The organism is Brevundimonas albigilva (genome assembly GCF_023573565.1).
GTDB lineage: Bacteria > Pseudomonadota > Alphaproteobacteria > Caulobacterales > Caulobacteraceae > Brevundimonas > Brevundimonas albigilva.
This window is the reverse complement of record NZ_CP097649.1, coordinates 1180334-1627589: the sequence shown is the minus strand read 5'-3', so window position 1 is coordinate 1627589 and position 447256 is coordinate 1180334. Positions and strand designations below refer to the sequence as shown.

General features: G+C 69.0%; 443 protein-coding genes, 13 tRNA genes, 1 other RNA gene and 2 pseudogenes (2 of these 459 cut by a window edge). 218 read left to right on the top strand and 241 right to left on the bottom strand.

What is annotated here, in order from left to right; genetic code table 11:
- From rpsH to M8231_RS08035, 15 genes are all read left to right on the top strand, one after another.
- Window positions 1-30 carry the 3' end of a 30S ribosomal protein S8 gene (rpsH, locus tag M8231_RS08105; protein ID WP_249750398.1) on the top strand. The gene continues 369 nt to the left of window position 1, outside the view, so 30 of the gene's 399 nt are visible here — the last part of the coding sequence; its start codon lies beyond the left edge, outside the window; it ends in the stop codon at window positions 28-30.
- Window position 31: 1 nt separating this feature from the next.
- Window positions 32-565, top strand: a complete 534-nt coding sequence (gene rplF / locus M8231_RS08100; RefSeq protein WP_249750399.1) for a 50S ribosomal protein L6 — start codon at window positions 32-34, stop codon at window positions 563-565.
- A 3-nt stretch (window positions 566-568) separates the two neighbouring features.
- A complete protein-coding gene (gene rplR / locus M8231_RS08095; RefSeq protein WP_249750400.1) occupies window positions 569-925 on the top strand; it encodes a 50S ribosomal protein L18 in 357 nt (118 codons plus the stop codon).
- A gap of 12 nt (window positions 926-937) precedes the next feature.
- Window positions 938-1540 (top strand): 30S ribosomal protein S5, encoded by a 603-nt coding sequence (rpsE, locus tag M8231_RS08090; protein WP_249750401.1) that lies wholly within the window; start codon window positions 938-940, stop codon window positions 1538-1540.
- A 3-nt stretch (window positions 1541-1543) separates the two neighbouring features.
- Complete coding sequence (rpmD, locus tag M8231_RS08085) at window positions 1544-1744, top strand: 50S ribosomal protein L30 (protein ID WP_249750402.1); 201 nt, start codon at window positions 1544-1546, stop codon at window positions 1742-1744.
- Between the two features lie 158 nt (window positions 1745-1902).
- Window positions 1903-2496, top strand: a complete 594-nt coding sequence (rplO, locus tag M8231_RS08080) for a 50S ribosomal protein L15 (protein ID WP_430641162.1) — start codon at window positions 1903-1905, stop codon at window positions 2494-2496.
- 126 nt (window positions 2497-2622) lie between these two features.
- On the top strand, window positions 2623-4002 hold the full coding sequence (secY, locus tag M8231_RS08075) for a preprotein translocase subunit SecY (RefSeq protein ID WP_249750403.1): 1380 nt from the start codon (window positions 2623-2625) through the stop codon (window positions 4000-4002).
- A gap of 34 nt (window positions 4003-4036) precedes the next feature.
- Entirely contained in the window at window positions 4037-4609 is a 573-nt protein-coding gene (locus M8231_RS08070) for an adenylate kinase (protein WP_249750404.1), read from the top strand.
- A gap of 49 nt (window positions 4610-4658) precedes the next feature.
- Entirely contained in the window at window positions 4659-5411 is a 753-nt protein-coding gene (locus tag M8231_RS08065) for an energy transducer TonB (protein ID WP_250202563.1), read from the top strand.
- A gap of 59 nt (window positions 5412-5470) precedes the next feature.
- Entirely contained in the window at window positions 5471-7951 is a 2481-nt protein-coding gene (locus M8231_RS08060; protein ID WP_284150807.1) for a zinc-dependent metalloprotease, read from the top strand.
- Between the two features lie 100 nt (window positions 7952-8051).
- A complete protein-coding gene (gene rpsM / locus M8231_RS08055) occupies window positions 8052-8420 on the top strand; it encodes a 30S ribosomal protein S13 (RefSeq protein ID WP_249750406.1) in 369 nt (122 codons plus the stop codon).
- A gap of 15 nt (window positions 8421-8435) precedes the next feature.
- Window positions 8436-8825: a 30S ribosomal protein S11 gene (rpsK, locus tag M8231_RS08050; protein ID WP_054765476.1), complete on the top strand. Its 390-nt coding sequence runs from the start codon at window positions 8436-8438 to the stop codon at window positions 8823-8825.
- A 95-nt stretch (window positions 8826-8920) separates the two neighbouring features.
- Window positions 8921-9940, top strand: coding sequence for a DNA-directed RNA polymerase subunit alpha (locus M8231_RS08045; RefSeq protein ID WP_249750407.1), 1020 nt, complete (start codon window positions 8921-8923; stop codon window positions 9938-9940).
- A 108-nt stretch (window positions 9941-10048) separates the two neighbouring features.
- The gene (gene rplQ / locus M8231_RS08040) at window positions 10049-10465 is read left to right on the top strand and encodes a 50S ribosomal protein L17 (protein ID WP_249750408.1); all 417 of its coding nucleotides are present in this window, start codon (window positions 10049-10051) and stop codon (window positions 10463-10465) included.
- Between the two features lie 81 nt (window positions 10466-10546).
- Window positions 10547-11029, top strand: a complete 483-nt coding sequence (locus M8231_RS08035; RefSeq protein WP_249750409.1) for a GNAT family N-acetyltransferase — start codon at window positions 10547-10549, stop codon at window positions 11027-11029.
- A gap of 2 nt (window positions 11030-11031) precedes the next feature.
- Here the strand turns inward: M8231_RS08035 and M8231_RS08030 are convergent, their stop codons facing one another.
- The 3 genes from M8231_RS08030 to M8231_RS08020 form a co-directional block, all read right to left on the bottom strand.
- Complete coding sequence (locus M8231_RS08030; protein ID WP_249750410.1) at window positions 11032-11892, bottom strand: hypothetical protein; 861 nt, start codon at window positions 11890-11892, stop codon at window positions 11032-11034.
- Window positions 11882-12808, bottom strand: coding sequence for an ABC transporter ATP-binding protein (locus M8231_RS08025; protein WP_249750411.1), 927 nt, complete (start codon window positions 12806-12808; stop codon window positions 11882-11884). Before M8231_RS08025 ends, M8231_RS08030 begins: the two co-directional genes overlap by 11 nt.
- Window positions 12809-12931: 123 nt before the next feature.
- Window positions 12932-14305, bottom strand: coding sequence for a D-alanyl-D-alanine carboxypeptidase (locus M8231_RS08020; RefSeq protein WP_249750412.1), 1374 nt, complete (start codon window positions 14303-14305; stop codon window positions 12932-12934).
- 254 nt (window positions 14306-14559) lie between these two features.
- On the opposite strand from M8231_RS08020, the gene M8231_RS08015 reads away from it, so the two are divergent.
- The gene (locus M8231_RS08015) at window positions 14560-15051 is read left to right on the top strand and encodes a phasin family protein (protein ID WP_249750413.1); all 492 of its coding nucleotides are present in this window, start codon (window positions 14560-14562) and stop codon (window positions 15049-15051) included.
- 414 nt (window positions 15052-15465) lie between these two features.
- On the opposite strand, the gene M8231_RS08010 is transcribed toward M8231_RS08015, so the two are convergent.
- From M8231_RS08010 to M8231_RS07990, 5 genes are all read right to left on the bottom strand, one after another.
- Window positions 15466-16242, bottom strand: coding sequence for a DUF1828 domain-containing protein (locus M8231_RS08010; protein WP_250202562.1), 777 nt, complete (start codon window positions 16240-16242; stop codon window positions 15466-15468).
- Window positions 16243-16450: 208 nt separating this feature from the next.
- Window positions 16451-17640, bottom strand: a protein-coding gene (locus tag M8231_RS08005) for an IS3 family transposase (protein WP_250201334.1) whose coding sequence is annotated in 2 segments (ribosomal slippage) — window positions 16451-17388 and window positions 17388-17640 — 1191 coding nt in all. Because the reading frame shifts where the segments join, the coding sequence is not laid out codon by codon here.
- A gap of 47 nt (window positions 17641-17687) precedes the next feature.
- Window positions 17688-17990, bottom strand: a complete 303-nt coding sequence (locus M8231_RS08000) for a hypothetical protein (RefSeq protein WP_250202561.1) — start codon at window positions 17988-17990, stop codon at window positions 17688-17690.
- A gap of 94 nt (window positions 17991-18084) precedes the next feature.
- Window positions 18085-19056: an IS1595 family transposase gene (locus M8231_RS07995; protein WP_249750417.1), complete on the bottom strand. Its 972-nt coding sequence runs from the start codon at window positions 19054-19056 to the stop codon at window positions 18085-18087.
- 66 nt (window positions 19057-19122) lie between these two features.
- Window positions 19123-19647 carry a nuclear transport factor 2 family protein gene (locus tag M8231_RS07990; RefSeq protein WP_250202560.1) on the bottom strand — a complete coding sequence of 175 codons (525 nt, stop codon included), beginning with the start codon at window positions 19645-19647 and terminating at the stop codon, window positions 19123-19125.
- 176 nt (window positions 19648-19823) lie between these two features.
- Here M8231_RS07990 and clpS point away from each other — a divergent pair, with 176 nt between their 5' ends.
- The 3 genes from clpS to M8231_RS07975 all read left to right on the top strand — a co-directional run bounded on the left by clpS (window position 19824) and on the right by M8231_RS07975 (window position 24237).
- Window positions 19824-20153: an ATP-dependent Clp protease adapter ClpS gene (clpS, locus tag M8231_RS07985; RefSeq protein ID WP_201216272.1), complete on the top strand. Its 330-nt coding sequence runs from the start codon at window positions 19824-19826 to the stop codon at window positions 20151-20153.
- Between the two features lie 13 nt (window positions 20154-20166).
- Window positions 20167-22470 (top strand): ATP-dependent Clp protease ATP-binding subunit ClpA, encoded by a 2304-nt coding sequence (gene clpA / locus M8231_RS07980; RefSeq protein ID WP_250202559.1) that lies wholly within the window; start codon window positions 20167-20169, stop codon window positions 22468-22470.
- A 129-nt stretch (window positions 22471-22599) separates the two neighbouring features.
- Entirely contained in the window at window positions 22600-24237 is a 1638-nt protein-coding gene (locus M8231_RS07975; protein WP_250202558.1) for a class I SAM-dependent methyltransferase, read from the top strand.
- Between the two features lie 12 nt (window positions 24238-24249).
- Here the strand turns inward: M8231_RS07975 and M8231_RS07970 are convergent, their stop codons facing one another.
- Both M8231_RS07970 and M8231_RS07965 read right to left on the bottom strand, forming a co-directional pair.
- Window positions 24250-25395 (bottom strand): GNAT family N-acetyltransferase, encoded by a 1146-nt coding sequence (locus M8231_RS07970; RefSeq protein ID WP_249750422.1) that lies wholly within the window; start codon window positions 25393-25395, stop codon window positions 24250-24252.
- Entirely contained in the window at window positions 25392-25850 is a 459-nt protein-coding gene (locus M8231_RS07965) for a RidA family protein (protein WP_250202557.1), read from the bottom strand. The genes M8231_RS07970 and M8231_RS07965 overlap by 4 nt, the downstream gene beginning before the upstream one ends.
- A 106-nt stretch (window positions 25851-25956) precedes the next feature.
- On the opposite strand from M8231_RS07965, the gene M8231_RS07960 reads away from it, so the two are divergent.
- Entirely contained in the window at window positions 25957-26859 is a 903-nt protein-coding gene (locus M8231_RS07960; RefSeq protein WP_250202556.1) for a hypothetical protein, read from the top strand.
- Here the strand turns inward: M8231_RS07960 and M8231_RS07955 are convergent.
- Genes M8231_RS07955 through recG form a run of 3 tightly spaced genes read right to left on the bottom strand, consistent with a single transcriptional unit; the run spans window position 26856 to window position 31029 of the window.
- Window positions 26856-27596: a polysaccharide deacetylase family protein gene (locus tag M8231_RS07955; RefSeq protein WP_250202555.1), complete on the bottom strand. Its 741-nt coding sequence runs from the start codon at window positions 27594-27596 to the stop codon at window positions 26856-26858. The two genes, M8231_RS07960 and M8231_RS07955, sit on opposite strands and share 4 nt — an antisense overlap.
- A gap of 37 nt (window positions 27597-27633) precedes the next feature.
- On the bottom strand, window positions 27634-28929 hold the full coding sequence (locus tag M8231_RS07950; RefSeq protein WP_250202554.1) for a nicotinate phosphoribosyltransferase: 1296 nt from the start codon (window positions 28927-28929) through the stop codon (window positions 27634-27636).
- Between the two features lie 12 nt (window positions 28930-28941).
- The gene (gene recG, locus M8231_RS07945) at window positions 28942-31029 is read right to left on the bottom strand and encodes an ATP-dependent DNA helicase RecG (RefSeq protein WP_249750426.1); all 2088 of its coding nucleotides are present in this window, start codon (window positions 31027-31029) and stop codon (window positions 28942-28944) included.
- 100 nt (window positions 31030-31129) lie between these two features.
- On the opposite strand from recG, the gene M8231_RS07940 reads away from it, so the two are divergent.
- Both M8231_RS07940 and mfd read left to right on the top strand, forming a co-directional pair.
- Entirely contained in the window at window positions 31130-31459 is a 330-nt protein-coding gene (locus M8231_RS07940) for an FAD assembly factor SdhE (protein ID WP_249750427.1), read from the top strand.
- Window positions 31460-34915 (top strand): transcription-repair coupling factor, encoded by a 3456-nt coding sequence (mfd, locus tag M8231_RS07935; protein ID WP_250202553.1) that lies wholly within the window; start codon window positions 31460-31462, stop codon window positions 34913-34915.
- 3 nt (window positions 34916-34918) lie between these two features.
- Here the strand turns inward: mfd and M8231_RS07930 are convergent, their stop codons facing one another.
- On the bottom strand, window positions 34919-36232 hold the full coding sequence (locus tag M8231_RS07930; protein ID WP_250202552.1) for a diguanylate cyclase domain-containing protein: 1314 nt from the start codon (window positions 36230-36232) through the stop codon (window positions 34919-34921).
- A gap of 289 nt (window positions 36233-36521) precedes the next feature.
- On the opposite strand from M8231_RS07930, the gene M8231_RS07925 reads away from it, so the two are divergent.
- Window positions 36522-37370, top strand: coding sequence for a YihY/virulence factor BrkB family protein (locus M8231_RS07925; RefSeq protein ID WP_430641229.1), 849 nt, complete (start codon window positions 36522-36524; stop codon window positions 37368-37370).
- Here the strand turns inward: M8231_RS07925 and M8231_RS07920 are convergent.
- Both M8231_RS07920 and M8231_RS07915 read right to left on the bottom strand, forming a co-directional pair.
- A complete protein-coding gene (locus tag M8231_RS07920) occupies window positions 37324-37581 on the bottom strand; it encodes a sulfurtransferase TusA family protein (RefSeq protein ID WP_249750430.1) in 258 nt (85 codons plus the stop codon). The two genes, M8231_RS07925 and M8231_RS07920, sit on opposite strands and share 47 nt — an antisense overlap.
- Window positions 37578-38066: a CinA family protein gene (locus tag M8231_RS07915; RefSeq protein WP_249750431.1), complete on the bottom strand. Its 489-nt coding sequence runs from the start codon at window positions 38064-38066 to the stop codon at window positions 37578-37580. Before M8231_RS07915 ends, M8231_RS07920 begins: the two co-directional genes overlap by 4 nt.
- A 41-nt stretch (window positions 38067-38107) precedes the next feature.
- Here M8231_RS07915 and M8231_RS07910 point away from each other — a divergent pair, with 41 nt between their 5' ends.
- Both M8231_RS07910 and M8231_RS07905 read left to right on the top strand, forming a co-directional pair.
- Window positions 38108-40405, top strand: a complete 2298-nt coding sequence (locus tag M8231_RS07910) for a spermidine synthase (protein WP_250202551.1) — start codon at window positions 38108-38110, stop codon at window positions 40403-40405.
- Window positions 40406-40440: 35 nt separating this feature from the next.
- Window positions 40441-40644 carry a hypothetical protein gene (locus tag M8231_RS07905; RefSeq protein ID WP_249750434.1) on the top strand — a complete coding sequence of 68 codons (204 nt, stop codon included), beginning with the start codon at window positions 40441-40443 and terminating at the stop codon, window positions 40642-40644.
- Here M8231_RS07905 and M8231_RS07900 read toward each other — a convergent pair.
- A complete protein-coding gene (locus M8231_RS07900; RefSeq protein WP_249750435.1) occupies window positions 40636-41778 on the bottom strand; it encodes a bifunctional 2-C-methyl-D-erythritol 4-phosphate cytidylyltransferase/2-C-methyl-D-erythritol 2,4-cyclodiphosphate synthase in 1143 nt (380 codons plus the stop codon). The two genes, M8231_RS07905 and M8231_RS07900, sit on opposite strands and share 9 nt — an antisense overlap.
- Before the next feature lie 120 nt (window positions 41779-41898).
- Here M8231_RS07900 and dusB point away from each other — a divergent pair, with 120 nt between their 5' ends.
- The 7 genes from dusB to M8231_RS07865 all read left to right on the top strand — a co-directional run bounded on the left by dusB (window position 41899) and on the right by M8231_RS07865 (window position 50806).
- The gene (dusB, locus tag M8231_RS07895) at window positions 41899-42954 is read left to right on the top strand and encodes a tRNA dihydrouridine synthase DusB (RefSeq protein ID WP_250202550.1); all 1056 of its coding nucleotides are present in this window, start codon (window positions 41899-41901) and stop codon (window positions 42952-42954) included.
- On the top strand, window positions 42951-45218 hold the full coding sequence (locus M8231_RS07890) for a sensor histidine kinase NtrY-like (RefSeq protein WP_250202549.1): 2268 nt from the start codon (window positions 42951-42953) through the stop codon (window positions 45216-45218). The genes dusB and M8231_RS07890 overlap by 4 nt, the downstream gene beginning before the upstream one ends.
- Window positions 45219-45228: 10 nt before the next feature.
- Entirely contained in the window at window positions 45229-46635 is a 1407-nt protein-coding gene (ntrX, locus tag M8231_RS07885; RefSeq protein ID WP_250202548.1) for a nitrogen assimilation response regulator NtrX, read from the top strand.
- A complete protein-coding gene (locus M8231_RS07880) occupies window positions 46635-47498 on the top strand; it encodes a D-amino-acid transaminase (protein WP_201216155.1) in 864 nt (287 codons plus the stop codon). The genes ntrX and M8231_RS07880 overlap by 1 nt, the downstream gene beginning before the upstream one ends.
- Window positions 47499-47602: 104 nt before the next feature.
- Complete coding sequence (gene hfq, locus M8231_RS07875) at window positions 47603-47848, top strand: RNA chaperone Hfq (protein WP_003164861.1); 246 nt, start codon at window positions 47603-47605, stop codon at window positions 47846-47848.
- A complete protein-coding gene (hflX, locus tag M8231_RS07870) occupies window positions 47849-49162 on the top strand; it encodes a GTPase HflX (protein WP_250202547.1) in 1314 nt (437 codons plus the stop codon).
- A 3-nt stretch (window positions 49163-49165) separates the two neighbouring features.
- Window positions 49166-50806 carry a Na+/H+ antiporter gene (locus M8231_RS07865; protein ID WP_250202546.1) on the top strand — a complete coding sequence of 547 codons (1641 nt, stop codon included), beginning with the start codon at window positions 49166-49168 and terminating at the stop codon, window positions 50804-50806.
- A gap of 3 nt (window positions 50807-50809) precedes the next feature.
- Here M8231_RS07865 and M8231_RS07860 read toward each other — a convergent pair whose 3' ends face one another.
- The 3 genes from M8231_RS07860 to M8231_RS07850 are packed head-to-tail and all read right to left on the bottom strand — an operon-like array spanning window position 50810 to window position 53594.
- A complete protein-coding gene (locus tag M8231_RS07860; protein ID WP_249750437.1) occupies window positions 50810-51466 on the bottom strand; it encodes an HAD family hydrolase in 657 nt (218 codons plus the stop codon).
- On the bottom strand, window positions 51463-52221 hold the full coding sequence (gene mazG / locus M8231_RS07855) for a nucleoside triphosphate pyrophosphohydrolase (protein WP_249751983.1): 759 nt from the start codon (window positions 52219-52221) through the stop codon (window positions 51463-51465). Before mazG ends, M8231_RS07860 begins: the two co-directional genes overlap by 4 nt.
- 26 nt (window positions 52222-52247) lie before the next feature.
- A complete protein-coding gene (locus M8231_RS07850; protein WP_249750438.1) occupies window positions 52248-53594 on the bottom strand; it encodes an MFS transporter in 1347 nt (448 codons plus the stop codon).
- Between the two features lie 102 nt (window positions 53595-53696).
- Here M8231_RS07850 and M8231_RS07845 point away from each other — a divergent pair, with 102 nt between their 5' ends.
- From M8231_RS07845 to ygiD, 4 genes are all read left to right on the top strand, one after another.
- Entirely contained in the window at window positions 53697-54569 is an 873-nt protein-coding gene (locus M8231_RS07845) for a D-alanyl-D-alanine carboxypeptidase family protein (protein WP_249750439.1), read from the top strand.
- Window positions 54545-54997 (top strand): hypothetical protein, encoded by a 453-nt coding sequence (locus M8231_RS07840; RefSeq protein WP_249750440.1) that lies wholly within the window; start codon window positions 54545-54547, stop codon window positions 54995-54997. The genes M8231_RS07845 and M8231_RS07840 overlap by 25 nt, the downstream gene beginning before the upstream one ends.
- A gap of 91 nt (window positions 54998-55088) precedes the next feature.
- Complete coding sequence (gene wrbA, locus M8231_RS07835; protein ID WP_249750441.1) at window positions 55089-55691, top strand: NAD(P)H:quinone oxidoreductase; 603 nt, start codon at window positions 55089-55091, stop codon at window positions 55689-55691.
- Between the two features lie 4 nt (window positions 55692-55695).
- Window positions 55696-56454, top strand: coding sequence for a 4,5-DOPA-extradiol-dioxygenase (gene ygiD / locus M8231_RS07830; protein ID WP_249750442.1), 759 nt, complete (start codon window positions 55696-55698; stop codon window positions 56452-56454).
- A 3-nt stretch (window positions 56455-56457) separates the two neighbouring features.
- On the opposite strand, the gene M8231_RS07825 is transcribed toward ygiD, so the two are convergent.
- Window positions 56458-58002: an AMP-binding protein gene (locus tag M8231_RS07825; RefSeq protein ID WP_249750443.1), complete on the bottom strand. Its 1545-nt coding sequence runs from the start codon at window positions 58000-58002 to the stop codon at window positions 56458-56460.
- Window positions 58003-58174: 172 nt separating this feature from the next.
- Between M8231_RS07825 and lipA the strand changes: the two genes are divergently transcribed.
- The 15 genes from lipA (at window position 58175) to lpdA (ending at window position 70535) form a co-directional block, all read left to right on the top strand.
- Window positions 58175-59137: a lipoyl synthase gene (gene lipA, locus M8231_RS07820; RefSeq protein ID WP_249750444.1), complete on the top strand. Its 963-nt coding sequence runs from the start codon at window positions 58175-58177 to the stop codon at window positions 59135-59137.
- A gap of 7 nt (window positions 59138-59144) precedes the next feature.
- Window positions 59145-59597 (top strand): type II toxin-antitoxin system RatA family toxin, encoded by a 453-nt coding sequence (locus M8231_RS07815; RefSeq protein ID WP_249750445.1) that lies wholly within the window; start codon window positions 59145-59147, stop codon window positions 59595-59597.
- On the top strand, window positions 59594-60709 hold the full coding sequence (locus M8231_RS07810) for an NAD(P)/FAD-dependent oxidoreductase (RefSeq protein ID WP_249750446.1): 1116 nt from the start codon (window positions 59594-59596) through the stop codon (window positions 60707-60709). Before M8231_RS07815 ends, M8231_RS07810 begins: the two co-directional genes overlap by 4 nt.
- A complete protein-coding gene (locus M8231_RS16895; RefSeq protein WP_283843689.1) occupies window positions 60706-61257 on the top strand; it encodes a sugar O-acetyltransferase in 552 nt (183 codons plus the stop codon). The genes M8231_RS07810 and M8231_RS16895 overlap by 4 nt, the downstream gene beginning before the upstream one ends.
- A gap of 133 nt (window positions 61258-61390) precedes the next feature.
- A complete protein-coding gene (rpmF, locus tag M8231_RS07795; protein ID WP_249750447.1) occupies window positions 61391-61573 on the top strand; it encodes a 50S ribosomal protein L32 in 183 nt (60 codons plus the stop codon).
- 110 nt (window positions 61574-61683) lie between these two features.
- Complete coding sequence (locus M8231_RS07790; RefSeq protein ID WP_249750448.1) at window positions 61684-62307, top strand: hypothetical protein; 624 nt, start codon at window positions 61684-61686, stop codon at window positions 62305-62307.
- A gap of 134 nt (window positions 62308-62441) precedes the next feature.
- Window positions 62442-63722, top strand: a complete 1281-nt coding sequence (gene eno, locus M8231_RS07785) for a phosphopyruvate hydratase (RefSeq protein ID WP_249750449.1) — start codon at window positions 62442-62444, stop codon at window positions 63720-63722.
- 195 nt (window positions 63723-63917) lie between these two features.
- Window positions 63918-64238: an FtsB family cell division protein gene (locus M8231_RS07780; RefSeq protein ID WP_249750450.1), complete on the top strand. Its 321-nt coding sequence runs from the start codon at window positions 63918-63920 to the stop codon at window positions 64236-64238.
- A gap of 126 nt (window positions 64239-64364) precedes the next feature.
- Window positions 64365-65399 (top strand): pyruvate dehydrogenase (acetyl-transferring) E1 component subunit alpha, encoded by a 1035-nt coding sequence (gene pdhA / locus M8231_RS07775; RefSeq protein ID WP_250202545.1) that lies wholly within the window; start codon window positions 64365-64367, stop codon window positions 65397-65399.
- Window positions 65396-65614 (top strand): hypothetical protein, encoded by a 219-nt coding sequence (locus tag M8231_RS07770; RefSeq protein ID WP_249750451.1) that lies wholly within the window; start codon window positions 65396-65398, stop codon window positions 65612-65614. The genes pdhA and M8231_RS07770 overlap by 4 nt, the downstream gene beginning before the upstream one ends.
- The gene (locus M8231_RS07765; protein WP_249750452.1) at window positions 65611-66987 is read left to right on the top strand and encodes a pyruvate dehydrogenase complex E1 component subunit beta; all 1377 of its coding nucleotides are present in this window, start codon (window positions 65611-65613) and stop codon (window positions 66985-66987) included. Before M8231_RS07770 ends, M8231_RS07765 begins: the two co-directional genes overlap by 4 nt.
- Window positions 66987-67295, top strand: coding sequence for a DUF5076 domain-containing protein (locus M8231_RS07760; RefSeq protein WP_249750453.1), 309 nt, complete (start codon window positions 66987-66989; stop codon window positions 67293-67295). The genes M8231_RS07765 and M8231_RS07760 overlap by 1 nt, the downstream gene beginning before the upstream one ends.
- Window positions 67292-68578: a pyruvate dehydrogenase complex dihydrolipoamide acetyltransferase gene (locus tag M8231_RS07755; RefSeq protein ID WP_249750454.1), complete on the top strand. Its 1287-nt coding sequence runs from the start codon at window positions 67292-67294 to the stop codon at window positions 68576-68578. Before M8231_RS07760 ends, M8231_RS07755 begins: the two co-directional genes overlap by 4 nt.
- A gap of 71 nt (window positions 68579-68649) precedes the next feature.
- Entirely contained in the window at window positions 68650-69129 is a 480-nt protein-coding gene (locus M8231_RS07750) for a glutathione peroxidase (protein WP_249750455.1), read from the top strand.
- A complete protein-coding gene (lpdA, locus tag M8231_RS07745; RefSeq protein WP_249750456.1) occupies window positions 69129-70535 on the top strand; it encodes a dihydrolipoyl dehydrogenase in 1407 nt (468 codons plus the stop codon). The genes M8231_RS07750 and lpdA overlap by 1 nt, the downstream gene beginning before the upstream one ends.
- 4 nt (window positions 70536-70539) lie before the next feature.
- Here the strand turns inward: lpdA and M8231_RS07740 are convergent, their stop codons facing one another.
- From M8231_RS07740 to ftsY, 4 genes are all read right to left on the bottom strand, one after another.
- Window positions 70540-71856: a glycoside hydrolase 5 family protein gene (locus M8231_RS07740; protein WP_249750457.1), complete on the bottom strand. Its 1317-nt coding sequence runs from the start codon at window positions 71854-71856 to the stop codon at window positions 70540-70542.
- A gap of 60 nt (window positions 71857-71916) precedes the next feature.
- Window positions 71917-72528 (bottom strand): MarR family winged helix-turn-helix transcriptional regulator, encoded by a 612-nt coding sequence (locus tag M8231_RS07735; RefSeq protein WP_249750458.1) that lies wholly within the window; start codon window positions 72526-72528, stop codon window positions 71917-71919.
- Window positions 72529-72619: 91 nt separating this feature from the next.
- Window positions 72620-73270 carry an inner membrane-spanning protein YciB gene (locus M8231_RS07730; protein WP_249750459.1) on the bottom strand — a complete coding sequence of 217 codons (651 nt, stop codon included), beginning with the start codon at window positions 73268-73270 and terminating at the stop codon, window positions 72620-72622.
- Complete coding sequence (ftsY, locus tag M8231_RS07725; protein WP_249750460.1) at window positions 73270-74205, bottom strand: signal recognition particle-docking protein FtsY; 936 nt, start codon at window positions 74203-74205, stop codon at window positions 73270-73272. The genes M8231_RS07730 and ftsY overlap by 1 nt, the downstream gene beginning before the upstream one ends.
- A gap of 344 nt (window positions 74206-74549) precedes the next feature.
- On the opposite strand from ftsY, the gene M8231_RS07720 reads away from it, so the two are divergent.
- Window positions 74550-74861, top strand: coding sequence for a YdeI/OmpD-associated family protein (locus tag M8231_RS07720; RefSeq protein WP_249750461.1), 312 nt, complete (start codon window positions 74550-74552; stop codon window positions 74859-74861).
- 93 nt (window positions 74862-74954) lie between these two features.
- Here the strand turns inward: M8231_RS07720 and M8231_RS07715 are convergent, their stop codons facing one another.
- Both M8231_RS07715 and M8231_RS07710 read right to left on the bottom strand, forming a co-directional pair.
- Entirely contained in the window at window positions 74955-75284 is a 330-nt protein-coding gene (locus M8231_RS07715) for a MafI2 family immunity protein (RefSeq protein WP_249750462.1), read from the bottom strand.
- A gap of 249 nt (window positions 75285-75533) precedes the next feature.
- Window positions 75534-76723, bottom strand: a protein-coding gene (locus tag M8231_RS07710; RefSeq protein ID WP_250201334.1) for an IS3 family transposase whose coding sequence is annotated in 2 segments (ribosomal slippage) — window positions 75534-76471 and window positions 76471-76723 — 1191 coding nt in all. Because the reading frame shifts where the segments join, the coding sequence is not laid out codon by codon here.
- 506 nt (window positions 76724-77229) lie between these two features.
- Here M8231_RS07710 and M8231_RS07705 point away from each other — a divergent pair.
- Window positions 77230-79275, top strand: a complete 2046-nt coding sequence (locus M8231_RS07705; RefSeq protein ID WP_249750464.1) for an NAD(+) synthase — start codon at window positions 77230-77232, stop codon at window positions 79273-79275.
- Between the two features lie 18 nt (window positions 79276-79293).
- On the opposite strand, the gene M8231_RS07700 is transcribed toward M8231_RS07705, so the two are convergent.
- A complete protein-coding gene (locus M8231_RS07700; RefSeq protein ID WP_250202544.1) occupies window positions 79294-81648 on the bottom strand; it encodes an ATP-dependent helicase in 2355 nt (784 codons plus the stop codon).
- Window positions 81649-81790: 142 nt separating this feature from the next.
- Between M8231_RS07700 and M8231_RS07695 the strand changes: the two genes are divergently transcribed.
- Window positions 81791-82024 carry a hypothetical protein gene (locus M8231_RS07695; protein ID WP_249752004.1) on the top strand — a complete coding sequence of 78 codons (234 nt, stop codon included), beginning with the start codon at window positions 81791-81793 and terminating at the stop codon, window positions 82022-82024.
- Between the two features lie 4 nt (window positions 82025-82028).
- Here the strand turns inward: M8231_RS07695 and M8231_RS07690 are convergent, their stop codons facing one another.
- The 4 genes from M8231_RS07690 to M8231_RS07675 are packed head-to-tail and all read right to left on the bottom strand — an operon-like array spanning window position 82029 to window position 85910.
- A complete protein-coding gene (locus tag M8231_RS07690) occupies window positions 82029-82748 on the bottom strand; it encodes an SIMPL domain-containing protein (protein ID WP_250202543.1) in 720 nt (239 codons plus the stop codon).
- A gap of 46 nt (window positions 82749-82794) precedes the next feature.
- Window positions 82795-83592, bottom strand: coding sequence for a TrmH family RNA methyltransferase (locus tag M8231_RS07685; RefSeq protein WP_249750467.1), 798 nt, complete (start codon window positions 83590-83592; stop codon window positions 82795-82797).
- Window positions 83589-84485, bottom strand: coding sequence for an RsmD family RNA methyltransferase (locus M8231_RS07680; protein ID WP_249750468.1), 897 nt, complete (start codon window positions 84483-84485; stop codon window positions 83589-83591). Before M8231_RS07680 ends, M8231_RS07685 begins: the two co-directional genes overlap by 4 nt.
- A gap of 18 nt (window positions 84486-84503) precedes the next feature.
- Entirely contained in the window at window positions 84504-85910 is a 1407-nt protein-coding gene (locus tag M8231_RS07675) for a glycosyltransferase family 2 protein (protein WP_249750469.1), read from the bottom strand.
- 113 nt (window positions 85911-86023) lie between these two features.
- On the opposite strand from M8231_RS07675, the gene M8231_RS07670 reads away from it, so the two are divergent.
- The 4 genes from M8231_RS07670 to M8231_RS07655 are packed head-to-tail and all read left to right on the top strand — an operon-like array spanning window position 86024 to window position 89182.
- Window positions 86024-86647, top strand: coding sequence for a TetR/AcrR family transcriptional regulator (locus M8231_RS07670; protein ID WP_249750470.1), 624 nt, complete (start codon window positions 86024-86026; stop codon window positions 86645-86647).
- Window positions 86648-86667: 20 nt separating this feature from the next.
- Window positions 86668-87441, top strand: a complete 774-nt coding sequence (locus M8231_RS07665; protein WP_249750471.1) for an ABC transporter substrate-binding protein — start codon at window positions 86668-86670, stop codon at window positions 87439-87441.
- Complete coding sequence (locus M8231_RS07660) at window positions 87438-88427, top strand: FecCD family ABC transporter permease (RefSeq protein ID WP_250202542.1); 990 nt, start codon at window positions 87438-87440, stop codon at window positions 88425-88427. The genes M8231_RS07665 and M8231_RS07660 overlap by 4 nt, the downstream gene beginning before the upstream one ends.
- Window positions 88424-89182 carry an ABC transporter ATP-binding protein gene (locus M8231_RS07655; protein WP_431307129.1) on the top strand — a complete coding sequence of 253 codons (759 nt, stop codon included), beginning with the start codon at window positions 88424-88426 and terminating at the stop codon, window positions 89180-89182. The genes M8231_RS07660 and M8231_RS07655 overlap by 4 nt, the downstream gene beginning before the upstream one ends.
- Here the strand turns inward: M8231_RS07655 and M8231_RS07650 are convergent.
- On the bottom strand, window positions 89176-91233 hold the full coding sequence (locus M8231_RS07650; protein ID WP_249750472.1) for a lytic transglycosylase domain-containing protein: 2058 nt from the start codon (window positions 91231-91233) through the stop codon (window positions 89176-89178). The two genes, M8231_RS07655 and M8231_RS07650, sit on opposite strands and share 7 nt — an antisense overlap.
- 118 nt (window positions 91234-91351) lie before the next feature.
- Between M8231_RS07650 and dapA the strand changes: the two genes are divergently transcribed.
- Together dapA and smpB are read left to right on the top strand one after the other, a co-directional pair.
- Window positions 91352-92236: a 4-hydroxy-tetrahydrodipicolinate synthase gene (gene dapA, locus M8231_RS07645; RefSeq protein WP_250202541.1), complete on the top strand. Its 885-nt coding sequence runs from the start codon at window positions 91352-91354 to the stop codon at window positions 92234-92236.
- 20 nt (window positions 92237-92256) lie between these two features.
- Window positions 92257-92706: an SsrA-binding protein SmpB gene (gene smpB / locus M8231_RS07640; protein WP_249751985.1), complete on the top strand. Its 450-nt coding sequence runs from the start codon at window positions 92257-92259 to the stop codon at window positions 92704-92706.
- A 191-nt stretch (window positions 92707-92897) separates the two neighbouring features.
- On the opposite strand, the gene M8231_RS07635 is transcribed toward smpB, so the two are convergent.
- Both M8231_RS07635 and M8231_RS07630 read right to left on the bottom strand, forming a co-directional pair.
- Entirely contained in the window at window positions 92898-93536 is a 639-nt protein-coding gene (locus M8231_RS07635) for a uracil-DNA glycosylase (RefSeq protein ID WP_249750473.1), read from the bottom strand.
- The gene (locus tag M8231_RS07630) at window positions 93533-94069 is read right to left on the bottom strand and encodes a LabA-like NYN domain-containing protein (RefSeq protein WP_249750474.1); all 537 of its coding nucleotides are present in this window, start codon (window positions 94067-94069) and stop codon (window positions 93533-93535) included. The genes M8231_RS07635 and M8231_RS07630 overlap by 4 nt, the downstream gene beginning before the upstream one ends.
- Here M8231_RS07630 and folK point away from each other — a divergent pair.
- From folK to M8231_RS07575, 11 genes are all read left to right on the top strand, one after another.
- Window positions 94068-94634: a 2-amino-4-hydroxy-6-hydroxymethyldihydropteridine diphosphokinase gene (folK, locus tag M8231_RS07625; protein WP_249750475.1), complete on the top strand. Its 567-nt coding sequence runs from the start codon at window positions 94068-94070 to the stop codon at window positions 94632-94634. The two genes, M8231_RS07630 and folK, sit on opposite strands and share 2 nt — an antisense overlap.
- An 84-nt stretch (window positions 94635-94718) precedes the next feature.
- Window positions 94719-95078, top strand: coding sequence for a DNA-directed RNA polymerase subunit omega (rpoZ, locus tag M8231_RS07620; protein ID WP_249750476.1), 360 nt, complete (start codon window positions 94719-94721; stop codon window positions 95076-95078).
- A 137-nt stretch (window positions 95079-95215) separates the two neighbouring features.
- Window positions 95216-97372 (top strand): RelA/SpoT family protein, encoded by a 2157-nt coding sequence (locus M8231_RS07615; RefSeq protein ID WP_249750477.1) that lies wholly within the window; start codon window positions 95216-95218, stop codon window positions 97370-97372.
- Complete coding sequence (locus M8231_RS07610) at window positions 97369-98130, top strand: LOG family protein (RefSeq protein ID WP_249750478.1); 762 nt, start codon at window positions 97369-97371, stop codon at window positions 98128-98130. Before M8231_RS07615 ends, M8231_RS07610 begins: the two co-directional genes overlap by 4 nt.
- A 50-nt stretch (window positions 98131-98180) precedes the next feature.
- A complete protein-coding gene (pyrE, locus tag M8231_RS07605) occupies window positions 98181-98765 on the top strand; it encodes an orotate phosphoribosyltransferase (RefSeq protein ID WP_250202540.1) in 585 nt (194 codons plus the stop codon).
- A 33-nt stretch (window positions 98766-98798) separates the two neighbouring features.
- Window positions 98799-99536 (top strand): pyridoxine 5'-phosphate synthase, encoded by a 738-nt coding sequence (locus M8231_RS07600; RefSeq protein WP_249750480.1) that lies wholly within the window; start codon window positions 98799-98801, stop codon window positions 99534-99536.
- Window positions 99533-99934, top strand: a complete 402-nt coding sequence (gene acpS, locus M8231_RS07595; protein WP_249750481.1) for a holo-ACP synthase — start codon at window positions 99533-99535, stop codon at window positions 99932-99934. Before M8231_RS07600 ends, acpS begins: the two co-directional genes overlap by 4 nt.
- Before the next feature lie 57 nt (window positions 99935-99991).
- Window positions 99992-100831 carry a signal peptidase I gene (gene lepB, locus M8231_RS07590; protein ID WP_249750482.1) on the top strand — a complete coding sequence of 280 codons (840 nt, stop codon included), beginning with the start codon at window positions 99992-99994 and terminating at the stop codon, window positions 100829-100831.
- Window positions 100831-101541, top strand: a complete 711-nt coding sequence (rnc, locus tag M8231_RS07585; protein WP_249750483.1) for a ribonuclease III — start codon at window positions 100831-100833, stop codon at window positions 101539-101541. The genes lepB (M8231_RS07590) and rnc overlap by 1 nt, the downstream gene beginning before the upstream one ends.
- The gene (era, locus tag M8231_RS07580) at window positions 101538-102491 is read left to right on the top strand and encodes a GTPase Era (RefSeq protein WP_250202539.1); all 954 of its coding nucleotides are present in this window, start codon (window positions 101538-101540) and stop codon (window positions 102489-102491) included. The genes rnc and era overlap by 4 nt, the downstream gene beginning before the upstream one ends.
- A gap of 7 nt (window positions 102492-102498) precedes the next feature.
- Entirely contained in the window at window positions 102499-103743 is a 1245-nt protein-coding gene (locus M8231_RS07575; RefSeq protein WP_250202538.1) for a serine hydrolase domain-containing protein, read from the top strand.
- Here the strand turns inward: M8231_RS07575 and scpC are convergent.
- Together scpC and M8231_RS07565 are read right to left on the bottom strand one after the other, a co-directional pair.
- Complete coding sequence (scpC, locus tag M8231_RS07570) at window positions 103740-105251, bottom strand: succinyl-CoA:acetate CoA-transferase ScpC (RefSeq protein WP_249750486.1); 1512 nt, start codon at window positions 105249-105251, stop codon at window positions 103740-103742. The two genes, M8231_RS07575 and scpC, sit on opposite strands and share 4 nt — an antisense overlap.
- Window positions 105252-105354: 103 nt before the next feature.
- Window positions 105355-105795 (bottom strand): VOC family protein, encoded by a 441-nt coding sequence (locus tag M8231_RS07565; protein ID WP_249750487.1) that lies wholly within the window; start codon window positions 105793-105795, stop codon window positions 105355-105357.
- A gap of 187 nt (window positions 105796-105982) precedes the next feature.
- Between M8231_RS07565 and M8231_RS07560 the strand changes: the two genes are divergently transcribed.
- The 7 genes from M8231_RS07560 (at window position 105983) to M8231_RS07530 (ending at window position 112084) form a co-directional block, all read left to right on the top strand.
- Entirely contained in the window at window positions 105983-106588 is a 606-nt protein-coding gene (locus M8231_RS07560; RefSeq protein ID WP_249750488.1) for a flavodoxin family protein, read from the top strand.
- 21 nt (window positions 106589-106609) lie between these two features.
- Window positions 106610-107110, top strand: coding sequence for a nuclear transport factor 2 family protein (locus M8231_RS07555; RefSeq protein WP_250202537.1), 501 nt, complete (start codon window positions 106610-106612; stop codon window positions 107108-107110).
- Window positions 107110-107841: a DNA repair protein RecO gene (gene recO, locus M8231_RS07550; protein WP_249750489.1), complete on the top strand. Its 732-nt coding sequence runs from the start codon at window positions 107110-107112 to the stop codon at window positions 107839-107841. Before M8231_RS07555 ends, recO begins: the two co-directional genes overlap by 1 nt.
- Before the next feature lie 147 nt (window positions 107842-107988).
- Window positions 107989-109332 carry a trigger factor gene (gene tig / locus M8231_RS07545; protein WP_249750490.1) on the top strand — a complete coding sequence of 448 codons (1344 nt, stop codon included), beginning with the start codon at window positions 107989-107991 and terminating at the stop codon, window positions 109330-109332.
- 99 nt (window positions 109333-109431) lie between these two features.
- A complete protein-coding gene (locus tag M8231_RS07540; RefSeq protein ID WP_250202536.1) occupies window positions 109432-110310 on the top strand; it encodes a hypothetical protein in 879 nt (292 codons plus the stop codon).
- 54 nt (window positions 110311-110364) lie between these two features.
- Entirely contained in the window at window positions 110365-111339 is a 975-nt protein-coding gene (locus tag M8231_RS07535) for a hypothetical protein (RefSeq protein ID WP_249750493.1), read from the top strand.
- 103 nt (window positions 111340-111442) lie between these two features.
- On the top strand, window positions 111443-112084 hold the full coding sequence (locus tag M8231_RS07530; RefSeq protein WP_249750494.1) for an ATP-dependent Clp protease proteolytic subunit: 642 nt from the start codon (window positions 111443-111445) through the stop codon (window positions 112082-112084).
- Between the two features lie 53 nt (window positions 112085-112137).
- On the opposite strand, the gene M8231_RS07525 is transcribed toward M8231_RS07530, so the two are convergent.
- Window positions 112138-112764, bottom strand: a complete 627-nt coding sequence (locus M8231_RS07525) for an HAD-IB family hydrolase (protein ID WP_250202535.1) — start codon at window positions 112762-112764, stop codon at window positions 112138-112140.
- Between the two features lie 201 nt (window positions 112765-112965).
- Between M8231_RS07525 and clpX the strand changes: the two genes are divergently transcribed.
- Window positions 112966-114234: an ATP-dependent Clp protease ATP-binding subunit ClpX gene (gene clpX / locus M8231_RS07520; protein WP_249750495.1), complete on the top strand. Its 1269-nt coding sequence runs from the start codon at window positions 112966-112968 to the stop codon at window positions 114232-114234.
- Window positions 114235-114297: 63 nt separating this feature from the next.
- On the opposite strand, the gene M8231_RS07515 is transcribed toward clpX, so the two are convergent.
- A complete protein-coding gene (locus tag M8231_RS07515) occupies window positions 114298-116025 on the bottom strand; it encodes a cytochrome c biogenesis protein DipZ (RefSeq protein ID WP_249750496.1) in 1728 nt (575 codons plus the stop codon).
- A gap of 52 nt (window positions 116026-116077) precedes the next feature.
- The gene (locus tag M8231_RS07510) at window positions 116078-117409 is read right to left on the bottom strand and encodes a chloride channel protein (protein WP_249750497.1); all 1332 of its coding nucleotides are present in this window, start codon (window positions 117407-117409) and stop codon (window positions 116078-116080) included.
- Between the two features lie 163 nt (window positions 117410-117572).
- Here M8231_RS07510 and parC point away from each other — a divergent pair, with 163 nt between their 5' ends.
- A complete protein-coding gene (parC, locus tag M8231_RS07505) occupies window positions 117573-119786 on the top strand; it encodes a DNA topoisomerase IV subunit A (RefSeq protein ID WP_249750498.1) in 2214 nt (737 codons plus the stop codon).
- An 18-nt stretch (window positions 119787-119804) separates the two neighbouring features.
- On the opposite strand, the gene M8231_RS07500 is transcribed toward parC, so the two are convergent.
- Window positions 119805-120542 (bottom strand): arginyltransferase, encoded by a 738-nt coding sequence (locus M8231_RS07500; protein ID WP_249750499.1) that lies wholly within the window; start codon window positions 120540-120542, stop codon window positions 119805-119807.
- A gap of 114 nt (window positions 120543-120656) precedes the next feature.
- On the bottom strand, window positions 120657-121556 hold the full coding sequence (locus tag M8231_RS07495) for a flagellar motor protein MotB (RefSeq protein WP_249750500.1): 900 nt from the start codon (window positions 121554-121556) through the stop codon (window positions 120657-120659).
- A 115-nt stretch (window positions 121557-121671) separates the two neighbouring features.
- Here M8231_RS07495 and M8231_RS07490 point away from each other — a divergent pair, with 115 nt between their 5' ends.
- Entirely contained in the window at window positions 121672-122538 is an 867-nt protein-coding gene (locus M8231_RS07490; protein ID WP_249750501.1) for an NAD(P)-dependent oxidoreductase, read from the top strand.
- A 3-nt stretch (window positions 122539-122541) separates the two neighbouring features.
- On the opposite strand, the gene M8231_RS07485 is transcribed toward M8231_RS07490, so the two are convergent.
- The gene (locus tag M8231_RS07485) at window positions 122542-122748 is read right to left on the bottom strand and encodes an alkylphosphonate utilization protein (protein WP_249751987.1); all 207 of its coding nucleotides are present in this window, start codon (window positions 122746-122748) and stop codon (window positions 122542-122544) included.
- Window positions 122749-122840: 92 nt separating this feature from the next.
- A complete protein-coding gene (gene hemB, locus M8231_RS07480; RefSeq protein ID WP_250202534.1) occupies window positions 122841-123839 on the bottom strand; it encodes a porphobilinogen synthase in 999 nt (332 codons plus the stop codon).
- Between the two features lie 132 nt (window positions 123840-123971).
- Between hemB and M8231_RS07475 the strand changes: the two genes are divergently transcribed.
- Complete coding sequence (locus M8231_RS07475) at window positions 123972-124784, top strand: class I SAM-dependent methyltransferase (protein ID WP_250202533.1); 813 nt, start codon at window positions 123972-123974, stop codon at window positions 124782-124784.
- A gap of 8 nt (window positions 124785-124792) precedes the next feature.
- On the opposite strand, the gene M8231_RS07470 is transcribed toward M8231_RS07475, so the two are convergent.
- From M8231_RS07470 to hemA, 11 genes are all read right to left on the bottom strand, one after another.
- The gene (locus M8231_RS07470) at window positions 124793-125218 is read right to left on the bottom strand and encodes a hypothetical protein (protein WP_249750504.1); all 426 of its coding nucleotides are present in this window, start codon (window positions 125216-125218) and stop codon (window positions 124793-124795) included.
- A 42-nt stretch (window positions 125219-125260) separates the two neighbouring features.
- On the bottom strand, window positions 125261-126250 hold the full coding sequence (gene thiL / locus M8231_RS07465) for a thiamine-phosphate kinase (protein ID WP_250202532.1): 990 nt from the start codon (window positions 126248-126250) through the stop codon (window positions 125261-125263).
- The gene (nusB, locus tag M8231_RS07460; protein WP_249750507.1) at window positions 126250-126774 is read right to left on the bottom strand and encodes a transcription antitermination factor NusB; all 525 of its coding nucleotides are present in this window, start codon (window positions 126772-126774) and stop codon (window positions 126250-126252) included. The genes thiL and nusB overlap by 1 nt, the downstream gene beginning before the upstream one ends.
- The gene (gene ribH / locus M8231_RS07455) at window positions 126771-127232 is read right to left on the bottom strand and encodes a 6,7-dimethyl-8-ribityllumazine synthase (RefSeq protein ID WP_249750508.1); all 462 of its coding nucleotides are present in this window, start codon (window positions 127230-127232) and stop codon (window positions 126771-126773) included. Before ribH ends, nusB begins: the two co-directional genes overlap by 4 nt.
- The gene (gene ribB / locus M8231_RS07450; RefSeq protein WP_250202531.1) at window positions 127229-128368 is read right to left on the bottom strand and encodes a 3,4-dihydroxy-2-butanone-4-phosphate synthase; all 1140 of its coding nucleotides are present in this window, start codon (window positions 128366-128368) and stop codon (window positions 127229-127231) included. Before ribB ends, ribH begins: the two co-directional genes overlap by 4 nt.
- Window positions 128365-128955, bottom strand: a complete 591-nt coding sequence (locus M8231_RS07445; protein WP_249750509.1) for a riboflavin synthase — start codon at window positions 128953-128955, stop codon at window positions 128365-128367. The genes ribB and M8231_RS07445 overlap by 4 nt, the downstream gene beginning before the upstream one ends.
- 85 nt (window positions 128956-129040) lie before the next feature.
- Entirely contained in the window at window positions 129041-129661 is a 621-nt protein-coding gene (locus M8231_RS07440) for a RibD family protein (protein ID WP_250202530.1), read from the bottom strand.
- The gene (gene nrdR, locus M8231_RS07435; protein WP_250202529.1) at window positions 129661-130131 is read right to left on the bottom strand and encodes a transcriptional regulator NrdR; all 471 of its coding nucleotides are present in this window, start codon (window positions 130129-130131) and stop codon (window positions 129661-129663) included. The genes M8231_RS07440 and nrdR overlap by 1 nt, the downstream gene beginning before the upstream one ends.
- A 7-nt stretch (window positions 130132-130138) precedes the next feature.
- The gene (gene glyA / locus M8231_RS07430; protein ID WP_283843696.1) at window positions 130139-131422 is read right to left on the bottom strand and encodes a serine hydroxymethyltransferase; all 1284 of its coding nucleotides are present in this window, start codon (window positions 131420-131422) and stop codon (window positions 130139-130141) included.
- Window positions 131423-131500: 78 nt separating this feature from the next.
- Window positions 131501-131686, bottom strand: coding sequence for a DUF6898 family protein (locus M8231_RS07425; protein WP_249750511.1), 186 nt, complete (start codon window positions 131684-131686; stop codon window positions 131501-131503).
- On the bottom strand, window positions 131683-132909 hold the full coding sequence (gene hemA, locus M8231_RS07420) for a 5-aminolevulinate synthase (RefSeq protein ID WP_249750512.1): 1227 nt from the start codon (window positions 132907-132909) through the stop codon (window positions 131683-131685). The genes M8231_RS07425 and hemA overlap by 4 nt, the downstream gene beginning before the upstream one ends.
- A 343-nt stretch (window positions 132910-133252) precedes the next feature.
- Between hemA and M8231_RS07415 the strand changes: the two genes are divergently transcribed.
- A complete protein-coding gene (locus M8231_RS07415; RefSeq protein WP_249750513.1) occupies window positions 133253-135400 on the top strand; it encodes a sodium-translocating pyrophosphatase in 2148 nt (715 codons plus the stop codon).
- A gap of 122 nt (window positions 135401-135522) precedes the next feature.
- Here the strand turns inward: M8231_RS07415 and M8231_RS07410 are convergent, their stop codons facing one another.
- Complete coding sequence (locus M8231_RS07410) at window positions 135523-136002, bottom strand: outer membrane protein assembly factor BamE (RefSeq protein WP_249750514.1); 480 nt, start codon at window positions 136000-136002, stop codon at window positions 135523-135525.
- Between the two features lie 93 nt (window positions 136003-136095).
- Between M8231_RS07410 and M8231_RS07405 the strand changes: the two genes are divergently transcribed.
- From M8231_RS07405 to M8231_RS07375, 7 genes are all read left to right on the top strand, one after another.
- Window positions 136096-136620, top strand: coding sequence for a ubiquinol-cytochrome C chaperone family protein (locus M8231_RS07405; protein WP_250202528.1), 525 nt, complete (start codon window positions 136096-136098; stop codon window positions 136618-136620).
- 6 nt (window positions 136621-136626) lie between these two features.
- Window positions 136627-137148: a YceD family protein gene (locus tag M8231_RS07400; protein WP_250202527.1), complete on the top strand. Its 522-nt coding sequence runs from the start codon at window positions 136627-136629 to the stop codon at window positions 137146-137148.
- Window positions 137149-137279: 131 nt separating this feature from the next.
- Complete coding sequence (gene plsX, locus M8231_RS07395) at window positions 137280-138320, top strand: phosphate acyltransferase PlsX (protein ID WP_250202526.1); 1041 nt, start codon at window positions 137280-137282, stop codon at window positions 138318-138320.
- Window positions 138317-139294: a beta-ketoacyl-ACP synthase III gene (locus tag M8231_RS07390; protein WP_249750519.1), complete on the top strand. Its 978-nt coding sequence runs from the start codon at window positions 138317-138319 to the stop codon at window positions 139292-139294. Before plsX ends, M8231_RS07390 begins: the two co-directional genes overlap by 4 nt.
- A gap of 89 nt (window positions 139295-139383) precedes the next feature.
- Window positions 139384-139692 (top strand): integration host factor subunit alpha, encoded by a 309-nt coding sequence (locus M8231_RS07385; RefSeq protein WP_249750520.1) that lies wholly within the window; start codon window positions 139384-139386, stop codon window positions 139690-139692.
- 5 nt (window positions 139693-139697) lie between these two features.
- Window positions 139698-140123: a MerR family transcriptional regulator gene (locus tag M8231_RS07380; RefSeq protein ID WP_249750521.1), complete on the top strand. Its 426-nt coding sequence runs from the start codon at window positions 139698-139700 to the stop codon at window positions 140121-140123.
- A gap of 60 nt (window positions 140124-140183) precedes the next feature.
- Window positions 140184-140260 (top strand) — tRNA-Pro (locus M8231_RS07375).
- A 59-nt stretch (window positions 140261-140319) separates the two neighbouring features.
- Here the strand turns inward: M8231_RS07375 and M8231_RS07370 are convergent.
- Together M8231_RS07370 and M8231_RS07365 are read right to left on the bottom strand one after the other, a co-directional pair.
- Window positions 140320-140517: a DUF2842 domain-containing protein gene (locus tag M8231_RS07370; protein WP_249750562.1), complete on the bottom strand. Its 198-nt coding sequence runs from the start codon at window positions 140515-140517 to the stop codon at window positions 140320-140322.
- Window positions 140517-140768, bottom strand: coding sequence for a transglycosylase (locus M8231_RS07365; protein ID WP_249750563.1), 252 nt, complete (start codon window positions 140766-140768; stop codon window positions 140517-140519). The genes M8231_RS07370 and M8231_RS07365 overlap by 1 nt, the downstream gene beginning before the upstream one ends.
- Window positions 140769-140898: 130 nt before the next feature.
- Between M8231_RS07365 and M8231_RS07360 the strand changes: the two genes are divergently transcribed.
- The gene (locus M8231_RS07360; RefSeq protein WP_250202525.1) at window positions 140899-141999 is read left to right on the top strand and encodes a COX15/CtaA family protein; all 1101 of its coding nucleotides are present in this window, start codon (window positions 140899-140901) and stop codon (window positions 141997-141999) included.
- On the opposite strand, the gene M8231_RS07355 is transcribed toward M8231_RS07360, so the two are convergent.
- Window positions 141968-143347, bottom strand: coding sequence for an alkaline phosphatase PhoX (locus tag M8231_RS07355; RefSeq protein WP_250202524.1), 1380 nt, complete (start codon window positions 143345-143347; stop codon window positions 141968-141970). The two genes, M8231_RS07360 and M8231_RS07355, sit on opposite strands and share 32 nt — an antisense overlap.
- A 268-nt stretch (window positions 143348-143615) precedes the next feature.
- On the opposite strand from M8231_RS07355, the gene rplM reads away from it, so the two are divergent.
- The 4 genes from rplM (at window position 143616) to msrB (ending at window position 146197) form a co-directional block, all read left to right on the top strand.
- Window positions 143616-144089, top strand: coding sequence for a 50S ribosomal protein L13 (gene rplM / locus M8231_RS07350; protein WP_249751991.1), 474 nt, complete (start codon window positions 143616-143618; stop codon window positions 144087-144089).
- 2 nt (window positions 144090-144091) lie between these two features.
- Window positions 144092-144586 carry a 30S ribosomal protein S9 gene (gene rpsI, locus M8231_RS07345; protein ID WP_249750564.1) on the top strand — a complete coding sequence of 165 codons (495 nt, stop codon included), beginning with the start codon at window positions 144092-144094 and terminating at the stop codon, window positions 144584-144586.
- Window positions 144587-144714: 128 nt separating this feature from the next.
- Window positions 144715-145650: an N-acetyl-gamma-glutamyl-phosphate reductase gene (argC, locus tag M8231_RS07340; RefSeq protein WP_249750565.1), complete on the top strand. Its 936-nt coding sequence runs from the start codon at window positions 144715-144717 to the stop codon at window positions 145648-145650.
- A 43-nt stretch (window positions 145651-145693) separates the two neighbouring features.
- A complete protein-coding gene (msrB, locus tag M8231_RS07335) occupies window positions 145694-146197 on the top strand; it encodes a peptide-methionine (R)-S-oxide reductase MsrB (RefSeq protein ID WP_250202523.1) in 504 nt (167 codons plus the stop codon).
- A gap of 88 nt (window positions 146198-146285) precedes the next feature.
- On the opposite strand, the gene M8231_RS07330 is transcribed toward msrB, so the two are convergent.
- Window positions 146286-147110 carry an NAD(P)H-hydrate dehydratase gene (locus tag M8231_RS07330; RefSeq protein WP_250202522.1) on the bottom strand — a complete coding sequence of 275 codons (825 nt, stop codon included), beginning with the start codon at window positions 147108-147110 and terminating at the stop codon, window positions 146286-146288.
- Window positions 147111-147227: 117 nt separating this feature from the next.
- Between M8231_RS07330 and M8231_RS07325 the strand changes: the two genes are divergently transcribed.
- Together M8231_RS07325 and glnA are read left to right on the top strand one after the other, a co-directional pair.
- Window positions 147228-147566: a P-II family nitrogen regulator gene (locus M8231_RS07325; protein ID WP_054765773.1), complete on the top strand. Its 339-nt coding sequence runs from the start codon at window positions 147228-147230 to the stop codon at window positions 147564-147566.
- Window positions 147567-147648: 82 nt separating this feature from the next.
- Window positions 147649-149055 carry a type I glutamate--ammonia ligase gene (gene glnA, locus M8231_RS07320; protein WP_249750567.1) on the top strand — a complete coding sequence of 469 codons (1407 nt, stop codon included), beginning with the start codon at window positions 147649-147651 and terminating at the stop codon, window positions 149053-149055.
- 57 nt (window positions 149056-149112) lie between these two features.
- Here glnA and M8231_RS07315 read toward each other — a convergent pair whose 3' ends face one another.
- The 4 genes from M8231_RS07315 to M8231_RS07300 form a co-directional block, all read right to left on the bottom strand.
- On the bottom strand, window positions 149113-150165 hold the full coding sequence (locus M8231_RS07315; protein ID WP_249750568.1) for a serine hydrolase domain-containing protein: 1053 nt from the start codon (window positions 150163-150165) through the stop codon (window positions 149113-149115).
- A gap of 53 nt (window positions 150166-150218) precedes the next feature.
- On the bottom strand, window positions 150219-151052 hold the full coding sequence (gene tatC / locus M8231_RS07310) for a twin-arginine translocase subunit TatC (RefSeq protein ID WP_249751992.1): 834 nt from the start codon (window positions 151050-151052) through the stop codon (window positions 150219-150221).
- Between the two features lie 44 nt (window positions 151053-151096).
- Window positions 151097-151630, bottom strand: a complete 534-nt coding sequence (gene tatB, locus M8231_RS07305) for a Sec-independent protein translocase protein TatB (RefSeq protein ID WP_348521890.1) — start codon at window positions 151628-151630, stop codon at window positions 151097-151099.
- Between the two features lie 65 nt (window positions 151631-151695).
- Window positions 151696-151914, bottom strand: coding sequence for a twin-arginine translocase TatA/TatE family subunit (locus tag M8231_RS07300; RefSeq protein ID WP_249750570.1), 219 nt, complete (start codon window positions 151912-151914; stop codon window positions 151696-151698).
- Between the two features lie 110 nt (window positions 151915-152024).
- Here M8231_RS07300 and rnhA point away from each other — a divergent pair, with 110 nt between their 5' ends.
- On the top strand, window positions 152025-152477 hold the full coding sequence (rnhA, locus tag M8231_RS07295) for a ribonuclease HI (RefSeq protein ID WP_249750571.1): 453 nt from the start codon (window positions 152025-152027) through the stop codon (window positions 152475-152477).
- Here the strand turns inward: rnhA and M8231_RS07290 are convergent.
- The 7 genes from M8231_RS07290 to kdsA form a co-directional block, all read right to left on the bottom strand.
- Complete coding sequence (locus tag M8231_RS07290; protein WP_249750572.1) at window positions 152474-153883, bottom strand: MFS transporter; 1410 nt, start codon at window positions 153881-153883, stop codon at window positions 152474-152476. The two genes, rnhA and M8231_RS07290, sit on opposite strands and share 4 nt — an antisense overlap.
- A gap of 94 nt (window positions 153884-153977) precedes the next feature.
- Window positions 153978-154436, bottom strand: a complete 459-nt coding sequence (locus tag M8231_RS07285) for an NfeD family protein (protein ID WP_249750573.1) — start codon at window positions 154434-154436, stop codon at window positions 153978-153980.
- Between the two features lie 12 nt (window positions 154437-154448).
- The gene (locus tag M8231_RS07280) at window positions 154449-155450 is read right to left on the bottom strand and encodes an SPFH domain-containing protein (protein WP_249750574.1); all 1002 of its coding nucleotides are present in this window, start codon (window positions 155448-155450) and stop codon (window positions 154449-154451) included.
- 75 nt (window positions 155451-155525) lie between these two features.
- The gene (locus tag M8231_RS07275) at window positions 155526-156632 is read right to left on the bottom strand and encodes a DUF3089 domain-containing protein (protein WP_250202521.1); all 1107 of its coding nucleotides are present in this window, start codon (window positions 156630-156632) and stop codon (window positions 155526-155528) included.
- Complete coding sequence (rfaD, locus tag M8231_RS07270) at window positions 156632-157633, bottom strand: ADP-glyceromanno-heptose 6-epimerase (protein WP_250202520.1); 1002 nt, start codon at window positions 157631-157633, stop codon at window positions 156632-156634. Before rfaD ends, M8231_RS07275 begins: the two co-directional genes overlap by 1 nt.
- Window positions 157630-159084: a D-glycero-beta-D-manno-heptose 1-phosphate adenylyltransferase gene (gene rfaE2, locus M8231_RS07265; protein WP_250202519.1), complete on the bottom strand. Its 1455-nt coding sequence runs from the start codon at window positions 159082-159084 to the stop codon at window positions 157630-157632. The genes rfaD and rfaE2 overlap by 4 nt, the downstream gene beginning before the upstream one ends.
- A gap of 19 nt (window positions 159085-159103) precedes the next feature.
- Entirely contained in the window at window positions 159104-160030 is a 927-nt protein-coding gene (kdsA, locus tag M8231_RS07260; RefSeq protein ID WP_430641169.1) for a 3-deoxy-8-phosphooctulonate synthase, read from the bottom strand.
- A gap of 58 nt (window positions 160031-160088) precedes the next feature.
- Here kdsA and M8231_RS07255 point away from each other — a divergent pair, with 58 nt between their 5' ends.
- From M8231_RS07255 to sseA, 3 genes are read left to right on the top strand one after another with little or no spacing between them, the layout of a single operon-like run.
- The gene (locus tag M8231_RS07255) at window positions 160089-161540 is read left to right on the top strand and encodes a cryptochrome/photolyase family protein (protein ID WP_249750576.1); all 1452 of its coding nucleotides are present in this window, start codon (window positions 160089-160091) and stop codon (window positions 161538-161540) included.
- Window positions 161541-161573: 33 nt separating this feature from the next.
- Window positions 161574-162794 (top strand): SAM-dependent methyltransferase, encoded by a 1221-nt coding sequence (locus tag M8231_RS07250; RefSeq protein ID WP_249750577.1) that lies wholly within the window; start codon window positions 161574-161576, stop codon window positions 162792-162794.
- 7 nt (window positions 162795-162801) lie between these two features.
- Complete coding sequence (sseA, locus tag M8231_RS07245) at window positions 162802-163626, top strand: 3-mercaptopyruvate sulfurtransferase (protein ID WP_250202518.1); 825 nt, start codon at window positions 162802-162804, stop codon at window positions 163624-163626.
- A 7-nt stretch (window positions 163627-163633) separates the two neighbouring features.
- Here the strand turns inward: sseA and M8231_RS07240 are convergent, their stop codons facing one another.
- Entirely contained in the window at window positions 163634-164965 is a 1332-nt protein-coding gene (locus M8231_RS07240) for a dicarboxylate/amino acid:cation symporter (protein ID WP_250202517.1), read from the bottom strand.
- Between the two features lie 34 nt (window positions 164966-164999).
- A complete protein-coding gene (locus tag M8231_RS07235; protein ID WP_249750578.1) occupies window positions 165000-166091 on the bottom strand; it encodes an amino acid ABC transporter substrate-binding protein in 1092 nt (363 codons plus the stop codon).
- A 79-nt stretch (window positions 166092-166170) separates the two neighbouring features.
- Between M8231_RS07235 and metC the strand changes: the two genes are divergently transcribed.
- On the top strand, window positions 166171-167334 hold the full coding sequence (gene metC / locus M8231_RS07230) for a cystathionine beta-lyase (RefSeq protein WP_249750579.1): 1164 nt from the start codon (window positions 166171-166173) through the stop codon (window positions 167332-167334).
- Here metC and M8231_RS07225 read toward each other — a convergent pair whose 3' ends face one another.
- From M8231_RS07225 to M8231_RS07185, 9 genes are all read right to left on the bottom strand, one after another.
- On the bottom strand, window positions 167335-168954 hold the full coding sequence (locus M8231_RS07225) for an acyl-CoA dehydrogenase family protein (protein WP_250202516.1): 1620 nt from the start codon (window positions 168952-168954) through the stop codon (window positions 167335-167337).
- An 87-nt stretch (window positions 168955-169041) separates the two neighbouring features.
- Window positions 169042-169118: transfer RNA gene (locus M8231_RS07220), tRNA-Arg, on the bottom strand.
- 16 nt (window positions 169119-169134) lie between these two features.
- A complete protein-coding gene (locus M8231_RS07215) occupies window positions 169135-169440 on the bottom strand; it encodes an ETC complex I subunit (RefSeq protein ID WP_249750581.1) in 306 nt (101 codons plus the stop codon).
- A 79-nt stretch (window positions 169441-169519) separates the two neighbouring features.
- Window positions 169520-169596 (bottom strand) — tRNA-Pro (locus M8231_RS07210).
- Window positions 169597-169641: 45 nt separating this feature from the next.
- Window positions 169642-170139, bottom strand: coding sequence for a DUF192 domain-containing protein (locus M8231_RS07205; protein ID WP_249750582.1), 498 nt, complete (start codon window positions 170137-170139; stop codon window positions 169642-169644).
- Between the two features lie 23 nt (window positions 170140-170162).
- Window positions 170163-170702 carry a cold-shock protein gene (locus M8231_RS07200; protein ID WP_249750583.1) on the bottom strand — a complete coding sequence of 180 codons (540 nt, stop codon included), beginning with the start codon at window positions 170700-170702 and terminating at the stop codon, window positions 170163-170165.
- 242 nt (window positions 170703-170944) lie between these two features.
- Window positions 170945-171019, bottom strand: a tRNA-Glu gene (locus tag M8231_RS07195).
- 90 nt (window positions 171020-171109) lie between these two features.
- Window positions 171110-172927, bottom strand: coding sequence for a single-stranded-DNA-specific exonuclease RecJ (gene recJ / locus M8231_RS07190; protein ID WP_250202515.1), 1818 nt, complete (start codon window positions 172925-172927; stop codon window positions 171110-171112).
- 40 nt (window positions 172928-172967) lie between these two features.
- The gene (locus M8231_RS07185) at window positions 172968-173429 is read right to left on the bottom strand and encodes a hypothetical protein (RefSeq protein WP_249750585.1); all 462 of its coding nucleotides are present in this window, start codon (window positions 173427-173429) and stop codon (window positions 172968-172970) included.
- An 83-nt stretch (window positions 173430-173512) separates the two neighbouring features.
- Here M8231_RS07185 and phaC point away from each other — a divergent pair, with 83 nt between their 5' ends.
- The 8 genes from phaC to M8231_RS07145 all read left to right on the top strand — a co-directional run bounded on the left by phaC (window position 173513) and on the right by M8231_RS07145 (window position 183635).
- Window positions 173513-175456 carry a class I poly(R)-hydroxyalkanoic acid synthase gene (gene phaC / locus M8231_RS07180; protein ID WP_250202514.1) on the top strand — a complete coding sequence of 648 codons (1944 nt, stop codon included), beginning with the start codon at window positions 173513-173515 and terminating at the stop codon, window positions 175454-175456.
- On the top strand, window positions 175453-175833 hold the full coding sequence (locus M8231_RS07175) for a hypothetical protein (protein ID WP_249750587.1): 381 nt from the start codon (window positions 175453-175455) through the stop codon (window positions 175831-175833). The genes phaC and M8231_RS07175 overlap by 4 nt, the downstream gene beginning before the upstream one ends.
- A gap of 42 nt (window positions 175834-175875) precedes the next feature.
- On the top strand, window positions 175876-177240 hold the full coding sequence (locus tag M8231_RS07170; RefSeq protein WP_249750588.1) for an O-antigen ligase family protein: 1365 nt from the start codon (window positions 175876-175878) through the stop codon (window positions 177238-177240).
- Window positions 177206-179299, top strand: coding sequence for a DNA topoisomerase IV subunit B (locus M8231_RS07165; protein WP_249750589.1), 2094 nt, complete (start codon window positions 177206-177208; stop codon window positions 179297-179299). The genes M8231_RS07170 and M8231_RS07165 overlap by 35 nt, the downstream gene beginning before the upstream one ends.
- 49 nt (window positions 179300-179348) lie before the next feature.
- The gene (locus tag M8231_RS07160; RefSeq protein WP_430641170.1) at window positions 179349-180761 is read left to right on the top strand and encodes an FAD-binding oxidoreductase; all 1413 of its coding nucleotides are present in this window, start codon (window positions 179349-179351) and stop codon (window positions 180759-180761) included.
- A 92-nt stretch (window positions 180762-180853) separates the two neighbouring features.
- Window positions 180854-181624: a peroxide stress protein YaaA gene (gene yaaA / locus M8231_RS07155; protein WP_249750590.1), complete on the top strand. Its 771-nt coding sequence runs from the start codon at window positions 180854-180856 to the stop codon at window positions 181622-181624.
- Between the two features lie 53 nt (window positions 181625-181677).
- Window positions 181678-182535 (top strand): 3-hydroxybutyrate dehydrogenase, encoded by an 858-nt coding sequence (locus tag M8231_RS07150; protein ID WP_249750591.1) that lies wholly within the window; start codon window positions 181678-181680, stop codon window positions 182533-182535.
- 32 nt (window positions 182536-182567) lie between these two features.
- Window positions 182568-183635, top strand: a complete 1068-nt coding sequence (locus M8231_RS07145) for a patatin-like phospholipase family protein (protein ID WP_249750592.1) — start codon at window positions 182568-182570, stop codon at window positions 183633-183635.
- Here M8231_RS07145 and M8231_RS07140 read toward each other — a convergent pair.
- Together M8231_RS07140 and M8231_RS07135 are read right to left on the bottom strand one after the other, a co-directional pair.
- Window positions 183632-184549: an L-threonylcarbamoyladenylate synthase gene (locus tag M8231_RS07140; RefSeq protein WP_249750593.1), complete on the bottom strand. Its 918-nt coding sequence runs from the start codon at window positions 184547-184549 to the stop codon at window positions 183632-183634. The two genes, M8231_RS07145 and M8231_RS07140, sit on opposite strands and share 4 nt — an antisense overlap.
- Window positions 184546-185097 (bottom strand): cytochrome b, encoded by a 552-nt coding sequence (locus tag M8231_RS07135; RefSeq protein ID WP_249750594.1) that lies wholly within the window; start codon window positions 185095-185097, stop codon window positions 184546-184548. Before M8231_RS07135 ends, M8231_RS07140 begins: the two co-directional genes overlap by 4 nt.
- Before the next feature lie 117 nt (window positions 185098-185214).
- Here M8231_RS07135 and M8231_RS07130 point away from each other — a divergent pair, with 117 nt between their 5' ends.
- The gene (locus tag M8231_RS07130; RefSeq protein WP_249750595.1) at window positions 185215-186999 is read left to right on the top strand and encodes an acyl-CoA dehydrogenase; all 1785 of its coding nucleotides are present in this window, start codon (window positions 185215-185217) and stop codon (window positions 186997-186999) included.
- Here M8231_RS07130 and M8231_RS07125 read toward each other — a convergent pair whose 3' ends face one another.
- Window positions 187000-187806 carry a S1 family peptidase gene (locus M8231_RS07125; RefSeq protein WP_249750596.1) on the bottom strand — a complete coding sequence of 269 codons (807 nt, stop codon included), beginning with the start codon at window positions 187804-187806 and terminating at the stop codon, window positions 187000-187002.
- A gap of 72 nt (window positions 187807-187878) precedes the next feature.
- On the opposite strand from M8231_RS07125, the gene M8231_RS07120 reads away from it, so the two are divergent.
- From M8231_RS07120 to M8231_RS07105, 4 genes are read left to right on the top strand one after another with little or no spacing between them, the layout of a single operon-like run.
- The gene (locus tag M8231_RS07120; protein WP_249750597.1) at window positions 187879-190098 is read left to right on the top strand and encodes a S9 family peptidase; all 2220 of its coding nucleotides are present in this window, start codon (window positions 187879-187881) and stop codon (window positions 190096-190098) included.
- Complete coding sequence (locus M8231_RS07115; RefSeq protein WP_249750598.1) at window positions 190095-190658, top strand: GNAT family N-acetyltransferase; 564 nt, start codon at window positions 190095-190097, stop codon at window positions 190656-190658. Before M8231_RS07120 ends, M8231_RS07115 begins: the two co-directional genes overlap by 4 nt.
- Before the next feature lie 41 nt (window positions 190659-190699).
- Window positions 190700-191017, top strand: coding sequence for a hypothetical protein (locus tag M8231_RS07110; protein WP_250202513.1), 318 nt, complete (start codon window positions 190700-190702; stop codon window positions 191015-191017).
- 49 nt (window positions 191018-191066) lie between these two features.
- Window positions 191067-192419, top strand: a complete 1353-nt coding sequence (locus M8231_RS07105; protein ID WP_250202512.1) for a hypothetical protein — start codon at window positions 191067-191069, stop codon at window positions 192417-192419.
- 30 nt (window positions 192420-192449) lie between these two features.
- On the opposite strand, the gene M8231_RS16890 is transcribed toward M8231_RS07105, so the two are convergent.
- The 4 genes from M8231_RS16890 to tpiA form a co-directional block, all read right to left on the bottom strand.
- The gene (locus M8231_RS16890; RefSeq protein ID WP_283843709.1) at window positions 192450-192578 is read right to left on the bottom strand and encodes a hypothetical protein; all 129 of its coding nucleotides are present in this window, start codon (window positions 192576-192578) and stop codon (window positions 192450-192452) included.
- 101 nt (window positions 192579-192679) lie between these two features.
- Complete coding sequence (gene pyrG, locus M8231_RS07100) at window positions 192680-194332, bottom strand: CTP synthase (protein WP_249750601.1); 1653 nt, start codon at window positions 194330-194332, stop codon at window positions 192680-192682.
- A gap of 122 nt (window positions 194333-194454) precedes the next feature.
- Window positions 194455-194874 (bottom strand): preprotein translocase subunit SecG, encoded by a 420-nt coding sequence (gene secG / locus M8231_RS07095; RefSeq protein ID WP_249750602.1) that lies wholly within the window; start codon window positions 194872-194874, stop codon window positions 194455-194457.
- Window positions 194875-194938: 64 nt separating this feature from the next.
- Window positions 194939-195688: a triose-phosphate isomerase gene (gene tpiA, locus M8231_RS07090; RefSeq protein ID WP_250202511.1), complete on the bottom strand. Its 750-nt coding sequence runs from the start codon at window positions 195686-195688 to the stop codon at window positions 194939-194941.
- Between the two features lie 139 nt (window positions 195689-195827).
- On the opposite strand from tpiA, the gene M8231_RS07085 reads away from it, so the two are divergent.
- Together M8231_RS07085 and trpE are read left to right on the top strand one after the other, a co-directional pair.
- The gene (locus M8231_RS07085) at window positions 195828-197735 is read left to right on the top strand and encodes a peptidylprolyl isomerase (protein WP_249750604.1); all 1908 of its coding nucleotides are present in this window, start codon (window positions 195828-195830) and stop codon (window positions 197733-197735) included.
- Entirely contained in the window at window positions 197732-199255 is a 1524-nt protein-coding gene (trpE, locus tag M8231_RS07080; RefSeq protein WP_249750605.1) for an anthranilate synthase component I, read from the top strand. The genes M8231_RS07085 and trpE overlap by 4 nt, the downstream gene beginning before the upstream one ends.
- On the opposite strand, the gene M8231_RS07075 is transcribed toward trpE, so the two are convergent.
- Window positions 199252-199443: a peptidoglycan-binding protein gene (locus tag M8231_RS07075; protein ID WP_250202510.1), complete on the bottom strand. Its 192-nt coding sequence runs from the start codon at window positions 199441-199443 to the stop codon at window positions 199252-199254. The two genes, trpE and M8231_RS07075, sit on opposite strands and share 4 nt — an antisense overlap.
- A gap of 107 nt (window positions 199444-199550) precedes the next feature.
- On the opposite strand from M8231_RS07075, the gene M8231_RS07070 reads away from it, so the two are divergent.
- From M8231_RS07070 to lexA, 4 genes are all read left to right on the top strand, one after another.
- The gene (locus M8231_RS07070; RefSeq protein WP_249750607.1) at window positions 199551-200141 is read left to right on the top strand and encodes an anthranilate synthase component II; all 591 of its coding nucleotides are present in this window, start codon (window positions 199551-199553) and stop codon (window positions 200139-200141) included.
- A gap of 1 nt (window position 200142) precedes the next feature.
- On the top strand, window positions 200143-201180 hold the full coding sequence (gene trpD / locus M8231_RS07065) for an anthranilate phosphoribosyltransferase (RefSeq protein ID WP_250202509.1): 1038 nt from the start codon (window positions 200143-200145) through the stop codon (window positions 201178-201180).
- Window positions 201177-201971: an indole-3-glycerol phosphate synthase TrpC gene (gene trpC / locus M8231_RS07060; RefSeq protein ID WP_249750608.1), complete on the top strand. Its 795-nt coding sequence runs from the start codon at window positions 201177-201179 to the stop codon at window positions 201969-201971. The genes trpD and trpC overlap by 4 nt, the downstream gene beginning before the upstream one ends.
- A gap of 112 nt (window positions 201972-202083) precedes the next feature.
- On the top strand, window positions 202084-202779 hold the full coding sequence (gene lexA / locus M8231_RS07055; RefSeq protein WP_249750609.1) for a transcriptional repressor LexA: 696 nt from the start codon (window positions 202084-202086) through the stop codon (window positions 202777-202779).
- Here the strand turns inward: lexA and M8231_RS07050 are convergent.
- Window positions 202760-204937: a ComEC/Rec2 family competence protein gene (locus tag M8231_RS07050; RefSeq protein WP_250202508.1), complete on the bottom strand. Its 2178-nt coding sequence runs from the start codon at window positions 204935-204937 to the stop codon at window positions 202760-202762. The two genes, lexA and M8231_RS07050, sit on opposite strands and share 20 nt — an antisense overlap.
- Between M8231_RS07050 and gltX the strand changes: the two genes are divergently transcribed.
- Entirely contained in the window at window positions 204936-206351 is a 1416-nt protein-coding gene (gene gltX, locus M8231_RS07045; RefSeq protein ID WP_250202507.1) for a glutamate--tRNA ligase, read from the top strand. The two genes, M8231_RS07050 and gltX, sit on opposite strands and share 2 nt — an antisense overlap.
- Window positions 206352-206417: 66 nt before the next feature.
- Window positions 206418-207710, top strand: a complete 1293-nt coding sequence (gene gltA / locus M8231_RS07040; RefSeq protein ID WP_249750611.1) for a citrate synthase — start codon at window positions 206418-206420, stop codon at window positions 207708-207710.
- Window positions 207711-207774: 64 nt separating this feature from the next.
- On the opposite strand, the gene M8231_RS07035 is transcribed toward gltA, so the two are convergent.
- From M8231_RS07035 to dnaE, 18 genes are all read right to left on the bottom strand, one after another.
- Window positions 207775-208764, bottom strand: coding sequence for an FUSC family protein (locus tag M8231_RS07035; protein ID WP_249750612.1), 990 nt, complete (start codon window positions 208762-208764; stop codon window positions 207775-207777).
- Between the two features lie 76 nt (window positions 208765-208840).
- On the bottom strand, window positions 208841-210010 hold the full coding sequence (gene lpxB / locus M8231_RS07030) for a lipid-A-disaccharide synthase (protein WP_250202506.1): 1170 nt from the start codon (window positions 210008-210010) through the stop codon (window positions 208841-208843).
- Window positions 210007-210843, bottom strand: coding sequence for a UDP-2,3-diacylglucosamine diphosphatase (gene lpxI / locus M8231_RS07025; RefSeq protein WP_249750613.1), 837 nt, complete (start codon window positions 210841-210843; stop codon window positions 210007-210009). Before lpxI ends, lpxB begins: the two co-directional genes overlap by 4 nt.
- Window positions 210840-211628, bottom strand: a complete 789-nt coding sequence (lpxA, locus tag M8231_RS07020; RefSeq protein WP_249750614.1) for an acyl-ACP--UDP-N-acetylglucosamine O-acyltransferase — start codon at window positions 211626-211628, stop codon at window positions 210840-210842. Before lpxA ends, lpxI begins: the two co-directional genes overlap by 4 nt.
- On the bottom strand, window positions 211628-212092 hold the full coding sequence (fabZ, locus tag M8231_RS07015) for a 3-hydroxyacyl-ACP dehydratase FabZ (protein WP_249750615.1): 465 nt from the start codon (window positions 212090-212092) through the stop codon (window positions 211628-211630). Before fabZ ends, lpxA begins: the two co-directional genes overlap by 1 nt.
- On the bottom strand, window positions 212089-213102 hold the full coding sequence (lpxD, locus tag M8231_RS07010; protein WP_249750616.1) for a UDP-3-O-(3-hydroxymyristoyl)glucosamine N-acyltransferase: 1014 nt from the start codon (window positions 213100-213102) through the stop codon (window positions 212089-212091). The genes fabZ and lpxD overlap by 4 nt, the downstream gene beginning before the upstream one ends.
- Window positions 213103-213107: 5 nt before the next feature.
- Complete coding sequence (locus M8231_RS07005) at window positions 213108-213713, bottom strand: OmpH/Skp family outer membrane protein (RefSeq protein ID WP_249750617.1); 606 nt, start codon at window positions 213711-213713, stop codon at window positions 213108-213110.
- A gap of 33 nt (window positions 213714-213746) precedes the next feature.
- Window positions 213747-216161 (bottom strand): outer membrane protein assembly factor BamA, encoded by a 2415-nt coding sequence (gene bamA, locus M8231_RS07000; protein WP_249750618.1) that lies wholly within the window; start codon window positions 216159-216161, stop codon window positions 213747-213749.
- A gap of 29 nt (window positions 216162-216190) precedes the next feature.
- Window positions 216191-217408 (bottom strand): RIP metalloprotease RseP, encoded by a 1218-nt coding sequence (gene rseP, locus M8231_RS06995; protein ID WP_250202505.1) that lies wholly within the window; start codon window positions 217406-217408, stop codon window positions 216191-216193.
- Between the two features lie 25 nt (window positions 217409-217433).
- Window positions 217434-218630 carry a 1-deoxy-D-xylulose-5-phosphate reductoisomerase gene (gene dxr, locus M8231_RS06990; RefSeq protein ID WP_249750620.1) on the bottom strand — a complete coding sequence of 399 codons (1197 nt, stop codon included), beginning with the start codon at window positions 218628-218630 and terminating at the stop codon, window positions 217434-217436.
- Window positions 218627-219445, bottom strand: coding sequence for a phosphatidate cytidylyltransferase (locus tag M8231_RS06985; protein ID WP_250202504.1), 819 nt, complete (start codon window positions 219443-219445; stop codon window positions 218627-218629). Before M8231_RS06985 ends, dxr begins: the two co-directional genes overlap by 4 nt.
- On the bottom strand, window positions 219445-220206 hold the full coding sequence (gene uppS / locus M8231_RS06980) for a polyprenyl diphosphate synthase (RefSeq protein ID WP_249750621.1): 762 nt from the start codon (window positions 220204-220206) through the stop codon (window positions 219445-219447). Before uppS ends, M8231_RS06985 begins: the two co-directional genes overlap by 1 nt.
- A gap of 33 nt (window positions 220207-220239) precedes the next feature.
- Window positions 220240-220797, bottom strand: a complete 558-nt coding sequence (frr, locus tag M8231_RS06975) for a ribosome recycling factor (protein ID WP_249750622.1) — start codon at window positions 220795-220797, stop codon at window positions 220240-220242.
- Between the two features lie 38 nt (window positions 220798-220835).
- Window positions 220836-221570 (bottom strand): UMP kinase, encoded by a 735-nt coding sequence (pyrH, locus tag M8231_RS06970; RefSeq protein WP_250202503.1) that lies wholly within the window; start codon window positions 221568-221570, stop codon window positions 220836-220838.
- A gap of 129 nt (window positions 221571-221699) precedes the next feature.
- Complete coding sequence (gene tsf, locus M8231_RS06965; RefSeq protein ID WP_249750624.1) at window positions 221700-222641, bottom strand: translation elongation factor Ts; 942 nt, start codon at window positions 222639-222641, stop codon at window positions 221700-221702.
- A 143-nt stretch (window positions 222642-222784) separates the two neighbouring features.
- Entirely contained in the window at window positions 222785-223672 is an 888-nt protein-coding gene (gene rpsB, locus M8231_RS06960) for a 30S ribosomal protein S2 (RefSeq protein ID WP_249750625.1), read from the bottom strand.
- Between the two features lie 215 nt (window positions 223673-223887).
- Window positions 223888-224490, bottom strand: a complete 603-nt coding sequence (locus M8231_RS06955) for a DUF4142 domain-containing protein (RefSeq protein WP_249750626.1) — start codon at window positions 224488-224490, stop codon at window positions 223888-223890.
- A 110-nt stretch (window positions 224491-224600) separates the two neighbouring features.
- Window positions 224601-228065: a DNA polymerase III subunit alpha gene (dnaE, locus tag M8231_RS06950; protein ID WP_250202502.1), complete on the bottom strand. Its 3465-nt coding sequence runs from the start codon at window positions 228063-228065 to the stop codon at window positions 224601-224603.
- A 477-nt stretch (window positions 228066-228542) separates the two neighbouring features.
- On the opposite strand from dnaE, the gene msrA reads away from it, so the two are divergent.
- Window positions 228543-229181 carry a peptide-methionine (S)-S-oxide reductase MsrA gene (gene msrA / locus M8231_RS06945; protein ID WP_249750627.1) on the top strand — a complete coding sequence of 213 codons (639 nt, stop codon included), beginning with the start codon at window positions 228543-228545 and terminating at the stop codon, window positions 229179-229181.
- On the opposite strand, the gene M8231_RS06940 is transcribed toward msrA, so the two are convergent.
- The 28 genes from M8231_RS06940 to M8231_RS06805 form a co-directional block, all read right to left on the bottom strand.
- Complete coding sequence (locus M8231_RS06940; RefSeq protein ID WP_250202501.1) at window positions 229182-229886, bottom strand: ABC transporter ATP-binding protein; 705 nt, start codon at window positions 229884-229886, stop codon at window positions 229182-229184.
- The gene (locus M8231_RS06935) at window positions 229879-231165 is read right to left on the bottom strand and encodes a lipoprotein-releasing ABC transporter permease subunit (RefSeq protein ID WP_431307128.1); all 1287 of its coding nucleotides are present in this window, start codon (window positions 231163-231165) and stop codon (window positions 229879-229881) included. The genes M8231_RS06940 and M8231_RS06935 overlap by 8 nt, the downstream gene beginning before the upstream one ends.
- Entirely contained in the window at window positions 231162-232478 is a 1317-nt protein-coding gene (proS, locus tag M8231_RS06930; RefSeq protein WP_250202500.1) for a proline--tRNA ligase, read from the bottom strand. Before proS ends, M8231_RS06935 begins: the two co-directional genes overlap by 4 nt.
- A 77-nt stretch (window positions 232479-232555) precedes the next feature.
- Window positions 232556-232822: a DUF1467 family protein gene (locus tag M8231_RS06925; RefSeq protein WP_249750628.1), complete on the bottom strand. Its 267-nt coding sequence runs from the start codon at window positions 232820-232822 to the stop codon at window positions 232556-232558.
- A 12-nt stretch (window positions 232823-232834) separates the two neighbouring features.
- Window positions 232835-233173: a DUF3088 family protein gene (locus M8231_RS06920; RefSeq protein WP_249750629.1), complete on the bottom strand. Its 339-nt coding sequence runs from the start codon at window positions 233171-233173 to the stop codon at window positions 232835-232837.
- A gap of 53 nt (window positions 233174-233226) precedes the next feature.
- The gene (locus M8231_RS06915; protein ID WP_249750630.1) at window positions 233227-233901 is read right to left on the bottom strand and encodes a class I SAM-dependent methyltransferase; all 675 of its coding nucleotides are present in this window, start codon (window positions 233899-233901) and stop codon (window positions 233227-233229) included.
- A gap of 93 nt (window positions 233902-233994) precedes the next feature.
- Window positions 233995-234903 (bottom strand): hypothetical protein, encoded by a 909-nt coding sequence (locus M8231_RS06910; RefSeq protein ID WP_250202499.1) that lies wholly within the window; start codon window positions 234901-234903, stop codon window positions 233995-233997.
- Between the two features lie 53 nt (window positions 234904-234956).
- A complete protein-coding gene (locus tag M8231_RS06905; RefSeq protein ID WP_250202498.1) occupies window positions 234957-236630 on the bottom strand; it encodes a ribonuclease J in 1674 nt (557 codons plus the stop codon).
- Window positions 236627-237409 carry a type III pantothenate kinase gene (locus tag M8231_RS06900; protein ID WP_249750632.1) on the bottom strand — a complete coding sequence of 261 codons (783 nt, stop codon included), beginning with the start codon at window positions 237407-237409 and terminating at the stop codon, window positions 236627-236629. The genes M8231_RS06905 and M8231_RS06900 overlap by 4 nt, the downstream gene beginning before the upstream one ends.
- Complete coding sequence (locus tag M8231_RS06895; RefSeq protein ID WP_250202497.1) at window positions 237406-238155, bottom strand: biotin--[acetyl-CoA-carboxylase] ligase; 750 nt, start codon at window positions 238153-238155, stop codon at window positions 237406-237408. The genes M8231_RS06900 and M8231_RS06895 overlap by 4 nt, the downstream gene beginning before the upstream one ends.
- 4 nt (window positions 238156-238159) lie before the next feature.
- Window positions 238160-239602: an NADH-quinone oxidoreductase subunit NuoN gene (nuoN, locus tag M8231_RS06890; protein ID WP_250202496.1), complete on the bottom strand. Its 1443-nt coding sequence runs from the start codon at window positions 239600-239602 to the stop codon at window positions 238160-238162.
- A 9-nt stretch (window positions 239603-239611) separates the two neighbouring features.
- Complete coding sequence (locus tag M8231_RS06885) at window positions 239612-241096, bottom strand: NADH-quinone oxidoreductase subunit M (protein ID WP_249750634.1); 1485 nt, start codon at window positions 241094-241096, stop codon at window positions 239612-239614.
- A gap of 4 nt (window positions 241097-241100) precedes the next feature.
- Window positions 241101-243212: an NADH-quinone oxidoreductase subunit L gene (nuoL, locus tag M8231_RS06880; RefSeq protein ID WP_249750635.1), complete on the bottom strand. Its 2112-nt coding sequence runs from the start codon at window positions 243210-243212 to the stop codon at window positions 241101-241103.
- A gap of 7 nt (window positions 243213-243219) precedes the next feature.
- Entirely contained in the window at window positions 243220-243528 is a 309-nt protein-coding gene (gene nuoK / locus M8231_RS06875; protein ID WP_249750636.1) for an NADH-quinone oxidoreductase subunit NuoK, read from the bottom strand.
- A complete protein-coding gene (locus tag M8231_RS06870; protein ID WP_249750637.1) occupies window positions 243528-244151 on the bottom strand; it encodes an NADH-quinone oxidoreductase subunit J in 624 nt (207 codons plus the stop codon). The genes nuoK and M8231_RS06870 overlap by 1 nt, the downstream gene beginning before the upstream one ends.
- Window positions 244152-244222: 71 nt before the next feature.
- Window positions 244223-244714, bottom strand: a complete 492-nt coding sequence (gene nuoI, locus M8231_RS06865) for an NADH-quinone oxidoreductase subunit NuoI (RefSeq protein WP_249750638.1) — start codon at window positions 244712-244714, stop codon at window positions 244223-244225.
- Window positions 244714-244923, bottom strand: a complete 210-nt coding sequence (locus tag M8231_RS06860; RefSeq protein ID WP_249750639.1) for a hypothetical protein — start codon at window positions 244921-244923, stop codon at window positions 244714-244716. The genes nuoI and M8231_RS06860 overlap by 1 nt, the downstream gene beginning before the upstream one ends.
- Window positions 244923-245999, bottom strand: coding sequence for an NADH-quinone oxidoreductase subunit NuoH (nuoH, locus tag M8231_RS06855; RefSeq protein ID WP_250202495.1), 1077 nt, complete (start codon window positions 245997-245999; stop codon window positions 244923-244925). The genes M8231_RS06860 and nuoH overlap by 1 nt, the downstream gene beginning before the upstream one ends.
- Before the next feature lie 3 nt (window positions 246000-246002).
- Window positions 246003-248048, bottom strand: a complete 2046-nt coding sequence (nuoG, locus tag M8231_RS06850; RefSeq protein ID WP_249750641.1) for an NADH-quinone oxidoreductase subunit NuoG — start codon at window positions 248046-248048, stop codon at window positions 246003-246005.
- On the bottom strand, window positions 248048-248539 hold the full coding sequence (locus M8231_RS06845) for a hypothetical protein (RefSeq protein ID WP_249750642.1): 492 nt from the start codon (window positions 248537-248539) through the stop codon (window positions 248048-248050). The genes nuoG and M8231_RS06845 overlap by 1 nt, the downstream gene beginning before the upstream one ends.
- 2 nt (window positions 248540-248541) lie before the next feature.
- Window positions 248542-249855, bottom strand: coding sequence for an NADH-quinone oxidoreductase subunit NuoF (gene nuoF, locus M8231_RS06840; RefSeq protein ID WP_249750643.1), 1314 nt, complete (start codon window positions 249853-249855; stop codon window positions 248542-248544).
- Window positions 249856-249857: 2 nt separating this feature from the next.
- Entirely contained in the window at window positions 249858-250088 is a 231-nt protein-coding gene (locus tag M8231_RS06835) for a hypothetical protein (protein WP_249750644.1), read from the bottom strand.
- Window positions 250088-250357, bottom strand: a complete 270-nt coding sequence (locus M8231_RS06830; protein ID WP_250202494.1) for a hypothetical protein — start codon at window positions 250355-250357, stop codon at window positions 250088-250090. The genes M8231_RS06835 and M8231_RS06830 overlap by 1 nt, the downstream gene beginning before the upstream one ends.
- Window positions 250357-251034, bottom strand: coding sequence for an NADH-quinone oxidoreductase subunit NuoE (gene nuoE / locus M8231_RS06825; RefSeq protein ID WP_249750646.1), 678 nt, complete (start codon window positions 251032-251034; stop codon window positions 250357-250359). The genes M8231_RS06830 and nuoE overlap by 1 nt, the downstream gene beginning before the upstream one ends.
- The gene (locus M8231_RS06820; protein ID WP_249751997.1) at window positions 251031-252251 is read right to left on the bottom strand and encodes an NADH-quinone oxidoreductase subunit D; all 1221 of its coding nucleotides are present in this window, start codon (window positions 252249-252251) and stop codon (window positions 251031-251033) included. The genes nuoE and M8231_RS06820 overlap by 4 nt, the downstream gene beginning before the upstream one ends.
- Before the next feature lie 56 nt (window positions 252252-252307).
- Window positions 252308-252937 (bottom strand): NADH-quinone oxidoreductase subunit C, encoded by a 630-nt coding sequence (locus M8231_RS06815; RefSeq protein WP_250202493.1) that lies wholly within the window; start codon window positions 252935-252937, stop codon window positions 252308-252310.
- The gene (locus M8231_RS06810) at window positions 252934-253545 is read right to left on the bottom strand and encodes a NuoB/complex I 20 kDa subunit family protein (RefSeq protein WP_250202492.1); all 612 of its coding nucleotides are present in this window, start codon (window positions 253543-253545) and stop codon (window positions 252934-252936) included. The genes M8231_RS06815 and M8231_RS06810 overlap by 4 nt, the downstream gene beginning before the upstream one ends.
- Entirely contained in the window at window positions 253515-253892 is a 378-nt protein-coding gene (locus M8231_RS06805; RefSeq protein ID WP_201216089.1) for an NADH-quinone oxidoreductase subunit A, read from the bottom strand. The genes M8231_RS06810 and M8231_RS06805 overlap by 31 nt, the downstream gene beginning before the upstream one ends.
- Window positions 253893-254110: 218 nt before the next feature.
- Here M8231_RS06805 and M8231_RS06800 point away from each other — a divergent pair, with 218 nt between their 5' ends.
- The 3 genes from M8231_RS06800 to M8231_RS06790 all read left to right on the top strand — a co-directional run bounded on the left by M8231_RS06800 (window position 254111) and on the right by M8231_RS06790 (window position 256066).
- The gene (locus M8231_RS06800; protein ID WP_250202491.1) at window positions 254111-255733 is read left to right on the top strand and encodes an AbgT family transporter; all 1623 of its coding nucleotides are present in this window, start codon (window positions 254111-254113) and stop codon (window positions 255731-255733) included.
- Window positions 255734-255830: 97 nt separating this feature from the next.
- Window positions 255831-255907 (top strand) — tRNA-Asp (locus M8231_RS06795).
- Window positions 255908-255989: 82 nt separating this feature from the next.
- Window positions 255990-256066: transfer RNA gene (locus M8231_RS06790), tRNA-Asp, on the top strand.
- Between the two features lie 85 nt (window positions 256067-256151).
- On the opposite strand, the gene M8231_RS06785 is transcribed toward M8231_RS06790, so the two are convergent.
- Entirely contained in the window at window positions 256152-257402 is a 1251-nt protein-coding gene (locus M8231_RS06785; protein WP_249750648.1) for a glycosyltransferase, read from the bottom strand.
- A 322-nt stretch (window positions 257403-257724) separates the two neighbouring features.
- Between M8231_RS06785 and M8231_RS06780 the strand changes: the two genes are divergently transcribed.
- A complete protein-coding gene (locus M8231_RS06780) occupies window positions 257725-261024 on the top strand; it encodes an autotransporter outer membrane beta-barrel domain-containing protein (RefSeq protein ID WP_250202490.1) in 3300 nt (1099 codons plus the stop codon).
- Between the two features lie 218 nt (window positions 261025-261242).
- Here M8231_RS06780 and M8231_RS06775 read toward each other — a convergent pair whose 3' ends face one another.
- Entirely contained in the window at window positions 261243-262871 is a 1629-nt protein-coding gene (locus M8231_RS06775; RefSeq protein WP_250202489.1) for a hypothetical protein, read from the bottom strand.
- A gap of 150 nt (window positions 262872-263021) precedes the next feature.
- On the opposite strand from M8231_RS06775, the gene M8231_RS06770 reads away from it, so the two are divergent.
- Window positions 263022-264211, top strand: a protein-coding gene (locus M8231_RS06770; protein ID WP_250201334.1) for an IS3 family transposase whose coding sequence is annotated in 2 segments (ribosomal slippage) — window positions 263022-263274 and window positions 263274-264211 — 1191 coding nt in all. Because the reading frame shifts where the segments join, the coding sequence is not laid out codon by codon here.
- A gap of 46 nt (window positions 264212-264257) precedes the next feature.
- Here the strand turns inward: M8231_RS06770 and M8231_RS06765 are convergent.
- From M8231_RS06765 to lon, 3 genes are all read right to left on the bottom strand, one after another.
- A tRNA-Val gene (locus M8231_RS06765) sits at window positions 264258-264334 on the bottom strand.
- A 31-nt stretch (window positions 264335-264365) separates the two neighbouring features.
- Window positions 264366-264641 (bottom strand): HU family DNA-binding protein, encoded by a 276-nt coding sequence (locus tag M8231_RS06760; RefSeq protein ID WP_249750651.1) that lies wholly within the window; start codon window positions 264639-264641, stop codon window positions 264366-264368.
- A 116-nt stretch (window positions 264642-264757) separates the two neighbouring features.
- The gene (lon, locus tag M8231_RS06755) at window positions 264758-267157 is read right to left on the bottom strand and encodes an endopeptidase La (RefSeq protein ID WP_250202488.1); all 2400 of its coding nucleotides are present in this window, start codon (window positions 267155-267157) and stop codon (window positions 264758-264760) included.
- Between the two features lie 394 nt (window positions 267158-267551).
- On the opposite strand from lon, the gene M8231_RS06750 reads away from it, so the two are divergent.
- Window positions 267552-267634 (top strand) — tRNA-Leu (locus M8231_RS06750).
- 12 nt (window positions 267635-267646) lie between these two features.
- Here M8231_RS06750 and M8231_RS06745 read toward each other — a convergent pair.
- A complete protein-coding gene (locus tag M8231_RS06745; protein WP_249750652.1) occupies window positions 267647-268162 on the bottom strand; it encodes a Dps family protein in 516 nt (171 codons plus the stop codon).
- A 155-nt stretch (window positions 268163-268317) separates the two neighbouring features.
- Between M8231_RS06745 and M8231_RS06740 the strand changes: the two genes are divergently transcribed.
- The gene (locus M8231_RS06740; RefSeq protein WP_249750653.1) at window positions 268318-268512 is read left to right on the top strand and encodes a hypothetical protein; all 195 of its coding nucleotides are present in this window, start codon (window positions 268318-268320) and stop codon (window positions 268510-268512) included.
- A gap of 547 nt (window positions 268513-269059) precedes the next feature.
- Here M8231_RS06740 and M8231_RS06735 read toward each other — a convergent pair.
- The 4 genes from M8231_RS06735 to M8231_RS06720 all read right to left on the bottom strand — a co-directional run bounded on the left by M8231_RS06735 (window position 269060) and on the right by M8231_RS06720 (window position 271892).
- Window positions 269060-269833: a DUF3307 domain-containing protein gene (locus M8231_RS06735; protein WP_035285540.1), complete on the bottom strand. Its 774-nt coding sequence runs from the start codon at window positions 269831-269833 to the stop codon at window positions 269060-269062.
- 70 nt (window positions 269834-269903) lie between these two features.
- Window positions 269904-270560 (bottom strand): hypothetical protein, encoded by a 657-nt coding sequence (locus tag M8231_RS06730; RefSeq protein ID WP_003170290.1) that lies wholly within the window; start codon window positions 270558-270560, stop codon window positions 269904-269906.
- Between the two features lie 19 nt (window positions 270561-270579).
- Window positions 270580-270963 carry a hypothetical protein gene (locus tag M8231_RS06725; protein ID WP_054765707.1) on the bottom strand — a complete coding sequence of 128 codons (384 nt, stop codon included), beginning with the start codon at window positions 270961-270963 and terminating at the stop codon, window positions 270580-270582.
- 293 nt (window positions 270964-271256) lie between these two features.
- A complete protein-coding gene (locus tag M8231_RS06720; protein ID WP_003170292.1) occupies window positions 271257-271892 on the bottom strand; it encodes a phospholipase D-like domain-containing protein in 636 nt (211 codons plus the stop codon).
- A 179-nt stretch (window positions 271893-272071) separates the two neighbouring features.
- Here M8231_RS06720 and M8231_RS06715 point away from each other — a divergent pair, with 179 nt between their 5' ends.
- From M8231_RS06715 to M8231_RS17070, 3 genes and pseudogenes are all read left to right on the top strand, one after another.
- A complete protein-coding gene (locus M8231_RS06715) occupies window positions 272072-272854 on the top strand; it encodes an NACHT domain-containing protein (RefSeq protein WP_003170293.1) in 783 nt (260 codons plus the stop codon).
- A 99-nt stretch (window positions 272855-272953) separates the two neighbouring features.
- A complete protein-coding gene (locus M8231_RS06710) occupies window positions 272954-273382 on the top strand; it encodes a hypothetical protein (protein WP_250202487.1) in 429 nt (142 codons plus the stop codon).
- A pseudogene (locus tag M8231_RS17070) lies at window positions 273327-274313 on the top strand (tyrosine-type recombinase/integrase); the annotation flags it as partial. The gene M8231_RS06710 and the pseudogene M8231_RS17070, both read left to right, overlap by 56 nt.
- 229 nt (window positions 274314-274542) lie before the next feature.
- Here the strand turns inward: M8231_RS17070 and M8231_RS06705 are convergent.
- A tRNA-Gln gene (locus M8231_RS06705) sits at window positions 274543-274616 on the bottom strand.
- Between the two features lie 200 nt (window positions 274617-274816).
- Between M8231_RS06705 and M8231_RS06700 the strand changes: the two genes are divergently transcribed.
- A tRNA-Pro gene (locus tag M8231_RS06700) sits at window positions 274817-274893 on the top strand.
- Window positions 274894-274921: 28 nt separating this feature from the next.
- Here the strand turns inward: M8231_RS06700 and ilvC are convergent.
- A complete protein-coding gene (gene ilvC / locus M8231_RS06695) occupies window positions 274922-275941 on the bottom strand; it encodes a ketol-acid reductoisomerase (RefSeq protein WP_250202486.1) in 1020 nt (339 codons plus the stop codon).
- Between ilvC and M8231_RS06690 the strand changes: the two genes are divergently transcribed.
- The 6 genes from M8231_RS06690 (at window position 275940) to M8231_RS06665 (ending at window position 279462) form a co-directional block, all read left to right on the top strand.
- Window positions 275940-276482: a DUF924 family protein gene (locus M8231_RS06690; RefSeq protein ID WP_249750672.1), complete on the top strand. Its 543-nt coding sequence runs from the start codon at window positions 275940-275942 to the stop codon at window positions 276480-276482. The genes ilvC and M8231_RS06690 overlap by 2 nt on opposite strands.
- Window positions 276483-276549: 67 nt before the next feature.
- The gene (locus M8231_RS06685) at window positions 276550-277407 is read left to right on the top strand and encodes a thymidylate synthase (protein ID WP_249750673.1); all 858 of its coding nucleotides are present in this window, start codon (window positions 276550-276552) and stop codon (window positions 277405-277407) included.
- A gap of 29 nt (window positions 277408-277436) precedes the next feature.
- A complete protein-coding gene (locus tag M8231_RS06680; RefSeq protein ID WP_249750674.1) occupies window positions 277437-278288 on the top strand; it encodes an alpha/beta hydrolase family protein in 852 nt (283 codons plus the stop codon).
- A 7-nt stretch (window positions 278289-278295) separates the two neighbouring features.
- The gene (locus M8231_RS06675) at window positions 278296-278607 is read left to right on the top strand and encodes a nucleoside triphosphate pyrophosphohydrolase family protein (RefSeq protein WP_249750675.1); all 312 of its coding nucleotides are present in this window, start codon (window positions 278296-278298) and stop codon (window positions 278605-278607) included.
- Window positions 278604-279131, top strand: coding sequence for a dihydrofolate reductase (locus M8231_RS06670; RefSeq protein ID WP_249750676.1), 528 nt, complete (start codon window positions 278604-278606; stop codon window positions 279129-279131). Before M8231_RS06675 ends, M8231_RS06670 begins: the two co-directional genes overlap by 4 nt.
- A 10-nt stretch (window positions 279132-279141) precedes the next feature.
- On the top strand, window positions 279142-279462 hold the full coding sequence (locus M8231_RS06665; protein ID WP_249750677.1) for a YbjQ family protein: 321 nt from the start codon (window positions 279142-279144) through the stop codon (window positions 279460-279462).
- On the opposite strand, the gene M8231_RS06660 is transcribed toward M8231_RS06665, so the two are convergent.
- Complete coding sequence (locus tag M8231_RS06660; RefSeq protein ID WP_249750678.1) at window positions 279459-280526, bottom strand: Mrp/NBP35 family ATP-binding protein; 1068 nt, start codon at window positions 280524-280526, stop codon at window positions 279459-279461. The two genes, M8231_RS06665 and M8231_RS06660, sit on opposite strands and share 4 nt — an antisense overlap.
- Window positions 280527-280599: 73 nt before the next feature.
- Here M8231_RS06660 and miaA point away from each other — a divergent pair, with 73 nt between their 5' ends.
- The 3 genes from miaA to M8231_RS06645 all read left to right on the top strand — a co-directional run bounded on the left by miaA (window position 280600) and on the right by M8231_RS06645 (window position 282437).
- The gene (miaA, locus tag M8231_RS06655) at window positions 280600-281484 is read left to right on the top strand and encodes a tRNA (adenosine(37)-N6)-dimethylallyltransferase MiaA (protein WP_249750679.1); all 885 of its coding nucleotides are present in this window, start codon (window positions 280600-280602) and stop codon (window positions 281482-281484) included.
- Window positions 281485-281852, top strand: a transfer-messenger RNA (tmRNA) gene (gene ssrA, locus M8231_RS06650).
- Between the two features lie 114 nt (window positions 281853-281966).
- Entirely contained in the window at window positions 281967-282437 is a 471-nt protein-coding gene (locus M8231_RS06645) for an SspB family protein (RefSeq protein WP_249750680.1), read from the top strand.
- 5 nt (window positions 282438-282442) lie between these two features.
- Here M8231_RS06645 and M8231_RS06640 read toward each other — a convergent pair whose 3' ends face one another.
- A complete protein-coding gene (locus tag M8231_RS06640; RefSeq protein ID WP_249750681.1) occupies window positions 282443-282796 on the bottom strand; it encodes a RusA family crossover junction endodeoxyribonuclease in 354 nt (117 codons plus the stop codon).
- 74 nt (window positions 282797-282870) lie between these two features.
- Here M8231_RS06640 and fumC point away from each other — a divergent pair, with 74 nt between their 5' ends.
- Window positions 282871-284262, top strand: coding sequence for a class II fumarate hydratase (fumC, locus tag M8231_RS06635; RefSeq protein WP_249750682.1), 1392 nt, complete (start codon window positions 282871-282873; stop codon window positions 284260-284262).
- 72 nt (window positions 284263-284334) lie between these two features.
- On the opposite strand, the gene M8231_RS06630 is transcribed toward fumC, so the two are convergent.
- A complete protein-coding gene (locus M8231_RS06630; protein WP_249750683.1) occupies window positions 284335-284574 on the bottom strand; it encodes a DUF2171 domain-containing protein in 240 nt (79 codons plus the stop codon).
- Window positions 284575-284645: 71 nt separating this feature from the next.
- Here M8231_RS06630 and M8231_RS06625 point away from each other — a divergent pair, with 71 nt between their 5' ends.
- Window positions 284646-284822, top strand: coding sequence for a DUF4169 family protein (locus M8231_RS06625; protein WP_249750684.1), 177 nt, complete (start codon window positions 284646-284648; stop codon window positions 284820-284822).
- 4 nt (window positions 284823-284826) lie between these two features.
- Here the strand turns inward: M8231_RS06625 and M8231_RS06620 are convergent, their stop codons facing one another.
- A complete protein-coding gene (locus M8231_RS06620) occupies window positions 284827-285711 on the bottom strand; it encodes a DMT family transporter (protein ID WP_249750685.1) in 885 nt (294 codons plus the stop codon).
- A gap of 190 nt (window positions 285712-285901) precedes the next feature.
- Here M8231_RS06620 and M8231_RS06615 point away from each other — a divergent pair, with 190 nt between their 5' ends.
- Together M8231_RS06615 and M8231_RS06610 are read left to right on the top strand one after the other, a co-directional pair.
- A complete protein-coding gene (locus M8231_RS06615) occupies window positions 285902-286231 on the top strand; it encodes a YbaY family lipoprotein (protein WP_249750686.1) in 330 nt (109 codons plus the stop codon).
- Between the two features lie 4 nt (window positions 286232-286235).
- Complete coding sequence (locus M8231_RS06610) at window positions 286236-286454, top strand: ribbon-helix-helix domain-containing protein (protein WP_249750687.1); 219 nt, start codon at window positions 286236-286238, stop codon at window positions 286452-286454.
- Here M8231_RS06610 and M8231_RS06605 read toward each other — a convergent pair.
- A complete protein-coding gene (locus M8231_RS06605; protein ID WP_250202485.1) occupies window positions 286451-287731 on the bottom strand; it encodes an MFS transporter in 1281 nt (426 codons plus the stop codon). The two genes, M8231_RS06610 and M8231_RS06605, sit on opposite strands and share 4 nt — an antisense overlap.
- Window positions 287732-287790: 59 nt before the next feature.
- Window positions 287791-290226: an ATP-dependent helicase HrpB gene (gene hrpB, locus M8231_RS06600; protein WP_249750688.1), complete on the bottom strand. Its 2436-nt coding sequence runs from the start codon at window positions 290224-290226 to the stop codon at window positions 287791-287793.
- 143 nt (window positions 290227-290369) lie between these two features.
- Between hrpB and M8231_RS06595 the strand changes: the two genes are divergently transcribed.
- Window positions 290370-291980, top strand: coding sequence for an amino acid permease (locus tag M8231_RS06595; RefSeq protein WP_250202484.1), 1611 nt, complete (start codon window positions 290370-290372; stop codon window positions 291978-291980).
- Window positions 291981-292042: 62 nt separating this feature from the next.
- The gene (locus M8231_RS06590) at window positions 292043-292741 is read left to right on the top strand and encodes an MBL fold metallo-hydrolase (RefSeq protein WP_283843728.1); all 699 of its coding nucleotides are present in this window, start codon (window positions 292043-292045) and stop codon (window positions 292739-292741) included.
- On the opposite strand, the gene M8231_RS06585 is transcribed toward M8231_RS06590, so the two are convergent.
- The 8 genes from M8231_RS06585 to cyoA all read right to left on the bottom strand — a co-directional run bounded on the left by M8231_RS06585 (window position 292738) and on the right by cyoA (window position 299921).
- Window positions 292738-293031, bottom strand: a complete 294-nt coding sequence (locus M8231_RS06585; protein ID WP_249750689.1) for a hypothetical protein — start codon at window positions 293029-293031, stop codon at window positions 292738-292740. The two genes, M8231_RS06590 and M8231_RS06585, sit on opposite strands and share 4 nt — an antisense overlap.
- Before the next feature lie 59 nt (window positions 293032-293090).
- The gene (locus tag M8231_RS06580) at window positions 293091-293627 is read right to left on the bottom strand and encodes a response regulator transcription factor (RefSeq protein WP_249750690.1); all 537 of its coding nucleotides are present in this window, start codon (window positions 293625-293627) and stop codon (window positions 293091-293093) included.
- Complete coding sequence (locus M8231_RS06575; protein ID WP_249750691.1) at window positions 293617-294948, bottom strand: ATP-binding protein; 1332 nt, start codon at window positions 294946-294948, stop codon at window positions 293617-293619. Before M8231_RS06575 ends, M8231_RS06580 begins: the two co-directional genes overlap by 11 nt.
- On the bottom strand, window positions 294945-295562 hold the full coding sequence (locus M8231_RS06570; protein ID WP_348521893.1) for an SURF1 family protein: 618 nt from the start codon (window positions 295560-295562) through the stop codon (window positions 294945-294947). The genes M8231_RS06575 and M8231_RS06570 overlap by 4 nt, the downstream gene beginning before the upstream one ends.
- A gap of 139 nt (window positions 295563-295701) precedes the next feature.
- A complete protein-coding gene (gene cyoD / locus M8231_RS06565) occupies window positions 295702-296094 on the bottom strand; it encodes a cytochrome o ubiquinol oxidase subunit IV (protein ID WP_249750692.1) in 393 nt (130 codons plus the stop codon).
- Entirely contained in the window at window positions 296091-296732 is a 642-nt protein-coding gene (cyoC, locus tag M8231_RS06560; protein WP_249750693.1) for a cytochrome o ubiquinol oxidase subunit III, read from the bottom strand. Before cyoC ends, cyoD begins: the two co-directional genes overlap by 4 nt.
- A 2-nt stretch (window positions 296733-296734) precedes the next feature.
- A complete protein-coding gene (cyoB, locus tag M8231_RS06555) occupies window positions 296735-298738 on the bottom strand; it encodes a cytochrome o ubiquinol oxidase subunit I (protein ID WP_250202483.1) in 2004 nt (667 codons plus the stop codon).
- A 10-nt stretch (window positions 298739-298748) separates the two neighbouring features.
- A complete protein-coding gene (cyoA, locus tag M8231_RS06550) occupies window positions 298749-299921 on the bottom strand; it encodes a ubiquinol oxidase subunit II (RefSeq protein ID WP_250202482.1) in 1173 nt (390 codons plus the stop codon).
- Window positions 299922-300147: 226 nt separating this feature from the next.
- Here cyoA and M8231_RS06545 point away from each other — a divergent pair, with 226 nt between their 5' ends.
- On the top strand, window positions 300148-301500 hold the full coding sequence (locus tag M8231_RS06545; protein ID WP_250202481.1) for an MFS transporter: 1353 nt from the start codon (window positions 300148-300150) through the stop codon (window positions 301498-301500).
- Between the two features lie 94 nt (window positions 301501-301594).
- Here the strand turns inward: M8231_RS06545 and rodA are convergent, their stop codons facing one another.
- The 7 genes and pseudogenes from rodA to M8231_RS06510 form a co-directional block, all read right to left on the bottom strand.
- The gene (gene rodA, locus M8231_RS06540; protein WP_249750696.1) at window positions 301595-302758 is read right to left on the bottom strand and encodes a rod shape-determining protein RodA; all 1164 of its coding nucleotides are present in this window, start codon (window positions 302756-302758) and stop codon (window positions 301595-301597) included.
- Window positions 302755-304785 carry a penicillin-binding protein 2 gene (gene mrdA, locus M8231_RS06535; protein WP_250202480.1) on the bottom strand — a complete coding sequence of 677 codons (2031 nt, stop codon included), beginning with the start codon at window positions 304783-304785 and terminating at the stop codon, window positions 302755-302757. The genes rodA and mrdA overlap by 4 nt, the downstream gene beginning before the upstream one ends.
- A complete protein-coding gene (locus tag M8231_RS06530; protein WP_249750697.1) occupies window positions 304782-305300 on the bottom strand; it encodes a hypothetical protein in 519 nt (172 codons plus the stop codon). The genes mrdA and M8231_RS06530 overlap by 4 nt, the downstream gene beginning before the upstream one ends.
- Window positions 305301-305461: 161 nt before the next feature.
- Window positions 305462-306559 (bottom strand): annotated as a pseudogene (mreC, locus tag M8231_RS06525) (rod shape-determining protein MreC); the annotation flags it as partial.
- A 124-nt stretch (window positions 306560-306683) separates the two neighbouring features.
- Window positions 306684-307724: a rod shape-determining protein gene (locus M8231_RS06520; protein ID WP_201215772.1), complete on the bottom strand. Its 1041-nt coding sequence runs from the start codon at window positions 307722-307724 to the stop codon at window positions 306684-306686.
- Window positions 307725-307930: 206 nt separating this feature from the next.
- A complete protein-coding gene (locus M8231_RS06515) occupies window positions 307931-308356 on the bottom strand; it encodes a hemerythrin domain-containing protein (RefSeq protein ID WP_249750699.1) in 426 nt (141 codons plus the stop codon).
- Window positions 308357-308439: 83 nt separating this feature from the next.
- On the bottom strand, window positions 308440-309165 hold the full coding sequence (locus tag M8231_RS06510; RefSeq protein WP_250202479.1) for a TVP38/TMEM64 family protein: 726 nt from the start codon (window positions 309163-309165) through the stop codon (window positions 308440-308442).
- Window positions 309166-309273: 108 nt separating this feature from the next.
- Between M8231_RS06510 and M8231_RS06505 the strand changes: the two genes are divergently transcribed.
- Window positions 309274-310479, top strand: coding sequence for a pyridoxal phosphate-dependent aminotransferase (locus tag M8231_RS06505; protein WP_250202478.1), 1206 nt, complete (start codon window positions 309274-309276; stop codon window positions 310477-310479).
- Window positions 310480-310551: 72 nt separating this feature from the next.
- Here M8231_RS06505 and secF read toward each other — a convergent pair whose 3' ends face one another.
- The 9 genes from secF to M8231_RS06460 all read right to left on the bottom strand — a co-directional run bounded on the left by secF (window position 310552) and on the right by M8231_RS06460 (window position 318495).
- Complete coding sequence (gene secF / locus M8231_RS06500; protein ID WP_249750703.1) at window positions 310552-311541, bottom strand: protein translocase subunit SecF; 990 nt, start codon at window positions 311539-311541, stop codon at window positions 310552-310554.
- Window positions 311541-313133: a protein translocase subunit SecD gene (gene secD, locus M8231_RS06495; protein WP_250202477.1), complete on the bottom strand. Its 1593-nt coding sequence runs from the start codon at window positions 313131-313133 to the stop codon at window positions 311541-311543. Before secD ends, secF begins: the two co-directional genes overlap by 1 nt.
- Window positions 313134-313165: 32 nt before the next feature.
- Window positions 313166-313483 carry a preprotein translocase subunit YajC gene (gene yajC, locus M8231_RS06490; protein WP_249750706.1) on the bottom strand — a complete coding sequence of 106 codons (318 nt, stop codon included), beginning with the start codon at window positions 313481-313483 and terminating at the stop codon, window positions 313166-313168.
- 105 nt (window positions 313484-313588) lie between these two features.
- Window positions 313589-314650, bottom strand: coding sequence for a M23 family metallopeptidase (locus M8231_RS06485; RefSeq protein ID WP_250202476.1), 1062 nt, complete (start codon window positions 314648-314650; stop codon window positions 313589-313591).
- A gap of 121 nt (window positions 314651-314771) precedes the next feature.
- The gene (locus M8231_RS06480; protein WP_249750709.1) at window positions 314772-315416 is read right to left on the bottom strand and encodes a protein-L-isoaspartate(D-aspartate) O-methyltransferase; all 645 of its coding nucleotides are present in this window, start codon (window positions 315414-315416) and stop codon (window positions 314772-314774) included.
- A gap of 130 nt (window positions 315417-315546) precedes the next feature.
- Window positions 315547-316341 (bottom strand): 5'/3'-nucleotidase SurE, encoded by a 795-nt coding sequence (surE, locus tag M8231_RS06475; RefSeq protein ID WP_249750710.1) that lies wholly within the window; start codon window positions 316339-316341, stop codon window positions 315547-315549.
- Window positions 316342-316345: 4 nt separating this feature from the next.
- Entirely contained in the window at window positions 316346-316738 is a 393-nt protein-coding gene (locus tag M8231_RS06470) for a hypothetical protein (RefSeq protein WP_249750711.1), read from the bottom strand.
- 4 nt (window positions 316739-316742) lie between these two features.
- A complete protein-coding gene (serS, locus tag M8231_RS06465) occupies window positions 316743-318053 on the bottom strand; it encodes a serine--tRNA ligase (protein ID WP_250202475.1) in 1311 nt (436 codons plus the stop codon).
- 88 nt (window positions 318054-318141) lie between these two features.
- Window positions 318142-318495: a phage holin family protein gene (locus M8231_RS06460; protein WP_249750712.1), complete on the bottom strand. Its 354-nt coding sequence runs from the start codon at window positions 318493-318495 to the stop codon at window positions 318142-318144.
- Window positions 318496-318604: 109 nt separating this feature from the next.
- On the opposite strand from M8231_RS06460, the gene M8231_RS06455 reads away from it, so the two are divergent.
- The 3 genes from M8231_RS06455 to M8231_RS06445 all read left to right on the top strand — a co-directional run bounded on the left by M8231_RS06455 (window position 318605) and on the right by M8231_RS06445 (window position 319827).
- On the top strand, window positions 318605-319042 hold the full coding sequence (locus M8231_RS06455) for an HIT family protein (protein ID WP_249750713.1): 438 nt from the start codon (window positions 318605-318607) through the stop codon (window positions 319040-319042).
- 60 nt (window positions 319043-319102) lie between these two features.
- Window positions 319103-319178: transfer RNA gene (locus M8231_RS06450), tRNA-Thr, on the top strand.
- 22 nt (window positions 319179-319200) lie between these two features.
- The gene (locus M8231_RS06445) at window positions 319201-319827 is read left to right on the top strand and encodes a TetR/AcrR family transcriptional regulator (RefSeq protein WP_249750714.1); all 627 of its coding nucleotides are present in this window, start codon (window positions 319201-319203) and stop codon (window positions 319825-319827) included.
- Here M8231_RS06445 and M8231_RS06440 read toward each other — a convergent pair.
- From M8231_RS06440 to M8231_RS06430, 3 genes are read right to left on the bottom strand one after another with little or no spacing between them, the layout of a single operon-like run.
- A complete protein-coding gene (locus tag M8231_RS06440; protein ID WP_249750715.1) occupies window positions 319824-320579 on the bottom strand; it encodes a prepilin peptidase in 756 nt (251 codons plus the stop codon). The two genes, M8231_RS06445 and M8231_RS06440, sit on opposite strands and share 4 nt — an antisense overlap.
- Window positions 320580-320612: 33 nt before the next feature.
- Window positions 320613-322481, bottom strand: coding sequence for a ferrous iron transporter B (feoB, locus tag M8231_RS06435; protein ID WP_249750716.1), 1869 nt, complete (start codon window positions 322479-322481; stop codon window positions 320613-320615).
- Window positions 322481-322747: a FeoA family protein gene (locus tag M8231_RS06430; protein ID WP_249750717.1), complete on the bottom strand. Its 267-nt coding sequence runs from the start codon at window positions 322745-322747 to the stop codon at window positions 322481-322483. Before M8231_RS06430 ends, feoB begins: the two co-directional genes overlap by 1 nt.
- A 149-nt stretch (window positions 322748-322896) precedes the next feature.
- On the opposite strand from M8231_RS06430, the gene M8231_RS06425 reads away from it, so the two are divergent.
- Complete coding sequence (locus M8231_RS06425) at window positions 322897-323403, top strand: c-type cytochrome (RefSeq protein ID WP_249750718.1); 507 nt, start codon at window positions 322897-322899, stop codon at window positions 323401-323403.
- Here the strand turns inward: M8231_RS06425 and M8231_RS06420 are convergent, their stop codons facing one another.
- The 4 genes from M8231_RS06420 to M8231_RS06405 form a co-directional block, all read right to left on the bottom strand.
- On the bottom strand, window positions 323404-326610 hold the full coding sequence (locus M8231_RS06420) for an efflux RND transporter permease subunit (protein WP_250202598.1): 3207 nt from the start codon (window positions 326608-326610) through the stop codon (window positions 323404-323406).
- Window positions 326610-327740, bottom strand: coding sequence for an efflux RND transporter periplasmic adaptor subunit (locus M8231_RS06415; protein ID WP_249750719.1), 1131 nt, complete (start codon window positions 327738-327740; stop codon window positions 326610-326612). Before M8231_RS06415 ends, M8231_RS06420 begins: the two co-directional genes overlap by 1 nt.
- 114 nt (window positions 327741-327854) lie before the next feature.
- Window positions 327855-328544, bottom strand: coding sequence for a hypothetical protein (locus M8231_RS06410; protein ID WP_249750720.1), 690 nt, complete (start codon window positions 328542-328544; stop codon window positions 327855-327857).
- A 62-nt stretch (window positions 328545-328606) separates the two neighbouring features.
- A complete protein-coding gene (locus M8231_RS06405) occupies window positions 328607-329371 on the bottom strand; it encodes a class II aldolase/adducin family protein (protein WP_250202474.1) in 765 nt (254 codons plus the stop codon).
- A 182-nt stretch (window positions 329372-329553) separates the two neighbouring features.
- Between M8231_RS06405 and M8231_RS06400 the strand changes: the two genes are divergently transcribed.
- From M8231_RS06400 to M8231_RS06390, 3 genes are read left to right on the top strand one after another with little or no spacing between them, the layout of a single operon-like run.
- A complete protein-coding gene (locus tag M8231_RS06400; protein ID WP_249750721.1) occupies window positions 329554-330687 on the top strand; it encodes a DUF2336 domain-containing protein in 1134 nt (377 codons plus the stop codon).
- A gap of 31 nt (window positions 330688-330718) precedes the next feature.
- Window positions 330719-331483, top strand: coding sequence for an NAD kinase (locus M8231_RS06395; protein ID WP_250202473.1), 765 nt, complete (start codon window positions 330719-330721; stop codon window positions 331481-331483).
- Between the two features lie 60 nt (window positions 331484-331543).
- Entirely contained in the window at window positions 331544-332020 is a 477-nt protein-coding gene (locus tag M8231_RS06390) for an Hpt domain-containing protein (protein ID WP_249750723.1), read from the top strand.
- A gap of 57 nt (window positions 332021-332077) precedes the next feature.
- On the opposite strand, the gene spbR is transcribed toward M8231_RS06390, so the two are convergent.
- On the bottom strand, window positions 332078-333220 hold the full coding sequence (spbR, locus tag M8231_RS06385; RefSeq protein ID WP_250202472.1) for a SpbR family protein: 1143 nt from the start codon (window positions 333218-333220) through the stop codon (window positions 332078-332080).
- 82 nt (window positions 333221-333302) lie between these two features.
- A complete protein-coding gene (locus M8231_RS06380; protein WP_249750724.1) occupies window positions 333303-334100 on the bottom strand; it encodes a transglycosylase SLT domain-containing protein in 798 nt (265 codons plus the stop codon).
- A 171-nt stretch (window positions 334101-334271) separates the two neighbouring features.
- On the opposite strand from M8231_RS06380, the gene M8231_RS06375 reads away from it, so the two are divergent.
- Window positions 334272-335015 carry a TonB family protein gene (locus M8231_RS06375; RefSeq protein WP_249750725.1) on the top strand — a complete coding sequence of 248 codons (744 nt, stop codon included), beginning with the start codon at window positions 334272-334274 and terminating at the stop codon, window positions 335013-335015.
- On the opposite strand, the gene M8231_RS06370 is transcribed toward M8231_RS06375, so the two are convergent.
- Window positions 335012-336025 (bottom strand): NAD(P)/FAD-dependent oxidoreductase, encoded by a 1014-nt coding sequence (locus M8231_RS06370; RefSeq protein WP_250202471.1) that lies wholly within the window; start codon window positions 336023-336025, stop codon window positions 335012-335014. The two genes, M8231_RS06375 and M8231_RS06370, sit on opposite strands and share 4 nt — an antisense overlap.
- 86 nt (window positions 336026-336111) lie before the next feature.
- Here M8231_RS06370 and M8231_RS06365 point away from each other — a divergent pair, with 86 nt between their 5' ends.
- A complete protein-coding gene (locus M8231_RS06365; RefSeq protein WP_249750727.1) occupies window positions 336112-336747 on the top strand; it encodes a DUF938 domain-containing protein in 636 nt (211 codons plus the stop codon).
- A 1-nt stretch (window position 336748) separates the two neighbouring features.
- Here M8231_RS06365 and M8231_RS06360 read toward each other — a convergent pair whose 3' ends face one another.
- Entirely contained in the window at window positions 336749-337240 is a 492-nt protein-coding gene (locus M8231_RS06360) for a hypothetical protein (RefSeq protein WP_250202470.1), read from the bottom strand.
- Between the two features lie 274 nt (window positions 337241-337514).
- On the opposite strand from M8231_RS06360, the gene M8231_RS06355 reads away from it, so the two are divergent.
- Window positions 337515-338270 carry a pseudouridine synthase gene (locus M8231_RS06355; RefSeq protein WP_250202469.1) on the top strand — a complete coding sequence of 252 codons (756 nt, stop codon included), beginning with the start codon at window positions 337515-337517 and terminating at the stop codon, window positions 338268-338270.
- Here the strand turns inward: M8231_RS06355 and M8231_RS06350 are convergent.
- From M8231_RS06350 to M8231_RS06290, 13 genes are all read right to left on the bottom strand, one after another.
- Window positions 338267-339013 (bottom strand): alpha/beta hydrolase, encoded by a 747-nt coding sequence (locus M8231_RS06350; protein ID WP_249750729.1) that lies wholly within the window; start codon window positions 339011-339013, stop codon window positions 338267-338269. The two genes, M8231_RS06355 and M8231_RS06350, sit on opposite strands and share 4 nt — an antisense overlap.
- Window positions 339010-339762 carry an ATP12 family chaperone protein gene (locus M8231_RS06345; RefSeq protein WP_250202468.1) on the bottom strand — a complete coding sequence of 251 codons (753 nt, stop codon included), beginning with the start codon at window positions 339760-339762 and terminating at the stop codon, window positions 339010-339012. Before M8231_RS06345 ends, M8231_RS06350 begins: the two co-directional genes overlap by 4 nt.
- 38 nt (window positions 339763-339800) lie before the next feature.
- Window positions 339801-341273, bottom strand: a complete 1473-nt coding sequence (locus M8231_RS06340; RefSeq protein ID WP_250202467.1) for a putative 2OG-Fe(II) oxygenase — start codon at window positions 341271-341273, stop codon at window positions 339801-339803.
- A complete protein-coding gene (locus tag M8231_RS06335; protein WP_249750734.1) occupies window positions 341270-342289 on the bottom strand; it encodes an RluA family pseudouridine synthase in 1020 nt (339 codons plus the stop codon). The genes M8231_RS06340 and M8231_RS06335 overlap by 4 nt, the downstream gene beginning before the upstream one ends.
- The gene (gene crcB, locus M8231_RS06330; RefSeq protein WP_249751826.1) at window positions 342286-342681 is read right to left on the bottom strand and encodes a fluoride efflux transporter CrcB; all 396 of its coding nucleotides are present in this window, start codon (window positions 342679-342681) and stop codon (window positions 342286-342288) included. Before crcB ends, M8231_RS06335 begins: the two co-directional genes overlap by 4 nt.
- A 48-nt stretch (window positions 342682-342729) precedes the next feature.
- Window positions 342730-343218 carry a CC0125/CC1285 family lipoprotein gene (locus M8231_RS06325; RefSeq protein WP_249750735.1) on the bottom strand — a complete coding sequence of 163 codons (489 nt, stop codon included), beginning with the start codon at window positions 343216-343218 and terminating at the stop codon, window positions 342730-342732.
- Between the two features lie 53 nt (window positions 343219-343271).
- Window positions 343272-343997, bottom strand: a complete 726-nt coding sequence (locus M8231_RS06320) for an RluA family pseudouridine synthase (RefSeq protein ID WP_249750736.1) — start codon at window positions 343995-343997, stop codon at window positions 343272-343274.
- Complete coding sequence (locus tag M8231_RS06315) at window positions 343994-344728, bottom strand: DUF72 domain-containing protein (RefSeq protein ID WP_250202466.1); 735 nt, start codon at window positions 344726-344728, stop codon at window positions 343994-343996. Before M8231_RS06315 ends, M8231_RS06320 begins: the two co-directional genes overlap by 4 nt.
- On the bottom strand, window positions 344721-346037 hold the full coding sequence (locus M8231_RS06310) for a replication-associated recombination protein A (protein ID WP_250202465.1): 1317 nt from the start codon (window positions 346035-346037) through the stop codon (window positions 344721-344723). The genes M8231_RS06315 and M8231_RS06310 overlap by 8 nt, the downstream gene beginning before the upstream one ends.
- A 72-nt stretch (window positions 346038-346109) precedes the next feature.
- Window positions 346110-347501 (bottom strand): Do family serine endopeptidase, encoded by a 1392-nt coding sequence (locus M8231_RS06305; RefSeq protein ID WP_249751828.1) that lies wholly within the window; start codon window positions 347499-347501, stop codon window positions 346110-346112.
- A 105-nt stretch (window positions 347502-347606) separates the two neighbouring features.
- Window positions 347607-348026, bottom strand: a complete 420-nt coding sequence (locus tag M8231_RS06300; protein WP_250202464.1) for a J domain-containing protein — start codon at window positions 348024-348026, stop codon at window positions 347607-347609.
- Between the two features lie 11 nt (window positions 348027-348037).
- On the bottom strand, window positions 348038-348880 hold the full coding sequence (locus tag M8231_RS06295) for a division plane positioning ATPase MipZ (protein ID WP_250202463.1): 843 nt from the start codon (window positions 348878-348880) through the stop codon (window positions 348038-348040).
- 108 nt (window positions 348881-348988) lie between these two features.
- On the bottom strand, window positions 348989-349618 hold the full coding sequence (locus M8231_RS06290; protein WP_249750738.1) for an SPOR domain-containing protein: 630 nt from the start codon (window positions 349616-349618) through the stop codon (window positions 348989-348991).
- 75 nt (window positions 349619-349693) lie between these two features.
- Between M8231_RS06290 and panC the strand changes: the two genes are divergently transcribed.
- Window positions 349694-350554, top strand: a complete 861-nt coding sequence (panC, locus tag M8231_RS06285; protein ID WP_250202462.1) for a pantoate--beta-alanine ligase — start codon at window positions 349694-349696, stop codon at window positions 350552-350554.
- A 1-nt stretch (window position 350555) separates the two neighbouring features.
- Here panC and M8231_RS06280 read toward each other — a convergent pair whose 3' ends face one another.
- From M8231_RS06280 to M8231_RS06270, 3 genes are all read right to left on the bottom strand, one after another.
- Window positions 350556-351323 carry a chorismate mutase gene (locus tag M8231_RS06280; protein WP_249750740.1) on the bottom strand — a complete coding sequence of 256 codons (768 nt, stop codon included), beginning with the start codon at window positions 351321-351323 and terminating at the stop codon, window positions 350556-350558.
- Window positions 351324-351596: 273 nt separating this feature from the next.
- Complete coding sequence (locus tag M8231_RS06275) at window positions 351597-352172, bottom strand: prephenate dehydratase domain-containing protein (protein ID WP_249750741.1); 576 nt, start codon at window positions 352170-352172, stop codon at window positions 351597-351599.
- Between the two features lie 114 nt (window positions 352173-352286).
- Window positions 352287-353660: a class II 3-deoxy-7-phosphoheptulonate synthase gene (locus M8231_RS06270; protein WP_249750742.1), complete on the bottom strand. Its 1374-nt coding sequence runs from the start codon at window positions 353658-353660 to the stop codon at window positions 352287-352289.
- A gap of 128 nt (window positions 353661-353788) precedes the next feature.
- On the opposite strand from M8231_RS06270, the gene M8231_RS06265 reads away from it, so the two are divergent.
- Entirely contained in the window at window positions 353789-354301 is a 513-nt protein-coding gene (locus M8231_RS06265; RefSeq protein WP_250202461.1) for a hypothetical protein, read from the top strand.
- 67 nt (window positions 354302-354368) lie between these two features.
- Here the strand turns inward: M8231_RS06265 and M8231_RS06260 are convergent.
- The 3 genes from M8231_RS06260 to M8231_RS06250 all read right to left on the bottom strand — a co-directional run bounded on the left by M8231_RS06260 (window position 354369) and on the right by M8231_RS06250 (window position 356640).
- Window positions 354369-354443: transfer RNA gene (locus M8231_RS06260), tRNA-Val, on the bottom strand.
- A gap of 57 nt (window positions 354444-354500) precedes the next feature.
- Complete coding sequence (locus M8231_RS06255) at window positions 354501-355790, bottom strand: dicarboxylate/amino acid:cation symporter (RefSeq protein WP_249750744.1); 1290 nt, start codon at window positions 355788-355790, stop codon at window positions 354501-354503.
- Window positions 355791-355926: 136 nt separating this feature from the next.
- Window positions 355927-356640 (bottom strand): HAD-IA family hydrolase, encoded by a 714-nt coding sequence (locus M8231_RS06250; RefSeq protein WP_348521889.1) that lies wholly within the window; start codon window positions 356638-356640, stop codon window positions 355927-355929.
- A gap of 63 nt (window positions 356641-356703) precedes the next feature.
- Between M8231_RS06250 and glmU the strand changes: the two genes are divergently transcribed.
- Window positions 356704-358050, top strand: a complete 1347-nt coding sequence (gene glmU, locus M8231_RS06245) for a bifunctional UDP-N-acetylglucosamine diphosphorylase/glucosamine-1-phosphate N-acetyltransferase GlmU (RefSeq protein WP_249750745.1) — start codon at window positions 356704-356706, stop codon at window positions 358048-358050.
- 4 nt (window positions 358051-358054) lie between these two features.
- Here glmU and M8231_RS06240 read toward each other — a convergent pair whose 3' ends face one another.
- Window positions 358055-358756, bottom strand: a complete 702-nt coding sequence (locus tag M8231_RS06240; protein WP_250202458.1) for an SseB family protein — start codon at window positions 358754-358756, stop codon at window positions 358055-358057.
- A 104-nt stretch (window positions 358757-358860) separates the two neighbouring features.
- On the opposite strand from M8231_RS06240, the gene rpiA reads away from it, so the two are divergent.
- Both rpiA and gor read left to right on the top strand, forming a co-directional pair.
- A complete protein-coding gene (gene rpiA / locus M8231_RS06235; protein ID WP_249750747.1) occupies window positions 358861-359547 on the top strand; it encodes a ribose-5-phosphate isomerase RpiA in 687 nt (228 codons plus the stop codon).
- A gap of 251 nt (window positions 359548-359798) precedes the next feature.
- A complete protein-coding gene (gene gor, locus M8231_RS06230) occupies window positions 359799-361184 on the top strand; it encodes a glutathione-disulfide reductase (RefSeq protein ID WP_250202457.1) in 1386 nt (461 codons plus the stop codon).
- Between the two features lie 9 nt (window positions 361185-361193).
- On the opposite strand, the gene M8231_RS06225 is transcribed toward gor, so the two are convergent.
- On the bottom strand, window positions 361194-362723 hold the full coding sequence (locus M8231_RS06225; protein WP_249750748.1) for a carboxylesterase/lipase family protein: 1530 nt from the start codon (window positions 362721-362723) through the stop codon (window positions 361194-361196).
- Window positions 362724-362848: 125 nt separating this feature from the next.
- Here M8231_RS06225 and M8231_RS06220 point away from each other — a divergent pair, with 125 nt between their 5' ends.
- Together M8231_RS06220 and M8231_RS06215 are read left to right on the top strand one after the other, a co-directional pair.
- Window positions 362849-364348: an HWE histidine kinase domain-containing protein gene (locus M8231_RS06220; RefSeq protein WP_249750749.1), complete on the top strand. Its 1500-nt coding sequence runs from the start codon at window positions 362849-362851 to the stop codon at window positions 364346-364348.
- Window positions 364348-364725, top strand: a complete 378-nt coding sequence (locus M8231_RS06215) for a response regulator (RefSeq protein WP_249750750.1) — start codon at window positions 364348-364350, stop codon at window positions 364723-364725. Before M8231_RS06220 ends, M8231_RS06215 begins: the two co-directional genes overlap by 1 nt.
- Before the next feature lie 30 nt (window positions 364726-364755).
- Here the strand turns inward: M8231_RS06215 and hutI are convergent, their stop codons facing one another.
- The 3 genes from hutI to M8231_RS06200 are packed head-to-tail and all read right to left on the bottom strand — an operon-like array spanning window position 364756 to window position 368029.
- On the bottom strand, window positions 364756-365967 hold the full coding sequence (gene hutI / locus M8231_RS06210) for an imidazolonepropionase (protein WP_249750751.1): 1212 nt from the start codon (window positions 365965-365967) through the stop codon (window positions 364756-364758).
- Window positions 365964-366674 carry a histidine utilization transcriptional repressor HutC gene (hutC, locus tag M8231_RS06205; protein ID WP_249750752.1) on the bottom strand — a complete coding sequence of 237 codons (711 nt, stop codon included), beginning with the start codon at window positions 366672-366674 and terminating at the stop codon, window positions 365964-365966. The genes hutI and hutC overlap by 4 nt, the downstream gene beginning before the upstream one ends.
- On the bottom strand, window positions 366671-368029 hold the full coding sequence (locus M8231_RS06200; RefSeq protein WP_250202597.1) for a formimidoylglutamate deiminase: 1359 nt from the start codon (window positions 368027-368029) through the stop codon (window positions 366671-366673). The genes hutC and M8231_RS06200 overlap by 4 nt, the downstream gene beginning before the upstream one ends.
- An 88-nt stretch (window positions 368030-368117) precedes the next feature.
- Here M8231_RS06200 and hutG point away from each other — a divergent pair, with 88 nt between their 5' ends.
- Genes hutG through hutH form a run of 3 tightly spaced genes read left to right on the top strand, consistent with a single transcriptional unit; the run spans window position 368118 to window position 372123 of the window.
- Complete coding sequence (hutG, locus tag M8231_RS06195) at window positions 368118-368939, top strand: N-formylglutamate deformylase (protein WP_249750753.1); 822 nt, start codon at window positions 368118-368120, stop codon at window positions 368937-368939.
- Entirely contained in the window at window positions 368936-370597 is a 1662-nt protein-coding gene (gene hutU, locus M8231_RS06190) for a urocanate hydratase (protein WP_250202456.1), read from the top strand. Before hutG ends, hutU begins: the two co-directional genes overlap by 4 nt.
- Window positions 370594-372123, top strand: a complete 1530-nt coding sequence (gene hutH / locus M8231_RS06185; RefSeq protein WP_250202455.1) for a histidine ammonia-lyase — start codon at window positions 370594-370596, stop codon at window positions 372121-372123. Before hutU ends, hutH begins: the two co-directional genes overlap by 4 nt.
- On the opposite strand, the gene fni is transcribed toward hutH, so the two are convergent.
- Window positions 372124-373155 (bottom strand): type 2 isopentenyl-diphosphate Delta-isomerase, encoded by a 1032-nt coding sequence (fni, locus tag M8231_RS06180; protein ID WP_249750754.1) that lies wholly within the window; start codon window positions 373153-373155, stop codon window positions 372124-372126. It lies immediately after the preceding gene.
- Between the two features lie 20 nt (window positions 373156-373175).
- The gene (locus M8231_RS06175) at window positions 373176-375014 is read right to left on the bottom strand and encodes a PPC domain-containing protein (protein WP_250202454.1); all 1839 of its coding nucleotides are present in this window, start codon (window positions 375012-375014) and stop codon (window positions 373176-373178) included.
- Between the two features lie 91 nt (window positions 375015-375105).
- Between M8231_RS06175 and M8231_RS06170 the strand changes: the two genes are divergently transcribed.
- The 5 genes from M8231_RS06170 (at window position 375106) to M8231_RS06150 (ending at window position 379132) form a co-directional block, all read left to right on the top strand.
- On the top strand, window positions 375106-376029 hold the full coding sequence (locus tag M8231_RS06170; RefSeq protein WP_250202453.1) for a bifunctional methylenetetrahydrofolate dehydrogenase/methenyltetrahydrofolate cyclohydrolase: 924 nt from the start codon (window positions 375106-375108) through the stop codon (window positions 376027-376029).
- 60 nt (window positions 376030-376089) lie between these two features.
- Window positions 376090-376776, top strand: a complete 687-nt coding sequence (locus M8231_RS06165) for a LemA family protein (protein ID WP_249750756.1) — start codon at window positions 376090-376092, stop codon at window positions 376774-376776.
- Window positions 376777-376807: 31 nt separating this feature from the next.
- The gene (locus tag M8231_RS06160) at window positions 376808-377644 is read left to right on the top strand and encodes a TPM domain-containing protein (RefSeq protein ID WP_250202452.1); all 837 of its coding nucleotides are present in this window, start codon (window positions 376808-376810) and stop codon (window positions 377642-377644) included.
- A complete protein-coding gene (locus M8231_RS06155) occupies window positions 377644-378318 on the top strand; it encodes a TPM domain-containing protein (protein WP_347342324.1) in 675 nt (224 codons plus the stop codon). The genes M8231_RS06160 and M8231_RS06155 overlap by 1 nt, the downstream gene beginning before the upstream one ends.
- Window positions 378319-378394: 76 nt before the next feature.
- Complete coding sequence (locus M8231_RS06150) at window positions 378395-379132, top strand: endonuclease/exonuclease/phosphatase family protein (protein WP_249750758.1); 738 nt, start codon at window positions 378395-378397, stop codon at window positions 379130-379132.
- Here the strand turns inward: M8231_RS06150 and M8231_RS06145 are convergent.
- The gene (locus tag M8231_RS06145; protein WP_250202451.1) at window positions 379117-380595 is read right to left on the bottom strand and encodes a phospholipase D-like domain-containing protein; all 1479 of its coding nucleotides are present in this window, start codon (window positions 380593-380595) and stop codon (window positions 379117-379119) included. The two genes, M8231_RS06150 and M8231_RS06145, sit on opposite strands and share 16 nt — an antisense overlap.
- Before the next feature lie 162 nt (window positions 380596-380757).
- Between M8231_RS06145 and M8231_RS06140 the strand changes: the two genes are divergently transcribed.
- The 3 genes from M8231_RS06140 to M8231_RS06130 all read left to right on the top strand — a co-directional run bounded on the left by M8231_RS06140 (window position 380758) and on the right by M8231_RS06130 (window position 384299).
- On the top strand, window positions 380758-380937 hold the full coding sequence (locus M8231_RS06140) for a hypothetical protein (protein WP_249750762.1): 180 nt from the start codon (window positions 380758-380760) through the stop codon (window positions 380935-380937).
- 101 nt (window positions 380938-381038) lie between these two features.
- Window positions 381039-383621: a tipN gene (locus M8231_RS06135; protein ID WP_249750763.1), complete on the top strand. Its 2583-nt coding sequence runs from the start codon at window positions 381039-381041 to the stop codon at window positions 383619-383621.
- 90 nt (window positions 383622-383711) lie between these two features.
- Window positions 383712-384299: a C15 family peptidase gene (locus M8231_RS06130; protein WP_250202450.1), complete on the top strand. Its 588-nt coding sequence runs from the start codon at window positions 383712-383714 to the stop codon at window positions 384297-384299.
- A gap of 31 nt (window positions 384300-384330) precedes the next feature.
- Here the strand turns inward: M8231_RS06130 and M8231_RS06125 are convergent, their stop codons facing one another.
- Window positions 384331-385503 (bottom strand): N-acetylmuramoyl-L-alanine amidase family protein, encoded by a 1173-nt coding sequence (locus M8231_RS06125; protein ID WP_249750766.1) that lies wholly within the window; start codon window positions 385501-385503, stop codon window positions 384331-384333.
- Between the two features lie 505 nt (window positions 385504-386008).
- On the opposite strand from M8231_RS06125, the gene M8231_RS06120 reads away from it, so the two are divergent.
- Genes M8231_RS06120 through M8231_RS06110 form a run of 3 tightly spaced genes read left to right on the top strand, consistent with a single transcriptional unit; the run spans window position 386009 to window position 390964 of the window.
- Complete coding sequence (locus M8231_RS06120; protein ID WP_250202449.1) at window positions 386009-388702, top strand: Rne/Rng family ribonuclease; 2694 nt, start codon at window positions 386009-386011, stop codon at window positions 388700-388702.
- Between the two features lie 59 nt (window positions 388703-388761).
- Complete coding sequence (locus tag M8231_RS06115; protein WP_249750768.1) at window positions 388762-390159, top strand: M48 family metalloprotease; 1398 nt, start codon at window positions 388762-388764, stop codon at window positions 390157-390159.
- A gap of 34 nt (window positions 390160-390193) precedes the next feature.
- The gene (locus M8231_RS06110; RefSeq protein WP_249750769.1) at window positions 390194-390964 is read left to right on the top strand and encodes a DsbA family protein; all 771 of its coding nucleotides are present in this window, start codon (window positions 390194-390196) and stop codon (window positions 390962-390964) included.
- Here the strand turns inward: M8231_RS06110 and M8231_RS06105 are convergent.
- Both M8231_RS06105 and thiS read right to left on the bottom strand, forming a co-directional pair.
- Window positions 390961-391749 carry a HisA/HisF-related TIM barrel protein gene (locus M8231_RS06105; protein ID WP_249750770.1) on the bottom strand — a complete coding sequence of 263 codons (789 nt, stop codon included), beginning with the start codon at window positions 391747-391749 and terminating at the stop codon, window positions 390961-390963. The two genes, M8231_RS06110 and M8231_RS06105, sit on opposite strands and share 4 nt — an antisense overlap.
- Before the next feature lie 62 nt (window positions 391750-391811).
- Entirely contained in the window at window positions 391812-392012 is a 201-nt protein-coding gene (thiS, locus tag M8231_RS06100; protein ID WP_249750771.1) for a sulfur carrier protein ThiS, read from the bottom strand.
- 341 nt (window positions 392013-392353) lie between these two features.
- Here thiS and aroQ point away from each other — a divergent pair, with 341 nt between their 5' ends.
- The 5 genes from aroQ to lepB (M8231_RS06075) all read left to right on the top strand — a co-directional run bounded on the left by aroQ (window position 392354) and on the right by lepB (M8231_RS06075) (window position 396228).
- The gene (gene aroQ / locus M8231_RS06095) at window positions 392354-392800 is read left to right on the top strand and encodes a type II 3-dehydroquinate dehydratase (protein ID WP_249750772.1); all 447 of its coding nucleotides are present in this window, start codon (window positions 392354-392356) and stop codon (window positions 392798-392800) included.
- Window positions 392801-392845: 45 nt separating this feature from the next.
- A complete protein-coding gene (gene accB / locus M8231_RS06090; protein ID WP_249750773.1) occupies window positions 392846-393328 on the top strand; it encodes an acetyl-CoA carboxylase biotin carboxyl carrier protein in 483 nt (160 codons plus the stop codon).
- Between the two features lie 8 nt (window positions 393329-393336).
- On the top strand, window positions 393337-394689 hold the full coding sequence (accC, locus tag M8231_RS06085) for an acetyl-CoA carboxylase biotin carboxylase subunit (protein WP_250202448.1): 1353 nt from the start codon (window positions 393337-393339) through the stop codon (window positions 394687-394689).
- A complete protein-coding gene (aat, locus tag M8231_RS06080) occupies window positions 394686-395372 on the top strand; it encodes a leucyl/phenylalanyl-tRNA--protein transferase (protein ID WP_488796124.1) in 687 nt (228 codons plus the stop codon). Before accC ends, aat begins: the two co-directional genes overlap by 4 nt.
- A 91-nt stretch (window positions 395373-395463) precedes the next feature.
- Entirely contained in the window at window positions 395464-396228 is a 765-nt protein-coding gene (gene lepB, locus M8231_RS06075) for a signal peptidase I (RefSeq protein ID WP_249750774.1), read from the top strand.
- On the opposite strand, the gene M8231_RS06070 is transcribed toward lepB (M8231_RS06075), so the two are convergent.
- From M8231_RS06070 to M8231_RS06060, 3 genes are read right to left on the bottom strand one after another with little or no spacing between them, the layout of a single operon-like run.
- Complete coding sequence (locus tag M8231_RS06070) at window positions 396225-396554, bottom strand: EF-hand domain-containing protein (RefSeq protein WP_250202447.1); 330 nt, start codon at window positions 396552-396554, stop codon at window positions 396225-396227. The genes lepB (M8231_RS06075) and M8231_RS06070 overlap by 4 nt on opposite strands.
- A gap of 5 nt (window positions 396555-396559) precedes the next feature.
- Entirely contained in the window at window positions 396560-397222 is a 663-nt protein-coding gene (locus tag M8231_RS06065) for a DUF2155 domain-containing protein (RefSeq protein ID WP_249750776.1), read from the bottom strand.
- On the bottom strand, window positions 397219-397611 hold the full coding sequence (locus M8231_RS06060) for an NADH:ubiquinone oxidoreductase subunit NDUFA12 (protein WP_249750777.1): 393 nt from the start codon (window positions 397609-397611) through the stop codon (window positions 397219-397221). The genes M8231_RS06065 and M8231_RS06060 overlap by 4 nt, the downstream gene beginning before the upstream one ends.
- 208 nt (window positions 397612-397819) lie before the next feature.
- Between M8231_RS06060 and M8231_RS06055 the strand changes: the two genes are divergently transcribed.
- From M8231_RS06055 to M8231_RS06045, 3 genes are all read left to right on the top strand, one after another.
- The gene (locus M8231_RS06055; protein ID WP_250202446.1) at window positions 397820-400438 is read left to right on the top strand and encodes a TSCPD domain-containing protein; all 2619 of its coding nucleotides are present in this window, start codon (window positions 397820-397822) and stop codon (window positions 400436-400438) included.
- Window positions 400439-400495: 57 nt separating this feature from the next.
- Window positions 400496-400990 (top strand): pentapeptide repeat-containing protein, encoded by a 495-nt coding sequence (locus M8231_RS06050; protein WP_249750779.1) that lies wholly within the window; start codon window positions 400496-400498, stop codon window positions 400988-400990.
- A gap of 81 nt (window positions 400991-401071) precedes the next feature.
- Window positions 401072-401959, top strand: coding sequence for a pentapeptide repeat-containing protein (locus M8231_RS06045; protein ID WP_249750780.1), 888 nt, complete (start codon window positions 401072-401074; stop codon window positions 401957-401959).
- 75 nt (window positions 401960-402034) lie between these two features.
- Here the strand turns inward: M8231_RS06045 and aspS are convergent, their stop codons facing one another.
- A complete protein-coding gene (gene aspS, locus M8231_RS06040; protein ID WP_249750781.1) occupies window positions 402035-403867 on the bottom strand; it encodes an aspartate--tRNA ligase in 1833 nt (610 codons plus the stop codon).
- Window positions 403868-404010: 143 nt separating this feature from the next.
- Between aspS and M8231_RS06035 the strand changes: the two genes are divergently transcribed.
- The 5 genes from M8231_RS06035 (at window position 404011) to M8231_RS06015 (ending at window position 409490) form a co-directional block, all read left to right on the top strand.
- Window positions 404011-404298, top strand: coding sequence for a YciI family protein (locus tag M8231_RS06035; protein WP_250202445.1), 288 nt, complete (start codon window positions 404011-404013; stop codon window positions 404296-404298).
- A gap of 103 nt (window positions 404299-404401) precedes the next feature.
- Window positions 404402-405097, top strand: coding sequence for a P-loop NTPase family protein (locus tag M8231_RS06030; protein WP_250202444.1), 696 nt, complete (start codon window positions 404402-404404; stop codon window positions 405095-405097).
- A gap of 84 nt (window positions 405098-405181) precedes the next feature.
- Window positions 405182-405706: a DUF3617 domain-containing protein gene (locus M8231_RS06025; protein ID WP_249750784.1), complete on the top strand. Its 525-nt coding sequence runs from the start codon at window positions 405182-405184 to the stop codon at window positions 405704-405706.
- 82 nt (window positions 405707-405788) lie between these two features.
- Entirely contained in the window at window positions 405789-407999 is a 2211-nt protein-coding gene (locus M8231_RS06020; RefSeq protein ID WP_250202443.1) for an RNA degradosome polyphosphate kinase, read from the top strand.
- Between the two features lie 3 nt (window positions 408000-408002).
- Window positions 408003-409490 carry a Ppx/GppA phosphatase family protein gene (locus tag M8231_RS06015; protein WP_250202442.1) on the top strand — a complete coding sequence of 496 codons (1488 nt, stop codon included), beginning with the start codon at window positions 408003-408005 and terminating at the stop codon, window positions 409488-409490.
- 18 nt (window positions 409491-409508) lie between these two features.
- On the opposite strand, the gene rnd is transcribed toward M8231_RS06015, so the two are convergent.
- Window positions 409509-410660 carry a ribonuclease D gene (rnd, locus tag M8231_RS06010; RefSeq protein ID WP_249750785.1) on the bottom strand — a complete coding sequence of 384 codons (1152 nt, stop codon included), beginning with the start codon at window positions 410658-410660 and terminating at the stop codon, window positions 409509-409511.
- Between the two features lie 81 nt (window positions 410661-410741).
- On the opposite strand from rnd, the gene purM reads away from it, so the two are divergent.
- The 3 genes from purM to M8231_RS05995 all read left to right on the top strand — a co-directional run bounded on the left by purM (window position 410742) and on the right by M8231_RS05995 (window position 414542).
- Window positions 410742-411779 (top strand): phosphoribosylformylglycinamidine cyclo-ligase, encoded by a 1038-nt coding sequence (purM, locus tag M8231_RS06005; RefSeq protein WP_249750786.1) that lies wholly within the window; start codon window positions 410742-410744, stop codon window positions 411777-411779.
- 49 nt (window positions 411780-411828) lie between these two features.
- Entirely contained in the window at window positions 411829-412368 is a 540-nt protein-coding gene (purN, locus tag M8231_RS06000) for a phosphoribosylglycinamide formyltransferase (RefSeq protein WP_249751830.1), read from the top strand.
- Window positions 412369-412475: 107 nt separating this feature from the next.
- Window positions 412476-414542 carry a M13 family metallopeptidase gene (locus tag M8231_RS05995; RefSeq protein ID WP_249750787.1) on the top strand — a complete coding sequence of 689 codons (2067 nt, stop codon included), beginning with the start codon at window positions 412476-412478 and terminating at the stop codon, window positions 414540-414542.
- 62 nt (window positions 414543-414604) lie between these two features.
- Here the strand turns inward: M8231_RS05995 and M8231_RS05990 are convergent, their stop codons facing one another.
- Window positions 414605-414805, bottom strand: coding sequence for a YMGG-like glycine zipper-containing protein (locus M8231_RS05990; RefSeq protein WP_249750788.1), 201 nt, complete (start codon window positions 414803-414805; stop codon window positions 414605-414607).
- 125 nt (window positions 414806-414930) lie between these two features.
- Window positions 414931-415350 carry a nucleoside-diphosphate kinase gene (gene ndk, locus M8231_RS05985; RefSeq protein WP_249750789.1) on the bottom strand — a complete coding sequence of 140 codons (420 nt, stop codon included), beginning with the start codon at window positions 415348-415350 and terminating at the stop codon, window positions 414931-414933.
- Between the two features lie 91 nt (window positions 415351-415441).
- On the opposite strand from ndk, the gene M8231_RS05980 reads away from it, so the two are divergent.
- From M8231_RS05980 to M8231_RS05970, 3 genes are all read left to right on the top strand, one after another.
- Window positions 415442-417364 (top strand): ABC-F family ATP-binding cassette domain-containing protein, encoded by a 1923-nt coding sequence (locus M8231_RS05980; protein WP_249750790.1) that lies wholly within the window; start codon window positions 415442-415444, stop codon window positions 417362-417364.
- A complete protein-coding gene (locus tag M8231_RS05975; RefSeq protein ID WP_249750791.1) occupies window positions 417364-417609 on the top strand; it encodes a DUF2164 domain-containing protein in 246 nt (81 codons plus the stop codon). The genes M8231_RS05980 and M8231_RS05975 overlap by 1 nt, the downstream gene beginning before the upstream one ends.
- A 127-nt stretch (window positions 417610-417736) precedes the next feature.
- Window positions 417737-418408: a hypothetical protein gene (locus M8231_RS05970; RefSeq protein ID WP_249750792.1), complete on the top strand. Its 672-nt coding sequence runs from the start codon at window positions 417737-417739 to the stop codon at window positions 418406-418408.
- Window positions 418409-418506: 98 nt separating this feature from the next.
- On the opposite strand, the gene M8231_RS05965 is transcribed toward M8231_RS05970, so the two are convergent.
- Window positions 418507-418598 (bottom strand) — tRNA-Ser (locus M8231_RS05965).
- 125 nt (window positions 418599-418723) lie between these two features.
- On the opposite strand from M8231_RS05965, the gene M8231_RS05960 reads away from it, so the two are divergent.
- Genes M8231_RS05960 through M8231_RS05945 form a run of 4 tightly spaced genes read left to right on the top strand, consistent with a single transcriptional unit; the run spans window position 418724 to window position 423591 of the window.
- A complete protein-coding gene (locus M8231_RS05960) occupies window positions 418724-420262 on the top strand; it encodes an exopolysaccharide biosynthesis polyprenyl glycosylphosphotransferase (protein WP_249750793.1) in 1539 nt (512 codons plus the stop codon).
- 11 nt (window positions 420263-420273) lie between these two features.
- Window positions 420274-421719, top strand: a complete 1446-nt coding sequence (locus M8231_RS05955; protein WP_249751831.1) for a lipopolysaccharide biosynthesis protein — start codon at window positions 420274-420276, stop codon at window positions 421717-421719.
- Window positions 421716-422648 carry a glycosyltransferase family 2 protein gene (locus tag M8231_RS05950; protein WP_249750794.1) on the top strand — a complete coding sequence of 311 codons (933 nt, stop codon included), beginning with the start codon at window positions 421716-421718 and terminating at the stop codon, window positions 422646-422648. Before M8231_RS05955 ends, M8231_RS05950 begins: the two co-directional genes overlap by 4 nt.
- 1 nt (window position 422649) lies before the next feature.
- Entirely contained in the window at window positions 422650-423591 is a 942-nt protein-coding gene (locus M8231_RS05945; RefSeq protein WP_249750795.1) for a glycosyltransferase, read from the top strand.
- On the opposite strand, the gene M8231_RS05940 is transcribed toward M8231_RS05945, so the two are convergent.
- The gene (locus tag M8231_RS05940) at window positions 423588-424289 is read right to left on the bottom strand and encodes a P-loop NTPase family protein (RefSeq protein WP_249750796.1); all 702 of its coding nucleotides are present in this window, start codon (window positions 424287-424289) and stop codon (window positions 423588-423590) included. The genes M8231_RS05945 and M8231_RS05940 overlap by 4 nt on opposite strands.
- Window positions 424290-424340: 51 nt before the next feature.
- Complete coding sequence (locus tag M8231_RS05935; RefSeq protein ID WP_249750797.1) at window positions 424341-425780, bottom strand: GumC family protein; 1440 nt, start codon at window positions 425778-425780, stop codon at window positions 424341-424343.
- A gap of 122 nt (window positions 425781-425902) precedes the next feature.
- On the opposite strand from M8231_RS05935, the gene M8231_RS05930 reads away from it, so the two are divergent.
- Window positions 425903-426655 carry a polysaccharide biosynthesis/export family protein gene (locus M8231_RS05930; RefSeq protein WP_250202441.1) on the top strand — a complete coding sequence of 251 codons (753 nt, stop codon included), beginning with the start codon at window positions 425903-425905 and terminating at the stop codon, window positions 426653-426655.
- 12 nt (window positions 426656-426667) lie between these two features.
- Here the strand turns inward: M8231_RS05930 and M8231_RS05925 are convergent, their stop codons facing one another.
- Window positions 426668-426979: a sel1 repeat family protein gene (locus M8231_RS05925; RefSeq protein ID WP_249750799.1), complete on the bottom strand. Its 312-nt coding sequence runs from the start codon at window positions 426977-426979 to the stop codon at window positions 426668-426670.
- Window positions 426980-427150: 171 nt separating this feature from the next.
- Window positions 427151-427876, bottom strand: a complete 726-nt coding sequence (locus M8231_RS05920; RefSeq protein ID WP_249750800.1) for a glutathione S-transferase family protein — start codon at window positions 427874-427876, stop codon at window positions 427151-427153.
- A 76-nt stretch (window positions 427877-427952) separates the two neighbouring features.
- Here M8231_RS05920 and M8231_RS05915 point away from each other — a divergent pair, with 76 nt between their 5' ends.
- The 3 genes from M8231_RS05915 (at window position 427953) to M8231_RS16885 (ending at window position 430578) form a co-directional block, all read left to right on the top strand.
- The gene (locus M8231_RS05915) at window positions 427953-428792 is read left to right on the top strand and encodes a sulfotransferase family protein (protein ID WP_249750801.1); all 840 of its coding nucleotides are present in this window, start codon (window positions 427953-427955) and stop codon (window positions 428790-428792) included.
- Window positions 428793-428898: 106 nt separating this feature from the next.
- Entirely contained in the window at window positions 428899-429462 is a 564-nt protein-coding gene (locus M8231_RS05910) for an RcnB family protein (protein WP_249750802.1), read from the top strand.
- A 153-nt stretch (window positions 429463-429615) separates the two neighbouring features.
- Window positions 429616-430578: an RcnB family protein gene (locus tag M8231_RS16885; protein ID WP_283843737.1), complete on the top strand. Its 963-nt coding sequence runs from the start codon at window positions 429616-429618 to the stop codon at window positions 430576-430578.
- 57 nt (window positions 430579-430635) lie between these two features.
- Here the strand turns inward: M8231_RS16885 and gatB are convergent, their stop codons facing one another.
- Window positions 430636-432135 (bottom strand): Asp-tRNA(Asn)/Glu-tRNA(Gln) amidotransferase subunit GatB, encoded by a 1500-nt coding sequence (gatB, locus tag M8231_RS05900; RefSeq protein WP_249750803.1) that lies wholly within the window; start codon window positions 432133-432135, stop codon window positions 430636-430638.
- 96 nt (window positions 432136-432231) lie between these two features.
- Here gatB and M8231_RS05895 point away from each other — a divergent pair, with 96 nt between their 5' ends.
- Window positions 432232-432573 (top strand): hypothetical protein, encoded by a 342-nt coding sequence (locus M8231_RS05895; RefSeq protein ID WP_249750804.1) that lies wholly within the window; start codon window positions 432232-432234, stop codon window positions 432571-432573.
- A 76-nt stretch (window positions 432574-432649) separates the two neighbouring features.
- Here the strand turns inward: M8231_RS05895 and adhP are convergent, their stop codons facing one another.
- The 5 genes from adhP to gatC form a co-directional block, all read right to left on the bottom strand.
- Window positions 432650-433681, bottom strand: a complete 1032-nt coding sequence (gene adhP / locus M8231_RS05890; protein WP_250202440.1) for an alcohol dehydrogenase AdhP — start codon at window positions 433679-433681, stop codon at window positions 432650-432652.
- A 136-nt stretch (window positions 433682-433817) separates the two neighbouring features.
- Entirely contained in the window at window positions 433818-435335 is a 1518-nt protein-coding gene (gene exaC, locus M8231_RS05885; RefSeq protein WP_249750806.1) for an acetaldehyde dehydrogenase ExaC, read from the bottom strand.
- Window positions 435336-435471: 136 nt separating this feature from the next.
- Window positions 435472-436449, bottom strand: a complete 978-nt coding sequence (locus M8231_RS05880) for a GAF domain-containing protein (protein ID WP_249750807.1) — start codon at window positions 436447-436449, stop codon at window positions 435472-435474.
- Between the two features lie 71 nt (window positions 436450-436520).
- Window positions 436521-437999, bottom strand: coding sequence for an Asp-tRNA(Asn)/Glu-tRNA(Gln) amidotransferase subunit GatA (gatA, locus tag M8231_RS05875; protein ID WP_250202439.1), 1479 nt, complete (start codon window positions 437997-437999; stop codon window positions 436521-436523).
- A 2-nt stretch (window positions 438000-438001) separates the two neighbouring features.
- A complete protein-coding gene (gene gatC / locus M8231_RS05870; RefSeq protein ID WP_249750809.1) occupies window positions 438002-438289 on the bottom strand; it encodes an Asp-tRNA(Asn)/Glu-tRNA(Gln) amidotransferase subunit GatC in 288 nt (95 codons plus the stop codon).
- 137 nt (window positions 438290-438426) lie between these two features.
- Between gatC and ruvX the strand changes: the two genes are divergently transcribed.
- Genes ruvX through pyrC form a run of 4 tightly spaced genes read left to right on the top strand, consistent with a single transcriptional unit; the run spans window position 438427 to window position 442122 of the window.
- Complete coding sequence (gene ruvX / locus M8231_RS05865) at window positions 438427-438906, top strand: Holliday junction resolvase RuvX (protein WP_249750810.1); 480 nt, start codon at window positions 438427-438429, stop codon at window positions 438904-438906.
- Window positions 438906-439829, top strand: a complete 924-nt coding sequence (locus M8231_RS05860; protein WP_249750811.1) for an AEC family transporter — start codon at window positions 438906-438908, stop codon at window positions 439827-439829. The genes ruvX and M8231_RS05860 overlap by 1 nt, the downstream gene beginning before the upstream one ends.
- A 23-nt stretch (window positions 439830-439852) precedes the next feature.
- The gene (locus M8231_RS05855; protein WP_249750812.1) at window positions 439853-440836 is read left to right on the top strand and encodes an aspartate carbamoyltransferase catalytic subunit; all 984 of its coding nucleotides are present in this window, start codon (window positions 439853-439855) and stop codon (window positions 440834-440836) included.
- Window positions 440833-442122: a dihydroorotase gene (gene pyrC, locus M8231_RS05850; protein ID WP_249750813.1), complete on the top strand. Its 1290-nt coding sequence runs from the start codon at window positions 440833-440835 to the stop codon at window positions 442120-442122. The genes M8231_RS05855 and pyrC overlap by 4 nt, the downstream gene beginning before the upstream one ends.
- A gap of 10 nt (window positions 442123-442132) precedes the next feature.
- On the opposite strand, the gene ubiM is transcribed toward pyrC, so the two are convergent.
- On the bottom strand, window positions 442133-443314 hold the full coding sequence (ubiM, locus tag M8231_RS05845) for a 5-demethoxyubiquinol-8 5-hydroxylase UbiM (RefSeq protein WP_250202438.1): 1182 nt from the start codon (window positions 443312-443314) through the stop codon (window positions 442133-442135).
- Between the two features lie 61 nt (window positions 443315-443375).
- Entirely contained in the window at window positions 443376-444308 is a 933-nt protein-coding gene (locus M8231_RS05840) for a glycerophosphodiester phosphodiesterase family protein (protein ID WP_250202437.1), read from the bottom strand.
- A 128-nt stretch (window positions 444309-444436) separates the two neighbouring features.
- On the opposite strand from M8231_RS05840, the gene plsY reads away from it, so the two are divergent.
- A complete protein-coding gene (plsY, locus tag M8231_RS05835) occupies window positions 444437-445075 on the top strand; it encodes a glycerol-3-phosphate 1-O-acyltransferase PlsY (RefSeq protein WP_249750815.1) in 639 nt (212 codons plus the stop codon).
- On the top strand, window positions 445072-446145 hold the full coding sequence (gene dprA, locus M8231_RS05830) for a DNA-processing protein DprA (protein WP_249750816.1): 1074 nt from the start codon (window positions 445072-445074) through the stop codon (window positions 446143-446145). Before plsY ends, dprA begins: the two co-directional genes overlap by 4 nt.
- A 1-nt stretch (window position 446146) precedes the next feature.
- On the opposite strand, the gene M8231_RS05825 is transcribed toward dprA, so the two are convergent.
- Entirely contained in the window at window positions 446147-446302 is a 156-nt protein-coding gene (locus M8231_RS05825; RefSeq protein WP_249750817.1) for a hypothetical protein, read from the bottom strand.
- Window positions 446303-446479: 177 nt separating this feature from the next.
- Between M8231_RS05825 and topA the strand changes: the two genes are divergently transcribed.
- Window positions 446480-447256, top strand: partial view of a type I DNA topoisomerase gene (topA, locus tag M8231_RS05820; RefSeq protein ID WP_250202436.1) — the 5' end (the start) only. Its footprint extends 1839 nt past the window's final position; 777 of the gene's 2616 nt are visible here — the first part of the coding sequence; its start codon is at window positions 446480-446482; the stop codon falls past the right edge of the window.

The following is a 447256-nucleotide window of genomic DNA, read 5'->3' as shown; positions in this document are numbered from 1 at the left end:
GGCGGCGAAGTCCTCTGCAGGGTCTACTGATATGTCCCGTATCGGCAAGAAAACCATCACCGTGCCGAAGGGCGTGACTGTCACGCTCGACGGCCAGAACGTCTCCGTGAAGGGTCCCAAGGGCGAACGCGCCTGGACCGTCGCGGAAGAAGTCGAGATCAAGCAGGAAGGCGACGAACTGTCGCTGACCCCGCGGTCGGACACCCAGCGCGCCCGCGCGATGTGGGGCCTGTCGCGGACCCTGGTCGACAACATGGTCACCGGCGTCACCTCGGGCTTCGAGAAGTCGCTGGAACTGGTCGGCGTGGGTTACCGCGCTGCGATGAAGGGCAACGCCCTGTCGCTGCAGCTGGGCTTCTCGCACGAAGTCGACATCGACCCGCCGGCCGGCGTCAGCTTCGCCGTGCCTAAGCAGACCGAGATCAAGATCTCGGGCTCGGACAAGCAGGCCGTCGGCCAGGTCGCCGCGGTCATCCGCAAGCTGCGTCCGCCGGAGCCCTACAAGGGCAAGGGCGTGCGCTACGCCGGCGAGACCGTGCGTCGCAAGGAAGGCAAGAAGAAGTAAGTCATGGCTCTCTCTCTTCGACAACAAGCCAAGCGCCGCGCCGAGCGCACCCGTCGCCGCCTGAAGGCCGTCGCCAACGGCCGTCTGCGCCTGTCGGTGTATCGTTCGGACAAGAACATCTCGGCCCAGATCATCGACGACGCCCAGGGCGTGACCGTCGCTTCGGCCTCGTCGCTGGAAGGCGGCAAGGGCAAGAAGGGTTCGGACATCGCCGCGGCCTCGGCCATCGGCAAACTGATCGCCGAACGCGCCATCGAGAAGGGCGTCAAGGACGTCGTCTTCGACCGGGGCGAGTACATCTATCACGGACGGGTGAAGGCGCTGGCGGAAGCCGCGCGTGAAGCCGGCCTGAACTTCTAAGGGACGCGACAGATGGCGCAACAACCCCAACGCGGCGGCGGCGATCGCAATCGTCGCGACAACCGCAACGCCCCGCCCGTCGAAGGTCCGGATTCGGACATCGTCGAAAAGCTGGTGCACATCAACCGCGTCGCCGCCACCGTGAAGGGCGGCCGCCGGTTCTCGTTCGCGGCCCTGATGGTCGTCGGCGACGGCAAGGGCCGCGTCGGCTTCGGTCACGGCAAGGCGCGCGAAGTGCCGGAAGCCATCCGCAAGGCGACCGAAGAAGCCAAGAAGACCATGATCCGCGTTCCGCTGCGCGAGAACCGCACCCTGCACCACGACGGCAACGGCCGTTGGGGCGCCGGCAAGATCATGATGCGCGCCGCCCCTCCCGGGACCGGCGTCATCGCGGGCGGTCCGATGCGCGCCGTGCTCGAAACCCTGGGCGTCCAGGACGTCGTGGGCAAGTCGACCGGTTCGTCGAACCCCTACAACATGATCCGCGCGACGTTCGAAGCGCTGAAGGTCCAGTCCTCGCCCCGTCAGGTCGCGTCCAAGCGCGGCAAGAAGGTCGCGGATCTGATGGGCCGCCGCAACGACGGCGCCTCGGCGCCGGAAGCCGTGGAGTCCTAAGTCATGGCCACGAACAAGACTGAAGCCAAGACGGTCACCGTCAAGCAGATCGGTTCGCCGATCCGCCGCAAGGGCGACCAGCGCGCCACCCTGGTGGGCCTGGGCCTGAACCGCATGGGCCGCGAGTCTACGCTGGAAGACACGCCGTCGGTTCGCGGGATGATCGCCAAGGTCGCCCACCTGACCGAGATCGTCGAAAAGTAAGACGTTTCGCCCCCTCCCGGTTTGGGGGAGGGCGTTTCGCTTTTTCGCCGATACGTTTGCTTGTAAAATTCCGAGGGGCCGCCTAGAAGCGGCCCTTCATTTTTTCAACGCCGAGTCTGGCCCCCGGCCAGGCGCTAGAACCCGAAAGGATCAGGCACATGAAGCTGAACGAAATCCGTGACAACGAGGGCGCGCACAAGAAGCGCATGCGCGTGGGCCGCGGCCCCGGTTCGGGCAAGGGCAAGACCTCCGGCCGCGGCGTGAAGGGCCAGAAGTCCCGCACCGGCGTCAGCCTGCTGGGCTTCGAAGGCGGCCAGATGCCGCTGTACATGCGCATGCCCAAGCGCGGCTTCAACAACCCCAACGCCCTGAAGCTGGCCGAGGTGAACCTGTGGCGCCTGCAGGAAGCGGTCGACGCCGGCAAGCTGGACGCCAAGGCTGAAGTCAACGGCGCGGCCCTGGTCGCCGCCGGCGTGATCCGTCGGGCCAAGGACGGCGTGCGCGTGCTGGGCACGGGCGAACTGAAGGCCAAGCTGAACCTGGTCGTCTGGTCGGCCTCGTCGGGCGCCAAGAAGGCTGTCGAAGCCGCCGGCGGTTCGCTGACCGAGCAACGCATCGAGGCCGAAGCCAAGGCCGCCGCGCGCGTCGAGAAGCGCAACGCCGCCAAGGGCAAGGCTCCGGCCCCCAAGGCGCCGAAGGGCGACGCCAACAAGGTCTCGGCCCGCGCCAAGCGCACCGCCGCCAAGGCCTGATCACCGCGTCGTCGCGGTCGTTCGACCGTGGTCTGAGCACATCGTGACGACGAAAGAACGGAAGCGGCCTCGCAAGAGCGCCGCTTTCCGCCTATCTGACGACTCTGTCAGTCGTGGGGACGCATAATGGCTTCGGCCGCTGAACAACTCGCCGCAAACATGAACATGGGCTCGTTCGCCAAGGCGACCGAGCTGCACAAGCGCCTGCTGTTCACGCTGGGCGCGCTGCTGGTCTATCGGATCGGGACCTATGTGCCGATCCCGGGGATCAACTCCCAGGCCTTCCTGCAGTTCTTCCAGAACCCGGATCAGTCGCGCGGCATCCTGGACATGTTCAACATGTTCTCGGGCGGCGCGGTCGAGCGCATGGCCATCTTCGCGCTGAACGTGATGCCCTACATCTCGGCGTCCATCATCGTGCAGCTGATGGGCACGGTGTATCCGCCGTGGGAAAAGCTGAAGAAGGAAGGCGGCGAAAGCGGCCGCAAGCAGCTGAACCAGTACACCCGCTATCTGACGGTGTTCCTGGCGCTGGCGCAATCGTTCGGCATCGCCGTGGGCCTGAACAGCACGGCCGGTCTGGTCGACAATCCGGGCATCTTCTTCATCGCCTCGACGGTCGTGACCCTGACCGGCGGGACCATGTTCCTGATGTGGCTGGGCGAGCAGGTGACGGCGCGCGGCGTCGGCAACGGCATCTCGCTGATCATCTTCGCCGGCATCGTGGCGGTGCTGCCGTCCACGGTGGCGCGCCTGCTGGGCCTGGCCCAACAGGGGCAGATGTCGGCCTTCGCCCTGCTGTTCATCGCCGTGCTGGCGGTGGCCACGGTCGTCTTCATCGTCTTCATGGAACGCGCCCAGCGCCGGCTGCTGATCCAGTATCCGAAGCGCCAGGAAGGCAACCGCATGGCGGGGGGCGAACGCTCGTTCCTGCCGCTGAAGGTCAACACCGCCGGCGTCATTCCGCCGATCTTCGCCTCGTCGCTGCTGATGCTGCCGACGACGGTGGCGACCATGACGGCCAACGCCGACCTGCCGCCCTGGATGAGCTGGCTGCCGCTGGTGACGGCGCAGCTGACGCACGGCCAGCCGCTGTTTATGGCGCTGTACGCCGCGCTGATCATCTTCTTCTGCTTCTTCTACACCTCGATCACCTTCAATCCGGAGGACACGGCCGAGAACCTGCGCAAGTACGGCGGCTTCCTGCCGGGCATCCGTCCGGGCAAGCGCACGGCCGAGTATCTGGACTATGTCCTGACCCGCCTGACGGTGATCGGCGCCGCCTACATCACCGCCGTCTGCCTGCTGCCGGAGTTCCTGGTCGCCCAGATGGGCAACAGCCTCTACTTCGGCGGAACGTCTATCTTGATCGTGGTGTCGGTGACGATGGACACTGTCGCCCAGATCCAGTCGCAGCTGCTGGCCCACCAGTACGAGGGGCTGATCAAGAAGGCGAAGCTGCGGGGTCGCGGCGGTCGCGGGGCGCCCGCGCCGGTCCGTCGCTGAGCATAGACTTCAAGGCCTCGGGGAGGGCTGACGCGTGAACTTGATTCTGTTCGGACCGCCGGCGGCGGGCAAGGGCACCCAGGCCAAGCGGCTGGTGGAGGAGAAGGGCATGGTCCAGCTCTCCACCGGCGACATGCTGCGGGCGGCCATCGCCTCGGGCTCGGAACTGGGGCTGAAGGTCAAGGACGTGCTGGCCCGTGGCGACCTGGTCACCGACGAGATCGTCATCGCCCTGATCGAGGATCGCCTGCCCGAGGCCGAGGCCGCCGGCGGCGCCATCTTCGACGGCTTTCCCCGCACAGTGGCCCAGGCCGAGGCGCTGGACGCCATGCTGGAAAAGCGCGGAGCCCGGATCGACGCCGTGGTCCGGCTGAAGGTCGACGACGCCGCCCTGACCGAACGGATCGCCAAGCGGTTCGCCGACCAGGGCCGCCCGGACGACAATCCCGAGACCTTCAAGGACCGGCTGGCCGTCTATAACAAGCAGACGGCCCCGCTGCTGCCCTATTACGAGGCGCAGGGGAAGCTGACCGAGGTGGACGGCATGGGCGACATCGCCTCCGTCGCCAGGGCGATCGATGGGGCGATCGACGGGGCCCTGGCCTGAAAGCCGGTTTCGGGCGTTTGATCGCCTGATGACGAAAGAGCCCCTCAGGATGACCGCAAGGCGCGCCCGCAGACGCTGGCGCGCCTTCGCCATATTCGCCGGCGTGGCCGCAGCCGAGATCGGGCTGTTTCTGCTGTTGGGGCAGGTGCGCGGGATGCGCCCGCCGGCCGTGCAGGAGCCGCCCGCCTTCGAGGTCGTGCTGTACGATCCCCCGCCGCCGATCTCGTCGGAGCCCCCGTCGCCGGAGGCGGGGGGAGGGGCCCCGGCCGCGCCGTCGCGCGTGCATGCCCCGTCGCCGCCGCCCCGCCAGCCGCCGCCCTCGCCGATCCCGTCGCCGCCGCCCCGCCAGCCGCCGCCCTCGCCGATCCCGTCGCCGCCCGTTCCCGCGCCGCAGCCTGACCCCATCGTCGTGGGCGCGGCGCCGTCGCCGTCGCCCTCCGCCGGTTTCGGCCAGGGCGGAGAGGGAACGGGGGCGGGCGCGGGATCGGGCGCCGGCGACGGGCCGGGGCGGGGATCGACCGGGCCGCGCCTGATCACGGGGCCCACGATTGGCCAGATTCGCGCCTGCCATCCGCGGAATGCGCGTAGCCGATACGGCCGCGCGGAACTGTCCTGCGTCATCCGCGCCGATCGGCGGCTGGAAGCGTGTCGGGTGGTCAGCGAGGATCCTCCCGGCCTGGGCTTCGGCGCGGCGGGACAATGCGCCGTGGTCAACTTCCGCTTTCAGCCCCCGACCGAGGACGGCCGATCCCTGGACGGGCAGAGGGTGACGGTGGGGATCGACTTCGGGCGGCCGCGCTGACGTTGACACCGGACCGCTCCAGCCGCTTCAGTCCAGGGGGTGTCGAGGGGGCTTTCACGATGATCCGCGGACTGATGACGGCGACGGCGCTGGCCCTTGTGCTGGCGACCGGCGCGACGGGGCCGGCCCCGGCGGCGACGGCGCCGGCCCCTGCGGCGTCGGAACAGCGGACGGACGGCCTGTTTCCCCTGATCGTCGATGCGGACGAGGGCGCGGTGAAGATCGAACTGCCTGCGCCGGGCGCGGACGGCGTCATGGCCCGGGTGATCCACTTCACCACCCTGAGGACAGGGGTCGGATCGGCGGTGACGGGCCTGGACCGGGCCCAGATCGGGCCGACGCACATCCTTGTGTTCCGCAGGATGGGCGACCGGGTGGTCATCGAATACGAGAACCCGACCTATCGCGCCGAGGCCGGGTCTGGCGACGAGCAGGCCGCCGCGCGCGACGCCTTCCTGCGCTCGGTCGTCTGGTCCGGCCCGATCGACCGCCGCACCGAGGACGGCGGCGCCGTGGTCGACATCGGCAAGTTCCTGACCTGGGACTCCACCGGCATCGCCGCCGCGCTGAAGCAGGCGGGGCAGGGCGCCTTCAAGCCCGTCGCTGACCTGAGCCTGGTCGACGCCTCGGCCGCGCGTGTGTTCCCGGAGAACCTGGAACTGGAGGCGCTGCTGACCTTCTCGTCCGACGATGCGGGGCGCGAGGTGTCGCGGATCGCGCCCGACGGCCGGCTGGTCAGCTTCGCCGTGCACCACAGCTTCGTCAAACTGCCGGACGCCGGATACGAGGTCCGGCCTTTCGATCCCCGCACGGGGGCGATGAACCAGGTGGTGCACGACTTCTCGGCCCCTCTGGACGCGCCCATCGCCCGGCGACTGGCCGCGCGCTTCCGCCTGGAGAAGACCGATCCCGCCGCCGCGCGGTCGACGGTCAGGCAGCCCATCGTCTTCTATGTCGACCGCGCGGCGCCCGAGCCGATCCGTTCGGCCCTGGTGGAGGGCGCCTCCTGGTGGGGCGAGGCGTTCGACCGCGCAGGCTTCATCGACGCCTATCGCGTCGAGGTCCTGCCGGAAGGCGTCGATCCGATGGACGCCCGCTACAACGTCATCAACTGGGTCAACCGGGCGACGCGCAGCTGGTCCTACGGCCAGAGCGTGATCGATCCCCGCACGGGCGAGATCGTCAAGGGATCGGTCTTGCTGGGCTCGCTGCGCGTGCGCCAGGACATGATGATCCTGGAAGGCCTGGCCGGAGCGGCCCAGACCGGAAGCGGCGCCCAGGACGACGCCCAGCGCATCGCCCTGGCCCGCATTCGCCAGCTGGCGGCGCACGAGGTCGGCCACGCCATCGGCCTGATGCACAACTTCGCCGCCTCCACCCAGGACCGGGCCTCGGTGATGGACTATCCGACGCCGCGCATCGCCATCGGGCCGGACCAGACGCTGGACTTCTCGGACGCCTACGCGGTGGGCATGGGGGCGTGGGACGATTTCGCGATCGACTGGCTGTACGCGCCGGCCGACGCCGCGACCCTGGACCGCAAGGCCAGGGAAGGGGCCGCACGCCTGCGGTTCGTGTCCGACGCCGACGCGCGAAACGCCTGGGACGGCCAGCCGTGGGGCAGCCTGTGGGACGAGGGGGCGGATCCGGTGCAGGCGCTGGGCCACGCGATGCAGGTGCGGCGCATCGCCCTGTCGCGCTTCGGCCTGAACGTCCTGCCGGCCGGGTCGGCGGTGAACGACCTGCGCCGCCGCCTGGTCCCCATCTACCTGTTCCACCGTTATCAGGTGGATGCGGCCGCCAAGCTGATCGGCGGTGTCGACTATGGCTTTCCCATCGTGGGCGACGGCCGCGAGAGCGCCGCGCCGGTGTCGGCCGAGCGCCAGTCCCAGGCGCTGGAGGCGCTGCTGACGACGCTGGATCCCGCGGCCCTGACCCTGCCGGTTCCGCTGCTGGATCTGCTGGCCGCCCAGCAGTCCGGCGATACGGACGTCCAGCACCAGATCGAGGTCTTCCCCGCCGACACGGGCCGCGGGTTCGACGCGGGGGCCGCCGCCGACGTGGCCGCCGAGGTCACCCTGTCGGCCCTGTTCGCGCCCGAGCGGGTCAATCGCCTGATCGAGGCGACCGCGCGCGATCCCGGCGCCTTGGGACTGCCGCAGGTTCTGGCGCGGACGTCGGCCGTCGTCTTCGCCCCGGCCGAGGGGCGGCCGTCCGAGGCGGCGCGGCGTGTGCAGGCGCGCTATGTGCTGACGCTGGCGGAGCTGAGGCGCGGCGGCGGCCTGTCCACCACCGCCGCCGCCCTGATCGACCAGGACCTGGCGACGACGGGCCAGAGGCTGCGCGGCTCGCGCGCCGCCGATCCGGTGCAGCGGGCGCACGATCGCTGGCTGGGCGCGCTGCTGGCGGATCGCGAGCGGCTGGAGCAGATGTTGAAGGATCGCCGCCACCCCGTCGCCGTGCCGCCGGGAAGCCCCATCGGCGATCAGGATTGCTGGCTGTGCGCCGCAAGCGCGGTCACGACCGTTGACGCCCGGTGAATCATCTGTATAAGGGCGCCTTCCCGCGAAGGGCGCCACGCTCCTGGTCTGTTGACCGGAGCGTTTGTTGCGTCTGACTAACGCGTATCTGGAGAATTTCGTGGCCCGTATCGCTGGCGTCAATATCCCGACCAACAAGCGCGTTGAAATCGCGCTTCAGTACATCCACGGCATCGGCCCCGCCGCCGCCAAGGACATCACCGAAAAGGTCGGCATCGAGCCGGCGCGTCGCGTGAACCAGCTGACGGACGCCGAAGTCCTGCAGATCCGCGAGACCATCGACAAGGATCACACCGTCGAGGGCGACCTGCGCCGCGAGACGTCGATGAACATCAAGCGTCTGATGGACCTGGCCTGCTATCGCGGCCTGCGTCACCGCAAGGGCCTGCCGGTCCGCGGTCAGCGCACGCACACCAACGCCCGCACCCGCAAGGGTCCGGCCAAGCCGATCGCCGGCAAGAAGAAGTAAGAAAGGGCTGATCCGATGGCTAAGGAACCGGGTCGCGTAAAGCGCCGCGAACGCAAGAACATCACCTCGGGCGTCGCCCACGTGAACGCCAGCTTCAACAACACCATGGTGACCATCACCGACGCGCAAGGGAATGCGATTTCCTGGTCGTCGGCCGGCCACATGGGCTTCAAGGGTTCGCGCAAGTCGACCCCGTATGCGGCCCAGATGGCGGCGGAAGACGCCGGCAAGAAGGCCCAGGAGCACGGCCTGAAGACGCTGGAAGTCAACGTTTCGGGTCCGGGTTCCGGCCGTGAATCGGCCCTGCGCGCCCTGCAGGCCGTCGGCCTGACGATCACCACCATCCGTGACGTCACCCCGATGCCGCACAACGGCTGCCGTCCGCCCAAGCGCCGCCGCGTCTAAGACGCGACGCCGACGGAAAGCACCCCCATCTCCGTCGGTTCCACCATGGCCTCGTCGACAAGGCCGGAACCGACGAAACCCGTTCGAGGGACCAAATGATCGAAAGAAACTGGCAAGAGCTGATCCGTCCCGAGAAGCCGCAGATCGAGACCGGTTCCGACGCCCAGCGCAAGGCGCGTCTGGTGGCTGAGCCTCTGGAGCGCGGTTTCGGCGTGACGCTCGGCAACGCCCTGCGCCGCGTGCTGCTGTCCTCGCTGCAAGGCGCGGCGGTGACGGCCATCCAGATCGACGGCGTCGTTCACGAATTCTCGTCGCTGGAAGGCGTCCGTGAGGACGTCGTGGACATCGTTCTGAACATCAAGCAACTGGCCCTTCGCATGCATGCCGAAGGTCCCAAGCGCATGACCCTGCGCGCCACGGGCCCCGGCCCGGTGACCGCCGGCCAGATCGACGTTCCGGCCGACATCGAGGTTCTGAACCCCGACCATGTCATCTGCACGCTGGACGACGGCGCGTCCGTCCGCATGGAACTGACCGTCCAGAACGGCAAGGGCTATGTCGCGGCCGAGTTCAACCGTCCGGAAGACGCGCCGATCGGCCTGATCGCCGTCGACGCCCTGTATTCGCCGGTGAAGCGCGTCGCCTATCGCGTCGAGCCGACCCGCCAGGGCCAGTCGCTGGACTATGACAAGCTGCTGCTGGAAGTTGAGACCAACGGCGCCGTGTCGCCTGTGGACGCCGTGGCCTACGCCGCGCGCATCCTGCAGGACCAGCTGCAGATCTTCATCACCTTCGAGGAACCGACCAAGGCGGTCGAGGCTTCGGAAGGCAAGCCGGACCTGCCGTTCAACCCGGCCCTGCTGAAGAAGGTCGACGAGCTGGAACTGTCGGTCCGCTCGGCCAACTGCCTGAAGAACGACAACATCGTCTACATCGGCGACCTGATCCAGAAGACCGAGGGCGAAATGCTTCGCACCCCGAACTTCGGCCGCAAGTCGCTGAACGAGATCAAGGAAGTGCTGGCGACCATGGGCCTCAGCCTCGGCATGGACGTGCCGAACTGGCCGCCGGAAAACATCGAAGACCTGGCCAAGAAGTTCGACGACCAGATCTGAGTTCAACCCTCCGCCCGTCTCCCGCTGGGAGAGAGTCGGGGCGGTTAGAAGGATACGGGCCTAGGTCTCCTCAAGGGAGATACCGGGACCGGAGTAGGAGAGACCACGATGCGCCACGGCGCCGCCTATCGTAAGCTCGGTCGCACGACCAGCCACCGCACCGCGATGTTCGCCAACATGGCCGCTTCGCTGATCAAGCACGAGCAGATCACCACGACCCTGCCCAAGGCGAAGGAACTGCGTCCCTTCGTCGAGAAGCTGGTCACGCTCGGCAAGAAGGGCGACCTTCACGCCCGTCGTCAGGCCATCAGCCAGGTCCGCGACGTGACCCAGGTCGGCAAGCTGTTCGAGACCCTGGCTCCGCGCTATTCCGAGCGCAACGGCGGCTACATCCGCATCATGAAGGCCGGCTTCCGTCACGGCGACAACGCCCCGATGGCCGTGATCGAGTTCGTCGATCGTGACGTCGAGGCCAAGGGCAAGGACTCCGGTCCGGTCCTGTCGTTCGACGACGGCGAGGAATAAGGGTCGACCCGTTCGAACCCAGACGCCGAAAGGGCGGTCGGAGCGATCCGGCCGCCCTTTTTCTTTGGCGCGGGCTGGGCCATGAAGCACGCCATGAACGCCGAGAGCCCCGTCCATATCGTCGATTACCATCCCCGGCACGCCGCAGCCTGGGCGCAACTGAACCAAGCCTGGCTGGCGGAAGGCGGCTTTGCGATCGAGGCGAAGGACCGGCGATCGATCGACGATCCGGAAGGCGTCTTCCTGGTCCCCGGCGGCCGCATCTTCATCGCCGAACGGGACGGCGCGGCGGTCGGCTGTTGCGCCCTGATCCGGCTGGAGGACGGTTTCGAGGTGTCGAAGATGACCGTCACGCCGGCCGCGCGGGGACGGGGACTGGCGCGGCGGCTGCTTGACGCCTGCGAGGCGGCGGCGCGGCAGACGCAGGCGAAGCGGCTATATCTGGAAACCAACAGCGGCCTGGCGCCTGCGATCGCCCTGTACGAAAGCGTCGGTTTCATCCACCTGCCGGCGCGGCCCACGCCCTATGCGCGGGCCGACGTCTTCATGGAAAAGCGGCTCTAGGCCTATTCCTTGGACAGGTCCTGGCGCTGGAACCAGACGATGGCGCCGACCAGGGGGGCCAGGGTCCAGGACACCAGACCCAACACGCCCTTGGCGAGCGCCTGGGGCGGCAGGTCCCCGGCGGCCGCACCGCCCAGGATGACGGCCTTCAGCAGATCGGCGGCCATGCCGGGCGTCAAGAGCGGCGTCAGCCAGCCATCGGGCGAAACGCCCATGGACGCCAGCAGCTTGGGCAGGAAGAACTGGCCGACCCCGACGACCAGCGGCACGAACAGGGCCGCCAACAGCGAGCGGGTCGTCACCGCCGCCAGAAGGCCCAGCATGACGAACTGGACGATGCGGCCCCAGCCCAACAGGGTCAGCCACGCCAGGTCGGCCGTCTGGGCGCCCGTCAGGCTGAACGTCAGGGCGCGTTCGAACACCACCGCCTTGACCAAGTTGGAGGCGATGTCGCCGATCAGCACCGCGATCGTCGCGGCGATGGTCAGACCGACCACCACCACGACCTTGCCCAGCAACAGGTTGGGCCGGCGGTTGCGGGCCGTGGTCAGACGCCACGTCTCCCAGCGATAGTCGCCGGCGAAGACCGTGGCCGCGCCGATCAGCACGAACATCAGCACCGCCGGATTGGCGAACTCGGCCGCGCTGGCGACAAGGCCCGCGCCCAGGTCCAGCGGAGCGCTGTTCAGCCCCAGCTCGGGCGGCAGCTTGCCGGCAAGCTTGGCCTCGTTGACCTTGGCGAAGATGAAGGTCGCGGCCGAAATCAGCAGGCCGACGACCGGCACGAACAGCAGGCTCCAGAACAGGGCCGTGCGGTTCTTGGACAGGCGATAGGATTCGGCGCGGATCGCATCAACCAGCATGGGCGGTCCCCTTCGCGGCGCCGGCCTGCACGCCGGTCCAGCCGGTCTCGGTCATGAAGACGTCTTCCAGGTCGGCGCCGATCCATCGGGCCTCCTCGATCTCCACCCCGGCTTCGACCAGGGCGCGGATGACGGCCGGGGTTTCCGACCGGGCGATGGCGGCCACCACGGCGTCGCCGTCCAGGCTGGCGCGGTCGCCCAGAACGCCCAGGGCCCTGGCCAGGGGCGTCACCGACAGTCGAAGCCGTTCGCCCGACGCCGTCAGGTCAGAGACCCGACCCTCGGTGATGACCCGCCCCTTGTTGAAGATGGCGACGCGATCGCAGACGCGCTGGACTTCCTGCAACTGGTGGCTGGCCAGGATGACGGTGACGCCGTCGTCGTCGGCCAGGCTGCGGATCAGGGCGCGCATCTCCTGAATGCCGGGCGGATCCATGCCGCTGGTGGGTTCGTCCAGGATGACGAGGTCGGGACGGGTCATCAGGGCGGCGGCGACGCCCAGCCGCTGCAGCATGCCGACGGAAAAGCCGCGCACGCGCCGATCGGCCGCCTCGGCCAGGCCGACGCGGTCCAGCCAGCCTGCGATGTCGGTTGGGGTGACGCCGCCGTGCGCCCGCCCCAGCCATTCCAGGACCTGACGCGCGGTGAGGAAGGGCGGAAAGCGCGGCGTCTCGATCATCGAGCCCATGCGCCGCATCGCCGCCGCGTCGCCTATGCGGCCGCCCATGACAATCGCCTCACCCCCGGTCGGGCGGATCAGGCCCAGCAAGGTGCGGAACAGCGTCGACTTGCCGGCGCCGTTGGGCCCCAGGACGCCGTACACCCCGCCGCGCGGGATCGACAGGTCCAGCCCGTCCAGCGCCTTCACTGTCCCATAGGTCTTGGTCAGGCCGCGGGTTTCGATGACGGTTTCCATGCCGTCGAGCTTGGCCCGCGAACGCCGATCTCACAAGGCTTTGCGACGCTGTCCCCGATTAAGTTTGGGCAATGATCGGCGCGCGCCGAACGCGTCCTTCAGGCCGGTCGGCGGCGAGCGCGCTCAGTTCGGACGTATGACCATGCAGGTCACCCGACGTTCGGCCAGGGCGTCGCAGGCGGCCTTGGCGCCGACTTCCGTCAATCCGACGAAGCGCGACCGATACCATTCGCCCGCCGCCTGGACGTTGCGCTCGGCGCCGGCGAACTGGGACCGGAAGCGGCGGTGCACCTCGGTCAGCCAGTCGTTGGCGATCTTCTCCTCGCGGAAGGCGCCGACCTGGACCGCCCAACCGCCCGAGGACGCCCGCGCCGGCTCGCGCGAGGGCGGCGGCGCCGAAAGACGGCTTCCGGCCGTGGCGTTCAGCGCCGCGGTCAGGGTTTGCGGCCGGGAAGCCGCGACGCGCTCGGACGGGGAGGGGGCGACCCGCGTCGGCAGGGCCGCCGGCGCCGGCGCGGCGGTGTAGGAAACCTGGGTCGCCTCTCCGCCGATGTCGGCGTCCTCGGCCACAGAGGCGTAGGCGACCGGGGCGTTCGGAGACAGGTCGCCGCCGACGCCGAAGCCGCGCTGCTCGAAGAACAACTGCGCCACCTGAATGGCCTCGCCCTGGGCGCGGCGGCGCTCGACCTCGAAGCCGGTGTCCATCAGTTCCGCGACATGGGCGTTGCGGCTGGCGGTGGAGCGTCCCCCCAGCACGATGGTGATCAGCCGCTTGCCGTCCCGCACGGCCGAGGCGGCCAGGTTGTAGCCCGAGGCGTTGGTGTAGCCGGTCTTCATGCCGTCGTAGCCGTTTCCGGTCGCCAGCAGGCCGTTGGTGTTGCGATAGTCGCGGCCGTTGTAGGCCCAGTCGTGCAGGCCGAAATAGCTGTAGTACTGGGGAAAGTCGCGCATGATGGCCCGCGCCAGGATGGCCTGGTCCCGCGCCGAGGTCAGTTGGCGGGCGTCCGGCAGACCGTTGGCGGTGACATAGCGCGTCTGGGTCATGCCCAACTGCTCGGCCTTCAGCGTCATCATGTTGGTGAAGCGGGCCTCGGAGCCGCCGATGTGTTCGCCGATGGCGACGGCCATGTCGTTGGCCGACCGGACGGCCGTGGCGCGCATGGCGTTGTCCAGGGTGATGGTCTGGCCGGCGGCCAGCCCCAGCTTGGACGGCGGTTGCGACGCCGCGCGCGGCGAGATGGTCAGCACGTCGGTCAGGTGGACCCGGCCCTCGTTCAACGCCTCGAACGTCAGATAGAGGGTCATCATCTTCGTCAGCGACGCGGGATAGCGGCGGCTGTCGGCGTGGCGGGCGAAAAGCACTTCGCCGGTCTCGGCGTCGACGACGATGGCCGCGTAGCGGGTGTTCTCTTGCGCCAGGGTGGGCTGGGCCGCGCCCAGCCAGAGCACCGTCAAGGCCAGGACGGCGAGGAGGCTGCGACGGAGAACTTCAATCATAAGCATACGCCCTCGGTAAGCAGGGTTTGCGGCAGGCCCCCAGCCGACGCGTCGAGGAGGCTAGCATAGCCCGCCGGGGTTTCATGGTGGTTAACCGACCGTCAACGGGAATTTGAAGCCTCGACAAGGTTATCAGCGATCATATTGTGCGGCGCACAATTTTTCATTGACCGCACTTCGCACTTGCAGCATAAGGCCGCCATCAGACTTCCGACGCCCGCGCCCCGACGGGCCTTACAGACGGAGACGAGACAATGGCTGACACCGCTGAGACCGTGAAGAAGACCGCCGACCAGGCGACCGCCGCCGCGACCTCGGCCGCCGCCAAGGCCAAGGCTCAGGCCGAGACCTTTCAGGCCGCCGGCGCCAACGCGTTTCGCGAAGGCATCGACAAGTCGGTTGCGTCGATGGGCGAACTGAACGCGCACGGCAAGAAGAACCTGGACGCCCTGGTCGAGTCGGCCGCCGTGGCCCAGAAGGGCGCCGAGGCCCTGTCGCAACAGGCGATGGGCTTCGCCAAGGCTTCGTGGGAAGACGGCGTCGCCGCCAGCAAGGACCTGTCTGGCGCCCGTTCGGTGCAGGAGTTCTTCGAACTGCAAACCACCTGGGCCAAGAAGGCGATGGAACGCTACGTCGCCGAACTGTCCAAGACGAACGAGATCGTCACCACGACCGTCAAGGATAGCTTCAAGCCGATCAACGAGCGCGTGACCGCCTCGGTCGAGACCTTCCAGGCCGCGCGCTGAGCCTGATCCTCGATCGGATGACCAAGGCCCCGGCGGAATCGCCGGGGCCTTTTCATTTGGCGTATGCGTATTTGACAAACCTGTGGACCGCTAGTCGCGGTGGAGGCAGTGGTCGCAGAGGCTAACTTCGCCAATGTGGCCCTCATGTAGCGGGAACGACCGGCCACAATGGATGCACTCTGCTGTTGGGCCGACGCAACTCCTCGGCCTAACGTCTTTCGCCAGGTCCGCCGCCTTCCGTCGATCGGCCTCGGCCTCGCGCTCTTTGTCGCTAAACCCGCTCACGGCTTTTTTTCGGCTTCCGGCTTCGGCGCGGTCGCTACCCGCCGCACCTTCTCTTCAAAGGCGGCTTCGTCCTCGTCGCACTCTAGCTCGCGCGCAAGTTCGCGGAACTTGTCCGCCTGGGTCTTGGGGTCAGCGTCGGGTCGCACGTTTCGCCACCTTGTCCAAGACTTCGACCCTCGCACCATCCCAAGTGCCAAGCTCTAGGTCGCTGTTCATTGCTCTCGATTGGGTTCGTATGCTCACACGCTTCGTGTTCGTCTCTTGATAGATCAGGAACGGAATCACGTTTTCCTCCCCCTTCAGCTCCAGCTCCTTCGAAAGGAGGACCGCCTCAAGAGCGCGGTGTTCGGTTATCCCGGCAAAGATGGCTACGCGTCGCCCGCTCTTATGCTTGACCAAAACGTCGACAACGTAATCTTTCAGGCCCTCAGCCGCTGGCTCGTCGACGCCGATGTCGGCCTCCGCCCCGAACCTGTCCGCCAGCGCCGCTACGAGATCATCGCGGAACGTACTGGCGACCCTGTCGCGCGTCGTGAAGACCATGTCCTGCAGGCGGTGCATAAAGGCGAGGAAGCGTGCCGCTCCTTCACCGGCCTGCTGCCCCGACAACCAAGCCGTCTGGAAACGCATCGCCACTTGGTCGAACTCGACCCCGTGCTCTTCCATCAAGCCGCTGAGGATTCCGAGGCGGGTGTCGGTAGAGAAGTCTACCCCCGCTCCCTCAAGCTCCGCATAGGAGGCGGCGTCGTCCTCGATACGGACGCGACCGCCGTCAAGGCGCGCGTAGAACGTGAGGGCGTCGCCGGTAAACCATGTAAATGGGGAACGGATTGCGTACCCCATTTTCAACCTGCGAACTTCAAATCCCCCACAGAGGGCTTCGCAAATGTCGTCCTGAATATTCAACACAAGCCTCCCTGTTCTTCGAAGCGATAACGCTTGGCTGCGATGGAAAGAGCGTTGGCCTTTGTGACCGGAAAATCCTCACTCCAACGTTTACCGCCGGACTTGGGCCACCCCACCATGCGGTTTTTATCGCGAAGCACGTTAGGAAAAGTTTCCCACACATTACCCTTTATCAGGTGGCAGTGCCAGATGACGTGACCCCCGTTTCTCATCCAGCCATAACGAGAGTCCTAGGTTGATCTGAGCTGTGATCGGCTGGGTTGGCAAGAGGCCGGTCAGCGCAGCCTCCAACCAGCGCAGCAGGCCGGCCGATGTGTCCGGTGAGCGCTTCTGCATAAGCCTGCGGCGTCAGCCACCCGAGCTTCGAGTGCGGACGCTGCTCGTTGTAATCGCGTCGCCACGCCTCCAGCACGGCGCGAGCGTGCGGCAGCGAGCGGAACAGCGTCTCGTTCAGCAGCTCGTCACGCAGCCGCCCGTTGAAGCTTTCGTTGAAGCCGTTCTGCTGGGGCTTGCCCGGCGCGATGTAGTGCCAGCCGACGCCGGTGTCGTCGGCCCAGGCCAGGACCGCGTTCGAGGTGTACTCCGTGCCGTTGTCGCTGACGATGGTGTCGGGCCGCCCTCGCTGCCGGATGACGGCGTCCAACTCCCGCACGACCCGCGCGCCCGACAGCGAGGTGTCGGCCACCAGCGCCAGGCACTCGCGCGTGCAGTTATCGATCACCGTCAGGATGCGGAAGCGCCGCCCGTCCGTCATCTGGTCTGCGACGAAGTCCAGCGACCAGCGCTGGTTGGGCGCCAGCGGCAGGTCCAGCGGTCGCCGCGGGCCCATCGCTCGCTTCCGGCCGCCGCGCCGGCGCACCGTCAGTTGCTCCTCGCGATAGATCCGCTGGACCCGCTTCCTGTTGACCGCATGGCCCTCGCGCCGCAGCAGCACGTGCAGGCGACGATAGCCGAACCGTCGACGGTCCTGGGCCAGGGCCTTCAGCCGGTCGCGCAGAGCGCCGTCGTCCGGGCGCGTCGCCTGATAGCGCACGCTCGTCCGATCGACGCCCAGCACACGGCACGCCCGCCTTTCGCTCATCTCGTAGGCGGCCTGCAGATGGCCAGCCGCCTCGCGATAGCCGGCGGGCGTCACCACTTTTTTCCCAGCAGGTCCTTCAGGGCCACGTTGTCCAGCATCGCGTCCGCCAGCATCCGCTTCAGCCGGGCGTTCTCATCCTCGAGCGCCTTGAGCCGCCGAGCCTCCGACACGTTGAGCCCGCCAAACTTGGCCTTCCATTTGTAAAAGGTCGCCGAGCTGACCCCGTGGCGTCGGCACACCTCCGCCGTCGCTACACCGGCCTCCTGCTCCCACAGGATCCCGATGATCTGCTCTTCCGTGAACCTCGATCGCTTCATTCTGTCCGTCCTTCGTTGGGCGGACTCTAGCTATTCCTGGAGGAGTTTCAGGGGGTCACGTCACAGAGCTTGTGCGATGTGTGTAGTTCATGGTGACACAGAACCAAGCAGCCCTTCTGATGGTCCAACGCGAGTACTGCCGAGAACCGTTCTGTCTCTTCGCTGAGAAGGATCAGGACGCGGTAGTGCTCACCCAGCGCGTCAAACTCCACCAGCCGCCAATCCCAAGATGGGCCGTATTTAAGGGCGCGCCCCAGCGGCAATGCAGCATTGGGCACCTTCCCAGACTTCCACGGCCCAATCTGCACATTGGATTTTGGCGCGCGGATAATGTCCACCAAAGTCAGCATTGTGCCCCTCCCATGCGACAACGTTAGGTCGGGCGGACGAGCTACCGCAAGTCGATCTTACTTTGACCTCCACCTCGCCCTTCGCTTCTTGCCACTAGGCGGCGGTCGCGGCCCGGATGTCAGTCCGTCGGTAGGTCAGGCGCTTGCCGACGCCACCCAGCACGGCGCGCAGCGCGCGCTCCTGATCCTCGCAGCCAGTGGCCGAGCGATTGGAATAACGGAAGTCGAACTCCGCCAGATAGCGGTGCAGGTGCTTCTTCGAGCAGTGCTGATAGACGCCCTTCATGCCGCGCTTGAAGATCGAGAAGTAGCCTTCGATGGTGTTGGTGTGGATGGTGCGGTCGTCGGTCGAGACGTATTCGTCCTGACCGTGGCGGACCATGCCGTGCTCCGCGAACTGACGACCGACCGCCAGATAGTGACCGGCTTCGTCGGTCATCAGGCGGGCTTCGCGGTGCAGGTTGTCCAGCACGATGGGGGCGATGGTGGCGGGGCGGATGTTGTCCACCACGACCGAACGGACTTGGCCAGTGGAGCGGTCCACCAGCGAGAGCACCTTCATCTTGTGGTGGAAGGCGCGCTTGACCGGCTTGCCGGGTTCGCGGCCGATGTAGGTTTCATCGACCTCAACAGCGCCGCCACCCTGACCGAAGGGAGCCAGATCACCAGAGCGCATGGCCTCGCGGATGCGGTGGGCCAGGAACCACGCGGTGTTGTACTGGACTTCGAGGGTGCGTTGCAGCTGTAGGGCGCTGATGCCCTTCTTCGAGGCGCACATCAGGTAGATCGCCTGTAGCCACTTGTGCATTTCGAGGTGGCTTTCCTCGAAGATCGTGCCCTTGCGAACGGTGAACTGGCCACGGCAGGCGCCGCACTTTTTGAGGCCGTGGCGAACCACGCCTTCCGGGTTCTTCTTCGAGGGCTTCGAGCGCACGTTCTTTAGGGCATAGGCCCGACCCACGACGCCGCAATGCGGGCACGTCGGCTCCGAACCCCAGATGATACCTTCGACGTAAGCGAAGGCAGCGGCTTCATCGTGGAAATAGGGCTTGGACAGAACGGACACGGCGGGTTTCTCCTTACCAGACCAACCTACCATTTCGTATGGGTTTGTCAAATACGGATACGCCTTTCATTTGGCTTCTGGCTCGGCGACCTGTGGGGATAGCGCCTCATGGTGGATGCTGAAGGCGCGCGCCAACCGCCAGCGCCCGTCGCCTTCCAGCCGCCACAGCACCGAGAACCGCGCCTGGCCGACCAGGCGTTCGGGGCCGTCGCCCTGGCGTTCATAGAAACGATGGCGGCCTTCCTCGACCGCGCCGACGCCGGGGATGGCGTAAACGCGCATCGTGCCGGGTACGAGTTCGCGCCGCGAATGATAGGCTTGCGGACCCGTCGCGGCTTCGCAAGCCTGGCGATAATCCTGGACGAAGGCGGTCCGCGTCGCCGTCAGGCCGCCCCGGTCGTGGTAGAATTCGAGATCCTCCGTCACCAGGTCCGACAGGGCCTGCGGATCGCAGCGGTCGAACATCACTGCGAAAAGGTCAGCGTCGCGCGCGGCGACGATCGTCGTCAGTTCGGCCGGATCGGGCAAGGCGGCGGGGCCGGTCGCGGATTGGCCCAGTGTCAGGACCGCGAGGGCGGATGTCAGCAGCATGGCGGGGCGTCCTTGTCGAACGGAATGTCGCACCGTGGTGCGGCCTGGCGACGCGGAAGTCGCGTGAAACTTTGTTCACCCGGCCTGCTCACGAAAGCCGTGACTGGACGCCGCTTCAAATCAGGCCATCATTCCCTATCTGAGAGCCAAGACGACTCCCCGATTACGGAATACGAATGCCCATTCAAAGGCCCGGTGAAACGGGCGGCGGCCAAGGCGCCGCCACCGTCACCGAAACCAAGCCGAAGCTTCAGAAGCCCTCGCTGTACCGGGTGCTGATCCTGAACGACGACTACACGCCGATGGAATTCGTCGTCTATGTGCTGGAGCGGTTCTTCCAGAAGAGCCGCGAGGAAGCCACCCGCATCATGCTGCATGTGCACCAGCATGGCGTCGGGGTGTGCGGCGTCTTCACCTACGAAGTCGCCGAGACCAAGGTCGCCCAGGTCATCGAGACCGCGCGCCGCCACCAGCATCCGCTGCAATGCACGATGGAAAAGGACTGAGAGGAGCCTCCCTATGCCTTCATTTTCCCGTCCTCTCGAAGAAACCCTGCACCGCGCGGTGGCCTACGCCAATGAGCGCCGGCACGAATACGCCACCCTTGAACACCTGCTGATGGCGCTGACGGACGACCCCGACGCCTCAGCGGTCATGCGCGCCTGCAATGTCGAACTGACCGCCCTGAAGACGGCGCTGACCCTCTATGTCGACAACGACCTGGCCGCCCTGGCCACGGCCGACGGCGAGGACGCCAAGCCGACCGCCGGCTTCCAGCGCGTGATCCAGCGCGCGGTCATCCACGTCCAGTCCTCGGGCCGCGAGGAGGTGACGGGCGCCAATGTGCTGGTCGCCATCTTCTCCGAACGCGAGAGCCACGCCGCCTATTTCCTGCAGGAGCAGGACATGACGCGCTATGACGCGGTCAACTTCATCGCTCACGGCATCGCCAAGAAGGCGGGCGCCGGCGAAACCCGGCCCGCCAAGGGTTCGAGCCCCGAGGAGGCCGAGGACGCATCGGCCGTCAAGTCGGGCGGAGAGGCGCTGGAAGCCTATTGCGTCGACCTCAACGAGAAGTCGCGCCAGGGCAAGGTCGATCCGCTGATCGGCCGTCAGGCCGAGGTCGAGCGCTCGATCCAGATCCTGTGCCGCCGCACCAAGAACAACCCGCTGCTGGTCGGCGACCCCGGCGTCGGCAAGACCGCCATCGCCGAAGGCCTGGCGCGCAAGATCGTCAACGGCGACGTGCCGGACGTCCTGAAGGACGCGACCATCTACAGCCTGGACATGGGCGCGCTGCTAGCCGGCACCCGCTATCGCGGCGACTTCGAGGAGCGGCTGAAGCAGGTCGTCAAGGAACTGGAGAACCACGACAATGCTGTCCTGTTCATCGACGAGATCCATACGGTGATCGGCGCGGGCGCGACCTCGGGCGGAGCGATGGACGCCTCAAACCTGCTGAAGCCCGCCCTGGCGTCGGGGTCGCTGCGTTGCATGGGATCGACGACCTACAAGGAATATCGCCAGCACTTCGAGAAGGACCGCGCCCTGGTGCGTCGCTTCCAGAAGATCGACGTCAATGAGCCGACGGTCGAGGATTCGGTGAAGATCCTGAAGGGGCTGAAGACCTATTACGAGCAGCACCACAAGGTCCGCTACACCGACAGCGCCATCCGAACGGCGGTCGAACTGTCGGCCCGCTACATGACCGACCGGAAGCTGCCGGACAAGGCGATCGACGTGATCGACGAGGCCGGCGCCTCGCAGATGCTGGTGGTCGAATCCAAGCGCAAGAAGGTCATCGGCCAGAAGGAGGTCGAGGCCGTCATCGCCAAGATGGCGCGCATTCCGGCCAAGTCGGTCTCCAAGTCCGACACCGAGAGCCTGAAGGAACTGCAGACCGACCTGAATCGCGTCGTCTTCGGTCAGGAACAGGCGATCGAGCAGGTCTCGGCCGCGATGAAGCTGGCGCGGGCGGGTCTGCGCGATCCGAACAAGCCGATCGGCAGCTTCCTGTTCAGCGGCCCCACCGGCGTCGGCAAGACCGAGGTGGCCAAGCAGTTGGCCTCCACCCTCGGGATCGAGATGCAGCGGTTCGACATGTCGGAATACATGGAGCGCCACACCGTCAGCCGGCTGATCGGCGCGCCTCCGGGCTATGTCGGCCATGACCAAGGCGGGCTGCTGACCGACGCCGTGGACCAGCATCCGCACGCCGTCATCCTGCTGGACGAAATCGAGAAGGCGCACCCGGACGTCTACAACATCCTGTTGCAGGTGATGGACAACGGCATGCTGACCGACGCGGTCGGCAAGAAGGTCGATTTCAGGAACGTCATCCTGATCATGACCACCAACGCCGGCGCCGCCGACAACGCCCGCGCCTCCATCGGTTTCGGCCGGGGCAAGGTCGAGGGCGAGGACGACAAGGCCATCCAGCGCCTGTTCGCGCCGGAGTTCAGGAACCGCCTGGACGCCATCGTGGCCTTCAAGCCGCTGAGCGCCGAAACGATCCGCTCGGTCGTGACCAAGTTCGTGCTGCAGCTGGAAGCCCAGCTGGCGGACCGCAACATCACCATCGAGCTGACCGACGAGGCGGCCGACTGGCTGGCCAAGAACGGCTTCGACGAACTGTATGGGGCGCGCCCCTTGGCCCGGGTCATCCAGGACTCGATCAAGAAGCCGCTGGCCGACGACATCCTGTTCGGCCGTCTGACGCGCGGCGGACACGTCAAGGTCCAGCTGAAGGACGGCAAGATCGACTTCGACATCACGGGCCCCTCGGGCGCTCCGGCCAAGTCGGAAGAGGAAGAGACGGCCTGATCGGCGCCCGCCGATCCGAGATCGGGCCCGGGCGGCGACGCCCGGGCCTTTTTTCATGCGCGGCGCGCGACGCCGGGCCATAGTGCGCCGATGCGGTCACAGGCGGGGCAGGACGAAACGGCGGGGCGCGTGGGCGAGGCCGAAGCGCGCTTGGCGGCCGGCGACCTTCACGCCGGGTTCGAACTGCTGAAGGCGGCTCTGGCCGTGGACCAAAATCATCCGGGCGCGCTGGCCGCGATGGGGCTGTTCCTGGCCGCGCATGGCGACCCCGGCCAGGCGACCGAGGTTCTCAGCCGCGCCCTGGGGGGCGCCGAGACGCCGCAAGCGCGGGCGCGCGTGGCGCCGGCCCTGGCGCAGCTGCTGGCGGGCCTGACCCCCAGCCGCTGGCATCCGGTGCTGGACGCGGACCTGACGGCTCTGCTGGGCGAGTCCTCGGTCGATCCGCAGGTCCTGGCGCGCACGACCGCGCGTGTCCTGTTGCTGAAGACACCGAGGTTCGAAGAGACAGCCGAAGCCCTGGAGGCGCTGGGCGGCGACGCCCTGTGGATCGCCTTCCTGTCGCGGTGCCTGAACGTGGATGCGGCGATGGAGGCGCGCCTCGACGCCCTGCGCCACGCGCTGACGGCGACGCAGGGGCGGGGCGGCGAGGGCTGGCGCACGCTGGCGCAGGCCCTGGCCCTGAATGGCTATCTGGCGGAGCATCTGGACGACGAGCCAGAGGGGGTGGAAGATTCGGCGCCGGTTTCGCCCCTGTTCAGGTCGCCGCGCGCCGACGATGTGATGATGACCTGGCAAGGCCCCCTGACGGACCTGTTGGTGCGAAAGACCATTCAGGAGCCGGCGCGGGAAATGGGACTGGCGCAAGCCGTCGAGCGGCTGACGCCGGACACGGGCGACGACGTGTCCCAAGCCGTGCGGGCGCAATACGAGGGCAATCCCTATCCGCGCTGGGCCGCGCCGCCCCAACCGCCGCGCCGCGTCCTGTCGCAGGAAATCGAGGCGCTGCCCCGGCTGGACCAAGCGGCCTTCGCAAGGCGGGCGCGGACGGTTCTGGCGGCCGGCTGCGGCACGGGGTTCGAGCCGATCGACCTGGCCCGGACCGATCCCAGCCTGGCGATCACGGCCCTGGATCTGAGCCGCGCCAGCCTGGCCTATGGCGCGCGCGTGGCGGAGCAACTGGGCCTCGACCGTGTGCGGTTCGTGCAGGGCGACATCCTGGCGCTGGAGCCGGACATGGGGCCGTTCGATGTGGTCGTCAGCACCGGCGTCCTGCATCACATGGCGCGGCCGCAGGACGGTCTGGCGCGGCTGGCGGGTGTGTTGCGCTCTGGCGGCGTGGTCCGGCTGGCGCTCTACAGCGAACGGGCGCGCGCTCCGATCCGGCGCGCCCATGCGCTGATCCGCGAGCGCGGCTGGACGGCGAGCGCGGCCGACATCCGCGCCTTTCGCGCCCATGTCCTGGCGCTGCCGAACGATGACCCGCTGGCGGCCCTCAGGACCAGCGAGGACTTCTATAGCCTGAGCGGCTGTCGCGATCTGGTCTTCCACGTGCAGGAGCACCGCTACACCCCGCCCCAGTTGGTCGAACTGTTGGCCCAGGCGGGGCTTCGACTGGTCGGCTTCGAGCCGCCGTCCCAGGCGCAGGCCGCGTTCCGGCAGGCCTTCTGGGCGGCCGATCCGCTGGACATGGAGCTGTGGGACCGGCTGGAGGCCGCCCAGCCGACCCTGTTCGCCGGCATGTATCAGCTGTGGGGTCAGAAGGCGTGAGACCCCTGGACCTCATGCCTTCTTGAACGGCGACTGGTCCTCGGTCAGGGCGGCGATCTCGGCCTCCACGGCCGGGCCTTCGCGCCTCAGATATTGCGCCACCGGGCCGCGCAGGGCGGTGTCGGCGATGAAGTGGGACGAATAGACGGGCGAGGGCAGATAGCCGCGGGCGATCTTGTGCTCGCCCTGGGCGCCGGCCTCGACGCGCGACAGGCCGCGCGAAATGGCGAATTCGATGGCTTGGTAGTAGCAAAGTTCGAAGTGGAGGAAGGGCACGTCCTCCAGCGTTCCCCACTGACGGCCGTAGAGGGCGTCGCGACCGATGAAGTTCAACGCCCCGGCGATGGGGGCGTCGTCGCGATAGGCCATGACCAGGGCGATGCGGTCCGCCAGGGTCTGGCCCACCATCGAGAAGAAGGCGCGCGTCAGATAGGGCCGCCCCCATTTGCGGTCGCCCGTGTCCATGTAGAAGGCGAAGAAGGCGTCCCAGGCGTCCTCGGTAAGGTCGGCGCCGGTCAGGATGCGGATGTCGAGCCCGGCCTGGGCGTCGCGCCGCTCGCGCCGGATGGTCTTGCGCCGGTTGGACGACAGGGCGCCCAGAAAGTCGTCGAAGGTCCGATAGCCGTCGTTGCGCCAGATGAACTGCATGTCCTGGCGCGCCAGCAGGCCCGCCTCGGTCATCGCCCGCCAGTCCGGCTCGGTCGGGAAGTTGACGTGCAGCGACGACACGCCCAGCCGCTCGGTCAGGGTCAGGGCGCCCTGGATCAGGGCCTGGCGCACGTTCGCAAGGTCGGCGTCCGGGTGGGCCAGGAAGCGCGGCCCGGTCGCGGGGGTGAAGGGCACCGCCCCCAGCAGTTTGGGATAGTAGCGGCCGCCGGCGCGTTCATAGGCGTCGGCCCAGCTGTGGTCGAAGACGTATTCGCCCTGGCTGTGGCCCTTCAGATAGAGGGGCATGACGCCCAGGACGGCGTCGTCCTCGCCCCTTAGCGCCAGGTGACGCGGTCCCCAGCCCTGGGACGGGACCGCGCTGCCCGACCCTTCGCAGGCGTGAAGGAAGGCGTAGGAAACGAAGGGATCGCCGGTCGGGTCCGCGCAGGCGTCCCACGCGGCCTGGCCGATGTCGGCGATCCCGTCGTGAACCGTGATCTGGAAGGTCAACGGATCTCCACGATTGCGTCGACCTCGACGGCGAAGCCCAGCGGCAGGCGATAGACGCCGACGGCCGAGCGGGCGTGCCGGCCGGCGTCGCCGAACACCTCGACCATCAGGTCCGAACAGCCGTTGATGACGGCCGGGATGGCGTCGAAGTCCGGCCCGGCCTGGACGAAGCCGCCCAGCTTGACCACGCGGACCACGCGTGACAGGTCGCCGTCGCAGGCGGCCTTGATCTGGGCCAGCAGGTTGATCCCGCACAGGCGCGCGGCGGCGTTGGCCTGTTCCGGCGTCACGTCGGCGCCGACCGTGCCCTTCACCCCGCCCGAGGCGTCGTTCGACAGCTGGCCCGAGATGTGGACCAGGCTCCCCGTCTGGACGAAGGGCACATAGTTGGCCACCGCCTTGGCGGGTTCCGGCAGGGTGATGCCAAGTTCGGCGATGCGGGCGTCGATGGTCATGGAATGCTCCTCTGATCTGGGCGGCGGTCTAGCCTGCGGCAAGCCCCGCGTCACCCGTCGCCGGCGCTTTAAGCGTTCGCCAACCGCATCATGCGATGATGCGGTCATGGATATGCAACCGTCTTCTCATCAGCCGGTGTTCGAGGGCGTCCTGGCCCGGTTGTCGCCCCAGGACCGCGCCCGCGTCGACGCCATGGCCGCACCCGCCGCAGCCAAGGCCGCGGAGGCCGCGTCCCACTGGGAGTTCGAGATGCCGGCCAAGGCGGTGGACGCCGCCCTGGGTGCGGAAACCTCCGACGACGTGCGGCGCGGCCTGGTCGCCGCCTGGATGCTGCAGTTGCCCGGCCGCGTGACGGCGCTGGAGCTGCCGCCGGCGGTGACGGACCTCTACCCCTACTGGATCGAGCAGGTCGCGGGTTTCCTGGACAAGGCCGAAGGCGTCTACGACTTCGACCACTGGGCCAAGGACGTGCGCTTCTCGCTGGCGCTCAGCGTGCCAGGCGCCAAGAGCCAGGTGATCGACCTGTCTTCGCCGCTGGGGCCCAAGCAGATGCTGCAACACGCGCTGGACGGACGCGGGTTCGGGCCGCTGCTGCGCTATCTGGCGGCCGGGGCCAGGAAGGAACCCTGGCTGGAGGTGCACACCGAAAGCCGCTGGCTGCGCGGGTTCAACGAAGAGGGCTGGAACGAGGCCTGGGCCACGGCGGCCGAACTGTGCCGCGCGCGACCCGAACTGGCGGGCATGATCGGCTCCAGCTGGTTCTATGATCCGCCCCTGATCGAGATCAGCCCCCGCCTGGCCCACCTGCGCCTGAATCCGCTGAAGGGCGGGGCCTTCATGGTTCACCAGGGGCCGGGCGAAATCCACACCCTGCGCGCCGGCGCGGCCTCGGCCAGCCGCAAGGCGCTGATCGACAGCGGCGACTACACGGCCCGCTCGTGGCTGATGGTCTGGCCGCGCAAGGAACTGATCGCCTGGGCGGATCGGCGCAAGTCCGACGTCGCCTAGCGCGCCGCCCGCGCCCACGCCGCCCCGACCGGCAGGATGTCCAGCCCGGCGGCCTTGGCCAAGCCTATCAGCCGGTCGATGTCCTCCGGGCGGCAGCCGTAGGGGGTGGGACTGTCGCTGACGTCGTGGCCATAGGCGATCAGCCAGCCGTGGGCGTCGGCGGTGTCCTGAACCAGTTTCTCCAGGTCGTAACCGGGCAGGCGGCGGCTTTCGAGGCCGATGGCCTGGAGCAGATTGCGATCGGCGCGGCCGGCGTTGATCCCGTCGCGCACGCCGCGCCCGCAAAGGAAGCGGCGGTCGATCACCGGCTTGGCGCGCAGCGCGCAGTCCCCGAACGGATAGGCGAAGGTGCGCATCTCATGGCCGTCCAGCCGTTCGGCGACCCAGGCGGCGTTGCGGCCCAGGTCAGCCTCCAGTTCGGCGGGCGACAGGCCCAGGGTCGAGACGTGCCCATAGGTGTGGCAGCCGACCTCGTGACCGGCGGCGTGGAGGGTCTGGAGGTCCTCCACCTCGAACTGCGGCAGGTCCAGGTTGCGGCCCCCCGACAGGCCGCCGCAGACATAGTAGGTGGCCTTGATCCCATGCTGGGCCAGGATCGGACCCGCCTCGGTCCAGGCGGAGCGGGGAATGTCGTCGAACGACAGGCTTAGCACGCCGCGCGGCGGGCGGATCGTCACGGGGCGGACGTCCAGGTAGCGGCCGGCGCGGCGGCGCATCTTGTCGATGAAGGCGCTCATGCCGGCCTTGTGCCACGTGCGGCCTTAAGGGCGGGTTTCAGACGCGGACCGGCTGGGCCACCGCGCCGCGCACGCCGAAGACCCGGCGATAGCGGTCGATCTCGCCCGGCTCGCCGACCGCCTTTTCCGGATTGTCCGACAGCTTGACGGCGGGACGGCCGCCCGCCTCGACCACCTTGCAGACCAGCGAGATCGGCTCCAGTTCCGGCGCCGGGGCGGGCGAGCAGTCGCGGAAGTCGTTGGTCAGATTGGTGCCCCAGCCGAAGCTGAGCCGGGCGCGGCCGTGGAAGCGCGCATGGACCGCCTCGATGGATTCGACATCCATGCCGTCCGAGAAGATCAGCAGCTTCTTGGCCGGATCGCGCCCGCGGCCCTTCCACCAGGCGATGAGCCGTTCGCCCGCCTCGATCGGCGGCGCGGAATCCGGGCGGAAGCCGGTCCAGTCGGCGACCCAGTCCGGCGCCTGGTCCAGGAAGGCCTCGGTGCCGAAGGCGTCGGGCAGGACGATCAGCAGATTTCCCGCGTAGTGGCGTCGCCATTCGTCCAGCACGGCGTAGGGCGTGGCCGCCAGGGCGTCGTCGTCGGGCGCCAGGGCCGCCATGACCATAGGCAGCTCATGGCCGTTGGTGCCGATGGCCTCCAGGTCGTTCTCCATCGCATGAAGCACGTTCGAGGTGCCGATGAAGGACCGCCCCAGCCCCTCCTGCAGCGCCTGGATGCACCAGCGCTGCCACAGGAAGCCGTGACGGCGCCGGGTGCCGAAGTCCGACAGGGCCAGGTCGGGCAGGGCGCGCAGCCGCTCCAGCTTGGACCACAGCCGGGTCTTGGCCCGCGAATAGAGGATGTCCAGTTCGAACCGGCCCAGCCGCCGCAGGCCCGCGCGGCATCGCAGCTCGTTCAGGATGGCGAGCGCTGGGATTTCCCACAACGTCACCTCGGCCCAGGGGCCTGAGAAGGTCAGCACATACTGGCCGTCCTCGATGCGCAGGTCGTAATCGGGAAGGCGATAATCGGCCAGCCAGGCCATGAAGTCCGGCGAGAAGATCTGCCTGACGCCATAGAAGCTGTTGCCGGCCAGCCAGACCAGTTCCTTGTTGGAGAAGCGCAGGGTGCGGGCGTGGTCCAGCTGTTCGCGCAGCGCGCCGACGTCGATGTCATCGGCCAACCGAACCGAGCGCGTACGGTTGATGACCTGGAAGGTGACCGGCACATCCCGATGTTCGCGCCAGATCAGCTGCAGCATCAGCAGCTTGTAGAAGTCGGTGTCCAGAAGACTGCGGACGATCGGGTCCAGGCGAAAGCCGTGGTCATAGGCGCGTTTGGCGAGATCCATCGGGCGACCCTATCAGTCCGAACCGGCCTTGTGGGCCTTCCAGTCGAACAGTTCCTCCAGCACCCGGATCGCCTGGCCGCGCGGGGACGCCAGGTCGGGATCGCGGTTCATCACCAAGCGGGCGTCGTCGGCCGCCGCCAGCATCAGGGCGCGTTGGCGGATCGGATCGGCGAAGCGATAGGCGGGAAAGCCGCTCTGTTTCAGGCCCAGCGGGTCGCCGCCGCCGCGCAGCCGGAAATCCTCCTCGGCGATGACGAAGCCGTCCTCGGTGCGGCGCAGGGTCTCCAGCCGCTCCTTGGCCGTTTCGCCGAGCGCGCCGTCCTGGCCGCCGTACAGCAGGATGCAGGCGCTGGCCTTGGCGCCGCGCCCGACCCGGCCGCGCAGCTGGTGCAACTGGGCCAGGCCGAAGCGGTCGGCGTGCTCGATCACCATGATGGAGGCGTTGGGCACGTCGACGCCGACCTCGACCACGGTGGTGGCGACCAGCACGGGCAGGCGGCCGTCGGCGAAGTCGGCCATGACGGCCTCGCGCTCGGCGCCGGGCATCTGGCCGTGCGCCAGGCCGACCTCCACGCCCAGCAGGCGGCGCAGGTCGTCGGCGCGATCGACGGCGGCGGCCAGGTCGACGGCCTCGGATTCCGCGACCAGCGGGCAGATCCAATAGGCCTGGGCGCCGCTTTCGACCGCCGCCTTGAGGCGCGCCGCCACTTCGCCGATGCGGGTCAGGGGCAGCACGGCTGTGGTCACCGGCGTGCGGCCGGGCGGCTTTTCGGTCAGGCGGCTGACCTCCAGCTCGCCATACTGGGTCAGCTCCAGCGTGCGCGGGATGGGGGTGGCCGACATGGTCAGCAGATGCACGGCGCCCAGGCGCGGATCGCCCTTGGCCTGAAGGCGCTGGCGTTCGCCGACGCCGAAGCGGTGCTGTTCGTCGATCACCGCCAGGGCCAGCCGGTCGAAGCGGACGGCGTCCTGGAACAGGGCGTGGGTGCCGATGGCGACCGGGGCCGCACCGGAAGCGAGGGCGGCCAGTTTCTCGCGCCGCTGGCCGTTCGTGTCGCGGCCGGTCAGCAGGACGGATGGCACGCCGGCGGCTTCCAGCAGCGGGCCCAGCTTCTCGAAATGCTGCCGGGCCAGGATTTCGGTCGGCGCCATCAGGGCCGACTGGAAGCCGCTGGCGGCCGCATCGGCCAGGGCCAGGGCCGCCACCGCCGTCTTGCCCGATCCGACGTCGCCCTGGAGCAGGCGGCCCATCTGCTTGCCGGACGCCAGGTCGCGACGGATTTCGGCGACCGCCTGGGCCTGGGCGTTCGTCAGTGCGAAGGGCAGGGCGGCCAATAGGTGGTCGGAGGCGGCGCCCGGCGCGATGACGGGGGCGGGCTTGATCTCTCGCGCCCGACGACGGCGGGCCAGGGCCAGCTGGTGGGCCAGGAACTCGTCATAGGCCAGGCGCTGGCGTACGGGGGCGTCGGGCGCCAGCTCGGCCTCGGTCGATGGCGAATGCAGGGCCTCCAGCGCCGCGCGCCAGCCGGGCCATTTCTGCTTGGCCAGCCAGGCGGGGTCCTGCCATTCCGCAAGGTCGGGCGCGGCGGGCAGGGCGGCCTGGACCAGCTTTCGCACCTGACGGGCCGTCAGCCCCTGCGTCGCGGGATAGACCGGCTCCGACATCGCCAGGTCGTCGGCCTTGTCCACCGCCACGATGTCGGGGTGGACGATCTGGACCTCGCCGTTGAAACGCTCGACCTTGCCGGACACCAGCCGCGTCTTCCCGCGCGGCAGCAGGCGGTCGATATGCTGGGGCGATCCGCCGAACCAGACCAGGTGGACGAAGCCGGTCTCGTCGGCGGCCCGGACTTTCAGAGGCGCGCCAGGGCGGCCCGGCGGAAACAGCCGGTCGATCGTCACCTGAAACACCCCGACCTCGCCCTCGGTCGCCGTGGCCGCCTGCATAGCTCGGCGGACGATCAGGCCCGCGGGCGCCAGGAAGACCAGGTCGCGCACCAGCGGCCCCGCCACCTTCTGCACCAGCGGCAGGACGCGCGGGCCGACGCCCTTCAGCGTGGCCACCTCGGCGAACAGCGGAAAGAGAATCGGCGGCCGCATGGGAGCGAGAACATAGCGGGACCGCGACGGGTGGCGAAGTCGCCTCAGGAACGCTATCTCCCGCGACCTGTTTGAAAGTCTGGACCGGGCAAGGATTCTTGTGACCGAAATCGACGCGCGCCCCGAAGGCGAAATCCCCTCCGACGAACGCAAGGCCCGGCTGGGCCGCATCCAGTTCCGCGCCTGGCGGCGGGGCTTTCGCGAGGCCGACATGGTGCTGGGGCCGTTCGCGGACGCCGTGGCGCCGACCATGAGTGACGAGGAACTGACGGCGTTCGAGGCGCTGCTGGACCAGGAAGACCAGTATCTCTACGGCTGGATCATCGAACGCGACCCCACGCCGGCCGAGTTCGACGGGCCGGTGATGGACAAGGTCCGCGCTTATATGCGCGCGCACGTGGCGGCGCAGGTCGGGCGGGGGATCGGCTGAATGGACGCCAAGGTCGAACACCGCGCCGACGCCGAACTGGGGGGCGCGCCCGAGGGACTGGACGCCCTGATCGTCGCCGAACGGCTGAAGGCGGCCGGCAAGGCCGGCGTCGGCCTTTTCGTGGCGCGGGATTATCAACGCGCCTCGGCCTTCATTCAGGCGTTCGGTTTTTTCTCGCAGGACGTTGAAGTCCTTGAATATCCGAACTGGGACTGTCTTCCCTACGACCGTCTGAGCCCCACGGCGGCGATCGGGGCGCAGCGCATGGCGACCCTGACGCGGCTGGCGGGCCGCAAGGCCGGCGACAAGCCCCTGCTGGTCGTCACGACCATCGCCGCGGCCATGCAGCGCACGCCGCCGAGATCGGTGACGACGGCTGCGGGCTTCGACGCTCGGGTCGGCCAGGATCTCGATATCGCGGCGCTGGAAGGTTACTTCGCCGCCAACGGCTATGTGCGGGCGTCGACCGTGTCCGAACGCGGCGAGTTCGCCGTGCGCGGCGGGGTGATCGACGTCTTCCCGCCGGGGTTCGAGGCGCCGGTGCGGCTGGACATGTTCGGCTCGGAACTGGAATCGATCCGCGCCTTCGATCCCGAGACCCAGCGATCGACCGGCCAGATGAAGGCGGTGTCCCTGGCGCCGGTGTCCGAGGTGCTGCTGGACAAGGACGCCATCTCGCGCTTCCGCACCGGCTATCTGAACCTGTTCGGCGCGCCGGGTGACGATCCGCTGTACGCCACCATCAGCGAGGGCGCGCGACGCCAGGGGATGGAGCAGTGGCTGCCGCTGTTCTACGACCAGCTGGACACGCTGTTCGACTATCTGCCCGATGCGGCCCAGCTGTATTTCGACAATCAGGTGGAGGCCGCGCGGGCCGAACGCTGGGACCTGATCGCCGACGCCCACGAGGCGCGCGCCGAGGCGGCCAAGACCAAGGGCAATGCGATCGCCAACCGCGCCCTGCCGCCGCAGAAGCTCTATCTGGACCAGGGCGACTGGAACCAGACGCTGGCCGGGCGCGACGTGCGCCGTTTCTCGCCGTTCGCAAGCGGCCGAGACGATGCGGGCGGGCGGCTGGGGCGAAGCTTCGCCGCCGAGCGGTCGCAGGACAGCGTCAATCTGTTCGGGGCGGTGGCCAAGCACGCCGAGGCGCTGAAGGCGGAAGGTCGCCGCGTGTTGTTCGCCAGCTGGACCGAGGGCTCGTCAGAGCGCCTGGCCGCCATGCTGAACGACCACGGACTGGAGCATGTCGTCGCCGTCCGCGAATGGAAGGACGTCCAGAACGCCCCCAAGGACGTGTACCTGCGCGGCGTCCTGTCGGTCGAGCACGGCTTCGTCACCGACGACCTGGCGGTGATCTCCGAGACCGACATCCTGGGCGACCGGCTGGCGCGCCCGCGCCGGAAACGTCGCGCGGCGAACTTCCTGGCGGAGGCCTCGGCCCTGACGACCGGCGACCTGGTCGTCCACGTCGATCACGGCATCGGGCGATACGAGGGATTGAAGACCCTGGACATCCAGTCGGCGCCGCACGACTGTCTGGAACTGTTCTATGCGGGTGAGAGCAAGCTCTATCTTCCCGTTGAAAACATTGATCTGTTGACCCGATACGGGTCGGATTCCGACGGCGTTCAGCTGGACCGGCTGGGCGGCGCGGGCTGGCAGGCGCGCAAGGCCAAGGCCAAGGAGCGGCTGCGCGCCATGGCCGAGGGCCTGATCGCCCTGGCCGCCAAGCGGGCCCTGCGCGAAACCGACGCCGTCACCCCGCCGCCGGGTCTGTTCGCCGAGTTCTGCGCCCGCTTTCCCTATGAGGAGACCGACGACCAGCTGAACGCCATCGGCGACGTGCTGGAGGACCTGGGCAAGGGCGTGCCCATGGATCGGCTGATCTGCGGCGACGTCGGCTTCGGCAAGACCGAGGTGGCGCTGCGGGCCGCCTTCGTCGTGGCCCTGTCGGGCCAGCAGGTGGCCATCGTCGCGCCCACGACCCTGCTGGCGCGTCAGCACTTCAAGACCTTCAAGGAACGTTTCGCCGGCTGGCCGGTCAATGTGCGCCAGCTGTCGCGCATGGTTCCGGCCAAGGAAGCCTCAGAGACGCGCGCCGGTCTGAAGGACGGCTCCATAGAGATCGTGGTCGGCACACACGCCGTCCTGTCCGAACAGGTCGGGTTCAAGAACCTGGGCCTGGTGATCGTGGACGAGGAGCAGCACTTCGGCGTCAAGCACAAGGAGAAGCTGAAGACGCTGCGGGCCGACGTCCATCTGCTGACCCTGACCGCCACGCCGATCCCGCGCACCCTGCAGATGGCCCTGACCGGCATTCGCGAGATGTCGATCATCGCCACCCCGCCGGTCGATCGTCTGGCGGTCCGCACCTATGTGACGCCGCGGGATCCGGTTCTGGTGCGCGAGGCCCTGCTGCGCGAAAAGTATCGCGGGGGACAGGCCTATTATGTCGCGCCGCGCCTGAAAGACCTGCCGGACATCGAGCGGTTCCTGCGCGAACAGGTCCCCGAGGTGAAGTTCGTCGTCGGCCACGGCCAGATGAGCGCGACCCAGCTGGAGGAGGTGATGAGCGCCTTCTACGACGGGGAATACGACGTGCTGGTCTCCACCACCATCGTCGAGAGCGGTCTGGACATTCCGACGGCCAACACCCTGGTCGTGCACCGCGCCGACATGTTCGGCCTGGCCCAGCTTTATCAGATCCGGGGCCGGGTCGGCCGCTCCAAGGCGCGGGCCTTCGCCTATCTGACCACCGATCCGGTCAAGCCGATGACCCCGTCCGCCGAGCGGCGGCTGCAGGTCCTGCAGTCGCTGGACAACCTGGGCGCCGGCTTCCAGCTGGCCAGCCACGACCTGGACCAGCGCGGCGGCGGCAATCTGCTGGGCGACGAACAGTCGGGCCACATCCGCGAGGTGGGCGTCGAACTGTACCAGCAAATGCTGGAGGACGCCGTCGCCGAGCTGAAGGAGAAGGGTGAGGGCGGCGCGGTCGACCGCGGCTGGTCGCCGGCGATCAATGTCGGTGCTTCCGTCCTGATTCCGGAAGATTACGTGCCGGACCTGAACGTTCGTCTCAGCCTCTATCGGCGCCTGTCGGACGCCGAGCAGAGCGAGGACCGCGAAGCCCTGGCCGCGGAACTGATCGACCGCTTCGGCCCCCTGCCGGACGAGGCGCGGCAGCTGTTGAAAATCGTCGGCATCAAGGCCAACTGCCGCCGGGCCAATATCGAGAAGATCGACATCGGGCCCAAGGGCGCGGTCCTGACGCTGCGCGACAACACCTTCCCCAATCCTGCGGGGCTGATCGGCCTGATCCAGAAGAACCACGCCTTCTGGAAGATCCGGCCGGATCAGAAGATCGTGGTGTCGGGCGAATGGCCCTCGGCCGAGGATCGACTGAAGGTCGCCGAACGGATCACCGCAGACCTGGCGCGCGTGGCGGCCGCCTGATCGTCAGAGTTGACCGACCTTGGCGAACAGGTCGGTCGACGCGCGCTCCAGCAGAAGGCCCGGCGTCTCGTCGGGCCTGAGCTCGGCCGCGCCGACGTCGAACTCGGCCACGAAGGGCGACCGGTCGGGACCGGCGTCGAAGGCGGTGCAGCCGATGACCGCCGCGATCCGCTCGGCCGCCAGACGGGCCGCCTCGCCCCGCGTCGCCGGCAGGGCCAAGGCGAAGACCTCCTTGGCCAGGCGCGCCGCCGTATCCTCGACCCGGACCAGACGCGAGATCATGGCGCCGATCTGGGGCATGGCGCGGTCCAGCCAGCCGCCCTGACGCGCCAGGGTGACGGCGTCGCCTTCGCGCACCCGCAGCACGCACACCGACAGGGGCCGGCGGCGCGCGCGCGAAGCCTCGGCGACGCGACCCAGATGGGCGGCGAACAGTTCAGCGGTGAACAGGCCGGTCGAAGGGTCCATGATTTCCAGGCTGCGGACCGAATCCAGCGCCTTGCGGATGATCAGCTGGCGACGGTGCGACTGGGCCAGGGCCAGAACCCGCTCGGCGGTCTCGATCTCGGGCGTGTCGGAGGAGGCGACGTCGGCGAAGCCGCGATGGAACAGCTCGCCCAGATTTATCTCGTTCTTGCCTCGCAGATAGAGCATCAGCGGGATGTGATAGAGGCGCGTGTTGCGCTTCATGCCCGAGGCGATGGACAGGGCGGGCGCATGGTCGTCGGCGCCCCACAGGACGGCGGCGTCGAAGCTGCTCTCGTGCAGGAAATCGAAGGCGGTGTAGGGCGTGGGGGCCGCCACCACTTCAGCCCCCCCGGCGGCGAGCGCGTTCGACAGCGCCAGAAAGCGCCGATCCGCGGCGCCGGCCGCGAGGATGCGAAGCGGCGGGTCGTCCGACGCGCGCGTGTCCAGGCCGACGCCGCGCGCGGCCAAGGTGGAGGCGCGAAGCCGGAACTCCTCCTCGGCGATGGCCGCGCGAATCAACTGTTCCAGCCGCAACGAGGCCTGGACGGGGTGCGGCGCCTTGGACATGGCCAGGTCGGCGCCAGGCGCGGCCTCCGGGCGCGCGCCCACCACCATCACCGGCAGACGGCGCGGTTCGGCGGCGTGGCGAAGGCGCGCCAGAACCTCGGGCGTGAAGTTGTCGGCGTCGACGATGGCGGCTTCCAGCGGGAAGTCCCCAAGCGTGGCCTGGGCCGCTTCCACCGTGCGGGCCGTGACGGTTCTCCAGCCCAAGGCGTCCAGCCCCGCCGTCAGACGATCGACCCGTTCGTCGTTCGACGCCAGAACCAGTACGCGCGTATCGAATTCCAAACCGGTCTTTCCCCTTGCGGCTTCGCCGCATCCTTGGCCCCGCGAGGCGCGGCAAGCATAGCGACGGGCGGGCATGTCAGGCAACGCTGCAGGTTGATGGGCCGAGGGAAATCCGGGGCGGGACGGGAAGGGTTCCCATGTCGGGCAAATCGGTTAGTTTCCCCCGCTTGTCGAGGCGGTCGAGAGAATCCGGTTGAGCGCGCATCTTAGCCGCACGGTGCTGAAGGCGCCGGACTTTTGGGGCCGACTGGCGGTACGGGCGTTCGCCCGCAGTTGGGGCCGCGACGTCATGCTCTACACCGGCGGGGTGTCCTTCTTCGCCCTGCTGGCCGTATTTCCCGCCATCGCCATCCTGATCGGCTTCTACAAGCTGGGACTGTCCATCGGTCAGGTCAGCGAGCAGGCGGCGGCGCTGGCCGACCTTCTTCCCGCTGCGGCGCAGGGGATATTCGAAGACGAGATCAGCCGGCTGGCCAACGCCTCGGCCCGCACCGTTTCGGCCCAGAGCGCCTTCGCCCTGCTGGTCGGCGCCTATGCCGCCCACAGGGGATTCAAGGCCTTGCTGGCCGGTCTGAACCTGATTCACGATGAAACGGAGCCGCACGGCTTCTTTCGATTCAACCTCCTGGCCTTCTTCGTGGCCATCTTCGCCTTCGCCCTGTTCACCATCGTGTCCGGCGCGGTGGTGACGGTGCGGATCCTGGCGCACGCGGCCTCCCCGGCGGGCGCGCAGAGCGGCGGCGGGCTGGGTCCGCTGGACACCCTGCTGCCGGCGCTGGGCCTGGCCTTGGGCCTGACGCTGCTCTATCGCTACGCCATGAGCCATCGGTCGCCGGTGGCGTGGCTGCCCTCGCTGGTCGGGGGACTGGTGGCGACGCTGATGTCGGTGGTGGCGTCCTGGCTTTGCGCCATCTACGTCGAACAGATCGCGCCGCTGGGGGCCACCTACGGCTCGGTCGGCGCGGTGGTGGTGCTGCTGATCTGGTTGTCGTGGAACGTCAACGCCATCTTCTACGGCGGCGCCTTCGCCACCGAGATGGAGATCGCCGCCCGGCGGGAAGCGCGGCTGGAGCAGACCGCCGCGGGCGTGGTCAGCCTGTCGGAGCGTCGGGCCTCGCGGGACCGGTCTCGACTGTGATCCGCAGCACCCCGTCCGTCTCCTCGATCGAGACCAGCCGTCCGCCGACCTGACCCATCAGATAGGGCGCGTCGATCCTGGCCATGGCGTCGGTGGCCAGCAGCACCAGCCGCGTTCCCTCCGCCAAGCCCTGCATGGCCTTCTGAAGTTTCAGGCTGGGCGTCGGGCAGCGGTGACCCCGCGCGTCGACAACGACCGGGGGTCGGCTCACGCCAACTGGTCCGCCAACAGGGTCAACGCCACGCGCACGGCGGCCTGCCGCACCTGGTCGCGGCCGATGTCGCCGAACCGTTCCTCGCGATGGACCAGTCCCCGGGGCCCGACGGCCGCGAAATGGACCAGCCCGACCGGCTTCTCGGGCGAGCCGCCGCCTGGGCCGGCCACGCCGGTGATCGAGACGGCGACGGCGGCCTGGGCCTGGTGGGCGGCGCCCCGCGCCATGGCCTCGGCCGTGGGCCGCGACACCGCGCCGTGGGCGGCCAAGGTCGCCTCGGGCACGCCCAGCATCTGCACCTTCGCGGCGTTGCTGTAGGTGACGAAGCCCCGATCCAGGGCGGCCGAGGATCCGGCGATCTCGGTCAGGGCCGCCGCGACCAGGCCGCCGGTGCAGCTTTCCGCCGTGGCCACCATCAGGCCGCGCGCGGCGGCGCTTGCGACGATCTGTTGCGCCTGGGCGCGTATGTCTTCGGGGAACATGATCTTTTCATAGGCCGCGAGTCCGGCTCTAACCAGAGGCGATGACCCTCGCCGTCGACCCCGCTTCGCCTCGTCCCGACGTCAAGCGCGACAAGGCGACGCCATGGATGTTCGCCGTGGCGATCTTCACCTCGGCCTGCCTGGTGTTCACGGTTCAGCCGATGGTCGCCAAGCTGGTGCTGCCGACGCTGGGCGGGTCGCCGTCGGTGTGGAACGCCTCGATGGTGTTCTTCCAGACCGCGCTGCTGGTCGGCTACGGCTATGCGCATCTGCTGCAACGCGTCACGGCGCTGCGGACGCAGGTCGCGATCCACCTTGTCCTGCTGGCGGCGGCCGCGCTGTTCCTGCCGTTGCGGATCAGCGGCGCGCTGGGCGATCCCGATCCTTCGGCGCCAACCCTGTGGCTGCTTGGAACCCTGGTCGTTTCGGTCGGGGCGCCCTTCGCCGTGCTGTCCGCGACGGCGCCGCTGCTCCAGGCATGGTTCGCGCGCGTTCGCGCCGGCCATGCGGACGGTCAGAACCCCTACGTCCTCTACGCCGCGTCCAACCTGGGCAGTTTTCTGGCCCTCTTGGCCTATCCCATCCTGATCGAGCCGCTGGCCAGCCTGTCGGGCCAGAGATGGGGGTGGAGCGGCGGCTATGGTCTGTTCGTGCTGCTGGTGGCGGGTCTGGCGCTCCTCGTTTGGCGACGTCGATCAACGGCGGGCGGGGCGGTCGACCCTGCAGCCCTCGCCGCCAGCGCTCCGATGACCTGGCGTGAACGCGGCATGCTGATCCTGCTGGCCGCCGGGCCGTCCAGCCTGATGCTGGGGGTGACCGCGCATCTGTCGACCGACGTGGCCTCGGCGCCCTTCCTGTGGGTGGCGCCGCTGGCGCTGTATCTGCTGACCTTCGTGATCGCCTTTGAAGCCAGGCCGGCGATCGGCCTGCCCCTCACCCTGGCGATCCAGGGCTGCGCATCGGCCGCCTGCGCGGCGCTGATCGCCTTCCGGACCGGAGAATGGGCGGTGATCTTCGCCATCCATCTGGCCACCTTCTTCTTCACCGCGCTGATGTGCCATCAACTGCTGGCGGCGCGACGGCCGGCCCCGGACCGGCTGACCGAATTCTACCTGTTGCTGTCGCTGGGCGGCGTCGTAGGCGGGGTGTTCAACGCCCTGGTCGCGCCGGCGATTTTCAACATGGTCTGGGAATATCCGCTGGTCCTGATCCTGGTGGGCCTGTTCCGGCCCTGGGGGCGCGGTCCCCTGAAAAGGTGGGAAGTGGCCTGCATGCTGGCCGGCGTGGCGATCGCCCTGACCCCGCCCGGCGTTCTGGAGGCGATGCGTTACAGCCCGGAGTTCCGCGCGCAGGTGCCTGAACAGCACATGGTGCGAATGGCCCAGGCGGCGCTGGGCGTGGCCGCCCTGTTCGCCTTCCTGATCCGCGACCGGGCGGTGCTGTTCACGGTGGTGATCGCGACCATGGTCTGGTCCGGCTATCATATCTCTCGCGGCTATGACTGGGACCTGTCGGAGCGCAGCTTCTTCGGCGTCATGCGGGTGGCGACCACGCCCGATCCGGCGCTGGGCGGTCCGGTCCATGTGCTGATGCACGGCACCACGCTTCATGGCGCCCAGGCCCAGGCGGCGCGTCATCGGTGCAGGCCGACCCTCTATTACGCGACCTCGACGCCGCTGGGGCAGGCCGCGCTGCAGGCCCAGAGCCTAAATCCCCAGGGCGCCGTGATCGGCGTGGTGGGGCAGGGGGCGGGCGCCATGGCGGCTTACAAGCGGGCCCAGGATCGGCTGACGTTCTTCGAGATCGATCCGATGGTGGATCGGATGTCACGCGATCCGCGCTGGTTCAGCTTCATCAACGGTTGCGCCGACGGACCGGTTCGAACGGTGCTGGGCGACGCGCGCCTGACGATGACGCGCGAGGCGGCCGGTTCGTACGACCTGCTCGTCATCGACGCCTTCACCTCGGACGCGGTGCCGACCCATCTGCTGACGGTCGAAGCGATCCGGGGTTACCTGCGGCTGTTGAAGCCGAACGGGGTCGTGGTCCTGCACCTGTCGAACCGGAACCTGGAGATCACCCTGCCGGCCGAGGCGGCCGCCCAGGCGCTCGACGTCCCGAACCTGCATCAGATATACATCGAGCGCGACGATACGCCGGTGATGGCCGAGGCGTCGACCGAGGCGATGATCATCTCCCCGACCGAGGCGGGCATCGCGCCCTATCGCGACGACGGTCGTTGGCGTCAATTGCAGCCGACCGACGTGCGCCCCTGGACAGACGACTACGTCAACCTGTTCGGCGCGTTGATGCGCCAGTGGCGCTATTCCGTGCGGTGAGGGAGCCCGCGCCTTAGACGAGCGTTAAGGTGCGGATGACCGAAGACAAGCCGCCTGTCCTGAAGAACCCTCGTCGCCTGCTGAAGCTGCTGGGCGTGCTGCTGGGTGTGTTCGTGCTGCTCTACGTCGGCGTCGCCGCCACCGCCTTCCTGCGCAGCCAGGGCAGCGACGACCAGCGACCGATGACGGGAGACACCCAAGCCCCTGTTGAGGCCGCCCATCCGGCGACGTCAGGCTGAGGCGGGCAGGTCGACGGTGGCGACGGCCTGCGCGGCAAGGCCTTCGCCGCGCCCGGTGAAACCCAGCCCCTCGGACGTCGTGGCCTTCACGCTGACGGCGTCGAGCGGCAACGCCAGCAGGTCGGCGATGCGCTGGCGCATGGCGTCGCGGTGCGGCTTCACCTTGGGGCGTTCGCAGATCAGGGTGACGTCCACATTGACGATGCGCCCGCCGCGCGCCTTCACCCGTTCGGCGGCGTGGACCAGGAAACGGTCCGAGGACGCGCCTTTCCATTTCGGATCGCTGGGCGGAAAGTGATCGCCGATGTCGCCGTCGGCGATGGCGCCCAGCAGGGCGTCGGTCAGGGCGTGCAGGCCGGCGTCGGCGTCCGAATGACCGATCAGGGTCTGGTCGTGCGGCACCTCGATCCCGCACAGCCAGACGGAGCCTCCCGGCCCCCAGCGATGCACGTCGTAGCCCGAGCCGACACGGGTCTGGCGGGGGAGCAGGGCCTCGGCCATGGCGAAATCCTCCGGATAGGTCAGCTTCATCAGGCGCGGGTCGCCGGCGACCAGGGCCACCCGGCCGCCGTGTTGCTGCACGACCACGGCCTCGTCTGCGGGCGGGTGATCGTCGGTCCAGACGGCGTAGGCCTGTTCGACGACGCCGCGCCGGAACGCCTGAGGGGTCTGCGCGCGCCACAGGCCGTCGCGGTCCACGACGCCGTCCATGAACCCTTGCCGCCCGCGACGCAGGCTGTCGGCCACCGGCAAGGCGGGCAGGGCGCCGTCATGGGTTTCCAGCGCGTCAAGCAGCCGTTGCACGACCGCCCTGGGCAACAGCGGCCGCGCCGCGTCATGGATCAAGACCGGCTGGTCCGGAGGACAGGTCAGGGCGGCCAGACCCGCCTGGACCGAAGCGGCCCGGGTCGATCCGCCGATGGCCGCGCGCCAGCCGTCAAGGCCCGCCAGCGTTTCCGTCGCCCGCAGCTCGGCGCCGGGCGCTACGACGATCACGATCTCTTGCGCGCCAGTCGCCAGCAGAGCTTCGACCGAGCGCCGAAGGACAGGCTGGCCGCCCAGGTCGCGCCACTGCTTATCGCCGCCCGCGCGCGCGCCTGACCCGGCCGCGACGATGATGCCTGAAAACGTCATGTCGCCTTCTAGAGCGCGCGTCGAAGACGTGTCATCCGCTTTTCCGCCCGCGACATCGAAACCATCAAAGCGCCGCGGTCGTGCTTGACGAACGCCGCCGTAATGCGGCGAAAGGCCCGGATGACGAACCGTTTGCAGATCGGGGACGTGTGCGTGCCCGGGCGGGTGCTGATGGCGCCGATGACCGGCGTGACCGACCTGCCGTTCCGGCTGTTGGCCTCCAGGCTGGGCGCGGCCTATGTCGCGACCGAGATGGTGGCGGCGCGCGAACTGGCGCGGGCGCGGCCGGACGTCGTGCGCCGCGCGGCCGTGGGCGAGGGGCTGCCCCTGACGGTGATCCAGCTCGTCGGCCGCGATCCGGCCGCGATGGCCGAGGGCGCGCGCATGGCCGAGGCGGCCGGCGCCGACATCGTCGACCTGAACTTCGGCTGCCCGGCCAAGGAGGTGACGGGCGCGGCGGCGGGGTCGGCCCTGATGCGCACGCCCGATCTGGCGCGCCGGATCATGGAGGCGGCGGTCGGGGCGACGACCCGCCCGGTCACGGTCAAGATGCGGCTGGGCTGGGATGACGACAGCCGCAACGCCGCCGAACTGGCGCGCAGCGCCGAAGCCATCGGGGTCAAGGCGGTCACAGTGCACGGCCGCACGCGCAAGCAGTTCTATACGGGCCAGGCCGACTGGGGCGCCGTGGCCGAGGTCAAGGCGGCGGTGGCCGTGCCGGTGATCGTCAACGGCGACATCGTCACGGCGGACCAAGCGCGAGAGGCGTTGGATCGGTGTGGGGCCGACGGCCTGATGCTGGGACGCGGCGTCTATGGCCGGCCCTGGCTGGCGGCGCATCTGGAACGGGCGCTGATCGACGGCGTGGCGATGGAGGAGCCGGGTCCGCAGGCGCGCCTGGCGATCGTGCTGGAACACCTGCGCGCCTCGGTCGCCTTCTACGGCCTGCCGCTGGGACTGCGCATGTTCCGAAAGCACCTGGGCTGGTATGTCGAACAGGCCCCCTGGCCGGCCGATCCGCAACACCGCCGTGAAGCCAAGGCAAGAATTTGCCGGATCGAGACGCCGGAGGCCGTCGAGGCGGCTATGGCGGAGCTTTGGCGATCAAATTTGGCGCGGGTCGACAACTCCGTTGTTGAAACCGGGTCACGATTTGTGGACAGTGCCGTTGCATGACGGATACGCCTCCAGTTTCGGCCGCCTTGCCCGATCCCGCGTCGGGCGATGAGCCGTTCTGGGGCCGACTTGACGGCGACCGGGCGCGGTCGATCTTCGGCGTGGCCTATGTCGTGGCGGTGGTCGCCACCGCGGCGGCCGTCTGGCTGACCGTCATCGCGCCGGGCGCGCGGGCGGGCGGAGCGGGCGGATCGACCGGCCAGATCGCCCTGGTCGTCCTGGTCGCCAACTTGGCGCTTATCGCCGGCCTTGCGTTCGTGATCGGGCGGCGCGTCCTGGCGTTGGCCCGGGGCGCGCACGAGGCGGGATCCCGCCTGCACCTGCGTTTCGTGGCTCTGTTCTCCATGGTCGCGGTGATCCCGGCCGTGCTGATCGCCCTAGTGTTCGGCGTCCTGGTCAACCGCGGCGTCGACCAGTGGTTCAGCGACAACGTCCAGGCCTCGGTCGAGAACGGCGCCGTCGTCGGACGCGCCTACATCGAGGACGTGTCGCGCTCGATGGACTCGGACCTGATGATCATCTCCGATCAGCTGTCCAGCGCGCGCGGCCTGTTCGGCGACCGGATCAGGTTCAACGACGCCCTGGCCCAGGTCGGCGACATCTTCGGCTATCCGGCCATCTACATACTGAACGGAGAGGGCGAGATCCTGGCCCGCGCCGAACAGCCCGGCGCGCCGCCCCTGCTGCTGCCGCCGCGCGCCTACCTGGAAGACGCCGCCCAGGGCGGCAAGCCGCCCACGGACGTGACCCAGCATCCCGACACCGTGCGGTCCCTGATCGCCTTGCCGGCGTACGGCGACGCCTATCTCTATCTGGTGCGCCCTCTGCAGGACGGGCTGATCACGCGGATGAACGCCTCCAACGCAGCCATCCAGGCCTACCGGGAGGCCAGCGAAAGCCGGGCGCGCATCCAATCGGCCTTCCTGCTCAGCTATCTGGAGACGGCGTTGCTTGTCCTGGTCGGGGCGGTCTGGATGGGGATGTCGGCCGCCAGCAGCATCTCGGCGCCCATCGGTCGTCTGGTGAAGGCGGCGGGCCAGGTGGCCGGCGGCGACTTTTCCGCGCGGGTCGAGGTGGATCGCGCGCCGGCGGAGATCGCGACCCTGTCCGACGCCTTCAATCGGATGACCGGCGATCTCCAGGCGCAACAGACCGCCCTGCGCGCCGCAAGCGAGGAGGCGCAGGGTCGCAGCCGCTTCATCGAGACGGTCTTGTCCGGGGTCAGCGCCGGCGTGATCGGCCTGGATCGGCGGGGGCGGGTGTCGGCGGTCAACGACAGCGCCATCCAGCTTCTGCACATCGCCGAGGACGAGGTGCTGGGCCACGAGCTGGCGACGCTGTCGCCGGAGCTGAGCGACCTTGTGCGTCGGGCCGAGGCCCATATCGAAGAGGACATCGACGTCAGCCGCGCGGGAGAGACGCGAAGGCTGCGCGTCCGCATCGAAGGCGGGCAGGGCGGCGAGATGGTCCTGACCTTCGACGACATCACCCGGCTGGTCACGGCCCAAAGAAACGCGGCCTGGCGCGACGTGGCGCGGCGCATCGCCCACGAGATCAAGAACCCGCTGACGCCGATCCAACTGTCCGCCGAGCGGCTGAAGCGCAAGTACCGCTCCAAGGTCGACGAGGTGGAGATATTCGACCGCTGCACCGACACGATCATTCGCCAGGTGGGTGACATCGGCCGGATGGTGGACGAGTTTTCGTCCTTCGCACGGATGCCGGCTCCGCGTTTCGCGCCCGAAAATCCGGCCGAGATGCTGCGCGAGGCGGTGTTCGCCCAGCGTGTCGCGGCGCCCGACATCGTCGTGGACATGGACGAACCCTTGCCGAAAACCACCCTGTCTTGCGACGGCCGCATGGTCGGCCAGGCCCTGATCAACATCCTGAAGAACGCGGGCGAGGCCGTGGCCGCGCGCCGTCTGGCGGACGGCGAGGCGGCGGCCTCGGAAGACACCGGCGTGAAGGCTTCGCTGGACGTCCACGACGGCCAGGCGATGTTCGTGGTCGAGGATGACGGCGTGGGCCTGCCCGCCACCGACCGGGATCGGCTGACCGAGCCCTATGTGACCACGCGCGAAAAGGGCACCGGCCTGGGCCTGGCGATCGTCAAGCGCATCTGCGAGGACCACGGCGGCGAGCTGAGGCTGGGCGACGCCGAGACGCTGCGCGGCGCACGCGTGTGCCTGATCTTCCCCCTGAAACCCCCCGGAAGGACCGGCGAAGCGATGGAGCGCAGGCTCCAGACCATCGCCGCCGAATAAGCGAGGCAAGATGCGACCTACCGGTTCCGACATTCTGGTCGTCGACGACGAGGCCGATATCCGCGATCTGGTCTCCGGCCTGCTGGAGGACGAGGGCCATGCGGTGCGCGTGGCCGCCAACTCCGACGAGGCGCTGGCGGCGATCCGCGCCCGCAAGCCGTCTCTGGCCATCCTGGACATCTGGATGCAGGGCGGCGGCCTGGACGGGCTGGAACTGCTGGAGGTGGTCAAGGAGATCGACGCCGACCTGCCGGTGGTGATGATCTCGGGCCACGGCAACATCGAGACGGCGGTGACGGCGCTGAAGCGCGGCGCCTACGATTTCATCGAAAAGCCCTTCAAGTCTGACCGGCTGGTCGTGGTGGTCGAACGCGCGATAGAGGCGGCGACCCTGCGGCGCGAAAACCGCAGACTGCGCGCCCAGACGATGACGCCGTCGGGCCTGATCGGAAAATCGCAGGCGGCCCAGGCGCTGCGCGGCACCATCGCCAAGGTGGCCCAGGCCAACAGCCGGGTGCTGATCTCGGGTCCGCCCGGCTCGGGCAAGGAACTGGTGGCGCGCCAGATCCACGAAGGCAGCCCCCGCGCCCGGGCCGAATTCGTGGCCATCTCCGCGGCGGGCATGACCCCCGAACGGCTGGATGTCGAACTGTTCGGCGAGGAGGGCCAGGACGGTCGGCCGCGCAAGATCGGCGTGTTCGAGCGCGCCCACAACGGCACCCTGTACCTGGACGAGATCAGCGACATGCCGCGCGAAAGCCAGAGCCGCGTTCTGCGGGTCCTGGTCGATCAGCGCTTCCGCCGGGTCGGCGGCGAACAGGACGTTCAGGTGGACGTGCGGGTCGTCACCTCCACCTCGCGCGACCTGAAGACCGAGATCGCCGAAGGGCGGTTCCGCGAGGACCTGTTCCACCGGCTGAACGTCGTGCCGATCCGCGTGCCGGCCCTGTCGGAACGCCGCGAGGACATCGCCGAACTGGTGGAGTATTTCGTGGAGACCATCAGCGCCTCGCAGGGCCTGCCCCGGCGCGTCGTCGGCGACGACGCCGTGGCCGTCCTTCAGGTCCACCCCTGGCCCGGCAACATCCGCCAGCTGAGGAACAACATCGAGCGGCTGCTGATCCTGGCCACGGGCGATCCTGGCGAGCCGATCACCGCCGACATGCTGCCGCAGGAGGTGGCGACGTCGAACGGGTCGGCCGGGTCGCTGGGCGCCGAACGCACGATCGCCCTGCCGCTGCGCGAGGCGCGCGAGGTGTTCGAGCGCGAGTATCTGGCCGCCCAGATCATGCGCTTCGGCGGCAACATCTCCCGCACCGCGGCCTTCATCGGCATGGAGCGGTCCGCGCTGCACAGAAAGCTGAAGTCGCTGGGCGTTTCCCCCGCCCGCGGCGGTGAAGAGGAAGAGACCGCCTGATGTCCCGCGTCGCCTACGTCAATGGATCCTACAGCCCGCACGGCCAGGCCGTGGTGCACATCGAGGATCGCGGCTTCCAGTTCGCCGACGGCGTCTATGAGGTCTGGTCGGTCTTCGATGGCAAGATGGCCGACTTCGAAGGCCATATGACGCGCCTGCACCGCAGCCTGAACGAACTGCGGATCGACATTCCCATGTCGGCCGCCGCCCTGACCCAGGTGCTGCGCGAGACCATCCGGCGCAATCGGGTGGTCAACGGCATCGTCTATCTTCAGGTCACGCGCGGCACGGCGCGCCGCGACCATCCGTTTCCGGCGCCGGGCACGCCGCCCAGCGTGGTCGTGACCGCGAAGTCCATACCCTTGGCGCGGGGCGAGGCGCAGGCCAGGAAGGGCGTCGCCGTCCTGACCCAACCCGACATCCGGTGGGGGCGGTGCGACATCAAGACGGTCGGGCTTCTGCCCAACATCCTGGCCAAGCAGGCGGCCCGCGAGGCCGGCGCCTACGAGGCCTGGATGGTCGACGAGATGGGGCTGGTCACGGAGGGCTCCTCCACCAACGCCTGGATCGTCGACGAGAACGGCAAGCTGCGCACCCGCGACACCCAGGCCAATATCCTGAAAGGCTGCACCCGCACGACCCTGATGGAGCTGATCAAGGAGCACGGCGTCGAACTGGACGAACGCCCCTTCAGCGTCGAGGAGGCCAAGCGGGCGCGCGAGGCCTTCTTCACCGCCGCGGGCGCCTTCGTCACCCCCGCGGTGTCGATCGACGGGACCAAGATCGGCGACGGCAAACCCGGGCCGATCACCAAGCGCTTGCGCCAGCTCTATCTTGAACAGGCTCGCAGAGACGCCATTTAGGGCGTTGCTCCGGCGGGGAGGCGCCGTTTAAGGTCGTCCCGGCCCTTCCGGCCCCGCGCCGCTCCCTTACGGCGACGAACAACCAAGAACAGGAAAAACCTGCCATGTCGCAAGACAAACGTCAGAACCTTCAGGACACCTTCCTCAACTCGGTCCGCAAGACCAAGACGCCGCTGACCATCTTCCTAGTGAACGGGGTCAAGTTGCAGGGCATCGTGACCTGGTTCGACAACTTCTGTGTGCTCCTGCGCCGCGATGGCCAGTCCCAGCTGGTGTACAAGCACGCCATCTCCACCATCATGCCGTCCGCGCCCGTGCAGCTGTACGAGCCCGACGCCGAAGAAGACTGATTGACCCAAAAACTCATTGATCACGCCGCCCCGGTTCAGAAGGCGGTTGTCATCCACCCCGACGGACGGTCGGATTCGCCTCGTCTGGCCGAAGAGCGGCTGGAAGAGGCCGTCGGCCTGTCGCGCGCGCTCGACCTGGATATCCGGGGCGAGGAGATCGTGCGCATCCGCAAGGTGACGCCGGCCACCCTCTTCGGCGCCGGCAAGGTGGACGAACTGGCCGCCCTGATGCGCGCCGCCGACGCCGATGTCGCCATCATCGACGACGCCCTGTCGCCGGTGCAGCAGCGCAACCTGGAAAAGGCGTGGGAGGTGAAGGTCATCGACCGCACCGGCCTGATCCTGGAAATCTTCGGACGGCGCGCGCGGACGAAGGAAGGCCGGCTTCAGGTCGAACTGGCGCGGCTGGACTACGAACGCTCGCGCCTGGTCCGCACCTGGACCCACCTGGAGCGCCAGCGGGGCGGCACCGGCTCGACCGGCGGTCCGGGCGAAACCCAGATCGAGCTGGACCGGCGCCTGATCGCCGACCGGATCGTCAAGCTGAAGGCCGAGCTGGAAGAGGTGCGCCGCACGCGCGGCCTGCATCGCAAGCAGCGCCAGAAGGTTCCGTTCCCGACGGTGGCCCTGGTCGGCTACACCAACGCCGGCAAGTCGACGCTGTTCAACCGGCTGACGGGGTCCGAGGTCTTCGCCAAGGACCTGCTGTTCGCCACCCTGGACACCACCCAGCGCACCATCCGCCTGCCGCAAGGACGTCCGGCCATCATCGCCGACACCGTGGGCTTCATCTCGGACCTGCCGCACGAACTGGTCGAGAGTTTCCGCGCCACGCTGGAGGAGGTCGGCGAGGCCGACCTGATCCTGCACGTGCGCGACATCGCCTCGGCCGATACGGACGCGCAGGCCGCCGATGTCGAGTCGGTGCTGCAGCAGATCGAGATTCCCGAGGGCAAGACCCGTCGCGTGCTGGAAGTCTGGAACAAGATCGACCTGCTGGACGGCGATGCGCGCGAGGCTGTCCTGGGGCAGGCCGAGCGCCAGCAGCGCGACGGAACGGCGGTGGCGGTCTCGGCCTGGACCGGCGAGGGCGTCGAAAGTCTTCGCGAAACCATCGCGCGCCTGATCGACGACGATCCCGAGACGCGGGTGACGCTGGCGCCGGATCAGGGCGAGGCGCTGGCCTGGCTGTATGAACACGGACGCGTGACGGATCGTGAGACGGACGAGCTTGGCCGGACTCATGTCGCCGTGCGACTGCATCCTGCGGCGCTCGGGCGATTCGAACGCCTGTATCCTGACCTTGCCGGCTGACCCATGCATCTGATCGAGACCGTCCTGCTGCTGCTCCTGGCCGTGGTGGTCTCTGGTTCCATCGCGCGGGTGACGCGCATCGCCCTGCCGCTGGTCCAGATCGGTCTGGGCGCCGTCATCGTCCTGGTGACCGGCGTGACGGTCGACCTGGAACCGGACATCTTCTTCCTGCTGTTCCTGCCGCCGCTGCTGTTCCTGGACGGATGGCGGATCCCCAAGGAAGACCTGTTCCGCGACCGCGCCATCATCCTTGAACTGGCGCTGGGCCTGGTGATCTTCACGGTCATCGGACTGGGCTTCCTGATGTGGTGGATGATCCCGGAGATGCCCCTGGCGGTGGCCTTCGCCCTGGCCGCCATCCTGTCGCCGACCGATCCCATCGCGGTTCAGGCCATCGCCGCCCGCGCGCCGATCCCCAAGCGGCTGATGCACATTCTGGAAGGCGAGTCGCTGCTGAACGACGCGACCGGCCTGACCTGCATGCGGCTGGCCGTCGCGGCGGCGACCACCGGCGCCTTCGTGCTGCAAGAAGCGGTGGTCAACTTCGCCTGGCTGGCCTTGGCCGGGGTGGCGTCCGGCATCGCCGTGACCCTGGCGATCAGCACGGCCAAGGGCTGGGTCAGCCGACGCTGGGGCGAGGACGTGGGCGCTCAGATCCTCATCAGCCTGCTGATCCCCTTCGCCGCCTATCTGGTGGCCGAGGAGCTTCAGGCGTCGGGCATTCTCGCCGCCGTCGCGGCCGGCGTCACCATGAGCTTCACCGAAAGGGGCGGGGGCGCGGGCGGCCAGTCGCTGGCCATGACGCGCATTCGTCGCGGCGTGGTGTGGGACACGGTGCAGTCCGTGGCAAACGGCATCATCTTCGTGATCCTGGGCGAGCAGATGCCCTCGATCATGGCCCGCGCGGCCGAGGTGGTGGCGGGCACCAGCCGGCCCGAAGTCTGGTGGCTGGCGGTCTATGTCTTCGCCATCGTCGCCGCCCTGGCCGCGCTGCGGTTCATCTGGGTGTGGACGTCGCTGCGCCTGACCCTGTTCCGGCGTCGTCATCGCGGGCCGCCTCCCAAGGTGGGGCTGCGGCTGACCATGGTGATGTCGCTGGCGGGAGTGCGTGGCGCCATCACCCTGGCGGGCATCCTGACGCTGCCGTTCGCCCTGGCCGACGGCACGCCCATGCCGGCGCGAAACCTGGCCATCTTCCTGGCGGCGGGGGTGATCGTGGTGTCCCTGCTGGTCGCGACCTTCGCCCTGCCGCGGCTGCTGAAGAACGTCGAACTGCCGCCTGAACCGTCGCATGAACGGGAGGAGGATCGCGGCCGCGTGGCCGCCGCCTCGGCCGCCTTGCGCGCCATCGAGGACGTGTCGCACGCGATGGCCGAGGGCAAGCCCAACCCCGACCTCTATTCCGACATCGCCAGCCGGATCATGGAGGTCTATCGCCACCGCATCGAGACCCACACCCGCACCGACGAGGACGACGCCGCCCTGTCGCGCAGGATCGACGAGATCGAGCGCCGCCTGTGGCTGGCCGGCCTTGCCGCCGAGCGGGACGAACTGGGACGCATGGCCCGCGCGCGCCAGCTGGACGAAGTCACCGCCCGCCGCATGATCCGCGAGGTGGACCTGCAGGAACTGCGCTACCTCTAGGCGTCAGCGATCCATGAAGGCCGAGACGGCGGCGTAGCTGTCCGCCACGTGATGCGCGCCTCGGGCGACCAGGCGCTGGGCGTGGCCGTCGCGCACATGGCCCCCGGCCGTCAGGCCCACGACCGTCATTCCGGCCGCGACGCCGGCGATGACGCCCGCCTCGCTGTCCTCGATCACCAGGACGCGCGCCGGATCGACGTCCATCTGGCGCGCGGCGTGGATGAAGATGTCGGGATGCGGCTTGCCCCGTTCGACATTCAGTCCGGTGAAGACCGCGCCGTCGAAATGGTCGGTCAGGCCGAACAGGTCCAGGCCGACGCCGATCCAGTCCGGACCGCTGGACGAGGCGATGCACCGCCGCTCGGTCCGCCGTCCGACGAAATCGACCATGCCGGGAACGGGCTTGAGCTGGCGGCGCGCGCGGGCGCGGCAGGTGGCGAACCAGGTGGTGTGGAAATCCTCGGGGCAGGGGCGCCCCAGGGCCGCCTCCACCACCGGACGGTTGTCGCGCCAGCGCTTGCCCGTATAGGCGGCCAGCACGTCATCCAGGCTGGTTGGCAGGCCCAGGGCCGTCAGCTGTTCGGCCATGACGGTGCTGTTCAGCACTTCGCTGTCGGCGACGACGCCGTCGTAGTCGAAGATGATCAGGTCATAGGTCACGCGGCGGGCTTTTCCGCGACCTTTGCGGCGTCCCAGAGGCGGTCCATTTCTTCCAGCGTCGACTGGTCGGGCGTGCGGCCGTCCTTGGCCAGTTCAGCCTCGATGAAGCCGAAGCGCCGCACGAACTTGGCGTTGGCGGCGCGAAGGGCGTCCTCCGGCTCCACCTCCAGCTTGCGGGCCAGGTTGGCGACGACAAACAGCAGGTCGCCCAGTTCCTCGCGCGCCTTGTCCCTGTCGCCGGCGGCGATCTCGACGCGCAGTTCCTCGATCTCCTCGGCCAGCTTGTCGAACACCTCGTCGGTCGAGGGCCAGTCGAAGCCGACGCGGCCGGCGCGCCTGGTCAGCTTGGCGGCGCGGGTCAGGGCGGGCAGGCCGACGGGCACGTCGTCCAGCACGCCCGGCTTCTTCCGGTCCTTTCGCTCTTCCGCCTTGATCGCCTCCCAGGCGAGGGTCTGCTGGGTCGACGAGCGCTGGGCCTCGTCGCCGAAGACGTGCGGATGCCGGCGTTCAAGCTTGTCGGCGATGGCCGTGGCCACGTCGTCGAAGGCGAACAGCCCCTGTTCCTCGGCCATGCGGGCGTGGAAGACGACCTGGAACAGCAGGTCGCCCAGTTCGCCCTTCAGCTCGACCAGGTCGGCGCGCTCGATGGCGTCGGCGACCTCGTAGGCCTCCTCGATCGTATAGGGCGCGATGGTGGCGAAGGTCTGCTCCACGTCCCAGGGGCAGCCGTCCCGCGGGTCGCGCAGTTTCTCCATGACGCCCAGCAGGCGGTCGATCGGTCTCAAGCGGGGGCTCCGTCGCGGGCGTCCAATGCGGCGCGGATGGCGTCATGGCGCGCCGGCGTCAAGGGATAGCCCCTCAGGACCCAGGCGGCGGCGACCATCAGCACGGCCGGAACGGCGATGAACAGCACCTGCAGCGCCAGGAGGGCCTGGGGGCTGTTGCCGCCCGGCACGGCGTCGGGCCGGAACCCCACGGCCTGCAGCAGGGCGTAGGGAACCAGGGCGAAGACGTGGCCCAGCTTGGTCGTCGCCGAAAGGATGGAGAACATCAGTCCCGTGCGGTCCACGCCCGTCTCCAGCCGCACCTCGTCGCCCGCATCGGCCATCATGGCGCGCAGCAGCAGCAGGTTGGCGGCATAGGGCAGGCCGGCGACGAACATCGCGGCCAGGCTCAGGACGAAGTTTCCGCCCGGCAGCAGGGTGGCCCCGACATAGGCGGCCGCGAAGATCAGGCTGGACACCGCCAGGGCCCGGTCCTTGCCGATCCGCACCGCCAACCAGGTCCAGATCGGCGCCCCGAACAGGCCGGCCACGAAATAGACCAGCATCAGCAGTGAGGCCTCAGCGTGGCCATAGCCCTTGATCCAGCCGAAGAAGAAGAACACCAGCGCGCCCGTGATCCCCGGCGCGACGCCCAGCAGCAGGTCGGCGGCCAGCAGCTTGCGCACCGTCTTCAGCCGAAACAGCGCCAGATAGGCCGACACCCCTCCATGCGGCGGGGCGCCCGGATTGACCGGCTCCGGCACGGCGAGGAAGGCCAGGCCGAACATCAGCGGCAGGGCTGCGACGATGGCCCAGCCCATGATCCGCACCCCGTCTGCGTAGTCGCCCAGGCCCGTCTGGATCACCACCGTCGGCAGGACCAGGATCAGGATCACCCCGATGATGTTGAAGACCTGCCACCAGCCATAGACGCGACTGCGTTGATCGTATTGCGGCGCCAGGACCGAGGCCCAGCCCAGTTGCGCCAGCGTCCCGATCGAAAAGCCGAGATAGAGCACCAGCAGCCAGGCGAACAGATAGGCCGGCGGCGCGCCCGGCCCCACCATCACGAACATCATCAGGGCGGCCAGCATCAGGATCGGGACGGACGCCGCCATCCACGGGCGATAGCGGCCCAGGCGCGTGCGCGTCCGGTCCATGCCCCAGCCGATGAAGGGGTCGAAGGCGATGTCGATCAGCCGCACCGCCATGAAGACGGCCGCCACCACGCCCAGCTCCAGCCCGACGTGGGTGGCGTAGAACTCCGGCAGGGTCACCGGCAGGGCGACGCCGAAGGCCGCCAGCGGCAGGCACGGCCCGGAGAAGGCCGCCAGGACGGCGTTGGAGCGGCGGGGCGCGGTCATGACATCATCCGTCCGGGCGCGAGTCGGCCCGCGACACCATCGCAGCTTTGCGACGCCTTGGGCGCCCTTGCCGCGCGGACCGACATGGGGCTGACTGGGCGGATGAGAGGCAGATTCCCGCACGTTCTGACCGGGGTGCTGGCGGGCTTGGCGATCCTGGTCAGCGCCGGCGGCGCGCGCGCCCAGGTCGCTCCCTGCCAGACCAACGCCGACATCTGGGCCGGGCAGGGGTTCGCCAACGCCATATCGCTCTATTCGCTGGAATGGGCCCCTTTCGGCGCGACCGAATGGGGGTGGGAGACCTATCTGCCGCTGATCCAGCACGAACTTCGCACCCATTGCGGGGCGGGCACGCCGATCTTCGCCTCGCACCTGGCGGCGTTCCAGCAGACGCACGACCTGGCCCCCACCGGCCTGTTCGACAGCGCGACCTTCCAGGTGTTCAGGGGCGTCTGGCAGGAGCGGCGGTCCTTCATCATGGCGCGGCTCGCGGGCGAGTGTCCCGAGCCACCGCCGATCAACCAGCTGGGCTATCTTGTCGAAGCCGAGGAACACGCCGACCGCCTGACCCGCCTGCTGCGCCGGGACGTCCTGGCCGCCTATCGCCGGATGGCCGCGGAGGCGCGCGCCCAGGTTCCCGAAATCGCCGCCGACCCCGAACTGCTGCAGATCTTCTCCGGCTTCCGCGACCCGGAAGCGGACGCCGCACGCTGCGCCCAGCAAGGCAATTGCGACGGGCTGCGCCGCGCGATCTGCTCGCCGCATCGCACCGGAACGGCGGTCGATCTCTATGTCGGTCGTCTGCCCGGTTCGGGCGTGGATTCGACGGCCCCGGCCAGTCGCGCGCATATGAGCCAGGGCGCGGCCTATCGCTGGCTGGTCGAGAACGCTGGCCGGTTCGGTTTCACGCCCTATGTCTATGAGCCTTGGCATTGGGAGTATGTCGAACCGTGGCGAGAGCCGTCCGCGCCCTGACCGAAGGCGAGATCGAGCTGGCGAAGGAGGCCTTCGGGAACGCCCTGCGCCTGGACACGGTGCGGCTGATCGTCTGGCCGTTCGCGCGGGCGTTCGTCGCCGGGCGCTGGTTCGGCCGGGACTGGATCGTCTGGCCCCGTCGGGCGATGCGCCAGGACTTCGCCATCGCGCCGATGCGGACGCAGGGCGTGCTGATCCACGAACTGACGCATGTGTGGCAGGCGCAGCAGGGCGTGAACCTGCTGTGGGCCAAGCTGAAGGCGGGCGACCGGCGCGACAGCTACGCCTACGCCGCGACATCCGACTGCCAGTGGGATGCGCTGAACATCGAGCAGCAGGCGATGGTCATGGAGCATCGTTTCCGTCGAAGCCGCGGCGAGTCGACCGAAGGCGACGACGTCTTCTTTGCGCGCGTCTGTCCGTTTTAGGGGCCGGCGCCCTTGCATCCGGCGGCGGGATTTCCCAGAATGGGAACGATGACTGTTGCGAATGGTCGCCGTCAATCCAAGGAACTCCCCGATGCCGAAAATCCTCGTCCTCTACCATTCGACCTACGGCCATATCGAAGCCATGGCGGAAGCCGTCGCCGAGGGCGCGCGCGAGGTCGATGGCGCCGTCGTGGACATCAAGCGGGTTCCCGAGACGGTGCCGGAGGACCTGGCCAAGTCCTCGGGCTACAAGCTGGATCAGAAGGCCCCGATCGCCAGGATCGACGACCTGAAGGCGTATGACGCCATCATCATCGGCGCCGGCACGCGCTTCGGCTCGGCTGCGTCGCAGATGCGCGCCTTTCTGGACCAGGCCGGCGGCCTGTGGTTCTCGGGCGCGCTGATCGGCAAGATCGGCGGCGCCTTCACCGCCACCGCGACCCAGCATGGCGGCCAGGAAACCACCTTCCAGGGCCTGCACAACTTCTTCATGCACCACGGCATGCCGGTGGTGGGCCTGCCGTATTCGTTCCAGGCGCAGATGACGCTGGATGCGGTCCATGGCGGCTCGCCCTATGGGGCGACGACCATCACCGGCGGCGACGGCTCGCGTATGCCCAGCGCCATCGAACTGGACGGCGCCCGGTTCCAGGGCCGGCACATCGCCGACCTGGCCAAGAAGCTGCACGGCTGATCCGATGCGCCAGCCCGCCGTCTTCTTCGGCCACGGTTCGCCCATGAACGCGCTGGGCGGTCCCTTCGGGGCCGCGTGGCGCGATCTGGGCCAGGCGATCGGCAAGCCCAAGGGCGTGGCGATGATCTCCGCCCATTGGGAGACGCGCGGGCTGGGCGTCACGGCGCAGGACAAGCCTGAAACCATCCACGATTTCGGAAACTTCCCGCGCGAACTTCACGAGATGCGATATCCCGCCCCCGGTTCGCCCGAACTGGCGGCGCGGGTGGCCGAACTGACCGGCGCGGTCCAGACCCTGCAATGGGGATTGGACCACGGAACCTGGTCGGTGCTGGCCCATGTCTGGCCGCAAGCGGACGTGCCGGTGGTTCAGTTGTCGCTCAATCGCGACCTCACGCCGCGCCAGCACTACGATCTGGCCAGGGCCCTGCGGCCGCTGCGGGACGAGGGAGTCGTCGTCGCCGGCTCCGGCGACTTCGTGCACAACCTGCGCACCTGGAAGCGCGAGGCGGGCGCCGAACCCTACGCCTGGGCCGCCGGGTTCAACGAGGCGGTCAAGCACGCCCTCCTGATCGGCGACCACGACGCCCTGATCGACTGGGTCGGCCTGGCCGAGAACGCTCAGCTCAGCGTGCCGACCGACGAGCATTTCCTGCCCGTCCTCTACGTCGCCGCCCAGCAGCACGAGGGCGAACCCGTCAGCTTCTTCAACGACCACATCGACGGCGGCTCGATCTCGATGACCGGCGTGCGGATCGGCTGAAGGTCAGGCGGCCTCGACCATCTTCTGGATGGCGACATAGTCGGTCTTGCCGGTGCCCAGGACGGGCACTTCGGCGACCTTGACGATCTTCTTGGGCACGACCAGTTCCGGGGCGCCGTTCTCGCGCGCCCATTCGGCCAGCGGCGCGACCTCGGCCGAGGCGTGGTCGGTGACCAGCACCAGCTTCTCGCCCTTGCGGCTGTCGGGGATGGAGACGACGGCGTGGCGCTGTTCCGGCCAGACCGCGCCGGCGATGCCTTCGACCGCCGTCAGCGACACCATCTCGCCGCCGATCTTGGCGAAGCGCTTGGCGCGTCCCTTGATGGTGACATAGCCCTCGGCGTCCACGTCGACGATGTCGCCGGTGTCCAGCCAGCCGTCCTCGACCGGCTCCCACGCCAGCGGTTCGGCGCCGGTGACATAGCCGGACATCACGTTCGGACCCTTCAGGAACAGCCGCCCGCCGCCCTCGATGCCCTCGACCGGCTCCAGCTTCCAGTCCATGCCGGGCAGGATCTGCCCGACCGTGCCCGGCGCGTTGCGGTCCGGGTGGTTGACGGCGACCACGGGCGAAGCCTCGGTCGCGCCGTAGCCTTCCAGCAGTTCGACGCCGCCGAACTTGGTGTTGAACAGGGCGCGCGTCTCTTCGCGCACCTTCTCGGCCCCGGCGACGGCGAACTGCAGGGTGGCGAAGTCGTCGGGCTCGGCGACGCGGGCGTACTGGCTCAGGAAGGTGTCGGTCGCGAACAGGATCGAGGCCTTCACCTGGGGCAGCAGGTCGGTGATCTGCTTGGCGTGCAACGGCGACGGATATTCGAACGCCTTCATCCCCTGCAGCAGCGGCAGGATGACCCCGCCGGTCAGGCCGAAACAGTGGAAGGTCGGCAGCGGGTTGAACATGACCCACTCGGGCTTCAGGTCGATGTGCGCCGCCACCTGACGGGCGTTGGCGACCAGGTTGCGCTGGCTCAGCACCACGCCCTTGGGCGTGCCGAAGCTGCCCGAGGTGAACAGCACCACGCCCGGCGCATCGGGATCGGTCTTCACGCGGAACCGCTTCGGCGCAGCGCCGGCGGCCAGTCCGTACAGCTTGTCGGCCAGGCCGATGGTCTTGCGGACATCGTCCAGCCAGACGATGTCCGCGCCGGTCTTCAGCTCCTCGATCAGGTCGTCCAACTTGGCTTGGTCGATGAAGCGTTTGGCGGTCAGCACCTTCTTGACGCCGGCGGTCCGGATCGCGGCCTTAAGGTTCGCCTCGCCGGCGGTGAAGTTCAGCATCACCGGCACCCGGCCGTGGGCGTGCAGGCCGAAGAAGGTCACCACCACCCCCATCGACGACGGCAGCAGGATGGCGACCCGTTCGCCCCTCTCGGTCATGTTCGCGATCTTGCGGCCCAGAACGAAGGCGGCGCGGATCAGGCCGGTGTAGGTGAGGGGATGTCTGTCCTGATCCTCCAGAATCTCCTTGTCGCCGAACCGCGACCGGGCCTCGATCAGGGCGTCGATCAGCGACTCTTGATAAAGCGAGGGATCCAGGGCCTGGCGCAAGCGCGTCTCCTACGGAGGGCGCGACCGGCCCTCTCTGTTGTCAGGGCGACCGTCATTAATGACGCCGCGCGATCTTGAAAAGATGTGTTACCGCGCGTGAGTTCCGGCAAGGGCGGCGATCTGTAACCGCCTGTGCCTTGCCTTCGGCCCCCGGAAAGCCGAAATACCGGCCATGGTCACCCTGATCGACACCCTTCAGCGCAAGCCGTCGGAGCTGCGCCATCCGGAAAAGCAGAACCGTCCGGAGACGGTCGTCCTGAAGAAACCGGACTGGCTGCGGGTCAAGGCGCCCGGTTCGGGCCAGTACAATGCGACCAGGGAGATCGTCCGCTCCAAGGGCCTCGTGACCGTCTGCGAGGAGGCGGCCTGCCCGAACATCGGCGAGTGCTGGAGCCAGAAGCACGCCACCCTGATGATCATGGGCGATACCTGCACGCGAGCCTGCGCCTTCTGCAACGTCAAGACCGGCCTGCCCCAGCCGCTGGACCCGGAAGAGCCGGGCAAGGTCGGCCTGGCCGTCCAGCAGATGGGCCTGAACCATGTCGTCATCACCTCGGTCGACCGCGACGATGTGTCCGACGGCGGCGCGGCGCACTTCGCCGAAGTCGTGCGCCAGATCCGCCTGCAGGCGCCGCAGACCACAATCGAAATCCTGACGCCCGACTTCCTGAGGAAGGACGGCGCCGCCGAGGTGATGATCGACGCCCGGCCCGACGTTTTCAACCACAACCTGGAAACCGTGCCGCGCCTGTATCTGAAGATCCGGCCCGGCGCTCGCTACTTCCACTCCCTACGCCTGCTGCAGATGGTCAAAGAGCGCGACCCCAACCAGTTCACCAAGTCCGGCATCATGGTCGGCCTGGGCGAGACCAAGGAAGAGGTCATGCAGGTCATGGACGACATGCGCTCCGCCGGCGTCGACTTCATCACCATCGGCCAGTATCTGCAGCCGACGCGCAAGCACGCCGCCATCGACCGCTTCGTCACGCCGGAAGAGTTCAAGGCCTATGAGGCGATCGCCCGGGCCAAGGGCTTCCTGATGGTGTCGTCCTCGCCGCTGACGCGTTCGTCGCACCACGCCGGCGACGACTTCGCCCGGCTGAAGGCCGCGCGCGAGGCGCAGCTGCGTCGCTAAGCCCCGCATGGCCGTCCACCGCGTCACGCGCATCCTTCCGTATGCGCCCCAGCAGCTTGCCGATCTTGTCGCCGACGTGCGCGCCTATCCGGACTTCGTGCCGTGGGTCACCTCGATGCGTGTCTGGAACGAACGCCCGGAAGCCGAGGGCGTCAGCGTCGTCGATGCGGAGGCGTCCGTCGGTTTTTCCTTCTTGAAGGAGCGGTTCTCCACCTGGGTGCGCCACGACCGCAATGCGCCCAAGGTCGAGGTCGGCCTGTTGCGCGGACCGTTCAAACACCTGAAGAACCGCTGGGAGTTCTTTCCGCACCCCGAAGGCGCGCGGCTGGAGTTCATGATCGACTTCGCCTTCAAGTCGCGGATGCTGGACCTGATGCTGCAGGCCAATTTCGACCGGGCGGTGGAGAAGCTGATCGGCTGTTTCGAGGCCGAGGCGCAGCGGAGGTACGGCGGCCAATGAGTTTCGATTTCGACGCGACGGTCGTGGGCGCCGGGGCCGTGGGCCTGGCCTGCGGTCGGGCGCTGTCGAAACGCGGGCTGACGGTCCTGGTGCTGGAAAAGGAAGGCCACATCGGCCAGGGCGTCTCCTCGCGCAACTCCGAGGTCATCCACGGCGGCCTCTATTATCCGACCGGGTCCTTGAAGGCGCGGTTCTGCGTCGAAGGACGGCGCGCCCTCTACGCGTTTCTGGAAAGTCATAAGATCGACCACTGGAAGTGCGGCAAGCTGGTCGTGGCGACCGAGGAGGCTGAGGTCGAGCGGATCGAGGCCATCTTCCAGCAGGCGACGACCAACGGCGTCGAGGGGCTGCAACATCTGACCGGGGACCAGGCGCGGGCGCTTGAGCCCGCCTTGAACGCCCATGCCGCCATCCTGTCGCCCGAGAGCGGGGTCTTCGACAGTCATGGCTACATGCTGGCCTTGCAGGGCGAGATCGAGGACGCGGGCGGCTCGGTCGTCACCGGCGCGCCGTTCGAGGGCGCCGAGCTGTTGCAGGGCGGCGGCTTCTCCATCCGCGTCGGCGGGGAGGGGGCGACGACCCTGACCAGCCGCCTGCTGGTCACCGCTCCGGGCCTGTCGGCCCAATCCGTCGCGGCCCTGATCGAAGGCTATCCGGCCGGCGACATCCCCGCGCGCCATCTTGGCAAGGGCGTCTATTTCCGGCTGACGGGACCGGCGCCGTTCAACCGTCTGATCTATCCGCCGCCGATCCCGGGCGCCCTGGGCACCCACTACCGCAAGGACCTGGGCGGGCAGGGCGTGTTCGGACCCGACCTGGCCTATGTGGAGGTCGAGGATTATTCGGTCGACCCTGCCAAGGCGGAGGCGTTCGCCCGTTACATCGCCCGTTTCTGGCCGGGCGTGACGCCAGAGCGGCTGACGCCCGACTACGCCGGCATCCGGCCCAAGCTGCACGGACCGGGCGAACCGCAGCCGGATTTCCAGCTGCACGGCCGCGAACATCACGGCGTCGATGGCCTGATGGCCCTGTTCGGCATCGAAAGCCCCGGCCTGACCAGTTCCCTGGCCGTGGGTGAGGCGGTCGCCGCCGCCTTGACGGAGGCCGCATGACCGAACGCGAGAAGATGCTGGCGGGCCTGCCCTACGATCCGGGCGACCCCGATCTGCGAGACGGGCGCGCCCGCGCGGTGGCCTTGACCGTCGCCATTAACGCCGAGCCGGATCGCGACAGGCGCCGGGCCCTGGTCAACCGGTTGGTCCGTGCGGCGGATGGGGCGGCGGTCATCATGCCCGGCTTCTTCTGCGACTACGGCGTCAACATCCACATGGGGGCCAACGCCTTCGCCAACGCCAACTGCGTCTTTCTGGATTGCGCCGAAATCCGCATCGGCGACAATTTCCAGGCCGGGCCGGGCGTTCAACTGCTCACGCCCGAACATCCGCTGGATGCGATCGAGCGGCGCGGCAAGGAGACGGCCCGGCCCATCGTCATCGGCGACGACGTGTGGATCGGCGGCGGCGCCATCGTCCTGGCCGGGATTACGGTCGGAGACCGTGCGGTCGTCGGCGCCGGCGCTGTGGTGACCAAGGACGTGCCGCCGGATGTCGTGGTCGTCGGCAATCCGGCCAAGATCGTTCGGCGTCTGAACCCCGCTTAAACGCCTTGAAATCGTCGCGCGGTTCATGCATAAGCCGCGCCTCGCGTGGCGGCTCTATCGGGCCGCCGCTATTGTTTTCGCGCCTGACAGGCCTCGGCCCTGGGCGGCGCCCGACCTAGAGATTGAGACGGACATGGCCGTTCCGAAGCGCAAAGTATCTCCCTCGCGTCGCAACATGCGCCGCGCCCACGACGCCCTGTCCTCGAACGTCTATGTCGAGGACAAGGACACCGGCGAACTGAAGCGCCCGCACCACATCGACCTGAAGACCGGCACCTACCGTGGTCGCCAGGTCCTGACGCCGAAGGAAGACTAGTCTTCGGCGACTTCCGGCCTCGGCCGGACGATGGTTTTCACGGCGCGCGGGTGACCCGCGCGCCGTTTTCGTGCGTTCGGGACAGCATGCCCTGTTAGAGAACGCCGCCCATGATCCGTCTCGTCGCCGCAACCGCTCTGGCTGTGATGTCCCTTGCCGCGTGCGAGGGTTCCGACAGGCCCGCCGCCTCCGCTCCGGCGCCCGCCGCCGATCAGGCCGCCAGATCCGCCTCGCCCTCGGCGCCCACGGTCGGGGACGACGTCCTGACCGCCGAAGGGCTTGGACAGGCGCGCATCGGCATGACCCTGGCCGAACTGACGGCCGTATGGGGCGCGGACGCCAACCCCAGCGCGGTCGGGGGCGCCGATCCCCAGACCTGCGACGAGTTCCATCCGGCCAAGGCGCCCCAGGGCGTCAATGTGATGATCCAGAACGGCGTGCTGACGCGAATCACCCTGATGCGGAACGCGGCGACAAGGACGGATCGCGGCGTCGCTGTCGGCGATGAGGCGGCCGCGGTGACGCGGGCCTATGGCGACGCCCTTGTCGCTCAGCCCCACAAGTACGAGGCCGCGCCCGCCGAGGACCTGTTCGCCTGGACCCGGGGCGGGTCCAGCCAGTACGTCGACGACGCCTCGGCGCGGGGCGTTCGCTACGAGGTGGGTTCCGACGGCAAGGTCAAGATGATCCACGCCGGCGGCCCGTCGATCCAGCTGGTCGAGGGCTGCGCCTAGGCGGGTTCGGTCGGCGCGGCCCGTGGCGGGCCACGGGGTTGGCCCCAGGCTGAATCCCGCTCAGGATTGGCGTTTGGCGGCGGGCCGTCTAAACCGCCGTGACCATCCTCCCGCCTGAGCCAGAGAGCCAAGCCATGACCGACATCGCCGACATCGTCGCCCGCCAGATCCTCGACAGCCGGGGCAACCCGACGGTGGAGGTGGATGTGGTGCTGGACGACGGGTCCTTCGGCCGCGCCTCCGTGCCGTCCGGCGCCTCGACCGGCGCGCACGAGGCGGTCGAACTGCGCGACGGCGACAAGGACCTGTGGGGCGGCAAGGGCGTCCAGAAGGCCGTCGACGCGGTCAATGGCGAGATCTTCGACGCCCTGTCCGGCATGGACGCCGAGGACCAGCGTCGCGTCGACGAGGCGATGATCACCCTGGACGGCACCCCCAACAAGGCGCGTCTGGGCGCGAACGCCATCCTGGGCGTGTCGCTGGCCGTGGCCAAGGCCAGCGCCATCTCGGCCGGCCTGCCGCTGTATCGCTATCTCGGCGGCGTCTCGGCGCGTGTCCTGCCGACCCCGATGATGAACATCATCAACGGCGGCGCCCATGCCGACAATCCCATCGACATCCAGGAGTTCATGATCCTGCCGACGGGCGCGGAGACCTTCACCGACGCGCTTCGCATGGGGACCGAGATCTTCCACGCCCTGAAGAAGCAGCTGAAGGACGCCGGCCACAACACCAACGTCGGCGACGAGGGCGGTTTCGCCCCGAACCTGGCCTCGGCCGAAGAGGCGCTGACCTTCATCACCAAGGCGGGCCAGGCGGCCGGCTATCTGGCGGGAGAGGACTTCCACCTGGGCCTGGACGTCGCCTCGACCGAATTCTTCAAGGACGGCAAGTACGTCATGGCGGGCGAGGGCAAGACCGTCGACGCCGACGGCATGGTCGGCTACCTGGCTGATCTGGTCGAGCGTTTCCCCATCGTCTCGATCGAGGACGGCTGCGCCGAGGACGACTTCGACGGCTGGCGTCTGCTGACCGAACGGCTGGGCGACCGGGTCCAGCTGGTCGGCGACGACCTGTTCGTGACCAATCCCGCCCGCCTGGCCGCCGGCATCGGCGAAGGGCTGGCCAACTCCATCCTGATCAAGGTCAACCAGATCGGCACCCTGTCCGAGACCCTGGACGCGGTCGATATGGCGCACCGCGCGGGCTACACCGCCGTCATGAGCCACCGCTCGGGCGAGACCGAGGATTCGACCATCGCCGACCTGGCGGTCGCCACCAACTGCGGGCAGATCAAGACCGGCTCGCTAGCGCGGTCGGACCGGGTCGCCAAGTACAACCAACTGCTGCGCCTGGAAGAGATGCTGGGCGACCAGGGCGTCTATTTCGGCGACGGCATGCTGCTGAGCCGCTGAGGTCTGCGCCGGGAGGGCGGCTCGGCCGTCCTCCCGCATCCTCTCAATCCGGTGGTCGGATCGGATTCCCTCAAATTTCTCAATGCAAAGCTGGCCGAATCTTACGGTCAAGCTACGATTCGTTAGGCATTCCCAGGCATGGTTTGGAAACTGTGTCTCTCGCGCTCAGAAGGAGCGTTGGTGTTGCCTGAACGGATGAAACCTTACCGCCTGTCCGCCGTCCTGTTGCTGCTGGTCGCCTACCTGGGGGTTCAGGCCTTGACCGGAGAGCGGGGCCTGCTGAGCGGTCGCGCACGCGACGAACTGCTGACGCAGCGCGAGACCCAGTTGGCCGGCCTGACGGAACAGCGGCGCGACCTTGAAACCCGGGTGCGCTATCTGCGCGCGGACAGTCTGTCGCGGGATCTGCTGGAAGAACGCGCGCGCGCCGTGCTGGGCTTTTCCGATCCGCGCGACTATGTGATCCGGGTCTCGAGCGAGACGGCCCCCGCGACGGCCCGTCAGGCCCATTCCTGACCCGTCTTGAACTATTGTTACAGCTTGGCGGGGCCGCTTTGCGTTTCGGGAACGAAGGCTGCTAAAGCCGCCTTCCGTAACGATAAGTAGGCTTCGGTTCCCGGGGCCCAAGCCGGGAGATGCCGGATGGCGAAAGCCCCAGCCAAGACCACGCAGAACACCGTATCTGACAAGATTCCGAACGCCCCTTCCGCGTCCAAGGAAGACCTCCTTCGCTACTATCGCGAGATGGTTCTGATCCGCCGCTTCGAGGAGCGGGCGGGCCAGCTCTACGGAATGGGCCTGATCGGCGGCTTCTGCCACCTGTACATCGGCCAGGAGGCCGTGGCCGTCGGCGTCCAGGAAAGCGTCAAGCAGGGCCACGACAAGATCATCACCGGCTATCGCGACCACGGCCACATGCTGGCCGCGGGCATGGACCCGAAGGAAGTGATGGCCGAGCTGACCGGCCGCATCGGCGGCTCGTCCAAGGGCAAGGGCGGCTCGATGCACATGTTTGACGTGCCGACCGGCTTCTACGGCGGTCACGGCATCGTCGGCGCCCAGGTGGCGCTGGGCACCGGTCTGGCCTTCGCCGGCAAGTACCGGGGCGACGATTCGGTCGCCTTCGTCTATTTCGGCGACGGCGCGGCCAACCAGGGCCAGGTGTACGAAAGCTTCAACATGGCCCAGCTGTGGAAGCTGCCGGCCATCTACATCATCGAGAACAACCAGTACGCCATGGGCACGAGCATCGAACGCTCGTCGGCGACGACCCAGCTTAGCCAGCGCGGCGCCAGCTTCGGCATCCCCGGCGAACAGGTCGACGGCATGGATGTCCTGGCCGTGCGCGACGCGGTGAAGAAGGCGGTCGAGCGCGCCCGCGCCGGCGAAGGGCCCTACATCCTGGAAGTGAAGACCTACCGCTATCGCGGCCACTCCATGTCCGACCCGGCCAAATACCGGACCAAGGAAGAGGTGGACGAGGTCAAGAAGACCCGCGACCCCATCGATCACGTCAAGATGCTGCTCCAGGCCGCCAAGGCGACGGAGGACGAGTTGAAGACCATCGACAACGAAATCAAGGCGATCGTCGCCGAAGCTGTGCAATTCGCTCAAGAGAGCCCGGAGCCCGATCCGTCCGAGCTCTACACCGACGTCTACGTGGAGGTATCCGCATGACCGGCGGAAGCCTTTTGGTGGACATCGCACCTGATGGTTCGTTCTCAATCGACGGCGTCGCGGCTGACCCGGATGCGGTCCGGCGCGCAGCTGAGGGAAAAGCGGTGTTTCTTCGCGGAACGCCCGATATTCAGTTCGCTCAGGTTCAAGCAGCCATGATCGAGCTCCAAGGGCTCAACATGCCAGTCGCGCTTGTTGGCAAGGATAACAAATGACCGACATCCTGATGCCGGCGCTGTCCCCCACGATGGAAGAGGGCACGCTGACCAAATGGCACATCAAGGCGGGCGACACCGTGTCGGCCGGCCAGGTGATCGCCGAGATCGAGACCGACAAGGCCACGATGGAAGTCGAGGCCGTGGACGAGGGCGAGGTCCTGGAAATCCTGGTGCCGGAAGGCGCCGAGAACGTGAAGGTCAACACGCCCATCGCCCGCCTGGCGGGTGAGGACGGCGCGGCCGCCCCGTCGCCGAAGGCGGACGCCGCCAAGACCGAAGACACACCCAAGGAAGCCGCCGAAGGCAAGACGGGCGATCCGGAAAAGGCGCCGGCCCAGACCTCGACGCCCAAGGTCGAACTGCGCGACCCGGAAATTCCCGCCGACGCCAAGCTGGTCAAGACGACCATTCGCGACGCCCTGCGCGATGCCATGGCCGAGGAGATGCGCCGCGACGACAAGGTCTTCCTGATCGGCGAGGAAGTCGCCCAGTACCAGGGCGCCTACAAGGTCAGCCGCGAGCTGCTGCAGGAGTTCGGCGACCAGCGCGTGGTCGACACCCCGATCACCGAGCACGGCTTCGCCGGCCTGGGCGTCGGCGCGGCGATGGCGGGGCTGAAGCCCATCGTCGAGTTCATGACGTTCAACTTCGCCATGCAGGCGATCGACCATATCATCAACTCGGCGGCCAAGACCCTGTACATGTCGGGCGGCCAGATCCGCGCGCCCATCGTCTTCCGCGGCCCGAACGGCGCGGCCAGCCGCGTGGCGGCCCAGCACAGCCAGGATTATTCGGCCTGGTACGCCCAGGTGCCGGGCCTGAAGGTCGTCGCGCCCTATGACGCTGCCGACGCCAAGGGCCTGCTCAAGGCCGCCATCCGCGACCCGAACCCCGTCGTCTTCCTCGAGCACGAGATGATGTACGGCCTGGAGTTCGACGTGCCGGAGGTCGAGGACTACGTCCTGCCGATCGGCAAGGCCAAGGTCCGCCGCGAGGGCAAGGACGTCACCATCACGGCCCACAGCCGCATGGTCGGCTTCGCCCTGCAGGCCGCCGAGAAACTGGCCGAGGAAGGCATCGAGGCCGAGGTGATCGACCTGCGCACCCTGCGTCCGCTGGATCACGAGACCATCGTCGAGAGCGTCAAGAAGACCAACCGCCTGGTCTCGGCCGAGGAAGGCTGGGGACCGATGGGCGTCGGCGCCGAGGTCGTGGCCCGGGTGATCGAACACGCCTTCGACTATCTGGACGCCCCGCCGCTGCGCGTGCACCAGGAAGACGTGCCGCTGCCCTACGCCGCCAATCTGGAGGCCCTGTCGCTGCCGGGCGCCGACAAGATCGTGGCGGCCGTGAAGCAGGTGATGGCGTGATGGACGCCAAGGCCCTGGAACAACGCGCCCTGCCGATCCCGGACGGACTCGATGCGCCCGAGGATCAGGTGATCGAGCTGGCGCGCGTGTGGTGGAACGGAAACGGTCCGCTGATGAACATCCGTCCGGCCCTGGCCGAGCCGGGCGCCGTCGGAGTCGTCCTGGCCGAACTGGCCTGGCATTATTCCCACGCCTATGCGGAGCATCGCGGCCTGGACCAGGCGACGGCCTTCAAGGCCATCTGCGACAGCTGGAGCGCGGCCCACGCCCGCGCCGCCGCCTCCGCTGAAGGAGCTACTGCCCAATGACCGATATCCTGATGCCGGCGCTGTCTCCGACGATGGAAGAGGGCGTTCTGGCCAAATGGCACGTCAAGGTCGGGGACGTCGTCTCCGCCGGCGACGTGATCGCCGAGATCGAGACCGATAAGGCCACGATGGAGGTCGAGGCCGTCGACGAGGGCGAAGTGCTGGAGATCCTGGTTCCGGAAGGGACCGAGAACGTCCCGGTCAACACGCCCATCGCCCGTCTGGCCGGCGACGACGCGGCGCCCGCGCCGAAAGCCGCGCCGACCGCCCAGCCCGACGAGGCCCCCAGGGCCGAGACCGCGCCGGCGCCCGCGAAGGACGCCGCTCCGGCGGCTCAGAGCCCCGCTCCGGCCGCGCCGAAATCCGACGGCGGCGAGCGCATCTTCGCCTCGCCCCTGGCGCGCCGCATCGCCGCCCAGAACGGCGTGGACCTGAAGTCGATCAAGGGCACCGGCCCGCACGGCCGCATCGTCAAGCGTGACGTGGAAGGGGCGCCCAAGGGCGCGGCCCAGCCCGCCGCGACGGGCGCCGCGCCGGCCGCTGGCGTGGAGCCGCGCAAGGCTCTGTCCCTGGCGCAGATGGGCATTCCCGATGGAAGCTACGATCTGATTCCGCTGGACGGCATGAAGAAGGCCGTGGCGCGCCGCATGGTCGACAGCGTTCAGAACGTGCCGCACTTCCCGCTGTTCATCGACTGCGAGATCGACCAACTGATGGCGGTGCGCGCCAAGGTCAACAAGATGCTGGAGCCGCAGGGGATCAAGGTCTCCGTCAACGACTTCGTCATCAAGGCCGCGGCGCTGGCCCTGAAGATGGTGCCCGAGGCGAACGCTTCCTACACCCCCGAAGGAATCGCCATGCACCACAACGCCGACGTCTCCATGGCGGTGGCGATCGACGGCGGCCTGATCACCCCGATCATCAGGAAGGCCGAGACCAAGGGCCTGGCGCAGATCGCGACCGAGTCCAAGGACCTGGCCAAGCGCGCCCGCGACCGCAAGCTGAAGCCGGAGGAGTTCCAGGGCGGCACCTTCTCGGTGTCCAACCTGGGCATGTTCGGGATCAAGCAGTTCACCTCGATCATCAACGAGCCGCAGGGCTGCATCATGAGCGTGGGCGCCGGCGAGCAGCGTCCGGTCGTCAAGGACGGCCAGATCGTGCCGGCCACCGTCATGACCGTGACCCTGACGTGCGATCACCGCGTGGTCGACGGCGCGACCGGCGCCCGCTTCCTGCAGGCGTTCAAGCCGCTGATCGAAGATCCCGTCGCGATGCTGGCGTAGCCGCATGATCCGGAAAAGTGTCAGCGGTTTTCGGATAGGATCATGCGCTGAAAATGCGGAGGGGAGGGGTCATGACCTCGGTCTATGACTTCTCCGCCCGCGCCATCGACGGCGCAGAGGTCTCGCTGGACCGCTGGCGGGGCCAGGCGCTGCTGATCGTCAACACGGCGTCGAAGTGCGGCTTCACCGGCCAATACGATGGGCTGGAAAAGTTGCACCGCACCTTCGCCGACAGGCCGTTTGAGGTGCTGGGCTTTCCCTGCAATCAGTTCGGAAATCAGGAACCCGGACGGGCGGCGGAGATCGCCGCCTTTTGCGCCACCAGTTTCGATGTGACCTTTCCGCTGTTCGACAAGGTGGAGGTCAACGGGCCGAACCGGCATCCGCTCTACGCTTGGCTGACGCAGCAGAAGCGCGGCTTCCTGGGTTCCCAGGCGATCAAGTGGAACTTCACCAAATTCCTGACCGACCGCGAGGGCAGGGTCGTCGCCCGCTACGCCCCGCAGACTGAACCCGAGGCCATCAAGGCCGACATCGAGAAGTTGATCTAATGGCTGCTGAATTCGATCTCGTCGTCATCGGCTCGGGCCCCGGCGGTTACGTCGCGGCCATTCGCGCCAGCCAGTTGGGCCTGAAGGTCGCCATCGTCGAGCGCGAGAACCTGGGCGGCATCTGCCTGAACTGGGGCTGCATCCCGACCAAGGCCCTGCTGAAATCGGGCGAGAAGTTCGAGAGCCTGAGCCACCTGAAGGAATACGGACTGTCGGCGTCCGGCGCGTCGTTCGACTTCGACGCCATCATCCAGCGCTCGCGCGGGGTCGCGGCGACGATGAACAAGGGCGTCGCCTTCCTGATGAAGAAGAACAAGATCGAGGTGATCGAGGGCTCGGCCAAGCTGGAGAAGGGAGCGGCGGCGCCCAAGGTGGTCATCGCCCTGAAGGCCGGCGGTTCGCGCACGGTGGAGGCCAAGTCGGTTATGCTGGCGGTCGGCGCCCGCGCCCGCGCCCTGCCGCAGATCGGGCTGGAGGCCGACGGCGACAAGATCTGGGCCTATCGCGACGCCCTGGCGCCGAAGACACTGCCCAAGTCGTTCGTGGTCATCGGCTCGGGCGCCATCGGCATCGAGTTCGCCAGCTTCTATCGCGCCCTGGGCGCCGAGGTGACGGTCGTCGAGGCTGTGGATCGCATCATGCCGGTCGAGGACGAAGAGGTGTCCAAGGCCGCCCAGAAGTCGTTCGAGAAGCGCGGGATCAAGTTCAAGGTCGGCGCCAAGGTGACCAGGGTCGCCAAGGCGGGCGCCGGCGTGAAGGTCGACATCGAGGTCGGTGGAAAGGCCGAGAGCCTGGAGGCCGAGGTCTGCATCTCCGCCGTTGGCATCACCGCCAACACCGACGGCATCGGCCTGGAGGCGCTGGGCGTCGAACTGGACCGCGGCCACATCAAGACCGACAGCCATTGCGCCACGAACGTGAAGGGCCTCTACGCCATCGGCGACTGCGCCGGCGCGCCTTGGCTGGCGCACAAGGCTAGCCACGAGGGCATTCACGCCGCCGAGCACATCGCCGGCTACAAGACCCCCAACGTCCATTCGCCCATCGCCGGCTGCACCTACGCCCAGCCGCAGGTCGCCTCGGTCGGCGTGACCGAGCAGGGCGCGCGCGAGGCGAAGCGCGAGGTCAAGATCGGCCGCTTCCCGTTCCGGGTGAACGGCAAGGCCGTGGCGGCGGGCGAGCCGGACGGCTTCGTCAAGGTGATCTTCGACGCCAAGACCGGCGCCCTGATCGGCGCCCACATGATGGGCCACGAAGTCACCGAGATGATCCAGGGCTATGTCACCGCCATCACCATGGAGGCGACGGAAGAGGACATCCAGGGCATCGTCTATCCGCACCCGACGATGAGCGAGGCCATGCACGAGGCGGCGCTGGACGCCTACGGCCGCACCCTGCACCTCTGAGGCGTCAGAGCGCGGCCAGCGCGGCCGCGTGGGCGCGGACCTCGGCGCGCAGGTCGCTGTCGGTGTCGAACACGCCGTACCAGCCCTGCGGCTCGTGCGGCGGGTCGCCCAGCCAGGCGTCGTCGCCCGCCTGGAAGCGATGGTCGGCGTGGCGCGGCCGGCCTTCGCCGCTCCAGGCCCAGAAGTTCGACCCGACCAGGGGACCGCCGGCCTTGGCGCTTTCCAGGACGGCGGCGTGGACGTCGCGATAGAAGCCCTGGCGGTAGGTCGTCGGCGCCTCGGGTTCATAGCGATCGCCGTCCCGGGGATAGCCGAACTCCTCGATCACCAGCGGCTTGCCCAGCTCTTCGGCCAGGGCGATGTGCTGGTCGATGTAGTCGCGCGCCAGCCGCCGCGCCTCGGCGTCGGTGCCGGCCATGTCGTCGAGCTTCAGCCAACTCCAGTTGCCGGGCCAGATATGGGCGGTCAGGTAATCGATGTCGGCGGGGCGGTGGGTGTCGAGCACGATCCGGCGGTCGCCGGCCGACCCCATCAACCCTTCGCTGCCGGTGGAGACCAGTTGCTTCGGCGCCAGGGCCTTGATCAGCCGGGCCGTGCCTGACATCCAGGCCTGGAAGGCGGGCTGGTTGTCGCGGACCGTGTCCTCGCCGCCGCCGGCGCGAGGCTCGTTGGCCAGCTGCCAGGCCATGATGGTGGGATCTTCGGCGTAGGCGCGGCCGGTGACGGTGTTGACGCGGCCCGCCACGGCGCGGACGTAGTCGTGATACAGGGCCACGGCCTCGGCGCTGCGGTAGAAGTCGGCGTTGAAGTCGGCGAAGGCGGGCCAGGGATGGGCCGGGTCGTTCATGTTCAGGTAGCGGCCGCCGTTGACCCAGGACAGGTAGGTCATCATGCCCCCCGACCACTCCCAGAAGTTGGTCAGATAAAGGACCGCCCTCATCCCTCGCCGGGCCATTTCAGCCAGGGCGTGGTCGAGGCCGACCAGCAGCGCCTCGTTGTAGCCGTCACGGTCGCGAAAGGCCGGGCGGACGGAGTTGCGCAGGGGCGACAGCTCGGCGGAGGCGGCCAGGCGCAGGTTCGTCACGCCGTCTCCGGCCAGGGCGTCGAGTTCCCGTCCCAGGCGGGCGCGGTCGCCGCCGGGGCCGGCCATCCCCAGCCAGGCGGCGTACCAGACGTTCGCCCCCACGAAGCGGTAGGGACGGCCGTTCAGCGTCAGCCGGCTTCCCTCGCGCGTGACGAAGCCGGAGGCGGCGCCGGCGCGGGCGGGCAGGGCGGCGGCGGCGGCGGCCGCGGCGGCGAGGGCGGTGCGCCTGGTGAACATGGGGCCTCCCGGATCGATCAGGCCGCGAGGGTGGCCGACCGGCGGCCCGGCGTCGAGTCGTCAGGCGGCCTGGGCGGCTTTCGGCTTCTTGGGCTTGTCGGCCCTGGGGCGCTTGGGCTGAGCCTTGCGGATGGCCTTCTCGGCCTTCCGCGCTTCCTTCTCGGCCAGCTTCTGGGCCTTTTTCAGCGCCTTGGCCTCGGCCTTGGCGGCGTCGGGGGCGGCGTCGGCGGCGGCGGCCAGCTCGGCCAGCTGGTTCAGGAAAGCGTCGCGCTGGCCCTTGGGCAACAGGCCCATGATCCGCTTGTCGGCGGCCTCGACCTTGGGCCGGGCGGCTTCCAGCCGGGCCGCGCCGTCAGGCGACAGGCGCACGGCCTTGGCGCGGGCGTCCAGGGTCGAGCGCTCGCGTTCCAAGAGGCCCTTGGCGGTCATGCGCGTGACCAGGTCGGCCAGGGTGGAGCGGTCGATGCCGGTCATGCGCACCAGCTCGGTCTGGGTCAGGCCGGCCTTGAGCGAGGCGGCTTCCAGGACGGCGAACTGGCGCTGGGTCAGGCCGTCGGGGCCGGTTTCCTCGGCGTAGATGTCCAGCGCCAGCTGCAGGGCGCGGTGCATCAGGTGGCTGGGCGAGTTCGCCAGCGGGCCGATCTTCCTGGGAAGCTTACCGGACTTGACCATGTGACGTCCCCCGAACCGTTTCGTCCGAACACGTATCAGCGACGCTTTACGATTTGACGGGGAAACTGCGTCGGTTCTGCGACAGTTCCCCTTACAGACCAGGATCGGGCGAGACGGGGCCGGGCTCTTCGTCCTTGATCATGTTTCGCATGATGAGGGGCACCTGGGACAGGCCGAACACCGAGGCGGCGATCCAGAGCACGCCGCGGAAGCTGGTCCAGACGTCGTTGGGATTGGGCGTGGCCCAGCCGAAGGCGTGCCAGAGGGCGGTGACGGCCGCCGGGCTGCGGAACACCTCGTTCAGGATGGCGACGGCCAGGAAATAGAGGCCGTAGCGCAGGGTCAGGGTGCGCCAGGCGGCGTCGTTGACGCGGATCGCCGAGCCCAGCAGCATCTTGAACGGATATTTCTTCAACGGCAGCGAACCCAGCAGGACCACCGCCAGAAGACCGTTCTGGACGGTCAGTTTCAGTTTCACGAACAGATCGTCGTGGGTGAAGACGGTCAGAAGGCCGAACACCAGGGCGAACAGGCCGGTGATCAGCGGCAGGGGGGCGAAGCGCCGTTCGATGGCGAAGCCCACCGCCAGGGCCAGGGCCGAGGCGCCCACCAGCACCCAGGTCGCCAGGATCATGTCGCGGGTGATGAAGTAGCTGCCCATGAAGGCGGCCAGGGCGCCGAAGTCGACCGCCTGACGGATCCACTGGCGGTTCTTCTTCTCGGGCGGGGGGATGTCGGCCATCAGTCTTCCAGTCCCACCAGCGAGCGCGAGAAGGCGCGGGCGTCGAACGGCTGCAGGTCCTCGACCCCCTCGCCGACGCCGATCAGCATCAGGGGGGCGTCGGAGGCCTGGGCGACCGGCACCAGAACGCCGCCCCGCGCCGTGCCGTCCAGCTTGGTCATGACGATGCCGGTGACGAAGGCGGTGCGGCCGAAGATCTGTTCCTGGGCCAGGGCGTTGCGGCCGACGGTGGCGTCCAGCACCAGCAGGGTGTCGTGCGGCGCGTCCGGATCGACCTTCTTCAGCACCCGCACGATCTTCAGCAGTTCGTCCATCAAGGCGGACTTGTTCTGCAGGCGGCCGGCGGTGTCGATCAGCACGACGTCGAAACCCTCCTGCCGCGCCTTCTGATAGGCGTCGAAGGCCAGGCCGGCGGCGTCGGCCCCGTCGCGACGCGCCTCGAAATGGGCGCCGGCGCGTTCGGCCCAGACCTTCAGCTGTTCGCGGGCGGCGGCTCGGAAGGTGTCGCCGGCGACGATCATCACCTTGGCGCCCTTTTCCGTCAGGTCGGCGGCGATCTTGCCCAGCGTCGTGGTCTTGCCCGAGCCGTTCACGCCCACGAACAGCACCACATAGGGCTTGGGGCCGGTCAGGGGGTCGAAGGTCGCCTGGCGCGGCGACAGTTCGGCGGCGACCGCCTCGGCCAGCGCCTCCTTGACCTCGCGCTCGGGCGCGTCCTTGCCGAACTTCAGCGTGCGGAACCGCTCGACGATGCGCGCGGCGGCGGCCGGACCCAGGTCGCTTTCCAGCAGATGCTCTTCCAACTGCTCCAGGGACGCCTCGGACAGGGGCTCCTTGACGAAGGTGGCGACGACCTGATCGGTCATCTGCCTGGAGGAACGGGAGAGGCCCTGCGACAGGCGCTGGAACCAGCCCTTTTTCGGCGTATCGGTCATGGTGATGGCTTTAGCGGGGGCGAGGGCGGACGTCATCCGCATTCGGGCGTATTCGGCGGGGGACGCGAGGGGCGCCCAAACGCCGCGTCGGAAAAACACCGTATGAATAGTGTGAATCGTGTGAAATCGCGGACCTCCCGAGGGTGGGGCTTTTGACTTCGGAACTGTAGGCCGGCGGGCGGCCCAGGCGGGCAGATCGCCGCGACGATCCCGCAGGCCTTTGAAATGTCGGCGTTCAGGTCGACAACATACGCGCGGCGGCGGGCGCGGGCTATCGCAATCGTCGAATTTGAGGGCAGGGTCGGCGTCGGCGAGGCCGTCATCGGCGAAACGGAGCGGGCGGCATGTCGGACGGATTTCCCCAGGGCGTGGTGCATGAGGCGGGGGCGGACCTGGAGACGGCGATCCGGTCCGGTCCCGGCCTGTTGGACCTGTGGGCCGGACTGACGCCGCTGGGGCGCAACGAGTTCATCTGCTGGGTCGACGACGCCAAACAGGCCAAGACCCGCCAGCGCCGGATCGAGCGCACCGCCGAGGAGCTGCGCGAGGGCAAGAAACGCCCCTGCTGCTGGCCCGGCTGCATCCACCGCACCGACAAGGCGCCGAGCGCCTGGCAGCAGGCGGTGCTGATCGACGGGAAGGGGAAGGGCGGATAGTTCGCTTTCGGCTTCTGCTTGGCGCTTGGGCGGGAAGCCTAGCGCCGCTTTCCACCCATTGCAGACCTTGGCTTCGCGCCGCCGCTGGCTCGGTCAGCGAATGGGCAGCCCCTCGGTCGTAGTTTCCTTCCGCGCATAGACCCAGAGAGGTAGCTGGCCGGATCGCAGGTCGCCCGGATAGTCCAGCCGCACTACCTCTTCAGTCAGGGTCCAAGGCGGTGGAAAGCCCGCTATGACTTCTGTCCCGACTATCCTCGCGCTTTCCTCATCGTCTTCGCTGATGGGGCCGTCGAACACGAACCGCGCCATGACGTTCGTTCCGCTCCAGCCGCACGTCATGGCGCGCAGGCTTGGCGGCACCGCGAAAAGCAACCCGCGCTGAGCAAAGATGAGGATGTTGAGACGAATGTCCGCGTCGGTCATCGCGCTAGCCTACATCTCCGAGTGTCCGCTTCCCACCCACATGCAGTTGTCGCCTCCCGACCCATTGCGGACATTGATAGTCGGTGCGACCGTTCGATCATGAAAGCGATCATGATTATGGCTGCCTCGGCCATCCTTGTCGCCTGTGCGACTACGCCATCGCAGGAAGCAGCACTTACAACGTCATCGTCTCAAGCTTGTGCTTTGCGGACGGCGGCACGCCATCACGCGTGACGTGACCCCCGTTTCTCATCCAGCCATAACGAGAGTCCTAGGTTGATCTGAGCTGTGATCGGCTGGGTTGGCAAGAGGCCGGTCAGCGCAGCCTCCAACCAGCGCAGCAGGCCGGCCGATGTGTCCGGTGAGCGCTTCTGCATAAGCCTGCGGCGTCAGCCACCCGAGCTTCGAGTGCGGACGCTGCTCGTTGTAATCGCGTCGCCACGCCTCCAGCACGGCGCGAGCGTGCGGCAGCGAGCGGAACAGCGTCTCGTTCAGCAGCTCGTCACGCAGCCGCCCGTTGAAGCTTTCGTTGAAGCCGTTCTGCTGGGGCTTGCCCGGCGCGATGTAGTGCCAGCCGACGCCGGTGTCGTCGGCCCAGGCCAGGACCGCGTTCGAGGTGTACTCCGTGCCGTTGTCGCTGACGATGGTGTCGGGCCGCCCTCGCTGCCGGATGACGGCGTCCAACTCCCGCACGACCCGCGCGCCCGACAGCGAGGTGTCGGCCACCAGCGCCAGGCACTCGCGCGTGCAGTTATCGATCACCGTCAGGATGCGGAAGCGCCGCCCGTCCGTCATCTGGTCTGCGACGAAGTCCAGCGACCAGCGCTGGTTGGGCGCCAGCGGCAGGTCCAGCGGTCGCCGCGGGCCCATCGCTCGCTTCCGGCCGCCGCGCCGGCGCACCGTCAGTTGCTCCTCGCGATAGATCCGCTGGACCCGCTTCCTGTTGACCGCATGGCCCTCGCGCCGCAGCAGCACGTGCAGGCGACGATAGCCGAACCGTCGACGGTCCTGGGCCAGGGCCTTCAGCCGGTCGCGCAGAGCGCCGTCGTCCGGGCGCGTCGCCTGATAGCGCACGCTCGTCCGATCGACGCCCAGCACACGGCACGCCCGCCTTTCGCTCATCTCGTAGGCGGCCTGCAGATGGCCAGCCGCCTCGCGATAGCCGGCGGGCGTCACCACTTTTTTCCCAGCAGGTCCTTCAGGGCCACGTTGTCCAGCATCGCGTCCGCCAGCATCCGCTTCAGCCGGGCGTTCTCATCCTCGAGCGCCTTGAGCCGCCGAGCCTCCGACACGTTGAGCCCGCCAAACTTGGCCTTCCATTTGTAAAAGGTCGCCGAGCTGACCCCGTGGCGTCGGCACACCTCCGCCGTCGCTACACCGGCCTCCTGCTCCCACAGGATCCCGATGATCTGCTCTTCCGTGAACCTCGATCGCTTCATTCTGTCCGTCCTTCGTTGGGCGGACTCTAGCTATTCCTGGAGGAGTTTCAGGGGGTCACGTCACGCGGGCGAGGTGATCACTTTCAGAGGCCGCTACTCCTCCGACGGGCGCGAAAGAGCTCGGATTGACGTCATCGATTGCCAGCATCGCTATAGCGTCCATCGGATCGCCGATGGGCTTGAGAAGGTGATGGATCCCGAAGCGCTTATTGGGTTCTACCCAAGGCGCTCTATTGAAGCCCTATTCACGGCGAGGATCGAACTCGTGCCGCCCAACACCCTATCTTATCAAGACGACGATGGAGTGCGGCTCGCACTCCTGACAGCCACCGAGATAGAGGCGACGCCCGAGTAGCCTTGCCAATGAAGTGGGCAATGTCCGCTGACCACCCTCCGCTGACGTTCGGAATGTCCGCAGCGGCGCATGTGGACGAACGATTCCCGTCGGTCGTCATTCCCGACTATACGGAAACCGACCGGCGCGCGCCGGAGCAGCGGACGAGCCCATGGCCGAGACTGATTTCTTTCATTCGCCCAAGTCGCACGGCTTCGTGCGCGTGGCGGCGGCGACGCCGGTCAGCCATGTGGGTGATCCGGTCGCCAATGCGGAAGAGCACCTGGCCCTGATCCGCGAGGCGGCGGGCGAGGGGTGCGACCTGGTGGTGTTTCCGGAGTTGTCGCTGTCGGCCTATGCGATCGACGACCTGCACCTGCAGGCGGCGCTGCTGCACGAGGTGGAGCGCCAGGTGGCGGTGCTGGCCGCCGCGACCGAGGACAGCGGCGTCCTCGCCATCGTGGGGGCGCCGATCCGGGGCGGCGACGCCCTGTTCAACTGCGCCGTGGTGCTGGGCGGGGGCGAGGTGCTGGGCGTCGTGCCCAAGACCTATCTGCCGAACTATCGCGAATACTATGAGAAGCGCTGGTTCGCCCCGGCGACGGCGCGGACCGAGGACGCGCTGGTCCTGAACGGCGAGAGCGTCGATTTCGCGCCGGGCCTGGTGTTCGAGGCGGTCAACCGGCCGGGTTTCGTCTTCGCGGTGGAGGTCTGCGAGGACTTCTGGGCGCCGCTGCCGCCGTCGACGCGGGCGGCGCTGGCGGGCGCGCGGATTCTCTGCAACCTGTCGGCCTCCAACATCGTGATCGGCAAGGCGGACGAGCGGGCCATGCTGTGCGCCAGCCAGTCGTCGCGGACGCTGTCGGCCTACGTCTTCACCGCCTCGGGCTGGGGCGAGAGCACCACCGACCTGGCCTGGGACGGGCAGGCGACGATCCATGAACTGGGCGCCAGGCTGGCCGAGGGCGAGCGGTTCGCGCTGGAGAACCACCTGACCGTCGCCGACGTGGACGTGGACCGGATCGGGCTGGAGCGGCTGAGGAACGGCACCTTTTCCGAATGCGCGCGGGTCGAGGGGGAGGCGGCGACGGTCGTGCCCTTCACCGCGCGCGAGGACGCCATCGCCAGCGACCTGATCCGGCCGATCGACCGGTTTCCGTTCGTGCCCGACGATCCGGCGCGGCTGGACCAGGACTGCTACGAGGCGTTCAACATCCAGGTGCAGGGCCTGATGCGCCGGATGAAGGCGACGAACGGTCGGCGGCTGGTGATCGGCGTGTCGGGCGGACTGGATTCGACCCAGGCGCTGCTGGTCGCCTGCCGCGCCTTCGACCGGCTGGGCCTGTCCCGCGAGGGGATTCTGGGCTTCACGATGCCGGGGTTCGCGACTTCGGAGGGGACCAAGTCGAACGCCTGGGCCCTGATGAAGGCGCTGGGCGTCACGGGCGCCGAGATCGACATCCGCCCGGCGGCCGAGCAGATGCTTAAGGATATCGGCCATCCCTTCGCGGACGGCGAGCCGGTTCACGACATCACCTTCGAGAACGTGCAGGCGGGGCTGCGGACCGACTATCTGTTCCGCCTGGCCAACCAGAACGGGGCCTTCGTCCTGGGGACCGGCGACCTATCGGAACTGGCGCTGGGGTGGGCGACCTATGGCGTCGGCGATCACATGAGCCACTACAACGTCAACGGCGGGGTGGCCAAGACCCTGATCCGGCACCTGATCCGCTGGGTGGCGGACAAGCAGCTGGTGGGGGCGGACGCCGCGCCGACGCTGCACGCCATCCTGGACACCGAGATTTCGCCCGAACTGGTGCCGGCCGGGGCGGACGGCAAGATCCAGTCGACCGAGAGCACGGTCGGGCCCTATGCGCTGAACGACTTCTTCCTGTTCTACATCAGCCGGTTCGGGCTGAAGCCGTCCAAGGTCGCCTATCTGGCCGAACAGGCCTGGGCCGATGCGGCGCGCGGCGACTGGCCCGCCGGGACGCCGGACGACGAGAAGATCACCTTCGAGCTGCCGATCATCAAGGCGTGGCTGAGGAAGTTCCTGGTGCGCTTCTTCCAGACGTCCCAGTTCAAGCGCTCGGCCCTGCCGAACGGGCCCAAGGTGGTGACGGGCGGGTCGCTGTCGCCGCGCGGCGACTGGCGCGCGCCGTCGGACGGCACGGCGCGGGTGTGGCTGGACGAACTGGAGGCCAACGTCCCGGACTGACGCCTGGGACGCGGGCTGTCAGGCCTTTTCCACGAAGCTGTCGATGACGCGCTTCTCGCCGGCCTTTTCGAAATCGACCAGCAGCTTGTTGCCCTCGATCAGGCGGACGTGGCCGTAGCCGAACTTCTGGTGGAAGACGCGCTGGCCCTTGGTCCAGCCCGAGGCGGACTTGGGGTCGGCGGTGGCGACCAGGCGGCCGTCGCCCTCGATGACGGCCTTGCGGGCCGGGATGCGGCTGGGCGTCTGGGCCGCCGTGAAGGATTGGGCGCGTTTCCAGCCGGGCGAGGAATAGCCGCTGCCGAAGGACGGGGCGTCGTCCCAGCGTGACTTGGCCTCCTTCATGCCGGCCGAGGCGCCGTAGTAGCCGGTGTCCGACTGGGCCTCGACGTGGGCCAGGGGCAGTTCGTCGACGAAGCGGCTGGGCAGCTGGCTGGTCCACCGGCCATAGACCAGGCGGTTGGCGGCGAAGGAGATGCGGGCGTCCTGCTTGGCGCGGGTGACGCCGACGTAGGCCAGGCGGCGTTCCTCCTCCAGGCCCTTTTCGCCCTTCTCGTCGATGCTGCGCTGCGAGGGAAAGACGCCTTCCTCCCAGCCGGGCAGGAAGACCAGCGGGAATTCCAGCCCCTTGGCGCCGTGCAGGGTCATGATCTGGACCGCCCCGTCGCCGTTGGGATCGTCGCCGGCGCCGCGGTCCAGGTCCATCACCAGGGCGACGTGCTCCAGATAGGCCTGAAGCGTGTCGAACGACTGCATCGACTGGACCAGTTCCTTCAGGTTCTCCAGCCGGGTCTGGCCGCTGGTGCGGTCGGCCTTCTGCATATCGGTGTAGCCGCTCTCTTCCAGCACCGTCTCCATGACCTGCCAGTGGGGCGTGGTCTCGGCCAGGGCGCGCCAGCGGTCCAGGTCGCGCAGGAAGTTGGACAGGGCGGTGCGGGTGCGGGCCTGAAGCTCGTCGGTGTTGACCAGGCCGCGCACGGCGGTGACGGCCGACAGGTCGTGCTGGCGGGCGATCTGAAGGATCTTCTGCACCGAGGTGTCGCCGACGCCGCGCTTGGGGACGTTGACGATCCGCTCGAAGGCCAGGTCGTCGTCCTCGGACAGGATCAGGCGCAGATAGGCGTGGGCGTCGCGGATTTCCGCCCGTTCGAAGAAGCGCGGGCCCCCGATGACCGTATAGGGGATGGCCAGCATGACCAGCCGTTCCTCGAAGGCGCGCATCTGGAACGAGGCGCGGACCAGGATGGCCATGTCCTTGTATTTCAAGCCCGGTTCGCCGGCGTGGGGGCGGCGGGCGGTCTCGATCTCGTCGGCGATCAGGCGGGCCTCGGCCTCGCCGTCCCAGACGCCGCGCACCCGGACCTTGTCGCCGCTGTCGTCCTCGGTCCACAGGGTCTTGCCCAGCCGGTCGCGGTTGGCCGCGATCAGGCCCGAGGCCGCGCCCAGGATGTGGCTGGTCGAGCGATAGTTCCGCTCCAGCTTGATGATCCTGGCGCCGGGGAAGTCGCGTTCGAAGCGCAGGATGTTGTCCACCTCGGCCCCGCGCCAGCCGTAGATCGACTGGTCGTCGTCGCCGACGCAGCAGACGTTGCCGGTCGAGGCCGTCAGCAGGCGCAGCCACAGATACTGAGCGACGTTGGTGTCCTGGTACTCATCGACGAGAATGTAGCGGAAGCGGCGGCGGTACTCCTCGGCCAGGTCGGCGTGCTGCGACAGGATGGTGATGTTGTGCAGCAGCAGGTCGCCGAAGTCGCAGGCGTTCAGCGTGCGCAGGCGGGCCTGATAGGCGCCATACAGCGCCTGGCCCCTGCCGTTGGCGAAGTCCTCGGTCGCGGGCAGCTTGTCGGGCGTCCAGCCGCGGTTCTTCCAGTGGTCGACGAGGCTGGCCAGCGACTTGGGCGTGAAGCGCTTGGTGTCGACATTGGCGGCTTCCAGGATCTGCTTCAGCAGCCGTTCCTGGTCGTCGGTGTCCAGGATGGTGAAGGTCGACTTCAAACCCACCAGCTCGGCGTGGCGGCGCAGGATCTGGGCGGCGATGGAGTGGAAGGTGCCCAGCCAGCGCAACCCTTCCGCCGACGGGCCGATCAGGTGGGTGATCCGCTCGCGCATCTCTCGCGCGGCCTTGTTGGTGAAGGTGACGGACAGAAGCTCCCACGGCCGGGCGCGGCCGGTGGCCAGGATGTGCGCCAGCCGTGTGGTCAGGACCCGCGTCTTGCCCGTGCCCGCGCCGGCCAGGACCAGGACCGGGCCCTCGGTCGTCTCCACCGCCAGCCGCTGTTCGGGGTTCAGCCCGGTCATGTAGTCGCGCGGCGCCGCCCCTTCGGGCGCGCGGGCCCGGGCCAGGTCGGAGATGCGGGGAGAGGGCAGGTCGGTCACAATGGGCAAACGCTCGAACGATCGGATTCGGCCGGAACATAAGGGGCACAGACGGCGATGTCAGGGCCGTCGTTGAAATCAGCCGCCGGAACCGGCGCGTCGGGACCGCCGTTTCGTCCGCTGAAGGACGAGGAGACCGTTCGTGGCGACGCGTTCCCGACATTCCAGGCTGTGGGCGGTCATGGTCGCCGTCGTGGTGGTGGTCGCAGCCCTGGCGCTGTGGCTGCTGTTCGCGGGACGGGCGGCGACCCCGACGGCTGGCCCCCGACTGGACGTGGAGCCGCCGCGCCCGTCGCTTCCCGACACGCCCCGGCTGCCGCCGGTCGAGCCGCCCACCGTGCCGTCGCCCGTCCCGGCGCCCGCGCCCGTCCGCTGAGCGTCTATTTCAGGCTGTAGGTGATGGTGGTGACGACGCGGACCTTCTTGTCGATGGAGGCGGCCTCGCCGCCGCCGTCGCCGTCGCGTGGCAGGATCTCGAACGAGCCTTGGGTCGCCTGACGGATCGGGCCCAGCGGCGTGCCGGAATCCTTGGCGAACTGTTCCGCGCCGGTGCGGGCGGCGGCGGTGCCCTCGGCGATCATCTGCGGCCGGACCGCGTTCAGCCGTGTGAAGATGTAGGACGGCCCCTGGAAATCCTGCAGCACCACGCCCTGGCGCACCAGATCGTTCAGCGCGCGCGTCGTCGTCTGCACCCGCGCCACGTCATTGGTGCGGACGATCACCGTCTGGGCCAGGATGAAGCGCGGGCCGCCGGTCTGGGAGGCGTATTCGCGCGAGCGGGTGTCGGCGACCTCCAGCCGGCCCAGGTCGACGGCCTCGGTCGGATAGCCCTGGGCGGCCAGGAACCGGCGAACCAGCACCAGATCCCCGTCGATGCGCGCCTGGACGTCGGACAGCACGTCGCCCGAGGCGGTGAAGCGCAGCGGCAGGACCGCCAGATCGGCCTTCACCTCGCGCTCGGACAGGCCGCGCACGGTGACGGTGCGGTCGCCGGCGCGGGCATGGATCACGCCCTGGCCGATCAGCGCGCCGGCGCCGATGAAGCCGATGGCCAGGAGGCCGCCGAAGACGGCGGCGGGAAGCAGGCGATTGTCGGTCATGGTCGACCCTCCGGCCGCCAGCCTACGCCCGGCGGAGGCCGCCCGGCTAGAGGTCGTCGGTGGCGGCGTACACCATGACGCCGGTGGCGATGGCCAGGTTCAGGCTGTCGGCCCGGCCGCGCATCGGAATCTTGACGTTGACGTCGCAGGCGGCGGCCAGCCGGTCGGTGAGGCCCGCCTGTTCGTTGCCCATCAGGATCAGCGACGGACGGCGCATGACGGCCGTGCGGTGGCTGACGGTCGCGTCGAGCCGGGTGCCGACCACGCTGCCCGGCCAGGTCTTGCGCCAGGCCAGGAAGGCGTCCGGGTCCGTCCGCGTGATCGACACGGCGAAGACCGAGCCCATCGTCGCGCGCACCGCCTCCACCGAATAGGGATCGACGCAGTCGCCGATCAGGATGACGCCGCCGCAGCCGGCCGCATCGGCGGTGCGGATGATGGTGCCCAGATTGCCCGGATCGCGCACCTGCTCCAGCGCCACCCAGCAGGGGGCGCTGTCGGGGTTCAGGGCGTCCAGCGGCGCATAGGCCTGGTCGAACACGCCCAGCACGGTCTGCGGATTGTCGCGGCGGCTGATCTTTTCCAGGATGGCGTGGGTGACGACGACGATCTCGCCGCCGGCCTTCAGCGTTTCGGCCTTTGCGCGGTCCAGCAGGGGGTGGGGGCGGGCGTCCTGGCCGACCAGCAGCATCCGGGGCGCGCGGCCCTGGTCCAGCGCTTCGCCGATGAACTTCAGCCCCTCGGCCAGGAAGGTCCCGGTGGTCTCGCGCTCTTTGCGCATGTGCAGGGCGCGCACGGCCTTGACCGTGTCGTTGGTCAGGGAGGTGATGAGGCGCTCGGTCATCGGCTCCATCGCGCGAAGAACGACAGGCCGATGGCGCGGGCGTCCGGACCGTCTTCCGACAGCGCCAGTTCGCCCCAGTCGATGCGTCCGCCCCGGTCGTGCGTCGCCTCGGCCATCATGTGGGCCAGCGACAGGCCCGATATGCGCGCGGCGTAGGCGTTCAGCAGCAGGAAGTCCGCATCGTCGTCCAGCAGGGCGGCGCAGTCCTTCAAAAGGCCCGGCATGTCCTCGAACAGCCGCCAGACCTCGCCGGTGGGACCGCGTCCGTACTTGGGCGGGTCCAGGATGATCCCGTGGTATTTCGAGCCGCGACGGACCTCGCGGGCGACGTATTTGCGCGCGTCCTCGACGATCCAGCGGATCGGGCGGTCGGCCAGGCCGGACAGGTCGGCGTTCTCGCGTGCATAGGTCACGGACTTCTTGGAGGCGTCGACGTGCGTGACTTCGGCCCCGGCCGCGGCGGCGGCCAGGCTGGCGACGCCGGTATAGCCGAACAGGTTCAGGATCTTCGGCCGGTCCAGGCCGCGCACGCGGGCGTCAAGCCACTCCCAATTGGCCGCCTGTTCCGGGAAGAAGGCCAGGTGGCGGAACGGGGTGAAGCGGCCGGTGAAGCGCACGTCGCGCCATTTCAGCGGGAAGGCGTCGATGGGGCCGTGCTGGTCGAACCGCCAGCGGCCGGAATCCTCTTCCTCCTGCTGAGGGTCGAAGACGGCGTTGGCGGCGTCGAAGGCGGCCGGATCGCGCGGGGACCAGAAGCACTGGGGCTCGGGCCGGACCACGGTGTGGCCGCCGTAGCGCTCCAGCTTCTTTCCGTCGCCGGAATCCAGCAGGGCGTAGTCGGACCAGCCTCGGGTCACCAGGGTTTCGGGCGTGGGAGAGAGCTTGGGCGCCATCGTCGCGCTGATAGGCGCTCAGGCCGCCTCGCGTCCAGCGCCGTCGACGGTTTCGACGCGATCGCGGTCCCGGTCGTGGGGCGTCTTGTCCCAGACGAAGGGCTGGGTCGCCAGCCGCCAGAGGGCGTGCAGGAAGGCGACGCTGAGCAGCGCCCAGTAGGCGGGCGCGCAGGCCATGTCGGACAGGCGGTAGTCCAGGCCGGCGCGCCGGGCCCCGACCGCGCAGCCCATCCAGGCGGCGATGGCGCCCAGCAGCAGAACGCCGATCGAGGGGATCGGCACCCCCGGCGACAGGCCCGACGCCAAGCCGATCAGCACCGCCGCCGTCAGCCAGGCCAGCGCAGGGGCGTGGGCCAGGGCCGAGACGATGGCCATGCCCACGGTCATGACGAAGGCGGCCAGACCGCGCGCGCCCAGGCCCAGCGGCGCTCGCGTATGGACGCCCCAGGTCTGCATATAGCCCTTCAGCCAGCGCGTCCGCTGGGGCAGCCAGCGGTCGAAGCCGCCGGGCGGCGTCTCCAGGGTCGGACGGGCGATCACGCCCAGGCGCCAGCCGTTCCTCCACAGGCGAAAGCCCAGGTCCGCGTCTTCGGTGACGTTGTAGGCGTCCCATCCGCCGGCCTGGCGCAGGGCGCTCATGCGGATGTGGTTGCTGGTGCCGCCCAGGGGGAAGGGCAGGCCCAGGCGCGCCATGCCGCGCAGCGTCACCTCGAACAGCGAGGCGTACTCCAGGGCGAATTGCCGATCCAGGAAGCCGGATCGCGGAAGGTGGGAGCGGTCGCGGATTCGGAGCGGCGCCTGCAGGCAACCCAGGCCGGGGTCGTGCATGAAGCGCGACGCCGCCTCGCGCAACTGGCCCGGATCGGGAGCGTCCTCGGCGTCATAGATGGTCAGAACGGCCCCGCTGGCGCGCGACAGGGCGAAGTTCAGAGCGCGCGGCTTGGTCTGGGGCGCGCCAGGCGGGGCGATCAGGACGTGAAGCCAGGCCGGGCGGGGCGTCGCCTCGATCGCAGCCAGAGTGGCGGCGTCATGGGCCTCCAGCACCAGGAAGCCTTCCAGCCGATGCGCCGGATAGTCGAGGCGCGACAGGTTTCGGATCAGCTGCGGGGCGACATCGGCCTCGTCGTGAAGCGCGGCCAGGACGGTGTAGCGCGGCCAGCGTTCAAGGGCCGGCGCCTGGGGGATCGGGGCCAGACTGGCGATGGCCAGGGCGAACCGCCACATCGACGTCAGGACGAACAGCGCCTGAAGGCCGGCGACGGCGCACGCCAGGGCGGGCGTGGGCGCCGACAGCAGCGCGCAGCAGGCGAAGGCCAGAAGGCCCGTGAACAGCAGGGTCTGGCCGATCGTCGCGCCGTCCCGCGCGGCGCTGGCGTGCGCGACGCGATCCGCGTCCGCGACGGCTGCGCCCCCGTCCGCCCCCATGGCCGCCTCCCCAGCCCGACAATCCAGGATTGGTATTTGACGCAACCCAATAGTTCAAGCCTTGGCGGTTGCGGACGGGAATGGGTATGCAGGGGCCCGCACGGAGCTGACCCTTGACCGCCGCCAACCCGCGTTCGAACCGAAAGCCCAAGGGCGAAGGCCATTCGCGCCGAGGGGAAATCCTGGCCGCCGCCGAACGCATCTTCGTCGAGCACGGCTACGAAGGCGCCACGATCCGCAAGATCGCCGACGCGGTGGGCCTGTCGTCGACGGCGCTCTACATGCACTTCGCCGACAAGGGCGAAATCCTGCAGGAGATCTGCCGCGAGGCGTTCGCCCGGCTGATCGAGGCCACGCGCGACCTGGCCGAGACGCCGGCGCCGCCCGAGGTCCGGCTGCGGCGCATGATCGAGGCCTATGTGACCTTCGGCTTCGACCATCCCAACGCCTATCGGCTGATCTATCTGACCCGTCCCGCCGAGGCGCGCGAGGGCGCCCAGACCATGGCCCAGGAAATGGGCGGCGGGCTGTTCGACAGCTTCGAGGCCGCGGTGGCCGAGACGGTCCGGGCCGGCCGGATGACGGGCGAGCCGACGCTCATCGCCCAGGCCATCTGGGCCTCGGCCCACGGCGTGGTGTCGCTGATGATCACCAAGCCCTATTTCCCGTGGGCCGAGCGCCAGGCCCTGGTCGACACGACCCTGGACGCCGTGTTCGGGGGATTGTTGAAATCGTGAGGCGGACCGCCGGGCTCGGTATGGCGGTCGCCCTGGTCGCGACGGGCGCCGCGCGGGCCGAGCCGCTGCGGGTGATGGCTCTGGATCAGTGCGCGGACCAGTATGTGCTGGCCCTGGCCCCGGAGGCCGAACTGGCCCTGTCGCCGCGCGCCGACGACCCGGATTCCTGGATGCGGCGCCAGGCCGAGGGACGCCGGCGCATCCGGCCGACGCTGGAGGCGGCCGTCGGTTTCCGCCCCGACGTGGTGGTGCGCTACTGGGGCGGCGAGCCGCGCCTGCTGGCGGCGCTGGAGCGGCGCGGGGTGCGCGTCGTGACCCTGGACGACGCGGCCGATTTCGACGGCATCAGCGCCAATATCGCGCGGGCGGCCGACGGCCTGGGACAGGCCGAGCGCGGGCGGCGGCTGGAGGCGCGGATGCGCGCCACGCTGCAGGCCTCAGCGCCCAAGCAAGGCGGACGGCCCGGCGCGGCCTATCTGACGGCGGGCGGGTTCACCGCCGGGCCCGGCACGCTGGTCGATGCGATGATGCGGGCGGCGGGCTACGACAATGTGACGACTGCGCCGGGCTTCGGGCCGCTGAGCGTGGAGCGGATCGCCCTGCATCCGCCCGTGCGCTTCGTGCTGGGCTTCTTCGATGAGTTGAGGGCGGACTGGCGCGGGCCGGGCCGGCATCCGGTGGTGCGGCGCGCCGCGAGGGGGCGGACGGCGGCCGCCCTGCCGGCCGCGGTGCTGACCTGCCCGGCCTGGTTCGCCGCCGACGGCGTGGCGATGATGGCGAAGGGGCGGCCATGACACGGACGGCGACATTGTGCCTGGCGATGGCGCTGCTGCTGGTCGCGGCGCTGGCGGCGGCGGTGCTGGTCGGCGAGACGGCCTTCACCGGCGGCCAGTACCGCCAGGCCCTGTTCGATCCGGCCTCGGGGCCGGCCGAGGTGCTGTGGCAGGTGCGCGCGCCGCGCGCCGTCTGCGCCGTGATCGTGGGGGCGGCGCTGGGCCTGGCCGGGGCGGTGATGCAGGGCCTGCTGAGAAATCCGCTGGCCGATCCGGGGGTGCTGGGCGTGTCGGCGGCGGCGGCGTTGGGCGCGGCGCTGGCGATCGTTCTGGGCGCGGCGGCCGTGCCGGGGCTGGTCGAGATCAGCGCCCTGGTGGGCGCGGGCCTGGCGGGCGGTCTGCTGATCGCCGTGTCGGGCGTGGTGCGGGCGCCGGAGGCGCTGATCCTGTTCGGCGTGGCCCTGTCCAGCTTCGCGGGGGCGGCGACCGCCCTGATCTTCAACCTGTCGCCGTCGCCCATCGCCCAGGCCGAGGTGATGTCCTGGCTGCTGGGCTCGGTGCAGAACCGCAGCTGGATCGACGTGGCCTGGGTGACGCCGGCCGTCATCGTGGCCGCCGCCTTCGCCGCCCTGGCGACGCCGGGCCTGCGGATGCTGACCCTGGGCGAGGAGGGCGCCGCGACGTCGGGCCTGCCGATGCGGCGGCTGCGCGCCTTCGCCCTGATTGCGGCCTCGGTCGCGACCGGGGCGGCGGTGGCGGTGGCGGGCGTGATCGGCTTCGTCGGCCTGGCCGCGCCGCACCTGGTGCGCGCGGCGGTGCGAGGCGATCCGGGGCGGGTGCTGTGGCCCTCGGCCCTGGCCGGCGGGCTGATGCTGGTGATCGCCGACCTGCTGGCGCGGCTGACGCCGACGGATCAGGAGTTGAAGCTGGGGGTGTTCACCGCCCTGATCGGCGCGCCCCTGTTCGGCCTGATCGCCTGGCGCGCGGCGCGGGAGTGGCGGCTGTGATCGCCCCGCTGACGATGCGGGACGCCGAAGCCAGCCTGGGCGGCCGCAAGGTGCTGGATGGGGCGGACGTGCAGGCGGGCAGGGGCGAACTGGTCGCCCTGGTCGGTCCGAACGGCGCCGGCAAGTCCAGCCTGATCCGGGCGTTCGCGGGACTGCTTGCGCTGGACGGCGGGATCGCCCGACTGAGCGGGGACGATGTCAGGGCCCTGTCGCCGCGCCAGCGGGCCGAACGGGTCGCCTATCTGCCGCAGGAGCGCCGCATCGCCTGGAATCTGCCGGCGATCGAGATCGCTGCGCTGGGCGCGCCCTTCCTCACCGGCGAGCAAGCGCTGGCGCGAGCGCGGGTCGCGTTGGACGAGGTCGGCGCCGGCCATCTGGCCGACCGGGGCGCCGCCGAGATGTCGGGCGGCGAACGGGCGAGGGTGCTGCTGGCGCGGGCGCTGGCGTCGCCTTCGCCGCTGCTCCTGGCGGATGAGCCGATCGCCGGGCTGGACCCGGACGCCCAGCGGCTGGTGCTGGAGCGGCTGCGGGCCAAGGCCGACGCCGGAGGCTCGGTTCTGGTCAGCCTGCACGACCTGACGCTGGCGGCCGCCTTCGCGGATCGGGTCGTGGTGCTGGACGGCGGCCGCGTCGTCGCCGCCGGCCCGCCGCTTGAGGCGCTGTCGCCCGAGGTCCTGAAGACGACGTTCGGGCTGGACGGCCGCTGGGTCGAGACGGTCGACGGGCCGTTGCTGGCGGCCCGCCGGGCTCAGTAGCCGGCGTAGGGGCGCGGGCCGGCCGCGGCCCCGGCCGAGATGTCCGCCGAGGGCGTCAGCGGCGCCGAACCGCCGTTCAGGCGCGCCTTGTACACGGCCATGTTCTCCATCACCCGCATCATGTAGTTGCGCGTCTCCGTGAAGGGCGCGCATTCGATGAAGTCGATCGCAGCGTTCGCGTCGCCGCGCGGATCGCCGCAGCGGGCGACCCACTGGCTGGGCCGGGCGGGACCGGCGTTGTAGCCCACTGTCGCCAGCAGCATCGAGCCGCTGTTGGCCGCCATCAGCTCGCCCAGGTGATAACTGCCCAAGGTCATGTTGTAGTCCGGGTCCCACAGCTGCTCGGCCGAGAACCCCATGCCCAGGCGCCGGGCGACGCCGGAGGCCGTGGCCGGCAGGAACTGCATCATGCCGCGCGCATCGGCGTGGGAGCGGGCGCGGGGATCGAAGCTGGATTCCTGGCGCGTGATGGCCAGGGTGAAGGGCAGGGGCGCCGAACCGTTGACCGAGGGCGGGATGCGCACCGGGTACATCCGTTCGGGCAGGACGAAGCCGCGCTGGCTGGCCGCGCGGCCCACCATCATGGCGGTGAAGTCCTCGCCATAGCTGCGCGACAGGTCCATCAGCAGGGCCAGGTCCTCGATGGTCGGCAGGTCGTTGTCCAGTTGATAGGCGAAGACGCGCAGTAGACTGGTTTCGCCCGTCTCGCCCAGGATGCGCGTCGCGCGGACCAGTTCGCGGCCCTCGAAGGAAGCGATGGCGGCCTGATCGGGCGCGGGCTCGCCCGGCAGGGTCAGGGTGGTCAGACCGGCCTTCTCGGCCGCCAGCTGGCCATAGAAGGTCTGCCAGTGCTGCGCGCCGTTGCGGTAGTAGTTCATCGCCGCGTCGCGTTCGCCGCGCGCCTCGGCCGCCCGGCCCAGCCAGTAATAGGCCCGCCCTTGCGTGATGGGCGTGGACGAGGCGCCGCGCAGGGCCTCGAAATGGCGGGCGGCGACCTCGGGCTGGTTCAGCTTGGTCAGGGCGACCCAGCCGGCGAAGAAGTCGGCGTCCACCATCCGGTCGCCGGCGGTGAAGCCGTGGCCGTTCATCGCATCGTAGGCCGCGCGCCAGTTTCCGACCTGAAGGGCGTCCAGGAAATAATTGCGGCGCTCGCTCCACAGGGTGTTCTGGCCCGTGTCGTGCGACGGCGCGGGCGGCAGGGCGGCCAGCAGCGGGAAGGCTTCGGACTGGCGGTTCTGGGAGCGCAGGATCCGCACGCGTTCCAGCACGACGGCGGGATCGCCGGCCTGGGCCGGCGTCAGTCCGGCGACGATGGCGTCGGGGCTGTAGGCGGTGCGCAGGGCCAGCACGGCGTTGGCCACGGCGGCCCGGTCGGGCGAGACCAGGCCGAGCATCGCGCGCGTGGCCGGCCCGTGCGGGCCCAGCAGCAGCAGGTTCAGCCGTCTTTCATGATCGGCCGGCGTCAGCCATCCGCCCCAGCGGGCCAGGACGCGCGACTGCGGCGCCTCGTCGAAGGATTGGGTCGTCCACCAGTCGCGGATCAGGGCGCGCGCCTCGTCGGTGCGGCCGCGCTGCTCATAGGCGGAGGCCAGGGCGATGGCGCCCTCGATGGTGGTCGGCGGACCGTCGGCGAACAGGGCCAGGGCGGCGTCGGCGCCCATGCCGGAGCGGTCCAGCACCTTCTCGGTCGCGGCGCGGCGCGATTCGGCGCGCGGCCAGCCGGCCATGCCGGCCTGGGCCTGGGCCAGCTGGGCGTAGGACAGCTGTTCGCCCGAGGTGTCGATCAGCGCCCACTCGACCAGCTTGCGCGCGGCCGGGTCGCCGATCTGGGCCAGCACGGCCTGGGTTCCGGCCACGTCGCGGGCGCGGGCGGCGGCCAGTCCCTGGCGGAAAAGCGCGGTGTCCTGATCGTTCAGGACGCGGGGTCCCCGGTAGGCCGAAACGGGGGCGGCCGTGGACTGGACCGCCGTGTAGGGAACGGGGCCGGAGGTCAGGTCCTGCGGATTGGGAGCAAGCACCGCAAGCATGGCCGCCAGGCTGGTTCCGATCATGATCTTTCCTGTTCCCATTCAATCCGGTTGCGGCAAGGCCGTCGGCGACCTAACTTCCCGCGCTCGTTTCTCGGCGGCGATCGACGTCGCCCCCTCCCACGCAGGCCAAGCTAGTCCCATGACCGCCCCCTTGTTCAAGGGCGTGATCACCGCCCTGATCACACCACTTCGTGACGGAAACGTGGACGAGGCCGCTTTCGTCAAACTGCTGGAGCGCCAGATCGCCGCAGGGGTCGACGGCGTGGCGCCGATGGGCACGACGGGCGAGAGCGCGACCCTGCACCCCGACGAGCACAAGCGCGTGGTCGAACTGGCCGTGGCGACGGCGGCGGGACGGATTCGCGTGATCGCGGGCGCCGGCTCCTCGGCCACCGACAAGGCCGTCGAGATGGCGGCGCACGCCAAGGCGGTCGGCGCCGACGGCGCGCTGGTGGTCGCGCCCTATTACAACCGGCCCTCGCAGGCGGGGATGACGGCGCACTTCCGCGCCATCGCCGACGCCGTGCAGCTGCCGGTGCTGCTTTACAACGTGCCGGGGCGCACCGGATCGGACCTCGCCAACGAAACCGTGGCCGCCCTGGCCGGTCATCCGAACATCGTCGGCGTCAAGGACGCCACCGGCGACATGGGACGGATCGCCTGGATGCGCGCGACCCTGCCTGAGGGCTTCGCCTATCTGTCCGGCGACGATTCCAGCTGGCTGGGCTATGCGGCGTCGGGCGGGCACGGGGTGATCTCGGTGACGTCCAATGTCGCGCCCGAGGCGATGGTCGCTCTTCACCAGGCGCTGGCCGCGGGCGATCTGGCGACCGCGCGGTCCTGGCAGGATCGGCTGATCGGCCTGCACCGGGCGCTGTTCCTGGACAACTCGCCTTCGCCGACTAAGTACGCCCTTTCGCGTCTGGGGCTGTGCGGCGAGGAGGTGCGGCTGCCGCTGGCGCCGACGGCCGAGGCGGTGCGGCCCGAGATCGACCGGGCCATGGCCGCGGCGGGCCTGACCTGATGGCCGCCGAAAAGCCCAAGATGAAGGTGCTGGCCGAGAACCGTCGGGCGAAGTTCGACTATTTCCTGACCGACAATCTGGAGGCCGGGATCCAGCTGCTGGGCACCGAGATCAAGGCCTTGCGCGACGGTCGGGCCAACATCGCCGAAAGCTACGCCTCGGTGGAGGGCCGCGAGATCATGCTGATCAACGCCGACATCCCGCCCTACAAGCAGGCCAACCGGTTCAACCACGAGCCGCGCCGGCATCGCAAGCTGCTGCTGCACAGGAAGCAGATCGACAAGCTGATCGGCGCGGTCCAGCGCGACGGCCAGACGATCATTCCCTTGCGCCTCTATCTGAACGAGGCGGGCAAGGCCAAGCTGGAGATCGCCCTGGCCAAGGGCAAGAAGCTGCACGACAAGCGCGAGGCCAGCGCCGAACGGGACTGGCAGCGCGACAAGGCCCGGCTGATGCGCGACAAGGGCTGAGGGCGAGAACCAAGCGACGTTCAGTCTGCGCCGTCATTCCGGGGCGTCCGCAGGACGAACCCGGAACCCAGGAGACTTGCATCCGGCGTCCGATGGATTTGGCGGCGAGACCGCGGTCCCGGATTCCGGGTTCTTCGCTTCGCTCAGCCCCGGAAGGACGATTCCACGGCGTGGGACGCTATTCGGTTGTCCTAGGCCTCGATCAGCGCCCGGGCGCGGTCGAAGATCGCCTCGAACATCTGGGGCGTCAGGCGGCCGGTGTTCGTGTTCAGCCGCGAGCAGTGATAGCTGTTCAGGATGACGTAGCCGCCCGCCTCGCCCTCGGCGCCGTGGCCGGCGGGCATGGCCGTGCCGGGCCGCCCGAACGCCTTCAGGATGTTGCGGCGGGACACGTCGCCCAGGGTGACGATCACCTTCAGGTTCGGCAGCAGCTTCAGCCGGTCGATCAGGAAGGGGCGGCAGGTCGTCTCCTCGATCGGCAGGGGCTTGTTGCCGGGCGGGGCGCAGCGCACCGCATTGGTGATCATGCAGTCGGTCAGGGTCAGATCGTCCTCGCCGTCGGGGTCGTAGCGGCCGGTCGCGAAGCCGGCCTTCTTCAGCGTGTCGTAGAGCAGCCAGCCGGCATGATCGCCGGTGAAGGGGCGGCCCGTGCGGTTGGCCCCCATGCGGCCGGGCGCCAGGCCCGCCACCAGCAGGCGCGCGTTCGGATCGCCGAACGACGGGGCCGGGCCGTTCCACCAGTCAGGGTTCTGGCGCGCGTTCTCGTGACGATAGGCGACCAGGCGCGGGCACAGGGGGCAGTCGCGGGGCGGTTCGGGCGTCAGGCTCATTGCGTGGCCTTGGGTCGGCCGAACTCGGCCATCAGGTCGTTCAGGTCCAGGAAGGCGTCGGCCTGGCGGCGCAGTTCGTCGGCGATGTGCGGCGGCTGGGTCTTCTGGGTGGATATGACGGTGACGCGGACGCCCTTGTCCTGGACCGCCTGCACCAGCCGGCGGAAGTCGCCGTCGCCCGAGAACAGCACGACATGGTCCAGCCGGGGCGCCAGCTCCAGCATGTCGACCGCGATCTCGATGTCCATATTGCCCTTGATCCGGCTGTGGCCCTGGCCGTCGGTGAAGCGCCTGACCGGCTTGGTGACCACCGAAAAGCCGTTGTAGTCCAGCCAGTCGACCAGGGGTTTCACCGGCGAGAACTCTTCGCCCTCGACCACCGCCGTGTAATAATAGGCCCGCGTCAGGATGGATTTCTCGCGGAACCAGTCCAGCATCCGCCGGAAGTCCAGATCGTGCTGCAGAGACCGCGCGGCCGAGTAGAGGTTCGAACCGTCGATGAAGACCGCCAGCCGGTCGGTGGAATGAAACATGGTCGAAGCCGTCAAAAGCGATGAAGAAAAGGGCGTCCGGCCCGACGTCGGAATCGACGACGGCCTTGATCTGGACGGCGCAGTCATCGTGGCCCTGGGCTGCAATGACAAGGGGGCGTGGTCGTCGTGCCGCGAGGCGCTGGAGGCCGCGCTGGCCCGTTTCCGGTGCGAGGGGATCGACGTCGTGGCGCGATCGCGCTGGTGGTCTTCGCTGGCCTGGCCCGACGCGGACGACCCGCCCTTCCTGAACGGCGTCGTGGTGGTCAGGACCGAGCACGATCCCCATGCGCTGATGGCCGCCCTGGGACGGATCGAGGACGCCTTCGGCCGCCAGCGTTCGACCCGAAACGCGCCGCGCACGCTGGATCTGGACCTGATCGCCTACGGGCGGCTGAGCGGCGACCTGGACGGCCTGATCCTGCCGCATCCGCGCGCGGCCGAGCGCCGGTTCGTCATGGGCCCGCTGGCGGAAATCGCCGCGGACTGGCGCCACCCCGTCACGGGCGGGGCCGCCGGCGATCTGGCGCGAGAGGCGACGGTGGGCCAGGACGCCCATCCGGCCTGACGCCCAACTTCCGCCCCTGTGGCGTTGCAAAAAGCCGTCCCCATCTGTATTTGACGCGGTTCTCCCCCGCGTTCGAGGAATTTCATGGCCCGCGTCACCGTCGAAGACTGCATCGAGAAGGTTCCGAACCGCTTTGGCCTTGTGCTGCTGGCCGGTCACCGCGCCCGCAACATCGCCAACGGCGCCGCCCTGACGCTCGACCGCGACAACGACAAGAACCCGGTCGTGGCCCTGCGCGAAGTGGCCGAGGACACGGTCAAGCCGGACGAGCTGCGCGAGAACATCATCACCACGCTGCAGCGCGTCGACGAGCGCACCGAGGCCGAGGACGAGGCCGAGACCGTCGCCCTGCTGGCCGAACCGCAACACATGAACATGGCCGAGGCCGAGCTGATCCGCGCGCTGCAAAGCGACCGCGACGGCGGCCAGGAGGAGCGGTACTGACGCCCGAGGGAGCCCCTGGCGTCACTATCCTGCCGGCGCGGACCGAGACGGCCCCGCCGGCGCCCCAAGCTGCAAACCGAAACGAGCCCGCTCCGGCGTCGCCCAAGGAGGCGCCGGCGCCGAAGCGTGCGCCGATCATGCGCCAGTTCGAGCTGATCGAGGCGGTCAAGGCCTATGACCCGACCGCCGACGAGGCGCTGCTGAACCGCGCCTACGTCTATGCGATGAAGATGCACGGCTCGCAGCTGCGGGCCTCGGGCGATCCCTATTTCGCCCATCCGATCCAGGTCGCGGGCATACTGACCGACTATCGGCTGGACACGGCCACCATCGTCACCGCCCTGCTGCACGACGTGGTCGAGGACACCTCGGCGACGCGCGACGACATCGCGGGGATGTTCGGCGAGGAGGTCGCGGTCCTGGTCGAGGGCGTGACAAAGCTGAGCCGTCTGGAACTTCAGGCCGAGCACACGCGCCAGGCCGAGAACCTGCGCAAGTTCATCCTGGCCATCAGCCGCGACGTGCGCGTGCTGCTGGTCAAGCTGGCCGACCGCCTGCACAACATGCGCACGCTCCAGTTCGTGAAGCCCGAGAAGCGTGAACGCATCAGCCGCGAGACCTTGGAGGTCTATGCGCCGCTGGGCCGGTCGATCGGCATCCACTCCATCGCCTCCGAACTGGAAGAACTGGCCTTCACCCACTTGAATCCCACGGCCAAGACCGCGATCGAGCGGCGGCTGGAGGCGCTGAAGCTGGAGCACGGCCAGGCCATCGAGGGGGTGTCGCACGAGATCGAGCGCGTCCTGGCCGAGGCCGGAATGGCCGCGCGCGTCTTCGGCCGGCAGAAGACGCCCTATTCGATCTGGCGCAAGTTGCAGCGCAAGTCGGTGGGCTTTTCGTCCCTGTCGGATATCTATGGTTTCCGCGTGATCGTGGAGGCCGAGGACGACTGCTATCGCGCACTGGGCGTGATCCACCGCGCCTGGCCGATGGTGCCGGAGCGGTTCAAGGACTTCATCTCGACGCCCAAGTCGAACAACTACCGCTCTCTGCACACGACGGTGGTCGGGCCGCGCGGCCTGCGCATCGAGATGCAGATCCGCACCGAGGACATGGACCGGATCGCCGAGGACGGCGTGGCGGCGCACTGGCGCTACAAGAACTCGTCCTATGGTTTCGATCACGAGGCGATGGAGAAGGGCGGGGGCCGCGATCCGCTGCAGAACCTGCGCCATCTGGTGCAGGTGATCGAGCACGGCGAGGGCGGCGAGGACTGGGTCGAGCACGCCAAGCTGGAGATGTACCTGGACCAGGTGTTCGTCTTCACGCCCAAGGGCCGGCTGGTCACCCTGCCGCGCGGGGGGATGCCGCTGGACTTCGCCTACGCCGTCCACACCGAGGTCGGCGACACGGCGGTTGGGGTCAAGATCAACGGCGAACTGAAGCCGATGCGCACGCCGCTGCAGAACGGCGACGTGGTCGAGGTGATCACCGGCGCCAAGCGCGAGGTGCCGGCCGACTGGCGCAGCCTGACCGTGACCGGCCGCGCGCGTTCGGCCATCCGCCGCCACATCCGCACGACCGAGCGGGAAGAGTTCATCAAGCTGGGCCGGACGGCGCTGGAGCACACGCTGACGCGGGTGGAGAAGGCGCTGGCGGACGTGTCGCTGAAGCCGGTTCTGGAGACCTTCGCGGTGGCCTCGGACGAGGATCTGTTCGAGGCGTTGGGCCGCGGCCGGGTGTCGCCGACCGTGGTGGCCGAGACGCTGTTCCCGTCGCTGAAGGGGCGGCTGAAGGCCGGGCCGGAGAAGCAGCGGATCAAGGACGACAAGGCGCGGCTGTTCGTGCGGGGCGGGGGCCTGACGCCCGGCGTCAGCGTCCATTTCGGCCAGTGCTGCACCCCGGTGCCGGGCGACCGGATCGTGGGCATACTGGAGCCCGAGGTCGGCCTGACCGTCCACACCATCGACTGCCAGACCCTGGCGGACTACGCCGACGACGATTCAGTCTGGCACGACCTGCAATGGACGCCCGAGGCCGAGCAGCGCGCGGTCGCCGCCGCCCGCCTGCGCGCCACCATCCGCAACGCGCCCGGCGTTCTGGGGCAGGTGACGACGCTGATCGGCGAGGCGGGCGGCAACATCATCAACCTGTCGATGGCGCACCGCCAGCAGGACTTCTTCGACGTGGACGTGGATGTCGAGGTCGAGGACGCCAAGCACGCGACCATGATCATGGCCGCCCTGCGGGCCAATCCGTCGGTCGACAACGTCGAGCGCGCGCGGGGCGGATGAAGGACGACCGTCGCAAGGCCAATGCGGCGCAGATGGCGTCGCCGTCGTATCGCATGGCGGCGATGGACCAGGACTTCTTACTGGGCGATTCCATGCGCGGCGTGCGCTTCCTGATGGAATACGCCAAGGCCGAGGAGGCGCTGCGGGCGTGGGGCGTGCGTTCCACCATCGTCGTGTTCGGCAGCGCGCGGGTGCGCCAGGACGCCAGCTGGTACGAGCAGGCGCGGGCCTTCGGCCGGCTGGCTTCGGAACGGGGCGGGGCGTTGCGAGGATCGGTCGGCGAGCCGCGCGACAACGTCATCGCCACCGGCGGCGGGCCGGGGATTATGGAAGCGGCCAATCGCGGCGCGGTCGACGCCGGCGCGCCTTCCGTCGGCTTCAACATCACCCTGCCGCACGAGCAGGAGCCGAACGCCTATTCGACGCCGGAGCTGACCTTCCGCTTCCACTATTTCGCGATGCGGAAGATGCACCTGGCCATGCGCGCGAACGCGTTGGTGGTGTTTCCGGGCGGGTTCGGCACCTTCGACGAACTGTTCGAGCTCCTGACCCTGCGCCAGACCGGCAAGGCGCCGCCGATCCCCGTCGTGCTGTTCGACAGGGCCTATTGGACCGAGGTCATCAACTTCGACGCCCTGGCCCGGTACGGCATGATCGCCGAAAGGGACCTGGACCTGATCGGATTCGCCGAGGACGCCGAAGGCGTCTGGGCCGAACTGCTGGCGCGAGGCCTTCGGCCGCACGAAAACATCGACTGAAGCGTCGCCGGAGGGTTCATCCGCGCGCGGTCCGGGTCTAGAGACGACGGATGAACACCGAAGACGTCCTCAACGAGTTCCGCGACGCCGGCGCCCTGCGCGAAGGCCATTTCGTCCTGTCGTCCGGGCTGCACAGCCCGGTCTTCCTGCAGAAGAACCTGGTCTTCATGGACGGGGCCCGGTGCGAGCGGCTGTGCAAGGCCCTGGCCGAGAAGATCACGGCCCAGGTCGGCGAGGTCGACGTCGCCATCTCTCCGGCCGTCGGCGGGATCATTCCCGGCTACGAGACGGCCAAACACCTGAAGGTCCGTTCGATGTACGTCGAGCGCGAGGGCGGCGAGTTCAAGCTTCGGCGCGGCTTCTCGGTCGAGCCGGGCGAGAAGGTGGTGATGGTCGAGGACATCGTGACCACCGGCCTGTCGTCGCGCGAATGCATCGCGGCCATCCAGGCGGCGGGCGGCGCGGTCGTGGCGGCCGCCTGCATCGTCGATCGCTCGGGCGGCAAGGCGGACGTCGGCGTGCCGCTGATCGCCCTGGCCTCGATGGAGGTCCCCGCCTATCCGGCCGACGCCCTGCCGCCGGAACTGGCGGCCCTCCCGGTCGAGGATCCGGGCAGCCGACGCCTTTCGAAATGATCTTTTCTTCCCCTCATCCCGGCGGAGGATAGCGTGAGACAGAGGGTCCGCCTCGGCGTCAACATCGACCACGTCGCCACCGTGCGGAACGCGCGGGGCGGGACGCACCCCGATCCGGTCCGCGCCGCCGAGGCGGCGCTGGCGGCGGGGGCGGACGGGATCACCGCCCACCTGCGCGAGGATCGCCGCCACATCACCGACGCCGACATCGACGTGCTGAGCGCGCTTTGCGCCCGCGCGGGAAAGCCGCTGAATTTCGAGATGGCGGTGACGGAGGAGATGCTGGCCATCGCCCTGCGCCACCGGCCCCACGCCGCCTGCCTGGTGCCCGAGCGTCGCGAGGAACTGACGACCGAGGGCGGCCTGGCGGTGGCCGGCCATGAGGCGCGCATCGCCCCGTTGGCCAAGGCCCTGGCCGACGCGGGCATCCGCGTCTCGCTGTTCATCGAGCCGGCCGAGGACCAGGTCGAGGCCGCCGCCGCCGTGGGCGCGCAGGTGGTGGAGTTCCACACCGGCCGGTACTGCCACCTGGCCGATCCGGGCGAGCGCGAGGTCGAGTTCGAACGCCTGGCCGCCGCGGCCGCCCAGGCCGACATCCTGGGTCTGGAGGTCCACGCCGGTCACGGCCTGGACTACGACACCGCGCCGCGCATGCTGGCGATCCCGGAGGTGCGGGAGCTGAACATCGGCCACTTCCTGATCGGCGAATCGATCTTCGTCGGCCTGGACGCCGCCATCCGCCGGATGCGCGCGGCGATGGACGCGGCATGATCGTCGGGGTCGGCGCCGACCTGTCGGACATCCGGCGCATCCAGGCGTCGCTGGACCGGTTCGGCGAGCGGTTCAAGCAGCGCTGCTTCACCGAGCTGGAGCGCACGCGCTCGGACCGGAAGCCCGACCCGGCCTGGAGCTACGCCAAGCGGTTCGCGGCCAAGGAGGCCTGCGCCAAGGCGCTGGGCACCGGAATGCGCGCCGACGTCTATTGGCGCGACATGGGGGTGGTGAACCTGCGTTCGGGCCAGCCGACCCTGGCGCTGACCGGCCACGCCGCCGAACATCTGGCGCGTCTGACGCCGCCGGGCCATGAGGCGAAAATCCACCTGACGCTGAGCGACGAACATCCGTATGCGCTGGCTTTTGTCGTCATCGAAGCCTTGCCGGTGGCGTAATCGCGCTATACCCGTCCGCTGACGACCGCGACCCTGCGGCAAAGGATGCCTGATCGCATGAGCGAAGCCGAAAAGCCGCACGCCGACCGCGCGGTCGAAACCTCCGACACCGCCGGCGACGGCCCGGTGTACGCCGCCGGCGCCGCGCCGGGCGGCAAGGCGAAATCGGCCGGAAACGAGACCCTGGAAGTCATCAAGACCGTGGTCTTCGCCCTGCTGATCGCGATGGTGCTGCGCATCTTCCTGTTCCAGCCCTTCACCATCCCCTCGGCCTCGATGGAGCCCAACCTCTACGAGGGCGACTACATCGTCGTGTCCAAGTGGTCGTACGGCTATTCCAAGCATTCGATCCCGTTCAGCCCGCCGCTGTTCGACGGCCGCATCCCCGCCGGAGCGCCCGAGCGGGGCGACATCGTGGTGTTCAAGCTGCCGCGCGACAACAAGACCGACTTCATCAAGCGGGTGATCGGCCTGCCGGGCGACCGGGTGCAGATGATCGCCAACAAGCTCTACATCAACGGCCAGCCGGTGCAGGACGTGGTGGTCAGCCAGGGCGAGATGCAGGACATCTTCGGCCCGCGCCCGATCACCGAGGTGCGCGAGACCCTGCCCAACGGCAAGACCTTCATGACCCAGGACTTCGGCCCCGGCGGCGACCTGGACGACACGCCCGTCTATCAGGTGCCGGCCGGCCACTATTTCATGATGGGCGACAACCGCGACAACTCGATCGACAGCCGCGTCGATCCGCTGAACGGCGTGGGAATGGTCCCGGCCGAGAACCTGGTCGGCAAGGCGCAGATGATCCTGTTCTCGTGGGAGCCGGGCTCGTCGCTGTGGAACCCGGTCAGCTGGTTCCGGGTGCGGCTGGACCGCTTCTTCACCGTCCTGCACTGATGGCGAACGCCCGCGCCGAGGCCGTGGTCGCGCTGGAGGCGCGGCTGGGCCACGCCTTTCGGGACCACGCCCTGCTGGAGCGCGCCCTGACCCACGCCAGCGTCAGCGAGGGCGCGCCGCCCGGCGCGCACGGCGCACGCGACAACGAACGGCTGGAGTTCCTGGGCGACCGCATCCTGGGGCTGCTGACGGCCGAACGACTGTTCCGCGACTTTCCGGCGGCGGACGAAGGGCAGCTGTCCTCGTCCCTGCACGCCCTCGTCGACAAGGCCGCCTGCGCCAAGGTGGGCGAGGCGTGGGGCGTGGGCGCGGCGCTGCGCCTGTCGGCGGGCGAGACCAAGACCGGGGGGCGGCGCAAGGCCGGGGTCATCGCCGACGCCGTGGAGGCGATCCTGGCGGCGGTCTATCTGGACGGCGGGCTTGAGGCGGCGCGTGGGGTGTACGAGCGGGGCTGGGCCGGCGATCTGGCCGCGCCCCCGCCGCGCAGCCTGACCAATCCGAAGTCGGCCCTGCAGGAGTGGGCGCAGGGGCAGGGGCGGCCGTTGCCGGCCTATCGCGTGGCCCAGCGCACGGGCTCCGATCACGCCCCGACCTTCACGGTCGAAGTGACCGTGCAGGGCGTCGAACCCTTGACCGCACAGGGGCGTTCGCGTCAGGAGGCGGAGAAGGCCGCCGCGACGGCGCTGCTGAAACGTGAAGGCGTGATTTGACCGAGACCCCCAACCCCGCACAGCGCGCCGGCTTCGCCGCGATCATCGGCGCGCCCAACGCCGGCAAGTCCACCCTGGTGAACCGGCTGACGGGCTCGAAGGTCTCCATCGTCACCCAGAAGGTCCAGACCACGCGATTTCCGGTGCGCGGCATCGCCATGGAAGGCGACGCGCAGATCGTTCTGGTCGACACGCCCGGCATCTTCACCCCCCGTCGGCGGCTGGACCGGGCCATGGTCGCGTCCGCCTGGGGCGGGGCCGAGGACGCCGACATCGTCGTGCACCTGATCGACGCCCAGTCGCACATCAACGCCGAGGGACGCGAGGGCACGGCCGCCGACCGCCGCTCGGCCGAGGACACCGAGACCATCATCGCCAATCTGCAGGCGACGGGGACCAAGGTGGTGCTGGCGCTGAACAAGATCGACGGCATGCGCCGCGACACGCTGCTGGCCCTGTCGCAAAAGCTGTTCGAGAGCGGCGTCTATGAAGAGGTCTATATGATCTCGGCCGCCAACGGCGACGGCGTGGACGACCTGAAGCAACGCCTGGCCCGCTCGATGCCGGAAGGACCCTGGCTGTATCCCGAGGATCAGGCCGCCGACGTGCCGGTTCGCGTGCTGGCCGCCGAGATCACGCGCGAGAAGGTCTATCTGCGCGTCCATGAGGAACTGCCCTATTCGGCGGCGGTGGAGACCACCAGCTTCGAAGACCGCGCCGACGGCTCGGCCCGGATCGAACAGACCATCTATGTCGAGCGTGAAAGCCAGCGCCCCATCGTCCTGGGCAAGGGCGGCCAGACGCTGAAGTGGATCGGCCAGAAGGCGCGCGAGGAGCTGAACGAGATCCTGGGCCGCCCGGTGCACCTGTTCCTGACGGTGAAGGTCGATCCGAAGTGGCAGGATTCCCGCGCTCTCTACGCTCAATTCGGCCTCGATTTCGACGTCTGATCGCGTCGTGTTCGAAGTGCCGCGTAAAGCCGGGGGGCACCCCCGCACCGTCATCGCCGTTCTCGCCGCCCTGGCGTTGGGCAGCGCCGTCTGGGCCGGGGTGGCGACGGCGAACCGGCCCCCGCGCGACGCGGTTCTGGCCTCCCTGCGGCCCCAGACGCCGCCCCGGCCGCCGGTCGTCGTGATCGAGGATCTGCCCAATCTGGCCGAGCGGCTGGATCGGGAAGCCGCGGCGCACCGCTTCATGGGCGCGGTCCTGGTGGCCAAGGGCGACCGCATCCTGTTCCGCCAGGTGTATGGCAAGGCGAACTACGAGGCGGATCAGCCGCTGAGGCTGGACTCGCGGTTCCGGCTGGCCTCCATCTCCAAGCAGTTCACGGCCGTGGCCATCCTGAAGCTTCAGGATGAGGGGCGGCTGAGCATCGGCGATCCCGTCTGCAAGTGGATCCAGCCGTGCCCGGAGGCCTGGGCGCCGATCCGCATTCACCACCTGCTGTCGCACACCTCGGGCATTCCCGACCTGATGGCGCGCGGGGGTTGGGGGCTGCGCCGGGTCACGCCGGCGACGCTAGGCGAACTGACTGAGGATTCAAAGGCTTTCCGGCTGCAGTTCGAGCCGGGGTCGAAAATCCGCTACAACAACGCCGGCTTCAACCTGGCGGCGGCCATCGTCGAGAAGGCCAGCGGCCGACCGTTCGAAGCCTATATGAACGAGGCGCTGTTCGGCCCGCTGGGCCTGAAGGACACCGGGCTGGACCTGGACGGCGGGGATCACGGCGTCGTCATGGGCTACGCCAACTTCCCGGGCGGCCTGGCGCCCCAGCCGAACGCCAACACCTCGATCGTGGCCGGCGCGGGGGCCGTCTATTCGACCCTGGACGATCTGCTGGTCTGGCAGCGCGCCCTGCACCGCGGCGAGGTGCTGAAGCCGTTCAGCTATCAGCAGATGCTGAGCGATCATTCCCCCGAGGACACGCCCAAGGAACGCGGCCGGCCGCACCGCGCCTGGGGCTACGGCATCTTCTCGAACCGGCTGGGCGAACAGGTCACGCCGTCCTTCGAGGACCGCCAGATCTACCACACCGGCAGCTGGGGCGGCTTCCGCAACCTGATGCTCTATCAGCCCGAGGCGGACATTTCGGTGATCGTCCTGTCCAACAACTATCACCTGCGCGACCAGGTGTTCCTGATCGCCGAGCAGGCGATGGCCGAGGCGCTGGGACGGGAGTTTCCAACCGGACTGGATCGCTAGGCCGGCTTCATCGAGCCGGTCTCGATGAAGCGCTGGTGCCAGGACAGGGCTTCGGTCAGCAGGTGCGGCGTCTGCAGGCCGTAAGAGCCCTTCAGGGCGCGCTGGTGATAGTCTTCAAGCGCGTCGCGATAGTCCGGGTGGGCGCAGTTGGCGATGATGACCCGGGCGCGCTGCTTGGGCGACAGGCCGCGCAGGTCGGCCAGGCCCTGTTCGGTGACGATGACCTGGACATCCTGGGTGATGTGATCGACGTGGCTGGCCATCGGCACGATGGCCGAGATGGCGCCGCCCTTGGCCGTCGAGGGGGTGACGAAGCACGAGATGTAGGCGTTGCGCGCAAAGTCGCCCGAGCCGCCGATGCCGTTCTGGATGCGCGAACCCATGACGTGGGTGGAGTTGACGGCCCCGTAGATGTCGGCCTCGATCAAGCCGTTCATGGCGATGCAGCCCAGCCGGCGGATGATCTCCGGGTGGTTCGAGATTTCCTGCGGCCGCAGGATCAGCTTGCCCCGGAACTGGTCCATGCGGCTGTTCAGGTCGGCCGCGGCCTCGGGGCTGAGCGAGAAGGCGGTGGCCGAGGCGACGGTCAGCTTGCCGGCATCCAGCAGGTCCAGCATTCCGTCCTGCAGCACCTCCGTATAGGCGGCCATCCGTTCGAAAGGGCCGTCCAGAAGCCCCGCCAGCACGGCGTTGGCGACATTGCCGACGCCCGATTGCAACGGCAGCAGCGACGACGGCAGCCGGCCCGACTTCACCTCGTGCTTCAGGAATTCGATCAGGTGGCCGGCGATGGCGCGGGCGTTCTCGTCCGGCGCGGCGAAGGGCAGGTTGCGGTCCGGGGCGTCGGTCTCGACGATGGCGGCGATCTTGGCCGGATCGATGCGGAAGGTCGGCTGGCCGATCCGCTGGTCGGGCCGGGTCAGGGGGATCGGCACGCGGTCCGGCGGCAGGGCGGTGCCGTAATAGACGTCGTGCATCCCCTCCAGCGCCGCGTTCTGCCAGGCGTTGACCTCCAGGATCACGCGCTCGGCCCGGTCCAGCCAGGTCTTGTTGTTGCCGATGGAAGAGGAGGGGACCAGCGAGCCGTCCTCGTGGATGGCCGAGACTTCGACCACGGCCGTATCCAGCGGCCCCAGAAATCCCTGCCAGGCGGCGGGGGCGACCTGGCTCAGGTGCATGTCCAGGTATTCCATCTGGCCCGTGTTGATCTTCTCGCGGGCGATGGGGTCGGAGTTGTAGGGCAGGCGGAACTCGATCCCGTCGGCCTTGGCCAGGGCGCCGTCCAGTTCCGGCCCGGTCGAGGCGCCGGTCCAGACCCGCACCCGGAACGGATCGCCCGCCGCATGGGCCGCCTCGATGCGCGTCGCGAGCGCCGGCGGCACCGCCTTGGGATAGCCCGAGCCGGTGAAGCCGCTCATGCCCACGGTCGCCCCGGGGGGAATCAGGGCGGCGGCGTCCTCGGCGGATACGACCTTGGAGCGCAGGGACGGGTTGCGGATACGCGACATGGTGTTGTCGGGGCTGCGGTCGGGGAGGACCTAAGTGCGGCGGTGCTAGGCGGCGCAGTATCCCCGATCCATTCGACCTTGGTCGAGTCCGGCCGATGCGCGCTCAGGCCTGGGACGGCTTCCAATCCGGCCCTCCGTTCGTGTTGACCATCCACGGCACGCCGAACTTGTCGGTCAGATTGCCATAGCCGGGCGACCAGAAGGCCTCGCCGAAGGCCATGCCGACCTTTCCGCCTTCGGCCAGGGCGTCGAAGGCGCGCCTCGCCTCGTCCAGGTCCTCGGTGTGCAGCATGACGTCGAAGCCGTTCTTGGGCTTGTCGATATTGGGCGCGACCTCGGGCGGCATGTCGGCCCCCATCAAGGCCTGGTCTCCGAACTCCAGCCAGGCGTGCATCAGCCAGTCCTGGTATTTGGGGTCGACGGGCGACTCCCCGGGGACGTCGCGGAATGCGAAGGCGGTCACCTTGCCGCCCAGCACCTTGGCGTAGAAGTCGAACGCCTCGCGGCATTCGCCCTGAAAGCTCAGGCTGGTCACGATCTTCATGGTCGTCTCCTTCGGGCGGCCGGGCGCTGCGCCAGGCTGTTCGCGGGCTTGCAGCTTACCATCCGGCGCTCGGATTCCCGAGTGTTCGGAGAACGGTCGGCGGCCAGCGATTCGACCGACCCGTCGAAGGCGGCGCGGAACGGACGCCTCCGCGGCGGGTTGGCAGCGAAACGCCGAAAGGAACGCCATGAAAGCCCTGGTCCTGAACTGCACCCTCAAAGCCTCGCCCGAGACGTCCAGCACTGAGGCGCTGGCGCGCGTCGTCATGCAGGAACTGGCGGACGGGGGGGCCGAGACCGACCTGGTCCGCCTGGTCGACCTGAACATCAAGCCGGGCGTGAAGACCGACGAAGGCGAGGGCGACGACTGGCCGGCGGTGCACGACAAGATCCTGGCCGCCGACATCCTGATCTTCGCCACCCCAACCTGGATGGGCCAGATGTCCAGCGTCTGCCAGCGCGCGCTGGAGCGGATGGACGCCCTGTTCGAGGAGACCGACGACACCGGCCGGCCGGTCGCCTTCGGCAAGGTCGCGGGCGTGGTCATCACCGGCAACGAGGACGGCGCCCACCACATCGTCGCCACCGTCTGCCAGGGGCTGATCGACATGGGCTTCACCATTCCGGGCCAGAGCTGGACCTACTGGCACCTGGGGCCGGGGCCGGGTCCCGACTATGTCGAGACCGATCAGGGCCACGACTATTCCGACCGGGTCGGGCGCAACGCCGCGCGCAACCTGCTGGCCCTGGCCAAGGTGCTGAGGCCCGACACCTATCCTGTTCCCGAAAGCTGAGAACAGGACTAGAACGGGGCCATGATCGCCGTTCTCCTCGCCGCCCTGGCCCTGCAGTCTCCCGTTCCCGCGACAGGACCGTCGGCGCCCAGCGACGGGATCGCCCTCGCCGAGGCCGCCTCGCAGGCGGCGGCGACGCTGGACCGGATGCACCAGGCGGCCGCGCGGGGCGACGGCGCGGCCTATTTCGCCCAGTTCGCGCCCGATGCGCGCTTCATCGGGACCGATGCGTCGGAGCGCTGGAGCCTGGATCAATTCCACGCCTACGCCGACCCCGTCTTCGCCCGGGGACGGGGCTGGACCTACCATCCGCGCGAGCGGGCGTTGACCACCGCGGGCGACCTGGCCTGGTTCGACGAGATCCTGGATCACGACGCCTATGGCGTGCTGAGGGGGTCCGGCGTCCTGCGCCGCCGCGACGGCGTGTGGAAGATCGAGCAATACGTCCTCAGCTTCGCCGTGCCGAACGACCGGGCCGAGGCGGTCGTCGACGTCATCCGCGAGGCCGGCGAAGCGCCCTGATGGACTTCCACGAGGAGGCCTTCGTCCTGTCCGCGCGGGCGCATGGCGACACTGGCGCGGTCGCGGACCTGCTGACCGAGACGCACGGGCGTCGCTCGGCCTATGTCGCCGGCGGGGCGTCGCGCAAGATGCGGCCCTTCCTGCAGCCGGGGGCGCGGGTCGTCGCCGACTATCGCGCCCGCACGGCCGACCACCTGGGGTCCGCGCGGCTGGAGCCGGTGGGCGAGGGACCCAGCGCTCTGTTCGACGATCCGCTGGCCCTGACGGGCCTGGCGGGCGCGGCGGCGGTGGCGCAAGGGGCCCTGCCGGAGCGGGAGCCGCATCCCGGCGTCTTCCTGGCGTTCGAGGCCCTGATGGGCGCCTTTTCCCTGGCGGCCGTCTGGCCCGCCATCTTCGTGCGCTTCGAGATGGGGCTGCTGGAGGACCTGGGATTCGGGCTGGACCTGTCGCGGTGCGCCGCGACGGGCGTGCTGGACGACCTGATCTACGTCAGCCCCCGCACGGGCCGGGCGGTCAGCCGCGACGCGGGCGCCCCCTATGCGGACAAGATGCTGGCCCTGCCGCCCTTCCTGCTGGGCGCCCAGGCCGGACTGGTCGAGGGGGACGTGCGCGCGGGATTCGATCTGACCGGCCATTTCCTGGAGCAGTTCGTCTTTCATCCGCAGAACCGGCCCCTGCCGCCCGCGCGCGTCTGGATGCTGGACCGGCTGGCGGAGGCCGGGCGGCTGTAATCGCGGGCCTCCGTTGACCTTTGGCGCCCTTCTCGACATAAGGGCGGGCTTCGAGGCGCCGCTCCGCAAGGGGCGGCCTTCTTGCTTTATCCATTCGCGCCGGCCGACCCCTCAGGCCATGCGCCCCAGAGCGTCAGAATCCCGACCATGCAAGTCGTCGAAAAGTCGAACGAAGGCCTCAGCCGCGTGATCGCGGTCACCATCCCCGTCGCGGAGCTGAACGAGAAGCTCGACGCCCGCGTCAAGGAAGTCGCCCCGCAGGTGAAGCTGAAGGGCTTCCGCCCGGGCAAGGTGCCGGCCGCCCACGTCAAGAAGACCTTCGGCCGCGACTTCATGGGCGAGATCATCAACGCCGAGCTGAACGAATCCAGCCAGAAGGCCCTGGACGAGGCCAAGGTCCGTCCCGCCGCCCCGGCCGAGATGAAGCTGACCTCCGACATGGACAAGGTCATCAAGGGCGAGGAAGACCTGGCCTATGAGATGTCGCTGGAGATCATGCCGGACTTCACCCCGGTCGATCCCAAGACCCTGAAGCTGGAGCGCCCGACCTACGAGGCGTCCGACGCCGACCTGGACGAGGCGCTGACGGAACTGGCCGGCCAGGCCAAGACCTACGAGGACAAGAAGGGCAAGACCGTCAAGGCCGCCGAGGGCGACCAGCTGACGATCGACTTCCTGGGCAAGCTGGACGGCGAGCCGTTCGAAGGCGGCGCCGCCGAGGACGCGGACCTGGTGATCGGCTCGGGCCGCTTCATTCCCGGCTTCGAAGAACAGTTGACCGGCGCCAAGGTCGGCGAGGAAAAGACCATCGAGGTCACCTTCCCGGAAAACTACCAGGCCGCCCACCTGGCCGGTAAGACGGCCACCTTCGACATCAAGGTGAAGGCGATCAAGGCCGAGGCCGAATCCAAGGTCGACGACGACTTCGCCAAGCGCATCGGCCTGGAATCGCTGGACAAGCTGAAGGAACTGCTGAGCCAGAACCTGAACCAGCAGTACGCCGGCGCCGCCCGCTTCAAGCTGAAGCGCGCCCTGCTGGACCAGCTGGACGAGGCCCACGACTTCCCGCTGCCGCCCAAGATGGTCGAGGCCGAGTTCGACGGCATCTGGCAACAGGTCGAGGCCGACAAGGCCGCCGGTCGCCTGCCGGAAGAGGACGCCAAGAAGTCCGACGACGACCTGAAGGCCGAATACCGCAAGATCGCCGAGCGCCGCGTGCGCCTGGGCCTGGTGCTGGCCGAAATCGGCCGCGCCAACAACGTCCAGGTCACCGACCAGGAGCTGAACGCCGCCATCCTGCAGGAAGCCCGCAACTATCCGGGCCAAGAGCAGGCCGTCCTGAACTTCTACCGCCAGAACCCCAACGCCGCCGCCCAGATGCGCGCGCCGATCTATGAGGAAAAGGTCGTCGACCTGATCGTCGGCGTCGCCGACGTCACCGACAAGCCGATCAGCAAGGAAGACCTGCTGAAGGAAGAAGACGAGGCGTAAAGCGCTGCATCATTAAGATAACTTCATTGACAGGCGGGAAAGTGGACACTTTCCCGCCTGTTTTCGGTGGCTCGATGCGGCGTCCAGGGGTTGTCGATCATGCAATTGAAGATTTTCTCCACCGCGCTCTTGGCGGCCGCAGCCGTCGCGACATCCGTCTGCGCGCAGAATGCGCCCACGGCTTCCGAAACCCTGGAGGCGCCCGGTCAGGTCACCGATCTTGATCCCATCATTGTGGACGGCACTCGACACCTGTCTGACATTGTGGGGAGCTTTGTAGGCGACATCTCTGCGGTTCATGAGCGGAATGGTCAGATCGCGCGCTTTGACGGACGTATCTGCGCGGGCGTGATCGGGTTGCCTGCGGCGCAGGCGCAGATTGTGAATGACCGGGTTGCTCGGGCCGCCCTGCTTGTCGGCCTACAGGTCGGGAGGCCCGGGTGTCATCCCAATGTGGTCGTGGTGGTCACAGATGACTCCGACAAACTGGCTGCGGACTTGGTGGCGCGGCACAAGCTCACATTCCAATATCACGTTGCCTATCAGGAGCGAGGACCGGACTTGCTCGCCGAATTCCAGCGTTCGGGTCGCGCCGTGCGGTGGTGGCATCTGACGGAACGCGACGAGATGGGTCACGACGGCGGATCGAGATTGCGCGCCGCTTACGAAACCGACATCTTCCGCGCTATCATCCTGGTTGACACGCGCCGCACAGGACCCGTGACGCTTGAGGCGCTTGGCGACTATGTGGCGATGACAGCCTTGGCGCGGCTGTCGCCAGACGCCGACCTAGCTGGACTCGACACCGTGCTTTCGCTGTTTGACACGCCGCCGGCTCAAAGGCCGCTGTCGATGACGGGTTGGGACGAAGCCTATTTGCGGGCCGTCTATTCCGGCGACGCCGATACGAGATCGCAATGGTTGCAACAGCGCGATATCGCCAATCGAATGTTGCGTGGCGTCCGGGCTCGAGACTAGCAAGGCAATAGACAAAGCATCTCTGATGCCTCATGATCGTCAGGGAGGTATCCGATGAAGCATTGGGTTGCATTTTCTGTTCTGGCTATTCTCCTGGCGCAGCCTGCGGCCGCCCTGCAGCAAGAGCCTCCCTCGCCTGACGATGACGCAGTCACCGAACTTCCGTCCATCGATGTCAGAGCACGCGCCCGAGGGGATGTGATCGACAATTTCGTTCGGGCGGTCACCGCCTCCCCGGGCTATCAGGGACAGGTTGCCCAGTTCAATGGCAAGGTTTGTCCTGGGATCGTCAATCTGCCGGCGACCCAAGCGCAGGCGATCAATGACCGTATCGCCGGGCTCGCTCTGTCTTTGGGCCTTCAAGTCGGGGAGCCGGGCTGCCAGGCCAACATTCTAGTCATCGCTGCAGACGGTGCTGATCGCGTGGCCTCAGAGTTGGTCGAAATGGAGCCGCGCCTCTTTGGCGGTCGTGATCAATCATGGCGTGCCCGCGAACGGCGAGCCGCCTTCCTTGCGCCCCGACAACCCGCGCGTTGGTGGCACATCAGTCGTGCGGAAACAGGTGTTTTCGCTGGGATGAGCTGGAGCGCGACACCTGCCAATGCAGGACCTGGCGCGACTGACCATGGGCTCTCTGGCACGGGAGCGCCCGTGGGCGGCGGGTATGGCGGAAACATCTTGTCACGAGGCTCCGTCACCAACATCGCCGGCGCTATCGTGGTGCTCGATACCCGAGAGGTCGGCCGGGTCGGCATCAATGCCCTTGGCGACTATATCGCCATGATCGCCCTCGCCCGCTTGGAGCCGAATGCCGACGTCAGCGGGCTGAATACCGTCCTGAATCTTTTTCAAGACGAAGAAACGAGGGTTTCTGTCGAAGGTTTGACGACATGGGATCGCGCTTACCTGGACGGCGTCTATTCCGCGAAACGCGATGCTCTGCACGCCGGCTGGCAGGAGCGGGAGATTGCTCGGTCGATGCAGAGAGCCCTTTCGCGTGACGCTCGAACCGCGCAGGCGGACCAATAAACTGTCGACGCCTTGCGGCCTAGGCGGCGGAACGCGATATGAGAAGGCAACGAGACGCGGCTTTCGAGTCGCGGCCGCCCCTATGCATCCCGAGAAGGCCTGAATGCGCGATCCCATCGATTATCTTCAATCCAACCTCGTGCCCATGGTGGTGGAGCAATCCAGCCGGGGCGAGCGTTCGTTCGACATCTTTTCGCGCCTGCTGCGCGAGCGGATCATCTTCCTGACCGGGCCATTCGAGGACGGCATGGCGTCGCTGATCTGCGCCCAGCTGCTGTTCCTGGAGTCGGAGAATCCGAAGAAGGAAATCAGCATGTACATCAACAGCCCCGGCGGTCAGGTGACCTCGGCGCTCGCGATCTACGACACCATGCAATACATCAAGAGCCCGGTGTCGACCGTGGTGATGGGCATGGCGGCGTCGGCCGGCTCCCTGATCCTGACGGCGGGCGAGGCGGGCCAGCGCATCGCCCTGCCGAACGCGCGGGTCATGGTGCACCAGCCCTCGGGCGGTTTCCGCGGCCAGGCCTCGGACATCGAGCGCCACGCCGAGGACATCCGCTACACCAAGAAGCGGCTGAACGAGATCTATGTCCACCACACGGGCCGGACCTATGAAGAGGTCGAGAAGACGCTGGATCGCGACCACTTCATGAGCGCCGAAGAAGCCAAGGCCTGGGGCATCGTCGACCACGTCTACGATCGTCGCGAGCAGGCCGATGCGGACGGCGTGAAGACCGTCTGATCATTGCGACCAGCAGGACGGAGGGCCCGGCGGCGACGCCGGGCCCTTCGTCGTCAGGGGCGCTCTCTGAACACGCGAAATCCCGGCGCGTCGGCGATCGCCAGCATCTCGGTGTCGCCGGAGGTGTCGCCATAGGCGGCCGCGAGGCGAACGTCGTCGCCGTAGGCCGCGCGGAGTCGACGCACCTTCTCCTCGCCGCGACAGTTCTGGGTGGCGAAGGCGCCGGTGACCCGGCCTTCGGCGTCGAACACCAGTTGCGTGCCCAGGAGCGCGTCCGCGCCCAGTCGCTGGGCGAAGGGCGCCACGGTCGTCTCGGGCGAACCGGTCACGATGACGCGAAGGGCGCCGCGCCGGCCCCAGTCGTCCCAGGCGCGCAAGGCGTCGGGCCGCATGAAGCGATCCCACGCCTGGTCGGCGAAGCGCTCGGCGTCCGCTGCAAGGGTCTGGCGCGTGACGCCGCGCAGGAACTCCTTCACCGACGCCGCCTTGATGCGTCCCCGGTCGCGATCGCGGGCGTAGAGGGCCACCGCCGGCGCCATCCTGACCAGTCCCAGGGCCCAGCCGCCCGGGCCGGCCCGCCAGCGCAGAAACTCGGTGAAGCTGTCGCGAATCGTCAGCGTGCCGTCGAAATCGAAGGCGACGATCGAACGCGGCTGGCGAACCGCCCCTGGAATCCCCATGTCAGACATTCGCCGTGATCCCCGTGGAAACTGAAACATCCCAAGGCCGCGACCGCCCCGTGTCTTCAACGGGGTTGTGGTGGAACGAGGGATGGGTGATTGTCATTTTTTGAAGACCTTCGCGTTCATGATCATCGAATCAACGCGAGGGAAGCGCGTTTCGCCCCATGTCGGGGCGTATCGCGGGAGTGAGAAGGGTCTATGACCAAAGCAGCCGGCACCGACGCCAAGAGCACCCTGTATTGTTCCTTCTGCGGCAAGAGCCAGCATGAGGTGCGCAAGCTCATCGCCGGACCGACCGTGTTCATCTGCGATGAATGCGTCGAACTGTGCATGGACATCATCCGCGAAGAGCACAAGATCGGGTTCAAGAAGACGTCCGACGGCGTGCCTTCGCCGAAGGAAATTCGCGACGTCCTGGACGATTATGTCATCGGCCAGGCCCACGCCAAGAAGGTGCTGAGCGTCGCCGTCCACAACCACTACAAGCGCCTGAACCACGCGACGAAAAACAACGACGTCGAACTGGCCAAGTCGAACATCATGCTGATCGGGCCGACCGGCTCGGGCAAGACGCTGCTGGCCCAGACGCTGGCGCGCATCATCGACGTGCCGTTCACCATGGCCGACGCCACGACCCTGACCGAAGCCGGTTACGTGGGCGAGGACGTCGAGAACATCATCCTGAAGCTGCTGCAGGCGTCCGACTACAACGTCGAACGGGCGCAGCGCGGCATCGTCTACATCGACGAAATCGACAAGATTTCGCGCAAGTCCGACAACCCCTCGATCACCCGCGACGTGTCGGGCGAGGGCGTGCAGCAGGCCCTGCTGAAGATCATGGAAGGCACCGTCGCCTCCGTGCCCCCGCAGGGCGGGCGCAAGCATCCGCAGCAGGAATTCCTGCAGGTCGACACCGCCAACATCCTGTTCATCGTCGGCGGCGCCTTCGCCGGCCTGGAGAAGGTGATCTCGGCGCGCGGCGAGGGGGCCTCGATCGGCTTCGGCGCCAAGGTCAAGGAGATCGACGAGCGTCGCACGGGCGAAATCCTCAAGCAGGTCGAGCCGGACGACCTGATGCGCTTCGGCCTGATTCCCGAGTTCATCGGCCGTCTGCCCGTGCTGGCGACGCTGGAGGACCTGGACGAGACGGCCCTGGTCACCATCCTGACCGAGCCCAAGAACGCCCTGGTCAAGCAATACAAGCGCCTGTTCGAGATGGAGAATGTCGAACTGACCTTCACCGAAGACGCCCTGTCGGCGGTGGCGGCCAAGGCCATCAAGCGCAAGACCGGCGCGCGCGGCCTGCGTTCGATTCTGGAAGGCATCCTGCTGGAGACCATGTTCGAACTGCCGACGTTCGAGGGCGTCGAAGAGGTGGTGGTCAACGCCGAGGTGATCGACGGCAAGGCCCAGCCGCTGCTGATCTATTCGGAAGCCTCCAAGAAGAAGGCCGACGGCGCCGCCTGATTGCGGCGTTCCGCACGATGATCTTGAGGGGCGCGGTCGTTTCGGCCGCGCCCTTCTTCGTTTCTAGCCGAAGGTGAAGGCGAAGACCTGGACGCCGGGATCGAGGAATTCGATCTCGAAGGTGCGTTCGCGCACCGGCCCCGATTGCCGCACCAGCTGATACAGGCGCTCGCCGTCGATGCGGCCGGCGCCCTGGGCGTCGATGTCCGAGCCGGCGTCAGCGCCGGGGGACCGGCCGTCGATGCGCACCCGGAACTGCGGCGTCGCGCCCGCTGTCGCGGGGGCCATGACCAGATGCAGGTCGCGCGCCTTGAATCGGAAGGCGACCCGACCGCCGGCGGTCTGCAGATCGGCGTGTTCGCGCGTCACGCGCCAGTCGCCGGCCAGGCTCCAGTCGTTCAGGGCCAGCGAGGCGGGCTGATAGGTCTTGACGATGTCGCGGGCCAGGCCGCCGGGCGAGCGGAAGTTCTCGGCGCGCGCATAGCCGACATAGGTTTCGGGCGAGGCGACCTGCGCGAAGTCGGCGGCCATTTCCGCGCCCGCCGTCTTCACCTGAACGGTCGAGGCGTCCACCTGGGCGCCCGCCTCCTTCAGCAGTTGCTGGATCACCCGTTCGGAGCCCTCATAGTCGCCCTCGCCGAAATGGTGATGGCGGATGCGGCCCTGGGCGTCGATGAAATAGTGCGCCGGCCAGTAGTTGTTCCTGAACGCCCGCCAGATGGCGTAGTCGTTGTCCATGGCGACCGGATAGGTCACGCCCAGCCGCTCCACGTTGCGACGCACATTGGCCTGCGACTTCTCGAAGGCGAACTCGGGCGTGTGAACGCCGATCACGACCAGGCCCTGGTCGCGATATTTCTCGGCCCAGGCCTTCACATAGGGGATGGAACGCAGGCAGTTGATGCAGGAGTAGGTCCAGAAGTCGACCACCACCACCTTGCCGCGAAGCTGCTGGGTCGTCAGCGGCGGCGAGTTCAGCCAGGTCGTGGCGCCCGTCAGCGGCGGCATGGTTCCCTCGATAGGCAGGTCGGCCAAGTCGGCCGGCGCCGCGTTGGTCGGAACGCCGGCGCCGATGCGCGTCAGCAGCGCCTGCTCGACCCGCCCCGTGCCCGCCGCCGACACCCGGGTCAGAAGGCCGGTGTCCAGGCCCAGGGCGATGACCGCGACGCCGACCAGGACCAGGGCGCCCAGGCCCCGGCGGATCCATTCGCCCGCGCCCAGCGCCCCCTTCATGGCCCGGAACACCCGGCCGCCGACCAGCAGGGCCAGGGCCAGGGAGGTGGCGGCCCCGGCGGCGTAGGCCAGCAGCAGCGCCGTGGTCCCAACGCCCGCGCCCTGCAAGGCCGCGCCGGTCAGGATCAGCCCCAGGATCGGGCCCGCGCAGGGCGCCCACAACAGGCCCGTGGCCACGCCCAGCAAAAGAGAGGCGCGCACGTCGCCTTCTTCGCCCGTGCGCCGTTCGGCCCTTTCCGTCAGCCAGGAGCCCAGGGAGACGAGGGGGCGCATCAGACGGTCGCCAAGGGCGGGCAGCAGCAGGCTGAGCCCCAGGACGGCCATCACCGCCAGGGCGATCCAGCGGCCGGCTTCGTTGGCGCGCACCGCCCAGCCGCCGCCCAGCGCCGCCAGGGTGGCGACTCCCGCGAAGGTCAGCGCCATCCCGACCAGCAACGGAAAGCCGTTGCGCATGAAGGGCTTGTCGGCGCGGGCGAAGACGAACGGCAGAACGGGCAGGATGCAGGGGCTGACGATGGTCAGGACGCCGGCGAGGTAGGACAACAGGAACAGGATCATCGCGCGCCTTCCAAGGACTATCCGTCTAGATACGAACGGAAGGGCGGATCGGTTACCCCGCGCCGGGCGCGGCGTCCGGCGCGTCCTTCTTCGCCGTCGGCTCCGGCTCGGGCCGGGGCGGCGTGAACGCCTGCGCCAGGCCGTGATAGAGCCTTTGCTTGCAGACCAGGCGCGCGGCCACGTCGGCGACGACGGCGGCGGCGAACAGCGGCAGGATCATGCCGCGATTGGCGGTCATCTCGGAGATGATGACCACCGCCGTCAGGGGCGCGCGCACCACGCCGACGAAATAGGCGATCATGCCCAGCAGCACGATGGCGCTGCGGCTGTCGTCGGGAAACAGGTTCGACATCAGGCCGCCCAGCCCCGCCCCGACCGACAGGGAGGGGGCGAACACCCCGCCTGGCGCGCCCGACAGGCTGGAGGCCAAGGTGGAGACGAACTTCGCGGGCGCGAACCAGAACGGCTGGGCCTCGCCCTCCACCAGCGTCCGCGCCGCTTCGTAGCCGGTGCCCCAGGTCAGGCCGGTCAGCACGCCGATCGCGGCGACGACCAGGCCGCAGACCAGGGCCGTCAACACCGGTCGCCGCCCCAACGGCGAGCCCGCCGCCAGCAGCCGCAGCGATATCCGCGAGAACAGGCCGCCGGCAACCCCGCCCACGACGCCGACCACCAGGGCGATGGGCAGGGCCTTCACGCCGGAAACGACCTCGCGCACCACGCCGAAATAGACGTAGTCGCCCGCCAGGCTCAGCGGCACCAGGCCGGCGATGACCACCGCCGCCATCACCAGCAGGGTCATCCGCTGCTCGTACGCCGAGGCCAGCTCCTCTAGGGCGAAGGCCACGCCCGCGATGGGGGTGTTGAACGCGGCCGCGACGCCCGCCGCGCCGCCGGCGATGATGACCGCGCCGTTGACGGGCACCCTCAGCAGCCGGTGGGTCGCCACCATGATCGAGGCGCCCAACTGCACGGTCGGCCCCTCGCGGCCCACCGAACCCCCGACCAGAAGCGCCCCCAGGGTGGCGAAGGTCTTGAAGGCGCCGGTCCGGATCGACACCAGGCCGCCGGTGCGTCCGTTGTCGACATGGCGCGCCGCGGCGATGATCTGGGGAATGCCCGATCCGCGCGCCAGCGGCGCATAGCGCCGCGTCAGCCAGGCCAGCAGCACGAAGCCCGCCGGGGTGACGATCAGCGGCGCATAGGGCCAGGCCTGGGTCATGCCGGCGAACAGATGCTGCGCCTCGTCCGCGGCGTTGGCGAAGAACCAGGCGAACAGGCCCACCCCGACCGCGCCGCCGCCGGCCGCCAGCCGGCTTTTCCACACGGGACCGATGTGTTCGCGCCAGGCGGCGTGCAGGGCCGCGCGGGTGGGGGAGGCCATTCTTGCTCTTTCGTTCAGCGGGAGCGGTCCGGGCCTAACCCCTCAGGCGGCTCAGGGCAAATGGGAGACCCGTTGCGCGGGCGCCGCCTTCCCCACAGTTTGCCGCCCCATCGCCGGCCGCGGGGGCTAGACTATCGGCTTCCGATCCCCGATTCGCAGAGCCATGACGATCCACGCCCCGCCGCCGGAAGGCGGTCGCATCATCGAAGAGCCGATGGAGACGGCGCTCAGCCGCCGCTATCTGGCCTACGCCCTGTCGACCATCACCAACCGCGCCCTGCCGGACGTGCGCGACGGGTTCAAGCCGGTTCACCGGCGCATCCTCTACGCCATGCACCAGATGCGGCTGAACCCGCAGGCGGCGGCGCGCAAATGCGCCAAGGTCGTCGGCGAGGTGATGGGCGGATACCACCCGCACGGCGACGCCTCGATCTACGAGGCCCTGGTGCGCCTGGCCCAGGACTTCGCCCAGCGTTATCCGCTGGTCGACGGGCAGGGCAACTTCGGCAACATCGACGGCGATAGCGCCGCCGCCATGCGCTACACCGAGTGCAAGCTGACGCCCGCCGCCGTCCTGCTGCTGGACGGGATCGATCAGGACGCCGTCGATTTCCGCGCCACCTACGACGACCAGGACGAGGAACCCGTTGTCCTGCCGGCCGGCTTCCCGAACCTGCTGGCGAACGGCTCGTCGGGCATCGCCGTGGGCATGGCGACGTCGATTCCGCCCCACAACGTCGGCGAATTGCTGGACGCCTGCCAGCTGTTGCTGGACCGGCCCGAGGCGACGACCGAAGACCTGGTGCAGAGGGTTCCGGGGCCGGACTTCCCCACGGGCGGGGTGTCGGTCGAGGGCGCGGCCTCGATCCTCGACGCCTACGAGACCGGTCGCGGCGGGGTGCGGCTGCGCGCGCGCTGGGAGACGGAGGACCTGGGGCGCGGCGTGTGGCGCATCGTCGTCACCGAGATGCCCTACCAGGTGCAGAAGTCCAAGCTGATCGAGGGTCTGGCGGACCTGATCGAACACAAGAAGGCGCCCCTGCTGGGCGATGTGCGCGACGAGTCGGCCGAGGACATCCGCCTGATCCTGGAGCCCAAGAACCGCGCCATCGAGCCCGAGATGCTTATGGAGAGCCTGTTCAAGCTGTCCGATCTGGAGGTCCGCTTCCCCATCAACATGAACGTGCTGGACGCCAGCGGCACCCCGCGCGTCATGGGGCTGAAGGACTGTCTGCGCGCCTTCCTGGACCATCGCCGCGAGGTCCTGAACCGCCGTTCGCAATGGCGCATCGCACGCGTCGAGAAGCGGCTGCACCTGCTGGAAGGCCTGCGGATCGTCTTCCTGAACCTTGACGAGGTCATCCGCATCGTCCGGGAGGAAGAGCAGCCCAAGGCGGTGCTGATCGCGCGCTTCGGCCTGTCGGAGCTTCAGGCCGACTTCATCCTGGACACCCGGCTGCGCCAACTGGCGCGGCTGGAAGAGATGACCATCGAAAAGGAGTTCAAGGAACTCTCCGAGGAACTGGCGCAGCTGAAGGCGCTGACCTCGTCGGAAGGCAAGCAGTGGAAGGCGATCTCCAAGGAGCTGGAGGCCGTGCGCAAGGCGCTGGTCTCGCCGCGCCGCACCACCATCGCCGAGGCGGTGGATGCGTCGGCCTTCGTGGCGCCCGAGGCCTTCATCCCGCGCGAGGCCATCACCGTCATCCTGTCCGAGCGCGGCTGGATCCGCGCCGCCAAGGGCAAGGTCGACGACCCGTCGGAGCTGAAGTTCAAGGAGGGCGACCAACTGGCCTTCCTGGCGCCCGCCTATACGACGGACAAGCTGCTGGTCGGGGCGTCTGACGGACGCATCTTCACCATCGGCGCAGACAAGCTGGCGTCCGGCCGCGGCCATGGCGAGCCGTTGCGCCTGATGATCGACCTGGACGAAAGCGCCCAGATCGTGAACCTGGTGGCGCACCAGCCGGGGGCCAAGCTGCTGATCGCGTCAAAGGCCGGCTACGGCTTCGTGGCGCCCGAGGACGATCTTCTGGCCCAGAAGCGCGGCGGCAAGCAGGTGCTGAACGGAGAGATGCTGGCGATGCTGCGCATCCCGCAATCCCCGGCGGCCGACCACGTCGCCGCCATCGGCGAGAACATCAAGACCCTGATCTTCCCGCTGGCCGAACTGCCCGAGATGGGGCGCGGCAAGGGGGTTAAGCTGCAGAACTTCAAGCAGGGGGGCCTGGCCGACGTCGCCGTGTTCAACGCCGAGGCGGGGCCGGAATGGGTCGACGGCGGCGGCCGTCGTCGCAACTGGCCCGACTGGAAGGACTGGCTGGGCAAGCGCGCCGGCGCCGGACGCCAGGGCCCGCGCGGACTGCGCAAGTTCAGGTAGAGGCGGCGTCGGAGAGGATCAGCGCTCCAGCCGCATCCAGCCCAGAGGGCGCAGCGCCTCCATCGGCCGGAACTCGGCCTTGTAGTTCATCTTCTCGGACCCCTGGACCCAATAGCCCAGGTACACGAAGGGCAGGCCGACCTGCTCCGCCTGACGGACATGGTCCAGGATGGCGAACCGACCCAGGCTGCGTCGATCCATCGTCGGATCGTAGAAGCTGTAGACCATCGACAGGCCGTCGCGCAGCAGGTCGGTCAGGGTTACGGCCGCCAGGTCGCCAGGCCCGCCATCGGTCGACGGCAGGCGGTATTCGATCAGGTGGGTGCGCACGGCCGTGTCCTCGACCATGGCGACATAGTCCAGCCAGCCCATGTCGCTCATGCCGCCCTGCGGATGACGCGCGGTCAGATATCGGCGCAGCAGCTGGAACTGCTCGGTCGTCGCCTCGGCCTCGACCAGATTGCGCGACAGGTCGTCGTTGCGGGCCAGCACCTTGCGCTGGGAGCGGGAGAAGGCGAAGTCGGCCACCGGGATGCGCACGGAAACGCACGCATCGCACGCCTCGCACGCCGGGCGGTAGGCGATGTTCTGGCTGCGGCGAAAGCCCGCGATCGTCAGCTCGTCGTTGACGTGGGCGCCGTCCGAGAAGGGCAGGTTGGCGAACACCTTGCGCTCGGTCTGGCCGGGCAGATACGGGCACGGCGCGACCGAGGTCATGAAGAATCGAAGTTGCCGGGTCGGTACGTGTTGCGTCACGGCCTCAGGTCCGCATCCGATCATGCCAATATTGCGACGATGCAACGTGCATCCCGCGATTTGGCGGCATTCGCCGCCCGGCCGCAAGCGCACGGGCGCCACAGCCGCCGGCGATCACAGCGAGGTGTCCATCGGCAGCACCGGCGCTTCCCGCAGCAGCACGATCGAGATGCGGCGGTTTCCGGCCAGGCTGGGGTCGTCGGGATAGAGCGGATCCGAGCCGGCCTTGCCTGCCACCGAATAGACGCGGTCGGGGTCGACGCCGGCGCCCTGGAGGACCAGACGCGAGGCGTTGGCGCGCGCCGACGACAGGGTCCAGTCGCCGGGGCCGCTGGCGCGGCCCGAGCCGGCGACGGCGCTGGTGTGCCCGGTGATCGAAATCCGGTTCGGCAACTGGTTGATGACCCGCGCCACCGCCCGCAGCAACACCTGGGCGCGCGCGTTCGGCTGGGCCGAGTTGTTGTCGAACATCGACCGGCCTTCCTGGTCGACCAGCTGGATGCGAAGCCCCTCGGGCGTCTGGTCGACGATCAGCTGCTTCGACAGTTCGGCCAGCTCCGGCATGGACTGCATCGCCTGACGCAGGGATTCCGCGGCGCTGGCGAACTGGTCGGCCTCGCGACGGCGCATTTCCGCCTCCAGGGCGGCGTCGCTGGCCGAGGACAGGTTGGAACTGGGGCCGGCCTGGGTGGCGTCGGGCGGCGCCTCGGGCGCCAACTGCTCGATCACGGACATGGAGCCCGAGCTCTTGGGGCCGTCGTCGCCCAGCGCGGTGCCGCCCAGGATGCCGCCCGACCCGGACGTCGTCTCGGACACGCTGGCGGGGGCGAAATATTCCGCAATGCCCTTCTTCTGTTCCGGGTCGGTCGCATTGACCAGCCACATCAGCAGGAAGAAGGCCATCATCGCGGTGACGAAGTCCGCATAGGCGACCTTCCACGCGCCGCCGTGGTGGCCGTGGCCGCCGCCCTTCTTCACCTTCTTGATGAGGATCGGACGATCGCTCACGGACATCGGCACGCACCCCTGAATTCTGCGCCGCATCATGGCGCGGATAAGGTTAAGGCGTCCTTTCCCTTGCTCGCGCGGGAGGACCGGCCTAGTCCGGCGGCGAACACGGGAGCCTGTCATGAAGATCGCATTCGCCGGCCTGGGGGTCATGGGCGCGCCGATGGCCCGGCATCTGGTCGAGGCCGGTCATCAGGTGGCGGGCTACAATCGCTCTGCGGCCAAGGCGCAGGCCTGGGCGGAAGGGACGGGCGGGCGCTTCGCGGCGACGGTTGTCGAGGCGGCGCAGGGCGCGGATCTGTTCATCCTGTGCGTCGGAAACGACGACGACGTGCGCGCGGTCGTCGCCGAGGCCTTGCCCGTGCTGGCGTCCGGCGCCGTCATCGTCGACCACACGACGACGTCGGCCAGGATCGCGCGCGAGATGGCCCAGCAGGCCGCCGAATTCGGCGTCGCCTTCGTGGACGCCCCCGTCTCCGGCGGGCAGGCGGGGGCCGAAAACGGACAGCTCAGCGTCATGGCCGGCGGCGACGCCGAGGCCCTGGCCAAGGCCGAACCGGCCCTGAAGGCCTATTCCAAGGCGATCCAGCACATGGGGCCGGCGGGCTCGGGCCAGCTGACCAAGATGGTCAACCAGATCGCCATCGCCGGGGTGGTGCAAGGCCTGGCCGAGGCGGTGCACTTCGCCCAGGTCGCGGGCCTGGATACGGACAAGGCCTATGACGCCGTGTCGAAGGGCGCGGCGCAGAGCTGGCAGATGGACAACCGGTGGAAGACGGCGGCGCGGGGCGAGTTCGACTTCGGCTTCGCCGTCGACTGGATGCGCAAGGACCTGGGCCTGGTGCTGGACGAGGCGCGGTCCAACGGCGCGCGCCTGGCCCTGACCGCCCTGGTCGACCAGTTCTACGCCGAGGTCCAGGCGATGGGCGGAAACCGCTGGGACACCTCCAGCCTCAAGGCGCGCCTGCCGGGACCGGACGGCGCCTGAGCCTCAGACCTTGCGCACGAACTCCGCGCGCAGGACCAGGCCCTTGATGGTCGGATGGCGACAGTCGATCTCCTGATCGTCGCCGGTCAGGCGGATCGATCGGATGACGGTCCCGCGCTTCAGCGTCTGGCCCGCGCCCTTGACCGTCAGGTCCTTGATCAGGGTGACGGCGTCGCCGTCGTTCAGTTCGTTGCCGACGGAATCCACCACCTTCGGCGTCGTGGCGGCGGCCTTCTCGGCGGCTTCGGCGGGGCTCAGCCACTCGCCGGTCGCTTCGTCGTACACGTAGTCGTCGCTCACCCTCAGGCTCCCAGAAGCCGCGCCGCCTGGGGCGCGAAATAGGTCAGCACGCCCGCCGCGCCCGCGCGCTTGAAGCCGTGCAGCGTCTCCAGGATCGCGCGATCCTCGTCCAGCCAGCCGTTGGCGATCGAGGCGCGCATCATCGCGTATTCGCCCGACACCTGATAGGCGAAGGTCGGCACGCGGAAGGTCTCCGACACCCGCCGCACGACGTCGAGATAGGGCGTCCCCGGCTTGACCATCACGGCGTCGGCGCCCTCCGACAGGTCCATCGCGACTTCCTTCAGCGCCTCGTCGGCGTTGGCGTAGTCCATCTGATAGGTCTTCTTGTCGCCGGTCAGGGACTTGGACGATCCTACCGCGTCGCGATAAGGCCCGTAGAAGCAGGAGGCGTATTTGGCCGCATAGGCCAGGATCAGCGTGTCCTGGAAGCCGTTGGCCTCCAGCGCCTCGCGCACGGCCTGGATGCGTCCGTCCATCATGTCCGACGGCGCCACGACGTCGGCGCCGGCGTGGGCGTGGATGAAGGCCTGTTCGGCCAGGCGCTCCAGGGTGGCGTCGTTGACGATCCGGCCGTCCTCCATGACCCCGTCGTGGCCGTGGTCGGTGTAGCAGTCCAGCGCCACGTCGGTGATGACGCCGATCTCGGGCGCGGCGTCCTTGATGGCGCGAATGACGTCGGGGATCAGGCCGTCCGGATCGGTCGCGCCCGTCCCGACATTGTCCTTCTCCCCGCCGACGTTGGGAAACAGCGCCACGGCCGGAATGCCCAGGTCGCGCGCCTCGACCGCCGCCCTGGCCGCCGCCTTGGGCGACAGGCGGAAGACGCCGGGCATGGAGGCGACGGGCGCGCGGTCCTCGGCGCCGTCGTGGACGATCAGCGGCCAGATCAGGTCGGCGGGGGTCAGCATCGTCTCCGCGACCAGGCGACGGATCCAGGGACTGGACCGGAGCCGGCGTGGACGGGCCAGCGGGAAGGGGGCGGGTTGGAAGGGGAGCATGGCGGACCTCGAATTCGGGTGCTGGACTAAGCCCGACGCCGCGCCAGTGCAAATCGCGTCTTGCATCGGATCCTTTCCGCGCCGATCTGCTATGCAGGAGAAGGCGCGCGCCGCGCCGGGAGGACAGAGATCATGATCCATCGTCTGGGCGTCGCGGCGGCCGTCGCGCTGGTGGGCGCCGCCCTGTCGGGCTGCATCGTCATCGCCTCCGAGGGGGGAGAGCGGACGGTCGTGACATCGGGCGCGTCGGCGGCCATGCCCACGCCCCAGGCCAGTTTCGCGGTCCTCTATCAGGAGGCCGTCGCCGATCCGCGCCGCCCGGCCGAGGAGACCGCGCGCGATCCGCTGCGACATCCGGCCGAGATGCTGGCCTTCGCCCAGGTGGCGCCGGGCGACCGCATCGCCGACATCCGGCCGGGCGCCGGCTACTTCACCCGCCTGTTCGCCGACGTCGCCGGCCCCAACGGCCACGTTTACGCCTTCGTGCCCAACCGCACGGCGGAGCGCGAAAATCCCGGCGCGGACGCCCTGGCCCAGGCCTATCCCAACGTCAGCCGCGTCAACGGCGCGCTGGACGCGATGACGTTCGACGAGCCGCTGGACCTGGTGTTCATGAGCCAGGAGTATCACGACTTCCACATTCCCCGCTTCGAAACGGACGTGGCGCGAATGAACGCGGCGGTGTTCGCGGCGCTGAAGCCGGGCGGCCGCTACGTCGTCATCGACCACCAGGCCGCGCCGGGAACCGGCGTCTCGGCGGTTTCGACGCTGCATCGGATCGAAGGCGACTATCTGCGTCGCGAGGTCGAGGCGGCCGGGTTCGTCTTCGAGGGCGAGAGCCGCGCGGTGGCGAACGCCGCCGACGACCACAGCCTGAATGTGTTCGACGAGGGCATCCGGGGCCGCACCGACCAGTTCGTCTATCGGTTCCGCAAGCCGGGCTGAGCGCCGGTTCAGCGGGCGGTCGGCATTCCCGACCGGCGGCGCGGGTTCTGGGCGACCACCTCCACCCGCGTCACCGAGCCCCGGCCCGATATGCCGGCGGCGGCCGCGACCAGGGCGTTGGACAGGGCGCGCTCGTCCAGCCGCGTCCAGTCGCCCGGCACGGTGAAGGGGGTGCGGTGCGCGGCCTTGACCAGGGCGTCGCGGAAGAAGGCCTCCTTGGGCCGCATCTGCTCCACGGTCTTGCCCGCGCCCAGGTGCAGGCGCAGCGAGACGAAGACGTAGTTGCGCAGCCGCCCGCCCTCGATCACCGGCAGGCCGACGCCGGCGACGCCGAGCGCGGGGGCCTCGGCCGATCCGGCCTTGGGCGAGGAGGCGCGGGCCGGGGCGGCGGCCAGGGCCAGGCCGGCTGCGGCGAAGAGGGCGCGACGGTTCATGGGCCTTTCCATGCCACGTCCGGGTTAGGATTCCCTTTCCGCTCAGCCGTGGGTCCAGCCCGCGCGCGCAAGGGTGATGGGGCGGCCGTCGTAGGTCACGGTCAGGCCCTCTCCGGCGGCGACCTGGCCGATGAGGGTCAGGCGGACCAGCCGGCGCTCGGCCTCGCGGCGCAGCAGGTCCTCGTCGCGCGGGTCGGCGGTGAAGGCGATCTCGTAGTCGTCGCCGCCCGCAGCCAACTCTTCCAGGGACAGTTGCGGGTCGACCCGATCGGCGAACCAGGCCTGGGCCGCGGCGGACAGGGGCAGGACGTTCAGGTTCAGCCGCACCTCGACGCCGCTGGCGCGGGCGATATGGGCCAGGTCGGCGGCCAGGCCGTCCGAGACGTCGATCGCCGCTGTGGCGTGGTCGCGGACCATCTCGGCGAAGTCCAGGCGCGGGACCGGGGTGCGGTAATGGGCGATCAGGGCGTCCAGCCGCTCGGGGTCCAGCGACAGCTCTCCGCGCGCGGCGCGCAGCCCCAGCCGCCCGTCGCCGATATGACCGGTGACGAACACCAGGTCGCCGGGGCGCGCGCCCGAGCGGGGCACGGTTCGGCCCGCCGGCGTCCATCCAAGGGCGGTCAGGGAGAAGGCGGCCGGGCCGGGGGTGGAGACGGTGTCGCCGCCCAGCAGATGCACGCCGAACGTCGCCTGGTCCTCGGCCAGGCCGGCGGCGAAGGCCTGGCGCTCGGGCCAGCCGCAGCGCTCCGACCACTGGCAGGCCAGGAGATAGCCGAAGGGCTCCGCGCCCTTGGCGGCCAAGTCCGACAGGTTCACCCGCAACAGCTTGCGGGCCACGGCGTCCAGCGGGTCGTCGGGCAGGAAATGCACCCCCTCGACGATGGCGTCCTTGGTCAGGACCAGGTCGAAGCCGGGGCGCGAGGGCAGGGCCGCGACGTCGTCGCGCAGGCCCCGCGCCCATTCGGGATGAGCCAGCGGCGCCAGGAGCGTGTCGATGGTCTCGAACTCGCCCGCGACGTCGAGGGCCGGCATCAGGCGCGGGCGTCGCGGGCGACGCCGTCCAGGGCGGCGTTGACGAACCGGGCCTCGGCGTCGTCGAAGAAGGCCTTGGCCAGTTCGACATATTCGTCGATCACCACCTCGCGCGGGGTGTCGGGCTGTTTCAGCAGCTCCCAGGCGCCCGAGCGGAGCAGGGCGCGCAGGGTGGCGTCCAGCCGCTCCAGCCGCCAGTTCGAGGCCAGGCGCGCCTTGATGGCGGCGTCGAGTTCGCGCTGGTTCTCGACCACGCCGCGAACGATCTCGGCGAAATAGGCCTCGTCGGCCTCGGCCAGGGCCTCGCCCTCGATGTCGGCGTCGAAGCGATGGTTGGCGAACTCGGCGATCACCGTCTCCACGCCCTCGCCGGCCAGCTCCATCTGGTACAGGGCCTGGACGGCGGCCAGGCGCGCCACGGTGCGGGCGCGGCGCTGCTTGGAGGTCAACTGCGGCTCGGCGCGCTGTCTTTCGGCCTCGGCCAATTGTTCGAGGACGGACTTCAGGCTGTTCGGTTCGGTCATGCGCCGAGGCCTAAGCGCAACCGACGGCGCAATGCAATGAGGTCGAGGCAGGCTTTCGCCGCGCCGCCGCCCTTGTCGCCTTCGGACAGCCGCGCGCGAGCCCAGGCCTGATCCTCGTCCTCGGTCGTCAGGATGCCGTTGCCGATGGCCAGGCCCTTGACGCCCAGTTGCATGATCCCGGCGGCCGACTGGTCCGAGACGATCTCGAAATGATAGGTCTCGCCGCGGATCACGCAGCCCAGGGCGACAAAGCCGTCGTAACGCGGGGCGGTCGGATAGCGGCCGGCCTCGTCGGCCATGGCGATGGCGGTCGGGATCTCCAGGGCGCCGGGCACGGTGACGACGTCGAAGTCGGCGCCGTGCGCCTTCAGCGTTTCCTTGGCGCCCTCCAGCAGGGCGTCGGCCAGGTCGTCGTAGAAGCGCGCCTCGACGATCAGGATGCGCGGGGCGTCTCTCACTTCTGGTCCTCTCCGTCCATGTCGCGCCAGCCGACGATGCGCAGGCCGTAGCCCTCAAGCGCCGTCGGCTCGGGCCGCGTCGAACTCATCACGATCATGTCGCGAACGCCCAGGTCCAGCAGGATCTGCGCGCCGACCCCGTAGGCCCGCAGCGACCGATCGACCGCCGCCGGCTTGTCCGCGCCCGCCAGCCGCTCGGCCAGCGAGGTCAGCGACGGATCGCGCAGGAAGACGACGACGCCGGCGCCGTCGTGATCGGTGATCTGGCGCAGGGCCTTGGGCACATAGTCCTGGCGCCGCTCGACGTGGCCCAGCATGTCGCAGGCGAAATCGACCTGGTGCATCCGCACCAGGGTCGGCTTGCCCGGTTCGATCCGGCCGTGGACAAGGGCCACATGCTCGGCCCCCTCGATGGTGTTCTTGTAGAGCATCATGCGAAACGGGCCGCCGTGGACGCTCTCGAACGGGGTGTCCATGATGCGTTCGACGAACCGCTCGGTGCGGCGGCGATAGGCGATCAGGTCGGCGATGGTGCCGATCTTCAGCCCGTGCAGCTGGGCGAAGGCGACCAGGTCGGGCATCCGCGCCATCGTGCCGTCGTCCTTGATGATCTCGCAGATCACCCCGGCGGGGGTCAGGCCGGCCATGCGGCTGATGTCCACGGCCGCCTCGGTATGGCCCGCGCGGACCAGGACGCCGCCGTCGCGCGCCACCAGGGGGAAGATGTGGCCGGGCGAGACGATGTCGTCCATGCCCTTGGAGGCGTCGGTGGCGACATGGATGGTGCGCGAGCGGTCCGCCGCCGAGATCCCGGTCGTGACCCCCTCCTTGGCCTCGATCGAGACGGTGAAGGCGGTCTTCATGCTCTCGCGATTGTCGGCGGCCATCGGCGGCAGGCGCAGCTGCTGGGCGCGCTCGGCCGTCAGGGCCAGACAGACCAGGCCTCGCGCCTGGCGGATCATGAAGTTGATCTGGTCCGGCGTGGCGAACTGGGCCGGGATGATGATGTCGCCCTCGTTCTCGCGGTCCTCGGCGTCCACCAGGATGTAGGGCCGGCCGTTGCGGGCGTCCTCCAGGATGTCCTCGATGGGGCTGATCGGGCTGTCGTTCATATTACTGGCTGCAAGCTGCATCATGCCGTCTCCTGCCACCGCGCGAGGTATCGCGCCAGCATGTCGATCTCCAGATTGACCGGATCGCCCGGATTCAGGCGTCCCAGCGTCGTCGCCTCCCACGTATGCGGGATGATGTTCAGGGAGAAGACGCGGTCCTGGACCGCGTTCACCGTCAGGGACACGCCGTCGACGGTGATGGAGCCCTTGGCGGCGATATAGCGATGCAGCGGGGCGGGGGCCTCGACCTCTATACGGTGCGAGCCGCCCTCAGGCGTGATCGAGACGATCCGGCCCAGCCCGTCCACATGGCCCGAGACGACGTGGCCGCCCATTTCGTCGCCTAGCTTCGCGGCCCGTTCCAGATTGACGCCGTCGCCGGCCTTCCAGGCGCCGAGCGTGGTCTTGGACAGGGTCTCGTTCGACACCTCCACAGCGAACCAGCCGGGGCCTTTTTCCACCACCGTCAGGCAGCAGCCCGCATGGCTGATCGAGGCGCCCAGGTCGATGCCGGCCGTGTCCCAGGCGGTCTCGATCTCGTAGCGGCGGTCGCGCTCGGTCTGGGTGACGTCGCGGACGCGGCCGATGTCGGTGACGATGCCGGTGAACATTACGCTCGGCCCCCTTCGGCCGCGAAAAACAGGGTGTGAATAGTGTGAAAGGTATGAAATCGACCGGTCGACGGCCCGTGCGGCGTCAGAGTCGGTCGTAACGTTCCCACAGATCGTCTCCGGCGGGCGCGGCGCCCAGGCGACGGAACTTGGGGGCGTCGGCCAGCTTTGCAAGCGCCAGGGCGGCCACGCAGGGCCGCCCCTCGGCCCCCAGCAGGATCGGGGCGCGGAACCATTCCAGCCGATCCACCGCCCCGGCCCGCAGGAACGAGGCCGCGACCTGGCCGCCCCCCTCGATCAGGAGGGAGGCGACGCCAGCGGAGTCGAGCGCCCGCAGGACGGCCGGGATCGACGGCCGGCCGTCCTCGGTCTCGACCTGGCGGACCCGGGCGGCGCCGACGGGCGCGGGCGGGGCGGCGGTCAGGATCAGGGTGTTCTCGCCCGCCAGCTTCGCCGTCGCGGGCGTGCGAAGCCGGCTGTCCAGGACGACGCGCAACGGTTGATCCACCGCGCGGCCCGGCAGGCGGGCGGTCAGTTCGGGGTCATCGTGCAGCACCGTCTCCACCCCGACCAGGATGGCGTCATGGGCGGCGCGCAGGCGGTGGCCCTCCAGCCGCGCGGCCTCGCCGGTGATCCAGCGGCTTTCGCCGGACGCGGTGGCGATGCGCCCGTCCAGGGAGGTGGCCAGCTTGAGGGTGACGCGCATCAGGCCTTGCCGGGCGGCTCGTCGAAGCCTTCGTCGCCCAGGAATTTGGCGAAGTCGCCGGTGTGGCGGAAGTCCTTGTACACCGAGGCGTAGCGGACGTAGGCGACCTCATCGACGCCCTTCAGCGCCTTCATGATGAAGTCGCCGACCACGCTGGACGGGATTTCGGTCTCGCCCAGGCTTTCCAGCTGGCGGACGATGCGGTTGACCATTTGCTCGATCTGGTCGGCCTGGACCGGGCGCTTGCGCAGAGCCACGCCCAGGGAGCGCTCCAGCTTGTCGCGGTCAAACGGGGTGCGGCGGCCGTTGCGCTTCAGGATGACCAGTTCGCGCAGCTGCACCCGCTCGAAGGTGGTGAAGCGCCCGTTGCAGTTGGGGCAGGACCGGCGGCGTCGGATGGCCGAACCGTCGTCCGACGGCCGGCTGTCCTTCACTTGGGTGTCCTGATGACCGCAGAAGGGGCACTTCATCGGACGGTCATCCGTAGATGGGGAAGCGGTGCGTCAGTTCGCGCACCTGGGCCGCCACGCCGGCGACCAGGGCGGGATCGGCCTCGTCCCCGCCGTTCATCGACGAGACGACGTCGGCGATCCAGTGGCCGATCTGCTGGAACTCGGCCTCGCCGAAGCCGCGCGTGGTGCCGGCCGGCGTGCCCAGCCGGACGCCCGAGGTGACGGTGAAGGGGGCGGTGTCGAACGGCACGCCGTTCTTGTTGCAGGTCATCAGCGCCTTTTCGAGCTCGTGCTCGGTGGCCTTGCCGGTCACGCCCTTGGGCCGCAGGTCGACCAGCATCAGGTGGCTGTCGGTGCCGCCCGAGACGATGGCCAGGCCGCGCTCGACCAGGACGGCGGCCAGGGCCTGGGCGTTCTTGACCACCTGCTGGGCGTAGAGCTTGAACTCGGGCTTCAGCGCCTCGCCGAAGGCCACGGCCTTTGCGGCGATGACGTGCTCCAGCGGGCCGCCCTGCAGGCCGGGGAAGACGGCCGAGTTGATCTTCTTGCCCAGGTCGGCGTCGTTGGACAGGATCATGCCGCCGCGCGGGCCGCGCAGGGTCTTGTGCGTGGTGGTGGTGACGACGTGGGCGTGCGGGATCGGGTCGGGATAGACGCCGCCGGCGACCAGGCCGGCGTAGTGGGCCATGTCGACCATCAGATAGGCGCCGACGCTGTCGGCGATCTCGCGGAAGCGCTTGAAGTCGATGTGGCGGCTGTAGGCGCTGGCGCCGGCCAGGATCAGCTTGGGCTTTTCCCGCTCGGCCATCTCGGCGACGTGATCGTAATCAATGAGATGGTCGTCTTCCTTCACCTTGTAGGTGACGGGGCGGAACCACTTGCCGGACTGGTTGGCGGGCGAACCGTGGGTCAGGTGGCCGCCGCAGGCCAGATCCATGCCCAGGAAGGTGTCGCCCGGCTGCAGCAAGGTGAAGAAGACCGCCTGGTTGGCCTGGGCGCCCGAGTGGGGCTGGACGTTGGCGAAGGCGGCGCCGAACAGCGTCTTGGCGCGCTCGCGGGCCAGGTCCTCGGTGATGTCGACGTATTCGCAGCCGCCGTAGTAGCGACGGCCGGGATAGCCTTCGGCGTATTTGTTGGTCAGGACCGAGCCTTGCGCGTCCAGCACCGCCTGGGAGACGATGTTCTCCGACGCGATCAGCTCGATCTGTTCGCGCTGACGGCCCAGTTCGCCCTGGATGCCCTTGAAGACGTCCGGATCGGCGTCGGCGAGCGTCTTGGTGAAATAGGCGTCGTGGGTGAAGGCGGTCACGCTGAAATCCCCGCAAATCGAAAGCTGGCCTATCTAGGCCGCGGCGGGAAGAACCACAACATGTTGTGGTGAACGCGCTCAACCGTGGCCCAGCACGCGCCTCAGCTTGGCGATCGCCACGCGTTCGACGGCCTTTGGTTCGTTCGCCGGGCCCATGGCGCTGACCTCGCGGCCGGAGGCGACATGGATGGCCGAGCATTTGACGTAGGGGCCGTTGCGGACGAACTCGACGATGACCTCTCCGAGGTCGTCGCCGGACGTCATGCGGCGACGGGCCGGCGCGCCACGTTGCAGTGGGAGAAGAGCTTGTCCATCGCCTGGACCAGGTGATCCATCATCGCATCGGTGTGGTTCGGCGAGGGGGTGAAGCGCAGCCGCTCGGTCCCCTTGGGCACGGTCGGATAGTTGATCGGCTGGACATAGACGCCGAAGTCTTCCAGCAGCATGTCCGAGATCATCTTGCAGTGGACCGGATCGCCCACCAGCACCGGCACGATGTGGCTCTCCGACGCCATGACCGGCAAGCCGGCGGCCTCGAACCGGGCCTTCAGCGTCGCCGCGCGCTCCTGGTGCTGGTCGCGCAGTTCGGGGTGGGCCTTCAGGTGACGCACCGAGGCCAGGGCGCCGGCGGTCAGGGCCGGGGGCAGGGAGGTGGTGAAGATGAAGCCCGAGGCCCAGCTGCGCACCGCGTCCACGATCACGGCGTCGGCGGCGATATAGCCGCCCATCACGCCGATGGCCTTGCCCAGGGTGCATTCGATGATGTCGATCTGGTCCAGCACGCCGTCGCGCTCGGCCACGCCCGCGCCGGTGTCGCCGTACAGGCCCACGGCGTGCACCTCGTCCAGATAGGTCAGGGCGCCGTACTTTTTGGCCAGGGCGATCGTGCCCTTCAGGTCGGCGATGTCGCCGTCCATCGAATAGACGCTCTCGAAGGCGATCAGCTTGGGCGCGTCGGCTGGCGCATCGGCCAGCAGGGCCTCGAGATGGGCCAGGTCGTTGTGCTTGAACACGTGCCGCTCGCCGCCGCCGTGGCGGATGCCGGCGATCATCGAGGCGTGGTTCAGCGAATCCGAGAAGGTGATCAGGCCCGGCAGGATCTTCTGCAGGGTCGACAGGGTCGCCTCGTTGCCGACATAGCCCGAGGTGAACAGCAGCGCCGCTTCCTTGTGGTGCCAGGCGGCCAGCTCGGCCTCCAGGTCGACGGCGGGGCGGGTGGTGCCGGAGATGTTGCGCGTGCCGCCGGCGCCGGCGCCCATCTCGTCCAGCGCCCCATGCATGGCGTCCAGCACCGCCGGATGCTGGCCCATGCCCAGGTAGTCGTTGGAGCACCAGATCACCACGTCCTGCTCGGACCCGTCCGCGCTGCGGCGCGTGGCGCGCGGGAACTGGCCGCGCACGCGCTTCAGGTCGGCGAAGACCCGGTAGCGGCCCTCGCTGCGGACCTGCTCCACGGAGTTCTGAAAGGCGGCCTTATAGTCGAACAAGAGACGCGTTCTTTCGCTTATGGCGACGTGCCCCGGTATTTGCGCCGCTCGGACGGGCTTGTCCATGTCCCCGACGTGGACAAAACGCCCCAAACCCTTAATTGATAACGGTTCTCAGATTGGGCGCGGCGAGGGAGGGCGGCCGCGCCATTCGGTGCAAGGCCAAGCTTGAATACCCCCGTTGCGCCATCGTTTGCCCCGTGACAGGCTCGCCCCTGCAATTCCCAAAGGGACGCGCTGGTGCGTCCGCCGCGCTCGGGGGGACCGGAAGGCGGATAGAGGCGATAACGCCCGCCGCGCCAAGGGTCCGTGCGCTTCACTTTGCAAGGGCATGGAAACGCCAATGACCATTTATCTTTCGCTCGCCTTCGCGGCCGGCGTGCTGGGGGTGCTGTTCGGCGCCGTCCAGACCGGCGTGCTGATGAAGGCCAGCGCCGGCAACGACAAGATGCGAGAGATCGCGGCCGCCATTCAGGAAGGGGCGTCGGCCTATCTGAAGCGGCAATACATGACCATCGGCCTGGTCGGGATCGTGATCCTGATCGCCGCCTTCTTCCTGATCGGCCCCTATGCGGCGGTCGGCTTCCTGATCGGCGCGGTGCTCAGCGGCGCCGCGGGCTATGCGGGGATGCTCATCTCGGTGCGGGCCAACGTCCGCACCGCCCAGGCGGCGTCGGAGAGCCTGGCCAAGGGGCTGAACCTGGCGTTCCGCTCGGGCGCCATCACCGGCATGTTCGTGGCGGGCGGGGCCCTGATCGGGGTGTCGGGCTATTACATCGTGCTGACCCATCACCTTGGGCTGGCCCCGACCAGCCGCGAGGTGATCGACGGCCTGGTGGCGCTGGGCTTCGGCGCCTCGCTGATCTCCATCTTCGCGCGTCTGGGCGGCGGCATCTTCACCAAGGGCGCCGACGTCGGCGGCGACATGGTGGGCAAGGTCGAGGCCGGCATCCCCGAGGACGATCCCAGAAACGCCGCGACCATCGCCGACAATGTGGGCGACAACGTCGGCGACTGCGCCGGCATGGCCGCCGACCTGTTCGAGACCTATGCGGTGACGACGGTGGCGACCATGGTGCTGGCGGCCATCTTCTTCCGCGACCAACCCTATGTCGGGGCGATGATGGCCCTGCCGCTGGCGATCTGCGGCGCCTGCGTCGTCACCTCGATCATCGGCAGCTTCTTCGTGCGGCTGGGCAAGTCGAACAACATCATGGGCGCGCTGTACCAGGGGCTGATCGTCACCGGCGTGCTGTCCATCGGCGCGGTCTGGTGGGTTATCGACCAGATGGTGACCGGCCCGATCGTCACGGTCGGGGGCCTGGAGATCCAGCCGATGGCCCTGTTCTGGTCCGGCATGGTCGGCCTGGCGGTGACCGCCGCCATCGTGGTCATCACCGAATACTACACCGGCAGCCATTCGCGCCCCGTGCGCTCGGTCGCCAACGCCTCGGTGTCCGGCCACGGCACAAACGTGATCCAAGGCCTGGCCGTCTCGCTGGAGGCCACGGCGCTGCCGGCGCTGACGATCATCGTCGGCATCGTCGCCAGCTTCCAGCTGGCGGGCCTGTTCGGCATCGCCATCGCCACCACGACCATGCTGGGCGTGGCGGGGATGATCGTGGCGCTGGACGCCTTCGGCCCCGTCACCGACAACGCCGGCGGCATCGCCGAAATGGCGGGCCTGCCGTCGGAAGTGCGGCATTCGACCGACGCCCTGGACGCGGTGGGCAACACCACCAAGGCAGTGACCAAGGGCTACGCCATCGGTTCGGCCGGCCTGGGGGCGCTGGTGCTGTTCGCGGCCTATACGTCGGACCTGCAGTACTTTTCGGCCAATCCGGCGGATTATCCGTTCTTCGCCGACATGGGGCCGATCGCCTTCGACCTGACCAACCCCTATGTCGTGGTCGGCCTGCTGTTCGGGGGGCTGCTGCCCTTCCTGTTCGGCGGCATGTCGATGATGGCGGTGGGCCGCGCGGCCGAATCGGTCGTGGCCGAGGTGCGCCGCCAGTTCCGCGAGAACCCCGGCATCATGACCTATCAGGTCAAGCCGGAGTACGGCCGGGCGGTCGACATCCTGACCCGGGCGGCGATCCGCGAGATGATCGTGCCGTCGCTGCTGCCGGTGCTGTCGCCGATCGTGCTGTTCGTGGCCGTCCTGGCCATTTCGGACAAGGCCAACGCCTTCGCGGCGCTGGGGGCCATGCTGATGGGGGTGATCGTCACCGGCCTGTTCGTGGCCATTTCGATGACGTCGGGCGGCGGCGCCTGGGACAACGCCAAGAAGGTGATCGAGGAAGGCTTCACCGACAAGGCGGGCGTGGTCCACGGCAAGGGATCCGAGGCGCACAAGGCCGCCGTCACCGGCGACACCGTGGGCGATCCCTACAAGGACACGTCGGGCCCGGCGGTGAACCCGATGATCAAGATCACCAACATCGTGGCCCTGCTGCTGCTGGCGGTGCTGGCCAGCGGCACGGTCGGCTGATCCTGCCTGGTCCCGGAAAAGACCAAAGCCCCGGAGAGCGATCTCCGGGGCTTTTTCTTTCGGGCCTGTGCGCGCGACGCGGTGGCCTGCGGCCTGAGGCCAATTCCGGCGCCTTGGCGGTCCTAGTCCGGGCGGCGCTGGCCGGGGATGTCTTCCTCGGTGCGGGGCAGCTGGCCGCGGCCGACGTTGCCCAGCAGCTGTTCCAGCACGGTCAGCGAGCGGCCGCGCGTGGGCGTCTCGTTGGAATTCATGGCGATCTGCTCGCCGTCGGCCAGGCCCAGGGTGCGCACGCCCGCGACCTTGTCGCCGCCGTCCTCGAAGGTGATTTCGGTGACGGTGCGCTGGGAGATGACGGGGCGATTGTAGGTGTATTTCTCGGTCGTCTGGCTGATGTAGTACCAGACCTGGTCCGGCTCGAAGGTCGAGGTGGTGGACGGCGAGCCCAGCTTGGCCAGCACCGTTTCCTTGGTGTCCGTGCCGGCGACCACGTCCTGGGGCTTGGCGTCGATGGCCTGGAAGCCGTTGTTGCCGATGGTCGGCGCGCACGCGGCGCTGAGGCCGGCCAGCGAAACGGCGACGAGAAGCGGGGCGAAACGGGACATGATCGGGCGCCTGCGAGGGAACAAGGTCTTTGACCTAGACGGACCCGCGTCCTAGTTCAACGTCGCGGCGTAAAAGGGGCCGTGCGGGACATCATGCTGAAACACCTCTTCAAGACGCGGCCCGGCGGCCGGATCGGCGACGATCTCTACGCCCTGGCCGTGGCCCAGGCCCGCAATCCGGCCTTCTACACCCGACTGGGGGTTGAGGACCGGATCGACGCGCGATTCGAACTCTACACCCTGCACGTCCTGCTGCTGGTGATGCGTCTGCGCGACGAGGACACCGTGCGCGGCCAGGAAACCGCCCAGACCCTGTTCGACGTCTATGTGTCGGCGCTGGACCACGCCCTGCGCGAGGAAGGCGTGGGCGACATCTCGGTCGGCAAGAAGATGCGCAAGCTGGGCGAGGCGCTGTATGGCCGGATGACCGCCTATGAAGGGCCGCTGCGCCAGGGCGACGCGGAGGCCTTGGCCCAGGCCCTGGCGCGCAACGTCTACGGCGCGGACGCGGCGGAACACGCCGGCGCGCTGGCGCGCTACGCCCTGGCGGCCCGCACGGGGCTGGGCGCGCAGGATTTCAACGCGGTGCTGGCCCGGCCCGCCTGGGGCGACGTCTAGAGAGCCATGAAAGACCTTCCTTTCACCGACACGGTGCGAATCAACCAGATCGGCGCGGGCCTGAGCCGGCGGCTGGAACCGGACGCCGATGCGCGCAAGCGGATTGCTCGGTCGCTGGACCTGCAGGGGCTGGAGAGCTTCGTCGCCGAGATAGAACTGGCCCCCACGCCGACGTCCAGCGCCTGGACGCTGAAGGGTCGGGTGACGGCCCATGCGGTCCAGACCTGCGGCCTGACGCTGGAGCCGCTGCCCCTGGACGTGGATCGCCGCTTTTCCATCCAGCTGGTCGAATCGGCGCCGCAGGAGGCCGAGGAGATCGAGGTGACGCTGGACGAGGACGACGTCGATCCGATCGAGGACGGCAAGATCGACCTGGGCCAATACGCCGTCGAACAGCTGGCCCTGTCGCTGGACCCATTCCCGCGCAAGGCCGGCGCCGCGTTTGTCCAGCCCGACGAGCCGGCCGAGATCTCGCCCTTCGCCGCGCTGAAGGCCCTGAAGCCGGGCGGCGACCCAGGCCGAGGTTGACCTAGCGGCCGGTTGGTTGCATCCCCCGGCCGAGGCGCTATCGTCCCGCGCCCCCCATGAGGCGTCGCGACAAGACGACGCGGCCATACGAGGTCCCATTGCCAGCCCCAGTAACGATCTCGCTTGACGCCATGGGCGGCGATCACGGGCCGTCCGTCGTCGTGCCCGGCGTCCGCAGCTATCTCCGCACCCACGGCGGGCAGGGCGTTCGCTTCCTGCTGCACGGCGACGAGGCCGCGATCGCGCCCGAGCTGTCGCGCTGCGGCCTGACCGAACTCTGCGAGATCCGCCACACGGACAAGGTGGTGGCGATGGACGAGAAGCCGGCCCAGGCGATGCGTCGCGGCAAGGGCTCCAGCCTGTGGAACGCCATCGAGGCGGTGAAGACCGGCGAGGCCGGCGGCGTCGTCTCGGCCGGCAACACCGGCGCCCTGATGGCGATCTCGAAGCTGATCCTGCGCATGGCGGCCCCGGGGCTGGAGCGTCCGGCCATCGTCGCCAGCTGGCCCACCTTCAAGGGGGTGACGGCGGTGCTGGACGTCGGCGCCAACATCGGCAGCGACGCCGAACAGCTGGTCGAGTTCGCCATCATGGGCGAGGCCTTCCAGACCGCGGTCCACGGCGTGGCGCGCCCGAGCATCGGCCTGCTGAACGTCGGGTCCGAGGACATGAAGGGCAATGAGCAGGTCAAGGAGGCCCACGCCATCCTGCGCGACGGGCCGTTCGAGCTGAACTACCAGGGCTTCGTCGAGGGCGACGACATCGGCAAGGGCACGGTGGACGTGGTCGTCACCGACGGCTTCACCGGCAACATCGCCCTGAAGACGGCCGAGGGCACCGCGCGCTACGTCTCGGCCCTGTTGCGCGAGGCGCTGACCTCGAACCTTCAGGCCAAGCTGGGCGCGGCCATCGCCATGCCCGCCCTGCGCCGGATGCGCGAAAAGATCGACCCCAGCGCCATCAACGGCGGCCCCTTGCTGGGGCTGAAGGGCATCGTGGTGAAGAGCCACGGCGGCGCCGACGCCAAGGGGTTCGGCAATGCGATCCGCATCGCCGTCGACCTGGCGCGCAGTGACTACATGACCAAGGTCGGCGCCAACCTGGGCCGGCTGGAAGCCGTGTTCGACCACGCCGCCCCCGCCGGCGAAATCTCTGGAGACACCCCCCAGTGAGCGTCACCCGCAGCGCCGTCACCGGCGTCGGCTCCTTCCTGCCGGAGCAGATCGTCACCAACGCCGACCTGGCCGAGATCGTCGACACCTCCGACGAATGGATCCAGGAACGCACCGGCATCAAGCAGCGCCACAAGGCGCGCGACGACCAGCCGACCAGCGACCTGGCGGTCGAGGCGGCCAGGAAGGCCCTGATCGACGCCGGCAAAACGGCGGCCGACGTCGATCTGATCATCGTCGCCACCACCACGCCCGACATGACCTTTCCGGCCGTCGCCTCCATCGTCCAGCGCAAGCTGGGCGCGCCGGTTGGGATCGCCTTCGACGTCCAGGCGGTGTGTTCGGGCTTCGTCTATGCGCTGAGCGTCGCCGACGGCTTCGTCGCGCGCGGCCTGTCGAAATGCGCCCTGGTCATCGGCGCCGAGGAGATGACTCGGCTGATGGACTGGACCGACCGGACCACCTGCGTCCTGTTCGGCGACGGCGCCGGGGCCGTGGTGCTGGAGCCGCGCGAAGGGCAGGGGACGGCGGCCGACCAGGGGATGCTGGGCTTCGCCCTGCGCGCCGACGGAACCAAGACCGACCTGCTCTACGTCGACGGCGGCCCGGCCTCGACCGGCACGGTCGGCCACCTGCGCATGGCCGGCAACCAGGTCTTCCGCCACGCCGTGGTCAACATCGCCGAAGGCATCACCGCCGCCTGCGAGGCCGCCGGCATCCAGGTGTCCGACGTCGACTGGTTCGTGCCCCACCAGGCCAATCAGCGCATCATCAAGGGCGTCGGCGACCGGCTGGGCCTGGACGAGGATAAGGTGATCTCGACCGTGGCGATGCACGCCAACACCTCGGCCGCCTCGATCCCGTTGGCGCTGGACGCCGCGATCCAGGACGGCCGCATCAAGAAGGGCGACATGGTCCTGCTGGAGGCGATGGGCGGGGGCCTGACCTGGGGCGCCTGCGCGGTCCGACTGTAGCAAGCGCGCGGGGCCCATTGATTTCCGGCGGGTTTCGCGTCTCTATGCGGCGCAAGGTAGTCGGGTAGGCAATCAGGGAGGCGGTCGTCATGGCTGGACAGCAGACCCTCACGCGCGCGGACCTGTGCGAAGCGGTTCATGCGGAAGTCGGACTGTCGCGCCAGGAGTGTTCGCAGCTGGTCGAGCGCACCCTGGATCTGATCGTCGACGCGCTGGAGCGCGGCGAGACGGTCAAGCTGTCGGGCTTCGGCGTCTTCCAGGTGCGCGAGAAGCGCGCCCGCATGGGTCGCAATCCCAAGACCGGCGAACCCGCCGCGATCAGCCCGCGCCGGGTCATCAGCTTCCGCGCCTCGCAGATCATGAAGGGGCGTGTGCACGACGCGGTCCTGGAAGACTGATCGCCGTGGCCTCGCCCAAGAGCGCCAACGCCTTTCGCACCATTTCCGAGGCGGCCGAGGAAGTCGGCGCGCCCCAGCACGTGCTGCGGTTCTGGGAGACCAAGTTCGCCTTCGTCGCGCCGGTCAAGCGGGCGGGCGGGCGGCGTTTCTATCGCCCGGCCGACATCGCGGTGCTCAAGGCCGTCAAACGCCTGCTGCACGACGAGGGCCTGACGATTCGCGGCGTGCAGCGCCTGCACAAGGACCAGGGGCTGAAGAAGCTGCTGGGCGCCGAGGCCTCCGTGCTGATCGACGACGGCGATGCGCCGCCGCCCCCGCCTGCCGCGCCGACGCAAGGCGTGGAAACGCCCGCCGACAGCGCCCGGCTGCGCGCCGTCCTGGCCGATCTGGAGCAGGCCAGGGCCCGGCTGGACGCCGTTCTCTCACAGTAGGTGGAAAACCCGGTTTTTGGGTTTGCGGCCGGCGAGCCGCCCGTCTATAGGGAGCGCCTTCGGAGCGTGGCGCAGCCTGGTAGCGCACTTGACTGGGGGTCAAGGGGTCGCAGGTTCGAATCCTGTCGCTCCGACCATTCTTGAAAAACAGAATGACTTTGGTGGGGTCGTCCTTGCGGGCGACCCCATCGTCGTTTCAGCGGCCGCGCTCGGCCCATTTGAGCAGGGGAATGAGCGGCAGGCCCCAGGCCGTGCCGCCGATCGCGAAGAACAGGAAGTCGATCCAGGCCGAGGCGGGCAGCAGCCCGCGCAGGGCGATCAGCCCCCACACCCAGAAGGCCAGGAAGGCCAGCACGCCCAGGGCCGCGATGAAGCGACGCAGACGCGCGGGCATCAGCGCTTGCTCCGGAACAGGAAGAAGGCGACCAGGCAGATCACCGATCCGGCCAGCGACCAGGGAATCCAGGTCCAGCTGTCCATGGTGCTGACGGCGAGGACGCGCACGGCCAGGAACCAGCCGCACAGCAGGCCGACCCCCGAGACCAGGGCGGTCCCGCCCAGCCCGCGACGGCCCGTCAGCAGGTCGGCGACCCAGGCCAGCAGCAGGCCGCCGGCGGCGGCGGCGACGATGTCCAGATACTGCACGCGATCTCCCCGGGCCCGCCGCCCTTAACCTAAACAGACTCGATCTTGGCGGCCGAGGGGGGCATACCGCACCGGTCGCTTTCGATCACCGTCGAAACGGCAGCATATCCGTGTCAGCGTCGAGCGTCGAATGAGCCGTTTCGGAAATCCAGACCGCAATCGCGCCGTGGCCGTGTGGCTGTTCGCCACTGCGGCCCTGGTCTTTCTGATGGTGGTGGTGGGCGGAATCACGCGCCTGACGGGTTCGGGCCTGTCGATCACGGAATGGAAGCCCATCATGGGCGCCATACCGCCGCTGAACCAGGCGGACTGGATGGATGCGTTCGACAAGTACCGCCAGATTCCGCAGTACGCCCAGGTCAACGCCGGCATGACGCTGGACGAGTTCAAGTTCATCTTCTTCTGGGAATGGTCGCACCGTTTGCTGGGGCGGCTGATCGGCCTGGTCTTCTTCCTGCCGCTGGTCGTCTTCCTGGCGTTGCGCGCCGCGCCGCCGCTGTCCAGGCTGCATCGCCACGCCCTGCCGGATCGCCTCGTCTGGCGCTGCGTGATGCTGCTGGCGTTGGGCGGGCTGCAGGGGCTGATCGGCTGGTGGATGGTGTCCAGCGGCCTGTCGGAGCGGGTCAGCGTCGCGCCCGAGCGGCTGGCCGTCCATCTGGGCCTGGCCTTTATCCTGTTCTCGGCCCTGATCTGGACCGGGCTGGAGGCCTGGAACGGCGAGGACCACGGACGTCCGCCGGCCGGCTGGGCGCGGGGCGCGGCGGTCCTGCTGGGCGCGGTCTTCCTGCAATGCCTGCTGGGGGCGCTGGTGGCGGGCGGCAAGGCGGGGCTGGTCTATACCGACTGGCCGCTGATGAACGGGGCCGTGCTGCCGCCGGCGGACTGGAGCGCGGGGGCGGGCGCCTTCCTGCATGACCAGGCGCTGACGCAGTTCAATCACCGGCTGGTCGCCTATGGCCTGCTGATCGGCGCCAGCCTCTACGCCTTTCAGGCCTGGCGCTGGCGGGTGGCCGAGGGCATGGGCTTCGCGGCCTTCACCCTGGCGGGGGCCGTCTGGCTGCAGGCCGTGCTGGGGATCGTCACCCTGATGCACGCCGTGCCCCTGTGGCTGGGCGTGCTGCACCAGGCGGGCGCGGCGATCGTGCTGGCGCTGGCCACGGCCAATCTGTGGGTCGTGCTGAGGGCTCAGCCCCGGCTGTTCATGTCCGGACCGAGGTCCATGGGCCTCTGATCGCCAGGGTCATGCCCGGGTACATGATGTTGACGAACAGCACCTGTCCGTCCGGCGAGAAGCAGGCGCCGGCGAACTCGGCGTTGCCGGTGAAGACGTTGCGCGCGATCGTATAGACCCGGCCGTCCGGCGTGACGCCTTTCAGGTGGTTGCGGACCGTGTCGGAATAGTTGTCCTCGCACACCACCAGATGGCCCCAGGGCGCGACGGTGATGTTGTCGCCCATGTTCAGGGTCCTTTCGTCCGTGCTTTCCACGAACAGCTGAAGCCGGTCGGCGGCGCCGTCCATGCCGGGCACCAGGCGCAGGATCTGCCCCCGCCGGATCGGCCCGCCGGAGGTGGCGGTGAAGTACATTTCATCGTCGCCCCACCAGACGCCTTCGCCGCGCGCCACCAGGGCCGCGCCCGCCGCATGGCCCCGGGCCGCCAGGTCGCCGTTCGGCGACTCCACGTCCTCCAGGTCGATCCACGCGACCTCGCGCCAGTCGCCGACGGCCCAGGCGCGGTCGTCCTGATTGCGGGTGTCGGCCGAGGGCGCGCCCTTCCACGCCATCGCCTGGAGCTTTCCGCCCCGCGCCAGCTGGCCGGGCGTGTCGGGGATGAAGCGATAGAACAGGCCGGCGTTGTCGTCCTCGGTCAGATAGACGACGCCGGTGCGCGGATCGATGCAGACCGCCTCGTGATCGAACCGGCCCATCGCCTTCAGCGGAACGGGATCGACCGGCCCGGTCGCGTCGGCGGGAACCTCGAACACCCAGCCGTGCGCCTTGGTCACGTCGGCGTCGCCGGGCGTCTCCAGCGTCTCCTCGCACGACAGCCAACTGCCCCACGGCGTGGGGCCTCCGCAACAGTTTGTCGAGGTCCCCGCCAGGGTCAGGCGCTGGCTGACCTTTCGCCGCGTCTCCAGGTCATAGACGATGGTGGAGCAGCCGCCGGGCAGGGGGCGGCCGTCCTTGTAGGTGTCAAAGGCCCGCGCCGCGTCCAGCCGGCCGATCTCCTCCTGGTGCAGGCCGCCCGGCCCCAGGTTGCGGTGCAGGGCGCTGGAGCCCTTCAGTTCGTGGTTGAGCACCAGGGCCACGCGCGATCCGTCCAGGGGGAAGCAGGCCATGCCGTCCGGCTGGCCCGGCGCGAACAGGCCGTCGTCCATCCGGTCGCCGCTCTGGGCCACGACCTGGTAGGAAAAGCCCTCGGGCAGGTCGAGCAGGCGGTTCGGATCGCGCAGCAGGGGGCCGTAGCCGGCGACCTCGTTGACGTAGGTCTCCGGCTCGGCGGCGACCGCATGGCGCGCCAGTCCGGCGAAGGCCAGGGCGGCGGCGGAAGTCAGGGCGCGGCGGCGATGAAGGCGCATGGTCGGCTCCGGCGGGCAGGGGAGGCCCTCCGATGGCGCATAAAGGTCATGGTTTGATGACGACGGGTGTTATTTCGTAACGGCGAGGGGCCCGCGCGGCTGAGGTATTTTAATACCGTTTACAGAAAGCTACGTTAAATCAGCCGCTTGACCGGATTTCGGCGCTCAAGGCGACATTGACGCGCCCCGCCGCCTCCTGTATCAGCCCGCCTTCCTTCGGTTCCTTCGGGAGCCGGACCCGATTTTCGTCTCCAGGAACAACCTCATGCTGAAGAGCACCACGGCTTCGCTGAAGCCGGCCGAGGTCGAGAAGAAGTGGATCCACATCGACGCCGAAGGCGTCGTGGTGGGCCGCCTCGCGACCTTCATCGCCAACCGTCTGCGCGGCAAGCACCGCGGCGACTACACCCCGCACGTCGATTGCGGCGACTACGTCGTCGTCACCAACGTCGACAAGGTGGTGTTCACCGGCAAGAAGAACACCGACAAGGTCTATTATCGCCACACCGGCCACCCGGGCGGCGTCAAGGAAACCACCCCGGCCAAGGTGCTGGGAGGCCGTTTCCCCGAGCGCGTGCTGGAAAAGGCCGTCGAGCGGATGCTGCCCAAGGAAAGCCCGCTGGCCCGCAAGCAGATGACGCACCTGCGTCTGTTCGCAGGCAGCCAGCACGACCACGAAGCGCAGCAACCGGAAACGATCGACTTCAAGTCGGCGTCCCCCAAGAACACCCGGAGCGTCTGAGCATGACCGACGTGACCAACACCGAGGCCGCCACCGGCTTCGACGCCCTGAAAGGCCTGACCGCCTCGGCTGAATCGGAAGCCCCCGTCCACGTCCAGAAGCTGGACGCCCAGGGCCGCGCCTATTCGACCGGCAAGCGCAAGAACGCCATCGCCCGCGTTTGGGTGAAGCCGGGGTCGGGCAAGATCACCGTCAACGGCAAGGACGTCGGCGCCTATTTCGCCCGTCCGGTGCTGCAGATGATGGTGGCCCAGCCGCTGACCGTCTCCGAGCGCGCCACCCAGTACGACGTCGTCTGCACCGTCGAGGGTTCGGGCCTGTCGGGCCAGGCCGGCGCCATCCGCCACGGCCTGTCGCACGCCCTGACGCACTATGAGCCGGAACTGCGCAAGGTCCTGAAGCCGCACGGCTTCCTGACCCGCGACAGCCGCGTCGTCGAGCGCAAGAAGTACGGCCGCGCCAAGGCCCGCCGCAGCTTCCAGTTCTCGAAGCGCTAACTGGCGACCGCCAGTCGGTTACGAAGGGGCGCTTCGGGGAAACCTGGAGCGCCTTTTTCTTTGGAGGAGCGCGGACCTTCAGGTCCGCAAGCGGCGGGTTCAAGACCCGCGGTCCAGGAGAGCGTCACATGACTCACACCCTCTTCATCGACGGCGAGGCCGGCACCACGGGGCTGGAGATCCGCGAGCGGCTGGAGGCGCGCCCGGACCTAGAGCTGATCCTGCTGGGCGACCGGCGGCGCGATCCCGCAGCGCGGCGCGAGGCCCTGAACGGCGCCGACGCCGTGATCCTGTGCCTGCCCGACGACGCGGCGCGCGAGGCCGTGGCCATGATCGAGAACCCCGCGGTCAAGGTGATCGACGCCTCGACCGCCTATCGGGTGGCGCCCGGCTGGGCCTACGGTTTCCCCGAGATGGACCCCGGCCAGCGCGAGATGATCGCCGACGCGCGTTTCGTCTCCAATCCCGGCTGCTATCCGACCGGCTTCATCGGCCTGGTTCGCCCTCTGGTCAGGGCCGGCCTGGTCCCCGCCGACTGGCCCGTCAGCGTCAACGCCGTCAGCGGCTATTCCGGCGGCGGCAAGGCCATGATCGCCGAGTTCGAAGGGGAGGGCGCATTGACCGCCTACCGCGCCTACGGCCTGTCGCTGAAGCACAAGCACGTGCCGGAAATGACCCGGCACGCCGGCCTGTCTCGCCCGGTCCTGTTCACGCCCGCCGTCGGGAACTATCGCCAGGGGATGCTGGTCGAGGTTCCGCTGCACCTCGGCGCCTTGCCGGAGACGCCCTCCATCGAGCGGCTGCACGGCGCCCTGGTCGAGGCCTACGACGGCCAGCGGTTCGTCGAGGTCGCGGACCTGGAGGACACCGAGGCCATGACCGGCCTGGAGCCCGAAGGGCTGAACGGCACCAACCGCCTGCGCCTGCACGTGTTCGGCGACCGGGCAGGCGAGCAGGCGCGCCTGGTCGCCCTGCTGGACAATCTGGGCAAGGGCGCCTCGGGCGCGGCGGTCCAGAACCTCAACATCATGCTGGGGCTGGACGAGGGGCAGGGGCTGATCTGATCGCCGCCTGAAACCGATCGGGCGTCGCCGTCGTAAGGAGGGCATGGAACCGATCGCCCCCCTTCATCGCCGCGGCCTGCTGACCGGCGCCGCGGCGCTCGCCCTTTCGGCCTGTTCGCCCCAGGCGGCCGACGCGGGCGAGGCCCAGTACGCCAACTCGCCGTACCGCCGCGTCACCGACGCCGACTGGCGCCGCCGGCTGGGCGACGACGCCTGGCGCGTGCTGCGCCACGAGGCGACCGAGCGGCCCTACAGCAGCCCGCTCAATGACGAGCACCGTCGCGGGACCTTCGTCTGCAAGGGCTGCGACCTGCCGCTGTTCCGCTCGGGCTGGAAGTTCGACTCTCGCACCGGCTGGCCCAGCTTCTATACGGTCATCGCCGCCAACATCGGCCGCAAGCGCGACCTGGCCATCGGCGTTCCGCGCACCGAATACCACTGCGCCCGCTGCCTGGGGCACCAGGGCCACGTCTTCAACGACGGCCCGCGACCGACGGGGCTGCGCTACTGCAACAACGGCGCGGCGCTGAAGTTTGTAGCGGCCTAGAATGGCCCAAGCAACTATCGCCTAAGATATATTATGCGAAATAAAATCACGAGGATCGGGGCGGCGACGTCAGCGCGAAGGCCCGCCGTCAATCGGGTTTCCACAACGACATCAGAACCCTAGGAAGCATTTCTGGGAGGTCTTCGGAGATCATGCCGGGCCCGAACGCGCTGGCGGCCTGGGCGTGGATCCAGGTGGCGGCGCAGGCTGCGTCGAAGCTGTCCATGCGCTGGGCCAGCAGGCCGCCGATCATGCCGGACAGCACGTCGCCGGAGCCGGCGGTCGCCAGCCACGGCGACCCGTTCGGATTGACGGCGCAGCGGCCGTCGGGCGCGGCGATGACGGTTTCAAATCCCTTGAGCACGACCACCGCCTGGGCGCGCCGCGACGCTTCCAGCGCGGCCTTTTCCCGACCCTGGTCCATGAGGCCCGGAAACAGGCGTTCGAACTCGCCCTCGTGCGGCGTCAGGACGTCGTCCCGGTCCAGCACGGCGAACAAATCGCCGCTGCGGCCCTTGAACACGCTGAGGCCGTCGGCGTCGATCACCAGCGCCGCGCCGCCCTGGGACACCGCGCTGATGTTGGCGACCGTCATCTCGTCCAGGCCGGCCGCCGGACCGATCACCAGGGCGTCCATCGCCTCGGTCTCGCGCGCCAGGGCGTCGGCGTTGGAGAACGGCGTCAGCATGATCGCCTCGACCGCCGGGGCGATGACCGAGGCGGCCTCGGGCGGACAGAAGAGGCGCACCAGGCCCGCCCCCATCCGCAGGCCCGCGCGCGCCGCCAGCCGCGCCGCGCCCGTCTGGTGGGCGCGCCCCGACACCACGCCCAGCCGCCCGCGCGTATGCTTGTGCGTGTTCCTGTCCGGCCAGGGAAGATTTTTGCGCCAGATCGCGGGGTCGTTGGTTTGCATCTTCGCCTGCCGATTATACGTGAAATTTCCGAGAAAAAGCGCTTGCGTTCGCCCGCCTTGCCGTGTCCCATTCCCGCCCGAGCGGGGTCGCATTTCGCGCGCCGCTCAGGGGTCGCCATGAAGAAGATCGAAGCCATCATCAAGCCCTTCAAGCTGGATGACGTCAAAGAGGCGCTCCAGGACGTGGGCGTTCAAGGCATGACGGTGCTGGAGGCCAAGGGATATGGCCGCCAGAAGGGTCACTCCGAGCTTTATCGCGGCGCCGAATACGTCATCGACTTCCTGCCCAAGATCAAGATCGAGGTGGTTGTCGCCGACGACCTGGCGCCCGCCGTGGTCGAAGCCATTCAGACCTCGGCCCGCACGGGCAAGATCGGCGACGGCAAGATCTTCGTCTCCGACGTGGCCGACGTGATCCGCATTCGCACCGGCGAAACCGGCGCCCAGGCGGTCTGAGTTCGCGTACCCCTCCCCGGCTCCGGCCCGTCGGGTCGCGATCCGGTCCTCCCCAACGACCAGAAGAACAGGACTTCCGAGAATGAGCGCCAGCAAGATCCTCAAGGAGATCAAGGAAAAGGACGTCCAGTATGTCGACGTCCGCTTCACCGATACGCGCGGCAAGCTGCAGCACGTCACCTTCGACGTCGACCTGGTCGACGAAGAGTTCCTGAACGAAGGCACCATGTTCGACGGGTCGTCGATCGCCGGCTGGAAGGCCATCAACGAGTCCGACATGCTGCTGAAGCCGGACCTGACGACCGCCTACATCGACCCGTTCTACCAGCAGACGACGATGTTCCTGTTCTGCGACGTGCTGAACCCGGACACGGGCGAGCCCTATAACCGCGACAGCCGCTCGATGGCGAAGAAGGCCCTGGCCTATGTCCAGTCCTCGGGCGTGGGCGACGCGGTCTATTTCGGCCCGGAAGCCGAGTTCTTCATCTTCGACGACGTGCGCTGGTCGACCCAGCCGCACGACACCGGCTACGCCTACGATTCGACGGAGCTGCCGGCCAACACCGGCGCCGAATACACCGAGGGCAACATGGGTCACCGCCCGGGGCCCAAGGGCGGTTACTTCCCCGTCAATCCGGTCGACAGCGGCCAGGACCTGCGTGGCGAGATGCTGGGCGTGATGCGCGACCTGGGCCTGCAGCCCGAGAAGCACCACCACGAGGTCGCCCCGGCGCAGCACGAACTGGGCCTGAAGTTCTCGGACCTGCTGACGATGGCCGACCGCCTGCAGCTCTACAAGTACGTGATCCACAACGTCGCCGCCGCCTACGGCAAGTCGGCGACCTTCATGGCCAAGCCGATGTTCGCCGACAACGGCTCGGGCATGCACGTGCACCAGTCGATCTGGAAGGACGGCAAGCCCATGTTCGCCGGCGACAAGTACGCCGGCCTGTCGCAGGAATGCCTGTGGTACATCGGCGGCATCATCAAGCACGCCAAGGCCATCAACGCCTTCTCCAACTCGACGACCAACAGCTACAAGCGCCTGGTGCCGGGATATGAGGCGCCGGTGAAGTTGGCCTATTCGGCCCGCAACCGTTCGGCCTCGATCCGCATCCCGCACGTCTCGTCGCCTAAGGCCAAGCGTCTGGAAGCCCGCTTCCCCGATCCGATGGGCAACCCCTACCTGACCTTCGTGGCGCTGCTGATGGCGGGCCTGGACGGCATCGAGAACCGCATCGATCCGGGCGCACCGGCCGACAAGAACCTGTACGACCTGCCGCCGGAAGAGCGCGGCTCCATCCCCGAGGTCTGCGGCTCGCTGCGCGAGGCGCTGGAGAACCTCGACAAGGACCGCGCCTTCCTCAAGAAGGGCGGCGTGATGGATGACGACTTCATCGACGCCTACATCGAGCTGAAGATGGAGGAGGTGATGCGCCTGCAGCTGCATCCCCACCCCGTCGAGTTCGACATGTACTACAGCTGCTGATCGACAGCGGGCTGAACGCGAAGGCGCCGGGCGGGACCGTCCGGCGCCTTTGTCGTGTCAGGCGACGGCGGCGCCCTGCTCCGCCGCGGGGATGACGCCCTGGTCCAGCAGGGCGTGCAGGGCGTCGACGTGGCCGTCGCGGCTCTGGACCGGCGCGGGATCGGACGTCATCACGACCGTCAGCCGCAGGTCCGGCACGACGAAGACCATCTGTCCGCCATAGCCCCAGGCGAAGAAGACCTCGTGGCGACCGGACCGGCGAATCCACCAGCCATAGCCATAGGGATCGCCGCTCCAGCGCGACGTCCCCCTGCCCCGCCACGACGCCTCGACCCAGCCCTCCGGCAGGATGCGGCGGCCCTGATGCAGTCCGTCGTTGCGGTACAGTTCGCCGAAGGTCAGCAGCGCCATCGGCGACAGGCGCATGTCGTTGCCGCCGAAATAGATCCCCTGCGGGTCCGTCGGCCAGGACGGTATGTCGACGCCCAAGGGCTCGCCCAGCCAGTCGCGCGCCAACGCCAGCGTCGAGCGGCCCGAGGCGCGCGTCAGGCAGGCCGAGGTCAGGTGGGACGTGCCGGTGGAATAGACCATGCGCCCGCCCGGCTCCGCCTCGAACGGCTGCGCCAGGGCGTATCGGACCCAGTCGCGGCTGGAGACCCAGGCGCCGTAGTCGGCCCCGGAGGTGGAGCCCAGGCCCGCCTGCATCGACAGCAGGTCGCCTATGGTGACCTCCGCCAGGCGCGGGTCCGGCGTGGCGGGAAAGCGGTCGGCCAGGAAGGCGGAGATCGGCTGCTCGACGCCTTGGAACACGCCCTGGCCGATCGCGACGCCCCCCAGGGCGGCGATCACCGACTTGGAGGCGGACTTGACGTTGACCGGGGTCTCCAGCGACGGGCCGCGCCAGACCCGTTCGAACAGCCGTTGGCCGTCGCGGGCGACGATCATCGCGTGCAGCCTGGGCAGCGCCTCCGCACGGACGGCGACGCGGTCCATCAGGGCGGCGTTCAGGCCCTGTGTGGGCGCGGGCGACGGCAAGACGTCGGCCGCCTGGCTGCAGCCGTGCATGAAGGGAAGGGTCAGGCCGGCGGCGAGAAGCGTACGTCGATGCATCGGCGGTTCAACGGGCGCCGCGCCCGGTTCGTTGCCGCCTGCGACGAAGCGCGTCAGGCCGCCTCGGCCTCCAGCGCGTCGGCCTTGTCGCGGCGCATCTCGATGATGCGCACGCACCAGATCGAGATTTCGTAGAGGATGACCAGGGGCACCGCCAGCATCAGCTGGCTGATCGGATCGGGCGGCGTGACCACTGCAGCCACGACCACCACGGCGACAATGGCGTAACGCCGGCCGGCCGACATCAGCTTGGAGTTGATCAGCCCCGCCAGGCCCAGCAGTGTCATCACGACCGGCAGCTGGAAGCACAGGCCGAACGCCAGCAGCAGCGCCGTGACCAGGCTGAGATAATCCGACACCTTGGGCAGCAGATTGGCCTGGATGCCGTCGCCGACGATCTGCTGGCTCAGCGAGAACCACATCACGAACGGCAGCATGACGAAATAGACCAGCGCCGCCCCCAGCAGGAACAGCAGCGGCGCGGCGATCAGAAACGGGGCGAAGGCGCCGCGTTCGTTGCGATACAGACCCGGCGCGACGAATCGATACAGCTGCCAGGCCAGGATCGGGAACGCCACGAAGACCGCGCCGAACCCGGCCAGCTTCATCTTGGTGAACAGGATTTCCAGCGGCGCCGTGTAGATCAGGTTCACCGTCTGGCCGTCGACGTGGGGCAGCGCCTTCAGCCCCGCCGTGCCCAGGATCAGATCGACGGGCGACACATGGCCGTGCGGCCCGACCGAGGCGTAGAAGGCCTGGGCCGCCGCGAACGGCTTGACCAGGAACAGATAGATCGGTTCCGAAAAGGCGAAACACAGGATGAAGCCGGCGGCGAAGGCGATCACGCACACCAGCAGCCGGTTCCTGAGCTCGATCAGGTGGTCCATCAGCGGCGCGCGCGACGCTTCGATCTCGGCCTCGTCGCGGTCGGTCACAGCTCGGCGGCCTTCTTGCGCGGGGTCTTCCTGGCGGGAGCGGCCTTGGCCGCAGCCGAAGGGACCTTCGCCGATTTCGGCGCCGCCTTGGGCTTGGCGGCGGGCGTCTTCGCGGCGGCCGGCTTGGCCGCGGCGCGTCTGGGCTTCGGCTTGACGACGGCCGGGGGCGCCGGTTCAGCCTGCTCGGCTGCGGGGTCGGGCGCCGTCGCATCCGGCCATTCATCGGCGGCCGGCGTCATCTCCGGGACGCTGGACGTCGGCGGCGCCTCCAGCGGCTTGGTCAGTTCACTGTTGATGTCCTTGAAGGCGTTCTGCGCCTCCGGGCCCAGCGGATACATCCCCTGCCCCGTCCGCAGCGCCTCGACCTCCTTGCGCAGGTCGTCCAGTTCGGACTGGCGCGCCATCTCGTCGAAGCTGGAGCGGAACTCGTTGGCCATGGCGCGCGCCTTGGCGACCATCTGGCCGACGCGACGCATCAGCACAGGCAGGTCCTTTGGCCCCACGACAAGCAGGGCCACCAGACCGATCACGACAATTTCGAATCCCCCGATACCGGGGCCAAGCCCGCCCATGCGTCAGCCCTTGCAGACGACGATCAGCGCTTGATCTCTTCCTTTTCGGCGTCGGTGCGCGGCAGCGAGCTGACGCCGTCGTGCGGGCCGTCCTTCTTGCCGTCGTCCGACAGGCCGTCCTTGAAGGCGCGGATGCCCTTGGCGGCGTCGCCCATGATGCTGGACAGCTTGCCGCGGCCGCCGAACAGCAGGGCGATGACGACGATGACGATGGCCCAGTGCCAGATGCTCATGGAGCCCATGGCGTATTCTCCTCGCGGGGACCGATCATCGGTCCCGTCCACTATTCTTCGACCTGCATATAGGCCCAGTGATGGCCCCGCGCCAAGGGACGCTGTAGGTCTGCGCGACCATGAGTCCCTCCGATCACGTCATCATCCACACCGACGGCGCCTGCAAGGGCAATCCCGGCCCTGGGGGCTGGGGCGCGGTCCTTCAAGCCGGCGGGGGCCACGAGAAGGAGTTGTGGGGCGGCGAGGCGAACACCACCAACAACCGCATGGAGTTGATGGCCGCCATCATGGCGCTGGAAGCGCTGAAGCGGCCCTGCAAGGTCGAACTGCACACCGACAGCAAATACGTCATGCAGGGCATCACCGAATGGATGCGCGGCTGGAAGGCGCGCGGCTGGATCACCGCCGACAAGAAGCCGGTCAAGAACGCCGACCTGTGGCAGCGGCTGGACGCCGCCCGGGCGCGCCACGACGTCAAGTGGCGGTGGGTCAAGGGCCACGCCGGCCATGAACTGAACGAGCGGGCGGACCAGCTGGCGAATCGCGGCGTTGCGGAGCTGAGGGGCCGCTAGACCGCCTCCACCTCCTTGTCCGGCTCGGCGGCTTGGCGGCGGATGCGCGATCCGCTCATGACCGCGCCGAACAGGGCCGCGACGGCGGCGATCTGGAAGCCGTGGCGCACGCCCGTCTGCGGCGCCGCCGCCAGCAGGAAGGCCACCACGACCGCGCCCATCGACTGGCCCAGCACCCGGGCCGTGCCCAGGCTGCCGCCGGCGGCCCCGGCCCGCTCGCGCGGCGCCTCGGACAGCATGGCGCGGTTGTTCGGCGACTGGAAGAAGCCGAAGCCGGCCCCGCACACCGCCATGCGCCAGATCACGTCGAAGCTGGAAGAATCGGCCTCAAGGAAGCTCAGCGCCATCAGGCCGCAGGCGAACAGGCTCAGGCCGATCGCGCCCAGCACGCCGGCCGAATAGCGATCCGACAACCAGCCGGCCAGCGGCGCCGCGACCATGGTGGCCAGCGGCCAGGGCGTCATCAGCAGGCCGGTCTCGACCGCGCTGAGGCCCAGCGATCCCTGGAGGAAGAACGGCAGGGCGACGAAGGCCATCATCTGGGCGGTGAAGGAGATGACCGAGGTCGCCACCGACAGGGCGAACATCGGCCGGGCCAAGAGGTCCAGCGGGATCAGAGGCGCAGCCCGGGTCCGCTCGCGCCGGACCAGAAGGACGCCCGCGGCCAGGCCCGCGCCCACCAGACCGAACCCCAGCGCCGACGCCTCTCCGTGCGCCAGGGCCTGCATGCCGGTGATGACCAGACCGAAGGCCGCCGCGTTCAGCGCCGCGCCGGTCCAGTTCAGTCGCCGCTTCTGCAGCGGATTGTGCGGCAGGGTGAACCCCGCCATCGATACCGCCAGCAGGCCGATCGGAATGTTCAAGGCGAACAGCCAGCGCCAGTGTCCCACCGACAGGATGGCCCCGGCGATGGTCGGGCCGGCCGCCGCCGCCAGCGACACGATCACCGCGTTGATCCCCACCGCCCGGCCCAGCATCCGCTGCGGATAGGTGAAGCGCACCAGGGCGCCGTTCACGCTCATGATGCCGGCCGCGCCGAAGCCCTGGATCACCCGCGCCAGGCTCAGGCTGGCGATGGAATCGGCCATGACGCAGCCGATGGACGCCACGGTGAAGACCGCCAGTCCCGCCTGCGAAACCCGGCGATAGCCGACGATCTCGCCCAGCGAAGCCAGCGGCAGAAGAGAGACCACGATGGCGATCTGATAGGCGTTGACCACCCAGATCGACGCCGCCTCCGACGCTTGCAGGTCGTGGGCGATGGATGGCAGGGCCACATTGGCGATGGCGCCGTCCAGCACCGCCAGGGTGATGCCCAGGCCGATGGACACGATGGCCCAATACCGGCGCGGGACCGGCAGGCCGTCCTGGGCGGGCGAACGGGCGGCGGGCGGCGGGGCGGTCATGTCCGCCCAACGCGGCCGAACGGCGCCGGTTGCGTCCGGCTCGCGCGCGTCAGGACGGCGCGGGCCAGGACGGATGGCGACAGGCCGCCTCGAGTCAGGTTTGGGCCCTGACCTTCAGCAGCGAGCCGCTGACCTGGTCGACGACCACGTCCTGGCCGGCGGGCGGCGCCTCGCCCTCGATCTCGGCGGACCATTCGGCGCCCGAGACGAAGACCCGGCCGCGGCCGCCGACGAAGGCTTCCACCACCCGCGCGCGCTGGCCGACCAGGCGGCTGTCGCGGTCGTTGACGTCGGGCCCGGCGGGATTGGCCTTGCTGACCAGGCGTCGAGACAGCACGGTGGCGATCACCGTCAGCAGGGCGAAGATCGCTACCTCGGCCGCCAGGCCGGGTCGGAAGCCGACGGCGGTCAGCACCGCCACGATTCCCGCCGAGACGGCCGGCCACAGCAGCCATTCGGTCGACAGCATGGCCTCGACGGCCAGCAGCAGCACCCCTATGGCCAGCCAGATCCAGAACGGCTGGGCGACATAGAGATCGACGAGCGCATCCATCGGTCAGCCCCCTCAGGCGGTCGGCGGCACGGCGCCGCCGGCGGGACGGCGCGGCGGGCGCGGCGCGCCGGACGGCGAAAGCGCGCGGGCCGGTTCGCGCTGCTGATCCTTGGCCAGACCCACCATCTCGCCCAGGCCGGCGATGGTGCCGACCAGGGCGCCCATCTCGGCCGGCACGATGACGGTGCGCTGCTGCGGACTGCGGGCCAATTCGGCGAAGGCCTCGACGTACTTCTGCGCCACGAAATAGTTGATGGCGTTGACGTCGCCGCGGGCGATGGCCTCGGACACCATGGCGGTGGCGCGCGCCTCGGCCTCGGCCTCGCGCTCGCGGGCCTCGGCGTCGCGGAAGGCGGCTTCCTTGCGGCCCTCGGCCTCCAGAATGGCCGACTGCTTGGCGCCCTCGGCGCGGGCGATGGCGGCCTGCTTCTCGCCGTCGGCCTCGGTGATCACCGCGCGCCGCTCGCGCTCGGCCTTCATCTGGCGGGCCATGGCGTTGGTGATGTCGGTCGGCGGCGTCAGGTCCTTGATCTCGATGCGGTTGACCTTGACGCCCCACGGCTCGGTCGCGGCGTCGATGACGTGCAGCAGACGCGTGTTGATGCTGTCGCGCTGGCTCAGCACCTCATCCAGCTCCATGGAGCCGACCACGGTGCGCAGGTTGGTCATGCACAGCTGCGCGATGGCGTAGGGCAGATCGTCGACGCGATAGGCCGCCTTGGCGGCGTCCATCACCTGGATGAAGACGATGCCGTCGACCTTCACCATGGCGTTGTCCTTGGTGATGACCTCCTGGGTCGGCACGTCCAGCACCTGCTCCATCATGTTCATGCGCCGGCCGACGCGCTCGATGAAGGGCGTCAGGAAGCCGATGCCCGGCGTCAGGGTCTTGGTGTATTTGCCGAAGCGCTCGATCGTGAACTCGCGGCCCTGGGGCACGATCTTGATCACGCTGAACAGAAGGGCGATCGCCAGCAGCAGCACGACGCCGGCGAAGATTGTGGTCACGTCCATCCGATCCTCCTCATGGAGGTCGAATCTACCCGCTGCACGCGAGCGGCGCCATAGAAACCGGACGCCGTTCGCCGATTATGCGCCGCCCCGATGTTGGGCGTAGGCGTCGAGACGCGCCGCGACGTCGGCCTCGAGATCGCCGTAGAACAGATTGTAGGGGCGCGCCTTCCTGCGGTCGGCCCAACTGCCCTGCTCGCGGAAGGATTCCAGGTCCGGGCGGCTGTGACGCAGCAGGCCTTCGCGGCATTGGGCCGAGACCTCGCGGGCGATCAGCGCCGGGCGCGCGCCCCATTCCAGGCCTGTGGCGTTGGTTGCGCCGCGATGCATCCGGGCGGGCGCCGGCTCCTGGCCCGTCGAGCCGGTGATCGGGTTCACGCAAAGCGCGGCGCGGCCGTTCAACTCGACCAGACGCCCCCTCTCGTCCCAGACCAGCGCGCGGCGAAGGCGCCGATGCGCGGCGCCGTCGTCGTTCTCGCCGACTTCGGACCAGGCGACCACGCAACGGGTCTGGCGCCGTGTGGCGCAGGCCGGCGTGGAGGGGGACAGGCCGTCGGCGGCCACGATGGCGTCCATCAGATAGGCCGCGACAAGCCGCGCGCGAAGCGCGGGATCCGGCGCGACCTTCTCGCGCACCAGCCGGTCCAGAAGGTCCGCGCCCTGCTCCACCCCGGCCAGGACGATGGGGCCCTCGGGATGGCGTTTCAGCCAGGCGTCGAAGGCCGCCGCCACGTCGGCGTAGGCGAAGGCGCGGGCCTCGCGCGCGTCGTCGCGCAGGGTCAGGCGGGTGTAGAGGCTGGCCTGGCGATAGCGCGGCGCGCTGACCGATCCGGCGCGAGCGAATGGCGCGGCGTAGTTGGGCAGGACCACCCGCCGCAAATAGGCGTCGGCCCCGCGGTCGCCGATTGGCGCGTTCCAGTCGCGGCCGCCGTCGAAGGTGGTGGAATGGACGAAGAAGACCGCCGCCGGTCCGGCGCCCTCGGCCCGCGCATCCAGCAGGGCCCAGGCGGACGGCTGGGAATAGTCCGGCGCGGGCGGCGGCTCATAGGTCTGGAACGGCACCTGCGGGTCCAGTCCGGCCCTCAATATGTCGCCGCGCCACACCGCCACGGCCGCCGTCAGGGTCAGGATGATCGCGACGCCCGCCAGGCCGATCCATTGCCGAAACGTCAGCCGCGCCTTCATCAGCGATAAGGGTCCGGCTTGGACAGGAAGTCCTGGACATAGCGCCGGACCCCCTCTTCCAGGGGCGTCGACTGACCGCCGAAGCCCGCCGCGCGCACCCGGTCCATGCGGGCCTGGGTGAAATACTGGTACCGGTCGCGAATGACCTCGGGCATGTCGACGTAGTCGATGGCCGGTTCCCTGCCCGCCGCCGCGAAGGTCGCCCGCGCCAGGTCGGCGAACGATCGCGCCTGGCCCGAGCCGGCGTTGAACACGCCCGACACCTCTGGCGATCGCAGCAGCCAGTCCACGATGTCGACCACGTCGTCGACATAGACGAAATCCCGCAACTGGCCGCCGTCCGGATAGGCTGGATTGTGAGACCGGAACAGGCTGACGGTCTCGCCCGCCGCCACCTTGGGCCAGATCTGCGCCACTACCGACTTCATCCCGCCCTTGTGGCCTTCGTTGGGGCCATAGACGTTGAAGAACTTCAGCCCCGCCCACTGCGGCGGCGCCCGGTCCCGGTCCGCCTGGCGGACGGCGTATTGGTCGAACAAAAGTTTCGAATAACCATAGGCGTTTAACGGGCGAAGTTGAGACAGGGACTCCGCATCGTCATCGTCGTTGAAGCCCGCTTCGCCGTCGCCGTAGGTCGCCGCCGAGGAGGCGTAGATCATCCGCACGCCCCGCATTGCGCACCAGTCCCACAGGTCGCGCGACAGGGTGAAGTTGGTCTTCAGGATCAGGTCTGCGTCCGGCTCGGTGGTGGACGATATGGCGCCCATGTGCACCACGGCCTCGACGCGCGCGGCGTGCCGTTCCAGCTGTTCGAACAGCGCTTCCGGCGCCCACAGGTCGGCCACGGCGTGCTTGGCCAGATTGCGCCATTTGGCCAGATCGGCGGTCTCCAGCCGGTCGCACACGACCACGTCATAGGCGGTCTCGGCCGTCAGCCGCGCCACGATGTTGGAGCCGATGAAGCCGGCGCCGCCCGTCACCACGATCATTCTTGGCGTCATTGGGCGCTCCCGGTCATCTTCTCGATGGTGCGGGTGGTGGAAAACCCGTCCTTGAAATCCGCCAGGCGGACCACGCCGCCCCAGCTTTCGACCAGGTCGCCGCCCACCACCCCCTCGCGGGTGTAGTCCGAGCCCTTGATCAGCACGTCGGGCCGCAGCCGTTCGATCAGGGCGATGGGGGTCGGATCGTCGAAGCTGGTGACGCGGTCGACGCTGGCCAGGCCGCCGATGACGACGGCGCGGCTGTCCAGGTCGTTGACGGGGCGCCCCTCGCCCTTCAGCCGCCTGACCGAGGCGTCGGTGTTCAGCGCCACGACCAGCCGGTCGCACCATCCGCGCGCCTGGGCCAGATAGGCGACGTGGCCCCGGTGCAGGATGTCGAAACAGCCGTTGGTGAAGCCGACCTTCAGCCCCTGCCGGCGCCAGGCCTCGACCTCGGCGGCCAGTTCGTCCAGCGGCGTGACCTTGGCCTGGGCCGCGACGGCGTGCTGGCTCAGTTCCGCCTCGATCAATTCCGCCGGGGTGACCACGGCGGTGCCGGCCTTTCCGACCACCACGCCAGAGGCCAGGATCGCGAACTGAACCGCCGTTTCCAGCGCCGCGCCCGCGCCCAGCGCCAGACCCAGCGAGGCCAGGACGGTGTCGCCCGCGCCGGACACGTCGAACACCTCCCGCGCGCGGCCCGGGAAATGCCGCACGGGTCCGCCCCGCCGCATCAGGCTCATGCCCTTGGCCGCGCGCGTCACGACCACGGCCTTGGCGGTCGTCTGGTCCAACAGGGCCGCCAGCGCCGCCTCGACCTCGGCGTCGGTCTCGACCGGCAGGCCGGTGGCGCCTGTCAGTTCCGAGGCGTTGGGCTTGATGACGTCCACGCCGCCATAGCGGGCGAAGTCGCGGCCCTTGGGGTCCACGATCACCGGCGCGCCCGTCTGGCGCGCGGTCTTCAGGGCGGCGGCGATCAGGCCGTCGCTGACCACGCCCTTGGCGTAATCCGACAGAAGAATGACCGAAGCCTCTGCAAAGGCGTCGGAATCCTCGATTTCGACGCCTGCTTCCTCTTCGTCCAGCCTCAACAGCTGCTGGCCGGCGGCGATGAAACGGGTCTTGACGATGGTGCTCGCGCCCGCCGGGCGCGCCACGAAGTCGGCCACGCGATCCTCGGCCGCGATGAGGTCGCGCAACTCCTGTCCGGCCGCATCGTCGCCGGCGACCGCGCCCAGGCGCGCCAGGCCGCCCAGGGCAGCCACGTTGCGCGCCACATTGCCGACCCCGCCGGGCATGGCCGTGGTGCGACGGGTCCGCAGCACCGGGATGGGCGCCTCGGGCGAGATGCGGCTGACCTCGCCATAGACGTAGCGGTCCAGCATCAGGTCGCCGACGCAGGCCGCCTTCAGGTCGCGCACGCGCTCCAGCAGCGTCTGCAGGGCGCCCAGATCAAGCGTATCGGACATGCCGCCCGGCCTAGAGGATTCAGGCCGCCAGCGCCACCGGCCCCTTGGCGCCGGTCTTGATGGCCAGGTCGTCGAAGGCGATCAACTGGGCCGCCAGCGCCTCGAACTGGTCCAGCGGCACCATGTTGGGGCCGTCCGACGGGGCGTGGTCCGGGTCGGGGTGGGTTTCCATGAACACCGCGTCGACGCCGACCGAGACGGCGGCGCGCGCGAGCACCGGCACGAACTCGCGCTGGCCGCCCGAGGACGTGCCCTGCCCGCCTGGCTGCTGGACGCTGTGGGTGGCGTCGAACACGACCGGGCAGCCGATCTCGCGCAGCACCGGCAGGGCGCGCATGTCGCTGACCAGGGTGTTGTAGCCGAAGCTGGCGCCCCGTTCGCAGGCCATCACGTTCGGATTGCCCGCGCCGACCACCTTGGCGATGACGTTCTTCATGTCCCAGGGCGCTAAGAACTGGCCCTTCTTGATGTTGATGGCCTTGCCGGTCGCGGCGGCGGCCAGCAGCAGGTCGGTCTGGCGGCTGAGGAAGGCGGGGATCTGCAGCACGTCGACCACTTCTCCGACCGGCCCGCACTGGGCCTCGGAATGGACGTCGGTCAGGGTCGGCAGGCCGACGGTCTCGCGGATTTCGGCGAAGATCGGCATGGCGTCCTTCAGGCCGATGCCGCGCGCGGCGCTGGCGCTGGTCCGGTTCGCCTTGTCGAAGCTGGTCTTGTAGATGATCCCGACGTTCAGCCGCGCGCCGATCTCCTTCAGCGCATGGGCCGTCTCCAGCGCGTGCTGGCGGCTTTCCATCTGGCAGGGACCGGCGATGAAGGCGATCCGGGCGCCGCCGCCGATGACGACAGGCGTCCGAAGACCTTCGGACAACGTAATGACGGCGTTGGGTCGGCTCACGGCGGTTCTCTTGCGTTGTGTTCGGGGCGCGGTTCCTGCCGCGTCCATGAGGCCAACAGGTGGCGCTCATTCAGGTTGAACGCAAGTTATCACGGAGTTCGCCCGCGTGGCCACAAAGCCCGTCATCCTCTGGTTCCGCCGCGACCTTCGGCTGCAGGACAATCCCGCGCTGAACCATGCGGCCGAGACGGGCCGGCCGATCCTGCCGGTGTTCATTCTGGACGAGGGCCACGGACGGCCGACCGGCGCGGCCTCGCGCTGGTGGCTGGACAAGTCGCTGCGCGCGCTGGACGGCGCCCTGCGCGACCGGGGCGGCCATCTGGTGTTCCGTCGCGGCGATTCGCTGGGCGAACTGCAGCAGCTGATCCGCGAGACCGGCGCCGACGCCGTGTTCATGAACCGGCTGTTCGAGCCCGACGCCTTCGACAAGGACGCCGACATCGCCCATGCGCTGAAGGCGGACGGCGTGGACTGTCACGGCTTCAACGGCGCCTTGCTTTGCCGTCCCGGCGGGGTGCTGAACGGCGCAGGCCAGCCCTACAAGGTGTTCACGCCGTTCCTGAAGGCGCTGCTGGCCCAGGCCGAGCCGCCGGGCCACATCCTGGGGCCGCGCCGCATCGAAACGCCGAAGGCGGCCAGCGAAGCCCTGGACGACTGGGGACTGCATCCGACGAAGCCGGACTGGTCCGAAGGCTTCGACTGGTCGCCCGGCGAGGCCGGCGCCTTAGACATGTTGACGGATTTCCTGTCCAAGGGACTGAAATCATACGCCGAAGGTCGCGATCATCCCGACCGGCCGGGGACCAGTCGCCTCTCTCCCCATCTGCACTGGGGGGAAATCAGCCCCTGGCGGGCCGTGACCCAGGCGAGGGACGCCGCCCTCGACGGCCACGTTCCCGCGGCCGAGGCCGAAAAGTTCATCGCCGAGCTGGGCTGGCGCGAATTCTCGGCCCACCTGCTGCGCCACTTCCCCTACATGACCGAGCGCGCCTTTCGGCCCGAGTACGACGCCATGCCCTGGCGTCACGCGCCGGCCGCGCTCGAGGCGTGGAAACGCGGCCGAACCGGCTATCCGCTGGTGGATGCGGGCATGCGCCAGCTCTGGACGACCGGATGGATGCACAATCGGGTGCGGATGGTGGTCGCCTCCTTTCTGGTCAAGCATCTGCTGATCGACTGGCGCGAGGGCGAGGCCTGGTTCTGGGACACGCTGGTCGACGCCGACCTGGGCAACAACGTCCAGAATTGGCAGTGGATCGCGGGGTCGGGCGCCGACGCCTCGCCCTGGTTCCGCATCTTCAATCCGGTCGCCCAGAGCCAGAAGTTCGACGCCCGCGGCGGCTATGTGCGCCGCTGGGTCCCGGAGCTGGCGCGCCTGCCCGACAAATGGCTGCGCGCGCCCTGGACCGCGCCGCAGGACATCCTGCGCGACGCCGGCGTGCGCCTGGGCCACGACTATCCCCGCCCGATCGTCGACCATGACGAAGCCCGCGCCCGCGCCCTGGGCGCGCTGAAGGCCGTCAGCGGTCGCGGCGACGACGCCAGCGACCGCGATTGACCCCCGCCCCCGCCCGATGAAAGATATCCGCCGATGAGCGTCGCCACCGCAGAGATCGAAGCCGTCGCCCGCCGAACGCCGCGCGTGTTCGCCATGCTGCTTCGCCTGCTCGCCGCCAACTGGACCGTGGGCCGCCTGACGGTGCGGCTGCCCAATGGGGAAGTCCAAGTGCTGCAGGGCGACAAGCCCGGCCCGCAGGGCGTGCTGGAGGTGAAGGACTACGCCTTCGCGCGGCGGGTGCTGGCCGCCGGCGACATCGGCTTTGCGGAAGGCTACATGGCCGGCGAGTGGGACACGCCTCAGCTGGCGGCCCTGCTGGAAACCCTGGTCGACAACTATGACCACATCCGCCGCCTGTTCGACGGCAACTGGCTGATGAACGCGATGAACTGGCTGGCGCATCGCCGCAATCGCAACAGCCGGGCGGGCTCAAGGAAGAACATCCACGCCCATTACGACCTGGGCAACGCCTTCTATGCGGCCTGGCTGGACGGATCGATGACCTATTCGTCGGCCCGGTTCACGCGCGACGGCGAGACGCTGGAGGCCGCCCAGCGCCAAAAATACGCGTCCCTGGCGCGGTTGATGGATCTGCGGCCCGGCATGTCGGTGCTGGAGATCGGCTGCGGCTGGGGCGGCTTCGCCGAGTTCGCGGCGCGCGAGGTCGGGGCCGTCGTGACGGGGGTGACCATATCGCGCGAGCAGCACGACTTCGCCCGCCAGCGCCTGTTCAACGCCGGCCTTTCGGACAAGGCGACGATCGAACTGATCGACTATCGCGACGTGCAGGGTCGCTTCGACCGCGTCGCCTCCATCGAGATGTTCGAGGCGGTGGGCAAGGAGTACTGGCCCGCCTACTTCGGGAAGATCCATGAGGTGCTGAGCCCGGGCGGTCGCGCCGGCCTGCAGATCATCACCATCCAGGACGCCCTGTTCGACGAGTACAACGCGCGCACCGACTTCATCCAGAAATACGTCTTTCCGGGCGGCATGCTGCCGTCGGAAGAGCGCCTGCGTCCCGTCGTGGCGGCGGCGGGACTGGCCTGGGAGGCCGTCGAACGGTTCGGCCTGGACTACGCCGAGACCCTGAAGCGCTGGGACGAGCGGTTCCAGGGGGCCTGGGCCGAGATCCGTCGCCTGGACCGTTTCGACGAGCGGTTCCGGCGGCTGTGGCGCTTCTACCTGGCCTATTGCGAGGCGGGGTTCCGTTCGCAACGGACGGACGTCGTGCAACTGGCGCTGAGCCGGGCGTGAGGCGCGCATGAGCCCCCTGATCTCCGTCGACGACCTAGTCGCGCAGCTGGGTCGACCCGACCTGCGAATCCTGGACGCCAGCTGGCATCTGGACGGGCGCGACGCCCGCGCCGACTTCGAGCGGGCGCACCTGCCGGGCGCGGTCTTCTTCGATCTGGAGGCGGCGTCGGAGCCATCCAGCCCCCTGCCCCATATGCTGCCGACGCCGGATGACTTCGCCCGCAGCGTCGGCGCCCTGGGCGTGGCCGAGACGGACGCCGTCGTCGTCTATGACACCGCCGGTCTGTTTTCGGCCGCCCGCGTCTGGTGGATGTTGCGGGTCATGGGCGCCGTGTCCGTGCGGGTGTTGGACGGCGGCCTGCCCGCCTGGCGCCGTCGGGGACTTCCGGTCGAAAGCGGTCCGGTCGCGCCGACGCCGGCCCGCTTCCGGTCCGTGGCGACGCCGGCCGGCGTTGCGGACCTGGAGACGGTGCGAGACCGGCTGGCCCAAGGGGAACAGGTGGTCGACGCCCGGGGCGCGCCGCGCTTTCGCGGCGAAGCGGCCGAGCCGCGCCCGGGCGTCCGGCCCGGCCATATGCCCGGCGCGATCAACCTGCCCTACAATCGCCTGCTGAAGGACGACGGCGCGATGAGGCGCGGAGCCGACCTGGCCCGGGCCTTCGCCGACGCGGGCGTGGACGTCGATCGGCCAGTCACGACGACTTGCGGGTCAGGCGTCACCGCCGCCGTGCTGAACCTGGGCCTGGCCGAACTGGGGCGCGAGGCGGACCTCTACGACGGCTCCTGGGCGGAATGGGGCGGGCGCGCGGACACGCCCGTCCAGACCGGCTGAAGGCCCGTCAAGCCGACTTGGCCGGCGCGAGCGGCGCCGGGTCGGGCCCGTCCTGCAGGGAATCGTCGCTTTCCCCGCGAGAGACGATGGTGGCCAGCGCCAGGTCGCCGGTGACGTTCAGCGTCGTGCGGCACATGTCCAGGAAGCGGTCGACGCCCAGGATCAGGCCGATGCCCTCGGCCGGCACGCCGACCATCACCAGGATCATGGCCACGACGGGCAAAGAGCCGGCCGGAACGCCCGCCGTGCCGACGCCGCCCAGGATGCACACCAGCATCACCACCACCTGCTGCGTCAGCGTCAGGTCGATGCCGAAGAACTGCGCCAGGAACAGCACCGTCACCCCCTCGAACAGAGCCGTGCCGTTCTGGTTGGCCGTCGCCCCCACCGTCAGGACGAAGCGGGCGATCTTACGCGGCAGGTGAAGCTGCTCCTCGGCCGCGCGCAGCGAGAAGGTCAGCGAGGCGTTCGACGACGCGGTCGAGAAGGCCACGATCATCGGCTCGCGCACGCCGCGGAAGAAGGCCACCGGCGACATTCCGCCCAGCAGCCACACGACCAGCGGATAGACCACGAACATGTGGATCGCCATGGCGCCGACGGCGACGCCGACATAGGCCGCCAGCCGGATCAGCAGTTCGACCCCGAACAGGGCCGCCAGGTTGAACATCAGGCAGGCGATGGCCAGGGGCGCCAGCTTGATGAACAGGTTGATCAGCTTCATCGTGACTTCGAACAGCCCCTGGATCACCTCCTGCAGGCGGTCCGTCGCCGGGCTCTTGGCCATGACCAGGCCGATGCCGAAGAATAGGGCGAACACCATCACCGGCAGGATCGCGTTCTCGGCCGCCGCGGTGAAGACGTTGGACGGCACCAGATCCAGGAAGAAGTCGCCCAGCGAAATGCTGGTGGGGGCGTTCTCGACGATATTGGCGGCGCCCGCGCGCCCCTGCTCCAGCAGCGACTGCGCCAGGGCGGGATCGACCCCGCGCCCGGGCTGCAGCAGATTGACCATGCCCAGGCCGATCACCACGGCGATGCCCGAGATCAGTATGGTCAGCAGCAGGGTCTTCAGACCCGCGCGGCCCAGCGACGCCAGGTCGCCCATCTCCGCCACCCCGATCACCAGCGCCGAGAACAGCAGCGGGATCACCATCATGAACAGCAGGCGAAGGAAGATCTGACCGATGGGGCCGGTGACGTTGGCCGTCAGCCATTCGACCCAGGCCACGTCGCTTCCCAGCGTCAGGTTCACGAACAGACCCGCGCCCAGGCCCACGACAAAGCCGATCAGCATCAGCCAGTGAAGCGGAAGCCCGCCGCGTTTCGTCTGCGTCATCTGTCCCCCGGGACCGTGTTCGAAGAGGCGGGCCTTATCGGATCGGCAGGCCGTAGATCAACCCGTTGGGCCGCGCGTTCCATTGTGCGTTCAATCCGCGCGCCAGGTCGAGGGGCGATTGCGACCCCAGGTTCCGGTCGAAGATCTCGCCATAGTTTCCGGTGGCCTGGATGGCGTCCAGGGCCCAGGTCCTGGACAGGCCCATCATCGCGCCGTAGTCGCCCTCGGCGCCCAGCAGGCGACGCACGCGCGGATCGCGGGCGTCCTTGGCCAAAGTCTCGGCGTTCTCGCGCGTTACGCCCAGTTCTTCAGCCAGGATGACGGCGTTCAGCGTCCATCGCACCACGGCGGCCCAGCGGTCGTCGCCGGGTTTGACCGCGGGACCCAGCGGCTCCTTGGACACGACGTCGGACAGGATCACGTGCTCCTGCGGATTGGACAGCACCGTCCGCGCCGCCGCCAGGGCCGAGATGTCGGCGCTGAAGGCGTCGCAGTCCTCGCGGCCGTAGACGTCGCGCGCCGCCTCCTCGGTGTCCAGCACGACCGGACGATACGCCACCCCGCGCGATCGGAAGAAGTCGTCGGCGTTGGCCTGGGCGTTCGATCCCTTCTGAACGCACACCCGCGCCCCGTTCAGTTCGGTCGCGCTGGCCAGGTTCAGCGAGCGCCGCACCAGGAATCCCTGGCCGTCGTAATAGTTGATCCCGGCGAAGACGAAGCCCTCGCCCGCGTCGCGGCTCATGGTCCAAGACGAGTTGCGCCACAGAACGTCGATCCGTCCTTCGGACAAGGCCGCGAATCGCTCGTTCGCCGTCAGCGGGACGAAGCGCACGGCGTCGGCGTCGCCGAAGATCGCCGCCGCCATGGCCCGGCAGAAGTCCACGTCGAATCCGCGCCACTGGCCGCGATTGTCGGTGTAGGCGAAGCCCACCAGCCCCTGGTGCACGCCGCAGTTCAGCCGCCCGCGACGCTTCACGGCCGCCAGGGTCGGGCTGTCCGGCAGGTCGGAGGTCGATGCGGCGGCGGGCGCGGGCGCGGGGGTTTCGGCTGGGGTTTCGGCCGGCTTTCGGTCGCAGCCGGCCAGGGCCGTCAGCAGCGCCATCGCTCCGATCGCCCAGACCCTCATCGCGTCCTGTCCTCCGCCGCTTGCGCCCGCTCCTGTTTAGAGGCCTTTAGGGCGTGATCCGCAACCCGTTGGAGGGACCATGTCGTCGCCGTCGGACCGCACGCGCCTGATCGCTTCCGCCACCCGACGGGGATTTGGCCGCCGCCCGGTCAACCCGCCGCTGGAGCGCGCCTCGACCATGCTCAGCGACCGCGCCGAGGCCATGCGCGACGACGCCGACGGGCCGGTCTATGGGTTGGACGGCATGACGGCCGCCCGCGAGTTGCGCGCCGCCCTGGCGGGGCTGGAGGGCGCCGAAGGGGCCTTCATCGTGCCCTCGGGGCTGGCCGCCGTGACCGTTCCCGTGCTGGCCCTGACCCGTCCGGGCGACGAGGTGGTGACCACCGACGCCGTCTATGGTCCCAGCCGTCGTTTTCTCAGCCGCTATCAGGCGGCGCGCGGGGTCACGACCCGGTTCCTGCCCGCGGACGCGGACGCCGAGACGATCCTGGCCGCCGCGGGCGATCGCACCCGGCTGGTTCTTCTGGAATCGCCCGCCTCTCTGACCTTCCAAATGGTCGACGTGGCCGCGGTGGCCGCCGGTTGCCGGGCGCGCGGCGTGATGACGGTGCTGGACAACACCTGGGCGGCGGGTTTGGCGTTCAAGCCCCTGGCGCACGGCGTGGACGTCAGCGTCCAGGCCCTGACCAAATACGTTGGAGGCCATTCGGACCTGCTGATGGGCGGGATCGCGGCCAACGACCCGCGCTGTCTGTCCGCCATCGCCAATGCGATCGAGGACATGGGCTGGCACGTTTCGCCCGACGACGCCTGGCTGGCGCTGCGCGGCCTTCGCACCCTGCCGCTCCGTTACGCCGAACAGGGGCGTTCGGGCCTGAAGATCGCCCGGTGGCTCCAGGCGCGGCCGGAGGTATCGCGCGTCCTCTATCCGCCCCTTCCCGGCTCGGTCGGCCACGACCTGTGGGCGCGCGACTTCGCCGGCGCCGCCTCGCTGATGGGCGTGGTGATGAAGGGCGGGAACGAAGCGGCGGGACGGCGGATGCTGGACGCCCTGACCCTGTTCGGCCTGGGCTACTCCTGGGGCGGATTCGAGAGCCTGGCCACGCACGAGACGCATCAGATGGCCTATCGCGACCATCCCCCCGCGCTGGAGGGCGAACTGATCCGGCTGCACGTCGGGCTGGAAGACCCGGACGACCTGATCGCCGACCTTGAGCGGGGCCTGGCCGCCTTCGCCGGCTGATCAGGCCGGCATGGCCCGGTCCAGGATCGCGGCGGCGTCCACCCGCGCGTCGAACGCGCCGTACGCCGCTCCGCGCGGCCGCAGCCTGAGGCGGCAGAAGGCCTCCGCCACCGGACTGTCCCAGTCCAGCAGCACCGCCGCCTGGCTGGCCAGGGCCAGCCGTTCGACCACCCACCGCGCCTCGGCCTCGTGCGTCGCCTGGAAGGTCAGCCCGTCCAGCCAGGCGTCGTAATCGGCGTCGCGGCCACGCCGGCCCTCCAGGAACCCCCGCAGGGCCTCGACCGCCTCGGGCTCGCGTCCCATCGCCCGCAGCACGTCCAAGGCGATGACGTTGCCGGACCCTTCCCATATGGCGTTCAGCGGCGATTGCCGGAACAGGCGCGGCATCGGCCCGGTCTCGACATAGCCGGCGCCGCCCAGGCTCTCCATCGCCTCATAGACCAAGCCCGGCGCCCGCTTGCAGACCCAGTATTTGGCGATGGGCGTCAGCAGCCGCGCCAGGGGGTCGTCCTGGTCGAAGGCCTGGGCCAGGCGCAGGCCCAGCGCCGTCGCCGCCTCGCTCTCCACCGCCAGGTCGGCCAGGACAGCGGCCATCATCGGCTGGTCGATCAGCCGCTTCTGGAAGGCCGATCGGTGCGCCGCATGCCACACGCCCTGCGCCAGCGCCCCGCGCATCTGCTGGGCCGAGCCCAGCACGCAGTCCAGCCGCGTGTGCTGGACCATGCGGATGATGGTGGCGACGCCGCGCCCTTCCGGCCCCAGCCGTTGCGCCAGGGCGCCGTGGTATTCCACCTCCGACGACGCATTGGACCGATCGCCCATCTTGTCCTTCAGCCGCATGACGCGAAAGCCCGCGTTGCGCCGCCCGTCCGGCGTCCAGCGCGGCAGCAGGAAACAGGTCAATCCGCCGGGCGCATAGGCCAGGGTCAGGAAGGCGTCGCACATCGGGGCCGAACAGAACCACTTGTGCCCCGTCAGGCTGTACCAGCCCGCCTCGCCCGTCGGCTCGGCGCGCGTGCTGTTGGCGCGCACGTCCGATCCGCCCTGTTTTTCGGTCATCGCCATGCCGATGGTGACCCCGGCCTTGTCCGCCGCCGGCCGCGTCGCCGGGTCATAGCGCCCCGCCAGGATGCGCGGCGTCCATTCGGCCGCGACATCGGGCTCCGCCTGCAGAGCCGGCGCCGCCGCATAGGTCATGGTCATCGGACAGGTCGTGCCCGAATCGGCCTGGGCCGTCAGGAAAAGGGTCGCCGCGTGCGCCACGTGGCCCGCAGGCGTTCCGTTCCACGCGACCGAGGCGAAACCGCTCTCCAGTCCCAGGGCCATCAACTGATGATAGGCTGGGTGGAAGCGCACCTCGTCGATCCGCTGGCCATAACGGTCGAACGTGTCCAGCATGGGCGCCTGTCGGTTCGCCTCCACGCCCCAGCCGATCACCTCGGCCGACCCGCATCGCGCGCCCAGCGCCGTCAGCCGATCCCGATGCATCCCGCCGCCCGCCTTGTCGACGGCTTCGGTCAGCGCCCGGTCGCCGATGAACAGGTTCACGTCCTCCAGCGGCGGCGGCTGGTTGGTGACGTCGTGCGTATCCAGATGCGCGATCGGGCGGAAGGCGGACATGGCGGCTCCACGAAAGGGGTCGCCAGACTAGGCGCAAACCCGCGCGCGACAAACCATGCCGGCCGATCCGCGCGACGCCCGGCGGACTGGCGCGCCCTGCAGGACTCGAACCTGCAACCGTCCGCTTAGAAGGCGGATGCTCTATCCGGTTGAGCTAAGGGCGCTGGTCGCCGCCCGCCGTCAGTGCGTCCAGGGCTGCTTGCGGCTGGTGGCGAAGTTGTCGGCGTAGGCCTTGATGATGACCGGCGGATCCTGCGGCTCGTGCAGTCGGAAGGGAATGCCATGCCGCTCGGCGTAGGCCACGGCCTCCTCCTGCGTGTCGAAGGTCAGGCGGACCTGGCCGTTCATGTCGGTCGAACTGGTCCAGCCCATCAGGGGGTCGAGGGTTCGCGCCGAGGCGGGCTCGAACTCCAGGCGCCAGTCGCGGCTCTTGGCCTTGCCGGACTGCATGGCGGTCTTGGCGGGGCGATAGATGCGGGCGAGCATGGCGGTGTCCTCGTGGTCGATGCGACGGCCTGAGCCGCCGCCATACCGCGCGCCAGACGGGGAATCCAGCGGCGTCCATTGGTCGGGGCGAGAGGATTCGAACCTCCGACCCTCTGGTCCCAAACCAGATGCGCTACCAGGCTGCGCTACACCCCGGACCGAATGGAGCGCCGTCTTGCCACTTCGCGCGCCGGTTCGCAATCAGGGTTTGAAGTAGGGATGGCGCACCTGGTCGCCCGGCTTGGCGCCGATCTCGTCCGCGCGTCCCGCGCGAAGTTCCAGCACCCCGTTCGCAACGCCGTTGGAGGGGATGGGCGCCTCGGACTCGGGCGTCGTATGCGGTGCGATCGACACGATCCGGCCAGAGGGGTCGATATACAGGATGTCCAGCGAACTCGGGGTGTTGCGCATCCAGAAGCTTTGTTCGCGCGCCGCCTCGCCGGGCCAGGTGAACAGCATTCCCCGATCGGGCTCCAGCGGCGGTCGGAACATCAGGCCTCGCTGGCGCTCCGGCTCCTCGTCGGCGATCTCGACCCAGAAGTCATGTTCGCCGGTGGCGGTGACGATGCTGAGCCGCTGCATCGGCTCGCCGTTCGGTCCCTGCGGCGCCGCCGAACCCGCGCAGGCCGTCAGGCCCGACATCCCCAGGGTCAGCGCCAGCAACCCCGCCGTCGTCACGCGTCGTGTCCAGCCCGGCATTCGCCCTCCTTCGGGAGAGCGGATCACTCTCCCGGTCTGATTTCCGCCACCACCAGGCCCTTGGGCCCGCTGGCGAACCGCACATGAACCGGCGAACCGGGAATCAAGTCGTCGAACCCGCACCGCCGCAGGGTCTCGATATGGACGAAGATGTCGGCCGTGTCGCCCTCGCGCACCACGAAGCCATAGCCCTTGGTGCGGTTGAACCACTTGACGATCGCGGGCTCCATGTCTTCGGCGTCGCCGTCGAAGACGGGCGCAGGCGCGGCGGTGGCGGGTTTGCGAGGCGACGCGACGGCGACGCCGCGCCCCAGGTCATGGATCTCGACGGCCTGCCAGCCCTTGGCCCGCTTGACGCAGTCGCAGGTGATGGGGGCGCCTTCCTCGGCCATGTCCCGGCCGCTGTCGCGCAGGCTGCTGACGTGCAGCAGGACGTCGCGCAGTTCGGTCAGCGCCGGGTCGTCCGGCACGATGAAGCCATAGCCCTTGGTCGGATCAAACCACTTCACGCGCCCCACGATCCGAACGGTCTGCGCCGCTTCCGTGGCATCGAAATCAGACAACTTCCCTACCCCCGTTCGCGCATCCCTCAATGCGAACAGGTTAAGCTTAACACCGTTCCATGAACGCCGGGGAGCGCAAATTCAGGTGAATCGTGCGGAAGGCTCAATCTTGGGGCGAATTTCGCCGCCCTGTCGCCGCCAAGCAACCATTGACGCGGTCGTCTTCGCCCGCGCGGTCGGAATTCTGACAGGTTCGGAACAGTTTCGGCGGCTGTGGAGCCCGGCCGAGGCGTCATCCCGCGTGGCAGTCCCTAGGGGAATCGAACCCCTCTTTTCAGGTTGAAAACCTGACGTCCTAACCGATAGACGAAGGGACCGCTGCGCGGGAGAGCCGGCGATATAGCCGCGCCCTTGGCGGGGTGCAAGCCTCGATTTCCGTATTTTTCCAGCGCCCGGAACGGTCGGCGTCAGGCCTGGACCATGCGGGGATCGGCCACGTCCTCGATCTCGAACTGCACGCCGCGGCGGCCGTTCCAGTCGTCGGCCTTCAGCCGTCCGACGACGTTCAGCCCGCCCTGTCCCGACAGCAGGGCCTGGCCGGCGGGCAGGTCGGCGCAACGCCAGGCGATCGCCCGGATCGAGGCTCCGTCGGGCCCGACCAGCCGGCAGCGGACATGGCCGCCGTTCATCTGGACCGGCTCGCGCGCCTGCACGCCGCTCAGGGCGAAGACGGGCTCGGGATTGGCGGGACCGAACGGGGCCAGTTGCTCGAACGCCTCGAACAGCGCGCGGGTCGCGCCCGCCGGATCGACCAGGGCGTCGACGTCCAGCCAGTCCTCGGCCGCCGCGACCAGCCGTTCGCCCGCCAGTCGCTGGTTCAGGAAGTCCGCCAGCTCGCCGATGCGGCCCGCCTCCACCGTCAGGCCGGCCGCCATGGCGTGCCCCCCGCCCGCCAGCAGCACGCCCGCCTCCCAGGCCGCCTGGACCGCCCGGCCGAGGTTCATTCCCGGCTGGGACCGGCCCGAACCCTTGCCGACGCCGTTCACCGGATCCAGCCCGATGACGACGACCGGCTTGCGCCAGCGTTCGCGCAGACGCCCGGCGACGACGCCCACCACGCCGGGATGCCAGTCCTCGCCGGCCACGACCACGACGGCGGACTCGTCGGCGTGGGCGCCGGTCGCCTCGGCGCGGCGGATGGCGGCCTCGATCACCGCCCGCTCGACCTCTCGGCGCGACAGGTTCAGCGCGTCCAGTTCGGCCGCCAAGGTCGCCGCCTCGCCCGGATCGTCGGTCGACAGCAGTCGCGCGCCAAGGTCGGAGCGGCCGATGCGGCCGCCGGCGTTGATGCGCGGGCCCAGGATGAAGCCGCAGTGCATGGTCTTGGCCGGGCCCGGCTCGGCCCCCGCGGCGGCCAGCAGCGCCTTCAGCCCGGGATTGCGCCATGCGCTCATCACCCCCAGCCCCAGGCCCGTCAGCGCCCGGTTAAAGCCTGTCAGGCCCGTCACGTCGCAGACGGCGCCCAGGGCGGCCAGGTCCAGCCATTGGCGGATGTCCGGCTCGGGACGCTCGGCGAACAGGCCGCGTCCCCGCGCCTCGCGGTTCAGCGCGGCCAGCAAGACCAGCACCACGCCGGCGGCCGCCAGATTGCCCTGGCCGGAGGCGCAGCCGGGCCGGTTCGGATTGACCACGGCCAGGGCGCGCGGCGGCTCGCTGCGCATCAGGTGGTGATCGATCACCACGACGTTCAGGCCGATGGCGGCGGCATGGGCCAGGGACTCGTTCGCCGCCGCCCCGCAGTCCACCGTGACGACCAGGTCGGCGCCGGCCGCCTTCAGCGTGTCGAAAGCCCGCGCGCTGGGACCATACCCCTCGGTCAGCCGATCTGGCACATAGATGGGCAGGTCCGCGCCCATCGCGCGGAACCACCGCACCAGCAGGGCCGCGCTGGCCGCCCCGTCCACGTCGTAGTCGGCGAAGACATGGACGGCCTTGCCCGCCTGAAGCGCGTCGACGATGGCCGTCGCGGCGGCGTCCATGTCCATGAAGCTGGACGGATCGGGAAACAGCGCGCGCAGCGTGGGCCGCAGGAAGTCCCCCGCCTGTTCCGGTCCAACCCCGCGAGAGGCCAGGGCCCGCGCCAGGGGCTCGTCCAGGCCGTGGGCCTGCATGTGCGCGCGCGTCGTCGCCGCCTCGGCCGGCCGCAGGCGCCAGGCCCGTCCGGACAGAGAGCGGGACACGCCCAGGAATGCGCTCACGCCCTTGATGCCGCCATCGTCCGCCATCAGCGCAATATTCGGGGATTCTGCGTCCCCGGCGACCGATTCATCGCGTCGGGCGGCGGTCGATCGGCGGCGGCGCCTTGGCGCGCTCGCGCAAATCCTGGGCCAGGGCCTCGATCTCGGCGGCGGTGCGCGCCGAGTCGGGCGAGACCGGCACGTCGCCGACCTGGGCGCGCGTTTCGGCCGCTAGCGTTTCGGCGTCGCCCAGCGTCCAGTCGATCCGGGCCGTCTCCTCGGCCAGGGCGCCGCCCTGGGATTCCAGCCCCCGGACATTGGCCGCCACCTGGGTCGGCTCGGGCAGGCCCGTGGGCGCGGGCGGGAAGTCCTCCCACCGCGGATAGCGGCGGTTGGCGTCGACCAGCGCCTGGATCCGGGGCGCCAGCGGCGAGGCCGTCTCGGTCCGGGCCGCGAACCGGTCGGCGCAGCCGCCCAGAACGCCGCCGACGGCGAGCGCCAGCAGGGCGGCGGCGAAAGGTCTCGTCTTTTTGGCGTAGGGCGCGTTCATTTCGGTGTCGGTCTTATGCCATCATCGGCCGGCGCGGAAGGGCGGGACCGCCCGTTCGCCATTCGCCGTCGTCGAGGATCACCATGGCCAAGCCCCCTGAGCCGCCCGCCGACCCCGCCAAGCCCGCGGCGCGCAAGCCTGGCCGGCCGACGTCGCCCAAGCCGCCCCGGCCGGTGCGCGCGAAGAAGGCGTCCGCGTCCGCGCCGACCGCCGCGCCGCTGCAAGACGCGCCGACGCCACGCGCCCCAGCCCCCGATCAGGCGCAACTGATCGAAACGTTGTCGGCGAACCTGGCCAAGGCGGCCATGACGGCTCAGGGCGCCCTTGCCGAGGCGGCCCTGGCCCAGGCCGCCAGAACCCAGGAGCCGGGGTCGGCCGCCCTGTCGCCGGATCCCTTCAACGTCGCGCCCGCCCTGACCTCGGTGATGACCAGCCTGGCGTCGCGTCCGGAAAAGCTGTTTCAGGCCCAGGCCGACCTGTTCGGCCGCTACATGGATCTGTGGGCTTCCAGCGCGCGCCAGGCGGCGGGCGAAGCGCCCGATCCCGCGCCGGCGGACAAGCGGTTCAAGGACCCGGCCTGGTCAGAAAATCCGATGTTTGACCTGATGCGGCGGTCCTATCTGCTGACGTCCGACTGGATGAACGGCCTGATCGCGGGGGTCGAGGACGTCGATCCCGCCGTCAAGCGGCGCGCCCAGTTCTTCACCCGCCTGCTGACCGACGCCTTCTCGCCGTCCAACTTCCTGGCCTCCAACCCCGTGGCGCTGAAAGCCCTGGCGGAGACCAGCGGCGAATCCCTGGTCAAGGGAATGCAGAACTTCGCCGCCGACATGGAGCGCGGCGCCGGCTCGCTGCGCATCAGCCAGGCCGACTATGGCAAGTTCGTCGTCGGCGAGAACGTCGCCACCGCCCCCGGCCAGGTGGTCTGGCGCGACGAGCTGTTCGAGCTGATCCAGTACGCCCCGGCCAGCGAGACGCAGCACCAGATTCCGCTGCTGATCTTTCCGCCCTGGATCAACAAATTCTACATCATGGACCTTCAGCCGGCGAACTCGCTGATCCGCTGGCTGTCGGCGCAGGGGTTCACGGTCTTCGTCTGTTCCTGGGTCAATCCGGACCGGGACAAGGCCGAGTACGGCTTCGATGACTATCTGGAGAAGGGCGTCTATCGCGCGGTCGAAAAGACGCTGGAACAGACCGGGACGGATCGCCTGAACGCGGTCGGCTACTGCATCGGCGGCACCTTGCTGGGCGCGGCCCTGGCGCACATGGCCGCGCGAGGCGACACGCGCGTCGCCGCCGCCACCTTCTTCGCCGCCCAGCACGACTTCGCCGAGGCCGGGGACCTGCTGCTGTTCACCGACGAACACTGGCTGGCCGAGATCGAACGCCAGATGGACGCCGCCGGCGGCGTCCTGCCCGGCGCCGCCATGGCCGACACCTTCAACGCCCTGCGCGCCAACGACCTGATCTGGTCCTTCTTCGTCAGCAACTATCTGATGGGCAAGGATCCGCCCGCCTTCGACCTGCTGTTCTGGAACGCCGACCAGACGCGGATGCCCAAGGCGCTGCACATGGCCTATCTGCGCCGGATGTACGGCGAGAACGCCCTGGCCGAGGGCCGTTTCCAGATCGGCGGCGAAACCGTCGATCTGTCGCGCGTGACCATTCCCCTCTATTTCCAGGCCAGCCGCGAGGATCACATCGCGCCGATGAACTCCGTCTATCGCTCGGCGCGGCTGTTCGGCGGCGATGTCGTCTTCACCCTGGCGGGCTCGGGCCATATCGCCGGCGTCATCAATCCGCCGTCGGCGCGAAAGTACAAACACTGGACCAACGACGCCCTGCCCGCGACGCTGGCCGAATGGCAGGCCGGCGCGGTCGAGCATCCCGGCAGTTGGTGGGAGCACTGGGCCGCATGGCTGCGCCCGCTGTCCGGCCCCGACATCCCCGCCCGCGATCCGTCCAAGGGCCCGCTGAAGCCGATCGAACCGGCGCCCGGCGCCTATGTGAAAGTGAAGTCTTGAACCGTCTCGAACCCAACATCCTGCTGGCCGTCTCGACGGGCGTGGCCCTGATCCTGCTGGTGCTGACAGCCAGCGCCTTCGGCGAGTCGGGAAACACGATCAAATATGTCGTCTCGGCCGTCGTCTGCTCGGCCATCGTTGCGGGGCTGAATTCCTGGATGGCGCGGCGCATGGGCCAGACCGAGCTTCATCCGATGATCCGCACCGAGGCGCCGACCAGCGCCGTCCTGGCGGGCCTGTTTCCCCTGGCGGTGATCTTCGCCGCGGCCGCGCCGGTCTTCTTCCCCGGCCACGACTACGGCCTTCTGGTCATCATCGCCGCCGTCTGGTTCGGCGTGTCGGTCGATTCCGCCCTGCGCGCGCGCCGTCGGGGTTGAGGCGCGAACGCTTCCTTAAGCCGAGGGTGGAACCTTTCCGTCGTGGCCGCCGATCGTTTTCAGTCCGCAGGGATCGTCCAGGGGGAACCGCCGCTGTGGGAACGGCTGGCGGCCGGCTTCGTCGTCTTCATGCTGACCGGCGCCCTGATCGCCCCGGTGCTAGCCCCCGACCAGGGCGAGACGCCGATTCTGCGGCTGATCTGGATTCCGGTCTATGCGGTCACCGCCGGCCTGGTCGCCTTCCGCTTCGACAAGGTGATCCGCGCCTGGCCGGCCTGGTTGATGCTGTTCGGCCTGATCGCCCTGGCCTATGTCTCGAAATACTGGTCGATCGACCCGGCGGTGACGCAACGCCGGGTCATCGCCATGGCCATCAACAGCGCCTTCGCCGTCTATGTCGGCTGCGTCTTCCGGGGCGTGGCCCTGCCGCGAATGCTGATGTGGACTTGCCTGGTCATGGCCGTGGGCAGCCTGATCATGGTCTTCGCCTTCCCCCGCATCGGGGTTCACCAGTACGACAACGCCGGCCTGTGGCGGGGCCTGTGGTACGAGAAGAACCAGATGGGCCTGGTGATGGTCGTCGGCGCCATCTCGGCCGCCGCGACCCTGGCGGCGGACCAGATCGCCGGCGTCGCGCGGCGGCCCTGGGCCCCGGTGCTGGCCTTCGCGCTCTGCACCCTGCTGGTGCTGGCAACCCAGTCCAAGACGTCCCTGCTGTGCTGGATGCTGGGCGTCGGCCTGGTCGGGGGCTGGTGGGTCCTGCGCCAGGGCGGCGCCGCGATCACCATCGCGGCCGTCTGGCTGGGCGTGGTCGTCTCGGCCTTGGGCGCCTGGATATGGAACTCCGATTCAGCAGTGATCCTGGCGCTTCTGGGCAAGGATCCGTCCCTGACCGGGCGCACCCTGATCTGGGAGGCCCTGATGCGCAAGGTCGCCGAACGGCCCTGGACGGGCTACGGCTTCAGCGCCTTCTGGGGCGAGGATTCCATTCCGGCGCTGGAAATCCGCCTGGAGACCCAGTGGCCGGTGCCTTCGGCCCACAACGGCTGGATCGACCTGCTGGTCCAACTGGGCTGGCCCGGCGCCTTCGCGGTCGGCGGCGTGATGGCGCTCTCGGCCGTGTTGATCATCGCACGCCTGGGCGGGATGGGCGCGCGCGAAGGCTATTGGAGCCTGGCCTATCTGGCCGTCTTCACCGCCCTGAGCCTGTCCGAGAGCGTGCTGATGACCCACGCCAACCTGCCCTGGGTGTTGATGCTGGCCATCCTGTCGCGGGCGGTGACCTTCGAGCCGGCCCCGGTCCGGGCGCCGCTTGCCCCGCGCGCCGTGCGGGCCTACCAGAACCGGCCCCGAATCGCTCCAGACTATGTGAATGGCCCAGCCCGCCGACGACCTGTTCGCCTTTGATCCCCAGCCCGAGCCCGCAAGGCCCGAGCCGCCCCATCCTGTTGCTGTCGCGCCCGCCGCCGTCACGCCGCCAGAGGCGCCCCCGGCCCCGACGCCCGCGCCGCATCCCGCCCCCACCGCGGGCGCGCCCGGCGCCTACTCCGCTTCGTCCATCGAGGTGCTGGAGGGGCTTGAACCGGTCCGCAAGCGGCCGGGCATGTATATCGGCGGCACCGACGAACGCGCCCTGCACCATCTGTTCGCCGAAGTGCTGGACAATGCGATGGACGAGGCGGTGGCCCGCCACGCCAAGCTGATCACCGTCGACCTGGACGCCGAGGGCTATCTGTCCGTCCGCGACGACGGCCGCGGCATCCCGGTCGATCCGCACCCCAAGCATCCAGGCAAGTCGGCGCTGGAAGTGGTCATGACCGTGCTCCACTCGGGCGGCAAGTTCTCGGGCAAGGCCTACGAGACCTCGGGCGGTCTGCACGGCGTCGGCGTCTCGGTCGTCAACGCCCTGAGCGAGCATCTGGACGTCACCGTCTGGCGCGACGGCTTCGAATGGAAGCAGTCCTTCAGCCGCGGCCACGTCCTGGCCCCGATCCAGCAGGTCCAGCCGTCGAAGAAGCGCGGCACCCTGATCCGCTTCAAGCCGGACGACCAGATCTTCGGCGTCGGCGCGGCCTTCAAGCCAGCGCGCCTGTTCCGCATGGCGCGCTCCAAGGCCTATCTGTTCCGCGGCGTCGAAATCAAATGGACCTGCGCGCCCGAGCGGATCACCGACGCGACCCCGGCCCAGGCGACGCTGCACTTCCCCGGCGGCCTGGCCGACGCCCTGTCCGATCGCATCGGCGAGATGGAGACCGTCACCCCCGTCTTCGCCGGCCGCGCCGAGCGCCAGGGCGAGGCGGGCGCCTTCGAATGGGCCGTGACGTGGTCGCCCGCCGGCTTCGGTGAGGCGGACGGCTTCATCCAGTCCTATTGCAACACCGTCTCCACACCCGACGGCGGCACGCACGAGGCCGGCTTCCGCGCCGCCCTGGTCAAGGGGCTGAAGGCTTACGGCGAGCTGGTCAACGAGAAGCGCGCGGGCGTCATCACGGCCGAGGACGTCATCGCCAACGCCGGCGCTCTGATCAGCGTCTTCATCCGCAATCCCGAATTCCAGGGCCAGACCAAGGACCGCCTGTCCTCGCCCGAGGGCGCGCGCCTGGTCGAGCAGCTGCTCCGCGATCCGCTGGACCACTGGCTGACCGAAAGCCCGAAACAGGCCAACACCCTGCTCGGCTTCGTCATCGACAGGGCCGAGGAACGCCTGCGCCGGCGCAAGGACAAGGAGGTCCAGCGCGCCGCCGCCACCCGCAAGCTGCGTCTGCCCGGCAAGCTGTCGGACTGTTCCCGCCAGGCGGCCGAGGGCACCGAGCTGTTCATCGTCGAGGGCGATTCGGCCGGCGGCTCGGCCAAGCAGGCGCGCGACCGCACGACCCAGGCTATCCTGCCCCTGCGCGGCAAGATCCTGAACGTCGCCTCGGCCACCGCCGACAAGCTGCGCGCCAACGCCGAACTGTCGGACTTGACCCTGGCCCTGGGCGTCCAGCCCGGCGCCCGCTTCAACATCGACGACCTGCGCTACGAGCGGATCGTCATCATGACCGACGCCGACGTGGACGGGGCGCACATCGCGGCGCTTCTGATCACCTTCTTCTATCGCGTCATGCCCGAGACCATTCGCCAGGGCCGGGTCTTCATGGCCCTGCCGCCGCTGTACCGGATTTCGGCCGGTCCCTTGAGCGAATACGCCCGCGACGACGTCCACCGCGACGAGCTGCTGGCGACCGTCTTCAAGGGCAAGAAGACCGAGATCGGCCGCTTCAAGGGCCTGGGCGAGATGATGGCCTCCCAGCTGAAGGAGACCACCATGGACCCCAGGAAGCGCACCCTGGCCAAGATCACCGTGCCGGACGCCGAAGCCAGCATCGAGGACCTGGTCGAACGCCTGATGGGCAAGCGGGCCGAGGCGCGCTTCCAGTTCATCCAGGAGAATGCGCAGTTCGCGAAGGAAGATCTGGACGTCTGAGACCGCGCGGGGGCCTTCCAACGCGCGGCGACGCCTGACACAAGGGGGCATGACCGTGACCGCCTCCTCCCCCGCCGTTCTCGACGAACTGAAGGCCGCGCTGGGTCCGGGCGGCTGGACCCAGGACCCGGAGGTCATCGCGCCCGCCCTGACCGAGTGGCGCAACCGCTGGACCGGGAACACCCCGCTGCTGCTGACGCCGCGGTCGACCGAGGAGGTCGCCAGGGCCGTGACGATCTGCGCCCGCGAAGGCGTGGCGATCACGCCCCAGGGCGGCGGCACCGGCCTGGTCGGGGGACAGATTCCGTTCGGCGAAGTGCTGCTGTCGATGAGGAAGATGCGCGCCGTCCGCGACGTCACGCCGCTGGACGACGCCATGACGGTCGAGGCCGGCCTGACCCTGCTGGAGGCGCAGCAGGCGGCGACGGCGGCGGGCCGCTATTTTCCGCTCAGCCTGGCCGCCGAGGGCTCGGCCACCATCGGCGGCGTCATCTCCACCAACGCCGGCGGCACCCAGGTGCTGCGCTACGGTATGATGCGGGACCTGGTGCTGGGGATCGAGGCGGTCTTGCCGAACGGCCAGGTCTTCAATGGCCTGAAGCGGCTCAGGAAGGACAACACCGGCTATGACCTGAAGCAGCTGCTGATCGGCGCCGAGGGCACGTTGGGCGTCGTCACGGCCGCCACGCTGAAGCTGTTTCCGATCATGCGGTCGCGCGCGGTCGCGGTCGTCGGGCTGGAGACGGCCGCCGCCTCGGTCGAACTGCTGGCCCGCGCCAAGGCCGAGACCGGCGGCGGGGTCGAGGCCTTCGAGCTGATGAAGCGCCTGGGCATGGCGCTGGTGCTCAAGAACATCCCCGACACCCGCGAACCGCTGGACTCGACCCCCGACTGGTACGTCCTGATCGAGATCGCCTCGGGCACGCCCGGCGGCGCCGAGGCCCAGATGCAGGCCCTGCTGGAGGTCGCCTTCGAGGAAGGCCTGATCACGGACGCCGCCATCGCCCAGAACGACGCCCAACGCGCCGAATTCTGGCGGCTGCGCGAGGAGCATTCGGCCGCCCTGAAGCCCGAGGGCGGCGGCTGGAAGCACGACGTCTCGGTGCCGATCAGCCGCATCGCCGACTTCATCGACGAGGCCTCGGCCGCCGTCGAACGCTTCCATCCCGGCGCCCGCATCTCGGTCTTCGGCCACGTCGGCGACGGCAATCTGCACTACGACATCCTGCCGGGCGTCGGTCAGGACATCCCCGCCTTTATCGGCCGCTGGAAGGAAGGCTCCCAGGTCGTCCACGACGTGGTGGCCCGTTACGACGGTTCGATCTCGGCCGAACACGGCCTGGGCCGGCTGAAGTCCGAGGAGGTCAAGCGCTACAAGTCGCCGGTCGAGATCGAGACCATGGCCGCCCTTCGCCGCGCCCTCGATCCCCGGCGGATCATGAACCCGGCCGTGCTGTTCTGAACGCGGCGTGCGCCGAAGGCGCGGCCCCATGCCCGGTTCAAATCGTCAACGAAGCGGCCTATGTCGGCGCCTTGGTTCCAGGAGGCTGGCTCTTGCTTATCGTTCTGTCCCCCGCCAAGCGGCTCGACTTCACCCAGGCCGACCCGGCCCTGCCCGCGTCGGAGCGCCGTTTTCGCGAGGACACCGCCAGCCTGTCCAAGACCGCGCGACGCCAGACGCGCGCGGACCTGCGCCGCCTGATGGGCATTTCCGACGACCTGGCCAAGCTGAACGCAGAGCGTTTCAAGGCCTTCGATCCGGAATCGACCGACGGCGTCCAGGCCGCCTTCGCCTTCGCCGGCGACGTCTATGAGGGATTGAAGGCGCGCGAACTGGCGCCCGACGCCCTGGCGTTCGCCCAGGCGCACGTCCGCATCCTGTCGGGCTTTTATGGCCTGCTGCGTCCGCTGGATCGCATCCAGCCCTATCGGCTGGAGATGGGCACGCGGCTGAAGACCCGGCGCGGCTCCAGTCTGTATGACTTCTGGGGCGACCGGCTGTCGCAACAACTGAACGCCGACGCCCAGGGCCAGGCCGATCCGACCCTGGTGAACCTGGCCAGCCAGGAATATTTCGGCGCGATCGACGCCAAGGCGCTGAAGCTTCCGGTCGTCACGCCGCAGTTCCGCGAGGAGAAGGACGGCGAAAGCCGCATCATCTCCTTCTTCGCCAAGAAGGCGCGCGGCGCCATGACCCGCTTCGCCATCGACGAGCGGCTGGAACGCGCCGAGGACCTGAAGGCTTTCGACCGGGACGGCTATCGATTCGACAAGGCCGCCTCGTCCGACGTCGAATGGATATTCATCAGGTCGGGAAATTCTTGATCGCCCGGCCGTCCTGCCGCTAGTCTCGCCGCAAAGAACCAGAGGGCGGATTCATGTTCAAATGGCCTAAGGCGTCAAAGGGCGGAAACGTCGCGCATGGGCAGGCCCCGGACTTCCGCGACATCGGCGATCTGCGGGGACAGGTCGCGGTCGTCACCGGCTCGACCTCCGGCATCGGCCTGGCCCTGGCGCGGGCGGTCGCGGCGCGCGGCGGCGACGTGGTGCTGAACGGCCTGGGCGACCCGGCCGAGATCGAACGCACCCGCGCGGCGCTGGAGGCGGGATCCAAGGGCCGCGTGCGCTATCATCCGGCCAACATGATGCGCGGCGAGGAGATCGCCGACATGGTCGCCTTCGCCCGGCACGAGCTCGGCCGGCTGGACATCCTGGTCAACAACGCCGGCGTCCAGCACGTCGAGGCCGTCGAAAAGTTTCCCGCCGACAAGTGGGAGCAGATCATCGCCATAAACCTGTCGTCGGCCTTCTATGCGACGAAGGCGGCCATCCCGATCATGAAGGCCCAGGGGCGCGGCCGGATCGTCAACATCGCCTCGGCCCACGGCCTGGTCGCCAGCCCGTTCAAGTCCGCCTATGTCGCGGCCAAGCACGGCGTGATCGGCCTGACCAAGACCACCGCGCTGGAGCTGGCGCGCGACAACATCACCTGCAACGCCATCTGCCCAGGCTTCGTCGAGACGCCGATCGTGGAAAAACAGATCGCCGACCAGGCGCGCACGCGCGGCATATCCAAGGAGCAGGTCCTGACCGACGTGATCCTGGCCGCCCAGCCGACCAAGCGCTTCGTCACGACCGACGAACTGACCGGCCTGTTCCTCTATCTGGTCAGCGACCTGGGCGCCTCGGCCAACGGCGCCAGTTTCTCCATCGACGGCGGCTGGACCGCGCAATAGCCCTCGGCCAGGGCGGCGCAGAAGGAGGCGGTATGGCGATCTTCAAGCGCAGGGCCGCCGATCCCGCCGCCGCCGCCCCCGCCCTGCCGTCGGGCCGACAGCCGATCAGCCTGGCGCTCCAGGGCGGCGGGGCGCACGGCGCCTTCCAGTGGGGCGTGCTCGACCGGCTTTTGGAGGATGATCGCCTCGACATCCGGGCCGTGTCGGGCGTCTCGGCCGGAGCCATGAACGGCGCCGCCCTGATCACAGGCCTGGCCAGCGGAGCCGACGCGGGCCGCGCCGCGCTGGACCGGCTGTGGCGCGAGGTGAACCAGTCGGGCGGCCGCAACGTCTTCGGCGACAGCGCCATCTGGAACGCGGCCCAGCCGCCCGACTGGATCAAGGACACGCCCTTCTGGCGGGCCGGCGAGACGCTGGCCCTGTCGATGAGCCCCTATGAATTCAATCCGCTGAACCACAATCCCCTGAAACGGGTGCTGAAGGCCGCGGTCGATTTCGAGGTCGTGCGCGCCTCGCCGGTGCGCCTATTCGTCGCCGCCACCGCCGTCCGCCAGGCCAAGGCGCGGCTGTTCGCCTCCGAGGAAATGTCCACCGAGGTGCTGATGGCTTCCGCCTGCCTGCCCCACCTGTTCCAGGCGGTCGAGATCGACGGGGAGCCCTATTGGGACGGCGGCTATTTGACCAACCCGCCGCTGTGGCCCCTGACCGGGGCCGACACGCCCGACGACGTGCTGCTGGTGACGCTGAATCCGATGGTGCGCGACGAGACGCCAAAGGGCGCGGGCGACATCGTCGACCGGCTGAACGAGATCGTCTTCAACGCGCCGCTGGTCGCCGAACTGCGCGCCATCGCCATGGCCGAGGAGCTGATGGCCCAGGGCCATCTGAAGGCCGGCCCGTATCGCAACGTCCGCCTTCACGCCATCGAGGCCGACGGCTGGCTCAGCGACCTGTCGCTGCGGTCCAAGTTCAACACCGAATGGACCTTCCTGAACGAGCTGAAGGCGCGGGGCCGCGCCGCCGCCGACGACTGGCTGAACAGCTGTCTTCCCGTCGTCGGCGCTCGGGCCAGCGTCGATCTGCAGGCGCGGTTCGGCTAACCGATGTGGCCGGCGGCGCGCCGCAGCCGGTCGTTGATCGCCTCGCCCAGGCCGTCGCGGGGAATGGGGGCCACGGCGATGCCCGCCGGGCGGGTGCGATCGGCGTCCCGCAACAGGCGAAACAGATTGGCCGCCGCCTCGCGCAGGTCGCCGGTCGGGCTCAGGCTCCAGCGCGGGTCGCCCACGCCCGGCCCGAACCCCAGCAGGATTTCGCCGTCGCGGGCGCCCCCGACCTCGATCCGCACCGGGGCGTCGGGGGCGTAATGCAAGGTCAGCCGGCCGGGCGAGCGATGCCCCTCCCCGCTGTCGTCCAGCGGCCCGGCCAGGGCCTCCACCTCGGCGCGGGTGACGGCGCCGGGCCGCAGCAGGGCGACGCGGCCGTCCAGAACCGAGACGACCGTGCTTTCCAGCCCGACCGCGCAGGGTCCGCCGTCCACGGCCGCCGCGGCGGCGAAACCGGTCTCCTCCACCGCGTCCTGGAATGTGGTCGGGCTGGGCCGTCCCGAACGGTTGGCCGAGGGGGCCACGACCGGACCGCCGAAGGCCGACAGGACGGCGCGCGCCTTGGCGTGGCCCGGTACGCGCAGGGCGACGCTGTCCAGGCCCGCCCGCGCCAGGTCGCAGACCCGGCGCGCGTCCCTGACCGGCGTCACCAGGGTCAACGGGCCGGGCCAGAAGGCGTCGGCCAGCCGACGCGCCCGCGCGTCGAACACGCCGACGGCCTCGGCGGCGGCGGCGTCCGCGACATGGGCGATCAGCGGGTTGAAGCGCGGCCTTCCCTTGGCCTCGAAGATCGCCGCCACGGCCCGGGGGTCGGAAGCGTCGGCCCCCAGCCCATAGACGGTTTCGGTCGGCAGCAGGATCAGCGCGCCCCGCTTCAGGGCCTCGGCGGCCTGTTCCGGCGTCTCGCTCATGGCCGTCGCGGGATCAGCGGGATCATCCGGTGCAGCACATTGTCGCGATCGACGAACTGATGCTTCAGGGCGCCAAGGACATGCAGGGCGATCAGCACATAGAGGCCCTTCACCACCAGCCCGTGAACCTCCATGAACCCGCGCGCCGCCTGCCGACCGCCCGACACCGGCAGCAGCGGCCAGTCGAACAGGCCGAACCAGACGATGTCGCGCCCGGCGGCGGATGAGGCCAGCCAGCCGGTTAGAGGCATGACGATCAGCGCGGCGTAGAACAACACATGGGTGACCCGGGCGAACGCCTTCTGCCAACGCGGCACGGCGGACGGCAGGGGGATGGCGGGATTGGCCAGCCGCCAGCCGATTCGCGCCAGCGTCAGGACCAGGATCGTCAGGCCCACCGACTTGTGCAGATTCATCAGTTCCCGCGAGATCGGCCCCTCGGTCGCCTCGTGCGCCGTCACCAGCAGGATCTGAGCCAGCACCGCGGCCGCGATCCCCCAGTGCAGGATCAGCGAGACGGTGGAATAGCGGTTCCGGGGTTCGGCCATGACTTCCCTTCCGTGGCGGCAGGGCGCCAGTGTGCCCCGACTGCACCAGACCCGCCAAGCGCCTTGCGACAACCGGCGACGAGAGGCACCTAGTGCGGGACAGATCCAGAGGAATCCATGACCTATCGCGCCCCCGTCCGTGACCTGGCCTTCACCCTGCAAGCGGTCGCCGACATGCCGCAACTGGAGGCGACCGGCGCCTATCCCGACTACGACGCCGAGGTGGCGGGCGCGGTTCTGGAGGCGGCGGGCCAGTTTTCCGAGGAGGTTCTGGCGCCGCTGAACCGCATCGGCGACCAGAAGGGCGCGACCTACGCCAACGGCGCCGTCACCGCCGCCCCCGGCTTCGCCGACGCCTATCGCCAGTTCGCCGCCGGCGGCTGGACCGGACTGGCCGCGCCGGCCCATGCGGGCGGACAGGGCCTGCCCAAGGCGCTGGAACTGGCCGCCTTCGAGACCGTCCACGCCGCCAACATGGCCTTCGGCCTGTGCCCCATGCTGTCCCAGGCCGCCATCGAGGCGCTGGAGCAGGTCGGGACCGAGGCGCAGAAGGCGAAGTACCTCGGCAAGCTGGTCAGCGGGGAATGGACCGGCGCCATGGTGCTGACCGAGCCGGGCGCGGGCTCGGACCTGGGCGCTCTGACCGCCACCGCCACCCCGAACGGCGACGGGACCTATGCGCTGAACGGCCAGAAGATCTTCATCACCTGGGGCGACCACGACGCGGTCGACAACATCCTGCATCTGGTGCTGGCGCGCCTGCCCGACGCCCCGGCCGGCCCCAAGGGCATCAGCCTGTTCCTGGCGCCCAAGTTCGAGGTCGCCGACGACGGCGCGCTGGGCGACCGCAACAGCTTCCGTCCGGTGGGCGTCGAGCACAAGCTGGGCATCCACGCCTCGCCCACCTGCGTCATGGCCTACGAAGGCGCGCGCGCCGAACTGGTCGGCCAGCCGAACCAGGGCCTGGCGCACATGTTCGTCATGATGAACGCCGCCCGCCTGGCCGTCGGCGTGGAAGGCGTCGGCATCGCCGAGCGCGCCTATCAGCAGGCCCTGGCCTATGCGCTGGACCGCCGCCAGGGGCGCTCGGTCTGGACCGGGGAAGCCGGCGCGCCGATCTTCGATCATCCCGACGTGCGCCGGATGCTGGCCGTAATGAAGGCCAAGATCACGGCCGCGCGCGGCATCTGCCTGTCCACCGCCGTCGCCGCCGACATGGCCCGCGTCGCGGCCGACGCCGAGGACCGCAAGCGCTGGAAGGCGCGCGAGGACCTGCTGACGCCGATCGCCAAGGCCTGGTCCACCGACGTCGGCTGCGAGGTCGCCTCCCTGGGCGTTCAGGTCCACGGCGGCATGGGCTTCATCGAGGAGACGGGCGCGGCCCAGCACTATCGCGACGCCCGCATCGCGCCGATCTACGAGGGCACCAACGGCATCCAGGCGATGGACTTGGTCGGCCGCAAGCTGTCGATGGACGGCGGCGAGGCGGCGCGCGCCGTCATCGCGGAGATGAAGGACACCCTGGCCCAGTTGCCGCGCCTGTACGCCGGCAAGCCGGTCGAGCGGTTCGCCGCCGCCATCGAGGCGGTGGAGGACGCCACCCTGTGGCTGCTGGACCGCAAGGCCGACCCCGACGCCGTCGCCGACGTCCTGGCCGCCGCCGACGCCTATCTGAAGCTGATGGGCGACGTCATCGGCGGCTGGATGGTCGCCAAGGGCGCCCTGGCGGCCAAGGCGCGGCTGGACGCCGGCGACGGCGATCCCGCCTGGCTGCAGGGCAAGCTGGACCTGTATGAGATCTACGCGGCCAATGTTCTGGGGCACGTCTCCAGCCGGCTGGCCGCCGTCGGTCAGGGCGGCGAGGTGCTGCAACGGATGTCGGTGGACGCCCTGGCCGGCTGATCAGGGCTCCGGGCGGGGCGGCGCGTCCAGCAGGGCCACGGCCTCGCGGATGTAGGCGGCGTGAGCCACCACGCCCAGCCCCAGCCGTTCCTGGCCCACCACGACCTCCTGGACCAGGATGCCTGCGACATACGGGTGATCGGGCGCGTCGACCCCGGCGGCGCGGCGCGCGGTCGGCGTCCAGAACACCGGCCCGCCCGAGTTTCCCGGAAAGACCGCGAAGTCCAGAAGGAAGGTGGGAAACGCCGCGATCGGCGTCAGCGGCCACGACGCGATCCGCCCGGCCCGCAGGATCGGAAAGCCGGCGCGATTGGCGGACAGGCCGCGCGGATAGCCCAGCGACAGCAGTTCGTCGCCGGCGCCGACCCGGGCCTCCTCGAACGTGTCCTCATCGGCCAGCCAGGCAAGCGGTATGGCGGCGCGCGCGAACATGCGCGGCGCCACGACCTCCATCACGGCGATGTCCTGGGTCGGATGGGTGGTCCACAGGGGCGTGTCTTCGGGGCCCCTGACCTGGAGCGGCTGGGGCGCGAACCGCCAGTCGCCCTCCAGCGCCTGCACGCGCCAGCCGATCCGCACCTCGCTCGCGGGCATCCGGTCCAGCACGTGGCCGGCGGTGACCAGCACCGTCCGGGGCGACCCGTCCGTCCGGGGCGCGTCCAGCAGGAAACCGGTGCCGACCGTCCTGACCCCCTCGCCGGACGGCTGGTCGATCTGCACGGTGGCGTTGATCAGGGCGACCGACAGGTCCCAACCGGCAAGGGCGGTCGGGTCAGGGCTCGGATCGTGGAACAGCGGCTCGAACATGATGGGCGTTTCTTCATTTGACGCCGAGGGCCGCCCGCGCACAAGGTCCGCGACCAAATCAGGGGGAGCCTCATGAACCGCCGTCAACTGATCGCCTCGACCGCCGCCGCAGCCGCGGTCGCGGGCCTTCCCCGCGCCGCCCTCAGCCAATCGTCCGGAGCCTCGATGCCTCAGCCGCCCGTCGCCAAGAAAATCCCCGTCGTCATCGAGCAGCTGGGCCGCACCCGCACCGACGACTACCAGTGGATGAAGGACGACAATTGGCAGGCGGTCCTACGCGACCCCACCCTGATCAAGGCCGAGGTCAAGGAGCATCTGACCGCCGAGAACGCCTATCGCGAGGCCATGATGGCCTCCACCCTGCCGCTGCAGGAGACGATGTTCGCCGAGATGCGGGGCCGCATCAAGGAGGACGACTCCTCCGTGCCGTCGGGCGACGGCCCCTGGCTCTATTACGTCGAGTACCGGACCGGCGACCAGCATCCCCGCTACATGCGCGTCGAACGCCAGGGCGCGTGGATGGCGGATGGCCGACCGGTGACCAAGAATTTCGTGGCGGCGCCCACGCCCCAGCTTCTGCTCGACGCCAACGAGCTGGCCGAGGGCAAGGCCTATTCGGAAGTCTCGGCCGCGTCTCACAGCCCCGACCACGCCCTGTTCGCCTACGCCGAGGACGCGCAGGGGTCCGAGGTCCACAAGATCTACGTCAAGGACCTGGCGACGGGCGAGGTGCTGCCCGCCGTGATCGAGAGCGCGACGGGCGACTTCGCCTTCTCGCCCGACAGCCAGTGGATCTTCTGGACCAACCGCGACGACAACGGCCGCCCGGACAAGATCTTCCGCCGCCCGGCGCGCGGCGGCGAGACCACACTGGTCTATGAGGAAGCCGACGACGGCATGTTCATCGGCGTGGGCCGCACGGCCGACGACAAGTTCATCGTCATCGGCATCCAGAACCAGGAAACCAGCGAGGCGCGCTACATCCCTGCGGCGACGCCGACAGCCGAGCCCGTGATCCTGGAGCCCCGCGTCGTCGCCACCCGCTACGACGTCGACCACTGGGACGACCGCTGGGTGATCCGCACCAACGCCGACGACGCCATCGACTTCAAGATCGTCGAGGCGCCGACCGAGGCGCCGGGCAAGGCGAACTGGAAGGATCTGGTGCCCCATACGCCGGGCCGCTTCATCGAGGGGCTGGACCTGACAAAGGGCCATCTGGCCCGTCAGGAGCGGGCCGACGCCAACACTCGCATCATCATCCGCGACCGCGCCGGCGCCGAGCACGAAATCGCCGTGGACGAGCCCGCCTTCGCCCTGTCGCTGGCCGGGGCGTCGGAGTTCGACACCACGATCACCCGCTACGCCTACAACTCGCCGTCCACGCCGACCCAGACCTTCGACTACGACATGGCCAGCCGCGAGCGGACCCTGCGCAAGACGCAGGAGGTGCCCAGTGGTCATGACCCGGCCGACTATGTGGTCGAGCGGCTGAACGCCCCGGCCGCGGACGGCGAACTGGTCCCCGTGACGGTGCTGCGCCGAAAGTCCACGCCGGTCGACGGATCCGCGCCGCTGCTGCTCTATGGCTACGGCTCCTACGGCATTCCGATGCCGGCCAGCTTTTCGACCAACCGCCTGTCGCTGGTGGACCGGGGCTGGATCTACGCCATCGCCCACATCCGGGGCGGCTCCGACAAGGGCTGGGGCTGGTTCCTGGCGGCGCGGCGGATGACCAAGAAGAACACCTTCACCGACTTCATCGCCGCCGCTGAACACCTGATCGGGCGGAAGTATGCGACGGCCGGCGCCATCGTCGCCCAGGGCGGGTCGGCCGGCGGCATGCTGATGGGCGCGGTAAACAACATGCGCCCCGACCTGTGGGCCGGCGTGATCGGCCAGGTGCCCTTCGTCGACGTGATCAACACCATGAGCGACACCTCCCTGCCGCTCACCCCGCCCGAATGGCCCGAATGGGGCAATCCGATCGAGGACGCCGAGGCCTACGACTACATGATGAGCTACAGCCCCTATGACCAGGTGAAGCCGCAGGCCTATCCGGCGGTGCTGGCCACCGGCGGCCTGTCCGATCCGCGCGTCACCTACTGGGAGCCCGAGAAGTGGGTCGCCAAGCTGCGTCCGGCGACCACCTCGGGCAAGCCGGTGCTGCTTAAGATCAACATGGAGGCCGGCCATGGCGGCGCGGCCGGGCGGTTCGACTATCTGAAGGAGGTCGCCCACGACTACGCCTTCGCCGTCTGGGCCGTCGACAAGGGCTGGGAGCAGGCTTGAGCGACCCTGTCGTGCGTGAACTGACGGCGGGCGATCTGCCCGCCGTCACCGCCATCTACGCCGAGAGCGTGGCCAACGGCCGGGGCACGTTCGAACTGGAGCCGCCCGACGAGGCCGAGATGGCGCGGCGCCTGGCCGCCGTGGCCGCGTTCGGCCTGCCGCCCCTGGTCGCGGAACTGGACGGCGTGGTGGTCGGCTATGCCTACGCCGGACCGTTCAGGGCGCGGCAGGCCTATCGCTACATGGTCGAGGATTCGATCTATGTGGCGCCCGAGGCGCGGGGGCGCGGCGTGGCCGGACGGCTGCTCGATGCGCTGATCGACAGCTGCGAACGGATGGGGCTGAGGCAGATGGTCGCCGTCATCGGCGATTCCGAGAACCTGGGCTCCATCGCCCTGCACCGCTCGCGCGGCTTCGCCGAAGCGGGACTGTTCCGCGCGGCGGGCTGGAAGCATGACGACTGGCGCGACGTCGTCTTCATGCAGCGCGCGTTGGGCCGGGGCGAGCGGACCGCGCCGGACGCGCCCGGCCTGCCCCTGATCGACAAATCCGCGTCCTAAGCGTCATTGCGGCGCCGAGGCGCGCGGCCTATGCTTCGGGCGTGAAAGCGATCCAGATCCTGCTGGCCGTCTGCGGCGCCCTGGCGGTGCTGTCGCTTGGCGCCTTCGGCGCGATCGCGGCGCCGAGCGAGGTCGCACCCTGCCATCAGCAGGAACATCGCGAACGAGCGCCGGACAAGGCGCCGATGGCGATGAAGGCGATGATCTGCTGCGTCGCCTGCGTCGCGCCGCTGGACCTCGAACCCGCCGACGCGCCTTCGCCCGGCCTGACGCCGCGCCGTCAGCCCGTCGCCGCCGCCCTGCCCCCCGGCCGTCTTCTGACGCCGGACCACGGACCGCCCCGCCTCCCGATCGTCTGAAGCCCGCGTCCGTCGGACGCGCTCCTTTCACGATCATACGGAGGAAGCCATGACGGCTATCCGCACCCTCGCCGGCCTGTCCGCCGGCGCATCCCTGCTCGCGCTCGCCAATGCAGTCGCGGCGCAGGAGCCTTCGCACCACCATCCTACGCCGGTCCCCAGCGACGCTCAGCACGCGGATCATCAGGACCACGACACGAAGCCATCGGCGACCCACGTCGGTCACGACATGCCGATGACCAGCCCTTACGGTCCCTGGCCCATCACGCGCGACGCCTCGGGCACCAGCTGGCAGCCCGACCTGGGCGAGCACGGCGGCGTCCATGCCGCCGCCGGCGACTGGACCGTGATGAGCCACGCCGTGCTGAACCTCGTGTACGACACCCAGTCCGGCCCGCGCGGCGGGGACAAGACCTTCGTTTCCGGGATGCTGATGACCTCGGCGCGACGCGACCTCGACGACCGATCCACGCTGAACCTGCGGGCCATGCTCAGCCCCGACCCGCTCATGGGCAAGAACGGCTATCCCCTGCTGCTGGCGGCCGGCGAAACCGCGGACGGCGTCAGCCCGCTGGTGGATCGCCAGCATCCGCACGACTTCTTCATGGAGCTGTCGGCCAGCTATTCCCGGCGGCTGTCGGACAAGGACAGCATCTACGCCTACGTCGGCCTGCCCGGCGAGCCGGCCTTCGGGCCGCCGGCCTTCATGCACCGCATGAGCGCGATGGACAGCCCCGAGGCGCCGATCACCCACCACTGGCTGGATTCCACCCATATCGTCTTCGGCGTGACCACGCTGGGCTGGGCGCACGACCGGTTCAAGATCGAGACATCGGCCTTCAAGGGGCGGGAGCCGGACGAGGAACGATGGGGCGTCGACAGTCCCCGGCTGGACAGCTGGTCGGTGCGCGCGTCCTGGAACCCGGCGGCCGACTGGGCCGCGCAGCTGTCCTACGCCGACGTCTCGGCGCCCGAACAACTGGAGCCCGACGAGGACGAGACGAAATGGTCGGCCAGCGTCCTGCACACGCGTCGGCTGGCCGCCGACGGCTGGTGGTCCTCCACCCTGGCGTGGGGACGCAAGACCAACGACCACGGCGAGTCCAAGGACGGATGGCTGGTGGAAACGGCGGTTCACCCGAACGACCGCTGGACCGTCTTCGGCCGGGCCGAGCGTATCGAGACCGACGAGTTGGTTCCTGGCCTCCACGGGGGCCACGGCCCGCTCTATACGGTGTCGAAGGCGTCGCTGGGGCTGGTTCGCGACTGGCGCGTCGCGCCGCGCGTCCGCCTGGGCCTGGGCGGGCTGTACGCCGTCAATCAGGTTCCCGGGCCGCTGGAGCCGCTCTACGGCGGCGATCCCGACGGCGCGATGGTGTTTGTGCGGCTGAAGATCGAATAGGCCGAACGGGGCCCGTCCGACGGCGGGCCCCTATGCCGCCGTCAGCCACGACAGGGTGGCGTATCCCAGCACCCCGAAGGCCGCGAGGCTGGCCACCGCGCCGATGGCCATCACCACCCGGAAATGGCGGTGCAACTGATAGAGCAATTCGCCGATCATCGACGATCCCACAGCCGATGGATCATTCCGATCCCACGGCCAAGGATACAGCAAGATGCGGGCCGGGTGGAATCGCGGCTCCGTGAACGCGGTTTTGCGCCCTAGACCAGGCGGCTCTGCACGAGCGCGGCGGCGATATAGCTGGCGAACAGGGGGTGCGGCTTGAACGGGCGGCTCTTGAGTTCCGGATGGTACTGCACGCCGATGAACCACGGATGGTCGGTGCGCTCGACCGTTTCGGGAAGGACGCCGTCGGGCGACAGGCCCGCGAACATCAGTCCCGCCTTCTCCTCGATGGCCTCGCGGTAGTTGATGTTGACCTCGTAGCGGTGGCGATGCCGCTCGCTGATGTCGGTCGAGCCGTAGATCTCGGCGATCTTGGAGCCGGGCTTGAGCGTCGACTCATAGGCCCCCAGGCGCATGGTTCCGCCCAGGTCGCCGCCCTGCTGGCGCAACACGCGTTGATTTCCCTGCGTCCATTCCGTCATCAGGCCGACGACAGGCTCGTCGGTCGGACCGAACTCGGTCGATGACGCCTTCGGATAGCCCGCCAGATTCCGCGCCGCCTCGATCACCGCCATCTGCATGCCGAAACAGATGCCGAAATAGGGAATGTTCCGCTCACGGGCGAAGCGCGCCGCCTCGATCTTGCCTTCCGACCCGCGCTCGCCGAAGCCGCCCGGCACCAGGACCGCATGGGCGCCCTGAAGCCGCTCCTCGCAGGCTTCGGGATCGCCTTCGAAGGTGTCGGCCTCGACCCAGTCGATATTGACCTTCACGTTGTTGGCCACGCCGCCGTGATGCAGCGCCTCGATCAGCGACTTGTAGGCGTCCTTCAGCACCGTGTACTTGCCCACGACCGCGACGGTGACCTCGCCGTCGGGATGCAGGCGACGGCGGGCGATCTCCTGCCAGCCGGACAGGTCGGGTTCCGGCGCGTCGGTGATGCCGAAGTGCGCCAGGACCTCGCGGTCCAGCCCCTCGCGATGATAGTCCAGCGGGACAGCGTAGATGTCGGCGGAGTCCATCGCCTGGATGACGCCGCTTTCGCGCACGTTGCAGAACAGGCCGATCTTGCGCTTCTCGTCGGCCGGGATCGGCTGTTCGCAGCGGCACAGCAGGATGTCGGGCTGGATGCCGATCGAGCGCAGCTCCTTGACCGAGTGCTGCGTCGGCTTGGTCTTCATCTCGCCGGCGGTCTTGATGAAGGGCAGCAGGGTCAGGTGGACGAAACAGGACTGGCCGCGCGGCAGATCCTGGCCCAACTGGCGGATCGCCTCGAAGAACGGCAGGCCCTCGATGTCGCCGACCGTGCCCCCGATCTCCACCAGGACGAAATCGACGTCCTCGCCGTCGTCGGTCAGGGCCGGCGTCAGGCAGAAGGACTTGATCTGGTCGGTGACGTGCGGAATGACCTGGACCGTCGCGCCCAGGTAATCGCCGCGCCGTTCCTTCTCCAGGATGGTCGAATAGATGCGGCCCGTGGTGATGTTGTCGGACTTGGCGGCCGACACCCCCGTGAACCGCTCGTAGTGACCCAGGTCCAGGTCGGTCTCGGCCCCGTCGTCGGTGACGAAGACCTCGCCGTGCTGATACGGGCTCATCGTGCCCGGATCGACGTTCAGATAGGGGTCCAGCTTGCGCAGGCGGACCTTGTATCCGCGCGCCTGAAGAAGCGCTCCGAGAGCGGCGGAGGCGAGGCCTTTTCCAAGCGAGGAAACCACGCCGCCGGTGATGAACACATAGCGAGCCATGGGCGGACACCTTACTCCATGATTCGCGCGGGCGGCATCGGCCGTCGCGAATCGAACTGTTGATCAAAAGAAGAAAGCGCGCCCTGCGGCGCGCTTTCGGGAAGTCGGTCGGGTCGCCGCCGTTACTGGGCGGGCGGTTGGGCCGGCGCCGCGGACGGCAGGCTGGCCTCGAGGTCGTCCAGCGAAGGCGCGGCGGGCTGGGCCGGCGTCGCCGGCTGTTGCTGGGCGGGCTGTTGGGATTGGGTCTGGGGCGTGGTGGCCAGGGCGCCGACCGCATCGGCGTCGATCACCGACTGCGAGGCCCGGTCCATGTTGCCCACGACCGTCAGCACGATGGTCAGGGCGAACAGCGCCGCCGCCAGCCACCAGGTGGTCATGGTCAGAAGATTGCCCGCGCCCCGCGCGGTCATGAAGCCCGACGGCCCCCCGCCCATGCCCAGCGCGCCGCCTTCGGAGCGCTGCAACAGCACCACGCCGGTCAGGGCGATGGCGACCAGGATGATGGCGGCGAGCAGGATGGTCTGGAGCATGGCTTCGTTCATGTGGGCGCGAGCGCGCGCCGATCAAGCGGCGGCCTCTATCACCGAAGACTGTCGGGGGCAAACCTCACGCGGCGCGAATGACGGCCAGGAAATCCTCGGCTTGAAGGGAGGCCCCGCCGACCAGGGCGCCGCCCACCTCCGGCGTGGACAGGATCGCCCGCGCGTTGTCCGGCTTGACGGAGCCGCCGTACAGGATCGGCGCGCGGCCCGCGCCCTGTCCCAGGCGTTCGACGACGGCCGATCGGATCGCCGCGTGCATTTCGGCGATCTGCTCCAGGGTCGGCGTCAGGCCCGTGCCGATGGCCCAGATCGGCTCATAGGCCACGGCGAAGGGCCGTTCAGTCAGACTGTCCGGCAGGGAGGCGGCGACCTGGGCCGTCACGATCGCGACGGCGTCGCCCCGCTCGCGCTGAGCCAGGCTTTCGCCGACGCAGACGATGGGCTCCAGTCCGGCGGCCACGGCGGCCTCGACCTTCTCCGCGACATCGCGGTCCGTTTCGCCAAAGGCGGTGCGGCGCTCGGAATGGCCCAGGATCACCAGGCGCGCGCCGGCGTCGGCCAGCATTTCCGCGGACACGGACCCCGTGAACGCGCCCTGCGGCTGGGCATGGCAATCCTGCCCACCCAGTTCCACGGGGCCGCCCTTCAGCACGCCGCGCATGCGGTCGATCAGCGTCGCGGGCGGACAGAGGCCCACGCGGATCGCGCCGGCGTCGATGACCAGCGCCCGCGAGAGGCTGGACGCCTGATCCAGCGCGCCTGACAGGCCGTGCATCTTCCAATTGCCGACCACCAACTTCACGGATTGTTTCATGCCGCCTGTCTAGGCGCCCCGGAACGACAAGCCAAGGGGGCGCGCCGCATTGCCGCCATCATGCCGTCCTTGCGGGCAGGCCCCTCGCCCGCCTATACGCCGCAGTGACGCCAACCTCGGCCAGTCCCGGGATTCTCGAATGATCACCGCCTTCCGCGCCTTCTCCCGTTCCAAGTGGGCCGCGGCCCTGCTCGTCCTGATCGCCATCAGTTTCGTGATCGTGGGCGCGCGCATGGACGTGTTCTCGAACCTGGGGCCGAAGCATGTGATCGACGCGGGCTCCCGCTCGATGAACGAAGCGGAGTTCCGGGCCGCGTTCGACCGGGTGCGCGCGAATATCCAGGAGCAGGCCGGCCGTCCCGTGACCAACGAGGACCTGGTGGCCGAGAACATCCCCGGGCGCTTCCTGGAAAGCCAGACCCAGCAGCTGGGTTTCCTGAACTGGGCCTGGGAGGCGGGCATCCGTCCCGGCAAGGAACTGATCGTCAAGCAGATCCGCCAGATCCCGGCCTTCTTCAACCAGGTCACGGGCCAGTTCGACCAGCAGGCCTATGAGAGCGCGCTGGCGCAGCAGAACCTGACCCCCGCCATGCTGGAGCAGGACCTGCGCGACCAGTATGCGACCGAACATTTCGGCGCGGCCCTGCAGGCGGGCGTCCGCGCCCCGCGCATCTATGGCGCCGTTCTCGCGGGCCAGGCCTTCGAGACGCGCGACGGCCGCTGGTTCCAGGTCACGGACTCGATGATCGAGCGCCCGGCGGCCCCCACCGACGCCCAGTTGAACGCCTTCATCCAGGAGAACGCGGCGCGGCTGCGCAGCCCCGAGTTCCGGATGGTTTCGGTCGTGCTGTTCAGCCCGGACGCCGCCACCCGCACCGCGGCGATCTCCGAAGACCGCATTCGCGAACGCTTCGAGTTCAAGAAGGACAGCCTGGGCCGTCCCGAGACCCGCACCTTCGTGACCCTGACCGCGCCGAATCGCGAGACGGCGCAGAGGATCGCCGCCGCCCTGCGCGCCGGCCAGTCGCCGGCCGATGCGGGCCGCGCCAACAATGTGCGTCCGGCCGAATTCGCCGGCTCGCCCCGCACCGCCGTGGGCGACCCCGCCGTCGCCGCCGCCGTCTTCGGCCTGCAGAAGGACCAGGTGTCCGATCCGATCCAGGCCGGCGTGGGCTTCGCGGTGGCCAAGGTGACCGACATCCAGGCGCCGCAACCGGCCACGCTGGACAGCGCGCGCGAGCAGATCGTTCAGGAGTTGCGCGAGGAAGACGCCAAGGGCGCGACCTATGAGAGCGTCCAGAAGTTCGAAAAGGCGCGTCAGGACGGCAAGACCCTGGCCGACGCCGCGCGTGAGGCCGGCGCCCGCATCGTCGACCTGCCGCCCGTCACCCAGGACGGCCGTCTGCCCAACGGGCAGCCCCTGAACGCCCCCGAACAGGTCTTCTCGACCGCCTGGGGCCTGACCAAGGGCGGAGAGAGCGACGTCATAGACGCCGGTCAGGGCCAGTATTTCGCCGTGCGCGTGAACGACATCCGCCCGGCCGCCCTGCCCAAGCTGGACGAGGTGCGCGCGCCCCTGACCCAGGAGTGGACCCGCCGCGAGGTCCTGCGCCGCGTCTCGGCCAAGGCCGAGGAACTGGCCGGCCAGGTGCGCGGCGGTCAGGACATCGCCGCCGTCGCGCGCTCGGCCGGCGCCGCCCTGGTGTCTCGCCAGCGGGTCGGCCGCGACCGCGCCACCCAGGAAGCCGTCGGCCAGGGCGCGCTGCAGGGGCTGTTCGGCCAGGCCAAGGGCCAGGTCTTCGCCCAGCCCTCCGACACCGGCTATGTGGTCGGTCGCGTGGATCAGGTCCATGCCGCCGAGCCGTCCGTCGCCGGCCCCGCCGCCGAGGCCGCCCGCTCGCGCATCGCGCAGGACCTGGCGCAGGGCCTGACCGAAAGCGCCTTCACCGCCGGGGCCGCCCGGTCCAAGGCCAAGAACGATCCCGTGCTGGCGCGTCAGGCGCTCGGCCTGCCGGATCAGCCCGCGACGCCCGCTCCGGCGCAATGACGACGCGGTCGACCGGGGGCGACGTCGAGGCTCTGGAATTCCTGGCCGGCCTGACGGCCAGCCGGCCCCAGGTGCTGGTCCGACGGGTCATCGACGACCTGGAGACGCCGGTTTCGGCCTTCCTGAAGCTGGGCCGCGACCGACCTTACGCCTGCCTCCTGGAGTCGGTCGAAGGCGGGGCCGTCAAGGGGCGCTATTCGATCCTGACCCTAGACCCCGACGTCGTCTGGCGATGCCGCGGCGATCGCGCGGAGATCGCCCGGGGCGCGGACGCCATCGCCTCGGCCAAGTTCGAGGCCGAGCCGGCGCCCGCTCTGGACTCGCTGCGGGCTCTGATCACCGCTTCGCGCTTCGACCTTCCTCAGGATCTGCCGCCGATGGCGGCCGGCCTGTTCGGCGTGTTCGGTTACGACGTGGTCCGGTTGCTGGAGCCGCTGGGCGCCGCCAATCCCGATCCTCTGGACCTGCCCGACGCCGTCCTGACCCGCCCCTCGCTGGTGGCGATCTTCGATTCCGTGAAGCACGAGATCGTGCTGGTGGCGGCCGCCTATCCAGATGCCGGCGCCGATCCGGCCCGGGCGCTGGAGCAGGCCCAGGGCCGCCTTGACGCCTTCGAGGCGGCCCTGCGTCAACCCTTGCCCCCGCGCGCGCCGGTGCAGGAGACGCCGCCGCCCCTCTTCGCCTCCGCGGTGGACGAGGCCGCGTTCGGCGCGATGGTCGCGCGCGCAAAGGACTACATCGGGGCGGGCGACATCTTCCAGGTGGTGCTCAGTCACCGCTTCTCGGCGCCGTGGGGCGACGATCCCTTCGCCTTCTACCGGTCGCTGCGGCGGCAGAACCCCTCGCCCTATCTGTTCTACCTGAACTTCGACGGCTTCCAGTTGGCCGGTTCCAGCCCTGAAATCCTGGTCCGTCTGAAGGACGGCGAGGTGACGATCCGCCCGCTGGCCGGAACGCGCGCGCGGGGCGCGACGCCCGAGCTCGACAAGGCGCTGGAGGCCGAGCTTCTGGCGGATCCCAAGGAACGCGCCGAACACCTGATGCTGCTGGACCTGGGCCGCAACGACGTCGGCCGCGTGGCCGCGCCCGGCACCGTCGAGGTGACGGAAAGCTTCGTCGTCGAGCGCTACAGCCAGGTGATGCACATCGTCTCCAACGTGCGCGGCAAGGCGGATCCGAAGCTGGATGCGGTCGACACCCTGCTGGCCGCCCTGCCCGCCGGAACCCTGTCGGGAGCGCCCAAGGTCCGCGCGATGGAGATCATCGACGAGCTGGAAGGCGAGAAGCGCGGCGTCGGCTATGGCGGCGGCGTCGGCTACATTTCCGCCATCGGCGAGGCGGACATCTGCATCACTCTGCGCACCGCCCTGTTCGCCGACCAGCGCATCTTCGTCCAGGCGGGCGCGGGCGTCGTCGCCGACAGCGATCCGGCCGCCGAATACGCCGAGACCCGCCACAAGGCGCGCGCGCCCATGCGGGCCGCCGAGGACGCCTGGCGCTTTCGGATCGACGCCGTCTAGCGAGACAGAACGATCGAGGGGTCGTCGATGACCACGCCCGGTCCCAGGACCACGACCCCGGCCATCGCGATGGCGGCCGCGGCGGCCAGGGTCGCCGCGCCAAGCGCCGCCAGGCCGCTGGGCGGATCGACCTTGGGAGAGGCCAGCAGCGCCTTGGCCGCGGCGATGTGTGCGGACGAATCGATCATGCCGTCGGCCCTTTCCTGTCGTGTCATTGGGCGACCGTGACGGTTAACGTGCGCTTTACCGCCGCGCCGGCTTGGCGCGGGCGGCGCGCGGGCCTAGAAGCCGGGACATGATCCTCGTCGTCGATAACTACGACAGCTTCACCTACAACCTCGTCCACTACCTCGCGGAGTTGGGCGCGCCGACCCATGTCGTGCGCAACGACGACCTGAGCGTCGACGAGGCCTGGGCTCTGAACCCCCAGGCCGTGCTGCTGTCGCCCGGACCGTGCGCGCCGGACCAGGCCGGAATCTGCCTGCCCCTGATCGAGCGCGCGCCGATCGACATGCCGATCCTGGGCGTTTGCCTGGGCCACCAATCGATCGGCCAGGCCTTCGGCGGCGACGTGGTGCGCGCCAAGACCCTGATGCACGGCAAGACCTCGCCCATCCTTCACGACGGGCGCAGCCTGTTCGCCGGCCTGCCGTCGCCGTTTACGGCCACGCGCTATCATTCGCTCGCCGTGCGGCGCGAAACCCTGCCGGACTGCCTGGAGGTCACCGCCTGGACCGAGGACGGCGAGATCATGGGTCTGCAGCACCGCAGCCGGCCGATTCACGGGGTGCAGTTCCATCCCGAATCCATCGCCACCGAGCACGGCCACGCCATGCTGGCGAACTTCCTGGACATCGCTGGCGTCAAGCGCCTCGCGGCCGCCTGACGTGGCCGACGGGTTCAAGCCGATCCTGGCCCGCCTGGTCGAGGGCCAGCCGCTGACGTCCGAACAGGCGCACGACTTCTTCGCCGCCTGCCTGCGCGGCGAACCGACGCCCGCCCAGGTCGCCGCCGCCGTCACCGCCCTGCGCATCCGGGGCGAGACCGTCGACGAGATCGCCGCCTTCGCCGGCGCCATGCGCGACGCCGCCCTGACGCTGGACCATCCGTATGAGGTGATCGACACCTGCGGCACAGGCGGGGACGGCCAGCACACCTACAACATCTCGACCGCCGCGGCGCTTGTGCTCGCTGGCGCGGGGCTGAAGGTCGCCAAGCATGGTAACCGCGCGATCTCTTCGAAATCAGGATCATCCGACGTCTTGTCGATCCTGGGCGTGAACCTGACGGCGTCGCCCGCACAGCAGCGGCGGGCGCTGGACGAGGCCGGCATCTGCTTCCTGTTCGCCCCGGCCTACCACGGGGCCATGCGCCACGTCGGACCGGTCAGGGCGGAAATCGGATTTCGCACGGTGTTCAATCTGTTGGGACCGCTTTCGAACCCCGCGTCGGCGAAGCGCCAGGTCATGGGCGTCTATGATCCGCGCCTGCTGGAGCCGCTGGCCGAGGTGCTGGGTCGCCTCGGGGCGATCCGGGCCTGGACCGTCCACGGCCAGGGCCTGGACGAACTGGCCACATCCGGTCCCACGGAGGTGGCGGAATGGAAGGACGGCGCGGTTCGCCGCTTCCAGGTGACGCCCGAGGCGGCCGGCCTGCCCCGCGCGCCGCTGGACGCCATTCGCGGCGGGGACGGCGAGGCGAACGCCGCCGCCTTGCGCGCCTTGCTCGAGGGGCGGGCCGGCGCCTACCGCGACATTGTGCTGCTGAACGCGGCCGCCGCGCTTGTGGTATCCGATCGGGCCGCCGACCTGGCCGAAGGGGCGGGGCTCGCGGCGGCGGCCATCGACGACGGCCGGGCCGCGCAGGCGCTGGAGCGCCTGGCCCGCATCACCTCCACGCCCCCGGAAACGGACGAGGACCAATGACCGACGTTCTGGAACGCATCGCCGCCTACAAGCGCGAGGACGTCGCCGCGCGCAAGGCCGCCCGTTCCCAAGATGCGATCGAGGCGCTGGCCTTGGCCGCCTCGGCTCCGCGCGGCTTTCGCGACGCCCTGGATCGCAAGGTCGAGGAAACCGGTCGTCCCGCCCTGATCGCCGAGATCAAGAAGGCCAGCCCGTCCAAGGGCCTGATCCGCGCCGACTTCGATCCGCCGGCCTTGGCCCGCGCCTATGAGGCCGGGGGCGCGGCCTGTCTGTCGGTTCTGACCGACGGCCCCAGCTTCCAGGGCGACGACGCCTTCCTGGCCCAGGCGCGCGCCGCCGTCTCCCTGCCCTGTCTTCGCAAGGACTTCCTGGTCGACCCCTGGCAGGTGGCCGAAAGCCGCGCGCTGGGGGCGGACTGCATCCTGATCATCCTGGCGATGGTGGACGACGCCCTGGCCGCCGAGCTGCTGGCGGAGGCCGAGCGGTTCGGCATGGACGCCCTGATCGAAACCCACGACGAGATCGAAATGGCGCGCGCCTGCGCTCTGGGCGGCGATCTAGTGGGCGTCAACAACCGTTCCCTTCGCACCTTCGAGGTTGATCTCGAAACGACCGAGCGGCTCTCGATGCTCAGCCCGGTCAAGGCCCTGCTGGTGGCCGAAAGCGGCATCTTCACACCCGAAGACGTTCAGCGCGTCTCGGCCGCCCACGCCCAGGCCGTTCTGGTGGGCGAAAGCCTGATGCGGCAGGCCGATGTGGAGGCCGCCACCCGCAGCCTGCTGGCCGCCTGATGTCCGGCGGCGAACGCCGTTAAGTTGACATTAGGAAGGAACACTTACAGAACATCGCCACATGTTCACGGCTCGTTCCGATTCGACGGAAAGAGCGTATGAGGGCCAGGCGATGCTCACGCGCAAGCAGCACGAACTGCTGATGTTCATTCATGAACGGATCCAGGAGACGGGCGTGTCTCCCTCGTTCGACGAGATGAAGGAAGCGCTGGATCTGGCCTCCAAGTCGGGCATCCACCGTCTGATCACCGCCCTGGAGGAGCGAGGCTTCATCCGCCGCCTGGCGCATCGCGCCCGCGCGCTGGAAGTGATGAAGCTGCCGGAGCAGGCCACCGCCGGCGCCCCGCGCGGGCGGGCCGGGTTCAAGCCGGACGTGATCGAGGGCGGCGGTTTTCGCGCCCCGGCGCCCGAACCGGCCAACGACGTTCGCGAACTGCCGCTGCTGGGCAAGATCGCCGCCGGCACGCCCATCGCTGCGATCCAGCACGAGCGAGACCGCCTGCCGGTGCCGGAATCCATGCTGGGCCGGGGCGATCACTATGTGCTCGAGATCGAGGGCGATTCCATGATCGAGGCCGGCATCCTGAACGGCGACCTGGTGGTCATCAGAAAGGGCGACACCGCCCACAACGGCGAGATCGTCGTGGCCCTGGTCGAGGGCGAGGAGGCGACCCTGAAGCGTCTTCGCCGCAAGGGCGCCTCCATCGCGCTGGAGCCGGCGAACCGGAACTACGAGACGCGCATCTTCGGGCCCGACCAGGTCGAGGTTCAAGGCAAGCTGGTCGGCCTTATCCGTCGCTACCACTGACGGGATCGCCGACCGTGCGCGTCCACGGTCGGTCGTCCCGCACATCGGCCGTCCACACCGCCCGCCAGCCTGGCGCCGAGCGGTCTCGCCACAGTTCGACGGCCCCGCCCTTCGCCAGATCGACGCCATCCAGCACCAATCGATCGCGGCAGGCCGGCGGCAGACCCGGAGCCTCAGCGCGCAGGGCGATCACGGGGGCCGAACGACACAGCTTCTCCAGTTGCGTCGCATCCGGCGTTCGACGTCCCCACCACAGAGCGACCGGGGCGGCGTCCGCCGTCGGCGGGGCGCAGGAGAACCGCGCGCAGATCCAGTCCGACGGTCGCTCGATCGGGCTCAGTCCGCGGCGACGCGACCACAGGTCGACCGCATAGGTCCGAACGCCCGGCCGCACGATGACGGCCTGTCGGTCGACCCGGTAGGCGGCGTTGGTCCCGCCTTCTCCGATCCACAGGTCTGGCGCTGGCGGTCGAGGCCAGATCAGGACGGCCGCCGCCATGGGCAGGCCGGCCCACCGCAGTCGTCCGGTCCACAGGCACATGAACAGGACGCCGACGAACGCGATGGGCAGGACGAAGTCCGGCGCGCTGGAGACGGATTTGACCGCCCCAGGCAGGCCGGCGGTCCATTCCCCGATCGCCAGCATCGTATCGACGCCCCAGCCCGCCACGGCGAGGAAGGGCCCGCCCAGGCCCAGGGGCTCCAGCGCGGCCCCCAGCGCCAGCGCCGGCATCAGCACGAAGTCCGCGACCGGCGACGTGCCCAGATTGGCGATCAGCCCGTACATGGCGGTCCGATTGAAGTGCTGCATGGCGAAGGGGCCGGTCGCCATGCCCGCGACCAGGCTGGCCGCCACCGCCGCCGTGATCCAGGTCGCGAACCGCTGCATCGCGACGATGGGCAGGGGCGCGGAAATCTCTCGCGTGCGCTTCGGCCAGGCCTCCACCAGGGCGATCAGGGCGGCGGTGGCGGCGAAGGACATCTGGAAGCCCGGCGTCATCACCGCCTCGGGCTGGATGAGCAGGACCACGAAGGCGGCGACCGCCAGACCGTGCATGGTCACGGCCTGCCGATCCAGCAGAATGGCCAGGAATGCGATGGAGGCGGTGATGGCGGCCCGTTCGGCCGGGGCGGGCGCGCCGGACACGACCAGATAGGCGCCCACCGCGGCCAGGCCCGCCGCGGCGGCGATCTTCTTGCCCGGCGCCCGCAGGGCCAGCCAGGGCCAAGCCGCCACGCCCAGCCGCACGGCGAAGAAGACGAAGCCGCCCACGATGGCCATGTGGAGGCCCGAGACCGACAGAATGTGCGCCAGGCCGGAATCGCGCATCACGTCCAGGTCGGCGCGGCTGATCCAGGTTTCGTGACTGGTGACCATGGCCGCCGCGACCCCGCCGGTGCGCTGGCCCAGCCGCTCCACGATCCGTTGGGCCAGGGCGTAGCGGGCGGCGTTGATCCGCATCGCCAGTCGAAGCCGCCAGGGCGGTTCCTCAAGCTGGGCCGGGCGGGTGGGCAACAGCGCGAAGGCGACGCCGCCCATGCCCTGGAAGAAGGCGTTGCGCGCGAAATCGTAGGCGCCCGGGCTGGCCGGCGCGGGCGGCGGGTTCAGGACGGCGAACAGACGGATCGGCGCACCGGGCGGCGGCGGTTCGCCCTTGACGGTCGCACGCAACCGCACCGGCGTCGCCTCGGGCGCCAGGCCGCGTATGCGGACGGGGGCGATGACGACCCGATGACCGTTCTCGCCGGGGCTGTCGACATCGACGACCCAGCCTTCGATGGTTGTCGGTTCCGTCATCGCCGGCGCGACAGGGGCCGCGACGACGAGCGTGCGCGCCTTGGCGGCGCACAGCCCAAGGGCGAAATAGGCGGCCAACAGGATGGGCAGCGTCCAGCGGCGCGACAGGCCGGCTCGTCGCGCGGTCAGCCGCAGCGCGAACGCGGCGCCGCCGGCGACCAGCAGCGGCCACAGCGGAGGCTCGACCCGAAGCGCGAAGTAGGCGGCGCACCCGCCGCCGAAGGCGACCGGCGTCCACAACCGCCAGCGCAGCGTCTGGGCGTCGACCTCTTGCTTCAGCCACGCCCGCAATCGGGCCAGGGGGGTAGGCTTTGCCGCGACGGGGTTTATAAGGGCCTCGCTTACGGACCCCTCCCCCATGACCTCCCCCTCCTCCACCGTCGTCACGCGCTTCGCCCCCTCGCCGACCGGCTACCTCCACATAGGAGGCGCTCGCACGGCGCTTTTCAACTGGCTGTATGCGCGCGCACACGGCGGACGTTTCCTGATCCGCGTCGAGGACACCGACCGGGAACGCTCGACCGAGGCCGCCGTGAAGGCGATCTTCGACGGTCTGAGTTGGCTGGAACTGTTCGGCGACGAGGAACCCGTCTTCCAGTTCGCCCGCGCCGATCGGCATCGCGAGGTGGTCGATCAGCTGCTGGAGTCGGGCCACGCCTACCGCGACTTCACCTCGGCCGAGGAGACCGGGCGTCTGCGCGACGCCGCCAAGGCCGAAAAGCGCGCCTTCGAGTCGCCCTGGCGCGACCGGGAGCCGACGGTCGATGATCTGGCCCTGCCCCACGTCGTGCGTTTCCGGCGCCCGCTGGCGACGACCGTCACCGTGGCCGACCAGGTCCAGGGCGACGTCAGCTGGTCGACCGAGGATCTGGACGACCTTGTCCTGCTGCGCTCCGACGGCGCGCCGACCTACAACCTGGCCGTCGTCGTGGACGATCACGACATGGGCGTCACGCACGTCATTCGCGGCGACGACCACCTGAACAACGCCGCCCGCCAGAGCCTGATCTACGACGCCCTGGGCTGGACGCGGCCGACCTTCGCCCACATCCCCCTGATCCACGGCCCGGACGGCGCCAAGCTGAGCAAGCGGCACGGGGCCCAGGCGGTCCATGAGTACGCCGAGATGGGCTATCTGCCCGAGGCGATGCGCAACTACCTGGCCCGCCTGGGCTGGTCGCACGGCGACGACGAACTGTTCAGCGACGAACAGGCCATCGCCTGGTTCGATTTCAAGGGCGTCGGCAAGGCTCCCGCCCGGCTGGACTTCGACAAGCTGGCGCACGTCAACGCCCACTGGCTGCGGCTGGCCGAGGACGAACGTCTGGCCAAGCTGGCGCTGGACGTGCACCTGGCGCGCGGCCACGCCCTGCGCGAGGACGACGAAGGCCGCCTTCAGCGCGCCCTGCCCTTCGTCAAGGATCGCGCCAAGACGGTCCTGGACCTGGCCGACCAGACGGCGTTCGTCCTGAAGTCGCGGCCTCTGGCGCCCGACGAAAAGGGTCAGGCGCTGCTTAGCGGCGAGACGCTGGACCGCCTGGGACGATTGCGCCACCGGCTCGCCCTGTTCCAGTCCTGGGACGTGTTCGCCCTGGAGGCCGAACTCAAGGCCTTCGCCGAGGACGAGGGCGTCGGCTTCGGCAAGATCGGCCCGCCGATGCGCGCCGCGCTTACCGCCGGGTCAACTTCGCCCGACATCGCCAGAACTTTGGCCGCCCTTGGGCGCGACGAAAGTCTCGGGCGCTTGGATGATGCGTTGCAACAGACTAAGTGACACCCACAAACCAAAGAGCGCCCGACGCCTCCCCGCGCCCGGACGTCATATTGCAAAGGGGCATTGATGACTGACCAAGCCAAAACCGCCACCCTCGAATTCGAGGGCAAGAGCGTCGATCTGCCGATCCTGTCGGGTTCGACCGGTCCGGACGTGATCGATATCAGGAAGCTCTACGGCGGCACGGGCGCCTTCACCTTCGATCCCGGCTTCACCTCGACCGCCTCGTGCGAGTCGGGTCTGACCTACATCGACGGCGACGCGGGCGTCCTGCTTCACCGCGGCTACCCGATCGACCAACTGGCGTCGAAATCGAACTTCGTCGAGGTCTGCCACCTGCTGCTGCACGGCGAGCTGCCGACCGCGGCGCAGTACGAGAAGTTCGAAAACAGCATCACCGTGCACACGATGCTGCACAGCCAGTTCGACCGCTTCTTCGAGGGCTTCCGCCGCGACGCCCACCCGATGGCCATCATGGTGGGCACCGTCGGCGCCCTGTCGGCCTTCTATCACGACAGCCTGGACATCCACGATCCGGTCCAGCGCGACATCTCGGCCATCCGCCTGATCGCCAAAATGCCGACCATCGCGGCCCGCGCCTACAAGTACCACATCGGCCAGCCGTTCGCGTCGCCGCGCAACGACCTGTCCTACGCCGAGAACTTCCTGCGGATGTGCTTCGCCGTGCCGGCCGAGGACTATCACGTCGATCCGGCCCTGGTGCGCGCCATGGACCGAATCTTCATCCTGCACGCCGACCACGAGCAGAACGCCTCGACCTCGACCGTCCGCCTGGCCGGTTCGTCGGGCGCCAATCCGTTCGCCTGCATCGCCGCCGGCATCGCCTGCCTGTGGGGCCCCTCGCACGGCGGCGCCAACGAAGAGGCGCTGACCATGCTCAAGGAGATCGGCACGCCGGACAAGATCCCGGAGTTCATCCAGGGCGTGAAGGACCGCAAGTTCAAGCTGATGGGCTTCGGCCACCGCGTGTACAAGAACTACGACCCGCGGGCGAAGGTCATGCAGCAGTCGGCCTATGAGGTCCTGGCCGCGACGGGCCGCGAGAACGATCCGCTGTTCCAGGTCGCCAAGGAGCTGGAAAAGGTCGCGCTGCAGGACGAGTATTTCACCTCGCGCAAGCTGTTCCCGAACGTCGACTTCTATTCCGGCATCACCCTGTCGGCGATGGGCTTCCCGACCACCATGTTCACCGTCCTCTTCGCCCTGGCCCGCACCGTGGGCTGGATCGCCCAGTGGCAGGAAATGATGGCCGATCCGTCGCAGAAGATCGGTCGCCCGCGTCAGCTGTACACCGGCCCGACCGAGCGCGATTACCTGCCGATCGACCAGCGCGGCTGATCCTCTCGCCGGTCTATGGATTGAAAGGACGCCGGGTTCGCCCCGGCGTCCTTTTTGTTTGGCCTCAGGCCAGATGCAGATCGACGAACCGCTCGCTCAGGTCATCCAGGTCGCGGAACATGTGGGCCAGGCCGATGGCCGCCGCTCCGCGCGCGATGTCGCCGGCGTCCTCGGCCGGCCCCAGCGCCAGGGCGACGTCAGGCTGGCCCAGCGCGTCGCCAGGATGGCCGCGCGACAACGCCTCCAGACGCGCCACGGCCCTTTCGGCGGCGGTCTTCCACGGCCCCAGCCGCGGCCCCGCGTCCTCCGTCTGGAACCCGCGCCCCAGGATGACGATGTCGCTGCGAACCCGCCAGAACGCCCGCACCAGGGCGGCGCGATCCGCCGTCTCGCGCTGCGGGCCGGGAAGGTCGATCACGTTCTTGGCCGCCTGCCCCAGCGTATCCAGCCGCCGCTTCAGATCGGTGTGCCGCCGCGCGATCTCGGCGGCGTTCGCGGGGTCGCTATCCAGCACCAGTCCCAGCAGGGCCGCCGCCTCGGCCGCCGCGTCGCGCGCCTGCAGTCGAAACGTCTGGCGCGCGTGGCGAGGAAACAGCAGCAGGATGGAGACCACCCCGACGCCGCTGCCGACCAGGATCTCCAGCATCCGGTCCAGGGCCAGGGAGGCCGGACCGTCCGGCCCCGCCCCGCCGGCGATGACGATCGCGGCCGTGACCGGCGCGACCTTCAGCCAGGGCCGGCCCGCGCCGAAGAACGCCAGGATCGCCGTGGCCAGCGCGATCGCTCCCGCCAGGCCCGCCATGCCTTCCGGCCGGATAAAGGCCACGGCCGCGCCGAGCACGGCGCCGGTTGCGGTTCCGATCGCCCGGTCCCGCGCCACCGTCAGCACGCCGCCGCCGACGCTGGCCTGGATCACCACGATGGCCGAGATCACGCTCCAGTAGGGGTGCGGCAGACCCAGCGCCGTCGCCAGATAAAGCGCCGCGCCCGCGCCGGCCGCCATCTGCAGGGCCGCCCGCGCCTCCGCCGCCCTGCGCGGACTCAGCCCCCGCATGGCGCCGTCCTCCTGTCGTCGTCGATCGTCATCCGTGCAAGATGCAGCCTGTCGCGCCGAAAGGCCACCGAACGGCTCAGGCGCGCGCCTTGTCCGCCACCACGCGCAGCACGGCGTCGGCAGCCAGTTGCGACGGATCGGCGCCGCCCCGGCCCATCAGGTTCAGCGCCTCGGTCTGGCGGCGGGCCTGTTCGGCGGCGGCCTGGGGGTCGCGAAGCAGCCGCCCCACGGCCTGGGCCAGCGTCGGGGGGTCGGCGTCGCCTTGAATGAACTCTGGGGCGATCCGCTGGTCCGCGGCGATATTGAACAGGGTGATGTGCCTGGCCGTCACCAGCCGCTTCATCAAGGCGTAGCTCAGGCCGTCGATCCGATAGGCGATGACCATGGGCGCGCCGGCCAGGGCCAGTTCGGTGGAGACGGTGCCGCTGGTGGCCAAGGCGGCCGTGGCGGCCTTCATCGCATCGTATTTCTCGTCCTCGCGGACCAGATGCACGCGCATCGGCCAGGCCGACACCCGACCCGAGACGTCGTCGGCCACCGTCCCCGCCGCCACTACGGCGACCTCGAGATCGGGCAAGCCCGCCTTCAGCGTCCGCACCGTCGCCTCGTAGACCGGCGTCATGCGCCGCACCTCGCTGGGACGGCTCCCCGGCAGCACCAGAAGCAGGGGCGCATTCGCCGCAACGCCGTGCCGGGCCCTGAACGCCGCGCCGTCCGCCCCGCCCATGTCGACGTGAAGGGCCGATGAGCCCACCACGGTCGTCGCCAGGCCTTCCCGCTCGAACCAGGGCGCGTCGAAGGCGTAGAGCGCCAGCAGGTGGTCCACGGCGCCGGCCAGGGTCCGGGCGCGGCCCGGGCGGGACGCCCAGACCTGCGGCCCGACATATTTGATCAGAGGAATATGCGGCTGGGCGGCGCGGATCGCCTTGGCGACCCGCACGGTGAAACCCCAGCTGTCGATCAGCACCACGGCGTCGGGCTTTTCGCGCGCCGCCAGGGCGGCCGTCTGCTCGACCCGGCGCTTGACCTTGCCATAGGCGCGCAGGCCCTCGACCCAGCCCAGGATGGACAGTTCGGCGATGTCGAAGGGGCTGTCGACGCCTTCCGCCGCCATGCGCGGACCGCCGACGCCGACGAAGGTCACGTCGTCCCCCAGCCGCGCCTTCAGCGCCTTGGCCAGGCCGGCGCCCAGGGCGTCGCCCGACGCCTCGGCTGCGACCAGCATGATCTTCAGCGGCCGGCTCATCGCGTCTCGCCCCAGACGAACAGGCCCAGGCGGTCGGCGGTCTCAATGACGGCGGGACGGTCGATCAGGATCAGGCGCCCCGAAACGCCGCCGACGCCGGCCAGCCCCGCGCGGGCGGCGTTCTCGAGGGTGCGCGGGCCGATGACGGGCATGTCGACGCGCAGGTCCTGGATCGGCTTGGGCGCCTTTCCCAGCGCGCCCCTGGCCTGGCCGGGCCTGCCGCGCAGGTCGGCCGGCAGAGCCGCCACGCGGTCCAGCATCGCATCGGTGCCTTCCTGCGCCTCGACCGCCAGGACCAGGCCGTCGCAAACGACTGCGCCTTGGCCGATATCAAATTCTCCTGATTTTTCCGCGATATGAAGCGCCTTCTTCAGGTCCGACATCTGTTCGGCCGTCGGCGTCACGGCGCCCAGCGCGCCCGCAGGCAGGGTCTCGCCCCCCAGGATGTCGTCGGCGCCCTCGACGGCGAAACCTTCCGCCTCGAACACCGAGAGGATCTTCCTCAGCAGGGCGTCGTCGCCCTTGGCCGCCGCCGCCACGATGCCGGGAAGCAGGGACGCGCCCTTAAGGTCCGGCTTCAAGGTCTTGAAATCGGGGCGGTTCACGATCCCCGCCAGACAGACCGCGGCGCAGCCGCTTCTTTTCAGCGCCTTCAGGATCGCGCCGATCTGGGCCATGCCGAAGTCGTCGCCCGGCCAACGCGTCAGGTGCGGATCGGCGAACCCTTCCAACCGCACGACATACAGGTCGCGCCCTTCCGCATCGCAGCGCTGGGCCACGGCCTGGGGCAGGTCGCCGCCGCCGGCGATCAGGCCCAGCTTCGGCCGGGTCATTCGGCGTTCGGCAGGCACAGCGGTCGCCGCCCGCCCTCGCGGATGAAGGTGACGATCTCGACGATCTCGGGCAGGTCGGCATAGCGCTCGGCCACGCCGTCGATGCGTCCGGCGAACTCGCCCTCGCCCTCGAACAGTTCGCGATAGGCGGCCAGCAGACGGCGGATCTGGTCCTTGCCATAGCCCTTGCGCTTCAGACCGATCAGGTTCAGGCCGCGCAGCCGCGCATGGTTGCCCCACGCCGAACCATAGGGGATGACGTCGCGCGTCACCGCCGCCAGGCCGCCGATGATGGCGCCCTGCCCCACGCGGCCGTTCTGGTGCACTGCGCACAGCCCGCCCAGGAAGACCTTGTCCCCGACCTGGGCGTGACCGCCCAGGGTGGCGTTGTTGGCCATGACGACATTGTCGCCGACCACGCAGTCGTGCCCGACGTGAGCGCCGGTCATGAACAGGTTGTGGGAGCCGACGCGCGTCACGCCCGTCCCTTGCGGCGTGCCGCGATTGAAGGTGCAGTGCTCGCGGATCAGGTTGTTCTGGCCGATCTCGAGGCGGACCGGCTCGCCCTTGTATCCGTTGTGCTGCGGGTCGCCGCCGACGGCGGCGAACGGATGGATGACCGTTCCGGCCCCGACCGTCGTATCCTGCTGGATCACCACGTGGCTGACCAGTCGGACGCCCTCGCGCAGCGTCACGTTCGGCCCGACCGTGCACCACGGCCCGACCTCGACCCCGTCGGCCAGGGTCGCGGAGGCGTCGATCAGGGCGGTCGGGTGGATGGTCATCAGGCGGCGGGCTCCGCCACCGTCACGACCATGGCCATGAACTCGGCCTCGGCCGCCAGCTTGCCGTCGATGAAGGTCTCGCCGCGGAACTTGTAGGCGTCGCCGCGCGCCTTGATGACCTTGACCTCCATGCGCAGCTGGTCGCCCGGCCGCGCGGGCTTGCGGAACCGCACGCCGTCGATCGACATGAACATGATGACCTTGTCCGCCACGGCGACATCCAGCGTCTTGGACATCAGCAGCGCCCCGGTCTGGGCCATGGCTTCCACGATCAGGACGCCCGGCATGACGGGATCGATCGGGAAATGGCCGGGAAAGAAGGGCTCGTTATGGCTGACGTTCTTGATGCCGACGATCGACGTCGCCGGCACGAAGGCCTCGGCCTTGTCGACCAGCAGGAACGGGTAGCGGTGCGGCAGCCGCCGCATCACCTCGGCGTAGTCGATATTGACGGTCTCGCTCATGATTCCCTCGGCCCCTTCCTGGAAGCGGCCTGTTTGGCGAGCCAGACCGTCTCGCGCAAGAACTGACGGATCGGGCGCGCGGGATAGCCCGACCAGGTCTCGCCCGCCGGAATGTCGGCCAGAACGCCGGCGCCAGCCGCGACGCGCGCGCCTTCGCCGATGGTGATGTGGTCGCCGATGCCCGCCTTGCCGCCGAAGATGACATTGTCGCCCACCGTGACAGAGCCCGAAATGCCGGTGTTTGCGACCAGCAGGCAGTTGCGTCCGATGACGCAGTTGTGGCCGACCATCACCAGGTTGTCGATCTTGGTGTTCTCGCCGATCACCGTGTCGTCGTAGGCGCCCCGGTCGATGCAGCTGTTGGCGCCGACGGTCACGCCGTCCTGCAGGATCACGCGACCGAGCTGGGGAATGTCCATCACGCCAGTGGCGGTCCCGGTGGCGCCGAAGCCCGCCTCGCCGATGCGGGCGCCGGCGTACAGCTTCACCCGGTCTCCGATCAGGGCGAAGCCCACGCTGACGTTCGAGCCGATGACGCAGTCGCGGCCGATCTGCACGCCCGGACCGATGACCGTATTGGCCCCGATGCGCGATCCGCGACCGATGCGGACGCCCTGGCCCAGGATGACGCCCGGCTCGATCACCAAGGTGTCGTCTTCCGCGGCCTCCGACGCCGACGCTGCGCGATCCAGCGCGATGGTTCGATGAAGCATCGCGGACGCCTGGGCCCAGGCGGCCTGGGGCGTGCGGTGCGAAATGACCGCCGATCCCGACGGCGCGGCGGCGACCGCCTCGGCCGGCGTGATCACGCAGTCGGCGCGGGTCTCGGCCAAGGCCTTGGCGAACTTGCGGTCGCCGAGAAACGCGATCGCGCCCTCGCCCGCGGAGGACAAGGGCGCGACGGAACGCACCATCCGCTCCCCGCCCCTTTCGACCGTTCCGCCCACTCTCGCCGCCAGGTCGGCGACGCTCAGCGGCGACAGGGTCTCGAAGAAGCGGGGATCGGGCATCGGCCTTAGTTGGCCGCGGCCGGCTGTTGCTGCTGCTGGGCCGGAACGGCCATGCGGTTGAAGCTCAGCGTCGGCAGGGCGGTGTTCAGGCGCTGGATGACCAGGTCCGTCACGTCATGGGCCGGGTTCATCATGAAGACGCTTTCGCGGTCCAGCATCAGGCCGCAGCCGCGCTCTTGATAGACCTGCACCAGGATCGGCGAGACCGCCTCGGTGATCGCCTGGCGCTGCATGGCCAGGGTGTAGCGCAGTTCGTTCTCGCGGGTGGCTTCCAGCTGCTGGGCCTCCTGGGCGCGCTGTTGCAGGGCCTGGCGGCGGCGGTTCAGTTCATCGGGCTGCAGGGTGGAGCCCGAGGTCTGGAGCTGCTGGGCCTCGGTCTGAAGCGCGGTGGCGTAAGGCTGCAGTTCGGTCTGCACTTCCTGGGCCAGCTGCTGCATCCGCGTTTCCACGGCCTGGCCGACCGACGACTGCGCGAACAGGCGGGCGTTGTGATAGACACAGACGCCGGGGATCTGCGGTCCCGGGTTCTGGGGCGTGGTCGCCTGCTGGGCCGAAGCGGCCGTGGCGATGAGGGAAGCAGCCGCGGCAGCGGCGATGGCGATGGTCTTCATGGTCTTCCTCGTGCGGTCTGACAGGCGCCGCGATTAGAACTGGGTGGAGGTCGAGAAGCGGAAGGATTCCGTCTTGTCGTAGTCTTCCTTGGCGAGAACCTTGGAGATGTCGAAGCGGATCGGCCCCATCGGCGAACGCCAGTGGATGCTGAGACCCGCGGACGCCCGCAGGGACAGCTCGTCGGCGATCGTGGGGTCCACCGTCCCGGTCGAGGTCAGCTTGTAGCGATCGTCCAGAACGCCCAGCGTGCCGAAGTCGGCGAACAGAGAGGTCTTGATGCCGTATTGCTCGGGCAGATAGTTCGGCAGGGTCAGCTCGACCGTGCCGATGGCGTAGAAGTTGCCGCCCAGGGCGTCGGTCGTGTCCAGGTCGCGCGGACCCATGCCGGCGGTCTCGAAGCCGCGGAAGCTGTTGCCGCCCTTGAAGAAGCGATCGTTGATGCGGATCGGGTCGCCGTTCCAGCCGCTGACATAGCCGGTCGAGCCCTGGAGGCTGACGATCCAGTTCGGCGTGATGCCGTAGTAGTAGCTGGCGTCCGCCTCGGTGCGGATGTAGTTCACGTCGCCGCCCAGGCCGGCGAAATCCTGGCGCAGGGATCCGGCCCAGCCGCGTGTCGGGCGCACCGGATCGTTGGTCCGGTTCACCTGCAGGGTGTAGCCCACCGACGAGTTCAGATAGCTGCCCACCTGGTCGCACAGCGCCGAGGAGCCGAAGCCGCCGCTGGTGCAATAGCCGCTGGGCACGATGATCTCGTCGCTCTTGAGGAAGTAGCGGGTGCTGAACAGGGTATAGCCGTTCAGCGGATAGCTGAGACGCAGGCCGCCGCCGGTCGAGCGGTAGTCGTAGGACGAATATTCGCTGAGATCGTAGCGCGAGTGGAACAGGTCGAACCCGGCGCGCAGGTCGCGGCCCAGGAACTTGGGCTCGGTGAAGCGGAAGTCGACCTGCTGGCGCAGCGATCCCCATTCCAGGCGCGCCACGACGTTCTGGCCGCGTCCGCGGAAGTTCCGTTCCGAGATGCCCAGGTTCACGGTGAAGGAGTCGACCGAGCTGAAGCCGGCGCCGACGGACAGTTCGCCGGTCGGCTGTTCCTGAACGTTGACGTTGATGACCGATCGGTCGGGCGCGCTGCCGCGCTCTTCCTGGACGGTGACGTCCTTGAAGAAGCCCAGGGCGCGCAGGTTGTTGCGCGACCGCTCCATCAGCGCGCGGTTGAAGGCGTCGCCTTCGGTCAGCATCAGTTCGCGCCGGATGACCGGGTCGATCGTGCGGGTGTTGCCCACCACATTGATGCGGTCGACATAGACGCGCTGGCCTTCGGACACGTTGAAGGTGACGTCCACCGTGTCCGTGTCGGGATTGGCCCGATAGGTCGGATTGATCTCGACGAAGGCGTAGCCCGCCGAACCCGCGGCGAACGTCAGGGCGTCGACGGCGCTCTCGATCTTGTCGCTTTCGTACAGGTCGCCGCTGCGGATCGGCACCAGCGCCTTGAGGAAGTCGGCGTTCAGGCGGTCGTTCTCGGTGACAACGTTCACCTCGCCGAAGTTGTAGCGGTCGCCCTCGTCCATCGTCAGGGAGATCTGGAAGGCCTGGTCGTCAGGCTGCAGCTCGGCCACCGACGACACGATGCGGAAGTCGTAATAGCCGCGGTTGGTGTAGAACTTGCGCAACTGCTCCTGATCGTATTCGAGACGATTAGGATCGTAGTTGTCGTTGTTGGAGAAGAACTTCCACCACGTGGACTTCTCGGTCACCATCACGCCGCGGATGTCGCGATCCGAATAGGCCTCGTTACCCAGGATGTTGATCGCGCTGATGCCGGTCTGGCGGCCTTCGTTGATCTCGAAGATCACGTCGACGCGGTTCTGCTCCAGCTGGACCAGCTTGGGCGTGACCGTGGCCGAGATGCGGCCCTGCAGGCGATACAGTTCGACGATGGCGCCGACGTCTTCCTGAACCTTGGCGCGCGTGTAGATGCCGCGCGGCTTCAGCGTCACCTCCTCGGTCAGCTTGTCCTGCGACACGGCGCTGTTGCCCTCGAACACCACCTGATTGATGATCGGGTTCTCGACGATCTGCACGATCAAGTCGCCGTTCTGGACGCCCAGTTGAACGTTGGCGAACAGGCCGGTGCGCGACAGGGTCCGCACCGCCACGTCCAGCGTCGCGGCGTCCACCGTGTCGCCCGGCCGGATCGGCAGATAGGACAGGACCGTGGTCTGGTCGATCCGCTGGGCGCCCTGCACCACGATGCGGTTGACCACCAGCGATTCCGGCGCGGCGATCTCGACGCGCGGCGGCTGTTCGGCGGCCGGCTGGGCCGGAGCGGTCGCCGGCGCCGTCTGGGCCATCGCGGGTGCGCCCAGGCCCGCGGCGACGAACAGCGCCATCAGGCTGGAACGGGCGCTCAGTCGAGCGGCGGCGCGGGTCTTCATGTCGATCATTCGGGAAACCATCGGGGGCTGGCGTCGGCTCAACTGACGAGCCCGCCGAGGAATTGGAAGAGGTTGAGCTTCTGCAGGTCGTTCCACGTCGCGAACAGCATGAATCCCGCCAGCAAAGCAAGCCCGACCCGATAGCCCGCCTCCTGGAACCGGGCCGCGACCGGGCGTCTCGCTACCGCTTCATAGGCGTAGAAGACGAGGTGGCCCCCGTCCAGCACAGGAATGGGCAACAGGTTTAGAAAGCCGATTCCGATCGAAAGTATGGCGGCCAGATTGATCAGCGTCAGCCCCAGGTTCAACGCCGTCGCCCGGGGATCGGGATTGGCCTGAACCGCCATGTTGGTCAGCGAGCCGCTGGCCTTGGCGATGCCGATGGGACCGCTCAGCTGGTCGCCGGATTCGCGGCCGGTCAGCAAACGCCCGAGGTAGGTGACGGTCGATCCGATGACGTCGGCGGTCTGTTGCGCGCCCGCGCCGATGGCCGAGATCGGGTCGTATCGCACATGGCGGATGTCTTGGCGCCGCGCTTCCAGAAGCACGCCGATCCGGCCGATCTGGATGCGTCCGGCGATCGGGTCGTTCTCCATCCGACGCTGGGGCGTGGCGACCAGTTCGACCGGCGCGCCGTTGCGCTCCACGGTGAACCGCAGCGGGTCGCCGCTGCTCAGCATGACGGCGCGCGTCACTTCCGAGGAGTCCTCGATGCGGCGGCCGTCGACGGCGGTGATCAGGTCGCCCGGTTGAAATCCCGCCGCGGCCGCCGGCGATCCGGGCTGCACCTGGCCCACCCGCGCGGGCGTCATCTGCGCGCCCAGCGTCATGAACAGGATGGCGAAGATCGTGATGGCCAGGGCGAAGTTGGCCAGCGGCCCGGCCGCCACGATCAGCGCGCGCTGCCACACCGGCTTGAAATGGTAGTAGTCGCGCACGGCCGCCGGTCCATGCTGGGCCACGACCCGCTGGCGCAGTTCGGCCAGACCCGCCTGATCCGGAACGCTGGAGGCGTCCAGGTCGCCGGAAAACTTCACATAGCCGCCCGCCGGGATCCAACCCAGTCGCCATTCGATGCCGTGACGGTCGGTGCGGCTGAACAGGGGGCGGCCGAAGCCGATGGCGAAGCGATCCACCTTCACCCCGAACGCCCGCGCCACCAGGAAATGGCCCAGTTCGTGGATGGTGACGATGAACGTCAGCACCAGCAGAAACGGCACGATGTACGTCAGGACCTGTCCAAGGACGCTTAGCATAGACAAATGGTCTCCCCGGAAGCCTTCACGCCGCCTTGGCGAGGTCGGTGATGATGGACCGGGCCAGTCCGCGGGCTTGCGCATCGACCGCAAGGGCCGCCGCGCAGGCGTCGCCGGAACCGAAGGTCATCCCCGACTTCGTCGCTCGCTCAAGGGTTTCAGCGACGACTGCGGCAATATTGAGAAAGCCCAGCTTCCGGTCAAGAAACGCCAGGGCGGCGATTTCGTTGGCGGCGTTGAATACCGCCGGCGCCGCACCGCCCGTGCGCAACGCCTCGCGCGCCAGAGCAAGCGCCGGAAACCGGTCTAGATCGGGCGCCTGGAACGTCAGCCGCCCCAGGGCGGCCAGGTCCAGCCGCGGGGCCGGCCAGGCGATCCGGCCGGGCCAGGCCAGCGCGCAGGCGATCGGGGTGCGCATGTCCGGCGGCCCCATCTGCGCCAGGGTCGATCCGTCCACATATTCCACAAGGCTGTGGATGATGGATTCGGGATGCACCACGACGTCGATGCGGTCCTGCGGCATGTCGAACAGGTAGGCCGCCTCGATCATCTCCAGGCCCTTGTTGGCCATGGTGGCGCTGTCGACGGAAATCTTGGCGCCCATGCTCCAGTTCGGATGGGCCACGGCCTGTTCCGGCGTGATGGCCGACATCCTCGCGGCGGGGGTTTCACGGAACGGACCGCCCGACGCGGTGAGGACCAGCCTGGACACGCGGTCGGGCGCCTCGGCCGGGAACACCTGGAAGATCGCCGAATGCTCCGAATCGACCGGAATCAGGCGACCGCCGGCGGCGCGCACCCGCTGGATCAGCGCCGGACCGCAGCAGACCAGGCTCTCCTTGTTCGCCAGGGCCAGGACGGCGCCGGTCCCCGCCGCCGCCCAGGCCGACTTCAGGCCCGCCGCGCCGACGATGGAGGCCATGATCCAGTCGGCCGGACGCAGGGCCGCCTCGATCACGGCCCCCTCCCCGGCCGCGGCGGCCACGCCCGTTCCCCTCAAGGCGTCCTTCAGGGCGTCCAGCCGCGTCTCGTCCGCCGTCACGGCGATCTTGGGCCGCCAGCGCCGGGCCTGCTCGGCCAGCCGCGCGATATTGGCCCCGCCGGTCAGGGCCTCGACCTCGAAGGCGCCGGCGCCCGTCTCCTCGGCGCGCGCCATCAGGTCCAGCGTCGAGGAGCCGACCGAGCCGGTCGAGCCCAGCACCGTCACGCGCCGCCGGATCATCCGCCGCGCTCCAGCATCAGCACCGCCAACCGGCCCACCGCCACCACGACGACGGCGAACATCAGGCCGTCGACCCGGTCCAGCAGCCCCCCGTGCCCGGGGATGGTGTTGCCGGCGTCCTTGACCCCGAACCGACGCTTCAGCGCCGACTCCCACAGATCGCCCCCCATCGTGGCCAGGGCGGCGGCCAGGCCCAGGATCGCGCCCCAGAAGACGGTCAGGCGGCCCATGTCGACCCAGGCCGCCATGACCGCGCCCGCGACGGCGCCGGCCACGATGCCGCCGACGAAGCCGGACCAGGTCTTGTTGGGCGAAAAACGCGGCCACAGCTTGGGGCCGCCCACGGTCGATCCGACCAGATAGGCCAGGATGTCGGCCGACCAGGCCACGGCGAACACCAGCACGGTCCAGTGCAGGCCCACGGTGCTGTCCACGTCGCGCAGCCAGATCAGCAGCACCGCCGGCCAGCCGAGGTAGAGCACCCCATAGGCGGCGTCGAGCGCCTGCTGCCCCCGGCTTCGCGCATAGACGCCGGCGGCGGCGGCGCCGAAGACCAGCATGATGAAGGCCACCGCCATCGCCCCGAAATGCGCGCTGACGACCGAGGCGACCAGGCCGAAGGTGACCGCGCCGCCCATCAGACGCCGGGCGTGCGGCGCGCTCATCGCCGCCCATTCGAAGGCCAGGACCACGCAAGCGGCCACCATCAGGGCCAGGAACCACACGCCTCCGGCCCAGGTCGCGGCCACGGCGGCCGGCGCCAGAACCACGGCCGAGGCGGCGCGCAGGCCGATATCGCGTCCCCGGACCGCCATCAGGCCGTCACGCGTTCGGCCGGGACCTCGCGCCCGCCGAAGCGACGGTCCCGCCGTCGATAGGCGTCCACGGCCTCGGCCAGAGCCTTGGGGCCGTAGTCGGGCCACAGGATGTCCTGGAACACCAATTCGGCGTAGGCGGCTTCCCACAGCAGGAAGTTGGACAGCCTCTGTTCGCCAGAAGTCCGCACGATCAGGTCCAGCGGCGGCGATCCGGCCGTTGCCAGCCCCGCCTCGATGACCTTTTCGCTGAAGGGCTCGACCGTCTCGCCGGCCAGCAGTCGTTCGGCGTGGCGGCGCGCGGCGTCGACCAGATCGGCCCGCCCGCCGTAGTTGAAGGCGACCTGCAGCAGGAAGCGGTCGTTGTGCGCCGTCTGCGCCTCGGCGCGGACGATGATCTCGGCGATGTCGGCCGGCAGGCCGTCGCGGCGCCCCAGCACGCGCAGCCGCACGCCGGCCTTCTCCAGCCGCTTCAGGTCGCTAGCCACATAGGTCCGCACCAGGCCCATCAGGTCGGACACCTCGTCCTCGGGCCGGCTCCAGTTCTCGGTCGAGAAGCCGAACACCGTCAGGCAGCCGATCCCCAGACCGGGAGCGGCCTCGATGGTGCGTTTCAGCGCCTGGACGCCTTCGCGATGGCCCACGGCGCGCGGCAGGCCGCGGCGCTTGGCCCAGCGGCCGTTGCCGTCCATGATGATGGCGACATGGCGCGGGCCGTCCGCGCCCGTGAGGCTTTCCGGACCTGAAGGCGCGGCCGTCATGCGATTGTCGATCCCTTCAGGTCCACGGCCGCCTCAGACCTGCATGATCTCTTGTTCCTTGGTCTTCAAGGCCTCGTCGATGCGCTTGATGGCCGCGTCGGTGTCCTTCTGGACCTCGGTTTCCATGCGCTTCTGATCGTCCTGGCTGATCTCGCCCGCCTTCTCGGCCTTCTTCAGGTCGTCGTTGGCGTCGCGGCGCACGTTGCGCACGGCGATCTTCTGCTGTTCCGCATACTTGCCGGCCAGCTTGACCAGGTCCTTGCGGCGTTCCTCGGTCAGGGGCGGCACGGGGATGCGCAGGGTCTGGCCGTCGACGATGGGGTTCAGGCCCAGGTCGGCCTGACGGATGGCCTTCTCGACCGACACCACCATGCCCTTGTCCCAGACGTTGACGGTGATCATGCGCGGCTCGGGCACGCTGATGGCCGCCACGGCGTTCAGCGGCGAGGTCGAGCCATAGGCCTCCACGCGGACGGGCTCCAGCAGGCCGGCGTTGGCGCGGCCGGTGCGCAGTCCGCTGAACTCTTCCTTCAGGGCCGCCACGGACTTGTCCATGCGGTCGCGATAGCTTTTCAGGTCTGGCTTGGCCATGTCGTTCTCTCTCGTCGTTCCTGGTTCGTGTCGGACGCTCAGGCGGCGTCCTTGATGACCGTGAAGGTGCCCTCGCCGGTCAGCGTCCGCCGCAGCGACTTGTCCTCCCGGATCGAGAAGACCACGATCGGAATGCCCGTGTCGCGCATCATGGCGATGGCGGAGGCGTCCATCACGCGCAGATCCTTCGCCAACACGTCCTGATAGGTCAGGGTGTCGTAGCGGGTCGCGGACGGGTCCTTCTTGGGATCGGCGGTATAGACGCCGTCGACGCTGGTGCCCTTGAGCAGGGCGTCGCAGCCCATCTCCGCCGCGCGGAGAGCCGCCCCGGAATCGGTCGTGAAGAAGGGCGCGCCCACCCCGGCGGCGAAGATCACCACGCGGCCCTTCTCCAGATGCCGCAGCGCGCGGCGACGGATATAGGGCTCGGCGATCGCGGCCATCGGAATGGCGCTCTGCACGCGGGTCGAGACGCCGATCTTCTCCAGCGCCGACTGCATGGCCAGGGCGTTCATCACGGTGGCCAGCATGCCCATGTAGTCCGCCTGGGCCCGTTCCATGCCGGCGGCCGCCTTGGACAGGCCGCGGAAGATGTTGCCGCCGCCGATGACCAGGCAGATCTCCACGCCTTCGCGCACCACCTCGGCCACCGCCTGGGCGATCGTGTCGACGGTCTTCATGTCGACGCCATAGGGCTGGTCGCCCATCAGCACCTCGCCCGAGACCTTGAGCAGGACGCGTTTGTAACGAAACTCGGAAGGGGCGTCGGGCATGCGGGAAAAGGTCCGTGTACTGCGGCGCCGCTGAATCGGGCGGCCCCTTATAGACGAAGGGCGCGCCGGCCATCAAAGCCGAACGCGCCCTTCTTGAACAAAACCCTCACGAATGAGGGCGATGGCGGCTTACTGGCCGCCCATCATCGAGGCGACTTCCGAAGCGAAGTCCGGGCCTTCGACCTTCTCGACGCCTTCGCCCAGCGCCAGGCGGACGAAGCCGGCCAGGTGCAGGTTCGAGGAGCCCAGTTCCTTGGCCGAGTTGGCGACCAGCTGTTCGACGGTCACGTCCGGATCCATGACGAACGGCTGCTTGGACAGCACCACGTCCTTCTGGAACTTGTTGATCTGGCCTTCCACGATCTTGGCGATCATGTTCTCCGGACGGCCTTCTTCCTTGGCCTTCTCGGTCAGGACCTGACGTTCCTTCTCGATCGCGGCGGGGTCCAGATCGTCGGTGTTCAGCGACAGCGGCGAGGTGGCCGCGACGTGCATGGCGATCTTGCGGCCCAGCTCGCGCAGGGCCGTCTTGTCGCCCTCGCCGTGCAGGGCGACCAGCACGCCGATGCGGCCGACGCCCGGCGACACTGCGTTGTGGACGTAGGTGGCGACGACGCCTTCCTCGACCGACAGGCGGGCGGCGCGGCGCAGCTGCATGTTCTCGCCGATGGTGGCGATCATGTTGGTCACTTCGTCCTGGACGGTCTTGCCGGCTTCCAGTTCGGCGCCGTGCAGCGCCTCTACGGTGTGGTGCTCCAGGCCCAGCTCGGCGAAGCGCTTGGCGGCGTTCTGGAACAGCTCGTTGCGGGCGACGAAGTCGGTTTCCGCGTTGAACTCGATGGCGGCGGCGACTTCACCCTTGCCGTCTTCCTTCGAGGCGACGGCGACCAGGCCCTCGGCGGCGACGCGGTCGGCCTTCTTGGCGGCCTTGGACAGGCCCTTGGCGCGCAGCCAGTCGATCGCGGCGTTGATGTCGCCGTCGTTCTCCTGCAGCGCCTTCTTGCAGTCCATCATGCCGACGCCCGAACGCTCGCGAAGCTCCTTCACGAGGGCGGCAGTGATCTCGGCCATGTTCTTCTCCTATGGGATCGTATGCGGGAACGGCCGGACTGACTTAGCCCGGCCGTGTGTCAGTTCAACGCACGGCCTCGGTGGCGCTCAAGTCGCGAGCCGCCGCGCGGCAAGCGTAGCGCGCCAGAAAGACCGTCGGGCGATCAGCCCGTGGCCTTCTCGGTCTCGACGGCGTCCAGCGCCTCGGTGTTGGCCGACGCGTCGTCCGAAGCCAGCAGCTCCTCGGCCGCGCCTTCCGCACCGGCCGGAGCCGCTTCGGCTTCAGCCTTGGGGGCCGAGGCTTCGCGCAGCATCGGCTCGACCGGAGCTTCCGAAGCGCCCAGGTCGACGCCCGAGGCCGAGGCGCCGGCGGCCAGGCCGTCCAGAACCGCGTCCGCGATCAGGTCGCAGTAGGTCTGGATGGCGCGCGCGGCGTCGTCGTTGCCCGGCACCGGATAGGTGATGCCGTCGGGGTCCGAGTTGGTGTCCAGGATGGCGATGATCGGGATGTTCAGCTTGCGCGCTTCCTGGATCGCGATCGCTTCCTTGTTGGTGTCGATCACGAACATGATGTCCGGGATCGAACCCATGTCCTTGATGCCGCCCAGCGAGAGCTCCAGCTTGTCCTTCTCGCGCTGCAGGGTCAGCAGCTCCTTCTTGTTGCGGCCCTCGCCGCCCGTTTCCACGATGCCTTCCAGCTCGCGCAGGCGGGCGATGGAGCCCGAAACGGTGCGCCAGTTGGTCAGGGTGCCGCCCAGCCAGCGGTTGTTCATGTAGTATTGGGCGCAGCGCTTGGCGGCTTCGGCGACCGGCTCGGCGGCCTGGCGCTTGGTGCCGACGAACAGGACGCGACCGCCCTTGGCGGCGACGTCGCGCACGGCGACCAGCGCCTGGTGCATCAGCGGCATCGTCTGCGACAGGTCGATGATGTGGATGTTCGAGCGCGAGCCGAAGATGTAGCGGTCCATCTTCGGGTTCCAGCGGTGGGTCTGGTGGCCGAAGTGGGCGCCCGCTTCCAGCAGGGTGCGCATCGAGAATTCAGGCAGAGCCATGATCGTTCAGTCCTTTTTCCGATCAACGTGGCGCGGGCGATAAAAGGACCAGCCGGCCCCTCGGAATGGAGCGGATCGGGATGTCTCCCCGAAACGCGCCTCGCCCGCGTTGCGAAATGCGCGGGCCATGTAGGCGGGATCGGACCAAAAGGCAAGTGGCGCGAAAAGGGCGGCCCCGCGGGACCGCCCTCTCCTGCCGTCTCTCGTCGCGCCGGTCAGCCCATGGCGTCGAGCAGTTGCTGGGCCCGGTCACGATGCTGGGTGACGGTCGGGACCAGTTCGCGCGCCAGGGCGGCCAGGGTCGGCGCGTCGGCGTTGTCGGAGAAGCCGTTTAGCAGCGTCAGGGTCTCGTTGTGGGCGGCGACCTGCTGCTCCAGATAGACCTTGTCGAAATCGCCGGCCGAAGCCGCGTTCAGATTGTCGATCAGGCCCTGGCGACGTTGGTCAAGCGTAGTCGGCACCGCGACGTTCGGCGCGGCGGTCGGGGCGGTCGCCGACAGCTTCTCGCCGGCGCGGGTGTGGTCGGTCCGGATCATGGCGGCCAGCGCCTTGACGTCGGCGTTGGTCGATTTCGCCTGGGCGATCTCGGCGGCCTGCAGCTCATACATGTTGCCGACCGCCAGGTTGGTGACGAATCCTTCGACGGTGTTGGTGCCCATGGTGGCGGCCGAGGTCTGGCCGACGACGCCCGAGGTCATGTCCTGGGTGGCGTTGACCGTCTCTTCGGCGTTCTGTTGCGCGCTGTCGCCGCCCTGGCCGCAGGCGGCGAGGAGCGCGGCGGCGGAGGCGATGCTGGCGATGGCGGTGATCTTCATCATTGGAACAGTCTCCCTGGTGAGACCCTAAAACCGCTCACGCGCACGTGAGGTTCCGATATTTCAGAAGCTTAGCCGTTACGCCGTCGCGCCTCAGGGTCACGGGCGGGCCGTCAGGCGTCCTCCAGCATGACCACGCCAGGCGCGGACTTCAGCGCGCCGCGCAGCGCCCCGTCCAGGCGATAGCGGCCCGGAAGCCGGATCTCGGCCTCCCGCCCCTGGTCCAGACCGGCGATCATCAGCCAGATTTCGCCGCCCTTGCCGATGGCGCCGGACCGCGCCCGTTCCAGCCGCGCCTTCAGCGCCTCCGCGTCCGCGGTGCGGGCCGAAACATGGACGCGCAAGGCCATGTTGGCGTCGTCCAGCAGATTGTCCATCTGCGAGGCGTCGTCGCCGAAGAAGCGCACCTCGCCGTCGGACGCCTTGGCGCGGACCCGCACCATCACCGAGGCGCCCGGCTCCAGCACCTCGCGGCAGCGGCGCAGCTGCTCGGGCGGGAAGAGGCATTCGAACTCGCCCGTCGGATCGGAGAAGGTGACGAAGGCGAACTTTTCGCCGGTGCGGGCGCTGGCCCGTTCCTGGCGACGGCGCACCACGCCGGCCATCTGGAAGGCCTCGTGCCCGCTCTCGGCCAGAGGCAGGGCTTCGGCCACGAAGGTCACGCGCTTGCGCTTCAGGGCCTGGGCCATGTCGTCCAGCGGGTGGCCGGACAGATAGAAGCCCACCGCCGACAATTCCTGGTCCAGCCGGTCCGGCCCGACCCAGGGTTCGACGCTCTTCAGGCGCGGGCGGCCGGCGTGGGCCTGGTCGCCGCCGAACAGATTGACCTGGGCCGAGGCGCGTTCGGCCGCCACGCTCTGGCAATAGGCCATCAGGACGTCGGCCTGTTCGACCAGCTGGCGGCGGTTGGAATGCAGGCTGTCGAAGGCCCCGGCCTTGGCCAGGCCCTCCAGCGCCCGCTTGTTGACGCAACGCGGATCGACCCGTTCCAGGAAGTCGAAGATGTCGACGAAGCGGCCGCCCTGCTCGCGCACCTCGATGACGTGGCGCATGGCTTCCAGGCCCACGTTGCGGATGGCCCCCAGCGCATAGAGGACCGCGCCCCTGCCGTCCTCCCACGACACGTCGAAGTCGGCCGAGGAGCGGTTGATGTCGGGCGGCAGCACGGGCACGTCGAACCGCTTGGCGTCCTGGTAGAAGACCGCCAGCTTGTCGGTGTTCGACAGGTCCAGGCTCATGGAGGCGGCGAAGAACTCGACCGGATGATTGGCCTTCAGCCAACCGGTCTGGAAGGAGATCAGGGCGTAGGCGGCGGCGTGGGACTTGTTGAAGCCATAGCCCGCGAACTTGGCCACCAGGTCGAAGATGCCGCCGGACTGCGCCTCCGAGACGCCCTTTTCCGAGGCGCCCTTGATGAAGCGCGCCCGCTGGAAGTCCATCTCCTCCTTCTTCTTCTTGCCCATGGCGCGACGCAGCAGGTCGGCCTCGCCCAGGCTGTAGCCGGCCAGGATCTGGGCGATCTTCATCACCTGCTCCTGGTAGATGATGACGCCGTAGGTCTCGGTCAGCACCTCCTTCAGGCTGGGGTGCAGATAATCGACCTCGGCCCTGCCGAACTTGCGGTCGATGTAGGTGTCGATCATCTCCATCGGCCCCGGCCGATAGAGGGAGATCAGGGCGGTGATCTCCTCAATGGAGCCGCAGCGCATCTTGCGCAGCGTGTCGCGCATCCCTTGGGATTCCAGCTGGAACACCCCGACCGTCTGGCCCGAGGCCATCAGCTCATAGGTGCGCGCGTCGTCCAGCGGCAGACCGTTCCAGTCGGGCGCGGCCCCGCGTCGCTCCAGATAGCCCCGCGCGCGGTCCAGCGTGGTCAGGGTCTTCAGGCCCAGGAAGTCGAACTTCACCAGGCCGGCCGGCTCGACCCACTTCATGTTGAACTGGCTGGCCGGGATGGTGGAGCGCGGATCCTGATACAGCGGCACCAGCTCCGTCAGCGGCCGGTCGCCGATGACGATGCCGGCGGCGTGGGTCGAGGCGTTGCGGTAGAGCCCCTCCAGCTCCAGCGCCGTCTCCAGCAGGGTCCTGACCGCCGGCTCGGAATCCCGCGCCTCCTTCAGCCGCGGCTCCAGGTCGATGGCCTGGGCCAGGGTGACCGGGTTGGCCGGATTGTTCGGCACCATCTTGCAGAGCCGGTCGACCTGGCCGAGCGGCATCTGCAGCACCCGGCCGACGTCGCGCAGCACCGCGCGCGCCTGCAGGGTGCCGAAGGTGATGATCTGGGCGACCCGGTCCTTGCCGTAATGGGCCTGGACGTAATCGATCACCTCTTCCCGACGTTCCTGGCAGAAGTCGATGTCGAAGTCGGGCATGGAGACCCGCTCGGGATTCAGGAAGCGCTCGAACAGCAGGCCGAACCGCAACGGGTCCAGGTCGGTGATGGTCAGCGACCAGGCCACCAGCGACCCGGCGCCCGAGCCCCGCCCCGGCCCGACCGGAATACCGTGCGCCTTGGCCCATTTGATGAAGTCCGAGACGATCAGGAAATAGCCCGGGAACCCCATCTGCTGGATGATCCCGACCTCCCATTCCAGGCGGGCCCAGTATTCCTCTTCCGGGACCGCGGGCGTCACCTGGGTCAGGCGGGCCTTCAGACCCTCGCGCGCCTGGTGGGCCAGTTCGTCGGGCTCTGAACGGCCCGCGCCGGTGTCGAAGCGCGGCAGGATCGGCGCGTGGGTCTTCACCAGGAAGGCGCAGCGCCGCGCGATGTCGAGGGTGTTGTCGCAGGCCTCGGGCAGGTCGGCGAACAGCTCGCGCATCGCCTCGGGCGGCTTGAACCAGTGCTGGCCGGTGATGCGGCGGCGGTCGTCCTGGCCGGTGAAGGCGCCGTCGGCGATGCACAGCAGGGCGTCGTGCGACTTCGCCTGGGCCGCCTTGGCGTAATAGACGTCGTTGGTGGCGACCAGGGGAACGTCGTGGTCGTAGGCCCAGCGAACCAGCCCCGGCTCGGCGCGCTTTTCATCGTCCAGGCCGTGACGTTGCAGCTCGACATAGAAGCGGTCGCCGAAGGCGGCGTGCATGGCCTGGAGCGCCTGGGCGGCCTCGGCGGGCTTGTTCTGGGCGAACAGCGGGTCGACCGGGCCGTCCGGTCCGCCCGACAGCAGGATCAGCCCCTCGGCGCGGGCGGCCACCTGATCCCAGGCCACGCCCGGCTCGGCCATGTCGCCGGCGTCCAGATAGGCGGACGAGGACAGGGCGCACAGGTTCAGCCAGCCGGTCTCGTTCTGGGCCAGCAGCACGACGGTCGGCGTTTTGGCCCAGCGGGCGTTGATCCGTCCGCCGATCCCGACGACGGGAAGCGCGCAGGCCACGATGGGCTGGACCCCGACGTCGCGGGTGGTCTGGCTGAACTCCAGGGCGCCGAACAGATTGGCCCGGTCGGCCACGGCGACGGCGGGCATCCCCGCATCGGCGGCCATCCGGCCGATCTTGCCCGCCTTGATCGCGCCTTCCAGCAGCGAATAGGCCGAGCGGACCCGCAGATGCACGAACCCCTGACTGTTCACCGCCTCGCTCACCGAACCTCCGACCGACATCTTCGCGGGATCGCGACGATCATCCTGACCCGAGTCTCACATCATGCGGCGTCGGAACATCGCAAACCGACCGAGGCCCGCCGTGGGCCGAGATCGTTTGTGGATATCGTTTCACACCCGAATGCACACGCGAAAAACAGGGTCTGAACCGTATGAAAGGTATGAAATCGGCGCCTAAGCCATTGAAACATCGAGCGGCGCATTTCGCACAGCCCGCAAGGCGCCGTGCGAAAATCAGGCGGCCGTCACGCTGAAGGCCAGGGTCCAGGCCATCCAGACAAAGCCGCCGCACGACGCCAGCGACAACATATCCCTTATCAAACGCGGCATGTCCTGCTCTCCGGCGGCGCTGCATGTTCCGGTAATGTTCTATGTTCCTCTTCCGTTCCCGTCAAGGGCCGCCGCTGAAACCATCCGGACCCGCCCATCGTATGCAGGATCAGGACAGGAGAGATCGGCATGATCCGGAAATTCACGACAGCGGCGACCACGGCGGTCTGGGCGGCCACTGCGACGGCGCTTGCGTTGGCGGCGGCGGGCGCGGCGCCCCCGTCCGCCACGGCCCAGTCACAGGGCCTGCAGACGGCCGTCTTCGCCGGCGGGTGCTTCTGGTCGGAGGAGAAGGCGTTCGACGGACTGCCGGGCGTGCGCTCGGCGGTGTCGGGCTTTGTCGGCGGCCATACCGCCCATCCGACCTACGAGCAGGTGGTGCGCGGCGGAACGGGCCACATGGAGGCGGTGCGCGTCACCTTCGATCCCACGGTGGTCAGCTATCGCGCCCTGGCCGACCGCTATTGGCGCACCATCGATCCGACCGATCCCCAAGGGCAGTTCTGCGACCACGGGCCGTCCTATCGCACCGCGATCTTCGCCACGGCCGATCAGCGGGCGGACGCCGTCGCCTCGCGCGATGCGGCCATGCGGACGCTGCGAAAGACCTTCACCACCCCGATCGTCGGGGCCCAGCGGTTCTGGCCAGCGGGGGCCGAGCACCAGGACTACGCCCGGCGACACCCCGCCCGCTACGAGGCCTATCGCATCGGTTGCCGCCGCTCCGAGCGCCTGCGCGCCATCTGGGGCGACGCCGCCGTGGGGTGACTAGTAGGCGTGGCTTTCGGCCGCGCGCTGCTCCAGGTGGCCATCCTTGATGGCGAAGACGCGGTCCATGTGGCCGGCCAGTTCCATGTTGTGGGTGGCGATCAGGGCGGCGACGCCCGTGGTCTTGGCCAGGTCGCGCAGCGATTCGAACACCGACTGGCTGGTGGACGGGTCCAGGTTTCCGGTCGGCTCGTCGGCCAGAAGCAGGCGCGGACGGTTGGCCAGGGCGCGGGCGATGGCCACGCGCTGGCGCTCTCCGCCCGACAGCTGGGCCGGCTGGTGGGTCAGGCGGTCGCCCAGGCCCAGCGCCGCCAGGGTCTCGCCCGCCTTGGCCCGCGCCTCGGCCAGGGAGACGCCGGCGATCCGCATCGGCAGCACCACGTTGTCGCGGGCGTCGAACTCGGGCAGCAGGTGGTGGAACTGATAGACGAAGCCGATGCGCGACAGGCGCAGGCGCGTGCGGGCGCGCTCGTCCAGCCCGCCGACCGCCTCTCCGTCGATGGCGACCGTGCCGGAGGTGGGCTTTTCCAGCAGGCCGGCGGCGTGCAGCAGCGACGACTTGCCCGAGCCCGACGGCCCGATCAGTCCCACGATCTCGCCCGGATAGACATCCAGGTCGACGCCCTTCAGCACGGTCAGACCGCCTTGGGCGGTGGGATAGGTCCGGGTCAGGTCGCGGACCGACAGGATGGGGGCCTCACTCATAGCGCAGGGCCTCCACGGGATCGATGCGGGACGCGGTCCACGACGGCGGCAGGCTGGCGACGCAGCTCATCAGCAGCGACCAGACCGCGACCCAGGTGACGTCCGCCGGGTCCACCAGCGCCGGGATGGCGTCCAGCATATAGACGTCGGAGTTGAACAGCTGGACCCCCAGCAGCCCTTCCAGGAAGTGCTGGATGGCGCCGATGTTCAGGCAGAAGGCCAGGCCCAGGGCCAGGCCCGCCAGGGTGCCGGCCACGCCGATCAGGGCGCCGGACATGAAGAAGATCCGCAGGATCGCCGACGGGCTGGCGCCCACGGTGCGCAGAATGGCGATGTCGCGGGTCTTGTTCTTCACCAGCATGACGATGCCGGAGATGATGTTCATGGCGGCGATGGCCACGACCAGGCCCAGGATGATGCTCATGGCCACGCGCTCGACCTTCAGCGCCCCGGCGAAGGCGGCCATGCGCTCGCGCCAGTCGGTGACGACCGCCCCGGGGCCCGCGGCCTGGCGCACGGCGGCGGCCATGTCGCCCACCCGGTCGGGGTCCTGGACCTTCAGCTCGATCACGTCCCAGACGCCGTCCTTGCCGAAGAACAGCTGGGCCTGCTCCAGCGGCATGAAGATGAAGACCTGATCGAAGTCCGATGTGCCGGAACTGAAGACGCCCCCGACGTAATAGGTCTTTTCCAGCCCGCCCAGATTGCCGAAGGCGCTGTCGGCGCCGGTGGGGGAGTACAGGGTGATCGGATCGCCCACCCGCAGGCCCGTCTGGGCCGCCATCGTCTTGCCGATCAGGATGCGGTCGCCGCCGTAGGCGCCCTTGCCGAAGCTTTCGCGCGCCTCGGGCGTCAGGCTGTCCCAAACATAGGAGGTGTAGGGCAGATCCTGCGGACGCACGCCGCGCACCATGGCGCCCGTGGTGAAGTTGCCGACGCGGATCAGGCTCTGCGACTCGTTCAGCGGCGCCGCGCTGGTCACGCCCGGCACGGCGGCGATGCGCCTGAGGGCGGCGGCCCGGTCCGGCGCGTTCAGCACCGGGCCCTGAACGTACATATGGCCGTTGAACGACAGGGTGCGGCCCAGCAGTTCGCTGCGGAAGCCGGCCATGATGCTCATGACGCTGATCAGCACGGCCACGGCCAGCATGATGCCGACGAAGCTGATGACCGCGATGGTGGCGACGCCCCCCTCCTTGCGCTTGGCGCGCAGATAGCGGACGGCCAGGCCGAGCTCCCACGACGAGAAGGGGCCGGCGGGGCGGGACGGCAGGGTCAAGCGGTCAGCCTTTCGATGGCCTCGGCCAGCGGCACGGAGACCTTCTCGCCGGTGGCGCGCCGCTTCAGTTCGACGACGCCGTCGGCCAGCCCCTTGGGGCCGATGGTCAGCTGCCACGGCACGCCGATCAGGTCGGCGGTGGCGAACTTGCCGCCCGGCCGTTCGTCGGTGTCGTCGTAGAGCACGTCCTTGCCCAGGGCCTTGAGCTGGGCCACGGCGTTGTCGCAGGCGGCCGAGACGGCCTCGTCGCTGACGCGCAGATTGATGACCACCACGTCGAACGGCGCCACGGCGTCGGGCCAGATGATGCCGCCGGCGTCATGGCTGGCCTCGATGATGGCGCCCATCAGACGCGACACGCCGACGCCGTAGCTGCCCATGTGGACATTGACGTCCTGGCCGTCCGGTCCCGCCACGCGGGCCTTCATCGGGGCCGAATACTTCTCGCCGAAGTAGAAGATGTGGCCGACCTCGATGCCGCGCGCCGACAGCCGGTCGGCCTCGGGCGTCTGGCTCTCGAAGGTGGCGGCGTCGTGCATCTCCTCGGTGGCGGCGTACATGGCCGTGCGGGCGTCCACCAGGGCCTGGAGGTCGTCCCAGTCCAGGTCGGCGCCCGGGGCCGGCATCTCGACCAGCTTGCGGTCGCAGAAGACCGCGCTCTCTCCGGTCTCGGCCAGGACGATGAACTCGTGGCTCAGGTCGCCGCCGATGGGGCCGGTGTCGGCGCGCATCGGCACGGCCTTCAGCCCCATGCGGGCGAAGGTGTTCAGATAGGCCACGAACATCCGGTTGTAGGACTTGCGGGCCAAGGCCTCGTCCAGATCGAAGGAATAGGCGTCCTTCATCAGGAACTCGCGCCCGCGCATCACGCCGAAGCGGGGGCGGCGCTCGTCGCGGAACTTCCACTGGATGTGAAACAGGTTCAGCGGCAGCGACTTGTAGGATTTCACATAGGCCCGGAAGATGTCGGTCACCATCTCCTCGTTGGTCGGGCCGTACAGCAGCTCGCGCTCGTGCCGGTCGGTGATGCGCAGCATCTCCGGCCCATAGGCGTCGTAGCGGCCGGATTCCCGCCACAGGTCGGCCAGCTGCAGGGTCGGCATCAGCAGCTCGACCGCGCCCGCCCTCACCTGTTCCTCGCGCACGATCTGCTCGATCTTCCTGAGCACGCGCAGGCCCAGCGGCAGCCAGGCGTAGATGCCGGCCGCCTCCTGTCTGATCATGCCCGCGCGCAGCATCAGCTGGTGCGAGACGATCTGGGCGTCGGAGGGCGCTTCCTTCAGCGTCGGCAGGAAATAGCGCGACAGGCGCATGGTCGGGAATCCTAGGCGTAGAGACAGACGAAGCCTTTAGCCGCACCGGCGGCCCAAAGGCTAGGCCGGCGCGACAATCAAAGCGCCGGGGCGCGCGAGAAGTCGGGCAGCGGCAGCCAGCCGGTGAACAGCAGCACCATGATCAGCGCCCAGACGATGGCCGAGACCCAGGTGGTGGTGATGAACTTCTTCTTCAGGTTCGGCGTCCGGGGCGCGCCCCACTGGCTCCCGTCGGTCGGCGGCTCGTGCACCTCCCTGGACGAGCCCAGCGGCAGGACGGCGAACAGCACCGTCCACCACACCACCAGATAGACGCCGATCATGGTCACGGGGCCGAGGGGCATGGGGCGATCCTTTCAGGGATGCGGGCGGCCGACGCCGTAGCGGGCCGCCAGATAGGGAGCGATGGCGTGGTCCTGGAGGAAGCGCCTTCCGGTCGCTTCGCTGAGCTGGGCGTCAGGCCAATCCCATTCCCCGTCCAGGACCAGGACGGGGCAGCCCTGGTGCGCCTCCCCCACCTGGGCGATCACCGGCGGGCGGGGGCGGGCATGGTCCAGATAGACGACGTTCAACAGGTCGCGCAGGCGGGGGTAGAAGGCCAGGACGCCCTCGATGTAGGCGCCGGCCGGGCAGAACCAGGGACCGCCCTGGTCGTCATGCCAGTCGGGGTTCAGCAGGAAGAGTCGTTCGGCCATCCCTGTCCGTGCCAAGGCGCTCGACGCAGAGTCAAGCGCCTTGGCCCCGGGTGCTATTTTACCGCGTGGAAATAGCAGCGCGGATTGACGGGGTCGTCGAACTTGTTGTGGGGATGTTCGGACACCATCACGTTGCGGAATCCGCACCACTTCAGCATGGCGATCACCGCCGCCGGATTGGGCGACCAGAAGTTGGTGGGGTCCTGGTTGTGCGGCATCGAGTGAAGGAACTGCATCGCGGGATCCTTCACGTCGAGCAGGGCGACCGCCGTCTCGATGATGAGGCATTCGCGCGTGACCTCCGCCGCCCGCTTCAGGATCATCAGCGGGTCGGTGACGTGGTAGATCACGCCGGAAAGCAGCACGATGTCGAACATGCCGACCGTTTCCGGCGAAATGTTCGGGACGTCGATCTCCTTGTCCTCCACCTTGGAGCCAAGGGCGGCGCGCGCATGGTTGAACCCGGCCTGGGTGCCCCAACCCGGCCCGCCCCAGCAGAACCAGTCGGTCGCCAGGACGCGGGACGCGCCACGCTTTTCCGCTTCGAACGAGAAGAAGCCGTCCCAGGCGCCGATATCGAGAACGGTCTTTCCCGCCACGGGATAGCTGAAAACCACGTCCGCCTCCGCACGCAGCAGATCGTTCGCCTTGAAGCCCGGCGTAATCACGCCCTCGCCAAGATCGATGCCGTGAAACCACTGGATGTGTTCGGGGATGACGTTGCTCATGCGCTTCCTCCTCAGGATGCTTCAGGGCGTAGCCCAGCGGATTCGACTTGGGCAAGGAAGAAAGGGACTCTTGATGGCGCCGCGGGCCGGCTTCTAGCCGCACGGAGCCCCGAATCCCGGCGCCCTCAGGGCCAGAAGGATGGACGATCGCGCCCGTTCGCTGATCGCGCCCGCGCCTTCCAGCACGCAGCCGACGGCGGTGTTGGAGTTCGGCGCCAGCAGGCCGTAGGTCAGCTTTTCCTCGGCCAGGCGCGCCTGGGCGCCCTTCAGCGCCTGGACGGCGCCGGCGACGCGGACCGGGTCGTTGGTGATCCGGGTCATCTCGTGAAGGGCCTCGCCGGAACTCGGGAAGTCATAGGCGTCCGGCGTGAAGGGCGCGACCTCGGCGGACAGCCGATTCGGGTGGGCGTCGATGCCGAACTTGGCGTTCTGGCTCGCCGAAAAGGCGATGGCCGGCCCCTGGGCCGGCACGACCAGGATGTAGGCATGGCGCGGGAACAGCAGATAGTGCGCCAGGAATTTCGTCACCGGCACGAACGGCAGGCCGTCGGGCCCCAGGGCATGGGCGCCGACATAGACCCCGGCCGGCAGGCTGCGCGCGTCGATGCGCCCGTTCAGCTTCAGGATCCGGTCCACCATCACATGGTCGAGCAGGAAGACGCCGTCCTCGGCCTCGTCCTCCAGAAAGGCGTGGATGGCGGCCGTATCGGGCGCGGGACCCAGGTCACGGCCGTAGACCGTCGGAAAGGCGGACGGCGACATGGGCTGCCCCGGCGGCGGGCTGAACCACAGGACGCGCAGTTCCTGAACGGTGCGCGCCAGCGGGTCCTCGCCGCGGAACGTCGACAGGCTGAGCGTCAGGTTGACCGCGGCGAACAGGGCGACGAAGCCCGCCAGCCCCTGGCCCGCGATCACCGCCCACCGCCGCCAGCCCTGCAGCGGATGGCGCGCGTGGCGCACCCGCTGCAACAGGCGCGTCGCTGGCTTCGGCTTCGTCGACATCGGCGGCCCCAACGGTTCGAGCGCAGGAATGCGCCCGAACGGTCAAGGTTGCATCACAGGCGCAGGACGACCGTTTCCACGATCGGGCGGCGATCCCAGATCTGCTGGCTGGCCTTCTTCAGGGTGCGGGCGACGGCCTGTTCGATGACCATTTCGTCCTCCAGCGCCTCGCCCTTCAGGCTGGAGACGACGTTTTCGACCCGTTCGGCCAGGTCGTCCAGCACGTCGCCCAGGGGTTTGCGCAGGTCGCCGGGCAGGCCGACGCTGCGGATGTCGATGTCGCTGACGATGCGGCCGCGCTTGTCCAGGCAGAAGGCCACGACCAGCACGCCGTTGGTCGAGGCGTGGCGGCGCTCCTTCAGCGCCTCGCCCTGTTCGGTCACCAGCATTCCGCCGTCGACGTACAGACGCCCGTTCGGCACCTCGTCGACGATGGCGGCCGGGCCGGGCGCCAGGCGCACCATGTCGCCGTTGCGGGGCGTGACGGTCTCGGGGACGCCGACTTCCTTGGCCAGGTTGGCGTGTTCCAGCAGGAAGCGGCGCACGCCGTGGGTGGGCACCGCGATCTGCGGCCGCGCCCATTCGTACATCTGCTTCAGCTCGTCGCGGCACGGGTGGCCGGACACGTGAATGCCGGGGTGGTCCTTCTCGGTGTAGAGGCGCACGCCCCGGTCGGCGAGCCGGTCCTGAAGCCGGCCGATGGCCAGTTCGTTGCCCGGGATCTGGCGCGACGAGAAGATGCAGTGGTCGCCCAGGCCCAGCTTGACCGTCGGGTGGGTGCCGTCGGCGACGCGCGACAGGGCGGCCCTCGCCTCGCCCTGGCTGCCGGTGCACAGGTACAGAATCTCGTCGGCGGGCCAGACGCGGGCTTCCTCGTCGGACAGGAAGGGCTTGATGTCCTGCAGCATGCCGACGTGCTTGGCCGCCGCCGTGATCCGGTGCATCGACCGGCCGGCCAGGGCGACGCGGCGGCCGCAGGCCTCTGCGGCGCGGATGACGCTGTCCATGCGCGCGACGTTGGAGGCGAAGCAGCCCACGGCCACCCGCCCCTTCAGCGTCGAGATCAGCTTGCCCAGGGCCACGGCCACGTCGCCCTCGGACCCCGCCACGCCCGGCACGAAGACGTTGGTGGAATCGCACACCATCGCCAGCACGCCCTTGTCGCCCAGGGCGCGGATGGCGGGGGCGTCGGTCATGGAGCCGATCACCGGCTGGTCGTCGATCTTCCAGTCGCCGGTGTGGAACACCAGGCCCAGGGGCGTGTCGATGGCCAGGCCGTTCGGCTCGGCGATCGAGTGGGTCATGGTGACGAAGGTGACGCCGAACGGACCGATCTGGACCGCGCCGCCCAGCGGAACCTCGATGATCTCCACCTGGTCCAGCAGATTGCGCTCGCGCAGCTTGTCGCGGATCAGATAGGCGGTGAAGGGCGTCGCATAGACCGGGGCCTTCAGGCGCGGCCACAGCCAGCCCAGGGCGCCGATGTGGTCCTCGTGGGCGTGGGTCAGGACGATGCCGCGGATGTCCTCGCCTTCCAGGAAGGCCGGATCGGGCACGATCACGTCCACGCCGGGCGTCGACAGGTCGCCGAAGGTCACGCCGACATCGACCACCAGCCACTGGCGGTTCTCCTCAGGCCCATAGCCGTAGGCGTTCAGGTTCATGCCAACTTCGTCCGAGCCGCCCAGCGGCAGGAAGACGAGTTCGTCGTTTGCTTGTTTTTTCATTCAGCCGTCAGATGGGTATTGCGGCGCCAGATTTCGAGAAGGCCGCGGATGGTGAGGTCCGGATCGAACCGGTCGATGCTGTCGGTCGCGCCTTCGAACAGGCTGGCCACGCCGCCCGTTCCGATGACCGTCATGGGGCGTCCCCACTCCGTCCTGATGCGTGCGACCAGTCCCTCGATGAGGGAGATATAGCCCCAGAAGACGCCGGACTGCATGGCCTCGACCGTGCCCCGGCCGATCACGTGCTCGGGCTTCTGGATGGCGATGCGGGGCAGTTTGGCGGCCGCCTCGTGCAGCGCCTGAAGCGAAAGGTTGATGCCCGGCGCGATCAGCCCGCCCTCGAAGGCGCCGTCGGCCGCCACGATGTCGAAGGTGGTCGCCGTGCCGCTGTCGATCACGATCAGATCGCCGGGATAGAGCAGATGCGCGCCGATGGCGTTGACCAGGCGGTCGGCGCCCGCCTCGCTGGGCTTGGCGATGCGGACCTCTATGCCCAGGTCGACGTTCTCGCCGATCACCAGGGGCTCGATCCGCAGATAGCGCCGCGCCAGGTTTCGCAGGTTGAAGATCGACTGCGGCACCACGCTGGAGATGATGCAGCCGCTCAGGGCGTCGAACTGCAGCCCCTTCATGGTCAGCAACTGGTGCAGCCAGACGGCGTATTCGTCGGCCGTGCGGCTGGCGTCGGTCGCGGTGCGCCACTGGGCGGTCCACTCGTTTCCGTCGTGGATCGCAAACAGCGTGTTGGTGTTGCCCTGTTCGACGGCCAGCAGCATCACGCTGCACGCCCGAAGAAGACGTCGCCGGCCGAGATGATGCGGTGCGATCCGTCGGCCAGGCGCAGGCGAAGCGCGCCGTCCGCCTCCACCCCCTCTGCGACGCCTTCCAGCGTCTCGTGCTCCAGCCGCGCGGTGCACGGGCCGTGCAGACCGACCAGGCGACTGGTCCAGGCGTCCAGGATCGGCTCGAAGCCCAGGGTGCGCCAGCGGCCCCACCAGACGGCGAAGGTCTCGGCCAGGATCTCGGCCGCCGCCTCGACCGGGGGCGCGAAGCCCAGGTCGCCGCGCAGGCGGTCGGCCACGGCGGTCGCGCCGCGCTCGGTCTCGGCCGGGGCATGGGCTAGGTTGACGCCGACGCCGATGGCCAGCCACAGGCCGCCGGCCGGATGCGGACCGCTCTCGACCAGGATGCCCGACACCTTGACCCCGTCCAGCAGGACGTCGTTGGGCCATTTGATCGCCACCAGAGCCGGCGAGACGAAGACGTCCAGCAGGTCCGCGACCGCCAGGGCCGCGACGAAGGTGGCCTTGGCCGCCTCGCCCGCCTTCATCGGCGTGTGCAGCAGCAGGGTGGCGGCCAGATTGCCCGGCTCGGTGCTCCAATGACGGCCACGCCGGCCGCGACCGGCCGTCTGGCGGCGGGCCACGATCCAGCGGGGTCCCGTCTCTCCGGCCTCGGCCAGGCGGCGCGCCTCAGCGTTGGTCGAGTCGATCTCGTCGAGGATGACGAGGGGGGCGGCGTTCACCGCCCTACCCGTTCCCGAAGCCGGCGGCGGCGGCCTTGGTCACCGGCTCCAGCCAGGCCAGGGCACCCAGCACCAGCGGGAAGGAGAAGGCCGCGGCCGCCCAGCCGATCCACTGGGCCTCGGCCGGCGCCTTGTCGGTCGCGATCTCATCGGCCGGAGCGTCGAACCACATCAGCTTGATGATGCGCAGATAGTAGAAGGCGGCCACGACCGAGGCGACCAGGCCGATGGCGGCCACGATCCACAGGCCCGCGTTCGCGGCGGCGCCGAACACATAGTACTTGGCCCAGAAGCCCGACATCGGCGGCATCCCCAGGACGGACAGCGACAGGACGGTCAGGGCCACCGCCGTCAGCGGCCGGTCCTTCTTCAGCCCGGCCAGGTCCTGGATGCGGCGGATCGGACGGCCCGACCTGGACAGCGACAGCAGGATGGCGAAGAAGCCGATCTGGTCGATGACGTACAGGGTCATGAAGATCAGCATGGCCTGGAGCCCCGCCGAGGTGCCGGCGGCCAGGCCCAGCAGGGCGTAGCCGATGTTGGCGATCGACGAATAGGCCAAGAGGCGCTGGATGTCTTTCTGCGCCAGGCCGCCAAAGGCGCCGACGGCGAAGCTGACCAGGGAGATGGCGACCAGAACCTGCGACCACTGGGCGTGGGCCTCGCCGAAGCCGCCTTCCAGCGCGCGGGCGATCAGGACCATGGCGGCCATCTTCGGCGCGGTGGCGAACAGGGCCACGACCGGCGTCGGCGCGCCCTCATAGACGTCGGGCGTCCACATGTGGAACGGCGCGGCCGAGACCTTGAACGCCAGGCCGCAGATCAGGAACACCAGGCCGAAAATCAGGCCCGGGCCCGGGTTGTCCACGGCGAAGGCGGCGATGTCCTGGAACCGCATCGAGCCGGCGAAGCCGTAGATCAGGCTGGCGCCGTACAGCAGCAGGCCCGACGACAGGGCGCCCAGGACGAAATACTTCAGGCCCGCCTCGGACGCCTTGGCGTCGTCGCGGTGGAAGGCGGCCAGGACATAGAGCGCCAGCGAATGCAGCTCGATCCCGACATACATCGAGATCAGGTCGCCCGACGACGCCATCATGCCCATGCCGACCGCGGCCAGCACGATCAGGATCGGATATTCGGTCTTGGCGATGCGGGTGCGCCGCATCCAGCCGTCGCCCAGGATGATGGCCACCGCCGCCGACAGATAGATCACGCTCTTGCCGTAGATGGCCAGCGGGTCGGCGACATAGGCGCCGTTGAACGCCTGGCCCCAGGGGCCGGTGATCGCGATCACCGCGCCGGCGATTAGCAGCAGGACGGACAGCAGCGACACCAGGCGCGTGCTCTTGTCGCCGGCGAAGGCGCCGACCATGAGCAGCACCAGGGCGCCGACCGCGAGGGTGGCTTCCGAGGCGGCGAGGTGAAGGGCCGAGGAGAGGTCAATCATGCTTCAGTCTCACCCGCCGATCGCGACGCGATAGGCATTGGTCAGGGCCTCGACGGCGGGCCCGGTGTAATCGAGGACGGCGCCCGGATAGACGCCCAGCCAGAGGGTGCCGACGATCAGCGGCACGAACAGCAGCAGTTCGCGCTTGTCGATGTCGGTGATGGTCTGGAGCTTCGGATTGGTGATCTCGCCGAACATCACGGCGCGATACAGCGTCAGCGCATAGACCGCCGAGAAGATCACGCCCGAGGCCGCGATCAGCGCCGCCCAGGTCGAGGCGCGGTAGGCGCCGGTCATGGTCAGCACTTCGCCGATGAAGCCCGAGGTGCCCGGCAGGCCGACGTTGGCCATGGTGAACATCAGGAAGATGGCGGCGAACCACGGCATCCGGTTGGTCAGCCCGCCGTAGAAGGCGATCTCGCGGGTGTGCATCCGGTCATAGACGACGCCGACGCACAGGAACAGCGCGCCCGAGATCAGGCCGTGGCTGATCATCTGGAACACGGCGCCCTGCATCCCCTGGTCGTTGCCCGAGAAGATGCCCAGGGTCACGAAACCCATGTGCGCCACCGACGAGTAGGCGATCAGCTTCTTGATGTCGGTCTGACGCCAGGCGACCAGCGAGGTGTAGACGATGGCGATCACCGACAGGGTGAAGACCAGCGGACGGAACATCTCCGACGCCATCGGGAACATCGGCACGTTGAACAGGATGAAGCCGTATCCGCCCAGCTTCAGCAGGATGCCGGCCAGGATGACCGAACCGGCCGTGGGCGCCTGGACGTGGGCGTCGGGCAGCCAGGTGTGCACCGGCCACATCGGCATCTTCACCGCGAACGAGGCGAAGAAGGCCAGCCACAGGATCGGCTGCACGGCCGGGTCGAAGGCGAAGCGCTTCAGCTCGGGGATGCTGGTGGTGCCGGCCGTATGGGCCATCCACAGCATGGCCAGCAGCATCAGCACCGACCCCAGCAGGGTGTAGAGAAAGAACTTGTAGGCCGCGTAGATCCGGTTCTGACCGCCCCAGATGCCGATGATCAGGAACATCGGCACCAGGGTGCCTTCGAAGAAGATGTAGAACAGGAACAGGTCCAGCGACGTGAACACGCCGATGACCAGCGTCTCCAGCACCAGGAAGGCGATCATGTATTCGACGACTCGCGTCTCGATCGACTTCCAGCTGGCCAGGATGCAGATCGGCATCAGGAAGGCGGTCAAGAGGACGAACAGGATCGACACTCCGTCCACGCCCAGATGATAGCTGGCGCCGGCGAACCAGGGCGCGAACTCCACGAACTGATAGCCGGTGTTCGCCGGATCGAAGCCGGCGACCAGCACGACCGAGACGGCCAGGACCGCCAGGGTCACGCCCAGGGCGATCCAGCGCGCGGCCGGCGCGGCGGCGTCCTGCGACCTGGACGCCAGCCGGGCGACGAAGATCGCCAGGGCGCCCAGCAGCGGGAGGAAGGTGACGAGGCTCAGGATGTAGGGCACGAGATCAGGCTCCCCACGCGAGGATGGCGAAGGTGAGCAGACCCGCCACCCCGAGCAGCATCACGAAGGCATAGTGATAGACATAGCCGGACTGGATCTTGGCCAGTCGGGCCGCGGATTTGAGCGACGCCCAGGCGGCGCCGTTGGGGCCCAGGCCGTCGATGATCTTCACGTCGCCGACCTTCCAGAAGAAGTTCCCGATGGCCCGGAAGCCGCGCACGAAGACGAAGTCGTACAGCTCGTCGAAATACCACTTGTTGTACAGGAAGCGGTACACGACGCCGTCGCGCTCGGCCATGCGGCGGCCCATGCCTTCACGGGCGACGTAGATCCAGTAGGCGAAGGCTGTGCCGATCAGCGTCAGGATCAGCGGCGACCACTTCACCCAGGTCGGGACGTCGTGGCTTTCGTGGAGCACATGGTTGTGGGTGCCGACGAAGATGGCCCCGCGCCAGAACTCGTGCTCGTGGTGGCCGATGAAGAAGGGCGCGAAGACGAAGCCCGCCGCCACCGCGCCGACCGACAGGGCCAGCAGCGGCACCAGCATGACCCACGGGCTCTCGTGCGGATGCAGCGGACCGTGGTGGGCGTGGTCGTCGTGAGCGTGGTCGTCATGCGCGGCGTGGGCCACGGCGTGACCATCGGCGTCGGGCAGCGGCTCCGAATGGGTCTCCAGCTGCGCGTCGGTGGCGTGATCGTCGGCGTGATGGGCGCCCTCTTCCTTCCACACCGGCTTGTTGTGGAAGGTCATGAACACCAGGCGCCACGAATAGTAGGCCGTCAGGCCTGCGGCGATGATGCCCACGAAGAAGGCGAACATGCCGACCGCGCTGTGGCCCGAAGCCGCCGAGGCGAAGGCGCTCTCGATGATCGAGTCCTTGGAGTAAAAGCCGGCGAAGCCGCCGACGCCGGGGATGCCCAGGCCGGTGATGGCGATCGTGCCGATGGTCATGACCGCATAGGTCACCGGCAGCAGCTTCCACAGTCCGCCCATCCTCCGCATGTCCTGCTCGTGGTGCATGCCGTGGATCACCGAACCGGCGCCCAGGAACAGCAGGGCCTTGAAGAAGGCGTGGGTGAACAGGTGGAACATGGCGGCCTGATAGGCGCCGACGCCCGCCGCGAAGAACATGTAGCCCAGCTGCGAACAGGTCGAATAGGCGATGACCCGCTTGATGTCGTTCTGGGTCAGGCCGACCGTGGCGGCGAACAGGGCCGTGATCGCGCCGATGATGGCGATGATCTGGGCCGCGCCCGGCGCGTGCTCGTAGATCGGGCTCAGCAGGCAGACCATATAGACGCCGGCGGTCACCATGGTGGCGGCGTGGATAAGGGCCGACACGGGGGTCGGGCCCTCCATCGCGTCGGGCAGCCAGGTGTGCAGGAAGAACTGCGCCGACTTGCCCATGGCGCCGATGAACAGCAGGAAGCCCGCCAGATCGAGCGCCGACCACTGGACGCCCAGGAACTCCCACGTCGTGCCGGCGCGCTCGCCGATCATCGGGAACAGTTCGGCGAACTCGATCGTGCCGTACATCCAGAAGATCGTCATGATCCCCAGGACGAAGCCGAAGTCGCCGACGCGGTTGACGACGAAGGCCTTGATGGCCGCGGCGCTGGCCGTGGGCTTCTTGAACCAGAAGCCGATCAGCAGATAGGACGCCAGGCCCACGCCTTCCCAGCCGAAGAAGATCTGCATGAAGTCCGCCGCCGTCACCAGCGCCAGCATCATGAAGGTGAACAGGCTCAGATAGGCGAAGAAGCGCGGCTTGGAGTCGTCCTCCGCCATGTAGCCCCAGGAGTACAGGTGCACCAGCGACGAGACGCTGGTGACCACGATCAGCATGGTCGCCGACAGGGCGTCGATGCGGATCGACCACGCCGACTGGAAGTCGCCCACGTTGATGAACGGCAGCAGGCGCAGGGTGAACGGCTCCAGATGGCCCCAGGTCCACTGGCCGAACACCGTCCAGGCCACGGCGCACGAGAAGAACAGCAGGCCGGTCGTGACCGCCTGCGACGGGACGTTGCCGATCCGCCGGCCGAAGAAGCCGGCGATCGCCGCGCCCAGCAGCGGGGCGAAGACGCCCAGGATGACGAGAGTCTGAAGAGTCACTGTCGGATCAGCCCTTCATCACGGAGGCGTCGTCCACGGCGATGTCGCCGCGGTTTCTGAAGAAGGTCACCAGGATGGCCAGGCCGACGGCGGCCTCGGCCGCGGCGACGGTCAGGACGAACATGGCCATGATCTGCCCCGACACCTCGTTGAGGTAGGTCGAGAAGGCGACGAAGTTGATGTTCACCGCCAGCAGGATCAGCTCGATCGACATCAGGATGATGATGACGTTCTTGCGGTTCACGAAGATGCCGAACACGCCGATGGTGAACAGGATGGCGGCGACCGCCAGGTAATGCTGCAGTCCGACGACCATTACAGAAGCTCCTCGGGCGACACGCCCTGCCCGCTCTGGACCGTCTTGACCTCCATGGCCTTGGCGGCCGGGCGGTTGATCTGGTCGGCGATGTTCTGGCGCTTGATGTGCGGCTTGTGGCGCAGGGTCAGGGTGATGGCCCCGATCATGGCGATCAGCAGCACGATCCCGGCGGCCTGGAAGAAATAGACGTAGTCCGTGTAAAGCACCCGGCCGATCGCCTCGACATTACTCACGTCGGGCCGGGGCGCGCCCAGCACGGCGTCGGCGGCCGCGCCGTTCTGGACCACGGCGACGGACACCAGGATCATCTCGACCAGCAACACGCCGGCGATGATGATCGCCAGCGGCAGGTAGCGCGCAAAGCCTTCGCGCAGCTTCAGGAAGTCCACGTCCAGCATCATGACGACGAACAGGAACAGCACCGCGACGGCGCCGACGTAGACGACGACCAGCAGCATGGCCAGGAACTCGGCCCCCAGCAGCACGAACAGGCCGGCGGCGGAGAAGAAGGCCAGGATCAGCCACAGCACGCTGTGCACCGGGTTGCGCGCGGTCACGACCAGAAGGCCGGACACCACGGCGGTCGCCGCCAGCAGATAGAAGGCTATGCCTTGCAGCATGTCGGGACGAAGCCCCTTTCGTCTCGGCCCCGGTCCCTTGGCGGAATCGGCGGCCCGTTAGCGTCAGCGCCTTAGCGGTAAGGCGCGTCGAGTTCCAGATTCTTGGCGATCACGCGTTCCCAGCGGTCGCCGTTGTCCAGCAGGCGGGCCTTGTCGAACAGCAGCTCCTCGCGGGTCTCCACCGCGAACTCCGAGTTCGGGCCTTCCACGATGGCGTCCACCGGGCAGGCCTCCTGGCACAGGCCGCAGTAGATGCACTTGACCATGTCGATGTCGTAGCGGGTCGTGCGGCGGCTGCCGTCGGCGCGCGGCTCGGCCTCGATGGTGATGGCCTGGGCCGGGCAGATGGCCTCGCACAGCTTGCAGGCGATGCAGCGTTCCTCGCCGTTCGGGTAGCGGCGCAGAGCGTGCTCGCCGCGGAAGCGGGGCGATTGCGGATTCCGCTCGAACGGATAGTTCACGGTGGCCTTGGGACGGGCCATGTATTTCAGGGTCAGGCCGATGGCGCCGACGGCGTCCAGCATCAGCGCGCCCTTGGCGGCCTGGGCGATCCGGTTGAACATCAGAAACGATCCTCTGGCGCGGGGGCGCCGTTGGTTGAAGTCGGTTGGGCGGGCGCGGCCTTGGCCTGTCGGGCGCGCCATTCCTGCTCGATGCGGTCCTGGCGCCGCTCCCACTGATAGCCGGACTCGGGCATGCGCGGGTCGGCCGCGCAGCCGCCCAGGACCGCGCCGGTCGCCGCCAGCGTCAGGATGGAAATGGACGCCCTCATCAGCCGCCCACCACGAAGACGCGCCAGGCCGAGGTGATCACCACGGCGACCAGCGAGGCGGGCAGGAAGATTTTCCAGCCCAGGCGCATCAGCTGGTCGTAGCGGTAGCGCGGCACGAAGGCCTTCACCAGGGCGAACGCCAGGAACCACAGCACGGTCTTCACGATGAAGGTCGCGACGTAGATCGTGTACTCCAGCCAGCCCGGCAGGCCGTCCAGAACGGATTGCGGGATGATCCCGGGGTTCCAGCCGCCGAAGAACAGGATGCTGACCATCGCCGACATGAAGACGATGTTGACGTACTCGCCCATCATGAACAGCAGATAGGTCGTGGAGGCGTATTCGACCTGGTAGCCGGCGACCAGTTCGGACTCGGCCTCGGGCAGGTCGAACGGCGGGCGGTTGGTCTCGGCCAGGGCCGAGACGAAGAAGACGATCATCATCGGGAACAGGACCAGGATCAGCGGCCAGGTCCCCGCCCCGCCCCCGAAGGCGTACCAGTTCCAGAACATGCCCTTCTGGCTGTCGACGATGGTCGACAGGTTCATCGAACCGGCCAGCAGGATCACGTTGATGATGATCAGGCCCAGCGACACCTCATAGGACACCATCTGCGCGGCCGACCGCAGCGACCCCAGGAAGGGATATTTCGAGTTCGAGGCCCAGCCGCCCATGATGATGCCGTACACGCCCAGCGACGACACCGCGACGATGTACAGGATGCCGACGTTCAGGTCCGACATCACCCAGCCCGGCGCGAACGGGATCACCGCCCACGCCATGAAGGCCAGGATGACGGTGATGACCGGCGCCAAGAGGAAGACCGCCTTGTCGGCGCCCGCCGGGACCACGACCTCCTTCAGCACGAACTTCAGCATGTCGGCGAAGGATTGCAGCAGGCCGAAAGGGCCGACGACGTTGGGGCCCTTGCGCATCTGCACGCCGGCCCAGACCTTGCGGTCGGCCAGCAGCAGGAAGGCGACGAAGACCAAGACGACCACGGTGATCAGCAGGACCTGGCCGACCGTCAGCAGCGTCCAGCCGACCGGGGTGCTCCAGAAGGAAACGGGGTCCATGACTTACTCCGCCGCCATCACGACCGGTTGGGTCCGCTGGGCGGACAGCTCGGCCATGGTCGCGCTGGCGCGCGCGATCGGGTTGGAAAGATAGGGGTCGGCGACGACCGAGACGTAGGCGACGTCGCCCAGGTCGCCCTTGGCGCCCAGCGTCGACGGATCGAACGCCGCCGGCGCCGCCAGATAGTCGATCCGGCCGAAGGTCGGATGATCCGCCATCAGCCTGGCCCGCAGCTGCTCCAGCGTGTCGTAGGGCAGCGTCTGGCCGACATAGCCGGACAGGGCGCGGATGACGGCCCAGTCTTCCTTGGCGTCGCCCTTGGGGAAAACGACCCGTTCGGCCATCTGCACCCGGCCCTCGGTGTTGACGTAAAGGCCCGACTTCTCGGTGTAGGCCGCGCCCGGCAGGATGACGTCGGCGCCGTGCGCGCCGCGGTCGCCGTGGCTGCCCAGATAGACGCGGAAGGCGTCCGATCCGGTCGGGTCCACCTCGTCGGCGCCCAGCAGGAACAGCACGTCCAGCGCGCCCGGCTTCAGCATGTCGGCAACCGCCAGGCCGCCCTCGCCCGGCACGAAGCCCATGTCCAGGCCGCCGACGCGCGCGGCGGCGCTATGCAGCACGTTGAAGCCGTTCCAGCCCTCGGTGATCACGCCGACCTTCTTGGCCAGGGCGCCGATGGCGTTCAGGGCGGCCGGACCGGTCTCGCCGCGCAGGGCCCCCGCGCCGACGACGATGGCCGGACGCTGGGCCTTGGTCAGGAAGTCCATCGCCGACTTGGGCGGCTTGGCCAGGGTCTTCGACCCGGCGCCCAGATAGGCGTAGCCATAGGTCAGGTCGACCTGTTCGCCGATCACGCCGACCTCCAGTCCGCCCTTCAGCCAGGCCTTGCGCAGGCGCGCGTTCAGCAGCGGCGCCTCGACGCGCGGATTGACGCCGATCAGCAGAACGGCGTCCGCGTTTTCAATGCCTTGCAGGCCGGAGTTGAACAGCCAGCTCTCACGCGGGCCGTGGCCCAGGGCCGCGCCGTCCTGGCGGCAGTCGGTGTTGGCCGAGCCCAGGGCGCGGAACAGGTCTAGCGTCGCCTTCATGCTCTCGGCGTCCTGCAGGTCGCCGGCGATCACGCCGATACGGTCGGCCGGCGCGGCCTTCAGACGGGCGGCGACGGCGCCCAGGGCCTCGTCCCAGGTCGCAGGACGCAGCTTGCCGTTCTCGCGCAGCCACGGACGGTCCAGCCGGCGCGCGGTCAGGCCGTCGACGACGTAGCGGCTCTTGTCCGACAGCCACTCTTCGTTAATGCCCTCGTGCACGCGCGGCAGCACGCGCATGACCTCGGATCCGCGATAGTCGGCGCGGATGTTCGACCCCAGCGCGTCCATCACGTCGATGGTCTCGGTCTTCTTCAGCTCCCACGGGCGGTAGTGGTACTGCCACGGCCGGTGCGTCAGGGCGCCGACTGGGCACAGGTCGTTGACGTTGCCCGACAGTTCCGAGTCGATGTTCTTTTCCAGATAGGTGGTGATCTCGGCGCTCTCGCCGCGCGAGATCATGCCGATGTCCGGCACGCCCGCCACTTCGGTGATGAAGCGGACGCAGCGCGTGCACTGGATGCAGCGGGTCATGAAGGTCTTGACCGTCGGACCCATGTTCTTTTCTTCGACCGCGCGCTTGTTCTCGGCGTAGCGCGAGCCGTCGCGGCCATAGCCCATGGCCTGGTCCTGCAGGTCGCATTCGCCGCCCTGGTCGCAGATCGGGCAGTCCAGCGGGTGGTTGATGAGCAGGAACTCCATCACCCCTTCGCGGGCCTTCTTCACCATCGGCGTGTCGGTGAAGATCTCCTGGCCCTCGGCGGCCGGCAGGGCGCACGAGGCTTGCGGCTTCGGCGGCCCGGGCTTCACCTCGACCAGGCACATGCGGCAGTTGCCGGCAATCGACAGCCGCTCGTGATAGCAGAAACGCGGAATCTCGTGCCCGGCGCGCTCGGCGACCTGCAGCACGGTCATGCCGGGCTCGAACTCGGTTTCGACGCCGTTGACCTTGGCGATAGGCATCAATGGGCCTCTTCTTCAGCGGGAACGGCCAGTTCGGTCCGTTCCGTCGTCCCGTCAGGGAGAGTCTGGGTGATGGCGACCGCATCGCCGTCCAGGGCGTAGCGGATCACCGGATCGCCGGACTGGTTCATCCAGCGGACCATGGCGGCGTCGGGCAGGCCCAGCGGCATCCACACGACCAGGTCGTTCTCGACGCGGCAGTCGGCGCGCATCCGCCCGCCGTCGACCGGCGCGCGCCACGAGGCGTGGACCACCTCGCCCTCGACGCCGTCGACCGTGACCGCGGACGGTTCCTGGCCGTGGATCGCCGCCAGGCCCGCGCGGCAGACGCGACGCAGGTCGGCGGCGTCCAGCACGCGCGGCGCCGTCTGAACGGCGTCCGACACCGGCGCCTCGGCCGCGACCTTTTCCGCCGGCGTCGGCGCGGCTTCGCGCTCGCCGCAGGCGGCGAGAGCGAAAGCTCCGATCACGATGGCGGACGACAGGCGCATCATCACTCCGCGGCGATCGCGTGGCCGGCGAAGTTGGCGCGGCGCGACCGGTAGGTGGCGATGCGCTCTTCGATCTCGTGGCGGAAGTGACGGATCAGGCCCTGGACCGGCCAGGCGGCCGCGTCGCCCAGGGCGCAGATGGTGTGGCCCTCGACCTGGCCGGCGACGTCCAGCAGCAGGTCGATCTCCGACGGATCGGCCTCGCCCACGGCCATCCGCTCCAGCACGCGCCACATCCAGCCGGTGCCTTCGCGGCACGGCGTGCACTGGCCGCAGCTCTCGTGCTTGAAGAAGTAGCTGATGCGGGCGATCGCCTTCACGATGTCGGTGGACTCGTCCATCACCGTCACCCCGGCGGTGCCCAGCGACGAGCGCACCTCGCGCATGGAATCGAAGTCCATCAGCACGGTCTCGGCCTGCTCGCGCGTGATGACCGGGCAGGAGGCGCCGCCGGGGATGATGGCCTTCAGATTGCCCCAGCCGCCGCGAACGCCGCCGCCGTGATCTTCGATCAGCTGGCGCAGCGGGATCGACATCGCCTCCTCGACCACGCAGGGCGTGTTCACGTGGCCCGACAGCGACATCAGCTTGGTGCCGGTGTTGTTCGGACGGCCGAAGCCGGCGAACCAGTCGGCCCCGCGACGCAGGATGGTGCCGACGACGGCGATCGACTCGACGTTGTTCACCGTGGTCGGGCAGCCGTACAAGCCCGCGCCGGCCGGGAACGGCGGCTTCAGGCGCGGCTGGCCCTTCTTGCCTTCCAGCGATTCCAGCAGGGCCGTCTCTTCGCCGCAGATATAGGCGCCGCCGCCGTGGTGGATATAGACGTCGAAATCCCAGCCGTGGACGTTGTCCTTGCCGATCAGGCGGGCCTCATAGGCCTGCTTGACCGCCGCCTCCATCCGCTCGCGTTCCAGCACGTATTCGCCGCGCAGATAGATGTAGCAGGCGTGGGCCTGCATGGCGAAGCTGGCGATCAGGCAGCCTTCGATCAGCAGCTGGGGATCATGGCGCATGATCTCCCGGTCCTTGCAGGTCGCGGGCTCGGATTCGTCGGCGTTGACGACCAGGTAGTGAGGACGGTCCTTCACCTCCTTGGGCATGAACGACCACTTCAGGCCGGTGGAGAAGCCCGCGCCGCCCCGGCCGCGCAGGCCGGACGCCTTGACGTTGTCGATGATCCAGTCGCGGCCAAGGTCCAGCATGTCCTTGGTGGCGTTCCAGGCCCCGCGGTTCTTCGCCCCCTCCAGCGTCCAGTCCTGGAAGCCGTACAGGTTGGTGAAGATCCGGTCCTTGTCTTCGAGGAGTCCGACCATGGTCAGTTCCGATCTCCGCCCTGGCGCTCGGCCTGGGCCATCTTGTTGCGCGCCCACAGCGCGAGGGCGACGCCCATGGCCGAGACCAGAAGTCCCACCGGCGTCATGATCTCGGGGCCGGCCTCAAGCACGCCGGCGAAGCCGATCGCGACCAGCCCAAGGCCCAGCACCACATCGATCAGGCCGATGTAGCTCATCATCTTGTAATCGGCGGCTTTCGGCGTCTTGGCCATCACAACCCCTCCGCCAGACGGCGCTTGTGGTGACGGGTGCGGATGAAGACGGCGGCGATCCACAGGGCCCAGCCGGCGGCCAGCAGCCCGTAGGCGACCGTCACGGCGGCTTCGCCCATCCCGAACAGGTTCTGGCGCGCGGCCAGGATGACGGCGGCGGCCAGCACGATCAGGCCCAGCCCGCCCCAGCGGATCGGCCAGGCCACGCGGCGAAGTTCGCGCCGGTAGGCGGCCCTGCCCTCTTCGGTGTTCAGGTCCGGTCGCGACATCAGGCCGGCGCCTTCTCGGCCGGGGCCGGATCGCTGTTCGGCAGCTTGGTGATCGGCTTGGCGGCCGAGCCGTCGTAGAGCGTCGGATCCAGCAGGGTCTTGGCCCCGCCGGCCGGCGCCGCATTGGTGCGACCGATGTAGGACCCGCGCTCGGGCGTCTTGCCGGCGGCGAAGTCGTCGATGATCTGACCGATCGTCTCGGGCGTCAGGTCTTCGAAATAGTAGTCGTTGATCTGCGCCATCGGGGCGTTCGAGCAGGCGCCCAGGCATTCGACTTCCTGCCAGGTGAAGCGGCCGTCGGCGGACAGATGGTCCTTGGGGCCGATCTTTTCCTTGCACACCTTCATCAGGTCGTTCGCGCCGCGCAGCATGCACGGCGTGGTGCCGCACACCTGGATCAGCGCGGTCGTGCCGACCGGCTCCAGCATGAACATGGTGTAGAAGGTCGCGACCTCCAGCACCCGGATGAACGGCATCCCCAGCAGTTCGGCCACGGCGCGGATAGCGGGCTCGGAGACCCAGCCTTCCTGCTTCTGCACCAGCCACAGGACCGGGATCACCGCCGACTGGCGACGGTTTTCCGGGTATTTCTTCAACCACCATTCGGCCTTGGCCGCAGTGTCGGCCGAAAAGGCGAACGAGGCCGGTTGGTCCTTGGCGAGACGACGAACGCTCATCGGTCCACCTCTCCGAAAACGATGTCGAGCGAACCCAGTATGGCGGACACGTCGGCCAGCTGGTGGCCCCGGTTCATCCAGTCCATCGCCTGCAGGTGGCGGAAACCCGGGGCCGAGATCTTCACGCGATAGGGTTTGTTGGTGCCGTCGGACACCAGATAGATGCCGAACTCGCCCTTGGGCGCCTCGACCGAGGCGTAGACCTCGCCCTCGGGCGTCGAAAAGCCCTCGGTGTAGAGCTTGAAGTGATGGATCAGCGATTCCATCGAGCGCTTCATCTCGCCACGACGCGGCGGGACGATCTTGTTGTTCTCGATCATCACCGGCTCGCCGGGGCAGTTGCGCAGCTTGTGGATGCACTGCTCCATGATGCGGACCGACTGCTTCATCTCCTCGATGCGGCAGAGATAGCGGTCCCAGCAGTCGCCGTTCTTGCCGACCGGCACGTCGAACTCCAGCTCGGCGTAGCACTCGTACGGCTGCGACTTGCGCAGGTCCCAGGCGATGTCCGACCCGCGCAGCATCACGCCCGAGAAGCCCCAGGCCAGGGCCTGTTCCTTGGACACCACGCCGATGTCGACGTTGCGCTGCTTGAAGATGCGGTTCTCGGTGACCAGGCTCTCGATGTCCTTCAGCGCCGCCGGGAACTCCTGGCACCAGCGGCCGATGTCGTCGATCAGGTCCATCGGCAGATCCTGATGGACGCCGCCGGGGCGGAAGTAATTGGCGTGCAGGCGCGCCCCGCAGGCGCGCTCATAGAACACCATCAGCTTCTCGCGCTCTTCGTGGCCCCACAACGGCGGGGTCAGGGCGCCGACGTCCATGGCCTGCATGGTCGCGTTCAGCAGGTGGTTCCCGATGCGTCCGATCTCGGAATACAGCACCCGGATCAGCTGGGCGCGGTACGGAACCTCGATGCCCAGAAGCTTCTCGATCGCCAGGCAGAAGGCGTGCTCCTGGTTCATCGGTGCGACGTAGTCCAGCCGGTCCAGGTAGGGCACGTTCTGCAGATAGGTGCGCGCCTCCATCAGCTTCTCGGTGCCGCGGTGCAGCAGGCCGATGTGCGGATCGACGCGTTCGACGATCTCGCCGTCCAGCTCCAGCACCAGGCGCAGAACGCCGTGCGCGGCCGGGTGCTGCGGGCCGAAGTTGATGGTGAACTTGCGGTCGTCCATGTCCCGGGCGTGCGGCGTCCGGGGATCGGCGTCGTGGTCCATCTCGCCCCAGGGGTCGATGGCCGGCGAGACCGGCGGGTTTTCGGCTACGTCCGCCATCAGCCCTTCACTCCAGCCTTTTCGTCGCCGGGCAGCACGGGCGCCGGATACTCGGCGCCTTCCCACGGCGACAGGAAATCGAACGTGCGAAATTCCTGCGTCAGCTTGACGGGTTCGTACACGACGCGCTTCTGCTCCTCGTCGTAACGGACCTCGACATAGCCCGTCATCGGGAAGTCCTTGCGCAGCGGATGTCCCTCGAAGCCGTAGTCGGTCAGCAGGCGGCGCATGTCGGGGTGGCCCTCGAACACCATGCCGTACATGTCGTAGGCCTCGCGCTCGAACCAGCCGGCCGAGGGATAGACTTCGATGACGGTCGGCACGGGCTGGGCCTCGTCGGTCGTCACCTTGACGCGCACCCGCGCGTTCTTGGTCAGCGACAGCAGGTGATAGACCACCTCGAACCGCTCCTGGCGATCCGGATAGTCCGCGCCGCAGACGTCCAGCAGCTGCTGGAACTGGAACCGGTCGCGCAGCGCGGTCAGCACCTCGACGATGCGCTCGCGCGGGGCGACCAGCGTCAGTTCGCCGAACGCCACCTGCGCCTCGACGCCCAGCGCGCCCACCACCTCGGCGCCCAGCGGGGTCAGCACGGCCTCATGTTGAGCCTGAACGGCGAGAGAGGTCATCGCTCGATCGTCCCCGTGCGACGGATCTTCTTCTGCAGCTGCAGCAGGCCGTACAGCAGCGCCTCCGCTGTCGGCGGGCACCCGGGCACATAGACGTCCACCGGCACGACCCGATCGCAGCCGCGAACGACGCTGTAGCTGTAGTGGTAGTAGCCGCCGCCGTTGGCGCAGCTGCCCATCGACACGACGTAGCGCGGATCGGGCATCTGGTCATAGACCTTGCGGATGGCCGGGGCCATCTTGTTGGTCAGGGTGCCGGCGACGATCATCAGGTCCGAGTGGCGCGGGCTGCCGCGCGGGGCCATGCCGAAGCGCTCCACGTCGAAGCGCGGCATCGACATCTGGATCATCTCGACGGCGCAGCAGGCGAGACCAAAGGTCATCCACATCAGGGAGCCCGTGCGGGCCCAGGTGATGACGTCGTCCAGCGACGCCGTCAGGAAGCCCCGCTCGCCAAGCTCGGTGTTGACCGCCTCGAAGAACTTGTCGTGGACCTTGGGATCGTACCCCTCGACCATCGAACGCGCGGCCGAGCCGGCGGGAACAGCGGCGCCGGGAAGCGGCGACGAAGGCGCGATCACTCCCATTCCAGGGCTCCCTTCTTCCATTCGTAGATGAAGCCGATGGTCAGGACGCCCAGGAAGACCATCATCGACCAGAAGGCGAACACCATGCCGGCCTGCGGCAGGTCGAACATTGACACCGCCCACGGGAACAGGAAGGCCACTTCCAGGTCGAAGATGATGAACAGGATCGACACCAGATAGAAGCGGACGTCGAACTTCATGCGCGCGTCGTCGAAGGCGTTGAACCCGCACTCATAGGCCGACAGCTTCTCGCTGTCGGGGTTCTTCGGCGCCAGCAGCATCGGCAGGGCGATGAAGAGCACCGAAATCAGCGCCGCGATGCCGGCGAAGATCAGCACCGGCAGATATTCGAGCAGAAATGCGTTCATGCGAAGAACCTCGCCCGCCGGGGAGAGGCGGGATTCGGCGCTTCTTAGACCCAACCTCCGCGAGGTTCAAACCCCGGAAGGGCCTAAGGTTTTGTTGAGAACGGATCGCAAATTCAACGGGTGATGACCTGCGCCATATGTCGCAGCAAGGCTTCTTGCGGAGCGGCGCCGCGCCGCGCCCTATTGAGGCGTCTGATCCGTAACAGAAAGTCATCCGAATGAGCCTGGCCGGTCGCGCCCTGAACGCCGTCGAGCGCATCGGCAATCGCCTGCCCGATCCTGTCTTCCTGTTTCTGTGGCTGATCGCCGGACTGATCGCGCTCAGCCTTGTGGGCGCCGGCCTGGGATGGTCGGCCGTCAATCCCGTCACGGGCGACCGGCTGGTGGCGCAGAGCCTGCTGTCGTCGGAAGATCTGGAGCGTCTGATCATCGGCATGCCGCGCACCCTGGCGGACTTCCCGCCGCTGGCGATCGTCGTCACCATCATCTACGGCGCGTCGGTGGCGGAGCGGACCGGCCTGTTCACCACGGCGATCCGCGGCGCGCTGCTGAATGCGCCCAAGGCCCTGTTGACGCCGATCGTGGTGATCGTGGGGATGATGTCGCACCATGCGTCGGACGCCTCCTACGTCGTGGTCATTCCGCTGGCGGCGGTGATGTTCGCCGCGGCGGGCCGGCATCCCCTCGCCGGGCTGGCGGCCGGTTTCGCCGCGGTGTCGGGCGGCTACGCCGGCAATCTGTTTCCCGGCTCGCAGGACGCGCTGATCCTGGGCATCACGGAGCCCGCGGCGCGGCTGATCGACCCCAGCTATTCGGTCAACATCGCCGGCAACTGGTTCTTCATCATCGGGGTGGTGCTGATCTTCACCCCCATCGTCTGGTTCATCACCGATCGGGTGATCGAGCCGCGTCTGGGACGCTGGACCCCGGCGTCCGGGTCTCAGGCCCCCGCGTCCGATTCCGAGAAGGCCCCGCTGACGCCCGAGCAGAAAAAGGGCCTGGCCTGGGCGGGCCTGGCCATCCTGGGCATGATCGCGCTGTGGACGACGCTGACGCTGATCCCCGGATCACCCTTCGTCGACGCCGAGGCGGAGCCCGGTCAGACCTTCAACCCGCTCTATCGCTCGCTGATCGCCTTCTTCGCCGTGACCTTCTTCGTCGCCGGCGGCGCCTATGGGGCGGGCGCCGGCACCGTGAAGTCGCACCGCGACATGGTCCGCATGATGGGCGAAGGCATATCGCAACTGGCGCCGTATATCGTGCTGGCCTTCTTCGCCGCGCACTTCGTGGCGATGATCAACTGGTCGGGCCTGGGGCCGATCCTGGCGGTCAACGCGGCCGACGCCCTTGAGGACATCGCCCTGCCCGCGCCGCTGCTTCTGATCGTGGTGGTGCTGGTCAGCTGCGTGTTCGACCTGTTCATCGGCTCGGCCTCGGCCAAGTGGTCGGCGCTGGCCCCGATCGTGGTGCCCATGTTCATGCTGCTGGGCATCTCGCCAGAGATGACGACCGCCGCCTATCGGATGGGTGATTCGGTGACCAACATCGCCACGCCGCTGATGAGCTATTTCCCGCTGATCCTGACGTTCGCCCAGCGGTGGGATCCGCGATTCGGGCTGGGCTCCCTGATGGCGACCATGCTGCCCTACGCCGGGGCCTTCCTGGCGGCGGGGCTTCTGATGGTTGCGGCCTGGGTGGCGCTGGACCTGCCGCTGGGGCCGGGCGTGGGCGTGCATTACGAGCCGCCGCCGCCCGCCGTGGCCGCGCAGGAGCCGATTTCCGGCGGCGTCGCCGGTCCGCACAGCCCGCCTCAGCCGGCCGCCGCGCCGACGATGCGGTGAGGCGTTCACTTCTGCCGAAAAGGTCGCTTGACGCGCCCGGTCGGTCCGCCTAAACGACGCCCCTCGCCGAGGCGCACAGCCGCTTCGGCCGGGAAACGCGGGTGTAGCTCAGTTGGTTAGAGTGCCGGCCTGTCACGCCGGAGGTCGCGGGTTCGAGCCCCGTCACTCGCGCCACTTCTTCTAGGAATAGAGGGAGTGGCGCACCGCCTTCCCAAGAACAGCTTTCGGAACAGCTCAAAAGTTTCGACCTGGATACGCGGGTGTAGCTCAGTTGGTTAGAGTGCCGGCCTGTCACGCCGGAGGTCGCGGGTTCGAGCCCCGTCACTCGCGCCACTCCTGATGCACAGAGAGTGGCGCCCCGCCCGTCCCTTCATCCCGAACAGCGCGGTCGGCGGCAAAGCGCGACCGCCCGGACGCGTCAGTGGACCGGGCGATCACCCGTGCGCGCCAGGAAGCCGGGCTCGCCCGTCAGGCCGCCGTAGAAGTCGCACAGATCCTCGAACACCCGGTTCCAGGCGAACTGGGTCTCGGCCTTCAGGCGCGCCGCGCGGCCGATAGCCTCGATATCGCGCGTGAACAGGGCCTCGACCGCCTCGGCGTAGTCGTCGGCGTCCGCGCGGGCGGCCAGTTGGCCGACCGAATCGTCCACCGTCTCGGCCACGCCGCCGGAGTTGACGCCGACCACGGGACGGCCGCAGGCCATGGCCTCCAACACGATGAGGCCGAACGGCTCCTTGTCGTTGGCGTGGACGAAGGCGTCGCAGCTGGCGATGATCTTGGCGACGGCCCGAGGGTCCTTCTCATAGGGCAGCGAGATGACACGGTCCTCCGCCGGCATTCCCGACCCGGCGCCGACCAGCACGAGGTGATACGGCGCGCCCAACTTCTGGACCGCGTCGATCAGGACTTCGACGTTCTTCTCCTTGGCGGGACGACCAGCGAAGCACAGCAGGCGGGCGTCCGGGCCCAGGCCCAGCCTGTCCAGAAGCCACTGGCGGTCGCGGCGGTCCGGTCGGAAGGTGTCGATCTCCACCCCCAGGGGCCGGATGAAGATGTTCTCGATGCCGGCCTCTTCCAGGCGCCGGGCGATGTAGCGGCTGGGCGAGACCACGCGGTCGAACTGCGAAAAAAGGCGCGCCCAGCGTTTCTCGACCGGCTTCTTGGCCCATTCGCCGAAATGAAGCGCGGCGAGCGCCGCGGGGTCGGAGTGACAGAAGCCGACGACGGGGCAACCCACGCGCTGGCCCGCCTCGAGCGCGCCCTGACCGGGCGTGTAGGGATCGCCCGCTTCGATGATCGACGGCTTCATGGCCGCGACCCACGCGCTCCATCGCTTGACCGAGTTCGGCCAGCGATAGCCGTCGCTGAACGGCAGCTTTGTGGCCCGGAGCCTGATGATCCCGTCCCCGCCCGCCCGGTGGCGCGCGCCCGGCACGATCAGCGAGTGCGCCACGTCCGGCCGGTTCGCCTCGATCCACGCCTTCTTCGACAGGAGGTAGCGCTTCACCCCGCCAGAGCGCGGGGCGAACAGCATGGTGGTGTCCACCAGCCGCGGCCGCTCGTCTTGCGTCGACGCCTTCAGCGCGCGCAGCGTCTCGGCCACCTCGACGTCCAGGCCGGGAATCAGCCGGATTTCGCTTTCCTGCACTTCGAGGTCGGTCAGGGTCATGGGGGTGTTCTCGCTTGGCCTGGCCCCACGAACGCGACGCGAAGGGCTTTGGATGCGTTTCGCGGTTACGCGCTTGACCATGGCCGCCCGTAAACCTCGTCGCGGCAAAGCTCAAGCGGAATGCCGCGCGATAACCTCCGCACACGACGCAAACACCCGCAAGTCGTCGGCGTCGGCGAACGCCGGTCGCGCCGGCCCGGCGCCGCCCCACCCTCAGCGCCTTGCATTCGCCTCAAATTCGATAAACTTGGAAACACTGGAGAGAGGTCTGCTAAGAGGGCCTCCAATCCGTCCGTGCGTGACCACCAGGGGTTTCTTTCGAATGCGTATTCTGCTCGCGACCGCCGTGGCGATCGCCCCCTTGATGATCGCCGCCGGCGCCGAAGCCCAGGTCGTGATCTCTAACGAGCGCACCACGCCGATCAGCACGTCGACCGCCAACAACGGCGCGGCCTCCGACATCCGGATCGGCAGCGGGGGGAACGTCAAGGTGACGACGGGCGCGGCCGTGACCGTCGACTCGGACGATGATCTCGACATCGATTCCGGCGGGTCGATCACCATGACCGAAGCGGCCGACGGCGCCACGGGCGTGCTGGTCCAGGGCGGCACAAGCGGCTCGGTCACGATCGGGGGCCGGGTAAACGTGACTGACTCGCTCGAGTCCGAGGACTTCAAGGATGAGGACAAGGACGGCGACCTAGACGGTCCTTTTGCTGCGGGGACCGACCGGCATGGCGTCCGCATTCAAGGCTCGTCCCCCTATGTCGGCGACATCTTGGTGGAATCTGGCGGGTCGGTCACCGTTGAAGGCAATCAGAGCTACGGTCTGCGCATCCAATCAGGCCTCGACGGTTCATTGACGAACTTGGGCGCCGTGGCTGTGGTTGGGAACGATTCCTATGGAATTCGGGTCCAGGGCGACGTGTCGGACAATGTGGTCGTGGCGGGAACGGTATCGGCGGTCGGAGAAAACAGCCGTGGCGTGTCAGTGGAAGGCGACGTAGGCGGCTCCCTCGTCATCCATTCGCAGGTCAGCGCGACCGGCTATCGGTATACCACTCCGCCGTCGGCTCGTCCCGAAGGCGGAGAATCGAGCGGCGGGGGGCTTTATCTTGAAGATCTCGACGCCGACGATTTGCTTCAAGGCGGGCCTGCATTCTCCGTCCAAGGTGACGTGGCCGGGGGCGTGATTCTCGCCAATGCTCCCGCTTATGAGAGCGCGGATGGCGCTGACGGCGACGATGATGGCGACGGCGTCAAGAACGGCGACGAGGATGACGACGGCGACGGCGTCATCAACCGCGAAGACACCGATCGCGACGGCGATGGGATTCCCGATACAAGCGAGACCAACGCCAACATCACCTCTATCGGCGGCGCGCCGGCCATGGTGGTCGGTTCGACCGAACGTAGCGTTACGCTGGGCATGGTCGGCGAGGACGACCAAGCTTTTGGTTTCATTAACGGCGGGACAATCACCGGCGTCGGCACCTACGCCGGTGTCGCCGCTCACGGTCTTCAGTTTGGCGTCGAAGGCGGTCAGGCTGTCACGGTCGAAGGCGGTGTTAGAAATATTGGCTCGATCGCAACGGGCGCGGTCGATGCAGATTCCACGGCGTTGCAGTTTCTTGATAACGTTTCGACACCGATATTGCAGAACGAACGTACCATTCAGGCCGGCGCATCCACCGATGGCGCACACACGGCGACAGCGGTTCTGATTTCGGAGGGAGCCAACCTTCCTGCATTGAATAACTCCGGGGTTATTTCCGCAGGCATCGGCGGAAATCACGGTGACGCGGTCGCGGTCCGAGATTTGTCAGGCACGCTAACCTCCTTTACGAACAGTGGAACAATCACAGCGGCCGTCACGGCCAACCCTGACGACGATACGCAGGTTGACGGGTCCGCCGTCGCCATCGACTTGTCGGCCAACACAGCCGGCGTCACGATCCGTCAGTTCGGAGTGCTCGCGGACGAAGACAGCACCCTGCCCGACACGGATGGCGACGGCGTCTCCGATATCAACGAACCATCGATCCGAGGAGATATGCTGCTGGGATCCGGGGACGATAGCGTGTCTATCGAAAACGGGACCCTCACGGGCAATCTCTCGTTCGGCGTCGGCGCAGATTCTTTGGCGATATCAGGGGGCGCATACGTCGTCGGCGCGATTACTGACGCGGATGGACGCCTCGACATCACTGTCGGCGACGGCACGTTGTTCGCGTCTCAGACAAGCTCGACGAATATTTCGAACCTATCCGTCGGCGCCGACGGGACCCTGTTGTTCAATGTCGATCCGGCGGCCGATGCGGCCGGCGGTTTCAATGTGTCGGGCGCGGCGAACGTCGCGACGGGTGCCTCTCTGGGCGTGCGCTTCGCCTCGCTGCTGGATGAGCCCGAGCGCTTCACGCTGCTGACCGCCGGCGAACTCAACGTCGGCGAGCTGGACCAGACCCTTCTGGAACAGAATTCGCCCTATCTGTACGTGGTCGAGGCCGGGGTCGACCAGGGCGCGGGCCAGCTCTACGTGGACGCGCGTCGCCGCACCGCCGAAGAGGCCGGCCTGATCCGGGTGGAGGCGTCCGCCTTCGACGCGATCTACGCCGCCCTTGGCGATAATGAGACGCTCCAGAACCTCTTCCTTGGACAGACCTCCCGCGACGACTTCATCGACGTGTACGAGCAGATGCTGCCCGATCACTCGGGCGGTCCGCTGATGTCGCTGTCGGCGGGCGTCGACGCCGTGACGCGGGCGCTGACGGGTCGAAACGCCTCGGCCGCGCCGGGCGAGACCAGCGCCTGGGTGCAGGAGATCAACTTCTACGCCGACAAGGACAAGACGGAGTCCTATGGATTCCGTTCCGAGGGCTTCGGGGTGGCCGGCGGCGTCGAGCGAGGCAGCAGCCTGGGCGCCTTCGGCGTCTCGGTCGCCTTCACCTCGTCCGACATCGAGGATCCCGAGGCCGAGGCCGAGGAAATCCTGTCGGCCAACCTGCTGGAACTGGGCCTCTACTGGCGCGCCCAGGGCCAGTACTGGACGACCTGGGCGCGCGCGGCCGGCGGCTACGCCAGCTTCAGCGCCGATCGTTCCCTGGTGGCGGACGGGGTCTATCTGAACAATACCTCCGACTGGCACGGCTGGACGGCCGCGGCCGCCGGGGGCGCCTCCTACGAGCGGAACTTCGGCCGCCTGAACGTCCGACCGGAGATCTACGCGGAGTATTTCCGCCTGTCGGAAGACGCCCGCAGCGAAACCGGAGGCGGCGACGGCTTCGACCTGGATATCGACGGCCGCGACAGCCACATCTTCTCGGCGGTCGCGGCGATGAACGTCGGCTACGGCTTCGGTCGGAACGGCTGGATCCGGCCTGAGCTGCGCGTCGGCTATCGCCAGAACATCTCGGTCGACGCCGGCGAGACTATCGCCCGCTTCGCCAGCGGCGGCCCCGACTTCATCCTGACCCCCGACGCGATCGAGGGCGGCGGACCGATCCTGGGCTTCCGCCTGAACGTCGGCAACGAGCTGGGCATGCTGTCGATCACCGGCGACGCCGAACTGCTCGAGGACTACGTCCGCTATTCCCTGCTGCTGCGGGCCAGCTTCCGGTTCTGAGGCCAAGCCTGCAGAGAAACGAAGGGCCGCCGGAGCGATCCGGCGGCCCTTTCGGCGTCTGGTGGGCGGCGAGGGGTTCGAACCCCCGACCCCCTCGGTGTAAACAAGGTGGACGGACCGCAGATGCCCGCACTGCCTCAATCGAGATGTCGCTAGTTTCTGGATTCGTTCTCGCTAATGGAACGAAATTCCGGGAAATTTCTGGGGACTCGCAATATCTAGACGCCCCTCGTCTTAAAGAACCAGAGAGGTGAACGCCTGACCCGTCCCTTTATGGATCGACGGACGAATGCCGCCGAAGTCGCAACAAGACCAAACGCCGTGATCAGAGCGCCCCACCGAACCGTGTCGCTCGCGAACTCCCATCTGGTACGGTTGAGCCTTTGGCCGCTTTGGGCGAGCGCCGAAGCTTCCCCGCTGACACGTAGAGCTTTATCCGGCCCCAGAAAGACATCGAAATCGCCGACGGCGAATAGTCGGTCGATACCGCCAGACATTTGAAGACCGTACACACTCACATCGCGCACCGCTCCGCTGGTACCAATATAGTCAGCGTCTCCGAAATCTGAACCCGCGCGCATTTCGAGCAGAGAGGCCTGAATCATCCCGTTCGTCTCAACAACGCTTAGAGACGAAGTTGTTGATGCATACGGGGAGTCCGGTTCCGGCGTTAGGCGAAAAAATAATCCTCCTGCAAGACTAGACGTGCTGATCATCGCCGGCTGGCCATGCGATGTCGTATCGAGATTTTCACTCGGCACCAGTTGCGAGCACTTGAGCTTGTCTTTTGGGTTCACACCACCCTTCGGACTGAGCACTGCCGCCACGGGCTTCCCGTCCACCGAGAAACTCAGACGCTGTGGCTGAGGAGATACGGCACCCTCATCACCAAATGTCAGCAGGATTGCCGAAACCAGAATTTCAACGGTGTCCGATGCCTCGATCTCTAGGCGATCAAGCGGTCTCGCGGAGCTGAATATATCTAGACCCCCCGTGTCATTAGGGGAAACCGACAGATAAGCTATTTCACTTATGACACTCCATAATTTATAATCTTTTGGGGATCTTATGCTAATGAAGCTGGTGCCATTATCTACTGAAAGTGAGCTTACTCCTAGCATTGTCATAGCAGGAGGTTCAGTTAGGCTTGGATTCATTCCCCCGGCGCAGCCGTCCAGAGCGTATACCTCTAGCTTGGTTTTGCTCCCCCTACCGGTTTGGAGCCAAGCTATCTTCCCGGCCTCATGAGGGCTCGAAATCTCGACCTCTTTCGACTTTGCTCCTGTTGGCACAGCACTGAAACGATTGGTGTATGATGGCTCGTTCTCGTCGGGCGAGCGGACCTTAGCTCTCACCCATCCATCAAATGGCAGAGGCACAGCCATTTCGAGTGGCGCTTGAAGTGGTCGATAGAACACAATCAGCAACATTAGGCTTAATAGGGAAATTAGGAATCCTATTGCTAGTATTGCCCCTCCTATTAACACCTTGTATGTGGCTCTACCTAATGAAGACCTCGACAGTCGTATTATGATCGCAGCAAAAAGATAATATACCATCGACACAAACACGCCACCGGCTATGTTTGCGACTGCACTGGCTAAGAAGTTTACCTCCTGCTCGCTGCTAATTAGTACGACGAAATCGTATACTGTGTAGGCGAATGCGAAAGTGGTTCCAGCGCCGATCGCCCATCCATGACAAGTATTGGCGCGGAGAGCTACGGCTGCCGTCAATATGGCGATGGCTAAGGCAACAAAACTGATGCTTTCGATGAACCAGTCGGCCAAAGATGGGAAGCGGGCGAGTTGATCTGGATAAATCGTATCGTAGATCGTCGGCGCCACACTCGTAGCCAGGGGCAAAGTGTGCATTTGCCAGTAAGGGCCGACGGCGGCGATTAGCAGGGTGGACAGGACCAGCGGCAACCCGACTGACGTGACCCCCTGAAACTCCTCCAGGAATAGCTAGAGTCCGCCCAACGAAGGACGGACAGAATGAAGCGATCGAGGTTCACGGAAGAGCAGATCATCGGGATCCTGTGGGAGCAGGAGGCCGGTGTAGCGACGGCGGAGGTGTGCCGACGCCACGGGGTCAGCTCGGCGACCTTTTACAAATGGAAGGCCAAGTTTGGCGGGCTCAACGTGTCGGAGGCTCGGCGGCTCAAGGCGCTCGAGGATGAGAACGCCCGGCTGAAGCGGATGCTGGCGGACGCGATGCTGGACAACGTGGCCCTGAAGGACCTGCTGGGAAAAAAGTGGTGACGCCCGCCGGCTATCGCGAGGCGGCTGGCCATCTGCAGGCCGCCTACGAGATGAGCGAAAGGCGGGCGTGCCGTGTGCTGGGCGTCGATCGGACGAGCGTGCGCTATCAGGCGACGCGCCCGGACGACGGCGCTCTGCGCGACCGGCTGAAGGCCCTGGCCCAGGACCGTCGACGGTTCGGCTATCGTCGCCTGCACGTGCTGCTGCGGCGCGAGGGCCATGCGGTCAACAGGAAGCGGGTCCAGCGGATCTATCGCGAGGAGCAACTGACGGTGCGCCGGCGCGGCGGCCGGAAGCGAGCGATGGGCCCGCGGCGACCGCTGGACCTGCCGCTGGCGCCCAACCAGCGCTGGTCGCTGGACTTCGTCGCAGACCAGATGACGGACGGGCGGCGCTTCCGCATCCTGACGGTGATCGATAACTGCACGCGCGAGTGCCTGGCGCTGGTGGCCGACACCTCGCTGTCGGGCGCGCGGGTCGTGCGGGAGTTGGACGCCGTCATCCGGCAGCGAGGGCGGCCCGACACCATCGTCAGCGACAACGGCACGGAGTACACCTCGAACGCGGTCCTGGCCTGGGCCGACGACACCGGCGTCGGCTGGCACTACATCGCGCCGGGCAAGCCCCAGCAGAACGGCTTCAACGAAAGCTTCAACGGGCGGCTGCGTGACGAGCTGCTGAACGAGACGCTGTTCCGCTCGCTGCCGCACGCTCGCGCCGTGCTGGAGGCGTGGCGACGCGATTACAACGAGCAGCGTCCGCACTCGAAGCTCGGGTGGCTGACGCCGCAGGCTTATGCAGAAGCGCTCACCGGACACATCGGCCGGCCTGCTGCGCTGGTTGGAGGCTGCGCTGACCGGCCTCTTGCCAACCCAGCCGATCACAGCTCAGATCAACCTAGGACTCTCGTTATGGCTGGATGAGAAACGGGGGTCACGTCAGCGCCGCCGCCAAATCCCCGGAAATCCTTGGTGGGCGGCGAGGGGTTCGAACCCCCGACCCCCTCGGTGTAAACGAGGTGCTCTGACCAGCTGAGCTAGCCGCCCGAATGCGAGCCGGGCTTATGCCCGTCGCGCCCTAGCCGTTCAAGGCGCTTTTCAGCCCCTCCCCAGGACGAAAGCGCGCGGTGCGCGACGCCGGGCGCGCCACGGCCTCTCCCGTCTGGGGATTGCGCGCCACCCCGGCCTTGCGATCCACGGCGACGAAGCTGCCGAAGCCGACCAGGCGCACGTCCTGGCCGTGGGTCAGCGCCTCGACCACGCCGTCGGTGAAGGCCTCCAGCGCCGCCTTGGCCTGGTCGCGACTGATGTCCGCCGCGGTGGCCATGCGGCCGATCAGTTCCGTTCTGGTCATCGCGCGCCCCACAGCCTGAAAGCGAATCACTAAAGGACGTAACGACGCCCAGGTCAAAAGCGAAAGCGCCGCCGGGATGGGCTCCCGGCGGCGCTTTGCGTTCGTTCCGACGCGGATCAGTGGCTGACGGAGACCGTGGCCGGATCGGTCGTGGCGGGCGCCGGGGCCGGCAGGGGCTCGGCCGCCTCGTCCCATTCGACCGGCGTCAGCGAGCCGGTCAGGGCCCACTTCAGCGCCTCGTCGGCCGTCGAGATCGGCACGATCTCCAGCGCCGACTTCACGTTGTCGGGCACGTCCGCCAGATCCTTCTCGTTCTCTTGCGGGATCAGCACCGTCTTGACGCCCGAGCGGAGCGCGGCGAGCAGCTTTTCCTTCAGGCCGCCGATGGCGGTGACCCGGCCGCGCAGGGTGATCTCGCCGGTCATGGCGATGTCCTTCCTGATCGGCACGCCGGTCAGGACCGACACCATGGCCACCGTCATGGCGACGCCGGCGGACGGACCGTCCTTGGGCGTGGCGCCGTCCGGCACGTGGACGTGGATGTCGGTCTTCTCGAACACCGGCGGCTTGACGCCGAAGGCCAGCGAGCGGGCGCGGACATAGGAGGCCGCGGCCGAGATCGATTCCTTCATGACCTCCTTCAGGTTGCCGGTCACGGTCATGCGGCCGCGGCCCGGCATCTTGATGGCCTCGATGGTCAGGATGTCGCCGCCGAACTCGGTCCAGGCCAGGCCGGTGACGATGCCGACCTGATCCTCCTCGTCCGTCTCACCGTAGCGGAACTTCTTGACGCCCGCGTATTCGGCCAGCTTTTCCGCATCGACCGTGATCGAGACGGCCCTGGTCTTGGCCATCTCGCGCACAGCCTTTCTGGCCAGGCCGCCCAGGGCGCGCTCCAGCGACCGGACCCCGGCCTCGCGGGTGTAGTAGCGGATCAGGTCGCGGATGGTCTCGTCCGGCACCACCAGCTCGCCGGCCTTCAGGCCGTGGTCCTGCAGCTGCTTGGGCAGGACGTGGCGCTTGGCGATCTCGACCTTCTCGTCCTCGGTGTAGCCCGAGACGCGGATGATCTCCATCCGGTCCATCAGCGGCTGCGGCATGTTCAGGCTGTTCGCGGTCGTCACGAACATGACCTGCGACAGGTCGTAGTCCACTTCCAGATAGTGGTCGCCGAAGGTCGAGTTCTGGGCCGGATCCAGCACCTCAAGCAGGGCCGAGGACGGGTCGCCGCGCCAGTCGGCGCCCAGCTTGTCGATCTCGTCCAGCAGGACGAAGGCGTTGGTGGTCTTGGCCTTCTTCATCGACTGGATGATCTTGCCGGGCATGGAGCCGATGTAGGTACGGCGGTGGCCGCGGATCTCGCTTTCGTCGCGCACGCCGCCCAGCGACATGCGGACGTATTCGCGGCCGGTCGCCTTGGCGATCGACTTGGCCAGCGAGGTCTTGCCGACGCCGGGAGGGCCGACCAGGCACAGGATCGGGCCCTTCAGGCTGCCGGTGCGGGCCTGGACCGCCAGATATTCAATGATCCGCTCCTTGACCTTTTCCAGGCCGAAGTGATCCTCTTCCAGGATGTCCTCGGCCTTCTGCAGGTCGATGGGCTTCTGCTTGGCCTTGCCCCACGGCACGGACAGCAGCCAGTCCAGATAGTTGCGGACCACGGTCGATTCCGCCGACATCGGGCTCATGTTGCGCAGCTTCTTGACCTCGGCCTCGGCCTTGGCGCGGGCTTCCTTGGACAGGCGCGTCTTACGGATGCGCTTCTCCAGGTCCATGATCTCGTCGCGCGCGTCGTCGGTCTCGCCCAGCTCGCGCTGGATCGCCTTCATCTGCTCGTTCAGATAGTATTCGCGCTGGGTCTTCTCCATCTGGCGCTTGACGCGCGAGCGGATCTTCTTCTCGACCTGCAGGACGCTGATCTCGCCCTCCATCAGGCCATAGACCTTCTCCAGGCGCTTGGGCACCTCAATGGTTTCCAGCAGGCCCTGCTTGTCGCTGATCTTGACCGACAGGTGGGCGGCCACCGAGTCGGCCAGCTTGGACGCGTCGGCGATCTGGGGGATGGAGCTGAGGGCCTCGGGCGGGACCTTCTTGTTCAGCTTCACATAGTTCTCGAACTGCTCGACGACGGCGCGCAGCATGGCTTCCGACTGGGCGGTGTCGCCCGGCTCGTCGGCGATTTCCTCGGCCTCGGCCTCGAAATAGTCGGTGCGGTCGGTGAAGCGGGTCAAGCGCGCGCGGCCCTTGCCCTCGACCAGCACCTTCACGGTGCCGTCAGGCAGTTTGAGGAGTTGCAGCACGCTGGCCAGCACCCCGGTGGGATAGATGGCGTCGGGCGACGGGTCGTCGTCGACCGAGTTCTTCTGGGTCGCCAGCAGGATTTGCTTTTCGCCCTTCATGATCTCGTCGAGCGCCTTGACCGACTTCTCGCGGCCCACGAACAGCGGCACGACCATGTGCGGAAAGACCACGATGTCCCGCAGAGGCAGGACGGGCAGGATTTTCGTCTCGGACATGATGCCTATACTCCTGGGCCATTGATGATCTCCGGCCCGCCGCGTCGTCCGTCTCGGCGCTATGCTCCGACAGTGCGTCGCGGCCCGTCGATTCCGACGGCGTTCGAGTGAGTATGTGGTTCGCACGGCGCCCGGTTCAAGCGTCGCCGGGGAACGGCCCACATGTGCGTGGATCAGCAGGCCTCGGCGGGGTTTGGCTTAGGAGGCGCCGGGCCCCTGCTCTCCCCGTTCGCGCCTGCCGGCGATGACAGCGTCCAGCCGTCCGCATCGCCGCCGGTGCTCGACGCAGACGCGCGTCATCGGCGGCGCCTCTCCCGACACCGTCGATGCGCGCCCGGCTTGCCCGCGCCGCTGCTTGCCCCGCGACGAGGGGGTCTGTAGAGCAGTCGGCGTCGCGGCTATGGCGAAATTGGTAGACGCAGCAGGTTTAGGTCCTGCCGGGAGACCGTGGGGGTTCGAGTCCCTCTAGCCGCACCACCCCGAGGCGGGTCAGGCGTTCCCGCGACGACCGGCCTCGAACAGGAACCATACGCGCTTTTCGCTCTCGTCGATCCAGTTCTCCAGCAGGCTGGCGGTGGCGACGTCGTTGTGATCATCGCACAGCTCGTGAAGCTCGCGCATCCAGCCGACCAGCTCGTTGTTGTCGTCGCGAAGCTCGGCCAGCATGTCGAACGGATCGACGTAATCGGCGTCGTTATCGAGAATGCGCTGCTCGCCGGCGATCTGGCCGATGGAGCGCAGCGTCACGCCGCCGATCTTGCGCGCCCGCTCGGCGATCGGATCGGTCATGGCGAACAGTTCCGCGGCCTGCTCGTCCAGCAGAAGGTGGAAGTCGCGGAAATGCGGCCCCGAGACGTGCCAGTGGAAGTTCTTGGTCTTCAGATACAGGGCGAAGACGTCGGCCAGCAGGCCGGTCAAGGCCGCGGAAACGTCGCGGGTCGCCTCCTCCGACAGGCTGGTGGGGGTTCTCAGCGGCGCCAGGCGCCGGTCGTGCGCGTCAGCCATGATCCATCTCCTCGATCGCGTGGTGCAGCCTAGCTAAGCAGCAGATCGCGGCGGCGGAAGCCCTGACGCAGGTCAATTCTGCTTATGGCGCCCATCACCCGCGCCTCTGCCGGTCGCCAGGCGAAACGGCGCGCCTCGACGCGCGTTGATGCGCCATGGACAAGAACAAACATCCGGGCGGAAAGATCGGCGACAAGCCCGGCATGCCGCCGATCGACGTCGATTACACCAGCCCCGACGAAAAGATCGCCGGCGGCGCTCTTCGCGTGTCCGCCGCCGCCATCGGCGTCGCCGCGCTGGTCATCGGCGCGCTGATCGCCCTGTTCCTGTGGTGGAGCCCGACGGCCTGAGCCCGACGGCCGATTGGCGCGCTAACGCCGCCGCCGTCGTCGGGCGGCCCGCGTCTTCTGTCTTGCCGGAAGCAGGTCGATGGCTGGGGAACTAGGACTCGAACCTAGAATGACGGTACCAAAATCTGAAATCTCTGAAGAAGAAACAGACACTTAGGCTGTAAAACCCCGGCTATCCGAACCTAGTGAAATCAATGACTTAGCAAGACGATGTAAAACGCCATGAGCGGTCAGATTTTACGATTTGGCGGCGCGGAGAGGACTCGGTGGTCCTCTCAATCGCGAAACTGGCGCGGGCCCGTAGAGATCAGATCACCGTCCGACCGCTTCCTGAAGGAGCGGTTTGCCCGTGGAAGCCAGCCACTCCCGGAATGTCTTCAGCGACCCGAACTCGGCGTTCAGCGCCGCTATATCGGCCGCTGTCCCTATACGACCTTCGTCAAACAGTTCGGCAGTCCGACCGAAAAAGACATCTGAGGCGAGGATCTCCGGCGCAAAACGCTCGTAGACGATAAGGCGCCCTGCCGCCGCGGTTAAGGCTGCGATGTCAGCCCTTGGGCAACCAGTGCAGCACAGCGGCCTGGGTCGCCAGGGCGACGGCCAGCGCCCAGCCGAAGCTCAGGAAGGTGCCGATGATGATGTACTCCGCCTGGTGGCGATCGTTCTGATCCTGGACGTCCCTGAACCTCAGGATGGATTTGGCGGCGAGCAGAAAGCCGACCCCCTCAGGATGGCCGATGAGGATAAAGGTCAGCGTCAACCCGCGCTCCAACCAGCCGATATATTTGCCGGCGTTGGGCATGCCGACGATCGGGCCTGAGGCGACGCCGGTCGTCAGAAGGGTGTTGGCGGCGCGCCCGGCCGGTGAAAGCGGCTCGACGAGCTTTTTGATGACGACGCCACCCACCCAGACGGCGACCACGCCCCCGCACAGCACAGCGAGCGCGGCGTAGATCTGGACCTGCACCGGCGAGGGCTGGAGCCCCCACAGGCTTTGCGAGGCCATGGCCGGCCAAGCGACGGCGAGACCGACCAGCACGGCGATATGGACGGCCTGATCCAGGCCGAACGCCCACAGCCGGTCGCCCAGCCGGTGGACCTTTAGCCAGTCCATGGCGAAATGGCTGGCGGCCATGATGGCCACCGGGCCGAGTATGGACAGCCGGGTCGGCGCCAGCATCAGCAAGGTCAGGACCGTGACGATGGCCACATGGTCCGCCAAGCCCCGCAAGGTCTGTTTGCGGGCAATCAGGGCGTCCGACTGGAAGACGAAGTCGCCAAGCAGATGACCGGCCAGCAACAGCAGGAAGGTTTCGATCACCGTGCTACGCTCCCGCGCTTTGTAACAACCCATTTGGGTTGTAGGCGACGATCACAACCGAATTGGGTTGTCATATCAGTCTCACCCGGTTCCAGGTCAACGCCTCGCTATAGTCGACGGCGCGCAGCAAGGCGGTGATCTTGGCGGCGGAAAGCGCCTTGCTCACAGCCTGCTGCGAGACCCCAAGCATCTCCGCCATGCGCGCCTGGGTCGGCGCCTCCGGCGCCAGAGCCAGCCTGGCCGCCTGCGCCTGCTTCTGGCTCCAGTCATCCATCAGCACGCTGCAGAGGTGAGAGAGCGGACCCAAGGCGCCCCACTTCAGACCCGTTTGAGGACCTCGAACCGTGATGTCGACCGTGTCGCCAAGATCATCCAGGGCGCGACCGGACAGGAGAAAGGCTTCGCCTGAGGACAGGGAGGTCCGCTGTTTGTCGATGCGATCAACCTCGCCGTAGCCTATGGCGATGCGCGTATCCCACTCGGGGTCCCCGGCCTTCAGGCTGGCGCGAATATAGAGCGCCGCGCGCAGAGCGAACCCGGGCTGCGTCAGCAGCATCTGCCAGCTGTCGCCGCGAAAGAAGTCGGCCGGCGCTCCGACCAGCTTGGCCCGCCAGGTTTCGATCTCCGTGGCTGCGGTCGCGAAAGCGTCCCGGGCCCCCTCAAGAGAAGCGGGGGTGAGCCGGCTGGAGCCGACGAGGTCTCCGGTCAGAACCGCGCGCGTGGTCATGAAAGGCTCTCCGGCGTGATCACAGGCGCGGCCCCGTCTCGTCTTTCACACAGCGCCCCGTCTGGCGCACCGCCGTCGCGCCGTCCCCGATTGTCCGCAGGATCGTGGCGTCGTAGCGGTTCACACGCGCATGGACTGGGGGCGCGTCTTCCAGAGCCGGAAACTCAATCCGGTACTGATGAGACGAAACCGACGCGCTCCCCTCTCTCGGAGCCGGCAGATTCATCCACCGGGCGGTCCGCAGGCCGGTGTCGATGACCATGGTCATCGGGGCGGCCGGCTCGAAGCTGCACGTGAACTGGACCAGGGTCGGCGGCGCGACATCGGCTTGGCGACTACAAGCGCTCAAGCTCGCCGCCACGACGACCGCGCCTCCTATCATCTCGACGGCGCCAAACTTCATTGACCCTGACCCTACGCTTTGACGATGACCATACAACTGATTTTGGTTGTATCAACAGTTAACAACCAAAATCAGTTGTAGATACCCCCTTTATGAGGACACGACAGCGCGCCCTCTAGCGCCCCCGATCCACGCCGTCCCGTTCGCGAAGCTCCGCGTTTCGCCGTTGGAGCGCCTCCTCACGTGTCTGCGGATCCGCTCGCGATCGGACAAATCGTTCGACGAGCGCCCCCAAAAGGCGCTCCTCCGATGTGGTCGAGCTTTTGAGCCTCAAACTCTCGGCGACCAGCAATTTACGGATTTTCGCCTCCCTGTTCCCCCGTTCGGCATCTCGTCTTCAACAAGTGCTGAAGGAAGCCGGCATCGAGAAACGGGCTGACAACGGTCAGGGCGTCCACCATTTCGGGCAAGATCGGAAGGCTCCATTCGCTCTGACCCCGGCTGATCCGGAGGCGATCTACACGCACCCCGTCGGGCGCCCGCCACTTCAGCGCAGAAACCTCCGTCGCCAAGCGGCTTGGCGACAAACCGCCCAGACCGGCCCTCTCGGCCAGGCGCCGCGCGATATCGTCCGCCCCTGGCACGAGGCGGCCCTTGGCTTGCTGGCCGCTGACGAGAACCAGACCAAGGTCCCGGTTTTCCGGCGCGGTGAGATTGCGGCTTCCGACCCACAATCGCCACTCGAAGGCCTTTTCCGACCGCATCCGAACAAGGGCCGCCTTGGGATGCCAGCTCTGGTGACGCTCATCGAAGGGCACGTCCCTCACGAACTGATCCAGAACCCCCGTCAGTCTGGGAACCCTGGCCATCTTCGCCAGACGCCCGCGCTGAATAATGACCCGGGTCTTGCCGCGTAGCGCTTCAATGGCGTCCGCGAGGTCGCGACGGGACGCCGGACGGTCTTCATCGTCTCGCCCGATAAGCGCCAAGAGCGCGGCGACGATCGAGATCGGATCAGCGGAATAGGCGGCCAGAAGCGCCAGTTCGGTCTTCCACCCGGGAGGCGGGCGAAGCGCATCGAGATAGCCTGTGATCGGCCACCCGGTCCGACCTAGTCACCATCTGGGCCGACTATAGCGGCATCGTCCAGAAATCCGCGCCGGCCACTTTGCTGGTGATCACGCGCCAAGGTCTGTCTACGGACGCCCAGGCCTATGTCGATGAGCAGGCAGGCCTGCGTCATCAGACCATTTGGGAACTTGAGAACGAGATCCTGGGGCTGACCGACTACGTCCGCTCCCTGACCGGCCTCTTCCACCAGGATGGCCTGAGCGATTATTACATTCCCGGCCGCGCGCGCCTGGCCAGATACGAAAGTGATCACCGCACCCTGTCCGAGACGGACACCCTGCTGTTCGAAGCCGTCACGACCTGGATCGACGGCGAGGACTATCAACCGATCGCGATCTTGGGCGGCTACGGTGCCGGCAAATCCAGCTTCATCAAGCGCCTAGTCGCCAACCAGGCCGAACGGGCCTTGTCCGATCCCTACGCACGCCGCCCGATCCTAATCGGTCTCGGTGAGTACGCGCGATATTCCAGTTTAGAAGGCCTGTTGGGTGGCAAGTTCACCCACGACTTCCCGGTGGACGGCTTCAACGTCCATCACTTCCTGGAACTCAGCGACAAGGGCCGGTTGTTGGTGGCCCTCGACGGGTTCGATGAGATGAAGCATGCCATGACGTGGGGCGACTTTCGGGCCCAGATCGCGAGCTTGAACCGGCTCACGCACGGCAAGGCCAAGGTCGTCCTATCGGGGCGGCCGAGCGCCTTCACCTCGACGGAGGAGCACGTTCATGTCCTGCGCGGCCTGAAGCGTTACCAGGAGGGCTATCGGCGCCTTGGCGCCTGGGCCGCCAGCCGATTGGCGGACAGCCGCCCGCAGGCATAGGCCCTGCCCTGCGCATCGTCGCAGACCTGCCGGCCCTCGGGCGCATCCACACCCCACAGCCGGATGCGGACGCCGTGGACTTCCAGGGTGTCGCCATCGATGACCGACGCCCGCCCTTCGACAGTAGGCGGCTCCGGCGCGCAGCCGACGAGAAGTACCAATGCGGGAATCAGAACGCGCATGACCCTCATAGCCCAAAGCCTGAGCCCGGACCGACCTCCCAGCGGCTATATCAATCTCGCAGAGCCGAACCCCGGGACATCACGCCGGACGAGGGAAAGGACATACGGACTTAGCCCTGTTCGTCCGATCGCGGGCTTCGACATCGCGCCCGCCGATATGGAGTTTCTGCATATCGGCGCCCACGTGCGGCTCGGAACACGACATCGATACGACCGCAAGGTTCTGGACGCCCATCTTGACCGGCTGGCCGGACTGGATTCTTCTGCGGAACTGAACGTGAACAAGGCCGATGCCGAACTCGCCCGCTTCATTGCCGATCACCCGGATGCTGCCCGGGGTCCATAGGATCAAGCGCGCCAAGGCGAACCGGGTTTTTGAATACTGGTACGCTTGGCGCGGCGGTCCGCAAATCCTGGCGGCGCAAGCTTCCAGCCTGCGCTCCCTCGCGCGAGAGGTCGCCCGAAAGGCGCCGGCGGCGATGGAGGCCTATCGCGCGCAGATCAAGACCGAGAAAAGCGCGACCGACGAGCCGACACTCTACGGCTTGATCACGCGCTACCTCGACCTGATGAACCAGGACAAATCACTGGCTCTTCGAACCAAGACGGATCGCCGCAAACATCTTGACCTCGTACGGACGGAATTGGGTGATCTAACGCTGGCCGCCCTCACCTCACCTAAGGCGCGATCCTTCTTGCTCACCTGGCGCGACAAGCGAGCGAACACGCCCAAGACCGCCGACGAGCTTCTGGGCGCGCTGTCACTGGTTCTGAACTGGGCCGTGAACCGGGGTGAGTTGGCTACGAATCCCGTCGCGAACTTCCCGCGCATCTACAAGGTCAACCGGGCCGACATAATCTGGGAGCCGCAGCATCTGGAGACCATCCTGGCCTACGCTGACCCGCCAATCGCGGCGGCGATCCGACTGGCTGCGGTCACGGGTCTGCGCAAGAACGACCTCATCGCCCTGCCTTGGGCGGCGGTGAAGGAGAACGCCATCATCTGGCAAACCGGCAAAAGCCGGGGCCGAAAGAGCGTGGTCCTTCCGATCACGGACGCTGTCCGGGAGGTACTGGGCTCCCTTGAGCGCGGCAGTTGCCCGACCGTGCTGTCCACCTCCGACGGTGAACCGTGGACACCGCCAGGCCGCGGTCTGGACAGCGGCGTACAACGCGCCCGCAATGATGCTGAGGAAGCGGCGCAGACGCGTTCAGGATCGGAAGCGACCGCCGGTCTGGATGGACTGCGCTTCCATGACCTGAGAGGCACCGCGGCGACGAACTACATCCTCGCCGGCCTGCCGCTCGACGACGTGGCCACGATCCTGGGGTGGGAGTTGCAGCGTGTGAAGGAGATCGCCCGGCGCTACGTCACAGGGGAAGCTATCGGATTGGGTATGATCGCCCGGCTTCAGGAAGGGCAGAACAGAAGGCCAACTGTAAAACCCAGTGTAAAACCCACCTCCCTCAGGAGAGGTCAAAAGGGCTCAAATGCAGTGAGGGCGGTGGCTGGGGAACTAGGACTCGAACCTAGAATGACGGTACCAAAAACCGTAGTGTTACCATTACACCATTCCCCAGCGGATCGGCGTATCCGCAGGGCCGTGGCCCGGCGGAGGCGGTCAGATACGCCAAGCCGTTTTCGGATGCAACACCCTCTCAGAGGACAATTTTCGCGGCCGCGAAAGATGGGTGAAATGGGTGCTTGCGGGCTCTGGCGGCCGTCGCTATAAGCCGCGTCCTCACTTCGGGGCGTCGCCGAACGGCCCGTCCCCACGGTCGGAGTGTGGCTCAGCCTGGTAGAGCACTGCGTTCGGGACGCAGGGGTCGGAGGTTCGAATCCTCTCACTCCGACCATTCTCTCTTCTTCCTCAGAGACTTGGGCTCAAGCGTCGTTCGCCGCCTGAGCCACGGCGTTCAGATGCGCGCCGACCCGCTCGATGTAGCGCTGGCCCAGGGCCTGGCGGTGCGCCAGCAGGTCCGGCGAGCCGGCGTCATAGTCGGCCATCAGCCGCCGCACGAAATCCCCGCCCTGGACCTCGGCCAGGACCTGATCCATCGCCGCGCGCGAGGCGGCGTTGATGATTCGCGCACCCGTCAGATAGGCGCCGTACTCGGCGGTGTTGGAGATGCGGGCGAAGGCTCCGGCGATGCCGCGCTGATACATCAGGTCGGTGACCAGCTTGGTCTCGTAGAAACATTCGAACCAGGCGACCTCGGGCGGATAGCCGGCGTCGACCAGCTTCATGAAGGCCGCGTCGATCAGTTCGGCCACGCCGCCGCACAGCACCACCTGCTCGCCGAACAGGTCGCTCTCGCACTCGTCCTTCATGGTGGTCTCAAGGATGCCCTTGCGCCCGCAGCCCAGGGCGGCGGCGTAGGACAGGCCCAACGCATGGGCGCCGCCGGTGGCGTCCTGTTGGACCCCGAACAGGCAGAAGACCCCCTCGCCGGCTTCATAGAGGTCGCGGATGCGCGGGCCGATCCCCTTGGGAGAGGCCAGGATCACGTCCAGATCGGGGCGGGGCCGCACCAGGCCGAAGCGGACCGACAGGCCGTGGGCGAAGACCAGGGCCGCGCCGGGGCGGATGTTCGGCTCCAGTTCGTCGCGCCACAGGTCGCGGTGCGCCTCGTCCGAAACCATCACGGCCACGACGTCGGCGCCGGCGGTCGCCTCGCCCGCCGTCATGACGCGAAAGCCGTCGGCCAGCGCCAGCTCGCGGGTCTTGGAGTCCGTCTTCAACCCGACGACGATGTCGGGCACGCCCGAATCGCGCAGGTTCAGCGCATGGGTGCGCCCCTGGCTGCCGTAGCCGATCATGGCGACGCGGCGACCGCGCAGGATCGACAGGTCGCAGTCGCGGTCATGGAAGACGGGCAAGGGATTGGCTAGGGTCTGGGTCATGACCGTCCTCATAACGCCATCCGCCGTCGTCGCCTTCTGGAAAGAGGCCGGGCCCGAAAAGTGGTTCGTCAAGGACGCCGCCTTCGACACCCTGTTCCGCGACAGCGGCCGGGCCCTGCACTGGGCCGCCGCACGACGTGAACTGGACGACTGGATGGAGACGCCCGAGGGAGCGCTGGCCCTGATCCTGCTGCTGGACCAGTATCCACGAAACAGCTTTCGCGGCACGGCGCACCAGTTCGCGACCGATCCCCTGGCCCTGTGGTTCGCCCGGATGGCGGTCGAGCGTGGCCATCATCTGGCGGTCGCGCCGGAGATGAAGAACTTCATCCTGCTGCCGTTCGAGCATTCCGAGCGGATCGAGGACCAGGACCGCTACATGGCGCTGGCCGCCGGCGATGCGGAGATGGAGAAATGGGGCCGCATCCACCGCGACATCATCGTGCGCTTCGGCCGCTTTCCGCACCGCAACGCCGCGCTGGGTCGCGCAAGCACGCCCGAGGAACAGGCCTTCCTGGACGAAGGCGGCTTCGGCGGCTGATTCGATCCACAAGAGAGGATCACGCGAGCGATTGGCGTTCGAGTGATTCGGGGGTCAATCTGTCGGCATGAACGCCCAGGTCGCCATCGCTGCACTTCAGGCCCGCACCGGCGCCGCGCCGGCGGATCACCCGGAATGGCAGTATCTGAACCTGCTGCGCGACATTCTGGACAACGGGGTGCGGCGCGACGACCGGACGGGCACCGGGACGCTGGGCGTGTTCGGCCGCCAGATGCGCTTCGACCTGTCGAAGGGCTTTCCCGTCCTGACCACCAAGAAGCTGCACCTGCGCTCGATCATCGTCGAACTGCTGTGGTTCCTGCGGGGCGAGACCAACATCGGCTGGCTGAAGGAAAACGGGGTCAGCATCTGGGACGAATGGGCCGACGCCGAGGGCGAGCTGGGCCCGGTATATGGCAAGCAATGGCGGTCGTGGGCGGCGCCGGACGGCCGCGTCATCGACCAGATCCAGAAGCTGGTTCACGGACTGAAGACCAACCCCAACGGCCGTCGCCACATCGTCAGCGCCTGGAATCCCGCCGACGTCGACGACATGGCGCTGCCGCCCTGCCACTGCCTGTTCCAGTTCTTCGTCGCGGACGGCAAGCTGAGCTGCCAGCTGTATCAGCGCAGCGCCGACGTCTTCCTGGGCGTGCCGTTCAACATCGCCTCCTATGCGCTGCTGACGATGATGATGGCCCAGGTGGTCGGGCTGGAGCCGGGCGAGTTCGTCCACACCTTCGGCGACGCGCACCTGTATCTGAACCATCTGGAGCAGGCGGAACTTCAGCTGACGCGCGAACCCCTGGCGCTGCCGACCATGACGATCGCGCCGAAGGACGATCTGTTCGCCTATCAGCTGTCGGACTTCACCCTCGGCGACTACGCCCCCTGGCCGCACATCAAGGCGCCTGTGTCGGTGTGAGCCGCCGCGCGACCGTCCTGGAGCCCGTAATGATCGTTCGCGCCGTCCTGGCGAGCCTTGCGCTTCTGTCGGCGCCGGTCACGCCCGCCCTCGCCTTTTCGCCGTCCGGCGCCGAGGCCGCGGCCGTCGCGTCGACCCGCCAGACCCTGACGACGCCGGATGGCCGCGTCGTGCCCCTGTCGACCTGGACCGCCCCCGACGAAAGGGGCGTCGTTGTCTTCAGCCACGGCTTCGGCGGCGCGCCGGAGGCCTATCAGCGACTGCTGTCGGCATGGGCCGCGCACGGCTTCACCGTCATCGCCCCGCTGCACGTCGATTCCCAGCAGCATCCGGATCGGAGCGCCAACGGCCAGGTCGCCCTGACGACGCGATTGGAGGACCTGGCCCTGACGCGCGCGGTCGCCGAACGCGAGCACCTCGGCAAGCCGCTGGTCGTCGCCGGCCATTCCTTCGGTTCGCTGATGTCCCTGATCGCAGGCGGCGCGACCACCATACTGGGCCCGCAAGGCGATCCCGCCGTGAAGGGCGTAATCGCCCTGTCCTCGCCCGGCCCCATCCCGGTCGTGGTGACGCCCGAGACCTATCGCACCCTGGCCGCGCCCCTGCTGGTCGTGACCGGCGATCAGGACATCGTGCCGGGCTACGCCGACGACTGGCGTGATCACCGCCTGCCGTTCGACACCGCGCCTGAGGGGGACAAGACCCTGATCGTGATCGCGGGAGGCGGTCACCAGACGCCGGCGACCGCCGAAGGCGAACAGTTCGATCTTCTGGTTCGGGCGACCGAGGATTTTCTGGACGCCTACGCCCTGGGCGACGCCGAGGCCAAGGGCCGGCTGGACGCGCTGTCCGCGCCCGGCGTCACCGTCGAGCATCGCTGAGGCCGTCATGGATCTGAAGGCGTTGCAGGCCGATGTCCTGCGCATCTCCGACATCTATGCGGCCGAACACGCCATCGACCGCGACCGGGACTGGGCGCTTCTGAAGCTGCAGGAGGAGCTGGGCGAGTTGACGGCCGAGCATCTGCGCCTGTCGCAACGGGCGCGCGGCAAACCCGACGCCCTGGCCCTGGGCGACGAGGCGGCCGACGTGCTGGGGATGCTGCTGATCTACTGCGCCCGCGCCGGGGTCGACCTGGACGAGGCGATGCGGCGCAAATGGCTGCGTTGGCTGGAGCCGAGGAAAGGCGACGCGGCATGAGCATTCCGATCCTGTCCCTGGTGGTCGCGCGCGGGCGCAACGGGGTCATCGGCCGTGACGGCGATCTGCCCTGGCGGCTGCGGTCGGACCTGCAGCGGTTCAAGGCCATCACCATCGGCAAGCCCTGCCTGATGGGGCGCAAGACCTGGGAGAGCCTGCCGCTGCGCCCCCTGCCCGGCCGGCTGAATCTGGTCCTGACCCGCGACCAGTCGTACGAGGCCGAAGGGCTGTCCAAGGGTGCGCTGGTCTGCGGCACGCTGGATGAGGCTATCGAGATCGCGCGCGAGACGGCCGAGGAAGACGGCGTCGGCGAAATCTGCGTCATCGGCGGCACGGCCCTGTTCGAGGCCGCTCTGCCCCGCGCCCGCCGGCTGTACATCACCGAGGTCGACGCCGCGCCCGAGGGCGACGCGTTCTTCCCGGCGTTCGACGCCGAGGCCTGGACCGAGGTATCGTCGGAGACGCACCCGGCCGGCGAGAAGGACGACCACGCCTTCACCTTCCGCGTGCTGGAACGGCGATAAGGAGGCCGCCATGTATGTGACCACGACCAACGACCTGCCGGGCTTTCGCGTCACCCGCAACATCGGCCTGGTGCGCGGCGTGACGGTGCGCTCGCGCAACGCCATCTCCGACGCCATCGGCGGGGTCCAGTCGATGCTGGGCGGACGGGTCGGCGCCTATGTCAAGCTGGCCGAGGCCGGGCGGCAAGAGGCGTATGACGAACTGGTCAAGCACGCCCAGGCCCACGGCGCGAACGCCATCCTGGCCGTCCGCTACGACGCCACCGAGATCATGCCCGGCGTGACCGAGGTGCTGGCCTATGGAACCGCCGTGGTGGTCGAGCCGGCCTAGAGACCCAGTTCCGCCGCCACCCGCGCCGCCACCGCAGCGAAGCGGCCGGCGATCTCTCCCGACGGGTCGGCCAGGACGACGGGCCGTCCCGCATCGCCCGCCTGACGCACGGCGGCGTCCAGCGGCAGGTCGCCCAGGAAGGGCACGCCCAGGCGCGCGGCCTCGGCCTCGGCCCCGCCCTGGCCGAAGACCGGGCCGCTCATGTTCTCGATCAGGCCCAGGGTCGGCACGCCGACCTTCTGGAACAGGGTATGGGCGCGGCGGGCGTCGGCCAGGGCCACCTCCTGCGGCGTGGAGACAACGACCGCGCCGTCCAGCGGCGTCTTCTGGATCAAGGTCAGTTGCACGTCGCCGGTCCCCGGCGGCAGGTCGACCACCAGCACGTCCAGCGGCGCCTCGGCGGTTCCCCAGCGCGTCTGGGTCAGCATCTGGGTGATGGCCTGCGACGCCATGGGCCCGCGCCAGATCATGGCGTCGTCCATCCGGGTCAGCAAGCCGACCGACATGGCCTTCAACCCGTGCGCCTGATGCGGAACGATGGCGCCGTCCTCATAGGCGGGCTGGCCGGCGATCCCCAGCATGGTCGGCAGCGAGGGTCCATAGACGTCGGCGTCCAGGACGCCGGCCGACAGTCCGCGCGTCGCCAGGGCGGCGGCCAGGTTGACGGCGACGGTGGACTTGCCCACCCCGCCCTTGCCGCTGGCCACGGCCAGGACGCGGCGGACGTGCGCCGGGCGATCGGTCGGGACCGGCGCCTTGGGTCGCCCCTGGTCGACGGCGGCCCTGGAAAGGCCGGCGGTGCGCGGCGCGGCGGCCGGCCTGGCCTCGGCCGTCAGGATCACCGATGCGCGCGCCAGGCCGGGAAGCGCCTTCAGGGCCGCCTCTGCGGCGTCGCGAACGGGAGCGTAGAGCGCCGCCCTGGCGCCGTCGACCTCCAGGGCGAAACCGGCGCGGTCCTCGCCGACCACCAGGCCCTGCACCAGGCCGGCGGCGACCAGCCCCCGGCCCGACGCCGGGTCGATGACGGCGTCCAGGGCGGCGATGACGGCGGAACGTTCGACCAAGGCGGCCTCCGGGGGCTTGCGGACGGGAAGGCGCGCGTTCTATCGCCGACGGACGCCGCCCGCGAGCCTGGATTTGTCGCAACAGCCTTCAATCACCCTCATCGCCGGCCCGACCGCCTCGGGCAAGTCCGCCCTGGCGCTGAAGCTGGCGCGCGAGACGGGAGCGGTCATCCTCAACGCTGACAGCCAGCAGCTCTACGCCGATCTGCGGGTCCTGACCGCCCGGCCCAGCCAGGAGGACGAGGCCCAGGCCGAGCATCGACTGTACGGCGTCGCGGACGCGGCGGACGCCTGGTCGGCGGGCCGCTGGAGCCGCGCGGCGATGGCCGAGATCGAGCGCCTGGGCGCGGATGGCCGCCCCCTCGTCCTGGTCGGCGGTACGGGGCTCTATTTCACGAGCCTGACCCGAGGCCTGGCCGATATTCCCGATGTGCCATTGGAGGTGCGCGAGGCGGTCGAGCGAGACTATGAGACGCAGGGGGAAACCGCCTTCCGCGCCCGTCTGGCCGAGGCCGACCCCGATGCGGCGGCCGCGATCGAGCGCGGCGACCGGCAGAGGCTGATCCGCGCCATGAGCGTGCTGACCGCCAGCGGCCGCCCGCTCAGCGCCTGGCGCGCGCAGACCCGCCCGCTGCTGGCCCCGGAGGCCTGGCGGGGGATGGTGATGGAGCCCGACCGCGTCGCTCTCTATGACGCCTGCGACCGGCGCGTGGACCGGATGATGACGGACGGCGCCTTGGCGGAGGTGGAGACGCTGCTGGCGCGTGGGTTGGACCCGTCGCTGCCCGCCATGAAGGCTGTCGGCGTGCGGGAACTGGCGGACTTTCTGGAGGGCCGATGCTCGCGCGAGCAGGCGACGGACGCCCTGAAACAGGCCACGCGCAACTATGCCAAGCGCCAGCTGACCTGGTTTCGCAACCAGACGCCGCAATGGCGTCGCGCGTCCGGGGTCGCATGACGGCTTGGAGATCGAGCGCCGACCGCCTATATTGAGCCTGTCCGGCCTCGGCCGGACTATGGCGATAAAGGCGCCTGTAATAAGCGGACCGGACCCGGGTGCGATTCCCGGCGGCTCCACCATCTTCTTCCCCGCGTTATCGGCGGAGGCAGCCTGGGGCCGACTAGCATCGACGGACGTGTAAAGAGGATTGCTTTCGCTCGTCCTGGCCCACCGTATCGGGCCTTTATCTAACTGCGAACGATAACTTCGCTGGAGAAGTCGCTCTCGCCGCGTAATGCGGTTCGAGTGATTTCGAATCTTAAGTCCTAGGGGTTCAGATCCCTGGGCGGGGCCCGGAGGGCGCCTGGCAACAGAAGCCCTCCACTCCACCTCGAAAGCCCTTCGCGCGCCTGGCGACAGAATCCCGGCGCTTTACCTTCATGCCATCTTTCGCCCGCGCACGGTCGCCGCTATCAGTCGCGCACTGAAGCGAGGTGACGATGACCGACCAGGCCCCTCCGGTCGACGAGATGAATTACGAGCGGCTGGCCCACGAGGCGCTGCGCGGCGTCGTGCGTGCGGCGCTGGAGCGGGTCGTCGCCGACGGCCTGCCGGGCGCGCATCATTTCTACATCACCTTCAAGACCCGGGCCCCAGGCGTTTCGGTGTCGCCCGACATCCTGGCCAAATATCCCGATGAAATGACGGTCGTGCTCCAGCACCAGTATGACGATCTGCGGGTCGAGGCGGACCGCTTCTCAGTCAAGCTGCGCTTCGGCGGCGTGCCCAAGACCCTGGCCATGCCCTATTCGGCGGTGACGCGCTTCTACGATCCCAGCGTCCAGTTCCTGCTGCAGTTCGAGGCGCCGGAAATCAACGAAGCCGTCGAGGAGCCCACCCCGCCCGAGCCGACCCCGCCGTCCGATGACGGCCCCAAGGTCGTCTCGCTGGACCAGTTCCGCAAGAAATAGGCGCGTTATCGCGGATAGGCGCGGATCGTGATCCGCTCGCGCTCGCCTTCATGGCGTTCGACCAGCAGGCGGGCGACCTGGGCGTCGTCATGGAACAGATAGCCCTTGATGGCGTCCAGCAGCGCCTTGGCCAGGTTGTCCAGGTCCATCCAGGGCGGGTCGCCGACGTGCTCCATGCGGATCTCGACGACATGATCGCCCCAGGCCGGGCGCGCGCCGCGCCATTCCTTGCGCATGAACTCATAGACCAGGGGCTTGTAGTATTTGGCTTGGGTGGTCAGGCCGTCGATGACGATCTCGACGGCCTGGCCGTCCTCGCGCGCCCGCACCTTGCCGGTACCGATCCAGCCCGCCGTCATGCCTTCGCCTTGCCCTGCATGGCGTCCGTGCTACACGCCTGCGCAACGCAAAGCCACGCCGGAAGACGAGTCCCATGAGCAACGTCCGCACCGAAACCGACACCTTCGGCCCGATCGAGGTCGCCGCCGACCGTTACTGGGGCGCCCAGGCGCAGCGCTCGCTGGGCAACTTTAAGATCGGCTGGGAAAAGCAGCCCCTGCCGGTCGTGCGGGCGCTGGGCGTCGTCAAGCGCGCGGCGGCCGAGACCAATCGCGACCTGGGCAAGCTGGACCCCAAGCTGGCCGACGCCATCATCCAGGCCGCCAACGAAGTCATCGAGGGCAAGCTGAACGACCACTTCCCGCTGGTCGTCTGGCAGACGGGTTCGGGCACCCAGTCGAACATGAACGCCAATGAGGTGATCTCGAACCGCGCCATCGAAATCCTGGGCGGCGAGATGGGCTCCAAAAAGCCTGTCCATCCCAACGACCACGTCAACATGAGCCAGTCGTCCAACGACACCTATCCGACGGCCATGCACGTGGCCTGCGCCGAAGAGGTGGTGCACCGCCTGCTCCCGGCGCTGCAGAAGCTGGGCAATGCGTTGAACGACAAGGCCGAGGCCTGGAAGGGCATCATCAAGATCGGCCGCACCCACACCCAGGACGCCACGCCCCTTACGCTGGGCCAGGAGTTCGGCGGTTACGCGGCGCAGGTTCGCAACGGAATCGAGCGGATCGAGCAGACCCTGCCCAAGCTGATGGAACTGGCCCAGGGCGGCACCGCGGTCGGCACCGGCCTGAACGCGCCGATCGGCTTTGCGGAAGGGGTGGCGGATCGCGTCGCCCAGATCACAGGTCTGCCGTTCAAGACCGCGCCGAACAAGTTCGAGGCCCTGGCCGCCCACGACGCCATGGTCTTCAGCCACGGCGCGATCAACACGGTCGCCGCGTCGCTGTTCAAGATCGCCAACGACATCCGCTTCCTGGGCTCGGGCCCGCGCTCGGGGCTGGGCGAACTGGCCCTGCCGGAAAACGAGCCGGGTTCGTCCATCATGCCGGGCAAGGTCAATCCGACCCAGTGCGAGGCCCTGACCCAGGTGTGCGCCCAGGTGTTCGGCAACCACGCCACCCTGACCTTCGCCGACTCGCAAGGTCATTTCGAACTGAACGTCTTCAATCCGGTGATGGCCTACAACTTCCTGCAGTCGGTGCGCCTGGTGGCGGACGCGGCCGTCAGCTTCACCGACAATTGCGTCGTCGGCATCGAGCCGCGCGAGGACAACATCAAGCGGGGCCTGGAGAACAGCCTGATGCTGGTCACGGCGCTGAACGCCAAGCTGGGCTACGACACCTGCGCCAAGATCGCCAAGACGGCGCACAAGAACGGCACCACCCTGCGCGAGGAAGCCGTCGGCGGCGGCTATCTGACGAACGAGGAGTTCGATGAATACGTGCGCCCCGAAAAGATGATCGCGCCGCAGTAGGCGCCGATCGAACGCGAAACGAAAAAGGCCCCGCCGGATCGGCGGGGCCTTTTGTCATCAAGGCGAGGCGCCTCAGTGCGGCTTTTCGGTCCAGCGGGCCTTGGCCTCGTCCTTGGTCAGGTTCAGGTGGACGTGCTTGTCGTCCACGCGCTCGACCCAGCTGACCGGGATCATGTGGTGCTTGAAGCCGCCGGCCAGATCCATCTTCGCCAGTTCGATCTGGTCGCCCAGAACGTGGTCCACGCGGCCGACGTGCCCGCCGTCCGAACCGACCACTTCCAGGTGTTCCTTGATGAGGGAGGCGTCTACCATGATGTTTCCTTTCGTTGCCTGTCCCCAGAATGCTTTGGGCGGCGACGGGTTTCGAACGGCGGAGCTTGAGCATGGGCGAAATCGTCAACCTGAACCGCGCGCGCAAGGCGCGGGACAAGGCCAAGGACAAGGCGCGCGCCGCCGCCAATCGCGCGGCTCACGGGCGAACGGCAGCGGAGAAGAAGACCGCTCGAACCGAGCGTGAACGCGCGGAGCGTCACATCGACGGGCACAAGCGGGAGGATTGACCCCTCAGGCCTTGGGCGCGCGGATCAGCAAGACCTGCCCCGCCAGGACCAGGACCAGTCCGATCACGGCGCTCCACCCGAAACACGCGTCCTCGAACAGCACCGACACCCCCATGGCTATGGGCGGCGTCAGGGCGGAGATATAGCTGGCCTGGGCGTAGCCGCGATGGCGGGCGAGGGTGAAATACAGGGCGAAGGCCACGACCGAGCCCAGGATCGACAGGTGCAGCAGGGACAGCAGATAGGCCGCGCTGGGCTCGATCCGCCACTCCACCCCCGTCGCCACGCCGTAGAGCGCCAGCATCCCCGTGCCGTAGGCCATCGCCCAGGCGGTCGCCGGGATCACCGGGGCGCCCGCCTGCTGACCCCGCCAGGCGAACCAGTTGCCCAGCGCCGAGGCCATGACCGCGACCAGGGCGAAACCCACGCCCAGCGCAGGCGCCGCGCCGGCCCCCGCCCCCGACAGCTGGCCCAGCGACAGCACGGCGACCCCGACCACGCCCAGCGCGGCGCCCAGCCATGCGCCGGGCGCGGCCTTCTGTCTCACCAGGACGCGAAACAGGACCAGGTTGACGAAGGCCAGGGCGGCGAAGATCACCGCCACCACGGCCGAAGCGACGTTCTCCTCGGCCGCATAGACGAAGCCGTAGCTGACCGCGAAGACGAAGGCCCCCTGCCCCGCCGCGGCCAGGTGCTGGGCGCGATCCAGGCGCAGCGGCCGGCGGGTCGCCGCGCATCCGGCGAACAGCAGGGCCGCAGCCAGGCCGAAGCGCCAGACGATCGACGCGATGGGGTCGACCGGCCCCAGCTGCAGGGTTATGGCGAACCATGTCGTGCCCCAGATCAGGGCGCAGACGACGATGGCCAGGATGGCGGCGGATCGGCTCAAGACGGGAACTCCAAACGGCAAAGCTCGCTTAACATCAGTGTCGCCTCGGCGCCGCTCACGTCTTGCGCCCGACTGTGACACACTGAACCGAGCCACGGAGACCCCGATGCGTCATGCGCCGATGATATTGCCCGCCGCCCTCGTCCTGGCCGCCTGCGCCGCGACGCCGGGGCCGAATGCCTCTACTGGCATGACGACCGTCTCCGTCACCTCCACCTACCGGGAGCGCATCATGTTGCCTCCGGGCCATGTGCTGACGGTGCGGATCGAGGATGTCAGCCTGGCCGACGCCCCCGCCGTCGTGCTGGCCGAGACCCGCAAGCCGCTGGAGGGCGGGCCGCCCTACGCCGTGACGCTGGGCGTTCCCACCGGCCAGATCGATCCCCGCCACACCTACGCCGCCCGCGCCGACATCCGCGATGCGGACGGCCGGCTGGTCTTCGTCACGGACACCCGCCACGCCGTGCTGACGCAAGGGGCGCCCGCGTCGGCCGACATCATCCTTAAATCGGCTCGCTGATCGGGTGTCGGGGCTGACGAAACGATCGGTCGTTCTGGCCGGTCACGCCACCTCGGTGGCGCTGGAGCCCGAGTTTTGGGAGGTCCTGGACCGGGTGGCGAAATCGCGCGGCCTCAGCAAGGCCGGGCTGCTGGCCGAGATCGACGCCGGCCGGGGCCGGCGGCCGCTGGCCTCGGCCTGTCGCGTCCTGGCGCTTGAATGGGCCCGCCAGGGGGCGGATTAGGTCCTGTCCTCCGGCAGCACCCGCCCCATGCCCCACAGCGCCAGGGCGGTCAGCAGCGCCGCCGCCGACAGATAGCCGCCGACCGCCGCCGGCCCCCACGCCTGCGCCAGCTTCAGCGCGACATAGGGCGCCAGCGACGCCCCCAATATGCCTGCCAGGTTGAACGCCATCGACGCCCCGGTATAGCGCACCGCCGTCGGGAACGGCCGCGCCATCGCCGCGCCCAGCGGCCCGTAGGTGCAGCCCATCAAGGCGAAACCCAGGGCGAAGAAGATCAGCAGCCCGCTCAATCCGCCGTGCAGCAGGGGCGCGAAAAGGGCGCCGAACAGGCCGATGCCGATTGTGGAGGCGATCAGGACCCTGACCTGGCCGAACTTGTCCGCCGCCAGCGCGGTCACGGGGATCAGGGCGGCAAAGAACAGCACGCCGATCAGCTGGACCGGCAGGACGTCGGCCCGCGCCAGCCCCATGCCGGTCGTGGCCCATCCCAGGGCGAAGACGGTCATCAGATAGAACAGGACGAAGGTGGTCGTGGCGCCCAGCGTGCCCAGAACCAGCGCCGCCTTGTGCCGCTGAAACAGGCTGACGACCGGCGCGCGCACCCGCTCGTGGCGTTCCACCGCCGTCTTGAACTCGGGCGTCTCGGTGATCTTCATCCGCACCCACAGCCCCACGAACACCAGCACCGCGCTGGCCAGGAAGGGCGCGCGCCATCCCCAGCTCAGGAAGGCCTCCTCGCTGAGGCTGGCCGTCAGCAGGATGAAGGCGCTGGTCGACAGGATGAAGCCGATGGGTGCGCCCAGTTGCGGGAACATGCCGAACCAGGCCTTCTTTCCCGGCGGCGCGTTCTCGGTCGCCAGCAGGACCGCCCCGCCCCACTCGCCGCCCAGTCCCAGCCCCTGGCCGAAGCGGCAAAGCGCCAGCAGCATCGGCGCGACCACGCCCGCCTGGGCGTAGGTGGGCAGAAGGCCGATCGCCACCGTCGACAGCCCCATCGTCAACAGGGCCGCCACCAGGGTGGCCTTGCGTCCCACCCGATCGCCGAAATGGCCGAACGCCACCGCCCCCACGGGGCGGGCGAAGAAGGCGATGGCGAAGGTGGCGAAGGACGACAGCGTCGAGGTCAGCGGATCGTCGCCGGGAAAGAACAGGGCGGGAAACACCAGCACCGCCGCCGTGGCGTAGATGTAGAAGTCGAAGAACTCGATCGTCGTGCCGATCAGGCTGGCGAACAGCACCCGACCGGTCGAGTTCCTGGGCAGGACGGCGTCGGCCATGGTTTCTCCCCTCTTATGCGCCTGCGATGCCCGCCCGGCGGGCGCGTCGTCAAGCGCGATCACGTCCCGCGCGGCTTGGCGCGGGTGGTGGGGGACGCCTCGGCGGGATTGTCCGGCCACGGATGGCGAGGATAGCGGCCGCGCATCTCGGACCGGACGGCCGCCCACGAGCCGGCCCAGAAGCCGGGCAGGTCCCGGGTCACCTGCACCGGCCGGCGCGCCGGCGACAGCAGAGCCAGCGTCAGAGGAACCCGCCCGCCGCCGACGGTCGGATGGGTCGTCACGCCGAACAGCTCCTGAACGCGGATGTCGACGCGCGGACCGCCCTCCGCCGCATAGTCGATGGCCGCCGAACCCAGCGGCGTGGTCAGCCGGACCGGCGCCAGCTCGTCCAGCCGGCGCTGCAAGTCCCACGGGATCAAGGCGCGAAGGCCGTCCGCCAGACGCGCGTCGGCGATCGTCTCCAGCGAACGCGCGCCGTCCAGAAGCGGCCACAGCCACGTCTCGCGCGCGGCCGCCAGGCCTGCGTCGGACACGTCCGGCCAGGCGTCGTCCAGCCCGCGCAGAAACGCCAGGCGGGCCCGCAGCGCCGTCGACTGCTCGCCCCAGCGCAATCCCGCCAGCCCCTCAGCCTCCACCTCGGCGCGCAGGGCGGCGGCCAGCTGGGCCGCATCCGGGGCCCCGACGATCCTCTCGTCCAGCACGACGGCCCCGATGCGCCGGACCCGTCGGATCACCGGCCGGCCCGACGGCTCGCGCGCCAGGCGGTCCTCGGTCTCGATCAGGCGCGACAGGCGGGCGCGCAGCGTTTCCTCGTCCAGCGCGGCGGCCAGGCGGACCCGGTCGCGGGCGTCGCCGCCGCCCAGTTCGCCGACCGCCAGCCAGGTTTCGCGCGCGAGATGGTCTGCGGGGTCCAGCAGGGCGCCGCGTCCGCTGGCCAGCAGAAGTTCGCCCGGCCGGCCCTTGGCGCGCGCGATGCGCTCGGGAAAGGCCTCGGCCAGCAGCAGTCCTGGCTCGACCACGCGCCCGACGCCGCCGCCCGCCGCCTTGGCCCAGCGCCCGGCCAGCTTTTCCGCATCCTGCGCGCGCGGGGAACGATCGCGCGCCAACGCCGCCAGCCGGTCGGCCAGGTCGACGCTGGAGCCGCCCAGCCCCGGCTCGCTCAGCAGGGCGGCGATGCGGGCTCCCGTCAGGGCGTCGCCGTCGTCCGAGGCGATGGCGACCATGTGCGCCAGCCGCGGCGACAGCGGGATGCGGGTCAGACGCCGCCCATGCGCCGTCAGCCCGCCGTCGGCGTCCAGCGCGCCCAGGCGGCCCAGAACCTTGCGCGCCTCCGCCATCGCCCCGGCCGGCGGCGGATCCAGCAACGCCAGGCCCTCGGTCGAGCGCGCGCCCCAGCGCGCCAGGTCCAGCGCCAGCCCGGTCAGGTCCGCCTCCTGGATCTCCGGCTTCTGATGTGGAACCAGGCCGCGCGTCTGTTCCTCGTCCCACAGGCGGTAGCAGACGCCCGGCTGGGTGCGGCCCGCACGGCCCCGCCGTTGCTCGGCCGAGGAGCGGCTGACCCGCACCGTCGCCAACCGGGTCAGGCCGCTGGACGGCTCGAACCGGGGCACGCGCGACAGGCCGCCGTCGATCACCACCCGCACCCCGTCGATGGTCAGGCTGGTCTCGGCCACCGAGGTCGCCAGCACCAGCTTGCGCCGGTCCGGCGCGGCCGGCGCGATCGCCCGGTCCTGCTCGGTCCGGTCCAGGCCGCCGTACAGCGGCACGACGTCCACGTTCGGCAGACGCAGCCGCTCGCCGACCAGACGGGCCACGCGGTGGATTTCGCCCTGCCCCGGCAGGAAGGCCAGGACGGAGCCTGTCTCCTCTCCCAGGGCGGTCAGGCAGGCGCGCGCCATCGCCTCCTCGAACCGTTCGGGCGGATTGCGGCCGAGATAGCGGGTCTGGACCGGATAGGCCCGCCCCTGCGCCTCTATCACCGGCGCGCCGCCCAGCAGGCGCGACACGCCCGCCACATCCAATGTGGCCGACATCACCAGCAGGCGCAGATCCTCGCGCAACGCCCCTTGCGTCTCGCGCGCCAGGGCCAGGCCCAGGTCGGCGTCCAGGCTGCGCTCGTGAAACTCGTCGAACAGGACCGCGCCGATCCCCTCCAGGCCGGGGTCGTCCAGGATCATGCGGGTGAAGACGCCCTCGGTGACGACCTCGATGCGGGTGCGGGGGCCGATGCGGCTCTGCAACCGGGTGCGATAGCCGACCTGGCCGCCCGCGCTCTCGCCCAGGACGGAAGCCATGCGGTCGGCGGCCGCGCGCGCGGCCAAGCGTCGCGGTTCCAGCACCAGGACCTTGCCGTCCCCCAGCCACGGCTGATCCAGCAGGGCCAGGGGAACCACGGTGGTCTTCCCCGCGCCGGGCGGCGCCGCCAGCACGGCCGTATTGGCCCCCGACAGGGCGGCCTTCAGCGGATCGAGCACGGCGTGGATCGGCAGCATCGGACGGCTCTAGCCCGGCGCGGGGCGATCACGAAAGCGTCGTCTGGCGTTAACCGCGCCGTCATCCGCGTTGCGCGGCCGGGCGTAGGCCGCTAGCGTCCCGCCCGACGCAGCGAGGGCTGCCGTAAAACGTGGGGGTAATTATGTGGCGCGTTAAGTCGCTCGACGCGATTCTGGCCACGGCCGAGAAGAAATCGCTTCACCGGTCGCTGGGTCCGATCCAACTGACATTGCTGGGCATCGGGGCCATCATCGGCACCGGCATCTTCGTGCTGACGGCCGCGGCCGCGCAGAAGGCCGGGCCGGGCATGATGATCAGCTTCGTCATCGCCGGCGCGGTCTGCGCCGTGGCGGCGCTCTGCTATTCGGAACTGGCCTCGATGGCGCCGGTGTCGGGCTCGGCCTACACCTACACCTACGCCGTCATGGGCGAGCTTCTGGCCTGGTGCGTGGGCTGGGCGCTGATTCTCGAATACGCCGTGGCGGCCTCGGCCGTGTCGGTCGGCTGGTCGGGCTATGTGCTGGGGCTGATCGAGAAAGGGCTGGGATTCGACTTCCCGGACATGTTGTCGGCCGGACCCGCCTGGTCGATGAACGGCCTGATCCCGACGCCGGACTTCTCGGTCGGCCTGATCAATGTTCCGGCCATCATCGTGGCCCTGGCCGTCACCGGCCTGCTGATCATCGGCACCACGGAATCGGCGCGCGTCAACGCCATCCTGGTGGCCATCAAGGTCGTGGCCCTGACCATCTTCATCGCCCTGACCCTGCCGGTCGTCGAGACGGCCAATCTGTCGCCGTTCGCGCCCAACGGAATGTTCGGCGCCTATTCGGGCATGGGCATCGTCGGGGCCGCCGCCTCGATCTTCTTCGCCTATGTCGGCTTCGACGCCGTATCGACGGCGGCCGAGGAAACCAAGAATCCGCAACGCAACGTGCCCATCGGCCTGATCGGCTCGCTGGCCTTCTGCACCGTCTTCTACCTGCTGGTCGCGCTGGGCGCGGCGGGCGCCATCGGCGCGCAGCCGGTCCTGGCCGCCGACGGTTCGGCCGTCCAACCGGGATCGGCCGCCTTCATGGCCGCCTGCGCCCTGACCGAGAACGCCGACCGGCTGGTCTGCTCGAACGAAGCGCTGGCGCATGTCCTGCGCGTCATCGGTCACCCGCAGGTCGGCAACGCCCTGGGAACCGCCGCCTTGCTGACCCTGCCGTCGGTCATCCTGATGATGATCTTCGGCCAGACCCGCATCTTCTTCGTCATGGCGCGCGACGGTCTGCTGCCGGAAGGCCTGACCAAGATGCATTCCAAGTGGAAGACGCCCTACATCGTGACCCTGTTCACCGGCATCGCGGTGGCCATCGCCGGCGCCTTGTTCCCCGTCGGACAGCTGGCGGACATCTCCAACTCGGGCACGCTGTTCGCCTTCTTCATGGTGTCGATCGCGGTGCTGATGCTGCGGGTCAAGGATCCGAACCGTCACCGGCCGTTCAAGACGCCGGCGGTCTGGGTCATCGCGCCGCTGTCGGCCCTGGGCTGCCTGGCGCTGTTCTGGAACCTGCCCCACGACGCCAAGATGGTCTTGCCCATCTGGGGCGCCATCGGCCTGGTGATCTATTTCATCTACGGCTTCCGCAAGAGCCACGTGGGCCGCGGCATCGTCGATGTGCCGGAACTGTCCCCGGACGCGCCTCCGGGACCGGTGCCGCCGATGCCGGGCGCGCCCGCGCCGGGCTCGGACGAAGAGCGCCGATAACGACGGAAGGCGGCCTTCGGGCCGCCTTCTTTTTTGGCCCTTGCATCCCTATTGAAGAGGCCATGAGCCAGTCCTCGCCCATCGGCGTCTTCGTCACGCCCGTCACGCCGCTTCAGCAGAACTGCACGACCGTGTGGTGCGCCGCCACCAACAAGGCCGCCGTGATCGATCCCGGCGGGTCGGTCGATGCGGTGCTGGGCGAAGTCGCGCGGCGGGGGCTGACCCTAGACCAGATCTGGATCACCCATGCGCACCTGGACCACGCCGGGGGCGCCGCGGAGATGCAGGAGAAGGCCGGGGCCAAGATCATCGGCCCCCAGGCCGCCGATCAGTTCTGGATCGACCGCATCGTCGAATCGGGTCGGATGTACGGCTTGCCGGACGCGCGTCCCTTCACCCCCGATCGGTGGCTGGAGGACGGCGACACCGTCGCCCTGGGCGAAACGGTGTGGGAGGTGCGCCATTGCCCGGGACACACGCCCGGCCATGTCGTCTTCTTCAATCGCGCCGCCCGCTTCGCCCAGGTCGGCGACGTCCTGTTCAAGGGCTCGGTCGGCCGCACCGACTTTCCTATGAGCGACCCGCCGGCCCTGATCCGCTCGGTGGTCGACAAGCTGTGGCCGATGGGCGACGACGTGACCTTCGTGCCCGGCCACGGGCCGATCTCGACCTTCGGGGAAGAGCGGCGCGCCAATCCGTTCGTCTCGGACGCCGCTCTCAGGCGCGCTCCGCTGACGCGCCCCGCCAGCGGCCCGGCTTAACGCCGCAGCAGCATCCCCAGGATCACGCCGATCCCCAGGGCGTAAAGCGTCGCGCGCTCGGGCGACTGGCGGATCCGCTCGCGGGCCTGGACGACGCCGTCCTCGACGCCTTCACGCAGGCGGGCCGCGTCGGCCTTTACGGCGCCGCGCAGGGAGTCCGGGCGATCGAAGCTGCGGCGTTCGCCGGCGGCGATCATCTCGTCGGCCGCGACATCCAGCCGATGGGTCAGGCTGTCGTCTTCCAGAACGATGTCGTCGGGGCTGGCCGGGGCGATGGGGGTCTGGGTCATGCTGAAATCTCCGCTGGTCTGTCGAGCGATCAACCCCCGGCCCCGGCGCGGGTTCCCGCTCAGGTGACCTGCCGCTTCTCCAGCTTGCGCGCCAGGGTGCGGCGGTGCATTCCCAGCCGGCGCGCCGTTTCGGAGATGTTGAAGTCGGTTTCGGCGAGCACCTCGTGGATGCGTTCCCATTCCAGCGTCTTGATCGACGTCGGACGCGCACCCAGCGGCGCGGCGGCGTCGCCTTCCGCCCGGCCGAAGGCCGCCTCTATGTCGTCAGTGCTGGCGGGCTTGGCCAGATAGTGGCGCGCGCCCAGCTTGATGGCCTCGACCGCCGTGGCGATGCTGGCGAAACCGGTCAGGACGACGATGTTCATGCCCGGGTCAAAGGCGTGCAGACGCTCCACGCAGCTCAGGCCGGACGCGGCGCCCAGCTTCAGGTCGACCACGGCGTACCCCGGCCGGCGCGTCTTCAGTACCATCTCCATCGCCTCGGGGCCCGCGGCGACCAGTACGGTGTAGCCGCGCCGTTCGAACGAGCGCCGCAGGGTGGACGAAAAGGATTCGTCGTCCTCGACGATCAGCAACAGGCGGCTCTCATCGGCCATCGTCCGTCTCCTCGTTCGGCGTCAGCGACGCCAGCGGCAGGCTCAGGCGGACCTCGCCGCCGCCGGCCGGCGGGTTGCCCGCCTCGACCGATCCGCCCAGCGAGCGGATGACATTCACCAGCAGGAACAGCCCCAGTCCAGCCCCGGGCCGCGGTTTGGTCGAGGTGTAGGGCTGTCCCAGCCGCGCCAGCACGTCCGGGTGGAACCCCGGCCCGTCGTCGCGCACGTCGATCCGCAGCACCTCGTCGACCATCCGGGTCGAGATCACGACATGACGCGCGCCCGCCTCGGCGGCGTTGTCGAACAGCACGCCCAGCACCTGGCGCAACGCCGGATCGGCGATGATGACGGGATCGAAGGCCAGGCCGTCGCGGACCTCGGCGCGCACCTCGCCGCCGTTCCAGCCCTCGACCACCCCGGCCAGGAAGGCGCGCACGGTGGTGCGTTCGGGCGCCTGGCCCCGCGCCTCGCCCGCGGACATCAGAATGCCGGTGACGATGGCCTTGCAGCGTTCGACCTCGGCGCGCATCACCGTCATGTCCTGAACCAGGTCCGGGTCGTCCGCCAGGGCCGGCATCCGCTTCCAGTCGCTCAGGATCACCGACAGCGAGGCCAGCGGCGTGCCCAGCTCGTGCGCCGCGCCGGACGCCAGCAGCCCCATCCGCACGATGTGGTCGTGCTCGATCGCCTGCTGGCGCATGGCCGCCATCGCCGCGTCCCGCTCACGCAGATTCGCCGCGATCCGGGTGACGAACAGCACCAGCAGCACCGCCATCAGGACGAAGCTGATCAGGCTGCCCTGCAGATACAGGCTCAGCAGCGCGTCCTCGCGCGTGGGCGGCAGGGCCAGCGGCTGGTTGTGCAGCCCCAGGGCCGCGAAACACAGGCTGGTCGCCGCGATCAGCGCCCAGGCGTAGGCCGGGGCCAGCATCACCGCGCCCAGCACGACCTGCAGCAGATACAGCGATACGAACGGATTGGCCGGTCCCCCGGTCAGGTAGAGCTGCCAGGTCAGGGCCGCGACATCGAACACCAGCGCCAGCATCAGTTCCCGATCCGACACCCCCTGCCGACGCGCCACGACGGGCGCGCTGACCAGGTTCAGCACCGCCAGCGCCGCCGGCGCCGCCAGCAGCCAGAACAGCGGTAGCGGGATCTTCATGGCGTAGTGGACGATCAGGATCGTGGCCACCTGCCCGGCGGCCGCCAGCCAGCGCAACTGGATCAGCAGCAGCAGGTTGCGCCGGTTCGCGCCGTCGTGCGACGCGACCTGCTCGCGCCAGCCGCCTAGCCCCAGCAGCCGCTCGACGCCCGAGGTCACGCCCGCCTCCGCCGCCGCTCGCGCACGAAGACGCCGAACCCGACCAGCGTCAGCGCGGCCATGCCGAACCACGTCAGGGCGTAGATCAGGTGGCTGTTGGCGAAGCGGATCACGGTCAGGCCGCCTCGGGGCCAGGCGTCCGGCGCGCCCGCCTCGGCGTCGATGAAATAGGGCGCCGCGTCAGCCAGGCCCTTGGCCCGGGCGATCGCGTCCACGTCGCGCGAGAACCAGCGGTCCGCCGCGGGGTCGTTGCGGCGCAGGAACCCGCCGCCCGGCTCGGCCATGCGCAGCAGGCCGGTGACCGACTGCGGCCCTCGCGGCGTCGGGCGGCTGGCGCGATCACGGCGCTCGGGCGGAATGAAGCCGCGGTTGACCAGAACCACGAACCCCCGGTCCGTGCGCATCGGCGTCATCACCCAGAAGCCGCCGCCCAGGTCCGTGACCGCCTGCACCAGGGTCTCGCGGTCGTTCAGGAAGACGCCGTGGACGCTGACCCGCCGGTACGGGTCGTCCGTGGGGTTCACGGCGGGCCATTGCGCCGGACCCGGCGCGGGAACGGGCGCGGCGTGGACCCGGGCGTCGACCTGGGCGATCAGTTCGGTCTTCCAGGCCAGTCGCTGCAGTTGCCAGACGCCCAGGGCGACGAAGCCGGCGAACAGCAGCGCCGCGCCGACGCCGGCCCATCCCAGGGCGGAGGCGCGGCGCGGCGGACGGGTCCGATCGGACGTGATGGCGGGCTCCTGCGGTCGAGGCTCAGCCGACCATCTGCGTCATGTCGTGGGTCGGCATCATGTTGGTGTTCAGGTGGTACATGACCCACAGCGAACCCGACAGGGCGATGACCACCACGATGATGGTGAAGATCAGCGCCAGCATGGTCCAGCCGCCCTCGGACTTGGAGTTCATGTGCAGGAAGTAGATCATGTGCACGACGATCTGCACCACCGCGAAGCCCATCACGATCAGCGCCGTCGCCTGGGTCGGCAGCACGCCCGTCATCACCAGGGCGAACGGGATGGCCGTTAGGATCACCGACAGCACGAAGCCGATCATGTAGCTCTTGAACGAGCCGTGATTGTGCGCCTCGTGACCCAGGTGGTCGACGTCGTGGGAGTCCGGCGAATGGTCGGAGTTGGCGGCGCTCATCGCAGCATCCCCAGCAGATAGACGAAGGTGAAGACGCCGATCCAGATGACGTCCAGGAAGTGCCAGAACATCGACAGGCACATCAGCCGGCGCTTGTTGGCGGGGATCAGCCCCTTCATGCTCACCTGCACCATCAGCGTCACCAGCCAGATAATGCCGAAGGTGACGTGCAGGCCGTGGGTGCCAACAAGCGTGAAGAAGGACGACAGGAAGGCGCTGCGCTGGGGCGTTGCGCCCTCGTGGATCAGGTGGCCGAACTCGTAGAGCTCGATGCCCAGGAAGGCCAGGCCGAACAGGCCGGTGATCGCCAGCCACGCCAGGGTCTGGCGCTGGTTGTTGCGGTCCATCGCCAGCATGGCGAAGCCGTAGGTGATCGACGAGAACAGCAGCATGGCCGTGTTCAGCGCGACCAGTTCCAGGTCGAACAGCTCCTTGGGCCCCGGCCCGGCGGCGTAGTTGCCGCCCAGCACCCCGAACACCGCGAACAGCATCGCGAAGATCAGGCAGTCGCTCATCAGATAGAGCCAGAAGCCCAGCATGGTGCTGGCGCCTTCCTCGTGGTGCGGCTCTTCTTCCAGATAGAAGACGGTCTTGTCGTCCAGCGGGTTGGACGCGGTCTTGACGGCGGTCGCGCTCATGATCAGGCCTCCGTCGCCTTGAGGCGGCGTTCGAACGTCTCCTCGGTCTCGCGCACCTCATCGGCGGGGATGTGATAGTCGCGGTCGTAGTTGAAGGTGTGGGCGATCGACACGACCAGCACGGCCAGGAAGCTGAGCGCCGCCAGCCACCAGATGTACCAAACCAGCGCCAGGCCCATCACCAGGCACAGGCCCGAGATGATGACGCCTGTTCCCGTATTCTTTGGCATGTGGATGTCGCGGAAGCCCTTTGCGGGGCGCTTGTAGCCGCGCTTCTTCATGTCCCACCAGGCGTCGCTGTCATGGATGACCGGGGTGAAGGCGAAGTTGTAATCGGGCGGCGGAGAGGACGTGGCCCATTCCAGGGTGCGCCCGCCCCAGGGGTCGCCGTCCGTGTCGCGCAGCTTGTCGCGGTTCAGGATGCTGACGGCGATCTGGATCAGGAAGGCCAGGATGCCGACCGCGATGACGGCCGCGCCGATGGCGGCGATCACGAACCAGATCTGCAGCGAGGGGTCGTCGAACACCCGCATCCGGCGCGTCACGCCCATCAGGCCCAGCACGTACAGCGGCGCGAAAGCCAGCCAGAAACCCACGATCCAGCACCAGAAGCTGACCAGGCCCCACGTCTTGTCCAGCTTGAAGCCGAAGGCCTTGGGGAACCAGAAGTTGAGGCCCGCAAACAGGCCGAACAGCACCCCGCCGATGATGACGTTGTGGAAGTGGGCGATCAGGAACAGCGAGTTGTGCAGCACGAAGTCGGCCGGCGGCACCGCCAGCAGCACGCCCGTCATCCCGCCGATCACGAAGGTCAGCATGAAGGCGACCAGCCACATCATCGGCAGCTCGAACCGGATGCGCCCCCGGTACATCGTGAACAGCCAGTTGAAGATCTTCGCCCCTGTCGGGATCGAGATGATCATGGTGGTGATGCCGAAGAAGCTGTTCACCGAGGCGCCCGAGCCCATGGTGAAGAAGTGGTGCAGCCACACCAGGTAGGACAGGATCGTGATGACGACCGTCGCATAGACCATGGACGTATAGCCGAACAGCTTCTTGCCCGAGAAGGTCGAGGCGACCTCAGAGAAGACGCCGAACAGCGGCAGGATCAGGATGTAGACCTCAGGGTGGCCCCAGATCCAGATCAGGTTCACGTACATCATCGGGTTGCCGCCGAAGTCGTTCGTGAAGAAGTTGGTCCCGACGTAACGGTCCAGCGTCAGCAGGGCCAGCACCGCCGTCAGCACCGGGAAGGACGCCACGATCAGCACGTTGGTGCACAGCGAGGTCCAGGTGAAGACGGGCATCTTCATCAGGCCCATGCCCGGCGCGCGCATCTTCACGATGGTGGCGATCAGGTTGATGCCGGACAGCGTCGTGCCCACCCCCGCGATCTGCAGGGCCCATATGTAATAGTCGACCCCGACGCCGGGGCTGTAGCCGATGCCCGACAGCGGCGGATAGGCCAGCCAGCCGGTGCGGGCGAACTCGCCCACGAACAGCGAGGCCATGATGATGATCGCCCCGGCCGTGGTCATCCAGAAGCTGAAGTTGTTCAGGAACGGAAAGGACACGTCGCGCGCGCCGATCTGCAGCGGCACGACGTAGTTCATCAGGCCCGTGACCAGCGGCATGGCCACGAAGAAGATCATGATGACGCCGTGGGCGGTGAAGATCTGGTCGTAGTGGTGGGCGTTCAGATAGCCCTCGGACCCGCCGAAGGCGATCGCCTGCTGGATCCGCATCATGATGGCGTCGGCGAAGCCGCGCAGCAGCATGATGATGCCCAGGATCATGTACATGATGCCGATCTTCTTGTGATCGACGGTCGTGAACCACTCTTTCCAGAGATAGCCCCAGAGCTTGAAGTAGGTCAGCGCGCCCAAGAGGGCGACGCCGCCCAGGGCGACGACGATCATGGTCACGACCAGGATCGGCTCGTGCAGCGGCAGGGCCTCCCAGGTCAGGCGGCCGAAGATCAGCGGGATCAGTTGGTCAGCGGACATCGTCGATCAATCAGGCGTTGGGAGCGGCGGACGCCGGCGCGGAAAGGGAAAGCGAGGCCATCGGCACGCCCGGCGGAACCAGCCCCATCCCCCTCAGCGGCGCCCGGTCGACGGGACCGCGCTCGGCGTTCTGGAGTTCGGAGCGGCGGGTGCGCTCGGCGGCGGCGGCGGCGGCCTGCAACGGCGTGCAGATGGTCATGACATAGCTGTCGTCCGAGCCGAAATAGGCCGGGTTGGAGCCGCGGCCGGCGTACTTATCGTAGATCAGCGGCATGGTGTTGCGCACCGAGGCCATGGTCAGTCCGCCCTTGCGGTCGATGTCCATCATCTCGCCCATGCACATCTTCCCGGGCTCGACGCACATGTTCAGGATGGCGTCCCACAGGCCGCCCTCGACGCTGGCGAAGTGCAGGGCCGGGACCTTCTCGCTGGGCTTTTCGAGCTCGAGATAGCGTTCGCGGTCCAGAGGCTGGCCGCCCTGGCGCACGCCGGCGATCCAGCGGTCGAACCCGGCCTGGTCCAGGCCGTGGAAGGCGAACCGCATGTTGGAGAAGCCGTCGCCGGAATAGTTGGCGGAAAAGCCCACATATTCGCCGGGGTGATTGATGACCGCGTGAAGCTTCGTCTCCATGCCCGGCATGGCGTAGATCTGGCCGGCCAGGGCGGGAATGTAGAAGCTGTTCATCACCGACGACGAGGTGATGTGGAAGCGGATCGGCCGATCCACCGGCGCGGCCAGCTCATTGACCGTGGCGACGCCGTACTGCGGATAGATGAACATCCACTTCCAATCCAGGGCGACCACATTGACCTGAAGCGGCTCGACCTGTTCGGCCACGGCCTGGCCCGGCTTGATGCGGTCCAGCGGGCGATAGGGATCCAGCAGGTGGGTGCCGGCCCAGGTCAGGGCGCCCAGGCAGATGATGATCAGCAGCGGGGCCGACCAGATCACCAGCTCCAGCGAGGTGGAGTGATCCCAGTCCGGCTCGTACTCGGCCGCCTTGTTCGATTCCCGGTACTTCCAGGCGAAGAAGACGGTCAGCGCCATCACCGGCACGATGATGAGCAGCATCAGCAGCGTGGAGATGACCAGAAGGTCGCGCTGCTGGCCGGCGATGTCGCCGGCCGGAGCCATCACCACCATGTCGCAGGCGGACAGCAGGGCCAGCACAGGCAAAATCATAAGCAGGCGCAAACGGCGCACGGGAGCTCCAATCTGTCGGCGTCGGACAAGGGGGAGGCGTCGCGACGGTTCAGGGGCGTTGTGGCGCGGCTCGTAGGATGGGTTCGCCGGGAACGACAGTGGACAATCTGTCCTATCCTCTCGAACGGCCTTTCGGCGCAAAGGGCGCGGTTCAATCCTGCGGCGATCCGCCGTATAAGTTGCCGAACTGGAGCGACCGGAGCTCATGACCGCCTCGACCCCTTCGTCAGAATCCCTGGAACGCGACGCCGCGCATATCAACACGCGGCATGGCAAGGTGGATGCGGGCGAAATCGCCATCGGCGTCATCATAGGCCGAACGTCCGAATTCTTCGACTTCTTCGTTTACGCCATCGCCTCGGTCGTGGTGTTCCCGCAGCTGATCTTCCCCTTCGCCGGCCCGGTGGGGGGCACGCTGCTGTCCTTCGCCGTCTTCGCCCTGGCCTTCCTGGCCCGCCCGCTGGGCACGGCCCTGTTCATCGCCATCGACCAGAAGTTCGGTCGCGGGGCCAAGCTGACGACCGCGCTGTTCCTGCTGGGCACCTCGACGGTGTCGGTGGCCTTCATCCCCGGGTACGAGACCGTCGGCCTGTGGGCGCCGGTGCTGCTGGCCATCACCCGCATCGGCCAGGGCGTGGCCCTGGGCGGCGCCTGGGACGGGCTGGCCTCGCTGCTGGCACTGAACGCCCCGGAGAACCGCCGCGGCTGGTACGCCATGGTGCCGCAGCTGGGCGCGCCGATCGGCCTTATCGTCGCCTCGGCCCTTTTCGCCTTCTTCCTGAACACCCTGTCCCCGGCCGACTTCCTGGACTGGGGATGGCGCTATCCGTTCTTCGTGGCCTTCGCCATCAACGTGGTGGCCCTGTTCGCCCGACTGCGGATCGTCGTCACGCCGGCTTTCCAGAAGCTGTTCGAGACGCGCGAGCTGCAGCCCGTTGCCGTCGCCCAGGCGGTCCGCGCCGAAGGCCCGCGCATCTGGATCGGCGCCTTCGCCCCGCTGGCCAGCTTCGCCATGTTCCACATGGTCACGGTGTTTCCGTTGTCCTGGATCTATCTGTTCACGCGCGAGACGCCGGTGCGCTTCCTGCTGATCGAGATGGTGGGGGCGGTGTTCGGCCTCTTGGCCATCCTGGCCTCGGGCGTCCTGGCCGATCGCTACGGCCGACGCACCCTGCTGGCGATCACCGCAGCCGGCATCGCCGCCTTCTCGGGCTTCGCGCCCCAGTTGCTGAATGGCGGTACGATAGGCGAACTGGTGTTCATGATCTCGGGCTTCATCCTGCTGGGCCTGTCGTTCGGGCAGGCGTCCGGCCCCGTGGCGTCCAGCTTCAGCCTGGCCAACCGCTACACCGCTTCGGCCCTGACCTCGGACCTGGCGTGGCTGTTCGGCGCCGGCTTCGCGCCGCTGGCGGCGCTGTGGATCTCCAGCCAGTTCGGCCTGATCGCGGCCGGCGCCTATCTGTTGTCCGGCGCGGTCTTCACGCTGCTGGCCCTGTGGCTGAACCGCGAACTGGCCCGCAGCGCCTCCGACAAGCAGCGGGGCGCCAAGGCGGCCTGATCGGCGCCGCCTCTCCCCTGCCCCCGACGCGACGACGCCGCCCGCTGGACTTCAGCGGGCGGCGTTTTCGTTTCCGTCGACGGGACGACCGGCCTCAGAACAGACCCGAGCCCTTGGGCAGTTCGTTGTAGCGATGGACCCGCATCGACAGAACGAAGGCGAAGCCGATCATCACCGTCATCATCGACGATCCGCCGTAGGACAGCAGCGGCATCGGCACGCCCACGACAGGCGCCAGCCCCATCACCATCGCCCCGTTGATCATCACGAACAGGGCGAAGAAGGCGGTCATCCCCGCCGCGCCGATGCGCCCGAAGTGGCTGTGGGCCAGCGAGGCGATGCGCAGGGCGATGATGATGACCCCGACATAGCACAGCAGCAGGAAGCACGAGCCGACGAAGCCGAACTCCTCGGCCACGGTGGAGAAGATGAAGTCCGTGTGGCGTTCCGGCAGGAATTCCAGCTGGCTCTGGCTGCCCAGGCCATAGCCCTTGCCCAGGATGCCGCCCGAGCCCAGGGCGATCTTGGACTGGATGATGTTGTAGCCGGTCCCGCTGGGGTCGCCTTCGGGGTTCAGGAAGGTCAGGATCCGATTGCGCTGATAGTCGTGCATCCCGAACATCACGAAGGGCGGGACGATGGCGATGGCGGCGGCGGCCAGGACGCCGATGATGCGCCAACTCAGCCCCGCCATGAACATGACGACCGCGCCGGTCAGGCCGATGATCATGGCCGACCCCAGGTCGGGCTGTTTGGCCACCAAGACGAAGGGCACGCCGATCATGGCCGCCGGAACGATCAGCTTCCAGCTGAAGCGCGCATCCTCGGCCGAATGGTTGTGGTACCAGCGCGCCAGCGCCAGCACCAAGCCCAGCTTGATGAACTCGGCCGGCTGGATCCGGATGAAGCCAAGGTTCAGCCAGTTCTTGGCGCCCGCCCCCACGGGTTGATACCCCAGCGGCGTGAATTCGATCATCAGCACCAGGATCAGCAGCACGCCGTACAGCGGATAGGCGGCGCGGAACCACCAGCGCGGATTGACCAGCGCCAGGGCCAGCATGACGACCAGCATGCCGACGAAGCGGATCAGCTGGTTCAGCGCCCACGGCTCCCACGAACCGCCGGCGATGGAATACAGCATGGCGACGCCCGAACCGGCGATGACGCCGACCAGGCCGACCAGACGCCAGTCGATCTCGGCGATCTTGCTGGACAGCCGCTCGCGCTGGCCGGGCCGCGTCAGGGCCGACGCCGTCATCGCGGATCCTCGGAATAATAGGGACGCGGTCCGGTGCGGGGCGCGCGGGGGCGCGGCGCGGGATCGGGTTCGGCGATCTCCGGCGGGGGCGGCGCGGCCCCGGCCACGATGTCGTCGGACTCCGGCGGCCCGGTGGGCTCGGGCGGCGGCGGGCGCTCGATCCGCGCTCGCATGTCCGGATCCTTCAGCAGCACCGTGCGCATGACTTCACGGGCGCGCGGCGCGCCGGCGGTGGCCCCGCCCTTGCCGCCGTGCTCGATGATGACCGCCACGGCGTAGCGCGGCTCGTCGATCGGCGCGAAGGCCACGAACAGATTGTGGTCCTTCAGCGCCCAGATGTCGCTCTTGCGCGGACCCGAGCCATAGTCGCGCGACTGGGCCGTGCCGGTCTTGCCGGCCATCTGCAGGTCGCCCAGACCCAGCTGGCTCTGGCGATAGGCGGTGCCCGACCGGTCGTTGGCCACGGCGATCATGCCGCCGCGCACCAGTTGAAGATGCTCGGGCTTGAACGGCAGGTCGGGCGCCTCGGCGCCGCTGGGCCGATCGACCCCGCCGACTGACTTGATGAGCCGGGGCTGGAGCGCCTTCTTGGCGTTGGCCAGGCGCGAGGTCATGACCGCCAGCTGCAGGGCGTTGACGGTGATCGCCCCCTGGCCGATGGCGACCGAGGTGGTCTCGCCCGGATGCCAGACCGGATCGCGGGGGAAGGTGCGCGCCTTCCATTCCGTGCTGGGCAGCAGCCCCTTCTTCTGGTTGGCGATGCCGATGTCGAAGGTGTGCTCGAAACCCAGTTCGCGCGCCGTGTCGCGGATGCGGTCCACCCCGGCGCGATTGCACATGGCGTAGAAATAGACGTCGCACGAGTTCTTGATGGCGTCGTGCATGTTCTGCGCGCCGTGACGGCCCCAGCAGCGCTGGACCCGGTTGCCGGTGCGCCACGCGCCGTTGCACACCACCTTGATCTCGGGATCGACGCCCGCGGCCAGCAGCGCCAGGGCCGTCGTCGGCTTGAAGGTCGACCCCGGGGGGAAGGTCCCCCCCAGCGCCTTGTCCAGCAACGGCTTGCGCTCGTAGTCGGCCAGGGCGCGATAGATGCGCGTGGGCACGCCGCTGACGAACAGGTTGGGATCGAACGACGGCGACGACACCATGCACAGGATGTCGCCGTTGCGAACGTCCATCACCACGCATGAGCCCGACTCGTCGCCCATCACTTCCAGCGCGCGGTTCTGGACGTCGGCGTCGAGGGTCAGCACCACCTCGGCGCCCGGCACGGCGGGGCGCGACCCGCCCACGTCCTCGGCCACCACCCGCCCGCGCGCGTCGACCTCGACCCGATTGCCGCCGGCCACGCCGCGCAGGTCCTCGTCCAGCGCCTTTTCGATCCCCTGCTTGCCGATGCGGAAGGCGGGGTTGAACAGCATTTCCGGCGGGTCCTTGCCCGCGTCGCGGATCGCCTTGACGTCGCGATCCGACACCTTGGCGACATAGCCGACCACATGGGCGAAGGCGCCGCCGAAGGGGTAGTATCGGGCCTCGTTCATATCGACCATCACGCCGGGCAGTTCGTTGGCGTACTGGTTGACCTTGGCGAACTCCTCCCAGCTGAGGTCGGACTTGACCGGCACCGGCATGAATTTGCGCGCCGCATTGACGTCGCGAATGATCGCGCGGCGACGTTCCATCGTGTCCGGCAGCAGCCGGCCCAGCAGGTCCAGCGTCTGGTCCAGATCCTTGGTCTCGTCGCGCACGATCAGCACGCGGAAGCTGGGCCGGTTGCCCGCCACCACCACGCCGTTGCGGTCCTTGATCAGCCCGCGCGGCGGCGGCACCAGGCGGAAGTTGAACTGGTTCTGCGTCGCCAGGGTCGCATATTCCTGGGCCTGGACGACCTGAAGCTGTCCCAGTCGCCCGACCAGGGCGGTGACGCCAAGCACGGTCAGTCCGCCCACCACGAAGGTTCGGCGCAGGAACGACCCCTGCCGCTCGTTGGCGTCGGCGAAGAAGATGGACGGTTCGCTGCTCATCGGAACCTCGTATCGCCGTCGTCGAACCGCTCGATCAGCCAGTGGGCCAGCGGATACAGCAACAGGGTCGGCGCCACCTGGCCCACCACGGGCAGGATGGCGGGCGGGTTGCCGGCCCGCAAGGCCACGATGGCGTAGGCCAGGACGAACGCCGCGACCACGCAGACCAGATACCAGGCGAAGCGCACCAACCCCTCATGCCCCGCCAGCAGGCTGCGCGAGGCCAGAACCGCTCCGTACACGCCCATGAGGCACAACGGCCAAAGGCCCAGCGGCCCGTTCCAGAACAGGTCCAGGAAAAGGCCCAGGGCGAACAGCATCGCCGCGCCCAGCATCGACGGCCGGATCAGGGGCCAGGCGAAGGCCAGGACCATCGGGATCACCGGCTCGGGCAACCTCAGGCCGAACAACTCTGCCGGCGTGGCCAGGATGACGGTGGCGGCGACGGCCGCCAGGGCCGGATAGATGATCCACTGCAGGGGCCCGACCACACGAACCGCGGCGGGGCGTCTCACGTCTCGTCCTCCGCATCCGGGCGGGCGGGCGCCGCGGCGGCCGGGGCCGCCTGAGGCGGGGTCTGGGCCTGGCCCTGCGCTTGCGCCTGCGGTCTGGGCTGGCCCGTAGAGGGACGGGTTTCAGCCGCGACGGGGCGCGCCGTCCGTCCTTGGGTCGGAGCCGGTGCGTTCGGGCGAGCCTGGCCCTGAGGCTGAGCCTGAGTTTGGGCTTGGGCTTGGGCCTGCTGGGCGGCGCGCAGGCGCTCGGCCTGTTCCGCCTGCGCCACGGCCAGTCGGGTGCGCTCGGCCTGGGCCTCGGCCTCGGCGCGGCGGCGGGCCGCCACGTCCGCGATCTGGGCGGCCTGTTCCGGCGTCGGCTCCGGCGCCGTGGTCAGGCCGGCCAGGGGCGGCGCGTTCAGGGCTTCCGGGCTTACCAACTGCGCGAAGTTCTGGAACAGCAGGATGCGGACGTAGTCGATGGGGCCGCGATCGCTGAACAACTTGACGCGCCAGGCGCCGTCGACGCCTCGCGCCACCACGCCCACCGGCAGGCCGCGCGGCACCCCGCCGCCGTCGCCCGACGACAGCACCCGGTCGCCCGGCTGCAGGGCGCCGGCGCCGCGCACATAGTCCAGACGGGGATTCTCGCCGCCGTCGCCCACCAGCATGGCGCGCGTGTCCGTCCGCTCGATCAGCACCGGCACGCGCGAGGCCACGTCGGTCAGCAGCACCATGCGGCTGACGCCGCCGGTCACGCCGGTCACGCGCCCGGCCAGGCCGAACTCGTTCATCACCGGATTGCCGATCCGCACGCCCTTGGCCTGGCCCGCGTCCAGCAGCCGAGCGCGCGCGAAGGGACCGCGCACGTCCGAGATCGCGCGCGCCGTCACCATCGGCATCGGCGGTTCGGTCCGCAGGCCCATCATGGCCTCGTAGCGGCCGTTGACGTTCTTCAGGGCGATGGCCTCGTCGCGCCAGGCGCGCAGGTCCGCGATCTCGGCCTTCAGCCGGCGGTTCTCGGAGACGGCGAAGAAATAGCCGCCGATGTAGTCGCCGACCGCCCCGACCCAACGCACGGGGGCGGACAGCACCCCGCCCGCCGGCGCCGCCACGGCCTCGGTTCCGCTGCGCAGCGCGCCATAGGCGGATACGCCGTCATCGGACCGGCGGTCGGTCGCCAACAGCAGGATGGCGCCGACGATGGCCACCACGACCACGACGGCCGCCGTCCACGTCAGCGGGACCTTGAGGTTCTCGAAAGGGCCGTCGCGAAACGCCACGGGCGACCTACCAATCAGGAAAATGGAATCGGTGGACGCCTTCCACCGCCGGAGGCCAGCCTATCGCAAAATCGCGGCGGGAATAAAACCGCGATCACGAAGGCCTTATCGGGACTGCGCGGCCTCAGAAGGCCGCGTCGAGCACGCCCTTCATCCAGCGCGGATGCTCCAGCACGCGCCCGCAGCCCACGGCCACGCACGACAGCGGATCGTCCGCCACCGAGACCGGCAGGCCGGTGTGGTCGCGGATCTCGACGTCCAGACCGCGCAGCAGCGCGCCGCCGCCGGTCAGCATGATGCCCTTGTCGGCGATGTCGGCGGCCAGTTCCGGCGGCGTCGCCTCCAGCGCCACCTTCACGGCCTCTATGATCTGGGTGACCGGCTCGGCCAGGGCCTCGGCGGCCTGGCGCTCGCTGATGCGCACCTCGCGCGGCACGCCCTGCATCAGGTCGCGGCCCTTGACCTCGATCGACAGGCCTTCGCCGTCGGCCGGGATGCGGGCGGTGCCGATGTCCTTCTTGATGCGCTCGGCGGTCGTCTCGCCGATCAGCAGGTTATGGTTGCGACGCATGTAGCTGATGATGCTGTCGTCCATCTTGTCGCCGCCGACGCGGACCGAGCGCGAATAGACGATGCCCGACAGGGACAGAACGGCGACTTCCGTCGTGCCGCCGCCGATGTCGACGACCATCGAGCCGGTCGGCTCGTGGATCGGCAGGCCCGCGCCGATCGCGGCGGCCATCGGCTCGTCGATCAGGCCCACGCGGCGCGCGCCGGCGTTCAGGCAGCTGTCGTTGATGGCGCGGCGTTCGACCGCCGTGGCGCCCGACGGCACGCAGACGATGATCTTGGGGTTCACGAAGCCCTTGCGGTTATGCACCTTGCGGATGAAGTGCTTGATCATCTCCTCGGCGACCTCGAAGTCGGCGATGACCCCGTCCCGCATCGGGCGGATGGCTTCCATGTGGCCGGGCGTCCGGCCCAGCATCTGCTTGGCCTCTATGCCCACGGCGTGGACGATCTTGCGCCCGCCGACGTTTCTCAGCGCCACGACCGACGGCTCGTTCAGCACGATGCCCTTGCCCTTCTGGTAGATCAGGGTGTTGGCGGTGCCCAGGTCCATCGCGATGTCGTTGGAGATCGCGCCGAAGAGGGAAAAGCTCATGGGAAAGGATACCGTATGTTCTGGGCCGAGGGCGTCTTTGTTCGCAGTCGACCTGGCGACGCCCACACGATGGGGATCCCCTTCCCCGTCCGCGTCCTGATCGTCTTCGCCACGCCTACCGGAAGCCCGTTTGCCCGCATGCGGAGACGATGGCAAGCCCCGATAACGGCCTCGTCAGCTTGGCCGTTCACGGCTTCGCGACGGGCTCAGGCGGCCCGGTTCGCTCGCCCCTGCGCCAGCGGGTAGAGTTCGCGCTCCTCGCGTTCCACCCGCCGCGCGACCGCGCCCATCAGATTGTGCGTCGCCGAGGCGAACCGGGCCGGCGCGCGCTGGATGGCCTCGACCGTCCACAGGGCCAGATGCCCCGCCCAGACCTGGGCGATGCCGCCCATCTCCTCGACGCAATCCAGGGCCAGGGCCCGCGTGGCCGGATCGTCGCTGTCGGAAAGCAACGGCATGACCGAGCGATCTTCCAGTTCGAGATGCGCCCCCAGCACGCGGTCCAGCCGCTCCAGCAGCGTGCGGGCCTCCGTCGCGTCCTCGCGCGTGCGAATCTTGCCGACCAGGCCGACCAGGTCGCTGGCCAGGCGGATGATCGCCTGATGTTGCCCGTGCAGTTTCCGGAAATCCATGATGACGCCGGCTCCTCTCGGCTCGCAGATTTCGCAGGGCGGGATGAAGGGCGGATAAATCGCTGATTAGGGGATAATCCGGATCAGTCTCCGCGCGCAGCTTCGCGGCGTCGCACCACTTCGCGCACCGCCAGCATCAGGCCGAGCCAGGCCAGGGCCACCCCCGCCAATATGGCCGAGGTCCACACCCCGTCGCCGCTCACGGCCGTCATGAACGAGCCCCCGAAGAAGGCGACCAGCGCCGTCTTGGGCAGCACGCCCAGGGCGCAGCCGGCCAGGAACAGCGGAAACGACGCTCGCGCCGCGCCGAAGGCCATGTTGACCACGATGAAGGGCGCCGAGGGCACGTTGCGGATCATGAAGCTGGCGTAGAAGGCGTTCTTGCCCACGAACCGGGTCAGCCGCCCGACCGTTCGCCCGCCGTGCCGCTCCAGCAGCCGCGCCGTCGGCCCCCGCCCCATCCAGTAGGTCAGGCCGGCCGAGGCGATCGTCGCCACCCAGCTGTAGAGAAAGCCGTACCACGGGCCGAAGGCCACCACGCAGGCGGCGATCAGGATGAACTGCGGCGCGCCGAATACGGCGGCCACGCTGAACACGACCACGGCGGCCGGCAGTCCCCACGGCCCGTGCCTGAACCCGCCCAGCCACGCTTCCAGCCGCGTCTCGGCGTCAAGGCCCAGTTGGCTCTTGCCGACGGCGAACAGGGCGATCATCGCGCCGAGCAGCAGCGCCGTCGCCAGCACGGCGCGCCAGCGTCGCGCCTCCATGTTGGACAGAAAGTCGACGATCCACCGCATCAGGGCGCGCATATCACCCGATCCGCACATTAGCGAGCCGCCATCCATTGTCCCGGCGGGCCACGCCGCGTAAGAAACCGCGCCTCCCCGGCACGAAACTTCCAAATCGACGGGAATATCATGTCCAGCCTGCAATCCTCCGCCCTCGCCCGCGTCAAGCCGTCGGCCACCATCGCGGTGACCGCCCAGGCGCGGAAGCTGAAAGCCGAGGGTCGCGACGTGATCGGGCTGGGCGCCGGAGAACCGGACTTCGACACGCCGGACAACATCAAGCAGGCCGCCATCGACGCCATCAATCGCGGCGAAACCAAATACACCGACGCCGACGGCATGCCCGAGCTGAAGAAGGCCATCGCCGCCAAGTTCGCGCGCGAGAACGGCCTGACCTACGACGTGTCGCAGATCCACGTGGCGCCCGGCGGCAAGCCGGTCATCTTCAACGCCCTGGTCGCGACGCTGAACCCGGGCGACGAGGTGATCGTGCCCGCCCCCTACTGGGTGTCCTATCCGGACATGGTCCTGCTGGCCGGCGGCGAGCCGGTCACGGTCGTCGGCGAGGAAAAGGACGGCTTCAAGCTGCGCCCCGCCGTGCTGGAAGCCGCCATCACGCCCCGCACCCGTTGGCTGATCCTGAACAGCCCGTCCAATCCCACCGGCGCCGCCTACACGCGCGCCGAACTGGAGGCCCTGGCCGAGGTGCTGCGCCGCCATCCGCACGTCTGGGTGCTGACCGACGACATGTACGAGCACCTGGTCTATGGCGACTTCGAATACACCACCATCGCCCAGGTCGCGCCGGACCTGATCGACCGCACCCTGACGGTCAACGGCGTCAGCAAGGCCTACGCCATGACCGGCTGGCGCATCGGTTATGCGGGGGGTCCCAAGCCGCTGATCGACCTGATGCGCAAGGTCGCCAGCCAGACGACCTCCAACCCCGCCAGCATCAGCCAGTGGGCGGCGGTCGAGGCGCTGAACGGGCCGCAGGACTTCATGGCCGAACGGCGCGACGCCTTCGAGAAGCGTCGCGACCTGGTCGTCTCCATGCTGAACCAGGCGTCGGGGATCACCTGCGCGACGCCCGAGGGCGCCTTCTACGTCTATCCGTCCATCGCCGGCCTGATCGGCAAGACGACAGACGGCGGCGTCGTCATCGACGGCGATTCGACCTTCGCCGCCGAGCTGCTGAACGCCGAGGGCGTGGCCGTGGTCCAGGGCGAGGCCTTCGGCCTGTCGCCCTATTTCCGCATCAGCTACGCCACCTCGGACGCCGTGCTGGAAGAGGCCTGCGGCCGCATCCAGCGCTTCGCGGCCTCGCTGCGCTGATCGAACGAACGGTCCTTAAACGAAAACGGCGGCCCCCTTCGGAGCCGCCGTTTTTTCTTGCCGAACGACCGTTCAGGGCCGGCTGGCCATGCCCAGCTTGATCGGCTTGGCCTCGTCGTTCGCCCCGCCGCGCTTGACGCCCCAGAGCAGGATCACCGGCGCGCCGACATAGATCGACGAATAGGTGCCGACGACGATGCCGAACATCAGGGCGATGGAGAAGCCGAACAGCGCTTCGCCCCCGAAGAGCGCCAGCGCCGCCAGCACCATGACCGCCGTGCCGCCGGTGATGATGGTCCGGGTCAGGGTTTCGTTCAGCGACAGGTCGATGACGTCGCGCAATGGCATCGTCTTGTACTTGCGCAGGTTCTCGCGCAGCCGGTCGAACACCACGACCGTGTCGTTCATCGAATAGCCGATGATGGTCAGGATGGCGGCGACCATGTTCAAGCTGAACTCCAGCCGAAACAGGACGATCAGGCCGAAGGTCAGGATCACGTCGTGCAGCAGGCCGATCACGGCGCCGAACCCGAACTGGGGCTCGAACCGGAACCAGACGTAGAGGAACATCAGCCCCACGGCGACGGCCAGGGCCATCAGGCCCGAGGTGAACAGCTCGCCCGAGACCTTGGAGCCCACCACGCTGACCCCGGAATAGCTGACCTGGCCGACGGCCTGGCTCACCGCGCCCTCGACCTGGCGCACCACCTGGGTCTGGTCGCGACCTTCCGGCACCTGGAAACGCAGGATGGCGGTCGAACCGTCATTGGCGTTGGTGTCGCGCCGGGCGATGCCCTGCACCTGGACGTCGCCCAGGTTCAGGCCGCTGACGGCCTCGCGCACGCGGTCCAGCTGGATTTCCTGTCCGGCGGGCTTGGACACCTCCATCGAGGCGCCGCCCCGGAAGTCGATGCCCATGTTCAGACCAGGATAGAAGCAGGCCACGATCGAGGCCACGCACAGCAGCACGGACAGGATGCCGGCCGGCCGCGCATATTTGACGAAATGGAAGTTCGTCTTCTGCGGCAGAATCTTGATGAGGGGCCATCCACGCATCGCCATCACTCCGCGATCGGCAGTTTCTTGGGCCTGGCCTTCTTCAGCCAGTACGCCAGCAGGACCTGGGCGACCAGGATCGAGGAGAACATCGAGGTGATCACCCCGATGCTCAGCGTCCAGGCGAAGCCCCGCACGGGACCGGCGCCGAAGACGAACATGATGGCCGCCGCCACCAGGGTGGTGACGTTGGCGTCCAGGATGGTGCCCCAGGCCTTGGAGAAGCCGGCGTCCATGCTGGCGATCACGCTGCGGCCGGACCGGGCCTCGTCGCGCATCCGCTCGTAGATCAGCACGTTGGCGTCCACCGCCACGGCGAAGGTCAGGATCAAACCGGCGATGCCCGGCAGGGTCAGCGTCGCCTGGGTCAGCGACATGGCCGCGATGATCAGCACCCCGTTCAGGATCAGGCCCAGCACCGACACCCCGCCGAACAGCAGACCGTAGGCCAGAAGCATGAAGACCACGATGATGGCGAAGCCGATGGCGGTCGACAGGGCGCCCGCGGCCACGGCGTCGGCGCCCAGCTCGGCGGTGACGACCCGACGTTCCTCGACGTTCAGGGGCGCCGGCAGGGCGCCGCCGTTCAGCAGGTTCACCAGGGTGGAGGCTTCCTCGATGGTGAACTGGCCGGTGATCTGGCCCGAGCCGCTGGTGATCGCGCTCTGGATCGTGGGGGCGGAGATGACCTTGCCGTCCAGGATGATGGCGAAGGGCTTGCCCAGATTGGCGGCGGTCGCCTCGCCGAAGCGGCGGGCGCCGGTTCCGTCGAAGCGGAAGTCGATGGCCGGACGGCCGCTCTGATCGGCGCCCACGCTGGCGCGCGTCAGGTTCTCGCCGGCCACCAGGATGCGGCGCTTGACCAGATAGGGCGTGCCCTGCTCGTCGGCCAGAAGCTGCGAATCCGGCGGCACCCGGCCGGCCAGGGCGTCCTGCACCGAGTTCTCGACGTCCACCATCTGGAAGGTCAGTTGCGCGGTCTGGCCGATGACCTCTTCCAGCTTGGTCGGATCGCTCTCGCCCGGGGCCTGGACCACGATGCGATCCGCGCCCTGGCGGGTGATCGAGGGTTCGCGCGTGCCCAGGCTGTCGATCCGGCGGCGCACCACCTCGATCGACTGGTCCACCGCGGTGGAGCCCATGCCGTTCAGCGCGGCGTCGGTGTAGGCGAAGCGGATGCGGTTGTCGCCGACGCGGGCGGCGGTGCGTTCCACCTGGCCGCTGGGACCGGCCGCGCCGGCCAGGGTCCGCAGCGCTTCGAACGCCGCGCCCTGTTGCGCCGGATTGGCCAGGGTCACGACCACGCCGCCTTCCTCGCGCTGGAAGCCGCCGGTGCTGATCCCCGCCTCGTTCAGGGTGACGCGCACGTCCTCGATCAGGTTGTTGACCCGCGCGGCGCGCATGGCCGGCACGTCCACTTCAAGAAGCAGATACGACCCGCCCTGAAGGTCCAGCCCCAGGTTCAGCGTGTTCTTGGGCAGCCAGCCGGGCAGCGCCTCGCGCTGGGCGGGGCTCAGCACGTTCGGATAGGCGAACAGCACCCCGAACAGCGCGGCGAGGACGACGAGGGTGACTTTCCAGCGCGAGAGCTGAATCATGTGGGCGATCCCGGATCAGCGATAGGCGCGCGTCAGGCCTTGGAGTCGTTGGCGGCGATGGCGGTGCGGTTGCGCACCTCGGCGATCATGCCCTTGACCACGCGCACGTTGACGCTGGGGGCGATCTCGACGTTGACCTCGGCGTCCTCGACGCGGGTGACCTTGCCGATCATGCCGCTGGACAGGACGACCGTGTCGCCGCGCTTGACGGCGCCGATGGCCGCCTGGTGTTCCTTGGCGCGCTTCTGCTGCGGACGGATCAGCAGGAAGTAGAACAGGATGAAGATGGCGACGATCGGCAGGAACTGCATGATCACGGCCATCATGCCGCCGTCAGCGGGAGCGCCCATAGGTTAGTCTCCAAGACACGAGGGGTCGGCCCTCGTCGGCGCCCCATCAAAAACGAGGCGCGGAACCTAGGGCCGACGTTGACGGAATGCAACGCGGCGAAAGCGCTATCGCGGCAGGACCGTCAGCGGGTCGATCGCCACCGGGTCGTCGCCCTGCATCTGCCGGGTCTCGAAGTGGATCGAGGGGCGGCCGTCGCCGGCGGTCAGGCCCACCGTGCCGATCTGCTGGCCCTGGCGCACATCGTCGCCGTCGCTGACGGTGGCCGAGCCCAGGTGGCCATAGACCGTCCGCCAGCCGCCGTTGTGCACGATCAGCACCGTCAGCCCCTGCCCGACCAGATCATCGCCGACATAGGCCACGCGCCCGGCGCCCGAGGCCACAACGGCCGCGCCGGCCGAGGCGCCGATGTTGATGCCGTTGTTGCGCTCGCCCATGCCCACCGGGCCGAAGCGGCGCAGGATCTCGCCCCTGACCGGCCAGACCAGATTGGCCGGGCTGGTCGCGGACGGCGGCGGCGCGCCGACGCTGGGCGCGGGTGCGACGGGCCGCGTCTGGGCCGGCAGGGCCGCATTGCCCGAAGGCGGCGGCGGAGGCGGGGGGACCGAACCGTTGGGCACCAGCACGCCCACCGGCGACGGGCCGGTCGCATAGGGATCGCGGCCGGTGTCGACCGCCGATTCGGGCAGGATGATCCGTTGCCCCGTCGTGATCGCGCCCCTGGGCCCCAGGCCGTTCAGGTCGATCAACAGTTGCACCGGCGTCTGGAACCGGCGCCCGACGCCCGAGATGGTGTCGCCCGGCTGGATCACATAGGCCGCGCCCGGCTGGCCGCTGTAGGGCGGCGGCGGGGGCGTCTGGCTCTGGGTCGGCGGCGTCACGCTGACCGTCGGCGGCAGGGCGCCGCCCTCCACCGATCCGACCGGCGCGGTCGCCGGCGGCGGCGCCTCATACTGGCCGGGACGATACGGTTGCGTCTGGGTTCCGCCGGGATAGGCCGGTCCCTGCTGGCCCTGCGGCGGATAGGACGTGGTCGGCGCGCCCTGCCCGGGCAGGGCCATCGGATGGGTCGGATAGCGCGGCTCGGACGGATAGCTGATGCACGCCGTCAGGCTGGCCCCCGCCGCCAGGATCAAAACCGTTCTCGTCCAGCCCGTCAGACCCGTCACCGGCCGCTCCTCGCATGGTTAAACTCGCCCGCCCGGTGTGCCCCGTCGGCGCCGCCAAGCCAACCCCGCAATGGGCGCGAAAGTTTGACGTGAAGGTTAACAGGACCGGCTTCGGCGCCGATCACCCCTCCTTGGCCGTCCCCTCGACCAAGGGCACGAACCGCACCTCCGTCAGGCTCTCGCGGCGGAAGGAGCCGTCGCCCTGGCCCACATAGCGGTGCAGCATCTGCACCGAGGTGCGCCCCACCGGCGCCACCAGCACGCCGTTCGGCTTTAGCTGCTTCAGCAGCTCGGTCGGCTCGTGCGGCGACGCCGCCGTGACCATGATGCGGTCGAACGGCGCCTGTTCGGGCCAGCCCAGCCCGCCGTCGCCGTGCCGGGTGATGACGTTGTCGATGTCTAGCGTCCGCAGCCGCGCCTCGGCCTCGTTCAGCAGGCTGCGATAGCGTTCGACCGAATAGACATAGCGCGCCAGCCGGCTCAGCACCGCGCACTGGTATCCGCTGCCCGTGCCGATCTCCAGCACCCGGTGGCGCGGCTGCACCTCCAGCGCCTGGGTCATCAGGCCGACGATATAGGGCTGGCTGATCGTCTGGGCGCAGTCGATGGGCAGGGCCTGATCTTCCCACGCCTGGTCCAGGAACTTCTCGTGCACGAAGACCGAGCGGTCGACGCTCTCCATCGCCGCCAGAACGCGCGGGTCCGTCACCCCCTGCTGGCGCAGCGACAGGATCAGACGCCCGGCCCGGTCGTCGCGCAGGTTCAAGATATCTTCCCCCATTTACGGGGGAGGGGGACCCCGAACGGGTGGAGGGGGCGGACGCACGCGCCGTGTCCGGGGTCGCCCCCTCCACCACGCTGCGCGCGGTCCCCCTCCCCCGCTTTGCGGTGGAGGATCAAGCCACCCGCTCCACCTTGCGAGGCGGCGCGCCGCCCAGCACCTTCTTCAGGTCGTTGACGCTGGCCATGTGGGTCAGGTCGATATGCAGCGGCGTGACCGAGATGCGGCCCTCGTCGATGGCGCGCAGGTCGGTGCCCTCGGCGTGCTCCTGCTTCTGGCCGCGGAAGCTCATCCAATAGTAATCCCGCCCGCGCAGGTCGGTTCGGCGCACCGCGTGCATCTCGCCCACGTCGCGGAACCCCTGGGTCGTCACCTCCACCGCCTCGACCTGTTCGGGCCGCCGGTTGGGGAAGTTCAGGTTCATCACCACGCCGGGCTGCCATTTCTGGTCCAGCAGGCGGCTGATGATGGCCGGGGCGAAGGCCTCGGCCGTCTCCCAGTGGGCGATGACCTCGTCGTGGAACCGCTCCAGGCTCTGCGACAGGGCGATGGAGCGGATGCCGAACGCCATGCCCTGCAGCGCGCCCGCCACCGTGCCCGAATAGCTGACGTCCTCGCCGATGTTGTGCCCCCGGTTCACGCCCGACAGCACCAGGTCGGGCTTTTCCGGCATCAGGTCGTTGACCGCCAGCACCACGCAGTCGGTCGGCGTCCCCGTCACCGCGAACCGCTTGTCGCCCAGCCGATTGACCCGCAGCGGCTCGGTCAGGGTGATCCCCCGCCCCTTGCCCGACTGCTCCACGGCGGGGGCGCACACCCAGACGTCATCGGTCAGGGTGCGCGCGATCTTTTCAAGGCATTCAAGGCCTTCCGCCTCGATCCCGTCGTCGTTTGTCAGCAGTATCCGCATCGGCTCAGCGCAGAACCCGCACCGAATCCGCCTTGATCACATAGTCGGCGCGGCACTGGTTGGTGATCCGGGCGCCCTCGTGCATCAGCGTCTGCACCCCGTCGCGGTCGGCCCAGGCCGCGGCGCGCCCGGTGAAGACGACCTTCGCGCCGTTCAGGTCGCGCGCCGCCGCCTGCGGGTCGCGCGGCAGAGCCCCGCTGACGCAGTTGGTCGGCGACGGCGGATTGTCCAGATCGCGCTGTTCCCGGAACAGCTGGAACTCGCCGCCCGAAACCCGCACCCAGCCGGCGAACTCGGTGGCCGAGGGGTCGAAATACGGATTGGGCGCGGTCGCCGCCGTGGCGCAGCCGCCCAGCAGGGCGGCGCCGACGGCGATCAGGGTCAGGGTCTTGGTCATGGCTTCAGGCTCCGACATGGGTGAGACCGCCCATATAGGGACGAAGGGCGGTCGGGACGGCGATACGGCCGTCCCCGTCCTGATAATTCTCCATGATCGCGACCAGGGTGCGACCGACCGCCAGGCCCGAGCCGTTCAGGGTGTGGACGAACTCGGTCTTCTTCTCGCCCGCCCGCTTGAACCGCGCGTCCATGCGCCGCGCCTGGAAGTCCCCGCAGTTCGAGCAGCTGCTGATCTCGCGATAGGTCCCCTGGCTGGGCAGCCAGACCTCCAGGTCGAAGGTCTTCTGCGCCGAGAAGCCCATGTCGCCCTTGCACAGCAGCATCCGCCGGAACGGCAGCTCCAGCGCCTTCAGCACCGCCTCGGCGCACCCCGTCATCCGCTCGTGCTCGGCTTCGCTGTCCTCCGGCCGCGTGATCGACACCATCTCGACCTTCGAGAACTGGTGCTGGCGGATCAGCCCGCGCGTATCGCGCCCCGCCGACCCCGCCTCGGCCCGGAAGCACGGCGTCAACGCCGTCATCCGCATCGGCGTCGCCAGATCGTCCTCGGACAGGATCGTCTCGCGTACGAGATTGGTCAGGGAGACTTCGGCGGTGGGAATGAGCAGATGTTCGCCGACGCGGAACAGATCCTCCTCGAACTTCGGCAACTGCCCCGTACCGAACATCGCCTCATCGCGCACCAGATAGGGCGGGTTCACCTCCAGATACCCATGCTGGTCCGTCTGCATGTCCAGCATGAACTGGCCGACGGCCCGCTCCAGCCGCGCAAGTTGGCCCTTCAGCACGGCGAACCGCGCGCCCGACATCTTCGCCGCCGCCTCGAAGTCCAGCAGGCCCAGCGCCTCGCCCAGGTCGGCGTGATCCTTGGCCGGCCCCGTGGAGCGCGCGCCTCCAGGCGCGCCTTCCCGCTCCGAGGCCCAGGCGGACACTTCGACATTGCCCGCCTCGTCCTCGCCGTCCGGCACGTCGTCGGCCGCCAGATTCTTCTGCGCCGCCAGCAGGTCGCGCAGGTCCTTGCCGACGGACGCCTCCACCTCGGCGGCGGCGGCGATCTCGCCCTTCAGCGCCTCGACCTCGGCCTTCAGGCGGTCGGCCTCGGCCATGTCCTTTCGGCCCATCGCCGCGCCGATCAACTTCGACGCCGCGTTCCGCTTGGACAGCGCATCCTGGCCCGCCGTCTGCGCCCGGCGCAGTTCGGCGTCCAGCCGCAGGATGTCGGCGACCAGCCCGTCAGCCCCGTCCACCCCGCGCGACGACCACCCCGCCACGTAAACCTGGGGGTTTTCGCGAATGGCTCTGATGTCGTGCATGGTCGGAAACTTCGGTCAGGCGGGAGAAGCCGAACGCTCTAGCCTCCCGCGCGGAGTCGGGCAACGCGCTGCACGGTTTCGCGCCGTGTCAGGCCCGCTCGCCGTCGCCGATGAAGGCGCCGGCGATCCAGCTGACCAAGCCGGTCACGATGGCCGCGCCGACGCCCGCCCACAGGCCGTCGACCGCGAAACCGCCCAGGAACATGGCCGTCAGCCCGATCATGGCGGCGTTCACCACCAGCAGGAACAGGCCCAGGGTCAGCACGGTGATCGGAAAGGTCAGCACCACCATGATCGGCCGCACGATGGCGTTGACCAGGCCCAGGATAATCGCCGCCGCGATCAGCGAGCCGGTGTTGGTGAAGTCCACGCCAGGCACCACCTGCGCCGACAGCCAAAGGCCGGCCATGGTCACCACGGCCTGGATGATGAAACGGATCATGACGCCCTCCGAAGGTTCAAGCTTCGCCATAATGCACGAAACGACGGAAGGCTCCCCCTTCCCGGCCGCGACTGCTAAGCGAAGGCCGGACCCAGCGACGGAGACCTCCATGAGCCTGCACGGCGACTATGATCCCGACAACGTCTTCGCCCGCATCCTGCGCGGCGACATGCCCTCGGTGAAGGTGTGGGAGGACGACCAGGTCCTGGCCTTCATGGACGTCTTTCCCCAGTCGGAGGGCCACGTCCTGATCATCGCCAAGGCGTCCCAGGCCCGCAACCTGCTGGAGGTGGAGCCCGAGGTCCTCAGCCACATGGCGCTGGCCCTGCAGCGCACGGCGCGCGCGGTGGAAAAGGCGCTGCGGCCCGACGGCCTCAGCGTGATGCAGTTCAACGGCGCGGCCGGCGGCCAGACCGTCTTCCACCTGCATTTCCACATCATCCCGCGCTGGGAGGACCGGCCGCTGAAAGGGCACGGCCACGCCCCGATGGCCGACGGCGAGACCCTGAAGGCCCTGGCCGGCCGGATCGCCGCCGAGCTGGACTGACAGCCGACTTGCGCCCGCGGCGATCCGTCCGCATAAGGCCCGCTTGCCCGACGGGGCGAGGCCGGTTTAGCTCAGCTGGTAGAGCAGCGGTTTTGTAAACCGAAGGTCGCGGGTTCGATTCCTGCAACCGGCACCAACCCTCCTTCCCGTCCGAGGACATGGCCGAGACAAAGAACAAGCTGGGGCACAGGATCGGCGCGCGGGGCGGGCGCACGCGTCAGGCCATCCTGGACGCGACCCGCCGGCTTCTGAACGAGCGGCACTACGGCGAAATCCGCGTGGCCGACGTCGCCTCGGCCGCCGACGTCTCGCCGTCCAACTTCTACACCTATTTCAAGACGGTGGAGGAGCCGGTTCTGGCCCTGTGCGAAGCGGCGGCCGACGACTTCCAGGGCCTGGCCAATCACTTTCAGGCCGACTGGCCCGGCGACCGGGCCTTCGCCATCGCCCGCGCCTTCATCCTGGACGTCATGGCCATCTGGCGCGCGCACGGACAGGTGCTGCGGGTCGAGCATATGCTGGCCGACAACGGCGACGCCGCCTTCGTCGAAAGCCGCGTCCGGCGCCTGCGCCGCCTGCACCTGGCCATCGAGCGGCGCGTGGCCCAGGCCCACGCCGCCGGCCTGCATCCGCGTGACTACAATCCGCGCCTGGCGTCCTACCAGATCGCCTCCATCGCCGAATCGACGGCCGCCAGCTTCGACCTGCTGCGCCGCGCCGACACGCCCGAGGCCATCCTGGACACGGCCGCCATCATCGTCGTCAAGCTGACGACGGGTCGCTAGAGGCCCAGCGGTCCGTAGAGCCAGGTCAGCCAGATCCCGATCGCCAGGAAGACGCCGAACGGCAGCCGGTCGCTCCCGCTGACCCGCCGGCGCACCATCAGTTGGGCGAAGACCACGCTGAGCCCCGCCGCGCAGGCCCACAGCAGCACGCTGGGCAGCCCGATCCAGCCGACCCAGGCCCCCGCGCCGGCGAACAGGAAGGGATCGCCGCCGCCCAGGCCGTCACGCCCCCGCACGCGCCGATACAGCCACGCCACCCCCCGCAGGACGCCGAAGCCTACGGCCAGGCTGAACAGGCTCCATCCCGCCCCGCTCCAGCCATGCAGCAGGCCGGCCGCCAGAACGCCGCTGGCCGCCAGGGGCCAGGTCAGCGCGTCCGGCAGCCAGAAATGCTCGCCGTCGACCAGCGAGATCAACAGCAGCTGCCATCCCAGCGCTGCCGTGGCGATCGCCGTCGCAAGATCCGGCGCCGCCAGGCCCGCCCAGGCGCCCAGGGCCGCCGCCCCCAGCTCGATCAGCGGATAGCGCGGCGAGATGCGGGCGTCGCAGCGCGCGCACCGCCCGCGCAGCGCCAGCCAGCTGAAGACGGGGACCAACTCCCACGGGCGCAGCGTGGCCTCGCAGCCCATGCAGCGCGACCGCTGGGCCACCACGTCCATCTCGCGCGGCAGGCGCACGCTGACGGCGGCGACGAAGCTGCCGAAGATCAGGCCCAGGCCGCCCAGGACGGCGGGGATCAGAACGGAGGTCATGCGGCGCGGCTCGCGGGGGCGTCTCCCCTCGCCTTAGCCGCCTCCGAGCGCCCTCGCCACATGATAGGTCACGAACGACGCCAGATAGGCCAGGCCGAACATGTAGCCGATCATGATCCAGGTCCATTTCAGCGAGTTGGTCTCGCGCCGGACCACGCCCAGCGTCGCCACGCACTGCGGCGCGAAGATGTACCAGGCCAGGAAGGACAGGGCCGTCGCCAGCGACCATTGCGCCGCCAGCGTCGAGGCCAGCAGGCCCGTGGCGTTCTCGGCGTCGGCGATGGCGTAGGTCGTGCCCAGCGCCGCCACCGCAACCTCGCGCGCCGCCATGCCGGGGATCAGGGCGATGACCATCTGCCAGTTGAAGCCGATGGGGGCGAAAATCGGTTCCAGCGCTCGCCCGATCATGCCGGCGAAAGAATAGTCGATGGCCGGCAGCGTGGCGTTCTCGGGCGGATAGGGGAAGGTCGCCAGCACCCACAGGATGGTCACCGCCGGCAGGATGATCCGCCCGGCCCGGTTCAGGAAGATCTTGGCCCGGAGCCACAGGTTGAAGGCGACGCTCTTGAGGTCGGGAACCTTGTAGGTCGGCAGCTCCATCATGAAGGGCTCGACCGCGCCGCGCCAGAACACCTTGCGAATGACCAGCGACACCAGAAGCGCGCTGACGATGCCGGCGGCGTAGAGGCCGAACATCACCAGCCCCTGCAGATTGGCGAAGCCCCAGACCGTCTCGTTCGGGATGAAGGCGGCGATGATCAGCGTATAGACCGGGATCCGCGCCGAACAGGTCATCAGCGGCGCCACCAGGATGGTGGTCAGGCGGTCGCGCTTGGAATCGATCACCCGCGCCGCCATCACGCCGGGAATGGCGCAGGCGAAGCTGGACAGCAGGGGAATGAACGCCCGGCCGTGCAGGCCGGCGCCGCCCATGATCTTGTCCATCAGGAAGGCCGCCCGCGCCATGTAGCCGAAGTCCTCCAGCGCGATGATGAACAGGAACAGGATCAGGATCTGCGGCAGGAAGACCAGCACGCTGCCGACGCCGGAAATGATCCCGTCCACGATCAGGCTCTGCAACAGGCCGTCGGGCAGCACCGCGGCGACCAGGCCGCCCAGCCAGCCGATGCCGCCCTCGATCCCGTCCATCAGCGGGGCGGCCCAGCTGAACACCGCCTGGAACATGACGAACAGCAGCGCCAGCAGGATGGCCAGCCCGGCGACGGGGTGCAGCAGCACGGCGTCGATCTTGCCGGTCAGGGTGTCGGGCCGCTCGGGCGGGCGCACGTGCGCCTTCATGATCCGCTCGGCCTCGCGGGCGGCCGCGCGCAGTTCGGCCGCGTCCGGGCTGCGCCACCGACTGTCCGACAGGGCGGCCATCTCGGCCTGGGTCTCGATGGCGGCGATCAGGTCGTCGACGCCCCGCCTGCGCGTCGCGACGGTCGTGACGATCGGCACGCCCAGTTCGGCGCGAAGGCCGTCCAGGTCGATCCGCAGCCCCTGGCGCTGGGCGATGTCGTACATGTTCAGCGCCAGCACCATCGGCCGGCCGACGGCCTTCAGCTCCAGGATCAGGCGCAGGACCAGGCGCAGGTTGGTGGCGTCGGCGACGCAGACGACCACGTCCGGCGGCGTCTCGCCCGCCAGGCGGCCCAGCACGGCGTCGCGCGTCACCTCCTCGTCCGGGCTGCGGGCGCGCAGGGAATAGGTGCCGGGCAGGTCCAGCACCGACATCGAACGGCCGGCGGCGGCGCGCACCACCCCCTCCTTCCGCTCCACCGTCACGCCGGCGTAGTTGGCGACCTTCTGGTGCGCGCCGGTCAGGGCGTTGAACAGGGCGGTCTTGCCGCTGTTGGGATTGCCCACCAGGGCGATGCGGGCCGTCTTCAGCGCAATGTCCATCAGGCGAGATCCCGCTTCATCGTCAGGCTGGCGGCCTCGTGTCGGCGCAGGGCGACGCGCATATCGTCCACCCTGATGGCGATGGGGTCGCGGCCGAACAGACCCTCGTGCAGCAGTTCGACCCGCGCGCCCTCGACGAAACCCAGTTCCAGAAGCCGGCGCTCCAACTCCACCCCGTTCGCCTGGTGATGCGTGTGGCCGCCCACCTCGACGATGACGCCGCGGTCGCCGCGTCGGGCCTGGCTCAGCTTGATGATATCGGTCAAAATCTACGCTCGATGAGGCGGCCGCCGTCCGCGCCGCGATGTTCTGACAGTGATTATCAGCCGCGACCGCTCGCCGTCCAGCAGGACAGCCTGCCCAATTGCCGCGTCGCGCCGGTGCGCTATCAAGGGCGTCCAAATCGGAGCCGACCATGACCCGCCTCGCCCTTGCCGCGATCCTTGTCCTGCCCCTGGCCCTCGTCGGGTGCGGCGACGGCGGCGACGCGCCGCAGAGCGCGCCGGCCAAGCCGCCGCGCGTCCTCACGGACGGAGAGAAGGCCGAGCTTCTGGCCGCCCTTCCCGCCCCCTACGACCAAGGCGACCTGGAAAACGGTCGTCGGGCCTTCGCCCGCTGCCGCGCCTGCCACACGCTGGGCGAAGGCGGGGCGGACATGACGGGGCCGAACCTCTACGGCGTGTTCGGCCGCAAGGCCGGCGAACGGCCGCGCTACAACTATTCCAACGCCATGCGGACGGCGGACTTCACCTGGGACGCCGCCGCCCTGGATCATTGGCTGCAGAACCCCCGCACCTTCCTGCCGGGCAACAAGATGACCTTCCCCGGACTGCCCGACGCGACGGACAGGCGCGACGTCATCGCCTTCCTGAAGGTGGAGACGGGCTACCGGCCGACGCCGTCGCCGACGCCGGCGTCCTGATCAGCCTTCGGCGATGGGCTTGGGGCCGCCCTCGCGCATCTCCTGGGCCTCCCATTCCTCGATCTTGCGCGCCGTATATTCGGGCGACTTGGTGAAGCGCGCCAGAAGGCCGTAGATCACCGGCACCACGAACAGGGTCAGCACCGTCGCGAAGATCGCCCCGGTGAAGATCACCACGCCGATGGTCTGGCGGCTGCCCGCGCCCGCCCCTTGCCACAGCACCAGCGGCAGGGCGCCGAAGGCGGTGGCGATCGAGGTCATGATGATCGGACGCAGGCGCAGCGAGGACGATTCGATGATCGCCTCGCGGATCGAGCGGCCCTGGTCGCGCAGCTGGTTGGCGAATTCCACGATCAGGATGCCGTTCTTGGCCGCGACCCCGATCAGGATGATCAGGCCGATCTGGCTGTAGATGTTCAGGCTGGACCCGGCCATCAGCAGGCCGAACAGCCCGCCGGCGGCGGCCAGCGGCACCGTCAGCATGATGACCGCCGGCGTGATCCAGCTCTCGAACTGGGCCGCCAGGACCAGGAAGACCAGCAGCAGCGCCAGGCCGAACGCCGCGACGACCGCGCCGCCCGCCTCCTGCTGATCGCGCGCCGCCCCGCCCCACTGGACGATCACCCCGCCCTGCGGCTGCTTGGCCGCCTCGGCGCGGAAGAACTGCACCGCGTCGTCGATGGTCATACCGGGGTTCAGGTCGGCCTGCAGGGTGATGGCGCGCTGGCGATCCAGGCGCCGCCGGTCCGGCGTGTCGCCCGTGGTCTGGGTCTTCACGACCGTGGACAGGGGCACCAGCTGCCCGCCGCCGGTCGCCACGTACAGCGCCTCCAGGTCCGCGACCTCGCGCCGGTTGTCGCGGTCGGTCTGCAGGATGACGTCGTACTCCTGCCCGCCCTTGATGTAGGTGGTCGCCCGGCGTGAGCCGAACATGGTCTCCAGGGTCCGGCCGATCGACTGGGACGAGACGCCCAGCGCGGCCGCCTTCTGCGGATCGACATCGACCAGCAGCCGGGGCGAATTGGGCTCGTAATTCAGGCGCGGCCGCGAGAAGCCGGGATTGCCCTGCGCCGCCGCCAGCAGCGGCTGAAGCCAGTTGTAGATCTGCTGATAGTCCGTGCCCGTCGCGATCAGCTCGATGGAGTTCGAATTGCCGCCGCCGCGCTGGAAGGCGCCGGGCGTCGAGGCGTTGACCTGGGCGTCGGTCTGATTGCGCAGCTTGCCGTTCAGCTCCTGCGCGATCTCCGCCGCCGAACGGTCGCGCTTGGACCAATCCGACAGGACCAGCACCGCATTGCCGGAGTTGAAGCTGCCGCCGCCGAAGCCGGGGGCGGAAATCAGGAAGCTGTCGGCCTCTCCGTCCGCGCGATATTCCGCCAGCAGCGGCTCCAGCCCCATCATGATCTTGCGCGTGTAGTCGAAGCCCGCGCCCTCGGGCCCGGCGACGCGCACGGTGACGCGGCCCCGGTCCTCGTCCGGCACCAGCTCGTTGGGCAGCACCAGGAACATCCCCACCGCCCCCGCCGCGACCAGGGCGATCAGCCCGGCCACGCCGATGACGGCGATGCGGCGGCCCAGCAGCAGATCCAGCGAACGGCCGTAGGACGTCTTCAGCCGGTCCATGGCCCAGTCGACGCGCCGCGCGACCCAGCCGCCGCCGTGGGCGGGCTTCAGAATCTTGGACGCCAGCATCGGCGACAGGCTCAGCGCCAGGAAGGCCGAGAAGGCCACGGCCGCGGCGATGGCGGCCGCCAGCTCCACGAACAACCGCCCGACATACCCCGGCAGGAACAGCAAGGGCGCGAACACCGACAGCAGCACGATGGTGGTGGCCACCACGGCGAAGAAGACCTGCCGCGCCCCGCGCTCGGCCGCCACCAGCGGCGGCTCGCCGTGGTCCAGCCGGCGCTGGATGTTCTCGACCACCACGATGGCGTCGTCGACGACCAGGCCGATGGCCAGGACCAGCGCCAGCAGCGTCAGCAGGTTCAGCGAAAAGCCGAGCGGGGCCAGCACGATGAAGGTGGCCAGCAGGCAGATCGGCGCCACGATCGACGGGATCAGCGCCGCGCGAAGACTGCCCAGGAAGATGAAGTTGACCAGGGCCACCAGCGCCATCGAAATGCCGATGGTGATCCAGACCTCGTCGATGGCGTGGGAGGTGAAGACCGAATTGTCCGACCCGACCTCGATCGTCACGCCCGGCGGCAGGCTGGGCCGGATCTCCTCGATCATCTTCTGGACGCCTTCGGAGATGGCCAGGTCGTTCGACTGGGCCTGACGCGTCACGGCCAGGCCGATCTGATCCATGCCGTTGCCGCGGAACAGGCGACGCTCCTCCTCCGGCGCCTCCTCCACGCGGGCCACGTCGCCCAGGCGCGTCACATAGGTGGGCTGACCCTGGATGATGGCCGAGGAGCCGCTGCCGGTCCCGGTCGCCACCGCATTGGACGCCGAGGCGGAGCCGCGCGTGCCGATCGGCAGCTGGCGGAAATCCTCGGGCCGGGCGTAGTTGCGCGCCACCCGGACCGTGTAGTCCTTGTCCGTTGACTCCAGCGAACCCGCCGGCAGTTCCACGTTCTGTGTGGTCAGCGCCGTCTCGACGTCGGTGACCGTCAGGCCGCGCGCCGCCAGGGCCGCCGGGTCGAGCCATATCCGCATCGAATAGCGCTGGTCGCCGTAGATGTTCACCTGCGCGACGCCGGGCACGGTCGCCATCCGGTCGACCAGATAGCGGTCGGCGTAGTCCGTCAGCTGCAGGCGGTTCATCGTCGTGGACCGCAGGAAGACGATGATGATCGGCTGGCTGTCTGAGTCGGCCTTGGCCACCTCGGGCGGATCGGCCTGGTCGGGCAGGTTGCCGACCACGCGGCTGACGCGGTCGCGCACGTCGTTGGCGGCGTCGTCGATATTGCGGTCCAGCGAAAACTCGATGTTGACGTTGGAGCGACCGTCGCGGCTGGTCGAGTTGATGCGCTCGACGCCCTGGATGCCGGCGATCTGCTGTTCGATCGGTTCGGTGATCCGGCTCTCGATGACCTCGGCCGAGGCGCCGGCGTAGGTGGTGTTGACCGACACGATCGGCGGATCCACGTCCGGCAGCTCGCGCACCGGTAGGAAGAAGAACGCCGCCGCGCCGATCACGCACAGCACAATCGCGGCCACGGCGGCGAAGACCGGCCGCCGGACCGAAACATCGGACAACATCATCGGGCGGCGCCCTGCGCCGCGGGCTGACGCTGGGCCTGGTTCTGACCCTGGCCGGCCACGACGATCGGCGAGCCCGGCTGGATGCGGTTCAGGCCGGACCCCACGATCCGGTCGCCGGGCTCGATCCCCGACAGGATTTCGACGAAACCGTTTTCGACCGCGCCGGTCTCGATCTCGACGCGCTGGGCGGTCGATCCGTCGTCGCCGCGCGCGATCCGATAGACGAAGGCGCCGGCGCCCTCGTACTGGATCGCCGACTCCGGCGCCGACGGCGCCTGGCGCTGACCCTGCTGAACGGCGACGCGCAGCAGCATGCCGGGGCGGATGCGCCCGCCCGGGTTGGGGAAGACGGCCCGCGCCGTCGCGGCGCGGGTGGTCTCATTGACGCGCGTGTCGATCAGGTCGATCCGGCCCGAAAAGGGCTCGTCGCCATAGGCGTCGGCGGTCGCCACGATCGGCGTGCCGGGTCGCAGCTGGTTCAAATAGCGTTCCGGCAGGGGGAAATCGACGCGGATCGTCGAGGTGTCGTCCAGGGTCGTGATCACCGCGCCCGGATTGATCAGGGTGCCGGGGGTGATCGTCGTCAGCCCCAGGGTGCCGGCGAAAGGCGCGCGGATGACCCGGTCGCCGCGCCGCGCACGCGCGGCCTCCAGCGACGCGCGGGCGCTCTCCAGGGCGGTTTCGGCGTTCTCGGCCGTCACGCGCGGCGCGACGCCCCGGTCCGCCAGGGCCTTGTACCGGTCGTACTCGCGCTGAGCCTGGGCCAGTTGCGCGCGCGCCTCGATGATGGCGGCGTCCTCTTCCAGCGCCTGCAGCTCGACCAGCGGCGCGCCGGCGCTGACGCGCTGACCGTCCTTGAACATCACCCGCGTGATCAGCTCCGTCGTCGACGAGGTGATGTTCACCGAGCGAGCGCCCCGCGCCACGCCCAGCACCCGGATCTGGTCCGAGAAGGGGCGCTGCGTCACTTCGACCTGCGACACCTGCTGCGCGTGTCGCGCGCCGCCCGCGGGACCGGCCGCGCCCTCCGGCCCTGACGAGGCGAAGGTGATCCGCACGATCGCGGCCACGACCATCAGGACAAGCAGCGCCGCGGCCGCGATGAGGAAGAAGTGCCGTTTGATCACGCGAGACTCGCAAGACGGGGGAGTGGCGCACGCTTAACGGCTGGCGCCGCCAACGCAAGATTAAGTCTCTGTAACGCGCCGCCCGGCCGTTTCCGTCGCGGAAATCGCCTCTTTTCAGAACCGTCGCCAGACCGCGACGATCGGCCCGCTGGAAATCGGCGTCTCGCGGCCCGCCACCGTGCGCCGCCATCCCGCCTGAAGGCTCCAGTCGCCGGCGTCGCGCACCAGCGACGCCTCCACCGACAGCCACCGCGCCCCGGCGTCGGCCGCGCCGCCATAGGCCTGGGCCAGCGCCATCCAGCGCCCGGCGAAGCGGGCGCCCGCCGTGGCGTCCAGCCGGGTCTCGTCCGGAAGCTGGTCGCGCAGCCGCCGCGCGGCCTGCGCCTCCACGAAGACGCCGTCCAGCCCGCGCGCCGGCCCCCAGCTGCGTCCGGCCGCAACCCGCGCCTCCCAATCGTGCTCGCCCACGCCCGGAGGCGCATAGCCGGCGTTTCGCCCGACCCCGGCCTGGGCGTAGCCCACGTAGGCGCTGACGGCCCCGGCGGCGCCGCGGTGAACCTGCCACGTCAGGCCCAGCTCGATCGGCCCGCGGCCCTCGTAGTCGACGAAGGCGTCCTCTCCCGACTGCACTTCGGCCTTGAGCTGGACGGACAGCCGATCGGCGACGCCGTATTCGGCGTGGAGCGCCAGGGCGTCGTCGCGTCGAAGCGCCTGCAGCGGCTGCTCGATCCCGGCGGGATCGAAGGCGGTCTGCGCCTCCATCCGCTCATATTTGACGATCGCCTGGCCCTGTCCGCGCGGCATGACCCAGGCGCTGGCGTGCGCCTGCGAAGCGGCGATCGCGACGGCGCCGCCGGCGGCCAGGCTCAGACGTCGTAGCCAGGCGACTTTCGATCCAGCTGACGCAGCGCGCCGGGCCAGGCCAGGGCGGAGATGAAACCGATCCCCCGTCCCTGCTCCTTCGTCTCGGCCTGCGCTTCGTCGGGCGCGATCAGCACCTGCTCGCGCCCGACGGACAGCGCCGCCACCTGCTGCGCGCAGGCCCGTTCCAGGAAGAAGATGCCGATCCATGCCTGCGCCGCGGTCTCCCCGACCGCCAATGTGCCGTGGTTGCGCAGCAGCATCAGCGGCTTGTCCCCCAGGTCGGCCACCAGACGCTCGCGCTCGTCATGGTTCAGGGCCAACCCCTCATAACCATGATACGCAACCTGATGCTGCAGTAAACACGCGTTCTGGCTGATGGGCAGCAGGCCGCCCTGCTGCGCCGCCACTCCGACCCCGTTGACCGTATGCAGGTGGATGACGAATTTGGCGTCCTCGCGCGCGGCGTGGACCGCCGAGTGGATGGTGAAGCCCGCGGGATTGATGAAATACGGCGTCTCGCCGACGATGTCGCCGTCCAGGTCCACCTTCACCAGGGACGAGGCCGTGATCTCGTCGAAATAGAAGCCGTACGGATTGATGAGGAAATGATGCTCCGGCCCCGGCACGCGGGCCGATATGTGGGTGAAGATCATGTCGTCCCAGCCGTGCAGGGCGACCAACCGGTAGAGCGCGGCCAGCTCAACGCGCGTCCGCCATTCGGCTTCGCTCACGCGGGACTTCATCGAAACGGGGGCGCCGTCCGCCATTGCCATTCCTCCTGCCTCTGCTGGGCTTTGCCCGCAGCGTCCCCCGTCGCCGCCTCGGCGTCAACCGAATCCGCGCCAGCCGCCGGCCGTTAACCCTTCCGTTTCACACCTCGTTAACCGCACCTTCACGACCCTGACGGCACAGTCCTTTGCGTGATTCCATCCTGGAGCCAGGAGCCGCCGTGTCCGCTGTTCTACAGTTCAGGCCGTCCTCCGACGCTTCGGGAGCCGCCGACGTGTCGCGTCTGCTGCAGTTGGCCCACAGCCGATCGCCGGACGACCGCCAGCGGCTGCTGCTCGGCGTCGTCGCCCTGTGCGACGCCGCCCCGCCCGGCAGCGAGATGGAGCCGGTCCTCAGCGAGATCTTCGTCACCCTGGCCGCCCAGGCCGAGCGGGATGTGCGCCAGCTGCTGTCCGAGCGTCTGGCCGACGCGTCCTGGGCGCCGCCGGCGCTGATCAACATGCTGGCCCTGGACGAGATCGAGATCGCGCGTCCCGTCATCCTGGCCAGCCCCCTGCTCAAGGACGCCGACCTGCTGCGCGTCCTGATCGAGTCCACCCTGGAACATCAGATCGCGGTCGCGCGACGTCCGCACCTGGCCGGACCCGTGGTCGAGGCCATCATCGACCGGGGCGAGGCGGTCACCATGACCGCCCTGGCCTCCAATCGCACCGCCGAGATCGGCGAGGCGGCGATGCGGCGGCTGGTGGCCCATTCGCAGCGGATCGCCGGCCTGCGCGCGCCCCTGACCCGCCATCCCCGCCTGAGCGAAGAGATGGCCCAGCAGCTCTATCAGTGGGTCGGCCAGGCGCTGCGACAGTCGATCAGCGAACGGTTCCGCATCGACGACCGGCTGTTGAACGCCGCGATACAGGACGCCGCCCACGTCGCCGCCGGCGGCGCGGCCTGTCGCACCGTGCCCCAACCGTCGGGGCGGGCCGAGGACCTGGAGCGCCAGGAAATGGAACGTCGGCTGGTCGAAAAGCTCAAGAGCGCCGGCCAGCTTCGTCCCGGCCTTCTGGTGCGGGCGCTGCGCGAACAGCGCTTCGGCTTGTTCGAGCAGGCCTTGATGGCGCTGGGCGGCTTCAGCCTGGCCCAGGTGCGCGGCGCGATCCGGTCCCCCACGGCCGAACCCCTGTATCTGGCGTGCATCGCCGTCGGCGTCGACCGCGCGGTCTTTCCGTCGCTGCTGACCGAGGTCCGTCATCTGTCCGGCGGCCTGCCGGGCCAGGGCGGCTGGACCCCCACCACCCTGGGCGGCGCGGCCGCCGCCCGCGCCTTCCGCCAGATGATGGAAAGGCCGGCGGGCATTTGACATCGCCGCCAAGCTCGGTTCACGTCCCCGCGTGACCCTGACCCTCGCCTTCGTCGCCAGCGACCGCCCGGAAGCGCAGCAGGCTCGTGCAGCCCTGGCCGCGCGCTATGGGGCCGTACCGGAAGCCGAGGCCGATGTGATCGTCGCCCTGGGCGGCGACGGCCAGATGCTGGAGACCCTGCACGCCAACCTGCGACGCCGCACGCCCGTGTTCGGCATGAACCGGGGATCGGTCGGCTTCCTGATGAACGACTTCAGCGAGCATGACCTGCCCGAACGGATCGCCTCGGCCGAGCGGACGGTCATCCATCCCCTGCAGATGGACGCCTGGACCGAGAGCGGAGAAGTGCACACCGGCCTGGCGATCAACGAAGTGTCGCTTCTGCGCCAGACCCGCCAGACGGCCAAGCTGCGCATCACCATCGACGACCGGGTGCGGCTGGACGAGCTGTCGTGCGACGGGTGCATGGTCGCGACGCCGGCCGGCTCCACCGCCTACAACCTGTCGGCGCACGGCCCCATCATTCCGCTGAATGCGCGCATCCTGGCGCTGACGCCGATCAGCGCCTTCCGGCCGCGTCGCTGGCGCGGCGCCCTGCTGTCGCACGAGGCCAAGGTCGCCTTCGAGGTGCTGGAGCCGGACAAGCGTCCGGTCTCGGCCACCGCCGACAACTTCGAAGTGCGGCGCGTGGCGCGGGTGGAGGTGCGAGAGCGCCGCGACGTGGCCCTGACCATGCTGTTCGACGCCGGCCGATCCTATGAGGAGCGGGTCATGGCCGAGCAATTCTCCCAGTGAGCGGTCACGGCTTCTTAAGGCAGATGCCCTAGCGTCGCCGCAGATCGTAGGGAGTACGCCATGAGCAATTCCGCGCAAGTCATCCGCCCGCCCAACACCCTTCGCATGAAGGTCGGCGGCGGTTTCGGCATCAATGCGGACGCCATCGCCAAGGCGGAGGAGGCCCTGAAGGCCATGTCGGCCCAGTTCAGCCAGTGGCTGAACGACGAGGTCGCCAAGCTCGATCAGGCCCAGGCGGACATCCGCGACCAGGGCTACACGCCCCAGACCGCCGAGGCCCTCTACTTCCGCGCCCACGACCTGAAGGGCCTGGGCACGACCTACGAATATCCGCTGGTGACGCGCATCGCCGGGTCGCTGTGCCGCCTGCTGGACGACGCGGATACGCGCATGAACGCGCCCGTCGTGGTTCTGGACGCCCATATCGACGCCATCCGCGCCGTGGTGCGCGACCAGATCAAGACCGATGACCATCCGACCGGCCGGGTTCTGGCCGAAACCCTTGAAGCCAAGGTCGCCGAGCACCGCCAGGCCTGATCGCCGGCTGACAGGACGAATCGAAGAGGCCCGCCTATCGGCGGGCCTTTTTGTATCTCAGGCCGCGTTGGCGGCGGCGATCTGCGCCCGATAGGCGGGCTGGTCCAACCGCTCCATCAGATAGACCAGATCGTCGCGCATGGCGTTGGGCCGCTGGGTCAGGAACCGCTCCAGCATGCGTTGGCGGAAGACGTCGCCCGAGGTGTCGATCCCTTCGGCCGACAGCGCCTTCCACGTGTCCACCCCGGACCGGAACGCCTGGAACAGGCGCGGCGGAAGCCCCGCCCGGTCGTAGATGGCCTTCAGCCCCAGCGGCCCCGCGTCATGCACCATCAGCCAGGCGCGGCTGTGCGGCGTGTTCGCCAGCTCCGCCAGCCCATGCTCGACCATCGCCATCTGTCCCCGCGCCAGCGCGCGCAGCATCAGCGACGGGGTCAGGGCCTTGCGCGCGTTCAGCTGGGCCACGAAGGCGCCCAGATCCGGCGTGGACGACGCCTGGTCGATCAGGTCCACGGTCGCGCGTTCGCGGGCGAAGGTCGCCAGGCGAATGGCCGTCTCCGGCGCGATGGCGTGGGCGTGGATCAGATGATCGCGCACCGCGTCGCTGGCCAGTTCGATCAGCCGCTCCGTCACATGCAGCGGCAGGGCCTGGCGATAGGCCATCGCGGCGACGACCTCTTCGGATTGCGGAAAGCGATCGACCACGACCGACAGCGCCTGTTCGGACAGATCCGCATTGTCGTTGGCGACCAGGATGCGGACCGCCTGCTCGTTCGCCTCGGCCGCCATCACGCCGGCGACGTCGCGCGACACCCGCCCGCGCCCCGCCACCGCCGCCTGGCGCAGGGTCGAGCCGGCGCGCACGATCTCGATCAGATCCCCGTCGGTGAAGACCGGCGAGGCGCCGATTATCGGCAAGGCGATGCTGTCGACGTCGGCGGCCAGCCGGCGCGCCACGTCATGCGGAATCAGGTCCGAGGCCTTCAGCGTCACCGCCATGGCGCGACGGACCAGTTCGGCGGCGTCCTGCGCCAGCAGCCGGATGATCTTCTGCGCCGCGACGCGCCCCGCCTCGTCCAGCGGCGCGCGCTCCATGCTGCGGCACAGCTTGTGGGCGGCCTCGGCCCGTTCGTCCTCGTCCGCGGCCTGGACCAGGCGGCGGATATCCAGTTCGGTCAGGCGGGCGCGATAGGCGGTCATGGAGCTCGGGCGGAATCGGCGTCTGGGCCGCAGCATGACCCTGACATGTTTAACGCCCGGTTTACCATCGAGGATCGACCGCTCAGCCCGTTTCCTTGTCGAACGGCGAGAAGGCGCCGCCGAAGCCGCTCGTCGACGATCCGTCCTGCCCCAGCAGCAGGGCCAGCAGACCCTGATCCTGCTTCAGCCGATCCAGGCGCGCCGCCAGCAGCTGATCCCGCTCGCCGAGAACGGGCGTGGAAGAGGATCCGTCCCCGGCGCCGGCGGCGGGCGTCCCCTGCCCCGCCGAGCGCTGCAGATTGGCGTGCACCTCGGCGACCGAGGCCGGGCGGCCGCCGGTATAGAAGATGCTGCGGTTGGCGCGCGCCGCCTCGGGGAACAGGGCCGCGGCGCTGGCCCCGGGATTGCGGTCCATCGCCTCCATCAGCTGGGCGGCGCCCGCCGGTCCCAGAAAATGGGCCGCGTACAGGTCGCCCGCGCCCGGCTCCCGTCCGGTCCGGCCCCGCAGATAAGCGGCGTTCGACGCGGTCAGCTCGGCCGCCATGGCCGAGGCCGCCTGGGGGTCGAACCGCAGGTCCAGCACGACGTTGCGCGCCGAGCCCTCGACCCGCCAGCGCCCGTCCGCGCCCCTGTGGATCAGGTCGGCGTACTGGCCGTAGCCGTGCTGGGCCCCATGCTTCTTGACGGTCGAGAGCCAGGTCTGTTCGATAAACTGGAAAAGCCCCGCCGCCGAAGAGGTGCGCGCCCGCGCCGACGGGTTCATCGCGCTTTCGCGCTGGGCGGTCTTCATCATGAAGTCGAAGTCGACGCCCACGACGTTGGAGGCGCGCCGGATGGCCGCCTCGACACCGCCTCCAGAGGGAATCGCGCCGATGCTCATGACGGCTCGACGGTGGCCGAACAGGGTTAATCAATCCCTAATCGTTAACGACGGCGTTAACGGCTTAGCCTTTGGTCGGCCGGCCGCCTTCCGCCCCAAACCCGCCACAAGTCGCGCGCTCAACTCTGACTTGCGGGCGCTGCGGGGGCGGCGAGAGCGGGAGTTGACGTCATGATGATACGCGCCGCCGGGGGTCCCGGCCTGATCAGTCCGATCGATTTCGGCGAACAGAGAAAACCCTTGCCGGGCTGGATGTGGGGCGCGATCGGCGTCTCGGTCGCCCTTCACGTGGGCGTGGCGATCGCCCTGTACAATCAGCGGTTCGAGATCGCCGCCCCGCCGATCCAGACGACGCCGCCGACCACCACCATCACCCTGGCCCCGCCGCCCCGTCCCGTGCTTCCGCCCCAGGTGGAAAGCCCGACGCCCCCGGCCCCGCCGACGCCCGTGCACAGGCCGCTGGCCATTGCGCCGACGGACTTGGTGTCGCCGTTCGTCCCGCCCGAAACGCCCGTGGCGACCGGCGCTCCCTCCCAGGCCGTGATCGTCAGCAGCGCGGTCAACGGCGTCGAGGGCGGCGCCGGCGCGGCGACGACCCAGCCGCCTCGCGCGCCCTCGGTCATCAACGACCCGACCTGGGCGGCCCGGCCCTCGGCCGCCCAGATGGCGCGGGCCTATCCCCAGCGCGCCATCGAACGCGGCGTCTCGGGCGCGGCCAGCCTGAGCTGCGTGGTGCGGGTGGACGGGGGCCTGACCGGGTGCCGGGTCGCCGGCGAGACGCCCGGCGGACTGGGCTTCGGCCGCGCGGCCCTGGGCCTGTCGCGCGACTTTCGCATGAACCCGCGCACGGTCGACGGCCGGCCGGTGGACGGCGCGACGGTCAACTTCACCGTCCGCTTCGCGATGGGCGACTAGAACCGTCCGGGATCGAGGGCGGCGGCGTGTTCCGACGCCTGGCCCTCGATCGCATCGGCGACGACCCCGGCGACCAGGGGCCCCAGCAGCCAGCCGTTGCGGCGCGGCGCCAGGGCCAGGAACAGGCCGTCCGCGCCCGGTACGGCGCCGGCCAGGGGAAGTCCGTCCGGCGACGCCCCTCGCACGCCCGCGCCCCAAGCGACCTCGGCGGAGTCCAGCGGTCGGCCCAGCACGCGCTCGGCCGCCTCGACAAGCCGCTGCGCCGAGGCCGGATCGGCGTCGAGATCGCGGCGTCCTGGCTCCATCGTGGCGCCGACGACGGCGCCCCGGCCCATCGGCGCGACATAGGCGCCCGGGCCCCGCACGACATGAGCGACCGGTCGGGATCGAAGACGGCCGATCTGGCCCTTGATCGGCTGGATCAGGTCGGCGAGGCGCTGGGCTTCGGGCGGGGCGCCGGGGATGGCGGGGCCGGCCCCCGTCGCCAGGACGACGGCCGCCGCCTCAAGCGTCATTCCGTCCAGGCGCAGTCGCCAGGCCGACGGCGTCGTCTCCAGACGCAGGACCTCGCCGTTCACGACCGCAGCGCCCAGGGCGGACCGCAGCGCCGCCAAGGCCTGCTCCGGCTCGACCTGCAGATCCTCGTCGGTGACCAGCGTGTCGCCGTCGCGGCGCGCCGCGAAACCCAGCGCCGCCATGCGTTCCGCCAGTTCCCCGGCCTGCGGCCCCCGCCATTCCGCCGGTCGGGCGTTGAGGGAAATCCCCGCCGCCTGGGCGAACGCCGGCCACAGGTCCCGACCGGCCCGGAACAGCGCCGCCTGTTCCGGCGCGGCCTGATCTATGGCGGCCTCCATCGCCGGCGCGATCATGCCCGCGGCGACGGACGAGGCGTTGGCGCCGCCGGGATCGATCACCCGCACGGCATGGCCCCGTCGGCTCAGTTCGAAGGCGGCGCACAGGCCCAGCACGCCTGCGCCGATGATCGCGATGGGAGGAGAGGTCGTCGTCACCCGCCCCAAATCGACCTCCGGTCCGGGGAATGCAAGCCGACAGATCGCCCAAGCCAGGCGGTTCTCGACGCGCTATCAGTCGGGGCATGAACACCCTGGACGCCATCGCCGCCCTGCCCGACGGCGCGATCACCTCGCCCGCGGCCCGTCGCAACGCCGACGCCATTCTGGGCGTCCTGCGCGCCCACCTGCCGGCGCGGGGTTCAGTGTTGGAGATCGCCTCGGGCTCCGGCGAGCATGCGACGGTCTTCGCCTCGGCCCTGCCGGGTCTCGACTGGAAGCCCAGCGACCCCAGCGCCGAGGCCAGGGCCAGCATCTCGGCCTGGAGGGCGCAGGCCGGCGCATCGTCCCTTGGCGCGCCCTTGGCGCTGGACGCATCCGACGAGGCGACCTGGCCCGACCAGACGTACGACGCCGTCTTTTGCGCGAACATGACGCACATCAGCCCCTGGTCGGCGACCGAGGGGCTGATGCGACTGGCGGGCGCCCGACTGCGTCGGCCGGGCGGCCTGCTGGTGTTGTACGGCCCCTACCGCGAGGCCGATCACCCGCTCGCGGCGTCCAACCAGGCCTTCGACGACAGCCTGAGAGCCCGGGACCCGGCCTGGGGCCTGCGCGACCGCGAAGCGGTGCAGGCCCTGGCCCGAACGCACGACCTCGCGGCCACGCGCCGCGTCCAGATGCCGGCCAACAACCTGATGCTGCTGTTCCGGCGCCTCTAGGTCAGGAAATGCCGCCGACAGCCGGCGTCAGGGCGGCGCGATCGCTCATTTCCACCACGTCGCCGTCGCGGAACACCGCCGCCGGCGCGTCGGCGGGCACGCCGAAACGTTCGGCCGCCAGCGCCACGCCGTCGGCGAAGGCGATGACGGGCACCGAATTGGCGCGCGCCAGGTCGATCAGCGAGCGCACGGCGGCCAGTCCGGCCTCGTCCGCGGCGCCGCCCGGCACGACCAGGCCCTTGACCCGCCCGTCGGCGATGTCCTCGGCCGTGGCGGTGGCCAGGACGGTCACGCCGCCGGCCGACAGGCTGGCGTCGCCGGTGGAGATGGGGGCCAGACCGACGCCTTCGGCCCGAAGCGCCCCCTCCACGTCGCCCAGTTCGCCGAAGTCCATGCCGCGCCGCATCACCAGGCCCATGCGAAGACGGGTGGGAACCGGACGGTTATAGCCATTGCGACGGGGAGCGGCGGAAGATTTGCGTTGAGCGTACAAGACGTCTCCTTCGAGGGTTTCAATAAAGAATCTCGCTCGACGCCCTGCGGCGACGAACCACGAACACATCGGGCCAGAAAACGGACAATCGACGAGATCGACGATCGTCGGCTCGCACTCTGGCTCATTTGTGGAATGGCGACAGATATAGTCTGAATCCGAGCCAATTCAACCTGGCGCGGCGCGGATGTCCCCATCGTGATCCTGACGCCGCCATCGCGCTTGCCGCCAGGTCGGGCCCGACCTAGACAGGCCGAGGCATGGACGGACGCTGATGGCCTTTACCCGAACCTATGACGGCGACGCCCCGGTGCGGGTGAACAAGTGGCTGGGCCAGACCGGCGTCTGCTCGCGTCGCGAGGCGGAAGGCCTGATCGCGGACGGCCTGGTGACCATCGACGGCGAGGTCGTCGCCGACGCCGGCCGCAAGATCGCGCCGGGCCAGACCCTGATCCTGAACGACCGGGCCGAGGCGGCGCTGGCGGCGGGGGTCACGATCCTGCTCAACAAGCCGGTCGGCTATGTCTCGGGTCAGCCCGAACCGGGCAAGACGCCCGCGGTGCGCCTGCTGACCCCGGCCAACCGCATGGGAGACGGCGCCGCGCCGGCGCGCGACGCCTCGCTGCCCCCCATCGGCCGCCTGGACGAGGATTCGCGCGGCCTGCTGCTGCTGTCCTCGGACGGGGTCGTGGCCAAGGCGGTGATCGGCCCCCAGTCCGATCTGGACAAGGAGTATCTGGTCGTCGTCGACGGCGCCGTGACCGAGGCTCGGCTGTCCCGGCTTCGCCACGGCCTTGAACTGGACGGCCGCCAGTTGAAGCCCGCCCGCGTCACCCAGGTTCAGGGCCAACAGCTGCGCTTCGTCCTCAAGGAAGGCCGCAACCGCCAGATCCGCCGCATGTGCGACCTTGTCGGCCTGGAAGTCGTGGACCTTCAGCGCGTCCGCATCGGCCCCTTGCGGCTCTCCGACCTCCCCGAAGGCCGCTGGCGCCACCTGACGGCTGACGAACGCAAGGGACTGGTGAGTTAAGTCAGGAACCGATCGATAGCCCTGCTCAAGTGGTTTCGGTCCATGACATGACCGCCGCCGTGTTCGGCCAATTCGACATCGAAACCCTGAGCTTTCAGATCATCTGCCATTTGAACGACGTTGACGAGGCCCGACACCTCATCTCGACGGCCTATGGATATGAAATAGCGCGACGCACCTACTGTTGTGGGGGTGCGAAATCGAAGCGGTTCCATCGCTATGACGTCGCTGAAAAGATCTCCGTTCGCCAAACCCAAAGACAGGGCGTAGGAAGCGCCGTCTGACATCCCCAAAACCGCGATCCGCGCCGGATCGACGGCAAGTCGATCAAAAGCCGTCTGCAGGCTCAGGTCGATGAAGGCCGCATCTAGCCCAACCGGACCATGACGCAGCCGCCAGCTGTCGCCGCGAGCGGTGGGCGCGAGAACCGCGAAGCCGCGGCGACGCGCCAGGGCTCGCAACGGCTCGATCATGTCCAAGCCGACTTGCCCGGCCCCATGTAGCGCCAGGATCAGCGGCGTCACTGCCGCCGGGTCACGGTTTTCGGAGGCGAACAGCACAGCATCGCGCCGATCCAGATGCAGATTTTCCGTCCCACCGCCGAAGGGCAGACTGTGGGCGCCAGGCCGCGCCATCAATCGAGCGTCGGCGTAAACGGCCGCGCCGGCCCGGCTTGCGACCGGAAGGCTCAGGACCGCCGCGGCGCCGGTTACGACAACGGAACGGCGTGTGACGGACGTCATTCGGCCAAGCCTCTGAACCAACGCTCAAGAACCCCCGCCTCGCGCCTCATCGTTTCCGCGCGCTCCGCCGCCTCGGCGTCCACACCCCACTGCGCCTCTTGAAACGCGCTCTCTAATCGGGACAGGTCAAACGCCTCTTCTCCGCTAAGCGCGCCTTCAAGCAAAGCCAGAGCGAGCACAGTCGAGCCGAACAGGGTCGTCGCCGTCGCCAGTCCGGTAAGCTGAAAGTCGTCCAACGAAAGGGCCAGAGTGCGAACCCTATCAAGGGAGACTTGAGGTTGCGCGTGATGTAAAACGCCGATCACCGGTCGGAGGTCTATGCCAAGTTCCTGTTGGGCCCAGGCGCGCCAAGGCGTCCATTTCTCGATTTGTCGCCGCTGTAACGCGCCTTCACCCAGGTAGCAGATCGCATCGGAACCGGCATACGCGGCGATCTCATCGGCGACTGCCTCTCTAACAGACCCGATATGGTCGATGGCTGTTGACGCCAGCCTTGTCGCAGGCATCGACGTCGCATCAACGATCTGCTCTTGGGCGGCCCATTCCTGGGCTATAATCTGGGCGACGGCGCGCGTCGGCGCTATCAACGGATTCTTGGCGGGCGTCTTGGGCGTGTGGCCATCCAGTTGCACGGCCCACCGATCGCCATCAGGAGTAACCTGCACGTCCTTCCAGAAGCGCCGCACCTGCTCCTTGGAGATTTCGACATAGCCTCGGTGCGCAGCCGACGTAACTGGAGTTTCCGACATCAGGCCATTATCAGCTCGATCTGAACGCGAGGAAAGCTTTACGTCGGTGCGACATCAAATGCGATCGTCATGCGGTGATCGTCGCCTGAAAATGGCATCGTGCCATGCCACATGTAAGAGGGAAACAGCACCAGCCGGCCTTCTGACGGCTCGACGTAGCGCTCAGCGGCCAGCCCACCGCCGGTCGGCGTTCCGGGCTCGCCGAACTTGATCCAGCCCTCGTGGCCGCCCGCCTTCGCCGCCTTCGGCAGTTGGATGTAGCAGGCCGAAGACAGCCAGCCGCGCGGATGGACGTGATTGGCGTGAAAGCCGTTAGAGCGCAGGCGAACGGACCAACATCCCTCGATGCGATAGTCGCCCGTGTTGCGCGCTCGCAAGGGATCGGCTCCGCAGCCGATGGCGGTCATGTAGCGCCGGATAGGGCCGTCGATCGCCTTAAAGAAAGTCCGGATGACAGGATCCTCGCTGCGGGTCAGAGATGCCGTAGTCTGCGAACCGCCCCGCAAGGACTGTCCCACTGGATGGGTCCTTAGGACGTGCAGGCGCTCGAGGGCCTCAGCCAGATCCCTCAAATAGGCGGCAAGGTCGGGCCAACCCGGCGGCGTGTCTATAAGCGTTGGCTGTACAAACGCGTCGTAGTCGTAAAGGGCGTTGTATCGCGGATCCCCCATCATGCGCCAGGCCGTGGCCTGCAGAGCGATGGCCAACTGGTCGTTGGGAGAGGCGCGACGCATCGCCTCGATCTCAACGATAGCCTCGCGCGGCCTTGCGAGCGCGAGCAGGCATTCCGCCAGGCCCAGCCGGACCGGAGCAGCCTCCGGCGCCGCAGACGCGACCCGCTGCACATGGCGTAAGGCCCGATCGGGATCGTCCGACAGTATCAGTTGCGCTGCCGTAAGTTCGCCAACCGGATCAAGCGGGCCGGCTGTCAGGGTGTCGTATCCAGCCCGCGCTTGGCCCGCATATTGGAGAAGGCGCGCTTTTCGAACACGCAGTTCGACGTCACGCGGATGATTCGTGATGGCGATATCCAGCGCGTGGGTCGCAAGGGCCGGGTCCTCGGTTTTCATCCAAAGAAGCTGCGCCAAATCCGCCAAGGCCTCGGCATAGTTCGCCCGTCGCTTCACCGCCGCCCTGTAAGCGTCCTCGGCCTCTTCGAAGCGGTTCTGTCCCTGCAACGCCCTTGCTAGAACCACCCAGGTTTCCGGCGCGTCGCCGATTTCCAACGCCGACCGCGCCAACCGTTCGGATTCAGCTTTTCGATCCAAGTCGCCATAGAGTGAAGCCAGGTTGTGCCGCGCGGATACGCTATTCGGATTGGCCTTGAGTGCTCGTTCGGCCAATTCGACCGCCGCGTCCAACTGGCCCAGGCGCTTCAAGGCGTCGGCATGATAGGCGAGAGAGAGGTAACCGGCGTCCTTGCTTTGCGTCAGGGGCGCCAGAACGGCTGCGGCTTCCTGCGGTCGGCCCTGAGCGATGAACGCCTTGGCCGCCTCCACCGGCTGCGTCATCTCATCCTCCTCACGCCCGCGAACGGGTCGTCTTCGGCCTCGTCCTCGCTGAAGCCGAAGTGGGCGAAGCCGGCCTTCATCTCGGGGCTCAGGGGGGCCGTGACCTGCAGGACGCCGCCGGACGGGTGGTCCAGCTCGATGCTTCGCGCGTGCAGTTGCAGCTTCAACCCGCCCGACAGTTCGCGCGACGCCTCGTCACCGTATTTCGGATCGCCCAGGATCGGGTGGCCGATGCCGGCCATGTGCGCGCGCAGTTGGTGGGTGCGGCCGGTGAAGGGTCTCAGCGCCATCCACGAGGCGCGGTGCGCCGCCCGGCTGATGGTGGCGAAGGCCGTCTCGGCGGGTTCCGCCTTAGGATCCTTGCGATCGGCCGGCCGCATCATCTCGAAGTCGTTGATGCCGGTCTTCTTCAGCGGCATGTCGATCTGGCCCGAATAGGGCTTGGGATTGCCGATGACGATGGCCCAATAGGTCTTCTTGGCCTGACGCCGCGCAAAGGCCCCGGCCAGCCGCTTGGCCGCCTCGGGTCCCTTGCCCAGCAGCAGCACGCCCGAGGTGTCGCGGTCCAGCCGATGCACCAGGCGCGGGCGGTCCAGCCCCTCGCCCCAGGCGGACAGCAGGCGGTCGACATGGCGGCTGGTCTTGGTGCCGCCCTGCACGGCCAGGCCGTGCGGCTTGTTCAGGGCGATGACCACGTCGTCCTCGTACAGGACCAGCGACTTGGCGAAGGCCACGTCCTTGTCGGACAGGGCGTGCGGATCGCCCGCCTGGCGCGAGGTGTCGTCCGGGATGGGCGGCACGCGCACCGCAGCGCCGGCGGTCAGCCGCGCCTCGGGCTTGATCCGTCCGCCGTCGACGCGGATCTGGCCGCTGCGGGCCATCTTCTGCACCTGGATGTTGGACAGATGCGGCCATCGCCGACGGAACCAGCGATCCAGCCGGATGCCGTCCTCGTCCTCGGCGACGTAAACGGTCTGGACTTCGCGCTTCGGCGCGGCGGCGGCGGGGTCGCTCACAGCACCGCTCCGAACGCGCGCCTGGCGATCGTCAGCCCGACGAACAGCGCCGCCATCGCCGCGATCACGGACAGGCCGACATAGGCGGCCGCCAGCCCCATCTGACGCCGCTCGATCATCAGGACCGCCTCCAGCGAATAGGAGGAGAAGGTGGTGAACCCGCCCAGCACCCCCACCGCTGCGAACAGGCGAACGGCCTCCTGCTGGGCGCCGCCGCGCAGCGCCAGCCAGCCCACGAGCAGGCCCATGCATAGGCCGCCGACGATATTGGCCAGGAAGGTGCCCCAGGGCCAGGCGGCGTTGGGCGCCAGCCGCCCGACCGCCAGGCCCAGCCCATATCGGGCCATGGCCCCCAGTCCGCCGCCGGCGGCGACTATCAGCAAACGTGCGATCATGGCCGGCTTATACGACGTTCCCGCCGCCTCGCCAGTCCGACGGCGTCAGCGAGGAATGGAGGCCTGTATCGAACGGGCGTCATAGACGCTGGGGCGATCCGGCTTGGTCCCACGGCCCAGCACCACTTCCAAGGTGGTGGAGGTCGGCTGCGGCCCGCTGAGGTTCAGGCCCACCCCCACGCCGACGCCCGACGCCGAATAGCCGCCATACCGGCTGCTGCCGCCGCCGATGGAGACGCTGGGGCGCACGCCCCCTGCGCCGCCCGGCCGTCCGTCCGTCCACGCCTGCACCACTTCGAACCAGTCGTATCCTTCCTGGGTCGTCAGGTCGGCCGCGCGCAGCAGGGCGAAATCGGCGACGGGACCGGGCGCCCCGACCCCGTTGTAGGTCACGCGATAGCGGTTGGTCTCGATCCGTTGCTCGGAAAAGCCCTGGCCGCCCGGTCCCTGCTGGGCGCCGTAGGGCGCGAGGCTGGCGCAGGCGGACAGCGCCAGGGCGGAACCGACGAGACCCAGAATGACGAAGCGCTTCATGACGATGTTCTCCTTCATCCCAATAGCGTCGTGCCGCGCCGCTCGTTCCCGCGTCACAGGCCCAAGGCGGCGCGCAACGTCTGGAAATCCTGGGGCGGCGGGGCCTCGACCGTCGTGGTCCCGCCCTCGGGATGCGGAAAGCTCAGCTTGGCGGCGTGCAGCATCAGCCGCGGCGCCGGTCCGACCGGCGTGGTCAGGGCGCCGCCATAGCGCACGTCCCCGATCAGCGGACGGCCCAGATGCGCCATATGCACCCGCAACTGGTGCATCCGTCCCGTCAGCGGCTCAAGCTCCACCACCGCCCCATGATCGCTGGCGCCCAGGGTGCGGTATCGGCTCTGCGCCCCTTGCGCGCCCGGCGCGTCGAAGGCGACGACGCGCATATAGGATTCGCGGCCGATCTCCTCGCGGCGCAGGGGCGCATCGACCGCGCCGGATCGCGGCTCGGGCGCCGCCGACAGCAGGGCCAGATAGGTTTTCCGGAACCGCCGCATCTGCAGCGCCTTGCCCAGGAATCCGGCGGCGGGCTTGGTCTTGGCCGCCAGGATCACGCCCGACGTGTCCCGGTCCAGCCGATGCACCAGTTCCGGCCGCTTTCCGTTCGACCGCGCGAACGCCCACAGCAGATCGTCCAGCGTATGGGCCTTGATCCGCCCGCCCTGGCTGGACAGGCCGCTGGGCTTGGAAAAGACGATGAGGTGCGCATCCTCGTGGATCACCCACGACCGGACGGCGGCGATCTCGTCTTCGGACAGAGCGACGGGGGTTCTGGCGGTCATTTCGGCTCTTGGCCCGACGCCGCCATGACGGTCAAGGCGTTGGGCAAGGCATGGCCTGCCGCCGTATTGTCGAACACGCACCAGGTCGGCGCATCCGCCGCCTCGCGCCGCAATCGTTCGGCCGTCGCCGCCAGCGTCTCGGGCGAATAGGCCGAATAATAGATTCTCGGCGCGCCATGCAATCGGATGTAGGTCAGGCCGCGCCATCCGCCAGGCGCGCCCGCCCCCGACACCGGCGCCGGATCGGCCGCCACGCGCGCGATCCGGCGGTCTTTCAGCCAGGCGTCGACTTCCGGCGCGAACCAGCTGGCGTGGCGTGGCTCGCAGGCGATCGGAACGGGCAGACGCGCCGCCGCCGCGTCGAAGAAGCGGGTCGCATCGGCTTCGTCGAAAACCAGCGACGGCGGCGTCTGGACCAGAACCGCCCCCAGCCGGTCGCCCAGCCCCTCGACCTCGGATGCGAACCGATCCAGCCCGGCCTCCGGCTCGCGCAGCCGCTGCTCCTGCGTCAGGACGCGCGGCGTCTTCACCGCGAAGCGAAAGTCCGGCGGGGTCGAGGCCGCCCAGCGCGCATAGGTGGCTCGCCGATGCGGTCGATAGAAGCTGCTGTTGATCTCGACCGCATTCATCGTCCGGGCATAGCGTTCCAGGTGCGTGCCGGGACCGGCGAAACGTTCGGCGACCTCGCGCGGCACGCTCCACCCGGCCGTCCCCAGCCTCAGTTCAGGCATCGCCGCCCTGGTCCGCCATCCGCGCCCGCATCTCGGCCCAGCGCTCCAGCCGCGCCTTGATCTTCTCTTCGTGGCCTTCGCCCTTGGGCTTGTAGAAGACGCGCCGCTCCATCTCGTCGGGAAAGAAGTTCGCGCCTGAGAAGCCCTCGGGCGTGTCCGGGTCGTATTGATAGCCCTTGCCGTAACCCAGCTGCTTCATCAGCTTGGTCGGGGCGTTGCGGATGTGGGCGGGCGGCATCAGCGAGCCGGTCTCGTGGGCCGCCCTCTTGGCCGCCTTGAAGGCTTCATACACTCCGACCGACTTGGGCGCGGTGGCCAGGTGCACCACCGCCTGGGCCAGGGCCAACTCGCCCTCGGGGCTGCCCAGGAAATCGTAGGTGTCCTTGGCCGCATTGGCGACCAGGATCGACAGCGGGTCCGCCTCGCCGACGTCCTCCACCGCCATCCGCACGATGCGCCGCGCCAGATACAGCGGGTCCTCGCCTCCGTTCAGCATCCGCGCCAGCCAGTACAGCGCCGCGTCCGGGTCCGATCCCCGCACCGATTTGTGCAGGGCGGAAATCAGGTTGTAGTGCTCCTCGCGGCTCTTGTCGTAGGCGGGCGCCCGGCGTTGCAGCACGCCCGCCAGGCCCTGGACGTCCAGCGCCTCACCCTCCGGCAGGTCGAACAGGACCTCCGACATGGTCAGCAGATAGCGCCCATCCCCGTCGGCCAGGGCCAGCATCGCCTGGCGCGCCTCGTCGGTCAGCGGCAGGGAACGCCCCATGTGCGCTTCGGCGCGTCGCAGAAGCTGGTCCAGGGCGGCGTCGTCCAGCCGCTTCAGCACATAGACCTGGCTGCGCGACAGCAGGGCGCCGTTCAGTTCGAAGCTGGGGTTTTCGGTCGTAGCGCCGACCAGGGTGACGACCCCCGCCTCGACGAAGGGCAGGAATCCGTCCTGCTGGGCGCGGTTGAACCGGTGGATCTCGTCGACGAACAGCAGGGTGGACTGGCCGGCCGCGCGCCGCATCCGCGCCGCCTCGAACGCCTTTTTCAGGTCCGCCACGCCCGAGAAGACGGCGCTGATCGCCTGGTACTCATAGCCCGCCGCCTTGGCCAGCAGCCGGGCGATGGTCGTCTTGCCCGTGCCCGGCGGACCCCACAGGATCATGGAGCCCAGGCGGCCGGCGTCGACCATGCGGCGGATCGGCCCGCCCTCGCCCAGCAGATGATCCTGGCCGACCACCTCCTCCAGCGACGCCGGACGCAGGCGATCCGCCAGGGGGGCGTCGGGCGGATGTATGCCGGAGGCTTCGAACAGGTCGCTCATTCGGGCTCGCTCTTGGGGAAGCGACCTATGTAGTCGGTCGGCCCCGGCTTTTCACGCCCCCGGCGTCGTCGGTCAGCCGGGCATCCGTCCCGTCAGTTCGCGACCGCCCCGCAGGATCACGACTTCCGATCCCGCCCGCGCGCGCTGGAGATCGGAGGCCGACACGACCTCCCGCCCGTCGATGCGACGGATCACGTCGCGCGGCCGCACGCCGATCCGGGCCGGCAGACTGCCCCGCGCCACGCCCGTCACCAGCGCGCCGCGCAGGAAGGGGTCGCCGCCCAGGCTGTCGGCGAAGGCCGGGTTCAACGGCACGACGCGCAGGCCCGCCAGGCTGCCCGAGGACACGGTCGCACCGTCGCCCGGCTTGGCGTCGCCCGGCAGGGCCTGGACGCGGGCGTTCAGCGTCTGGGCGCGCCCGTCGCGCAGCACCGTCACCTGCACCGTGTCGTTGGGCGCCTTGGTGCCGATGCGGTAGTTCAGGCCGCCCTGGTCGTTGATCTCGACGCCGTCCACGGCGGTGACGACGTCGCCCTGGCGAATGCCCGCCCGCGACGCCGGACTGTCCGGATAGACGTCGGTGACCACCAGGCCCTGCGGCCGGTCCAGGCCCAGGCTGCCGGCGATGTCGCTGCTGACCGTGTCGCCCTTGACGCCCAGCCAGGGCCGAACCACCGCCGTCGCGCCACCCACGGCGGAATCGACCACCCGCTTGACCATCACCGCCGGCACGGCGAAGCCGACGCCCGACGAGGTGCCGCTGCGCGAGAAGATGGCCGTGTTGATGCCGATCAGGTCGCCGTCCATGTCCACCAGCGCCCCGCCCGAGTTTCCGGGATTGATCGCCGCGTCGGTCTGGATGAAGGAGCCGCTGTCCGAAATGCCCGTCTCGGTCCGGTTCAGCGCCGAGATGATGCCGTTGGTCACCGTCTGGCCCACGCCGAACGGATTGCCGATGGCCAGCACCAGGTCGCCGATCTGCTGCTCTTCCTGATCGTCGATGCGCAGGAACGGCAGGGCGCCGTCCACGCCCTGCAGCTTCAGCACGGCGATGTCGCTGCGCTGATCGGCCAGGATGACCTCGGCGGGGAATTCACGGCGGTCGTTCAGCACGACCTTGATCTCCGACATGCCCTCGATGACGTGATAGTTGGTCACCACCGTCCCGTCCGCCCGCACGATCACGCCCGAGCCGACCGACTGGGCCACCCGCGCCTGCGGTCCGAACAGCTGGAAGAAGGGATCGGCGCTCTGCACCCGCTGAACGCCCCGCGCGGCGATGTTGACCACGGCGGGGGCGGCCTCGCGCACGACGGGGGCGAAGCTGGCCTTCATCGCCGCGGAGTCGCCGGGGACGACGCGGGGCTGTTCGGCGAACACCCCTTCCTGGGCCTTGGAGTTGTCGGGATTGCCGCAGGCCGACAGGGCCAGGGCGGTGGCGAGCAGGATCGAACGGGTCTTCATCATCTTCCGACGCATGAGGCTTGAAGCGCCGCCATACCGCACCGTCTTTCGGGCCGGATCATGACGACGCCGCAGTTCGAACGACCCGGACGGCCCGCCGTTCCCTCAGCGGCGCCGCAGCAGCCGGTCGCGCGCGGCGTTGACCCGCGCCGCCAGACCCTCGGTGCCGCCCTGGTCCGGATGGGCGCGCGTCATGGCCCGTTTCCAGGCCGCGCGGATTTCGGCTTCTCCCGCGCCCGAAGATACCCCCAGGACCGCACGCGCGTCCGCCTCGCTGATCGGTTCGGAGCGCACCTGCGGCCGCGCGCGGGACGACCAGGCCAGATACAGCCCCGCGCCCGCCAGGCCCGCCGCCGCCAGCCATCCGCCCCGGAATGCGGCCAAGGCGCCTCCCGCCAGCAGCACCGCCCCCAGCAGCGTCGCGGTGACGCGCCAGTGGCCCCGCCCTCGCCGCTCGGTCTGGCGCCCCAGACGCACCAGGGCCCAGACGGCGATCGCCGCCAGCGCCAGCCCGATCAGCGTCATGGCTCAGTCTTTCAGGCGGCCACGTCCAGCGCCGCGTCGCTCAGCGCCTGCTCCAGGCCCATCGCCTTCATCAGGTTGCGCATCTCCTGACGCGCCGCGACGTGGGCCAGCGACACGGCCACGGGCCGCACGTCGTTGGACAGGTCCGCCACCGTCAGGCCGAAGGGGAACAGTTCGCGATAGATGACCCGGTCGCGCAGGCCCGGCCCGACGCGGAACCCGACCCGCTTGGCCAGCTTGTTCATCCGCTCTTCCAGGCGCTTGCGGTTGCGCGCCTCGGCCACCTGCAGGCGGTTGGTGACGACCAGCCAGTCGATGGTCGCATGGCGCCCTTGGGCGATCGCGCGATGCTTGCGCGCTTCCCAGACGCTTTCGGAATAGATCGACGGCTTCAGCAGCTCCAGCGACACCGGGTCCACCTCGCCCAGCAGGTCGAAGTCGACGAAACTGTCGTTCATCGGCGTCACGATCTGGTCGGCGCGCGCGTGGGCGGCGTTCGACGCCGCTGTGTCGCCGCCGGGGGTGTCGATCAGGATGCAGTCGACGCCGGCCGCGGCGGCTTCGTCGAAGGCGCGGTCGAACGCGGCGATCTGGTCCTCGACCGGCGCCTTGGCCAGCGCCTTGCCGTCGCCCATGTCCGGCATCATCGGCTGGGGCAGATCGTGGCCGTTCGCGGCCAGCCAGCTGGCGCGGTTGGTGAAGAAGCGCTGCATCGAGCGCTGGCGCAGGTCCAGGTCGATGATCGCCACGCTGCGCCCCGCGTGCAGCAGGCCCGTGACGATGTGGATGGCCAGGGTGGACTTGCCCGCCCCGCCCTTTTCGTTGCCGAGGACGATCACATGCGGTTGCGTCATGAAGGCAGCCTCTACGGACGGCCGAACGACTCACGCTCGACCTGGGGAGACCGCTAGAGTCGGTCCCCGCGCCGCAAACGTCAACGACCCGTTAATCGCGCCTGTGGATCAGCCGGCGCGTCGGCACCAGGGATCGTCCACCCCGGCGGCCCGGCAGACCTCGGCGGCGGACCGACCGGCGGCGACCTCGACCTTCAGCCGCGTCAGGGTGCGTTCGCCGACCGAGATGGTCTCGAAGCGCGGCTGCAATCCCGCCATCGCCGGATCGCCGCCCAGCCGGGTCCAGGCGCCCCGCGCCGCCGTCTCGCTGGCGTAGGCGCCCAGCTGGATAAGCCGCGCCGGCGCCGTGGCCGGGCGCGGCTCGGCCGGGCTCGCAGCTTCGCTGGGCTCGATGTCCGATCGCTTGAGCAGCGCCGACGGCGCCTCGCGCACGGGTTCGACCGCACGGGCGGCGATCACCCGCAGCCCCGCCTGGGCGTCGCGGGCGTCCCACATGTCGTGCGGATCCATCACCGCCAGCTTCACCGGACTGAACGGGGCCGGCCTCAATCCCGACTCGGCGCCGCTCCGGCGGGCGCCGGCTGCGGGATGCAGCGGCACGTCGATGGCCGCCACATGATCCGCCAGCGCCTCGAACCGCCCCTGCCCCTGATCCTGCGAGCCGCACCCGCCCGCCATGAGCGCCAGGCTCGCTGCGGCGGCGATCAGAACTGGACGGGTCGCTTCTGCGGGCGTCATAACCGCGACCCTAGCCGCCAGCCTTTGAGGGCTGGTTCAGAAACAGCCTTAAACCGGAAGGTTAACCGCTCCCTCATGACAGACGCCTCCCCCCTCTCCGTGGTCCGCGCCGTCGCGGACCTGCGCGCCGTCGTCGGCGACTGGAAGCGACAAGGCCTGAAGGTGGCGCTGGTTCCCACCATGGGCGCGCTGCACGAGGGCCATCTGACCCTGGTGCGCGAGGCGGGGCGTCGCGCCGACCGCGTCGTGGCCTCCAACTTCGTCAATCCGACCCAGTTCGCCGCGCATGAGGACCTGGGCCGCTATCCCCGGCGACAGGAGGAGGACGCCCGCTTGCTGGCCGGCGCCGGATGCGACCTGATGTTCGCGCCGACGGTCGAGGAGATGTATCCCGACAGCTTCGCCACCTCCGTCGTCGTGGCGGGTCCGGCCCTGGAGCTGGAGGGCGCGTTTCGTCCGGCCATGTTCGGGGGCGTGGCCCTGGTCGTGAGCAAGCTGTTCAACCAGGTCCAGCCCGACGTCGCGGTCTTCGGAGAGAAGGACTATCAGCAGCTGATGGTCATCCGGCGCTTCACCCGCGACCTGGACCTGCCCGTCGACATCGTCGGCGCCCCCACCCAGCGCGACGGCTGGGGCCTGGCCCTGTCCTCGCGCAACGCCTACCTGTCCGAGGCCGAGCTGGAGATCGCCCGCCGCCTCAACGGCGTGCTGGCCGAGGCCGGGGTCATGGCCGCGTCCGGCCGTCCTCTCGCGGAGGTCGAGAAGACGGCCCAGGAGGCCCTGCTTGCGGCCGGGTTCGACCGCGTCGACTATGTCGCCGTTCGTCGGGCCGACGATCTGGCGCCCTTCGAAGGCGATGTGGCGGACGCGCCCGGCCGTATCCTGGCCGCCGCCTGGCTGGGCCAGACGCGCCTGATCGACAACATGGCGGTGTGATCTAGCCGATCGCGCCGACGCAGCCCTCGGCCTCGCCGGGCGTCAGCTCGGCGTCGGTCAGGGCGATGGTCCAGCCGTGGTGGGTGTTCAGGCCCCAGCGGCGCGCGCCGCCGCCGTCGCCCGCGTCGCCGCCGGCGGTGACGATCACCCTACGGCCCTTGGGCAGGGCCGGCGGGTCGATCTTGCCCACGGCCAGCGAGGTCGGCGTCTCGCCGCCATAGCCGTCGAACACGCTCAGCATCGACCATTCGCGACGCAGGCCCATCCACCAGGCGTCCTCGGTGTTCACCGCCAGGACGGCGATCCCGTGGCCCTCCGCGGCGAAGGCCAGGGCCTTTTGCGGATCGCGCACCATCTTGATGTCGGCGGCCGCGCCGAAGCGCAGCCGGGCGCCGTCATAGGCGCGGGTGGGCTCGATCGGCGCCCAGACCTGGACCTGCAGGCGGCCCTGCCGCGCCAGGCCCCAGCCGACGATCTCGCGCCACAGGTGCTCGACCGCCTCGGCGTTCTCGGGCTGGGCCTTCGACAGCATCCGCGAAAGCACGGTCTGCTCACGGTCGGGGCGCAGCTTGGTGTGCGGACCGGTCGGCGCGTCCTTGGCGCGGCCCACGGTGGCGGCGACCGCCAGGCGTTGTTCGAACAAGGCCAGGATCTGGTCGTCGATGCTGTCGATCTCGGCGCGCAGGGCGGCCAGGGCGGTCTGTTCGGGGGTCATTTCGGCGTCCTCAGGCCAGACCTGGCGGACGGCGGCGGAAACGGATTGGGTCACGGGACTAGTCTTTCGGCGGAATGGAATTTCGATATGCGGGCAGGCCGCCGCTCGGGTCAGGAGCGGTCGCCGGCGAGGCTGTCAGGAGCGTGAAAAGCCCGACGCCTCAGCCGGCGTATCGAAAGCCGTAAAAGCCGAAATAATAGCCGGCGGCCGCGCGCGAACGGGCGAAGGAGACAGCAAGGGCGCGCGAGCGGGACATGGGTCCAGGTCCGGTTGAGCGGATCGACGGCGATCCGAGGCGGCCTTAAGACACGCAAAGACCGTGCGCCGTCAACCCGCTTCGGCGCTCAACAGGACGAAACGCGTTCGGTTATCGCTGGAATCCTGCAAATCGTTGCGCAGAATCGACAGGCCATAGACCTCGGCGGCGTTGCGGGGGGCGATGGCGGCCTGGGTCGGATCGCCCGCCTCGGCGACGTCGCGGGCGGCGCCGGCGGTGTCGAAATGCTCGACCACGTTCAGCTTCATGCCCTTCAGCGTCTGCTCGCACTGGGCCAGGGCGATCGGATGGCTCAGCACCCGACGCAGGTCGTGGACGCGCGCGCCTTCCAGACCCATCAGGGCGTGCCGGATCGGCCGCCACGCCTCGGCGACCACCCGCAGGCCGGATTCGCGCACCAGGGTCGCCGCCGGCTCGACCGCCCCGATCGAGGAGTTCTCGACCGGGATCAGGGCGCAGTCGCAATCGCCCGAGATCAGCGCGTCGATCGCGCCCTGGAAGGTCTCGAACGCCACCGCCTCGTCCCACGGGCGCAGGGCCGTGCAGGCCTCGTGGCTGAACGCGCCCGGCGCGCCCTGATAGGCCACGCGGCCGGGCTTCTCATGTTGATTGGCAGGCGTTTCCATGTCCGTCACCCTCGGCTTTCGCCGCGAGCCCATCCTTCAGCGTGGCGGACAGAAGAGGCGGCCTCCGTGGCCGCCTCATGGCCGCATTTTCGCGCATCTGGGGCGCGGCTCCGATCAGGCCGCCTTCGACCGGCTGACGCGCCCGGACTTCAACCGCTCGGCCACCAGGAAGGCCAGCTCCAGCGCCTGGTCGGCGTTAAGGCGCGGGTCGCAGTGGGTGTGATAGCGGTTGGACAGGTCGTCCTCGGTCACCGCCTGGGCGCCGCCGATGCATTCGGTCACGTTTTGGCCGGTCATCTCCAGGTGGACGCCGCCGGGATGCACCCCTTCCGCCTCGGCCACGTCGATGAAGGTCCGCACCTCGCCCAGGATGCGGTCGAACGGCCGGGTCTTGTAGCCGTTGCCCGCCTTCAGCGTGTTGCCGTGCATCGGGTCGATCGACCAGATCACCTTGCGGCCGGACGCCTTCACCTCGCGCATCAGCTTGGGCAGGCGCTCGCCGACCTTGTCGTGGCCGAAACGGCCGATCAGGGTCAGCCGACCCGAGACGTTGTCCGGGTTCAGCGCGTCGATCAGCGGCAGCAGGTCGTCGGCCGTCATCGTCGGCCCGCACTTCACGCCGATGGGGTTCTTGATCCCCTTCATGAACTCGACGTGGGCGCCGTCCAGCTGGCGCGTGCGCTCGCCGATCCACAGCATATGGGCCGAGGTGTCGAACCATTCGCCCGAGCCGCCGTCCAGCCGCGTCAGCGCGCTCTCCACGTTCAGCAGCAGGGCCTCGTGGCTGGTGAAGACCTCGACCCGGCTCAGGTCGGGATGGGTCTCGGGCGTGACGCCGACCGCCTCCATGAAGGCCAGGGCCTCGGTGATCTTGTCGGCCAGTTCGCGATATTGCGCGCCCGCCTCGTTGTCGCCGGCGAAGCCCAGCGTCCAGCGGTGGATGTTGTATAGGTCCGCATAGCCGCCGCCGGCGAAGGCCCGCAGCAGGTTCAGCGTCGAGGCCGACTGGTTGTAGGCCCGCAGCAGCCGCTGGGGATCGGGCGCGCGCTCCTCGGGCGTGAACGCCATGCCGTTGATGATGTCGCCGCGATAGCTGGGCAGTTCGACGCCGTCGATCTCCTCGACCGGGGCCGAGCGCGGCTTGGCGAACTGGCCGGCGATGCGGCCCACCTTCACCACCGGCTTCCTGCCCGCGAAGGTCAGCACCACCGCCATCTGCAGGATCAGGCGGAAGGTGTCGCGGATGTTGTCGGTCGAGAACTCCTTGAAACTCTCGGCGCAGTCGCCGCCCTGCAGCAGGAAGGCCTCGCCCCGCTCCACCTGCGCCAGTTTCGACGTCAGGCGCCGCGCCTCGCCGGCGAAGACCAGCGGCGGCAGCGCGCGCAGCTCGTCCTCCACGGCCTGAAGGGCGCGGGGATCGGGATAGTCCGCCGGCATGTGCAGGGCGGTCTTGGTTCTCCAGCTTTCGGGGGTCCAGCGTTGGGTCATGATGGCGCCAGGATACGGCCTAGAGCGGGCCGGAACAACAGATTGTGCACAGGATGTGCGCCGCGCCGGCCGGAACCGCTCAGCAGGGAAACGGTTAAGCTTCTCGATCCTGTCTTCGGAGCATCGAAATGCGCGCACGCCCCCTTTCCGTCGTCCTCGTCGCCGCCTTGGCCGCCTCGGGCTGCGCGCAGATGTCGTTCGATCGCGGCGCGGACCGTTTCCAGGGCGGCGTGGGCCAGGCGGCTTCGGCGCCGCTCCAGGATCTGAACATCCAGCAGACCGAAATCCCCGCGGTCCTGGTCGAGGCGCGCGGCGCCCCCTATGGCCGCGCGGACCTGCGTCGCTGCGCGGACATCTCGGCCCAGGTCGCCCGTCTGGACGAGGCGCTCGGTCCCGATCTGGATCAGCCGCAGCAAGGCCCCGGCCGCGATGAACAGGCGGCCGACCTGGCGCTGGACGCCGTGCGCGATACCGCCTCCGACCTGATTCCCTTCCGCAGCTGGGTCCGGCGCCTGTCGGGCGCGGCCCAGCACAGTCGCGAGGTTCAGGATTCGATCAAGGCCGGCCTTGTCCGGCGCGCCTTTCTGAAGGGGCTGGGCCAGCAGCGCGGCTGCCGTCCGCCCGCCGCCCCGTCGGCCTGATGCAGGACGCGCGCCGCTCCCCGCGCCTGCGCGGGGCGACGAACCGAACGGACCGGGATGGAAAAAATGGTGGATGCGACAGGGATTGAACCTGTGACCCCCTCGGTGTGAACGAGGTGCTCTCCCGCTGAGCTACGCATCCATGCCTTGCGGAGGCGGCGACATAGCCCGGTCGCCCCCGCGGCGCAAGCGCCGGATTTCAGATTCCCGCCGCCCGCACCGCCTCGGGCGTCTCCGTCTCCGGGTCGCCGGGCAGGAAGGCGACGCGGCCGTCATAGACCGCCTCGTTCAGGATGCGCTCCTCCTTGGCGACCAGCACGGGGACCAGCATCTGGCCGGTGACGTTGGTGGCCGTGCGCATCATGTCGATGATCCGGTCGATGGCGACGATATAGCCGATGCCCTCCAGCGGCAGGCCGGCGGTCGATAGGGTCAGGGTCAGCATGACGATGCTGGTCCCCGGCACCCCCGCCGTGCCCAGCGATCCCAGCACGGCCGTCAGGCCGATCAGCACATATTGGGTCAGCGTCAGGTCGATCTGGAAATACTGGGCGATGAAGATCGAGGCGATGGCCGGATAGATGGCGCCGCAGCCGTCCATCTTCACATTGGCCCCCAGCGGCACCGCGAAGGCCGCATAGGCCTGGGGCACGCCCAGCCGTTCGACCGTCTGGCGCAGGGTGATCGGCAGCGTCCCCAGCGAGGACGAGGTGGCGAACGCCGTCTGCTGCGCCGCGAACGCGCCCCTGAAGAAGCTGACCGCCTTCAGCCCGTGCAGCTTCAACAGGCCCGAATAGACCACCAGGATGTGGAACAGGCAGGCCGCGTAGATGGCCAGGATGAACTTGCCCAGCGGCAGCAGCGCCTCCCAGCCATAGCCGCCGACCACCGCCCCGATCAGGCCGAACACCCCGAACGGCGTCAGCTGGATCACCCAGCGGGTGATGCGGAAGACCACGGCCGCCCCCTCGTCCACCAGCCGCCGCACGCCCTGCGCCGCGTCGCCCAGCGCCACAAGCGCCATCCCCACCAGCGCCGAGAAGAAGATGATCTGCAGCACCCTGCCCTCGCTCAACGCCGCGAACGGGTTGGTCGGCACGACCCCGATCAGCACGTCCAGCGGCGTCGGGATCTCGCGCGCCTTCACCTCGCCCAGCGGCAGGTTCGACAGGCCGACGCCCGGATTGATCAGATGCCCGAAGGCGATCCCCACCAGCACCGCCAGCAGCGAGGTGATCGCGAACCAGACCAGGGTCCTGACCCCCAGCCGCACCGCGCCCACCCCCTCGCCCAGCCTGGCGATGGAACTGGCGATGGTGAACAGCACCAGCGGCGCCACCACCATGCGGATCAGGTTCAGATAGACGTCGCCGATCGGCTGCAGCCAGGTCTCGGCCCGTTCGCGCAGGATCAGGCCGGCGACCACGCCCAGCACGAAGCCGGCGGCGGTGCGCTGCCACAGGGGAATCTTGAAGAAGCGGGCGATCACGAACTCATCCTCGACGTCGGCCCGTCCATCTGGCCATCGCAAGGCGGCTCCGTAACCGGACGGGCCGCCGATCGGGCGCCAGGATTTCTATCGTCAGCCTTTAGCGCAGCGACAAGCCGCGCGGGCCCCTCGGCCCTCAGCCCCTCAGCGCCCTGGAGACGTAGAAGTCCGCCAGCAGACCGTCGATCGCCTCCTCCACATCCTCGAAGGCGTCGATCAGCACGTCGCCGCCCAGGTCCTCGACCGGCACGGGGGTGTAGCCGAAGGTCGTCAGGATGCAGGCCATCCCGGCGTCGCGGGCCGCCTGGGCGTCGGGCGCGGCGTCTCCCACCATGATCGCGCGGGCGGGGTCGCCGCCCGCGGTCCGGACCGCCTCGACCAGATGCGCGCCCGAGGGCTTGCGGGCGCTGACCCGGTCCGGCCCGACGACGGCCGCGAAATGATGCCTTAGCCTCAGCTTCTCCAGCAGCAGTTCGGACAGGTCCGAGCGCTTGTTCGTGGCCACCGCCAGCACGGCGCCGCGCGCCTTCAGCCGCTCCAGCGTGTCCACGACGCCCTCGAACGCCCGGCTGCCGTCGGCGATATGGCCGGCGTAGTCGACCAGGAACCGCTCGAACAGGGCCTCCGAGCGCGCCCGCTCCACGTCGGCCCCCGCCGCCTCGAAACCGTGCACCAGCAGCGCCCGCGCCCCCGATCCGATCAGGGTCGAGGCCGCCTCCATCTCCACCGGGGGCAGCCCCTCTTCGACCAGCAGCCGGTTCAGCGTGCCGATCAGGTCGGGCGCGGAATCGACCAGCGTCCCGTCCAGGTCGAACAGGACGGTCCATCCCTCCAGATCGCGATCGGTCATCCGCATCTCCCTTTGGCGCGCATGATGGGCTAAGGCCGGGACGACTAGCCGCCGGGACGATTCATGACCAGAGCACGCGCCGCCATCATCCTCGCCGCAGGCCAGGGCACGCGGATGAAGTCGCCGCTGCCCAAGGTGCTTCACCCCGTCGGCCAGCGCGCCATGCTGGACCACGCCATCGACGCGGCCCAGGGCCTGGGGTGCGAGCGCATCGTCGTCGTGGTCGGAAACCACTCGCCCCAGGTCCGCGCCCATGTGGAGACGCGTCTCGGCGCCGGCGCCGTCGCGGTCCAGGACCCGCCTTTGGGCACCGGCCACGCCGTGCGCGCCGCCGAACAGGCCCTGGCCGGCTTCGACGGCGACGTGGTCGTCACCTACGGCGACGTGCCCCTGCTGAAGGCCGCCGACATCGAACCGGTCTTCGGCGGCGCCGGCGTCACCGTCATCGGCTTCCAGGCCCGCGATCCCGGCGCCTACGGCCGCCTGGTCATCGAGGGCGAGACGCTGGTCGCCATCACCGAGGCCAAGGAGGCCTCGCCCGAGGTCCTGGCCCTGACCGCCTGCAACTCGGGCGTCATGGCCGCGCCGGCCGACCTGCTGTTCCCCCTGCTGGCGCAGGTCACCAACGACAACGCCAAGGGCGAATACTATCTGACCGACGTGGTCGAACTGGCGCGCAAGGCCGGTCACCCGACCCGCGCCGTCTTCGCCGACGAGGACGCGGTGATGGGCGTCAACGCCCAGGCCGAACTGGCCCAGGCCGAGGCCCTGTTCCAGAAGGTCCAGCGCGAGACCTTCCTGGCCGCCGGCGTGACCATGAGCGCGCCCGACACCGTCCACTTCGCCTGGGACACCCAGGTCGGCGGCGGAACCGTGATCGAGCCCTTCGTCGTCTTCGGCCCCGGCGCGGTGATCGAGGGCGGGGCGCGCATCCGCAGCTTCAGCCACATCGAGGGCGCGCGCGTCGCCTCGGGCGCCGAGGTCGGCCCCTACGCCCGGCTGCGCCCCGGCGCGGACCTGGCCGAGGGCGTCAAGGTCGGCAACTTCGTCGAGGTGAAGAACGTCACGATGGACAAGGGCGCCAAGGCCAACCACCTGGCCTATCTGGGCGACGGCGCGGTCGGCGCGGGCGCCAACATCGGCGCCGGGACCATCTTCTGCAACTACGACGGCTTCAACAAGGCCCGCACCCACGTCGGCGCCGGCGCCTTCGTCGGTTCGAACTCCAGCCTGGTCGCCCCCGTCACCCTGGGCGACGGCGCCCTGATCGCCTCCGGCTCCGTCATCACCGAGGACGTGCCCGCCGACGCCCTGGCCTTCGGTCGCGCCCGCCAGACGGTCAAGCCCGGCGCGGCGGCCGTCTTCCGGGACAAGGCGGCGGCGCGAAAGCGCGCGGCGAAGGGCGTCTAAAGGGTCAGATCAGCCTCAGGCCCTCGCCGTCGGCTCCCTGTCCCGAGGACATGACCAGGTCCAGCGCCTCGCCCCCGAAACCCAAGCCCTCGATCGCGCTGCGGACACGATCGCGCACGGTCTTCAGGCTCGCGTCGCCCCGAACCTCCAGACGCCACCCCAGTTCACCCGAGCGCAGGTCCTTCGACCGCGCCAGCCAGGCCGCATGGACGCCCTCTACCGTCAGGGACGATCTCAGCCGGGCGACAAGCACCGTCGGTTCGGGATCGGGCGTCGTCAGTTCCAGGTCGGCGCTGTCGGTCAGGGGCGACGCTTCGCCCGCGCCGTCCAGGATGGCGGCGATGTCCCGACGGGTCAGAACCAGGCCCTCTTCGCGTCCGGGATTCAGAACGATCACGCCATCACGAAAGGCTTCGAGGAAATGCTGGCCCCGCATGGCCATCGAGGCGGCGGTTCCCAGAACGGGCTGCGCGAACGCGGCCTGGGAAAAGCCGGCCGCGGCCTCGACGCCGTCCGACAGCACGATCCCCATTAGTTTCAAGGGACGATCCCGGCCCAGCACGACGCCCGGCGGCGGCGTTCCTTCGCTCGGCGCCACGTAGATTTCCGCGGAAAGGATGGCCAGTTCGGCCGCGGCCTGCTTGGCGGGATCGGCCCGGGCCTCGGCGATCGCCTTTTCCAGAGCGTCGGGGGTCTGTCGGGTCATGAGGCGGCTCCTGCAACTGAACCGCCGCGAATAGCACGATCCGATACGGGGCCAACCGCGCTCTGGCCCTTTCCGTTCCGGCCCGACTTGCCTATGGAGCGGCCATGAACACGGAAATCCAGAAGCGCAGGGCCGGCGAGGCCGCCGCCCAGCACGTCGAGGTGGGCATGGTCGTGGGCCTGGGCACCGGCTCCACCGCCGCCTGGTTCGTCAAGGCGCTGGCGGCGCGGGGCCTGCACGACCTGCGCTGCGTCCCCACCTCGGAAAAGACCGCCGACCTGGCGCGCGACCTGGGCCTGACCCTGTCGACGCTGGAGGACACGCCCCGCATCGACCTGACCGTCGACGGCGCCGACGAGGTCGGACCCGGCCTTGCGCTGATCAAGGGCGGCGGCGCGGCCCTGTTGCGCGAGAAGCTGGTGTGGGAAGCCTCGGCCCGCTGCATCGTCATCGCCGACCACGCCAAGGTCGTGCCGGTGCTGGGCGCCTTTCCCCTGCCGATCGAGGTCGTCGCCTTCGGCCACAAGACCACCGGCAACCGCATCGCCGACGTCCTGGCCGACCACGACATCGCCGCCCCCGCCCGTGTGCGCCAGGCCGATCGCGGCCTGGTCCGCACCGACGGCGGCAACCTGATCTACGACGCCGCCTGCAAGGCCATCCACGACCCGGCGCGCCTGGCCGACGACCTGAAGCTGATCACCGGCGTGGTCGAGCACGGCCTGTTCCTGGACCTGGCCGACCTGGCGATCATCGGGACCGACGACGGGGTCGAGACGATCAACCCCTGAGCACTCATGGCTCCGCTCATCCCGGCGAAAGCCGGGACCCAGTGCTGTGGGCGCTCCGTCGCACGCCGTCAGGCGCACCCGCCTTGCCCCTCCCCGATCCGGCGCCTAAGTCCGATCCGCTGGGCGGGCGGCCGTCCGGATTTCACACCATTCACACTATTCACACCCTGTTTTTCGGCGCCTGCGCCGGGATTTCACACTATTCAGACGGTTCAGACTCTCTTTTCCGCGTCTGAACCCCGGAGGCCCGGATGTCCGACTACGATTACGACCTCTTCGTCATCGGCGCGGGCTCCGGCGGGGTCCGCGCCGCGCGGCTGACGGCCCTGGGCGGCAAGAAGGTCGCCGTCGCCGAGGAGTTCCGCGTCGGCGGCACCTGCGTCATCCGGGGCTGCGTGCCCAAGAAGTTCATGGTCATGGCCTCCGAGGTCAGCCACGCGCTCGAGATCGCCGAAGGCTACGGCTGGTCGTTCGACAACGCCAAGTTCGACTGGCCGACCTTCCTGGAGGCCAAGGACGTCGAGATCGCCCGCCTGTCGGGCATCTACGCCGCAAATCTGGGCAAGGCCGGGGTCGAGCTGGTCCACGGCCGCGCGGTGCTGAAGGACGCCCACACCGTCGAGATCGTCGGCAAGAACCGCACCATCACCGCCGAGAAGATCCTCATCGCCACCGGCGGCCGTCCGTGGAAGCCGGAAGACCTTCCCGGCATCGAACACGCCATCACCTCGGAAGAGGCCTTCCACCTGCCCGAACTGCCCAGGCGCATCCTGATCGCCGGCGGCGGCTATATCGCGGTGGAGTTCGCGGGAATCTTCGCCGGCCTGGGCGTCGAGACCACCCTGATCTATCGCGGCCCCAACATCCTGCGCGGCTTTGACGACGACGTGCGCGCCCACCTGGCCGGCGAGATTGAGAAGCGCGGCGTCAAGGTCGTCCTGGGCTGCCAGCACAAGTCGATCGAGAAGACCGCCGCCGGCCTGGTCAACCACCTGGAAAACGGCATGACGCTGGAAACCGACGTGGTCATGTTCGCCACCGGCCGTATCCCCTACGTCAAGGACCTGGGCCTGGAGGCGGCCGGCGTCGAACTGAACGACGAGGGCGCGATCAAGGTCGATCCCTATTCGAAGACCACCGCCGACAACATCTGGGCCATCGGCGACGTCACCGACCGGATGAACCTGACCCCCGTCGCCATCCGCGAGGCCGTCGCCTTCCACCAGACCGTCTATCGCGACAGCCCCCAGCATTTCGACTACGAGGCCGTCGCCACCGCCGTCTTTAGCCAGCCGCCCGTCGGCGTGGTGGGCCTGACCGAGGCCGAGGCGCGCCGGTCCTGCTCCAAGGGCGTGGATGTCTATGTGACCCGCTTCCGGCCGATGAAATACGCCTTCACCGGCTCCGACGAACGGGTGCTGATGAAGCTGGTGGTCGACGCCGACAGCCAGCGCGTGGTGGGCGTCCACATCGTCGGGCCGGACAGTCCGGAGATGATCCAGTTGGCCGCGATCGCCGTGAAGGCGGGCCTGACCAAGGCCCAGTGGGACGCCACCTGCGCGGTTCACCCGACCATGGCCGAGGAGCTGGTGACCCTGAAGGAGAAGCAGACGCCGGCGAACATGGCCGCCGGCTAACCCCGCGCCTCAGCGACGCGGCCGCTCGCGGAACCGCTCCAGCACGTCCAGCCGCCTCGAAAAGGGCTGGGGCTCCACGAACGGTCCCGTGTCGCCGAAGGTGACGATGCGCGAGTCGCCCTCGGGCGTCGCCTGGGGCCACTCGGGCCGGCCCGCGCCATTGGGGTCGCCGGTGCGGGCGAAGGCGGTCCAGTAGCCCATCATCGCCTCCGAGGCCCGCCGGTCGCGATCCTCGACCGGATAGGGAAGGATGCCCAGGTTGCCGAACACATAGGGCCGCTCGACCGCGTGGCTGGCCCCGCCGTGGGCCTGGCGGTTCTCCGCCGACGTCACGTCGAAGCGGTAGAGATAGGTCGGATGGCCCGCCCTGGCGTGCAGGCGCGCCAGCTTGCGGGCGGGCTCGGTGAACACCAGGTCCGTCACGACCTGAGCGTCGAAGGCTGCGACCCCGCCATAGGCGTCCGCCGCCTCGGCCCGCTCCAGCCAGGTCATGTCGTCGTCGATCAGCCCATAGCCCGACCGGTCCGTGGGCCTGATCCACCAGAACTCGGCGCTGTTCGTGCCGATGACATAAGGAACCGGCGCCTGTCGCCCGGCCGCGAAGGCGGCTTCGACCGTCTCGGTCACGACCTCGCCGTCGATCAGGTTCAGGTCGCCGTTCGCGAACGACGGCGCCGGTCCCAGGAAGGTCTCCGCCGGCGCGGCCCGCAGCGCCTCGGCCGAGGTCAGGCCCGCCGCATCGGCCCAAGCCTGGCCTCGCTGACGCGCCGAGGGGGCGCCGGCGGGTCCCGGCCGATCCAGCGGAATCTGAAGCTCGCGCCCCAGCCCCGACTGCACCACGGCCCGCTGGAACAGCCCGCGCGCCTGAGGCGAGATCATCATCCGGTTCACCAGCAGCCCGCCCGCCGACTCGCCGAAGATCGTCACATTGCCGGGGTCGCCGCCGAACGCGGCGATGTTGGCCTTGACCCACCGCAGGGCCGCGATGACGTCCATGACGCCGTAGTTGCCGGCCGCCTCGCCCGCCGGCCTCTCCGCCGCCAGGGCGGGGTGATCGAAGAAGCCCAGACGCCCCAGCCGATAGTTCAGCGTCACGACCACCACGCCCCGCCGGGCCAGGTCATCGCCCTCGTACAGCGCCGCCGTACCGGATCCGTTGATCAGCGCCCCTCCGTGGATCCAAACCATGACCGGTGCGCGCGCGCCGGCGGCCTGGGTCGTCCAGACATTGAGGTTCAGGCAATCCTGGCTCATCGGCGGCGGGCCGACGCCGGGGTCGCCGTTCGCCGGGGGCTGGATGCAGATCGCCCCATAGGCGGCGGCGTCGCGACGACCTTCCCAGGCGGCCGGCGGCTGCGGCGGACGCCAGCGCAATGCGCCGACGGGCGGCGCGGCGTAGGGAATGTTGCGATACGAGGTCACGGCCTCGTCGGTCCGGCCGAGCAGAACCCCCTGCTCGACCCGCGTCTCCACCTGTGCTGTCGGGTCGACCTGCGCCGTCATCAGGGCCAGCGTGGCGAATGCGGCTGCGATTGTCATGTCCCGTGATTAGCAAATTCTTCCGACGCGCCAACGATGCTGCGACGATTTTCAAAGATCTGGCGAACCAATCCGCGTCCGCTGCGTTTGGGGGGTTGCTGGTGGGGCGCGCATTGAACGACTTGATGGAAAAGACACGAACCGCCGTCGACCTGGCCGCGGCGTTCGAGGTGTCGCCCAATCCCTACATTCTGCTTACGCCCGATCTGGTGATCGTCGGTGCGAACCAGGCGTATCTGGACGTCACGTCCTCTCGTCGGCAGGACATCGTCGGACAGCCCCTGTTCCAGGCCTTCGATTCCGGCGACGGGCAGGAAGCGCCCGAGAACGTGCGGCGGGTTAAGGCGTCGCTGGAAAAGGCGCGTGACACGCGTCAGCGCGACCACCTCGCCATGGTCCGCTTCTCGATCGCGCGCACCGGCGCGGACGGCGCGCGCACCTTCGAGGACCGGATCTGGAGCGCCACCCACACCCCGATCCTGGATGACGACGGTCGGGTCAGCTTCCTGCTGCAACACACCACCGACGTCACCGACCTGAACCGGGGCTTCATCCCCGACCCTTCGGCGCCGATCAGCGCCCTGGACGCCATCGTCGGCGGCGGGCTGCTGCGCCGCGCGGAAGTCGTTCAGGAGGACAATCTTCGCCTGGAGCACGAGCGGAACCGCCTGGTCGAGATGTTCATGCAGGCCCCCGGCTTCGTGACCATCCTGTCCGGGCCGCAGCATGTCTTCCAGATGCACAACGCCGCCTATCAACAGCTGATCGGCCAGCGCGACGTGTCGGGGTTGCCCGTTCGCGAAGCGCTGCCCGAACTGGCGGGCCAAGGCTATTATGAGTTTCTGGACGACGTCTTCGCCACCGGCGAACCCTACGAGGGCCAGGAAAGCCTGGTTCAACTGCAGCGCCGCCCGGGCGGGCCGCTGGAAGACGTCTATGTGAACTTCATCTATCAGCCGATCCGCGACGAAAAGGGGGCCGTGGCCGGCATCTTCGTCCAGGGGCACGACGTCACCGAGAACGTCCTGGCCGCCCAGCGGCAGAAGCTGATGATCGACGAACTGAACCACCGGGTGAAGAACACCCTGGCCACCGTCCAGTCGATCGCCATCCAGACGGCCCGGTCGCACGCCGATCCCGCGACCTTCGCCGAAACCTTCCAGTCCCGGCTGATGGCCCTGTCGCACACCCACAACCTGCTGACCCGCAGCCATTGGGAAGGCGCGGAGCTGAGCGCCATTTTGGCCCACGAGACCGAGGCCTTCGGCCCGACCCGCATCAGCCTGAACGGGCCGCCTGTCGACCTGGAGCCCGCCCTTGCGCTGTCGCTTGGAATGATCTTCCACGAATTGGCGACCAACGCCGCCAAGTACGGCGCCCTGTCGACGCCCGAGGGCCGGGTGCTGATCGACTGGGCGCTGGCCGACCAGCGGGCCCCCAAGTTGACGCTGACCTGGCGCGAGGTCGGCGGCCCCCCTGTCTCAACGCCGAGCAGAAAAGGCTTCGGCAGCCGCCTGATTGAACGAAACATTCGCCACGATCTGGCCGGCGAGATCGATCTGCTTTACGCCGCCGATGGATTGGTCGCGGAACTGACGGTTCCGCTGGAAAGGAAATACGCGTGATGACCCAGCCCCTGACCGGACGTCGCGTTCTGATCGTCGAGGACGAATCCCTCGTGGCCATGCTTCTTGAAACCATCCTCGAGGACATGGGCTGCACGCCCGTGGGTCCCGCCGCCAACATCGACGAAGGCGCCGCGATCGTGCGGGACGAGGCCGATCTGGACGCAGCGCTGCTGGACGTGAATGTCGCCGGCCGCCAGGTGTTTCCGGTGGCCGAGGCGCTGAAGGCGCGCGGCGTGCCGTTCGTCTTCTCCACCGGCTATGGCGAGGGCGGCCTGCCCGACGAATGGCGCGGCAATCCCACCATCCAGAAGCCTTTCACCGAAACCGCCGTGCGCGACGCCCTGATGAAGGCGATGGGCGTGGCCCAGGCCTGAGGCGGGACGGCCGACCCGCTGACTATTTCCCTAGCTGGCCGGCGCGCCTGCGATCCAGCGACGATGCAGCATCGGCTTGCCCAGCCAGTAGGCCAGCTCGGCCGGCCGGGCCACGTCCCAGGCGGCCAGGTCGGCCGCCATGCCTGGCGCGATGACGCCGACATCCTTCAGCCCCAAGGCCCGGGCCGCGTTCCGGGTCGCGCCCGCCAAGGCCTCTTCCGGCGTCAGGCGGAACTGCACGCAGGCCAGGTTCATCGCCGCCGTCATGGAGGCGAGGGGCGAGGTTCCGGGATTGCAGTCGGTCGCCACCGCCATCCGCACCCCATGACGCCGGAGCAGATCCACCGGCGGCGTCTGGGTCTCGCGCAGCATCAGATAGGCGCCGGGCAGCAGGACGGCGACCACGCCCGCCTCGGCCATCGCCTTCACCCCCGCCTCGGTCGTGTGCTCGATGTGATCGGCGGACAGAGCCTGGTAGCGGGCGGCCAGCGCCGCTCCCCCGCCGTCCGATAACTGATCGGCGTGCAGCTTGACCGGCAGGCCCAGGGCGCGCGCCTTGTCGAACAGGCGCGCGACCTCCTCCCCCGAAAAGGCGATGGGTTCGCAATAGGCGTCCACCATGTCGACCAGCCCCTCCGCATGGGCGGCCGGCAGGATGCCATCCACAGCCTTGTCCACATAGGCGGCGCGGTCCGCCCGATGCTCGGGCGGGACGGCGTGCAGGCCCAGGTAGGCGGTTCGCACCCTCACCCCGCCCTCGCGCCCGATGCGGCGGGCGACGCGCAGCATCTTCAGTTCGCTGTCGCGATCCAGGCCATAGCCGGACTTGATCTCCACCGTGGTGACGCCGGTGTCCTTCAGCCCTTCCAGCCGCCGCATGGCGGAGGCGAACAGCTGGTCCTCCGAGGCCGCTCGCGTGGCCTTGACGGAAGAGACGATGCCGCCGCCGGCGCGGGCGATCTCCTCGTAGCTCGCGCCCTGTAGCCGCTGCTCGAACTCGCCGGACCGATCCCCGCCGAAGACCAGGTGGGTGTGGCAGTCGATCAGACCGGGGGTGACCCACCGGCCGTCCAGCCGCTCCACCTCGTCCGCCGCGACCGTCGGCATGTCCGCGCGCGGCCCGGCCCAGGCGATCCGCCCGTCCGCCACGACCACCGCCGCGTCCTCGACGGCCCCATAGGGCGCGCCGCCTTCAATCATCGTCGCGACGTGGCAATCGATCAGCAGACGGTCGGCCTTCATCGGCGGTCTCCTCGAGACGAGAAACGGGCGATCAGATCGTAGCGGTCTCCGGGAAAGGTCTGCCACACCCGGGTCACCCCCTGTCCGTCGCGCCAGGTGCGTCGCTCGACCCGCAGGCAGGCCGCGCCGGTTTTCAGCCCAAGCAGGCGGGCCTCCGCGCTCTCGGCCTCCACCGCGGCGATGCGGTTCTCGGCCTCGGTCCAAGGCGCCTGGTCCAGCAGCCAGGACCCCGGCGGCGTCACGCCGAAATCGACCCTGTCGGCCTCCGGCGCCGCGGACAGAGCGATCAACCGCCGTTCCAGGGCCAGCGGCGCGCCGTCGGCGCTGTGCAGGCAGGCCAGATCCAGCAGACGTCCGTCGCGGGCCAGATCGCTCTCCTCCTCCGTGGCCGCGTCGCGCTCGCGTCGCTCCAGCAGGCGATAGCCATAGGCCTGACCGCGCTCGACCACCTCGGCCCTGAGATCGGGGATCGCCAGCACCGCCGCATGGGCCTTGGGCTGGGCGACGAACGTGCCCGCACGACGCCGCCGCGTCACCAGCCCCCGGCCCGCCAGCTCGGAAATGGCCTTGTTCACCGTCATGCGGGAACAGCCGTAAGCGGCCGTCAGTTCGTGCTCGAAGGGGATGCGCTGGCCCGGCGCCCAGTCGCCCGACAGGATGCGCCGCTCCAGGTCGGCGTAGATGCGCCGGTGCAGCGGCCCGCTCATCCCAGCACCGTCGCCAGCGCCCGGCGATAGCGGGCCTCGACCCTCTCGCGCGCGACGTGGCGGCCGTCCTTCACCACCTGCCTGCCCGCGCGCCACACCGACGCGACCGAACCGGACGGCGCGCCGAAGATCCAGCTGTCCAGCAAAGCGTCGCCCCTCCGGCTCGAGAAGACCGATCGGCCGGCGTCCAGCGTCACGATGTCCGCGGTCGCGCCGACGCTCAACCCCGCCTCGGCCCCGCAGGCCTGAGCCCCCGCCGCCAGAGCGTGCTCGAACAGGGCGCGGCCGGTCGAGCGCGTCGGCCCGGCCATCACCGCGCGCCCGCGCAGGCCAAGCCGCTGGCTGTATTCCAGCATCCGCAGTTCCTCGGCCACGCCGATCTGCACATTGGAATCCGTGCCCACGCCGAACAGCCCCCCCGCCCGGGAATAGGCCGCGGCGGGAAAGATCCCGTCGCCCAGATTGGCCTCGGTGACGGGACACAGGCCGGTCACGGCCCGACGGTCGATGACGCCGCGCCATTCGGCCTCGGTCACGTGGGTGGCGTGGATCAGGCACCAGCGGGCATCCACCGGCGCATTGGCCAGCAGCCATTCGACTGGCCGCGCGCCCGACCACGCCAGGCAATCCTCGACCTCCCTGGTCTGTTCCGCGACATGAATGTGGATGGGCCCGTCGCCCGCCAGCGCCGGCAGGGCGGCCAGTTCGTCCGGCGTCACGGCCCGCAGGCTGTGCGGCGCCACGCCCACCCCGGCCCCCTCCATGCCCGCCGTCAGGTCGCGGCACCGATCGACCAGGGTCGAAAAGCCGTCCAGGTCGTTGATGAACCGCCTCTGGCCGTGGCTGGGCGCCTGCCCGCCGAACCCGGCGTGGGCGTAGAAGACCGGCAGCAGGGTCAGGGCGATCCCCGTTTCGCCGGCCGCCGCCACGATGCGCCCGGCGATTTCGGCCCGATCCGCATAGAGGCCGCCCGCCGGGTCGTTGTGCAGATAGTGGAACTCCGCCACGCGGGTGAAACCGCCCTCCAGCATCTCCATGAAGGCCAGGGCGGTGATGGCCTCGATCTCGTCCGGCCCGCCCCGGTCGAGGAATCGGTACATCAGCTCGCGCCAGGTCCAGAAGTCGTCATCTGTCGGCCCGCGCGCCTCGGTCAGGCCCGCCATGGCCCGCTGGAAAGCGTGACTGTGCACATTGGCCATGCCCGGCAGGGCCACCGCCCCGCCCGCCTGGCCGCTTCGCGCCGCCCCGGTCTCGACCCCCGCGATCCGGCCGTCCGACAGCGCGATCCGCACCCCATCGGCCCAGCCGTCCGGCAGCAGCGCCGTCTCGAACCACAGGGTGCGATCCACGGTCATGGCGTTCGGCGTCACTGGACAGTCCCGCTCGGTTGCGATCAATATGTCTAGACATACCACGATGCAGCGATTTGGCGAGGGAGGCGGCATGACCCCCGATTGGCTGACGATACGCGAGGGGACGGCGCCGCTGGTGATCGGCCTGCCGCACACCGGCACGGACGTCCCGCCCGCCATCGAGGCGCGCCTGACCTCGCCCTGGCTGGCCAGGAAGGACGCCGACTGGTGGGTGCACCGGCTCTACGACTTCGCCGTCGACATGGGCGCGACCCTGGTGCGGACCGGGATCTCCCGCAGCGTCATCGACGTGAACCGCGACCCGTTGGGCGTGTCTCTCTATCCGGGCATGACGACGACCGGCCTGTGTCCGACCGAGACCTTCGACGGCGAACCGCTGTATCGCGACGGCCAGGCGCCCGGCGACGCCGAGATCGCCGAGCGTCGCGCGACCTGGTTCGATCCCTATCACGTCGCCCTGCAGGCGCAGGTCGACCGCCTGCGCGGCCAGGGGCCGGTCGTCCTCTACGACGCCCATTCGATCCGCTCGGTCGTGCCGCGCCTGTTCGACGGGGAGTTGCCTCAGTTCAACATCGGCGACAATGGCGGGACGACCTGCGCGCCGGAACTGACGCAGGCGGTCGAGGCCGCCTGCGCGGTCAGCGGGCAGAGCGTGATCGTCAACGGCCGCTTCAAGGGCGGCTGGACAACCCGCCATTACGGCCGACCCGAGGCGGGCGTTCACGCCATCCAGATGGAGCTGTCGGATCGCGGCTACATGATCGACCCGGCCGCGCCGGTGACGCCCGACAACTGGCCCAGCCCCTACGACCCTCAATACGCCGAACCGATGCGGGGCCACCTGCGCCGGGTCCTGACCGCTTGTCTCGATTTCGCGGAAAGCCGCCGATGAACACGCCGAACGCCCGAACCGTCCGCAGCCCGCGCGGGCCGGAGAAGACCGCCAAGACCTGGGCCGCGGAAGCCGCGATGCGGATGCTGATGAACAACCTTGACCCCGAGGTGGCCGAGCGGCCGCAGGACCTGGTCGTCTATGGGGGAATTGGCAAGGCGGCGCGCGACTGGGCCGCCTTCGACCGCATCGTCGAGACGCTGAAGGGCCTGGGCGAGGACGAGACCCTGCTGGTCCAGTCGGGCAAGCCGGTCGGCGTCTTCCGCACCCATGCCGATGCGCCCCGCGTGCTGATCGCCAACTCCAACCTGGTGCCCAAGTGGGCGACGTGGGAGCATTTCAACGAACTGGATAGGAAGGGCCTGGCCATGTACGGCCAGATGACCGCCGGCTCGTGGATCTACATCGGCACGCAGGGGATCGTTCAGGGCACCTACGAGACCTTCATGGAGGCGGGCCGCCAGCATCACGGCGGGGACTGGTCGGGCAAGTGGATCCTGACGGCGGGCCTGGGCGGCATGGGCGGCGCCCAGCCCCTGGCCGCGACCATGGCGGGCGCGTCGTGCATCGCCATCGAATGCCAGCGCAGCCGCATCGAATTCCGCCTTCGCACCCGCTATCTGGACGTCATGGCCGAGACGCTGGACGAGGCGCTGGCCCTGCTGCACCAGTCGCTGAAGGCGGGCAAACCGACCTCCATCGGCCTGTTGGGCAACGCTGCGGACCTGCTGCCGGAGATGGTGCGCCGCGGCGTCCGCCCCGACCTGGTCACCGACCAGACCAGCGCGCACGACCCGGTCAACGGCTACCTGCCGTCGGGCTGGACCGTTGCGGAGTGGGAGGACGCACGCGCCTCCGATCCCGCCGCCGTCGAGGCCGCCGCGCGCGCGTCGATGGCGGTTCACGTCCAGGCCATGCTGGACTTCCACGCCCGGGGCGTGCCGACCACCGACTACGGCAACAACATCCGCCAGGTCGCCTTCGATCAGGGCGTAGAGGACGCCTTCGACTTCCCCGGCTTCGTCCCCGCCTATATCCGCCCGCTGTTCTGCCGCGGGATCGGCCCTTTCCGCTGGGCCGCCCTGACCGGCGATCCTGAGGACATCTCAAAGACCGACGCGGCGATGAAGCGGCTGTTTCCCGACAACGCCGGCCTGCACCGTTGGCTGGATATGGCGGGCGAACGCATCGCTTTTCAGGGACTTCCGGCGCGTATCTGTTGGATCGGATTGGGCGACCGGCACCGCGCGGGCCTGATGTTCAACGACATGGTGGCGTCCGGCGAACTGTCCGGCCCCATCGTCATCGGCCGCGATCACCTGGACTCGGGCTCGGTCGCCAGCCCGAACCGCGAGACCGAGGCGATGGCGGACGGCTCCGACGCCGTGTCCGACTGGCCGCTGCTGAACGCCCTCCTGAACACGGCCTCGGGCGCGTCCTGGGTGTCGCTGCACCACGGCGGCGGGGTCGGCATGGGCTATAGCCAGCACTCCGGCGTGGTCATCGTCGCCGACGGCACGCCTGAGGCCGCCGCCCGCCTGGAGCGCGTCCTCTGGAACGACCCCGCCACCGGCGTCATGCGTCACGCCGACGCCGGCTACGACATCGCCAAGGCCGCCGCCCGCGACCATCACCTCAATCTGCCGAGCCTGAAATGATCCGCATCGCCATCGGCCAGACGCCGCTTACCCTGGCTCAGCTTCGCACCGTGCTGGACGGCCCGGTGACGGTCGAGATCGCGCCCGACGCCTGGGCCGACGTCGACAAGGGCGCCGCGACCGTCGCCGCCATCGTCGCCGAGGGCCGCACCGTCTATGGCGTCAACACCGGCTTTGGCCTGCTGGCCAACACCAGCATCGCGCCGGAAGATCTTGAAACCCTTCAGAAGAACCTGGTGCTCAGCCACGCCTGCGGCGTCGGCGCCCTGCTGCCCGACGCCGTGACGCGCCTCTTGATGGTGCTGAAGATCGCCAGCCTGTCCAAGGGCGCGTCCGGCGTCCGCCGCGAGACGCTGGAGACGCTGATCGCGCTGGTGAACGCCGATGTGTTGCCCTGCATTCCGTCCAAGGGATCCGTGGGCGCCTCGGGCGACCTGGCGCCGCTGGCCCATATGTCCAGCGTCCTGATCGGCGTCGGAGAGGCGCGCGCGCAGGGGCGGATTCTCGACGCCGAGGCGGCGCTGGCTCGCGTCGGCCGCAAGCCCCTGACCTTGGGGCCCAAGGAAGGCCTAGCGCTGCTGAACGGCACTCAATGTTCGACGGCGCTGGCGCTGGCCGGGCTGTTCGCGGCCGAAGACGTGTTCGCCGCCGCCATCGCCGCCGGCGCGTTGTCGGTGGATGCGCTGAAGGGCTCCGACGCGCCGTTCGATCCCCGCATCCACGCCTTGCGCGGCCAGCCCGGACAGATCGCCGTCGCCGCGCGCCTGCGCGACCTGATGAGCGGCTCGGCCATCCGCGACAGTCACCGCGACGACTGCGCCAAGGTCCAGGACCCCTACTCCCTGCGCTGCCAGCCCCAGGTGATGGGCGCGGTGCTGGACGTGCTGAGCAGCGCCGCCGCCATGCTGGCGCGCGAAGCCAACGCCGTGACCGACAATCCGCTGGTGTTCATCGACGACGGCGAAGTCATCTCCGGCGGCAACTTCCACGCCGAACCCGTTGCTTTCGCGGCCGATCAGATCGCCATGGCCCTGTGCGAGATCGGCAACATCTCCGAACGCCGCACCGCGATCCTGGTCGATCCGAAGATGAGCGAGCTGCCGGCCTTCCTGGTCAGGGAAAGCGGCCTGAACTCGGGCTTCATGATCGCCCAGGTGACGGCGGCCGCCCTGGTGGCGGAAAACCGCATGGTTTCCCATCCGTGCAGCGTCGACACCGTGCCGACCAGCGCCAACCAGGAAGACCACGTCTCCATGGCCACCCACGGCGCGCGACGCCTTCTGGACATGGCCGAGAACGCGGCCGCCGTGGTGGGCATCGAACTGCTGGCCGCGGCCCAGGGCATCGAGTTTCATCGCCCGATGCAGACCTCGCCGCAGTTGGAGGCGGTCTTCGCCATCGTGCGTCAGGCCGCGGCGCCGTACGCCTCTGACCACTATTTCGCGCCCGACATCGCCCGCGCGACCGACGGCGTGCGCCAGGGCGCCTATCGCCGGTTCGCCGAGGGGCTGCTGCCCTCGTCCTAGTCAGTCGAAGGGCTGAAGCGGCGCGCGTCTGAGCGCGGCGAGGTTGGCGGAGTTGGTGCAGAAGCAGACGGTCCGCAGTTGGCGGACCACGATCTGGAAGTGGTCGATCACCGCCTCGGTGGAAATCGTCGCGGCCTGAAGCACGCCCGCGGCCTGTCCCGCCAGGTCGGCGCCCAGGCGGATCGCCCGGGCGGCGTCCAGCCCGTGACGCACGCCGCCCGACCCGACCACGACGGCCTCGGGACAGGCGCGGCGGACGTCGACGAGGGCGTGGGCGGTCCTGATGCCCCAGTCGGCGAAGACGGCGGCGTGGGCCTTGTCGCCGGGATCGACCGCGCGCTCGCCTTCGATCAGGCCCCAGTTCGAGCCGCCGGCTCCGGCCACATCCACCGCCGCGACGCCCATGTCGACCAGACGCCGCGCCGTGCGTCCCGACAGCCCCGCGCCCGTCTCCTTGACGACGATCGGGGCGCCGAGCCGCGGGATCAGGGCCTCCAATGCGGCCCCGACGCCCCACCAGTCGCGGTCGCCCTCTGGCTGACAGGCCTCCTGCAGGGGATTGAGATGGACGACCAGGGCGTCGGCGCCGATCATCTCGACAGCCCGACGGGCTTCGTCCAGACCGAAGCCGCGGGTCAGCTGCGCCGCGCCGATGTTGGCCAGCAGGGGGATATCGGGCGCCCGGTCGCGCAAGGTCTGGTCCAGGCCGCTCGCGGCGTCGTTTTCGATGGCCGCGCGCTGCGAGCCGACCGCCAGGGCCAGGCCCAGATGCTGGGCCGCCTCGGCCAGGCGACGGTTGATGGCCTCGGCTCGCGCCGGACCGCCCGTCATCGCCGAGATCAGCAGCGGCGCCTTCAGGCGCCGTCCCAGGAAGTCGGCGCCCAGATCGATCTTGTCGTGATCCAGGTCCGGCAACGCCTCGTGCACGAAGCGAACCGCGTCAAAGCCGGCGTCACGCGCGTGACGGCCGCGACCGTCCAGCACCACGTCCAGGTGCTGGTCCTTTCGGCTGATCGGCGAAGCCTCGGTCATCCTGGGCGGTTAGGCCGGGATCATGGCTCCCGTGCGGCGGGCTGGCGCTCGACCGTCAGGGCGTAGGCGCCGGTCTGGTTGGGGCCGTAGGCGCGCGCGTGCACCACGTACCAGCCGTCTTCCGGCGCGGTCCAGTCCAACCGCGCGTGGGTGTCAGACAGGCCGTCGTCGTCGGTGGCCAGGCTTTCGAACGCGTCGCCGTCCTCGCCCAGGTCGATGAAGGCGTCGAAGGCGTTCGAGACCAGGGTCAGACGCAGTTTTTCGTCCTTCTTGGCCTGGAAGCGATAGGCGTCGAAATAGACGCCGTCGTCGTCGATCGCATCGGTTTCGCCCAGCGTTCCCCGCACCGTCGTCCCGACCAGCAAACTGCCCGGCTTCGGCGCCGGCCCCAGGTCGACGAGCTCCAGCGAATAGAGCCCGCGACCATCGGCCGCCAGCGGTTGGGCGCGGATCACATAGTCCCCGGCCTCCGGCAGCGAGAAGGTCAGGCGGGAATCCGTCCCCTCGCCCAGGCCGTCGTCATCCTGGGCCAGGGCGGCGAACTCATCGCCCGCCTTGCCGATCTCCAGCAGGGCGTCGAAGTCCCCGGAGCGCAGGATGGCCTGAACGCGCTGTCCTTCCTGGCCGCTGACGACATAGGCGTCGTAGCGCCTGCCGCCGTCGCCCTGGGGGTCGTCGTCGGCGATCTCGCCTTCAAGCGTCTGGCCCAAGCCCATGGCGGTCGGAGCGGGCGGCGGCGGCACCTCCATCAGCTTGAGGTCGTAATCGCCCTCCGCCTCTTCGCTGAAGCCGCGCGCCTCGATCAGATAATCGCCATCGGCGTCCAGCGTGTGCGCCAGGCGCGAGTCGGTGCCCTGCCCCAGCCCGTCGTCGTCCTCGACCAGGATGCTGTTGTCCGACAGCCGGCGCAGCGCCAGGTAGGTGTCGAAGTCGCCCGACGACATCTCCACCGCGATGCGCTGACCGGCGGACCCGCTGAAACGATAGAGATCGGCGCGCTGGCCATCGTCGGTCCGGCCGCTGTCGTCGCCCAACGCGCCCTCGATCTCATCCCCGATGGCCACCGGCTTGGACGGCGGGGGCGGCGGCGCGGCCTCCAGGCCGACGACATAGGCGCCTTCGCCCTCGCTCAGGGAGGTCGCGTAGATGACGTAGTCGCCGGCGCTGGGGGCGACGAACACCAGACGCGAGTTCAGGCCTCCGCCCGGCGCATCGTCGTTCTGCGCCAACTCCTCGAAGTCCGGGCCGTTCATGCGCCCGACGCGCAGCACCGGGTCGAAGGCGTCGGACTCCAGCGTCGCCACCAGCCGCTCCCCGGCGGAGGCGCGAAAGACGAAGGCGTCGTACCGCCCGCCGTCCTCCAGTTCCGGGTCGCGGTCGCCCAGGCTTCCGTTCAGGGTCTGGCCCAGCCGGATGGCGGTCGGGCGCGGCGCGCGCGGCGGGCGCGGACGTTCCCGCAGCGACAGGCTGTAGTCGCCGCCGTCGAGGCCCGACAGCGTGCGCGCCCGCAGGATGAAGGTCCCGTCGGCCTCGGGGGTGAACCGCAGCCGGGCGTCCGTGCCTTCGCCCAGTCCGTCGTCGTCCTGCGCCAGGGGTTCGTCCTCGCCATCGGCGCGAACCTCCAGATAGGCGTCGAAATCGGCGGCGCGCAGCATGGCCTCCAGCCGCTGTCCGGCGCGCGCCTGGAACCGATAGTCCTCGAACCGATAGGCGTCTTCAGGAGCGGAGGCGTCGTCGGCGGTCAGGGCGCCGTCGATGCTGGCGCCGATTCGCAACGGACGGGCGTCCTGCGCCAGCACCGGCCCGGCGGTCCACAGCAGGGCCAGGGCGCTGCAGGCGGCGATCGACGAACGCGTCATTGAGGTCTCCCATTATGGACCGCGATCATAGACGCCGAACCATGACGGCTGTAAATCGCGCCATCCTCATTTCTCAGCCCGGAGCCCGCCCATGTCGGCCCAGCCCTCGCGCGCGACCCTGATCGACGGAAAGGCCTTCTCCACCGGCCTGGTGGAACGGGTGGCCGCCGCCTCGGCGCGTCTGGAGGCGGCCCACGGCGTCAAGCCGGGTCTGGCCGTCGTGATCGTCGGCGAAGACCCCGCCAGCCAGCTCTATGTCCGAAACAAGGGCGAGACCACGGTGCGCGCAGGCCTGCGGTCCGACACCCATCGGCTGGACGCGACGACCTCCCAGGCCGACCTGCTGGCGTTGATCGCCGAGCTGAACGCCGACGCCGGCATCCACGGCGTTCTGGTGCAACTGCCCCTGCCGACGCACATCGACGCCTCGGTCGTTCTGGACGCCATCGACCCGGACAAGGACGTGGACGGCTTCCACGTGGTCAACGCCGGGCGGCTGGCGGTCGGCCTGCCCGGCCTGGTCCCGTGCACGCCGCTGGGCTGCCTGATGCTGCTGAAGGACCAGCTGGGCGACCTGTCGGGCCTGAACGCCGTCATCATCGGCCGCTCCAACATCGTCGGCAAGCCGATGGCGCAGCTTTTGCTGGGCGAAAGCTGCACCGTCACCATCGCCCACTCGCGCACGCGCGACCTGCCCGCCGTGTGTCGCGCCGCCGACATCCTGGTGGCCGCCGTCGGCCGCCCGGAGATGGTGCGCGGCGACTGGATAAAGCCGGGCGCGACCGTGATCGACGTGGGCATCAACCGCGTGCCCTCGCTGGACCCGGAAAAGGCGGCGGCGGGCAAGACCCGCGTGGTCGGCGACGTCGCCTTCCAGGAGGCTGTCCAGGTCGCCGGCCGCATCACCCCCGTGCCGGGCGGGGTCGGGCCCATGACCATCGCCTGCCTGCTGGCCAACACCTATTCCGCCGCGTGTCGTTCGATCGGCGTGACGCCGGAGCCGTTGGACGCTTGAAGCGTTGCGGCTTCGCGCCGATAGTCGACCTGACGGCGCAGTCGCCGACAGGGAGAGAACATGGTCCGCATCAACGCCCGCGCGCTGGCTCTGACGACCGCGCTGATGATCACGCCGGCGGTCGCCGGCTGCGGCTACAACACCATTCCGACCGAGCAGGAGCGCGCCGAGGCCGCCTGGGCTGACGTCCAGAGCCAGTATCAGCGCCGCGCCGACCTGGTGCCGAACCTGGTCGCCACCGTCCAGGGCGCGGCCGTTCAGGAGCGCACCACCCTGACGGACGTGATCAACGCCCGCGCCCGCGCCACCTCGGTCAACATCTCGGCCGACGACCTGGACAACCCCCAGGCCTTCCAACAGTACCAACAGGCCCAGGGCGAACTCAGCGGCGCCCTGTCGCGCCTGCTGGTCACGGTCGAGGCCTATCCCCAGCTCCAGGCCAACCAGAACTTCCTGACGCTGCAGTCGCAGCTGGAGGGCACCGAGAACCGCATCGCCATCGCGCGGCGCGACTACAATGAAGCGGTGCGCACCTACAATACGACCTTGCGGACCTTCCCGAACGTGATCTGGGCCAAGACCCTGCACGCCGGTTCGCAGCCAATGCAGCTGTTCACCGCCACGGCGGAGGCGCAGAGCGCGCCGCAGGTGAACTTCAACTTGGGGGCGTCGCCGTCCAACGCCTCGGCCGCGCCGGGCGGAAACGCGGCCCCGGTGACGCCCGGCGCCACGCCTCCGGCCCAGTAAACCGTTGACGCGCGCATTCTCGGCGAACGCCTTGAGGGTCCCAGGCCGGCCGCTTGCCGGCCTGGCCGCCCTACTGCTGGGACTGGCCGTCCTGCTGCTGGCCGCGACGTCGGCCGCGGCCCAGGCGAAGCTCGATTTCCCCGCCCTGACCGGCCGGGTCGTGGACCAGGCGAACCTGCTCAGCCCCCAGACCGAACAGGCCCTGACCGAAAAGCTGGCGGCGCTCGAAGCGTCCAGCAGCGACCAGTTGGTCGTGGTGACCCTGAACAGCCTTCAGGGACAGGAGATCGAGGATTACGGATATCAGCTGGGCCGCGCCTGGGGCATCGGCCAGAAGGAAAACGACAACGGCGCCCTGCTGATCGTCGCGCCGAACGAGCGGAAGGTCCGGGTCGAGGTCGGCTACGGCCTTGAGCCCATTTTGACCGACGCCTTCTCGTCGCTGGTGATCCAGAACGACATCCTGCCGTCGTTCCGCGACGGCGACTTCGAGGGCGGGATCGTCAAGGGCGTGGACGCCCTGGTCGAGCAGATGTCGCTCGACCCCGCCGAGGCCCAGGCGCGAGCCCAGGCGGTCGCCCAGGACGCCAGCCGGGGCGAGAAGGCCTCGGCCATCGGCGGCCTGGTCGTCTTCGGCGTGATCTTCCTGTTCATGCTGATCGCCACCGCCGCCTCGGCGCGCGGACGGCGCCATCGCAAGAACGGCGTCGGGCCGGTCGTGCTGTGGGCCCTGGCCGACATTCTCAGCCAGTCGGGACGCGGCGGCCGGGGCGGCGGCGGTTTCGGAGGCGGCGGCGGATTTGGCGGGGGCGGCTTCGGCGGCGGCGGCGGCTCTTTCGGCGGCGGCGGCGCCTCGGGAGGATGGTGATGCGGATAACCCAGGACGACCAGAGCCGGATCGCCCAGGCCATCGCCGCGGCGGAAGCGGCCACCTCTGGCGAAATCTTCTGCGTCGTTTCGCGGCGCGTCTCGTCTTACGGCGACGTGGCCCTGGCCTGGTCGGCGGCGGCGGCGCTGATCCTGCCCGCCCTTTTGATCCCCTTCGGCTTCGAAGGCGTCTGGCCGTTCGGGGGCGGCTGGGAGGCGGCGCACGAGTCCGGCCTGACCGTCGGCCGGGCGCTGGGGGGCTATGTGGCGGTCCAGGCCGCCGTCTTCGCCGGGGTTCTGCTGCTCAGCCTGATCCCGACCGTGCGCCGCTGGATGACGCCGGGCGGCCTGCGTCGGGCCCGCGTCCGGCGCGCCGCCCTGCAGCAGTTCCTGGCCCACGGCGTCCATGTCACACGCGAACGGACCGGCGTGCTGATCTTCGCCGCCCTGGACGATCATCAGGTCGAACTGATCGCCGATGAGGGCATCCACGCCCAGGTGGACCAGGGCGTGTGGGGCGACGCCGTCGCCGCCCTGACCACAGAGATGAAGGCCGGACGGCCCGCCCAGGGCTTCGAGATCGCCATCGGCCAGTGCGGCCAGGTCCTGGCCCGGCATTTCCCGCCGCGCACCGACAATCCCAACGAACTTCCCGACCATCTGGTGATCCTCTGAGCGTCGCACCGGGGTCGCATTCGCGCGCGAAAAGGCCCAGCCCGACACCCTGCTCCGGACTCGTCTCGACCCGCCCATGCCTCGCCTTCTGACCTACAACGTCCATCGCTGCGTCGGCACGGACAAGCGGCTGGACGTCGACCGCATCGTCGCCGTGATCGGCGAGCACGAGCCGGACATCGTGTGCCTTCAGGAACTGGACGTGGGCCGCCTGCGCACCGGCCATGTCGACCAGGCCCAGACCATCGCCGACAAGCTGGCCATGACGTCGCGCTTCCATCCGGCCATGCGGGTCGAGGCGGAACTTTACGGCGACGCCATCCTGACGCCCCATCCCGAACGGCTGGTGCGGGCGGCGGCGCTGCCCACCGTCGCCGGCATACCGGGCCTGGAGCCGCGGGGCGCGATCTGGTCGCAGATCGACGTCGGCGGGGGCACGATCAACGTCCTCAATACCCACCTGGGGCTGGTTCCGCGCGAGCAGAGGCTTCAGGCGGCGGCCCTCGCGGGCTCGGGCTGGCTGGGCGCGTGCCAAGGTCCGACCCTGTTGGCGGGCGACTTCAACGCCACCTCCATCACCCGCCCCTATCAGATCCTGGCCCGTAGCCTGCAGGACTGCCAGCGGCAGCTGAACCTGAAGCCGTCGGTCAAGACCTTCCCGTCCGGATTTCCGGCGATCCGCATCGACCACTGCTTCGTCAGCCCGGACATCCGGATCAAGTCGGTCCGGTCAGCCTTTTCGCCCTTGGCGCGCGTCGCCTCGGATCACCTGCCGCTGGTGATCGACTTCGAGATCCGTCAGCCCGCCGACTGACCGCCTTCCGACGCCGGCCGGGTGCGGCGGGACCGGGCCAGCCGCTTCCACGGCCGCCAGGCGTCCGAGGTGGAGGTCGGGTCGCCGAACTGCCATTCGGCGAACAGCCGCTGGATGCGCGTGGGCGCCTCCGCCCCCAGCGGTTTGAGCCGCTGGCTCTCGAAGCTGCAGATCGCGGCGCCGGTCGAGTCCAGCACCGCCTCCACCGCGGCGAATTCGTCGGCCGTGACCCCCAGCCAATGGCCGATGGTGCGATGCCGATGGGCGGCGATCACCGCGCGGCCCGCCGCATCGACCGGCTCGGCGGCGATGTCGCACTCGGTGTCCAGGCCCATCGAGCGGTTGTTCAGATTTGTGGAGCCGATCCTCAGAAGGCGGTCGTCCACGATGGTGACCTTGGCGTGGACGATGATCCGCTCGCCGTGCGCCGTCAGCGGGGCGAACGAAAAGAAGCGGTTGTAGGTGTCGGCCTGCTCCAGCCTGAACAGCACCTCGGCCCGCGCGGTGTCCATGGTCATGCTGTCGAACCAACTGGGGCTCTTGCCCGTGGAGACGACCACCACTTCCGGTCCGTCCACCTCGGCCAGTCGGTCCGCCAGGGCGGCGGCGATGACCGGCGAGGTGAAATACTGGTTCTCCATGTAGATCAGGCGGCGCGCGCGTCGGATGGCCTCCAGATGCAGGGCCTCGTTCTCGCGGACCTCATGCCGACCGGCCCATTTCGGCTCGGTGCGGGCGACGCCGACGGGCACGTCGGTCATCTGCACCGGCACGCCGTCGGGCCAGGGATCGCCCTCCACCGCGTCGGGGATGGTCCGCTCCCATGTCGCGCGGAACCAGCGTTCGCGCGCCAGGTCGCCCAGCACGCGGGCGGCCGGTCCCGACATCACCGCCATCACCTCGTGACGCGCCTTGCAGATCACGCCGTTGGGCAGGGCCCGGCGCGGGTCGCCGTCCAGATGCTCGTCGGAATCCCATCGATCGGTGGAGATGTCGCCCCCGCCCGCGAACGCCACCTTGTCGTCGATGACGATGACCTTCTGGTGATGGCAGGCGCCGATCGGACCCGGGGAATCCATGCGGAACTCCACCATCCGCTTGCGGAACCAGCGCTGGGCGCGGTGGGGATAGAAGCCCTGCGACGCCGCGATCAGCAGCGGCGACTTCCAGATCAGCAGGCGCACGTCCAGATCGGGCTTCTTCTTGACCAGCATCCGCAGCTGGTGGCCGATTTCCGCCGTCTTGTCGCCCGGCCTCGTCTCGGGATCCAGGTGGGTGCGGGGATCGAACTGCCAGCCCAGGATCACGATCGACCGCTCGGCCTTGTGGATGGCCGAGGCCAGGGCGTCGAAATAGGCCTCGTTCTCCATCAGGATCGAGAAGCGGGACGCGGTCGCGCTGCGCCAGAGCCCGGGGCCGGGCTCTAGCAGACTGCCCTCATAGCTCTGGCCGTCCTGGGTCATTCAGCCCTGCCTGCCCGATTCGCGTGACACCGTCTCGGGGCCTTGCGCTGCTCTCCGTTTCATGGGGGCCACGCCCGGTCAATCTTTCGGCGCTGGGATTGTGACGTTCGCCGGATCGGCGCATAAACGCCACAGGCCGTCGGTCATTAGAAGGGAGCAGGGATGCAAGCGCTGGTCGAACTGATCGCCGGCCTGATCGCGCTCCTGGCCGCCGCCGTGCTGACGCAGTTCGGCGTGGACACCCATGCGCCGCGCGCCGCCGATCGCGAGGTTCACCGGACGACCGACTGTCGCGCCGACGCGCCGGCCGCCGTGTTCAGCGAGACCGACCAGGACTGCTGAGCGACCCGCGCCGCGCCGAAGCGCTTGGACGGCGCGGATTGAGTCGTTAGGGTCGGGCCGGCGCCGTCAGAGCGCCGCGTATGGATCGAGATCGACGCCTGATGAAGTCCCGCAATCGGCCGCCGCTTAAACTGACGAACGACGAGGACGCGGCCCCGGCCGAAGTCGTCGGCGAGCCTGCGGACGCGACCGGATTCCTGGCGGACGACCCGTCCCCCGCGGCCGAGGAAGACACGCCCGACGTCCAGCCGGTCGCGCCCCTCTCGTCGCCGGAACCCGAGCGGCCGATGTCGGAACGGCGGCGGCGGCGGCTTCTGGAAGAACAAAGGCAGGCGCAACAGCGCGCCGAGGCCGAACGGACGGCGCACGAGGCGACGCCGGAGCCAGCCGCAGCCGAGCTGGCGGTCGCCGCCGGCGCGCCGCTCTCGCCTTTCGAACGCACGACCGCGCCGACCGTCCGCACCGTTCAGGCCCACGGCGTTCCCGCTCCCGGTCGCCGCGCCTATGTCCTGGCGGCGGTGGCGTCGGTGCTGTGGATCGGCGGCGTCGCGTCCTGGGCCGCCTACGAGTTCGGCGTCAACGGCGCCGGCCCGGACCCCCTGCGGCTGGCGATCTACGCCCTGATCGCCCTGGCGCCGGCGGGCCTGGCCCTCATGCTGGCCCACGCGGTGCGGCAGGGATCGGGACTGGCGGCCGAAACGCGGCGCGCGAGAGAGTTGGCGGAGGCCCTGGTGGCGCCGACGGCCCTGGCCGCGCAACAGACCGGCGACGTGCTGCAGTCGCTGCGGTCCGATATCGACCAGGCGGCCCTGGCCGCCGAACGGGCCCGCAATGACATGGCGTTGCTGCGCGAAGCCCTCTCGCAGGAAACGCTGCGCCTGAACGAGGCCGCCGAAACCGCCGGCCGCACGGCCCGTCGTCTGGCCGAGCAGTTGGGGCGCGAGCGCGACCAGATGCAGACGCTCGGCGTCCAACTGGACAACCAGGCCAGCGGCGTGGTGGACGCGGTGGAGCGGCAATCCCGTATGGTCGCGGACGCCTCCGACCTGGCCCAGACCCAGCTGCGCGAGGCCGAGGCCGCCCTGGCCGCCCGCGCCGCCGACCTGGCCGCCGCCGCCGGCGAGGCCCAGGACGCCGCCCGCGTCGCCTCCGAGGACTTAGCGCGTCAGACCATTCGCCTGGAGAACGCCGGTTCGGGCGTATCCGAACAGATCCGGTCGGTCGAGGAAGGCCTGGGCCAGCAGCGCGCGGCCCTGGTCACCACGGCCTACGCCCTGCGCACCGACCAGGAGGACTTTTCCGCCCAGGTGGAAAGCCAGCGGGCGCAGTTGATCGAACACCTGTCGGCGACCCGCACGGCGGCCGGCGAACTGGACCAGACCGCACAGTCCTCGCTGGAGGCGCTGCGCGAATTGCTGGAAGCCTCCGGCGACCAGTTCCGCGCCCTGATCGACATGTCCCAGCGCGAGGCGGACAACTTCGATTCGGCCACCAAGCTGTCGCTGGATCGGTTCGAGGCCTTGGCGGCCGAGGCGCGCGACACGCTGCTGGAAGAGACGCGACGCTCGCTGGAAGCGCTCAAGGCGACCGCGGAGGAATCGCGCGGCTTCGCCAACGACGCCGCCGAACAGGCGCAGATCCGCATCGACCGGCTGGCCGAGACCCTCTTCCAGGCCGCCCACAAGACCGACCTGAGCGTGGACGCCCGAATAGAGGATGCGCGCCGCGTCGTGGGCGAGAGCGCGGGGCTGGTGGATCAGGCCGGCGACCGGGTGGCGGACCGGCTGGAGACGCTGGTGGAGCGCCTCACCGCCGCCCTGGGCCAGGTGGACGAGGCGGTCGCCGAGATCGACGCCCGCGCGGCGCAGATGCCCGACCTGGCCCGCGCGCGCGTCGAGGCCGTGCGCGCCAGCGTCGAGGAGGGCCTGGCCGCCCTGACGGCCGCCTCTCGCAAGGCCGCCGAAGACACTGAGGCGCTGGACGCCGGTTTCCAGGATCGCGTCCGGCGCAACTACGACATGCTGACCGAGGCGGTGCGCCTGATGGGCGTGGTGTCGGGCGAGACCCCGGCGCGCCGGCGCGAGATCGTCGCCGAACCCGAACCGGCCAAGCCCGCGGTCCGCGCGCCCGCCCCCTCTCCCGCCCCGGCCCCGGCCAAGGAGCCTAAGCCGGCCGAGGAACGCGGCTTCGGCCTGCGGGGAAGGCTTCGCCTGGAAGCGGCCGAGCCCGTCCCGCCGCCGCGTTCGGATGGTCTGGACTGGGCCGATCTGGTCCGCTCGGACGCCGACGCGCAGCCGCTGGAGCTTGACCAGCCCGTCGACGCGGCGGACGCCGAACTGCCCGGCCGCCTGGCCGACGCCATCCGTCGCATGGGCGTGGACCCGAACGCGCTGCTGCCGCGCACGCGGGTCGAGGAAGCCGCCCGCGCCGTCGCGGCCGGCGACCCGGGCGCGGCGCGCCAGATCGTGCGCCGCGTGGCGCCCGCCGCTGTCCGCAGCGTCTCGCGCCGGGTGCTGAGCGACGCCGAGCTGCGCGCCGAGGCCGAACGCTATGTCCGCGGCTTCGGCCGCCTTCTGGCCGAGGGCGCGCGCGGGGGCGACGTCGACGGCGTGCAGAGCCGCCTGTCGTCGGACGCCGGGCGCGCCTTCATGCTGCTGGACGCGGCGGTGGGCGATCTTGGCTGAGCCGCACGAGCGCAAGCGCTTGACGCCGCTGACGACTTGCCCCCTTCATCTCACCGTCATTTTCCTGTCACGATAGGAGACGCCTCCGTCATGGTCGAAGACCCCACCGGGCGAGATCGTCGCCCCGGCATCGTGATCTGCGCCTATGACGCCGACGATCCCGTCTGGGATTTCGTCGAAGACCTGTCCGGCCGTCTGTGGGACCCGCCCGGCGCGCGGACGGTGACCGTGCCCGCCGGAGAGCCCCATGCCCTGGCCAACGCCTTGACCGAGCGGCTGCGAGAGGGAGGGTGCCAGGCCATGCTGCTGGTCGGACGCTCGGCCCGCGCGCCGGGTTTCCGGGTTCAGATGCGCGCGGAAGTCCGCATCCCCGGCGGCGGAAAGCGGTTCGTCGGCACCGGCCCCAGCATTGCGCGCTCCACCGCGCCGGTTGCCGACATGGTGCGCGCGCTCCAGGCCGCCGGGTTGCAGGCCGACGCCTCGTCCGAGGCGGAGGACGACGTCGGTTCCTATCTGCTCTACCGATTGCTGTCGGAACTTCCGGACAATCCCGACGCGCCCGCGATCGGCCTGCTGCGGACCCCCGTTCCGGCGGACGAGGCCGCCATCAGCAAGGGGGTGAAGGCGGCGGCCTCGGCGATGGCGCGGCGCCTGACGCCGCTGTCGCGCCCCGCCTGACGGGCGCATCGGCGTTCGCCTGGCTGCGGCTCTACGGACTGCCCGAGGCGCTGGCGTTGGACGCCTGCAGCACGGGCGCGGCCGGCTGCTGGAAATAGCGGTCGATGCCCTGCGCCACGGCGCGCATCAGGCGCCGGCGCGCGCGTTCATCGGTCAGCGCCCGTTCGTCCTCGGGATTGGTGATGAACCCCATCTCCAGAAGCACGGCCGGAACGTCCGGCGCCAGAAGCACCGCCAGCCCGGCGTCGCGATGGCTGCGCCGCAGCAGCGGATGCTCCGCCGCCTCCAGATGGGTCAGCAGCACCCGCGCGAACTGGGCCGAACGGTTCTGGGTGGCGCGCTGGGTCATGTCCAGCAGGATGCGATCCACCGAGGGGTCGCGGCCCGGCAGGTGCAGATCGCGATGCCAGTTGTCGCCGCGCGTGAACTCGCGCACCGCGCGGCCCGCCCCCTGCTCCGACAATGTATAGACGCTAGCCCCGCGCAGCGCCGGATCGGCGCCGGCGTCGGCGTGCAGCGAGATGAACAGGTCCGCGTCCGCCTGGCGCGCGATGGACACGCGGCGGTACAGGTCGACATAGGCGTCGTCGTCGCGGGTCAGGCGCACCCGGTAGCGCCCGGTGCGCTCCAGTTCGGCCTTCAGCTGACGCGCGGCCGCCAAGGTCACGGCCTTTTCCTGGATTTGGGCGCCGCTGGCGCCGGGATCGCGACCGCCGTGGCCGGCGTCGATCACCACCAGCGGCTTCTCCGCGCGGCGCGGCGGCGCCGGGCGCGGGATCGACCGGGCCGCGGCCGAGGCCGCCGCGCCCGTCGCCTTGAGATCGACCACATAGCGATAATGGCCGACGCCGTCGCCGGGCGGCAGCAGGAAGCGCCGCTCGATGGCGCTGCCCCGGCTGAGATCCAGCTCGATGCGCGAGGCGCCGCCCGACGCGGCCACGCGATAGGCGCGCACCAGCCCCGATCCGTCGCCTTGCACGCCCTGGCCTGCGGCGACGCCGCTCAGCGCCAGGATCAGCCGCCCGGTCGAGCCGTCCTCGATCACCCGGCCGCTGGCGGTCCGGTCCAGGTCGATGACGACGCGGGTCCGGTCGCCGTCCGCGCCGAATCTCAGGCCCAGCACGTCGCCGGCCGCGCCCCAGGCGAAGCCGCGCGAGGCCGCGAGCACGACCGCGCACACGACGACGAACGCCAGCAGGGTCATCCCCCACTCCCGCGCGCGCCACCGGCCAAGACTGAAAACCATACGCCCGTACATTCCGACGGTTATCCATCACCTTCGCCCCATCATGGCGCCGGCGCGTGTGCGAGGGGTTAAAGCGCGACCGCTTTTAATTTCCGCCCGCGATGACTATGCTTTGGTCCGCTCGCGAACCGATCGCGCCGCTTCGCCCCCTGGCGACGACCGGCGCGCCCTCCTCGCGGCGTTCGACTTTCACCAATCCGAGAGCCGGCCGGCATCGCCAGGCGGCTTGAAGAACGGACCAGGGTCGCGGCCTTCCGCATTTGCGGTCATGGCGCGCCCGGTTCAGGACCGAAGACTTCCATGGGCCTTTTCGCCTGCGATCCCAACCGGCTTGAACAAGCCAGCGTCGCCTTTGGCGGCGGGATGTCGCGCGCGCCGGCCCTCACCCCGATTCGGCGAGCCCCCGCGACCCTGACCGAGATTTCGGCAGGCCGGGCCCGTGCGCGCCAGAGAGAGACTTTCCATGTCAAAGACAATGCTGATCGATGCGGCGCACGCGGAAGAAACCCGCGTCGCCATCGTGGACGGACGCCAGGTTGAGGAATTCGACTTCGAATCCCGCGCCCGGCGCCAGCTGCGGGGCAACATCTACCTCGCCAAGGTCACCCGCGTAGAGCCCAGCCTGCAGGCCGCCTTCGTCGAATACGGCGGCAACCGTCACGGCTTCCTGGCCTTCAACGAAATTCACCCGGACTACTACCAGATCCCGGTCGCCGACCGCGAAGCCATCATGGCTGAGGCGCACGACGACGAGGACGAGGACGACCTGGGCCGCGAATCGACCGACGACGAGGTCGATCCCGAAGCCGCCCTGGCCGAGGAAGAGCGCCTGAAGCGTCGCCTGATGCGCCGCTACAAGATCCAGGACGTCATCAAGCGCCGCCAGATTCTGCTGGTGCAGGTCGTCAAGGACGAGCGCGGGGCCAAGGGCGCGGCCCTGACCACCTGGCTGTCGCTGGCCGGCCGCTACTGCGTGCTGATGCCCAATACGGGCAAGGGCGGCGGCATCAGCCGCAAGATCACCAACACCTCCGACCGCCGCCGCCTGAAGAGCGCCGTGGCCTCGCTGGACGTGCCCAAGGGCATGGGCCTGATCATCCGCACGGCCGGCGCCAAGCGGACCAAGGCCGAAATCAAGCGCGACTACAAATATCTGCTGCGCCTGTGGGAGACGATCCGCGAGACCACCCTGGCCTCCCACGCCCCGGCGATGATCTACGAGGAAGAGAACCTGGTCCGGCGCGCCGTGCGCGACATGTTCGACAAGGATTTCGACGGCATCCAGGTCGAGGGCGTCGAGGGCTTCAAGGAAGCGCGCGACTTCATGCGCGTGCTGATGCCGGCCCAGGCCAAGAAGGTTCACCTGTATCGCGGGTCGCGTCCGCTGTTCGCGGCCAACGGCATCGAGGAGCTGCTGACCCAGATCCACCAGCCGGTCGTTCCGCTGAAGTCGGGCGGCTATCTGGTGATCAACCAGACCGAGGCCCTGGTGGCCATCGACGTCAACTCGGGCCGCGCGACCAAGGAACGCAACGTCGAGCAGACGGCGTTCAAGACCAACATGGAAGCGGCGGTCGAGGCCGCCCGCCAGCTGCGCCTGCGCGACCTGGCCGGCCTGGTCGTGATCGACTTCATCGACATGGACGAGGGCAAGAACAACCGCGCCGTCGAAAAGGTGCTGAAGGACGCCCTGGCCGCCGACCGCGCCCGCATCCAGATGGGCCGCATCTCGCCCTTCGGCCTGATGCAGATCAGCCGGCAGCGTCGCCGCCTGGGCGTGATCGAGGGCGCGACCGAGGCCTGCCCGCACTGCCAGGGCACCGGCCGCATCCGTTCGGCCGAATCCGCCGCCCTGATGACGTTGCGCGCGGTGGATATCGAAGCCGGCAAGAACGGCGCGGGGGTCGTGGTGCTGAAGGTCTGCACCGCCGTGGGCCTGTATATCCTGAACCACAAGCGCGACTATCTGCAGTCGCTGCTGGAACGCCGCGGCCTGAACGTCATCGTCCAGATCGACGACAGCCTGGCCCAGGGCGAGCACAACATCGAGCGGACCGAGACCAACGAGGACTTCGTCGCGCCCGAGATCGAACTGCCCAACCTGGACGATGATTTCGACGCTTCCGCCTTCGAGGACGAGGACGAGGACAGCGACGAAGACGAGGTCATCGACGACGAGGACGACGAGGAAGACGAGGACGCGCTGGACCGCGAGGACAGCGACGACGACGAACCCCGCGAACGCGCCGAGCGTCACGACGGCGGCCGGGGTCGCAACCGCCGCCGCCGCCGGGGCGGACGTCGCGACGAGGCCGAGGATGCGGTCGTCTCCGTCGACGACGCCTCGGACGATGAGGACGAGAACGGCCGTCGCCGCCGTCGCGGTCGTCGCGGCGGTCGCCGGGTCCGCGAGGACGGCGAACGCGATGTCTATACCTGGGTGCGCGGCCGCACGCCGTCGCTGGAAGACCCCTACGTCTGGTTCGACCCGCTGAACCCGGGCCGGCCCGAACCGCGCGCCGAGAAGACGGAACGCGTCATTCCGGCCGACGACCGTGCGGAAAGCCTGGTCGAAGCGGTGTCCGAAGGCGCGGGCGACGAGGGCGGTCGCCGTCGCCGTCGCCGTCGCGGCCGGGGGCGCGGCCAGGATCAGGCGCAGGACCTGGGTCACGAGATCAAGGTCGAGAACCGCGCCACCAACGAGGGCATGCCGCCTGACGGCTCTCCCCAGACGCCGATGGCCGTGACGACCCCGACGGGTCCGGCGGCCGAGACCGAAGCGCCCGCTCTCGCGCCCGAGCCCCAGCGCCGCCGCGTGCGCCGCAAGACCGCCCGTGTCGAGACGATCGAGGAGAGCGTCGGCGAACCGCACATCGAACCGCATCCCGACACGGCCATCGAGCCCAACGAGGCGACGGTTGACGGCGAACCGGCGGCTCTGGACGTGACGCCGGAGGAGGCTCACGCCGCCCAGACCGCGGCCCAGGCCGCGGCTGCGCCGGAACCCGAGCCCGCGCCCGCTCCCGAGCCGGCCGTCCTGGCCGAGCCGTTCGAGGCGCCCAAGCCCGAGATCGATGTCGAGGCCATCATCGCCGAAGACCCGAACCAGATCGTCGCACCGCCCGAAAAGCCCAAGCGGGGGTGGTGGCGCCGCTGATCGGTCACGATTAGACTGTCAGGATGCAGGCGGGGGCCGGTCGCTATTGGAGTAGAGCCATGCGTTGGCTTCCCCGATCTGCATCCCGCCTTCTGGCGGCGACGGCGGCGGGTCTGTGCGCCCTCCTCGTCGCCGGCCAGGCCGCCGCCCAGAGCCTGATCCGCGACACCGAGGTCGAGGGCATCATCCGCGAATGGGCCGATCCGGTCTTCGTCTCGATGGGCCTGAATCCCAGCGACGTCGAGGTCCTGCTGGTCAACGACGGCGATCTGAACGCCTTCGCCACGCGCGGCCGGATCATGGGCGTCAACACCGGCCTGATCCTGCGCACCAAGAACCCCGGCGAGCTGTTGGGGGTGATGGCGCACGAGGCGGGACACATCAAGAACCGACACACCCTGCGCGACGGCGCCCAGAACGCGGGTCGCCAGCCGATGATCATGTCGATGGCGCTGGGCGCCCTGGCCATCGCCGCCGGCGCCCCGGACGCCGGCGCCATGCTGATCGGATCCAGCGGCTATTTCGGCACGCTGGGGGCGTTGCACTATATGCAGAGCCAGGAGGGCGAAGCCGACCTGACCGGCGCCAGGGCGCTGGAAGGCGCGGGTCTTTCGGGCAAGGGCCTGGTCGACTTCTTCGAGAATTTCCGCGCGCAGGAAGTCTTCTCCGACGATCGACGCTACCCCTATTTCCGCAGCCACCCGCTGTCGTCGCAGCGGATCGAATCGATCCGCCGCTACGTTCAGGAACAGCCCCACTACGGCGTGCGCGACACGCCCGAGCGGATGGCGCAGCACGCGCTGATCCTGGCCAAGATCCACGCCTTCATGGATCCGCCCGCGACCACCCTGCGGTCCTATCCGTCCAGCGACACCTCCCTGCCCGGCCGTTACGCCCGCGCCATCGCCTGGTACCGCGGCGGTCAGACCGAGCAGGCCCTGACGGCGGTGGACGCCCTGATCGCCGGCGACCCGACCAATCCCTATTTCGCGGAACTGAAGGGCCAGATCCTGTTCGAGGAAGGGCGTCCGGTGGAGGCCGTGGTCGCCCATCGCGAGGCCGTGCGCCTGATGCCGCAGGCGCCGCTGCTGCGCATCAACCTGGCCCACGCCCTGATCGAGACGAACGACAAGGCCAACCTGGACGAGGCTGTCTCGAACCTGAAATACGCCACCGTGGCCGAGAACGACAACACCATGGCCTGGCGGCTGCTGTCCCAGGCCTATGCCTCGGAGGGCAAGGAGGGCGAGGCGCGACTGGCCTCGGCCGAATACTATTTCGCGGCGGGCCAGGAGGATCAGGCCACGCAGTTCGCCCTGCGCGCCCGTTCCATGCTGGACCCCGGTTCGATCGAATGGCGCCGCGCGGTGGACATCGTGTTGGCCTCCGGCGCCACGCCCGAGGACCTGCAGGATCTCGACCGCCGCGACGCGGCGCGCCGCCCGACGCTGAACTGACTTTTCCCCCGCTCAATCAGACCCGACAGGCTTCATGACCGATCCCGCTCCCGCGCCCGAACCCCGGCCCTCCAAGACCGCCTGGCTGACCGGCGCCCGCGCCGGCTATGTCGCGCTGGGCGTGTCGGTCGTGGCGCTGGGCCTGGCGGCGGCGCCCTGGTTCACCGGGGCCAACGTCCGGTCCTATCTGCTGAACCACCCCGAGGTGCTGCAGGAGGCCAGCGTGGCCCTTCAGGACAAGGAGGCCCGGGCGCGCGTGGAGACCATCAACGACCTGGCCCAGGCGAACGCCGCCCTGCTGCAGCCGGATCCGCGCGACCCGGCCTTCGGTCCGGCGGACGCCAAGGTGACGGTGATCGAATTCTTCGACTTCCGCTGCCCCGGGTGCAAGGCGGTGGCCCACGACTATCGCGCCCTGATGGCGGCCCACCCGGAGGTCCGGTTCGTCTTCAAGGACTGGCCGATCCTGGACCGGGGCGAGGACGTCACCTCGCAATACGCCGCCCGCGCCGCCCTGGCCGCGCACCAGCAGGGCAAGTATCTGGCCGTCTATGACGCCCTGATGACCGAGCCGGCCCTGACGCCCGAGGCGGTCGATCGCATCCTGGCGGAACACGGCGTCGACATGACCCGCGCCAAGGCGGCGATCTCGGGCATCGACACGACGCGCCACATCGCCGACATCCACACCACGGCGGCCGCGCTGCAGCTGCAGGGCACGCCGACCTTCTTCGTCAACGGTCGCGCCAGCCCCAGCATCGACCCGGCCGAAATCGGCCGGCTGATCGAGGCGGCGAAGCGCTAGATCAGACCGGCCAGCGGCGAGGACGGGTCGGCGTACATCCGCTTGAGCATCCGGCCCGCCAGATAGGCGTCGCGGCCGGCGATCACGGCGTGCTTCATGGCGCGGGCCATTCGGATCGGATCCTTGGCCCCGGCGATGGCGGTGTTCATCAGCACGGCGTCGCAACCCAGCTCCATCGCCCGGGTGGCGTCCGACGCCGTGCCGACGCCGGCGTCGACCAGCACCGGCACCTTGGCCTGCTCCACGATCAGGCGGACGTTGACCTCGTTCTGGATGCCCAGGCCCGAGCCGATCGGCGCGGCGGCCGGCATGATGGCGGCGGCGCCGGCGTCCTCCAGCCGCTTGGCCATGACCACGTCGTCGGTGCAATAGACCATGACGTCGAAGCCGTCCTTGATCAGCAGGTCCAGCGCCCGCAGCGTCTCGACCATGTCGGGATAGAGGTGGGCGGTGTTGGACAGCACCTCCAGCTTGACCAGGCTCCAGCCGCCGGCCTCGCGCGCCAGGCGCAGGGTGCGGACCGCGTCTTCGCCGGTGAAGCAGCCAGCCGTGTTGGGCAGGAAGGTGAAGCGGTCGGGCTTCACATAGTCCACCAGCATGGGCTGGTTCGGATCGGTCAGGTTCACCCGCCGCACGGCCACGGTCACGATCTCGGCCCCCGCGGCTTCGGCGGCGGCGGCGTTCTGGGCGTAGTCGGCGTATTTTCCGGTGCCGACGATCAGGCGCGAGGAAAAGGTGCGGCCAGCGACGGTCCAGGTTTCGGGGGCGGGGGCGATGTCGGTCATGGCTGCTGACCTAATCCCCTTGGCGTCAAGGCGAAAGCCGTCCGTGTCGCAATTCGACCCGCTTACCCGCCGCCGACGAACTGGACCAGTTCGATGCGGTCGCCGTCGCTGACCGGCGTCTTGGCGTGCAGCGAGCGGGGCACGATCTCCAGATTGCGCTCCACGGCCACCTTGCGCGGGTCCAGGGACAGTTCTTCGACCAAGGCCGAGATGGTGGCGGCCGTCACGCCGCGCGGCTCTCCGTTCAGCTGAATCTGGCGCAAGGGGCGGGTCTCCGGACAATCAGGTCGTGGGACGAGGTGGCCGGGACATAGAGCCCCCGCCCCCGCTTCGCCAGAGGTCAGCCCGCTTCGAAGAACCACGCGGCCACCGTCGCGGCGAACGCGGCGAAGACGGCGACGCAGGCGCGAAGCGCCATTCGGGCCTCCCTGTCCATCTCGACGCCTTTCGGGCTGGCCGTCCCGGATCGGGACTGATGGGAAAAGACGTGCGGGATCCGGGCCGGTGACGCGGGGTCAAGTTTGTGCGCGGATCGTTTGACCCCGGCGGCGGCTCCGGTAAAAGGCCCCTCTTGCGTCGCCGAAAGGACGCCGATTCAGAGGCCATGCCCGAAACGCCCGCCATCCATGTGCTGAACGGCCCCAATCTGAACCTGCTCGGGGTTCGGGAGCCGCACATCTATGGCCGCGAGACGCTCGCGGACATCGAGGCGCGCTGCGTCAAGGCCGCCGCGGGCGCGACCGTGGTGTTCCGCCAGACCAATCACGAGGGCGTCCTGGTCGACTGGATCCAAGAGGCGCGCGAGGTGGCCGATGCGCTGATCATCAATCCGGCGGCCTATGGCCATACCTCGGTGGCCCTTCGCGACGCCTTGAAGACGCTGTCCATCCCGGTGATCGAGCTTCACCTGTCCAATCCGGCGACGCGCGAGCCGTTCCGGCATCACTCCTATGTGTCGTCCGCGGCGACCGGCGTCATCGCCGGCTTCGGCCCGGCCGGCTATGACCTGGCCGTTCAGGCGGCCCTCACCAGCATCCGGGAACGCGGCTGAGCCCGCCCCGTTCGAGAACAAGACGAAAGACAAGGCGCAAATCCAATGGCCGACGACAAGAAGCACGACATCGACGCGACCCTGGTGCGGCAGCTGGCCGACATCCTGAACGACACCGACCTGACCGAGGTCGAGGTCGAGCGCGGCGATCTGAAGATCAAGGTGAAGCGCGAAGTGACCGTGGCCGCCGCTCCGGTCCACTATGCGCCGGCCGCCGCCGCTCCGGTCGCGCCGCCCGCTCCGGTCGCGCCCGCCATGGCCAGCGACCCGGCCGCCATCGTGGCCCGCGCGGGCGAAGAGGTGAAGTCGCCGATGGTCGGCACCGCCTATCTTCAGCCCTCGCCCGAGGCGGCGCCCTTCGTGCAGCCCGGCGACAAGGTCAAGAAGGGCCAGACCCTGCTGATCGTCGAGGCCATGAAGACGATGAACCCGATCCAGGCGCCGCGCGACGGCGTGGTGGCCGACATCCTGGTCGGCGACGCCCAGCCGGTCGAGTTCGGCGAAGCGCTCGTCCTGCTGGAAGCCTGAGCCCGGCCATGTTCACCAAGGTCCTGATCGCCAACCGCGGCGAGATCGCGCTCCGCATCCACCGAGCGTGCAAGGAGATGGGCATCTCCACCGTGGCCGTGCACTCCGAAGCCGACCGCGGCGCCATGTGGGTGCGGCTGGCCGACGAGAGCGTCTGCATCGGCCCGGCCCCGGCGGCCAAGTCCTATCTGAACATCCCCTCGATCATCGCGGCGGCCGAGATCACCGGCGCCCAGGCGATCCACCCCGGCTACGGCTTCCTGTCCGAGAACGCGCGTTTCGCCGAGATCGTGGAAGCCCACGGCATGGCGTTCATCGGACCCAAGCCCGAGCATATCCGCGTGATGGGCGACAAGATCACCGCCAAACAGACGGTCAAGGACGCGGGCATCCCCGTGGTGCCGGGGTCCGACGGCGAGGTCGAGACGGTCGAGGCGGCCATCGCGGCGTCCAAGTCCATTGGCTTCCCGCTGATCGTCAAGGCGGCGGCCGGCGGCGGCGGACGCGGCATGAAGGTCGCCCTGACGCCCGACGACCTGGTCGAGGCGGTCCAGACCGCCCAGTCCGAGGCGCTGGCCGCCTTCGGCAACGGCGCGGTCTATATGGAGCGCTACCTCCAGAAACCCCGCCACATCGAGATCCAGGTCATCGCCGACAGCCACGGCAACGTCGTCCACCTGGGCGAACGCGACTGCTCGCTGCAGCGCCGTCACCAGAAGGTGCTGGAGGAGGCCCCCTCTCCCGCCCTGTCGGCCGAGGGCCGCAAGACGATCGGCGAGACGGTCAACAAGGCCATCGCCGCCATCGGCTATCTGGGCGTCGGCACCATCGAATTCCTGTGGGAGGACGGCGAGTTCTTCTTCATCGAGATGAACACCCGCCTGCAGGTCGAGCATCCCGTCACCGAAATGATCACCGGCGTCGACCTGGTGCGCGAACAGGTCCGCATCGCCGCCGGCCTGCCGCTGTCGTTCAGCCAGGACGACATCCACTTCGAAGGCCACGCCATCGAAGTGCGGATCAACGCCGAGAATTCCGAGACCTTCACCCCCTCGCCCGGCACGATCACCGACTTCCACGCGCCCGGCGGCCTGGGCGTGCGGCTGGATAGCGCCATCTACGCCGGCTATTCGATCCCGCCCTATTACGACAGCCTGATCGGCAAGCTGATCGTGCACGGCCGCGACCGCGAGGAGGCGATCGCGCGGCTGAAGCGCAGCCTGGGCGAGATGGTCGTCTCGGGCGTCGACACCACCATTCCGCTGTTCCAAAGGCTGCTGGCCGAGCCGGACATCCTGTCGGGCGACTACGACATCCACTGGCTGGAGAAGTGGGCCAAGCGTCAGAAGGGCGAAGCCTGAGCGACCCCGGCTTCAGCGCCAGCGGCCCTTCCGACGGCTTCGGCCCCGGAGCGCTGCTGGCCTGCTACGCCAGGGGCGTCTTCCCGATGGCGGAATCGCGCGACGACCCGCGCGTCTTCATCGTCGAGCCTGACCAGCGGGGCGTGATTCCGCTGGACGCCTTCCACATCCCCAGCCGCCTGCGCCGCACCGTGCGGGGCGAGCCTTTCGACGTGCGCGTCGACACCGCCTTCGAGGCGGTGCTGGACGGCTGCGCGGCGGCGCAGGGGCCGGATCGCGACGACACCTGGATCAACGGGCCGATCCGGCGGCTGTACGGCGCCCTGCACGCCCAGGGCTTCGTTCATTCGATCGAGTGCTGGCGGGACGACCGGCTGGTCGGCGGGCTTTACGGCGTGTCGCTGGGCGGCGCCTTCTTCGGCGAGAGCATGTTCAGCCGCGAACGCGACGCGTCGAAGGTCGCGCTGGTGCATCTGGTCGCCCGCCTGCGAAAGGGCGGATGGACGCTGCTGGACGCGCAGTTCCTGACCGAGCATCTCAGCCAGTTCGGCGCGGTGGAGACGCCCCAGGCCGCCTATCTGCGCCGACTGGCGCCCGCGCTGAAGGTGCGGCCGGACGAGACGGCGCTGTTCGCGCCGATGAGCGGCGCAGAGGCGGTGGCGGCCGCCCTGGCCGCCGCCTGAGGACATCCGCCACCCTGTCCGGACACGTTTTCGCGCCTGTCCGGACACGACCGTGCTGGCGGAAGCGAGCGATGCGGCGCCGAATGAGCGCATGACCCGATCGTCCGCCGTCCCGACCGAACAGTCCGATCGCCGCCGCGAGGCGATGGACGCCCTGCGCTTCCTGATCGCCGGACTGGCGCTGGCGCTGGTCGTCCGCATCGTGGCGGTGCAGCCCTTCACCATTCCTTCCTCATCGATGGAGCCGGGGCTGGTGACCGGCGACTACATCGTGGTGTCGAAGTTCGCCTACGGCTGGAGCACGGCGTCTTTGCCCTTCGATCCTCCAATGCGGCCAGGCCGTGTTATGGGACGCAGCCCGGCGCGCGGCGACGTGGTGGTGTTTCGCCGGCCCAGCGACACGAGCCAGGTCTGGATCAAGCGGGTCATCGGCCTGCCTGGCGACACGGTGCAGGCGCGGGGCGGCCAGGTGTTCGTCAACGGCCGCGCCGTTCGCCGCACCGCTATGGGCCAGGCGCGCGACCACGACGCCCCCGACCGGCCGGTGTCGGTCGTCCGCGAGACTCTGGACGACGGCCGCAGCTATTCGACCTACGATCGCGGCTTCGGCCAGCCGGGCGACGATACGCCGGCGTTTCACGTGCCGGCCGGGCAGTTGTTCGTGATGGGCGACAATCGCGACAACTCCCTGGACAGCCGTTGGCCGGGCGACGTCGGCGTAGGCCTGCTGCCGAGCGAGAACCTGATCGGGCGGGCCGAGTTCGTTCTGGCGTCGTGGCGGCCGGGCGCGAGCCTGCTCAAGCCGTGGACCTGGGTCAGGCTGCAGACCGACCGGCTGCTGCGTCCGATCCGCTAGCGCAGACGGAATTCCTCGAAGGTCAGAAGGCCGTCATGGTCGCGGTCCAGGCGCTCGAAGGCGGCGCGGGACGGCGACAGGGCCTGCGCCAGGGCGGGAACCGCGGCGGCGCCCAGAGCCAGACCGACGACGGCGGCCAGCGCCATTCGCCGCCAGGACCGCGCTCGCTCGGCGGGACGGCGCAGGCGCGCCTCGATGGCGCGCCGGATCGCCTCGCTGGCGGTCAACCCCTCGGCTCGGCACAGGGCCATGAAGGCGGTCTTGTCGGCATGGGACAGGCGGAACTCGACGGTTTCGCTCTTTTTCGCAGAGGGCCTGACCGCCATCGTCCCTAGTCCTTACACCCCACCACCCAGGCGTCGTAACTCGGGTTCTGCAGGCCCGACACGGCGGGCGAGGAGGCGAACATCCAGCCGCGGAAGATCTGGCGCGGCTCGCCCTGGTTGCGGGGCGCCAGGGAGACGTCCAGATAGGCGATGGAATCCTGGGTCAGTTCATCGGGCGTCGAGACCTCGCAGGCGCGCGCCGCGACGATCAGGGTGCGGTTGAAGCGGACGGGACGACCGCCGACCTCGACCTCGAACTTCATGGTTTCGGCCGTCACCTTGTCGATGGCCTGCACGACGGCGAACTTGCGCCGCTGGCGCCGCGCCGGGACCTCGGGCTGGTCAATGGCCTTTTCGGCGACGGGCGCCTCTTGCTCGGTCTCGGCCTGGGCGGCCTCCTCGACGGCGGCGTCCTGAGCCACCACGATGACCGGCGGCGGCGTCACGGGCACCGGGCTGGCGGGGGCGGGCGACGCGGCGGGCGGCGCCTCCACCGGCGCGGCCGAGGGCGCCGGCGACGTGGCGCGCAGGGCGTCGCCGATGGGGTCGCCGGACTGGACGGGCCGGGCGTCGCGCGGCGCGTCCTGCAGGACGCTGGCGGTCACCGCGCCCGCGCTCAGGACAGCGGTCAGCGCCGCCCCGCCCAGCAGCAGGCGGTTCAGCCTCACTCGGGGCTCCAGGCTTCGTAGTCGCCGGTGGCGGCCGGGCGCTGGGCGTCGGCGGCCAGGGAACCCTGAGGGCGCCAAGCCATCGGCGTGCCCGTCAGGTTCGGCAGGTGCGGCTTCTCCCAGGCGCGACGCGGCAAGGGCGCGATCGTCGGCGGCTCGGCGAAGGTGTAGCGCAGCCATCCGTGCCAGTCGGGCGTGACCTTCGAGGCGTCGGCGTAACCGTTATAGACGACCCAGCGACGCCGACGACCGTCATAGCTGACGTTGTCGCGGCTCTCGTAGTACTTGTTGCCGAACTCGTCCTCGCCGACCAGCTTGCCGCGTTTGGCGATGGTGAACAGGGTGCCGATCGTGGCGCCGTCCCACCATCCGAAAATCTTGCTCAGCACGTCGTCACATCCACGCAGAAACGGCCGCGGCGGGAGTGTCCGGCGGCTGGCGCGATCATAGAAACCCAAGCCGGCTTCGTCCAGCGCCGGCGGGACAAGAGCCGCATCGATATCTTGTGGGAAACCTGGGTTGGGACCACCACATATATTGGATCACGACCGCGTTCACCGTAGTTTGGCCCCGAGAGCCTCTCGGGGAGACGCCGGAATGCGCATTCAAACCGACTTCGCCGCCTTGGCCGACCGAGTCGCGATGGAGACCCGCGTCATCGAGCGCGACGGGGCCCTGCGCGAGGTGGAGGCGCCCGCCGGCTGGACCGACGCCCAGATCGAGGCGTGGCTGGATTGGTCAGGCGGCGAAGGCCACGGCGGCTGGCTGGACGGCGGCGTGGACGCTTGGGCCCAGCGGCTGGCCGCGCGAGGCCGCGACGTCGGCGTGTTCGCCGAGGCGGACGCCGCCCAGGCCTTCGCCGCGGGCCTGTCGGGAGCGGTCCGCCTGGGCCTGATCGCGCCCGCCGCCCCCCGCGCGGCGACCGTCACGACCGATCTTTCGGACCCGACCGCAGAAGCGGCGCTGGACCAGGCGCGGGCGGCCCGCGCGGCGGCGCGCCTGGGCGCCCAGGCGGCCGAAGCCCTGGCCGAGGCCCTGAACGCCGTGGCCGATGCGGTCGACCGCTGCGGGGGACCACGCGGAGACTGCGCCGATCCGAACCGGAACCCGGCCCTGGCGCGGGCGGCCGCCCTGGCGCGGCGATGCGGAGCCGCCGACGCCGACATCCTGCGCGCCGCCGATGGCGAACGGACGACGCTGTTGCTGGAGCCGCGCGCCGAGCCCGCGCCGACGGTCGCCCTCGCCGACCGGGCGCGCATGGCGGCGGGCGCGCCGGAGACCCTGGCGGCGGCCCGCGCGACGCTGGACGGCGGCCTGGTCCTGACCTTCGACCCGCGCGACGCCGAGGCCCTGGCGGCGCCGGCGACGGGAACGATGCTGAACCTGGGCGTGGCGGTCGAACGGGGCGGCGAATCCGCCGAGGCCGTGATCGCGGACCTGGCCCGTCTGGCGGTTCTGGCGGCGGAGTTGGAGAGCGAAACGCCCGGCGCGGTGACGCTCGGCCTGGAGGGCCTGTTGGCCGTGGCCGGCGCCGACCTGGACAAGGACGCGGTCGCCGCCGTGGCGGCGCTGGTCGCGGCGGCGGCGGCCGACACCTCCGCGACCCTGGCCCTGACGCGCGGGCCGGCGCCCGATTGGGACACGGCGCAGGACGAGGCGCTGGACACGCTGAAGGCGCGGCGAAACCGACTGAGGACGTCGAAGCATCCGGCGGGCCAACAGGCGGGTTCGATCCTAAACGGCCTGGCCCGCGCCCGCCGCCCGCGCCGGCACGCCGCCATCGGCCTGTTCGTCGAGGACGCGCAGGCGCGGCTGCGGCTGGGCCTGGGGGCGACGCGCGCCGTCGACCGCTTCCAGACCGCCGACGGAGAGATCGGGCGCAGGCTGCATCCGGTGCTGGCCGGCGCCATTCGGGCGGCCGGGGGCGAGGTCGAGGGCGCCGAGCGCTGGCTGTTCGGACGGCGCACCCTGGCCGAGGCCCCGGGCCTGGACCACGCCGAGTTGCGGGCGCTGGGCTTCACCGACATCGAACTGGCGGCTGTGGAGGCGGCGCTGGCCGATGCCGAAAGGTTCGACGCCGTCTTCTCCGCGCCCGTGCTGGACCCCGGCTTCATCCGCGACGTCCTGGGACTGGAGGACGGGGACGGGCCGCTGCTGACCCTGCTGGGCGTGTCGGAAGAGGCCGAGGCCGAGGCCGCGCGCTGGGTGTTCGGCCATGGCGACCTGGGCGGTTGGCCGGACGCGCCGGCCGGGATCGCCGCCCTGCTGGCCGACCCCGAGGCGGCGGAGGCCGACCTGCGCCGTGTGATCGAGCCCTTCAGCGACATGGCCGACGCCACGCCCGAGATGCTGGACTGGCGCGCCGGCCCGGCGCAAGCGGCCCGCGCCTTGAGCGAGGCGGCGATGGAGCAGCGACGGGCCGTGCGCCTTGTCCGTCGCGAGGCCCCGGCCGGCCGCCTGCTGGAACTGCCGACGGTCGAGCCGCAGCCCCGCGTCGAGGCCCACCGCCCTTCGCCAACCCCTGCGCCCGCCCCGGAACGGATCGTGGAACGCGTCGTCGAACGCGAGCGCGCGCGCCGCAAGCTGCCGGATCGCCGCAAGGGCTATATCCAGAAAGCCGCCGTGGGCGGGCACAAGGTCTATATCCACACCGGCGAATACGAGGACGGCGAACTCGGCGAGATCTTCATCGACATGCACAAGGAGGGCGCCGCCTTCCGCAGCCTGATGAACAACTTCGCCATCGCCATCTCCATCGGCCTGCAATACGGGGTGCCGCTGGACGAGTTCGTGGACGCCTTCGTCTTCACCCGGTTCGAGCCGGCGGGTCGGGTCACCGGCAACGACTCCATCAAGTCGGCCACATCGATCCTGGACTACATCTTCCGCGAACTGGGCGTGTCCTACCTGGACCGGCACGAACTGGCCAACGCCGCGCCGGACGACGACGCCGACGGCCTGGCCGACAAGCCCCAGGGCGAGGCGGTGCCGGCCGCCCGCTTCATTTCCAAGGGGTTCGCCCGCGGCTCGGCGCCGGACAATCTGGTCGTGCTGCCCTTTGGCAAGAAGGCCGAGCCTGAGCCGCGCGCCACGACGACCACCCAGGCCGTCGCCTGCCCGGCGTGCGGCGACTTCAGCCTGCAGCAACGCGGCCCCGGCTGGGTCTGCGACACCTGCGGGGCCTCTCCGGGCCAGATCGGCGCGGATCAGGGCTAAGTTAAGGGATGTGGCCTAGGGTTTGCTGAGAAACGACGAACCGTCGGAGCCCGGTCCATGAAACGCACAATCCGCCTGAGCCTGATCGCCGCCGCCGTGGCGGCGCTCGCCACGCCCGTCGTTGCGCAAAACGCCGGCCAGATCGCCAGCGTGCAGGCGGGCCGCAGCTGCGCCGGCTGCAACCTGTTCCAGGGCGACTTTTCGGGTCTGGAGGCGCGCGGTCTGAATCTGTCGGGATCGCGGCTGCGCCAGTCGGACCTGAGCCTGAGCGTGATGAACCGCACCCGCTTCTCCAACGCCGACCTGCGCGATGTCGAGGCCTATGGCGGCGTCTTCTCCAGTTCGAACTTCTCGGGCGCCAATATGACCAACGCCAGCTTCGTCGGCGCCTATCTGGAGGGAGCGAACTTCTTGGGCGCGACCCTGTCGGGAACCAACCTGTCCGGCGCCCAGCTGGCGCGGGCCACAGGCCTGACGCAGCGCCAGCTGGACCAGGCCTGCGGCGACGGCTCCACCGTCCTGCCGGGGCGCCTGCGCATTCCCGCCTGCTGAGCGCCCGCAACCTGTCCGCGATTTAACGAAGTTACCTCGATTTAAGTAGGTCGCGCCGGGGTTTCGGGGCATTCAGGTCTCGTGAAACAGATCGCCCGACAGTCCCCCAACCGCCTCCGCGCCGCCCTGCTGGTCGTCGGCGGAATGATGGTCGCCTCGCCCTCCCTGGCCGGGGTTGAGATGAGCCTGCAGGACCGCGACGTGGCGCGCTCCATGTCGCTGGGCGGGTCTTGCAACCGCTGCGAACTGTCCGGACGGAATCTGTCGGGCGCCACCTTCACCGGCGCCAGCTTCATGAACGCCACCCTGGTCGGCGCCAATCTGCGCGGCGCCGAGATGATGGGCTCCAACTTCACTGGCAGCGATTTCAGCCGCGCCAACCTTTCGGGCGTGCAGATCATCGGCGCCAACTTCTCTTCGTCCAACTTCACGGGCGCCAGCCTGGCCGGCGCCGAGGCCCAAGGCGCCTCTTTCGTGCGCGCCAACATGACCCGCGTCGATTTCTCGGGCGCCGAACTGCACGGCGTGAACTTCAACGGCGCCGCCCTGCCCGACGCCAACTTTACCGGCAGCGAGCTGTTCGGCGCGACCCTGGCCAATGTGCGCGCCGGCGGGGCCGATTTCTCGGGCGCCGAGGTCACGGCCTCCAATCTGTCGAATGGCGACTTTTCGGGCGCGGACTTTTCCGACGCCAATCTGGACGGCGCACGCCTGACCGGCGGCCGCTTCAGCCGGGCGAACTTCTCGGACGCTTCGCTGCGCCGCACCGACATCCGCGGCGCCGACCTCTCGAACGCCCGGGGCCTCACCCAGTCGCAGATCGGAGAGGCCTGCGGGGACGGCTCGACCCGCCTGCCCGGCCGACTGAGCGCCCAGGCCTGCCGCGGCGGCGTCAGGGTCATCCGCACCCCTCCGGCCCCGCCCGCGCCGCCCCGGGTTCGCAACCTGGTCATCGCCTCAGAGCAATAGGGCGTTGACGCGCCGGGCATGAAAAAGGGGACGCTGCGGCGTCCCCTTTCTTCGTTCCGGAGGCTGCGGCGCCGATCAGACCTTGATCGGCGGGGCGGTGCGGATGTGCAGTTCCTTTAGTTGGCGGTCCTCGACCGGCGACGGCGCGCTCATCAGCAGGTCCTCGCCTTGCTGGTTCAGCGGGAAGGCGATGACCTCGCGGATGGCCTGCTGGCCGGCCAGCAGCATGACGATGCGGTCGATGCCCGGGGCCAGGCCGCCGTGCGGCGGGGCGCCGAAGCGGAAGGCGTTCAGCATGCCGCCGAACTGCTCCTCGACCACCGAGGCGTCGTAGCCGGCGATGTCGAAGGCCTTCAGCATGATCTCGGCCTTGTGGTTCCGGATCGCGCCCGAGCACAGCTCATAGCCGTTGCAGACGATGTCGTACTGATAGGCGCGGATGGTCAGCGGATCCTGGGTCTCCAGCGCCTCCAGCCCGCCCTGCGGCATCGAGAACGGGTTGTGGGAGAAGTCGACCTTCTTCTCTTCCTCGGACCATTCGAACATGGGGAAGTCGACGATCCAGCAGAATTTGAACTGGTCCTCGTCGACCAGCTTCAGCTCGGTCCCCACGCGGGTGCGGGCCAGGCCGGCGAACTTGGCGAAGACGGCCGGGTCGCCGGCGACGAAGAAGGCGGCGTCGCCCTGGCCCAGGCCCAGCGACGACATCAGGGCCTGCGTCGGCTCCTGACCCAGGTTCTTGGCGATCGGGCCGCCCCAGGCGCCCTGGTCGTCGGACCAGAAGATGTAGCCCAGGCCCGGCTGGCCCTCCCCCTGTGCCCAGCTGTTCATGCGGTCGCAGAAGGCGCGCGAACCGCCCGTCGGCGCGGGGATCGCCCAGACCGCGTTCTTCTCGTCCGCGCCCAGGATCTTGGCGAACAGGCCGAAACCGCCGTCGCGGAAGTGGTCGGATGCGACCTGCATCTTGATCGGGTTGCGCAGGTCCGGCTTGTCCGAACCGTACCAGGCCATCGACTGGGCGTAGGTCAGGCGCTCGAAGCCCTTGTGCTCGAACGTCTCGCCGAAGTCGTTGGTGAAGGTTTGGGTCTGGTCGATGGGCGAGACCGGCTTGCCGTCGGCGAACTCCTCGAACACCCCGTGCATGACGGGCTCGATCGCCGCGAAGACATCCTCTTGCGTGACGAAGCTCATCTCGACGTCGAGCTGGTAGAACTCCAGCGAACGGTCGGCGCGCAGGTCCTCGTCGCGGAAGCAGGGCGCGATCTGGAAATAGCGGTCGAAGCCCGAGACCATCAGCAACTGCTTGAACTGCTGCGGCGCCTGCGGCAGGGCGTAGAACTTCTCGGGATGAAGGCGGCTGGGCACCAGGAAGTCGCGCGCGCCTTCCGGCGACGAGGCCGTCAGGATCGGGGTCTGATACTCCAGGAAGCCCTGGCCGAACATGCGGTTGCGGATCGACTGGATCACGCGCGAACGCAGCACGATGTTCTTGTGCAGGGTCTCGCGGCGCAGGTCGAGATAGCGGTGCTTGAGACGAATTTCCTCGGGATATTCCGGCTCGCCGAAGACCGGCAGCGGCAGTTCGGCGGCTTCGGACAGGACCTCGACGCCCTGCACGCGCACCTCGATCTCGCCGGTCGGCAGGTTGGGGTTCACCACGGCGGCGTCGCGGGCGACCACCTCGCCGTCGACACGGATCACGCTTTCGGCGCGCAGACGCTCGACTGCGTCGAAGCCGGGCGTTTCGGGGTGCAGCACCAGCTGCGTCAGGCCGTAGTGGTCGCGCAGGTCGATGAACAGCAGGCCCCCGTGGTCGCGCTTCCTGTGCACCCAGCCGGACAGGCGAACGGCGGAACCAGCGTCGGAGGCGCGCAGGGCGCCGCAGGTGTGGGAGCGATAGGCGTGCATGAGAATCGTCTGGACAGGGCCGCGCGGCGGCTGAAATCGGAAGCGGCGTAGGGCGCATCATCGCCCCCGAAAGTCAAGGTTCGGGCCGTTGCAAACCGGGCTCCGGCGCGCGATAGCGGGCGTCCGGATCGGAAAGAGCGCCCATGTTCATCGTCACCATCACCTACACTCAGCCCATCGAGGCGATCGAGGCGCGGACGGCCGAGCACCGCGAATGGCTGGACCAGCACGTGGCCAGCGGCTTGATCGTCGCCGCGGGACCGATGGTTCCGCGCACCGGCGGCGTTCTGGTGGTGTCCAGCGCCCTGACCAAGGACGCGCTCGAAACCCTGCTCAAGGACGACCCCTTCCAGGTCCACGGCCTGGCCGACCACGCCGTGACCGAGTTCAAGGCGGGCAAGCTGAATCCGGCGCTCGTCCCGTTCGCCTGACCGCCGCCGGCGGTGAAAACCATCCACAGGGGCCTGCGGCGCTCCCCGGAACCAACAGGGCGGGCCCAGCGCGGTTAACGCCGCGGTCTGCTATGCCGGGATCATGTCCGCCCGCCCCGCCCCGGCTCCAGCGCCCCCGCGCACGCCCCCGCAGCAGCTTCGCCTGCCGCTGGAGAGCCTGGGCGTGTCCGAGGCCCTGGTGGAATCCGCCTGCAACGCCGAGGCGGCAGGCGTGCTGGCGCGGTGGCCCGACGGGGTGGGCGTCACGCTGGCGCTGCATGGACCGGCGGGATCGGGCAAGAGCCGCCTGGCCGCCGCCTGGGCCGAGCGGGTCGGGGCGATCGCCCTGCACGGCGCCGAGGCCGCGCTGATCGAGGCGGCGGAGCTGGAAGGCCGCCCGGTGTTGCTGGACCGCGCCCAGGACGCCGACGACGAGAGCCTTTTTCACCTGATCAACCTGGCGGCGGCGGGCGGCGGCGCCCTGTTGCTGGTCAGTCGTGATCCGCCCCGCGCCTGGCCCAGCGCCCTGCCCGACCTGCGCTCCCGGCTGGACGCGATCCGCGTCGTGGCGGTGGAAGCGCCCGACGACGCCGTGATGGCGGCGATCCTGCGCGCGCGCTTCGCCGAGCGCAGCATCACCCCCGCCGACGACGTGATCGACTATCTGGTTCGGCGCCTGGACCGTTCGGCCGAGGCGGCGAGCCGTGCGGTCGAACGGCTGGACGCCCTGCACCGTCCGGTGACGCGGGCGCTGGCGCGGCTGGCGCTGGACGGCGAAGCGGCGACGGACGAGGACTGAACCATGCGGCGCCGCCGCAACCGGCGCGCCGTCCCGGCCGTTGACAGGCCGCGGCGTCGCCGTCGCGGTGAAGGATCGTTCCGTATGCGTTTCAAGATCGGCCTGGCTTCGGCCGCGACCGTCGCCCTTTTGGCCGCCTGTTCCGACGACCAGAGCGGTGCGGCCGCCCCCGCGCAAGCCGCCGCCCGGGCCGAGGCCGCGCCAGCGGCTGCCGGAACGGCGCCCGCGCCCCGGCCGGGCCTGTGGGAACATGTCATATCGGGCGATTCCCTGCCGCAGCCCACGACGGTCCGGGTCTGCGTGGGCTCCCCGACCTCCGGCGCCAATCCCTTCAACGCGCCGCAACCCGGCGTGACCTGCAGCGAGAATACGGCCAGCCCCGCGCCGGGCGGCGCCGCCTTCCATTCCGTCTGCGAGTCCCAGGGCATGACGGTCGTTTCGGACGGTCAGGTCTCCGGCGACCTGAACACCGCCTATCAGGTTCGGATCGCCAGTCGCGCCTCGGGCGTCAACGTGCCGCAGGAGATGACGACGACCACCACCGCCATCGACGCCAAGCGGCTGGGGGACTGTCCGGCAGGCGTGTCTCCCGACACGGTGGTCGACTGATCCCGCGCCGCCGGTCGACGCCGCGTCGCGATTTCACCGTCGCGCGCTTGCGGCCGTCACAGTGGCGCGCGACAAACGTCTCATGAGCGACGCAGCCATCCATGACGTGACCCGGGGCCAGGAAGTCCCCGCCTCCCGCGCCCCGCAGTTGGCGCTGGACGAAGCTTTGATGGCGTCGCCGGCGCGCTTCTTCAACCGCGAGACCTCCTGGCTGGCCTTCAACGAGCGCGTGCTGGAAGAGGCCGCCAATCCCAACCATCCGCTGCTGGAGCGGCTGCGGTTCCTGTCCATTTCGGCCAATAATCTGGACGAGTTCTTCATGACCCGCGTGGCGGGCCTGAAGGGACAGCAGCGCGAGCGGGTGCGCGTTCTGTCGGCCGACGGCCTGACGCCCGCCGAACAGCTGGACCGCATCAACGTCGCGGCCGGCGAACTGATGGCCGAGCAGCAGCTGCGCTGGCGGCAGCTGAAGAAGGAGCTCGCCACCGCCGGCATCGAGGTGGAGGACCGAGAGCGCATCACCAAGACCGAGCGCGAGCGGCTGGAGCCCGAGTTCCTGAACCAGCTGTTCGCCGTTCTGACGCCGCTGGCCATCGACCCGGCGCACCCCTTCCCCTTCTTGCCGAACCTTGGATTCTCCCTGGCGCTGAAGCTGAAGCGCAAGGGCGAGACCAAGACCTTCTACGCCCTGGTGCCCGTGCCCACCCAGGTGCGTCGCTTCTGGGAGCTGCCGACGGACGGCCGCTCCACCCCCGGTCGCAAGCGCTACCTCTCGCTGGAGAATGTGCTGCTGCTGTTCATCGACCACCTGTTCCCCGGCTGCGAGGTCCAGGAGAAGGGCGTGCTGCGCCTGATCCGCGATTCCGACATCGAGATCGAGGAAGAGGCCGAGGACCTGGTGCTGGAGTTCGAGGAAGCGCTCAAGCAGCGCCGTCTCGGCTCGGTGGTGCGGGTCAAGATCGAGGCCTCCATGCCGGCCGACCTGCGCGACTTCATCGTCGGCGAACTGGAGGCGGCGCCGCAGGACGTGGTGCTGGTGGACGGGATGCTGGGGCTGGCGCAACTGGCCGAACTGATCTCGGGCGGCCATCCGGATCTGAAGTTCCGAGGCTATGAGCCGCGCTATCCCGAACGGGTGCGCGACAATGGCGGCGACATCTTCGCGGCGATCCGCGAGAAGGACATGCTGATCCACCACCCGTTCGAGAGCTTCGACGTGGTGGTACAGTTCCTGCGTCAGGCGGCGCGCGATCCCAACGTCATCGCCATCAAGCAGACGCTGTACCGCACCTCCAAGGACAGCCCCATCGTCGCCGCCCTGATCGAGGCGGCCGAGAACGGCAAGAACGTCACCGCCCTGGTCGAGTTAAAGGCGCGCTTTGACGAGGAGGCCAACCTGCGCTGGGCGCGGGCGATGGAGCGGGCCGGCGTCCACGTCGTCTTCGGCTTCGTCGAATACAAGACCCACGCCAAGCTGAGCGTGGTCGTGCGACGCGAAGGCGACGGGCTGAAGACCTACTGCCACTTCGGGACCGGCAACTATCACCCGGTCACGGCCAAGATCTACACGGACCTGTCGTTGTTCAGCTGCGATCCCGTCCTGGGGCGAGACGCCAGCAAGGTGTTCAACTACATCACCGGCTATGCGACCCCGGACCACCTAGAGGCGCTGGTGGTGTCGCCGCTGAACATGAAATCCACGCTGATCGAATTGATCGGCAAGGAAATGTCGGCGGCGGCGATGGGCAAGCCGGCGGCCATCTGGGTGAAGCTGAATTCGCTGGTGGACGTCGAGATCATCGACGCCCTTTACCGGGCCAGCCAGTGGGGCGTGCGCATCGACCTGGTGGTGCGCGGCATCTGCTGCCTTCGCCCGGGCGTGCCCGGCCTGTCGGAAAACATCCGGGTGAAGTCCATCGTCGGCCGCTTCCTGGAGCACAGCCGCATCGTCTGTTTCGCCAACGGCAAGGATCTGCCGCACGACAGGGCCAAGGTCTTCATCTCCTCGGCGGACTGGATGACGCGCAACCTGGACCGCCGGGTCGAGCTGATGACGCCGATCCGCAACGCCACGGTCCACGACCAGGTGCTGGACCAGATCATGGTCGCCAATCTGAAGGACGACGCCCAGAGCTGGGTTCTGGACGCCGATGGACGATACACCCGTGTCATGCCCGCCGATCCGGAGCGGCCCTTCTCGGCCCACAAGTATTTCATGACGAACCCCAGCCTGTCGGGCCGCGGGCGTAAGGTGAAGACCCTGCCCGCCGTGCTGCGCTACGAGCCCCGCTGACGGATGATCGAGGCCCTGCCCCCGTCGCGCGACATCGCGGCCATCGACATCGGCTCCAACTCGGTCCGCCTGGTCCTGTATCGGCTGGAAGGCCGCGCGATCTGGACGGTCTTCAACGAAAAGGTTCTGGCGGGCCTGGGGCGCGACCTGGCCGCCACGGGCCGCCTGTCGCCGGAGGGGGTGACCCTGGCGATGACGGCGCTGCGCCGCTTCGCCGCCGTGCTGGAAGGGGTGCGGCCCGAACGCACCTTGATCGCCGCCACCGCCGCCGTGCGCGAAGCCGCCGACGGACCCGAGTTCTGCGAGCGCGTGGCCGCCGAGACGGGCCTGCGCATCCGCGTCCTGTCGGGCGAGGAAGAGGCCAAATACGCCGCAATGGGCGTTCTGGCCGGCGCGCCGGACGCGCACGGCGTCTCGGCCGACATGGGCGGCGCCAGCCTGGAGTTGACGCGACTGAACGGCGACGGCGTGGAGCACGGCCTGACCCTGCCGCTGGGTCCGTTCGCCCTGCTGGACCCGACGGGCTTCGACGCCGATCGCCTGCGCCGGACCATCGACGGTCGGCTGAAGCCGGTCGCCCGCGATTTCCAGTCCGACACCCTCTATGCGGTGGGCGGGGCGTGGCGGACGCTGGCGCAGGTGCACATGGGCCTGCGCGACTATCCGCTGCGGGTCGTGCACCAGTACGCCCTGAGCGCCGAGGAGGCGCTGGAGACGGCCCGCCTGGTGGCGCGCCAGTCGCGCGGCGGGCTGGAGAAGCTGCCTGGGGTGTCGAAGAAGCGGGCCGAGACCCTGCCCTACGCCGGCCTGGTGCTGGAGGGCCTGATCGGACGGCTGGGGCTGAAGCGGATCGAGATCTCCGCCTGGGGGGTGCGCGAAGGCCTGGTGTTCGAGACCCTGGACGAGACGATCCGAAACACCGATCCGCTTCTGGCGGGCACCGCGGCCCTGGGCCTGCGCCAGGGGGTCGCCCCGGCCCTGCCGGGCGCGCTGGAGGGATGGATCGCCGATGTTGTCGCGGCCCTGCCCTCGGCGTTCGGGAAGACGCGGGACGACGTGCTGACGGCGGCGGCCTGCAACCTGGCCGACCTGGGAGCGCGGCTGCATCCGGACCACCGCGTTGAGCTGGTGTTCGACCAGGTGCTGCGCGCGCCGGTGGCCGGGCAGACCCATGCCGAGCGCGCGTTCCTAGCCGCGGCGCTCAACGCCCGATACGGCGGCGACGCCGCGACCCCCGAGCCCGAAGCCGTCAACCGCCTGCTGGACGAGGATGCGGGCCGACGGGCGCGGGCCCTGGGCCAGGCCATCCGTCTGGCCTGCGACCTTTCGGGGCGGGCGCCGCAACTGCTGGCCAACGCGCGCGCCGTCGTGACCAAGGGCGAGCTCCGGCTCAGCGCGACCGAGGGCTACGCCGACGTGCTGCTGGGCGAACAAACCCGCAGGCGCGCCAGGGCCTTGGCCGAGACGATGGGGCTGTCGCTGGCGATCTAGGCAGGACGCCCTGGGTCCTCAGCCCTCGATCTCGACCACTTCGACGCGCGCGCCGTTCAGGACCAGGGCGATCTCGCCGCGCTTGAGCTTCAGCGCGTCCTCACCGAACAGCTGGCGACGCCAGCCCTTCATGGCGTCGATGTCGGCGTCGTCGTTGATGGCGATCTGTTCCAGATCGGCCACGGTGGCGATCAGCTTGGAGGCCACGCCGGCGTTGTCGCTCTTGGCCTTCAGCAGCACCTTCAGCAGTTCGACGACCGAGGGCGGGGCCGGCTGGCGGTGCGCGGGACGCTGCAGCTCGGGGGCGTGCGCCTCCGGGTCCGCCAGCACACGCTTCAGCTCCTCGGCCAGTTCCAGCCCAAGGCGCGAGCCGCCGAAACCCTTGGGCACGGACCGCAGGCGGTTGAAGGCGTCGGGGTCGGTCGGCGCCTGCTGGGCGATCTCGTCCACGCCCTCGTCCTTGAGGATGCGGCCGCGCGGCTGGTCCCGCTCTTGCGCCGCGCGTTCACGCCAGACGGCCACCGCCTTGAAGGCGGCCAGATATTTGGACGAGAACTTCTTGGGTTTCAGCCGCTTCCAGGCGTTTTCCGGATTGGTGTCGTAGAGCGCCGGGTCGGTCAGCGCCTCCATTTCCGACATCACCCACTCCAGCCGCCCCTCCTTCTGCAGTCGGTCGCGCAGCTTGGGGTAAAGCGCCGCCAGATGGGTGACGTCGCCCAGGGCATAGACCAGCTGGTTCTCCGACAGCGGCCGGCGCGCCCAGTCCGTGAAGCGGCTGCCCTTGTCCACCTCGATCCGCAGCGTCTGCCGCACCAGCGAATCATAGGCGACCTGTTCGCCGAACCCGGCGGCCATGGCCGCGACCTGGGTGTCGAACAGCGGCTTGGGCATGGCGCCCAGGCGCACGAAGATCTCCACGTCCTGGCGACAGGCGTGGAAGACCTTGACGATGTTCGGATCGCGCAGCAGGGCCAGGAACGGCTCCAGGTCCAGCCCGTCGGCCATCGGGTCGATGATCCCGGCGTGATCGGACGAGGCGGCCTGGATCAGGCACAGCCGGGGCCAGTAGGTCGTCTCCCGCATGAACTCGGTGTCGACCGTGATGAAGGGCGCGGAGGAAAGGCGGGCGCAGAAGTCAGCCAGCGCCTCATTTGTGGTGATCGGCGTCATTCCGATGCTATAGCCCCGCGCGATCCCCTTGTGGCAAGAGCGCCGCGACACATTTCCGCCTCTGATTCAGGTCCGTGACCCATGAGCGACACCGACAACCGCCTCTCGAACGGCCTGACCTACGCCGATGCGGGCGTGGACATCGACGCGGGCGAGATGCTGGTCGAGCACATCAAGCCGCTGGCCAAGTCCACGGCGCGCCCGGGTTCGGAGCCGTCGCTGGGCGGATTCGGCGCCCTGTTCGACCTGAAGGCCGCCGGGTTCGAGGACCCGCTGATCGTCACCACCACCGACGGAGTCGGCACCAAGCTGAAGATCGCCATCGAGACGGGCCGCCATGACGGGGTGGGCGTCGATCTGGTGGCCATGTGCGTCAACGACCTGTTGGCCCAGGGCGCCGAGCCGCTGCTGTTCCTCGACTATTACGCCACCGGCAAGCTGGAGATCGATGCGGCGCGGCGGGTGGTGTCGGGCATCGCCGAGGGGTGCCGCCAGGCGGGCTGCGCCCTGGTCGGCGGCGAGACCGCCGAAATGCCGGGCATGTACGGCGGCGGCGACTACGACTTGGCCGGCTTCAGCCTGGGCGCGGTCGAGCGCGGCCACGCCCTGCCCTATCTGGATCGCCAGGCGGCCGGCGACGTCATCATCGGCCTGGCCTCCACCGGGCCGCACTCCAACGGCTATTCCCTGGTGCGCAAGGTGGTCGAGAAGTCCGGCCTGGGCTGGGGCGACGACGCCCCGTTCGCCAAGGACCGCTCGCTGGCCCAGGCCCTGATGGAGCCGACCCGCATCTATGTGAAGCCGGTTCTGCCGCTGATGAAGGCGGGCCTGGTCAAGGGCGCGGCCCACATCACCGGCGGCGGCCTGATCGAGAATCCGCCGCGCTGCATCGCCGAGGGGCTGAAGGCCTCTTTCGACTGGGACGCCTGGCCCATGCCGCAGGTCTTCCAGTGGCTGGCCGAGACCGGCGGGATCAGCGACCACGAGATGCGTCGCACCTTCAACTGCGGCGTCGGCTTCATTCTGATCGTGGCGCCCGAGAACGCCGAGCCGGTGCTGGCCGCCCTGTTGAACGCGGGCGAAGTCGCCTTCGTCTGCGGCCAGTTGGAAGCGGCCTGACCCGGTGAAGACGCGCGTCGCGGTCCTGATCTCCGGGGCCGGTTCCAACATGGCGGCCCTGATCGACGCCGGGCAGGCGCCCGACAGCGCCTATGAGGTCGCGCTGGTGTTGTCGAACGTCGAGGACGCCGGCGGCCTGGCCGTCGCTGGGGCCAAGGGCGTCGCCACCACGGTCATCCCGCATCGACCATACGGCCAGGACCGTGCGGCTCACGAACGCGCGGTGGACACGGCTCTGCGGACGGCCCACGCCCAGGTCGTGGCCCTGGCCGGCTATATGCGGGTGCTGACGCCGTGGCTGGTCGGCGCCTGGCGCGGGCGGATGCTGAACATCCACCCCAGCCTGCTGCCGCTGTATCCCGGCCTGGACACCCACGCCCGCGCCATCGCGGCCGGTGACGCCGAGGCCGGCTGCACCGTGCACCTGGTCACCGAAGGCGTGGACGAGGGGCCGATCCTGGATCAGGCGCGGGTTCCGATCCTGGCCGGCGACACGACAGAGACCCTGGCCCAGCGCGTCCTGACGGCCGAGCATCAGCTGTACCCGCGGGCGCTGGACGCCTTCTGCCGCGCTCTGCCCAGGACCTGACCCCTGCGACTTCCTGTCGCATTATATTTCTGTAATGTGCCGGATCGCAGGCGACATCGCCCCGCCCTCGGGACAAATGTGCGCCCACATCCACACAGGGCCTCGCCATGAGCAACAAACGTCACCTTCTCGCCGCCGTCGCCGCGCTGGCCCTGACCGCCTCGACCGGGGCGGTCGTCGCCCAGACGACGGCCCCGCCCGCCGTCGCCGCGCCCGCGGGCCACGCCGCCATCGGAGCCTGGGGCTTCGACCCGGCCAGCCGCGACCTGTCGGTCAAGCCTGGCGACGACTTCAACCGCTACGCCTCCGGCGCCTGGCTGGACAAGGCCGAGATCCCGGCCGACCGAACCTCCTGGAGCAACTGGGACGTCCTGTATGACCAGACCCAGGACTATCTGAAGGCCATCATAGAGAACGCCGGCGCCCATCCCGACAGCTCGCCCGAGGCGTCTAAGATCGGCGGGCTGTTCAACAGCTTCATGGACGAAGCGCGGGTGAACCGCCTGGGCGCCCAGCCCCTGGCCGCCGACCTGGCCGCCGTGCGCGCCGCCGACACGCGCGAGAAGATGGCCGTGCTGATGGGCCACAGCTTCGGCGGCTTCGGCTCCAGCCTGTTCAGCGCCTATGTGGCCGAGGACCTGAAGAACCCCGACGCCTACGCCGTCTATCTGTCGCACGACGGCCTGGGCCTGCCGGAACGCGAATACTACCTCAGCGACCAGTTCGCCGAGGCCAAGACCGCCTACCAGGCCTATGTCGCCAAGATGCTGACCCTGGCCGGCTGGTCGAACCCCGACCAGGCCGCCGCCGACATCCTGGCCTTCGAGACCAAGGTGGCCGAGGCGCACTGGGCGATCGCCGACCGGCGCGACATGGTCAAGACCTACAATCCGACCACCCTGGCGCAGCTGGCGACCGACGCGCCGGGCTTCCCGTGGCAGGCCTGGGCCCAGGCCGGCGGTTTCGCCGGCCAGCCCCAGCTCATCGTCAGCGAGAACACCGCCTTCCCCAAGCTGGCGCAGATCTTCGCCGAGACGCCGGTGGCCACGCTCCAGGCCTGGCAGGCCTTCCACATCGCCGACCAGGCCGCGCCCTATCTGAGCCAGGCCTTCGTGGACGCCCGCTTCGACTTCCGCGGCAAGGTTCTGAACGGCACGCCCGAGAACCGCCCCCGCTGGAAGCGCGGCGTCACCCTGGTCGACGGCACCCTGGGAGAGGCCTTGGGCAAGGAATATGTGGCGCGCCACTTCCCGCCCTCGTCCAAGGCCCAGATGGAAACCCTGGTCCAGAACCTCATCGCGGCCATGCGCGTGCGGCTTCAGAACCTGGACTGGATGAGCGAGGAAACGAAGCAGCAGGCCCTCTACAAGATCGACCATTTCAACGTGAAGATCGGCTACCCGGAGAAGTGGCGCGACTATTCCGGCCTCGAAATCCGCGCTGACGACCTGTACGGCAACGTCGAACGGGCCGGCGCCTTCGAATGGGCCTACAATCTGAACAAGCTGAAGGGGCCGGTCGATCCGCTGGAATGGGGCATGACGCCCCAGACGATCAACGCCTACTACAATCCGCCCCGCAACGAGATCGTCTTCCCGGCGGCCATCCTGCAACCGCCCTTCTTCGATCCGAACGCCGACCCGGCGGTCAACTACGGCGGCATCGGCGCCGTGATCGGGCACGAGATCAGCCACGGCTTCGACGATCAGGGCCGCACGGTCGACGGCGACGGCGTGCTGCGCGATTGGTGGACGGCCGAGGACGCGTCCAAGTTCGAACAGCGCACGGGCGTCCTGGGGGCCCAGTTCGACGCCGCCGAGCCCCTGCCCGGCGTCCACATCAACGGCCGGCTGACGATGGGCGAGAACATCGGCGACCTGGGCGGACTGCTGGTCGCGCTGGACGCCTATCACCTGTCGCTTCATGGCCAGCCCGCGCCGGTGCTGGACGGCCTGACCGGCGATCAGCGCTTTTTCCTGGGCTGGGCCCAGGTCTGGCGCGAAAAGATTCGCGACGCCGCCCTGCAGCAGCAGCTGGCCACCGATCCGCACAGCCCCGGAGAGGCGCGCGCGGCGCTGAACCTGCGCAATGTCGACGCCTGGTATTCGGCCTTCGACGTGAAGCCGGGCGACAAGGGCTATGTCGCCCCCGAGGATCGGGCGCGCATCTGGTAAGGCCACGAAAAAAGGCCCGGAGCGTCGCTCCGGGCCTTCTTCCTGTCGGCGAAGCCGAAATCTTACTTGGGCGTGGTCACCGCACCCGCCACGCCGCCGATGGCGGCGCCGGCGACGGTCGAACCGGTGTTGCCGCCGATCACCTGGCCGGCGACGGCGCCGCCCAGGGCGCCGGTGGCGGCGCGTTGTTCCATGGTCTGGCCGCAGGCGGCCAGCAGGGCCACGGCGCCGATGACGGGGGTCAGTTTCAGGATGGTCTTCATGGTTTGGCTCCTCGGGGGGTGGAGAGACGATGCAGACCAAACGAAAAGGCCCGAGTCCGGTTCCGGACTCGGGCCTCTTATTGCAGCGCTAAGGGGCTAACCCCTAGCAACTTGAGCGTGAAGGCTCAGCCGACGATCTGGTCGTCGGTGAAGAACTGCGCGATCTCGATCTTGGCGTTGTCCAGCGAGTCCGAGCCGTGCACCGAGTTTTCGCCGATCGACAGGGCGAACGACTTGCGGATGGTGCCTTCGGCGGCCTGCTCCGGGTTGGTGGCGCCCATGACTTCGCGGTACTTGGCCACGGCGTTCTCGCCTTCCAGCACCTGGACCACGACCGGCTCGGCGGTCATCTGCTCGACCAGTTCGCCGTAGAACGGACGCTCGGCGTGGACTTCGTAGAACTTCTTGGCCTGGTCGGTGGTCAGCTTGACGCGGCGTTGGGCGACGATGCGCAGGCCGGCGTCCTCGATCACGGCGTTGATCTTGCCGGTCAGGTTGCGACGGGTGGCGTCCGGCTTGATGATCGAGAAGGTGCGTTCGGTCATGGGAGCGACTTCTTGTTTGGGAGATTGAGGGTCGCGGGCTTATAGCGACCGCCTCCCCGCTTTCCAATACCGCCGACGGCCCTTCGTTAATATGCTCCAGATCACCAACCTGACCCTGAACGCCTGGGGCCGCCAGTTCCTGGACGACGCCTCCGTCAGCCTGCCGCCGGGGGCCAAGGTCGGGCTGGTCGGGCGCAACGGCATCGGCAAGTCGACCCTGTTTAAGGTGATCCTGGGCGAACTGGCCGCCAACGGCGACGAGATCAGCCTGCCCAGGACCGCGCGCATCGCCTCGGTCGACCAGGAACACCCCGCCACGCCCGTCAGCGTGCTGGAGACGATCCTGGAGGCCGACGTCGAACGTCATGAGCTGATGACCCGGCTGGAGACCGCCGACCCCGAGGAGATGGGCGAGATCTGGGCCCGGCTGATCGAGATCGACGCCGAAAGCGCGCCCGCCCGCGCCTCCGAAATCCTGGTCGGCCTGGGCTTCAGCCAGGAGGACCTGCACCGGCCGATGGCGCACTTCTCGGGCGGTTGGCGGATGCGCGTGGCGCTGGCCGCGGCCCTGTTCGCCGAGCCGGACATGCTGCTGCTGGACGAACCGACCAACTACCTGGACCTGGAAGGGGCCCTGTGGCTGGAGGCGCGGCTGAAGAAGTATCCGCACACGGCCCTGATCATCAGCCACGACCGCGACCTGCTGAACGCGGTCTGCACCCACATCCTGCATCTGTCGAACCGCAAGCTGGACCTGTACACCGGCAACTACGACACCTTCGAAAAGACGCGCGCAGAGAAGCTGCGGTTGATGGAGGCCAACAAGACCAAGCAGGACGCCGAACGGGCGCACCTGCAGAAGTTCATCGATCGCTTCAAGGCCAAGGCGTCCAAGGCCACCCAGGCCCAGTCGCGCGTCAAGAAGCTGGAGAAGATGGAGCGGATCGAACTGCCGCCCGAGGAGCGGGTCGCCCCGTTCGTCCTGCCGTCGCCCGACCGTCCCCTGCCCCCGCCCCTGATCCGGCTGGAGAAGGCCAATGTGGGCTATGCGCCGGGCAAGCCGATCCTGCGGAACCTGAACCTGCGCATGGACCTGGACGACCGCATCGGCTTGCTGGGCGTCAACGGTGCGGGCAAGTCGACCTTCGCCAAGCTGATCGCCAAGGCGCTGACCATCGAGACGGGCGAGTTCCACCGCGACGGCAAGATGCGCGTGGGCTGGTTCCACCAGCATCAGATCGAGGCGATGGATCCGGAGGACACGCCGCTGCAGATCATCCTGCGCGCTATGCCCGACGCCTCAGAAAGCAGCCGCCGCAGCCGCCTGGCCCAGTTCGGCCTGCCCTTCCAGAAGCAGGACACCAAGGTCGCGGCCCTGTCCGGCGGCGAGCGCGCGCGCCTGCTGCTGAACCTGGTGGCGATGGACGCCCCGCACATCCTGATCCTGGACGAACCGACCAACCACCTGGACATCGACAGTCGCCGGGCGCTGCTGGACGCGCTGAACCAATACACGGGCGCGGTGATCCTGATCACCCACGACCGTTCGCTGATGGAACTGGTCGCCGACCGGCTGTGGCTGGCCGCCGACGGCACGGTCAAGCCGTTCGAGGGCGACATGGACGACTATGCCAAGTTCGTCCTGGACCGCGCCAAACAGGCGGGCATGAAACCCAGCCAGGTAAGGAACGAGCCCGCCCCTGAGGCCGCGCCCAAGGCGACCGGCGAAGGCGCCTCTCAAACAGAGAGCGCCCGCGGCGTGAACGATAGAGGCGCAAAGAAATCAGGCCCTTCGCCCTCGACCCTTCGCCACGCGGTGAAGAAGGCCGAGGACGAAATGACCCGCCTGACGGCCGAGGTCGCCCGTCTCGACGACGACCTGGCCAACGCCGCCGTCGCCGACCCGAAGAAGCTGGAAGGCCTGACACGCGCCCGCGCCAAGGCCCAGGCCGACCTGAACGCCGCCGAGGCGGCCTGGATCGCCGCCGAAGAAGCCCTGGCCGAAATCGCCTGATGAAGCCGATCGAATTCTCCAAGGAGGAGCGCGCGGCGGCGACGGCGAAGCTGCGCGCCTATTTCCGCGACGAACTGGACCAGGACCTGGGCCAGCTGCCGGCCGATATGCTGCTGGATTTCATCGGCCGCGAGATCGGCGGCTTTTTCTACAACCGGGGCCTCTACGACGCCCAGGCGGTGGTGAAGAACAAGGCCGAGGACATCGTCGAGGCGATCTATGGCCTGGAGCGGGGCGAAACCTGACGTGTCCGCCCGACCGCTGGCGTTCCCCGCGCCGCGGCGTTAGTGACGACACGTTGAATATCCGACCGATCACGGACGGATAACGGGTCCGGCTCCGGTCATGACGTCTTCTCCTCTCGACCGGCCGATGTCGGTTCCCCTCCTCTGCCTGGCCGTCGTCGTCTGTTCGGCGGTGTTCGGCCTGTTCGCCACGTCGCAGGCGGCGGGCGCGGTCCTGACCGAGCACGGCCCGGTCGAGACGGCCAGCGTCGCGCTTCACCTTCTGGTCGCCGGCGTCGCCTTCGTGTTCTGGCGCAGGCATGGCGGCTTGTTCGGCTTCCTGGCCGTAGTCGAAGCGCTGATGGCGATGCGGGAAATGGACTTCCACCGCGCCTTCACCACCTTCGGCGTCTTCAGCACGCGGCTGTACGCGAGGGCCGACGTGCCGCTGGCCGAAAAGCTGGGCGCCGGGCTCGTCCTGCTGGCCATAGGGGCGGCGCTGGCGGGTCTGCTCTGGAGAAGCCGCGCCGAGATGCGAGGCATGGCCGCCGCCCGATCCGCCGCCTTTCATGGCTTGATCGCCATCGCGGTCTTCACCGTCTCGCTCAAGGAGATCGACGGCCTGCCCCGCATGCTGGCGCGGGTGGGCGTGATCCTGTCGGAGCGCGCGGAAATCCTGTCCCACTCGATCGAGGAACTGGGCGAAATGGCCTTGCCCGTCCTGGTGCTGGCGGTCGTCCTCCAGCACGCGCGCGCGACCGTCGGCGTCGTGACGGCAACCGGTTTTCCGACCGAGGAGGCGAGTGCCTTCTGCCGGTGACGCGGCGCCGCCCATCCGGACGCGGCCGGGCTCATGAACAAGCGCCCGGCGACGACCGCCGGAAGCGCGCGGCGAGCGAGCGAGGTTGGGATGAGGGATGGCGGAGACGGAGGGATTCGAACCCTCGGTACCCCTTACAGGGTACGACGATTTAGCAAACCGTTGCCTTCAGCCACTCGGCCACGTCTCCGGCGAAGGCGTCGATAGCGGAGCGCGTTGTCGCGCGCAATCCGCCTTGGAGAGAAAGTCGTGCGTTAACGCGGCATAGAGGCCGGGCGGGCAATATGGCCGCCTTCACCCCCGTCATGGACGCCGATGCCCGACTGCGCCTCCCCTCTGGTCGACGCGCCCGCCGCCCGGACGGGCGCGGCTCAGGCGGCGGCGTCGAAGGACGCCGCGCAAGGGCGGGCCGCGCGCGGCCCGTTCCGCCCCGACGTCTGGCTGAATGCGCGCCAGCGGTCCGGCGTGCGGCTGGCGGCGCATTATTTCCGGGCGACGGACGTGCTGGCGCTGACGGGGCTGGGCGTCGCCGCCCTGGGCGTGGCGGCGCCGGACGGTTTCCTGTCGCTCAGCCTGGCCGAGGCGGCGCCCACGGCCGCTGGGGCGGCGACCGTTCTCGGCCTGCTGCGAGGATTGGGCCTCTATCGTTTTGGACGCGAGCGTTCCGCCGCCCGCCACATGGCGGCCGTGCTGGGCGTGACCCTGAGCGGCGCCGTGGTCGCGACCGGTCTGGGCCTGTTGCTGGACCGTCAGGCGCCGGATCGGCAGTCCCTGGACGCGGCGATCGCCTGGGCCATCGGGGCGGTCGCCCTGATCGCCGGTCTTCACGCCCTGTGGCTGTCTTTCGTAGCGCGCTGGCGTCGCCAAGGGGCGCTGGCCCCCAACATCGTCATCGTCGGCGCCACGAAACACGCCGAGGCGGTGATCCGCAGCGCGCTGGAGCGGCGCGACCTGAACGTCCTGGGCGTATTCGACGACCGGCTGAGCCGTTCGCCCGACCGCGTGGCCGGCGTTCCCGTGCTGGGCGACGCCGAGGCCCTGCTGAACCACCGGATGACGCCCTATGTCGACCGCATCGTCCTGGCCATCGACGCCCAGGGCGGGTCCCGCGTGCGCGAACTCACCCGCCGGCTGGAGACCCTGCCCAATCCGTTGACCGTGCTGGTCGATTCCGAGACCGGCGACGCGGCGCTGGAGCGTCTGGCCTCGGCCCCGCTGGCGCCGCTGGAGGGGCCTCAGGATCCGGACCGTCGAGCCTTCAACAAGCGGCTGCAGGACCTGCTCATCGGCGCGGCCGCCCTGGTCGCCGCCGCCCCGATCATGGCGCTGACCGCCCTGGCGATCCGGCTGGACAGCCCCGGCCCGATCTTCTTCCGCCAGCGCCGCCACGGCTTCAACCAGGAAGAGATCGTGGTGTGGAAGTTCCGCTCCATGCGCCACGAGGCCGCCGACGCCACGGCCAGCCGCCAGGTCTCGGCCGGCGACGACCGCGTGACCCGCGTGGGCCGGTTCATCCGCGCCACCAGCCTGGACGAGCTGCCCCAGCTGTTCAACGTCATGACGGGCGAGATGTCGCTGGTCGGTCCCCGTCCCCACGCCATCGGCATGAAGACGGGCGAGACCGAGTCGGCCCGCCTGGTCGCCGAATACGCCCACCGTCATCGGATCAAGCCGGGCATGACCGGCTGGGCCGCCGTCAAGGGCTCGCGCGGGCCGCTGCACGATGCGACCGACGTGCGTCGGCGGGTCCAGCTGGACCTGGACTATGTCGAGCGCCAGTCGCTATGGCTGGACCTGCGGATCCTGTTGGTCACCCTGCCGGTCCTGCTGGGCGACCGGGCCGCCGTCCGTTGAGCGAGAAGCGGATGTTCTGGCGCGGGGTCTGGGGATACCTGCCGGCCCAGATCGTGCAGGGCGTGGTCGGTTTCCTGACCATCGTCGTCTTCACGCGCCTGCTCAGCCCCGACGACTTCGGCCACTACGCGCTGGCTTTCTCGGTCACGACCCTGGTGCACACGGCGACCTTCACCTGGCTGGAGGCGTCGATGGCGCGCTTCTGGGCGGCCGAGCGGACGCCTGAGGGCCTGGCCGCGCATTTCGCCAGCCTGTACCGCACCTCCTTCGCCCTGATCGCGGTCTTCATCCCGGTGGCCGCCGTGGCGGTGTGGCTGCTGCCGCTGACGCCGGGACTGAAGCTGGCGGTCGCCTTCGGCCTGGCCGGCGCGCCGGTTCGCAACCTGGCCAAGCTGGCGCAGGAGCGGTATCGCGCGGCCGGTGAGGTTTCCCGCGCCGCCGCCGTCGACATGGGCGTGGCGATACTGGGCTTCCTGGTCGGCGCCGGCTTCGCCCTGGCCGGCGCCGGGGCGGCGTCGCCCCTGGTGGGACTGGCGATCGCGCCGCTGTTCGCCCTGCCCTTCATCCTGCCGGGCGAGGTGCGCCAGTCGAAGGGCGGGACGGTCGATCGCGAAAGGCTGAAGGCCTACGCCGCCTATGGCTATCCGATCGCGGCGTCGCTGACCCTGGCGGTGGTGCTGGCCTCGACCGATCGTTTCCTGCTGGCGGCCTTCATGGACGCGGCGGCGGTCGGCGCCTATCACGCCAGCTATAGCCTGGCGAACCGCACCCTGGACGTCATGTTCATCTGGCTGGGCGCGGCGGGGGCGCCGGCCATGGTCATGGCGCTGGAGCGAGGCGGGCGCGAGGCGCTGCGCCAGACCGCGCTGGAGCAGGGTTCGACGCTGATCCTGATCGGCCTGCCCGCCGCCGTCGGCCTGGCCCTGGTCGCGCGCCCGATGGCGGAGCTGATGATCGGCGAGAACCTGCGCGCTGCGGCCGCCCTCGTCACGCCCTGGATCGCGGCCTCGGCCTTCCTCTCGGGCATGATCGCCTACTACTTCGGCTTCGGCTTCACCCTGGGCAAGAAGACCGCCCTGCTGCTGGTCACCATGGCGATCCCGGCGGTCTCCAACGTGGTGCTGAACCTGATCCTGATTCCCCGCCTCGGCGTCGTGGGCGCGGCCGTCTCGACCGCCGCCAGCTTCGCCATCGGCCTGGTCGCCTGTCTGGTCATCAGCCGGCGCGCCATCGCCCTGCCCATCCCGTGGGAGAGCCTGATCCGCTGCGGCCTGGCCGCCGGCGCCATGGCGCTGGTGGTCGTGCGGTTGCCGCCGCTGGGCGGGTTCGTCGAACTGCTGGTGGACGCCGGCGTCGGCGCCCTGGTCTATGCGGCGGCGGCGCTGACCCTGAACGCGGCGGGCGTCCGCGACGTGCTGAAGCGGCTGATTGCTTCCGGACGGAGTGTCGCGGCATGAGCGCCGATATCCACGACAACCGCGCCTGGGCCGGGGCGACGCCGGCGCTGTCGGTGCTGATCCCCTTTCTGCGCGACGACCCGACGGACCTGCTGGGTCAGCTGGACCGGGAAGCGGTTGCGCTCGGCGGAGCCGTCGAGATCGTGCTGATGGACGACGGCACGAGCGACGCCGCACTGACCGCAAGGCTGAAGCAGACCGTCGACGCCCTGGACCTGCCGGCACGCCTGATCACCCTGTCGATCAACGAAGGCCGCGCGCGGGGCCGCAATCGCCTGACCGTCGCCGGTCGCGGCCGCGCCTATCTGTTCCTCGACAGCGACATGAAGCCGGATGCGCCCGGATTCCTCCAGGCCTGGATCGCCCTGACGGCCCAGCGCGACCCGGCCGTCGCCTTCGGCGGCTTCTCGCTGGACCAGGCGCCGGGCGACGCGCGCTTCGCCGTGCATCGCACCCTGTCCGGCGCCTCGGAATGCCTGCCGGCGTCCGAGCGCGCAAAACAGCCCGAGAAATACGTCTACACCTCCAACCTGCTGGTCCGCCGCGACGTCTTCACCGCCGAGACCTTCGATCCCGGGTTTTCCGGCTGGGGATGGGAGGACGTGGAGTGGGCCATGCGTGTCTCGCGCCGGTTCGAGGTCGTGCACATCGACAACCCGGCCACCCACATGGGCCTGGATACGGTCGAGGATCTGGCGCGCAAGTTCGACCAGGGGGCCGGGAACTTCGCCCGGGTGGTGGCGCTGCATCCGCAGATCGTCGCGGCCTATCCCAGCTACAAGGCGGCCAGGGCGTTGAAGCGCCTGCCTGCGCGGTCGTGGCTGCGCGGTCTGACGCGTCGCGCCGCCGGGTCGTCCGTCCTGCCCGTCAAGGCGCGCGCCTTCGCCCTGCGCCTGTACCGCGCGGCCGTCTATGCGGACGCGGTCTGAGATGGGCGACGTCGCCGTGGTCATCCCGACCCTGCGCCGGCTGGACAGCCTGGAGCGGGCCCTGCGCTCCGTCTTCGCCCAGGCCGAGACGCTGGAGCGGGTCTCGGCTGTCGTCGTCGCCGACAACGATCCGGACGGATCGGCCGGGCCGCTGGTCGCGCGCCTGGCCGCAGAGGCGCCCGCGCCGCTGATCTACGCCCCTGCGCCCCGGCCTGGCGTGGCCACGGCGCGCAACGCCGGCCTGGCGGCGACCCAGGCGCCGCTGATCGCCTTCCTGGACGACGACGAGGCGGCCTCGCCGCGCTGGCTGGCCGCCCTGCTGGAGGCGCAGGTCCAGACCGGCGCCGATGTCGTCTTCGGTCCGATCCGGGGCCGCGTTCCGGAGAACACCGGCTGGACCGCCGACTATCTGGAAGCCTTCTTCGGCCGCGCCGGCCCCGCCGAGACCGGCCCGCTGGAGGAACCCTGGGGCTGCGGCAACTCCCTGATGGTGCGCGCGACCGCCCTGCCCGGCCCGGCGCCGTTCGACGTCTCCGCCGACCAGACGGGGGGCGAGGACGACAAGCTGTTCGCCGCCCTGTCCGCGCGCGGCGGCCGCTACGGCTGGGCCGCCGACGCCTGGGTGGACGAGTTCGCGCCGCCCCACCGCGCCACCCTGCGCTACGCCCTGACCCGCGCCTTCGCCTATGGCCAGGGCCCCAGCCAGACCGCCGCGGCCGCCCGCGACTGCACCGGCGTCGCGCGCTGGATGCTGATCGGCGCGGCGCAGGCGGGCGTATGGGGCCTCGCCTCCCTCATCCTGTTCATCCTGCGCCGGCCGTCGCGGGCCCGCGCCTATGACCGGCTGGCGCGGGGCGTGGGAAAAGTATTTTGGATAAAAGGCTTCGAGCCGAAACTCTATGGAACGGCTCTGCTGAACCCGAGCGCGGCGAGCGGAGCCTAGCCCGCCAGGCGCTTCAGGAAGCCGGGCGCCCTGTAGGTAGAGCGGTTCATCACCACCCCGGCGATGCGGCCGCCGACGGCCTCGATCTCGTCACGCAGGATGACGGGCTCGTTGGCGGCGGTGCTCTCGGCGGCGACCACCAGCACCGTCATGTCGACGAAGGGCGCCAGGATGATCGCCATGTCGTTGCGGTCGGCCGCCGGGGCGTCGATCACGATGGTGTCGGCGTGCGGGCGCAGGGCGTCCCAATAGCGCGGCTCGCCGATCGCCTCGACCCGGTGGCCGGACCGCAGCGCCTCCATGTGGAAGCGCGTCACCCACAGTCGCCCGCCCAGGCAGGGCCTTGCGGTCATCAGACGGGCCGCCGGCACCGGCTTGCCGTCCCGGCCGACGACGCGCGGCGTCACGGCGAAAAAGCACGAACCGTCGGGCGAGGCCTGGGCCGGCTTGCCCAGCTGGCCGAAGCGGTCCGCCTCGGCCGCCACGGCTTCCAGCTGCCCCTGCTGGGTCAGGTCGCCGTCGATCAGCCAGACGGGCTTGCGCGCGCGCACCGCGGCCAGCCGGGCGTATTCGCGGGCCACCGTGGACACCCCCTCGCCCGAAGCGGCCGAGGCGAACTGGATGACGCGCGCGCGATGCGCCGGCGCCGGGCCCAGCGCCGCCCACAGCCCGGCCATTTCAGACGTCAGATCGACCATCGAATCGCCGCGCGCGCTCCCTCGAACCCGCAGCCTAGCATGATGCGGGTCCTAGCGTCCCTTGGTCGGCGCGACCGCCAGCACCGGCATGTCCAGAGTGCGCGACACCGACGCCGGCGTGGTGAAGCCCCGGCGCGTGAACACCCTGAGCAGCCCCACGCACAGGGCCGTGAAGCCCGCGAACAGGAAGACCGCGGCCAGGGCCGGAATCTTCAGGCTCTTGCCGGTCGCGGGCGGCTGCGCGCGCTCGATCACGGTGACGTTGTCGGCCCCGGCGGCGACCAGGGCGTTGTCGGCGCGGCTCTGGCTCTCGCGCTGCTGGAACTCGCGGATGTTGGCGCTCAGGACCTCGCGCGCGCCGGCCAGGGTCGAGTTTTCGGATTCCAGCGCGGTCAGCCGGCTCTGGCGGTCGCGGATGTCCGACAGCTGCCGGTCCAGCACCGCCAGCCGGGCGACAAGGGAATCACGCTCGGCCTGGGTGTTGATCCGCGTGGACTCCAGTTCGGTCCAGATCGGGTTCGGTCCGGTGCGGACCTCCCGCGGTCCGACAGCCGTGCCGGACGCCACATACTGCTGCAGCTGGGCAATGCGCGCCTCGATGTCCTTCACCGGCTGGGCTTCGGCCGTGTAGCGCGACAGAAGCTGCTCGCGCTCGGTGCGCAGCTGCAGCACCTGGTCCTGCGCCGAGATGTTCAAATCCTGCTGCAGCGCGACCTCGGCCGGGGTCTGGTTCTGCTGGGCGACCAGGGTCTGCAGCCGCCGCGCGGCCTGGTTCAGCTGGGCCTGCACCGACAACCGCTCGGCGTAGGTGGTCTGATAGGTGGCCGCCAGCGTCGCCTTCGCGGCGGCGAAGTCGCCGATGTTGTTCGAGGCCAGAAACTGCTCATAGGCCTGGTCCGCCTGGGCCAGATCGCCCTCGAAGGCCCGGCGCTGGCTGGCGATGGCGGGCGTCTTGTCCAGGAAGACCTCGCGGCGATAGGCCAGGTACTGGTCGATCACGGCGTTCAACACCCGCGCCGCCCGTTCGGCGTCATCGGCCTCATAGCTCAACTGGATCACGGCGCTGCCGGGCGCCGTGCCGACGCCAAGGCTGGTCCCCAGCACCTTGCGCGCGGCCGCCTGGGCGCGTTCGGGCGATCCCTTGGGCTGTTCGCCCAGGATCGCCGCGGGGCCCAGCGCCTCGACCACGCGCTGGCGGACCTGGCTGGAGCTCAGGATGCTGGCCTCGGCGTTGGCCACCTCATCGCCCTGCGGCGCCTGGGCCTGGCCGTCGGCGCCCACGCGGGGGCGATAGACGTATTCCTGCCCCACCCCCGCGAACACCGCGCCGGTGGCCGTGTATGTCCGCTTCAGGGTGAAGGCCAGCGCGGCGCCGATGGCGAAGATCACCAGGAACACCACAATCATCAGCAGCAGTTCGCGGAACAGCAGGCCCACGACGTCCAGCACGCCGTAGCGCGGTCTTGCCGTGACATGGGCCGTCGAAGGCATGGCGGGGCCGAATCCATAAACGCTTGTTCAACCCACCCTTCGCCGACCCGCGTTAACCACTGGTTACCCATAAGCGGCGACGCTGCATCGACGCTGTGCATCCCTCGGATCGACCGATTCCCATGACGCCTGATCGCCGCCTGTTCCTGATGGCCCTGGGCTCGACCGCCCTGCCGCTGCTGGCGGCGTGCGGCGGCGGGAACGGCGCGCGGATGCCCCGCCCGGCAGGCGTACAACGCGTTCAGGCTGCGCCCCCCGGCGACTTTCCCGGCATTCCCTTCGCCGACTGGACGGACGCCGAGCCGGAATATCTGCTGTATCCCGGCGACGAGATCGAGGTGGCCATGCCCACGGCGGCCGAGCTGACGCGCACCCTGCGCGTGGCGCCGGACGGGCGCATCGCCCTTCCGCTTATCGGAAACGTCATGGCGGCGGATCGCAGCCTGACCGAACTGCAGCAGGGCCTGTCGGCGGCCTACGCCTCGCAGTTGGTGCGGCCGGTGATCGAGGTGACGCTGCGCCAAGCCGGCCCGATCCGCGTCTGGGTCGACGGGGAAGTGCGCACCCCCGGCGTGATCGAGATGGTCGGCGACCTGGACGCCTATCAGGCCGTGGTGCAGGCCGGCGGCCTGACGCCGGGCGCCCAGGCGCGCAGCGTGGCCCTGATCCGACGCGGGCCGGGCGGCAGCCGCATGATGCGGGTCATCGACCTGCGTCCGCGCCAGGCCGAGGTCGTGGCCCTGCGTCGCGGCGACATCCTGTTCGTGCCGCGCTCGACCCTGGGCGAACTGGCGGCCTTCTTCACCCAGGTGCGCAGCGCCTTGCCGGTCGGCTTCAGCTACGCCATCAACGGCAACACCTACGCCTCGTCCTGACGGCGCGGGCCGTCAGGCCACCAGGCGGACGACGCCCCGGTCGATGTAGCGGCGCGCGGCGCGCTGGGCCTCGGCCAGCTCCTCGCGCTCCATCTCCTGGCTCATCTCGCGGCGATAGACGCGCGCCTCGATCGAGCCCTTCATGGCCGCCAGGTTGAAGATCATGTGGGCCGAGACCCGGTCCATCGGGCAGCCGCCCGATCCGGCCGAATACATCATGCCCAGCTTGAACAGGTCGTCGCCCGACATGTCCGGCGTCGGCAGCGGCAGGCCCTGGTCTTGCGCGCCGGCCTGCAGGTCGTGCGCCATTTCTTGCGCGTTCATCACCGTATCTCCCGTCGGGCGCCGTTCTGGGCCCGCCTCTGATACGCGATCAAATACCCACGTTTTGAAGTTAAAGTTAACGTGCGGGGCCGCCGACGATCTTTTCAGTAAAGCAGGCATGAATACTCCCCGACGCCTTCACGCCTTTGAAACCTCTCGGCAATCTTCCGTTCATTCCTTGCGCGCGCGTTGACCGAAAAGCATTCGCCGCGCGGCCTCGGCTTGCGTCCCCGACGCCGCCAGGTTTCGGCGCAGGTCCTCGCCCAGCGCTCGGCCCTTCCGGACCGCCGGCCTGTCGCCCACGCGCGCCACCCAGGCCTTGAGGTTCGGGAACTCCTCCAGGTCCTGGCCCTGCAGCGCGGGCAGGATCCAGGGCCAGGCCGCCATGTCGGCGATGGAGTAGTCGCCGGCCAGATAGTCGCGGTCCGCCAGACGTCGATCCATCACGCCGTAGAGCCGATGCGTCTCGTCCGTATAGCGCCGAACGCCATAGGCGATCTGGCGCTGGTCCAGGATCATGGCGGGGGCGTACTGGCGGAAATGGTGGGTCTGGCCCGCCATCGGCCCCAGGCCCCCCACCTGCCAGAACAGCCATTGGTCGACCTCGGCCTTGGCGCGGGGATCGGCGGGATAGAAGCGTCCCGACTTGGCGCCCAGATACTGCAGGATGGCGCCGGATTCGAAGAGGGAGATCGGCTGCCCGTCCGGCCCGTCCGGATCGACGATGGCGGGCATGCGGCCGTTGGGGCTGATGGCCTGAAATGCGGGCGTGAACTGCTCGCCCGCGCCGATGTTCACCGGCTTCACCTCATAGGCCAGCCCCATCTCCTCCAGGGCGATGGAGACCTTCCAGCCGTTGGGCGTGGGCCAGTACCAGAGTTCGATCGGTAGGGACATGAAGCGAGCCTCGCGTTGACGGAAACCTGCGCCCCACGGTATCGCCGGGCGCGGTTCGCGCAAAGGAGTCGTCCGATTGGGCCAGCTTTCAGACACCGGCCCCGTCGCCATCGGCGCCCTGGGCGGCAGCGGCACGCGGATGATCGCCCAGCTGCTGCGCCAGGCCGGCTATGACCTGGGCTCCGACCTGAACATGCCCAACGACAATCTGTGGGCCGCCCTGCTGATGAACCGGCGCGACCTGGCCGTGGCGACCGAGCCCCAGTTCGCCCGCGTGGCCGGCTTCCTGTTCGACCGTATCCAGGGCCGGCGTCCGTCGCCCGAAGCCGTCGATCTGGCCTGGGCGCTGGCCGCCCGTCCGCACCCCCAGTACTCCGAACCCTGGCTGATGGAGCGCGCGCGGACCTTCATCGAGGGACCCTTCACGGACGCGCCCCCGCCCCTGTGGGGCTGGAAACTGCCGCCCACGCACGTCTTCGCCGACCGCTTCCTGACCCTGCGGCCCGACCTGCGCTACATCCATGTGGTTCGAAACGGTCTCGACATGGCCTTCAGCCGCAACCAGAACCAGCGCGCCTATTGGGGGCCCGTCTTCCTGGCGCGCGAGGTCCAGCCCACGCCGCGCGACGCCCTGGCCTACTGGTGCGCGGTCCAGCGTCGCATGGAGGCGCTGAAAAGCCAGTTCCCGGACCGCATCCTGGCCGTCGACTTCGACCGCTTCTGTCGCGAGCCGCGCCAGGTCTGCGCCGAAATCCTGACCTTCTGCGGCCGGCCCGCCGACACCCGGGTCATCGAGGCGGTGGCCGGCGAGGTCCGCACGCCGGACTCGATGGGCGGCTACCGTCGGCAGGACCTGTCCGATCTGGACACCCGCGACGTCGCCTATGTCGCCGCACAGGGCTATCCGATCGACTGACGCTTTCGTCCCATCCTGACACGATCGTTCAGGACGAGTTCATGCGCCGGGCCCGAAGCTCGCCCCATCAACGGAAGCCGCCCCAGGCTTCAGATCGGAGCAGCAGATGAACCGCCTGACCAAAGCCGCTGTCGTCGCCCTCGCGCTGTCGACCACGGCCGTCCCCATGCTCGCAGAGGCCCAGAGCCGCGACCGGCGCGAATACCGCCAGGATCGCCGCGACGACCGCCGAGACTTCCGCAACGAGCGCCGTGACGACCGACGCGACTGGCGCCAGGGCGACTACCGCAATCGCGGCGACTACCGCCAGGATCGCCGCGACGACCGGCGGGACTATCGCGACGAGCGCCGCGACGACCGCTGGGATCGCGGCAACGCCAACTGGTGGCGCGGCCGTTCCGATTTCCGCGGCTACACCGGCCCGCGTCGGAACTACTGGTACGCGCCGGGTCACGGCTATTATCGGGTCGAGCCGCGCTATTACGGTTATCGCTGGCGGACCGGCGGCTACCTGCCCGCCCAGTACCGCGGCTACTATGTCAGCGATCCCTACTTCTACGGCCTTCGCCCGGCGCCGCGCGGCTATCGCTACGTCCATGCGGGCAGCGACATCCTGTTGGTCGCGGTCGCCACCGGCCTGATCGCCAGCGTCCTGTCCAACGTCTACTGACGCCGTCCGGAAACCGCCTGCAGACCCCGCGAGCCCCACTCGCGGGGTTTTCCGCGCGCGCGGCGCGCCGAACGGCGTTCAGATCGGGTTCATGGACCGGGCGCGACAGTGGACCACAAGCCGCAGGAAGGCGGCATTCGAGGAAGAGAAGCCATGAAACGCCTGCTGATGGCCTTCACCGCCGTCGCCGCCCTGGCCGGACCGCTGTCGGCGCCGGTCCAGGCCCTGGCGCAGGAGCGCGAGGATCGGGCCGAACGCCCGCAACGTCCGTCCATCGAGCGCCGCGCGCCCCGGACCGAAGACCGCTCCCCGCGGCCGTCCCGGGAAACGCGCGGAGAGACGCCCCGTCCGCCGCGCCCGGACAGGCCCGAGCGCCCGGCCCGTCCGAACGTCGGCGGCGACCGGCCGGATCGTCCCAGCCGGCCCGACCGACCCAATGAGGGGTGGAACCGCCCCGATCGACCGGACAGGCCCGGCACGCCCGGCGTCCGGCCCACTCGGCCGGACCGCCCTGATCGCCCCAATCCACCCGACCGACCCGGCGACGGGCCGGCTCGTCCTGGCGGTTCCGAAGGCCGACCGGATCGCCCGGACGGCCCCAATCGCCCGGATCGCCCCAACCGGCCCGACCGACCCAACGAAGGTTGGAACCGCCCCGACCGGCCGGATCGTCCGGGCCAGGGCTGGAACCGTCCGGGCCGTCCCGACCGCCCTGGAGACGGGTGGAACCGACCGGGCCGCGACCGCGATCATGGCGACTTCCATCGCCGCTTCGACCGTGACCAGTGGCGGCGGGATTTCTACCGCAACCATCGCGCCGACTGGTGGCGGAACGACCGACGTTTCCGGGGCTACAGCGGCGTGCGGATCGGCTTCTATTTCGCGCCGGGCTGGGGCTACTACAGCGTCCCGCGCTCCTACTGGGGCCGGACCTGGTCGGTGGGGCAGTATCTGCCCGACACCTTCTGGCGCTATCGCCTGGACGACTGGCGGACCTACGGCCTGGGCTATCCGCCCGAAGGCACGCGCTGGGTGGCGGTCGACAATACGATCTACCTGATCGACGAATACGACGGATACATCATCGAGGTGATCCGCAACGCCTGGAGCTGGTAGCCGCGCAGGACAAGGGGGCCCGGAGAGCAATCTCCGGGCCCCTTTTTCGGCGGCGGCTCAGAGGCCGAGCTTGGCCTTCAGGATGTCGTTGACGGCCGCCGGATTGGCCTTGCCGCCGGTGGCCTTCATGACCTGGCCGACGAACCAGCCGATGGCCTGGGGCTTTTCGGCCACCGCCGCCGCCTTGTCGGGGTTGGCGGCGATGATCTCGTCGACCGCCTTCTCGATGGCGCCGGTGTCGGTCACCTGCTTCAGGCCGTGCTTCTCCACCACCTCGGAGGGCGAGCCTTCGCCGTTCCAGACGTGGTCGAACACCTCCTTGGCGATCTTGGAGGAGATGACGCCTTCCTCGATCAGCTTGACCAGTTCGGCCACGTGCGCGGCCGGCAGCGGGTTCTCGCTGAAGTCCTTGCCGTCGGCGGCCAGGCGCGCCGAGACCTCGTTCGTGACCCAGTTGGACACCAGTTTGGCGTCCCTCCCCTTGGCCGCCGCCTCGAAGTAATCGGCCTTGGCCTGTTCCGAGATCAGCACCACAGCGTCGTACTGCGACAGGCCGTATTCGCTCATCAGCCGCTTGCGCTTCTCGTCGGGCAGCTCCGGCAGCGACGCCTTGATGTCAGCGATCCACGCCTCTTCCAGGTCCAGCGGCAGCAGGTCCGGGTCGGGGAAGTAGCGATAGTCCATCGCCTCTTCCTTGGACCGCATCGAGCGGGTCTCGCCTTTGGTCGGGTCGAACAGGCGCGTCTCCTGCACGACCGCGCCGCCGTCCTCGATGATCTCGATCTGGCGACGCGCCTCGTACTGGATGGCCTGGGAGATGAAGCGGAAGCTGTTGACGTTCTTGATCTCGCAGCGCGTGCCCAGATAGCTGAAGTCGCCCGTTTCCTTGAACTTGTCGTAGTTCCCGGCCCGGCAGACCGACACGTTCACGTCGGCGCGCAGATTGCCCTTCTCCATGTCCCCGTCGCAGGTGCCCAGGTAGATCAGGATGGTCCTGATCTTCTTGACGTAGGCGACCGCCTCTTCCGGGCTGCGCAGGTCCGGCTTGGAGACGATCTCCATCAGGGCCGTGCCCGCTCGGTTCAGGTCGACATAGCTTTCGGTCGGCGACAGGTCGTGGATCAGCTTGCCCGCGTCCTGCTCCAGGTGCAGCCGCTCGATGCCGACGTTGAAGAAGCTGCCATCCTCGGCCTCCACCTCGACCACGCCTTCGCCGACGATCGGATAGAACAGCTGGCTGATCTGATAGCCGGTCGGCAGGTCGGGATAGAAATAGTTCTTGCGGTCGAACTGGCTGCGCCTGTTGATCTTGGCGCGCAGGCCCAGGCCCGTCTTCACCGCCTGTTCGACGCAGTGCCTGTTCAGCGTCGGCAGCATGCCGGGAAAGCCCGCGTCCACCAGCGACACCTGCTCGTTCGGCCCGGCGCCGAAGCCGACGGCGGCCCCGGAGAACAGCTTGGCCCTGGAGGCCACCTGGGCGTGGATCTCCAGCCCCATGACGATTTCCCACGGGCCGGTCCGGCCCTGGATCAACTTGGTGTTCGCGGTATCGGTCATGCGCCCGTCCTAGCGCTCCGCCGGGCGCGGAGAAAGAGGCTGTCTTGAGGATGTCGCGAAACCGCGCTCATCTTCGTCTTCCCAATGGAGATTCCCATGACCAAGACCGTCTTCGCCGCCGCCGCCGCTACCCTGCTGCTTGCCGGGGCCGCCTCCGCCCAGACCGCCCCCGCCCCCGCTGAAGACCATTCGGCCCACGCCGGCCATGCGCCCGCCGCGGCGCGGCCCACCATCGAAAGCTCCATCGAAGCCCTGGTCGCCGACCCGGCGACCAAGACGGTGATGGACAAGCACCTGCCGGGCCTGGCCGATCATCCCGCCTATGGCCAGTTCAAGGGCATGACCCTGCGCCAGGTCGCCCCCTTCTCGCAGGGTCACATCACCGACGCCGTGATCGCCGCCATCGACGCCGACCTGAAGGCCCTGCCCGCGGCCTGAGGCCGAACAGCCTGAAACAGGAAGGGCGGCCGGATGCGCTCCGGCCGCCCTTTTTTGCATTCCGATCCCGCCGGGATCAGTTGAGCTTCATCACCACCCGGCCCTCGATCTGGCCCTTGTGCATTCGCTGGAAGATGTCGTTGATGTTCTCCAGCGGCTCGACGGAGACGGTCGCCTTGACCTTTCCCTCGCCGGCGAACTGAAGCGCCTCCTGCAGGTCCAGCCGCGTGCCGACGATGGAGCCGCGCACCGTCGTGCCGTTCAGCACCATGTCGAAGATCGACAGCGGGAATTCGCCCGGCGGCAGGCCGTTCAGGGCGATGGTCGCTCCGCGCGCCGTCATGTTGACCGCCTGTTCGAACGCCTTGGGCGACACCGCCGTGACCAGAACGCCCTGCGCGCCGCCGTCGGTCTGGGCCTTGATGTCGGCGGCCGGGTCGTTGGAGGTCTTGGCGTTGACCGTCACCGTCGCGCCCAGGCGCCGGGCCAGGTCCAGCTTGGCGTCGTCCACGTCCACGGCGGCCACGTTCATGCCCATGGCCTTGGCGTACTGCACCGCCACGTGCCCCAGACCGCCGATGCCCGAGATCACCACCCAGTCGCCCGGCCTGGTGTCCGTCATCTTCAGCCCTTTGTAGACCGTCACGCCGGCGCACAGGATCGGCGCGATCTCTGTGAAGTCGACGTTGTCGGGCAGGTGGCCGACATAGTCGGGATCGGCGATGGCGTATTCGGCGAAACCGCCGTTGACCGAATAGCCGGTGTTCTCCTGCTCGTGGCACAGGGTCTCCCAGCCGCCCAGACAGTGCTTGCAGTGGCCGCAGGCGGAGTAGAGCCACGGCACGCCGACCCGGTCACCTTCCTTGACCAGCTTGACGCCCGCGCCGACCGCCGAGACGTAGCCGACGCCCTCATGGCCGGGGATGAAGGGCGGGTTGGGCTTCACCGGCCAGTCGCCCTCGGCGGCGTGCAGGTCGGTGTGGCAGACGCCGGACGCCTCGATCTTGACCTGGATCTGGCCGGGGCCCGGTTCGGGCACGGCCACCTCGTCGATGGTCAGCGGCTGGCCGAACGCGCGCACCACGGCGGCCTTCATGGTCTTTGGCATGGGACACCTCTCTCGGGAAAAAGAGCGGGCGGACCGAAAGCAGGACATCGGTCCGCCCAGGCAGGTGCTCTCTCGGGGAGGAAGCGGAGAGCACGGTGAGGATGGACGGCCGACGCGCGGCCGTCCTTGATCCAGGTCAGAAGAAGCCGAGCTTGTCGGGGCTGTAGCTGACCAGCAGGTTCTTGGTCTGCTGATAGTGGTCCAGCATCATCCGGTGGTTCTCGCGCCCGATGCCCGACTTCTTGTAGCCGCCGAACGCCGCGTGGGCCGGATACTGGTGATAGCAGTTGGTCCAGACGCGGCCCGCCTGGATGGCGCGGCCCGCGCGATAGGCGGTGTTCATGTCGCGCGACCACACCCCGGCGCCCAGGCCGTATTCGGTGTCGTTGGCGATGGCGATCGCCTCGTCCAGCGTCTTGAAGGTGGTCACGGCCAGCACCGGGCCGAAGATCTCCTCCTGGAAGATGCGCATGTCGTTCGTGCCCTTGAACACGGTTGGCTTGACGTAATAGCCGCCCGCCAGGTCGTCCTTGAGCACCGCCTGGTCCCCGCCGGTCAGAACCTCGGCGCCCTCGTCCTTGCCCAGGTTCAGATAGCCCAGGATCTTCTTCAGCTGCTGGTCCGACGCCTGGGCGCCGACCTGGGTTTCCGGGTTCAGCGGGTCGCCCTGTTTGATGGCCTCGACACGCGCGATCGCCTTCTCGATGAAGGCGTCATAGATGTCCTCGTGGATCAAAGCCCGACTGGGGCAGGTGCAGACCTCGCCCTGGTTTAGGGCGAACATGGCGAAGCCCTCCAGCGCCTTGTCCAGGAAGGCGTCGTCGTGATCCATCACGTCCTTGAAGAAGATGTTGGGCGACTTGCCGCCCAGCTCAAGCGTCACCGGAATGATGTTCTTGGTGGCGTACTCCATGATCTTCTGTCCGACGGCGGTCGAGCCGGTGAAGGCGATCTTGGCGATGCGCGGATTGGTCGCCAGCGGCTCTCCGACCTCCGGTCCGGTGCCCGACACGATGTTCAGCACGCCCGCCGGCAGCAGGTCCTGGATCAGCTCGACCACCAGCAGGATCGACGCCGGCGTCTGTTCGGCCGGCTTCAGCACGATGCAATTGCCCGCCGCCAGGGCCGGGGCGATCTTCCAGGCGGCCATCAGGATCGGGAAGTTCCAGGGAATGATCTGGCCGACCACGCCCAGCGGTTCGTGGAAGTGATAGGCGACCGTGTCGTGGTCCAGTTCCGAGATGCCGCCTTCCTGCGCGCGGATGCAGCCGGCGAAATAGCGGAAGTGGTCTATGGCCAGGGGAATGTCGGCGGCCAGGGTCTCGCGCACCGGCTTGCCGTTGTCCCAGGTCTCGGCCTCGGCGACGGCCTGCAGGTTCTGTTCGATCCGGTCGGCGATCCTGTTCAGGATGACGGCGCGTTCGGCCACGCTGGTCCGGCCCCAGGCGTCCTTGGCGGCATGGGCGGCGTCCAGGGCCTTTTCGACATCGGCCGCGTCCGATCGGGCGACCTCGCACAGGACGCGGCCGTTCACCGGGGAGGTGTTCTCGAAGTAGCGGCCGTTGACCGGCGGGACCCACTGTCCGCCGATGAAGTTGTCATAGCGCGCCTTGAACTTGGGGGTCGCGGCGCGGACGAATTCGGGTTTGGTCATCAAAGCCTCCTGACGGTTCCTCGGGCGTCGCTGATCGACGTCGTTGGGACCGGAAGCTCCGCCCGCCGCGGCCTTTTCGCCAGACCGGCCGCTCATGGTGCGGCGCAAACCTGTCTCAGCCTTGCGACAGATGGGCTTAGTGAGGCGCGCCGGCCAAGCCCAGGCGATGCAGCTTGCGATGCAGGGTCGCCCGGCTGACGCCCAGCGCCCGTGCCGCGGCCGAGACGTTGCCCCCGTTCCGCGCCAGGGCGCGCCGCACCGCCCCGCGCTCGGCTTCCAAGAGGTCCGCCTCGATGCCGCCGGCGCCGCCCAGCACCTCCGACGCCGCCAGTTGTCCGGCGATCCGTTCGTCCGTAATCGACAGCGCCAGCCGCGCCGCCCGCGTCGCGCCCACGACCAGATCGTGCCGGTCGACCGCCAGCAGGGCGGCGGTGTTGCGCTCGGCCGCGTCGCCGGCCAGCACGATGCGCGCCTCGGCGAAGGCCTGGCGGAAGGCCTGGGCCTCGATCGCCCGCGCGGCGTCGGCCACGGCGGCGGCGATCAGCCCCAGCATGGCCTCGGTCTGATCCGCCCGGCACGACGAGACGTCCAGCGCCCCCGCCAGCCGCCCCAGCGGATCGTGGATCGGATGGCTGGTGCAGCTCAGTCCCGTATTGCGGGCGTGGAAATGCTGGTCGCGGTGGATGGTCACGGGCCGCTTCTCGGCCAGGGCCGTGCCGATGCCGTTGGTCCCCTCGACAGCTTCCGACCAGACGGCGCCGGGCCACAGGCCCCAGCGGTGAAAGGTCTCGTCGTCGGTCGCCGCGCCGCGCCGCTCCACCGGCACGCCCTCGGCGTCGCACAGCAGGACGCAGCAGCCCGCGTCCCCGACCGCCAGGAACAACCGATCCAGCACGCCTTGGGCCGCGCGGGTCATCGGCTCCATCGCCTCACGCGCCGCGCGCAGCTGGGTTTCCGTCAGGGTGGCGACCTGGCCGCGGCTCTCGGGGTCCAGGCCGTACAGGGTCATGGACCGTCGCCACGACGCCGCCAGCGCCGACCGCGCGGGCCCGGCCCCGTCGTCCAGCACCTGCTTGATCAGGTCGCGGTGATCGTTTCCCGTCCGCTCGCCCATGGTTCGCTCCCAAGGCGTTGTCGTTCGGGATCATCAAACGCCCGCGCCGAGCGGGCGTCAATGCGACCTTCCTACCACCACGTCTCGGGCTTGGCCGCAAAGCCCGCCGCGTCTTCCAGCGCCTTGCCGACACGGAAGACCGTCGCCTCGTCCAGCGCCTTGCCGATGACCTGCAGGCCCAGCGGCAGGCCGCCGGAGTCCACGCCCGCCGGCACCGAAAGGCCCGGCAGGCCGGCCAGGTTGGCCGTCACCGTGAAGACGTCGTTCAGATACATGGTCACCGGATCGATCTGCTTGTCGCCCAGGGCGAAGGCCGCCGACGGCGTGGACGGCGTCAGGATGGCGTCCACCTGGCCCCAGACCTTGTCGAAGTCCTCGGCGATGCGGCGACGCACCTTCAGCGCACGGACGTAATAGGCGTCATAGAATCCGGCCGACAGCACATAGGCGCCGATGGTCAGGCGACGCTGCACCTCCTTGCCGAAGCCTTCCGCCCGGCTGGTCTCGTACAGGTCCGTCAGCGACTTGGCCTCGGCCGCGCGATGGCCGAAGCGCATGCCGTCGTAGCGCGCAAGGTTGGACGACGCCTCGGCCGGCGCCACGATGTAATAGGTCGGCAGGGCGTATTTGGTGTGCGGCAGGCTGATGTCGACGATCTCGCAGCCCGCGGCCTTCAGCCATTCGACGCCCTGGTCCCAAAGCGCCTGGATTTCGGCGGGCATGCCGTCCACGACGTATTCGCGCGGCACGCCGATGCGCAGGCCCTTCACGGACTGACCGACCGAGGCGGTCCAGTCCGGCGTCTCGACGTCCAGGCTGGTCGAATCCTTCGGATCGAACGAGCACATGGACTTCAGCAACAGGGCCGCGTCCTCGACCGTCTTGGTGATCGGCCCGGCCTGGTCCAGCGAACTGGCGAAGGCCACCATCCCGAACCGGCTGGCGCGGCCGTAGGTCGGCTTGATGCCCACCGTGCCGGTGAAGGCGGCTGGCTGGCGGATCGATCCGCCGGTGTCCGACGCCGTCGCGGCCAGGCACAGGTCCGCCGCCACCGCCGAGGCCGAGCCGCCCGACGATCCGCCTGGCGTCAGTTCGGCGTTCGACGCCTTGGACTTCCACGGATTCTTCACCGGCCCGAAGGCGCTGGTCTCGTTGGACGAGCCCATGGCGAACTCGTCCATGTTCAGCTTGCCCAGCATCACCGCCCCGTCGCGCCACAGATTGGCGGTGACGGTCGATTCATAGGGCGGAACGAAGCCGCGCAGCATGTTGGAGCCGGCCGTCGTCTGCACGCCGTCGGTGCAGAACAGGTCCTTGATCCCCAGCGGCGCGCCTTCCAGCGCCCCGCCCTGCCCCGCCGCCAGCCGGGCGTCGGACGCCTTGGCCATCTCCAGCGCCTTGTCCGCCGTCACCTCGACATAGGCGTTCAGCGTCGGGTTCGACGCCGCGATATTGGTCAGGAAGGCCTGGGTGATCTCGGCCGAGGTGAAGGCCTTGGCCTTCAGGCCGTCGACGGCGCCCTTCAGGGTCAGCTTGGTCAGGTCGCTCATGACTATTCGACCACCTTGGGCACGACGAAGAAGCCGTCCGCCGACTTGGGCGCGTTGGACAGGACGTCGGCGATCTTGCCGCCGTCGGTCACCACGTCGTCGCGCAGGCGCAGCGGCTGGGCGACGTTCGAGGTCATGGGCTCGACGCCGTCGACATCGACCTCGTTCAGCTGCTCGATCCACTGCATGATGCCGTTCAGCTCCTGCGCCAGCGGCTCCAGCCGGTCCTCGGGGGTCTTGATCCGGGCGAGATGCGCCACCTTGCGCACCGTCGCGGCGTCGATGGCCATGCGGCCCTCCAAACACACGGTGGAATTTGGGATTCCACACTCAAGTTGAATTCGAAGGGGTCGGATTAGCGTTCCGACCCCGGTTTCACAAGGCGATGACTTTGACTTCCGGCGCTTTGGGGCCTACCGCCCGGCCCGTGCCCGTCCTCGACCTCCTCGACCTGCCCGCCGCCTGCCCGCCCGACACGCCGTGGATGGGGCTGGACCTGGGCGAGAAGACCATCGGCGTCGCCGTGTCGGACGCCACCCGCATGATCGCCTCCCCGCTGGAGCTGATCCGCAAGTCCAAGTTCACGCTGGAGGCCGAACATCTGTTCAAGCTGATGGCGCACCGCAAGGTCTCGGCCCTGGTCGTCGGCCTGCCGATCAACATGGACGGAACCGAAGGTCCGCGCGCCCAATCGTGCCGCGCCTTCGCCCGCAATCTGGAACGGCTGCGCCCCGTCAACGTCGCCTTCTGGGACGAGCGGCTGTCGACCAGCGCGGTCGAACGCTTCCTGATCGACGAACTGGACCTGAACCGCAAGCGCCGCGCCGGCGTGGTCGACCGCACCGCCGCCGCCTGGATCCTGCAGGGCGCGCTGGACCGGGTTCGCGACCAGGCGACCTGGGTCTAGTGGGCGGCCTGTTTCTCGGCATCGCGCCGGTCTTCGTGCTGATCGCCCTGGGCTATGGCCTGCGCAAGTCGGATTTCCTGCCCGACGCCGCCTGGCGGCCGATCGAGAAGCTGTCGATCAACATCCTCTATCCCGGCTTTCTGATCCCGGCGATCTGGCATGCCGACCTGGCGGGCGACAGCGCGGGCCCGGCCGGCGGCGCGGCGGTGGCGTCGGTGATCGTGGTCGCCGCCTTGGCGTTGGCGGCCAAGCCGCTGATCCGCCTGGACGGCCCGGCCTACACCAGCGTCTTCCAGGGCGTGATCCGCTGGAACAGCTTCGTCTTCCTGCCCGTGGTTCAGGCGGCGTTCGGGCCCCAGGGTCTGGCCGTCGCCGCCGTCATGATCGCCTGCATAATTCCCGTCACCAACATCGCCTGCGTCGCCGTGCTGGCGCGCTGGGGCGCCGATCAGCGGGGCGTCTCGCCCCTGGCCTTGCTCACGGCCATGCTGAAGAACCCGATCCTGATGGCCTGCCTGATCGGCCTGATGCTGAACTTCGCCGGCGCGCCGGACTTTCCGGTCCTGTCGCGCATTCTGGAGCTGATCGGCGGCGCGGCCCTGCCGCTGGGCCTGATCGTCGCGGGCGCGGGCCTCAGCTTCGCCGAGGTGGCGCGGCGCCGGATCACCGTCGGCGGGGTTTCGGTCGTCAAGCTGCTGGTCATGCCCTTCCTGATGTGGGGCGTCTGCCGGTTGCTGGGCGGCGACCAGCTGGCCCAGGCCCTGGCCATGCTGTGCGGCGCGACGCCTGGCGCCGCAGCATCCTACATGCTGGCGCGACAGATGGGCGGGGATGCGCCTCTGATGGCCGGGGTCATCGCCCTGACCACCGTCGGCGGGGCGATAACCATGCCGCTGTTCCTGGCGCTGTTCCATTTGGCGTGAAGGCCGCCTATAGCCGCGTCTCGATGACCCAGCCGCCCACCGTCACCGAACAAACCATCCAGGAGCGGCTGATCCCGTTCCCCCGCGCCCATTTCCTGGCCGCCTCGGACCTGAACCCCTACGTCGTTCCGCAGCTGCTGGACCTCGGCGACGCCTTCGTCGACTTCAATCGCCAGTCATCCAAGGCGCTGGACGTGCTGCACGGGCGCACGGTCGTGAACCTGTTCTTCGAGAACTCGACCCGCACCTCCTCCTCGTTCGAGATCGCGGCCAAGCGGCTGGGCGCCGATGTGGTGACCATGCCGGTCGCCTCCTCCTCGGTGAAGAAGGGCGAAACCCTGATCGACACGGCGGTCACCCTAAACGCCATGAAGCCAGACATCCTGGTTGTGCGTCACTCGGCCTCGGGCGCCGCCGAACTGCTCAGCCAGAAGGTCGGCTGCGCGGTGGTCAACGCCGGGGACGGCCGCCACGAACACCCGACCCAGGCCCTGCTGGACCTGCTGTCCATGCGCCGCGCCCTTGGCGACGTGACCAGCCTGACCATCGCCATCTGCGGCGACATCACCCACAGCCGCGTGGCCCGCTCCAACGTCGCCCTGCTGCAGATGATGGGCGCGCGGGTGCGCCTGATCGGCCCGCCGACCTTGGTGCCCGGCGACGCCGACCGCTGGGGCTGCGAGGTGTTTCACGACATGCGCGAGGGGCTCGCCGGCTGCGACGTGGTGATGATGCTGCGGTTGCAGTTGGAGCGGATGGCCGGCGCCCTGGTCCCCTCGACTCGCGAATACTTCCGCTTCTGGGGCCTGGACCGCGAGAAACTGGCCTGGGCCAATGAAGGGGCGAAGGTCATGCACCCCGGCCCGATGAACCGGGGCGTCGAGATCGATTCCGACGTCGCCGACGACCTGGACGTCTCCCTGATCCAGGATCAGGTCGAGATGGGCGTCGCCGCCCGCATGGCGGTGCTGGCCTCCCTCTCCGCCCGCTGGGGAGACGCCGCATGAGCGACACCATCACCGTCTTTTCGGATGCCCGCCTTCTGGACCCGGCCACAGGCAGGGACGGCCCCGCCACACTCATCGTCCAGCACGGCAAGATCATAGAGGTCGCATTCGAGCGGCAGTTTCATACTGAGCTCGGCACCGACTTCGAGATCATCGACTGCGACGGCCACTGCCTCGCGCCCGGCCTGATCGACATTCGGGTCAAGACCGGCGAACCGGGCGCCGAGCCCAAGGAGACGCTGAAGTCCGCCAGCCTGGCCGCCGCCGCCGGGGGCGTGACCACCATCGTCGTCCAGCCCGACACCGACCCCGCCGTCGACGACCCGGCGATGATCGACTTCATCCAGCGTCGCGGCGCGGCCCTGAACCTGGTCAATGTCCGCGCGGCGGGCGCCGCGACCAAGGCGCTGGGCGGCGAGCGCATGGCCGAGATCGGCCTGATGGACGAGGCCGGCGCCCTCTATTTCACCGACGGCGACAAGGTCATCGTCAACAGCCGCACCCTGCAAAGGGTGATGAGCTACGCCGCGGCCTTCAACGCCCTGATCGCCTGCCGTCCGTCCGACCCCTGGCTGACGGAAGGCGCGGTCGCCGCCTCCGGCGAACTGGCCACCCGCCTGGGCCTGTCGGGCAGCCCGGCCATCGCCGAACGCATCGGGCTGGAGCGCGACCTGGCCCTGGTCGAACAGACCGGCGCCCGTTTCCTGGTCGATCAGATCTCGACCGAGGGCGCGCTGGAGACCCTGGCCCGCGCCCGCGCCAAGGGGCTGGAGGTCGCCGTCAGCGTCTCGATCAACCACCTGTGCTTCAACGAGGTGGACATCGGCGACTACCGCACCTTCTACCGACTGGACCCGCCGCTGCGATCCGAGGCGGATCGTCAGGCCTTGATCGAGGCCGTGCGCGACGGCCTGATCGACGTCATCACCTCCGCCCACGCCCCCGCCCCGGCCGAGGACAAGCGCCGCCCGTTCAGCGAGGCCGCGCCCGGCGCCGTGGGCCTGGAGACCCTGCTGCCCGCCGCCCTGACGCTGCACCACGAGGACGGTCTGGACCTGCTCGACGTCCTGCGCCCGCTGACCCACGGCCCGGCCGCCCTCCTGGGTCTCGACGCCGGCGTCCTGGCCGAAGGCGCGCCCGCCGACCTGATCCTGTTCGACCCCGGCGCACCCGTCATCGTCGACGCCGACGCCCTGCATTCCAAATCCAAGAACTCCCCCTTCGACGGCCGCCGGCTTCAGGGCAAGGTGGTCGGAACCTGGGTCGCGGGCCGCAAGGTTCACTGAGAACGGCGGCCTAAGCCGTCAGCGTCCGTTTCACAACCGCCTTGAACGGCCCGTTCGCCTGACCGGCCCTGAGCGCCAGGCCGCGCGCCAGCCGGGCGGGCGGCGTCTCTTCGGTGAACAGCCGCACCAGGGCGTTGGTCCCCTGATACAGGGGCCAGCTGGCCAGCCGGTGTTCGTGCTGATAGCGGGCCAGCAGCCGCTCAGACCCAATGTCGCCGCCGCGCGCAGACCGCACGACCTTGGCCAGGGTCTCCTGCCCCCGTAGGCCCAGGTTGAAGCCGTGGGCCGTCACCGGATGCATCCCCACGGCCGCATCGCCGATCAGCGCGAACCCCGGGCCCGCGAACCGATGGCTCCAGGTCGTGGCCAGAGGATAGGCGTGACGCGTCCCGACCAGCGCCAGCCCGCTCAGCCGCCCCTTCAGCCGCCGCTCCATCTCGGCCGAGAAGGCCTCGGGCGACATCCCCATCAGGTCCGCCACGGCCGGCGTCGCCAGCGTCAGCACCACCGACGACACCCGCTGGTCCGGGTCGGCGACGGGCAGCAGGGCGACGGTCTGGCCGTGGTCGAACCATTCGGTCGCCACATGGCCGTGCGGCTGGTCGTGGCGTATCCGGCACACCATCATCGACCGGCCCAGCCGGTTGATCCCGGCCCCCACGCCCAGCTGGTCGCGCGTGAAAGAAAAGCGCGAATCCGCCGCGACCACCAGCCTGGCGCGGATCGTCGTTCCGTCGTCCAGCGTCAGCCGGCCGCGCGGGGCGGCGGTCTGGACACGGCAGGCCGCCACCCGCCGCCCCGCCATCAGGGTCGCGCCCGCCTGGCCCTCGACGACTTCGAACAGGGCGCGCCGGATCAGGTGATTCGGGATCAGCACCCCCAGCCGGTCCGCGTTCCTCGCCCCGAACGTCAGGGCGAAGGCCGAGCCGCCGTCCAGCACCCGCGCCTGGCGCAGGTTGGAGATGTGATCCGCCGGAATCCGATCCCAGGCGCCCATCGTCTTCAACAGACGCATCGAATGATGGGTCAGGGCGATCTCGCGCCCGTCGAAGGCGGGCTCGCGCAGCGCCGCCTCGTCCTGTCCCTCGATCAGGGCGACCGACAGCCCCGCCCCCGCCAGGCACCGCACGAAGGCCAGGCCGGCCGGCCCGGCGCCGACCACGGCGATGTCGAAGTCTGAAATCTGGCTCATGGCCCGCTTGTGCGCCATCCGATCATCGCCGGCCTTGATCGAGCGCAAGTCGGCGCGGCGGTCAGCGCGGGCGGGGACAGGTCGCCGCCTTGGCCACCTGGGGCGCCAGCACCCCCTTCACCGCCAGCGGCGTGTCGGTGGCGATCACGCTCACGCCCTGGAGGAACAGGTCGCGATATTCCGACACGTCCCCGTCGGCCGCATAGCGGTCGTCGCGGCGCACGCCTTCCGCGCCCAGGGTGCCGAACTGCACCTCGACGCCCGCGTCCCGCAGCGATCGCCACAGCGCCGGCCGCTCCTCGCGCGTCCCGGTCCAGGCCAGGATCTGCGCCGGGTTCAGCCCCGCCAGATCCTCGGTCCCGTTCAGGCCCGCCGAGATCATCATCTCCGGCGCCATGGCCGCCACCGCCCGAGCGTCGGCGTCGGTGTAGGTGATCAGGATCACCCGATCCTGCGCCCGCGAGCGCCGGACCTGGTCGATCACCGCCCGCGCCAGATCCACCGTGCTGTCGCCGTCCGCCGGCTTCAGGTCGATGCTGGCGATGGCGCCGACCCGTCCGGCCGCGTCCAGCGCTTCGTCCAGGGTCGGCGGCGACGCGTCGGTCAGGGCGCCGTTCGACGCCTTCAGCCGGGCGGCCTTGACCTGCGCCAGCGTCAGATCCGCGACCCGGCCCCGGCCTGTCGTCGTCCGCTCCATCGTCTCGTCGTGCATCAGCACCAGCTGGCCGTCCCGGGTCAGCACGGCGTCGATCTCCAGGATCGCATTGGGGATCGCCCGTCCCGTCGCCTCGATCGCGGCGATGGAATTCTCCGGTTGATCCATCGCCGAAACCGCCCGGTGCGCCGAGATCGCCACGCCTCCGTTCCGGACGCAGTCGAAATAGGCCGCCAACGCCGGACCCGGTTCGGGCGCGCGCGAAGTGGGCGCGGCGCCCACGCAACCGCTCGTGGACAGAAGCAGGGCCACGGCGGCGGCCATCCGGATTCGGGTCATCGAGGTCTCCAGCGAAACGCGCCGGACCAGACGGCGCCCGCATCGCCGGGTCAAGAGGTCGGATCGCCCTTGCTCCGCGCCGCCGGCCGACGCATTTTGCCGCGACAGGACAAGGGGAGCGAATCAACGTGCAGGATCTGGTCGCGCCGACCGTGGCGACGCTCGCCCTCGTGGCGCTGGGCGGCTACCTGCTGGGCTCCATACCGTTCGGCGTGGTCATCACCCGCGCGGCCGGCGCCGGAGACGTGCGCAACATCGGCTCGGGCAATATCGGCGCGACCAACGTCCTGCGCACCGGCCGCAAGGACCTGGCGCTGGCCACCCTGCTGCTGGACGCCGGCAAGGGCGTCGCCGCCCTGCTGATCGCCCGTCACCTGTTCGACAGCGAACTGGCCGGCGCCGTCGCCGGCGGCGCGGCCTTCCTGGGTCACCTTTTCCCCATCTGGCTGAGGTTCAAGGGCGGCAAGGGCGTGGCCACCTTCTACGGCCTGCTGCTGGCGGCCGCCTGGCCGCTGGGCCTGATGGCGGGGGCCGTGTGGCTGATCTGCGCCTTCCTGTTCCGCTATTCGTCGCTGGCGGCCCTGATCTCCTCGGCGACGGCGCCGTTCCTGGCCCTGCTTCCGCTGGCGGCGGTCGGCCTGCCGGTCTCGGCGCCGATCCTGGCGCTGGCCGTCTTCGCCGCCGTGCTGATCTGGATCCGGCACCACGAGAACATCGCCCGGCTGCTGAAGGGCCAGGAACCGCGCATCGGGGCGAAGAAGGCGTGACCCTGTCGGCGGCCGAGCGGTTCGCACGGCTGCGGCTGGCCCGCACCGACCGCATCGGTCCCGTCGCCTTCGCCCAGCTTCTGGGCCGCTATGGTTCGGCCGTCCGCGCGCTGGGGGCCCTGCCCGACCTGGTTCGCAAGTCCGGAGCCGCCTCCATTCCCCCGCCACCCGAAACCGTTGAGCGCGAACTGGCGGCCGGAGATCGCATCGGCGCCCGACTTCTGGTGCTGGGCGATCCCGACTATCCGGAGAGGCTGGCGGCGCTCGATCCTGCCCCGCCCGTCCTGTGGACGCGCGGCCGAACGGAACTCCTGGCCCGCCCCTGCGTCGCCGTCGTCGGCGCCCGCATCGCGTCGGCCGGCGGTCAGCGCATCGCGCGAGGCCTGGCCGATCAGCTGGGCCAGGCCGGCCATGTCGTCGTCTCGGGCTTGGCGCGCGGCATCGACGCCGCCGCCCACGAGGGGGCCCTGTCGACCGGGACCGTGGCCGTCCTGGGCGGAGGGGTGGACGACATCTATCCGCCCGAACACGCCGACCTCTACGCCCGCGTGGTCGACCGGGGCTGCGTCGTTTCCGAAAGCCCGATCGGCGCCCGCGCCCAGGCGCGCGACTTCCCCCGCCGCAACCGCATCATCTCGGGCCTGTCGCGCGGCGTGGTGGTGGTCGAGGCCGAGATTCGGTCCGGTTCGCTGATCACCGCGCGCCTGGCCGCCGAACAGGGCCGCGACGTCTTCGCCGTGCCGGGCTCGCCGCTGGATCCCCGGGCCCGCGGCCCCAACGAACTGCTGCGCCAGGGCGCCATCCTGTGCGAAGGAATCGAGGACATCGAACGCGCCTTCACCACCCTGCGCGGGCTTAGCGAGCCCCCGGCGCCCTCGCTTATCTACGAAGGCGATCTGGACGACGGCCTGCTGGAACGGGTCGCCGCCCTCCTGTCGCCCACGCCGACGCCGCGCGACGAGATCGCCCGCGCCCTGGACCTGCCGGTCGCCCAGGTCGCCGCCGCCCTGCTGGAACTCAGCCTGGCCGGCCGGGCGGAACTGCTGCCGGGCGGTCTGGCGTCGCTGTAGGTCAGGCCGGCGGGGCGCCCGCGACCTGGGCCACCTGCTCCAGCATCGCCGCCAGGCGCCCGTCCCCGTCGTCGCGGGCCATGCGCGCCATCTCCAGCGCCATCGCGCCGATATATTCCCGTGTGGGGAAGGGCGCCGCCTCGATATCGGAACGCACAGGGGTCGTCGGTGTCGGTGTCCGTCGCGCCGCGTTCATAATCGCCTCCGTTGCAAACCAACAATCTAGACGCGCTTTGTTAAAACACAACTACCTTAGGGTGTAACGCGCGGGAAGCGATTGACAGCAGCGCTCGCGCCAACCACGTTCGCGCCCCTTCCCGAGACTGACCCCATCATGAACCTCGTCATCGTCGAGAGCCCCGCCAAGGCCAAGACCATCAACAAGTATCTCGGCGCGGACTATGAGGTCCTGGCGTCCTACGGCCACGTGCGCGATCTGCCGTCCAAGGACGGCTCCGTCCTGCCGGACGACGACTTCTCGATGCACTGGGAGGCCGACGCCAAGGGCGCCAAGCGCCTGTCCGAAATCGCCGAGGCGGCCAAGCGCGCCGACCGCGTGATCCTGGCCACCGACCCCGACCGCGAAGGCGAGGCGATCAGCTGGCACGTCCTGGAAGTGCTGAACAAGAAGAAGGCGCTGAAGGACACCCACGTCGAACGCGTCACCTTCAACGCCATCACCAAGTCCGCCGTGCTGGAGGCGATGGCCAATCCGCGCCAGCTGGATATGGAGCTGGTCGAGGCCTATCTGGCCCGTCGCGCGCTGGACTATCTGGTCGGCTTCACCCTGTCGCCGGTCCTGTGGCGCAAGCTGCCGGGCGCCCGCTCGGCCGGCCGCGTCCAGTCGGTCGCGCTGCGCATCGTCGTCGATCGCGAGATGGAGATCGAGAAGTTCAAGCCTCAGGAATACTGGTCCATCGAGGCCGATCTGAACGCCGACAGCCCGCCCTTCACCGCCCGCCTGGTCAAGCACGCCGGCAAGCGCGTCCAGCGCTTGGACATCAAGGACGAGGCGACCGCCAAAGCCGCCCGCGCCGCCATCCAGGCCGGCGACTTCACCATCAATTCGATCGAGAAGAAGCCGGTCCGGCGCAATCCGGCCCCGCCCTTC

What these genes read in the sequence shown, in the direction of transcription:
- M8231_RS07905 (WP_249750434.1), top strand. Translation starts at nt 40,441, where the DNA reads ATGACCGAAGACAAGCCGCCTGTCCTGAAGAACCCTCGTCGCCTGCTG.
- nrdR (WP_250202529.1), bottom strand. Translation starts at nt 130,131, where the DNA reads ATGAAGTGCCCCTTCTGCGGTCATCAGGACACCCAAGTGAAGGACAGC.
- M8231_RS07720 (WP_249750461.1), top strand. Translation starts at nt 74,550, where the DNA reads ATGTCGGACGGATTTCCCCAGGGCGTGGTGCATGAGGCGGGGGCGGAC.
- thiL (WP_250202532.1), bottom strand. Translation starts at nt 126,250, where the DNA reads ATGCCGGCCCTCGACGTCGCGGGCGAGTTCGAGACCATCGACACGCTC.
- M8231_RS06135 (WP_249750763.1), top strand. Translation starts at nt 381,039, where the DNA reads ATGAAGTCCCGCAATCGGCCGCCGCTTAAACTGACGAACGACGAGGAC.
- M8231_RS06640 (WP_249750681.1), bottom strand. Translation starts at nt 282,796, where the DNA reads ATGACGGCGGGCTGGATCGGTACCGGCAAGGTGCGGGCGCGCGAGGAC.
- M8231_RS07770 (WP_249750451.1), top strand. Translation starts at nt 65,396, where the DNA reads ATGACCGGCGGAAGCCTTTTGGTGGACATCGCACCTGATGGTTCGTTC.
- M8231_RS06545 (WP_250202481.1), top strand. Translation starts at nt 300,148, where the DNA reads ATGACCGCCTCGACCCCTTCGTCAGAATCCCTGGAACGCGACGCCGCG.
- nuoK (WP_249750636.1), bottom strand. Translation starts at nt 243,528, where the DNA reads ATGGTCGTCGGACTGCAGCATTACCTGGCGGTCGCCGCCATCCTGTTC.
- M8231_RS05975 (WP_249750791.1), top strand. Translation starts at nt 417,364, where the DNA reads ATGAAGCCGATCGAATTCTCCAAGGAGGAGCGCGCGGCGGCGACGGCG.
- M8231_RS06155 (WP_347342324.1), top strand. Translation starts at nt 377,644, where the DNA reads ATGCGGATAACCCAGGACGACCAGAGCCGGATCGCCCAGGCCATCGCC.
- M8231_RS06785 (WP_249750648.1), bottom strand. Translation starts at nt 257,402, where the DNA reads ATGACCCTGACCGACCTCGAAGTGCAGGAAAGCGAAATCCGGCTGATT.
- M8231_RS06520 (WP_201215772.1), bottom strand. Translation starts at nt 307,724, where the DNA reads ATGAGCTTTTCCCTCTTCGGCGCGATCTCCAACGACATCGCGATGGAC.
- M8231_RS07050 (WP_250202508.1), bottom strand. Translation starts at nt 204,937, where the DNA reads ATGGGGGAGGGGTCCGTAAGCGAGGCCCTTATAAACCCCGTCGCGGCA.
- M8231_RS06420 (WP_250202598.1), bottom strand. Translation starts at nt 326,610, where the DNA reads ATGTTGTCCGATGTTTCGGTCCGGCGGCCGGTCTTCGCCGCCGTGGCC.
- M8231_RS06150 (WP_249750758.1), top strand. Translation starts at nt 378,395, where the DNA reads ATGCCTCGCCTTCTGACCTACAACGTCCATCGCTGCGTCGGCACGGAC.
- nuoH (WP_250202495.1), bottom strand. Translation starts at nt 245,999, where the DNA reads ATGGACCCCGTTTCCTTCTGGAGCACCCCGGTCGGCTGGACGCTGCTG.
- M8231_RS07815 (WP_249750445.1), top strand. Translation starts at nt 59,145, where the DNA reads ATGGCCGTCCACCGCGTCACGCGCATCCTTCCGTATGCGCCCCAGCAG.
- dusB (WP_250202550.1), top strand. Translation starts at nt 41,899, where the DNA reads ATGACGAACCGTTTGCAGATCGGGGACGTGTGCGTGCCCGGGCGGGTG.
- M8231_RS05930 (WP_250202441.1), top strand. Translation starts at nt 425,903, where the DNA reads ATGACGCCTGATCGCCGCCTGTTCCTGATGGCCCTGGGCTCGACCGCC.
- trpC (WP_249750608.1), top strand. Translation starts at nt 201,177, where the DNA reads ATGACCGACGTTCTGGAACGCATCGCCGCCTACAAGCGCGAGGACGTC.
- M8231_RS06615 (WP_249750686.1), top strand. Translation starts at nt 285,902, where the DNA reads ATGACGACCGTCTCCGTCACCTCCACCTACCGGGAGCGCATCATGTTG.
- M8231_RS07215 (WP_249750581.1), bottom strand. Translation starts at nt 169,440, where the DNA reads ATGCTCGCCCGCATCTATCGCCCCGCCAAGACCGCCATGCAGTCCGGC.
- M8231_RS07650 (WP_249750472.1), bottom strand. Translation starts at nt 91,233, where the DNA reads ATGATCGGAACCAGCCTGGCGGCCATGCTTGCGGTGCTTGCTCCCAAT.
- msrB (WP_250202523.1), top strand. Translation starts at nt 145,694, where the DNA reads ATGGAACCGATCGCCCCCCTTCATCGCCGCGGCCTGCTGACCGGCGCC.
- rnd (WP_249750785.1), bottom strand. Translation starts at nt 410,660, where the DNA reads ATGACGCCGATCACCACAAATGAGGCGCTGGCTGACTTCTGCGCCCGC.
- M8231_RS05950 (WP_249750794.1), top strand. Translation starts at nt 421,716, where the DNA reads ATGAGCGCCGATATCCACGACAACCGCGCCTGGGCCGGGGCGACGCCG.
- ribB (WP_250202531.1), bottom strand. Translation starts at nt 128,368, where the DNA reads ATGATGCAGCTTGCAGCCAGTAATATGAACGACAGCCCGATCAGCCCC.
- nusB (WP_249750507.1), bottom strand. Translation starts at nt 126,774, where the DNA reads ATGACCGAACCGAACAGCCTGAAGTCCGTCCTCGAACAATTGGCCGAG.
- ygiD (WP_249750442.1), top strand. Translation starts at nt 55,696, where the DNA reads ATGCGCCAGCCCGCCGTCTTCTTCGGCCACGGTTCGCCCATGAACGCG.
- M8231_RS05910 (WP_249750802.1), top strand. Translation starts at nt 428,899, where the DNA reads ATGAACCGCCTGACCAAAGCCGCTGTCGTCGCCCTCGCGCTGTCGACC.
- adhP (WP_250202440.1), bottom strand. Translation starts at nt 433,681, where the DNA reads ATGCCAAAGACCATGAAGGCCGCCGTGGTGCGCGCGTTCGGCCAGCCG.
- M8231_RS05920 (WP_249750800.1), bottom strand. Translation starts at nt 427,876, where the DNA reads ATGTCCCTACCGATCGAACTCTGGTACTGGCCCACGCCCAACGGCTGG.
- M8231_RS05945 (WP_249750795.1), top strand. Translation starts at nt 422,650, where the DNA reads ATGGGCGACGTCGCCGTGGTCATCCCGACCCTGCGCCGGCTGGACAGC.
- M8231_RS05880 (WP_249750807.1), bottom strand. Translation starts at nt 436,449, where the DNA reads ATGGGCGAGCGGACGGGAAACGATCACCGCGACCTGATCAAGCAGGTG.
- M8231_RS06345 (WP_250202468.1), bottom strand. Translation starts at nt 339,762, where the DNA reads ATGTCGGAAACTCCAGTTACGTCGGCTGCGCACCGAGGCTATGTCGAA.
- lepB (WP_249750774.1), top strand. Translation starts at nt 395,464, where the DNA reads ATGACCCGATCGTCCGCCGTCCCGACCGAACAGTCCGATCGCCGCCGC.
- feoB (WP_249750716.1), bottom strand. Translation starts at nt 322,481, where the DNA reads ATGGACATTGCGCTGAAGACGGCCCGCATCGCCCTGGTGGGCAATCCC.
- fni (WP_249750754.1), bottom strand. Translation starts at nt 373,155, where the DNA reads ATGACCGAGGCTTCGCCGATCAGCCGAAAGGACCAGCACCTGGACGTG.
- ntrX (WP_250202548.1), top strand. Translation starts at nt 45,229, where the DNA reads ATGCGACCTACCGGTTCCGACATTCTGGTCGTCGACGACGAGGCCGAT.
- M8231_RS07845 (WP_249750439.1), top strand. Translation starts at nt 53,697, where the DNA reads ATGAGAGGCAGATTCCCGCACGTTCTGACCGGGGTGCTGGCGGGCTTG.
- hfq (WP_003164861.1), top strand. Translation starts at nt 47,603, where the DNA reads ATGTCGCAAGACAAACGTCAGAACCTTCAGGACACCTTCCTCAACTCG.
- gatA (WP_250202439.1), bottom strand. Translation starts at nt 437,999, where the DNA reads ATGAGCGACCTGACCAAGCTGACCCTGAAGGGCGCCGTCGACGGCCTG.
- M8231_RS07185 (WP_249750585.1), bottom strand. Translation starts at nt 173,429, where the DNA reads ATGAACGCGCCCTACGCCAAAAAGACGAGACCTTTCGCCGCCGCCCTG.
- M8231_RS06200 (WP_250202597.1), bottom strand. Translation starts at nt 368,029, where the DNA reads ATGACCGTGGATCGCACCCTGTGGTTCGAGACGGCGCTGCTGCCGGAC.
- M8231_RS06780 (WP_250202490.1), top strand. Translation starts at nt 257,725, where the DNA reads ATGCGTATTCTGCTCGCGACCGCCGTGGCGATCGCCCCCTTGATGATC.
- M8231_RS05855 (WP_249750812.1), top strand. Translation starts at nt 439,853, where the DNA reads ATGACCCAGCCGCCCACCGTCACCGAACAAACCATCCAGGAGCGGCTG.
- M8231_RS07540 (WP_250202536.1), top strand. Translation starts at nt 109,432, where the DNA reads ATGCAATTGAAGATTTTCTCCACCGCGCTCTTGGCGGCCGCAGCCGTC.
- M8231_RS07235 (WP_249750578.1), bottom strand. Translation starts at nt 166,091, where the DNA reads ATGAGGGTCTGGGCGATCGGAGCGATGGCGCTGCTGACGGCCCTGGCC.
- M8231_RS06350 (WP_249750729.1), bottom strand. Translation starts at nt 339,013, where the DNA reads ATGACGTCCGTCACACGCCGTTCCGTTGTCGTAACCGGCGCCGCGGCG.
- M8231_RS06585 (WP_249750689.1), bottom strand. Translation starts at nt 293,031, where the DNA reads ATGACCCAGACCCCCATCGCCCCGGCCAGCCCCGACGACATCGTTCTG.
- M8231_RS07005 (WP_249750617.1), bottom strand. Translation starts at nt 213,713, where the DNA reads ATGAAGACCATCGCCATCGCCGCTGCCGCGGCTGCTTCCCTCATCGCC.
- M8231_RS06910 (WP_250202499.1), bottom strand. Translation starts at nt 234,903, where the DNA reads ATGTCGACGAAGCCGAAGCCAGCGACGCGCCTGTTGCAGCGGGTGCGC.
- nuoG (WP_249750641.1), bottom strand. Translation starts at nt 248,048, where the DNA reads ATGCCTATCGCCAAGGTCAACGGCGTCGAAACCGAGTTCGAGCCCGGC.
- recJ (WP_250202515.1), bottom strand. Translation starts at nt 172,927, where the DNA reads ATGGCGGACGATGGCGGCATCAAGGGCGTGAGCGCATTCCTGGGCGTG.
- M8231_RS06410 (WP_249750720.1), bottom strand. Translation starts at nt 328,544, where the DNA reads ATGCCGCGCGGACAGGGCCAGGCGATCGTCAAATATGAGCGGATGGAG.
- rpmF (WP_249750447.1), top strand. Translation starts at nt 61,391, where the DNA reads ATGGCCGTTCCGAAGCGCAAAGTATCTCCCTCGCGTCGCAACATGCGC.
- M8231_RS06800 (WP_250202491.1), top strand. Translation starts at nt 254,111, where the DNA reads ATGAGCCTGGCCGGTCGCGCCCTGAACGCCGTCGAGCGCATCGGCAAT.
- cyoD (WP_249750692.1), bottom strand. Translation starts at nt 296,094, where the DNA reads ATGAGCGCCGCCAACTCCGACCATTCGCCGGACTCCCACGACGTCGAC.
- M8231_RS08020 (WP_249750412.1), bottom strand. Translation starts at nt 14,305, where the DNA reads ATGATTGAAGTTCTCCGTCGCAGCCTCCTCGCCGTCCTGGCCTTGACG.
- ndk (WP_249750789.1), bottom strand. Translation starts at nt 415,350, where the DNA reads ATGACCGAACGCACCTTCTCGATCATCAAGCCGGACGCCACCCGTCGC.
- M8231_RS06760 (WP_249750651.1), bottom strand. Translation starts at nt 264,641, where the DNA reads ATGACCAGAACGGAACTGATCGGCCGCATGGCCACCGCGGCGGACATC.
- phaC (WP_250202514.1), top strand. Translation starts at nt 173,513, where the DNA reads ATGGCCAAGCCCCCTGAGCCGCCCGCCGACCCCGCCAAGCCCGCGGCG.
- clpA (WP_250202559.1), top strand. Translation starts at nt 20,167, where the DNA reads ATGCCTTCATTTTCCCGTCCTCTCGAAGAAACCCTGCACCGCGCGGTG.
- ubiM (WP_250202438.1), bottom strand. Translation starts at nt 443,314, where the DNA reads ATGAGCCAGATTTCAGACTTCGACATCGCCGTGGTCGGCGCCGGGCCG.
- M8231_RS06940 (WP_250202501.1), bottom strand. Translation starts at nt 229,886, where the DNA reads ATGAGTGAGGCCCCCATCCTGTCGGTCCGCGACCTGACCCGGACCTAT.
- M8231_RS06645 (WP_249750680.1), top strand. Translation starts at nt 281,967, where the DNA reads ATGACCGACCAGGCCCCTCCGGTCGACGAGATGAATTACGAGCGGCTG.
- M8231_RS06845 (WP_249750642.1), bottom strand. Translation starts at nt 248,539, where the DNA reads ATGCGCCTGTCGTCCGCCATCGTGATCGGAGCTTTCGCTCTCGCCGCC.
- M8231_RS06145 (WP_250202451.1), bottom strand. Translation starts at nt 380,595, where the DNA reads ATGACCCAGGACGGCCAGAGCTATGAGGGCAGTCTGCTAGAGCCCGGC.
- proS (WP_250202500.1), bottom strand. Translation starts at nt 232,478, where the DNA reads ATGCGCCTGTCGCGCTATTTCCTGCCGACGCTGAAGGAAGCGCCCTCC.
- serS (WP_250202475.1), bottom strand. Translation starts at nt 318,053, where the DNA reads ATGCACGACATCAGAGCCATTCGCGAAAACCCCCAGGTTTACGTGGCG.
- mfd (WP_250202553.1), top strand. Translation starts at nt 31,460, where the DNA reads ATGGACGCCAAGGTCGAACACCGCGCCGACGCCGAACTGGGGGGCGCG.
- M8231_RS07660 (WP_250202542.1), top strand. Translation starts at nt 87,438, where the DNA reads ATGACACGGACGGCGACATTGTGCCTGGCGATGGCGCTGCTGCTGGTC.
- aspS (WP_249750781.1), bottom strand. Translation starts at nt 403,867, where the DNA reads ATGCACGCCTATCGCTCCCACACCTGCGGCGCCCTGCGCGCCTCCGAC.
- ftsY (WP_249750460.1), bottom strand. Translation starts at nt 74,205, where the DNA reads ATGACCGATACGCCGAAAAAGGGCTGGTTCCAGCGCCTGTCGCAGGGC.
- M8231_RS07960 (WP_250202556.1), top strand. Translation starts at nt 25,957, where the DNA reads ATGGATATGCAACCGTCTTCTCATCAGCCGGTGTTCGAGGGCGTCCTG.
- M8231_RS08060 (WP_284150807.1), top strand. Translation starts at nt 5,471, where the DNA reads ATGATCCGCGGACTGATGACGGCGACGGCGCTGGCCCTTGTGCTGGCG.
- M8231_RS07780 (WP_249750450.1), top strand. Translation starts at nt 63,918, where the DNA reads ATGAAACCTTACCGCCTGTCCGCCGTCCTGTTGCTGCTGGTCGCCTAC.
- M8231_RS07560 (WP_249750488.1), top strand. Translation starts at nt 105,983, where the DNA reads ATGAAAGCCCTGGTCCTGAACTGCACCCTCAAAGCCTCGCCCGAGACG.
- nuoN (WP_250202496.1), bottom strand. Translation starts at nt 239,602, where the DNA reads ATGATTGACCTCTCCTCGGCCCTTCACCTCGCCGCCTCGGAAGCCACC.
- rseP (WP_250202505.1), bottom strand. Translation starts at nt 217,408, where the DNA reads ATGCTAAGCGTCCTTGGACAGGTCCTGACGTACATCGTGCCGTTTCTG.
- folK (WP_249750475.1), top strand. Translation starts at nt 94,068, where the DNA reads ATGGTCGAAGCCGTCAAAAGCGATGAAGAAAAGGGCGTCCGGCCCGAC.
- M8231_RS07470 (WP_249750504.1), bottom strand. Translation starts at nt 125,218, where the DNA reads ATGAACCGTCGCGCCCTCTTCGCCGCAGCCGGCCTGGCCCTGGCCGCC.
- fumC (WP_249750682.1), top strand. Translation starts at nt 282,871, where the DNA reads ATGAGCAACGTCCGCACCGAAACCGACACCTTCGGCCCGATCGAGGTC.
- fabZ (WP_249750615.1), bottom strand. Translation starts at nt 212,092, where the DNA reads ATGAGCGAGACCGTCAATATCGACTACGCCGAGGTGATGCGGCGGCTG.
- M8231_RS07740 (WP_249750457.1), bottom strand. Translation starts at nt 71,856, where the DNA reads ATGTTCACCAGGCGCACCGCCCTCGCCGCCGCGGCCGCCGCCGCCGCC.
- clpX (WP_249750495.1), top strand. Translation starts at nt 112,966, where the DNA reads ATGACCAAAGCAGCCGGCACCGACGCCAAGAGCACCCTGTATTGTTCC.
- M8231_RS06270 (WP_249750742.1), bottom strand. Translation starts at nt 353,660, where the DNA reads ATGACCCAACGCTGGACCCCCGAAAGCTGGAGAACCAAGACCGCCCTG.
- rnc (WP_249750483.1), top strand. Translation starts at nt 100,831, where the DNA reads ATGGCGAACGCCCGCGCCGAGGCCGTGGTCGCGCTGGAGGCGCGGCTG.
- rfaD (WP_250202520.1), bottom strand. Translation starts at nt 157,633, where the DNA reads ATGACGCCAAGAATGATCGTGGTGACGGGCGGCGCCGGCTTCATCGGC.
- M8231_RS07135 (WP_249750594.1), bottom strand. Translation starts at nt 185,097, where the DNA reads ATGGCCGAACCCCGGAACCGCTATTCCACCGTCTCGCTGATCCTGCAC.
- M8231_RS07685 (WP_249750467.1), bottom strand. Translation starts at nt 83,592, where the DNA reads ATGACCGAGCGCCTCATCACCTCCCTGACCAACGACACGGTCAAGGCC.
- M8231_RS06675 (WP_249750675.1), top strand. Translation starts at nt 278,296, where the DNA reads ATGGATCTGAAGGCGTTGCAGGCCGATGTCCTGCGCATCTCCGACATC.
- M8231_RS06250 (WP_348521889.1), bottom strand. Translation starts at nt 356,640, where the DNA reads ATGACCGATCGCGATCTGGAGGGATGGACCGTCCTGTTCGACCTGGAC.
- gor (WP_250202457.1), top strand. Translation starts at nt 359,799, where the DNA reads ATGTCCGACTACGATTACGACCTCTTCGTCATCGGCGCGGGCTCCGGC.
- M8231_RS07900 (WP_249750435.1), bottom strand. Translation starts at nt 41,778, where the DNA reads ATGACGTTTTCAGGCATCATCGTCGCGGCCGGGTCAGGCGCGCGCGCG.
- M8231_RS07750 (WP_249750455.1), top strand. Translation starts at nt 68,650, where the DNA reads ATGACCTCGGTCTATGACTTCTCCGCCCGCGCCATCGACGGCGCAGAG.
- M8231_RS06375 (WP_249750725.1), top strand. Translation starts at nt 334,272, where the DNA reads ATGATGATACGCGCCGCCGGGGGTCCCGGCCTGATCAGTCCGATCGAT.
- hutC (WP_249750752.1), bottom strand. Translation starts at nt 366,674, where the DNA reads ATGAGCGGGCCGCTGCACCGGCGCATCTACGCCGACCTGGAGCGGCGC.
- M8231_RS07990 (WP_250202560.1), bottom strand. Translation starts at nt 19,647, where the DNA reads ATGCTGCTGACATCCGCCCTCGCGGTCCTGACACTGGGCCAATCCGCG.
- lepB (WP_249750482.1), top strand. Translation starts at nt 99,992, where the DNA reads ATGAGCGAAGCCGAAAAGCCGCACGCCGACCGCGCGGTCGAAACCTCC.
- M8231_RS07880 (WP_201216155.1), top strand. Translation starts at nt 46,635, where the DNA reads ATGTCCCGCGTCGCCTACGTCAATGGATCCTACAGCCCGCACGGCCAG.
- lpxA (WP_249750614.1), bottom strand. Translation starts at nt 211,628, where the DNA reads ATGACCATCCACCCGACCGCCCTGATCGACGCCTCCGCGACCCTGGCC.
- secD (WP_250202477.1), bottom strand. Translation starts at nt 313,133, where the DNA reads ATGATTCAGCTCTCGCGCTGGAAAGTCACCCTCGTCGTCCTCGCCGCG.
- hutU (WP_250202456.1), top strand. Translation starts at nt 368,936, where the DNA reads ATGAACACGCCGAACGCCCGAACCGTCCGCAGCCCGCGCGGGCCGGAG.
- M8231_RS07300 (WP_249750570.1), bottom strand. Translation starts at nt 151,914, where the DNA reads ATGGGCTCCATGAGCATCTGGCACTGGGCCATCGTCATCGTCGTCATC.
- nuoI (WP_249750638.1), bottom strand. Translation starts at nt 244,714, where the DNA reads ATGTTCAACCGGATCGCCCAGGCCGCCAAGGGCGCGCTGATGCTGGAC.
- mazG (WP_249751983.1), bottom strand. Translation starts at nt 52,221, where the DNA reads ATGGAGAAACTGCGCGACCCGCGGGACGGCTGCCCCTGGGACGTGGAG.
- rpsI (WP_249750564.1), top strand. Translation starts at nt 144,092, where the DNA reads ATGACCGACGTGACCAACACCGAGGCCGCCACCGGCTTCGACGCCCTG.
- M8231_RS05995 (WP_249750787.1), top strand. Translation starts at nt 412,476, where the DNA reads ATGAGCAACAAACGTCACCTTCTCGCCGCCGTCGCCGCGCTGGCCCTG.
- rplO (WP_430641162.1), top strand. Translation starts at nt 1,903, where the DNA reads ATGAAGCTGAACGAAATCCGTGACAACGAGGGCGCGCACAAGAAGCGC.
- frr (WP_249750622.1), bottom strand. Translation starts at nt 220,797, where the DNA reads ATGGCCAAGCCAGACCTGAAAAGCTATCGCGACCGCATGGACAAGTCC.
- nuoE (WP_249750646.1), bottom strand. Translation starts at nt 251,034, where the DNA reads ATGAGCGTTCGTCGTCTCGCCAAGGACCAACCGGCCTCGTTCGCCTTT.
- M8231_RS06740 (WP_249750653.1), top strand. Translation starts at nt 268,318, where the DNA reads ATGGACAAGAACAAACATCCGGGCGGAAAGATCGGCGACAAGCCCGGC.
- M8231_RS06340 (WP_250202467.1), bottom strand. Translation starts at nt 341,273, where the DNA reads ATGACGCAGCCGGTGGAGGCGGCCAAGGCGTTCATCGCTCAGGGCCGA.
- M8231_RS07355 (WP_250202524.1), bottom strand. Translation starts at nt 143,347, where the DNA reads ATGCGCCTTCATCGCCGCCGCGCCCTGACTTCCGCCGCCGCCCTGGCC.
- M8231_RS06275 (WP_249750741.1), bottom strand. Translation starts at nt 352,172, where the DNA reads ATGGAAACGCCTGCCAATCAACATGAGAAGCCCGGCCGCGTGGCCTAT.
- M8231_RS07890 (WP_250202549.1), top strand. Translation starts at nt 42,951, where the DNA reads ATGACGGATACGCCTCCAGTTTCGGCCGCCTTGCCCGATCCCGCGTCG.
- M8231_RS06815 (WP_250202493.1), bottom strand. Translation starts at nt 252,937, where the DNA reads ATGACCTCTCTCGCCGTTCAGGCTCAACATGAGGCCGTGCTGACCCCG.
- M8231_RS07865 (WP_250202546.1), top strand. Translation starts at nt 49,166, where the DNA reads ATGCATCTGATCGAGACCGTCCTGCTGCTGCTCCTGGCCGTGGTGGTC.
- M8231_RS05940 (WP_249750796.1), bottom strand. Translation starts at nt 424,289, where the DNA reads ATGGTCGATCTGACGTCTGAAATGGCCGGGCTGTGGGCGGCGCTGGGC.
- M8231_RS07610 (WP_249750478.1), top strand. Translation starts at nt 97,369, where the DNA reads ATGAAGGACGACCGTCGCAAGGCCAATGCGGCGCAGATGGCGTCGCCG.
- M8231_RS06240 (WP_250202458.1), bottom strand. Translation starts at nt 358,756, where the DNA reads ATGACCCGACAGACCCCCGACGCTCTGGAAAAGGCGATCGCCGAGGCC.
- M8231_RS06515 (WP_249750699.1), bottom strand. Translation starts at nt 308,356, where the DNA reads ATGGATTTCCGGAAACTGCACGGGCAACATCAGGCGATCATCCGCCTG.
- yajC (WP_249750706.1), bottom strand. Translation starts at nt 313,483, where the DNA reads ATGGGCGCTCCCGCTGACGGCGGCATGATGGCCGTGATCATGCAGTTC.
- M8231_RS05970 (WP_249750792.1), top strand. Translation starts at nt 417,737, where the DNA reads ATGTCGGTTCCCCTCCTCTGCCTGGCCGTCGTCGTCTGTTCGGCGGTG.
- M8231_RS06115 (WP_249750768.1), top strand. Translation starts at nt 388,762, where the DNA reads ATGCGTTGGCTTCCCCGATCTGCATCCCGCCTTCTGGCGGCGACGGCG.
- plsX (WP_250202526.1), top strand. Translation starts at nt 137,280, where the DNA reads ATGGGCGGCGATCACGGGCCGTCCGTCGTCGTGCCCGGCGTCCGCAGC.
- M8231_RS05935 (WP_249750797.1), bottom strand. Translation starts at nt 425,780, where the DNA reads ATGCCTTCGACGGCCCATGTCACGGCAAGACCGCGCTACGGCGTGCTG.
- M8231_RS07955 (WP_250202555.1), bottom strand. Translation starts at nt 27,596, where the DNA reads ATGAGCGCCTTCATCGACAAGATGCGCCGCCGCGCCGGCCGCTACCTG.
- M8231_RS06925 (WP_249750628.1), bottom strand. Translation starts at nt 232,822, where the DNA reads ATGCCCCTCGGCCCCGTGACCATGATCGGCGTCTATCTGGTGGTGTGG.
- dxr (WP_249750620.1), bottom strand. Translation starts at nt 218,630, where the DNA reads ATGATCCGGCGGCGCGTGACGGTGCTGGGCTCGACCGGCTCGGTCGGC.
- M8231_RS06745 (WP_249750652.1), bottom strand. Translation starts at nt 268,162, where the DNA reads ATGGCTGACGCGCACGACCGGCGCCTGGCGCCGCTGAGAACCCCCACC.
- M8231_RS06030 (WP_250202444.1), top strand. Translation starts at nt 404,402, where the DNA reads ATGTCCGCCCGCCCCGCCCCGGCTCCAGCGCCCCCGCGCACGCCCCCG.
- metC (WP_249750579.1), top strand. Translation starts at nt 166,171, where the DNA reads ATGTCGTCGCCGTCGGACCGCACGCGCCTGATCGCTTCCGCCACCCGA.
- msrA (WP_249750627.1), top strand. Translation starts at nt 228,543, where the DNA reads ATGATCCGGAAATTCACGACAGCGGCGACCACGGCGGTCTGGGCGGCC.
- M8231_RS06105 (WP_249750770.1), bottom strand. Translation starts at nt 391,749, where the DNA reads ATGACCGACATCGCCCCCGCCCCCGAAACCTGGACCGTCGCTGGCCGC.
- M8231_RS07330 (WP_250202522.1), bottom strand. Translation starts at nt 147,110, where the DNA reads ATGCAAACCAACGACCCCGCGATCTGGCGCAAAAATCTTCCCTGGCCG.
- M8231_RS07475 (WP_250202533.1), top strand. Translation starts at nt 123,972, where the DNA reads ATGATCCATCGTCTGGGCGTCGCGGCGGCCGTCGCGCTGGTGGGCGCC.
- acpS (WP_249750481.1), top strand. Translation starts at nt 99,533, where the DNA reads ATGATCGTCGGGGTCGGCGCCGACCTGTCGGACATCCGGCGCATCCAG.
- M8231_RS07910 (WP_250202551.1), top strand. Translation starts at nt 38,108, where the DNA reads ATGACCCTCGCCGTCGACCCCGCTTCGCCTCGTCCCGACGTCAAGCGC.
- M8231_RS16895 (WP_283843689.1), top strand. Translation starts at nt 60,706, where the DNA reads ATGACCGAACGCGAGAAGATGCTGGCGGGCCTGCCCTACGATCCGGGC.
- M8231_RS06630 (WP_249750683.1), bottom strand. Translation starts at nt 284,574, where the DNA reads ATGGTAGACGCCTCCCTCATCAAGGAACACCTGGAAGTGGTCGGTTCG.
- M8231_RS05955 (WP_249751831.1), top strand. Translation starts at nt 420,274, where the DNA reads ATGTTCTGGCGCGGGGTCTGGGGATACCTGCCGGCCCAGATCGTGCAG.
- M8231_RS07665 (WP_249750471.1), top strand. Translation starts at nt 86,668, where the DNA reads ATGGCGGTCGCCCTGGTCGCGACGGGCGCCGCGCGGGCCGAGCCGCTG.
- M8231_RS06440 (WP_249750715.1), bottom strand. Translation starts at nt 320,579, where the DNA reads ATGACCTCCGTTCTGATCCCCGCCGTCCTGGGCGGCCTGGGCCTGATC.
- rodA (WP_249750696.1), bottom strand. Translation starts at nt 302,758, where the DNA reads ATGACGGCGTCGGCCCTGACGCGGCCCGGCCAGCGCGAGCGGCTGTCC.
- M8231_RS07285 (WP_249750573.1), bottom strand. Translation starts at nt 154,436, where the DNA reads ATGGATGCGCTCGTCGATCTCTATGTCGCCCAGCCGTTCTGGATCTGG.
- trpE (WP_249750605.1), top strand. Translation starts at nt 197,732, where the DNA reads ATGACGACGCGGTCGACCGGGGGCGACGTCGAGGCTCTGGAATTCCTG.
- M8231_RS06605 (WP_250202485.1), bottom strand. Translation starts at nt 287,731, where the DNA reads ATGGCCGACGCCGTCCTGCCCAGGAACTCGACCGGTCGGGTGCTGTTC.
- M8231_RS08025 (WP_249750411.1), bottom strand. Translation starts at nt 12,808, where the DNA reads ATGGAAACCGTCATCGAAACCCGCGGCCTGACCAAGACCTATGGGACA.
- rplQ (WP_249750408.1), top strand. Translation starts at nt 10,049, where the DNA reads ATGCGCCACGGCGCCGCCTATCGTAAGCTCGGTCGCACGACCAGCCAC.
- tsf (WP_249750624.1), bottom strand. Translation starts at nt 222,641, where the DNA reads ATGGCCGAGATCACTGCCGCCCTCGTGAAGGAGCTTCGCGAGCGTTCG.
- M8231_RS06670 (WP_249750676.1), top strand. Translation starts at nt 278,604, where the DNA reads ATGAGCATTCCGATCCTGTCCCTGGTGGTCGCGCGCGGGCGCAACGGG.
- M8231_RS07370 (WP_249750562.1), bottom strand. Translation starts at nt 140,517, where the DNA reads ATGCCCGCGCGTCTGCGTCGCTTCATCGCGGCCCTGGGCGTGCTGGCC.
- M8231_RS07525 (WP_250202535.1), bottom strand. Translation starts at nt 112,764, where the DNA reads ATGGGGATTCCAGGGGCGGTTCGCCAGCCGCGTTCGATCGTCGCCTTC.
- M8231_RS06830 (WP_250202494.1), bottom strand. Translation starts at nt 250,357, where the DNA reads ATGTCGCGACCGGACCTGAACACCGAAGAGGGCAGGGCCGCCTACCGG.
- M8231_RS06590 (WP_283843728.1), top strand. Translation starts at nt 292,043, where the DNA reads ATGAGCCAGTCCTCGCCCATCGGCGTCTTCGTCACGCCCGTCACGCCG.
- M8231_RS07325 (WP_054765773.1), top strand. Translation starts at nt 147,228, where the DNA reads ATGAAGAAGATCGAAGCCATCATCAAGCCCTTCAAGCTGGATGACGTC.
- rpoZ (WP_249750476.1), top strand. Translation starts at nt 94,719, where the DNA reads ATGGCCCGCGTCACCGTCGAAGACTGCATCGAGAAGGTTCCGAACCGC.
- mrdA (WP_250202480.1), bottom strand. Translation starts at nt 304,785, where the DNA reads ATGAGCAGCGAACCGTCCATCTTCTTCGCCGACGCCAACGAGCGGCAG.
- M8231_RS07425 (WP_249750511.1), bottom strand. Translation starts at nt 131,686, where the DNA reads ATGACGTCCGGCGACGACCTCGGAGAGGTCATCGTCGAGTTCGTCCGC.
- M8231_RS06860 (WP_249750639.1), bottom strand. Translation starts at nt 244,923, where the DNA reads ATGAGGGCGTCCATTTCCATCCTGACGCTGGCGGCGACCGGCGCGGTC.
- glmU (WP_249750745.1), top strand. Translation starts at nt 356,704, where the DNA reads ATGACCAGAGCACGCGCCGCCATCATCCTCGCCGCAGGCCAGGGCACG.
- M8231_RS06580 (WP_249750690.1), bottom strand. Translation starts at nt 293,627, where the DNA reads ATGGCCGATGAGAGCCGCCTGTTGCTGATCGTCGAGGACGACGAATCC.
- M8231_RS07925 (WP_430641229.1), top strand. Translation starts at nt 36,522, where the DNA reads ATGCTCTACACCGGCGGGGTGTCCTTCTTCGCCCTGCTGGCCGTATTT.
- M8231_RS06140 (WP_249750762.1), top strand. Translation starts at nt 380,758, where the DNA reads ATGCAAGCGCTGGTCGAACTGATCGCCGGCCTGATCGCGCTCCTGGCC.
- spbR (WP_250202472.1), bottom strand. Translation starts at nt 333,220, where the DNA reads ATGACCGCCTATCGCGCCCGCCTGACCGAACTGGATATCCGCCGCCTG.
- M8231_RS08045 (WP_249750407.1), top strand. Translation starts at nt 8,921, where the DNA reads ATGATCGAAAGAAACTGGCAAGAGCTGATCCGTCCCGAGAAGCCGCAG.
- M8231_RS07070 (WP_249750607.1), top strand. Translation starts at nt 199,551, where the DNA reads ATGATCCTCGTCGTCGATAACTACGACAGCTTCACCTACAACCTCGTC.
- M8231_RS06035 (WP_250202445.1), top strand. Translation starts at nt 404,011, where the DNA reads ATGTTCATCGTCACCATCACCTACACTCAGCCCATCGAGGCGATCGAG.
- M8231_RS06835 (WP_249750644.1), bottom strand. Translation starts at nt 250,088, where the DNA reads ATGGCCAAGACGCCGAAAGCCGCCGATTACAAGATGATGAGCTACATC.
- sseA (WP_250202518.1), top strand. Translation starts at nt 162,802, where the DNA reads ATGAGCCCCCTGATCTCCGTCGACGACCTAGTCGCGCAGCTGGGTCGA.
- M8231_RS07125 (WP_249750596.1), bottom strand. Translation starts at nt 187,806, where the DNA reads ATGTTCGAGCCGCTGTTCCACGATCCGAGCCCTGACCCGACCGCCCTT.
- pdhA (WP_250202545.1), top strand. Translation starts at nt 64,365, where the DNA reads ATGGCGAAAGCCCCAGCCAAGACCACGCAGAACACCGTATCTGACAAG.
- M8231_RS07755 (WP_249750454.1), top strand. Translation starts at nt 67,292, where the DNA reads ATGACCGATATCCTGATGCCGGCGCTGTCTCCGACGATGGAAGAGGGC.
- M8231_RS06290 (WP_249750738.1), bottom strand. Translation starts at nt 349,618, where the DNA reads ATGACGCCCGCAGAAGCGACCCGTCCAGTTCTGATCGCCGCCGCAGCG.
- M8231_RS16890 (WP_283843709.1), bottom strand. Translation starts at nt 192,578, where the DNA reads ATGATCGGCGAATTGCTCTATCAGTTGCACCGCCATTTCCGGGTGGTG.
- hrpB (WP_249750688.1), bottom strand. Translation starts at nt 290,226, where the DNA reads ATGCTGCCGATCCACGCCGTGCTCGATCCGCTGAAGGCCGCCCTGTCG.
- rpiA (WP_249750747.1), top strand. Translation starts at nt 358,861, where the DNA reads ATGAACACGGAAATCCAGAAGCGCAGGGCCGGCGAGGCCGCCGCCCAG.
- M8231_RS07440 (WP_250202530.1), bottom strand. Translation starts at nt 129,661, where the DNA reads ATGCGCGTCACCCTCAAGCTGGCCACCTCCCTGGACGGGCGCATCGCC.
- M8231_RS05925 (WP_249750799.1), bottom strand. Translation starts at nt 426,979, where the DNA reads ATGAACGCGCAAGAAATGGCGCACGACCTGCAGGCCGGCGCGCAAGAC.
- M8231_RS05980 (WP_249750790.1), top strand. Translation starts at nt 415,442, where the DNA reads ATGCTCCAGATCACCAACCTGACCCTGAACGCCTGGGGCCGCCAGTTC.
- M8231_RS06680 (WP_249750674.1), top strand. Translation starts at nt 277,437, where the DNA reads ATGATCGTTCGCGCCGTCCTGGCGAGCCTTGCGCTTCTGTCGGCGCCG.
- M8231_RS06365 (WP_249750727.1), top strand. Translation starts at nt 336,112, where the DNA reads ATGAACACCCTGGACGCCATCGCCGCCCTGCCCGACGGCGCGATCACC.
- M8231_RS07415 (WP_249750513.1), top strand. Translation starts at nt 133,253, where the DNA reads ATGACCATTTATCTTTCGCTCGCCTTCGCGGCCGGCGTGCTGGGGGTG.
- accB (WP_249750773.1), top strand. Translation starts at nt 392,846, where the DNA reads ATGGCCGACGACAAGAAGCACGACATCGACGCGACCCTGGTGCGGCAG.
- M8231_RS06405 (WP_250202474.1), bottom strand. Translation starts at nt 329,371, where the DNA reads ATGGCGGACGGCGCCCCCGTTTCGATGAAGTCCCGCGTGAGCGAAGCC.
- M8231_RS06690 (WP_249750672.1), top strand. Translation starts at nt 275,940, where the DNA reads ATGACCGTCCTCATAACGCCATCCGCCGTCGTCGCCTTCTGGAAAGAG.
- purN (WP_249751830.1), top strand. Translation starts at nt 411,829, where the DNA reads ATGGCGGCCCTGATCGACGCCGGGCAGGCGCCCGACAGCGCCTATGAG.
- M8231_RS07790 (WP_249750448.1), top strand. Translation starts at nt 61,684, where the DNA reads ATGATCCGTCTCGTCGCCGCAACCGCTCTGGCTGTGATGTCCCTTGCC.
- M8231_RS06710 (WP_250202487.1), top strand. Translation starts at nt 272,954, where the DNA reads ATGACCGACGCCCGCCCTTCGACAGTAGGCGGCTCCGGCGCGCAGCCG.
- lipA (WP_249750444.1), top strand. Translation starts at nt 58,175, where the DNA reads ATGGTCACCCTGATCGACACCCTTCAGCGCAAGCCGTCGGAGCTGCGC.
- kdsA (WP_430641169.1), bottom strand. Translation starts at nt 160,030, where the DNA reads ATGGACGCGGCAGGAACCGCGCCCCGAACACAACGCAAGAGAACCGCC.
- M8231_RS06300 (WP_250202464.1), bottom strand. Translation starts at nt 348,026, where the DNA reads ATGACGCTGATCGGGCTGGCGCTGGCGGCGATCGCCGTCTGGGCCCTG.
- aroQ (WP_249750772.1), top strand. Translation starts at nt 392,354, where the DNA reads ATGCCCGAAACGCCCGCCATCCATGTGCTGAACGGCCCCAATCTGAAC.
- M8231_RS07675 (WP_249750469.1), bottom strand. Translation starts at nt 85,910, where the DNA reads ATGGGGGCGGACGGGGGCGCAGCCGTCGCGGACGCGGATCGCGTCGCG.
- M8231_RS06665 (WP_249750677.1), top strand. Translation starts at nt 279,142, where the DNA reads ATGTATGTGACCACGACCAACGACCTGCCGGGCTTTCGCGTCACCCGC.
- hemB (WP_250202534.1), bottom strand. Translation starts at nt 123,839, where the DNA reads ATGCTCCCCTTCCAACCCGCCCCCTTCCCGCTGGCCCGTCCACGCCGG.
- gatB (WP_249750803.1), bottom strand. Translation starts at nt 432,135, where the DNA reads ATGACCGATACCGCGAACACCAAGTTGATCCAGGGCCGGACCGGCCCG.
- tpiA (WP_250202511.1), bottom strand. Translation starts at nt 195,688, where the DNA reads ATGAAACAATCCGTGAAGTTGGTGGTCGGCAATTGGAAGATGCACGGC.
- M8231_RS06625 (WP_249750684.1), top strand. Translation starts at nt 284,646, where the DNA reads ATGGGCGAAATCGTCAACCTGAACCGCGCGCGCAAGGCGCGGGACAAG.
- M8231_RS06470 (WP_249750711.1), bottom strand. Translation starts at nt 316,738, where the DNA reads ATGACCAAGACCCTGACCCTGATCGCCGTCGGCGCCGCCCTGCTGGGC.
- eno (WP_249750449.1), top strand. Translation starts at nt 62,442, where the DNA reads ATGACCGACATCGCCGACATCGTCGCCCGCCAGATCCTCGACAGCCGG.
- hutH (WP_250202455.1), top strand. Translation starts at nt 370,594, where the DNA reads ATGATCCGCATCGCCATCGGCCAGACGCCGCTTACCCTGGCTCAGCTT.
- M8231_RS07315 (WP_249750568.1), bottom strand. Translation starts at nt 150,165, where the DNA reads ATGCATCGACGTACGCTTCTCGCCGCCGGCCTGACCCTTCCCTTCATG.
- recO (WP_249750489.1), top strand. Translation starts at nt 107,110, where the DNA reads ATGGACTTCCACGAGGAGGCCTTCGTCCTGTCCGCGCGGGCGCATGGC.
- M8231_RS07760 (WP_249750453.1), top strand. Translation starts at nt 66,987, where the DNA reads ATGGACGCCAAGGCCCTGGAACAACGCGCCCTGCCGATCCCGGACGGA.
- M8231_RS07400 (WP_250202527.1), top strand. Translation starts at nt 136,627, where the DNA reads ATGAAAGACCTTCCTTTCACCGACACGGTGCGAATCAACCAGATCGGC.
- lexA (WP_249750609.1), top strand. Translation starts at nt 202,084, where the DNA reads ATGCTCACGCGCAAGCAGCACGAACTGCTGATGTTCATTCATGAACGG.
- M8231_RS06460 (WP_249750712.1), bottom strand. Translation starts at nt 318,495, where the DNA reads ATGATCCGTTTCATCATCCAGGCCGTGGTGACCATGGCCGGCCTTTGG.
- M8231_RS07615 (WP_249750477.1), top strand. Translation starts at nt 95,216, where the DNA reads ATGCGCCAGTTCGAGCTGATCGAGGCGGTCAAGGCCTATGACCCGACC.
- cyoC (WP_249750693.1), bottom strand. Translation starts at nt 296,732, where the DNA reads ATGAGCGCGACCGCCGTCAAGACCGCGTCCAACCCGCTGGACGACAAG.
- M8231_RS06015 (WP_250202442.1), top strand. Translation starts at nt 408,003, where the DNA reads ATGATCGAGGCCCTGCCCCCGTCGCGCGACATCGCGGCCATCGACATC.
- M8231_RS07360 (WP_250202525.1), top strand. Translation starts at nt 140,899, where the DNA reads ATGAGCCGTTTCGGAAATCCAGACCGCAATCGCGCCGTGGCCGTGTGG.
- pyrH (WP_250202503.1), bottom strand. Translation starts at nt 221,570, where the DNA reads ATGCCCGACGCCCCTTCCGAGTTTCGTTACAAACGCGTCCTGCTCAAG.
- rpsE (WP_249750401.1), top strand. Translation starts at nt 938, where the DNA reads ATGGCGCAACAACCCCAACGCGGCGGCGGCGATCGCAATCGTCGCGAC.
- M8231_RS06355 (WP_250202469.1), top strand. Translation starts at nt 337,515, where the DNA reads ATGGCCTTTACCCGAACCTATGACGGCGACGCCCCGGTGCGGGTGAAC.
- pyrE (WP_250202540.1), top strand. Translation starts at nt 98,181, where the DNA reads ATGAACACCGAAGACGTCCTCAACGAGTTCCGCGACGCCGGCGCCCTG.
- cyoB (WP_250202483.1), bottom strand. Translation starts at nt 298,738, where the DNA reads ATGTCCGCTGACCAACTGATCCCGCTGATCTTCGGCCGCCTGACCTGG.
- gatC (WP_249750809.1), bottom strand. Translation starts at nt 438,289, where the DNA reads ATGGCCATCGACGCCGCGACGGTGCGCAAGGTGGCGCATCTCGCCCGG.
- M8231_RS06725 (WP_054765707.1), bottom strand. Translation starts at nt 270,963, where the DNA reads ATGAAGTTTGGCGCCGTCGAGATGATAGGAGGCGCGGTCGTCGTGGCG.
- M8231_RS07035 (WP_249750612.1), bottom strand. Translation starts at nt 208,764, where the DNA reads ATGCGGGGGCTGAGTCCGCGCAGGGCGGCGGAGGCGCGGGCGGCCCTG.
- M8231_RS08035 (WP_249750409.1), top strand. Translation starts at nt 10,547, where the DNA reads ATGAAGCACGCCATGAACGCCGAGAGCCCCGTCCATATCGTCGATTAC.
- rpsK (WP_054765476.1), top strand. Translation starts at nt 8,436, where the DNA reads ATGGCTAAGGAACCGGGTCGCGTAAAGCGCCGCGAACGCAAGAACATC.
- M8231_RS05960 (WP_249750793.1), top strand. Translation starts at nt 418,724, where the DNA reads ATGCCCGACTGCGCCTCCCCTCTGGTCGACGCGCCCGCCGCCCGGACG.
- dapA (WP_250202541.1), top strand. Translation starts at nt 91,352, where the DNA reads ATGACCGCCCCCTTGTTCAAGGGCGTGATCACCGCCCTGATCACACCA.
- M8231_RS06810 (WP_250202492.1), bottom strand. Translation starts at nt 253,545, where the DNA reads ATGGAAGAAGGGAGCCCTGGAATGGGAGTGATCGCGCCTTCGTCGCCG.
- M8231_RS06070 (WP_250202447.1), bottom strand. Translation starts at nt 396,554, where the DNA reads ATGGCGGTCAGGCCCTCTGCGAAAAAGAGCGAAACCGTCGAGTTCCGC.
- lpxB (WP_250202506.1), bottom strand. Translation starts at nt 210,010, where the DNA reads ATGAGCCGGCCGCTGAAGATCATGCTGGTCGCAGCCGAGGCGTCGGGC.
- M8231_RS07730 (WP_249750459.1), bottom strand. Translation starts at nt 73,270, where the DNA reads ATGGCCGACATCCCCCCGCCCGAGAAGAAGAACCGCCAGTGGATCCGT.
- M8231_RS07205 (WP_249750582.1), bottom strand. Translation starts at nt 170,139, where the DNA reads ATGCCGGGCTGGACACGACGCGTGACGACGGCGGGGTTGCTGGCGCTG.
- lpxD (WP_249750616.1), bottom strand. Translation starts at nt 213,102, where the DNA reads ATGCCCGATCCCCGCTTCTTCGAGACCCTGTCGCCGCTGAGCGTCGCC.
- M8231_RS07915 (WP_249750431.1), bottom strand. Translation starts at nt 38,066, where the DNA reads ATGTTCCCCGAAGACATACGCGCCCAGGCGCAACAGATCGTCGCAAGC.
- pyrG (WP_249750601.1), bottom strand. Translation starts at nt 194,332, where the DNA reads ATGGCTCGCTATGTGTTCATCACCGGCGGCGTGGTTTCCTCGCTTGGA.
- smpB (WP_249751985.1), top strand. Translation starts at nt 92,257, where the DNA reads ATGAAGGTGCTGGCCGAGAACCGTCGGGCGAAGTTCGACTATTTCCTG.
- M8231_RS07160 (WP_430641170.1), top strand. Translation starts at nt 179,349, where the DNA reads ATGACCGTGACCGCCTCCTCCCCCGCCGTTCTCGACGAACTGAAGGCC.
- M8231_RS06955 (WP_249750626.1), bottom strand. Translation starts at nt 224,490, where the DNA reads ATGATGAAGATCACCGCCATCGCCAGCATCGCCTCCGCCGCCGCGCTC.
- lpdA (WP_249750456.1), top strand. Translation starts at nt 69,129, where the DNA reads ATGGCTGCTGAATTCGATCTCGTCGTCATCGGCTCGGGCCCCGGCGGT.
- M8231_RS05895 (WP_249750804.1), top strand. Translation starts at nt 432,232, where the DNA reads ATGACCAAGACCGTCTTCGCCGCCGCCGCCGCTACCCTGCTGCTTGCC.
- rnhA (WP_249750571.1), top strand. Translation starts at nt 152,025, where the DNA reads ATGAGTCCCTCCGATCACGTCATCATCCACACCGACGGCGCCTGCAAG.
- M8231_RS06325 (WP_249750735.1), bottom strand. Translation starts at nt 343,218, where the DNA reads ATGAAGCGCTTCGTCATTCTGGGTCTCGTCGGTTCCGCCCTGGCGCTG.
- M8231_RS07445 (WP_249750509.1), bottom strand. Translation starts at nt 128,955, where the DNA reads ATGTTCACCGGCATCGTCACCGACATCGGCCGCGTCCGCGACGTCACC.
- ilvC (WP_250202486.1), bottom strand. Translation starts at nt 275,941, where the DNA reads ATGACCCAGACCCTAGCCAATCCCTTGCCCGTCTTCCATGACCGCGAC.
- secY (WP_249750403.1), top strand. Translation starts at nt 2,623, where the DNA reads ATGGCTTCGGCCGCTGAACAACTCGCCGCAAACATGAACATGGGCTCG.
- M8231_RS07705 (WP_249750464.1), top strand. Translation starts at nt 77,230, where the DNA reads ATGGCCGAGACTGATTTCTTTCATTCGCCCAAGTCGCACGGCTTCGTG.
- M8231_RS06220 (WP_249750749.1), top strand. Translation starts at nt 362,849, where the DNA reads ATGGAAAAGACACGAACCGCCGTCGACCTGGCCGCGGCGTTCGAGGTG.
- M8231_RS06805 (WP_201216089.1), bottom strand. Translation starts at nt 253,892, where the DNA reads ATGAACGCATTTCTGCTCGAATATCTGCCGGTGCTGATCTTCGCCGGC.
- M8231_RS06295 (WP_250202463.1), bottom strand. Translation starts at nt 348,880, where the DNA reads ATGACGCAACCGCATGTGATCGTCCTCGGCAACGAAAAGGGCGGGGCG.
- M8231_RS07165 (WP_249750589.1), top strand. Translation starts at nt 177,206, where the DNA reads ATGGCCCAGCCCGCCGACGACCTGTTCGCCTTTGATCCCCAGCCCGAG.
- panC (WP_250202462.1), top strand. Translation starts at nt 349,694, where the DNA reads ATGACAGACGCCTCCCCCCTCTCCGTGGTCCGCGCCGTCGCGGACCTG.
- hutI (WP_249750751.1), bottom strand. Translation starts at nt 365,967, where the DNA reads ATGAAGGCCGACCGTCTGCTGATCGATTGCCACGTCGCGACGATGATT.
- M8231_RS07410 (WP_249750514.1), bottom strand. Translation starts at nt 136,002, where the DNA reads ATGTCCCGTTTCGCCCCGCTTCTCGTCGCCGTTTCGCTGGCCGGCCTC.
- M8231_RS06170 (WP_250202453.1), top strand. Translation starts at nt 375,106, where the DNA reads ATGTCGGCCCAGCCCTCGCGCGCGACCCTGATCGACGGAAAGGCCTTC.
- M8231_RS07950 (WP_250202554.1), bottom strand. Translation starts at nt 28,929, where the DNA reads ATGGATCTCGCCAAACGCGCCTATGACCACGGCTTTCGCCTGGACCCG.
- tatC (WP_249751992.1), bottom strand. Translation starts at nt 151,052, where the DNA reads ATGGACCACCTGATCGAGCTCAGGAACCGGCTGCTGGTGTGCGTGATC.
- rplR (WP_249750400.1), top strand. Translation starts at nt 569, where the DNA reads ATGGCTCTCTCTCTTCGACAACAAGCCAAGCGCCGCGCCGAGCGCACC.
- M8231_RS06595 (WP_250202484.1), top strand. Translation starts at nt 290,370, where the DNA reads ATGTGGCGCGTTAAGTCGCTCGACGCGATTCTGGCCACGGCCGAGAAG.
- recG (WP_249750426.1), bottom strand. Translation starts at nt 31,029, where the DNA reads ATGCGGCCGCCGATTCTCTTTCCGCTGTTCGCCGAGGTGGCCACGCTG.
- gltA (WP_249750611.1), top strand. Translation starts at nt 206,418, where the DNA reads ATGACTGACCAAGCCAAAACCGCCACCCTCGAATTCGAGGGCAAGAGC.
- M8231_RS07275 (WP_250202521.1), bottom strand. Translation starts at nt 156,632, where the DNA reads ATGAAGGCGCGGCTGACGTTTCGGCAATGGATCGGCCTGGCGGGCGTC.
- bamA (WP_249750618.1), bottom strand. Translation starts at nt 216,161, where the DNA reads ATGATCGACATGAAGACCCGCGCCGCCGCTCGACTGAGCGCCCGTTCC.
- M8231_RS07810 (WP_249750446.1), top strand. Translation starts at nt 59,594, where the DNA reads ATGAGTTTCGATTTCGACGCGACGGTCGTGGGCGCCGGGGCCGTGGGC.
- M8231_RS08065 (WP_250202563.1), top strand. Translation starts at nt 4,659, where the DNA reads ATGACCGCAAGGCGCGCCCGCAGACGCTGGCGCGCCTTCGCCATATTC.
- M8231_RS07075 (WP_250202510.1), bottom strand. Translation starts at nt 199,443, where the DNA reads ATGATCGATTCGTCCGCACACATCGCCGCGGCCAAGGCGCTGCTGGCC.
- M8231_RS07965 (WP_250202557.1), bottom strand. Translation starts at nt 25,850, where the DNA reads ATGACCATCGACGCCCGCATCGCCGAACTTGGCATCACCCTGCCGGAA.
- pyrC (WP_249750813.1), top strand. Translation starts at nt 440,833, where the DNA reads ATGAGCGACACCATCACCGTCTTTTCGGATGCCCGCCTTCTGGACCCG.
- M8231_RS06315 (WP_250202466.1), bottom strand. Translation starts at nt 344,728, where the DNA reads ATGCCTGAACTGAGGCTGGGGACGGCCGGGTGGAGCGTGCCGCGCGAG.
- purM (WP_249750786.1), top strand. Translation starts at nt 410,742, where the DNA reads ATGAGCGACACCGACAACCGCCTCTCGAACGGCCTGACCTACGCCGAT.
- M8231_RS06685 (WP_249750673.1), top strand. Translation starts at nt 276,550, where the DNA reads ATGAACGCCCAGGTCGCCATCGCTGCACTTCAGGCCCGCACCGGCGCC.
- M8231_RS07105 (WP_250202512.1), top strand. Translation starts at nt 191,067, where the DNA reads ATGACGGCTATCCGCACCCTCGCCGGCCTGTCCGCCGGCGCATCCCTG.
- M8231_RS07130 (WP_249750595.1), top strand. Translation starts at nt 185,215, where the DNA reads ATGACCTATCGCGCCCCCGTCCGTGACCTGGCCTTCACCCTGCAAGCG.
- M8231_RS07140 (WP_249750593.1), bottom strand. Translation starts at nt 184,549, where the DNA reads ATGAGCGAGACGCCGGAACAGGCCGCCGAGGCCCTGAAGCGGGGCGCG.
- M8231_RS07490 (WP_249750501.1), top strand. Translation starts at nt 121,672, where the DNA reads ATGAAGATCGCATTCGCCGGCCTGGGGGTCATGGGCGCGCCGATGGCC.
- M8231_RS06225 (WP_249750748.1), bottom strand. Translation starts at nt 362,723, where the DNA reads ATGACAATCGCAGCCGCATTCGCCACGCTGGCCCTGATGACGGCGCAG.
- secG (WP_249750602.1), bottom strand. Translation starts at nt 194,874, where the DNA reads ATGAACGAAGCCATGCTCCAGACCATCCTGCTCGCCGCCATCATCCTG.
- M8231_RS07145 (WP_249750592.1), top strand. Translation starts at nt 182,568, where the DNA reads ATGGCGATCTTCAAGCGCAGGGCCGCCGATCCCGCCGCCGCCGCCCCC.
- rfaE2 (WP_250202519.1), bottom strand. Translation starts at nt 159,084, where the DNA reads ATGTCCGATACGCTTGATCTGGGCGCCCTGCAGACGCTGCTGGAGCGC.
- M8231_RS07495 (WP_249750500.1), bottom strand. Translation starts at nt 121,556, where the DNA reads ATGTCCGTGAGCGATCGTCCGATCCTCATCAAGAAGGTGAAGAAGGGC.
- M8231_RS06125 (WP_249750766.1), bottom strand. Translation starts at nt 385,503, where the DNA reads ATGACCCTGCTGGCGTTCGTCGTCGTGTGCGCGGTCGTGCTCGCGGCC.
- hutG (WP_249750753.1), top strand. Translation starts at nt 368,118, where the DNA reads ATGACCCCCGATTGGCTGACGATACGCGAGGGGACGGCGCCGCTGGTG.
- M8231_RS07250 (WP_249750577.1), top strand. Translation starts at nt 161,574, where the DNA reads ATGAGCGTCGCCACCGCAGAGATCGAAGCCGTCGCCCGCCGAACGCCG.
- M8231_RS07765 (WP_249750452.1), top strand. Translation starts at nt 65,611, where the DNA reads ATGACCGACATCCTGATGCCGGCGCTGTCCCCCACGATGGAAGAGGGC.
- accC (WP_250202448.1), top strand. Translation starts at nt 393,337, where the DNA reads ATGTTCACCAAGGTCCTGATCGCCAACCGCGGCGAGATCGCGCTCCGC.
- M8231_RS06305 (WP_249751828.1), bottom strand. Translation starts at nt 347,501, where the DNA reads ATGAAGACCCGTTCGATCCTGCTCGCCACCGCCCTGGCCCTGTCGGCC.
- M8231_RS07405 (WP_250202528.1), top strand. Translation starts at nt 136,096, where the DNA reads ATGCTGAAACACCTCTTCAAGACGCGGCCCGGCGGCCGGATCGGCGAC.
- M8231_RS06455 (WP_249750713.1), top strand. Translation starts at nt 318,605, where the DNA reads ATGAGCCTGCACGGCGACTATGATCCCGACAACGTCTTCGCCCGCATC.
- rplF (WP_249750399.1), top strand. Translation starts at nt 32, where the DNA reads ATGTCCCGTATCGGCAAGAAAACCATCACCGTGCCGAAGGGCGTGACT.
- M8231_RS07120 (WP_249750597.1), top strand. Translation starts at nt 187,879, where the DNA reads ATGAACCGCCGTCAACTGATCGCCTCGACCGCCGCCGCAGCCGCGGTC.
- M8231_RS06175 (WP_250202454.1), bottom strand. Translation starts at nt 375,014, where the DNA reads ATGACGCGTTCGTCGATCGCCGCCTGCAGCGCCCTGGCCCTGCTGTGG.
- M8231_RS07085 (WP_249750604.1), top strand. Translation starts at nt 195,828, where the DNA reads ATGATCACCGCCTTCCGCGCCTTCTCCCGTTCCAAGTGGGCCGCGGCC.
- M8231_RS06445 (WP_249750714.1), top strand. Translation starts at nt 319,201, where the DNA reads ATGGCCGAGACAAAGAACAAGCTGGGGCACAGGATCGGCGCGCGGGGC.
- M8231_RS06320 (WP_249750736.1), bottom strand. Translation starts at nt 343,997, where the DNA reads ATGACCGCCAGAACCCCCGTCGCTCTGTCCGAAGACGAGATCGCCGCC.
- M8231_RS05990 (WP_249750788.1), bottom strand. Translation starts at nt 414,805, where the DNA reads ATGAAGACCATCCTGAAACTGACCCCCGTCATCGGCGCCGTGGCCCTG.
- M8231_RS07630 (WP_249750474.1), bottom strand. Translation starts at nt 94,069, where the DNA reads ATGTTTCATTCCACCGACCGGCTGGCGGTCTTCATCGACGGTTCGAAC.
- M8231_RS06380 (WP_249750724.1), bottom strand. Translation starts at nt 334,100, where the DNA reads ATGAGCATCGGCGCGATTCCCTCTGGAGGCGGTGTCGAGGCGGCCATC.
- M8231_RS08015 (WP_249750413.1), top strand. Translation starts at nt 14,560, where the DNA reads ATGGCTGACACCGCTGAGACCGTGAAGAAGACCGCCGACCAGGCGACC.
- rpsB (WP_249750625.1), bottom strand. Translation starts at nt 223,672, where the DNA reads ATGGCTCTGCCTGAATTCTCGATGCGCACCCTGCTGGAAGCGGGCGCC.
- M8231_RS07530 (WP_249750494.1), top strand. Translation starts at nt 111,443, where the DNA reads ATGCGCGATCCCATCGATTATCTTCAATCCAACCTCGTGCCCATGGTG.
- secF (WP_249750703.1), bottom strand. Translation starts at nt 311,541, where the DNA reads ATGGCGATGCGTGGATGGCCCCTCATCAAGATTCTGCCGCAGAAGACG.
- lpxI (WP_249750613.1), bottom strand. Translation starts at nt 210,843, where the DNA reads ATGACCCGGCCGAAGCTGGGCCTGATCGCCGGCGGCGGCGACCTGCCC.
- M8231_RS07535 (WP_249750493.1), top strand. Translation starts at nt 110,365, where the DNA reads ATGAAGCATTGGGTTGCATTTTCTGTTCTGGCTATTCTCCTGGCGCAG.
- M8231_RS06505 (WP_250202478.1), top strand. Translation starts at nt 309,274, where the DNA reads ATGTCCAGCCTGCAATCCTCCGCCCTCGCCCGCGTCAAGCCGTCGGCC.
- cyoA (WP_250202482.1), bottom strand. Translation starts at nt 299,921, where the DNA reads ATGATTTTGCCTGTGCTGGCCCTGCTGTCCGCCTGCGACATGGTGGTG.
- M8231_RS05840 (WP_250202437.1), bottom strand. Translation starts at nt 444,308, where the DNA reads ATGACCCGAATCCGGATGGCCGCCGCCGTGGCCCTGCTTCTGTCCACG.
- M8231_RS07555 (WP_250202537.1), top strand. Translation starts at nt 106,610, where the DNA reads ATGATCGCCGTTCTCCTCGCCGCCCTGGCCCTGCAGTCTCCCGTTCCC.
- gltX (WP_250202507.1), top strand. Translation starts at nt 204,936, where the DNA reads ATGACCTCCCCCTCCTCCACCGTCGTCACGCGCTTCGCCCCCTCGCCG.
- surE (WP_249750710.1), bottom strand. Translation starts at nt 316,341, where the DNA reads ATGCGGATACTGCTGACAAACGACGACGGGATCGAGGCGGAAGGCCTT.
- parC (WP_249750498.1), top strand. Translation starts at nt 117,573, where the DNA reads ATGACGATCCACGCCCCGCCGCCGGAAGGCGGTCGCATCATCGAAGAG.
- M8231_RS07735 (WP_249750458.1), bottom strand. Translation starts at nt 72,528, where the DNA reads ATGGTCAAGTCCGGTAAGCTTCCCAGGAAGATCGGCCCGCTGGCGAAC.
- scpC (WP_249750486.1), bottom strand. Translation starts at nt 105,251, where the DNA reads ATGTCGCGTATCCGCAACCCGTCCCTGCGCTCCAAGGTCGTATCCGCC.
- M8231_RS16885 (WP_283843737.1), top strand. Translation starts at nt 429,616, where the DNA reads ATGAAACGCCTGCTGATGGCCTTCACCGCCGTCGCCGCCCTGGCCGGA.
- M8231_RS07715 (WP_249750462.1), bottom strand. Translation starts at nt 75,284, where the DNA reads ATGACCGACGCGGACATTCGTCTCAACATCCTCATCTTTGCTCAGCGC.
- M8231_RS07510 (WP_249750497.1), bottom strand. Translation starts at nt 117,409, where the DNA reads ATGGCCTCCCCCACCCGCGCGGCCCTGCACGCCGCCTGGCGCGAACAC.
- M8231_RS06510 (WP_250202479.1), bottom strand. Translation starts at nt 309,165, where the DNA reads ATGCGCGCCCTGATGCGGTGGATCGTCGACTTTCTGTCCAACATGGAG.
- M8231_RS08000 (WP_250202561.1), bottom strand. Translation starts at nt 17,990, where the DNA reads ATGCTGACTTTGGTGGACATTATCCGCGCGCCAAAATCCAATGTGCAG.
- M8231_RS06915 (WP_249750630.1), bottom strand. Translation starts at nt 233,901, where the DNA reads ATGAGCAACGTCATCCCCGAACACATCCAGTGGTTTCACGGCATCGAT.
- M8231_RS07150 (WP_249750591.1), top strand. Translation starts at nt 181,678, where the DNA reads ATGTTCAAATGGCCTAAGGCGTCAAAGGGCGGAAACGTCGCGCATGGG.
- M8231_RS07240 (WP_250202517.1), bottom strand. Translation starts at nt 164,965, where the DNA reads ATGACGCAGACGAAACGCGGCGGGCTTCCGCTTCACTGGCTGATGCTG.
- M8231_RS06165 (WP_249750756.1), top strand. Translation starts at nt 376,090, where the DNA reads ATGGTCCGCATCAACGCCCGCGCGCTGGCTCTGACGACCGCGCTGATG.
- M8231_RS07680 (WP_249750468.1), bottom strand. Translation starts at nt 84,485, where the DNA reads ATGGCGCCCAAGCTCTCTCCCACGCCCGAAACCCTGGTGACCCGAGGC.
- M8231_RS07850 (WP_249750438.1), bottom strand. Translation starts at nt 53,594, where the DNA reads ATGACCGCGCCCCGCCGCTCCAACGCCGTCCTGGCGGCCTTCTCCGGG.
- exaC (WP_249750806.1), bottom strand. Translation starts at nt 435,335, where the DNA reads ATGACCAAACCCGAATTCGTCCGCGCCGCGACCCCCAAGTTCAAGGCG.
- wrbA (WP_249750441.1), top strand. Translation starts at nt 55,089, where the DNA reads ATGCCGAAAATCCTCGTCCTCTACCATTCGACCTACGGCCATATCGAA.
- M8231_RS08030 (WP_249750410.1), bottom strand. Translation starts at nt 11,892, where the DNA reads ATGCTGGTTGATGCGATCCGCGCCGAATCCTATCGCCTGTCCAAGAAC.
- clpS (WP_201216272.1), top strand. Translation starts at nt 19,824, where the DNA reads ATGCCCATTCAAAGGCCCGGTGAAACGGGCGGCGGCCAAGGCGCCGCC.
- M8231_RS07690 (WP_250202543.1), bottom strand. Translation starts at nt 82,748, where the DNA reads ATGACCGACAATCGCCTGCTTCCCGCCGCCGTCTTCGGCGGCCTCCTG.
- tig (WP_249750490.1), top strand. Translation starts at nt 107,989, where the DNA reads ATGCAAGTCGTCGAAAAGTCGAACGAAGGCCTCAGCCGCGTGATCGCG.
- M8231_RS06120 (WP_250202449.1), top strand. Translation starts at nt 386,009, where the DNA reads ATGTCAAAGACAATGCTGATCGATGCGGCGCACGCGGAAGAAACCCGC.
- M8231_RS06055 (WP_250202446.1), top strand. Translation starts at nt 397,820, where the DNA reads ATGCGCATTCAAACCGACTTCGCCGCCTTGGCCGACCGAGTCGCGATG.
- M8231_RS06110 (WP_249750769.1), top strand. Translation starts at nt 390,194, where the DNA reads ATGACCGATCCCGCTCCCGCGCCCGAACCCCGGCCCTCCAAGACCGCC.
- M8231_RS06920 (WP_249750629.1), bottom strand. Translation starts at nt 233,173, where the DNA reads ATGGCCGAACGACTCTTCCTGCTGAACCCCGACTGGCATGACGACCAG.
- M8231_RS06215 (WP_249750750.1), top strand. Translation starts at nt 364,348, where the DNA reads ATGACCCAGCCCCTGACCGGACGTCGCGTTCTGATCGTCGAGGACGAA.
- M8231_RS06025 (WP_249750784.1), top strand. Translation starts at nt 405,182, where the DNA reads ATGCGTTTCAAGATCGGCCTGGCTTCGGCCGCGACCGTCGCCCTTTTG.
- M8231_RS07225 (WP_250202516.1), bottom strand. Translation starts at nt 168,954, where the DNA reads ATGTCCGCCTTCCGCCCGATCGCGCATCTGGATACGCACGACGTCACC.
- M8231_RS06870 (WP_249750637.1), bottom strand. Translation starts at nt 244,151, where the DNA reads ATGCTGCAAGGCATAGCCTTCTATCTGCTGGCGGCGACCGCCGTGGTG.
- M8231_RS07280 (WP_249750574.1), bottom strand. Translation starts at nt 155,450, where the DNA reads ATGGACGTGACCACAATCTTCGCCGGCGTCGTGCTGCTGCTGGCGATC.
- lon (WP_250202488.1), bottom strand. Translation starts at nt 267,157, where the DNA reads ATGTCCGAGACGAAAATCCTGCCCGTCCTGCCTCTGCGGGACATCGTG.
- M8231_RS06050 (WP_249750779.1), top strand. Translation starts at nt 400,496, where the DNA reads ATGAAACGCACAATCCGCCTGAGCCTGATCGCCGCCGCCGTGGCGGCG.
- glnA (WP_249750567.1), top strand. Translation starts at nt 147,649, where the DNA reads ATGAGCGCCAGCAAGATCCTCAAGGAGATCAAGGAAAAGGACGTCCAG.
- M8231_RS07565 (WP_249750487.1), bottom strand. Translation starts at nt 105,795, where the DNA reads ATGAAGATCGTGACCAGCCTGAGCTTTCAGGGCGAATGCCGCGAGGCG.
- M8231_RS06905 (WP_250202498.1), bottom strand. Translation starts at nt 236,630, where the DNA reads ATGAAAAAACAAGCAAACGACGAACTCGTCTTCCTGCCGCTGGGCGGC.
- M8231_RS06985 (WP_250202504.1), bottom strand. Translation starts at nt 219,445, where the DNA reads ATGGCGGTCCGGGGACGCGATATCGGCCTGCGCGCCGCCTCGGCCGTG.
- M8231_RS06265 (WP_250202461.1), top strand. Translation starts at nt 353,789, where the DNA reads ATGCGCGCACGCCCCCTTTCCGTCGTCCTCGTCGCCGCCTTGGCCGCC.
- nuoF (WP_249750643.1), bottom strand. Translation starts at nt 249,855, where the DNA reads ATGGTCGGACTCCTCGAAGACAAGGACCGGATCTTCACCAACCTGTAC.
- rpmD (WP_249750402.1), top strand. Translation starts at nt 1,544, where the DNA reads ATGGCCACGAACAAGACTGAAGCCAAGACGGTCACCGTCAAGCAGATC.
- M8231_RS06310 (WP_250202465.1), bottom strand. Translation starts at nt 346,037, where the DNA reads ATGAGCGACCTGTTCGAAGCCTCCGGCATACATCCGCCCGACGCCCCC.
- M8231_RS07515 (WP_249750496.1), bottom strand. Translation starts at nt 116,025, where the DNA reads ATGATCCTGTTCCTGTTGTCCTACCTCGCCGGCGTCCTGACCATCGTC.
- M8231_RS07635 (WP_249750473.1), bottom strand. Translation starts at nt 93,536, where the DNA reads ATGAGCCTGACGCCCGAACCGCCCCGCGACTGCCCCCTGTGCCCGCGC.
- M8231_RS07385 (WP_249750520.1), top strand. Translation starts at nt 139,384, where the DNA reads ATGGCTGGACAGCAGACCCTCACGCGCGCGGACCTGTGCGAAGCGGTT.
- M8231_RS06425 (WP_249750718.1), top strand. Translation starts at nt 322,897, where the DNA reads ATGACCCGCCTCGCCCTTGCCGCGATCCTTGTCCTGCCCCTGGCCCTC.
- M8231_RS06820 (WP_249751997.1), bottom strand. Translation starts at nt 252,251, where the DNA reads ATGGACCACGACGCCGATCCCCGGACGCCGCACGCCCGGGACATGGAC.
- M8231_RS06130 (WP_250202450.1), top strand. Translation starts at nt 383,712, where the DNA reads ATGGTCGAAGACCCCACCGGGCGAGATCGTCGCCCCGGCATCGTGATC.
- uppS (WP_249750621.1), bottom strand. Translation starts at nt 220,206, where the DNA reads ATGACGGCCGCGCCTTCAGGTCCGGAAAGCCTCACGGGCGCGGACGGC.
- M8231_RS07290 (WP_249750572.1), bottom strand. Translation starts at nt 153,883, where the DNA reads ATGACCGCCCCGCCGCCCGCCGCCCGTTCGCCCGCCCAGGACGGCCTG.
- M8231_RS06390 (WP_249750723.1), top strand. Translation starts at nt 331,544, where the DNA reads ATGAGCAATTCCGCGCAAGTCATCCGCCCGCCCAACACCCTTCGCATG.
- M8231_RS06730 (WP_003170290.1), bottom strand. Translation starts at nt 270,560, where the DNA reads ATGACCACGCGCGCGGTTCTGACCGGAGACCTCGTCGGCTCCAGCCGG.
- M8231_RS06020 (WP_250202443.1), top strand. Translation starts at nt 405,789, where the DNA reads ATGAGCGACGCAGCCATCCATGACGTGACCCGGGGCCAGGAAGTCCCC.
- argC (WP_249750565.1), top strand. Translation starts at nt 144,715, where the DNA reads ATGACTCACACCCTCTTCATCGACGGCGAGGCCGGCACCACGGGGCTG.